General features: G+C 47.0%; 368 protein-coding genes, 4 pseudogenes and 1 riboswitch. Of the genes and pseudogenes, 283 read left to right on the top strand and 89 right to left on the bottom strand.

The window, feature by feature from the left end; translation table 11 throughout:
* Window positions 1–238 precede the first annotated feature (238 nt).
* Window positions 239–598: a VOC family protein gene (locus DFP97_RS10360; protein WP_114379907.1), complete on the top strand. Its 360-nt coding sequence runs from the start codon at window positions 239–241 to the stop codon at window positions 596–598.
* A gap of 402 nt (window positions 599–1000) precedes the next feature.
* On the opposite strand, the gene DFP97_RS10355 is transcribed toward DFP97_RS10360, so the two are convergent.
* Window positions 1001–2851: an RCC1 domain-containing protein gene (locus DFP97_RS10355; protein WP_245976068.1), complete on the bottom strand. Its 1851-nt coding sequence runs from the start codon at window positions 2849–2851 to the stop codon at window positions 1001–1003.
* A gap of 1054 nt (window positions 2852–3905) precedes the next feature.
* On the opposite strand from DFP97_RS10355, the gene DFP97_RS10350 reads away from it, so the two are divergent.
* A complete protein-coding gene (locus DFP97_RS10350) occupies window positions 3906–4691 on the top strand; it encodes a hypothetical protein (protein WP_114379906.1) in 786 nt (261 codons plus the stop codon).
* A 348-nt stretch (window positions 4692–5039) separates the two neighbouring features.
* Here the strand turns inward: DFP97_RS10350 and DFP97_RS10345 are convergent, their stop codons facing one another.
* Window positions 5040–5963, bottom strand: a complete 924-nt coding sequence (locus tag DFP97_RS10345; protein ID WP_114379905.1) for an MBL fold metallo-hydrolase — start codon at window positions 5961–5963, stop codon at window positions 5040–5042.
* Window positions 5964–6118: 155 nt separating this feature from the next.
* Here DFP97_RS10345 and DFP97_RS10340 point away from each other — a divergent pair, with 155 nt between their 5' ends.
* The 4 genes and pseudogenes from DFP97_RS10340 to DFP97_RS32095 all read left to right on the top strand — a co-directional run bounded on the left by DFP97_RS10340 (window position 6119) and on the right by DFP97_RS32095 (window position 10212).
* The gene (locus DFP97_RS10340; RefSeq protein ID WP_114379904.1) at window positions 6119–6946 is read left to right on the top strand and encodes a helix-turn-helix transcriptional regulator; all 828 of its coding nucleotides are present in this window, start codon (window positions 6119–6121) and stop codon (window positions 6944–6946) included.
* Between the two features lie 837 nt (window positions 6947–7783).
* Entirely contained in the window at window positions 7784–8935 is a 1152-nt protein-coding gene (locus tag DFP97_RS10335) for a cation:proton antiporter (protein WP_114379945.1), read from the top strand.
* Window positions 8936–9037: 102 nt separating this feature from the next.
* The gene (locus DFP97_RS10330) at window positions 9038–9649 is read left to right on the top strand and encodes an alpha/beta fold hydrolase (RefSeq protein ID WP_114379903.1); all 612 of its coding nucleotides are present in this window, start codon (window positions 9038–9040) and stop codon (window positions 9647–9649) included.
* 65 nt (window positions 9650–9714) lie between these two features.
* Window positions 9715–10212, top strand: a pseudogene (locus DFP97_RS32095) (GNAT family N-acetyltransferase).
* Window positions 10213–10417: 205 nt separating this feature from the next.
* On the opposite strand, the gene DFP97_RS10320 reads toward DFP97_RS32095, so the two are convergent.
* From DFP97_RS10320 to DFP97_RS10300, 4 genes are all read right to left on the bottom strand, one after another.
* Window positions 10418–10843 carry a GNAT family N-acetyltransferase gene (locus tag DFP97_RS10320; protein ID WP_245976067.1) on the bottom strand — a complete coding sequence of 142 codons (426 nt, stop codon included), beginning with the start codon at window positions 10841–10843 and terminating at the stop codon, window positions 10418–10420.
* 934 nt (window positions 10844–11777) lie between these two features.
* On the bottom strand, window positions 11778–12956 hold the full coding sequence (locus tag DFP97_RS10310) for a metallophosphoesterase family protein (RefSeq protein WP_245976065.1): 1179 nt from the start codon (window positions 12954–12956) through the stop codon (window positions 11778–11780).
* Between the two features lie 174 nt (window positions 12957–13130).
* Window positions 13131–14105, bottom strand: a complete 975-nt coding sequence (locus tag DFP97_RS10305; RefSeq protein WP_114379900.1) for a glycosyltransferase family 2 protein — start codon at window positions 14103–14105, stop codon at window positions 13131–13133.
* 25 nt (window positions 14106–14130) lie between these two features.
* Window positions 14131–15816: a DUF6044 family protein gene (locus DFP97_RS10300; protein ID WP_245976062.1), complete on the bottom strand. Its 1686-nt coding sequence runs from the start codon at window positions 15814–15816 to the stop codon at window positions 14131–14133.
* A gap of 185 nt (window positions 15817–16001) precedes the next feature.
* Here DFP97_RS10300 and DFP97_RS10295 point away from each other — a divergent pair, with 185 nt between their 5' ends.
* The 5 genes from DFP97_RS10295 to DFP97_RS10275 all read left to right on the top strand — a co-directional run bounded on the left by DFP97_RS10295 (window position 16002) and on the right by DFP97_RS10275 (window position 20932).
* The gene (locus tag DFP97_RS10295) at window positions 16002–17873 is read left to right on the top strand and encodes an LTA synthase family protein (protein ID WP_342773265.1); all 1872 of its coding nucleotides are present in this window, start codon (window positions 16002–16004) and stop codon (window positions 17871–17873) included.
* Window positions 17874–17995: 122 nt separating this feature from the next.
* Entirely contained in the window at window positions 17996–18418 is a 423-nt protein-coding gene (locus DFP97_RS10290; protein WP_114379899.1) for an SRPBCC family protein, read from the top strand.
* A gap of 737 nt (window positions 18419–19155) precedes the next feature.
* Entirely contained in the window at window positions 19156–19737 is a 582-nt protein-coding gene (locus DFP97_RS10285) for a GNAT family N-acetyltransferase (protein WP_181873447.1), read from the top strand.
* 14 nt (window positions 19738–19751) lie between these two features.
* Window positions 19752–20129 carry a RidA family protein gene (locus DFP97_RS10280; protein ID WP_114379898.1) on the top strand — a complete coding sequence of 126 codons (378 nt, stop codon included), beginning with the start codon at window positions 19752–19754 and terminating at the stop codon, window positions 20127–20129.
* 29 nt (window positions 20130–20158) lie between these two features.
* Window positions 20159–20932, top strand: a complete 774-nt coding sequence (locus DFP97_RS10275; protein WP_114379897.1) for a VOC family protein — start codon at window positions 20159–20161, stop codon at window positions 20930–20932.
* Between the two features lie 68 nt (window positions 20933–21000).
* Here the strand turns inward: DFP97_RS10275 and DFP97_RS10270 are convergent, their stop codons facing one another.
* Window positions 21001–21711 (bottom strand): glycosyltransferase, encoded by a 711-nt coding sequence (locus tag DFP97_RS10270; protein ID WP_114379896.1) that lies wholly within the window; start codon window positions 21709–21711, stop codon window positions 21001–21003.
* A gap of 139 nt (window positions 21712–21850) precedes the next feature.
* Here DFP97_RS10270 and DFP97_RS10265 point away from each other — a divergent pair, with 139 nt between their 5' ends.
* Entirely contained in the window at window positions 21851–22408 is a 558-nt protein-coding gene (locus DFP97_RS10265) for a DJ-1/PfpI family protein (RefSeq protein ID WP_114379940.1), read from the top strand.
* 282 nt (window positions 22409–22690) lie between these two features.
* Here DFP97_RS10265 and DFP97_RS10260 read toward each other — a convergent pair whose 3' ends face one another.
* The 4 genes from DFP97_RS10260 to DFP97_RS10245 form a co-directional block, all read right to left on the bottom strand.
* Window positions 22691–23203 carry a GNAT family N-acetyltransferase gene (locus tag DFP97_RS10260; protein ID WP_245976059.1) on the bottom strand — a complete coding sequence of 171 codons (513 nt, stop codon included), beginning with the start codon at window positions 23201–23203 and terminating at the stop codon, window positions 22691–22693.
* Window positions 23204–23398: 195 nt separating this feature from the next.
* The gene (locus DFP97_RS10255) at window positions 23399–23602 is read right to left on the bottom strand and encodes a hypothetical protein (RefSeq protein ID WP_114379894.1); all 204 of its coding nucleotides are present in this window, start codon (window positions 23600–23602) and stop codon (window positions 23399–23401) included.
* 68 nt (window positions 23603–23670) lie between these two features.
* Complete coding sequence (locus DFP97_RS10250; protein WP_342773264.1) at window positions 23671–24336, bottom strand: YitT family protein; 666 nt, start codon at window positions 24334–24336, stop codon at window positions 23671–23673.
* A gap of 32 nt (window positions 24337–24368) precedes the next feature.
* Window positions 24369–25358, bottom strand: coding sequence for a LacI family DNA-binding transcriptional regulator (locus tag DFP97_RS10245; RefSeq protein ID WP_181873446.1), 990 nt, complete (start codon window positions 25356–25358; stop codon window positions 24369–24371).
* A 239-nt stretch (window positions 25359–25597) separates the two neighbouring features.
* Here DFP97_RS10245 and DFP97_RS10240 point away from each other — a divergent pair, with 239 nt between their 5' ends.
* The 6 genes from DFP97_RS10240 to DFP97_RS10215 all read left to right on the top strand — a co-directional run bounded on the left by DFP97_RS10240 (window position 25598) and on the right by DFP97_RS10215 (window position 34630).
* Window positions 25598–26395, top strand: coding sequence for an inositol monophosphatase family protein (locus DFP97_RS10240; protein WP_114379892.1), 798 nt, complete (start codon window positions 25598–25600; stop codon window positions 26393–26395).
* Window positions 26396–26487: 92 nt separating this feature from the next.
* Complete coding sequence (locus DFP97_RS10235; protein ID WP_114379891.1) at window positions 26488–29742, top strand: pectinesterase family protein; 3255 nt, start codon at window positions 26488–26490, stop codon at window positions 29740–29742.
* Between the two features lie 42 nt (window positions 29743–29784).
* Window positions 29785–30927 (top strand): extracellular solute-binding protein, encoded by a 1143-nt coding sequence (locus DFP97_RS10230; RefSeq protein WP_114379890.1) that lies wholly within the window; start codon window positions 29785–29787, stop codon window positions 30925–30927.
* An 84-nt stretch (window positions 30928–31011) separates the two neighbouring features.
* Window positions 31012–32025 carry an ABC transporter ATP-binding protein gene (locus DFP97_RS10225; RefSeq protein ID WP_114379889.1) on the top strand — a complete coding sequence of 338 codons (1014 nt, stop codon included), beginning with the start codon at window positions 31012–31014 and terminating at the stop codon, window positions 32023–32025.
* Window positions 32026–32036: 11 nt separating this feature from the next.
* Window positions 32037–33761: an ABC transporter permease gene (locus DFP97_RS10220; protein WP_245976057.1), complete on the top strand. Its 1725-nt coding sequence runs from the start codon at window positions 32037–32039 to the stop codon at window positions 33759–33761.
* A gap of 20 nt (window positions 33762–33781) precedes the next feature.
* Window positions 33782–34630 (top strand): glycerophosphodiester phosphodiesterase family protein, encoded by an 849-nt coding sequence (locus DFP97_RS10215; RefSeq protein ID WP_114379888.1) that lies wholly within the window; start codon window positions 33782–33784, stop codon window positions 34628–34630.
* Between the two features lie 78 nt (window positions 34631–34708).
* Here the strand turns inward: DFP97_RS10215 and DFP97_RS10210 are convergent, their stop codons facing one another.
* The 5 genes from DFP97_RS10210 to DFP97_RS10190 form a co-directional block, all read right to left on the bottom strand.
* A complete protein-coding gene (locus DFP97_RS10210; protein WP_114379887.1) occupies window positions 34709–35464 on the bottom strand; it encodes an anti-sigma factor in 756 nt (251 codons plus the stop codon).
* Window positions 35461–36033: an RNA polymerase sigma factor gene (locus DFP97_RS10205; RefSeq protein WP_114379886.1), complete on the bottom strand. Its 573-nt coding sequence runs from the start codon at window positions 36031–36033 to the stop codon at window positions 35461–35463. Before DFP97_RS10205 ends, DFP97_RS10210 begins: the two co-directional genes overlap by 4 nt.
* Window positions 36034–36119: 86 nt before the next feature.
* A complete protein-coding gene (locus DFP97_RS10200) occupies window positions 36120–36812 on the bottom strand; it encodes a cupredoxin domain-containing protein (RefSeq protein ID WP_114379885.1) in 693 nt (230 codons plus the stop codon).
* Between the two features lie 14 nt (window positions 36813–36826).
* On the bottom strand, window positions 36827–38407 hold the full coding sequence (locus DFP97_RS10195; protein ID WP_114379884.1) for a plastocyanin/azurin family copper-binding protein: 1581 nt from the start codon (window positions 38405–38407) through the stop codon (window positions 36827–36829).
* Window positions 38408–38584: 177 nt separating this feature from the next.
* Window positions 38585–40066 carry an amidase family protein gene (locus tag DFP97_RS10190; RefSeq protein ID WP_114379883.1) on the bottom strand — a complete coding sequence of 494 codons (1482 nt, stop codon included), beginning with the start codon at window positions 40064–40066 and terminating at the stop codon, window positions 38585–38587.
* Window positions 40067–40214: 148 nt separating this feature from the next.
* Between DFP97_RS10190 and DFP97_RS10185 the strand changes: the two genes are divergently transcribed.
* From DFP97_RS10185 to DFP97_RS10130, 12 genes are all read left to right on the top strand, one after another.
* Window positions 40215–41336 carry a kanamycin nucleotidyltransferase C-terminal domain-containing protein gene (locus tag DFP97_RS10185; RefSeq protein WP_245976056.1) on the top strand — a complete coding sequence of 374 codons (1122 nt, stop codon included), beginning with the start codon at window positions 40215–40217 and terminating at the stop codon, window positions 41334–41336.
* A gap of 74 nt (window positions 41337–41410) precedes the next feature.
* Window positions 41411–43210, top strand: coding sequence for an ABC transporter ATP-binding protein (locus tag DFP97_RS10180; RefSeq protein WP_181873445.1), 1800 nt, complete (start codon window positions 41411–41413; stop codon window positions 43208–43210).
* Between the two features lie 59 nt (window positions 43211–43269).
* Window positions 43270–43920, top strand: a complete 651-nt coding sequence (locus DFP97_RS10175; protein ID WP_114379880.1) for a FusB/FusC family EF-G-binding protein — start codon at window positions 43270–43272, stop codon at window positions 43918–43920.
* 18 nt (window positions 43921–43938) lie between these two features.
* Window positions 43939–44847, top strand: coding sequence for an aldo/keto reductase (locus DFP97_RS10170; protein WP_114379879.1), 909 nt, complete (start codon window positions 43939–43941; stop codon window positions 44845–44847).
* 219 nt (window positions 44848–45066) lie between these two features.
* Window positions 45067–45828 carry an RNA polymerase sigma factor gene (locus DFP97_RS10165; RefSeq protein WP_245976081.1) on the top strand — a complete coding sequence of 254 codons (762 nt, stop codon included), beginning with the start codon at window positions 45067–45069 and terminating at the stop codon, window positions 45826–45828.
* A 41-nt stretch (window positions 45829–45869) separates the two neighbouring features.
* Window positions 45870–46868 (top strand): hypothetical protein, encoded by a 999-nt coding sequence (locus DFP97_RS10160; RefSeq protein WP_114379878.1) that lies wholly within the window; start codon window positions 45870–45872, stop codon window positions 46866–46868.
* 27 nt (window positions 46869–46895) lie between these two features.
* A complete protein-coding gene (locus DFP97_RS31440; protein ID WP_245976054.1) occupies window positions 46896–47879 on the top strand; it encodes a GyrI-like domain-containing protein in 984 nt (327 codons plus the stop codon).
* Window positions 47880–47902: 23 nt separating this feature from the next.
* The gene (locus DFP97_RS10150; protein WP_114379877.1) at window positions 47903–48355 is read left to right on the top strand and encodes a VOC family protein; all 453 of its coding nucleotides are present in this window, start codon (window positions 47903–47905) and stop codon (window positions 48353–48355) included.
* A 21-nt stretch (window positions 48356–48376) separates the two neighbouring features.
* Complete coding sequence (locus DFP97_RS10145; RefSeq protein ID WP_114379876.1) at window positions 48377–48772, top strand: VOC family protein; 396 nt, start codon at window positions 48377–48379, stop codon at window positions 48770–48772.
* A gap of 144 nt (window positions 48773–48916) precedes the next feature.
* The gene (locus tag DFP97_RS10140; protein WP_114379875.1) at window positions 48917–49342 is read left to right on the top strand and encodes an Rrf2 family transcriptional regulator; all 426 of its coding nucleotides are present in this window, start codon (window positions 48917–48919) and stop codon (window positions 49340–49342) included.
* 114 nt (window positions 49343–49456) lie between these two features.
* On the top strand, window positions 49457–50473 hold the full coding sequence (locus tag DFP97_RS10135) for an LLM class flavin-dependent oxidoreductase (RefSeq protein WP_114379874.1): 1017 nt from the start codon (window positions 49457–49459) through the stop codon (window positions 50471–50473).
* 27 nt (window positions 50474–50500) lie between these two features.
* Window positions 50501–51706 (top strand): MFS transporter, encoded by a 1206-nt coding sequence (locus tag DFP97_RS10130; protein ID WP_114379873.1) that lies wholly within the window; start codon window positions 50501–50503, stop codon window positions 51704–51706.
* An 81-nt stretch (window positions 51707–51787) separates the two neighbouring features.
* On the opposite strand, the gene DFP97_RS10125 is transcribed toward DFP97_RS10130, so the two are convergent.
* Complete coding sequence (locus tag DFP97_RS10125) at window positions 51788–52423, bottom strand: M15 family metallopeptidase (RefSeq protein WP_245976051.1); 636 nt, start codon at window positions 52421–52423, stop codon at window positions 51788–51790.
* A gap of 150 nt (window positions 52424–52573) precedes the next feature.
* Between DFP97_RS10125 and DFP97_RS10120 the strand changes: the two genes are divergently transcribed.
* The 6 genes from DFP97_RS10120 to DFP97_RS31885 all read left to right on the top strand — a co-directional run bounded on the left by DFP97_RS10120 (window position 52574) and on the right by DFP97_RS31885 (window position 58019).
* On the top strand, window positions 52574–53017 hold the full coding sequence (locus DFP97_RS10120; protein WP_114379872.1) for a MarR family winged helix-turn-helix transcriptional regulator: 444 nt from the start codon (window positions 52574–52576) through the stop codon (window positions 53015–53017).
* 21 nt (window positions 53018–53038) lie between these two features.
* Window positions 53039–54019 carry a ring-cleaving dioxygenase gene (locus DFP97_RS10115; RefSeq protein WP_114379871.1) on the top strand — a complete coding sequence of 327 codons (981 nt, stop codon included), beginning with the start codon at window positions 53039–53041 and terminating at the stop codon, window positions 54017–54019.
* Window positions 54020–54362: 343 nt separating this feature from the next.
* A complete protein-coding gene (locus DFP97_RS10110; RefSeq protein WP_114379870.1) occupies window positions 54363–55043 on the top strand; it encodes a serine/threonine-protein kinase in 681 nt (226 codons plus the stop codon).
* 367 nt (window positions 55044–55410) lie between these two features.
* Window positions 55411–57243 carry a ribosomal protection-like ABC-F family protein gene (gene abc-f / locus DFP97_RS10105; protein ID WP_114379869.1) on the top strand — a complete coding sequence of 611 codons (1833 nt, stop codon included), beginning with the start codon at window positions 55411–55413 and terminating at the stop codon, window positions 57241–57243.
* Window positions 57244–57379: 136 nt separating this feature from the next.
* A complete protein-coding gene (locus DFP97_RS10100; RefSeq protein WP_181873444.1) occupies window positions 57380–57853 on the top strand; it encodes a DUF4362 domain-containing protein in 474 nt (157 codons plus the stop codon).
* Between the two features lie 31 nt (window positions 57854–57884).
* On the top strand, window positions 57885–58019 hold the full coding sequence (locus tag DFP97_RS31885; protein WP_281270957.1) for a hypothetical protein: 135 nt from the start codon (window positions 57885–57887) through the stop codon (window positions 58017–58019).
* A 3-nt stretch (window positions 58020–58022) separates the two neighbouring features.
* On the opposite strand, the gene DFP97_RS10095 is transcribed toward DFP97_RS31885, so the two are convergent.
* Window positions 58023–58331, bottom strand: a complete 309-nt coding sequence (locus DFP97_RS10095; RefSeq protein WP_114379867.1) for a thioredoxin family protein — start codon at window positions 58329–58331, stop codon at window positions 58023–58025.
* Between the two features lie 260 nt (window positions 58332–58591).
* Between DFP97_RS10095 and DFP97_RS10090 the strand changes: the two genes are divergently transcribed.
* The 5 genes from DFP97_RS10090 to DFP97_RS10070 all read left to right on the top strand — a co-directional run bounded on the left by DFP97_RS10090 (window position 58592) and on the right by DFP97_RS10070 (window position 61674).
* Window positions 58592–59182, top strand: coding sequence for a thymidine kinase (locus DFP97_RS10090; RefSeq protein ID WP_114379866.1), 591 nt, complete (start codon window positions 58592–58594; stop codon window positions 59180–59182).
* 227 nt (window positions 59183–59409) lie between these two features.
* Window positions 59410–59838: a disulfide oxidoreductase gene (locus tag DFP97_RS10085; RefSeq protein ID WP_245976049.1), complete on the top strand. Its 429-nt coding sequence runs from the start codon at window positions 59410–59412 to the stop codon at window positions 59836–59838.
* A gap of 61 nt (window positions 59839–59899) precedes the next feature.
* Window positions 59900–60364, top strand: a complete 465-nt coding sequence (locus tag DFP97_RS10080) for an MEKHLA domain-containing protein (RefSeq protein ID WP_114379865.1) — start codon at window positions 59900–59902, stop codon at window positions 60362–60364.
* Window positions 60365–60397: 33 nt separating this feature from the next.
* Window positions 60398–61276 carry a DUF72 domain-containing protein gene (locus tag DFP97_RS10075; protein ID WP_114379864.1) on the top strand — a complete coding sequence of 293 codons (879 nt, stop codon included), beginning with the start codon at window positions 60398–60400 and terminating at the stop codon, window positions 61274–61276.
* Window positions 61277–61392: 116 nt separating this feature from the next.
* Complete coding sequence (locus DFP97_RS10070; RefSeq protein ID WP_114379863.1) at window positions 61393–61674, top strand: hypothetical protein; 282 nt, start codon at window positions 61393–61395, stop codon at window positions 61672–61674.
* Window positions 61675–61691: 17 nt separating this feature from the next.
* Here the strand turns inward: DFP97_RS10070 and ligD (DFP97_RS10065) are convergent, their stop codons facing one another.
* The 4 genes from ligD (DFP97_RS10065) to DFP97_RS10055 all read right to left on the bottom strand — a co-directional run bounded on the left by ligD (DFP97_RS10065) (window position 61692) and on the right by DFP97_RS10055 (window position 65266).
* A complete protein-coding gene (ligD, locus tag DFP97_RS10065; RefSeq protein WP_114379862.1) occupies window positions 61692–62588 on the bottom strand; it encodes a non-homologous end-joining DNA ligase in 897 nt (298 codons plus the stop codon).
* Complete coding sequence (gene ligD / locus DFP97_RS10060) at window positions 62585–63649, bottom strand: non-homologous end-joining DNA ligase (RefSeq protein WP_114379861.1); 1065 nt, start codon at window positions 63647–63649, stop codon at window positions 62585–62587. Before ligD (DFP97_RS10060) ends, ligD (DFP97_RS10065) begins: the two co-directional genes overlap by 4 nt.
* 151 nt (window positions 63650–63800) lie before the next feature.
* Window positions 63801–63974 carry a hypothetical protein gene (locus tag DFP97_RS30695; RefSeq protein WP_181873443.1) on the bottom strand — a complete coding sequence of 58 codons (174 nt, stop codon included), beginning with the start codon at window positions 63972–63974 and terminating at the stop codon, window positions 63801–63803.
* Window positions 63975–64153: 179 nt separating this feature from the next.
* Entirely contained in the window at window positions 64154–65266 is a 1113-nt protein-coding gene (locus DFP97_RS10055; protein WP_114379860.1) for a DUF3895 domain-containing protein, read from the bottom strand.
* A 184-nt stretch (window positions 65267–65450) separates the two neighbouring features.
* Between DFP97_RS10055 and DFP97_RS10050 the strand changes: the two genes are divergently transcribed.
* From DFP97_RS10050 to DFP97_RS10035, 5 genes are all read left to right on the top strand, one after another.
* Window positions 65451–66107, top strand: coding sequence for a pentapeptide repeat-containing protein (locus tag DFP97_RS10050; protein WP_114379859.1), 657 nt, complete (start codon window positions 65451–65453; stop codon window positions 66105–66107).
* Between the two features lie 326 nt (window positions 66108–66433).
* Window positions 66434–69745: an Ig-like domain-containing protein gene (locus tag DFP97_RS10045; protein WP_181873442.1), complete on the top strand. Its 3312-nt coding sequence runs from the start codon at window positions 66434–66436 to the stop codon at window positions 69743–69745.
* Window positions 69746–69920: 175 nt separating this feature from the next.
* Window positions 69921–71318 (top strand): threonine synthase, encoded by a 1398-nt coding sequence (gene thrC / locus DFP97_RS10040; protein WP_114379857.1) that lies wholly within the window; start codon window positions 69921–69923, stop codon window positions 71316–71318.
* Between the two features lie 91 nt (window positions 71319–71409).
* On the top strand, window positions 71410–71571 hold the full coding sequence (locus DFP97_RS32255; protein ID WP_425453516.1) for a VOC family protein: 162 nt from the start codon (window positions 71410–71412) through the stop codon (window positions 71569–71571).
* 88 nt (window positions 71572–71659) lie between these two features.
* On the top strand, window positions 71660–72526 hold the full coding sequence (locus DFP97_RS10035) for a hypothetical protein (protein ID WP_114379933.1): 867 nt from the start codon (window positions 71660–71662) through the stop codon (window positions 72524–72526).
* Window positions 72527–72577: 51 nt separating this feature from the next.
* Here DFP97_RS10035 and DFP97_RS30690 read toward each other — a convergent pair whose 3' ends face one another.
* A complete protein-coding gene (locus DFP97_RS30690) occupies window positions 72578–72733 on the bottom strand; it encodes a hypothetical protein (protein WP_181873441.1) in 156 nt (51 codons plus the stop codon).
* A gap of 220 nt (window positions 72734–72953) precedes the next feature.
* On the opposite strand from DFP97_RS30690, the pseudogene DFP97_RS10030 reads away from it, so the two are divergent.
* Together DFP97_RS10030 and DFP97_RS10025 are read left to right on the top strand one after the other, a co-directional pair.
* A pseudogene (locus tag DFP97_RS10030) lies at window positions 72954–73502 on the top strand (GNAT family N-acetyltransferase); the annotation flags it as partial.
* 111 nt (window positions 73503–73613) lie between these two features.
* A complete protein-coding gene (locus DFP97_RS10025; protein WP_114379855.1) occupies window positions 73614–74375 on the top strand; it encodes a (S)-benzoin forming benzil reductase in 762 nt (253 codons plus the stop codon).
* 294 nt (window positions 74376–74669) lie between these two features.
* Here DFP97_RS10025 and DFP97_RS10020 read toward each other — a convergent pair whose 3' ends face one another.
* The gene (locus DFP97_RS10020) at window positions 74670–75752 is read right to left on the bottom strand and encodes a branched-chain amino acid aminotransferase (protein ID WP_114379854.1); all 1083 of its coding nucleotides are present in this window, start codon (window positions 75750–75752) and stop codon (window positions 74670–74672) included.
* A 120-nt stretch (window positions 75753–75872) separates the two neighbouring features.
* Here DFP97_RS10020 and DFP97_RS10015 point away from each other — a divergent pair, with 120 nt between their 5' ends.
* Window positions 75873–76769, top strand: coding sequence for a LysR family transcriptional regulator (locus DFP97_RS10015; RefSeq protein ID WP_114379853.1), 897 nt, complete (start codon window positions 75873–75875; stop codon window positions 76767–76769).
* Between the two features lie 68 nt (window positions 76770–76837).
* Window positions 76838–77101, top strand: a complete 264-nt coding sequence (locus DFP97_RS32425; RefSeq protein ID WP_484216277.1) for a YczF family membrane protein — start codon at window positions 76838–76840, stop codon at window positions 77099–77101.
* Window positions 77102–77118: 17 nt separating this feature from the next.
* Here the strand turns inward: DFP97_RS32425 and DFP97_RS10005 are convergent, their stop codons facing one another.
* Genes DFP97_RS10005 through DFP97_RS09995 form a run of 3 tightly spaced genes read right to left on the bottom strand, consistent with a single transcriptional unit; the run spans window position 77119 to window position 81061 of the window.
* Window positions 77119–78216 (bottom strand): GerAB/ArcD/ProY family transporter, encoded by a 1098-nt coding sequence (locus DFP97_RS10005; RefSeq protein WP_114379851.1) that lies wholly within the window; start codon window positions 78214–78216, stop codon window positions 77119–77121.
* Window positions 78217–78243: 27 nt separating this feature from the next.
* Window positions 78244–79443: a Ger(x)C family spore germination protein gene (locus DFP97_RS10000; protein WP_181873439.1), complete on the bottom strand. Its 1200-nt coding sequence runs from the start codon at window positions 79441–79443 to the stop codon at window positions 78244–78246.
* Window positions 79444–79450: 7 nt separating this feature from the next.
* Entirely contained in the window at window positions 79451–81061 is a 1611-nt protein-coding gene (locus DFP97_RS09995; protein ID WP_114379849.1) for a spore germination protein, read from the bottom strand.
* A 144-nt stretch (window positions 81062–81205) separates the two neighbouring features.
* Here DFP97_RS09995 and DFP97_RS09990 point away from each other — a divergent pair, with 144 nt between their 5' ends.
* From DFP97_RS09990 to pyrE, 4 genes are all read left to right on the top strand, one after another.
* Window positions 81206–82432, top strand: a complete 1227-nt coding sequence (locus DFP97_RS09990) for a UTP--glucose-1-phosphate uridylyltransferase (RefSeq protein WP_114379848.1) — start codon at window positions 81206–81208, stop codon at window positions 82430–82432.
* Window positions 82422–83969, top strand: a complete 1548-nt coding sequence (locus tag DFP97_RS09985) for an SAM-dependent methyltransferase (RefSeq protein ID WP_114379847.1) — start codon at window positions 82422–82424, stop codon at window positions 83967–83969. The genes DFP97_RS09990 and DFP97_RS09985 overlap by 11 nt, the downstream gene beginning before the upstream one ends.
* 193 nt (window positions 83970–84162) lie before the next feature.
* Window positions 84163–84903, top strand: a complete 741-nt coding sequence (gene pyrH, locus DFP97_RS09980) for a UMP kinase (RefSeq protein WP_114379846.1) — start codon at window positions 84163–84165, stop codon at window positions 84901–84903.
* 54 nt (window positions 84904–84957) lie between these two features.
* Window positions 84958–85482, top strand: a complete 525-nt coding sequence (pyrE, locus tag DFP97_RS09975) for an orotate phosphoribosyltransferase (RefSeq protein WP_114379845.1) — start codon at window positions 84958–84960, stop codon at window positions 85480–85482.
* Between the two features lie 113 nt (window positions 85483–85595).
* On the opposite strand, the gene DFP97_RS09970 is transcribed toward pyrE, so the two are convergent.
* Window positions 85596–86501 carry a phosphotransferase gene (locus DFP97_RS09970; protein ID WP_181873438.1) on the bottom strand — a complete coding sequence of 302 codons (906 nt, stop codon included), beginning with the start codon at window positions 86499–86501 and terminating at the stop codon, window positions 85596–85598.
* 479 nt (window positions 86502–86980) lie between these two features.
* On the opposite strand from DFP97_RS09970, the gene DFP97_RS09965 reads away from it, so the two are divergent.
* From DFP97_RS09965 to DFP97_RS09940, 6 genes are all read left to right on the top strand, one after another.
* Entirely contained in the window at window positions 86981–88135 is a 1155-nt protein-coding gene (locus DFP97_RS09965; protein WP_114379843.1) for a serine hydrolase domain-containing protein, read from the top strand.
* Between the two features lie 53 nt (window positions 88136–88188).
* On the top strand, window positions 88189–89373 hold the full coding sequence (locus DFP97_RS09960; protein WP_114379842.1) for a serine hydrolase domain-containing protein: 1185 nt from the start codon (window positions 88189–88191) through the stop codon (window positions 89371–89373).
* Window positions 89364–90179 (top strand): ABC transporter permease, encoded by an 816-nt coding sequence (locus DFP97_RS09955; RefSeq protein ID WP_114379841.1) that lies wholly within the window; start codon window positions 89364–89366, stop codon window positions 90177–90179. The genes DFP97_RS09960 and DFP97_RS09955 overlap by 10 nt, the downstream gene beginning before the upstream one ends.
* Window positions 90176–90958: an ABC transporter permease gene (locus DFP97_RS09950; protein WP_114379840.1), complete on the top strand. Its 783-nt coding sequence runs from the start codon at window positions 90176–90178 to the stop codon at window positions 90956–90958. Before DFP97_RS09955 ends, DFP97_RS09950 begins: the two co-directional genes overlap by 4 nt.
* 39 nt (window positions 90959–90997) lie before the next feature.
* Window positions 90998–91996 (top strand): ABC transporter ATP-binding protein, encoded by a 999-nt coding sequence (locus DFP97_RS09945; RefSeq protein ID WP_114379839.1) that lies wholly within the window; start codon window positions 90998–91000, stop codon window positions 91994–91996.
* A 212-nt stretch (window positions 91997–92208) separates the two neighbouring features.
* Entirely contained in the window at window positions 92209–93591 is a 1383-nt protein-coding gene (locus DFP97_RS09940) for a hypothetical protein (RefSeq protein WP_114379838.1), read from the top strand.
* Window positions 93592–93899: 308 nt separating this feature from the next.
* Here the strand turns inward: DFP97_RS09940 and DFP97_RS09935 are convergent, their stop codons facing one another.
* Window positions 93900–94766, bottom strand: coding sequence for an AraC family transcriptional regulator (locus DFP97_RS09935; protein WP_425453512.1), 867 nt, complete (start codon window positions 94764–94766; stop codon window positions 93900–93902).
* 138 nt (window positions 94767–94904) lie between these two features.
* Here DFP97_RS09935 and DFP97_RS09930 point away from each other — a divergent pair, with 138 nt between their 5' ends.
* From DFP97_RS09930 to pruA, 10 genes are all read left to right on the top strand, one after another.
* Window positions 94905–95963, top strand: a complete 1059-nt coding sequence (locus DFP97_RS09930; protein ID WP_114379837.1) for a Gfo/Idh/MocA family protein — start codon at window positions 94905–94907, stop codon at window positions 95961–95963.
* Entirely contained in the window at window positions 95960–96817 is an 858-nt protein-coding gene (locus tag DFP97_RS09925) for a sugar phosphate isomerase/epimerase family protein (RefSeq protein WP_114379836.1), read from the top strand. The genes DFP97_RS09930 and DFP97_RS09925 overlap by 4 nt, the downstream gene beginning before the upstream one ends.
* 20 nt (window positions 96818–96837) lie before the next feature.
* Window positions 96838–97731, top strand: a complete 894-nt coding sequence (locus DFP97_RS09920; RefSeq protein ID WP_114379835.1) for a sugar phosphate isomerase/epimerase family protein — start codon at window positions 96838–96840, stop codon at window positions 97729–97731.
* 226 nt (window positions 97732–97957) lie between these two features.
* A complete protein-coding gene (locus DFP97_RS09915) occupies window positions 97958–99676 on the top strand; it encodes a methyl-accepting chemotaxis protein (RefSeq protein ID WP_114379834.1) in 1719 nt (572 codons plus the stop codon).
* A gap of 171 nt (window positions 99677–99847) precedes the next feature.
* A complete protein-coding gene (locus DFP97_RS09910) occupies window positions 99848–100780 on the top strand; it encodes a manganese-dependent inorganic pyrophosphatase (protein WP_114379833.1) in 933 nt (310 codons plus the stop codon).
* 100 nt (window positions 100781–100880) lie between these two features.
* Complete coding sequence (locus DFP97_RS09905) at window positions 100881–101183, top strand: DUF6509 family protein (protein ID WP_114379832.1); 303 nt, start codon at window positions 100881–100883, stop codon at window positions 101181–101183.
* Between the two features lie 417 nt (window positions 101184–101600).
* Window positions 101601–102563 carry a phosphotransferase family protein gene (locus DFP97_RS09900; protein WP_114379831.1) on the top strand — a complete coding sequence of 321 codons (963 nt, stop codon included), beginning with the start codon at window positions 101601–101603 and terminating at the stop codon, window positions 102561–102563.
* Between the two features lie 282 nt (window positions 102564–102845).
* On the top strand, window positions 102846–104057 hold the full coding sequence (locus tag DFP97_RS09895) for an ornithine--oxo-acid transaminase (RefSeq protein WP_114379830.1): 1212 nt from the start codon (window positions 102846–102848) through the stop codon (window positions 104055–104057).
* A gap of 4 nt (window positions 104058–104061) precedes the next feature.
* Window positions 104062–104964 (top strand): arginase, encoded by a 903-nt coding sequence (rocF, locus tag DFP97_RS09890; RefSeq protein WP_425453511.1) that lies wholly within the window; start codon window positions 104062–104064, stop codon window positions 104962–104964.
* Between the two features lie 48 nt (window positions 104965–105012).
* A complete protein-coding gene (gene pruA / locus DFP97_RS09885; protein ID WP_114379829.1) occupies window positions 105013–106560 on the top strand; it encodes an L-glutamate gamma-semialdehyde dehydrogenase in 1548 nt (515 codons plus the stop codon).
* A 44-nt stretch (window positions 106561–106604) separates the two neighbouring features.
* Here the strand turns inward: pruA and DFP97_RS09880 are convergent, their stop codons facing one another.
* Window positions 106605–107510 carry an SDR family oxidoreductase gene (locus tag DFP97_RS09880; protein WP_114379828.1) on the bottom strand — a complete coding sequence of 302 codons (906 nt, stop codon included), beginning with the start codon at window positions 107508–107510 and terminating at the stop codon, window positions 106605–106607.
* A gap of 127 nt (window positions 107511–107637) precedes the next feature.
* Between DFP97_RS09880 and DFP97_RS09875 the strand changes: the two genes are divergently transcribed.
* From DFP97_RS09875 to DFP97_RS09825, 12 genes and pseudogenes are all read left to right on the top strand, one after another.
* Window positions 107638–109089, top strand: coding sequence for a flavin monoamine oxidase family protein (locus tag DFP97_RS09875; protein WP_245976079.1), 1452 nt, complete (start codon window positions 107638–107640; stop codon window positions 109087–109089).
* A gap of 449 nt (window positions 109090–109538) precedes the next feature.
* Complete coding sequence (locus tag DFP97_RS09870) at window positions 109539–110864, top strand: PQQ-binding-like beta-propeller repeat protein (RefSeq protein ID WP_181873437.1); 1326 nt, start codon at window positions 109539–109541, stop codon at window positions 110862–110864.
* A 72-nt stretch (window positions 110865–110936) separates the two neighbouring features.
* Entirely contained in the window at window positions 110937–111335 is a 399-nt protein-coding gene (locus DFP97_RS09865; protein WP_220271140.1) for an NlpC/P60 family protein, read from the top strand.
* A gap of 118 nt (window positions 111336–111453) precedes the next feature.
* A pseudogene (locus DFP97_RS31435) lies at window positions 111454–112122 on the top strand (DUF2278 family protein); the annotation flags it as partial.
* Window positions 112102–112470 (top strand): lamin tail domain-containing protein, encoded by a 369-nt coding sequence (locus tag DFP97_RS31430; protein WP_425453515.1) that lies wholly within the window; start codon window positions 112102–112104, stop codon window positions 112468–112470. The pseudogene DFP97_RS31435 and the gene DFP97_RS31430, both read left to right, overlap by 21 nt.
* A 404-nt stretch (window positions 112471–112874) precedes the next feature.
* Window positions 112875–113678, top strand: a complete 804-nt coding sequence (locus tag DFP97_RS09855; protein WP_114379824.1) for a class I SAM-dependent methyltransferase — start codon at window positions 112875–112877, stop codon at window positions 113676–113678.
* Window positions 113679–114037: 359 nt separating this feature from the next.
* On the top strand, window positions 114038–115831 hold the full coding sequence (locus DFP97_RS09850) for a sensor histidine kinase (protein WP_114379823.1): 1794 nt from the start codon (window positions 114038–114040) through the stop codon (window positions 115829–115831).
* 14 nt (window positions 115832–115845) lie between these two features.
* Window positions 115846–117435, top strand: coding sequence for a response regulator (locus tag DFP97_RS09845; RefSeq protein WP_114379822.1), 1590 nt, complete (start codon window positions 115846–115848; stop codon window positions 117433–117435).
* 184 nt (window positions 117436–117619) lie between these two features.
* Window positions 117620–118954: an ABC transporter substrate-binding protein gene (locus DFP97_RS09840; RefSeq protein WP_114379821.1), complete on the top strand. Its 1335-nt coding sequence runs from the start codon at window positions 117620–117622 to the stop codon at window positions 118952–118954.
* A gap of 136 nt (window positions 118955–119090) precedes the next feature.
* Window positions 119091–119972, top strand: a complete 882-nt coding sequence (locus tag DFP97_RS09835) for a carbohydrate ABC transporter permease (protein WP_114379820.1) — start codon at window positions 119091–119093, stop codon at window positions 119970–119972.
* Window positions 119973–119982: 10 nt separating this feature from the next.
* Entirely contained in the window at window positions 119983–120831 is an 849-nt protein-coding gene (locus DFP97_RS09830; protein ID WP_114379819.1) for a carbohydrate ABC transporter permease, read from the top strand.
* A gap of 401 nt (window positions 120832–121232) precedes the next feature.
* Window positions 121233–123704 (top strand): rhamnogalacturonan lyase, encoded by a 2472-nt coding sequence (locus tag DFP97_RS09825; RefSeq protein WP_245976075.1) that lies wholly within the window; start codon window positions 121233–121235, stop codon window positions 123702–123704.
* A 103-nt stretch (window positions 123705–123807) separates the two neighbouring features.
* Here DFP97_RS09825 and DFP97_RS09820 read toward each other — a convergent pair whose 3' ends face one another.
* On the bottom strand, window positions 123808–124707 hold the full coding sequence (locus DFP97_RS09820) for a LysR family transcriptional regulator (protein ID WP_114379817.1): 900 nt from the start codon (window positions 124705–124707) through the stop codon (window positions 123808–123810).
* Window positions 124708–124862: 155 nt separating this feature from the next.
* On the opposite strand from DFP97_RS09820, the gene DFP97_RS09815 reads away from it, so the two are divergent.
* Genes DFP97_RS09815 through DFP97_RS09805 form a run of 3 tightly spaced genes read left to right on the top strand, consistent with a single transcriptional unit; the run spans window position 124863 to window position 127564 of the window.
* Window positions 124863–125702 (top strand): SDR family NAD(P)-dependent oxidoreductase, encoded by an 840-nt coding sequence (locus DFP97_RS09815; RefSeq protein WP_114379816.1) that lies wholly within the window; start codon window positions 124863–124865, stop codon window positions 125700–125702.
* Window positions 125692–126870 carry an MFS transporter gene (locus tag DFP97_RS09810; RefSeq protein ID WP_114379815.1) on the top strand — a complete coding sequence of 393 codons (1179 nt, stop codon included), beginning with the start codon at window positions 125692–125694 and terminating at the stop codon, window positions 126868–126870. The genes DFP97_RS09815 and DFP97_RS09810 overlap by 11 nt, the downstream gene beginning before the upstream one ends.
* Window positions 126857–127564: an SDR family oxidoreductase gene (locus DFP97_RS09805; RefSeq protein ID WP_114379814.1), complete on the top strand. Its 708-nt coding sequence runs from the start codon at window positions 126857–126859 to the stop codon at window positions 127562–127564. The genes DFP97_RS09810 and DFP97_RS09805 overlap by 14 nt, the downstream gene beginning before the upstream one ends.
* 64 nt (window positions 127565–127628) lie before the next feature.
* Here DFP97_RS09805 and DFP97_RS09800 read toward each other — a convergent pair whose 3' ends face one another.
* Both DFP97_RS09800 and DFP97_RS31425 read right to left on the bottom strand, forming a co-directional pair.
* Complete coding sequence (locus DFP97_RS09800) at window positions 127629–127949, bottom strand: LysM peptidoglycan-binding domain-containing protein (protein WP_114379813.1); 321 nt, start codon at window positions 127947–127949, stop codon at window positions 127629–127631.
* A gap of 166 nt (window positions 127950–128115) precedes the next feature.
* On the bottom strand, window positions 128116–128343 hold the full coding sequence (locus DFP97_RS31425; protein WP_245976045.1) for a hypothetical protein: 228 nt from the start codon (window positions 128341–128343) through the stop codon (window positions 128116–128118).
* A 744-nt stretch (window positions 128344–129087) separates the two neighbouring features.
* On the opposite strand from DFP97_RS31425, the gene DFP97_RS09790 reads away from it, so the two are divergent.
* Together DFP97_RS09790 and DFP97_RS09785 are read left to right on the top strand one after the other, a co-directional pair.
* Window positions 129088–129444 (top strand): VOC family protein, encoded by a 357-nt coding sequence (locus DFP97_RS09790; protein WP_114379812.1) that lies wholly within the window; start codon window positions 129088–129090, stop codon window positions 129442–129444.
* A 561-nt stretch (window positions 129445–130005) separates the two neighbouring features.
* The gene (locus tag DFP97_RS09785; RefSeq protein WP_114379811.1) at window positions 130006–130509 is read left to right on the top strand and encodes a GNAT family N-acetyltransferase; all 504 of its coding nucleotides are present in this window, start codon (window positions 130006–130008) and stop codon (window positions 130507–130509) included.
* Here DFP97_RS09785 and DFP97_RS09780 read toward each other — a convergent pair.
* Both DFP97_RS09780 and DFP97_RS09775 read right to left on the bottom strand, forming a co-directional pair.
* The gene (locus tag DFP97_RS09780; RefSeq protein WP_114379810.1) at window positions 130506–131312 is read right to left on the bottom strand and encodes a cytochrome c oxidase assembly protein; all 807 of its coding nucleotides are present in this window, start codon (window positions 131310–131312) and stop codon (window positions 130506–130508) included. The genes DFP97_RS09785 and DFP97_RS09780 overlap by 4 nt on opposite strands.
* Window position 131313: 1 nt before the next feature.
* Window positions 131314–131805: a DUF2243 domain-containing protein gene (locus DFP97_RS09775; RefSeq protein WP_114379809.1), complete on the bottom strand. Its 492-nt coding sequence runs from the start codon at window positions 131803–131805 to the stop codon at window positions 131314–131316.
* Window positions 131806–131983: 178 nt separating this feature from the next.
* Here DFP97_RS09775 and DFP97_RS09770 point away from each other — a divergent pair, with 178 nt between their 5' ends.
* From DFP97_RS09770 to DFP97_RS09760, 3 genes are read left to right on the top strand one after another with little or no spacing between them, the layout of a single operon-like run.
* Window positions 131984–132358 (top strand): VOC family protein, encoded by a 375-nt coding sequence (locus DFP97_RS09770; protein ID WP_114379808.1) that lies wholly within the window; start codon window positions 131984–131986, stop codon window positions 132356–132358.
* A 21-nt stretch (window positions 132359–132379) separates the two neighbouring features.
* Entirely contained in the window at window positions 132380–133141 is a 762-nt protein-coding gene (locus DFP97_RS09765; RefSeq protein ID WP_114379807.1) for a class I SAM-dependent methyltransferase, read from the top strand.
* Between the two features lie 53 nt (window positions 133142–133194).
* A complete protein-coding gene (locus DFP97_RS09760; protein WP_114379806.1) occupies window positions 133195–133626 on the top strand; it encodes an RbsD/FucU family protein in 432 nt (143 codons plus the stop codon).
* An 83-nt stretch (window positions 133627–133709) separates the two neighbouring features.
* On the opposite strand, the gene DFP97_RS09755 is transcribed toward DFP97_RS09760, so the two are convergent.
* The 3 genes from DFP97_RS09755 to DFP97_RS30685 all read right to left on the bottom strand — a co-directional run bounded on the left by DFP97_RS09755 (window position 133710) and on the right by DFP97_RS30685 (window position 135473).
* Window positions 133710–134456, bottom strand: a complete 747-nt coding sequence (locus DFP97_RS09755) for a CAP domain-containing protein (protein WP_245976044.1) — start codon at window positions 134454–134456, stop codon at window positions 133710–133712.
* 163 nt (window positions 134457–134619) lie between these two features.
* Complete coding sequence (locus DFP97_RS09750; protein WP_114379805.1) at window positions 134620–135264, bottom strand: metal-dependent hydrolase; 645 nt, start codon at window positions 135262–135264, stop codon at window positions 134620–134622.
* Between the two features lie 47 nt (window positions 135265–135311).
* The gene (locus DFP97_RS30685; RefSeq protein WP_181873436.1) at window positions 135312–135473 is read right to left on the bottom strand and encodes a hypothetical protein; all 162 of its coding nucleotides are present in this window, start codon (window positions 135471–135473) and stop codon (window positions 135312–135314) included.
* 186 nt (window positions 135474–135659) lie between these two features.
* Here DFP97_RS30685 and DFP97_RS09745 point away from each other — a divergent pair, with 186 nt between their 5' ends.
* From DFP97_RS09745 to DFP97_RS09695, 11 genes are all read left to right on the top strand, one after another.
* Window positions 135660–136025: an ArsR/SmtB family transcription factor gene (locus tag DFP97_RS09745; protein WP_114379804.1), complete on the top strand. Its 366-nt coding sequence runs from the start codon at window positions 135660–135662 to the stop codon at window positions 136023–136025.
* A 628-nt stretch (window positions 136026–136653) separates the two neighbouring features.
* Entirely contained in the window at window positions 136654–137967 is a 1314-nt protein-coding gene (locus tag DFP97_RS09740; protein ID WP_114379803.1) for an ABC transporter substrate-binding protein, read from the top strand.
* A 94-nt stretch (window positions 137968–138061) separates the two neighbouring features.
* Entirely contained in the window at window positions 138062–138910 is an 849-nt protein-coding gene (locus DFP97_RS09735; RefSeq protein WP_114379802.1) for a carbohydrate ABC transporter permease, read from the top strand.
* Window positions 138907–139734, top strand: a complete 828-nt coding sequence (locus DFP97_RS09730; protein ID WP_114379801.1) for a carbohydrate ABC transporter permease — start codon at window positions 138907–138909, stop codon at window positions 139732–139734. The genes DFP97_RS09735 and DFP97_RS09730 overlap by 4 nt, the downstream gene beginning before the upstream one ends.
* Window positions 139735–139773: 39 nt before the next feature.
* A complete protein-coding gene (locus DFP97_RS09725; protein WP_114379800.1) occupies window positions 139774–141738 on the top strand; it encodes a beta-galactosidase in 1965 nt (654 codons plus the stop codon).
* 56 nt (window positions 141739–141794) lie between these two features.
* On the top strand, window positions 141795–142811 hold the full coding sequence (locus DFP97_RS09720) for a LacI family DNA-binding transcriptional regulator (RefSeq protein ID WP_114379799.1): 1017 nt from the start codon (window positions 141795–141797) through the stop codon (window positions 142809–142811).
* 30 nt (window positions 142812–142841) lie between these two features.
* Window positions 142842–143396 (top strand): glycerol-3-phosphate responsive antiterminator, encoded by a 555-nt coding sequence (locus tag DFP97_RS09715; RefSeq protein WP_114379798.1) that lies wholly within the window; start codon window positions 142842–142844, stop codon window positions 143394–143396.
* A 22-nt stretch (window positions 143397–143418) separates the two neighbouring features.
* On the top strand, window positions 143419–144909 hold the full coding sequence (glpK, locus tag DFP97_RS09710; RefSeq protein WP_114379797.1) for a glycerol kinase GlpK: 1491 nt from the start codon (window positions 143419–143421) through the stop codon (window positions 144907–144909).
* A gap of 189 nt (window positions 144910–145098) precedes the next feature.
* Window positions 145099–146784: a glycerol-3-phosphate dehydrogenase/oxidase gene (locus tag DFP97_RS09705; RefSeq protein WP_114379796.1), complete on the top strand. Its 1686-nt coding sequence runs from the start codon at window positions 145099–145101 to the stop codon at window positions 146782–146784.
* Between the two features lie 584 nt (window positions 146785–147368).
* Entirely contained in the window at window positions 147369–148133 is a 765-nt protein-coding gene (locus DFP97_RS09700) for an SDR family oxidoreductase (RefSeq protein WP_114379795.1), read from the top strand.
* Between the two features lie 318 nt (window positions 148134–148451).
* On the top strand, window positions 148452–149543 hold the full coding sequence (locus tag DFP97_RS09695; RefSeq protein WP_114379794.1) for a cation diffusion facilitator family transporter: 1092 nt from the start codon (window positions 148452–148454) through the stop codon (window positions 149541–149543).
* 66 nt (window positions 149544–149609) lie between these two features.
* Here DFP97_RS09695 and DFP97_RS09690 read toward each other — a convergent pair whose 3' ends face one another.
* Entirely contained in the window at window positions 149610–150731 is a 1122-nt protein-coding gene (locus tag DFP97_RS09690; RefSeq protein WP_245976042.1) for an ABC transporter permease, read from the bottom strand.
* Complete coding sequence (locus tag DFP97_RS09685) at window positions 150732–151661, bottom strand: ABC transporter ATP-binding protein (protein WP_114379793.1); 930 nt, start codon at window positions 151659–151661, stop codon at window positions 150732–150734.
* A gap of 274 nt (window positions 151662–151935) precedes the next feature.
* On the opposite strand from DFP97_RS09685, the gene DFP97_RS09680 reads away from it, so the two are divergent.
* The 8 genes from DFP97_RS09680 to DFP97_RS09645 all read left to right on the top strand — a co-directional run bounded on the left by DFP97_RS09680 (window position 151936) and on the right by DFP97_RS09645 (window position 161375).
* Window positions 151936–152868 carry a lysylphosphatidylglycerol synthase transmembrane domain-containing protein gene (locus DFP97_RS09680; RefSeq protein ID WP_114379792.1) on the top strand — a complete coding sequence of 311 codons (933 nt, stop codon included), beginning with the start codon at window positions 151936–151938 and terminating at the stop codon, window positions 152866–152868.
* Between the two features lie 7 nt (window positions 152869–152875).
* Window positions 152876–154342 carry an alkaline phosphatase family protein gene (locus tag DFP97_RS09675; RefSeq protein WP_114379791.1) on the top strand — a complete coding sequence of 489 codons (1467 nt, stop codon included), beginning with the start codon at window positions 152876–152878 and terminating at the stop codon, window positions 154340–154342.
* 25 nt (window positions 154343–154367) lie between these two features.
* Window positions 154368–155117 (top strand): glycosyltransferase family 2 protein, encoded by a 750-nt coding sequence (locus DFP97_RS09670; RefSeq protein WP_114379790.1) that lies wholly within the window; start codon window positions 154368–154370, stop codon window positions 155115–155117.
* Entirely contained in the window at window positions 155114–156670 is a 1557-nt protein-coding gene (locus DFP97_RS09665; RefSeq protein ID WP_114379789.1) for a hypothetical protein, read from the top strand. Before DFP97_RS09670 ends, DFP97_RS09665 begins: the two co-directional genes overlap by 4 nt.
* Window positions 156671–157007: 337 nt before the next feature.
* Complete coding sequence (locus tag DFP97_RS09660; protein ID WP_114379788.1) at window positions 157008–158078, top strand: hypothetical protein; 1071 nt, start codon at window positions 157008–157010, stop codon at window positions 158076–158078.
* Between the two features lie 25 nt (window positions 158079–158103).
* On the top strand, window positions 158104–159585 hold the full coding sequence (locus DFP97_RS09655) for a stalk domain-containing protein (protein WP_181873435.1): 1482 nt from the start codon (window positions 158104–158106) through the stop codon (window positions 159583–159585).
* 85 nt (window positions 159586–159670) lie between these two features.
* Complete coding sequence (locus DFP97_RS09650) at window positions 159671–160588, top strand: FTR1 family iron permease (RefSeq protein ID WP_114379786.1); 918 nt, start codon at window positions 159671–159673, stop codon at window positions 160586–160588.
* A gap of 22 nt (window positions 160589–160610) precedes the next feature.
* Window positions 160611–161375 carry a Rossmann-fold NAD(P)-binding domain-containing protein gene (locus DFP97_RS09645; protein ID WP_220271139.1) on the top strand — a complete coding sequence of 255 codons (765 nt, stop codon included), beginning with the start codon at window positions 160611–160613 and terminating at the stop codon, window positions 161373–161375.
* A 431-nt stretch (window positions 161376–161806) separates the two neighbouring features.
* Here the strand turns inward: DFP97_RS09645 and DFP97_RS09640 are convergent, their stop codons facing one another.
* The 3 genes from DFP97_RS09640 to DFP97_RS32250 form a co-directional block, all read right to left on the bottom strand.
* A complete protein-coding gene (locus tag DFP97_RS09640) occupies window positions 161807–162478 on the bottom strand; it encodes a hypothetical protein (RefSeq protein WP_114379784.1) in 672 nt (223 codons plus the stop codon).
* 142 nt (window positions 162479–162620) lie between these two features.
* A complete protein-coding gene (locus tag DFP97_RS09635) occupies window positions 162621–163493 on the bottom strand; it encodes a VOC family protein (RefSeq protein ID WP_114379783.1) in 873 nt (290 codons plus the stop codon).
* 93 nt (window positions 163494–163586) lie between these two features.
* Window positions 163587–163778, bottom strand: coding sequence for a TetR-like C-terminal domain-containing protein (locus DFP97_RS32250; protein WP_425453514.1), 192 nt, complete (start codon window positions 163776–163778; stop codon window positions 163587–163589).
* Between the two features lie 15 nt (window positions 163779–163793).
* On the opposite strand from DFP97_RS32250, the pseudogene DFP97_RS09630 reads away from it, so the two are divergent.
* Window positions 163794–164243: pseudogene (locus tag DFP97_RS09630) on the top strand (SDR family oxidoreductase); the annotation flags it as partial.
* A 123-nt stretch (window positions 164244–164366) separates the two neighbouring features.
* Window positions 164367–165218 (top strand): hypothetical protein, encoded by an 852-nt coding sequence (locus DFP97_RS09625; protein WP_114379782.1) that lies wholly within the window; start codon window positions 164367–164369, stop codon window positions 165216–165218.
* Window positions 165219–165280: 62 nt separating this feature from the next.
* Here DFP97_RS09625 and DFP97_RS09620 read toward each other — a convergent pair whose 3' ends face one another.
* On the bottom strand, window positions 165281–165820 hold the full coding sequence (locus DFP97_RS09620) for a MerR family transcriptional regulator (RefSeq protein ID WP_114379781.1): 540 nt from the start codon (window positions 165818–165820) through the stop codon (window positions 165281–165283).
* Window positions 165821–166152: 332 nt separating this feature from the next.
* Here DFP97_RS09620 and DFP97_RS09615 point away from each other — a divergent pair, with 332 nt between their 5' ends.
* The 3 genes from DFP97_RS09615 to DFP97_RS09605 all read left to right on the top strand — a co-directional run bounded on the left by DFP97_RS09615 (window position 166153) and on the right by DFP97_RS09605 (window position 169134).
* A complete protein-coding gene (locus DFP97_RS09615; RefSeq protein WP_114379780.1) occupies window positions 166153–167625 on the top strand; it encodes a protein adenylyltransferase SelO in 1473 nt (490 codons plus the stop codon).
* A gap of 202 nt (window positions 167626–167827) precedes the next feature.
* Window positions 167828–168535: a DNA alkylation repair protein gene (locus tag DFP97_RS09610; RefSeq protein WP_114379779.1), complete on the top strand. Its 708-nt coding sequence runs from the start codon at window positions 167828–167830 to the stop codon at window positions 168533–168535.
* A gap of 167 nt (window positions 168536–168702) precedes the next feature.
* The gene (locus DFP97_RS09605) at window positions 168703–169134 is read left to right on the top strand and encodes a VOC family protein (RefSeq protein WP_114379778.1); all 432 of its coding nucleotides are present in this window, start codon (window positions 168703–168705) and stop codon (window positions 169132–169134) included.
* A gap of 337 nt (window positions 169135–169471) precedes the next feature.
* On the opposite strand, the gene DFP97_RS09600 is transcribed toward DFP97_RS09605, so the two are convergent.
* Window positions 169472–171115 carry a cellulase family glycosylhydrolase gene (locus tag DFP97_RS09600; RefSeq protein WP_181873434.1) on the bottom strand — a complete coding sequence of 548 codons (1644 nt, stop codon included), beginning with the start codon at window positions 171113–171115 and terminating at the stop codon, window positions 169472–169474.
* 488 nt (window positions 171116–171603) lie between these two features.
* Here DFP97_RS09600 and DFP97_RS09595 point away from each other — a divergent pair, with 488 nt between their 5' ends.
* From DFP97_RS09595 to DFP97_RS09580, 4 genes are all read left to right on the top strand, one after another.
* Window positions 171604–174501 carry a hypothetical protein gene (locus DFP97_RS09595; protein ID WP_114379777.1) on the top strand — a complete coding sequence of 966 codons (2898 nt, stop codon included), beginning with the start codon at window positions 171604–171606 and terminating at the stop codon, window positions 174499–174501.
* 190 nt (window positions 174502–174691) lie between these two features.
* Window positions 174692–175393 (top strand): CTP synthase C-terminal region-related (seleno)protein, encoded by a 702-nt coding sequence (locus DFP97_RS09590; protein WP_114379776.1) that lies wholly within the window; start codon window positions 174692–174694, stop codon window positions 175391–175393.
* 181 nt (window positions 175394–175574) lie between these two features.
* Window positions 175575–175958 (top strand): hypothetical protein, encoded by a 384-nt coding sequence (locus DFP97_RS09585; RefSeq protein ID WP_114379775.1) that lies wholly within the window; start codon window positions 175575–175577, stop codon window positions 175956–175958.
* 192 nt (window positions 175959–176150) lie between these two features.
* The gene (locus DFP97_RS09580) at window positions 176151–177524 is read left to right on the top strand and encodes a PD40 domain-containing protein (protein ID WP_114379774.1); all 1374 of its coding nucleotides are present in this window, start codon (window positions 176151–176153) and stop codon (window positions 177522–177524) included.
* A 91-nt stretch (window positions 177525–177615) separates the two neighbouring features.
* On the opposite strand, the gene DFP97_RS09575 is transcribed toward DFP97_RS09580, so the two are convergent.
* On the bottom strand, window positions 177616–177879 hold the full coding sequence (locus tag DFP97_RS09575) for a thioredoxin domain-containing protein (protein WP_147275039.1): 264 nt from the start codon (window positions 177877–177879) through the stop codon (window positions 177616–177618).
* Window positions 177880–177887: 8 nt separating this feature from the next.
* Window positions 177888–178298 carry a MerR family transcriptional regulator gene (locus DFP97_RS09570; protein ID WP_114379772.1) on the bottom strand — a complete coding sequence of 137 codons (411 nt, stop codon included), beginning with the start codon at window positions 178296–178298 and terminating at the stop codon, window positions 177888–177890.
* Between the two features lie 191 nt (window positions 178299–178489).
* On the opposite strand from DFP97_RS09570, the gene DFP97_RS09565 reads away from it, so the two are divergent.
* Entirely contained in the window at window positions 178490–179245 is a 756-nt protein-coding gene (locus tag DFP97_RS09565; RefSeq protein WP_114379771.1) for a class I SAM-dependent methyltransferase, read from the top strand.
* A gap of 117 nt (window positions 179246–179362) precedes the next feature.
* Here the strand turns inward: DFP97_RS09565 and DFP97_RS32090 are convergent, their stop codons facing one another.
* Together DFP97_RS32090 and DFP97_RS09555 are read right to left on the bottom strand one after the other, a co-directional pair.
* Window positions 179363–180334, bottom strand: coding sequence for an SRPBCC family protein (locus DFP97_RS32090; protein ID WP_342773262.1), 972 nt, complete (start codon window positions 180332–180334; stop codon window positions 179363–179365).
* On the bottom strand, window positions 180331–180690 hold the full coding sequence (locus tag DFP97_RS09555) for an ArsR/SmtB family transcription factor (RefSeq protein ID WP_114379770.1): 360 nt from the start codon (window positions 180688–180690) through the stop codon (window positions 180331–180333). The genes DFP97_RS32090 and DFP97_RS09555 overlap by 4 nt, the downstream gene beginning before the upstream one ends.
* Window positions 180691–180890: 200 nt before the next feature.
* Here DFP97_RS09555 and DFP97_RS09550 point away from each other — a divergent pair, with 200 nt between their 5' ends.
* Both DFP97_RS09550 and DFP97_RS30415 read left to right on the top strand, forming a co-directional pair.
* Window positions 180891–181367, top strand: coding sequence for a UPF0158 family protein (locus DFP97_RS09550; protein ID WP_114379769.1), 477 nt, complete (start codon window positions 180891–180893; stop codon window positions 181365–181367).
* 494 nt (window positions 181368–181861) lie between these two features.
* On the top strand, window positions 181862–182152 hold the full coding sequence (locus DFP97_RS30415) for a hypothetical protein (protein ID WP_147275038.1): 291 nt from the start codon (window positions 181862–181864) through the stop codon (window positions 182150–182152).
* 8 nt (window positions 182153–182160) lie between these two features.
* Here the strand turns inward: DFP97_RS30415 and DFP97_RS09545 are convergent, their stop codons facing one another.
* On the bottom strand, window positions 182161–183066 hold the full coding sequence (locus tag DFP97_RS09545; protein WP_114379768.1) for a helix-turn-helix domain-containing protein: 906 nt from the start codon (window positions 183064–183066) through the stop codon (window positions 182161–182163).
* Window positions 183067–183247: 181 nt separating this feature from the next.
* Here DFP97_RS09545 and DFP97_RS09540 point away from each other — a divergent pair, with 181 nt between their 5' ends.
* From DFP97_RS09540 to DFP97_RS09445, 20 genes are all read left to right on the top strand, one after another.
* Window positions 183248–183889 (top strand): carbohydrate-binding family 9-like protein, encoded by a 642-nt coding sequence (locus DFP97_RS09540; protein WP_114379767.1) that lies wholly within the window; start codon window positions 183248–183250, stop codon window positions 183887–183889.
* Window positions 183890–183905: 16 nt separating this feature from the next.
* The gene (locus DFP97_RS09535) at window positions 183906–184778 is read left to right on the top strand and encodes a sugar phosphate isomerase/epimerase family protein (RefSeq protein ID WP_114379766.1); all 873 of its coding nucleotides are present in this window, start codon (window positions 183906–183908) and stop codon (window positions 184776–184778) included.
* 2 nt (window positions 184779–184780) lie between these two features.
* Window positions 184781–185833, top strand: coding sequence for a Gfo/Idh/MocA family protein (locus DFP97_RS09530; protein WP_114379765.1), 1053 nt, complete (start codon window positions 184781–184783; stop codon window positions 185831–185833).
* 254 nt (window positions 185834–186087) lie between these two features.
* On the top strand, window positions 186088–187851 hold the full coding sequence (locus tag DFP97_RS09525; protein WP_114379764.1) for a sensor histidine kinase: 1764 nt from the start codon (window positions 186088–186090) through the stop codon (window positions 187849–187851).
* The gene (locus tag DFP97_RS09520) at window positions 187826–188650 is read left to right on the top strand and encodes a response regulator transcription factor (protein ID WP_114379763.1); all 825 of its coding nucleotides are present in this window, start codon (window positions 187826–187828) and stop codon (window positions 188648–188650) included. The genes DFP97_RS09525 and DFP97_RS09520 overlap by 26 nt, the downstream gene beginning before the upstream one ends.
* Window positions 188651–188821: 171 nt before the next feature.
* Window positions 188822–190558, top strand: coding sequence for an extracellular solute-binding protein (locus DFP97_RS09515; RefSeq protein WP_245976040.1), 1737 nt, complete (start codon window positions 188822–188824; stop codon window positions 190556–190558).
* 88 nt (window positions 190559–190646) lie between these two features.
* The gene (locus DFP97_RS09510; protein ID WP_114379925.1) at window positions 190647–191504 is read left to right on the top strand and encodes an ABC transporter permease; all 858 of its coding nucleotides are present in this window, start codon (window positions 190647–190649) and stop codon (window positions 191502–191504) included.
* Between the two features lie 52 nt (window positions 191505–191556).
* On the top strand, window positions 191557–192405 hold the full coding sequence (locus DFP97_RS09505) for a carbohydrate ABC transporter permease (protein WP_114379924.1): 849 nt from the start codon (window positions 191557–191559) through the stop codon (window positions 192403–192405).
* 12 nt (window positions 192406–192417) lie between these two features.
* Window positions 192418–194079 (top strand): DUF4091 domain-containing protein, encoded by a 1662-nt coding sequence (locus DFP97_RS09500; RefSeq protein ID WP_114379761.1) that lies wholly within the window; start codon window positions 192418–192420, stop codon window positions 194077–194079.
* 171 nt (window positions 194080–194250) lie between these two features.
* Window positions 194251–196014, top strand: coding sequence for a sensor histidine kinase (locus tag DFP97_RS09495; protein WP_114379760.1), 1764 nt, complete (start codon window positions 194251–194253; stop codon window positions 196012–196014).
* On the top strand, window positions 195989–197671 hold the full coding sequence (locus tag DFP97_RS09490; protein ID WP_181873433.1) for a response regulator transcription factor: 1683 nt from the start codon (window positions 195989–195991) through the stop codon (window positions 197669–197671). Before DFP97_RS09495 ends, DFP97_RS09490 begins: the two co-directional genes overlap by 26 nt.
* A 135-nt stretch (window positions 197672–197806) precedes the next feature.
* The gene (locus DFP97_RS09485) at window positions 197807–201898 is read left to right on the top strand and encodes a glycoside hydrolase domain-containing protein (protein WP_245976072.1); all 4092 of its coding nucleotides are present in this window, start codon (window positions 197807–197809) and stop codon (window positions 201896–201898) included.
* 294 nt (window positions 201899–202192) lie between these two features.
* Window positions 202193–203863: an extracellular solute-binding protein gene (locus DFP97_RS09480; protein WP_114379757.1), complete on the top strand. Its 1671-nt coding sequence runs from the start codon at window positions 202193–202195 to the stop codon at window positions 203861–203863.
* A gap of 84 nt (window positions 203864–203947) precedes the next feature.
* Window positions 203948–204838, top strand: coding sequence for an ABC transporter permease (locus tag DFP97_RS09475; RefSeq protein WP_114379756.1), 891 nt, complete (start codon window positions 203948–203950; stop codon window positions 204836–204838).
* A gap of 82 nt (window positions 204839–204920) precedes the next feature.
* Entirely contained in the window at window positions 204921–205811 is an 891-nt protein-coding gene (locus DFP97_RS09470; RefSeq protein ID WP_114379755.1) for a carbohydrate ABC transporter permease, read from the top strand.
* 42 nt (window positions 205812–205853) lie between these two features.
* A complete protein-coding gene (locus tag DFP97_RS09465) occupies window positions 205854–209954 on the top strand; it encodes an alpha-L-fucosidase (protein WP_114379754.1) in 4101 nt (1366 codons plus the stop codon).
* A 19-nt stretch (window positions 209955–209973) separates the two neighbouring features.
* Window positions 209974–211266, top strand: a complete 1293-nt coding sequence (locus DFP97_RS09460) for a Gfo/Idh/MocA family protein (RefSeq protein ID WP_114379753.1) — start codon at window positions 209974–209976, stop codon at window positions 211264–211266.
* Between the two features lie 16 nt (window positions 211267–211282).
* Complete coding sequence (locus DFP97_RS09455) at window positions 211283–213244, top strand: beta-galactosidase trimerization domain-containing protein (protein ID WP_114379752.1); 1962 nt, start codon at window positions 211283–211285, stop codon at window positions 213242–213244.
* A gap of 89 nt (window positions 213245–213333) precedes the next feature.
* Window positions 213334–214035, top strand: a complete 702-nt coding sequence (locus DFP97_RS09450; RefSeq protein WP_114379751.1) for a GDSL-type esterase/lipase family protein — start codon at window positions 213334–213336, stop codon at window positions 214033–214035.
* A gap of 282 nt (window positions 214036–214317) precedes the next feature.
* Complete coding sequence (locus tag DFP97_RS09445; RefSeq protein ID WP_114379750.1) at window positions 214318–214593, top strand: hypothetical protein; 276 nt, start codon at window positions 214318–214320, stop codon at window positions 214591–214593.
* Here the strand turns inward: DFP97_RS09445 and DFP97_RS09440 are convergent.
* Window positions 214585–214779 (bottom strand): hypothetical protein, encoded by a 195-nt coding sequence (locus DFP97_RS09440; protein ID WP_114379749.1) that lies wholly within the window; start codon window positions 214777–214779, stop codon window positions 214585–214587. The genes DFP97_RS09445 and DFP97_RS09440 overlap by 9 nt on opposite strands.
* Before the next feature lie 229 nt (window positions 214780–215008).
* On the opposite strand from DFP97_RS09440, the gene DFP97_RS09435 reads away from it, so the two are divergent.
* The 3 genes from DFP97_RS09435 (at window position 215009) to DFP97_RS09425 (ending at window position 216638) form a co-directional block, all read left to right on the top strand.
* On the top strand, window positions 215009–215218 hold the full coding sequence (locus tag DFP97_RS09435; protein WP_114379748.1) for a hypothetical protein: 210 nt from the start codon (window positions 215009–215011) through the stop codon (window positions 215216–215218).
* A gap of 94 nt (window positions 215219–215312) precedes the next feature.
* Complete coding sequence (locus DFP97_RS09430) at window positions 215313–215930, top strand: DNA-3-methyladenine glycosylase family protein (RefSeq protein ID WP_114379747.1); 618 nt, start codon at window positions 215313–215315, stop codon at window positions 215928–215930.
* 24 nt (window positions 215931–215954) lie between these two features.
* Window positions 215955–216638 carry a DNA alkylation repair protein gene (locus DFP97_RS09425; RefSeq protein WP_114379746.1) on the top strand — a complete coding sequence of 228 codons (684 nt, stop codon included), beginning with the start codon at window positions 215955–215957 and terminating at the stop codon, window positions 216636–216638.
* 39 nt (window positions 216639–216677) lie between these two features.
* Here the strand turns inward: DFP97_RS09425 and DFP97_RS09420 are convergent, their stop codons facing one another.
* Window positions 216678–217859 carry an acyltransferase gene (locus tag DFP97_RS09420; protein WP_114379745.1) on the bottom strand — a complete coding sequence of 394 codons (1182 nt, stop codon included), beginning with the start codon at window positions 217857–217859 and terminating at the stop codon, window positions 216678–216680.
* A 166-nt stretch (window positions 217860–218025) separates the two neighbouring features.
* On the opposite strand from DFP97_RS09420, the gene DFP97_RS09415 reads away from it, so the two are divergent.
* Both DFP97_RS09415 and DFP97_RS09410 read left to right on the top strand, forming a co-directional pair.
* Window positions 218026–218799 (top strand): MerR family transcriptional regulator, encoded by a 774-nt coding sequence (locus tag DFP97_RS09415; protein ID WP_114379744.1) that lies wholly within the window; start codon window positions 218026–218028, stop codon window positions 218797–218799.
* 142 nt (window positions 218800–218941) lie between these two features.
* Window positions 218942–219904 carry a DMT family transporter gene (locus DFP97_RS09410; RefSeq protein WP_114379743.1) on the top strand — a complete coding sequence of 321 codons (963 nt, stop codon included), beginning with the start codon at window positions 218942–218944 and terminating at the stop codon, window positions 219902–219904.
* Window positions 219905–220099: 195 nt separating this feature from the next.
* On the opposite strand, the gene DFP97_RS30680 is transcribed toward DFP97_RS09410, so the two are convergent.
* From DFP97_RS30680 to DFP97_RS09405, 3 genes are all read right to left on the bottom strand, one after another.
* On the bottom strand, window positions 220100–220252 hold the full coding sequence (locus tag DFP97_RS30680; protein WP_181873455.1) for a hypothetical protein: 153 nt from the start codon (window positions 220250–220252) through the stop codon (window positions 220100–220102).
* A gap of 52 nt (window positions 220253–220304) precedes the next feature.
* Window positions 220305–220472, bottom strand: coding sequence for a hypothetical protein (locus DFP97_RS30675; RefSeq protein WP_181873432.1), 168 nt, complete (start codon window positions 220470–220472; stop codon window positions 220305–220307).
* A gap of 93 nt (window positions 220473–220565) precedes the next feature.
* Entirely contained in the window at window positions 220566–221426 is an 861-nt protein-coding gene (locus DFP97_RS09405) for an AraC family transcriptional regulator (RefSeq protein ID WP_181873431.1), read from the bottom strand.
* A 149-nt stretch (window positions 221427–221575) separates the two neighbouring features.
* Here DFP97_RS09405 and DFP97_RS09400 point away from each other — a divergent pair, with 149 nt between their 5' ends.
* The 7 genes from DFP97_RS09400 to DFP97_RS09370 all read left to right on the top strand — a co-directional run bounded on the left by DFP97_RS09400 (window position 221576) and on the right by DFP97_RS09370 (window position 231178).
* Window positions 221576–222406 carry an amidohydrolase family protein gene (locus DFP97_RS09400; protein WP_114379923.1) on the top strand — a complete coding sequence of 277 codons (831 nt, stop codon included), beginning with the start codon at window positions 221576–221578 and terminating at the stop codon, window positions 222404–222406.
* Window positions 222403–223899 carry a tagaturonate reductase gene (locus DFP97_RS09395; protein WP_114379741.1) on the top strand — a complete coding sequence of 499 codons (1497 nt, stop codon included), beginning with the start codon at window positions 222403–222405 and terminating at the stop codon, window positions 223897–223899. Before DFP97_RS09400 ends, DFP97_RS09395 begins: the two co-directional genes overlap by 4 nt.
* The gene (locus DFP97_RS09390; RefSeq protein WP_114379740.1) at window positions 223892–225397 is read left to right on the top strand and encodes a UxaA family hydrolase; all 1506 of its coding nucleotides are present in this window, start codon (window positions 223892–223894) and stop codon (window positions 225395–225397) included. Before DFP97_RS09395 ends, DFP97_RS09390 begins: the two co-directional genes overlap by 8 nt.
* Before the next feature lie 26 nt (window positions 225398–225423).
* Window positions 225424–226368, top strand: a complete 945-nt coding sequence (locus tag DFP97_RS09385) for an aldo/keto reductase (RefSeq protein ID WP_114379739.1) — start codon at window positions 225424–225426, stop codon at window positions 226366–226368.
* A 15-nt stretch (window positions 226369–226383) separates the two neighbouring features.
* Window positions 226384–227397 carry a zinc-binding alcohol dehydrogenase family protein gene (locus DFP97_RS09380; RefSeq protein ID WP_114379738.1) on the top strand — a complete coding sequence of 338 codons (1014 nt, stop codon included), beginning with the start codon at window positions 226384–226386 and terminating at the stop codon, window positions 227395–227397.
* A 216-nt stretch (window positions 227398–227613) separates the two neighbouring features.
* Window positions 227614–229482 (top strand): ABC transporter ATP-binding protein, encoded by a 1869-nt coding sequence (locus DFP97_RS09375; protein WP_114379737.1) that lies wholly within the window; start codon window positions 227614–227616, stop codon window positions 229480–229482.
* Window positions 229469–231178 carry an ABC transporter ATP-binding protein gene (locus DFP97_RS09370; protein ID WP_114379736.1) on the top strand — a complete coding sequence of 570 codons (1710 nt, stop codon included), beginning with the start codon at window positions 229469–229471 and terminating at the stop codon, window positions 231176–231178. Before DFP97_RS09375 ends, DFP97_RS09370 begins: the two co-directional genes overlap by 14 nt.
* A 146-nt stretch (window positions 231179–231324) precedes the next feature.
* Here the strand turns inward: DFP97_RS09370 and DFP97_RS09365 are convergent, their stop codons facing one another.
* The gene (locus DFP97_RS09365; RefSeq protein ID WP_114379735.1) at window positions 231325–231735 is read right to left on the bottom strand and encodes an Lrp/AsnC family transcriptional regulator; all 411 of its coding nucleotides are present in this window, start codon (window positions 231733–231735) and stop codon (window positions 231325–231327) included.
* 165 nt (window positions 231736–231900) lie between these two features.
* Between DFP97_RS09365 and DFP97_RS09360 the strand changes: the two genes are divergently transcribed.
* Both DFP97_RS09360 and DFP97_RS09355 read left to right on the top strand, forming a co-directional pair.
* Window positions 231901–232665, top strand: coding sequence for an MBL fold metallo-hydrolase (locus DFP97_RS09360; protein WP_114379734.1), 765 nt, complete (start codon window positions 231901–231903; stop codon window positions 232663–232665).
* A gap of 154 nt (window positions 232666–232819) precedes the next feature.
* Window positions 232820–233662, top strand: a complete 843-nt coding sequence (locus DFP97_RS09355; RefSeq protein ID WP_181873430.1) for an MBL fold metallo-hydrolase — start codon at window positions 232820–232822, stop codon at window positions 233660–233662.
* A 187-nt stretch (window positions 233663–233849) separates the two neighbouring features.
* Here DFP97_RS09355 and DFP97_RS09350 read toward each other — a convergent pair whose 3' ends face one another.
* Both DFP97_RS09350 and DFP97_RS09345 read right to left on the bottom strand, forming a co-directional pair.
* Window positions 233850–234278, bottom strand: a complete 429-nt coding sequence (locus DFP97_RS09350) for a DMT family transporter (protein WP_114379732.1) — start codon at window positions 234276–234278, stop codon at window positions 233850–233852.
* Window positions 234279–234304: 26 nt separating this feature from the next.
* Window positions 234305–235003 (bottom strand): cyclic nucleotide-binding domain-containing protein, encoded by a 699-nt coding sequence (locus DFP97_RS09345; RefSeq protein WP_114379731.1) that lies wholly within the window; start codon window positions 235001–235003, stop codon window positions 234305–234307.
* 171 nt (window positions 235004–235174) lie between these two features.
* Here DFP97_RS09345 and DFP97_RS09340 point away from each other — a divergent pair, with 171 nt between their 5' ends.
* Window positions 235175–235636: a divergent PAP2 family protein gene (locus DFP97_RS09340; protein ID WP_114379730.1), complete on the top strand. Its 462-nt coding sequence runs from the start codon at window positions 235175–235177 to the stop codon at window positions 235634–235636.
* A 168-nt stretch (window positions 235637–235804) separates the two neighbouring features.
* On the top strand, window positions 235805–236605 hold the full coding sequence (locus DFP97_RS09335) for an alpha/beta hydrolase (protein ID WP_114379729.1): 801 nt from the start codon (window positions 235805–235807) through the stop codon (window positions 236603–236605).
* Window positions 236606–236615: 10 nt separating this feature from the next.
* Here DFP97_RS09335 and DFP97_RS09330 read toward each other — a convergent pair whose 3' ends face one another.
* The 4 genes from DFP97_RS09330 to nirB all read right to left on the bottom strand — a co-directional run bounded on the left by DFP97_RS09330 (window position 236616) and on the right by nirB (window position 241307).
* A complete protein-coding gene (locus tag DFP97_RS09330) occupies window positions 236616–237569 on the bottom strand; it encodes a TRM11 family SAM-dependent methyltransferase (protein ID WP_245976071.1) in 954 nt (317 codons plus the stop codon).
* Window positions 237570–237711: 142 nt separating this feature from the next.
* Window positions 237712–238488, bottom strand: a complete 777-nt coding sequence (cobA, locus tag DFP97_RS09325) for a uroporphyrinogen-III C-methyltransferase (protein WP_114379727.1) — start codon at window positions 238486–238488, stop codon at window positions 237712–237714.
* Window positions 238489–238537: 49 nt separating this feature from the next.
* Window positions 238538–238852 carry a nitrite reductase small subunit NirD gene (gene nirD / locus DFP97_RS09320; protein WP_114379726.1) on the bottom strand — a complete coding sequence of 105 codons (315 nt, stop codon included), beginning with the start codon at window positions 238850–238852 and terminating at the stop codon, window positions 238538–238540.
* A 13-nt stretch (window positions 238853–238865) separates the two neighbouring features.
* A complete protein-coding gene (nirB, locus tag DFP97_RS09315) occupies window positions 238866–241307 on the bottom strand; it encodes a nitrite reductase large subunit NirB (RefSeq protein WP_114379725.1) in 2442 nt (813 codons plus the stop codon).
* Between the two features lie 312 nt (window positions 241308–241619).
* On the opposite strand from nirB, the gene DFP97_RS09310 reads away from it, so the two are divergent.
* Together DFP97_RS09310 and DFP97_RS09305 are read left to right on the top strand one after the other, a co-directional pair.
* Complete coding sequence (locus tag DFP97_RS09310) at window positions 241620–242225, top strand: ANTAR domain-containing response regulator (protein ID WP_114379724.1); 606 nt, start codon at window positions 241620–241622, stop codon at window positions 242223–242225.
* 12 nt (window positions 242226–242237) lie between these two features.
* Window positions 242238–243284 carry an anthranilate phosphoribosyltransferase gene (locus DFP97_RS09305; protein WP_114379723.1) on the top strand — a complete coding sequence of 349 codons (1047 nt, stop codon included), beginning with the start codon at window positions 242238–242240 and terminating at the stop codon, window positions 243282–243284.
* A 149-nt stretch (window positions 243285–243433) separates the two neighbouring features.
* Here the strand turns inward: DFP97_RS09305 and DFP97_RS09300 are convergent, their stop codons facing one another.
* From DFP97_RS09300 to DFP97_RS09285, 4 genes are all read right to left on the bottom strand, one after another.
* Window positions 243434–244180, bottom strand: a complete 747-nt coding sequence (locus DFP97_RS09300; RefSeq protein ID WP_114379722.1) for a helix-turn-helix domain-containing protein — start codon at window positions 244178–244180, stop codon at window positions 243434–243436.
* Between the two features lie 148 nt (window positions 244181–244328).
* The gene (locus DFP97_RS09295; RefSeq protein ID WP_114379721.1) at window positions 244329–245354 is read right to left on the bottom strand and encodes a glycosyltransferase family 2 protein; all 1026 of its coding nucleotides are present in this window, start codon (window positions 245352–245354) and stop codon (window positions 244329–244331) included.
* Between the two features lie 141 nt (window positions 245355–245495).
* Window positions 245496–246107, bottom strand: coding sequence for a CGNR zinc finger domain-containing protein (locus tag DFP97_RS31415; RefSeq protein WP_245976037.1), 612 nt, complete (start codon window positions 246105–246107; stop codon window positions 245496–245498).
* Window positions 246108–246148: 41 nt separating this feature from the next.
* Window positions 246149–246886, bottom strand: coding sequence for an MBL fold metallo-hydrolase (locus tag DFP97_RS09285; RefSeq protein ID WP_114379720.1), 738 nt, complete (start codon window positions 246884–246886; stop codon window positions 246149–246151).
* A gap of 207 nt (window positions 246887–247093) precedes the next feature.
* On the opposite strand from DFP97_RS09285, the gene DFP97_RS09280 reads away from it, so the two are divergent.
* From DFP97_RS09280 to DFP97_RS09185, 20 genes are all read left to right on the top strand, one after another.
* The gene (locus tag DFP97_RS09280) at window positions 247094–248836 is read left to right on the top strand and encodes an ABC transporter ATP-binding protein (protein WP_114379719.1); all 1743 of its coding nucleotides are present in this window, start codon (window positions 247094–247096) and stop codon (window positions 248834–248836) included.
* 12 nt (window positions 248837–248848) lie between these two features.
* Window positions 248849–250621, top strand: a complete 1773-nt coding sequence (locus DFP97_RS09275; protein WP_114379718.1) for an ABC transporter ATP-binding protein — start codon at window positions 248849–248851, stop codon at window positions 250619–250621.
* A gap of 344 nt (window positions 250622–250965) precedes the next feature.
* Window positions 250966–254361 (top strand): chitobiase/beta-hexosaminidase C-terminal domain-containing protein, encoded by a 3396-nt coding sequence (locus DFP97_RS09270; RefSeq protein WP_181873429.1) that lies wholly within the window; start codon window positions 250966–250968, stop codon window positions 254359–254361.
* Between the two features lie 241 nt (window positions 254362–254602).
* Entirely contained in the window at window positions 254603–255523 is a 921-nt protein-coding gene (locus tag DFP97_RS09265) for a DNA-binding transcriptional repressor DeoR (protein ID WP_114379921.1), read from the top strand.
* A 71-nt stretch (window positions 255524–255594) separates the two neighbouring features.
* Complete coding sequence (locus DFP97_RS09260) at window positions 255595–256104, top strand: hypothetical protein (RefSeq protein ID WP_147275037.1); 510 nt, start codon at window positions 255595–255597, stop codon at window positions 256102–256104.
* 236 nt (window positions 256105–256340) lie between these two features.
* Entirely contained in the window at window positions 256341–258065 is a 1725-nt protein-coding gene (locus tag DFP97_RS09255) for an ABC transporter ATP-binding protein (RefSeq protein WP_114379715.1), read from the top strand.
* A gap of 3 nt (window positions 258066–258068) precedes the next feature.
* Entirely contained in the window at window positions 258069–259811 is a 1743-nt protein-coding gene (locus DFP97_RS09250; protein WP_114379714.1) for an ABC transporter ATP-binding protein, read from the top strand.
* 55 nt (window positions 259812–259866) lie between these two features.
* Entirely contained in the window at window positions 259867–260364 is a 498-nt protein-coding gene (locus tag DFP97_RS09245) for a cysteine peptidase family C39 domain-containing protein (protein ID WP_114379713.1), read from the top strand.
* Between the two features lie 214 nt (window positions 260365–260578).
* A complete protein-coding gene (locus DFP97_RS09240) occupies window positions 260579–261022 on the top strand; it encodes a hypothetical protein (protein WP_114379712.1) in 444 nt (147 codons plus the stop codon).
* Window positions 261023–261089: 67 nt separating this feature from the next.
* Complete coding sequence (locus DFP97_RS09235; RefSeq protein WP_114379711.1) at window positions 261090–261896, top strand: class I SAM-dependent methyltransferase; 807 nt, start codon at window positions 261090–261092, stop codon at window positions 261894–261896.
* A gap of 33 nt (window positions 261897–261929) precedes the next feature.
* Window positions 261930–262664: a class I SAM-dependent methyltransferase gene (locus DFP97_RS09230; RefSeq protein ID WP_114379710.1), complete on the top strand. Its 735-nt coding sequence runs from the start codon at window positions 261930–261932 to the stop codon at window positions 262662–262664.
* An 87-nt stretch (window positions 262665–262751) separates the two neighbouring features.
* On the top strand, window positions 262752–263030 hold the full coding sequence (locus DFP97_RS09225) for a hypothetical protein (protein WP_114379709.1): 279 nt from the start codon (window positions 262752–262754) through the stop codon (window positions 263028–263030).
* A gap of 159 nt (window positions 263031–263189) precedes the next feature.
* A complete protein-coding gene (locus tag DFP97_RS09220) occupies window positions 263190–264707 on the top strand; it encodes a sugar ABC transporter ATP-binding protein (RefSeq protein WP_114379708.1) in 1518 nt (505 codons plus the stop codon).
* Entirely contained in the window at window positions 264704–265690 is a 987-nt protein-coding gene (locus DFP97_RS09215) for an ABC transporter permease (RefSeq protein WP_114379707.1), read from the top strand. Before DFP97_RS09220 ends, DFP97_RS09215 begins: the two co-directional genes overlap by 4 nt.
* 80 nt (window positions 265691–265770) lie before the next feature.
* A complete protein-coding gene (locus tag DFP97_RS09210) occupies window positions 265771–266802 on the top strand; it encodes an ABC transporter substrate-binding protein (protein ID WP_425453510.1) in 1032 nt (343 codons plus the stop codon).
* 410 nt (window positions 266803–267212) lie between these two features.
* Window positions 267213–268841 carry a response regulator gene (locus DFP97_RS09205; RefSeq protein ID WP_114379706.1) on the top strand — a complete coding sequence of 543 codons (1629 nt, stop codon included), beginning with the start codon at window positions 267213–267215 and terminating at the stop codon, window positions 268839–268841.
* Window positions 268838–270631, top strand: coding sequence for a cache domain-containing sensor histidine kinase (locus DFP97_RS09200; protein ID WP_114379705.1), 1794 nt, complete (start codon window positions 268838–268840; stop codon window positions 270629–270631). Before DFP97_RS09205 ends, DFP97_RS09200 begins: the two co-directional genes overlap by 4 nt.
* A gap of 5 nt (window positions 270632–270636) precedes the next feature.
* The gene (locus tag DFP97_RS09195; RefSeq protein WP_114379704.1) at window positions 270637–271623 is read left to right on the top strand and encodes a substrate-binding domain-containing protein; all 987 of its coding nucleotides are present in this window, start codon (window positions 270637–270639) and stop codon (window positions 271621–271623) included.
* A gap of 157 nt (window positions 271624–271780) precedes the next feature.
* Entirely contained in the window at window positions 271781–272647 is an 867-nt protein-coding gene (locus DFP97_RS09190) for a YitT family protein (RefSeq protein WP_181873428.1), read from the top strand.
* A 420-nt stretch (window positions 272648–273067) separates the two neighbouring features.
* Window positions 273068–273751, top strand: a complete 684-nt coding sequence (locus DFP97_RS09185) for a hypothetical protein (RefSeq protein ID WP_114379702.1) — start codon at window positions 273068–273070, stop codon at window positions 273749–273751.
* Between the two features lie 328 nt (window positions 273752–274079).
* On the opposite strand, the gene DFP97_RS09180 is transcribed toward DFP97_RS09185, so the two are convergent.
* Both DFP97_RS09180 and DFP97_RS09175 read right to left on the bottom strand, forming a co-directional pair.
* Complete coding sequence (locus DFP97_RS09180) at window positions 274080–275282, bottom strand: SLC45 family MFS transporter (RefSeq protein WP_114379701.1); 1203 nt, start codon at window positions 275280–275282, stop codon at window positions 274080–274082.
* Window positions 275279–276025 (bottom strand): glycerophosphodiester phosphodiesterase, encoded by a 747-nt coding sequence (locus DFP97_RS09175; protein WP_114379700.1) that lies wholly within the window; start codon window positions 276023–276025, stop codon window positions 275279–275281. Before DFP97_RS09175 ends, DFP97_RS09180 begins: the two co-directional genes overlap by 4 nt.
* 238 nt (window positions 276026–276263) lie before the next feature.
* On the opposite strand from DFP97_RS09175, the gene DFP97_RS09170 reads away from it, so the two are divergent.
* The 11 genes from DFP97_RS09170 to DFP97_RS09120 all read left to right on the top strand — a co-directional run bounded on the left by DFP97_RS09170 (window position 276264) and on the right by DFP97_RS09120 (window position 290039).
* Window positions 276264–276617 (top strand): metal-sensitive transcriptional regulator, encoded by a 354-nt coding sequence (locus DFP97_RS09170; protein ID WP_114379699.1) that lies wholly within the window; start codon window positions 276264–276266, stop codon window positions 276615–276617.
* Window positions 276618–276636: 19 nt separating this feature from the next.
* Complete coding sequence (locus DFP97_RS09165; protein ID WP_114379698.1) at window positions 276637–276837, top strand: copper ion binding protein; 201 nt, start codon at window positions 276637–276639, stop codon at window positions 276835–276837.
* Between the two features lie 506 nt (window positions 276838–277343).
* Window positions 277344–278768 (top strand): ABC transporter substrate-binding protein, encoded by a 1425-nt coding sequence (locus DFP97_RS09160; protein ID WP_181873427.1) that lies wholly within the window; start codon window positions 277344–277346, stop codon window positions 278766–278768.
* Window positions 278769–278859: 91 nt separating this feature from the next.
* Window positions 278860–281856, top strand: a complete 2997-nt coding sequence (locus tag DFP97_RS09155; RefSeq protein WP_181873426.1) for an extracellular solute-binding protein — start codon at window positions 278860–278862, stop codon at window positions 281854–281856.
* A 2-nt stretch (window positions 281857–281858) separates the two neighbouring features.
* Entirely contained in the window at window positions 281859–282821 is a 963-nt protein-coding gene (locus tag DFP97_RS09150; protein WP_114379919.1) for a carbohydrate ABC transporter permease, read from the top strand.
* Window positions 282822–282827: 6 nt separating this feature from the next.
* Window positions 282828–283688, top strand: a complete 861-nt coding sequence (locus tag DFP97_RS09145; RefSeq protein ID WP_114379695.1) for a carbohydrate ABC transporter permease — start codon at window positions 282828–282830, stop codon at window positions 283686–283688.
* 13 nt (window positions 283689–283701) lie between these two features.
* A complete protein-coding gene (locus DFP97_RS09140; protein WP_114379694.1) occupies window positions 283702–285201 on the top strand; it encodes an NHL repeat-containing protein in 1500 nt (499 codons plus the stop codon).
* Complete coding sequence (locus DFP97_RS09135) at window positions 285185–285802, top strand: YIP1 family protein (protein ID WP_114379693.1); 618 nt, start codon at window positions 285185–285187, stop codon at window positions 285800–285802. The genes DFP97_RS09140 and DFP97_RS09135 overlap by 17 nt, the downstream gene beginning before the upstream one ends.
* Before the next feature lie 9 nt (window positions 285803–285811).
* Window positions 285812–288172 carry a DUF5696 domain-containing protein gene (locus DFP97_RS09130; protein WP_114379692.1) on the top strand — a complete coding sequence of 787 codons (2361 nt, stop codon included), beginning with the start codon at window positions 285812–285814 and terminating at the stop codon, window positions 288170–288172.
* Window positions 288173–288174: 2 nt separating this feature from the next.
* Window positions 288175–289053, top strand: coding sequence for a carbohydrate ABC transporter permease (locus DFP97_RS09125; protein ID WP_181873425.1), 879 nt, complete (start codon window positions 288175–288177; stop codon window positions 289051–289053).
* Window positions 289054–289058: 5 nt separating this feature from the next.
* Entirely contained in the window at window positions 289059–290039 is a 981-nt protein-coding gene (locus DFP97_RS09120; protein ID WP_114379690.1) for a carbohydrate ABC transporter permease, read from the top strand.
* 47 nt (window positions 290040–290086) lie between these two features.
* On the opposite strand, the gene DFP97_RS09115 is transcribed toward DFP97_RS09120, so the two are convergent.
* A complete protein-coding gene (locus DFP97_RS09115) occupies window positions 290087–291001 on the bottom strand; it encodes an ArsR/SmtB family transcription factor (protein ID WP_114379689.1) in 915 nt (304 codons plus the stop codon).
* Window positions 291002–291289: 288 nt separating this feature from the next.
* On the opposite strand from DFP97_RS09115, the gene DFP97_RS09110 reads away from it, so the two are divergent.
* Window positions 291290–292258 carry a glycoside hydrolase family 43 protein gene (locus DFP97_RS09110; protein ID WP_114379688.1) on the top strand — a complete coding sequence of 323 codons (969 nt, stop codon included), beginning with the start codon at window positions 291290–291292 and terminating at the stop codon, window positions 292256–292258.
* A 153-nt stretch (window positions 292259–292411) separates the two neighbouring features.
* Here the strand turns inward: DFP97_RS09110 and DFP97_RS09105 are convergent, their stop codons facing one another.
* Window positions 292412–293746: an FAD-dependent oxidoreductase gene (locus DFP97_RS09105; protein WP_114379918.1), complete on the bottom strand. Its 1335-nt coding sequence runs from the start codon at window positions 293744–293746 to the stop codon at window positions 292412–292414.
* A gap of 297 nt (window positions 293747–294043) precedes the next feature.
* Here DFP97_RS09105 and DFP97_RS09100 point away from each other — a divergent pair, with 297 nt between their 5' ends.
* Window positions 294044–294796 (top strand): SDR family NAD(P)-dependent oxidoreductase, encoded by a 753-nt coding sequence (locus DFP97_RS09100; RefSeq protein ID WP_425453509.1) that lies wholly within the window; start codon window positions 294044–294046, stop codon window positions 294794–294796.
* On the opposite strand, the gene DFP97_RS09095 is transcribed toward DFP97_RS09100, so the two are convergent.
* On the bottom strand, window positions 294784–295692 hold the full coding sequence (locus tag DFP97_RS09095) for an AraC family transcriptional regulator (RefSeq protein WP_181873424.1): 909 nt from the start codon (window positions 295690–295692) through the stop codon (window positions 294784–294786). The two genes, DFP97_RS09100 and DFP97_RS09095, sit on opposite strands and share 13 nt — an antisense overlap.
* Before the next feature lie 134 nt (window positions 295693–295826).
* Here DFP97_RS09095 and DFP97_RS09090 point away from each other — a divergent pair, with 134 nt between their 5' ends.
* The 3 genes from DFP97_RS09090 to DFP97_RS09080 all read left to right on the top strand — a co-directional run bounded on the left by DFP97_RS09090 (window position 295827) and on the right by DFP97_RS09080 (window position 301000).
* On the top strand, window positions 295827–298733 hold the full coding sequence (locus DFP97_RS09090) for a family 78 glycoside hydrolase catalytic domain (protein ID WP_114379686.1): 2907 nt from the start codon (window positions 295827–295829) through the stop codon (window positions 298731–298733).
* A 220-nt stretch (window positions 298734–298953) separates the two neighbouring features.
* Window positions 298954–299691, top strand: a complete 738-nt coding sequence (locus DFP97_RS09085) for a GTP cyclohydrolase II (protein ID WP_114379685.1) — start codon at window positions 298954–298956, stop codon at window positions 299689–299691.
* Window positions 299692–300130: 439 nt separating this feature from the next.
* Window positions 300131–301000, top strand: a complete 870-nt coding sequence (locus DFP97_RS09080; protein WP_114379684.1) for a DUF421 domain-containing protein — start codon at window positions 300131–300133, stop codon at window positions 300998–301000.
* A 12-nt stretch (window positions 301001–301012) separates the two neighbouring features.
* Here the strand turns inward: DFP97_RS09080 and DFP97_RS09075 are convergent, their stop codons facing one another.
* Entirely contained in the window at window positions 301013–301345 is a 333-nt protein-coding gene (locus DFP97_RS09075; RefSeq protein WP_114379683.1) for a winged helix-turn-helix transcriptional regulator, read from the bottom strand.
* A gap of 153 nt (window positions 301346–301498) precedes the next feature.
* Here DFP97_RS09075 and DFP97_RS09070 point away from each other — a divergent pair, with 153 nt between their 5' ends.
* A complete protein-coding gene (locus DFP97_RS09070) occupies window positions 301499–302476 on the top strand; it encodes an aldo/keto reductase family protein (protein WP_114379682.1) in 978 nt (325 codons plus the stop codon).
* Between the two features lie 83 nt (window positions 302477–302559).
* Here the strand turns inward: DFP97_RS09070 and DFP97_RS09065 are convergent, their stop codons facing one another.
* On the bottom strand, window positions 302560–303288 hold the full coding sequence (locus DFP97_RS09065; protein WP_114379681.1) for a YhcN/YlaJ family sporulation lipoprotein: 729 nt from the start codon (window positions 303286–303288) through the stop codon (window positions 302560–302562).
* 365 nt (window positions 303289–303653) lie between these two features.
* On the opposite strand from DFP97_RS09065, the gene coxB reads away from it, so the two are divergent.
* From coxB to DFP97_RS09010, 11 genes are all read left to right on the top strand, one after another.
* Window positions 303654–304703, top strand: coding sequence for a cytochrome c oxidase subunit II (coxB, locus tag DFP97_RS09060; protein WP_114379680.1), 1050 nt, complete (start codon window positions 303654–303656; stop codon window positions 304701–304703).
* A 29-nt stretch (window positions 304704–304732) separates the two neighbouring features.
* On the top strand, window positions 304733–306619 hold the full coding sequence (ctaD, locus tag DFP97_RS09055; protein WP_245976036.1) for a cytochrome c oxidase subunit I: 1887 nt from the start codon (window positions 304733–304735) through the stop codon (window positions 306617–306619).
* Window positions 306616–307233 carry a cytochrome (ubi)quinol oxidase subunit III gene (locus DFP97_RS09050; RefSeq protein ID WP_114379679.1) on the top strand — a complete coding sequence of 206 codons (618 nt, stop codon included), beginning with the start codon at window positions 306616–306618 and terminating at the stop codon, window positions 307231–307233. Before ctaD ends, DFP97_RS09050 begins: the two co-directional genes overlap by 4 nt.
* A 3-nt stretch (window positions 307234–307236) precedes the next feature.
* Entirely contained in the window at window positions 307237–307554 is a 318-nt protein-coding gene (locus DFP97_RS09045; protein WP_114379678.1) for a cytochrome C oxidase subunit IV family protein, read from the top strand.
* Between the two features lie 95 nt (window positions 307555–307649).
* Window positions 307650–308552, top strand: a complete 903-nt coding sequence (gene ctaG, locus DFP97_RS09040) for a cytochrome c oxidase assembly factor CtaG (RefSeq protein WP_114379677.1) — start codon at window positions 307650–307652, stop codon at window positions 308550–308552.
* A 51-nt stretch (window positions 308553–308603) separates the two neighbouring features.
* Window positions 308604–309047, top strand: coding sequence for a DUF420 domain-containing protein (locus DFP97_RS09035; protein ID WP_425453513.1), 444 nt, complete (start codon window positions 308604–308606; stop codon window positions 309045–309047).
* Window positions 309048–309214: 167 nt separating this feature from the next.
* The gene (locus DFP97_RS09030; RefSeq protein WP_114379675.1) at window positions 309215–309937 is read left to right on the top strand and encodes a hypothetical protein; all 723 of its coding nucleotides are present in this window, start codon (window positions 309215–309217) and stop codon (window positions 309935–309937) included.
* A gap of 24 nt (window positions 309938–309961) precedes the next feature.
* The gene (locus DFP97_RS09025; protein ID WP_114379674.1) at window positions 309962–310348 is read left to right on the top strand and encodes a GntR family transcriptional regulator; all 387 of its coding nucleotides are present in this window, start codon (window positions 309962–309964) and stop codon (window positions 310346–310348) included.
* 13 nt (window positions 310349–310361) lie between these two features.
* Window positions 310362–311279: an ABC transporter ATP-binding protein gene (locus tag DFP97_RS09020; protein ID WP_245976034.1), complete on the top strand. Its 918-nt coding sequence runs from the start codon at window positions 310362–310364 to the stop codon at window positions 311277–311279.
* A gap of 18 nt (window positions 311280–311297) precedes the next feature.
* Window positions 311298–312200, top strand: a complete 903-nt coding sequence (locus tag DFP97_RS09015) for an ABC transporter ATP-binding protein (protein ID WP_114379673.1) — start codon at window positions 311298–311300, stop codon at window positions 312198–312200.
* Window positions 312193–313509, top strand: a complete 1317-nt coding sequence (locus tag DFP97_RS09010) for an ABC transporter permease (protein WP_114379672.1) — start codon at window positions 312193–312195, stop codon at window positions 313507–313509. The genes DFP97_RS09015 and DFP97_RS09010 overlap by 8 nt, the downstream gene beginning before the upstream one ends.
* 94 nt (window positions 313510–313603) lie before the next feature.
* On the opposite strand, the gene DFP97_RS09005 is transcribed toward DFP97_RS09010, so the two are convergent.
* The gene (locus DFP97_RS09005) at window positions 313604–314404 is read right to left on the bottom strand and encodes a DUF2935 domain-containing protein (RefSeq protein ID WP_181873423.1); all 801 of its coding nucleotides are present in this window, start codon (window positions 314402–314404) and stop codon (window positions 313604–313606) included.
* A gap of 301 nt (window positions 314405–314705) precedes the next feature.
* Here DFP97_RS09005 and DFP97_RS09000 point away from each other — a divergent pair, with 301 nt between their 5' ends.
* From DFP97_RS09000 to garD, 9 genes are all read left to right on the top strand, one after another.
* Window positions 314706–315668 carry an ABC transporter permease gene (locus DFP97_RS09000; protein ID WP_114379671.1) on the top strand — a complete coding sequence of 321 codons (963 nt, stop codon included), beginning with the start codon at window positions 314706–314708 and terminating at the stop codon, window positions 315666–315668.
* 20 nt (window positions 315669–315688) lie between these two features.
* Window positions 315689–316570 (top strand): carbohydrate ABC transporter permease, encoded by an 882-nt coding sequence (locus DFP97_RS08995; protein WP_114379670.1) that lies wholly within the window; start codon window positions 315689–315691, stop codon window positions 316568–316570.
* A gap of 50 nt (window positions 316571–316620) precedes the next feature.
* Window positions 316621–318135 (top strand): extracellular solute-binding protein, encoded by a 1515-nt coding sequence (locus DFP97_RS08990; RefSeq protein WP_114379669.1) that lies wholly within the window; start codon window positions 316621–316623, stop codon window positions 318133–318135.
* A gap of 100 nt (window positions 318136–318235) precedes the next feature.
* The gene (locus tag DFP97_RS08985; protein WP_114379668.1) at window positions 318236–320500 is read left to right on the top strand and encodes a helix-turn-helix transcriptional regulator; all 2265 of its coding nucleotides are present in this window, start codon (window positions 318236–318238) and stop codon (window positions 320498–320500) included.
* A gap of 20 nt (window positions 320501–320520) precedes the next feature.
* On the top strand, window positions 320521–321633 hold the full coding sequence (locus DFP97_RS08980) for a glycoside hydrolase family 88/105 protein (RefSeq protein ID WP_245976070.1): 1113 nt from the start codon (window positions 320521–320523) through the stop codon (window positions 321631–321633).
* A 45-nt stretch (window positions 321634–321678) separates the two neighbouring features.
* A complete protein-coding gene (gene dapA / locus DFP97_RS08975) occupies window positions 321679–322569 on the top strand; it encodes a 4-hydroxy-tetrahydrodipicolinate synthase (RefSeq protein ID WP_114379666.1) in 891 nt (296 codons plus the stop codon).
* Window positions 322570–322634: 65 nt separating this feature from the next.
* Window positions 322635–323522 carry a 2-hydroxy-3-oxopropionate reductase gene (gene garR / locus DFP97_RS08970; RefSeq protein WP_114379665.1) on the top strand — a complete coding sequence of 296 codons (888 nt, stop codon included), beginning with the start codon at window positions 322635–322637 and terminating at the stop codon, window positions 323520–323522.
* Window positions 323523–323555: 33 nt separating this feature from the next.
* A complete protein-coding gene (locus DFP97_RS08965) occupies window positions 323556–324710 on the top strand; it encodes a glycerate kinase (RefSeq protein WP_245976032.1) in 1155 nt (384 codons plus the stop codon).
* An 18-nt stretch (window positions 324711–324728) separates the two neighbouring features.
* Window positions 324729–326267 (top strand): galactarate dehydratase, encoded by a 1539-nt coding sequence (gene garD, locus DFP97_RS08960; protein ID WP_114379663.1) that lies wholly within the window; start codon window positions 324729–324731, stop codon window positions 326265–326267.
* 98 nt (window positions 326268–326365) lie between these two features.
* On the opposite strand, the gene DFP97_RS08955 is transcribed toward garD, so the two are convergent.
* Window positions 326366–327217 (bottom strand): AraC family transcriptional regulator, encoded by an 852-nt coding sequence (locus DFP97_RS08955; protein WP_114379662.1) that lies wholly within the window; start codon window positions 327215–327217, stop codon window positions 326366–326368.
* Between the two features lie 258 nt (window positions 327218–327475).
* Here DFP97_RS08955 and DFP97_RS08950 point away from each other — a divergent pair, with 258 nt between their 5' ends.
* Window positions 327476–329767, top strand: coding sequence for a glycoside hydrolase family 127 protein (locus DFP97_RS08950; RefSeq protein ID WP_245976030.1), 2292 nt, complete (start codon window positions 327476–327478; stop codon window positions 329765–329767).
* A gap of 73 nt (window positions 329768–329840) precedes the next feature.
* Here DFP97_RS08950 and DFP97_RS08945 read toward each other — a convergent pair whose 3' ends face one another.
* Window positions 329841–330626: a helix-turn-helix domain-containing protein gene (locus tag DFP97_RS08945; RefSeq protein ID WP_114379661.1), complete on the bottom strand. Its 786-nt coding sequence runs from the start codon at window positions 330624–330626 to the stop codon at window positions 329841–329843.
* Window positions 330627–330749: 123 nt separating this feature from the next.
* Between DFP97_RS08945 and DFP97_RS08940 the strand changes: the two genes are divergently transcribed.
* From DFP97_RS08940 to DFP97_RS08885, 12 genes are all read left to right on the top strand, one after another.
* A complete protein-coding gene (locus tag DFP97_RS08940) occupies window positions 330750–333131 on the top strand; it encodes an alpha-L-arabinofuranosidase C-terminal domain-containing protein (RefSeq protein ID WP_114379660.1) in 2382 nt (793 codons plus the stop codon).
* A 189-nt stretch (window positions 333132–333320) separates the two neighbouring features.
* The gene (locus DFP97_RS08935; RefSeq protein WP_114379659.1) at window positions 333321–334322 is read left to right on the top strand and encodes a cell wall hydrolase; all 1002 of its coding nucleotides are present in this window, start codon (window positions 333321–333323) and stop codon (window positions 334320–334322) included.
* Window positions 334323–334523: 201 nt separating this feature from the next.
* Complete coding sequence (locus DFP97_RS08930; RefSeq protein WP_147275036.1) at window positions 334524–338045, top strand: COG1470 family protein; 3522 nt, start codon at window positions 334524–334526, stop codon at window positions 338043–338045.
* Between the two features lie 173 nt (window positions 338046–338218).
* Complete coding sequence (locus DFP97_RS08925; RefSeq protein ID WP_114379657.1) at window positions 338219–340000, top strand: cache domain-containing sensor histidine kinase; 1782 nt, start codon at window positions 338219–338221, stop codon at window positions 339998–340000.
* Window positions 339987–341579 carry a response regulator gene (locus tag DFP97_RS08920; protein ID WP_114379656.1) on the top strand — a complete coding sequence of 531 codons (1593 nt, stop codon included), beginning with the start codon at window positions 339987–339989 and terminating at the stop codon, window positions 341577–341579. Before DFP97_RS08925 ends, DFP97_RS08920 begins: the two co-directional genes overlap by 14 nt.
* Before the next feature lie 13 nt (window positions 341580–341592).
* Window positions 341593–342894: an ABC transporter substrate-binding protein gene (locus tag DFP97_RS08915; protein WP_181873422.1), complete on the top strand. Its 1302-nt coding sequence runs from the start codon at window positions 341593–341595 to the stop codon at window positions 342892–342894.
* Between the two features lie 161 nt (window positions 342895–343055).
* The gene (locus DFP97_RS08910; protein ID WP_245976027.1) at window positions 343056–344648 is read left to right on the top strand and encodes an extracellular solute-binding protein; all 1593 of its coding nucleotides are present in this window, start codon (window positions 343056–343058) and stop codon (window positions 344646–344648) included.
* Between the two features lie 197 nt (window positions 344649–344845).
* The gene (locus tag DFP97_RS08905) at window positions 344846–345817 is read left to right on the top strand and encodes an ABC transporter permease (RefSeq protein ID WP_114379653.1); all 972 of its coding nucleotides are present in this window, start codon (window positions 344846–344848) and stop codon (window positions 345815–345817) included.
* Between the two features lie 17 nt (window positions 345818–345834).
* Window positions 345835–346716 carry a carbohydrate ABC transporter permease gene (locus DFP97_RS08900; protein WP_114379652.1) on the top strand — a complete coding sequence of 294 codons (882 nt, stop codon included), beginning with the start codon at window positions 345835–345837 and terminating at the stop codon, window positions 346714–346716.
* Between the two features lie 73 nt (window positions 346717–346789).
* Window positions 346790–348412: an ABC transporter substrate-binding protein gene (locus DFP97_RS08895; protein WP_114379651.1), complete on the top strand. Its 1623-nt coding sequence runs from the start codon at window positions 346790–346792 to the stop codon at window positions 348410–348412.
* 90 nt (window positions 348413–348502) lie between these two features.
* Entirely contained in the window at window positions 348503–354598 is a 6096-nt protein-coding gene (locus tag DFP97_RS08890) for an OmpL47-type beta-barrel domain-containing protein (protein ID WP_114379650.1), read from the top strand.
* A 162-nt stretch (window positions 354599–354760) separates the two neighbouring features.
* The gene (locus tag DFP97_RS08885; RefSeq protein WP_114379649.1) at window positions 354761–357691 is read left to right on the top strand and encodes a CBM96 family carbohydrate-binding protein; all 2931 of its coding nucleotides are present in this window, start codon (window positions 354761–354763) and stop codon (window positions 357689–357691) included.
* Window positions 357692–357737: 46 nt separating this feature from the next.
* On the opposite strand, the gene DFP97_RS08880 is transcribed toward DFP97_RS08885, so the two are convergent.
* Entirely contained in the window at window positions 357738–359495 is a 1758-nt protein-coding gene (locus DFP97_RS08880) for a glycosyl hydrolase family 28-related protein (RefSeq protein ID WP_114379648.1), read from the bottom strand.
* Window positions 359496–359660: 165 nt separating this feature from the next.
* Between DFP97_RS08880 and DFP97_RS08875 the strand changes: the two genes are divergently transcribed.
* From DFP97_RS08875 to DFP97_RS08710, 35 genes are all read left to right on the top strand, one after another.
* A complete protein-coding gene (locus tag DFP97_RS08875) occupies window positions 359661–360143 on the top strand; it encodes an SRPBCC family protein (RefSeq protein WP_114379647.1) in 483 nt (160 codons plus the stop codon).
* 67 nt (window positions 360144–360210) lie between these two features.
* Window positions 360211–360645, top strand: a complete 435-nt coding sequence (locus tag DFP97_RS08870; protein WP_245976025.1) for a GNAT family N-acetyltransferase — start codon at window positions 360211–360213, stop codon at window positions 360643–360645.
* 135 nt (window positions 360646–360780) lie between these two features.
* Window positions 360781–361014, top strand: coding sequence for a DUF3885 domain-containing protein (locus DFP97_RS30410; RefSeq protein ID WP_147275035.1), 234 nt, complete (start codon window positions 360781–360783; stop codon window positions 361012–361014).
* Window positions 361015–361047: 33 nt separating this feature from the next.
* The gene (locus DFP97_RS31125) at window positions 361048–361425 is read left to right on the top strand and encodes a hypothetical protein (RefSeq protein WP_114379645.1); all 378 of its coding nucleotides are present in this window, start codon (window positions 361048–361050) and stop codon (window positions 361423–361425) included.
* A 19-nt stretch (window positions 361426–361444) separates the two neighbouring features.
* Window positions 361445–361690: a helix-hairpin-helix domain-containing protein gene (locus DFP97_RS08860; RefSeq protein ID WP_114379644.1), complete on the top strand. Its 246-nt coding sequence runs from the start codon at window positions 361445–361447 to the stop codon at window positions 361688–361690.
* A gap of 203 nt (window positions 361691–361893) precedes the next feature.
* Window positions 361894–362775, top strand: coding sequence for a protein kinase domain-containing protein (locus DFP97_RS08855; RefSeq protein ID WP_114379643.1), 882 nt, complete (start codon window positions 361894–361896; stop codon window positions 362773–362775).
* Between the two features lie 221 nt (window positions 362776–362996).
* On the top strand, window positions 362997–363788 hold the full coding sequence (locus DFP97_RS08850; protein ID WP_245976024.1) for a tyrosine-protein phosphatase: 792 nt from the start codon (window positions 362997–362999) through the stop codon (window positions 363786–363788).
* A 722-nt stretch (window positions 363789–364510) separates the two neighbouring features.
* Window positions 364511–364795 carry a hypothetical protein gene (locus DFP97_RS08845; protein WP_114379642.1) on the top strand — a complete coding sequence of 95 codons (285 nt, stop codon included), beginning with the start codon at window positions 364511–364513 and terminating at the stop codon, window positions 364793–364795.
* Between the two features lie 192 nt (window positions 364796–364987).
* The gene (locus tag DFP97_RS08840; protein WP_114379641.1) at window positions 364988–365743 is read left to right on the top strand and encodes a YveK family protein; all 756 of its coding nucleotides are present in this window, start codon (window positions 364988–364990) and stop codon (window positions 365741–365743) included.
* Complete coding sequence (locus DFP97_RS08835) at window positions 365724–366416, top strand: CpsD/CapB family tyrosine-protein kinase (RefSeq protein WP_114379640.1); 693 nt, start codon at window positions 365724–365726, stop codon at window positions 366414–366416. Before DFP97_RS08840 ends, DFP97_RS08835 begins: the two co-directional genes overlap by 20 nt.
* Before the next feature lie 282 nt (window positions 366417–366698).
* On the top strand, window positions 366699–367604 hold the full coding sequence (gene galU, locus DFP97_RS08830) for a UTP--glucose-1-phosphate uridylyltransferase GalU (protein WP_114379639.1): 906 nt from the start codon (window positions 366699–366701) through the stop codon (window positions 367602–367604).
* 2 nt (window positions 367605–367606) lie between these two features.
* A complete protein-coding gene (locus DFP97_RS08825) occupies window positions 367607–368269 on the top strand; it encodes a sugar transferase (protein ID WP_114379638.1) in 663 nt (220 codons plus the stop codon).
* A 12-nt stretch (window positions 368270–368281) separates the two neighbouring features.
* Window positions 368282–369538, top strand: a complete 1257-nt coding sequence (locus DFP97_RS08820) for a glycosyltransferase family 4 protein (RefSeq protein ID WP_114379637.1) — start codon at window positions 368282–368284, stop codon at window positions 369536–369538.
* Window positions 369539–369561: 23 nt separating this feature from the next.
* Complete coding sequence (locus tag DFP97_RS08815) at window positions 369562–370911, top strand: O-antigen ligase family protein (protein ID WP_147275034.1); 1350 nt, start codon at window positions 369562–369564, stop codon at window positions 370909–370911.
* The gene (locus tag DFP97_RS08810; protein ID WP_181873421.1) at window positions 370908–372155 is read left to right on the top strand and encodes a glycosyltransferase family 4 protein; all 1248 of its coding nucleotides are present in this window, start codon (window positions 370908–370910) and stop codon (window positions 372153–372155) included. The genes DFP97_RS08815 and DFP97_RS08810 overlap by 4 nt, the downstream gene beginning before the upstream one ends.
* Before the next feature lie 3 nt (window positions 372156–372158).
* Window positions 372159–373532 (top strand): oligosaccharide flippase family protein, encoded by a 1374-nt coding sequence (locus DFP97_RS08805; RefSeq protein ID WP_114379634.1) that lies wholly within the window; start codon window positions 372159–372161, stop codon window positions 373530–373532.
* Window positions 373525–374571, top strand: a complete 1047-nt coding sequence (locus DFP97_RS08800; RefSeq protein WP_114379633.1) for a glycosyltransferase family 4 protein — start codon at window positions 373525–373527, stop codon at window positions 374569–374571. Before DFP97_RS08805 ends, DFP97_RS08800 begins: the two co-directional genes overlap by 8 nt.
* Entirely contained in the window at window positions 374568–375455 is an 888-nt protein-coding gene (locus DFP97_RS08795; RefSeq protein ID WP_114379632.1) for a glycosyltransferase, read from the top strand. The genes DFP97_RS08800 and DFP97_RS08795 overlap by 4 nt, the downstream gene beginning before the upstream one ends.
* A 22-nt stretch (window positions 375456–375477) precedes the next feature.
* Window positions 375478–378450, top strand: coding sequence for a chitobiase/beta-hexosaminidase C-terminal domain-containing protein (locus tag DFP97_RS08790; RefSeq protein ID WP_114379631.1), 2973 nt, complete (start codon window positions 375478–375480; stop codon window positions 378448–378450).
* Between the two features lie 72 nt (window positions 378451–378522).
* Window positions 378523–379074 carry an acyltransferase gene (locus DFP97_RS08785; RefSeq protein WP_181873420.1) on the top strand — a complete coding sequence of 184 codons (552 nt, stop codon included), beginning with the start codon at window positions 378523–378525 and terminating at the stop codon, window positions 379072–379074.
* 37 nt (window positions 379075–379111) lie between these two features.
* The gene (locus DFP97_RS08780; protein ID WP_181873419.1) at window positions 379112–380101 is read left to right on the top strand and encodes a polysaccharide pyruvyl transferase family protein; all 990 of its coding nucleotides are present in this window, start codon (window positions 379112–379114) and stop codon (window positions 380099–380101) included.
* A gap of 24 nt (window positions 380102–380125) precedes the next feature.
* Window positions 380126–381496, top strand: coding sequence for a sugar phosphate nucleotidyltransferase (locus DFP97_RS08775; protein WP_114379630.1), 1371 nt, complete (start codon window positions 380126–380128; stop codon window positions 381494–381496).
* Between the two features lie 32 nt (window positions 381497–381528).
* Window positions 381529–382869 (top strand): UDP-glucose dehydrogenase family protein, encoded by a 1341-nt coding sequence (locus DFP97_RS08770; RefSeq protein WP_114379629.1) that lies wholly within the window; start codon window positions 381529–381531, stop codon window positions 382867–382869.
* Window positions 382870–382893: 24 nt separating this feature from the next.
* Window positions 382894–384060 (top strand): nucleotidyltransferase domain-containing protein, encoded by a 1167-nt coding sequence (locus DFP97_RS08765; protein WP_114379628.1) that lies wholly within the window; start codon window positions 382894–382896, stop codon window positions 384058–384060.
* 121 nt (window positions 384061–384181) lie between these two features.
* Window positions 384182–385078 (top strand): phosphoenolpyruvate carboxykinase (ATP), encoded by an 897-nt coding sequence (locus tag DFP97_RS08760; RefSeq protein WP_114379627.1) that lies wholly within the window; start codon window positions 384182–384184, stop codon window positions 385076–385078.
* Window positions 385075–385368, top strand: coding sequence for a lasso peptide biosynthesis PqqD family chaperone (locus DFP97_RS08755; RefSeq protein WP_114379626.1), 294 nt, complete (start codon window positions 385075–385077; stop codon window positions 385366–385368). Before DFP97_RS08760 ends, DFP97_RS08755 begins: the two co-directional genes overlap by 4 nt.
* Window positions 385368–385859: a lasso peptide biosynthesis B2 protein gene (locus tag DFP97_RS08750; protein WP_114379625.1), complete on the top strand. Its 492-nt coding sequence runs from the start codon at window positions 385368–385370 to the stop codon at window positions 385857–385859. The genes DFP97_RS08755 and DFP97_RS08750 overlap by 1 nt, the downstream gene beginning before the upstream one ends.
* Before the next feature lie 21 nt (window positions 385860–385880).
* Window positions 385881–387686 (top strand): ABC transporter ATP-binding protein, encoded by a 1806-nt coding sequence (locus tag DFP97_RS08745; protein WP_114379624.1) that lies wholly within the window; start codon window positions 385881–385883, stop codon window positions 387684–387686.
* Window positions 387687–387737: 51 nt separating this feature from the next.
* The gene (locus tag DFP97_RS08740) at window positions 387738–389669 is read left to right on the top strand and encodes an asparagine synthase-related protein (RefSeq protein ID WP_114379623.1); all 1932 of its coding nucleotides are present in this window, start codon (window positions 387738–387740) and stop codon (window positions 389667–389669) included.
* A gap of 27 nt (window positions 389670–389696) precedes the next feature.
* Entirely contained in the window at window positions 389697–389840 is a 144-nt protein-coding gene (locus DFP97_RS08735) for a paeninodin family lasso peptide (RefSeq protein WP_245976023.1), read from the top strand.
* Window positions 389841–390011: 171 nt separating this feature from the next.
* Complete coding sequence (locus DFP97_RS08730) at window positions 390012–391934, top strand: asparagine synthase-related protein (protein WP_181873418.1); 1923 nt, start codon at window positions 390012–390014, stop codon at window positions 391932–391934.
* 30 nt (window positions 391935–391964) lie between these two features.
* Window positions 391965–392102: a paeninodin family lasso peptide gene (locus tag DFP97_RS08725; protein WP_114379620.1), complete on the top strand. Its 138-nt coding sequence runs from the start codon at window positions 391965–391967 to the stop codon at window positions 392100–392102.
* Window positions 392103–392235: 133 nt separating this feature from the next.
* The gene (locus DFP97_RS08720; RefSeq protein ID WP_114379621.1) at window positions 392236–392373 is read left to right on the top strand and encodes a paeninodin family lasso peptide; all 138 of its coding nucleotides are present in this window, start codon (window positions 392236–392238) and stop codon (window positions 392371–392373) included.
* Window positions 392374–392474: 101 nt separating this feature from the next.
* Entirely contained in the window at window positions 392475–392612 is a 138-nt protein-coding gene (locus tag DFP97_RS08715) for a paeninodin family lasso peptide (protein WP_114379620.1), read from the top strand.
* Window positions 392613–392714: 102 nt separating this feature from the next.
* The gene (locus tag DFP97_RS08710; RefSeq protein WP_114379619.1) at window positions 392715–392852 is read left to right on the top strand and encodes a paeninodin family lasso peptide; all 138 of its coding nucleotides are present in this window, start codon (window positions 392715–392717) and stop codon (window positions 392850–392852) included.
* 101 nt (window positions 392853–392953) lie between these two features.
* Here the strand turns inward: DFP97_RS08710 and DFP97_RS08705 are convergent, their stop codons facing one another.
* Complete coding sequence (locus DFP97_RS08705) at window positions 392954–395293, bottom strand: golvesin C-terminal-like domain-containing protein (RefSeq protein WP_114379618.1); 2340 nt, start codon at window positions 395291–395293, stop codon at window positions 392954–392956.
* Window positions 395294–395594: 301 nt separating this feature from the next.
* The gene (locus DFP97_RS08700; protein WP_114379617.1) at window positions 395595–395951 is read right to left on the bottom strand and encodes a helix-turn-helix domain-containing protein; all 357 of its coding nucleotides are present in this window, start codon (window positions 395949–395951) and stop codon (window positions 395595–395597) included.
* Window positions 395952–396174: 223 nt separating this feature from the next.
* Between DFP97_RS08700 and DFP97_RS08695 the strand changes: the two genes are divergently transcribed.
* Genes DFP97_RS08695 through DFP97_RS08685 form a run of 3 tightly spaced genes read left to right on the top strand, consistent with a single transcriptional unit; the run spans window position 396175 to window position 398337 of the window.
* Window positions 396175–396531, top strand: coding sequence for a cupin domain-containing protein (locus DFP97_RS08695; RefSeq protein ID WP_114379616.1), 357 nt, complete (start codon window positions 396175–396177; stop codon window positions 396529–396531).
* A gap of 26 nt (window positions 396532–396557) precedes the next feature.
* Window positions 396558–397319: a sugar phosphate isomerase/epimerase family protein gene (locus DFP97_RS08690; protein ID WP_114379615.1), complete on the top strand. Its 762-nt coding sequence runs from the start codon at window positions 396558–396560 to the stop codon at window positions 397317–397319.
* A gap of 4 nt (window positions 397320–397323) precedes the next feature.
* Complete coding sequence (locus tag DFP97_RS08685) at window positions 397324–398337, top strand: Gfo/Idh/MocA family protein (protein ID WP_114379614.1); 1014 nt, start codon at window positions 397324–397326, stop codon at window positions 398335–398337.
* Window positions 398338–398382: 45 nt separating this feature from the next.
* Here DFP97_RS08685 and DFP97_RS08680 read toward each other — a convergent pair whose 3' ends face one another.
* Complete coding sequence (locus DFP97_RS08680; RefSeq protein WP_114379613.1) at window positions 398383–399555, bottom strand: hypothetical protein; 1173 nt, start codon at window positions 399553–399555, stop codon at window positions 398383–398385.
* A gap of 165 nt (window positions 399556–399720) precedes the next feature.
* On the opposite strand from DFP97_RS08680, the gene DFP97_RS08675 reads away from it, so the two are divergent.
* Together DFP97_RS08675 and DFP97_RS08665 are read left to right on the top strand one after the other, a co-directional pair.
* Window positions 399721–400653, top strand: coding sequence for a VanW family protein (locus DFP97_RS08675; protein ID WP_114379612.1), 933 nt, complete (start codon window positions 399721–399723; stop codon window positions 400651–400653).
* Between the two features lie 402 nt (window positions 400654–401055).
* Window positions 401056–401343 carry a HesB/YadR/YfhF family protein gene (locus DFP97_RS08665; protein WP_114379610.1) on the top strand — a complete coding sequence of 96 codons (288 nt, stop codon included), beginning with the start codon at window positions 401056–401058 and terminating at the stop codon, window positions 401341–401343.
* A gap of 66 nt (window positions 401344–401409) precedes the next feature.
* Here DFP97_RS08665 and DFP97_RS08660 read toward each other — a convergent pair whose 3' ends face one another.
* The gene (locus DFP97_RS08660) at window positions 401410–401991 is read right to left on the bottom strand and encodes a DUF1697 domain-containing protein (protein WP_114379609.1); all 582 of its coding nucleotides are present in this window, start codon (window positions 401989–401991) and stop codon (window positions 401410–401412) included.
* Window positions 401992–402182: 191 nt separating this feature from the next.
* Between DFP97_RS08660 and DFP97_RS08655 the strand changes: the two genes are divergently transcribed.
* Window positions 402183–402401, top strand: a complete 219-nt coding sequence (locus tag DFP97_RS08655) for a helix-turn-helix domain-containing protein (RefSeq protein ID WP_114379608.1) — start codon at window positions 402183–402185, stop codon at window positions 402399–402401.
* Window positions 402402–402969: 568 nt separating this feature from the next.
* Window positions 402970–403257: a 4a-hydroxytetrahydrobiopterin dehydratase gene (locus DFP97_RS08650; protein WP_114379607.1), complete on the top strand. Its 288-nt coding sequence runs from the start codon at window positions 402970–402972 to the stop codon at window positions 403255–403257.
* A 225-nt stretch (window positions 403258–403482) separates the two neighbouring features.
* On the opposite strand, the gene DFP97_RS31120 is transcribed toward DFP97_RS08650, so the two are convergent.
* The 5 genes from DFP97_RS31120 to DFP97_RS08630 all read right to left on the bottom strand — a co-directional run bounded on the left by DFP97_RS31120 (window position 403483) and on the right by DFP97_RS08630 (window position 407635).
* On the bottom strand, window positions 403483–403611 hold the full coding sequence (locus DFP97_RS31120) for a DUF6254 family protein (RefSeq protein ID WP_220271137.1): 129 nt from the start codon (window positions 403609–403611) through the stop codon (window positions 403483–403485).
* 87 nt (window positions 403612–403698) lie between these two features.
* Window positions 403699–404553: an SDR family oxidoreductase gene (locus tag DFP97_RS08645; protein ID WP_114379606.1), complete on the bottom strand. Its 855-nt coding sequence runs from the start codon at window positions 404551–404553 to the stop codon at window positions 403699–403701.
* A complete protein-coding gene (gene uxuA, locus DFP97_RS08640) occupies window positions 404550–405641 on the bottom strand; it encodes a mannonate dehydratase (protein WP_114379605.1) in 1092 nt (363 codons plus the stop codon). Before uxuA ends, DFP97_RS08645 begins: the two co-directional genes overlap by 4 nt.
* A 17-nt stretch (window positions 405642–405658) precedes the next feature.
* Window positions 405659–406336, bottom strand: a complete 678-nt coding sequence (locus DFP97_RS08635) for a GntR family transcriptional regulator (protein ID WP_114379604.1) — start codon at window positions 406334–406336, stop codon at window positions 405659–405661.
* Window positions 406337–406753: 417 nt separating this feature from the next.
* Window positions 406754–407635 carry an alpha/beta fold hydrolase gene (locus tag DFP97_RS08630; RefSeq protein ID WP_114379603.1) on the bottom strand — a complete coding sequence of 294 codons (882 nt, stop codon included), beginning with the start codon at window positions 407633–407635 and terminating at the stop codon, window positions 406754–406756.
* Window positions 407636–407818: 183 nt separating this feature from the next.
* On the opposite strand from DFP97_RS08630, the gene DFP97_RS08625 reads away from it, so the two are divergent.
* From DFP97_RS08625 to DFP97_RS08600, 6 genes are all read left to right on the top strand, one after another.
* Window positions 407819–407980 carry a DUF1328 domain-containing protein gene (locus DFP97_RS08625; RefSeq protein WP_114379602.1) on the top strand — a complete coding sequence of 54 codons (162 nt, stop codon included), beginning with the start codon at window positions 407819–407821 and terminating at the stop codon, window positions 407978–407980.
* A 42-nt stretch (window positions 407981–408022) separates the two neighbouring features.
* Window positions 408023–408421: a YflT domain-containing protein gene (locus DFP97_RS08620; RefSeq protein WP_114379601.1), complete on the top strand. Its 399-nt coding sequence runs from the start codon at window positions 408023–408025 to the stop codon at window positions 408419–408421.
* A 38-nt stretch (window positions 408422–408459) separates the two neighbouring features.
* Complete coding sequence (locus tag DFP97_RS08615; RefSeq protein ID WP_114379600.1) at window positions 408460–409596, top strand: PP2C family protein-serine/threonine phosphatase; 1137 nt, start codon at window positions 408460–408462, stop codon at window positions 409594–409596.
* 105 nt (window positions 409597–409701) lie between these two features.
* Window positions 409702–410205, top strand: a complete 504-nt coding sequence (locus tag DFP97_RS08610; protein WP_114379599.1) for a hypothetical protein — start codon at window positions 409702–409704, stop codon at window positions 410203–410205.
* An 84-nt stretch (window positions 410206–410289) separates the two neighbouring features.
* Window positions 410290–410622: an STAS domain-containing protein gene (locus tag DFP97_RS08605; protein WP_114379598.1), complete on the top strand. Its 333-nt coding sequence runs from the start codon at window positions 410290–410292 to the stop codon at window positions 410620–410622.
* Complete coding sequence (locus DFP97_RS08600) at window positions 410619–411044, top strand: ATP-binding protein (protein WP_114379597.1); 426 nt, start codon at window positions 410619–410621, stop codon at window positions 411042–411044. Before DFP97_RS08605 ends, DFP97_RS08600 begins: the two co-directional genes overlap by 4 nt.
* 56 nt (window positions 411045–411100) lie before the next feature.
* Here the strand turns inward: DFP97_RS08600 and DFP97_RS08595 are convergent, their stop codons facing one another.
* Both DFP97_RS08595 and DFP97_RS08590 read right to left on the bottom strand, forming a co-directional pair.
* Window positions 411101–411895 carry a CheR family methyltransferase gene (locus tag DFP97_RS08595; RefSeq protein ID WP_245976069.1) on the bottom strand — a complete coding sequence of 265 codons (795 nt, stop codon included), beginning with the start codon at window positions 411893–411895 and terminating at the stop codon, window positions 411101–411103.
* A gap of 68 nt (window positions 411896–411963) precedes the next feature.
* On the bottom strand, window positions 411964–414684 hold the full coding sequence (locus tag DFP97_RS08590; RefSeq protein ID WP_245976018.1) for a response regulator: 2721 nt from the start codon (window positions 414682–414684) through the stop codon (window positions 411964–411966).
* A gap of 111 nt (window positions 414685–414795) precedes the next feature.
* Between DFP97_RS08590 and DFP97_RS08585 the strand changes: the two genes are divergently transcribed.
* From DFP97_RS08585 to DFP97_RS08570, 4 genes are read left to right on the top strand one after another with little or no spacing between them, the layout of a single operon-like run.
* On the top strand, window positions 414796–415224 hold the full coding sequence (locus DFP97_RS08585; RefSeq protein ID WP_181873417.1) for a DUF948 domain-containing protein: 429 nt from the start codon (window positions 414796–414798) through the stop codon (window positions 415222–415224).
* Between the two features lie 41 nt (window positions 415225–415265).
* Window positions 415266–415706 (top strand): anti-sigma B factor RsbW, encoded by a 441-nt coding sequence (rsbW, locus tag DFP97_RS08580; RefSeq protein WP_114379593.1) that lies wholly within the window; start codon window positions 415266–415268, stop codon window positions 415704–415706.
* Window positions 415703–416482, top strand: coding sequence for a sigma-70 family RNA polymerase sigma factor (locus DFP97_RS08575; protein WP_114379592.1), 780 nt, complete (start codon window positions 415703–415705; stop codon window positions 416480–416482). The genes rsbW and DFP97_RS08575 overlap by 4 nt, the downstream gene beginning before the upstream one ends.
* 42 nt (window positions 416483–416524) lie before the next feature.
* Window positions 416525–417445: an aldo/keto reductase gene (locus DFP97_RS08570; protein WP_114379591.1), complete on the top strand. Its 921-nt coding sequence runs from the start codon at window positions 416525–416527 to the stop codon at window positions 417443–417445.
* A gap of 199 nt (window positions 417446–417644) precedes the next feature.
* Here DFP97_RS08570 and DFP97_RS08565 read toward each other — a convergent pair whose 3' ends face one another.
* Window positions 417645–417965, bottom strand: a complete 321-nt coding sequence (locus DFP97_RS08565) for a YtxH domain-containing protein (RefSeq protein WP_114379590.1) — start codon at window positions 417963–417965, stop codon at window positions 417645–417647.
* A 343-nt stretch (window positions 417966–418308) separates the two neighbouring features.
* A riboswitch (cyclic di-GMP riboswitch) is annotated at window positions 418309–418394 on the top strand.
* Between the two features lie 72 nt (window positions 418395–418466).
* On the opposite strand from DFP97_RS08565, the gene DFP97_RS08560 reads away from it, so the two are divergent.
* Together DFP97_RS08560 and DFP97_RS08555 are read left to right on the top strand one after the other, a co-directional pair.
* Entirely contained in the window at window positions 418467–419654 is a 1188-nt protein-coding gene (locus DFP97_RS08560) for an ATP-grasp domain-containing protein (RefSeq protein WP_114379908.1), read from the top strand.
* A 125-nt stretch (window positions 419655–419779) separates the two neighbouring features.
* The gene (locus DFP97_RS08555; RefSeq protein WP_114379589.1) at window positions 419780–421495 is read left to right on the top strand and encodes a methyl-accepting chemotaxis protein; all 1716 of its coding nucleotides are present in this window, start codon (window positions 419780–419782) and stop codon (window positions 421493–421495) included.
* Window positions 421496–421598: the final 103 nt, after the last annotated feature.

The raw sequence follows: 421598 nt of genomic DNA, 5'->3' as shown, positions 1-421598 counted from the left end.
TGATTTTTTTCTTTATAGTAGGCACGGCTCTTGATAAACTTATCCGCAAATTAAAACGAAAGCGAATTTCACGGCCGGTCGATTAAGCTAACGGAAACTATAGCTTAACAACAATCACCAGATGAGGTTGACGTAGGAAGGGCATAACGCACAGTTTTCTTGAAAATATCATAGACAAAGAGCAAAGTAGGCATATGGCACCCATAAAGTAATTTCTTAAGGAGATGAAATCACTTTAATGAAAGCACTTAAATTACGTCCTTTTATTCCGTCAGGTACAGATTACCCACTTGCCGTCCAGTTCTATTCAGACCTTGGATTTGAAAAAATCTTCTCCAGTGATGAACTTACTATATTCAAGGTTGACGAAACGGAATTTCATTTACAAAACTTTCATAACGCAGAATTGCAAAATAACTATATGTTGGAATTATGTGTGCAGGACTTGGATGCATGGTGGCAGTATATTCAAAATACCGGGGTAGTTGAGGAATATAACATTAGAGCCAAGCCCCCTCAAATCCAACCATATGGTAAGCACGCCGTCCATCTTATAGACCCTGCAGGCGTTCTCTGGCATATAACCGAACAACAATAAATATAAACTAAAGATACAGACAATCCGTAGATCCGTTCAACTAACGAGTACGATAGTTGAAAGAAGCAGAGCCACGGCACTCTGCTTCTTTCTTTGAAGTACTGGCCGCAGCCAACCGGAGGATTTCATCACAATAAGCGTGGATGAGTTTCCGCCGATTAGACTGGGGTCCTGCCAACCAAATGCCGTAAACCCATGCTATGACATTTATTACGTATGCTCCATTTGCCATGCCGAGGACAAAAGCAAAAAACAAAGGAGTATTTTTTTAGAGGGGGCTTTCATCTTCATCCAATCCCGTTAAAAATTCCGAATGGAATCCGGCGGTTTTCCGGGGTGTAAAAAAGGCCGCGGGGCGATCCCGCGGCCGATCATTAAGTTTCCGAATACATAGCAATATCTTCAGTGATTGTCGTATTTGATGCTCACATAGACGAAAACTTTCTTATCCGGACTAAAATCATTGCCCGTATGTCCCTTAACTCTCCACTCCGCTCTGTAACCTCCGGGCACCTCGGCAGCACTGTACTCGGTGCCACCTGTGAGTAACGTCGTATCTTCCGGCAATCGGTTACCCTCGCCCACGGTCTCCAGACTAAGGTCATAATCTTCCCCTTCTGGGGAAACCATGGAGACCTTAACGACTCCATGAAAACCTTCAGGGGGGCTCCAAGATCCACTCAACTCTTGTCCTGAGGACGAAATGTACCCGTAATATAACAAAAACTCATAATTGGATCCGCCGTATGAATAATTTTTGGAATCGGAAAGCTGAAAAGAGCCGGGAGCCGTATATGCTGCAGTAGTGACCGTCACTTCTTTTTTCACACTTTGGTTGTCATAGGCATCGATGGCGACTAGAGAAAAGAGGTAGGACGAATTTGGAGACAGCCCCTTCACTTCATAGCTGTTCATGTCCCCGTCCAGGGCAGCCAGCAGCGCATTGTCTTTGTATACAAAGTACTTGTATACACCCGTATCATCTGTGGCCGGCTGCCAATTCAGCTGTACGCTGTTATAGGTCGGATCGGTAGCCGTCAGTACGTCGCCTTCAGGCCACTTCGGCGCTTCAGGAGTGTTGGGACTGGACTCGCCAAGTCCTAGAACTTGTACGGGAGTAGAATGGTAATTCCTTGCTGCATCGCCCAGTTGACCAGAACCATTATTTCCCCACGCCCAGACGGTTCCGTCGCTTTTGACCGCCAAACTATGCTCAAAACCCGCAGCTATGTCTACCGCCGAACTGAGATCTTGCACTTGAACAGGAGTGGTATGAATGTCAGATTCGTAACATTCGCTGCCTTTCGAATTGCATCCCCATTCCCAGACGGTTCCATCGCTTTTAATCGCCAAACTATGCCATTCGTCCGCAGCGAAGGCGGCTACCGAACCGAGTTGCTGCAATTGAACAGGGGTATAGCGGGTTGTGGTTGTTCCATCGCCGAGTTGGCCATAACCATTCCATCCCCACGCCCAGACGGTTCCGTCGCTTTTGACCACGAAACGACTATCGCCCGCATCGAAGGAGACTACCGAACTGAGACCCTGCACTTGAACGGGGGTAGAATGGCGATCAGTTGTTCCATCGCCGACCGTACCTCCCCACGCCCAGAGGGTTCCGTCGCTTTTGACCGCCAAACTAATGCCAGGACCCGCAGCTACGGCGGTCACCGAATCGAGACCTTGCACCTGAGATGGAGTGTAGAAGGAAGTATAAATGTCTGACGTTGTTCCATTGCCGAGTTGCCCAGCGTTATTCATTCCCCACGCCCAAACGGTTCCGTCGCTTTTGAGCGCCAAATTATGTGTAAAGCTCGCAGAGATGGCGACTACCGAACTGAGACCCTGCACTTGAACGGGGGTTAGACGCCAACTTGTTCTAGATGGGTCTTCGCCGAGTACACCATACTCATTCTCTCCCCACGCCCAGACGGTTCCGTCGCTTTTGAGCGCTAAACTATGATCTCCACCTGCGGCTACGGCGGTCACCGAATCGAGATCTTTTGCCTGAACGGGAGTGGCACTGGAATACGGGGTTCCGTTGCCCAGTGTAAAACTATTTCCCCACGCCCAGACGGTTCCGTCCTCTTTAAGAGCTAGACTATGAAACCGTCCTGCTGCAACCATCGTTACGCCCGAATTCGAACTCTCTGCTACCACCGCGGAACCGGCCTCAGCGGCGGCTGCCTGAAAGGGCAGAAGCAGTGTCAGTATTAGAAATCCACAAACCAAAAGCATAAACCGTCGTTTCATCAATCTTCACTCCCATTATTTTTTACCTTGAATCTACCATATTACGAAAATCTATGAATGTACTCATTGCACTTGAATGGTGAACAACGAATTGCTAGTCATCCGGTACCAGACGCCATTCCGGTATTGGAACTCTGTACCGCTGGACACACGCACATGTTTATCCGATTGATGAATAAAGGTACGTTTTGGTGTAATTCAACTTCCCGTAGCGCACCGTGTACACCACCGATCCGTCTGGGCCCAGCTGATCAATGGAGATTTCATCTCTTGCATACCTCGACTGATTCCACGTTTGTGAAGGGTTTCAAAGCAGATCAAAGCGGTTCGTGTTTGTTGACTATCCATCGGTATTTCGTTTTAAACTTGTTTTGATTAAACACCCCCTTGTTGTGTCGAATTGACAGTAAAACATGGTGTAGTTGAGAAGGCAGGGTCTGAAAAGAATAACATTCAGCAGAATACCGAAAGATCGTTATCTGAGGCCCTTACGGGAATTCATGTCTATGTTGTTTCTTTCGGTAAAAATGAGGAAGGTTATTCAATTTGAATAACAATATACTACAATATATTCGTATTGAATACTCCTTTTGGGGTTAAATTACAAAATTAACCAAACGTTTGTAATTCCTGAAAGTTTCAGGCTATGGGCGACTACTAGGGGGCTTATTTTGGGTTATGTAGGGAAGGGAAGGTTCATTACGAAGGTTCGGAATCAGATAACGATTGGCTTCTACTGTTCGTTTACAACCCTTTTGAAATATACCCCTTTGTTCTCTTTACAACCTTAGTTTCTGTGGGAATATCGTCCTTTTGTTATTTCCTGGGAGCAGGGTTTGAAGATGATATTGGTTAGTGAAAACTTTATCCGCGATTAAGCTAACGGGTACGATAGTGGGGGAGCTGTCGCGAGGACAGCTCCTTTTTGATGCTCATTGAAGTAACGGACAGATTAGCGCAACATTTGCTTATTTTTTGCGTCCAAATCTATGGAATAATTGGCGGTGAAAATAGTCGAGTTTATTGAAATGTGGTTATTCGGGAGGTCTTAAAATTGGGTTTATCAATTCATTACGAAGGTGCTGCATCATCACCTGAAAGCGTAAGTAGCATACTCAGTCGAGTAGAACTGTACTCAAATGAAAACAATTGGAAGATTGATGCGATAGATAAAAATAATATAATTGTAATTCCACACCCTAAATGTGAATCGTTATCATTTGTTTTTAACGATAAGTTGAAGTTTTCAGGTTGTACAAAGACTGGTTATGCACCTACGGAAATTCATGAACAAGTTGTCAAATTGTTTTTTGAAATCAAGCCGCATTTCAAAAAACTTAAAATAGATGATGAAAGCGGCTATTGGGATGCATACCAAGATGTAATAAGAAATAAGCCCATACGGGAAATTACAGACTTTCCTGTAGTTAGTGAAAGTGATGTGATAAAAGAAATATTATACCTTCCAGATAACTCTTTAAAGTGTGATTACGGCTTTTGGAATTCCGACCCTCTATTTGTAAAACCAGTTGTACTTCATTTACCTACAATTCGAAATAGAATGGGATATGACCTGACAAACGGTTCAAATTATGCCTTTGTAGTTCGAGACCTTCTTAAAGATCTAAGTTTAAATGGCTTTTTCACATGGGACCACGACTGGTTCTATGATGATTGTAATTATATAGTCGAACTATCTAAGTTGTGGGCATGGAAGAAGTCGGCAGGCAACCCCACAAGCATAAAACGTAATAGGTGTATTGCTTTCGGCTACGCAATCGGAAAAGGTTGTTTTGGTCTGGAAAACGGTTTCTTCAATAAAACACATCGTGATGCGTGAATAGCACTAGATATTTTGGAACAAGAAGAAATAGAAGCTTCACCATTGCGCAGCTTAGAGATTTTATATGCATTGTTTGACTTCTGTGGGTTTAAGAAATTAAATGGATAAAATGCAGTATATCACTTCGACCTTGTTAAGCTAACGGGTACGATAGTTCCAAACCAACACCATGAGGCTACCGCGGGACGGGCAACCTCATTTAAGCTATCGGGCAGTAATATTCGGAACGAGGAATTGCGGAAACTGCATAAAAATAAACGATCCGCGTCTGGGCACGGCACAATGCGGCACGCGCGAAGGCACTGCAACTCGGTACTGGACGACTAAAGCAACAAAAGCTCTCTTCTACAAAAGAGCTTCACCGTGGATAGGCTCCCATGCCCAATTCTTCCCACTTATTACGACGCGTCCCAAGCTTGGCCATGGAAAATGATATGCATGTACAAGCAGCTTTTCATCGGCTGCACGGTTGAGCAGCGAGTGCCGGGTTCGAACGGTTTGCCCCGGGTCCAGATCGAATACGGTAAGCCAATCGGGGTGTTCCAAGGTCAATTTATAGTGTGGCCAAGCGTCTCCGACGACAAGCAGCGACTCTCCGCCAGAGGTAACAAGGAATGCGCTGTGCCCCGGCGTTTCTCCTTTCGCAGGAACTGCAGCAATTCCTGGAAATATCTCTTTTTCGTCTTCGATCAAGGTCATTTTCGGCTCAAGGCGGGTGAGCATTTTTTGAGTTGACTGTATCGTTCTTTGCTTAAAGGTCTCAGGAAAGGCAAGAGAGCTTAAATCAGGCTGTTCCATCCAAAATCTCCACTCTGATTGCGTCAGCACATACCGGGCATTTGGATAAGAAAACTGTCCCTCTTCGTCAAAGATGCCGCCTAAATGATCGCTATGAGCGTGGGAGAGAATGATCGTATCGATTGCTTCAGGGGCTATGCCGAACGCCTGCAAATTCGAACGAATCTTACCGACGTAATCCACGCTGCCACCAGGTCCGGGCAAATGTCCTAACCCTGTATCGATAAGAATTTGACGCTCTCCGTTATGGATGTATACCGCGCTGATTTGCATAGGGACCTGGTCGGCAGGTAATGCATGCGCGCTAAGAGCGGCGGACACCTCCTCACGGGTCGCATTGGTAATGAGGGACGTGGGCAAGGTGTAACCAACCTCGTCATTTATCACGAGGCATGTAAAATGCCCGATTGATAAACGATAAACTCCGGCAGATCGTTCATCCGGATTTTCGCCAAACAAATCCATAGGCATAGAATCGACTCCTTTGTATTTTTTTTAAGCTGTGTTCCTCATCGTTGTTGAATCCGTTATGATGTGCTTGCTATATTGAATTATAAAGGGATTGTGCAGGCGGAACGTGGGCTGCTTGATCATAGGTCTCTCAGTCACAGTTAGGAGGAATTGAAATGAACGATAGCGAGCGCCGTAAGCTCCTCGGTGATTTTTTGCGCAAGCGGCGATCCGGATTATCACCGGATGAGGTGGGGCTTCCATCTTACGGTCAGCGCAGGAAGCCGGGGTTACGCAGGGAAGAAGTTGCTCAGCTGGCCCATGTCGGGGTTTCCTGGTATACATGGCTGGAACAAGGGCGCGATATCAATCCCTCGCCGCAAGTGCTGGAAAGCCTGTCTGAAGCGCTAAAGCTGACTCGCGATGAACGGCGACATCTATTTTCTTTATCCGGACAAGCGCTCCCTCCTCAATCGGCTCCTGCGGACAGAACCGTCCGTCCTCTATATCAGCAGGTGATCGACGAATTGAGCCCAACTCCGGCCTACGTAATCGGCTACCGGTGGGACTACCTGACGTGGAATAAAGCGGCCGAGGAGGTTTTCGCCATATCTCATCCGAATCCGCCGCATGACCTTAATCTGCTTTGGCATTTCTTCACGAGTCCGATCATCAAGGAGCGTTTCCGGGCGTGGCAGCAAATGGCGGGGGGCGTGGTGGCGGAATTCCATACGGCAAGAGCCCGCTATTTGAAGGATCCCTCGTTCGATCAACTGATTGAGGACTTGAAGCAGGTTAGCCCTGATTTTTGCCTTTGGTGGCTAGAGCACGACGCGCGCAGCGTGCTTGACGGTTACATAGAGATTGAGCATCCGGTACTAGGACGTTTGGAATTTGAGCATATGACGCTGCAAGTCCTCAGCGATCCCGATGTCAAAATGATGATTTACCCCCCGTTTAAGGATACACGTGATAAGCTAGCACGTTATTTTGCCTCCGGCTGAAGTGGATGTCGTTACTAACGATGGAGCGATTACTACTTGATCAATGGGGTACCAAGTATTCTCGGAAATCATTAATGTTATCGGGTACGATAGTGGAGCATGCTACCGCTGTGTAGATGCTCCATTTTTTAATGGTTGTACAACGAAAAATAATTATTATAACGGTATTGAGAAAAATGAGTTCTCGAAATTTATAATGTTAAAAATATAGACTTTCTCTATGAGTACAAGGGACATAGTGATAGCTGGGCAGCAGTTTATGTCGTGTACAAAAGATTATGATAACCATAATATCTAGGATGTTATTAAAGTACATTGGACAGAATCCATGACCCAAAGGAGAGCTAAGTTACTCGTACACTACAGAAGGCGTTGGAAGCGGAAGTGGAAGTCACACTTTGTCCAATGGCGAATCAAAAAAACTGGTATATATTATTTGGGTTCTTCTTGGGGGAATGGTTCCTTTGCTGCCGAAGATTCCTTAATTAAGATGCGAGTCGATTGGAATGGAACTGCTGAAGTGGTGGAACTGAGACCCGAGGTGAATTGAGAACTATGCTAACGGGTACGTGAGCCATTCCAATTGGCTGCATTCATTGAACTGGCAGGATAGTTTAATAGTTAATACTATTCTAATTAGGGTGAGTAAATAAGAATCTTCATCCTAATCCAATATTGATGTTGCAAATGTTGCATAGAACATGATATCGTAATAAGCGACCATCGATGGGAAGAATTGAATATCGGTATTAAATGGAGGAGCCTGCACACCAGCGGGTTCCTTTTGTCTTTTTTGGGCAAATTATCAACATCTTCATCATTAAACGGAGGGATAACATGTTTTTTATAACGATTCTCATCATTCTGTTTGCAACAAAACTCGCCGGTGATCTCTTCGTGCGATTGGGGCAGCCAGCAGTTGTTGGAAAGTTGGTAATTGGAGTAATAATCGGGCCTGCTTTGTTAGGGTGGGTAGAAAACTCGGAAATCATCGATGAACTAAGCGAAATCGGAGTGCTTCTGTTAATGTTTATTGCCGGTCTAGAGACAGACATCAACGAATTAAAACGTTCATACAAATCCTCGACTGCAGTAGCTCTAGGCGGTATCCTACTCCCCTTTTTTGGTGGTTATTGGATTGGTTCTGCAATAGGAATGGAGACCTCTCACGCCATCTTTTTAGGTTTGCTTTTGTCTGCGACATCGGTCAGCATATCGGTTCAATCATTAAAGGAACTCAAACTGCTGAAGAGCCGCGAAAGTACCACGATATTAGGTGCTGCGATACTCGACGATATCATTGTAGTGATTCTCCTTGCGTTCGTCATGAGTATTTTTGGGGGAGAAGAAGTCAATCTGACTCTTGTCATCAGTAAAAAATTTATCTTTTTCGTTGTAGCCGGTTTGATGATATGGAAGGGCGCAAAGTGGTTGATGAAATGGTTGGCGCCGCTCCGTGTAACGGAATCTGTTATAAGCGCTGGATTAATCGTCTGTTTTTTCCTGGCTTTTGTCGCTGAAGAGTTAGGTGTTGCTGGTATTATCGGTGCATTCGCAGCAGGATTGGCAGTTTCCCAAACTACGTATAAAGAAGAAGTCGAACATAAACTGGAGCCGATCGCCTATGCCATTTTCGTGCCCATCTTTTTCGTTAGTGTCGGTTTTACTGTATCGTTTCAAGGTTTGGAGGATCAACTGGGTTTGATCGCAATTCTAACCGTCATTGCTATTCTCACCAAGTTGGTCGGAGCTGGATTAGGAGCAAGACTGACGGGATTCTCGACTCGTTCCTCGTTAGGAATTGGATCAGGGATGGTATCACGCGGGGAAGTGGCCTTGATTATCGCGACAATTGGACTGGAAAGCGGACTATTAAATCGCGATTACTTCACGGTATTAGTCATTGTGGTGATCTTGACGACTTTGGTCACACCCTTCTTGTTGAAGATGATCCTGCGTGAGCAGAGTGAAATGCGAGATCATAGCTGAGGCGGATCCTTCGGGAGCACCCTTATCGTTTCTTCATTCATTTCGGTGAAAAATTATGTAACCTCATTTCATAAAGAAGTACATTTAGAGAGGTGAGATCTCTTGAACCGGGAAATTGGCATATTCAATTCCGGAGATACTAACTTAGAATATTCGGTTATCGGAAAAGGAGTCCCTATATTACTATTCCATGGCGGCCATTCGAGCTGTCATGAGGGATTCGGTTATCAGAGATTGCTAACTTCAGGATATTCCATTATTACTCCTTCTCGCGCAGGATACGGCCATACATCCCCGACTACGGATTTGGGAGAAGCCTGCCACATTTATAAATTATTATTGGATCATCTTACCATCGAGAAAGTCCATGTTATCACAGTTTCAGCAGGGGGACCTACCGGAATCGCATTTTCCTCCATGTTTCCTGATCGGGTTGTCAGTCTCACGCTTCAGTGTGCGGTTACAAAGCCGTGGCATGTACCTGAGGATAAGGAATACAAAATAGCGAAGCGTATTTTCAAGCCCGAAACCGAAAAAAGAACATGGAAGATACTTGCGGCGATGAATACCCTTATGCCAAAGCCAACATTCAGAATGATGGTATCTTCCTTCTCTAAACTCCCATTTTCGGAAGTTCGGAAACGGCTTGACGACCATTCCACTGAAGCATTATGTAAAATGAATAACCGACAACGCTCTTATCGGGTTTCTTGATTGTTTATCGTACTCAGCAGCGTGCTTTCCAATCCAAATGAGGTGGCCTCACGAATCAAGTATATATAATTCCGATTGGGGGATCAGCGCAAAGTGACACTGATAATTTGTTGCAAATCTTCTCTGATCCAGTTGCAATGACATATTATCGTTCAACTAAAAGTAGAGATGAAACACTGAAATGGATTGAATGGACACAAAATAACTATGCAAATCATGGCATTGGTTTATGGATAGCAGAACTTAAAGCAAACTGACAATTTGTAGGTCAATGTGGTTTAATTCCACAAATCATTGAGGATGAACTAGAAATTGAAGTTGGTTATCTGTTTCTCAGAAAACATTGGGGGCAAGGATTAGCATCAGAGTGTGCGATTGCCTGCAAAGACTATGGTTTTAATTCACTTGGATATGAACACTTGGTTTCACAAATTGACAAGAGGAATATTTCATCCATACGAGTAGCCGAGAAAAATGGCATGAAATTTGAAAGAGAAATTATTAAAAATGGGAAATCGCTTTGCATCTATGGTATACATTATAATAAAGCAAGGAAGATATAACGATATCGAGAAGAACGTTTGGTTATGGTTTGGATTGCAGCATTTATTTGAAGTAAGAACAAGAGCAACATCGAATTGAGCTAACGGGGAACGATAGTGGGGGAGCTGCCGCGAGGACAGCTCCTTTTTGATGCTCATTGAAGTAACTGGCAGAATACTCCATAAAGAATGTGATTAATTCTTGCTACAGAAATGCTACTTCAGACTAATATTCCGAAGACAAAATACTATATAGAAACGAATCGTGCCATTTCTCTTTGAAAAATAGATGTTCACGGAAGTGACCTTCTTTGCGCATACCGAGTTTCTCCATTACACGAAAGGAGCCCTTGTTTTCAGGTCTGCAAGTAGCACATATGCGATGAAGTTTCAGTTCTTTAAAACCGAAGTTCAGCATAGCCTTAGCAGCCTCGGGGGCAAAACCATGATCCCAATAGTCTCGATTCAGGACGTAACCCACTTCACCTTGTAATACTTCTTTCTTGATTATACTGCTCGCTCCAATTAACGAATTTGATTCTTTGACCACAATTGCAACCGTAAATTGATTTCTTGGATACTCACTTTGAGAGGCAATAACGTTCTCGATGAATGCTCGTGTGTCGTCAAGCGTGTTCGGCCCCCAGTCCACTTTTGTTTTAATTATAGATTTAGTTAGGTAAAAGGTAAATTATAGAGGAAGGGCCAACCAATGTTCAACTATCAGGTAATAGTTGAATAACACATGGATGGGCAAGTACTGCGTTAGCCTGTTCTTTTTATTAAGCTAACGGTAAGGGTACATAGTTCAATGATAACAGGCTACCGATTGGCAGCCTGTTCAGTAAACACCTTCTTGTTAATACCTTTATGTAGTAACATATTCTTGATGAATGATTACTGTATGTGAACATTAAAGGGGATATTTAAATGAAATCATGTTTTGTTCATAAAAACATAGAACACGAAAAAAGCTGTCCATTTTGCAGTAAAGATTATTGTAACGAGTGCTTAATGCTGGTCGGCAAAAGGAAGACAGTAATATGCAAAACATGCTACCACCACTATATGGAAAAAATAAATAAATCAAAATTCAGAAGATACATATACATATTTGCAGGATTAGTTATAGTTGTTCCGTTGTTTATGAACGGTTTTGAAGCATTCAGAAATGAAAGTGCTAATGCAACATTATTTATCTTGATTGGAGGATTAGTATTGTTATCAATAACACTCAACACTGTAAGATTTTTGCAGTTTAAGAATTGGACTATCAAAGAAGAGTATCCTTTGCGTGATAAGAAATCGTAACCTTTCAGGCTACTAGGGTGCCTTTAAGAGTTTAAAACACGAACATTTATTTGAAGAACATGATGGAAAGACATTAATGAAGGACAAATTGATTTTTGAAGCTCCGATTGGAATTATTGGATGGATAACGGAAAGCTTTTTAGAACATCGAAATTCTCAATTAAAGATAAGGATAGAAGATTTGTACCGACTATGAAAAGGAAGATCTGTCCCTCGTCACGGTCGACAAGGGCAGATCTACTTTTTTGCTGATTCCTATGAATTTCACGGATATATTAATCCGCAGTTAAATCAATGCCGTAATCTTTCGCGAACACTAAATGGGTGTCGACTTTGACATCGTTACCGGTGTCTTGAAGATTGTACACCCGGGCGCCGCGCAGCCTGTTGCGCTCAGCACCTTCAAGCCCATAAGTGCCGAAACCGGTATTTCCGCAATATCCGAGCGTGACGCCATAATAATTGCCGGAGTATGTGTTGACATGGTCATGTCCGCAAAATACACCTTTGACGTCACCGCGTTCGAGAATAGCCGAGAACATGCCGCTGTTAATCGGGCCAGGGCATTCTTCCTCGTTCCGCTCCCCTACGATGCCGTGTTTTGCTACGGCTCTTGCATGATCGGCATCTGTTCTGCCATCAACGCTGGCGAACCACATAAACCGGAATTCCCACAGCGGGATATGGATGAACACGAGTGATGGAATTTTACGGCCGTTCTGCTTCTCAAGTGCGACAGATGTTTCGTAATACCAGTTGACTTGGTTGTTCTTCAACCAATCCCAAGTCGGATATCCTTCGAAATTTTGTCCTGCGATTTCCTTCGGCGCGTATCGGCCGCTGTCCAGCAGCCACATGTTAAAAACGGGATTTTTGCTGTTGTGACCGCCGATCAGCAAATTCATATTCCCAGCACCGGAGATGCCTTTCACACTGTTCTCATTCCTGTTGTATTTATAAGAGCGATAAATTTGAAGCATTGCTTCATTATCTATGCCGCTGTTCGGGGTAGAATCTTCATCATGATTACCGAAAGTGATCGCCCAAGGGATTCCGCGTTCTTCCATAGGCACCGCAATGTTATTAATCGCCTTCTTCACTTCATCTGGCGTATCTGTTCCGCCGGTTATGTTATCCCCGTTTAAAACGACAAACCCAGGTTTCTCCTCATCTAACACCCGTTCCATAAGCTCTACCGTTCGCGGGTCAATATCCTCGTCGTCCTGAGTATCGTTGAATTGAACGATTTTGAACGTGCCGTCGGAATTAAAATGAAGCTTGATTTCCCCATTCGGCATCTCTTTCGATTTGTCATTTTCTTTCGCGAAAGCAGTGCCGGAAAATAGATCCGAGGGAACTCCTGCCGCTCCAGCCGTCAAAGCCAGCGCACTCAAACCGCCGAGTTTCAAAAATTCCTTCCTGTTCATGCCTTTCTTTTCATTACCGCTGCTCAAATGAATACCTCCCGAAAAGTTATTCAACACATTTTCATAGTATCTGTTGATATCTATTAAAATGTTTTCGGCATGATAAATTCGTGTAAATCACTCAAAATGAGCCGCAAGCCGCAGGTCCTGGGACATGAGTATACGTTACTTTATATTCTAGAAATGATCATATTTATCCTTCTAACGGATAACGGGTTCGAACTTGTTGGAATATAGATCAATTTCCACCGCATATTTTGGCCTGGATTTGACCTCGATAAAGATTTTCCCAATGTATTCCCCAATAATGCCTATTCCGAGCAGCTGAAGACCACCCAGAAACCAAATGGAGATCATGAGCGAAGTCCAGCCTGCTCTCGTTTCTCCGAACCATTTTTGAATAAGTGCGTAGGCACCTGCAGCGATACTCACCATAAGTAAAATAAAACCGACAGAACTTACGAAACGGATCGGCGCCACGCTGAATGATGCGATTCCATCTAATGCAAATGACAGCATTTTTCTTAAACTGTATTTAGAACGTCCTGCAAAACGCTCTTTTCGATCATAATAAACCTTTGTCATCGAGTAACCGATTAATGGCACGATACCCCGCAGGAATACATTCGTCTCACCGTAACGGCATAATTCTAGTACCGCGCGTTTGGACATTAACCGGAAATCTGCGTGATTTGGAATCAATTGAATACCAATCCGGGTCATGATCCGATAAAAAGTCAGTGCCGATGTGCGTTTAAACCAAGTATCGGTTTTTCGGCTGGCGCGTACGCCGTAAACGATATCGAAGCCTTCGTGAAACTTGAGCACAAAATCACGTATGACGTTGATATCGTCCTGTAGATCGGCATCGATTGAGATGACACAATCGGAGTGAGCGCCGGCCGCTTCCAAACCCGCAAGCAGCGCTTTTTGGTGACCGACATTCCGGGCCAGCTTTAAGCCGGTGATTTCCGGATGATTAGCATGCTCCGTTGTAATCATAGACCACGTCCGGTCCTTGCTTCCATCGTCTACAAACAACAGCTTGCTGGTTACCGCGATTAAATGCTCTTGCATTAAATGATTGAGAACCCCGCGCAGCTCCCGGAATGTTTCTACAAGCACCTCCTCCTCGTTATAACAAGGGACGACAATCGTTAGCACCGGCCGTTTCATCAAGAGCAGCCTCCTCCCAGGTTTGTTAAATCGCTTCGTATACATAGATGCGCCATGCGGAATTGCGGTTATCAAATACATTCAGCAGTCTTAACCGATTGGCGCTTGCATTCATAATCGGAACGGAAGAGAATAAAAACCTTCCGCCCATTTCTTTAAATATTTTTGTATCGAGCTGCAAATGGCGAATTTTTTTCTTTGAGTTCTTTCGGTAGTCGTATTTCTTTCCGAGCTCATCGGCAAATATATAGCACCTTCCGCCCCACGTATCAAAATAGGTTTTCAGCTTGGCGTTTTTGTCCAATTCCTTTGCTATTATTTGACGAAAACGGTGTTTGTATGAAAGCGGATAGAAGTTATTGTAAGTATCCAACGTGTAAAAACCGTTATATTGCGCAATAGCCGGGTGCAGCCCGATACTCGCCACCCGGTATTCGTTCAGCGGTAATCCGATTGTTTCGCGTATGTCCGCGAATTGTTTGACGGCATAAAATTGACGGAAGGTTGGGGCTTTGCTTTTGCGGAATACGATTTCTTCATTTGACATAAACAGCACGATCATTTGAAGGCAGAGGGAACCAATCACAAGCCGTCTGCCTAAACGCCCCAATTTCCACAGGATCAAACAACTGAGTGCAAACCCGGCATAGATGATTAAAGGGCGAAGAAAGTGAAATCGCGCGAAGTTAAAAGTGTTCAGCAGGCTAATTTGTTCCTTCAGCGGTTGCCATGCCTTATTAAACCAGAACGCGTACCAAGCCGAAAGACCGAGGTTTATAACAAAGAGCAGGAGAAATGTACGTTCCGTCCAATCCCGGTTTCTTCGTATTGCGGTTAGGGCGAAAACGATTAATGTAATCGGTAATATGACAACGGTATGAATGGTTGCCACATGGTGGTGCCCGAAAATGAAATTTTTAAAGGTGAGCCGAATACTTCGCCATAAGCCTAAACGTGAAGAGACAAACTCATTGCGGCTTGTCGCATCGTTTAATACAAGGGAAAAAACAAGTCTGTAGTCAATCAGGAGAAACAATCCGGCCATAAAGGCAATACTGCTTAGAAATACCGGATTTAAATCCCTTTTGACGATTAGATCCCTAAGCCAAAGCACTCCGACGGCAAATAAAAAGAAAAAAAAGCCAAGCACAAGACTTGCATAAAACGGCAGAAGAGCGAGAGTGAGCCACTCCCGCCATGAAAATCGACGCGCTCGAATATTCAAAAAAGCCCATAATGCCAGCGGATGTCCAAGCGTGCTCAGCATACCGGACGGCCAAAACGGGGTAAGAGCAAAGGCGGCCGCCACAAAAACACGGATTGGCCAAGTTTCCGGCTCCTTCACCAAATGTGCTTTCAGAAGCAGATACATCCCAAGAAAAGCAATAACACGTGTGATGGTTTGACTAATTGCATAAGCAAACATCGACGGGAATATGGCGTGAAGCAGCACGATACCGCTAAATTCTGTACCTAACGCATTTCGCGGCAAGCCGTTGATAACCTGCGGGATGGTTGCATTCACACTGCCGAACCATTCTCCGCTTTGGACAAGAACCTTGTACCAGGCAATATTCGAATCCAAATTATCATGTACTCTGATATGGGCGTTTTCACCAAGGATAAACAATGGCGATACATAGATGGCTATCAACAATAATGCAAACGCAATAGCTTTTGATTCTGCTGTCGACTGCATCGATTGGGTCATGGTTCCTCCATAAAATTTAGGAGCTTCAGCCTGTTATTATTCCTAGAGTGAGGCATAACATACATTCTTCCATAAATGCCGCCCGGCACCAACTGCCCCTTTTTATGTTAACGGTGAAGTGGTCTGCATATTTTGAGAAAAAATGTTAAGCCTAAGTTTTAGTTCTTTGGAGGGGGAGAGTATCTTTGAAATACTTACCGGATTTAAAAAGCCATGCCGGGAAGCATGCTTTGTTATATTTGGCTGTGTTTATGATTTGGTTTAAAACATACGTCACGCACCGTTTTCACTTTGACCTTCCAGTCTCCGGTTTGTATCAGGAACTTATTCTAATCATTAGCCCGGTCAGCTCCATATTGGTTATGCTCGGTCTTAGCTTGGCGTTTTTAAGAAACCGGTCGTATATCGCAATTCTTCTTGTAAGCATGATGTCTGGTTTCCTCCTATTTGTTAATATGCTTTATTACCGGTTTTTCAATGATTTCATTACCTTGACGGTATTGCTTCGATCTACTCAATTAGGTCATTTGCGGGGGAGCATATTGGATCTTTTGCGACCGTCGGATTTTCTTGTATTCGTTGATTCGGTGATCCTATTCATATTGATATATCGCAGTAAAAAACGCCGTGTTTGCGTCAGCCGAGCCCATATTGTTTGTATGATTATGTTTGCCGTTACTCTGTTTTCGTTAAATTTGGAGATGGTGGATAAGATACGCCCGGATTTACTTACCCGCACTTTCGATCGCCAAATCGTGGTGAAAAATATCGGCGCTTTCAACTATCTCATGTATGATACAGTGGTCACGGCAAGGATGAAAGCTAAAACCGTTTCAGCAGGCAGTAAAGATTTGGAAATCGTTAAAACCTATTTGGAGTCTACGCCCAAAGATGTATTGGATCCGGAAATGTTCGGTTTGGCTAAAGGCCGGAATGTTTTTCTGATTTCATTGGAGTCTGTGCAAAGCTTCCTGCTTGAAAAGAAAATATTCGATCAGGAAATTACACCTTTTCTAAACAGCCTCATGAAAAACAGTTTTTATTTTGATCAGTTTTATCACCAAACGGGGCATGGCAAAACGTCCGACGCTGAATTTATTATCGATACTATGCTTTACCCGCTGCCAAGCGGAGCCGTATTTTTTACGCATAGTCAAAACACTTATCATTCGATTCCTAATCAGTTGAAAAAAAACGGTTATTACCCGGTGGTATTGCATGGGAATAATAAGACATTCTGGAATCGCGATCAAATGTACAAGACTATGGGCTATGAGCGGTTTTTTTCAGCAGAGGAATATGACATTACCGAAAAAAACTCTGTGGGGTGGGGACTTAAGGACCTTCCTTTTTTTGAGCAATCCCTGGATAAGCTTCGTGCATTGCCGCAGCCTTTTTACGCAAAGCTCATCACACTGACGAATCATCATCCTTTTGAGCTGAATCCGGAGGACAGACTGCTCCCGCCATATCATTCAAATTCAGAAACATTAAATAACTACATAGAAACAGTAAGGTATACGGATGAAGCCTTAAAGCATTTTTTCAAAATGATTAAAACTGCGGGGTTGTACGATAACTCAGTCTTTATTCTTTATGGGGACCATTACGGGATTTCAAGGAAACACCGTAAAGAAATGGCGGAATTTCTGGGAAAAGAAAAGCTGACCCCGTATGATCATGTTCAGCTGCAGCAGGTTCCTCTAATTATTCATATCCCCGGCGTAAAAGGGAGAAAAATGAGTGTGGTTTCCGGTCAAGTCGATCTTAAACCGACAATACTCCATTTGTTGGGTAATGATTATGTTGAGGGATTAGGCTTCGGACATGATTTGTTTGCTGTAAATAAGCCGCAATTTGCAGTCCTGAGGGATGGCAGTTTCGTTACCGAGCATTATGTTTACTCAGGAAATAAGTGCTACAGCAAACTAAACGGTGAAAAAACGGATTCGACCTTATGCGAGCCCTTTCGAAAAAAAGCACAGAACCATTTAAGATACTCCGACAAAATTATTTTTGGAGATCTGAATCGATTCCTGACGGATGAAAAAAGCTGAACCCACAGCGGCAGCCATGGATGTCCTAGACTGCCGCTATATGATTCTACTATCGTGCCGAGGGAGTTCAATGGTATAATTAACCATGAATTCAAATCTAATATAGTGAGGCGGTAACTATAATGGAAACAGGTAATAAAGTATCAATAACGGTAGAAACTACAGTTCATGCACCAGTTGAAAAAGTGTGGGAATATTGGACAGAACCGCAGCATATAACGAAATGGTCTTTTGCTTCTGATGACTGGCATGCACCAATTTCCGAAAATGATTTAAGGGTTGGCGGAAAATTTCTTACAAGAATGGAAGCAAAGGATGGAAGCTTTGGATTTGATTTTGGTGGAGTTTATGATGAAATTAGAATAAACGAATTTATTTCTTACACTCTTGGAGATGGAAGAAAAGTTACGGTCACTTTTATTAGTCAAGAAAGCGATACTAAGGTAATTGAAGATTTTGAAGCAGAAGCAACCCATTCCATTGAGCAGCAAAAAGAAGGCTGGCAGGCGTTTCTAGATAATTTTAAAAAATATTGTGAAATTTAAAGAAGATTAGGATAAAAGAATCGGACATCCAGGTTAATAAACTAAATTAAAAACCTTCCTTTGGGGAGGTTTTTTTCGCATTCTGGGTATGCACAGTTCAGGGTCAAGGTAAGGGTATGGACCAGTCAAGGAAAACGGGTTGAACCTATTCAACGCAGACTATCTCCTCTGGAAATCGCTTCTCTTTATCGTACCGCTTTCCGAACAAATCCTCTGTTCAAATTTGTCGCAACTAGAAGGATATTTGGGCAAACTTTCGTATACCCCGTATTTAATATCAGAGTTATTCAATTTTTTAATGATGACCTGTCCGACTTTTATAGCAATTATAATAATGTAGCTGCCTTTGTCTTCCGCAATGTTCTTAAAAATACGATTAACAATATTCCTGTTCTACGGCTCTTAAAAAATGTAAATAAGAAGAAAAGGGCAGCAGCTGATTTGCAGGCTGGATCAATTTTGAAGGCACCTCCTTTGTGGTGCTTTTATTTAGCTTAGGAAATTATACAACACTAGAAAAGCTCTTCCCATGATATGTGAACAATTCTCCATTGAATCCACCTTTGGTTTTTACTCACATTTTAATATATAGGAGTCCTTTGTAGAAAAGCCATATGCACAATAATTAGTATTTACACACGAACACATGTTTGTTAACATTAGGTCATGTTCACAAAATATGGAAGATAGCTAACGCATTGCCAAATGCAAATCAGCTATCGCATTGGAGGCATGCTATGGATGAAGGTATAAATCCTATTTTGCTAACGTTTCCTGAGAGTTTTGAAACCGAGCGGTTAATAATCCGTGCTCCGCAATGGGGAGAAGGAGTCCTTGTTAACCAGGCTATACTCGAAAGTGTTGAGGAGCTTCGACAATGGATGCCTTTTGTGAAAACGATACCTACGGTTGACGAATCCGAAAGGTATATCCGCAAAGCCAGGCTCAATTTTTTGGAACGGGTTGATTTAGTGCTGCTTGTATTTGATAAGCATACTTCAGAGTTTGTAGGAAGCAGCGGACTACATAACATAGACTGGGGCCTTCGCAAGTTTGAAATTGGTTACTGGATAAGAACCTCCAGGTCAGGGTATGGATTAATGACGGAAGCCGTAAATGGGATCACGCGCTTTGCCATTGATCATTTAGAGGCAAACCGTATCGAAATTCGATGTAATGCGCGTAACCTGCCAAGCGCCCGGTTAGCAGAACGGGCCGGCTTTACTCTGGAAGGGATTTTAAGAAATCAGACCCGTGACGAAGCAGGTACGCTTGGTGATAAAATGATTTTTTCTAAGGTTAAAGGTATTGAATACTGATTGGGGAGGATATCATGAAACAGGTTATTTTAACGGATAAAGCGCAGCAGCCCGGAGGGATGCCGTATTCGCAGGCGATTAAGGTCGGTAATACGGTCTATGTTGCGGGGCAAGGTCCCTTTGAGCCGGTAAGCGGGATGTGTGAGGACAGTACGCTGGCATACCAAGCCAGAAGAGCACTGGACAATTTGAAGGCCATATTGGAAGAGGCCGGAGCCGAAATGAAGGATGTTGTAAAGGTTACGGTGTACCTTGGGAATGGAGCGAACTTCGACGAGTTCAACAGCTATTACATGGAATATTTTACTGCTCCGTATCCTGCTAGAGCGATTGCCAGTGTTAACGCGGGAATTTTGGTGCAGATCGATGCAATAGCCGTTATCGAACGGTAAAGAAATATCCAATAAAGGAGATATCCCAAATGGAAGCAATTCAAAGCCCGATTCAAAATGTAGTTGGTAGTGTGTTCATCCATGTTACCGATCTTCGACGTTCGGCTGAATGGTACAGCATGGTGATGGGATTGCCGCTGCTGGAGGAGCGATTAAACGGCGGTCCGGTCTATTGGCTGGAGCTGGAGGGCGGGACAGGCATCATACTTGACGATAATAGTCATAATGATCCGGATACGGAGCATGTATTGTTCAGCTATAAAACAACGGATATCGATGAAGCGTATCGCTGCTTAGAGGAAATGGGAGCAAAGCTGTTATTTCCGATCGAACGGCCTCATCCGGGGCTAGCGTATTTTAATTTTGCCGATGAGGACGGAAATGCGATTATGGTCACGCAATCCGATTACGTTTCCGCGGTTGTGCAGCGTTTGGAGAATACCGAAAGTCCGATTTTGAATAAAATAGCTGCAATCTTTATTAATGTAACGGATATGAATCGGGCGATCCGATTTCACAGTGGAGTGCTTGGGCTCTCTTATCATGAGGTCGGTCCCGATAAATCCATTTACGGCCTGAACATACAGAGCGGCAGCGGAATCCTGCTTGATGATAACCGGTTTCGTCAAGGAGACGATTACAAGACTTTGTTTATGTTTATTACGAGAAATGTAGATGCTTCGAAAACGTACTTGGAAGCAAACGGTGTTCAAGTATTTACCGATATAGAGAGGCACGGCAGTATGGCCTTTTTCACGGTAAAGGATCCGGACGGCAATGTCGTTATGATTTGCTCTAAATAATGATAAAATAAATAGTTTAAGAAAATGGCTGCCTCGATTGGCAGCCATTTATGTTACGAGTAGGAAAACTAAATAAAGCTCTTCAATACGGCATTCACTTTCGAGCGGTTTGACACGAAATTTTTTTTGGACAGCATTCTTTGATTTAACGTATTTTTTTGATGGATAACGATCAGATAGTTCCGCTTTCCTTTCTTGTTCAGGATTTCATGCCTCAGCTTAATGACGGAAGGATGCCCGCCGGGGAGCTTGTATCGTTTCCCGTTAAAATACTCGTTGGTTTTATAGATTAAGGTATAAAAAGGCGGGGAGGATTTCGTTACGGCAGCAATGCGATGACGCGAACTGTCGTAAACGTATCCCTTTTGGTTAATGAGGGCAAGAGTGCTCCGCTTTGGTTGATAATTATGCAGCTGCTGGATTAAAGATTTATGGTACGTATCATCACAATCGAGACGAACAAGGTATAGATAGTTACAACCCTTGGTTAGTTTTTTTTGGGTTTCAAGATAGAGATCATTGGATACGAATTGAATGTTGCTTGGGAGCGGGTTATATTTTTTCAGTGTCCGCTTGATTATACGCTCGGAATCCTTCGCATACCGGACAAGGACCGAGAATTTTTGATTGGTTTGTTTTTTGAGGCTTTGCAAGGTGTATGTCATAAAGATCTTCATTCTGTATTCGATCCACGATTTCGTCAAACCTATTTTCCAATCATTATCAGGCTTGGATCGGTTATTGAACTCGATTCCAATGATGATCTTTTTGGCTGGCATATCCAATTCGTCCTTTCAATCATAAGATGCTCGTTATTATATTCGGACAGTGCTTGGATGGTTTACCTTTGCGAGGAATATCCTTTTTGTGGTGGGCGTATGAATGAAGGGATCGTTTTTTCTCAAAGGGGTGACTTTGATGTCTAAGAGAATTCTGATCTTGACAGGTGATGCGGTAGAAGCCTTAGAAGTATATTACCCGTACTATCGGATACTGGAGGAAGGTTATGAGGCCGTCATTGCTTCACCAATGAGAAAGGTGCTGCGAACTGTCGTTCATGATTTTGAGGGATTGGAAACCTATACGGAAAAACCGGGGTATCAGCTGGGGTCGCATCTCTCGTTCAGCGAAGTCATCCCAGAAGATTACCACGGCCTTTTCATTCCGGGCGGGAGAGCCCCTGAATACATCCGGCTGGACAGACATATCCCCAGAATCGTCAGTCATTTTTTCGAAATGAATAAACCCGTCGGCGCGATCTGCCACGCGGTTCTCGTGCTGAATGCGTTAAAAAATAAACGGTACTTTACGGGACGAACCATGACAGCCTATCCTGCCTGCCGTTTCGATGTGGAAAATCTGGGGGCGTTCTATACGAACCAAACGCCTTATGTGGATGGTAACCTGGTATCAGGTCAATTATGGCCGGATCTTCCCGGTTTCATGAGAGAGTTTCTTAAGCTTGTTAGGAGATAATTTGGAAATAACGATCAACTATTGAACGTGTAGGAGCGCCTAGGCTCCGACTGCGCCCCTTTCTTTAACTTAGAGGGAAATCCTCCAGTTAACATTGTCATCGAAATTGTGAAGATCCATCTAACTGGAAAACCTCCCTCTAATTTAGGCGATTTCTTTATCATTGAGCAATTCGGATGAAATTAATGGGAGGAATTCCATTTATACGATTATGATATCGATAAATTGAACAATTAACGGGAGGTTATCCGTTAGTGGGGAGTGAGTTCTGAGTTTTAAATATCAATCAGGTTCTTTAATCAAATACAAGACCAGGTCGTCATCTACTTGGACGGAGCTGCCGGGTTCGACGGGTTCACTTGCATATGTTATACCTCTGCCGTCAGGAATGTAGCCTCTCCTCGCGTAGATCCGCTGCGCGCTTCCATAGCTCGCATAAAGCCCCACGCCAATCCCAACGATTCCGTACTTTTCGAACGCAATTTGTTCAATCGCCTCCATTAATGCATTGCCTATTCCAAGCCGCCGTAATGTAGGGACGACATCAAAGTTGTTGATCTCAGGTATTCCATTCCGCGAAAAATACGGATAATACGATTGGGACAAAAGGTGCAGCCATCCTGCAAATTTGCCGTCGTAGAAGGCTACAAGAGTGATGCGGCCACCAGTTTTATTTTCTTCCCAGCATCTCGCAATATAATCCTCAGGTTTGCTGATGCCGTGTTGCTCAAGGGTTTGAAAGATGACGGTAATATCATTGTGCTCCATGGGCCGTATTTGCAAAATAGTATTCACTCGTAACCCTCCTTTACATACTTGACTCGCGGGATGCTGAAGTTGCATATATTGCTTATTCTATATTAGGGCAGGGAATCGGCAACGGGCAAGGTAAAGAACAATTATAATATAGCGGCAAGGAATGAAAAGGGCGGAGCATAAAAAATAACCGGCTCTCTGCCTTAGAGCCGGTTATTTTTATGCTATCGAAGATTATTGTTTATTTAGTTCGCTATCCTTATTTTGCATAACCTGCTTCACCAAATTTTCAGCCGCTTCTTCATTAATTGAATTTTCTGCCCTTACATGTTCAATCGCATTTTGCGCATAGCTTGTACCCGAGTGATTTAAATTGGTATAGGCAACGGGCTGCTTCTCATTCTTATTATTGGAATTGTTTAGCTGATCCTGTTTCATAAGAATTCATCCTCCATTCTGTTTTAATTCATGAGTATTTTGGATGAATTCGCTAAATAATATTCATATTATAGATGATATATAGATTTCGAACGGTTTAAAGTGCATAAGCTTGTAGCTATTCCGCCAGTTGTAATCGTAATTAAGGATAATAAAAAGGTATCTCCCGGCAGAAGCAGCTCGCCAAGGCTTATGATCAGTAAGTCCATCATTAAAATGATCAAACCGACATTTAGAGGAACAAACTTCGAAAAAAATTGAGCCAGCAAATCCGTTCCTCCCGTACTGCTTTCAAACCTTATCATCGTGCCGATTCCGGTACCTATGATAAAACCGCCGAGTACGGATCGTGTGAACGGCGTCCATTCGATGTAATAGAGGAAATAATATTGATAAGGCTCCATGAAATCAATCACATAGCTGGAAAATAGCAGCCCGATAATACTGTAATACAGCATGTCGCGGTTATAATACCAAGCCAGCACAAAGATAGGGATACTGCACAATAACATAACCAGACCGACTTTTACGTTGAATAAATAGTTAATTATAAGCGCGATACCAATGATTCCGCCATCCAATACCCCCAGCGGAATCAGAAAGAAATTAATGCCGATCGCGATCAAAATACTTCCAATTATAATTGCAGCGAATTTACGCAGCGACAGCATATTCACCAGCCCCCAGATAAAGCCTGTCTGATGTATATGCAGCTGGAAGTAATATTGTTCCATTAATGTTCTTTTAATAGCGATAAAGGTACGTTCTACCTAAAAGATCTGCTGCTTTCACGAATGATCAACTCCGTCGGAACCAGTACCTTTTTTGTCAGATGGCGGGCATCCTCGATTTTTTCAATTAGTGCTTGTATGGCGACTCTCCCCATATATTCTGTAGGGATTTGTACGGTTGTCAGCGGAGGAGTGGTATAGGGCGCCAGCTGATTGCCATCAAAGCCCACGATGCTGAACGTCTCGGGAACCGGAATATGGTTCTCTTTCAGGAAGTCCAGCGCTCCAATCGCTATCGGGTCATTGGCGACAAAAAATGCCGATGGAAGCGGTCCATCTTGGTATGCGCGTTCCATTAACTTGTATCCGCTCTTAAGATTTTCTCCAATGTATATCCGCGATGACTTAAACTCCGGGAATTTGGACATATACCGGAGAAAGATTTGATCCCTCCTGTCATCCATTTCGAGATCTACGCTCTCCATGCTGCCCAAATATCCAATGTCGCGATGCCCAAGGTCCGTTAAATAGTTCAATGCCGAATGGATGGCTCGTCTCGTATCGAACCAGACGTTGTCATATTTGTTGTCATTCGGAGATCTGCCGATGATCAAAATATTATTCGTATGAAGCGAGGATACCATGAGATTGATCTCTTCATTTGTGTAGTTCCCTTGAATAATGGCTCCGTGCAAATTCTCGAAAGTCACATTCGAGGTATTAAATACATTAACGATGTCAATTTCGTACTGCGAGCAGATTTTATCGATGCCATTACGGATGGAAAAGTGGAAATCATTTTCCAAATGGCTGTAGAAGATATCAGGCTTGTAGACGAGAGCCAGCCGGTAATATTTTTTGTTGTACCGTGCCACAACTGTCTTATATTCCAGCTGCTTCGCAGCTTCCAACACTTTGCTCCGGGTTATTTCAGAGACGCTGAAGGATTGATCGTTATTCAGCACCCGTGAGACGGTGGTCGTGGAAACGTTAGCGAGTAAGGCTATGTCTTTAATTGTGGCCATGTGCATCAAGCTCCTAAAATTATTAGTAATATATTTACTTGAATATTATCTCATTATAATCACTTAATCCAAAAATGGGAAGGGAAAAGTCGTGATTATGACCGGATTAATAATATCTTTACATAATTAATGATTTAAATTTACACTCATATAGTAAATTAAACACTATAAAGTAAGTAAAAATTTTAATTAAATTTGAGTGGTTTTTATCAAAAAAGATCAATCTAGGAGCTGGAAGCATGCAAGTGAAAAATGAAATGTACCGGAATGCACTCGATTGGGTAACGGAGGCAGGAGAGATTATTAAGGAACGAATACATCAAACCCTTGATATTAAGCTCAAATCCAGCCACTCAGATCTCGTGACAGCGGTAGACCGTGAAATTGAAGCTTATTTTGTGAACAATATTCGGCAGCACTATCCGCTACATAACATTTTGGGCGAGGAAAACGTGGGAAATACGTTGTCGGACAGCCCTTATTTATGGATTATCGATCCCATTGACGGGACAAGCAATTTTATTAACCGAAAGAAGGATTTTGCCATATCGGTTGCTTTTTGCTGTGATGATCAGGGAGTGTTCGGTATTGTTTACGATGTGATGGCAGGAAAACTGTACCATGCTATTAAAGGTGAAGGAGCGTTTCTCAATGAGAACAGGCTTGACTCCATCAACCGCAGCAGTGTGCTTGAAAATGAGCTAGTTGCCGTTAATACGCCTTGGAAAGATGTGGAGGAAATCCGGCAGTGGCCGCAGTTGTACAGGCTGGCAGCCCGTGTGAGAGGAGTAAGGGTTTACGGGGCTACGACGATGGAGCTGTGTGACCTGGCTACAGGCAGTTTGGGCGGATTCGCTCAATATTTTGTGAATGCTTGGGATTATGCGGCAGTCCGGGTTATTTTGGAGGAAATAGGCGGCAAGTTCTCGGACCTGCAAGGAAACGAGATCGGCATGATCTACTGTGGCGGTGTTGCGGCAGCGAGTATTTGCGTGCATGAGCAAATGATCCAGCTGCTGAACGCCGGCCCGGAATAAGAGACAGATTGATTTTGGAGGTGATGCGGTAGAAAATTTTTACGACCGATTGCCAGTGGGTGGGTAGTAATCAAATTTGTTAAGCGAAAGGAATGAGAACAATTAAGAACAAACGTAATAGACGTATTTTTTCATTCATGAAGTGGCTGATATTAGCCGCAATGCTCTTTGGAGCATTAAACTTTCAAGCATTCATCCCGACCGCTTCCGCATTAGAATATCGAAATGACCCGCCTTATTATAACGTCACGGATTCCACGCTGCCGGGTAAACTGCTCGATGCATTGAACCATCGCACTTTACCCTTTAGTGAATCGAACCAAGACTTCCGGGACGTGTCGCCGGTAATTGTCATCGCTCACCGGGGAGTGGTTGATCACAACCACCCGGAAAATACCAAAGAATCGGCTGTCAATGTCATGAACTACGGCATTGAAGCCATGGAACTGGATGTCTATCAAACCAGTGATTACGTTCCCTACCTGTTTCACGATCAAACCCTGACGCGTATGCTGGACCGTCCGGAGTACTCCGACATTTACCGCTGGGAAAGAGAAGGTTCTCCTGCGGGGAAAAAGCCGCTCGACTGGGGAACAATTAGCCAGCTGAATCTTTGCTATAATGGCGTCGATGGATATGGCAAGACCGCGGAGCACCCGACTTGTGCCAGTAGCGGTATTCATCCGTCAAGTTTGTATGATACTCTGCATGAACTCTATATGAACAGTTATCAGGGGTTCGTTTTTCTTGATCTGCGCGGAACTGAGAATGTACGCGATGTGGCCACTCTATTGTCTCGATACTTTGTAGCTGACGATGCTGATTTCGGTACTTGGATAGCCAGCCATGTTGTCCTCAAGTTTGCGACGACCTTTTTTGACGGTCCGGCTGACTATTCCGCCAAGGTCAGGGCCCATTATCAGGAGAGATATGGCGAGACTCTGAGCGAATATGACTTATCGTTCCTTTACGTCATGCCCGTCTACTTCTCCGACCGGGCCTACGACAAAGAACAACAGACTGGAGACGCCTCATGGGCTATCAATGATTTTACGCGCTGGAAAAATTGGTTTGACGACCAGGACAAAAACGAGGGGCTTCTTGCTCCGGAGATCGAAATCAAAGCGACGGGAGCCGTTCTCAACAATGGCGCGGACGATCTGTTCACCGAAACATGGCAATCCGGGCGCAGTGTTGGCGTCTATGTTCCCAAGAAACTGTGTACCCGCACGGTGGCTGCGGATCCCAACTATCTCGGCGGCGATTCCGGTACCTGGTGGGAAGGAGGGGTCTGCGGTCCGCTCGGTTCTATGAATGAGAAGGAATGCGGCAGTTCCGGTCAGACCGCAGTAACGGTAAGCGGCGGAGGCTGTACCGATCACCGCTTTTTATCGGAGTTTTGGCACGATACCGCCAAATTCGGGTTTATCATCACCGATACGCCGGTCGATGATATCAACTATCTAGCGAAGTACCCCGGGCAAAGGCCCGGCCAGCGCGATATTGGAGTGCGCTTCTTCTCGCCGCCTAACATCCAGGTAGCGGCAGACGGTTCCGGGGATTACTCCACCATCGCCGCAGCCATTGCCGCTTTGCCTCAAAGCGGCGGAATCATTGAAGTGGCGCCCGGCACGTACAAGGAAAAACTGCTGATTAGCAAGAACAACGTAGCTCTGGTCGGCATGGGAACAGACGCCTCCAAAGTGAAGATTACAGGCAATGACTATAACAAGAAGATAAACCCGGCTACCGGGCAGCCGTACGGGACCAGCGGCAGCGCCACGGTTACGGTTACCGGCAGCGACTTCTACGCCACAAACCTGACATTTGAAAATACCGCGAACTACGAAGCGCCGGGTTATGAAGCCAACGAGCAGGCGGTAGCGCTCTTGACGAAGGGTGACCGTGCGGTCTACCGGGCCGTCATGTTCTTGGGCGGCCAGGACACCCTGTACGTGCATAACAATAAACGGGCCTATTTCAATAACAGCTATGTGGAAGGTTATGTAGACTTTATCTTCGGCAACGGCAAGGCGGTATTTGACAATACCACGATAAAGGCCAAGGTACACACGGATCTGCGAGGCCAAGTCACCATCACGGCGCAAAAACGCGAATCAGCGAGCGAAGACAGCGGCTTTGTGTTCAACAATAACACCCTGCTGTTCGATGACCAGTACATGGATAACGTCTGGCTGGGACGCCCTTGGGGAGCCTATTCCACCGTTTATTTCCTGAATACCAAAATGGGGCCGCAGGTGAAAACTCCAGGTTGGATCGAATTCATTCCAGCGGAATATGCGCCTCCTGGAGTGACGCCCACCAACTACCTGCCGACGTCCACCTACCGCGAGTACAAAACGCTTTATCCGGACGGCAATGGCGGGTGGACTGCTTTCGATATCGGTCAGCGGGAATCCGTTTCCCCGAACACCAACGTCCCGCTGAGCGATGCCGAAGCTGCGGCGCTCGCGGCGGATACTTATCTCAAGGGCGCCGATGATTGGAAGCCTACGGCTGTGACCTATGGATCGAATACCAATCAGACGCTTCCGATTCCGACCCTGCCTATCGGAGCTCCCGGTGCGCCTACAATCTACTCGGTGACTGCGGGCAATAAAAATCTGCAGGTCTCCTGGGGAGGCAAGCCGGCCAACCCGCAAACGAGCGGCTATCGGATCTGGGCGACTCAGAACGGTCAGACCTTCGGACCGGTTGAAGTGCCGCCAACCGCTACTTCCGGCTATATCGGCGGATTGGCCAATGGCGTTCCGGCCCAGGTTCACGTTGCCGGCGTCAACGCGCAAGGTGTAGGTCAGGATGCGGTTTCAGCCTCGTTCACTCCGGTTTCGGATGCGCCGAGCGTTCCTGAAAACATTCGCTTCCAGCTTAATGGCAGCAGTGTCACCATTGGCTTCGATATTCTCGACGAAGGCAGTCAGCCTGTCTTTAACGGCGCAGAACACCACGGAGTATATACAGCCCTGTATGCGAGCAAGAATGATGCCTATGCAGGGAAAGCCATCACAGGCACCAGTCAAGGCTTCACAACACCAACTTATACTTTCAACAACCTGCAAGCGAACACCACCTATTGGGTGTCCCTATGGGCCCATAACGGTAAGGACAGCCCTAAAGCGATTACCTCTTTTCATACCGGCCCGATAAGCGGCTTCCAGTATTGTTCATGGGAAGGCCAGACCTGCAGTTTTTCCGGTGAAAAGCTGGTTGCCTTCGGCGCTAACGGCTGGTTCAGTTACCAAACTGCGACGAACAGCATTTCTTGCTCGAATGCGGTGTTTGGCGACCCCCAACGCGGGACGGGCAAAGCTTGTTATGTCAAATAGTAATCTACAGAATTCTTACCACATTGAAAGGGTGAAAACAAAATGAAAGGCTTCAAAAACAGACTGATACTAACAAGCTTAATTGTACTAATCCTGGGGGTACTTTCCGCATGCGGAGGCAATTCCGCTTCGAACGCCGGTTCATCCGGTGAAACGCCGGCAGCTGACAAGGAAGCGGCCGCTTCCAATCAAGACTCGGGCAATACACAGCCGGCAAACTCCACGGCGGATAAAAAGAAGGTTGTCGTCTACACAAATGCCGGCGGTCAAGGCAGAGCGGAATGGGTTCAGCAGGAAGCAGCCAAGAAAGGAATCGATGTGCAATTCGTGAATGCCGGAGGAGGCGATCTGGCTAATCGTCTGATTGCCGAAAAAAATAATCCGGTTGCCGATGTTATTTGGGGATTGACCAGCATCGACTATGAAAAATTCAAAAAACAGGACATGCTTGAAAAGTACGTTCCTGCTTGGGCGGAGCAAGTCGATTCGGGATTGAACGACAGCGGCGATTATTATCACGCCACTGCAAAGCAAGCGATTTTAATGATGTATGATAAAAACGTATACACGAAGGATACCGCGCCGACCGACTGGCCCGATCTGTGGAACAACTCGCAGTATCAGGGGAAATACGCGATCTTAACTTCAGGCGGAGCTACAATGAGATCCGTTCTTGCAGGGATTCTGATGCGGTATCAAGACCCGAACGGCGAATACGGCATCTCCAAACAAGGTTGGGATGAATTGACCAAGTTTTACCAAAATGGACGCCAGTTGAAGCAAGGGGAAGACCTCTTCGAGACTTTATCTAAGAAAGAGCAGCCCATTAGTCCGGTGTGGTCCAGCGGGATTGCAGACTTTGAGCAAAAATTCAACATCCAAATGGATATCGTATCCCCCAAAGTCGGGGTGCCTCATCTGGTGGAATCGGTAGCGCTTGTCAAAGGCGCGAAAAATGCCGATGCGGCCAAACAATTTATCGATTGGTTCGGCACTGCCGAGGTTCAGGGGCCGTTTGCAGCAAAATTCAGTTACTTCCCTGCCAATAAAGATGCGCTTAAGGATGCTCCTCAAAAAGTGAAAGACATCGCCAGTGCCGTTACTGTCCAGGAAATCGATTGGAAATTCGTATCCGACCATATCGATCAATGGGTACAGAAAATTGAATTGCAGATCATGAAATAATGACCTGATCCGCCAGTTCATTTATATGGATATTCGCCGCAAGGCGAATATCCATATTTCTACTCTGTATAAGGAGACAACCAGATGATTGAATTTCAAAATGTCGAAATTAAATACAATGACTTCGTCGCGGTGGAAGCGATGAATTTCACCGTAAAGGAAGGCGAATTTTTCACTTTGCTAGGACCGTCCGGCTGCGGGAAAACGACAACGCTGCGCAGCCTGGTCGGATTCATCATTCCCAGCAAGGGCAAAATTATGGTGGGTGGCAAAGACATGACGCACCTTCCCGTGGAACAGCGAAAGATCGGCATTGTATTTCAGAGCTACGCGCTATTCCCGACGATGAGTGTCTATGAGAATATTGCTTTCGGACTGAAAGTCCAAAAATTGCCCAAGGATGAAATCCATCGAATCATAACGGAAATGGCTAACAAAGTCGATTTGAACGAGCAGCAGCTTAACAAAAATGTTTCGGAATTATCCGGCGGTCAGCAGCAGCGGGTTGCGATCGCGAGGGCGCTGGTGCTAAAGCCGAATATTCTCGTGCTGGACGAACCGCTCTCCAACCTGGACGCCAAGCTGCGCGGACAGATGAGAGCGGAGCTGAAAAGATTGCAAAATGATTTTGGCATTACCACGATTTACGTTACCCATGACCAGGAAGAAGCCTTGACGTTGTCGGATCGCATTGCGGTTTATAACAAAGGGAAAATCGAGCAAATCGGGACGCCTCACGAAATTTACAACAAATCCGGTTCGCGTTTCGTATGTGAGTTTATCGGCGATATCAACAGGCTGAATGAACCGGTTTTGCGGCAAATCAATCAGCAAACCGGGCGGCAGTTTGATCTGTCAAAGCCCGGATATATCAGACTGGAGCGAATCTCACTCTCTCTCCCGCCGGCCATCCATAAACCGGTTTGTTTAAAAGCTAGAGTAGTCGAGAACGAGTTCAACGGTATCTATACAAAATATACGTACGATGTAGATGGCGTCTTGATCCGAAATGTGGAAAAAAATGATGGATCTATGTCCTATATCAACGGTCAAGAAATCAGCTTGTTCTTGAATGCCGATGATATCATGCAATTTTAGAGGTGGGCGAGATGAATACAAATCATGCAATGAAACGATGGTTAAGCCCATCCAGACTGATGGGAATAGCAGTCGCGCTTTTTCTCATATGGTTTATTGTCGCCTTTCTGATGTACCCGAATTTGAGCCTGCTCCTGAAGACATTTATAAAAGACGGCTCGTTCACGTTTGAACCGTTTCGGCAATTATGGCATTCCGGCAAGGCGATGAAAAGCTTGTTAAACAGCTTCATCCTGGCCTTTTCACTGATGATTACGGTGAATATTGCAGGGGTTTTTCTCGTCATGGTCACCGAATACTTTGATATCAGAGGCGCGAAAATATTAAAGCTCGGCTATTTCACCACACTGGTGTGTCACGGCATCATTCTGATCGCAGGTTATCAATATGTATACGGTCCATCCGGCGTTGTTACCCAATTGCTTATGCGAATTTTCTCCGATCTGGATCCGAATTGGTTTACCGGATATGGCGCCGTACTGTTCGTAATGACCTTCGCTATCACGTCAAATCACGTAATTTTCCTGTCCACGGCGTTAAGAAGGATCGATTATCAAACGATTGAAGTCGCCCGGAATATGGGGGCTTCCGAGTTCAGAATTATTACACAGATCGTTCTGCCTGTGTTGAAACCGTCGATTATCGCAATCACGATATTAAATTTTCATACGGGTATTACCGCTTTGTCTTCTCCTATGATCCAAGGGGGAGATCACTTCCAGTCGATCAACTCGATTATACTCATTTTGGCTGGCAGCGAGTATTCCAGAGGAGTCGCCGCAGCATTGTCGATTATATTGGGGCTGGCTACGTTTCTTATTCTGACCTTTCTGATGCGAAAAGATATGGATGAAAATTTTACAGCCGTCTCGAAAGTGTCTTCCAGAATTCAAAAGAAAAAGATCGCAAATAAACCGACGAACTTCTTGATGCACGCCGCGGCTTACTTGTTATTTGTGATCTATTTGCTGCCGTTGGCGATCATTTTCGTCTTTTCATTTACAGATTCCTATAGTATCGCTAACGGGATCATATCTTTGGACCGATTAACGCTTTCCAATTATATTTATGTATTTAGCCAACCGAACGGGTACAAGCCTTATTTGGTCAGTTTGTTTTACTGCCTCGGGGCTGCTGTATTGGTCGTGGTACTCTGTCTGATCGTTGCCCGAATCTTGCATAAGAGCAACAACAAGCTGGTTACAAGATCGCTGGAGTATGCAACGTTGATTCCCTGGCTCCTTCCTAGCTCCATGATCGCGCTCGGGTTGATATACACTTACAATACGCCAAAGTGGCTCGTCGGCAATTATGTTTTGGTTGGAAGCATTTGGATCATGCTGCTTGCATATATTGTGGTTTCAATCCCGTTTTCCATCCGATTGATCAAAGCTTCGTTCTTCGGCATTGACGGCTCATTGGAAGAAGCAGCTAAAAGTATGGGAGCGAAGACGTTTTATACGTTCAGGAGGGTCATTCTGCCGATGATTCTTCCGACAGCCTTGGCGGTAATCGCCCTTAATTTTAACGGGTTGCTCGTAAATTATGATGTGACGGCCTTTTTGTACCACCCGCTGTTGCAGCCCCTCTCGATCGTCATCACCAGCAGCGTTTCTGAAAACGCAGTCAGCAGCGAAGTCGATACGAAGGCTGTTTCATTGGTTTATTCGGTTGTGATTATGATCATTTCCAGCATTTCGCTCTATTTGATTTATGGAAGAAACAGTAATCGTTGATAAACAGGAGATATATAACAATGAAGATAAATAATCCGAATCGCTTTAATCAAATTTATTCCGAGTTTAATGATCCGAACGGCCGAATCATGGTGGTCGCCCACCGGGGCGACTGGCTTTATGCGCCGGAAAATACATTGCCGGCCATTAGCAATGCGATCGCTTTAGGCGTCGATATGATCGAGATCGACGTGCAAAGAACGCGTGACGGAAAACTGATTTTAATGCATGACGAAACGGTGAATCGAATGACGAGCGGAAGCGGAGCTATTGCTGATCTCAGTTATGAAAAGCTGCTTTCCTTTCAAGTAAAGCGAGCACAAGGCGGAGAAACTGCGGGGTTCACCAGGGAGCAGATTCCGACGCTTGAGGAAGTCATGAAGCTTGTAAAAGGCAAGGTGTTCGTCAATTTGGACAAATGCTGGGATATCCGGGAGCAGGTTTATCAAGTTTTGCTGGAAACCGGAACTGTGGACCACGGCTTGTTCAAAAGCGATGCCGATCCGGATGAAGTCGCGGCGTTCCTGGAATCAAAGCCGATTCGCCCCGAGTATATGCAAATCATTCATGCCGGCAATGCGCATTTGCTGCATGACCCGAATGCCTTGCTTGCGAAAATCAAACCAAAGGCGGTCGAGTTCATCTTTGAGGATGAAGCCAGTCCATTTTCGATTGAAGAAGCGTTTCGTATGTTCGCCGGAACATGCAGAGTCTGGATGAACACGATGTGGGATTCGTTATGCGCCGGACACTCCGATGTTAAATCGCTCAAAAATGACGCTGACGGTTGGGGTTGGGGAATTGCGAGAAAGGTTAACATGATTCAAACCGATTATTCCCGGCAATTATTGAATTATTTGCAGAAATAAAAACACAAAGTCCTCAACTACACGCAAAAAAACCTAACGGAGCTATTCCGTTAGGTTTTTCCTGCATATGATGACCAGCTAAACAGATCCGAACTTTTTCTCGCCGCGCGGCTGATCGCCGCGGTCATCCGGTTCCAGCGTGATGCCGACCGCATCAAAGCTGAGGCTATCCGAAGCAATCGGCATCGCCAATACGCCGATTCCCCGCTCGTCGACGCGGAACGTGCCGGCGCTTCTGCGCTCACCGTCCTGGAGCAGCCAGACTTGGTAAGCTTGCGTATCCGTTGTAGCCTGCGCCCCGAACACGTATACGATGAACTGTTTGCTTTGCCCGTTATCGACAATGCATGCGACGCCATAGGAACGGTTTGCTTCCGATGTTTCCGGCTTCAGTGAGACCAGACGCTCGATTTGTGCTGCGGGAATGTTTAAAGCTTGCTCCAATGGGAGGGGAGCGGCCGACCGTTCGCGGTACAGCTGATAATTCCAGATAGAGCCTATAATGAAGAAAGCGGCCACAACGGCAATGGCTGCAAACGATCTCCACCGCTTGATGACAAGACGTCTACTTGCGGATTTCGAATGATCGCTGCCAGTCTCCACAGCCAACACAGCGTCCATTACTTGCTGCTTCAAATCTTTTGGCGGCTCGATTCGTTCCATGTTTTCGGGTAACGCCTCCCATACGATGCGAAGCTCATCGATTTCGGCCTGGCAGTCGGCACAATCGGGAAGATGATGCTCGAAGGCTAGTCTTTCTTCATCTGTACACACGCCGGATATATAATCCAGACACAAGTCGCAAACGTGTTTTTGCTCATTTTCGCGCATCATATTCCTTCCCCCTCCGCCAGAAGATGCCTTCGTAATATTTTCAATGCCTGATGCAGACGGTTTTTTACCGTTCCAAGCGGCTGATTGTAGATTGCAGCCAGCTCGCTTAAGCTGAATCCCTGCCAATAAAAATGCTCCAGGAGCATAATCTGTTGTTTCGATAAATGTTGATACGCGCTGCGAATCTGTTCCTTTTGCGAATCCCTCACGACGCTGTCTTCCGGAGATACCGCGAATTCATCCGGAATTCGCTCCATCTGCTCCGGCTCGAAAGGGACGAGGCTTATGCTTTCCCGCCGTTCTTTGCGCAGGAAGTCGATCGTCATATTGCGGGTAATGGTCAACAGCCAGCTGGAAAACCGGCCTTTATCGGGATTATAGCCCGAATCGGTTGTCCATAACCGCATGAACACCGATTGGACGATATCTCTGGCTGCCGGCTCATCTCTCAGCGTTTTCATGGCATAGGAATAGATGAGAGATGCATATCGGTCGTATAAAATGGAAAGTGCCTTATGCTGCTTGCTTTTGACGAGCTGCATAAGCTCATAATCGGAAAGATTCCGCATATCGTGTGGCCTCCAGAACAGGCTGAAATAAACTTCATCTTACCAAAAGAGAGGGAAACCGTAAACGGTTTCCCTCCATCATTCGATCATTTGGCTTCAACGACGATCGTTCCCTTCATGCCCGGATGAGGCAAGCAATAATAAGAGAATTCTCCATCCTTGGAAAATGTAACTTCTTTTGCTTTGTCTTGCTCGAGCATTCCGGTATCGAAGGAATCGTCATTCGCAGTAGCGCTATGTCCAACCGCATCCTTATTGATGAATTTAACGGTGTCTCCCGCTTTGATCGTCAGCTCGCTTGGAGAGAAGCCGAAGTTTACGATTTCCACGACATGCACTTCTCCGGTTGACTCGGAGGAGGGGGTGTCTGCAGGCGGAGAAGTTGGCTTCGGCGTTGACTGCGGACTCGCGGTCTTCTTAGGTGTATCATCCTTCTCTGGACTGTCGGTTTCTCCGGAAGAGTGCTCGCCTGTATGGACGCTGCTTGTTGACTCTGCCTTCGGTTTGTCCGTAACGGCAGGAGTGGCTGCAGGTGTGCTGGTCTGTTTTGGATTGTCCGCGGGGGATTCTGTTTCCGTCGGCTTCTCAGAAGGACTTTCCTGCTCCGTTACAGGCTTTTCCGTCGTTTCCGGCGACATTTCCGGTGTCGTGTCCGGGGAAGCCGCCACAATATCCGGCTGTTCAGAAGCAGGCTCTTCTTTCGATCCGCATGCGGAAATGAGAATGACACAAAACAAGAGACTTAGGAACAGCAATAATGTTCGATGGTGTCTTAGCATGATCCTATCCCCTCTTATTTTACAATGATTTGGCCGGTCATAAATTGCTTATGCGGTGCGCAGAAATAATTGTAGGTGCCGGCTTTTTCCAGAGTTATCGTATGCGATTCCCCTTTGGCGAGTAGCGGGGTTTCGAAAGAACCGTCCAACGCGACAGCATTATGCTTCATTTCGTCGTAATTGGTAAAGGTCACCTTGGAACCAACCTCAACCGTCAACGGCTCCGTCCCGAACGAAAATTGCTTAATGTCAACCTGGTACGTTTTGACCTGCGGTGCGGTCGTTCCATTGAATTTGGCCGGATCGATGACAAACCACACTTGATTGACATTCTGACCTTTAATGTCGCCGTGTTCGGTGTCCTTAACGAAATAATACAACGGATAGCCTTTATAGGTTGTTTGTTTGCTGCCATCCGAACGGGTAATCGAGCCGAGATCGGAGGCGGGCAAGGTTGAAATGGTACTCATTCCTGTCGCCGAATAAGCAGGCCAATTGGCTAGACAAGTGCCTTCGCAAGCGCTCATTTTCGGCGTATCCTTGTCAAAGTAATACAGGGTGCGGCCATAATCGTCGGTTAAGTAATTTCCTAATTCGGTAGATGTGCCAATCATGACGGAATAGTCGGATTTCGCCACAAACCATACGCCGCCGACCGCTTCGCCTTTTACATCGCCGGCTGCCGTATCCTGTACAAAGTAGTACAATGGCCAGCCTTTATAAGTCGTTTGCTTCGTGCCGTCGGTACGTGTCAATACCGAGAAATCGTCGGCATTCAAACTGCCGGGTATTTGCAAATGCTCGGCATAGAAGATCGGCCAATTGCTCAAGCATTTATCCTGACAGGAATTCTGGTCCTCGGCGTCCTTCGTAAAGAAATACAGCGTGCGTCCGTTTTGATCGGTGAAGAAGGTACCCAGTTTGTCGCTTTTCTTCAACAAGATTTGATCATCTGGAAGCATCGCGGATGCGGAAATTACGCCTTTGGATTGCAGTGCTGCAAAAAGAGTAGCGCCGCTTGACGTATGTACGGACAACGACTCAACGAGCGCTGTTGCGATATGGGCATTCGTCAGGGAAGAAGTGCCCGAGATTTGCTGCAGCCCTTTCGACGCGGCGAACTTCTCGGTCTCCGCATAGGAAAAGTCCTTTTCTGACTTGTAACCGAGTATTTCCAAAAGTACTTTGTACAGCTGCTGGGAGCTAATTTTCTCGGAAGGATTAAATTTGTTATTTCCCGTACCGGACCAGCCGTGCTCCGGATGGTTTTTCAGGTAAGCCAGAATAGCTTGATTATTTTTGTTGACCTGGCTCGCATCAGAGAAGTTTGCGGTACCTTTGTAAGCCATGGCCTCATCTAAAAGTCCTTGAAGACGCAGCGAAATGATCGCGGCTTGCATCCTTGTCGAGCTCTTGCCTAAATATGCCGCATTAACGCCGCTTCCGTCACCAAGCAGCAAACCAAGCTCGGCAGCCGTTTCCGCATCCGTCTTGACTGCTGCATCGTGGTCTTGTGCTGATGCGCCGAATGCGAATAGAGAACCCATACATAGTGCTAAGATGGTAAAAATGACTGCAACTTTTTTTGCTTTCAAATAATCCTACCTCCCAATATATTAGTTTTCATAGGAGGTAACGAACGTTAGCGTCATTCGGTTTGAAGGATTGCGGATTTTTTTTGATTTTGGCTTTGTTAATGCGGACATAGAATCTGCAATACACCTTAAAACGTACTAAAAATAACTGTTTTACAGCAAATTGATTTTAGATTGTTATTCTAATAAAGGCGGGACACGATGTTTGGTCGCTTGTTCAAAGCCATAAGCTATTTTGATCAATGTCGGTTCGCTAAATGCCGTGCCAACGAAGGTTATGCCTTGCGGTCCTTTTGTCGTATAGCCGCCTGGAGCAATGATTCCGCTTTTTGCGAATCCCCCAGGGACTGTAATGACAGGATAACCCGCTCTGGCAGCAAGATCATCGCCGCCCTCATTTCCTAGGAACAGCAGCGCATCTAATTGAAGCTTCTCCAGAACGAAATCAATTCCTTGCTTGCCGGCCATCTCTTTATTTTTCATTTTACTATCGAGATAATCTTGTTCAGTCAGTGTTCCGCTTGTTTCCTCTGACCACACGAGAACTCCTTGCCCATATTTCAAAGCGGTTTCCGCATGTTCAATATTGTAAGCAATTAGCTCCTGCAAAGAATGAACAGGTACGCTCTCATCTAAATCCGCTAAATAATCATTGATATATTTCTTGAATTCATAACGCATCACATTCTCATCCCATTCCGTCTGTTCACATGGAAGGGTTACAGGATCGACGATAGCAGCGCCTGCGTTTCTCAGAACCTCAATCGCCGCTTCAACGATTGTAAGCCTGGCCTCATCTAATTCTTTATAATAAAATCGTGGAATCCCAATCCGGGCGTGCTTCAAATAGTCTGCATCTAGAAATGGAGTGTAATCGCGGTAAGAATGCTTCGCTCCTGATAAAGTTACAGCATCCCGCTCGTCCGCTCCTGTCAGGGCCCCGAGAATTATCGCAGCGTCTGTCACCGTTCTTGCCATCGGACCGGCAGTATCTTGACTATGCGTAATCGGAATAATGCCAGATCGGCTCACTAATCCGATCGTAGGTTTAATTCCGACAAGACTAGTTTGGCTTGAGGGGCTAATAATGGATCCGGAAGTTTCCGTTCCGATCGCTGCTGCTCCTAAATTTGCGGCAACCGAGGCAGCAGAGCCCGAGCTAGAACCGCCGATGAACAGCTCTCCCGGACCATAAGGATTTAGAACGAGCCCCCCTCTGGAGCTGTACCCGGCCCACATCGTATCCGACATAAAGTTTGCCCATTCCGTCATATTGGCTTTTCCGAGTAAAACGGCGCCGGCGGAACGCAGCTGCAAGGCAACAAAAGAGTCCTTCGCAGCAAACGAATCGGCTAATGCCACCGATCCGGCGCTAGTGTGCATTTTGTCGTGAGTATCAATATTGTCCTTTAATAGAATAGGTATGCCGTGCAGCCTTCCCCGGCTTCCTTTTTCTTTCCGTTCTTCATCTAAAGCCTTTGCCATTTCAACCGCTTCCGGATTGATTTCTAAAATGGAATTGATTTTTATATCATATCTGCTAATTCGGTCTAAATATATTTTCACGAGTTCTTCTGAACTTAACAGCCCGGATTCCATAGCGGACTGCATACTTGTAATGTCTGCTTCTATGATCCATTCTTCCAACTTTATATTCATGTAAGCATCTCCCTAAACCGTTTCTACATTTAACTATAAGGAATGATACCCTTAATACAAGGGCAAGTTTGGTTATAATCATTTTTGAAAATGTCAATCAAAGCGCGGCATGATATGGTTTGAGTATTAGAGGATGGAGGGGATAGCGTTGCCGGATGTATTTGCAGTTGCTGATACGCTTATTAAACATATTAAGAATAATTACTCCAACGACATTGCAATCGTCGCGTATTATGGGTCATATGCACAAGGAACGGCGACCAAGCGCTCGGATTTGGATTTCTTCTTTATTCCTGCAAGCGCCGATGGTTATCGTGCGAGTATCCAGTTTATTTTGGATGATATAAGCTTTGACTTCTGGCCTATCAGTTGGGAACGCGCTGAAAGAATGGCATCATTAGCAGATCCGCAGACGACGATAATCGCTGATTGCAGATTACTCTACGCCCGTTCGGACGAAGACCGAAACCGCTTCATGAGGCTGCGTGACAGCATCGCCGCTATTCAGGAGCCTGAGCATGGATTGCAATTGACGCAAAGAGCCGAGTCATTGCTGCACGATGCTTATGTACATTTGTATAAGATGAGCCGTATGGATCCATTGGCGGATTTAACCTTTTACCGAAGCGAAGCTTACGATGTTTTGACGAAAGTGATCCAAAGTCTCGGTCTACTAAATCAAACTTATTTTACCGTAGGCTGGGGCAAAAATAAGGATCAGATTCTACGGCTCCCGCTCAAGCCGGACCACTTGGAGAGTCTGTATGAGACCATCATAACAGCGCAATTACCTGCAGACATCAGGTCCGCTTGCGAACGGTTGACTGAGGCAACTCTTGAGTTGGTAGCGAAGCATAGAGGGATGTATTCCACTGCCCCGTCTTATCCCGACCGCATGAAGGGATTTTATGAGGAGACCAAAGGGACTTTCGATAAAATCATTACAGCTTGCGAAAAGAATGATTATGATACGGCATACTTTGCGGCTATCCGGATACAGGATGAAATTGCTTACTTTCTACATTTAGCCGAAAAAGGGTACCCGCCATTCCAGCTGGAGCTTAATTCCCAGTACCAAGTATATAAAAAGTTAGGACTGCCGGATCTCATCCATCTTCTTGCCCCTGGCGATTTAAAGCCTCTTCAAGCGGCCGTTGTACGGCTTGACGTTCTTCTGTTAAGCCATCTCAAAGCCAATGGAGTCGAAATCAACAGCTTCGAATCCATAGAACAGTTTGAAAGTTTTCTACGTACGCGATCTGTCAGATAACAATCATTTTCCCCGTCGCCATCCTCTGTACGCTATGCTAGTATTTTCCTTATATGAATATGGGAGTTGGATTCATGGTTGATACAAGTAAGAGAAGTGTTTTCCGATTAATTAGAAGAAAAGGCTTTAAGCAGTTTTTAGCACTATGCAGCACATACAAATCGCTATACATCACGGTTGTTTTGCTCCAAATCGGGGTAATTGCGACTGCACTGCTGTTCGCGGAAACCAACCGGAGGCTGTTTGATGCGGCGCCGGATATATCGAACGACCAGCTTGCGAAGCTGCTGATTGCTTTCGTCGTTTTTATTGCCTTAGGTCTTTTCTTCTCGCTCTCGGAGCGGGTGTTTAACCAGATCGTCAATACGAATGTCGTGTTCCAAATGCGGCAAATGGTGCTGACCCAATTAACGCGCTTATCTCTTAGCTACCATGAGAATAAGCATAGCTCTCATTCAAATAATATTTTGAACAGTGAGCTTGAGGTATTTAAACATTTTGTTGTATTCGATGTTCTCAAAATGATTTCTTTGCCCATATCATTCATATCGGTAGGCATCTATTTGATGGTTGTGCATCCGGTTCTTGGCATCATTGCACTTGCTGTCGGGCCTTTACAGCTGATCAGCAATGTCATGGTGAAAGAGAAATTCAAAAGCCTGATTGCCAAGCAGCAGGATATGGGGCGGGAGTGGTTTTTCCACATGGGTGAAACGCTCGCCGGCATGAGGGAGATTAAGATGAACCAATTGGAAGATGCGACCCTTCTTCGAACGAAGCACGTCTTTAAAGATAGCATCAAGCTTTGGATTTCGGTCGAAAAAATGTGGGCGATCCGCGAGATCATTCGGGCGGTTCCGGAAAAGCTGGGCTATATCGTCGGCATCGGGTTAGGTACGCTGATGATGATTAAAGGCGAAATTGGCATCGGCGGTTTGGTCGCTTTCATTACATTGCTAGATAAGGCTGCGGCTCCGTTTACGAGCATTGTCGAAATAATTAATTCCTTGCAGAGAGTGTCGGCGGGAGCAGAGAAGCTTCTTGACGTGATGGAGCTGGAGCCGGAGGAGAAGGAAAGTGGAATCGCTTTGCGCCCCGAGCCACCTTCCATTGTGTTCAAGCAGGTGAACTTCCAATACGAAGCAGGCAGAAGCGTGTTGAAGGATATTAGCTTCACGATCCCCGCGGGCTCTTCGGTTGCATTGGTCGGTCCGAGCGGCGGAGGGAAGAGCACCATTGTGAAGCTGTTGTACCGTTTTTATGATCTGCAATCAGGGATGATCCACATAGATGGAACGCCGATTCAAGACTATACGATTGACTCGCTGCGCGGAAACATGGCATCGGTATCACAGGATGTTTATTTATTTGATGGCACTATTCGTGATAATATCGCCATCGGTTCGGGGAAGGCCGACGCCAGCGACGAACAAATCAGACGAGCGGCGACGCTGTCGCAAGCATATGAATTTATTAGCAAATTGCCGGACGGTTTCTACACGAAGGTAGGCGAGAGAGGAATCAAATTGTCGCAGGGTCAAAAGCAGCGTATCGCGATCGCCCGGGCCATTATACGCGATGCTTCGATTCTTATCCTTGATGAGCCTACTTCAGCGCTGGATGTAGAGACGGAGTCGCTGTTTCAATACGACCTCGGGCAGTGGGCAAGTCATTGTACGAAAATCATTATCGCACATCGTCTATCCACGATCCGTGATGTCGACTACGTCTTGTTTCTAGAGAACGGTGAAATTCGTGAAATGGGCACTCCGAAGGAGCTCCTTAACTCGAACGGACGATTCATGGATTTTTGGGCTAAGCAGGAGATGAAGGAGTTTAGCGATACCTTTAGGAGGGAGCATGCAAGGCGCTGAAGCTTAAGCGTTAAGCGGAATATATGATAAAGTTGTTTTTAAAGGCAGGAGGTACGGACATGATAGAGCCATTCATTCATAATCATCAATACAATGCACTCAACCGTCAAATCGATACGCTGCAGCGTGCCTACAACACAGTCGCTGACCGCAAAGTAATTGACGCAGCTAAATATTCGGCCGAAAGCTATGTGGCGGGGCTGTTTAATTCTATGACGGAGGAACAGAGAAGGCTGTTAGAGCCGCTCTTCGAGCATAAGAGCAAAATCGAATACGAACTCGCCATTAGCGACTTGACTCCATATTTGGTATCGTTTCCTAAAGTGACGGAGGCGCAAATTAAGAAGCTGTTTCCGAAGGTGAAGAAGCTCAAGGTGCCTGATTTAACCGAAGTTCCATTTGGGTCGCTAACCTATCTAGGCTGGCTCGACATAGGTTCAACTAAGCTTTATATGGTCTACAAGCGCGAAGGTAGGCTAGTCGGTGTCGAAGCCCGATACACGGCAGCCAACAAAAAAAGTATTTGCTCGCTATGTAACGGCTACGGGGAGGTTGCTCTCGTTACAGCAGTAGCCAAGACTAAAGCATCCAGCTTGCCCGATTACTATAAAGCGGTTGGCAACTATATGTGTGTTGATAGCGCATACTGTAACAAACGAATAACGGATATTTCTTATTTAGAGACTTTTATCGGGGAGATCGTCGGTTGACGGAAGGAGTGGGACACCATGAAACGAAATCGCTTAGGACAATCCGAGCTCTATGTGAATGAGATCGGTCTCGGCTGTATGTCGCTTGGGACGGATAAGAGAAGGGCCATAAACCTTATTCATGAAGCATTAAATCGCGGGATCAACTTTCTCGATACGGCGGATTTGTACGATGAAGGGCTTAATGAGGAAATCGTCGGAGAAGCGCTGCGCAGCAGGCGTTCGGATGCCATCATAGCTACGAAGGTAGGCAATCGATGGGAAGCGGGCAAGGATGGGTGGAGCTGGGATCCATCCAAGGCGTACATTAAAGCAGCTGTAAAAGAAAGCCTGCGGCGCCTTCAAACCGACTATATCGATTTGTATCAGCTGCACGGCGGTAAACTGGACGATCCGATTGACGAAACGATCGAAGCTTTTGAAGAGCTTAAGCAGGAGGGTCTTATTCGTTATTACGGCATATCCTCTATACGTCCGAACGTCATTCGGGAATATGTGAAACGATCGAATATGGTGAGCGTGATGACTCAATATAGCATTCTGGACAGACGCCCTGAGGAGGCGGTGCTTCCGCTGCTTGCGGAGTCGGGAATCAGTGTTATAGCCCGCGGTCCGGTGGCGAAAGGGATTCTGACGGGTAATGGACAATCGAAAGCGGATAAGGGCTACTTGGATTACAGCAAGGAAGAGTTAATTGCTTTGCGCGAAAGTTTATTTAATCTGAGTGCTGCTTCCCGCGACATGTCTCATACCGCCATCCGATACGCGCTTTCTCATCCTGCTGTGGCTGCCGTTATTCCGGGTGCAAGCTCGCTGGAGCAGCTGCTGCAAAATATAGAAGCCGGTAATATTCAGGCATTATCCCCTATTGAGTTGGAAGCGATTCGGCGGATAAGCCGCAGCAACCAGTATGATCAGCATCGTTAGATATACAAGGTGGAAAAATGACAGAAAAAGTAATCATTTACAGAACAAATGTTCTGGGTTATTATCTTTTTGTGGGTGATTTTTCCATGTAAATTATGGAGAGATAATTGGCTGCCTGCAGGGCGGCCTTTTATTTTTTTCTTTATAAAAAACATTCAAAATAATTGATAGATTTTTGGAGTGAGCGGCATCTTTGCTACAGGGGGGATCAAATTGGACGTGTTGGCGCTCGAGACGGCTTCCATGCTAAGCAGCGGAGGAGGAGCGGAAGGGCAGGAACGGGAGCTGGTTGAGCGCGCCCGTTCCGGTGATCAGGAGGCGTTCGGGGAGCTTGTAAGGCGCCACCGTGCGAAGGCGCTTGGCCTCGCCGGATCGCTGACGAAGGACGTGTATCTGGCAGAGGACATCGTGCAGGAAGCGCTCATTCGCGCATTTCTTCATTTGGGCACGCTTACCGATTCCAACCGGTTCATCCCTTGGCTACACCGTATTGTGCGAAATCAAGCGTACATGAAGCTGCGGCGTGGCGGTCCGCACGGGAAGGAGCGTCCGTTCGTTTGCTTCATGAGTCAATCCGGATTGCCGGCTGATTCAGGGAGGAACGAGCAAGCGGTCGACTGGAGCGACATCGACTGCATCCTGTTTCATTTGACCGATCACGCTGCGGATGAGGCGCGGAACGGACAAAATCCGGAACAATACTTGCTGCGACAAGAGGTATTGCAGAGTATCCATATGCTGATCAGGTGCTTGAACAAGCGGGAGAGGGATATATTCGAAGCGAGATTTTTTGGAGAGCTGCCTCCTGCCGAAATTGCCGACCTGTTCGATACGACGACTGCCAACGTATATAATACGTTGTCGAGATCCCGCGTCAAGCTGCAGAAGGAGCGCATAAGAATTTCGATCAGCCTGTACGTGCAGCGAAGAGCGTCGCTAGGCTTGCCTAGACGAAGGATATTAACTCCACCCCTGATTTAACGCAAGCGTTTGATTCATTTGAATTGGAGATGGGAGAAGCCATGACAATTGAAAGGGATTGGTCGAAGACCTGGACTTCGGCTGCAGCCGCGATTCATGGAGCGGTAAGCTATACCGACAAAAAACATTTTACGTTGACGGAAGTAATGGGATTTACGGGTCACGCCTTTCGAATGAACATCGATCCGGAGAGTATTAACGCAGCAGGTCCGACCTCGTTTCCAGGCGGCTATATTTTACGCCGAAATTTATGTAATCTCGGCTTTACGAGCTGCCTGGCCGATCCGCCCGCTCCTCTTACGCCGGATAAGGTGGAGAGAACGATCTCACTCGTTCAGCAATCCCTTGACCGCGGGGTTCCCGCCATTGCGTTCGATTTGTTTACGCCTGAATTCGGATTGATTTACGGCTATGACGATGATAAACAGCAATTTTACGCGAAGGACCATGCGAAGGACGGAACGCTTACGTATGCGCAGTTCGCCGATCCGAAGATCGATCTGTTGTTCGTGACGACGATCAGCGAGAGCCTGCCTCATTCCAAATACGAAACGCTGCGGATGGCATTATCGATGATTGTCGACCATGCGCGGGGCAAGGAATGGACGCATGTGTTCGGCGATAAATTTGCGCAGGGTTTGGCTGGTTACGGGGCATGGATCAATGTAATGAAGCTTCGCCGGGCTGATGAGCATGGCAATGCTTTCAATATTTCGGTTATCGCCGATGCGCGCGAGTTCGCCGCACGCTTCCTCCGCGAATTGGCGTTCCGCTGGGATGGATCGAACGTGGTGGAGCGAACCGTTCGCAAGCATGCTGGAGATGCGGCCGTTCATTATGAGGCGGTTGCGGTAGCGTTCGGGCAATTAAGAGAGCTGTTTCCGTTTCCGGATGGCGGTCAGCCGAAGGATCCGGTTACGGCAGACCGGGCAATAGAACTGCTGCAGCAAGCGCAGGAAGCGGAAACGAAGGGGGTCGAGCAGCTGGAGCAGCTGTTTCATTTCATGAAAGAATACTATTCGGAAATTTGGGTGAATTAACCGAATTAAAACGAGAGGGATGAGAAGATGGCTTTAACGGAGAAGAAGATGTTTGATCACAAGGGCGGATTCGAGCTGGACGATTTGCGTGGAGAGAAGCTGCATATGGTTTGCTTGAAGGGAGCGGAGCTGCATGGCGTCGATGCAAGAGATACGTCCCTGGAGCATGTGAACTTTGTCCATTCGAAGTGGAACCATATTTATTTCTCAAATGTTCATGTTAATGAAGTGCAGATGGGCGGTACGCTATTTGAAAATATTCGTCGTCCCGATGCTGAAGTTAGCCGCTTCGAGGAGGAAGCCGGAACAGACGGCTGGATTAATGTCGAGCCCGTTCGCTTCCTGACGAGTGATTTGAGCAAAGCGGTATTTGAGTCCTGTAACTTAAAAGGCGTGGAATTAATCGATTGCCAGGTTGAAGGCATGCGGATCAATGGAATCCCGGTGGAGGAGCTGCTGCGGAGCTATTCAGAGAAACAAAAGTATCCGCATGTCATAGAACAAGCTGACACTGAAACGGCTGGTCAGGACCTGCCAACTGTCGTAAAGATACCTCCTATATCCATAGTTGGTGTTACCTACGATGCGAACCTAACGGAGATAGAGCAGCAGCAGCTTGGCGCGGCGGCTCTCGAGAAGGTTCGTGCTTACAAGGAACGTATTCCGACAAGGCTGTCCGACGACGTTCATCTTATACAGGTGTATCCGATGAAACCAAACTTCAACCCGCACGTCGACGTTTTTACTCAAATTATCGGTTATCTGGTGCCGGAAGCAACGACACCGCCGGAGGAACTGGTGCTCCGTTCTTTCCCTGAACGGGAATATGTCAAAGCAACGCACAAAGGACTTGAATCCGAGCTTGGCCGTACGTACGATTTGCTGTACGGTCAATGGATGCAAGACAATGGACGCCAACCGGCCGGATACGATTTCGAGGTGTGGGGCGAGCGATACAAGCCCGATCAACAAGATAATGAAATCGATGTTCATGTTGCGCTGGCTCCATAATCTTTAATAGAGGAGGAAAACCTGTGAGCGCTGCATTTACTTTTACACGTATCGGCTACGTGTATGTGCCGACCACTAATATTGAAGAGTCGATCGAGTGGTATACAAATAACTTATCATTTAAATTAATGAACAAGTGTCAAGATCGGGGATCCTATTTGGCTGTACTGCATCATCCACACAAAAATTCGATTGCATTATTGCTAATTGAAACAGAGGACAAACAGGCCTTGGAAATCTCAAGAAATGGGAATTCATTCCCGATAATGGCCATAAACTGCCCTGATATCGAATACACTCACCGTTATTTAAAAAGCCAAAGGGTCGACGTAGAAGAGTTACACACCCTTGGAGCAGGAGAGGCAAGATACTTTTATTTTAGAGACAACCAAGGAAATCTGTTGGAAGCTGCTTGGTCCATTTGGGATCCAAAGGATGAGATTAAAGAAGACTTCATGGGACAGACAATCAAATAATAGAAATGGAGATGATTCTGAATGATTAAAAAAATCGAGTGTGCGTATGTTCCGGTCACGAATGTGGAAAAGGCAGCGGAGTGGTATGAGCGTGTGCTTGGGATGAAGCTTCGTTCCCCCGTTAAACCGGGCAGCGGAGCGATTATGATTATGGGGGACGGCGGATGGCTATTTCTGCTTCCGAGTCCCAATATGACTCCGCTCACGTTCGAAACGACAGGCTGGGCCGGGGATGGGGAAACGTTCGAGATGTTTCCGCTATGCTTCGAGACCGAAGATATTCAGTCGCTTTATGCTTCCTTGAAGGAGGCAGGCTCATGGATTGAGACAGAGATTCGGGATGAGGGAGGCTGTGGGCTTCAGCTGAATTTCAAGGATCCAGACGGAAACAAATATCAAGTGTGGCAACAGCCGTAAACATATAGGTATAATCCTCGCGAATACAGAAACGTCTGCGTAGTGACGTTTCTGTGTACGCGAGAGGAAAGTCAAATTAGGGATTGACAATTTCAACTGTATCAAATAACATTACAGTATCCTTCTTGATGGGGAGTTATGTTGATGAACAGTGAATTTACGGTAGCCGTCCATTGCTTAGTGTTTTTGGCTTATTTGCCTGATCATATGGCGAGCAGTGAGTTACTCGCACGAAATGTATCTACAAATCCGACCCGTATTCGCAAAGTAATGAGCTTGCTGCGCACTCATGGTTTCGTGAAAACAAAAGAGGGTGTCGGCGGAGGATACTTATTAAGCTGTGAGCCTGACAAGGTTACTCTTGGTCAAATATATCGTGCTATTTCCACTGGGAATCTGAAGCCGCATTGGTGTTCAGGCAATCAAGAGGATGCCTGCCTCGTTTCAGCGAATATGGAGCATGTGATGGATGATATCTTTACTGAAGCAGAGACTCATTATGAGCTGTGTTTGGAACGAACAACGATTCAATCCGTTCTAGACAAAGTGAAAAAATGCAAACACGTATAATCAACGCCATCCGTGCGTTTTTTATTGTTATAAATGTATTTTTTATATGTACAGTTTAGACATGCTTCATGCCGACAATACTAAACGATCATTAAGAAAAAGAAGGTGAATACCGTGTCAACGGAAACGCATAAAATTCATGCTTACGATATTCCATTGTCGGTTCTCGATGTCTCTCCGATTGTCGCCGGAGGCTCCGTCTCTGAATCGCTAAGCAACACGCTGGACTTAGCCCGCCATGCAGAGAAATGGGGTTATAACCGCTACTGGCTGGCGGAGCATCATAACGCACCGAGTATCGCCAGCTCGGCTACATCGATCGTGATTGGCCACGTAGCGGCAGGCACTTCGACGATCCGCGTAGGCTCTGGGGGTATTATGCTGCCGAACCATGCTCCGCTTGTCATTGCTGAGCAATTCGGCACGCTGGAATCGCTCTTTCCTGGCAGAATCGATCTTGGCCTTGGCCGCGCTCCCGGTACGGATGGGCTTACGGCTGCGGCACTTAGAGGGAACCGTGGAAGCAACGGACATGATTTTCCGGAACAGCTGGCAGAACTCCGTGCCTTTCTTGACCCGTCTAGCGCTGAGGTTGGCAAGCCTGTCCGTGCAATTCCCGGAGAAGGTCTAAACATTCCGATTTGGCTGCTCGGCTCGAGTGATTTTAGCGCCATGCTGGCTGCTCAGCTTGGATTGCCGTTTGCTTTTGCCGGACATTTCTCGCCCACGTTCACCGTTCCGGCTATGAATTTGTACCGCAGCAACTTTAAGCCTTCGGCTGTGCTGGATAAGCCGTACGGCATGGTGGCCGTGAACGTAATTGCAGCAGATACGGATGAGGAAGCGGATTACTTGGCTACTTCAATGCAGCAGCTCTTTCTGTCCTTCATTCGGAATACCCGTGGTCCTTTGCCGGCGCCCGTACGCGATATGGACAAAATTTGGAGTGAGCAAGAAAAGGCGGCACTGCAGCAGCAGTTAGGATCTTCAATTACAGGTGGTCCAGAAACGGTTAAAACTAAGCTTAACCAATTTATTGAAGCAACTGGAGCGGATGAAATTATGGTTGCTGCCCATATTTTTGATCACATGGCTCGTTTGCGTTCTTATGAAATTGTAGCAGGAAACTAACAGAGAAAAGATAGGGTGGGTAAGATAATGGCAAAAGCGGCAAAAGGGAATAAGCAGATGCTTTTCCTTATGATTAACATGTTTATTGCAATGCTCGGTATCGGGCTTATCATTCCCGTTCTGCCCGAGTTTCTCAAGGAATTCGGTGCGGGCGGCAAAACGGCAGGCTATCTCATTGCGGCCTTCGGAGTCACGCAATTTATTTTTTCCCCGATAGCAGGCGAGCTTTCCGACAAATACGGACGTAAAATTATGATCGTAGTTGGACTATTGTTGTTTACGATTTCCAACCTCATCTTTGCCATAGCGGAGCAAATACCGCTGCTTTATTTGTCCCGATTGATCGGTGGCGTGGGCGCGGCGGCGATGATACCGGCCATGCTTGCCTATGTTGCCGATATTACTACAGAAGAGAACCGGGGAAAGGGCCTCGGATTACTCGGAGCATCGATGTCGCTCGGCTTTGTTATTGGTCCCGGCATCGGCGGCTTTCTGGCTGAATTTGGCTTACGCTCACCGTTTTACGTATCCGCAGTAGTCGGTGCATTAGCCACTATTGGTTCGCTATTGTTTGTACCGGAATCCTTATCCTTAGAAGCGAGAGCGGCAGCACGAAATTCACAGGTCAAACGAGAAAACATTTTCAAACAATTCGGAAAATCGTTTAAGGCGTCGTACTTTATTTTATTGGTTCTCATCTTCTCCCTTACGTTCGGACTAGCGAACTTCGAAGCGATTTTCCCATTGTTTGTTGACGCGAAATACGGATATTCCGCTTTGGAAATATCGATCATCATCACCGTCGGGGCGCTTGCAGGAACTGTTATTCAAGCGTTATTCATCGGCAAGCTGATTAACCGATTTGGAGAGAAAAAGCTAATTAATTGGACTTTCCTACTATCGGCAGCTGCTCTTATTCTTATGCTGCTTTCCGGTAATTTTATCTATGTGCTTATTCTTACCGCCTTCTTCTTCACGCTTACATCGGTAATGCGTCCGGCAATTAATACGCTGTTGTCCAAATCGGCAGGAGATGAGCAGGGGCTTGTAGCGGGCATGAACAATGCGTATATGAGTCTTGGCAATATTTTCGGTCCGGCAGTAGCAGGCACGATTTACGATGTTCATATTAACGCACCGTATACGCTTGGAGCTATCGTGTTAGTGATCAGTTTGTATCTGTCGATGCGGCGCGGGGGCAAAATGAAGGCCGCAGTAGTAAGCGCAGGATAAATGGATTTAACTACAAGAAAGAGTGCAGACCGGTAACGTTCTGCACTCTTTCTTTGTTGTATGAATTGACCGAACATTCCACTACTCAACAGGCGGCCAGAAACCTCTCTTGAGCTGGCGTATCGAATATCCAAAATCCATTTGCAAATGCGGATAATCCGGGAAGTTTTCCCAATCCCCGCCCCAGGAGAAGCCCAGTCGTTTGGCTATCTCCACAACCTCCATCCAATCCGCTTGTCCGTTTTTGTTTCCGTCATATTCCATATCCCAAATAACGGCGCCTTTCTTGGTCTTCAAAGCAAAGTCGATAGCAAGTCCATAATTATGGTACGAATTTCCGCCTTGCACTTGCGTAACGACCGGACCATCCTCCGAACGTCCACGAGCATATAACGCATCCTGTTCCTCGCTTGACCGGAAGCCATCGGTAATAAGGATTGTGATTCCTATTTTACTCGTTTCAGCCATCAGCTCCGTTTGTTTGGCAAGCACAATAGGGTGCAGAGCGGTGATAGGCGGAGCGGGAACAATTTCAATGTCTGATTTGAACGGGTCTGAGGTATCTGACGTATCGAACCATTTCCAAACGATTGCTGCCGCAAATGCTAAGATGACCAGTATTAACCATTTATTTCGTTTCCGTTTATTTTTGGCGGTTATATTCGGATTCATCCGTCCGGCCGGCACTTGATTAGGTATTGGATTGCGCTCCAGCATGTCTGTTCTCCTCTTATGATCTATCCGCTTATCTTATCATATTGGAATTGCGTATGCGCTAGTCTTCAGTAGGGGATTGAATGTAAACAATTGACTTTTTGTTGGTTTAGATCTAAACTGATATCAATAACGAAGGTGTGAGGTGGACAAATGGAATCAAATAATACGGAACCCTTCTTATCAAAACGCGACGAGCGGTTAGGCTTAATGATATGGTATCGCTTATCGCGGGTTTATAACCAAAACATTCGAGATACGCAACAGCATTTGAAAAAGTGGAACTTGTCTGCCGCCCAGTTTGATATGCTTGCTCAAGTCGGCGCGCATGACCGCCTGACGCAGCAGCAGCTGGCCGATAAGCTTTTTGTCACGAAAGGGAATATTACGCAATTACTTAGCAAGCTTGAGGATTTGGGCTGGGTAAAACGGGAGCAAGAATGGAAAACCAAATACGTCTCCCTTACGGCAAAAGGCAGAGCGCTATTTAATGACGTTGTTCCTGTGCAAGAGCAGTTTCAAGCATCTCAATATAATGGATTGAACCGGGAAGAGAAGAAGCAGCTGGTCGATCTGCTCAAAAAAATTCAAAACTAACTCTTTAAGGAGGCTTTTTATATGCAGCTCAAAGGCATTCACCACGTATCCGCGATTACAGGCACAGCTTCTGAAAACTTCAATTTTTACACGCAGCTATTAGGTCTTCGTCTGGTCAAAAAAACGGTCAATCAGGATGAAACCTCGGTATACCACTTGTTTTACGGGGACGAGAAGGGGAACCCGGGAACGGAGTTAACATTCTTCGAATTTCCGATGACCGGCAAAAACCGTGCAGGAACAAGCAGCATCTCCTCCTTGTCGCTTCGCGTGGCGAATGATGAGGCGCTTCGATACTGGAAGGAGCGGTTCGAGCAATTCAGCGTGGATCATGATGAAATGATCGAACGCGCAGGCCGGAACACAATAGCCTTTAGAGATTTTGAGGGGCAGCGTCTCGTACTGGTATCGGATGAGCATAACGAAGGGGTTAAAGGCGGCATCCCATGGGGAAAAAGCACAGTACCTGTAGAATACGGCATTCTTGGATTAGGCCCTGTTCAACTGACAGTGAAGGATCCGGCCCCGACAGTACTCGTATTGACTCAATTGATGGGCTTCCGGCAAAAGGGTCAATATCCGTCCACAATAGCAGGCCAACCGGATGTTATTGTATTTGAAACAGGCGAAGGCGGAAGCGGCGCCGAGGTTCATGTTGAGGAGCGGCATGATCTGCCGCGCGAGCAGCAGGGCCACGGCGGCGTTCACCATGTGGCGTTCCGCGTCGATAACGATGATGAACTTCGCGAGTGGATCGAGCATATCCGCGGCGTTCACATTCCAAACTCAGGATTTGTTGACCGTTACTACTTCCGCTCGCTTTATTTCCGGGAACCAAACGGCATTCTTTTTGAGCTGGCAACGGATGGACCAGGCTTTGATACCGATGAGGACATCAACCACTTAGGGGAGTCGCTCGCTTTGCCGCCATTCCTGGAGCCGCATAGAGCTCAAATCGAAGCGAGATTGAAGCCGTTGCATACGAAGCCGTTGCAGGGGTAATGAAAGAGGAGTTAAACTACAAGTAAGCAAATAAAAAATAGGACGAAGAACGTCCCGTAATCCCTGGCTTCCTAAGGGATGCGGGACTTTTTTTGTGCTGAGAGACTGACAAAAGATAGAACTGCTCTGCAGCGCTTGATTGGTTATGATAAAGTAGTAATAGTTCGCGTTAACCATTGTCGTAGAGAAGGATCGGGACGTTATATTCATTTCGTTGGCACATCAGCAGCTTGTTCTACGTATACATCAAGATAGGCGCTATGTGGCAACCTGCTGCTTGAATCAGTCCAAGTTTAGTGAAGGTATAGGCTGCCGAAGGTTGTAACGAGGAGGTGCTTTAGGGATGAGCACGGATTGGATAAAGGCTGATGAGCCGCTCAGCTGCCTTACGGTGACCGGTAGCGAACGGAATGAAGCAGTTGTCATTTCCGGCTTTTCAGAGGGTCTTCACTGTATCGGAATTGGTACCGATGCGGCTGTATTTACGTATGATCAGACACCAGGTTATGCATTTAAAGTATACTCGGATCTTGCGCTTGAGAAGAAAGAGACCGAGAGAAGAGTGTACGAACGACTTGAAGGGATCCCATTTTTCCCACAGTATTACGGGGTTGGCAAACATTATTTGGTTATGAGCTATGAACCGGGGATTACTTTACATGATTGCCTGCTTGAGGGTGTACCGGTACCGGAACAGGTGATTCATGACGTGGAGGAAGCACGCGAGTTAGTAAGAAATCGTGGCTTGAATCCGCGCGACATTCATCTGAAAAACGTGATTTTGCAAAACGGACGCGGCAAAGTGCTGGACGTTTCCGAGTATGCGCTAGAGGGCGACGACAAGCGCTGGGAGCATTTGCTCTGGGCTTACCGCGTCTTTTATCCGAGCGTTGAAGGCAAAAAAATTCCAGGATGGGTACTTGAATCGATTAAAAACGGGTATGTTAAACTGGATCAAGCGAATCTGAGCCTTGATGATTTTGCGCAGCGAATCAGTCAACTGTTCTCCAGATTTTTAAAATAAGCTTTTTCAGTTGACCGCCATTAAAAAGTTCTGCTTGAAAATTTATACTACTGTTTATATAATAAACGCATATCAAAACTGATGACTGATGGAGGACCCCCGACCGATGAAGTAAGAACACGATTCCTGTAAACAACTTGTCTAAGTACAAGCGGCTTCTCGGTAGCGAGAACCGGTCAGGGATACGTGTGTCGATTTGGGGACTTATGTAAAGTCAATCAGCTGCGATAGAACGAGATGTACAGCCGAATTCATGCGGCCTTAGGCATCCGTTATTTTCGTTTAACTGATGTTCCCCTACGTATTCGACCGTGTGCCGCTGGCCACGGTTTTTTATTTTGTAATATGAAATGGGGAATGTTCCTTGATGCTGGTAAAAGTTAAAAATGTAAATAAAGAATGGGATGGCGTAAAGCTGTTTGAGCAAGTGACGTTTGAGGTGAAGGAAGGAGAGCGGCTGGCGTTGTTCGGGCGCAATGGAGTCGGCAAAACGACTCTGCTGCAAGGATTGACCGGACGGCTTCCGTTCGATGGCGGAGATATCCAGCGCTTGCTGCCTATAGAGGAATGGGGCTGGCTCGACCAGCAGGCGCAGATGGATTCGTCGTTAACACTGCTCGAATTCGTTCAAGCGGGCACTGCAGAATTGTTCTGCTTGAAACGGGAGCTTGCAGACTTGACCCTTCGGATGCAAGAGCAGGAAACGGGCGAGAAAATGCTTAATCGCTACAGCGAGCTGTTCGAACGATATGCACAGCTTGATGGCTACAGCTGGGAGATCAAGGCAGAGAGATGTTTAAGGAAATTAAATTTTGACTCAAAAGTATGGAATGTACCATTCTCGCAATTAAGCGGCGGTCAGAAGACAAAAGCTCAGCTGGCTTCCCTCATGGTCCGGGAACCAAAGCTAGTCGTGCTCGATGAACCAACGAATCATTTGGATTCGGCTGCACTCGATTGGCTTGAGCAATGGGTAAAGGCGTATCCGGGAACGGTCGTGTATGTATCGCATGATCGAACGTTTATTGACCGTACGGCAACAACCATTCTTGAACTGGAGCGGAACGGCTGCCGGCGCTACCCGGGAGGCTATACCGAATATCGGGCACAGAAGGAGCTGGAGCTGCGGACGCAGGAGGCGCTGTACAAGAAGCAGGAGCAAGAGCGTGAGAAGCTGCTCGAGAGCATTCGCATGTATTCGGAATGGTTCCAGCAAGCGCATAAAGCGGCGGGGCAACATGATTTCTTACGTTCCAAGTCGAAGAAAAATGTATCGCGTATGCATGCGAAGGAATCAGCGATTGAGCGGCTGGACCGCGATAAGGTGCAGAAGCCTCGAGAGGAAGCGCAGCTTCGCATGCAGCTGGATACGGATGGATTTGCTGCCGCAACGCTGCTGCGTATGGAGGACGTCGGCTTTGCCTATGAAGATCAGGTCACATTGTTCAGCCATCTTAGCTTTTCCGTTGATCGCGGAGATCGGATTGCCGTATTGGGACCGAATGGAGCCGGTAAGTCGACGCTGCTGAAGCTGGCAACGGGAAGCTTGGCTCCGATTACCGGGAAGGTTAGCATTCATCCCCAAACGCGCATCGGTTATTTTGAGCAGGAGTTAGGTAAGCTGGAAAATGAAGAGACGATTTTGGATAGCCTGCTTATGCTGCCAGGCATGACGCAATCGCATGCGCGGACGATTCTCGGCTGTTTCCTCTTTCCGAAAGAAGAAGTGTTCAAACGAATCGGAGATTTAAGCATGGGCGAGAAATGCAGGGTAGCCTTTCTGAAGCTGTTTTTTGGCAAGGCGAATTTACTCGTACTGGATGAACCGACGAATTATTTAGACGTGAGCACGCGCGAGAAGGTAGAGGAGGCGCTTCAGCATTATCCGGGGGCCGTTCTTCTCGTGACGCATGACCGTTATCTGGTCCGCAAAGGGGCTAATCGACTGCTCATAATGGATGGAAAGAGCGAGCCTAGTTTATTCCCCGGAACGTACGATGAGTACTGTTCAAAAGATCGCAGCCGTGCGCTTACAACGGAGGAACAGCTAGGTCAGAACGAACGGGAGAGGCTGCAGCTGCGCTTGGCGCAATTAATGGGCAGTGCACAGCCGGAAGATCCTGCGGAGCAGCAGCAGCTTATGCAAGAAATTCGCAGGCTGCGCAAGCAAATTAGCGATTTTGCAGATGAATCGCAATAAGTTAGTATAGATGGCCATGCAGGAGAAGACTATTGCATGGCCATATTTTTTTCAGTGGTGTGGTTTGGCGGAAACAAATGAAGAGCTAACATCGTCTGGTTATAAATGGGGAATTTTAGAGGGGATGATGGTACAGGTGGAATTAATAAAAGCTTCAACGGTATATCTTGTACTACTTATGCTGTTAGGGTGCGGTAATCAGGCATCGGATCAGCACAATTTAGATCAACAACAATCGGATCAACAACATGAGGTTCAGTTTCCGTACGATTACACGATTAATGAAGATAAAGATGTCATCGATCTGCATGGCAGAGTATCTAACTACATGAAACTAGATGATTTTATCGAAGGTAGAACGAATACCCAGCGGGTTGTACGATATACGATAGAAGGGGATCCGATCTACTACCAAGTGACGCAAAGAAACGATCGGATTGAATTGCGCTATGATACGACGAAGGACAAGTTCGGCTCACCGAATGTAACTGTATATACGTGTGATACGCTGCAAAAAGATGAAACGGATACTGCACTGACATACACGCTGACAGGCTGCGACGGCGAACCAATGGAAATAAATATTTTGACAATATCTCGTAAGCTATAGTCTGACCATCAAAATAAATGGAGGTAACCGTGTGTTTGAATGGACGGAATGCGACAATGGCACGGACGGCGCAACCATGACGCTTTTGGCTAACGAAATCATTAACATTGTTCAAGCGAAGGATGAATACAAAAGGCTGCCAGCCGTTAAAGGGGTTTACATCTAACGCTTACTTCAGCATGAGATAGATGTAATCTACCGATTTCATCGCATATTCCTTTTGAATCGGCTTGCCATTCTCCAGCAGCACCAAGCAAGGCACGCTTGCAATCTGCCACTGGTCGCGCAGCTTTGGCGCATAGTTGATATTTAGCTTAAAGAGAGGAATGGATATGCCTGCAGCTTCGGCAATTTCCAGCATTCGTTCTCCTATTTTACAAGTGCCGCATAGTGGGGTGAAGAAAAATACAGCAGCCTTGCCGCTCTCAGCATGCGTCAGGTTTTGTAAAGCAGCTTCATCCAGTTCGTGAATAGCCATCGTCATGCTCCTTTAAGTGCTTACTTATTTTAAATGTACTTGATTCCTTAAAGTTATACAATATCGACGACACTAACAATCAGAATGGGAGATATTGATGAAGAGAAAGTTTGAAAAAGGCGGGTTTATTCTGGTATGTGGCGTGTGCGGGAACCGGTCCTTGATAAAACTGGGTAAGTAAAGAAAAACGAAGTTGTTGTTCGTTGGCATTGGATTTTCTGTATAATAAGTGTACTGAACTGTTTTTGGAGGAGATTCGATTGGCACAGCTTTATTATAAGTACGGAACGATGAACAGCGGCAAATCGTTCGAAATCATTAAAGTCGCGCATAATTACGAGGAACAAGGCAAGTCGGTCCTAATTTTTTCGCCATCTGTCGGCGCAAGAGAAAGTGCCGATCGGGTCGGTTCACGTGTCGGATTCGAACGGGCTGCAATTCCTGTAACCGATGAAACGGATCTCTATGAAAGCGTGAAATCATACGTAACCTCGACCGCGTCAGCAAAAATATATTGCGTGCTCGTCGACGAGGCGCAGTTTTTGAAGAAGCATCATATTTTGGAGCTTACCCGCGTCGTAGACGAGCTGAACATTCCGGTCATGGCTTTCGGTCTGAAAAATGACTTTCAGAATCAGCTGTTTGAAGGCAGCTATTATTTGTTGGTGCAAGCCGATAAAATAGAAGAAATCAAAACGATATGCTGGTACTGCGACCGCAAGGCGACGATGGTCATTCGTTTCAATGACGGCCAGCCGATGAATGCCGGCGAGCAGATTCAAATAGGCGGCAACGAGGATTATAAGCCGGTATGCAGGCGCTGCTACAATGAAGCCTTTCGCAAGGCATAGCGGTAATAATATCAGATGAAACCATAGAAAGAGACGTACAAACTAACCTCAGTTTGATTCGTCTCTTTTTATTTTAGAGAGGACATTCCTTGAAAAGGGAGCAATTTTCACCTACTGTCATCAGATAGCCATACAACATAGCTCTTTCGAGTCATGTCCACCCCTATTCCTATAAGCGAAAATAAAAGATAATACGCGAGAATGCGACGGAAGGTGAGGAGACCATTTTGGAGCAATTGGAGAAGAAACGTTCGTTTTGGCTGTTTTCCGCTTGGGCGGCTGCCGTACTGGCGACGGCGGGAAGCTTGTATTTGAGTGAGGTTATGCATTTTGTCCCGTGCAGCTTATGTTGGTTTCAGCGGATCTTTATGTATCCGTTAGCGCTGCTGCTCGGGATAGCATACGCAAAAGAAGATACGGGTATTGTTTCGTACGTTTTGCCGCTTGTGGTTATAGGAGGCAGCTTTTCACTCTATCATACAGTGCTGCAAAAGCTTCCGCATGACTCTGCGATTGCCGCATGCGGTCCCGTATCATGTCAAGGAGATTATTTGAATTGGTTTGGATTCATTACTATTCCAATGCTGGCGCTTGTCGCGTTCTCGATTATATTAACGGCATTGCTGCGGATTAGAGCGCTGGATAAGCAGAAGTAGACAAACGCCTCTCATCATGCTATATAGAATGAAGTTAAACAAAAGGGGGAGAATGACAGCTATGCCATTACCGCAAACGGGTATCGGAGCATCAGAGCAGCATGCCAAGCTGCTGCTGGACAGCTACCGAAGATGGACAGGCAAGGAGCTGATCCCGCTTGACTCTGGCCAAACCGTAAGGGAGCAGCTTTATCAATCGCCGATCGTCATTTTATCGCATGGAACCGAATCTGATCCCATATTAAATTACGGCAATCAGATCGGACTCGATCTGTGGGAGATGGAATGGGAGCAATTCATAAGGACGCCTTCAAGGCTTACAGCGGAGAAGGTAAAACAGGAGGAGCGGGACCGCTTCTTTGAAGCCGTAACCGCTAACGGATTTGTCGACAATTATACCAGCATCCGAATATCGAGCACGGGACGGCGGTTTTATATCATCAATGCGACGGTTTGGAATCTTATTGATGACGACAACAGGTATCTGGGACAAGCCGCGGCTTTCTCGGAATATCGTTACTTATAAAATCGTAGCCGAAAAAAGGAACGGAGGGGTGACATGCCGATACATATTGGATTGGCAGGCTGGGGCGATCATGATCGGTTGTACACCTCAGGCGTCAGAGCGGGCAGTAAGCTGAGGCAGTACGCGAACCATTTTCCGGTTGTTGAGGTAGACAGCACTTTTTATGCCATTCAATCGAAGGAGCGATTCCTGAAATGGGTCGAAGAGACGCCAAGCTCGCTCCACTTCGTTGTGAAGGCTTACCAGGGGATGACGGGGCATCAGCGGGGTGCTGTGGTGCAGCCGAATGAGTTGAACCAGATGTATGCAGCCTTTCGTGAAATGCTCGAACCTGTCATAGAGTCGGGCAGATTGAAGGCGGCGCTGTTCCAGTATCCGCCTTGGTTTGATTGTACGCGCGATAATGTGCGACTGCTGAGAGAGGCGAAGCAGAGAATGAAAGGAATTCCATGCGCGCTTGAGTTTCGGCATCAAAGCTGGTTTACTGCCGAGTTTCGGGACAAGACGGTAGCGTTCATGGAACAAGAGCAGTGGATACATAGCGTTTGCGATGAACCGCAAGCAGGTCTTGGCTCTATACCGACTGTACTGAAGGCGACGGACCCGGGGGTAACGATCGTCCGCTTCCATGGACGCAATTCGGCAGGTTGGAATCAAGGAGGCGCTTCGAATTGGCGCGAGGTCCGGTACTTGTACCGATATAGCGAGGAGGAGCTGCGGGAATGGGTGGACAAGCTGCAGCAATTGCAGCAGGAGAGTGAGCATATTTGCGTCATCTTCAACAACAACTCGGGCGGCGATGCGGCGGACAATGCGAAGCAATTGATGGAGATGCTTAGCCTGACTCGACCGGACGGAGGAAGCCCGATCGAGCCGCCGCCGCCCGTTATCGAGCAGTTGGATTTATTTTAAAGTGGATTCATTCGCTCAGGTACTACGGAAACTTGGTACTATGTGGATTTAACATCCTCATATATAGTTAATCTCATCCGAATGAAGCCCCCAGACCGTCGAGGTGAAAATGTACGATGGAGATGACAACGACAAAGAGACAAGAGCTGCAAAGAAAAGCAGATGTACTGAAGCAGTATGAAGTTTACGGTTATCAAGTCGCTTATTACTTGCTTGAAAATGAACAACTGGCTGCTCAAGCGGCAACTCAAGCGTTGATTGAATTATTGAAGGATGAACAATTCTTTAATCAACCCGAGTCCTGTCAAAAGCAAAGAACGAAACAACTCTGCATGAAGCAGTCGCTGCTGGCTAAAATGTCAGTTTCCGCTTCAAATCCCTCGCTGTCTCGTACGTAATTCCTTTTGCAACTCATTCATTTAATAAATTGAAGCAGCTGATCGATGGATTGCTTTGCTTTTTGCTTCGTCATTAAAACAAAAAAATCCCCCATTTTATCTACCCTCTGTTTTACGTTTTTTATTGTAAAATCACGTGGAGAAAAACCAATTCGAACTTCCTCCCATGTAACAGGAGTTGATACAGAGCCTTCCTTTCTTGCACGCGGGGAATAAGGGGCCGGCAAAGTTCTTCCTTCCCCATGTTGAATATAATCAAAATAGAGCTTTGTCCCCCGATTTTTAACGAGGCGTTCCACCGTCACCAGCTGCGGATACTTATCCGCAGTATATTGGGCAATAAACTTATTTAAAGAACGTGTTTGCTCATAGGTATAGCGTACCTCTAGAGGTATGTAGATTTGCAAACCTGAAGCACCTGATGTTTTTGGCTGGCTGACTAGTCCTAAAGAATCGAGCACTTCTTTGATTCGTAAGGCTACTTCTAATACTAAGCTAAAGTTATCAACGTCTGTGGGATCTAAATCAAACACTAATTCGGTTGGAAGCTTCGGCTGATAGTAAAGATTGAACGAAACATGAAGTTCTAAACATGCTTGATTTCCAAGCCAAACTAACGTCGGTATATCATTAGCTAAAATATAATTGGTATCTCGCCAGACATGCGTAGCAACCCAAGCAGGAGCATGAGCAGGCAGATTTTTTTGATAAAACGATTTTCCGTGAATTCCATTTGGATAGCGGATGGTGGTTAACAATCTGTCTTTTGCATATGAGAGGAGGTAAGGTGCCATTTCAATCAGATATTTGATATAGTCTAGTTTTGTTATCTCGGCTTCCGGCCAAAGCAGTTTCTCCGGATTCGTAATTCTAAGTGTATGTCCTTCAACTTCAAATTCAAACTCTTTGATCATGTATTCCACCTCGCCTGTTCAGGGGGACTTTGTGTAAAGCCGATTATTTTGGGATGCCGCAATATCCCCTCGTCCGTCAACTCCAAATATTCTGCAAGCAAGGTTAACTGCGGCTTGATCCATCTGATGGGTAAGGGCTGAACAGGAGGATTTATGAACGGGCTTCCCGGCAGTTCTAACTGCGGAACAAAAGAATGGAGCAATTGCAAGTCCTTGCCTGTGAGACCGGAAGAGATTTTTCCTACAAAAAGTAATTGATCCTCCATATAGACCCCGAGGAGTAATGAATTGGGAAAACCATCCTTATATTGGACTCCCCCCACCACACATAACAATTGCTGTTTTACTTTTGTCTTATACCAATGTTTATGTGCTTTTCCGGCTATATAAGGTGAATTCAGGTCTTTAGAAACGATCCCTTCCCATTTCATTTCCGCCATTTTGGAATACAGCTTAAGACCATCGGTCTGACTTTCTACAAGTTGAAGCCAATTCGTTGGTTTTACAATGTCATGAAGAATCGCTAAACGTTCCGTTAAAGAGCGTTTTCTGAGATCCTCTCCATCCTTCATCAGAATATCAAACACATGATACTCTATCGGAAGTTCCTTTATATATTGCGCTACTTTTTCCTTTTTGGAACTGCGGTCCCTTCGAACAACACGTGAAAACTGTGGCTTTCCTTTATTTGTACGAACAACGACTTCACCGTCTAAAATAAAGGATTTACCTTTTACATGATTGGATATTTGTTCAATTTCAGGATACTGCAAGTTTCGTTTATTTTGATTCCTGGTATACAGCTCTATAGAGCCAGGATGAACAATAGAAAGAATGCGAATGCCGTCATACTTAATCTGATGAATCCACCCAGATTGAGATGGTGGTTGATCGATTAAAATGGGTTGCATTAAGGGAAATAGCTGATCCATATCGTTTCCTTTCTGACGTTTGATTGAGGTTCTATTTCTTGCTTCTTGGTTGGCAGCAAGTGTACTTCCTATATATTTCCTATACGGAATATCAAATATTCTAGGATATAGATAAAATGTTGAATCCATCAAATTTCACACTAATGCGATCGATGTGGAGAGGCAGTTTCAGTTTTGGATTAGTGAGGGAGAACGACAACGGGCTGCCGAAAATATCGGCAGCCCGTTCAATAAACATGCTGATTAATGGAATAAAAAAGGGTTCACTAAGTGAGGGTTCTCAATAGTCGCCTGGACGCTGTAATGACCAATAAAGCTGAACCAATTGCATTTCATACATGAAATGTTTTCTGTAGAAAAAAATGTGTTTTTCCGGATCAATATGTTCGTAATACTTTGCTAATGTTCCATAAAGACTGACCTTTTGAAGAAGTTGTGCTAAACGCTCATCCAAAAAAATCTCTCCTTTTTGTTGTCTGTCAAGACCAACATATGCGGAGTAGGTATTTGGTGTATAGGCTGATATCACGAATCAATAAAAAAGCGGTAGTTTAGCACTTCATTTTCAAGAATCGGTAAAAACGATAATTCACTTTACTCCGGGAGTTTAACCCGGTAGCTGACGCAGGGCAGCTACCGTGCCGAATACACGCGATCCTCCGAGCTGCCGGTTACGAGCTCGCACTTTCCGTTTGAAACGAGCTTGTCCAAATAGGCGGCAACACCGATATAGATAGAAGGCTTACCGGTTGACATTCGTTCGTTACGGACAAGCTTCTGTTCGATTAGAAATTCCGAGACCGCTCTCGTGCTGATGTGGCCGAATGGTAAAGCGTCATCAACGACACGCTGGGCGGCAGGGGGCAGGTGAAACGGATCGGAGCTTTTTGCAGCATGTCCGCCGCTTGGTCTCATGTCAGCTGTACCGAACAAGGGTGTAAATGGCTTTTTGACGGTTTCTTCGAATACAAATGTGCCTTGGTCGCCTTCGGTTTCTTCGAATAAAAACGCGACTTGATTGTTTTCCGCTTCACCGAACACGAATGAGCCCTGGCTGTTTTCTATTTCATCGAATACAAACGCCCCTTGTTCTTGATAAGCAGGAGTCAAAGGAGTCGTCTCCTGGTTATTCAAACGAGTGGCTGCAGGGTGCTTCTGTTTATTAGCGTTCTCCAGCTCGCGAAGCTTGCCGCGAAGCCTAATGAGCTGTCTGTCGAGCAGCGGGAGCCCGGCATTCAGATGCGCTTGAATGTCTTGAGGTATATCCAGCCCAGCCGGAAAAGGCAGGAACATATGCTGGCTGAGCTGCCAGCCATCCCGATATTTGCAAAGTATCTCGTTCATTTCACCATCAAGTACGTCAAAGCCTTTCATAATAGCTGATATCGTCTTCGCATCGATGCCCGTGTGCAGGTGCAAGTGTTCAATACCGAAGTAACGCATCGTGTTGCTCGGCAGATGAAGCACCTGATGCTGATAGCGCAATGATCGGCCGCATTCGCATTTGGTGTGCGGCGATACCTCGCCGCTGTCGGTGAAGCCGATATAGTCCCATTCCTCGATAAACGTTTCAATATCCTCGAATTCCGCATCCTCCGGAATGAACTGGCATTTCTTGTGGGCAAGCTGACGCGCGAACATCGTTCTTCTTCCTCTAACGAGCACATGATGAATGAAATGACGCTGTTCCTCCGATAATTGCCCCATAATGCGATCTCGCTGCTCAAGCGTCAACTCGTATTTCATTTTGCACCTCCATTCGAATTCGTATGAGCTTCCGTTAATTAAACATTATAGATGGGGATGAGGAAGAAGTCATTAGCGGCCAAGGTCTCGTCCAATCGCGATTTGTAAGTGTATAATATAGCAGAGAGCAGCGGCAGGTAAGTGCTAGTATAATACTTCTTTTAAAAAGGCGGTTGTTACGTTGATGTCTACCAAAAAAGTTAAAATAGAAGCTCCTAAAATTCCGGATGGACTTAAGCCATTGGCCGTTTCTGAGGTTGAGTGGCCGGATGAGCATGCCATAAGCGATTGCGTTATGCAGGATTGCAGCATTACTAATCAATCAGCTTACAAGGCTTGCTTTGATAGAGTCGTATTTAATAATGTGGTGTTCCGGGGAACGAGCTTGCGGAAAGCCGAATTTACCGATGTTCGTTTTGAAAATTGCGATTTGTCGAATATCGAGATGAGCGAAATGATTTTGCACAGGGTCGCTTTTCATAATTGTAAGCTGCTTGGCATGGATATTACGGGCTCTACGCTGCGGAATGTACGGTTCGGGCAATGCTATGCCGACTACGCTGTATTACGATTTTCCAATTTCAAAGGTGTATCGTTCGAGAAATGCTCACTGGCCAAAGCGGATATGTCCAATATGACTTTAGCGAACCTTTACTTTACAGAAACGAACTTGGATCAAGCGCAGCTGTCACAAACGAAACTGAGAGGCATCGATCTTAGCGATTGCCAATTCGACGGGTTGGGCGTTACGCTGGAGGATGTTCGCGGCTGCATCATTTCACCCGCGCAAGCAGTCGTGTTCGCAGTTAAGCTCGGTTTTGTTGTAAACAACGGGGAATGAATGAATACATGGGTGTGAACAAATCGAACTTGTATGAACATTTCAACTGCGACACAGCCGTTATACTGCGGTATGACAGCAGTTCATACCCATCCATATTGTTCAATTGAAGTTGCTTTGGAACTCCGTTATCATTCGGAGTAACGTTCTAATCAGCAGGAATGAAAACGCATACAATGGGAGCGGTCTAATCTGTTGGCGGATAAGTTACAAAAGCAATGCCTCCGGATGGAGAGAACAGATAACCGAGAAAAGTGGTTGCAGAGTTAGACTTAGTTGTGGTTTCAGTTCGTGCATTTATAAAACATGCTGGAGGAGGAGTACTATTGTTATTTCCACTTTCGAAGAAATGGGTATCTGCAGCACTTGGTTGTTTGCTGGCATTGTCAGCACCGTTATCTATCCCTTTAGCTCACGCTGCTGATGGAGGGGTGAATTCAATGAACCCAAATCTGCCTTTTACGAATGAAGAACTCAAAAATAATGACTACATTCTTTACTTTGTGAATGCCGGCGATTCGTCGCCTGCAACGGTAGAAGGAACGGATAAGTTTGGTCTGCTGTCGTCTGTAACAGAGCAGGTATTCGGTGTTGACCCAGTGTCCGGCAAGTATTGGGGCTTAAATAATCCGGCCCAAAGCAAGACTTCTGTAAGTGATTCCAGCAGCAAGTCCGGTTCTCTACGATACTACAGCGGTACTCAAGTAAGAGATAAAGCATTGAAGTACAGCTTCGAGCTTCCTGAAGGCGACTATGACGTAACTTTCGGTTACAAGAATCCTTGGAGCGGCAGAAGCGTAAACATGTTTGCAGAAGGTACCAATCTCTCCGGCGATTATGCGATCGGGTCGTACAGTGCAGAGACTGAAGTGACTTTCAATAAAATTCATGTTTCTGATGGACAGTTGAACGTAGCCATTCAAGGACCGGCAACTGCGGCTTTGACCAACCACAATGACCCTTTGATCAATTACTTGATTATCCGTCAGAATGTGACGATTCCATTGTCCGATCTGGAGGAAAAGATAGCAGAGGCGCTTGTATATTCGGCAGATACAACCTACACGAAGTATAGCATTAATGCTCTAAAGACTGTTATTTCTGCGGCGCAAAAAGTCACACAAACGCTTTCCGAAAGCGGTGCGGACATTTCCGCAGAGAGTAATCAAAAGCAAATTCGCAGCCATATTGCGAGTTTAAATGAGGCGATAGCGGCTCTTATTGTGTATAAAGTAAATACTTCCTTTAACCCGGGCGATGTATGGACGGACACTAACGGTGCACCTATCCAAGCTCATGGCGGAGGTATCATGTACGACGACAAAACTTCGAAGTATTACTGGTACGGAGAGGATAAAACAGACGGATACCTTCCTGCCCGTGGGGTGCATGTCTATTCTTCTACGGATCTTTATAACTGGACAGATGAGGGTTTAGCTCTTAGAGCCATTTCTTCGATGGAGTCCTTCGAGACAGACCCGCTATTTTCTGAGATTTACGCTGGCCGGGATGACAAGGCAGACATTTTGAATGATATCGGTACAAACCGCATTATTGAACGTCCGAAAGTGATCTACAACGATACAACCGGCAAGTACGTTATGTGGATGCATACAGACGGACCTACTGCAACATCGACGGCTAATTACGCAAAAGCAGAGGCTGGTTATGCGCTTAGCGACTCTCCTACGGGACCGTTTGTTTATGGAGAGAGCTTCCGTATGGATCGCGCTCCTAAAGACGCAGCTTATAACGGGCAGCCGAATCAGCCAGGGATGGCACGGGACATGACGTTATTCAAGGATGATGACGGCACAGCTTACCTCATCTATTCAAGCGAAGAAAACCTGACCATGTACATTTCCAAGTTAAACGGCACGTACACAGACGTTGTGGGCTGGCATAGAGATGGCAATGTTGAGCGCGACACGGAATATAAAGCCGTGTATGGAGAGGATTACGTTCGTGTATTCCCGGGTGCTCAACGAGAAGCGCCTCAAGTATTTAAATACCAAGGCAAGTATTACATGGTATCATCGGGTGCGACAGGCTGGGATCCGAATGCGGCGAAGTATACGGTAGCTGACGATATTTTCGGGGAATGGAAAGCATTGCGTTACTTTGCGCCAAACAGCTCTACGACATTCGGTTCCCAAGGAACAGCGATCATCCCTGTCGATGCGGAAGCAGGGAAATTCATCTACATGGGCGACAGATGGAAGTCATCTGACTTGGCGGATTCCCGCTACGTTTGGCTGCCGATTGAATTTGGAAACGACGATGAAATCGTGCTGAATTGGTACGACGAGTGGGAATTATCCGAATTAGACCGCATGGGTAAAATCACGGTAAACACAGAATTGCCAAGTCAGACTATTTTGGGGGAAGAGCCTCAATTTCCTTCCACAGTTAATGTTACGAAGTCTAATGGAGAGCTCATTAATTCCCCGGTAGTTTGGAATATAACATCTGCTACTTTTGCTAAACCAGGGGTAGTTCGAGTAACGGGCACACTTTCTGAATTGGCAAATAAAGTAATCAGCGCTACGGTTTATGTCGTGCCGGATACCTACTCTTACTTTGTTCATGCCGGCGGAGCGGCAACAAGCGATTATCTGACAATGACTTCCTACATGCAGGATGTGCTGCTGAATCCGGGTATAATCGATCAAGCCTACGACCCGGCGAACGAGCGAACATGGGGCTATGTCGGTACGGGTACAAATTCTTCCGGCTCTGCAGGCGATGATATGTATTCGGCGCTTCGTTATCTGAAAAGCAACAGCGGCGATGATTTAACATACCAGTTCGATCTGGAGAATGGTGTCTACAATGTTTATACCGGACTTTATGATCCTTGGTATCAGTACACGAATGGCAGCCGTAAAGCGGATATCGTAATCAACGGCGAAACGAAAACCAGCAATTATGTATTTACGGCTGCAAGAGACACGCTTGGTTATACGAACGTTAAAGTGACAGACGGTAAATTGACGGTTACTGTGCATCGCGTAACAGGAGCACCGGAACCGCAAATCAGCTGGATTATGGTTTCAAATGCAGAGAAGACCGCGGGACAGATAGCAAACACAGTTACAAATGTTGACGCTCCTGCTCAAGATGAAACGGCTTTGACATTGCCGACCGTACAAGATGGTTTTGAAATCGCCATAAAGAGTTCTGACAGCGAGGTTATCGCTGCCGATGGGACAATTGCACCGCCTAAAGCCGAAACAACTGTAACATTGGTATTTACTGTGACGAGAACATCCGACGGTTCCGTGGCGGATACCCGCGAGATTCAAGTGATTGTACCTGCAAGAACGGTAACGGCAGCAGATGTTGCTGAGACAATCACAAGCATTGCAGAGCCTAAGAGAAAAGCAATGCAGTTGACTTTGCCTGCTGTACCTGAAGGGTTCACAATTGCCATCAAGAGCTCCGACAGCGCAGTTGTAACCACTGAGGGGGTAATCGATCCTCCTAAGCTGGATACCATTGTTAGCTTCGTTTTAGAGGTTACCCGTTTGTCGGATGGAACTACGGCTACTGCATCAATTGCTGTAACTATTCCATCCCAAAATAACGGCAACCACACCGGTATCGTCAATGGTAATAGCAACGAGAACAGTATCTAAGTTGAAAATGATTTAATCAAAAAGAGGCATCCTTGAATAAAGGATGCCTTTTGCTTATTTAAAAGCCGCAAAAATGTTATACTATTGTGAAAAGATTCGATTATTATGAAAAACGATGATATGATTTATACAAAGATATTCGACGATTAATTGTGCGCACGTAGGAGGATTTCAGATGGAATACATCAGTACTAGAGGTAATGTAGGCAAGATAGGATTTATCGACGCATTTATGATGGGATTAGGAAATGACGGGGGGCTTTTAGTTCCAAATGAAATTCCGGTTATACCCGCTGCAACGTTAAAGGAATGGCAGGAGCTGAGCTATCAGGAGCTGGTGCTCGCCATTTTCTCGTATTTTACAAACGGTGAAATTCCGGATGAAGATTTGAAAGCAATGGTATACGCGAGTTATTCGACGTTCCGCGATCCGGAAGTAACGCCGGTACGCCGCATCAATGATCAGTTGTATTTACTTGAGCTGTTCCACGGCCCGACCTTTGCTTTTAAAGATATTGCGCTGCAGTTCATGGGCCAATTGTATACGTACGTAGCAGCGAAACAGAACAAGAAGATTCATATTCTCGGTGCCACCTCGGGCGACACCGGCGCTTCGGCGATCGAAGGCGTGAAAGGCAAGGAAGGCATTAAAATTTGCATTTTGCACCCGCACGGTAAAGTAAGCAAAGTGCAGGAGCTGCAAATGACGACGGTAAAAGAAGACAATGTACTGAATTTATCGGTCGACGGCAACTTCGATGATTGCCAGCGCATGATCAAGGATCTGTTTGCCGATCTCGACTTTAAAGCAAGCAACCACCTTGCAGCCATCAATTCGATTAACTTCGTCCGTATTTTGGCGCAGACGGTTTATTACTTCTATGCGTACTTCCAAGTCGTGAAGCAAACGGATGAGAAACAGGTAAACTTCAGCGTTCCAACGGGCAACTTTGGGGATATATTCGCCGGATACTTGGCAAAGCGTATGGGACTCCCTGTCGGCAAGCTCATTCTTGCTACTAATGAAAATAACATTCTGGAGCGGTTTATTCTTGAAGGTGTATACAAGCCTGGAGACTTCCGCAGCACATACAGCCCGTCGATGGATATTCAAGTCGCGAGCAATTTTGAACGTTACTTGTATTACGTCCTCGGTGAGGATTCCGCACAAATTCGTAAGCTGATGGATCAGTTCAAAGCGGAAGGGCAGATCGTTATTTCCGGGGAGGCGCTGAGCAAAGTCCAAGCTGAGTTTGGCGCTCATGGCGTACAGGGGCAGGAATGTCTCGATACGATTAAAAAATATGAAGCGGAAAACGGCTATTTGCTTGATCCGCATTCGGCTTGCGGCGTAGCTGCGGCGGATAAATATAAAAATGAGAATGAAATCACCGTGTCGCTCGCGACTGCTCATCCGGCCAAGTTCAATGAAGCGATCGAGCTGTGCGGCATTGAGCAGCAGTTCCCGGAACAAATTTCGTCGTTGTTCGAGAAGGAGCAGCGTCAGACGCGAGTCGGCGGTTCACTAACAGAAGTTGTCCGCGAATTGGAAAAGTTCTATAACGCTCGTTAATGTATGTACACAAATAGGGGCAGTCACAAATGGATCATTCCTTTTGCGACTGCCCTTTCGTGTTACATAAAGGAGAAGATTCAGAACATGTCTGGTTTCCGATTTGAAAAGGTCACAAAGCTTTTATCGCGATGTACTCGGATTCAACAATTTAATACCATTCACAAAGTGTGGGGGAGAGATAGCTCTGGCCTTTGTTAAATCCCTGTTACGACTTTTGTCGAGGTTAAAAATCATCCCGGGGTCCATTTGAGATTCATTCCTGCGCCTGTCTCGATCTGTCATATTCTTCCTGTAAAGTAAGAGTGACAAATCTAAGCAGGATGGGTGAGTGAATGAGGATGAGAAATCATTACATTGTGGAAACGAAACCGGCAGTCAAGTTTTTTGAAGGTGAGAAATGGCTCGTGCTTACCGGATTACTTGGTTTTCTGCTTGCGGGAGTATGCGCGCTATGGATTATCCTATATGGGGGGGAGGTATCCCCTGAAGGTGATCTGTCTAAAGCATTCTCTTTTAATGCTGCACTGGGCATGTTTCTGCTGTCTACGGCCGCGATTAGTCCGTTCTCAGGGATGAAGGCGAAAAGCAGAGCTTTCTTTCGCTGGTCTTATATTATTCTTGCACTTTATTCTTACTTTGCGGAAACCGTCCAAAATTTCCGCGGTGTCAATCCTAGGTTTGTGCAGGATGGGTCAGCATTTGATATCGGGGTCGGTAACGGTTTTGCTTTCGTGGCACTGCTGCTGGTTCTGTATTATCTGGTATTGGCGATTCAATATTTCCGCCGCAAAGCTTATAATCTTCGTTCAGAGCTGGTGCTCGGCATCCGTTACGCAATGATCGCAATTATGCTCTCGTTCGCGGCTGGTATCTGGATTTCTGTCAATCAGGGTCGGCTCATCGGCTTGCATGGAAATATTATTTGGCTGCACGGCCTCGGCTTTCATGCTCTTCAAGCAGTGCCGTTAGTCGCTTGGTTGACGGAACGGACATCGCTTACGCCCACGGTTCGCCGAAGATGGATTCATTTAACAGGCATTGCTTATTTAATCGGATTATTAGCGATCGGCTGGCAGACATTTCTTTGCAACTCCATAATGGAGTGGTCTGTACTACCGATTCTTGCTTGCGGCAGCTTCATGATTGCAATAGGGGGTGGGGCGCTAGTGCTGCGTCAAACAAGAAAGGCATTCCATACACAATAATTAGGAAAGAGGCTGCAGAGATGCAGCCTCTTTTGGTTATATATCCATATTTTAAATCGGCTCACGTCGAGAGACGGGTTTATCTGATTTATCATCTGTTCTTTTCGACATGTCTACTTCAAAGCCTGTCCGTTCATGCGTACTTTTATCTTCGTATGCTGTTTGCGGATTCCCATCAGTTTCAACATCGATTTTATTATTTGGCATAATCAATCCTCCCTTTTAATAAAGGTAACTTCTCCATAACTGCACAAATTTATCCATGTAGCGCACTTGAGGAAGTTTTTACATAAAGGTAAAATGATAAATACAATTGAATCTTGGGTAAGAGCAACAAGAGAAAGTAAAAACCCACCCCAAGGTTAGCGCCAAAGGTGGGTTTTTGTCCTTTTATTAACTTAGAAGGGAGTCCCCAGAGACTCTATTTGAGTGTTCAAGAAATCCAGATATATGGGTGTACTATCCAACAAAAATTAATTCTCTTCAGGATATGGAATCGTTTGTTATAAAGGCTCTTGATGGAAAAAAACGAAACGAGGAATTTCCTTATATCGTCTACGATAAAGAATTAAAAAAAATTGTTGGTACTACTAGATATTTGAGAATATCTGAGCAAAGCCGCAATTTAAATATTGGTTCAACGTGGTATTCGCCTGAAGTTTGGCGTACTAAAGTGAATACAGAATGCAAGTATTTATTATTGAAATTTGCTTTTGAACAATGGGAAGCGGTTCGAGTGGAATTGATTACGACGCCGGATAATACTAGATCTCAAAAGGCTATTGAACGACTAGGCGCAGTTAGAGAGGGGATTTTTAGAAAGAAATATAACCAAAGAGACTATATCATTTATAGTGTAATTGATGACGAATGGAAATGCGTAAAAGAACGGCTTGAAGGCTTTCTCAGTGATACAGGTACTTCAACGCGGCAGGAGGTCGATTTCATGAATATCAGATGTGATTGTCGGACCTAATGGTGATATAATTAGCCGAGATCTGAACGATTACATAGGGAATATGATTTAAGACGAGGAATTAAGTCTAAGGTTAGCAATATACACAAGTTGATGATGGAGGTTTACGGTATGAATTATTACATAATAACGGGTACTTCCCGAGGACTCGGTGAAGCGATCGCTTCAAAGCTTATTTCGCCGGAAAATTATTTCTTTTGTATTTCACGCAGCACAAATGAAAGCTTAATAAAGCAAGCGGAGGATATGGAAAGCAAGATAGAGTATATAAATGCTGATTTGAATGAAATTGATGGAATTGATACGCTGATGAGCCGAATTTTTGATGCTATCAATGAAAGTGAAGTTCATTCCATACATTTGATTAATAACGCCGGAGTGCTAGGGCCTATTGAACCTGTTGGATTAAGTACAAGCAATGAAATCATAAAAAATGTAAACGTCAATTTAATTGCACCGATGTTACTATCTAATTTATTTATATCGTACACCAATAACTATAAAGTGGATAAACGTATTGTTAATATTTCTTCAGGAGCTGGAAAACATCCGTATTTTGGATGGAGCAGTTACTGCAGTACGAAAGCAGGGTTAGATCTCTTTACTCAATGTACAGGACTAGAACAATCCAATAATACGGATTCACCAGTAATTATATGTTCAATCCATCCGGGTCTAATTGATACGGAAATGCAGGTTCAAATCAGAAATACGGATAAACATAATTTTATGGATTTGGAACAGTTTATAGCTTTTAAAGAAGAAGGTATATTGCAGACCCCGGATTCCGTTGCAGATGTTGTTATTAAATTGCTTGAACAAGATAAGGAATTCATACAAGGAAAAGTACTTGATATAAAGCAGTTTCAATGAGGGTTCGATCTTTGAAACGGAGGGTATAACGGGAAAACATCCGGCTAATTGTTCTATATGTTCGATATCGTAATCGTATATATGGATAACCTCCCTTTATTTTAATCCGATTCGGTCATTTAACGTGAAAATCATCGATTTAGATGGAGGTTCTCCAGTTAGATGAATCTCTGACAAATTCGATGATAAGTTAACGGGAGGATTTCCTTTAATTCAAGTAAGGATGCGAATGAAGCCGAAGGCCGGAGCGCACCTAAAAACAGGCTGCCGATGGCAGCCTGTCCAATTATAAAATTAAGCATGAACGATACTAGCTTCTACCATCCAACCAAACGGGTCGTGGACCTTGCCCATTTGAATGCCTGTTAAGGTATCATAGAGTTTTTTCGAAAGCTCCCCGGTTAGTCCCCCGTTGATAATGAGCTTCTCCTCTTGCCAATTCAGTTCGCCGATCGGTGAAATAACTGCCGCTGTACCTGTTCCAAAGGCTTCTTCCAGCTCGCCTTTCCGGCTCGCCTCGTATAGCTCTTCAATGGTAATTGGCCGCTCTTCTATAGGAATGTTCCAATGCTTTAGCAGCTGAATAATGGAGTTGCGGGTCACGCCATCCAAAATACTGCCATTCAACATCGGCGTATGAACGGTTCCATTGATTTTGAAGAACACATTCATGCTGCCGACTTCTTCAATGTATTTGCGGTGAACGCCATCCAGCCATAGAACCTGGGAGTAGCCTTTTTCTTTGGCGATTTCTTGCGCTTTAAGGCCGGCTGCGTAATTTCCTGCTGTCTTCGCTTCGCCCACGCCGCCCTTAACCGAACGTACATACTCGGATTCCACGAAAATTTTAACCGGATTCACACCCTCGGTATAATAAGCGCCTACCGGCGACATGATGATGATGAATTGATAATGGGTGGAAGGAGCCACGCCTAATGCGGGTTGAGTAGCAATAACGAAAGGACGGATATACAGAGAAGTTCCGGGCGCCGTAGGGATCCAATCCTGATCGACAGCAATGAGCTGCTTTAACACGTCAATCGTAAGCTCTACATCGAGCTCGGGAACACTCAAACGCTCGTTAGAGCGGTTCATTCTTTGTATATTTTTTTGCGGTCTAAAAAGGAGAATTCGTCCATCATCGGTTTTGTAAGCTTTTAGTCCTTCAAAAATCGTTTGTCCGTAATGAAATACTTTTGCCGCGGGATCTAATACGATCGGTTGATAAGGCATGATCCGGGAATTATGCCAGCCGTTGTCCACCGAGTAGTCCATAATAAACATATGATCCGTAAAGTGATTGCCGAATCCAAGCTGATCCGCAGCCGGTTTTTGTTTTTTTGTTTTTATTAGCTCGATTTTCAATGATTGTAGCATAATTGCCCATCTCCTCTTAATGATCGATAATTGAATGCTATCACTTCATGGGGTATATTTAAAATATCTATTTTATTGAATCGTCATACCTTTTGGGTATATATAAATGAGGTGGCAAATTTGGATATGCGTCAGTTGAAATATTTCCTAACGATAGCGCGAGAAGGGCAGGTTACGCGTGCCGCCAAGCTGCTTAATATGGAACAGCCGCCTTTGAGCAGGCAGCTCAAGCTGATGGAAGAGGAGCTCGGAGTAAGATTATTTGACCGGAATGGCAAAGGACTCAAGCTGACGGATTCGGGAGAGCTCTTAAAGCAAAAGGCAGAGTCGCTGCTTCTGCAATTTGATGAATCCATAAGGGAAGTTAAAGGAATGGAGGAAGGCGTGCGGGGCGTCTTATCGATCGGGTCGGTTGTGTCCTGTATATCACTCCTGCCGAAGCGAATTGAGCTGTTTAGGGAAAAATTCCCTCAGGTTACCTTTAAAATATCAGAAGGCGACCATTTTTATTTAGGGGAGCAGCTAGAGAAAAGGGCGATTGACCTAGTCGTAGCAAGACTTCCTTTTGAAGCGCAGACACATCCGCAGCAATACTCCATTTTGCCGCTGCCTTCGGACCCGTTCGTCGTCGTCATTCCAAGCTCATGGACGCAGTATTTCGGTAAGCAGGACATTTATATGAAAGAACTGGCTGAGTTCCCGTTCTTAACGCTAAAGACGGACAAAACGACCCGGATGCACGAGCAGGTTGTGAACGAATGCAGGCTACATGGCTTTGAGCCTAACATCATTTGCGAATGCTCGAGTGTCGCTATTATTATGTCGCTTATTTCCGGGGGAATAGGAGCAACCGTCTTCCCTAAGTCGGTCATGTCCTCTTTTCCAAGCACCGTGTTTAAGATGCTGAATATTGCGGATGCTGACTTTCAATCGGACGTCGGTATTCTGTGGCTGAAGGATCGTTATTTACCTAAACGTGCTCAGCAGTTTATCGATAGTTTTCGAAATGTGATGTGAAATTGTGCAGCATAGAGTTGAATGAAATCAATTGACGAATACCATAATAATGCAAGAGTACTCACAAAATGCACCGTCAATATAACCGCATTTATGATAGGAGGTCTCTGGATTTGCGAATATTCATGATTTTTATCATGTTATTTTTCCTTAGTGTTCTTTTTGTAATAACCATGGATTTGATGTTCCTTCAAATCCCTTTGCAGGAATCTCTCGATAATATCCTGATTCCTTTCAAATCCATGATGAACGAAGAGATATTATTTATTTCTCTTATCATTCTATACATGGTAACCAAACCGATTGTTATTTATTTTAAGATGAAAAAGTAGCCGTTAATCCGTTTGCTTCACGGATTGGATCCGAACCATTTACGCACCCCAGCTGCTGCCAATAAGAAGATTGGTACTAGTACACCGAAAAACAAAAACACGGTAACCAATAAAACGTCCCCTTCTTCGATTTGCTCTATGAAGCTGCCGGAGATCATCATAGACATAAATAAAATGATGACTCCAATGGGAAGAACGAGCTTTCGATGGTCATTGATTCGAAACAGGTCAGCAGCTGCCAACACGCCGGCATAAAAAAAGATGGCGACTTTAAAAAAATCGCCGATAATCAACGTCAAAACGACAAAAACGTCCAGCCGTTGAATAATCTCGCCGATATTGATCAAACGGATCGTGGACAAGAGGGGGAAGGTTGACCGGCCAGCGATATCAATACCGAGCACGGCCATATTCAAGGCAGTGGAAAAGCTGAGTATAATACCGCTGATCAGCACAGCGGCGAACCCCGCACGAATCCCCATTTTCCGATGATTCAAATAAGGCAGCAGCATGGCGAAACAAATAACTTCTTCGTGTGGGAACTCGATGGTTTGTTTAAAGGTTGTTTGTATGACAGGTCCCAGGCCATTTCCTAAGACCGGAAGCAGTCGGTTAATATCGATAACTCCTGCAGCAAACAAGAGGAAGATGCTGAGCAGTCCCAATACCGCCAAAATAAATATGAAGATTTGACCCGTTCTTGCCAACACTTCAATTCCTTTATTTAGGACGTATACGATCGACAAAATCATAACGGCATTGGCTACAATCAAGGGCGTTTGGTCCATCACCGAGCTAAGAAGCAGAGCGCCCCCCTCACGCAAATCTCTAGCCGCTCCATGGATGAAAAAAAGAATGTATAACAAACCCAAAGGCCAGCCGATCCATTTTCCCAAAATCGCTCTTATGTAACCGGTGAGCGGAAGCTCCGGGTACAAACGGAATAGTGAAGCGTAAACCCCAAAAATGGCCAATCCGCCAGCCGTACCCAGCAAAATGGCCAGCCAGGCGTCTTTTCCCGCCGACATGGCCAGAACGCGCAGAACAGCGGTCCCCAGATCAAACAAAACGATCAATGTGAATAATTGTCCCGGGCTGATTTTCGCTTTTTCCATCAAATCCACCACCATTTCCACAACACATTATTTCTTTTCCTTGAGCAAAAAAGGTTTCGATATCATGCCCGTACGCCGGATTGTCGACTCGACGTTCACCTCCACCTTGCATGTCGGGAAAATCTCGTCCCAATCCTTCTCCATCTTCTTCCAAGCCTTCGGATTTGCCCTTTCAACAGCTGCGCCAAAACCGAGGACATCGGTCTTCAGTTTTTGCGCTGTCTTTACGGCCGCCATCACGTCATGCGCTGTTTCTTCGTTCCATAGCTGTTCCAGTTTCCGAATTTCCGCAGATTTGCTTATATCTACCGGACACATCGCTTCACCCACAACGCCGATTCCCTCAATTTGAATGCGGATGAGCGGTCGTTCACCCTTAACCTCCCCCTTGATTTTCGTGTTGGAACGGAGAATTTCAATTGCGAGGGCATCCTTTTTCGTTTCGCAATCGAGATTGACAATCGTGCTCTTCACTTTATTATTGATCCATGAAATCCCCCGAGCTTGGCGACCTTTCACCCAACCTGCCAGTTTTCCGTTTTTAAAGAGGGCCATGCCGCTTGTAAATAAATCAGTCTGGAGTTCTGTCTGCTCTACATTTGAGATTTTTTCTCCGGATTTAACTTTTCCGACGTGCCTTATCCCGCTTATGACGGGACCTCCTCCTTTGGTAAGCAGCCCGCGAATAACATCATCCATCTCCACTTCATAACTTTCCGCCAAAACTCTTCCCGAAACTTTCAATTTTCCGAGGATGGCATTGGCAGGAATGGACTCAACTGCCGTGACGGTCTTGAGGATCGTCTCCGCATCGGAATCTCTGGCGATTATAACTCTCGTCGTCAAACGCGGTTCAGGATCACGTTCCATAAAATCGAATAATTCTTCGATCCCTTCTCTCGCCAACTCTTCCCCGATGATAAAAACACGCATATGCTGAGCGTTAATCCTTCGCGGCACTTTTTGCGATGCTTTCCGGAGTGCTTCGAACAAAGTCCTGCCCTTACCGGAGAACACATTAACCGGTATTCGGCCGGTTGCTTTAATGCCGGAAATATCCCGGGCATTCACAACCTGGAACGAGAAGCGGTATTCGTCCTCCCCTAATTTATCCACTCCCATGGCCAGGGCAATTGCAAGCTCGTTCATTTCCCGGTAATTCCAGCAGCCTGCCAGAGGCAGCATACAGAGGATCATAAGCATAAGGAAACCCGTCTTAAGTGTCATGTTGTACCTAGCCTTCCGATGTTTGATCATTTTGATCGGATGAAGGGACTCCGTCCTTCTGTAAGGAGGTCTCCTGCCTTGGGCCGATCAAACCCGGGCGCGTTGCCGGTGTCTTGAAGGGCGACCGCCATAGGGTATCCTTTTGACGTTTGAAGCCGAAAGGCGCGAACGGCGACAAATATGGAATCCCGAAAGACCGCAAACTGGTCAGGTGAGCCACAATCAGAATCGTGCACATGAAAATCCCGTAAAAACCGAACGTAGAGGCCGCAAGCATCATGGGAAAGCGAATTAACCGGGCTGAAGTGGTGAGAGTAAAGCCTGGCAATGTAAAGCTGGCAATCCCCGTAAATGAAACGACGATTACCATCATCGCCGTCACTATGCCTGCTTCGACCGCCGCTTGCCCCAGCACGATGGCGCCGACAGTGGAGACCGCTTGACCGACGGCTCGCGGCATTCGAGTGCCGGCTTCCCGCATGAGTTCAAAAGCAGCCTCCATTAGAAAAGCTTCAAAAAAGACGGGGAAAGGAACCCCTTCGCGCTGAGCTAATAAATTTATCGCCAGAAGCGTCGGTATCATTTCGTGATGGTGAGTGGTTACTGCGATGTACATGGACGGCAACAGCATCACCACAAAAAAACCGAAGTAGCGTATGAGCCGCATGAATACGGTAAATTCAACCCGCTGATAGTAATCTTCCGCAGCTTTAAAAAATTGCGAAAAAGTGGTCGGCAAAATTAGAGTGTTCGGTGTGCCGTCCACCAACACCGCTATCCGTCCTTCCAGCAAATTGCCGACTACCACATCCGGCCGCTCCGAATTGTAAATAGTCGGGAACGGTGTGTACGTTTGATCCTGAATCAAATCCTCGATGTTACCTGATTCCAGAATGGCATCGATTCGAATGTCCTTCAAACGCCGTCTCACTTCTTCGACAAGCCGGTCTTCCGCAATTCCCTTGAGGTACATGATGGAGACATCGGTCTGCGTTATATTCCCGACTCTCATGGATTCCAGCCAAAGATTCGGGCTCTTCAGCCTCCGGCGGATGAGAGAAACATTCGTTCCGATCGATTCGTTAAAGCTATCCCTGGGACCTCGAATGTTAACCTCGGTTTCGGGCGCAGTTACGCCTCTCCGTTCACCGCCCCGGAGATTTCCGATGATGCTGCCCTCGCAGTTATCGACAAAAACAGCGATGTCTCCCGATAATAGGGCATGCATCATGACATTCCAGTCATTCAGATATTTAGCATCGCCAACGGTCAGCGCCCGGCTCAGGATGACGTCAAACATACAATGAGGGTCGTTCGATTGCGGTAACTCGTTCTCTTTCTGTTCGAACAATAACGAATGAGTGACAAAATCATTGACTTTCTCTATGTCAGTAAGGCCTTCTATGTAGATGGCCGCAACTTGAATCAGCGGACTGCTCCCTATTTGAAAAGTGCGGACAATGACATCCGGACTATTTCCGAGCTCCTGCTTGATGCGGTCTACCATACGATCAAGATCTCGCTCAAGAGGCTGTTTATCCTCCTGAAATCCCAATTCATGGACGATTTCTTTTTTCTTTTGCTTCTTTTTCGCTCGAATTAACGGTCCGAAAAACATGGAAGAGGCCCCTTTGTAAAAACTTTATTATTTACCATTATTCGTAAAATGGTTGGCAGCTATTCATTGGGTGCTTGTTGAATGGCAACCTAAGAACAAATGGGCTGATAATTGTGGTAATCTTATTTAAAACGAGGTGCTTATATGGATATTGAATTTCTACATGCAGAAACAATACTAAAAAAATATAAGCAAGAACATATATTGCGTTTTCTAAAGAGACGATCTGCCGAAGAAAAAGCTCAATTAATCGATCAAATACATAGTGTTGATTTTGAACAGTTAATTGAAATACTTCACAATAAAGATCAGCATATCGAGGATAATTCAGCTACTATTACGCCTATTCCTTATGAAGATTGGGATAAGTATGATACCAATGAACAGGATGCTTACACACAACTAGGCTGGGAGCTCATACGAAGCGGGAAAGTAGCGGTCATCGTTGTTGCAGGAGGTCAGGGGAGCAGACTAGGACATGATGGACCTAAAGGTACACTGGATATTGGTCTCCCCTCTCGTAAGTCTTTGTTTCAATTGCAAGCAGAGCGTCTTCTGAACCTTTCAAGAAGAGTGAGCAAGTATATTCCTTGGTATATCATGACGAGTCCGGAAAATCATCAAGAAACCGTTGCGTTCTTTAGTTCCGCCAATTATTTTGGTTATCCTGCAGATGAATGTTTTTTCTTTCAGCAAAATACGATGCCGGTTTTGGATCACGAAGGCAAGTTAATGCTAACTGCTTCTGCGGGGTTAAGGTTTGCCCCGAGCGGCAATGGCGAGTGTTTTTCCTCATTAGAACGGTCGGGTGCTTTAGCTGATATGAAGAAGCGGGGCGTGAACTGGCTGTTTTATTACAATGTAGATAATGCTCTTATAAAGATAGCTGATCCGGCTTTCATCGGGGTGGCTGCTTCTCAAAATAACCCTATTGCATCAAAAATCATTGAGAAAATGAACCCGGAAGAAAAGATTGGCATTTTCTGTTTGAAAAATAATCTTCCTGCTGTCGTAGAGTACACTGAAATTCCGAACCATTTGCTCCAGGAAAGAGATCATGATGGACGCTTAACCTACCATGTGGGAAATATATCTATTCATCTATTTAGATATGATTTTGTGGAGCAGCATGCCGATACAGAATTATCCTATCATCTAGCTTCTAAGCGGATGGATTGTGTTGATGCCTATAAGCTGGAACGATTCATTTTTGATTTTTTTCCATTAGCCCCTAGAATGACGCTTTTAATGATGAAGCGCGAAGAGGAGTTTGCTCCTGTAAAAAATAAGGAAGGTGAGGATAGTCCGGAAAGCGCACGAAAACTGGTATTAAAGCTGCAAAAAAAGGAGGCATTAAAGGATGACCAATAGCGAACAGCATTTTTACCGTTTTAGTGAAGCGCCCATCTGGGAGCTGCAGCGTAGTTATTTTGAAGAGCAGGGTATTAAGGCTTGGCAGAGCGGGGAAGTACCCCAATACATCACGAATAATCCTGTTATTGCAGGGGCCTACGCGGAAATCATATTTGGATTTCTTCAGGATAGAGCGAGGTTAGGCCATATCGCGGAGCCGGTTACGATCCTTGAACTTGGAGCGGGCTCGGGCCGGTTAGCGTATCATGTGCTTAAGGAGCTAGGTGAGCTGATAGATTACGCAGGCATTGAGCTTCCGCCATTTCGTTATGTGATGAGTGATTTACCTCTTCAAAATATAACCTATTGGCAGCAGCATCCGGGCTTACTGCCTTTCGTAGAGCAAGGTATGCTGGATTTTGCCCGCTTTGATGCCGCGCAGGATACGGAGCTGCATTTGACGCAATCGGGCGTCACGATTCGTCCAGCCGGCCTGCAGCAGCCATTGCTGGTTATCGCGAATTACTTTTTTGACAGCATCCCGCAGGAATTGATTTATGTGGTTGAAAGCAAGATTTACGAGTGCAGGGTTTCCCTGCAGTTTCCGGAAGAGGCTGACGCGCTTGCCGCATCTGAGATGTTGGAGAAGGTCGTCCCTGAGTATCATTATCGCCGCGCCGCCGAATATGAGCAGGAATCGTATCCTTATCGGGACGTTATTGAGCTGTATAAGCAAAGGCTTGAAGATTCGCATATTCTCTTTCCGGCGATTGGGCTGGCATGCTTGGAACGGCTTGCTCAATTATCGCAAGAGGAGTTTGTTCTGCTCACGGCGGATAAAGGCGATCACCGAATAGAGAACTGGGAATTTGCAGAGCCCCCCAAGCTTATTCATCACGGAAGCTTTTCCTTGACGGCAAACTATCATGCCATTCAACATTTTTTTGAGCAAAAGGGTGCGCTAACCTGTTTTACCGGGCATCATTATAAAAACTTGAATGTGGGCTGCATTCTCATGCTTCAAAGCCCGGCAAGCTATGCCCATACACGCTTAGCCTACCGCCGCTTCGTCGATCGTTTTGGACCGGATGATTTTTTCAGCATGAAAATATGGTTTGACGTGCATTTGGAGCAAATGGAGCTATCCCAGATTCTTGCCTTTTGGCGATTGGGGCATTATGATGCGCAATTGTTCCTTCAAAGCGTCAAGCGCATTCTGACCCTGCTCCCGGCTAGCAGCGATGAAGAGATGGATGATCTCCGCCAAGGTATAGATATCATGTGGACAGGCTATTATCCGATGAACGAGAAGCATGACTTAGCAAGGGACTGTGGCGTACTGCTCTATCAACTGGATTTGTACGAGGATGCGCGAGTCTTCTTTGAAAGGTCGCTAACGGACTACGAGGCTACTGCCGAAGTGCTCTATTACATGGCGATTTGCTGTTATGAGATGGGTATTGGAGCTGCTGCGTCGGATTATGTTCATCGAGCATTGGCGCTTGAGCCTGAGCATGAGGGAGCCTTGGAGCTTCTAGCGCATTTAAATCTTTGAACAGCGGTTGCACATTTACTACTTCAAGTATACAATAAGTTGACTGAATTTAATGGAAGGAGTGGGGATATGAGGCGGAAGAGAAGCGAGCTGCTGATTTGCCGATCTGCTTTTTCATTTTCATATTCCTATTCCTGTGAAACACTAAAGCATTTATTGCTTTAGTGTTTTTTTATTACTGGAGGTGGGATGAATGAACAGGTACAGCAGAGTTCTTATTAAATTAAGCGGCGGTGCAGTGGCTGGAAGCAGTGAATTTGGTTTTGATCCCGAAAGGCTGAATCACATTGCGAATGAGATCATCTCGGTTGTCAACATGGGAGTGGAGGTATCCCTCGTCATTGGAGGAGGCAATATTTTTCGCGGCAATATGGCAGAGACTTGGGGTATCGAAAGGGCGGAGGCTGATAACATTGGGACGCTGGCAACGGTGATTAACAGTCTCATGCTTAGAGGAGTTCTTAAGGCCAAGACGAACAAAGAAGTCCGGGTCATGACAGCAGTCCCTGTCTCGTCCGTAGCAGAGCCTTACATCAGATTGAGGGCTATTCATCATTTGGAAAAAGGTTATATCGTTATCTTCGCTGGCGGCAACGGACAGCCCTACGTTACAACCGATTACCCTTCCGTTCAAAGAGCAATTGAAGTCAATTGCCAGGCGCTGTTAGTTGCGAAACAAGGTGTAGACGGTGTTCTCGAAGCAGATCCAAAGTACATGAAAGACGCACGGAAATTCAAGACGCTGCAATACAATGATGTGATTCAGCATGATCTTAGGGTGATGGATCAGTCGGCCTTTATTTTAGCCAGAGATTACGGCCTCCCCATACATGTATTTAATTTTGACAAACCTGGTTCAATGAAAGAGATATGCGAGGGTAAAAATTATGGGACCATGATTAGCAGTCATTCTGTTTTGGCATTTGAGGATTAGTCAGAAATAAAGCTAATTTTTGAACCGAAATGTGAAGGAGGGGAATTCATTCGTATGGAAAGAAAGCTATTGGCGAAAGCCATATACGACACGGCACATTTAAAAGGAACCTTTAAACTTCGCTCAGGGCAAACCTCTGACCAGTATTTTGATAAATACTTATTTGAGTCCGATCCGCAGCTGCTCGCTGAGATTGCAGATCAACTGAAACCATTAGTGCCTGAAGGCACTGAAATTTTAGCCGGTTTAGAAATGGGGGGAATCCCTATCGCGACGGCATTATCGTTGAAAACAGGAATACCGGTTGTGTTTGTTAGAAAAAAAGCGAAAGAATATGGGACCTGCAAGCTTGCAGAAGGTATAGACATGGCTGGAAAAAAGGTTTGCATTATTGAAGATGTGGTGACTACCGGGGGACAAATCCTAATAAGTACGAGTGACTTAAAGGAGTTTGGGGCTGAAATTACGGCAGTCATGTCCGTCATTGAAAGAGATCCGCAGGGCAGGGCAAACCTTGAGGATGCGGGACTCGCTTTTATATCATTATTTAAAATGGAAGAGCTGCTGGAAGCAGAGTAGGGAACTTGAACTATCTTCAGGGTGCGAAAACCGGATTCCCTTGTCAAGTAAGGGGCCGGTTTTTTCATGCAATGAATCTCCGCCTGCGTGATTAGTTCGACAGACAAAGCGAATTAGACATCGTTTATCAATTCCTGATATAGATTATCTACATCATTCAGCAGATCGGGTATCCAAGCTTCCGATTCCGGGATTATATCTGTGCCTCCAAATACAAGCCAACGTAATGTTTTAATCAGCCAACATAAACCGCCTATTCGTAATTGCCAGTTCAGATCATCAATATGCAAGTCAGTTACGTTGAGGAAAGCTGAAATTATATCTTCTCTTGATAGATTGCTGAAGGCGCGTGCTTCTGTAATCAAACAATATAAGTCGCCAAGATGAGGACTTAAATAAGCAATGGACCAATCGATCGGCATAATGCCATTGTCTTGAATCAAAAGGTTTTTTGCATGATAATCATGATGAACTAGTGAATAAGGGACCATTTGATATAGTTGTTCTAAATGATGAGGCAGCACTTTCTTGACTTTTAATAACACTTTGTTTTCTGCTAACTTATTCGATTTCAAAAGATCATCCAACAGCTGAAGAAAGTCGCCCGTTGAAACTGAATAGGTATCAATGATCTTTCTCGGGATCAATTCTAAATTGGCTGTTGCTCTCACTCTTAGTCTTGCTAATTCCCTCGATGCTTCAAGAAAATACTCAGGTTGCGGTTGCTGTTCCATATTTTTTTCTCCGGCATCCTCCATGACCATTACTCCACTGTCCTTCAGTTGAATGAATTCAAAAATCTTCGGAGCTTTGATTTGTAGTGGATACACTAGCTTTTGGTAAATTGCTGCTTCTCCGGCCATCTCACTTCCGCCCCATTTAATTATGCGTGAATCACCTGAGTTGAACTTTACTCTGTAAACCTCTGAAAGAGCCCATTTCCTTAAAAGCGACCATTCAGCAACCTCATTCAACATGGGTATCATCGTGCAATAAGCTGAAAAGCATGTTGGAATCATACCTGCATTCCCTCCCCAATTCATCTACTGACGAAACATATTTTTACATATGTGGTCAAAAAAATATAGACTTATATTTCTCCGTCTGATATGATGTTGAATAAGGTCTTGAAAAATTTCGGGACTCTTTTTTTATTTCTACGTAACACACTAACCCCAACGAACGCTTCGCAAAAATTCGGTGTCATCCAGCCTGCGTTACAGGTTTCGATATGTTCAAGCAATAGATATAGTGAAGGCCATCCCGCAAAGGATGGCCTTTTTTAAAAACTCGCCGTAACAGCAGCGAGGGCAGAGAGCATTTTCTGAAAACGAATGCTTATGTTTTCTCTTTTTTGCTCTTGTTTTCTCAGTTTTTTAATTTTTTACAATCAAAATCGTTATAGAAATAAAGGTGGACACCCTTGCACTCTGTGCCTTAAAATGGAAACCGGACTTGTGATTACATAAACATCCAATCATGGGAGGATGGTTCGAAGATGCAGCATATATTATCGATTCATGAAGGCTGGACGGATGCGAATCCGGCGGAAGTAGGATTTGATTCGAAGATGCTTCGCAGGCTGGACGACCATTACGCCGAGCTGATCAGCAAAGAAACGATTCAAGCTGCGGGTTACATCCTATCGCGTAAGGGCAAGGTTTTTGCGCATCGGACGATGGGTAAGCTTCGCCCGGCAGAGGGAAGCACGGACTTGAAGCCGGATTCCATTCGTAAAGTGTACTCCATCACGAAAGCGGTTACAGCTGTGGCTATACATCAGCTAATCGATCGCGGACAGCTTTTTTTAACGCAGCAGGTGAGCAGCATTTTACCCGAATTTGACACCGATAAACACCGTTCCATCACCATCTTCCATTTACTTACTCATACATCGGGCCTGCGGGGGGATCCGGGCTTCTTTAATGAGCCGAACAGCCTTCCATGGTTTGAGTGGGCTGTCAGGGAGCTGAAGAAAAAGGGCAGCGAAATTGGCTGGGTAAAAGTAATCTTGTCGGGACCGCTGCAAAATATGCCGGGCAAAGAATGGATCTATTCTACAAGCGCGTATGCACTGCTTGGAGAAATCATATCGAAGGTATCCGGCAAGCTGTACGAACAATATATAAACGATGAGATAATATCGCCGCTTGGCATGACAAAGTCGTTTTTCAACGTGCCTGAACCATTCCAAGATAATGTCTGCTGTACGAATTCGTGGGAGGAAGAGCAGGTTTATAAACCTCGCGAGGAACACGCCGATGCGCCGCCTAAAGCCGGAAACGGCATGTATTCGACTTTGGACGATTTGTGGAAATTCGGTCAAATGATGCTTGGCGGCGGAGAATGGAGCGGCAGCAGAGTGCTTTCCCGGCGCGCTGTAGAGCTCCAAACATCGAACCACTTAAACGGCGTCTTGCATAACGGTTGGGGAAATAAGCTGACCGATTATAAATACGGACTTGGATGGTCTCTTGAGCATTATGATCTTTGCAGCAAGGGGACCTTCTCGCATGAAGGCCACGGTCACTGCGGCTTGTACGTCGATCCGGTAGAGGAGCTCGTGTTTGCTTTCTTTGTTCCCAGCACCAAGGGGTTCACGAATGAATCTGTTCTTACTCCACGTGCTCTTGTTTGGTCGGGCTTGCTCTAAAGTATGGAAATTCCTGAAAGTATTGAACTGAATTGATTTATGGAGGGATACGCATGTCCATAACACGAGAAATCAATCGTATCGGGCTGCAGGAGGCCGGATTCGATCAAGTGACCCACAACCGATTGGAGCGTCATTTCGAGCAGTTAATTCAAGATAAAAAGATCCAGTGTGCCTCCTACCTGTTTTCTAAGGGGGGATCGGTATTCGCGGACGGAGCATTCGGACAGCTGAGATACGACGAGCCAACCTCTTTGCTGCGCAAGGATTCCATTCGCCGTGTGGCTTCGGTAACGAAGCTGTTTACGGCTGCAGCGGTCTTTCAGCTGGTTGAGCGCGGGAAGCTATTTCTTCGCCAGCCGGTGGCGGAGTGGATCGAGGAGTTCAAAAATCCGATGTATGAGCGTATAACCATCTATCATTTGTTGACGCATACGTCGGGCGTGCAGGCGGATCCAAATTATTTTTCTGAACCGTACCCGATGGGCTGGTGGGATATTTTATTCGCTTTTGAGCCGGAGACGGAAGGGCCGTTCGCGGTGACTGACGCAGGCGAACTAGAAAAGCAGCGCCAGTCGGCATGGATTCGTGCGGTATTGTCAGGCAAGCCGCTGGCAGCGCCGGGCGAGCAATGGATGTATTCCTCGGCCGGTTACGCGATTTTAGGTGAAATCATTACCCGCGCGAGCGGGACGCGTTATGAGCAGTACGTTATGGATGAGATTGTAAGCCCGCTTGGGATGAACCGCACGTTCTTCGATGTACCGGAGGAGCTTCATTCGGAGCTATGCATCATTAACGACTTTGAAGCATCACGGCTCAAAAATAATGATCGGACGTATGCGCCCCCGCGGGCAGGCGGAGGGCTTTACTCAACGCTGGACGATTTATTCCGGTTCGGCCAAATGCTGCTGAACGGAGGCACGCTGGATGGGACCAGGGTGTTATCCCGAAAATCAGTCGAAAAAATGACGGAAAATGCACTGGATCGCGGTATAAAGGCCTTTTGTTGGGGCGGCAATATCGAATCGATGACGTATGGAATCGGCGCTTCGTTAACGGGTCCCGGCGAATGGATTCCAGAAGGATCGTTTGGCCATGAGGGGGCAGGGCGCTGCAAGCTGTTGATTGATCCGAAGCAGCAGGCTGTTATTGTTTTCTTCGTGCCCTCCAATACGGATTGGTGCCCAGAGTCGATAAACGGTACGCAAAACATTATTGGCTCAGGATGGCTTTGAGAAGACTTATAGCTGTCATTCAAGCGATCGGATTCGCAACCTATAAGGAGTGGGCTGCTTTCCGGTCGCATATGGCGGCTTCTTTACTTGTCGGGCCGGTTCTGTTCTTGGTTCAGGTATTCATTTGGCAGGCGATGTATGATGGCAAGGAAACGTTAAATGGATTAACATATTCGCAAATGCTGGCTTACTTCGGCGTCGTTACGCTCATCCATTATATCTCCTTCGACTTTGCCGATTGGAATTTGCAAATGCTGGTGCGCAGCGGGAAATTCGTCACATTTGCGCTGCGACCTTTGCCGCACTGGTTATTCGCGTTCTCGCAAAAGCTAGGGCACCGCTCGCTTGCGCTTTGGATCGAGGTGCTGCCGGTTATGGCGCTGTTTATCTTCGTGTTTGGCGTCAATATGAAGCCGGCTGCTCCCGGCTGGGCGATTCTCTCCATCATGCTCAGCTTTCTGATGAACTTTTTTATCAATTACTGCGTTGGTCTTACGGCGTTTTGGCTGGTGCGGGCGGAGGGCGTGCGAAGAGTGTTTTTACTATTGAAGGACGTAAGCGCCGGCGTGTTCATACCGCTCTCTTTCTTTCCTGACGCACTGCAAAAAATATTGTTTTTCCTGCCATTTCAGTTTATTACTTATTTGCCGACGCGGGTCTATATCGGTGATTACGAGCTGGCCGGCATTCATTTGTCGCTGGGAGAGGCGGTCGGACTGCAAGCGGCAGCCGTCGCTGTCGCAGGTGTGGTGACGATTGCTTTGTACGGTGCCGCACTTAGAAGGTTTACGGGGGTTGGCGTATGAGAGGAATCGTATATTGCTTGGCCGCCGTTATGCGTACGAAGCTGGCCGAACAAATGGCGTACCGCAGCCATTTTGCATTAAGCGTGCTGCTGCTTATTATCGGCGATTTAGTCGTTCCGTTCGTGACGCTGCTCGTATATCAATCGGGTGCTTCCTTTCCCGGCTGGTCGCTGCATGAAGCATTGCTCGTTCAAGCTGTTTTCACCCTGGCCAAGGGAGTGGCGTTTCCGTTCTTCTTCGGCATGGTCGGAACGACGCTTTCTCAGGTGCGGGAGGGAACCTTCGATTTACTGCTGCTGCGTCCGCGTCCCGTTATGCTAATGGCGATGCTAACCGGCTTTGATCCCGATGACTTCGGCAGATTGGTGAGCGGCTCCGTGCTGTTCGGCTATGCGCTGAGCGGCTTGTCCGGACCTTCCGGGCAATCTTGGCTGCAATTCACACTGCTGTTCGTCGCATCCATCGCCATTTTGTGCGCTGTATCGCTGTTTTTGTCAGGCATGCTTTTCCGCTGGGTCGGCAGCAGCCGCGTATTCGATATATTCGATGCAGTTACGAGCTTTGGTATGTACCCTGGAACGATCTTCTCCAAGTCGCTGCAAAATGTACTCACCTACGTGCTGCCGATCGGGTTGATCGCGTTTGTTCCGGCCTCGGCTCTGCTGGGTCGAAACGGCTGGGAAACGCTTTGGGCGCTAGCTCCCGCTGCGGTATTCCTCGTGCTCGGAGCGTTGTACTGGAACCGGATGCTGAGAGGTTATACAAGTGCAGGCGGCTAACCGCTTGAATAGGAACGGTGGAGGAGCGACAAATAAGCTATGATAGAAGTTCGGAATTTAACGAAAACGTATATGACCCATGAACGCGGGCATACGCTGCGCGAAGTGGCTAAAAATCTCATTCGTCGACCGATGAAGGAGATCCGGGCGGTTAACGATTTATCTTTTACCGTTGAGCAAGGAGAGATGCTCGCTTTCCTAGGGCCTAACGGAGCCGGAAAATCGACGACACTCAAAATGCTGACCGGTGTTCTGCATCCTACTTCCGGAGAAGTGAGAGCGCTCGGGCTTATTCCATGGAAGCAAAGGCGGGAATATGTGGGCCGTATCGGGGCTGTGTTTGGCCAAAAATCGCAGCTGCTCTGGGATATTCCCCCTGCGGACGCCTTTTACATGAACAAAGCGATATACGGCGTGCCGGACCGCGACTATCGGGCGACATTGGATGAGCTTGTCACTCTGCTTGATGTGGGTGATGTTATTCGCAAGCCGACGCGCCAGCTGTCCTTGGGGGAGCGAATGAAGTGCGAGTTCATTATGGCAATGCTGCATCGTCCTGAGCTCGTTTTTCTCGACGAACCGACAATCGGTCTCGATATGATCGCGAAGGAAAACATTCGCGGCTTTATCCGAAGCATGAACCGTCAGGGAGTTACGTTTATTTTGACGACACATGATTTGGGCGATGTTGAAATGCTGGCGGAGCGGGTTATGGTCATTAACCATGGGGAAATCGTTGTCGATGATTCGCTCGGCGGTTTAAGAAGCCGACTAGGCGACAAAAAATCGGTACGGTTAACGACGGAATCAGCAGTGCCGGATATCCGGCAGCAAGGATTGTCCATCATCGAACGCATCGGCCCCCTCGAAATAGAGATTGAAATCGACATCTCTTTATTGCCGCTGAAGCGTTTTATAAGGGAGTTTAATGAGGCATACGGAATTATAGACATGGCTATCGAGTCGCTGCCGATCGAGGCCATCATGAAGGAGCTCTACTCGGAAGGCGCAAAGTCCGAAATAGCGGCGTCCAGGTAAATCGATCCACCTCCCTCTTACTGACCTTAAGCGAGTTAATATATAATAATCTTCGGCTGCCGATACAATAAGGGTGGCCTTTTTCTATGACTCGATTTTCTGATAGATTTCAGTAATAGCTGCATTTATGGAATAATGTTACAATTACATATGTGCTTTTTAATAGAATAGAACATCGGCAACCATTTATTCAACGGATAGGGAGGATGTTAGTGCGTACATTTAAAAGGATCGTTATTGTACTTTTTACCGTTATTTTAATTACAGCCGCAATGCTGTTGATTCGTATGCCGTTCAATAAGGGAAATGATCTCATCACAAAAGTGAACAGCTGGGAACAGGTAAAAGCCTATCAATATGAAAAAACACCAGGGCTGGAGCGCGCGGAGAAGCTTAAGCTCACTCGGGAGTTTGATACTACAGTAGAATTTCCAGATTCGAACGATACGCTTGCTATTCATGAAATTTGGTATAATCTCGAATACATTTACATTTTTTATAGCGTGGATATGAAGCTGTCTGCAGCAAGCTTGCCCCGGGAAGAAGATGTTCCTTACGTATCATTCCGCGTGAAGAATGATCAGGAGAGTATATTTGATTATCCGCTTTTCTCACTAAATTGGGCACCCAAGGAAGGGGTCTATTATAACGGGAGAATTTATGGGAGAGCTACGACGAATGCCATCCGTAATGATGCTGGGGAGCTGAATAAGGTAGAGCGGCTGAAGCTGGCAGGTGTGAATATCCGGAAGGGAGATACGACAGTCGCATTACCGGACATTCTATTAACGGCTAACTTTGACGCTGCCGAAGAGAAGCTGGAATCTATTGCAATTAAGCATTCTCATCATGCTTTAGGGCAGTCTATTGAACTGAATCGGTTGGATATGGGAGTTACAGAAAACCGGCTCTATTTCGAATATACCGCCTCAAACCAGAGCAATAAGTTTGTCGGAGCGCAGGTTATGATCCAAACAAATGAAGGAGAAATGAGGCAAGGAATTATATATTTTGAAGATAGTTTGCTTTATGTTGCCTTTCAACCCTTCAATAGACGCCCGAAAAGCATCGAATTGGAGTGGCAAACGTTAAAGTTTTTCAATAAAGAAAATCAGATTCAATTCAAAATTGATGCTACGAAGTATAAGGATTATGTTCGAGAAAGAGAGGATTCCCATAGGGAAGAGGTAGACCGTAAAATCGGCAGTCTGCAAAATACGAATATTTTCCTCCAAGAGCTCTATTATGATGACCGCGGCATCAGCTTTCAAGTTGAGTATAAGAAAGATAAAGGATTGAAGATACCCTACCTGCATTTATATCCTGAAATGCCCAATTCAATTTTTCCGGAAGCCAGTCAAGAGGAGAAGACTAAGCAAAAGAATATCCTGCCAATGCTAGTTCACGTAGTTAATGAACGAGGGGAAGAGGCGGAAATTGGGCAGCGAGGCTCAGGCAGTGGTGGGCTATACAGTGCTTATATTGATGCAGCCTTTATGGAAAGGTCCAAAGAATTGAATGTGACCGTAAGTAATCTCATTACCGAACTGGTCGTTGATTGGAAATCATCTATTCCTGTTCCTCTTGGAGAATAGAGCTGTTGAGCAGCATTTTAAATGACTACCCATCTTCTATTTACACTTTTGAGACTTTTGATTCATTCGTAGTGATATAAAGGATAACGGTAATAAGTGGCGCTATTTTCTCTATTTCTGCTTTACCGACCAAAATAGAGGAAAAATGTGGCATTATTCTGCGGTTTTAGGTGAGTAATAGCTCAGTTCAGCATGAATAAGACCAAAAAATTCCCCTATTGTTCGTTTACTTCCACCAACTAAATGAATAAGACCACAAATTACCGCTATATAGTCTTGTCTTGTGCATTTTCCTGCTGCATCATCCGTTAGTTGCCCCGTAACGAGGACGGGGCAACTCTTTTATGCTTTTTGAACGTGCGGCTGAAGTAGTAAATGTCATTGAAGCCTGTTGCGGCGGCAACCTCCGAAACGGTGAGCGGGCTGTGGCGCAATAAATAATCAGCTTTGTCCAAGCGGGTCGCTGTAATGTATTCGATTACGGTTCGACCGCTCAATTCCTTGAATAGCCGGCTGAAGTGGAAGCGGCTTAAGCTTGCCATTTGAGCGAGCAGATCGACTGATAACTCATCCTTGTAGTGCTCTTCGATGTATTGGAAGACGGGGGCAAAACGCTCCACGTTTTTCATCCGTTCGGCGTATTCGTCCTGGGTTAGCACGGTAGCTACGTGACTGCGCAGCAGCAGCGTCAGCAGCCGGTAAAGCTCCGACTTGATCGCCAGCTCGTAACCAAACTCGCGATTTTCCAGCTCTTGAATAATGGTCAGCATGCAGGCCGCCGTCTTGCTGTCGCCGCTGATGTGATTTCGAAGCAGCAGCCGGTTCTGTGTAATCGGCGTAATGAATTTCGTTTCGGCCGCATCGATAGATTGGCTGTGCAATAGTGATATATCTGCGATCAGCGCATAGTAGAACAAATGGGAGGATTGGCTGATGCCGTAATGAAGCTCATTGCTGTTCACGACGACAAGATCGCCCGCCTTGGCAGTTATTATTGAGGATCCGCATTCGATCGAGGCTTCGCCCGACACGATATACAGAAATTCAAGATGCTCATGCCAATGATGCGGAAAAATGACTTTTCCATGATCGTTAAAGGTAATACGGTGCACTTTTATAGGAAAATATGGGTCAGGCATGTCCATCGGCTCACGTAAAGCTTCGAATTTCTCCACTTTGATCGATTCCTCTCCTTCACGTAGCACAATTGTACAAACAAACCGCACACCTTTGCATGGAGTTGCGTGCTGAAACCATTATAATACGAAAGTGTATACGTGCAAAACGTTATGATACCAAAGGAGAGATTGGCGATGAAACCGGTACAAATAGCGGTTATAGGAACGGGCTCTATCTCATCATTTCATTTAGCGTCTTACAAGAACAACCCGAATGCGAATATTTACGCGGTATGCGACTTGAACGAAGAACGGGCAAAACAAGCAGCTGAGAAATATGGCGCGGCAAAAGTATATACGGATTACCGTGAACTGCTTGCTGATCCGGTTATAGAAGCTGTTAGCATATGTACATGGAACAACACGCACGCAGAAATAAGCATTGCCGCTCTTGAAGCGGGCAAGCACGTCCTCGTTGAGAAGCCGCTTTGTCGTACGGTGGAGGAAGCGCTTCGCGTGCAAGAGGCGGTTAAAGCTTCAGGCAAGCTGCTTCAGGTCGGATTTGTACGACGATATGATTCAAATGCCCAGCTGCTGCGGGCAATGGCTGACAGAGGCGAGTTTGGGGAGATTTATTTTGCTAAAGCATCGACGATCAGACGTCTTGGAAATCCAGGCGGTTGGTTCGCGGATATTGAGCGGTCTGGCGGCGGTCCGCTGATCGACATCGGCGTCCACGTTATTGACTTGTGCTGGTACATGATGGGGCGTCCTAAGCCGGTTTCGGTAAGTGCAAATACATACCGTAAGCTTGGCAACCGGTCGAACGTTCGCCATTTAAGCTTCTACCAGGCAGCCGATTATGACGCAAATAAAAATACGGTTGAGGATATGGCGAATGCGCTCATCCGTTTCGAGAACGGTGCTTCACTGCTCGTTGATGTCAGCTTCACGCTGCATGCAAAGTCAAATGAAGGGGCAGTTAAGCTGTATGGCGAGAAGGGCGGCTTCGAAATCGATCCGGAGACTGTTATCGTCACGGAGCAGAATGATACGATTTTGAACGTATACCCGCAGACGGACAACAAGGGCTTCCACTTCGACGGAGCATTCCAAAATGAAATTAACCATTTTCTAGACTGTGTCTCAAATGGCACTACCCCGCTCAGTCCCGTTGAGGATGGCGTCGAAATAATGAAAATATTGATCGCTATTTATGAATCGGCAGCGAAAGGAGCTGAAGTGCGTCTATGAAGCTGGGAGTCAGCACATACAGCTTGTACAAAGCACTTGCGGCCGGAGAAATGTCGGTCCAGGATGTTATCGTTTATATTGCTTCGATTGGCGGAGAGCATGTTGAAATCGTGCCGCTTGGCTTTAACTTAACGGACAATCCGGAGCTTATTGCTGTGATCAAGAACCAGGCGAAAGAGAGCGGTATCGAGCTGTCCAACTATGCGGTGGGCGCGAATTTCTCCGGGCTGAACGATGAGGATTTTGAGCGTGAAATCGTACGGTTGAAGCGGGAGGTTGATATCGCGGCTGCGCTAGGCGTGACGAAAATGCGTCATGATGTTGCTTCATCGCAGGACCTGTCGATTACTCATTTCCTCTCGGAGCTGCCGAAACTAGCGGAAGCGTGCAGAGTAATCGCCGATTACGCCGCGCAGTATGGAATTACGACAAGTGTTGAAAATCACGGCTACTTTATCCAATCAAGCGATCGTGTACAGGCGCTTGTAAATGTGGTAGACCGTCCGAACTTCAGAACAACGCTGGATGTGGGCAATTTCCTGTGCGTTGATGAGAATCCGGCTGTTGCGGTAGCGAATAACATTAACATCGCGTCGATGGTGCATGTAAAAGATTTCTATTACCGTCCGTCTACCGATGCTCTCGGAGAAGGCTGGTTTACGTCGGCAAGCGGCAACTGGCTGCGCGGCGCAATCGTCGGACACGGCGATATCAATATGCCGCAAGTATTGCGGAAGGTGAAAGAAAGCGGCTACGATGGTTATATCTCGATCGAGTTTGAAGGAATGGAAGATTGCCGGACGGGAACGAGGCTTGGCCTCGATTACGTAAAGCGCGTGTGGAACCAACTATAACCGAAGGAGCGTGGAAGGGCATGGCGTTGCCAATCATTACGAACAAAATCGGCGTTATCGTTGACAGCTTTCAGGTTGGTGTGAAAGAAGGTTTGCTTAAAGCGAAGCAGGTTGGGGCCGACGGCGTACAAATATACGCGGTTCACGGCGAGCTTGATCCGGCTAATTTATCGACGGCAGCAAGGGCGCAGTGGAAATCATATATCGAGTCGCTAGGTCTCGAAATATCTGCCTTGGTTGGCGACCTCGGCGGTCACGGCTTCCAGGATCCGGCGGAGAATCGTGCGAAAATCGATAAGTCCAAGCGGATCATGGAGCTTGGCATGGAGCTTGGAACAAACATCATTACGACGCACATCGGTATCGTACCTAGCGACCCAAACAGCCGCGTTTACGAGACGATGCACACGGCCTGCGAGGAACTGGCTCGCTTCGCAAACGACATGAACGCTTACTTCGCTATCGAGACCGGACCGGAGACCGCCGAACATTTGAAGTCATTCCTTGATGGGCTCGGCACAAAGGGAGTAGCCGTCAACTTTGATCCTGCCAACATGGTTATGGTAACTGGCGACGATCCTGTTCAAGGCGTATACACGCTGAAGGATTATATCGTTCACACGCATGCGAAGGATGGTGTAAAGCTTGGCCATATCGATCCGCGTGACGTCTACGGCGACTATGGCTACGAGGTGTCGCTTGATCACGATAATATAGCAGTAATGGCTGAATCCGGCGCGGCATTCCGCGAGGTTCCGCTTGGCGAAGGCACTGTCGACTGGCCAGCCTACCTGCGTGCGCTTCAAGAGATTGGCTACAACGGCTACCTGACGATCGAACGCGAAGTCGGCACCAACCCGGAAGCTGACATTAGCAAAGCGGTGCAGTTTTTGAAGCGGTATAAAGCCATTTAAGGTTGATATATTACAAATGAAAGCCCCGTAAGCGGTCAGATTAACCGCTCGCGGGGCTTCTTTCAATTCAAGTGTTAAAGGAGATATTCGTCGGGCGAAACCGTTCTTGAGCAATAGGGCTGAGGCTGATACCAAGAAAAATATGACAAAACAATAGCAAATATAACGTCGAATCTTGTAAAATAGTGTCAAAGTCAGCTTTTCATTCGGGGAAGGGGAATTTTGTTTGAATCGTTTATTAACGAGGATGGTTTTGTTTTTCTCAAGTCTAATATTGCTCGCAGGGGCGGTTCTTGGATTTACCATCTATCGCTCGTCCACAGGACTCGTTGAGAACTCATTGGGAGCACAGGCTCAGCTAGTGGCGGAGAACGCGGCGAAGATTGTCGATCCGGACGCATATGCTGGCCTTAGCGTTGAGGCAGGCGAAACGGAGTATTATAACAAGCTGCGGGCCCAATTAAATGAGATCAGGGAAACGAACGGCCTCAAATATTTGTATACGCTCGGAAAAACGGAAGCTGACGGCGAGGATGTCTATTATTATGTAGTGGACGGTGCTCCACAGGATGTGGACGCTGATGATTTCTCTGCCCTAGGCGATCCTGAAGAGAACGAATATCCCGGCATGATCAAAGCATTCGCCGAAGGGCAGCCGCATATTGGCGAATTAACGCAAGATGAGTATGGGGCTACGATAACAGCCTACGTCCCCCTCAAAAGCAAAGACGGGCAGCTGTTAGGCGTCATAGGTGCAGATTTCGATGCAACGAATGTCTACGCGCTTATGGATGACAACCGGAAGGCGACCATATATGTGACACTGGGTATTATTGCGGTCGGGATGATTCTTGTATTTTTGCTGGCAAGCTATCTAACGCGCCCGCTGCTGCAGCTAACGACGCATGTCGCTAAAGTGAGGGAGGGCGACATGACTGTCGTCATTCCAGTGAACCGCAAGGACGAGATCGGACACCTGGCAAACACCTTTCAACAACTAGTCTCCAATACTCGGACAGTCATCAAAAGCATGAGAGACAATTCGGAGCGTCTGCTCTCAGCATCCGAGGGCGTATCAAGCCATGCGCGAAGCACGGCGGAAGCAAGCCGGCTCATTGCGGTGAGCATCCAGGAAGCTTCAGGAGGCGCTAACACACAGGTTATAAGAGCCGCTGACATGACGAAGGCGGTCGAAGGCATGACTCACAGCATGCTGCGCATTACGGAATCTGCCTCAATCGTGGCAGCTGTTGCGCAGGAAACGATGGAGCAAACCGAGCGAGGAAACGAGTTAATAGTCCATGCGATGACCGAGATGGAATCCATTCATCAGACAGCGACGAAGATGCTGGAAGCAACGAAGCATTTGGAAAGCAGCTCCGGTGAAATCGGGGAAATTACTAACGTGATGGCCGATATTGCGGCTCAAACAAATCTACTCGCGCTTAACGCTGCTATCGAAGCGGCACATGCGGGCGAGAATGGCCGAGGATTCGCCATCGTAGCTGAGCAGGTGCGTAAGCTGGCGACGCAGTCCCAGGCTTTTGCGACGCAAATCACCGCGCTCATCAATTCGATACAAGAGCAAACCTCGCAGCTGTCATCCGATATGGAGTCGAATACAACGAAGGTGCAGTCTGGTTTCCATTCAGTGAAGGATGCCGGCGCTGCTTTTCATTCGATTTTGACGGGGCTTGAGAAGGTGAACATTCAACTGCATGAGGTTTCGGCTGCATCTGAAGAAGTATCCGCTGAGTCCGAGGAAGTCGCGGCATCGGTGGAAGAGATGGAACGTATCTCGCGTCAGGCCGCTCAGCATTTTAAAGGTATTGCAATTAACTCTGACGCGCAAATCATCTCAATGGATGAGGTAAGTACGTCGGCAGAATCGCTGCGCACGATGTCTAACGAGTTAACGTCTCTGAACAAGCGCTTTATTGTATAGCGGGACCCGTAGTACAAAATTCACAAAATTTATCGTTTAATTCGGTGTAAAGGTATAGGAATAAGGTACACTTAAAGTTATAATGGTTTTTAGTGTATGATGACTAAAGAGGATATGGGCTGAAGAGGCTGCTCTCGCCTAACTCAAAAAAACGATTAAGGAGCACTCGAAATGACTAAAACGCTTATTTTCGGGCATAAAAACCCGGACACCGACACGATTACTTCGGCTATCGCATACGCAGAGCTGAAAACAAAACTAGGCGCTGACGTGGAGGCGATTCGCCTTGGTGATATTAACGGCGAAACGCAATATGCGCTGAACTATTTCGGAATTGCAGCGCCTCGTCTTATCGAGAACGTTGCTGACGAAACGGATACCGTTATTTTGGTTGACCACAACGAACGCCAGCAAAGCGCTAACGATATCGATCGCGTACGCATTCTTGAGGTTATCGACCACCACCGCATCGCTAACTTTGAGACAAGCCATCCGCTATATTTCCGCGCTGAGCCAGTTGGCTGTACAGCGACAATTTTGAATAAATTGTACAAAGAGAACGGCGTAGAAATCCGCAAAGAAATTGCTGGCCTTATGCTGTCCGCAATCATTTCCGACTCCTTGCTGTTCAAATCGCCGACTTGCACGGAGCAGGACGTAGCGGCAGCCCGCGAGCTCGCTGCAATTGCTGGCGTTGACGCTGAAAGCTATGGACTCGACATGTTAAAAGCGGGAGCGGATCTCAGCGACAAAACAATCGCGCAATTGATCTCGCTTGATGCCAAAGAATTCGCAATGGGCAGCTACAAAGTTGAAATCGCGCAAGTAAACGCGGTTGATACGAATGACGTGCTTTCCCGCCAAGTTGAGCTGGAAGCAGCTCTAAACGATATTATCGCTACAAAAGGCCTAGACCTGTTCGTGCTTGTCGTTACTGACATTTTGAACAATGATTCCGTTGCACTGGTGTTGGGCGACCAAGCTCATGCTGTAGAAAAAGCTTACAACGTTACATTGTCCGATAACAAAGCGGTATTGAAGGGCGTTGTGTCCCGTAAATCGCAAATTGTACCTGTACTGACTGAAACGTTGAGCAACCTGTAGTAGTTTGCGCTACCATACGTAAGCGGCAGTCTGAAGCTTGATGTATTCAAGTTTCAGGCTGCTTTTGTTTTGATAAAGCGACTGAGAAGGAGTGGATGAAATGTTTGATATTACAGAATACAGCGTTGAGCTTTTAAAAGATCCATTTGGTATTTTGACGGGGACGAGGCATGAGTTTCTGCTTGATCTGGATGTCCCGGAGGATGATGAGCTTCATCACGAGGAAGGCGTCTCGCTCAGAGTCATCTATGTCGTCGAGGATGAAAGCCCGCGCATAGCGAAATACGAGTTTTTGACGACAACGACAAACAAATATATCGACTTTGAGCTGGAAGAGGACGAAGAGAAAATGGTGCTTGCGTTTTGTAAGGAGCATTTTGAGCAGTCGGAAGGGCAAAATTAATACAATTATTTGTTCTGGAATTGAGTGTGCTTCTAATACCAGCCATCCCGGTGAGATAGAGCTAGAAATTAGCTCTATTTCCCGCAAACTAACCCATATCGCATTAATAGATCTAGAAATTAGCTCTACTCTATAGTACCTCGATACCCACTAACCACCCTCAAACGAGCAGCATCCAGCTAGAAACTAGCTCTAATTTCCGCAAACTAGTCAAAATCGAACAAACAGAGCTGAAAACTAGCTCTATAATTTATGTAATCCTGTCATTGAGCTTGCCTATAGAAAAGGTATTTCAAACAAAGCTCCCCAGCTTCCCTCAAAAAAAATCCACCCACAATATCCAAGATATGTTAATCTATTCTCGTATTCTATTATCAATCCAATTAACAAAACTTGTATGAGGGAGCATACCTACCTATGGATAGCGGAATAAAATGGAAGCTTACCGATAGTGAATTGTCTGCAATAACAGAGCACACATTCGGCCAAACGGCATCAGCCGTTAAGGAGCTAACGGATGGCTGGGCGAACTCGGCCTATGACGTTACACTGGAGGATGGCCGTTCGTTTATCGTGAAGGCGGCGCCGCTTTCGAATACGAAGATGATGACGTACGAGCTGGATCTTATGAACACCGAGGTGGAGGTGCTGCGGCTTGTGAAGCAGGATGGCGTCGTGCCTGTTCCGCTCGTTTATGCCCATGACGCTTCGGAATCGCTTGTGAATTGTGAGTACTTCATTATGGAGAAGCTGGAAGGCGATCCCTACGTCAAAGTCAAGGACAGTATGTCTGAGGAGCAAAGGGCTCGAATTGAGTTTCAGCTAGGCGTATACAACCGTCGAATCAATGAAATTCGCGGAGAAAGGTTCGGCATTTATGCGGCAAGCGCTGAAGCTGGTCCCTCGTGGAAGGACACCTTTCATCGTATGCTGTTAAGCGTGCTTTCGGATGGCGAGAGTGCAGGTGTGCAGCTGCCTGCCGAATATGAAACGATCCGCCATGAAATTTCGCTCCGGCTCGATCCGCTTGATGAAGTAACTGAGCCCAGGCTTGTGCATTGGGATTTATGGGACGGCAATGTGTTTGTGAAGGACGGTACGATTACGGGGATTATCGATTTTGAGCGGACATTATGGGGCGATCCGCTTTTGGAGATGTATTTTAGCCATTTCAATAACTCCAAGCCGTTCCTCGAAGGCTACGGTATAGAACAACTAACGCCAGCGCAGCGCAGCAGAAGAGCACTGTATGATTTGTATTTGGATCTCATTCTTTATATAGAGTGCCCGTATCGGCTTTATACGGATAACAATCACATACAGTGGGCTCGAGAAAATGCAGAAAAGGGATGGGTCAGGTTTTTAGCTTCTCAAGGGTAGTCTCCAATAATTATATAAATATGCGCTATGTCTAACTCTGATTGGCATAGCCCAATTTTTTAAAAATCCGAAATAACCCTCTTTCTTCTCCCAACGTTCCCTCGATAACACACCTTTTGCTCACATTTACCATTATTCGACTTGCTTCAGCTTTGTCCATCCCAGCTTTAAAAAACCATAACGATTGAATATGAGCCTATCCCTTTGTTATTTGTGAACCCTTAACCGCATAAAGTTCAAAAAGAGCTATTTTTTGCAAACGATGCTAGAAAGGAGCAGGTGATGAACAGGGTACAGAAGGATATCGAGCTGGCAGAGCAGTACGGCGCCCGTAATTATCATCCCCTGCCAATTGTCATCAGCAGCGCAGAGGGCATATGGGTGCAGGACTCAGAAGGAAATCGTTATATGGATATGCTTAGCGCTTATTCTGCGTTAAACCAGGGGCACCGCCATCCCCGTATTATTGAAGCGTTAAAGAAGCAGGCGGACAAGGTAACCTTAACGTCGCGGGCTTTTCATAATGAGACGATGGGATTATTTTTTGAAAAGCTTGCAGCCTATACCGGCAAAGAACGGATTCTTCCTATGAATACGGGAGCAGAAGCAGTGGAAACGGCTTTGAAAGCCGTGCGGCGCTGGGCTTACAGCGTCAAGCATATTGCTGATGAGCAGGCAGAAATCATCGTATTCGAAGGTAATTTTCACGGCAGGACGCTGACGGTTACCTCCTTCTCGTCAACATCGGCCTATCGGCAAGGATTTGGCCCTTTTACACCTGGCTTTCGACTTGTACCTTATGGTGATCTCGAGGCGCTTGCAGCTGCAATAAACCCGAATACAGCTGCAGTGCTTATTGAACCGATTCAAGGTGAAGCAGGTATTCGTATTCCGCCGGACGGGTTTCTCGCCGAAACAGCGAAGCTGTGCACGGAGCATCAGGTGCTGCTCATAGCAGACGAAATCCAAACCGGCTTTGGCCGTACGGGACGCAGGTTTGCATGTGATTGGGAAAATGTTGTCCCTGACGTGTACGTCATGGGCAAAGCGCTAGGCGGAGGGGTGATGCCTGTGTCGGCGATTGCCGCCAACGCGGCCGTAATGGACGTATTTGAACCAGGCTCTCACGGTTCCACGTTTGGAGGGAACCCATTAAGCTGTGCAGTAGCCATAGCGGCTTTGGACGTTACGGAATCCGAGCAGCTTGCTGACCGTTCGAATAGGCTCGGGCAATATTTTATGGGGAAGCTCATGACGCTGAAGCATGCCCACATTGCGGACATAAGAGGACGCGGCTTATTTATCGCTATAGAGCTGACCACGCCTGCGCGTTTGTACTGTGAAAGGCTGATGCAGCTGGGATTGTTATGTAAGGAAACGCATGAGTATGTCATTAGGTTAGCACCGCCGCTCATCATTACGGAAGCCGAGATCGACTGGGCTTTTGCGCGAATTCAAGCTGCTTTCTCAAAGAGCGCCCAAGCAGGAGGTTGACGCCATGATGAATCAAAGCGTGGCGATTGTTAGCGTCCCTTTTGGCAATGGTGCTGGCACCTCAGGGGCGGAGCTTGGGCCGGCGCATATTTTAAATAATGCGGGGCTCCCTCTTAAGCTGAATGCTATGAATATTACTTATCAAATTTCAAAGGAAATTATCGTACCGTCCCAGCTGCCGCCTATCCAAACGACAAACGCGAAATATTTGGCAGAGGTGCTTGAGCTAAGCGGCCAGCTTGCGGATCGTGTATCGCAGCTCGTAGCGCAAGGCACATTCCCGTTAGTACTCGGCGGCGATCATAGCATTTCTATTGGTACGGTCGCGGGGCTGGCAGAGCATTACGCCAATCTCGGCGTCATTTGGTTTGATGCCCATTCGGATCTGAACACGGAGGAAACAAGTCCATCAGGCAACATTCACGGCATGTCGTTAGGCATTAGTCTGGGGAGAGGCATTCCGTTGTTGACGGGTCTCAGAGGCATTTGTCCGAAAATAAAACCGGAGCATGTGGCGATTATCGGAGCCAGATCGCTCGATCCCGGCGAGAAGGCGTATATTCGCTCGCTCGGCATGGCTTGCTATACGATGCACGACATCGACCGGCTCGGCATCGCACGGGTGATGGATAAAGTCATACAGCATCTGCGGCAAGTAACAGACGGCGTGCATGTCAGCTTCGACATCGACAGCGTAGATCCAAAGGAAGCTCCCGGCACAGGAACACCTGTTAAGGGCGGTCTCAGCTACAGGGAAGCGCATCTTGCGCTTGAGCTGTTATTTCAATCAGACCTCGTTACATCGGCTGAATTCGTGGAAGTGAACCCCAGCCTCGACAAACATAATAAAACGGCTAAGCTTGCCGTTGAGCTGATCGGTTCGCTGCTAGGTGAACAAATATTGTGAGCAGAGCCAGAGCTATGTTCGATTCGAATGGACAGGAGGGAGACATTTATGCGAGAGCCGTTCCAAAACGAGCCTTTCACCGATTTTTCGATAACCGATAATATTAACATGTTTCAAGAGGCGCTCCGCAAGGTCGAGTTGGAGCTGGGTCGTGAATATATGTTGAAGATTGGACCGGACCGGATAGAAACGACAACAAAGCGCAAGTCAATCAACCCATCCCTGACAAAACAGCTCATTGGTATCGTATCGCAGGCGGACAATGAACTTGCGCATAAGGCGATACTGGCCGCGGCGGCGGCGTTTGAGGATTGGAAGAGAGTGACGCCATTCGCCAGAGCGAAGGTGCTCTACAAGGCGGCAGCCGAGCTGCGCAGGCGCAAGCACGAGTTTTCCGCGTGGCTCGTTTATGAAGCGGGCAAAAGCTGGGCGGAGGCCGACGGCGATACGGCGGAAGCGATTGACTTCCTGGAATATTACGGGCGGGAGATGGAACGGCTGGCGGAGCGCCAACCGCTTGTTACGATTGCCGGAGAGGATAATGAGCTTGTATACATTCCGCTCGGCGTGGGCGTTATTATCCCGCCATGGAACTTTCCGCTCGCTATTATGGCGGGTATGACGATGGCTGCAGTTGTTGCCGGCAATACGGTTGTATTGAAGCCGGCTAGCGCAACAGCAGTTATCGCGGCAAAGTTTGTTGAACTGCTGGAGGAAGCGGGTCTTCCCGACGGTGTCGTGAACTTTTTGCCGGGCGCGGGCAACGAGGTTGGCGATTATTTGGTCGAGCATCCGCTAACGCGCTTTATTTGTTTTACCGGTTCAAGGGAGATCGGTTTGCGTATTAACGAGAAGGCCTCTCTCTGCCAGCAGGATCAGAAGTGGATCAAGCGTGTTGTCGCAGAGATGGGCGGCAAGGACACGATTATCGTAGATGAAGATGCGGATCTCGATCTGGCTGCCGAGGCGATTACCGCTTCAGCCTTCGGTTATTCCGGTCAGAAATGCTCCGCATGCTCCCGCGCAGTCGTGCATGAGCTCGTCTATGACGAGGTTATCGAGAAGGTTGTTGAACGAACGAAGCTGCTGAAGGTTGGGAAAGCGGAGGATGCGTCCACGTACGTAGGCCCCGTCATCGACGAAAGAGCCTATTTCAGCATTTTAAAATATATCGAGGTTGGCCGTACCGAAGGGGTTGTCGTGCATGGAGGCAGCATCGGGGACAGCAGCGGTTATTTTATTGAACCGACGATTATTAAGGATGTCGCGCCGTATGCCCGCATTGCGCAGGAGGAAATATTCGGCCCCGTATTAGCTTTCATTAAAGCAGCTAATTTCGACGCGGCGCTGGACATTGCGAACAACACCGAATACGGCTTGACGGGGGCCGTTATTTCCCGGAACCGCAGCAGGCTGGAGCAGGCCCGCGAGCAGTTTCACGTAGGCAACCTCTATTTTAACCGCAAATGTACGGGCGCTTTGGTCGGCGTACATCCATTCGGCGGCTTTAATATGTCGGGTACCGATTCGAAAGCAGGCGGGCGCGACTATCTACTTCTGTTTACACAGGCAAAGGTTGTCTCCGAACGGTTCTAGCTATACGCGAGCGGATTGTGCAAGGACAGCGGCAATCCGTTCTATCATGAATAGAGAATCATTCCGCCATTGACGTGGATGACCTGGCCGGTCACGTAAGCGGAATCTTTGGCTGCCAGATAAACGAATGCCGGAGCAACTTCGAACGGCTGTCCAGCCCGCCCCATTGGTATTTCAGTACCGAATGTTGCCACCTGCTCCGGGGGGGATGAGCTTACAATCAAAGGCGTCCATACCGGTCCGGGCGCTACTGCATTTACCCGAATGCCCTGATCCACGAGTGACATGGCCATCGTCCGGGTAAAGGTAAGCACAGCTCCTTTAGATGCCGAGTAGTCAATAGCATCCTTATTCCCTTCATAAGCGACTCTGGAGGCTGTATTTATGATAGTACTGCCTTTCTTCAAATGGGGCAGAGCGGCCTTCACCATGTAAAACAACGGGAAGACGTTCGTACGGAAGGTGTTATCCAACTGTTCGTCTGACACATCCATGATGCTGTTTGTGTATGATAGTACGGCTGCATTATTAACCAATATATCCAGCCGTCCGAAGACTTCCATGGTACGGGCAACTGCAGCCAGTGAGGTAGCAGAATACCTCAAGTCTCCAGGGAGCAGCAAGCAGCGGACGCCCAGTCTCTCCACATACTGTTTGGTTTCTTCCGCGTCCCGATGCTCATTCAAGTACACAATGACCAAATCGGCTCCTTCTTTGGCATAGGCTGCTGCCACAGCCCGGCCGATTCCGCTGTCACCGCCAGTGATAAGGGCTACCTTTCCTTTCAGCTTGCCGCTTCCTTCATAGCCGGCATAATCAAAGATTGGCGGGGGGGCCATGAGCCACTCCTGGCCAGGTGGTTCTTGGTACTGCATCGGAAAAGTTATGGGCTGTATCTCCACCCGTTTTGTCATTCCAAGGTATGGATATACGGGATATTTCTGATCCATGGTCTTCCTCCTCAAGTAGCGCATTCACCTCATCATATGGGGAAGCGCCCAGATTCGACACAATATATTGCTCATTTTGCACGGTAAGAAGGCAGATGGACAAGGAGGTGAGGTACGGTTGGAACCTATGATCCCATCGTCATTTCCCCCTAATGAAATGATCCGAATTATAAGATATGGACTCCAAAAATCAAGAATGCCGAAAGACATCGTTATTATAGGTGCGGGTTTATCAGGTTTGGTTGCAGGTTCCTTACTGAAAGCTGCGGGACACAAAGTGAAAATCATTGAGGCCAACAATCGGGTGGGAGGTCGTGTATATACGCGGCGAGCCCCGTTCACCAAAGGATTATACCTGGACATGGGCGCAATGCGCATTCCTGAATCCCATTATTTGGTTTTAGAGTATGCTCGAAAGTTCGGTTTATCGCTGCAGCCGTTTATCAACGAAACGCCAGAGGATATCATTTATGTCAACGGAATCAAAACCAGGTTGAAAAGCTACCAGCAGCAGCCGGATATCCTAAAGTACCCGGTAGCTCCGCATGAAAGGGGGAAGACCGCTATGAAGCTGTTGAGTATAGCGGTACAGCCCATTTTTGACTTTATCAATGAAGATCCAATTCGAAATTGGCCGTTGGTAGAAAAATATTTCGATAACTATTCAATGTATACTTTTTTGAAATATTGTCCCTATCCAAATGGAACGCCTTTATCCACAGGGGCCATTGAAATGATCGGAGTGCTTCTTGGCATAGAAGGATACATGGAGGAGTCCTTCTTGGACATTTTGCGATTTTTGATGCCATTCTGGCACGATCGCTTCTACGAGTTTGCTGGGGGCAACGATATGCTGCCGCGGGCCTTTCTTCCGGAAATGGCGAAGGACATATTGTTTCAGCGAAGGATGACAAAAATTGTTCAGCATCAAAACGGAGTAACTATACAGTCGATCGATGAAAGAACATCGGAAACGTTCAGTATAACAGGCGATCTAGCGATCGTGTCCGTTCCATTTTCTGTTCTGAAGTTTGTTGAGGTGGAACCGCGCGATTCCTTCTCGCACAACAAATGGAAAGCCATTCGGGGGCTGCACTATGTGATAGATACCAAGATCGGGATTGAGTTCAAGAGCAGATTCTGGGAAAGAGCCGGCCAATCCGGTGGCAGAACGGTAACGGATCTTCCGATACGGTTCACTTACTATCCAAGTCACGGGATCGGTAAACCGGGGCCGGCAGTCGTTTTGGCAAGCTACACTTTGGGGGATGATGCAATGGCGTGGGATGGTTTGCCAGACGAGGAGCGCATCCGGTATGCCTTGAAGAATCTGGCTGTCATTCATGGGGATCAGGTGTATCGGGAATTTGTCAGAGGTACTTCCTTTAGTTGGTCCCAAAATCCCTATTCATGCGGCGAATGGGCAATGTTCAAACCTGGACAGCAAACGGAGCTTCACCCATTTATTGCTGCCCCGGAAGGACACGTTCACTTTGCCGGGGAACATACCACTCTTACCCACGGCTGGATGCAAGGGGCAATCGAATCAGGCATTCGGGTTGCTGTTGAAGTTAATTGAACAAATTGAACAGGCTGCCGCGAGGCAGCCTTTTTTTCGCTATAAGGGAGGGGGTAGAGATACAGGGGAGGGGGCGTAGGAAAAAGCTGATTTTATCTCGCGACATTTTGCAGGTAAGTGTGTCTAGTATATTGAAACATTTTCCATATATAAAGCGTTATGTATACGTGAATTCTCTAGTTCATTCTATGTCCGTTTTCTATACTGTACTTTCTCCAATAACTTTGATTCATTTAAGGCTCCTTTGTTTCCTATACTGTATTTCCTCCAGTGTAAAAGGGCTCTAAAGAGCTATTTCAGCCAAAAAGTGACGTTTGAGGAAGATTTTAATGGATGAAATCCAATGTAGCTGCGTATTTTTCGAAAACTAGACTCTATCTTGGAAAAATTCCAATATAGAAAAAAGCTTCTGGGCTGCATTAGTCATGTTAAAGGAAGGGTTGGTTGATATGAATAAATGGAGAATGATTGTTGTACTTGGAGGAGCTATATTGAGCTGTGTTCTGCTCTTGATGAGCTCTACGGTCTCCGTATCTGCATCGATAGATCGGCATACCTCCTATGTGGGAGCAAACAGCGAGTCATCCATAGTAATACCCACTATTAAACCGCAATGGACGTTAGCAATGGATAAACCGGAAAATGATTGGCAAATGGGCCAAGGCGTGATAGCAACTGGTGAGGGCAAAGCATTTTATGTGCAAAACGGTCAGATGATAGCAATAAACATTCAATCAGGAAGAAGACTATGGAAATTTGGCAGTGACATAAAGGCGCCCCTTGTCTATAAGGGCGGCCGGGTATATGCCGGCATGAAAACAGGTATTGTGCATGCAGTAAATGCTGCTTCCGGAAAGAAAATCTGGTCGACTTCGGTTAAAGCTAAGGATTCGTATGATATCGTTATCGAGAGTGATCAATTATTTGTGCTGAACGGCGACATCCAAGCATACAGCATCAAAGACGGGAAATTTCAATGGCGTGATGAATATAGTGAGTGGCTGCGTGGACCGATGCTGATCCACGGAGATTTCATTTTGATGGAGAATGAGGTATCAGGAGCATATACCTACTCGCTGCTGCACGCTTTTAACAGGAAGACCGGGAAAGAAGCTTGGCAGCTGGGCAATCATATTTTCCCTATAGCTGCTAAAGACGGAACTATCGTTTCACAGAAGGTATCAAACCTGCTTGATCGGGTTCAATTGCCAACGCTTGATACGGTTGATCTGAAGACGGGAAAAATCATAAAGTCTGTACAGTATAATCCGCGAAATGTAGATCTAACGAAAGAAGAACACGGTTACGACGGCAATGCTTGGATCAGCGATGGCCGGGTATATATCAGCTTCGGCTCCGTAGTATATAGTTATCCGGAGAATGCGGACCCGGCTAAGACAACTGGCGTTTCTTATTTTTCTGAGTTTATAAATAGGGAAGTCCGATATGCAGCCGGCCCCTACGACGGCAAATTGATCTATACGGATGGCCACTCTATCTATGGAATCAAAACAGCCAATAGAATGACTCTGTTCTACAATACGGAGATGACAAACACGATCGCACGCTTTGATCTAATCGGTCATGGCATGTATGTCGCTCAGACAGACGGTACAATGGTTGCAATTGATTTAATCCATGCAAAACCAGTCTTGCAATTACAAACCTTCGGGCGAGTATTCGGTCCGACGGTTGCGGAAAACGGCATGATTGTCGTACAGACTAAAGGCAAGCTGCTCGCATTCAAAGAACCGCAAAGCTTAAAAGTAAAATAAAATTGAGATACGACGATAAAGGAGTCGATAACTATTAGTAACGATTATGTTGAACAAGCAATAAAATGGGCTTTGGGTAAAAAGGATTCGACAGATTACAGACTTATTTGTCTCGCATTTGTGGAAGATGCATATGAACGTGGTAACGGTATTGAAATTTTTGGCGGAAGTACCGCGGCAGAATCTGCAAAAATGTATGAAGCTGACCGCAATAAAACCACTCCTCCGAAAGGGTCATTTGTTTTTTATGATTGTTGCGGCTTAGTGGAAGGTGAAATGAAATATTGGGGTCATGTTGGTTTATGCATAGGCAATAATGAAGTCATACACGCTTGGGATAAGATTAGAATAGATAACTATTTGGATATTGAGAAGCTTAATCCTGCTCCAGGCTGGACGCAACCAGTATTTATTGGATGGACACCCTTAGAAAGAATACTCGAAGGCTCTCGCGATAGAGATTGGACCTAGGTTAGGATTGATTTCTATAATGTTAATGCTTTGATCTTTACAAAACCTCTACGCCATATTCTCACCCTATTCTAGTATAATTGAGAGTACTACTATTTCGAATTTAAGGAGGAGTCTTATGCCTATCGAATTTGGTGTACTAAAATGCCGCGCTGTGGATCGTCGGCTCGGAACGAAGGATAACGCGCACTATCAAATTCATGCTTTAGCTAACGAAGAAAGCTTTCGAATTGCCGTCAACGTGCAATCCAAGCTAAGCCCGTCAGAGCTTCTCTATTTTACAAATGAAAATTTCCAGCATGAAGTCACGCACTTATTAATGGAGCTACCTACCGGATACACGCCGCTGAATGGGGAGCCTGACGGCATGGCGCTCGACTATATCCGGAGCAACCTGTTTGACCGGACTCAGCTTGTACCGCTCGCGTTCGACATTCCTGGCAAAGATAATGATCTCAACGAGAAAATCGATCAGTATATCAAGCGCGCCATAGCTTCGGAAGACGGCGTCATTTACGCCTTTGGAGAAATATGGGGGCCGGAAAACAAGCCGGATAAAATATTTGGTTTTCTTCCGGGACGGGGCATACATAACATTCATATGAATCAAGGGAATGCTGGTATTTTCAAGAAGGACGACGGCGTGTATCAGGACGGCGCTTTGCTGATTCATTACCCGTCGGAGAACAAATGGACAGCCATTTTCCTCGCTTTTCAATCCCAGTCGTGGCATACGGATGATCATACGGGTCACACGTTGGGCAATATTCCAATTGATTCCGGTGATCCGACGGACGCGGTCGAAGGTGCTTTATATATTGCAGGAGCCATTGTGAAGCCTGGACAGGAAGATAGAGCGGCAGAAGAATCTGTAACGCTGCTAAACGCGAGCGACCGCCCGATCGATCTTGCCGGCTGGTCGATTGCCAATAAGGCAAAACGGAAATTTTTGCTGGGACAGACGATCCTGCCGGGACAATATTTAACTATCCCTATTGCCCAGGGAACGGCAGGGGCCGAATTTTTCCGTAACAAAGGGGACATCATTACACTGTTGAATGCAGATGGGCTGAAGGTTCACGGCGTTTCTTATACGCAGCGGCAGGTCAGAAGCGGCTGGACGATCAAATTTTAAATACGTACGACAGCATCACCTTTATGTTATGCAACACGAGTCATAAAACTCGTCCCTTTATTGGGATGGGTTTTATGAATTGATTGTATATATTTTCAAAACTCGTCACATTCTCACCTCCTCCAGATATAAGAATTGTCTATGGACGATTCGTTACAATGTTTATTTTAAAGACCGTACTTTTTATTATATCCCTTATTTAGTTAGTGGGGGTTAATAAACAGCGGCACAGTCTTAATCTGTTCTTGTTTTGGAATGCCGCTTCATGCATTAAATGGTTCGGGAGCTAACGCTTTCTAAACGGGTATTGATAGATAATTATATTAATGCTATCATTTTCCACAACCAATTGGTTTTAGCATTAGAAGAGTTGAGCTTAGAACAGTTGAGAGGAGCAAGCCCAGATGAGCGCATCAAAAGGAAATGAGAGCATAGTAAGAGTGGAATTTAAGAAGCAAGCGAGAGGTTTCTCCAACAAATTGTTAACCTTGAATAGTGAGGAGCTGCTGAACTGGATTCGTGTTAGTCTGAATCTAAACATGGGTATGACGGTTTTGGATGTAGCAGCAGGAACGGGTATTCTGAGTCGTTCAATCGCTCCCTTTGTACAAAAGGTTACCTCTATTGATTTGTCACAAGATATGATTTCCGAGGGAATATATCAAAACCAACAATTGAACATTGCAAATATTGAATTCAATATGGCCCACGCAGAGGATATTTCCTATAGTCAAGGATCATTTGACTTAGTTATTAGTAGATTAGCATTTCACCATTTTACAAATCCCGAAAGAGTTCTTCATGAGATGTCCAGAGTATGTGATGAATTAGGAAGTGTCTGCGTCGTTGATATGATTTCTCCTGAAGACGATGATCTCTACAATCTTTATAACAAATACGAGAGGCTCAGGGACCCTTCTCACACAAACGCTCTAAAAGAATCCGAATTTGTAAAATTGTTTAAACAAAATGGATTAGAGATCTGCAACATGGAAACGTTAGATGTTCCTATTCATCTCAAAAGATGGTTGGAATTGACTCATACAAATGATCAAATAGCCAGTCGTATTAATCGTGATATTGAGCTCGAATTAGAGTCAAAGAAAGCAATTACTGGCCTATTCCCTTATATAGATAATGGTGAAATTAAGTTCAACCAGAAGTGGATCAAAATTATCGGCAAGAGGGTTAAAGAGTCTCGCTTCTAAATAGTAAAAAGGCACGTCGGGACAGCATCCCGACGTGCCTTTTTGTCGTCTTACTTCTTACCCGGTAGCTATACTGTATTTTTCCAATAACTTTAGATATTTCTCTCCTGATTAGTGCTCTATACTGTATCTACTACAATATAAACATGCCATTTCAGAGCCAATACATCGTAGAGTGCCTTATGTAGACGATTCTATTGGAGGAAATCCAATATAGCCACATCTAACCGTAAAGTGTAGCTTCTATGTTGGAGGAAATCCAAGATAGATAAATTATTCAGCTGCTGGAACCTATTATGTTGATTAATGCCTACCATTCGTCTTATATTGTTTATTGAAACTACCAAGGAGGATGGGCGATGAATGTTTATAAGCGGTTGAAACGGTTCGAATGGTTCCGCAACCAATTAATTCGCAATAAGATTATGCTTGTCTATGTGCCGCTTATTATCATACCGCTGCTCATTCTTGGCTTTGCATCCAATCACATTTATACGAAAGCGGTCGTGGAGAAAACGGTTCATAACGTTTCAGATAACTCCTCGCTTATTATTACTCAAATTAACGGGATATTGACGAATGCGACAAGCGCAGCGAATATGCTCACGCTTAATTTAAATAAGGTCATTGCCCAGGATCGGGAGGATTCCCGCAGGCAGGTGTCGGATCTCCTGCTGTACACAAGGATAACAAACCAGCTTAGCTTCGCATTGGTCGTCTTTCCCGATGTCGAGTCAGCAGCCTTTGTCGATCAACAGAACGAGCTATACGGCTCCACTCCAAACATTGTAAGCAATGCAGAACTCGCGGTTAGCAGCGATATGCTGCGTCAATTGCAGCAATCGAAGCGAGCCAATGTTTGGTTTCCGATGCAAACTAGAAAGTTTTTGGTGACGAGTCCGGTTGAGCCCGTTCTCACGCTTGGCAAGAGAGTTATTGACATTAACACAGGCGCGCCGCTTGGTTATCTCTTTCTGAACATTCGCGAGAGCGCTTTGTCGGCTGTTTATGAGAATATCGGCTCGATAAAGGAAGGCTCTTACTTTATAGCGGATGGTGAAGGGCTTATCGTTTCCTCGCAAAATGCCGCCGAAGTTCTGCAGCCGATAGCCGAGCCCACATTGCGGAATTGGGTGCTGAAGAGCAATGAGCGAACCAATATTCAAGCTTCGCAGGAAGAGAGAATGCTGCTGATCAGCACGGATATTCCTAACTTCGAATGGAAGCTTATTTCGATGGTACCCTATGATCGATTGACGGAGGATACGAGAAAGATTACAAAGCTGATCTTCCTGATCGGGCTGGTTTGCTTTGTGTTTGCTTTATTTGGCGCGAGGTTGCTATCGAATGTGATTTCAAAGCCGATTGTTCATTTATCCCGTCATATGAAAAAGGTGAAGGAAGGTAATCTTGATCAACAGATCGAGGTGACTTCGGGCGACGAAATCGGCTTGCTTGCCTCCGGCTTTAATACGATGATGGGTCGTGTTAAGGAGCTGCTTGCGAACATCGGTGCGGAGCAGCGGAAGAAGAGAGAATACGAACTGGCGCTAATGCAGGCGCAAATCAAGCCGCATTTTTTATATAACACGCTGGATGTTATTTACACGCTATCTGAGATGGGGAGAGCGCGAGACGTGCAGCGGACGACGAAGGCGCTGGCAGATTTCTACCGGGTAGCGCTGAGCAAAGGGAAGGACCAGATTAAGCTGGAGGAGGAAATTCGGAGCGTGATGGACTACTTATCCATTCAGCATATCCGCTACTCTGACGTGTTTAATTTTGATATCGATATCACGCCGGATATTCTGGATTGCACGATTCCGAAGCTGACGATTCAACCGCTTATAGAAAATGCGATTTACCACGGGCTTAAGAACAAAGCGAGCTTCGGCAAGCTGACGATTACAGGTAAACGAGAGGATCAGAAGGTCATATTAGTCGTGACGGACGATGGTGCGGGCATAACGGAGGATAGGCTTCAAGCGATAAAAATGAGCATGAACGGCTCGCAGCAGCAGGTCGGCTATGGCTTAGGCAGTGTACATCAGCGAATTAAGCTGTATTTCGGGGAGTCATACGGCATTCAAATCGAAAGCGAAAGCGGGATCGGCACGGTTGTGACGGTAGAGCTTCCTTATCAAGCGGAATAGGAGCGGCTAAGCACATGCAGAAAGTAATGATAGTGGACGACGAAATGATTTTTCGTGATTATTTGCGGACGGTATTCGATTGGGAAACGCTCGGTTTCACCATTAGTCAGGAGGCGAGAAATGGCTTGGAGGCACTGGAGCTGGCGGCAGTGGAGGCTCCGGATATTGCGCTTGTCGATATTACGATGCCATTCATGGACGGGCTGCAGCTGTCGGAGAGACTGAAAGAGCTTTATCCTGAGGTAAGCATCGTACTCATTACGGGGCATAATGAATTTGAATATGCACGAAAAGCGCTAAAGCTCGGAGTAGAGGATTATATTCTGAAGCCGTTCTCCAAGGACGAACTGCTGCTAACGCTAGTGAGGCTGCGGCAGCAGCATCAGAAGGCGCAGGAAGAGAAGCTGACGCTGCGGGAAAATACAGAGCTGATGAAGGAAAGCTTCCTCGGTCAGCTTATTAGCAGGGAGTATGCGCATACCGAGGAGGAGACGAGCAAGCGTCTGCAGCAGTTCGGCATTCAGGCGGACAAAGGCTGTTATGTCGTCGCTTGTATCGAGATTGATCAATTGGATCGGAAGTGGAGTAAAGCAAGTGATCGTCTTCTGATGAAATATGCGGTAACGAACGTGTTGAACGAGGCCATGGAGGAGAGCGGCAACCATCTTATTTTTAACGGGCCTGAGGGACGGATTGTTTGTTTGGTGCGTCATCAAGGCGGGCATAAGGATGAAGTGCCTTCTCTTGAGGGCTACAAAAAGCTTTGCTTTCTGATCAAAAAATATTTAAAATTCACGATAACGGTCGGTGTCGGCCGCAGCAAGGACGGTTTTAAAGGTATTGCCTCCTCCTATGGAGAGGCGCTTGAAGCGCTGCAAAACAAATTTGTACTCGGTCATGATCGCGTCATCGCCTATGGGGAACAATTGCCGAGTAGCGGCAATCAGCCCTTTTATCCAACAGAGGTGAACGAGGAGCTGCTCGTCTTGCTTCGGATGAATAGCTGGGATCAAATAGAGCGGAAGCTGGATGACGTTTTCCAAACCATTCGTGAGCGCCGGCTATCGATCGATTATATTTATGTCATATGTATGGGGCTCGTATCCGTTAACTTATCTTACTTTGAAGAGTCGGGGCATCCGATCGAGGACTGCTTTGGCGATCATTTTTTCCCTTATAATGAGATTCGTAAATTCGAGTCTGCAGAGATGACGTTTGATTGGATCAAGGAGTTGTTTCATAAAGCGGTCACTTACAACAGCAAGCATCGAAATACCCGTTCCTCCAAGATAGCGAAGGCGGCCAAGGCGTATATCGAGCAGCATTACGCGGATCCGAGCCTGCAGCTGGAGAAGATCGCACAGCATGTATTCATTAACGCAAGCTACCTGCGCGCTGTATTTAAGAAGGAAATCGGGATTACAGTCAGCGACTACCTGACGCAGTACCGGATGCAGCAGGCAAAAGAGCTGCTTGGCCGCAATAACGTGCGCTTGACCGATATAGCGGAGAGGGTCGGCTATAATGATTCCGGTTATTTCAGTAAAAGCTTCAAAAAGTTTTACGGATATTCCCCGAGCGAATATGAGAAGAGCCGCCAATAGCGGCTCTTTTATTGATTATAAAAACTGCGGATTTTACCAAAAGCACGCAGTTTCTTCATTATCAAGGTTTATATGATTGTTTATACTCAGAAGTGTAAAGAGAAAGCGGACAGCGTTCGCAAAGGTTTTTAGGTTTAGCTTTCGAAGCGATATGGCTTCGCAAAAATTTTAGGGGGGTTATGCAATGAAGAAGTTTGCTTTGGCATTAATGAGTTTATGTTTAGTCTTCGTGGCAGCCTGCGGCTCCGCAGGTAACAATGTTGCTAACGAGGGAAATAAAGAGACGGTTAAAGAAGCGGCAAACGAAGAGACAAAAACCGAAGAAGCCAAGCCGGTCAAGCTCCGGATTTATGCGCAATATGCGGATGATGATACGAAGCTTCCTTATGATTATGCGGTTGCAGAACTGAAGAAGGAAATGCCTAACGTCGAGCTGGAGCTTGAGGTACAGGCCCAGGATGACGGGCAAAAGCTGAAAACGTATGCCGCGACAGGCAACTTGCCTGATATATTCGGAGCAGGTCTTGATATTATTTCGACCTTCAAAAAATCCGGCAACATTCTTGAGCTCGACCAATACGTAGAGCAGTTTGGCTTTAAAGACAAAATGCAGCCAAGCGCGATGAACACGCTGGTAACGGATGACGGACATACTTACGCGTTCCCTTACGCCGGTAATGAATTTGTTCTTCTTTACTACAATAAAGAGCTGTTCGAGAAGAACGGCGTTAAAGTGCCAACGACGTATGATGAGCTAATGACGGCCGTTAAAACGTTTAATGCCGCAGGCATCACTCCGCTCTCCTTGTTCGCGAAGGAAAAATGGCCAACGGTTTCATTGTTCGATATGTTCGTCACTCGCAACGAGCCGCAAGGCATTAAGAAGCTTGACAAAGGCGAGGCAAGCGCGAGCGACCCTGCTTACAAGGAAGCGGCTGAGAAAATTGTTGAGCTCGTTCAAGCAGGATTGCTTCCGAAGGGTGCAACGAACCTGAACTATGACCAAGCAGCGGCATTGTTCCATCAAGGTAAAGCAGCTATGTTCCTGAACGGACAATGGGAGATAGCCGAATCGACGAAGCATCTCGGAGACAAAGTAGGCTGGATGTACTTCCCTGGTACAGATGCTGCTAATTATGAAGCAAGTAAATACGCATTCAGCGGCGGCGGCGGTCCTGGCGGCTATGCCGTTAATCCGGATACGAAGGATAAAGAGCTGGCAGCAAAGGTTGCGGCATTCCTATCGCTGAAATATGCAGAGTACAAATATACGGAACGCGGCAATCCGCTCGTAGCAACGAAGGTAGATAAGGCGATTGTGACTGAATATCCTCCGATGATGCAGCAGCTTTCCGATGATATCGCGAAAATTTCGAGCACAACAACATTTGCTTGGGGCTTGTCCGACGCCAAACTCAAAGCAGCGATCGAAGATGCATCGCAGAGCTTGATGACGGGTGCATACAGTGCAGAGCAATTCATTGAAGACGTAAACAAAGCAATTCCCGCAGCGAAGTAGAAATAGCTGCAGCAAATGGAATAGTGGTTATGCGAGGCAGAACTCACTCCGATTTGGTACCGGGGTGAGTTCTATCTCTCTCAAAGCCTATAGGCTGCTGCTTAATGGAAGTCACACTAGCAAAGGAAGTGATGAAATGAACAAGTTTTTAGGGAATAAAACGGCCATACTTTTGTTTATCATGCCTGCACTCCTTCTATATACCGTGATGGTATTTTATCCGATCGCGCAGACGTTCTTTCGCAGCATGTATGAATGGGACGGACTCTCTGAAGGTACCTTTATATGGTTCGATAACTATACGAGACTGTTCCAGGATGGCTTATTTTTCACTTCCGTATATAACGGTCTTATCTTTGCGGTCATTATTACGATTACTCAGATTGGTATCGGCTCAATCCTGGCGTTTGCGGTTGCCGATACGAAATTTAAAGGCCGCAAAATATTGCGGATTAGTTTTTTTATACCGGTCGTGCTATCGATTACGGTCGTTTGTCAGCTATGGTTATCGATCTATAACGGTGAATATGGTCTTATCAACAAAGTATTTGAATTACTGGGACTCGAATACAAGCAGGACTGGCTTTCAAGCAGCAAGTCGGCCATCATCGCGATCGCATTCGTGAATGCATGGCAGTATATGGGCTATCATTTTGCCCTGCTGCTCGCTGGCGTGAAGTCGGTCCCTGAACAATATATGGAGGCGGCTCGTATCGACGGAGCAACGAAGCTGCAGGCAATTTTGAAAATCAACATTCCGATGATGGCGGAATCCTATAAGTTTTGTCTCGTTTTTGCGATTACGGGAGGACTGAACGCTTTTGCCAACATGTTCATAATGACGAGCGGCGGTCCGGGAACCTCTACCTATACGCTCACTTACCTTATGTATCGTTCTGCATTCCGTGTTGGAGAGTTTGGTTATGGCAGCGCAGCAGCAGCGGTTCTCGTCATCGAATGTCTCATTGCTACGCTTATTATTAACCGACTAATTGCAAGAGAACGGATTTCTTACTAGGGGAGGCGAAATGGAAATGACCTGGATGATGAAGCTAAGAAAAAACAATCCGAGCATGCAAATCTTTTTGTGGCTGTATGCGTTAGTTTCGGTGTATCCGCTTATATGGATGATCTTTTATTCCCTAAAAAATAACGATGAAATATTCGTCACGAATCCATTTGGACCGCCGGTGCACCTGCGATTCGAAAACTATGTAGAGGCTTGGTCGAAATATAACGTTCCGGTATATTTCATGAATAGCTTGCTGGTTGCAGCAGCTACTGTAACAGGGGCAATACTGCTTGCGGTATTGTTCTCGTATGCAGCTGCGAGGCTGCGCTGGCGTTTTAGTACGGTTGCGCATACTTATATTCTCGTCGGCATGTTTATTCCGATTCAAGTTATCATGATTCCGCTTGCGATTTTGGTGAGGGATTTGAATTTGGCGAATACGTACGGGGCATTAATCATCCCTTATATCGCGTTCAATATTTCATTTTCTTCCATGGTATTCTATGGCTTCTTCCGCAGCATTCCCATTGAATTGGAAGAGTCGGCTTGTATCGATGGGGCAAGTATTTACCGTACCTTCTTCAGCATTATGCTTCCCATTATTAAGCCGGCAATTGCTACGATGGTTATCTTTATTTTCCTTAATTCATGGAATGAGTTTACGATGGCCGTTATTCTGATTACGAAAGAGAGCTTGAAGACGCTGCCGCTTGGATTATTGTTTTTTCAGGGACAATTCACGACCGACTGGGGCGCGATGGGCGCTGCTATGACAATTGCCAGCCTGCCAACCGTATTGATTTACATCCTATTTAGTGAACAGGTTGAAAATGCGCTTACCGTGGGCTCGGCTGTAAAAGGCTAATATACAATTCCAAAGGAGCAGTCAAAACTTTTTCAAGTTTTGACTGCTTCTTGTTGTTTTCAGGTACTCGATTGGGAATAAGTCTTTGATGAAAACCACTGCTTTTTAACATAAAATGACGGTTATTTGGGTGTTGGAGTCAGAATATTACAACTATAATGAAAAAGAATTTCCTGTTAAAGGTGGAAGTAGTTGAAAAACTGTCCATCTTTTTTAATCGTTATATGAAAGCGCAATCAAAATGAAAGGGAAGGGGGAGTATTTCCTTAAAGACTAGCAATCTTACATGTTTAGCTGCTAAATAATTTATGGATGGTGATTTAGTAATGGTATTTAAAAGAGTCCCGCTTGCTAGAAAGATGCTAACCGGCGCTTTGGTTATTCCCCTATTGTTTGCAAGCATGGGCGGGGCATCAGCTGCCGGTACGGAGGAAGGTAAAGCCCAAGGCGTACAACTGGAATATCTTGATCGGGGCTTGGTTGCAGCTTCTACATCAGAAGGTGTATTTCTAAGCTGGAGACTCCTTGCTAATGAAGTGACAGGTTATTTGGAGACAGGTCTAACTGGTGCGAACTTCCACGTTTACCGTGATGGCACTAAGATTGCGATTATAGATAACAGCACCAATTACTTAGATAAAGAAGGATCATCAGTATCTCAATACTATGTAAGTGCTGTTGTTAACGGACAGGAAGTGGACGAAAGCTCTCAGGTCAAGGCTTGGAACAATTCCTATTATGATTTGCCGCTTAAGAAGCCGGCAGACGGCATCACACCCGCAGGCGAAGCTTATACCTACTCGGCAAATGATATGAGCGTTGGGGATATCGACGGCGACGGACAGTATGAATTTTTCGTCAAATGGGATCCCTCTAATTCGAAGGACGTATCCCAAGTCGGTTATACAGGCAGTACATATATCGACTGTTACAAGCTTGACGGAACGCTTCTATACCGCATTGATCTGGGTGTTAATATTCGGTCCGGCGCTCACTATACGCAGTTCATGGTGTATGATTTTGATGGAGACGGCAAGGCGGAATCTATGATGAAAACCGCTCCTGGCACCAAAATCATTACGTTTGATAAAGAAGGAAATGTCTCCTCCGAGAAGTATATTACGATGCCGGAAGAGGATATCGAGGCTGGTTACAGCAATACGGATGACTACCGGATGAGCAGAAATGATTATTACGAGCACATGGTCGAGATGTTTATGGGCTGGTCGGAGCATGAGGAAGTTAAGAACGGACATTGGCCGGCAACTCTCGAAGAAAGCTTTGGGATAGAGAAGAAATACCACTATCCGCTGTCCAGAGTAGATGCGGAGAGCTTAGTCGACTACTTCATGGATGTATATGCTCCGAGCAGAAGCAGCCGTAACAATCTCAGAGCTTTTGAGGGCTTTATTGTGAAAGGGCCTGAATATTTAACCGTATTTAACGGGGCAACCGGTGATGAGCTGGAAACGGTTCATTATAAACCTGGTCGCGTGGACGATGGTCTCATGTGGGGTGACTATGCGATGGGAAGAATCGAGCCGGGCAATCGGGTGGACCGTTTCCTGGCCGGAGTTGCCTATCTTGACGGTGAGAAGCCATATGCGGTTTTTGCCAGAGGGTACTACACGAGAACTACTCTAGTATCTTATGGCTGGGACGGCAAGCATCTTAAGGAACAATGGTATGTTGACAGCGGATGGACTCCGATGACGAATCCCTTCAACGACGGGCCTCACGGCAGAGACGGGACAGATCCTGAGTTTGGCTCCATTACAACGCAAGGCGCTCATACCTTAAGCGCAGCGGATGTTGACGGCGACGGCAAGCAAGAAATTGTTTACGGATCCGCTACGATTGATCATGACGGCACTTTATTGTACAGCTCGATGGATGTCATGCCTCCGCAGAGCGCAGCTCCCGGAACCATAGCCAGATTAGGTCATGGCGACGCGCTTCATGTGACGGATATCGATCCTGACAGACCTGGGCAGGAAATCTTCATGGTGCACGAGGGCGGCGTTTGGGCACCATACGGCTACTCTTTACGTGATGCAAAAACGGGGGAAGTCATCTATGGCGGCTATACCGGCAGAGATACAGGACGCGGCATGGTAGGCGATGTTGATCCTAGTCATAGGGGTCTTGAAACATGGGCGGTTGGCTTGTGGACGGCGGATGGCGAAAAGATAGGTACTGCTGCGCCCGGTACGAATATGAATATTAAGTGGTCAGCGGATATGACGACGCAGATTGTGAACGGGGCCATTGATGTTACGCCAACGATTGAAGATTGGAAGAAAGGCAGGCTTCTAACAGCTGAAGGGACTAGAACAAACAATTATACAAAGGGAACGCCAGGGCTAGTAGCGGATATTTTCGGTGACTGGAGAGAAGAAATGCTCGTTCGAACGACAGACAGCTCAGCAATTCGTATATATCTAAGTACAGAGGTAACGAACCGCAAAATATATACGTTAATGCATGACCCTCAGTACAGAGCAGAGGTTGCAAGGCAGAACACTGCGTATAACCAACCTGCGTACACAAGCTTCTATTTTGCATCCGATACCGATTGGGCAAATGTTCCGATACCGGATATTCAGACTCCGGGTGTGCTGGCAGCGACAGAGAAGCTCATGGAAGATTATATAGCTTCTGGTGAGCTGACGGGTCCGTTAGTACCGCAGTTGAACAATACAGTAAAGCAGGCAAAACATCATCTGGAGAATGGCTCCGTAAAGGATGCAGTTAAGTCTATGGAGAAATTTATTTCCCAGCTCGACAACAAATCGAAGCAGGACGGGATTTCCCCACGGGCACAGAAGAACTTGTCCTATCACGCCCAATTATTTATTAAGATGCGGGAATAGTTGATATGCATATGAAAAACAGGCGAAAGCCTGTTTTTTTTACCTCACTCATTTCGTTGTCTTTCAAACTCCCCCTTAGTCGGTTACTCTTTTATCTTTTCATTCAAGATAATTCGCCAATTTTGGCCTGAATTTCTTTTAAAAACAAATCGGCAGCAGCTGAAAAGACCTGATGCTTTTTCCAAACCATATTTAATCCAGATTCAAGTCTAGGCTCTAGAGGTCTAAAACAAAGGTTACTATCACTAGACGTATTCACGATTTTATCAAGCGTTATGGCATAACCAATGCCTTCTTCAACCATAATCGCAGCATTATAGGCTAGATTGTATGTTGCCACAACGTTTAATTTATCAAAGTCATCACCAAACCAATCCGCAAATTCATTTTTAGAAAATGTCTGCTTCATAGCCTGTCGTGAACAGATTAGCGGGACATTTACTAAGTCTGCTGGTTGAATGGTATCTTTGAAAGCAAGAGGACTGTCATTCCTCATAACAATGCCCCATACATCCTTAGCCGGGATATTAATATAATTGTATTTTGATACGGCAGCTGGTTGAATTAAAATACCAAAGTCAAGCAGTCCCTTTTCAAGCCGTTCAGTCACATCATCTTCGTTTCCGCTGTAGAGGTGATACCGTATATTTGGATAGCTTAACTGTAAGTCTTTTACTACCCGGGCAATATGTTTCATGGCGTCTGTTTCCCCACCTCCTATATAGACATCTCCACTTACTGTTTCTTCCATAGATCTAAACTCTGCCTCTAATTTATCGATCATATCAACGATTTCTTCTGCTCTCTTTTTTAAGAGCATTCCTTCATCCGTAAGTAGGATACTGTGACTACTGCGAATAAATAGTTTTTTTCCTAACGCTTGTTCCAGATCTTTTAATTGTCTAGATAAGGTTGGCTGTGTAAGATGCAAAAAATCAGCAGCCGCCGTAATGCTGCCTTCTCTTGCAACAGTAAGAAAATAACGCAAAACTCTAACTTCCATTAACAGTCCTCCTTTGTGCTTTACTATACATGTTTAAGAAATGCTCATCAAGCATATCTTGATATAAGATATAGGTATTTGTTATATGAAAAAAGCTCGCTACAATAAATACAAACAGTAATTATTTATTGGAAAGGCAGGAGGGAATAAATAACATGAATAAGAAAAAGGTTTGGTTTATCACGGGTGCCGGTCGAGGTATGGGCACAAATATCGCGAAAGCTGCTTTGAACGCCGGACACAGGGTTGTGGCTACCGGCCGTAATACGGATGTGGTGGTAAAGGCGATCGGTGAAGAAGAGAATGTATTGGTCGTCCAATTGGACGTTACCCGGCCTGCTGATACACAATCCGCAGTCAAGGCGGCAATCGACCGGTTCGGGACCATCGATGTGCTGGTCAATAATGCCGCACACTTCTATGGGGGCTTCTTCGAGGAATTGACCCCGGACCAAATCGAACGTCAGCTGCAGGTGGCGTTGATCGGCCCCATGAACGTTACCCGGGCGGTGTTGCCTGTCATGCGCAAGCAGCGTTCCGGTCATATCATCTCAATCTCTTCGGGCGCCGGTATTTCCGGATTCGAATTTAATTCCGCTTATTGTGCATCGAAATTTGCGCTTGAGGGGTGGATGGAGTCGCTCACTCCTGAGGCAGCTCCTTTTGGCATTCATACGACCATTGTCAACCCGGGTTTTTTCCGTACGGAACTTCTTACGGAGACGTCGTCGACTTACGCTAAGCTATCGATCGAGGACTATGCTGAACGCAGAGCTAGTTATATGGCATTTTTTAATGAACAAAACGGGCAACAGTCCGGTGATCCGAACAAGCTTGCCAAGGCACTCCTCATGATTGCTAGCGAATCGCAACCACCGCGACGTTTCATCGCAGGCGCCGACGCGATAGGCATTGCAGAGCAGAAAATTGTCGACCTCCAGACGCAGATCAATGCCTATTATGATCTCTCGATGTCCATGGCCTATGACGACTAAACGAAATCAGTTGCTTGTCTATATATTGACTCTAGGTGTATTCGGTATCTTGAATACCGAGATGGGCGTAATCGGAATCTTGCCTTTGATAGCGGACCACTTTCATGTCAGCATCTCCACCGCAGGGTTAATCGTGAGTCTTTTTGCACTTGCGGTTGCCGTCTCTGGCCTAATATTGCCTTCATTGTTTTCGGGCATGAACCGCAAGACAGTCATGCTGCTTGTTCTTGGCATTTTTATTGCGGGCAACCTTGTCTCCGCCATCACAACAGACTTTACCGTGTTATTGATTGCACGTGTCGTTCCGGCTTTTTTCCATCCTGTTTATTGTTCATTGGCATTTACCGTCGCAGCGGCGTCCGGCAGCAAAGATGACGCTTCGAAGGCAGTGGCCAAAGTATTCGTTGGTGTGTCTGCAGGGATGGTGCTGGGCGTACCAGTCTCAAGTTTGATTGCCACAGCCACTTCGCTTGCTCACGCGATGTTGTTCTTTGCTACTGTAACGACAGTCGCATTCATCGCAACACTCCTATTCGTACCATCGATGCCTGTTGCGAAAAGGCTCTCTTACGGTACTCAGTTACGCGTATTAAGAAGATCCATAACTTGGCTCTCCATTGCTGCTGTGATCTTCATGAACGGAGCCGTATTCGGGGTGTACAGTTACCTTGCCGAGTATCTGAAAACCGTGACCAATTATGCCTGGAACACAATTAGTTTGATGTTATTCCTATACGGTGCGGCCAACATTGTCGGAAATATGATTGCAGGGAAGCTGCTTACAAATCATGCATTAAGAACAGTAAAGTCTTATCCATTTGCATTGGGAGCAGTATACATCATGCTTTTCATCATGGGACAGTTCAGTGTGCCAATGGCCTTCATTATTTTGATTTGGGGGGTATTGGGCGGCATAGGAGGCAACATTACTCAATATTGGATTGTGTCTGCAGCACCAGAGGCTCCTGAATTCGCGAATGGACTCTTTCTAACATCCACCAACTTGGGAACAACGATTGGTGCAAGTGTATGCGGATTATTCATATCAGGTTTAAGTACGCAAAACGTCGTACTTGGGGGAATCTTGTTCCTCATATTAAGCATCGCAGCAATTTATCCAAGGATTTCTATGTACAGTCGATTGGAGGTTTCCAATAATGCAGGATAAGCAGGCAGCTCTTGTCACAGGTGCGAATCGGGGAATCGGATATGAACTGGTCAAACAATTGGCTTCAATGGGGTTCAAGGTCATTTTGACAAGCAGGGATCCAAAGAAAGGGTCTGAAGCAGCGCAACGACTTGCCGATTCCGGATTGGATGTTTCGTTCGTCGTCATGGATGTCACAGATCAAGAAAGCATCACTCAAGCAGCAATGACCATCAACGAGACTGTTGGCCGTTTGGATGTATTGATTAACAACGCGGGCGTATATTTGGATGGAAATGCTAAGTTATTGACCATGGATCCTGAGATTCTAGAAAGGACGATGTCCACGAATTTCTTCGGCGTATACCATGTCATGCGTTCATTTATTCCGCTCATGGAAAAGCGGGGATATGGAAGGATTATCAATGTTTCCTCGGAATATGGAGCCATGAGTGCCATGTCGTCCGAAGGCGCAGGTGCGTACAAGATCTCCAAACTTGCAATGAATGCTTTGACCCGACTGGCAGCAGCAGAGGTCAGAGGAGATATCAAAATTTTTGCAGTCGATCCGGGCTGGGTAAGCTCGGATATGGGGGGACCCTCTGCTCCGAGAACTCCGAAACGCGCTGCCGAGTTGATCCTCCGGTTAGCGACGATGGGTTCGGAAGGACCTCGTGGTGGGTTCTTCAGAGATGGCAAACCAATCGATTGGTAAAAAAATCCGCGCGTTAGATAACTTGAAACAGAAAAAGGATCCGCCGAGGCGGATCCAATTACTATTATGATTGCTGCTCCAAACGCTCCACGCGCCTGCGGAGGCGTTCGACTTCATTGGACAAGCGTTCCACTTGACGTTCCAAGCGCGTTACCCTTCGGTCCAGGTTATCCGGTGCTGGCGGGCTAGGCGGAAAAGGCGGACCAGGCGGATACGGCGGAGCGGGTGGGAATGGCGGGCCGGGTATAGGGATGTACAGCGTTAATCCGACATAAATATAGTTAGGGTTCGTCAAGCCGTTTGCCTGCATAATCGCCTGAACGGACGTTCCGAATCTCGATGCGATCGACCATAGTGTATCGCCGGGTTGCACCACATAATTCATGAAATATTCCTCCCGATAAATGAATCCTTACCGAGATAGTGTATGTGCCTATGGCTTTTATTGATTGAGGCTAATGCCTATTTTTTGTAACAACATCTAGTTTGAGACTAAAGGTTACAAACCCCATTGCCCGTTACAATTTGTTTAAAGTTCTCTTGTATAGGTATTAACTTTTCGACAACAACCTCGGCAAGATCTTTTTTAAATGACCCGTATCCCTGACCTTCATAACGTTTTCAATGGTTTCGATGGAGTCTCCAGAGAAGACGGAGTAAATCTCAATGAGATTGCTTACAGCAGGCTTGTTATCCCAATCATAATGAACCAACATGTCAGAATCCGAGACCGCTTTGGCAAATTTTTTGCGAATATCGTCAGGTGAATTAAGAAGCAATACATAGCTGTTACGATTTGGATCTCGAATCGGTTGTTAAACCGAGCTGCCAGATCTCTGGTCAACTCACATTCACATACCCAATTGTACCGGACCTCGCACCAGACGCCGGCTCGCTTAAACAATTGAAATAAGTTACTACTTCCCAACCTAGCCATACTGTATTATTTTGGATAGAATTAGAATTACATATTTTGTTTTTAGCTTCAACTTCTTATTTTGAAAAAATGGAGTATAGTCTCCGAGGGGGAATAGGGATGAAATATTGAATTTGCATATGACACTCTTATTGTAGATATATAGTTTTGCTTGTTAGACATAATCTTTCGGTCAATGATACTTATTGCGTTTATTCAAGGATAGGTATGTGATGTATCATAATGCCCATGTTTTCTTCAAAATGGACGATGTTATTTTTGATGATTTACAATGTCCATGGCTAGGCTAACGTGGACATTGAATCCGTTATTTAGCCGTAAAACAGTTATTTTAATGCATTTTAAGGCGTATAGCAGATCCTATGTCCGCACAGTTTGCATTTTAGGCCTTTTTCACACAAATAGCGAATCCTATGTCCACATCCGCATATGCTAGCTACTTTACTCTCGCGCTCGTTTTGCTATCACTTCATACTCAATCTGGCATTATAGGTTTCATTGGTTAATCCAGACTGAATAGCACAGATCCTTAGCTAGGAATTAGTTCACGCTTGCCAAGAACTACAAAAACATAGGAGTGATCAGTGTGAGTGAAATTTTAAGTAAAGTAGGAGCCATTTTCATTCCAGTAAGTGATATTAGAAAAGGACGGGAATGGTATTGCTCCATTCTTGGTCTGGAGCCTGCGTTTGATATTATCTCGGGCCATTTATGTTGTATACCATTGGATAATAACGGCTTGAATCTGGTCTTAGACAGTCAGATTTACAATGAGGATTCATACTTTAGAAATCCTACCTTCCATTTTAACACTGATGATATACATCAGGCTTACCAATTCATGAAAGACCGTGGAGTTGAACTTGTTACAGATATAGAGAACGGTCATTGGTTTAATTTTAAAGATCCGGATGGGAACATGTTGATGATTTGTAAATGTTAAGAGAGATTCAAACTTTCCGGCGGTCTGTAAAAAATTTTTAAGCGAAAAATCAGGAAATAGGTATATGCCGTTATCGCATTGGTTATCTCCCCATAGACTGATGTTGTGATTCAAATACACATTAAAAATTATTGGGAGGAATCCAATGAAAAATTTCACCCATTACGTTATGTCAATGTATGCGAATTGCCGCTTGGAACGGGGTCGTTAACATGGAGCGATGTCCTGATTTGGAAAAGTGCCGAATGAAAATATGGAATCGATTTATAACTCTTCGTGCTCTTTATAATATCGAGATATCTTTTGATGAGTTCTGGTATGAATTTCTTGTCAGGTATATGGTGTTAGAAGAGCCCTCTTTAGAATTGGTTTCTGATGAAATTTGTACGGCGATAGAAAAACGTATTGCTTACTGAGTTTGTCAGCCAAATAAAGAAGAAGCCCACAAACCTATCGGTCGGTGGGCTTTTTGTCATACCCTTTGAGCGTGATAAAATAATAAAGTAATGACTGGAGTATTTATGATTTATTACCTAAGTCAATTTCGCGGAGGGAGAACCAATGAGAATACGTAAATTACACGAATCAGATGCTCAATTGTACCAAGAATTGCGATTGAGTTCGTTAAAAGTCAACCCAGAAGCATTTGGATCAACGTATGAGAGAGAGGTAGAATTTTCACTAGAAACTGTAGTAGAGCGATTAAAACCGGCTAAGGACAAATTTGTTCTAGGAGCTTTTGATGTTAGTGGTTCGTTAGTTGGAATTGTCACTTTTATACGTGAAAACAGCCTAAAAACGGCCCATAAAGGAAATGTTTACGGAATGTATGTAGCACCAGAAATGCGAGGGAAGGGTTTAGGAAAATCACTCATGTCTGAGTTAATAAGAAAGACAAGAGATTGCGAAGGTTTGGAACAGATTAATTTAACAGTTGTATCTAAAAACGACTCCGCAAAAAAGCTATACAAGTCCGTGGGATTCGAGGTTTATGGCACGGAACGAAACGCCTTAAAATTCAACGGGCAATATTTTGATGAGGACTTAATGGTTCTAAAACTCTAATGAGAAAATTCTCTAGGATAGGTGAATTTGTACCATTGAAAACAAAGTATGAAGATAATTACAAGGTCAATGGCATCACCACCATAGTACATTAACATCCCACCGGCTTCTGCTTGGTTTATAGGAACGCCAACAGGGGGATACGCATAGATAGACTTGGAAAGTATACCGTGACCCGCTAGAGCAATCACGAAGACGATCGCACGATAAACGAAACTTGATTGATGAGGGGTCGGGTCAACATAAATTAAGGAAGCTGTAAAAAGATAACCTGCAAGAAAAATGTGTATATGTACTAACACATGGAGTAGAATATTTTGCTGCATGGCCATATACAAGTCAGTTTTATAAAGTAACCATAGTCCTCCGATATTAAGGAGAGATGCAACGATTGGGTTGCTAAGTATACTCACTGGCCGGCTTCTTAGCAAGCGTGATAGACGTCTGGCTGCTCTAACGTTGAGTGTTAGCATGGTGAGAGTCATAGGTGCGGCTAATACCATAAGGAGCGGAGCAAGCATTCCAAGAAGCAAATGACTGATCATGTGGTCCGTGAAATCCATTTGGGCATGATTTGCCAAAGGACCAATGAGGGCAGCAGCGGCGCACATAACTCCCAAACTCCACAAAACGGTGCGATGTAGAGGCCATTGTTTATAACGGCGGCTTGATAAGTTTGCAGCAAAGATATACATAACCACTAGCAGTAAAAACGATAGTGACAAAATCAGCAAAGGTACTATCCCGTCTTTATGAGAAATAAGATCTCCAGCCCCATGATGAATGTGATCATTAATGTTCATGTCAAATGGTCTCTTCCTGTTGTTTATTGCTTCGTATGCGAACAATAAGGATGGTACCGGCAATAATCATAAGAACAGCAATGATGTTCCACAACAAGTCGTAGATAAGTACATTTTCTACGTACCGAATCTGGTGTATCCGCATCAATTTGTGTAGGATTGTACCGTCGTATAATTGAAAACCACCTGTGCCGAGCAAAACACCTCCCCACCAACACGTGAGCCACAATGCTTTTCGTCGCCGGAGATCAGCGAAAAGAAACAACCCTCCAACGGTCGCAAACCAACTAAAAGAATGAAGAAGACCATCCGATATTAGCCCTATATCGGTCGTGGACTTATCATAAAAATGATGCCAACGCAGTAATTGATGAAAAACCGTTTCATCAAAAAAGGCGGCTAGGCCAATGCCGAATAGAATGCCCGACCACTGATTGCGACGTGTATAAGAAAAGCGGGCTTGATATTTGCAATTATCGGATTTAGCAGACATAGAATTCTCCTGTGTAATTTTCTACTGTTCTTTCTCCAATATCCCCATCATTTATTAGCTATAAACAGGAAAAAAACAGATCGATCAGCACTAGATTATTGTTGGTTTTTTTTGTAAAATTATAAGTGAATAATGAAACAGTGTTTCATCTGACGGAATTTATGTGGAGGTGGATAAATTGTCATTTCAATTTTCCGGGATTGACCACGTTCAACTGGCAGCTCCTGAAGGTTGTGAACGGGAATCGCGCACGTTTTTTGTTGATTTGTTAGGTTGGATAGAAATCCCAAAACCTGAGAACCTGAAAAAGCGTGGTGGCGTATGGTTCCAATGTGGTACTCATCAAGTTCACATCGGTGTACAAAAGGACTTCATACCTGCCACAAAAGCTCATCCTGCCTTTCATGTACAGAATATCAACGCATTGAGAGACTACCTGATTCGGAATAATATTCCCGTAATTGATGATGTTGAAAGAGCAGATGAAGGTGTAATACGACTCTATTTGAACGATCCATTCGGAAATCGTCTTGAGTTCCTTGAATGGGCTTAATAAGCAGAGGAGTGGTCCACGATGAACAGTAAAGAAAGGTTTTCGGACCGGGTCGATAAGTATGTAAAGTACCGGCCGAGCTATCCGCAGGATGCCATTGCGTATTTGTACAATATCGTCGGCTTTCGGCCGGATTCAGAAATAGCCGACATCGGTGCGGGTACGGGTATTTTTTCAAAGCTGCTAGTGGAGCGTGGGAGTCATGTAATTGCCGTTGAACCTAACCTTGCCATGCGAGAAGCTGCAGAGAAGGAATTAGGAAGAGAACCGAATTACCATTCCGTGTCTGGATCTGCCGAAGCGACTGGCCTGCCTGACGGAACAGTAGATTTTATCGTCTGTGCACAGGCGTTTCACTGGTTTGACCGCTCCGCGGCGCAATATGAATTCCACCGGATACTTAAGCCGGGAGGGAAAGTCGTTTTGATCTGGAATTCCCGTTTGACACAAGGCACCCCGTTTCTGGAAGAGTATGAACAGCTGCTTCAAAAGTTTGGAACAGACTATGGAAAGGTCAAGCATACAAACCTTTCAAAGGAGTCGCTCTTTTCTTTTTTCAAGGATGGCGGGCCTCAGGAAGTCCGATTCACAAACGGTCAATCGTTCGATTTTGAACAACTACGCGGCCGATTGCTTTCGTCATCCTATAGTCCTTTGCAGGGACACCCGAATTATAAGCCCATGATGGCGGACCTGCGAAATCTGTTTGACAGGAATAATCGGGAGGGCAAAGTTTTGTTTGAATATGAAACCCAGGTGTTTTGGGGTGAGATTGTTATTTAGAAAACAGTTTTGTTAACATAAGGCTATATTAAGTTGGGGAGGTCTTAGATACGATGCTACTCGGTATTTCGAAGCTAATACCGCCAGATCTGCTGAAGATCATGATGGAGATGGGGCATGGGGACGAGCTTGTGCTTGCGGATGCTAACTTTCCCTCAGCGAGGGTTGCCCAGAGGCTTGTCCGCTGCGACGGGCAAGCGATGCCTGAGCTGCTCGACGCTATCCTGAAGCTATTCCAGTTAGATCAATATGTCGACCGTCCAGTCGCTGTGATGGAAGTTATGACGGGCGATACGGAAGGAATGCCGATTTGGAAGCAGTATGAAGAGATCATTCGCGCTCGTACAGGCCATGACGTTGGGTTCGAAATCGTGGAGCGGTTCGCTTTTTATGAGAGAGCACATAAGGGATACGCTGTTGTGGCAACGGGCGAAGTCGAGCAGTATGCAAACATCATATTAAAAAAAGGTGTTATTGTAGAATAGGCGTAATAACGAAAACAAACCGGAACCAAAACCAAGCGTTGCAAGCACCTGCTTTTGGTCCCGGATATACGTCATTATTTGAATCAACCGATAAATTCTTGAACCCAAGCTCCATTGTAATAAGCACAACCGAGTTTGGTAAAGCTGCTGTTCAATATGTTTGCTCTGTGACCCGGGCTGTTCATCCAGTCGTTCATAACCTGTTCAGGGCTCGATTGACCTTTTGCAATGTTCTCGCCAGCCGAGCGATAGGTAATTTGGAACTGGCGCATCATATCGAAAGGGGACCCGTACGTCGGAGAGTTATGATCGAAATAATTGTTTTGAATCATATCCTGTGCCTTAACCATAGCCATATTGGATAGCTTGTCGTCCATACTTAGTGAACCCAAGCCTGCTTTTGTTCGTTGTGCATTAACCAATTGCAAAACCTGCTGAGCAAATTGGGAAGCAGCTCCTGGCTGCTCGGCTGTAGGATTTGCTGCTGGTGTCCGATTTCCTGCAGGTACCCGATTGTCAGCTGGTGTCCGATTGCCTACAGGTACCCGATTATCAGCTGGTGTACCTGCCGGCGCCCGATCACCTACCGGTAACCAATCACCTGTAAACCAATCTGCTGGAAATGGATAAGGGGTCTGCTGCATCGAAAGCTTTTTCGCCCCCTGCGTAGCTGTTGAGGATGCTTGCGTTACGGTAGCTGATGGTGCAGCGGTTTGGCCTTGAGTTACGATACGGGATTGATTGGGAACGGATTGCCTGTTCGTCGTATTATCATTGACCGTACAGCCTGTTACCAGTAACAATGCTGCTAATGCGATATATTTCTTCAAGATTTAAACACCCCAATTCGTTAATTTGATGATCTTAACGAAGATTATAGTTCCCGCAATGGCAGGCGATATCCTAATGATTTTAAGACAGTTAATGGCTTTGCGTACTAAAATTGAAAAATAAAAAAACGGACAGTACGCCGCGGCGTAGTGCCCGTTTAGCTTATAAGTGCAGTTTAAAGGATTTCTTCACTAATGGGTAAAGCCATTTTACGCCGCTCGGCGTAAGTGTGTCAGCTATAAGGTGGGATAAGTATCCAAGCATAGATACGATGGCAATTCCTTCTACCTGCAGCTGCTTCTCCAGCCCCCAGCCGATTGCTCCCCAGATCGGAATAGCCCATATTGTATGAGTCATGCCTCGATGCTTGAGCCACGGCACCCAAGCTACGAATAACCCGAAGCCGATCAGCCAGTTCATCTGATAGGAGTAACCGGCATACATAAGGACGCAGCCAACGACGCTGACAAGCGTGTTGCGAATGAAGCCTTGCTTTGCAACGAGGCCGAGAAGAAATACGGCTGCTGCAACGCCTATGTACGCAGGTGATAAAGATTGCTCTGAGAAGAAATAATAGATGATAGCTCCAGCCAGCAGAATGCCGGAATAAAGCGTAAGCTCGCGAATGAGCTTGGACAGCTTGTTTAATTTGCTGTTAAGCATGCTTGTGCCGTCGAGATCAGCGCTTAATGCGGAGAAAGCAGCAATTGCAATATACAAAGCGGCATTTTCCAAAGTGAAAGGGTAGAAAACGGAAGCGGCCGCCCCGACGGCGGCTCCAATGGCTAAATGAGTCTTTCCTGTCATAATTCCTCCTATGTCTGACCATGTACGGTAGAAAATGAACATTCCTTTTACAGCTGCTCTTGATTAACCTGCTCGTTACGAACCATTTGCTCCAGCTTCTCTACAAGGCGATCGTGAGACGGGTCTTTTTTGCGAAAGCTGAACAATCGTTTCCGATTTTTCGCTTTAAGCAATTGGAGCAAGTAGAGCTTTTCTTTTAAAGTAAACATGTGGGCACATCGCCTCCGTTCTAATTGGGAGCAGCAGATGCTTTAATCTAAGTATAGAGGAAACAGCTGCAACATGGAAAGCGAACAGTTGCAAATAAAGGCTATATTTAGAAGACTGCACGTTCACTGCATCAACCGAATCATGCTATAATGTGCTTCAGGACATATACGGTTGGTGGGATGAAAATGGATAATCACGTTACCGCAGCCTGTGACGATACGTGCGCAGGTACGGAAGCAGACATAGACAGTGTAAAAAGCAAGCTGGTTAATGAAACAACGGCTATTGAGCTGGCCGATCTGTTCAAGGCGCTCGGAGATCCTACCCGTGTGAAAATGATACATGCTTTAGTACAATCGGAGCTGTGCGTGCATGATTTAACACAAGTGCTTGGTATGGGGCAGTCGGCTGTATCCCATCAGCTGCGATTGCTGCGCAATATGCGTATCGTCAAGCGCAGAAAGGTCGGAAAGACAGTTTACTATTCGCTTGATGACGATCATGTAGAGCAAATTTTCGTGCTGACGCTTCAGCATTTGAAGCATGAATAAAGAGTAGAGCAGGGTAAAGAAATGAAAACAAGGCTGTCCCTAAGGTCATAGACCATGGGAGGGCCTTGTTTTTTTGCGTCCACAAGATTGGCAGCCCCGTGGCTAGACTGGGAAATTACAGTAACTTTTGATTTATATGCTTCAAATGGGCTCTATGTTGGATAAATCCAGTAAAAAATGTTATCTAACTCCACTATGACCTTATAAAGACCGATTTTATCTGATTTCACTGTACAAACTCCATCATAGCCCCGTCACCCGTCGCAACCCCCCCCTATCCTGTACAAAATCCAAAGTAGCAGAGTGATCCATTCCGGCCATCTATAGATATCCTCCATTTTCCAAGATACTCGATAATTTTGGTCATACATGAAGCAATATGGTTATGAGCAAAATAGTGATGTTCGGCAGCCAATTGGTCAATTACAAACGTTAAGTAAAATTGAGAAAAATTTTTCTTGATTTTTAGTAAAATTAACGTATAATTTTGCTCAGTAGGCGAAATCGCTTACAGTTAGACTGTTGCTAGCTATATAAAGTAAATGTTGGGAAGTAAAATTTTTACTAAAGCTTCGCTTCATATACAACAGGCCGCTGCAGTCCACAATCATTAAGGGGGAACGGAAACATGTTGAAAGTATCCAAATTGCTTACCCTGCTTCTTATCGTATCGGTAGTGCTCGCTGCATGCGGCGGTAATAACGAGAACGAAGGAACGAATACTGGCGCAGGCGGTGCCGCGGACGAGAAGGTCGAACTGACTGCTTGGGCGTGGAACGTTAACGTTGGCGCATTAAACAGTGCAATGGAGCTATACAAGAAGGATCACCCGAACGTTGAGCTTAAGGTTGAAGATATCGGTCGTCTAGACGTTTACGACAAGCTGTCCACTGGCCTTGCTGCCGGCGGTGCAGGTCTTCCGGATATCGTATTGGTTGAAGATGACCGTATTCAAGGTTACCTCGAAGCGTTCCCGAAAGGCTTCGTGAACCTGTCTGAAAAAGGCTTTGACAACAAAGCTGACTCGTTCCCGGCGTTCAAGAAGGAGCTTGCATCGAAAGACGGCCAATTCTACGCATTCCCGTTCGATGCAGGTCCGACAGGTATGTTCTACCGTACTGACATTTTCGAGCAAGCTGGCGTGAATCCCGAAACAATTACAACTTGGGATGAGTTCATCGCCGCAGGCAAAACCATTAAAGAGAAAACCGGCGCTCAAGCGGTGCCAATTGACAAGTTTAAAGACGATGCTTTGTTCCGTATGATGCTTAACCAACAAGGCGTTTACTACTTCGATAAAGAAGGCAAAATCGATTTTAACAATCCTCAGGTTGTTAAAGCGATGGAAACGATCAAGGCGATGGGCGATGCCGACTTGGTTAAAGACGTAAACGGTTGGGATGGCACTGTATCCGCAACGATCGATGGCACTGTGGCAACTGTTCCGTTCGGAGCATGGTACTACGGCACGATCATTGACCAAGCGAAGGACGCAAGCGGCAAATGGGGCGTATTCCAGCTTCCGGCTTTCGAAAAAGGCGGCAACCGTGCTTCTAACCTTGGCGGCAGCAGCTGGATGATTCCATCCGAATCGAAAAACGCTGATGCGGCATATGCATTCGCAGAGTATTTTGCTACAACGGACGAAGTACAATTAATAGCAATGGAACAGCACGGTTTATTCCCTTCGTTGCAAACGGTGTATGAATCCGAGCTGTTCCAAAACGATGTAGAGTTTTTCAGCGGCCAAAAAATTTGGAAGCTGTTCAGCGAAGAGATGAAAGACATCCCTACTCCTTACTACACAAAAGATTACGCATTGGCACTAGATGAAGCAGTCAAAGCCCAAGCAGATACTTTTAACGGCAAAAACCCTGCTGATGCGCTTAAAGAAGCGGCGCAACGCTTGGCAGACCGTACGAAACGCGAAATCAATCAATAAATGAGGCTATTTTAGAAGCGGAGGGAGGTTTAGGCGCAGACCTAAATCTCTCCTCGCGTTTTATGTGAAATGGAATTGAAGGAGGGGCTTGTACATGCGGACGAAGGCTTACGTCCCTTATTTGTTTTTAACACCCGCGCTAGGCTTATTTGCGGTATTCATGGCATATCCGATTATTTATTCGTTCTTGTTAAGCTTTCAAACAAGCGAAGCCGGAGAGATGGTGCCAGCTGGCCTTTCTAACTATCAAAGGCTGTTCAGCGATGAAATCTTTTTGACGGCACTAACGAACACTTTTGTTATCATGGTCATTCAAGTGCCGCTTATGCTGTTTTTCGCAATCGTGCTGGCATCCAGCCTGAATGCGGTAAAGCGGTTAAAAGGTGTCTTCCGGGTATCGTTTTTCATGCCCGCTGTTACGTCGTTGGTGGCATATTCGATTATTTTCTCCATCATGCTGATGGGCGACGGTATTATCAACCAACTGCTTGCAGCATTTGGCATCGGCGCAATTCCTTGGCTTTCACATCCGTGGTGGGCCAAAGCGGCGCTTATTCTCGCCATGACATGGCGCTGGATCGGTTATAACATGGTTATTTATTTGGCAGCTATGCAAAATATTCAGGAATCCCTATATGAAGCAGCTAGTATTGACGGCGCGAGCCGGATTAAGCAGTTCTTTTCGATTACGATTCCACAATTAAAACCGGTTATTTTGTTTACTGCAATTTTGTCCACAATCGGAACGTTGCAGCTGTTCGATGAGCCTTATACGCTCACAAAGGGCGGCCCAAGCGACGCGACGTTGACGATAGGTATGTATTTGTATCAAACCGGCTTCCGCTATTTTGATTTCGGCTACGCATCGACGCTTGCGTATGTAATCGTCGTAATCATTGCCGTATTGTCTTTTATTCAATTTAAAGTAACGGGGGATGAATGATGAAAGTATCAAACGTCCGATCCTTGCTCGTATACGTAACGCTTCTCATTGGCGCAGTCATCTCGCTGTTTCCATTCTATTGGGCAGCCATTGCGGCTACGAACGAGAGCGGCAAAGTGTTTGCTAAACCGCCTGTGCTGTTACCCGGGGGTATGTTGTTTGAAAATATCGCGAACTTAAATGAAGCGATCGGCATCGGGCGCGTTATGTTTAACTCCCTGTTTGTCGTCGTCATCTATACTGCACTTAGTCTCATCATTTGTACGATGGCGGGTTATGCTTTTGCGAAATTTCGTTTTAAAGGACGGGATATCCTATTCGGCATGTTCCTCCTGTCCATGATGGTACCCTATCATGCGCTTGTCATTCCTTTATTTAAAATGATGGCCGCTTGGGGCTGGCTCAACACCTATCAAGCGCTCATTCTTCCGAATTTGGCTTATCCGTTCGGCATCTTCTTAATGCGCCAGAACATGCTGGCGGTGCCGGATGCGATGATGGAAGCAGGACGCATAGACGGAGTAAATGAATGGGGCTTGTTTACACGCATCATTCTGCCGTCGGTTAAGCCTGCGCTTGCCGCGACGGCGATCTTCTTGTTCATGTTCCAATGGAACAGCTTCCTATGGCCGCTTATTGCGGTTCAAACGAAAGAGATGTATACACTGCCTGTCGCCTTATCGAGCTTGTTCGGCCTGTCGCGGATTGATTATGGACAGGTTATGGCCGGCGTTACGCTCGCGACGGGTCCGATTATTATTTTCTTCCTGCTGCTGCAGCGTCATTTTATATCAGGTATGCTGGGCTCGGCGGTTAAAGGGTAGACGGGTAACAAGGAGCGGAAGACGAAGGAGAGAGACATCATGTATTTAGGCGTTGATTATTATCCGGAATACTGGCCGGCCGAGCTAATGGATGAAGATATAGAAGGCATAGCCGGGCTTGGCGCCAATATGGTTCGCATCGGAGAGTTTTCGTGGCATAAAATGGAGAGTACGGAAGGACAGTTCGACTTTTCCTTTTTTGATGATGTCATTGCGCGCTTGAAAAAACGCGGACTCCGCGTAATGTTCGGCACGCCGACTGCGACTTTCCCGGCGTGGCTGGTGAAGAAGCACCCGTCGATACTATCGGTAGATATCGACGGTAATGTTCGGGCTTTCGGAGGACGGAGGCAGTACTGCTTCAATTCCGGTATCTATTGGGAATACAGCTCGAGAATCACCCGTAAGCTGGTTGAGCATTTTGCCGAAGAAGAGAGCATTGTCTCTTGGCAAATTGATAATGAGTTCGGGCATGAGGGCAGCGATATGTGTTATTGCCCACAGTGTCATAACGCATTCCAATCGTTTTTGGAACGAAAATATAAAGGTGAAATCAGCCTTTTGAATGAAACCTACGGCACAATTTTCTGGGGTCAAACCTATAACGATTTTATGGAAATTCCAATGCCATTGAAGACGATAACGACGCATAATCCGTCGCTGCAGCTGGACTGGGCGCAGTTCCGCTCTTACTCGGTTAACAACTATGCGGCAAGGATGGCTGCTGTTGTGCGCGAGGCGAAGGGAGAGCACCAGACGGTTACCCACAATCTTCCAGGCGGCTTCTTTCAAAAATGGTACGACCATGCTGAGCATGCGGAAGCGCTGGATTTTGTCTCGTATGACAACTATCCGGTTTGGGGAGGGCTAGCGGAACCGATAACGCCTGCCGCTATTGCGATGGGGCATGATTTCATGCGGGGCTTGAAGGACGCGAATTTCTGGATCGTTGAGGAATTGATGGGCGCGCAGGGTCACGACGTAATCGGATATTTGCCGCGCCCTGGACAAGCAAAGATGTGGTCGCTGCAGGCGTTCGCGCACGGCTGCTCGGACATGCTCTATTTCAGCTGGAGAGCGATGACCCGTGGAGCGGAGCAATTTTGCATGGGAATTGTAGATCACGACAACCGTCGCGGTGAGAAGTATAAGGAAGTGCAATCGGTATTTAAGACGATTGCGCCTTATGCGGACGTTCTCCAATCGGATATTCATGCGGATATTGCCGTGCTTTACGATTATGATAATGTATGGTCCTGGCGGTTCCAACGGCAGAGCGAAGCATTTGATTATACTGCTGAGCTGCTTCGGTTATATACGCCTTTCCATAGCTTAAACAGCCGAATCGATATTATTCCCGTATCACGAGATTTTTCCCGCTATAAGGTACTCGTTGTTCCCGTTCTTCAAGTCATCGATAAGGAGCTAGGAGAACGTCTTGCGGAATTTGCCAAGCAAGGGGGAACTGTAATGTTTTCATTCCGTGCCGGCATTCGCGATAGGAGCAATAACATACATTTTGGACTGGAAACGCCGGGCTACGTGGCTGATATGGTCGGTGCCGTCATTCATAGCTCGGAAGCGCTGCCGCTTGGCAAGCAAATTCCGATTGCTTCTGTTGAAACAAGCGAGAGCGCAGACAGGGCTTCGACATGCGAGGTGTGGCGCGATTTGCTTACACCGACGACAGCGGAAGCATTGTATCGATACGACGAGCCGATATTCCCTGCGGCTGCCGTCACCCGTAACCGGTACGGCAAAGGGACGGTTTATTATATTGGCGGAGGCCTCAGCTCAGATGTTCTTAAGGAAATTTCCCTTTCTATTGTAAAGGGGCAGCAAATCTGGCATATTGAAAGTGACGAGGGCATTGAGGTGGTTTTCCGGGAAGCAGGGGGGCGCAAGCTATGGTTCCTTCTTAATCATACGGAAGAAACGAAGATGTTCCAAGGCCAAAGGCTTAGCCCATACGAGAGCAGAATAGTGGAAGCTGATAGACTTTAACCCGAATTCGCGGGAGGATTAGCTATTAGTCGCGGCTTGCAGGAAGGAAAGTTTGGATGGCTACCATTAAAGATATTGCTCAGAAAGCAAGTGTGTCTATTGCAACCGTATCACGGGTGCTTAATTATGACCCCGGCATTTCGGTAGCGGATGAGACGCGTAAACGTATTTTCGAAATTGCGCAGGAACTGAACTATAAAACGCTGCGGCAGAGGAACGGCCACGCCGTTAAAGAGCGTTACCGGGTAGGACTAGTAAACTGGTATTCCGAGCAGGAAGAGATGCTTGACCCGTATTATTTGGCGATTCGGCTTGGCGTCGAGAAGGAGTGCTTCCAGCGTCAAATGGACCTCGTGAAGCTATTCATGCGGGGGGAGTCCGACGGCAAAGACTGGTCCGGCGAAACGCTCGATGGCATTATCGCGATTGGACGGTTCGAGAATGACGATCTTAGCTGTTTTCCCGAAGGCTTTGAAAACATTGTATTTGTCGATTCTTCGCCTGATGATAACCGGTTTGATTCGGTTGTCATAGATTTGAGAAAGTCGGTTTCAGAAGTGCTTGATTATCTCATCGGCCTTGGCCACACGGCGATCGGTTATATCGGCGGGCACAATGTTGTCAACAATAAGCGGGTGCAGGATGAGCGGGAACTTGTTTTCATGGAGCGTCTAACTGCTCGCGGGCTTTACGATGCAGCATATGTTTTCACGGGAGAAAATTTGTATTCCGAGGACGGCTACAAGCTGATGAAGAGGGCAATTAGCGGGGAGAAGCTTCCTACGGCCTTTTTTATCGAAAATGATTCCATGGCAGTCGGCGCCCTGCGTGCGCTGCATGAAGCGAAGCTGAGCGTTCCGCATGATATCTCCATCGTTGGCTACAACGATATTGCGATCTCTGCTTTTTTGCAGCCGCCGCTTACGACCGTTAAGGTCCATATGGAGCATATGGGAGAGACTGCAGTTGAGCTGCTTGCAGACCGGTTGGCGGCAAAACGTGAAATCGCGAAGAAGATTGTGCTGCCGACTCGCCTGCAAGAACGTGAAAGCAGCGGTGGACCAAAGCGGTAGAGGGTACTATCATGCACGGAGGTGGCGAGCTTGTCGTTATTGCTGAACGGACAGAACGTACTGCCGGCTGTGCATAAGCTGAAGGATGTGGAGGCGGTTCTTGCCTCCCCTTTTTCATATATGGTGCTGCTCGGGGGACATTTGGGCCAATTGAAAAATATAGTTGATCTGGCAGGAGGGCATGGAAAAAAAGTGCTGCTTCATGCCGACCTTATCGACGGGCTGAAAAATGACGAATACGCCGCCGAATTCCTTTGCCAATCGATCCGTCCTGCCGGCATTATATCGACTCGCGCAAGCGTTATCGGCCGAACGAAGCAGAACGGATTAATCGCGATTCAGCGGTTGTTCCTCATTGATTCGGATGCGCTTGAACGCAGCTATACGGTGCTGGACAAAAACCGTCCCGATTATATCGAGGTGCTTCCTGGCGTTATTCCCGATATCATTCGGGAAGTAAAGGAACGGAGCGGCATTCCGATCATTGCAGGAGGTCTGATCCGTACGCAGGACCATGTTAGACAGGCGCTCGATGCGGGAGCCTCGGCGATTACGACATCGCGGAAGGATTTGTGGAAATTTTAATGGGTTTAGGGGAGGGGAAGCTATGGACACTTTTATGCTGTCGTTGGATCAAGGAACGACAAGCACGCGCGCGCTGCTTGTGGACCGGAGCGGTAAGATTGTCGATATGGCACGAGAGGAGCTTCCGCTGCATTACCCGCACCCGGGATGGGTTGAAGCGGATGCGCTATTTATATGGGAGTCGACGAAGAAGGTTATCTCTGCGCTTCTGGCAAAAACGGGCGTAACAGCGGAGCAAATCGCCGGGATCGGCATTACGAATCAACGCGAAACGACTGTTGTATGGGATAAAGCGAGCGGCGAGCCGATTCATCGCGCCATCGTCTGGCAGTCGCGCCAGACGGCGGATATTTGCGAGCGTCTTAAGGCCGATGGACATGAACAAGCCTTTCATGACCGCACAGGGCTCATAATCGATGCTTATTTTTCCGGCACGAAGGTGAATTGGCTGCTTGAGCATGTGGATGGGGCGCGGGAACGGGCGGAACGGGGCGAGCTGCTATTCGGCACGATTGATACGTGGTTAATTTGGAAGCTGACCGGCGGCCATGTCCATGTAACCGACGTCACGAATGCGTCCAGAACGCTAATGTTTAATATACATGACCGCAGATGGGATGATGAGCTGCTTCATATTTTGAACATACCTAAAGCGATGCTTCCGGAGGTTCGATCTTCTTCTGAAGTATACGGCTTTCTTGATGCCGGGCTGCTCGGACGTCCGGTCCCGGTAGCGGGAGCGGCTGGCGATCAGCAAGCGGCCCTCTTCGGACAGAACGCTTTCCACGAGGGCAGCACCAAGAATACGTACGGTACAGGCTGCTTTATGCTTATGAATACGGGCTCCAAAGCGATCGTATCGCAAAAGGGGCTTCTCACGACGATAGCGTGGGAGGTTGATGGACAAATCGAGTACGCGCTTGAAGGCAGCGTATTCGTGGCGGGTGCTGCGATTCAGTGGCTTCGCGACGGTCTCAAGCTGATCGACTCCGCTGCTGAGACAGAGGCGTACGCAAACGAGGTCAAGTCGTCGGACGGCGTGTACGTTGTGCCTGCTTTCGTCGGGCTTGGCACACCCTATTGGAACAGCGATGTGCGCGGCGCGGTGTTTGGCTTAACGAGAGGCACGACGAAAGCACATTTTGTACGAGCCGTTTTGGAATCACTGGCCTATCAGACGAAGGATGTATTGTCTGTTATGGAAGAGGAATCGGGACTTCTACTAAAGTCGCTGTCTGTGGACGGAGGAGCGGTAGCGAACAATTTGCTTATGCAATTTCAAAGCGACCTGCTTGGTGTCCCCGTTGAGCGCCCGGTCGTGAACGAATCGACAGCACTTGGCGCAGCCTTCTTGGCTGGGCTCGCGGTAGGCTTCTGGGAAAGCCGGGATGAATTAGCTAAGCTGAGACAGGTTGACCGGATATTTGAACCTAATATGGACGGGCAAAAACGTGACGAATTGTACAGCGGCTGGCACCGCGCGGTAAAAGCAGCCATGGCGTTTGCAGAGTAATCATGCTATAATAACGACAAGTTAATAACGGTTGGAGACCAGGAGAAACCACGAAGACCGCTTCCGAGCCCCTATTGGGGAGGGAAGCGGTTTGAGTGGTTTTTTTAGGTTTCATTTTTGCTGGTTTGTGAGTAACAAAATGGAAATGGCAGAACACTATTATGTATAGAGCACGGGGAGGATACGAAAATGACAGCTAAGATAAATAAAGATGCTTTTGCTGCGGAAAACCGTAAGGAACTGCTGGCCGAGATGCAGCGGACTCCAGTTGATGTACTGGTCATCGGTGGCGGCATTACGGGTGCCGGCATAGCGCTCGATGCCGCCTCACGCGGGCTTAAGGTTGCGCTGGTGGAGATGCAGGATTTTGCGGCAGGCACTTCGAGCCGTTCGACGAAGCTGGTGCATGGCGGCTTGCGTTATCTGAAGCAGCTTGAGATCGGCGTAGTAGCGGAGGTTGGTAAGGAGCGGGCCATAGTATACGAGAATGGGCCGCATGTAACGACGCCGGAATGGATGCTGCTTCCTTTATATAAGGGAGGCACATTCGGTAAATTTTCAACATCGGTCGGTTTGCGTGTTTACGACTTTTTAGCTGGTGTTAAGAAGAATGAGCGGCGTAAGATGCTAAACAGCACGGAAACGTTGTTCAAGGAGCCGCTTTTGAAGCGGGACGGCTTGAAGGGCGGAGGCTACTACGTTGAATACCGGACGGACGATGCACGGCTTACGATTGAAGTGATGAAGAAAGCGGTGGAAACCGGTGCTCTCGCCGTCAACTACGCAAAGGTCGAGACGCTGCGCTACGATCAGAGCGGGAAGATTACCGGCGCTATAGTCCGGGATACGATAAGCGGATCGGAATTTTTAATAGCTGCCTCCAAAATCATAAACGCAACGGGACCGTGGGTTGATGAGCTTCGTGAGATGGACGGTTCTAAGCAAGGCAAAACGCTGCGGTTAACCAAAGGCGTGCACCTTGTGTTCGACAACAGCCGCTTCCCGCTGCAGCAAGCTGTTTATTTCGATACGCCGGACGGTCGCATGGTGTTCGCTATTCCCCGCGAGGGCAAAACCTATTTCGGGACGACCGATACGAATTATAAAGGCGACACCGTCAATCCTGCCATGACGATCGAGGATCGGACGTATTTGTTGAAGGCGGTTAACTTTATGTTCCCAGAGCTTAAACTGACCGAAGCGGACGTAGAATCCAGCTGGGCAGGCCTTCGGCCGCTCATCCAGCAGGAGGGTAAGTCGCCGTCGGAAATTTCGCGCAGAGATGAAATTTTCGTATCTCAATCGGGCCTCATCTCGATAGCAGGCGGTAAATTGACCGGATATCGCAAAATGGCAGAAAGCGTCGTCGACAAAGTCATTGAGCTGCTCGGGCAGGAAGGCGGCAAAGAGTCTTATGCGACTAGCGGCACAGTGACGCTGCCGATGTCCGGAGGGGATTTGGGCGGATCCAGACAGTTTGAACCTTTCGTTCTGAAAAAGACGACAGAAGGCGTTCGCTTTGGGTTCACGAAAGAGGAAGCGGCATTTCTTGCGCGGCGTTACGGTTCGAACGTCGATGTGATTTTCGCAATGGCCGAGAGTACGCGTCAGTGGGCTCATTCATTCGGATTGCCTTTGGCATTAGCGGTACAGCTGCGTTATTCGATTGAAGCCGAGATGACAGTGAAGCCGGTCGACTTCTTCATCCGCCGTACGGGAGATCTGTTTTTCCGTATTGAGCATGTGCGGGCATGGAAAGAGCCAGTTATCGCAGCTATGGCGAATCGTCTAGGCTGGAGCGACGAGCAGCGCGTTTCCTACACCACTGAGCTTGAGCAAAAGCTAACTGAAGCGGTTGATCCGCTGCATAGCTAAATTCATAAATGGGACATCGTTTACCGAACCAACTTCGGTAATGATGTCTTTTTTTTTCAAATATAAGGATTTTTAAGTTTTACTCTTATAAATAAGCTTATATTTCACCGCGAAACGAGCTTTTACCGCCAAGGACGGCGACAGCCGTTTCTGCTTGGTTGAACTAAAGATCGGAACTGGCTCGTTATTGCATCATGTGACTTTAATGAGGGAGGGATCATTCGTCTTTAGGGAGTTGAACAGGAAAAGCTCCCTCTATTTTTTCTTTTACAATGAATGATCTCGTTTAAAGGGAAATTCTCCCGCTAATTCGGCACGTTGTCCATACAGAAAGGATTTTCAGCAACATTATAGGGAAGTTTTCCAGTAAAATGACCCCAAATAGCGCATATGGACAAAATTAGCCGGAGGTTTTCCAGTATTGGCAATCGACATAAAAGCTTTTAGAATGAGAAAATTAATTCGTAGATTGGTTAGGGCGTTATCATTATCAAGAATTAGAGAGCAACATTACAAAATTCACCTTGTGTTATAACTATTGTCAAACAGGAGAGCACCTGTTAAGCACAAGAGGAGATGGGAATATGAGTAAGTTGAAGAATAAAGTTGCATTAGTTACAGGCGCAAGCAGAGGGATTGGGCGTGCCGTTGCGATGCGCTTGGCGCAAGAGGGTGCATTAATAGCCATTCATTATGGCAAGAAACGGGAGCTTGCAGAAGAAGTAGTTCGTGAGATTGAGCGGAGCGGAGGGTCCGCGTTCACGCTCGGTGCGGAACTGGGTTCATTAGACGGCATACAGGTACTTTATGAAGCATTGGATGAAGCTTTGAAAGAACGCACGGGTGACAATCGCTTTGATATTTTAGTAAACAACGCGGGAATCGCCCTAGCAGCTTCCATTGAAGAGACTACGGAAGAAGCCTTCGACGAAATCATGACCGTTAATGTGAAAGCTCCGTTTTTCCTGACTCAACAAGCTCTTCCGCGTTTACGGGACGAAGGTCGTATTATTAACCTGTCTTCCGCTGTAACTCGAATTTCCCTGCCTGCCATTCCCGCTTACAGCATGACCAAGGGTGCAATCAACTCACTGACGCTCGCCTTATCCAACCAACTCGGCCCACGCGGGATTACGATCAATGCAATCCAACCTGGATTCGTTGCCACGGACATGAATACCGCTTTGCTACAGGATCCTGCGGGACGGAAATTCGGTGCTGATTTTTCTATTTTTGGAAGATGGGGACAACCAGAGGATATCGCAGACGTTGCCGCTTTTCTAGCCTCTCCTGACAGCCGATGGGTAACTGGGCAATTGATTGATGCTAGCGGAGGTTCACATTTGTAATCATCAGGACTCCATGGTGGTATGGCTAATCTGTTTGTAGTTCAAGAAGCAGCATTGTCCGGCTCTCTTTTTTGGAGCCGGATTTTTATGTTCAAGGGGAAGCGGCAGGAGCAAGTTTTATTTCCAGGTTGATTGGAGCAAAATGAAGCTACATCACTTGAACCTATTGATTGCAAAAGAAGTACTATGTAAAATGCTGTTGCAAGGAAGGAAGGTTTTACATATAATACATATGAGCATGTGTTCATATGTATTATTTTGATTAGCTTAAATCGCTGCAGGTATTTGTTTTGGGCAGTCGAACTGGGGGAGATTTTGATGAGCAGTAACAAGCAGGAGCATAACAGCGAACATACCCATACATGCGGTAAAGGGCAGCACGCCGAGCATGCGCATAAACATGATCATAATCATAAGCACACTCATGAACATGAACATAATCATGAGTACTCTCATGATCATAAGCACAAGCACAGTCACAGTCACAGTCACGGACATCACCACGGTCACTCGCATGGCCATCACGGGCATCACCATCATGGCCCGAACAACAAAGCCGGACTGCTCATCGCTCTACTTATTACATCGGGCATCATGCTTTTGGAGTTTATCGGAGGCTTGCTGACCAACTCGCTTGCGCTTTTGTCTGATTCCGGCCACATGCTCAGCGATGCCGCTGCGCTGGCCTTAAGTTTAGCAGCCATGTGGTTTGCGGTCAGGCCGCCGTCGCGGAACAAAACCTACGGCTTTCACCGGTTTGAGATACTAGCGGCGTTATTGAATGGGGTTACGCTGTTTGTCATTGCGGCTTTCATTATAGCCGAAGCTGTAAAACGGTTCTGGGAACCGCCAACCGTTGCAAGCGGCTCGATGATGATCATAGCGGTCATTGGTTTGCTTGCCAACCTGGCGAGCGCATGGTTTTTGATGAGGAAGGCCGATGTGAAGGACAATTTAAACGTTCGCAGTGCGTACCTTCACATAATCGGGGATGCGATAGGCTCAGTAGGCGCGATAATCGCGGCGGTTCTAATGTCGCTATTCTCCTGGTATATAGCCGATCCTATTATCAGCGTCATCGTAGCGTTGCTTATTTTAAAAAGCGCATGGGGAATCATCCAATCAACCGTCCATATTTTGATGGAGGGAACGCCGCTCACAATCGATTGTGAGCATGTAACAGCCACGCTGCTCCAAATCAAAGGGGTAAAAGAAGTGCATGATCTCCATATTTGGACGATCACGTCAGGACTCGACTCCTTAAGCTGCCATCTTCTTGTTGAGGACAGCGCAGACAGCCAAGTGGTACTGCAGGAAGCGATCCGGCAAATTGCAGCGGAATTTCAAATCGAACACGCTACGATTCAAATCGAAAAGTCGCAGCTGCAGCATGCTGCATTGAAGGTATAGTTAAGGCTGCCCTTCTGTGGAAAAATCCACATGGAAGGGCAGCCTTATTTGCAGGAAATCGTTCTTTTATCTCGCCGATGCGATCGACTTGGCTTTATACACCTGCGAGCCAACTAAGAAAGAAACAACACCCCATAGCAGCATAATGCCCATTCCAATCCAGAAGGAGACGGACGATACGCCTGAAGCGTAAATGAGACCGTCGCGCATGCCGTCAACGAAGTAAGTGAGCGGCAGTATTTGCGTAACCGGCTGCAGCCATTCAGGCAGCGTTTCGAGCGGGAAGAAGACGCCGCTGAGGAACATCATGAGCATACTCGCAATGTTTGCCATCCCCATGTAAGCCTCGATCGTTTTGCTGAACGAAGAGAATAAATACCCCATCGCATTAAATACAAGCCCGCCTGCAAAAAAGGCGATCACTAAGCTGAACACATTAACATGCAGGCTGGCCCCAAAGCCGAATACGCCAATAAGCGATAAAATGACGATTTGAATGATACCGAGCATGAGGCGCACGAGCATGCCGGCGAGACCATACAGCCCCATTTTGGCAGGAGTCATGCGGAGCCGCTTCATTAATCCGCGGCGGCGCATCTCCACCAGATCGACCATCCCGAATAATCCGCCCTGAGCGACTGACAGACCGATCATACCGGTGAGCAGAAAATCTTCATAACTTAAATCATCAGCACCGGAGGATACGGAATCCATGGTCATGCTGAACGTAGGCGTCGCGCCGACCGCAGCTAAATTAGCCTGCTGAATAAATTTGTCCAAAATACCGGAGATCGCTTGCGCGGCAGCGCCTTTTTCATCTTCCTTATTAACGATAAGCTGCATCGTTGCGGCATCTTCGGAAGCAGGCAGGACGATAAGCGCATCGATATCTTGCTTTTCAACCCATTCGGTGCCTTGCTCTTTGCTGACAGGCAGCTCTTCTTTAAATTCGAACACAGGTATTTGCCGCAGCTGCTCGAGCAGCATGCCGGAGGTGGTGTTTGGCTGCGGATCCGCAACGGCGATCTTCGCTTTAAAGCTGTCACCGGAGCCTCCCCCGAAAATAATCATAAATAATACCATTAATATAACGGGGAAAAAGATATTCCAAAACCACACTTGCTTCTCGCGACACATCATTTTGATCTGAGCGGTGAACATTTTGAAAAATTGCTTGGAGCTGTTCATTTAGTCCCTCCATTCTTTGCCCGTGAAGGCAATGAACACATCTTCCAGACTCATTTCGCGGATCGATATTTGCTCCACCCGGAATCCGCGATCCTTCGTAAAGCCGAACAATTCATACAGCGTGTCCTCAGGCTGCGTTGTCCACAGCTGGAGCGAAGAGCCCTCGCGGTTCGTCCGCACGACTGCCGGGTGGAGAAGCGCTACTTTCTCGGTCTCGATCGCCGCCGCTTCACCGTCCAGCATGGAGAGCCGCACCTCCCGTTCCTTCGTGAGCCGGTCGATAAGAGCGGCTGGCGTATCGAGCGTGACGACCTTCCCTTGGTCGACAATACAGACGCGGTCGCTCAGCTTTTCGGCTTCCTCCATGTAATGCGTTGTAAGTATGGTCGTTTTGCCAAGCTCCTTCAGCTTGAGAATAATGTCCCAAATGTTTCTTCTTGCCTGCGGATCGAGTCCGGTTGTAGGCTCATCCAGAAAGATCAGCGTCGGATCGTTAATCATAGCGAGCCCAATGGCCAGCCGCTGCCGTTGACCGCCGGACAGCTTCTTTACCTGTTTGTTGCGCTGGTCGGTCAGGCTGATCATTTCAAGCACTTCCGCTGCGGGCCGCGATTTCGGGTAGAACGTCGCGAACAAATCGAGATTTTCCTCAACGGTCAACAAGTCGAACAAGGCGCCTGACTGTGGCTGTACGCCGATCGTTACTTTGATTTGCTCGCTGTTTTTGGACCAGCTCAAGGATCCGAACTGAATTTGACCTGCATCGGGGGATTGAAGCCCTTCAATCATCTCGAGCGTTGTTGTCTTGCCGGCGCCGTTCGGGCCGATAATCGTGAATACTTCTCCGGCTTCCACCGAGAAGCTGATGTCTTCCACAGCGGTGACCCCACCAAATGATTTTTTTAAATGAAGCACTTCCAATACGGGCATTAGGTAACCTCCTAAAAGTTTTGTGAAGCAAAACTGACTTCGGAAGAATAAGCTTATGTTTTATTGCATGCAATAATTGTAAAACAAAACCATTTTATGAGAGTACCGTCTTAAGCATGCTCTTGATCTCGGTCTAGAGGCGGAAGGGGAGACAGCCAAGATAATAGGATGTAAAATCAACCAAGTCATTGACGATTGTCCCAAAAAAACATATATTGAAATCATTAATTGAGAATGATTATTATTTACTGCTGAAGAAAAGGGACGTCTTATTATGCGGATAAAATGGATCATACGTCTGTCGGCGGTTATTTTGCTTGCTGTTTTCGTTTGGATGACATGGCGGTGGTTCGATAAGGATGAATGGCTGGGCGATCTGCTTTTGCTTGTTAAGCAGCCAAAGTGGCTTATATTCATGTTTACGGCTTATTTATTGTCGTTTGCCCTGAAGGCAGAGGCATGGCGAAGATATGTAGGATCAAACGAGCGCTTTGGCGTGTTTTTTCATGGAATCATCTATAGCTTGCTGGTAAACCATCTGCTGCCGTTAAAAGTAGGAGACATTGTCCGAGCCGGGTTTTTGAAAAAAATGGCTAATAAAACGTGGGACGAGGCGTTGCATTCGGTAACCGTCATGCGTGTGCTCGATATGCTCACTTTATGCTTGTATGCCGGCATAGGTATCCTTTGGCTCGGGCTGCCATCCTCATGGCTATGGGTCGCCGTATTGCTGGCAGCAGCTATCCTTCTGGCTGTTATATACAAGCTTCCCGTCATAAAAAAAATGCCGCTTATACAAAAGCACTTGGCACATTTCAAAGTGACGATGCTCTCGGGCAAAGGGCTCTTTATCATGTCAGCGATAGCGGTGAGCTGGATTTTGGAAGCGGGCATTATTTACGGCATTGCCAGCGTTCTTAAGTTGAAATTGGGTGCCGTCCCCCTCGTTTGGGTTAACAGCATGACCATAGCCGGACAAATCTTTCACATTACTCCTGGTGGCATCGGCACCTATGAAAGCACCTTGAGCGGTTCACTAGCAGTGCTCGGAATAAACGGGAGGGAAGCGTACGGGGCGGCGATTTTGTCCCATGCGTTTAAGTTTGCGTTCGCCTTCGGAATGGGAGCTTATTCTCTGCTGCGCATGCCGCTCGGTTGGAGGGAAGCGAGAGTATGGATCAAGGAAAGAAGAATAGAAAAGGAATGATTTTATTATGAAAAAGGCATCCCCATTTGAAATTGTGGCTGCGAGATGTTGGAATCTGTTGAATGAAGGGAAGCCGTTTACCCCGATTTTTGTAATCGGCGTTTTTCTGCTTTATCGCATAGGCGAGTGGTCCGATATGGGTTTCTGGAGCGCAGCCGGACTTGGATTGTTGATAACGTTACCTATTTTTGTTATTTATTACTGCTTTGATTTTCCTCTAATGCTTCGCAATTATTTGTGGCTGCCGCTCATAGCCGCGCTGCTCGTCTGGGATCATGGGAGCCTCTCCCTTTATTTGCTTGCGCTTGGCCTATTCTTTTTTTTCACCGTCTATTTTTGGGGCACATTCTATTACCATTTGCGGATCGGTACTTCGTGGTGGAATTTCACCCGTTTCTGGAAGCTGGTTCTGAAAAACAGCGATTCGACCAGCGGCAACGCGCAGGAGCAAATGCCTAAGTTTTTGCTGCTGCTGTTGATCTGGAACCATTTCTATCACGTTTTTTATTCCACCGGCACGTTTGAAGCATTCAATGCTGCGCAATTGCTTACGCCTGTTATTTTTGCCGTATGCTTGTGGCTGTACAGCTATGTGCTTCACGCGAATCTGTTCGATTGGAAGCCGGCGGAGAATTCCCCGTTAACGGACAAGTCCGGCTGGCCGAAGAGTGCTGTTAACGAGAAAGTTATTGTCATTGTCATTGACGGCATGCGCAAGGAAAGGTTCGAAGAAGCTAACGCGCCTTTTCTGAAAAAGCTAAGAGCCGAAGGAACCGAGTATGCCCAAATGGAGACGGTTTATCCGGCGCGTACGGTCGTCTGCTTCTCTTCCATGTTCACGGGCACGTACCCGCGCGAACACGGTATTCGCTCTAACATGGTGTGGAAACTGGGCATTAAGGTGGAAAGCATCTTTGACTCGCTCCGCAAGGTCGGTAAAACCGGCAGGCTGCTCGGTATCGCCCATTTGATCGATTCCATGGGCAATGATGTGGAAAGCGTTACGGCCGTGATGCATAACGACGTTGCGGACAGGAATATCATCGAGCGCGCCAAGCGGATCATGGAAGAGCAGAATCCGGATTTGCTGGTAGCCCAGTTGATTGGTGTTGATCAAACCGGACATAGCCGGGGCGTGCTGTATGATGAATACGTGCAGAAGATCGAGGAAGCCGACCGTTTAATCGAAGAGTTTGTAGGCTGGTTGGAAAACCGCGGCATGATGAACAATACGACACTGCTCGTGTGCGCGGATCACGGACAGGCCGACGGCATCGGTGGACATGGCCATCTAGATGAAGGAGAGCGGTTTGTACCGTTTTTTATGCACGGTCCGTTCATTCAGCAGGGGCTGCGCATCGAAGAGAAGCATTCCCTTATATCGATTGCTCCTACTTTAGCTTATTTGCTTGGAGCTCCGGTCCCAAGCAGCAGCAGAGGAACGGTACTCTCGGAGGCTATGAAGACAAAATAACGCGGGAACGGGAAAGGAACACATCATGGACAAACAGAAGATCGTCGTCTTCATGCCGGCGCACAATGAAGAAAGCAATATCGCGGGCGTGATTGCCAGAATCCCGCGGAAGTTTCACCCTGATTATAAGGTTGAGGTGCTTGTCATCGATGACGGCTCCACAGATGAAACGGCGGCTGTCGCGAAACAGGCGGGAGCCGACCGCATTGTTTCCTTTAGCCGCAACCGGGGACTAGGTGCTGCCGTTCGTGAAGGGTTGGCGGAATGCTGCAGAATGGATGCCGCGATCGGGCTGATGATCGACGCTGACAATGAATATCCGCCTGAGCAAATTCCCGACGTTCTTGCGCCGATTATCGCAGGCTTCGCCGATTACACCTTCGGCTCGCGATTCAAAGGACAGATTCGCGGAATGAAGCTGCACCGCAGGCTTGGAAACTATGTGTTTACGCTGCTGCAGGCTATACTTTTGCGCAAATGGATTTATGACGGACAATCCGGGATGAGGGGATTTTCCCGCGAGGCAATGGAGAAGGCCGAGATTATTCACGATTATAACTATGCCCAGGTATTGACGATCAACTTAGTAAGGCAGGGGTTCCGCCTGGAAGAGGTGCCGATCTCCTATCAGGTGCGCACGATGGGACAATCATTTATTAAGTTCCGGCAGTACGTGACATCCGTCATTCCCGCGATTTACAAGGAAATGAGGCGTCCATTGCCCGCAAGGGAAGCTGGAAAGGCTTTGCGCCGCAAGGAGAGACCCAGCCTATGAGGCGTAAGGCAGTCAAAGCAGGCACAGTGTTCTTTGCCGCTATTGCCATCCTTTTCTTCGTCTATATGTGTCTGCGCTATTCAAGTCCAATTGCCCGCACTTGGGACGAGGTGGATTTTGCGCTCGCTTTGCATCGGTTCGATTTACTGGCCATGCAGCCGCATTTCCCGGGCTACCCTTATTTTATTCTTGGAGCATCCGTCATCCATCGCTGGATGGATGATCCTGTTCGAGCCTTGTCCGCATTCAACACGCTTGCGGCGTTAAGCGCGGCGATTCCGATGACGCTGCTGGCGCATCGTTTTACCGGCGGCGGGGTCAAAAGCCTATTGTTTGCCGCGCTAGTTTTGACGAGTCCTTATTTATGGATGATGTCGGCGAGACCGATGTCCGAATGCGCGGGCATTGCCGTGCTATGGTGGTATTTATGGAGTATACGGGCAGCGATAGGACGTCCAAGCTCCATGCTGCTGCATCTGCTTCCCATGCTGGTGTTCGGGCTTCTGATGGGGACACGCTTGTCGTTTTTCCCATTCGGACTTGCACTTCTGCCGCTGTGGATTGCCCAGTTCAAACAAACCGGGAAGAGAGGCAGGCGTCTTTGGTTGTCCGTTGCGGCGGCTTTGTTTGCTCAACTTGTATGGGTGGTCGGGCTGGCGCTTTCGGAAGGTAGCCTGTCCGGTTTTTGGAAGCTTTCTGTTGCATTTGTGGAAGGCCATTTCTCAGAGTGGGGGGGAGGAATCTCGTCATCTAACATGGCGTTTGGCCAAAGGCTGCCGCAGCTGCTGGGCCATAATCTGATCGGGCATGCGCTGCTTGGCGGCTCAGTTAGCGTTGGCATCCTGCTTGCGCTGCTTTTTGGAGTTACCTGCATGGGGATTTGGCAGCGCCGCGCTGCAGATCAGGAAAGACAGCCGGCTTCCCTAATGGAGCAGGAAAACCGGCAATTTTATGTTTGGCTTGCTGTCTGCAGCGGAGCGTATTTTCTGTGGGCGTTATTCGGCCAAAATATTGAGAAGCCCCGCCACATTGCCCCGGTGGTCGGTCCCATATTGTTCTTTATATACTGCGCGGCGAACCATACAGCATCGTCAATATGGGAAGCGCGGCGTTCGGAACGTCTATTCCGATCATCGGCTATTCCCGTAGTCATTCATGTACTCTTATTTACGCTAATTTCCGTTCAGCTTACAAGCGGAGCGAAGCTGCTTCAGCGCCAGGCTGGCGAGGTTCCGGCCGTGTATCAGCTTCACCGGTATGCAAGCGCTTTGAAGGAGCCTTTCGTGCTGTACACCTGGGAGGAGACGCGTGTGCTGCAATATTTAGGAGCCGATTACGAACATCAGCGAATTTATACTTATGAGTATTTTAAAGCGACAGCGGCAGCAATTCCCGAACGCCATGTACTGATTACGGATCATGTTTTGCAGGGATTTGAACAGCAAGGGCAGCAAATGCGGGAACATGTGGAACCGGTCGCCGAGTTTCATTCGGATCCCTTATTCGACCCGGTGTATGCTGACATAACTTTATACGAGTGGATCAAAAAATGATGGCGTTGTCGTTATTTTTTGTACATTCAATAACATACAGGACTTATGAAGTCCGTTCCATCGACTCACCCTTAAACAATCCCAAAACGCGCCCTAACTCCAAAATTGATATAAAAATTAGCACTTAACCAGTATTGCAAAATTAGAGCTGGAAATTAGTTCTATTGTTCGCCGCTTACCCTCCCGTAAACTATTGAATCTTAGAGGCAAAAAGCTGAAAAATTAGAAAACTGAAAGTTTACTGAAAAAATAGCTGACATAAGTATTGACGTATTAACCGATAATGATTATCATTACAAATTGTGAGTGAGAAAAATTATCAGTGAGAGGTGATGAGATGAAACGTTGGCTCTTATGCGTTCTTCTCTTGGTTACTGTAGCGTTACATATCGCACCGTCCCAAGCGCAGGCCTATTCTTACGGTGATGCCAATACAGAAGATATTGCTGAAACATTCAAATTGGTAGAATCCAGTTTAGCCGGTGCATCGCCTAATTGGAAAGCTGCGGAAGAGGCTTATAAAGTACGGAGACCGGAAATTGTATCGCACTTCGGCGAAGCGGTAGGCGCAACGCTTGATAACAATTTCAAGAACAAGGACGCCAAGCTGACTGTTGCCAATTTCAAAGCGGTGCTCGTGATGAATTTGGATCGGCGGTTCACCTATGCGATTAAAGGCTTTGACGATTATGCCCAAACGAAGCTGCTCCTCGCAAAAGCAAAAGCGACCTTCGATACATTGAAGCCTTATGTCAGTTCCAGGACTGATGAAATAAACGCGGCATTCGATGCGGCTCTGGAGGCGCTGGGCAATCCAGGATTGTTTGGAGTCGGACAGAAAGCAGCGGAGCCGGACGTATTTAAGGAAAAGGTGAATTTCATTTACGGCATTGTAAAGCCATTGTTTCCATACAAGGCTTACGTAAAGCCTGCCGCTACCCAGAAGCCTGCCGCAACACCAAAGCCTGCTGCAACGCAAAAGCCTGTTGCAACCGAGAAGCCGGCTGAAGAGCAGCAGCAACCTGGGACGACGGGCAGCGCGGAAAATGACGCGCCTGCAGCAACTGCGGCGACGGATGATAAAACATCTGAGGCGGACAAACCTTCAACCGAAACTGACGAGCAGCAGGAAGGCGTTGCAGCTGAGGCCGATGCCGATGCTGCATCAACCCCCGTTCCAGTCGAGAGTGAGACGGTGGAAGCAGCAGAGCAAACTACCGCTGAACAGGAACAAGCAGCGCCAGCCGACAGCAATGAAGCAGAGGAATCAGGTAAAGAGCTCGCAGCGCATGCACCGATGGAGCAAACCGACAAAACGAATCCTTGGGTAAGCATATCGGTTATCGGCGGTGTTATATTGCTTGCAGGCGGAGCCGTTTGGCTTGCACGCAAAAAGAAATGGTTTTAAAAATATGAATTTGGGAGAGATTAAAATGCGCAAATGGTTATCATTAATTTTAAGCGTTTCACTCGTGATATCATCCTTCTTTACGCTAGCTTCCGTCGTGAGTGCGGAAAGCAAATTCAAAATTACCGAAGATGCGGCCATAGCAGCTCGGATCAAGGCTTTCACCGACATTAAAGCATTGTTCACAGCTAATACCGTGCTGACTGATGTGAAGGCTTTCTATGTGGATAAATTCCAGACGGAAGTGAAACGGATCGATGCGACCATCAAACCGGAAGATCCGAAAATCGACGACAACATTGTACTCGTGCTGGACAATGCGATCGCAGGCAAACTGAATGTGAATCAAGCCAAGCAGGCAATCGATAAAGGATTGCAATGGTATTTCTACCTCTCTGTCCGCGATTTGATTAACAACCAAGTAAGACCGGCGCTCAAAGCCGGCGATACGGCAACGGCTCAAACGGCATTTTACAAAGTTGTTCAAACTTATGAAGGTGTCCTGGAATCTACAGTAGTAAAACGCGACACTTCGTTCAATCTGCACATGGCAGACATCCTGAAAGGCACGATTGAGCAGCTGCTTAACGACCTTGCAAGCGGCAATGCGGATGACTTCAACGTTCATCGTCAGGTGCTGGACAAAACGTTGATTAAAACGTATGCGCTAGGTGCCTATACGTATGCGAAAAACATCCCGACGAAACCAGCTGCCGATCAACCGGCTGCGATGACCGAAGGTTACTTCTTCTTCATGACGGTATATTCCTATCTGAAAGGCGGCAGCGCGGTTGACGCTGATTATATCCGCAACGCTTTCGCTTCGGGTGATGCCAGCCAAATCAACACGGATAAAATTCAGGATGCAATGCAGCGTACGATGATCGGTAAAGTATCCGAGTATGTTAATCAAGCTTTGGTTAAGCTGGAAGCAGGCGATTTGCAAGGCGCACGCGGATACGCGATGGAGGGGAATATGTTCCTTTCTGCCCAGGAAGTGTTCTTCGGTGCTGAGAAATATGCGGCAGCGGCAGCTCATGCGCAGCAATTCTCTGATGCTGTAGATAAATCTGATCTTGCATCCGCCAAGATGCATGCTTTCCAAGTGCTGAAGTTTCTGGTAGTGAAAGACGGCGTTCAGTTGAAGGTCGGCGACAAAAAATATCAAATTAACGGCACGGATTCTGCGGCGGATGTCGCACCTTATATCAATCCGCAAACAAGCCGCACCCTGGTGCCGGTTCGCGTGATCGCAGAGGCGCTCCAAGCAGAAGTCAAGTATGATGCGGCTCTCAAAAAAGTAATTATAGTGAAAGATGGCAAGACGACTGAACTTATGATCGGTTCGGTTCAAATTGTGCAAAACGGTGAAATCAATGCGGATGTGAAGCTGGATCAGCCTGTCGTCGTGAAAAACGCCAGATCGTTTATCCCTTTGCGCGCAGTGGCAGAGCTGTTCGGCAAGCGTGTCTTTTATGAAAAGGGCGAAATCATTATCCTTCGATAAGTGAAATGAAAGAGGAAGACACTTGCGTCTAATGGCGCAGGTGTCTTCCTTGCAAATATGACCGTACAAGGCAGGAGATGAAAGCATGGATATACAGGCGTTTTTGATTACCTTTCGCGAAGCGCTGGAAGCTATATTGATCGTAGGGGTAATACTAACCTATCTGACCCGGATCGAACAAACACGCTATCATAAATGGGTTTGGGTTGGCGTGGTTCTCGCTTTGGCCGCCAGCTACGGCGTTGCGCTCGCTTTCCAGATCATTTTTACCGGGTTCGCGAGCATGGGCAGCCAAAATTATTTGAAAATCGGGATCATGCTTGTATCCTGCGGCTTGCTGACCCATATGATTATGTTTATGACTCGTCAGGGCGACATGCAGGGAAAAGTGCAAAATAAAATTGCAGCTATATTAACCGTTGGCGGAGTTGTTAATATGGTGCTGCACTCGTTTCTCGTTGTGGTGCGTGAAGGGGTGGAAACGGTCTTCTTCTTTGCCGCGATTACAGGAGGGGATATCCAGAAAGCACTGGAAAGCTGGGGTGCGCTGGGCGGCCTTGTTTTGGCCCTGATTATCGGTTATCTTTTTTTCAAAGGCACCAAAAAAATCAGTCTTCGAACTTTTTTCAGAATTACTTCCGTGTTCCTCATGATGATTTCGGCCGGGTTGTTGGTGCAGGCAGTCGGCATTATGCAGGATCTTGGCATCATGGGCAGCATTTATCGGACTGCGGGAGGAGAGATCGGAGAGGTTTATAATATCACGGCGTTCATGCCGGAGCATCCGATCGATGAAACGCAATATATTCGTGACACCGGCAGTGAGCCTCTGATCAATGGCCAAGTAGGGATTTTTATGAAAGCATTTTTGGGCTATACCCAGAATCCTTCCGTGGAGGAATTTTTGTTATATTGGGGTTATTATTTCCTGGCGTTTGTTTTATTAGCGGTTCAGAGAAAACGCATTGAAATAGAAGAAGCAGGCGTAAGAGCAGCGGCATAAAAAGATGGAGCGTGAGCATAAAATGAATGTCGGCATTGTCGGATATGGTCATGTCGGTAAAGCGATGCACGAATTGTTCCCGGATGCAGCGGTTTATGATGAACCATTAGCGCTTGGAAGCCGGGAAGATGTGAATAATTGCGACGTCACATTCGTTTGCGTGCCGACACCGCAGCTTCCAGGCGGAAAATGCGACTCCTCCATTGTAGAGGAGGTTTTGGCATGGCTCTATGCGGAGGTTATCGTAATCAGATCGACCGTTCCGGTAGGATTTACGGATGATCAGAAACAAAAAACAGGGAAGCGAATTATTTTCCAACCTGAATACTATGGGGAGACCGCGGGCCATCCCTTTGCCAGTCTCAGTCATCGAACATGGCTCACATTCGGCGGGGCTTCGGAAGATATAAGCATCGCGATCCGCGCTTACCAGAAGGTGTATAATGCCGAGGTGAAGCTGGTGCTGACCGACGCCAAAACAGCGGAACTGGCAAAATATATGGAAAATTGTTTTCTGGCGCTGAAGGTTACGTTTTGCAACGAGTTCTATGATATGGCCAGAGCCTACGGTATCAACTATGACGAGCTGCGTGAAGTATGGCTTGAAGATCCACGGATTGGCAGAAGCCATACGTTCGTATATGAGGACAATCGAGGATTTTCCGGGAAATGTCTGCCTAAGGATGTCAATGCGTTAATTGATATGGCCGATGAAAAAAACGTAAACGTCGATTTGATGAAATCCGTTCGCGCAAAGAATGAGGATTGGCGGCGTTGTGACCGATAACTTTGCGGGATGTGAATATAAAGTCTGCGACGTCAAATGCCGCGGGCTTTCTTTATTGTTAGGGATTGCTAGTGGATCACTCTTCGATAAAAAGGGTTCAATCGCTTAGAGCCCTCCAGCTAACTCACTCCAACGGCGTTTCTCCCCAAACACACACTTGCTACAGATGCGGCTCCTACAACACTCACTCACTCACTCACTCACTCACTCATTCACTCCAGCGGCGGCTCCTCCTTGACTAATTAGAGGGAATTCCTCCTGTAAATTTGTCTTTGAGATCGTAAGAGTCCCATCAAACAGGAAAAGCTCCCTCTAAATCGGAGGTTTAGGCGTTAATTGAGCGAATCCGATTGAGTTAACGGGAGGTTTTCCATGTATATTTCTACGATATAGTTTCAATGGGATAATTAACCGGATGTTTTCCCGCTAAGTTAATCAAAGTAATCCAGCACGCCTCGAGCAAGCTCATACCGAACGATTCTTTCACCATTGACTCGAACTAAAGGGAGAAGCCAGCCTTTTATGCACAATTTTTTTAGCATCAGGACTGCCGTCTTTTGATCGATTTCAAAATGATGCACGACATCCTTCGGTCGAATCGGCTGAGCCAACCGGATGGCGAGCCGGATGATTTCTTTCTCGGCTAGCAGCGCGCGGGAGACCGGCGTCTGATTAGGCTGGTACCGGCTCAGCACCATGCGTAGTAGTGTGATACACAGCTCGGGTCGTTGCTCGATATCATCGTATGCGAAAGAAACGACGTGGTATCCCATGGCGTGAAGGAAGGTTTCGCGGTTCAGCTCGTTGCAATATTTTTTCCGGTCCATGTCTTGAACGTGCGTGGCGTAGCCTTTGATTTCAAATAACAGCTTCACGAATCCTGGCAGCCAGGCAAAATCCGCAAAGTAAGATCTGCCCCGCCAATCGAGCACTTCATATTCCGGATGAAAATCTTCGAAGCATCCCCGGAGCGGCCACCAAACGTTGCGCAGAAACAGCGATTCACCGTGCCGATGTCCCCTCTCCAGGCGCCCCCGACGTTCCCCTGTCCTGTTATCGAGATGATAACGGATAAATTCGTTATGCGCTTTATCAAAAGTCACTCTCTCATCCCCTCCAGAAAAATAGAAAACGTCCCGTTTCCATTCAATAGGAATGGAAACGGGACGTTCTTCGTCACTTGAATCTGATTATATAGTAAATGCATGTACATGACCAGCCGTTGAAAGGAGGCGCGACGTTACATTATGCGGCTTCAACGGTGAGGTGAATCGCATTGCCGGAAGGGTCGTGTACGACATATGCGTCACCTTTTTCAACAAAGGTAACACCTTCACTGCGCAGATGACTCAGCAGCAATTCACGGCTTTCAGCGGTCGTAAACACAATGGTGAAGTACGATAGCCCCACTGTATCCGCTGGCGGCAAGGTCGCGCCGGTTCCCGCCCAAATGTTCATGCCGATATGGTGATGGTATCCGCCAGCGGAGACGAAAACTGCCGACATCTGCGCATAATCTCCGACAACATCAAAACCAAGCTTTCCTTCATAAAAGGCTCGCGACTGCCGAAGGTCTCCAACATGCAGATGAATATGTCCGATAACGGTACCCTGCGGCAAGCCTTTCCACTCCGAACCTTCGCTTTCTGCGAGAAGGCTTTCCCAAGCGATGGGATCGCTAGCCATTACATAGTTGCCGCCCGCATCCTGTTTCCACTGATCCCGCGGCCGGTCGGCATAAATTTCAATCCCGTTATTGTCAGGGTCTGCAATATAAAGCGCCTCACTGACCAAATGATCCGCCTGCCCGATATGGATGCCGGATTGGATCAAGTTGCGCAAAGCGAGCGATAACGAATGGCGGTCCGGAAGCAATATGGCAAAATGGTACAGTCCTGCATGGGATCGTCTTTGGGGAACGACTGCATTCGGTATTTCCTCAAGAACGAGCAAGGTCGTCTGCCCATCAGCGGTAAACGAAGCAATGCGCTTCACCTCGTCTTGCTTCAGAACCTTTAACCCGACAACCTCCTGGTAGAACTGTATCGATCTGTCCAGCTGACTAACCTTTAATCTAACTTCGCCCAGCGTAATATTCGGATCCATATGTGAGGCCATCTCAATCACTCCTACAAAGTTTCATATCGCTTATATTAACCCATTTGCATATAAAAATAAAGTTGATAATTAAAAGTAAGTTATGATGAATGCTTATCTACGGCCCTTTTTACGCGTCATTATCGTAGATGGCCGCGAATTGATGATAAGCACCAGCTGATCCTGCATATATTCCGGAGAATATTTAAACCCGCCTTCAATCCAATGGAAAACAAGACCAAGCAAGGCATGGATAGAATAGATAACGTGAAGCTCACGATTTAGATTGTCAGCAGAGTCGTCCAGATCCTCGGCAACAACGATGCCCTTTGGGAACGCGTATTTGCAGTTAATACTACGGGACCAATGAGAACAACACGAAAAGCGCTTCCTATTTTTATCGAAAAGAAAAGCGGAGTTATCGTTAATATTGCTTCTGCGGGAGGTTTGCAAGGGTCGAGAGCCGGCGCCGCTTATACAGCGGCCAAACATGCAGTCGTAGGATTTACTAAAAATGTAGGGTTTCAATATGCTAATTTGGGAATTCGCTGTAATGCGATTGCCCCAGGCGGGGTAGCTACAAATATTGGAGCCACTCTCAATGAACCAAATAAATTCGGCATGGAGAGAGCAATGGCAGGCATGCATTTGAACCCGCGTACTGGTGATTCAACAGACATTGCTAAGGTTGCTCTGTTCTTGGCCTCAGATGATTCCGGTTTTGTAAATGGAACTGTAATTACAGCCGACGCCGGGTGGACTGCATATTAGTATAAATTCACATGAGAAACTGGTCGCTACAGCGGTCAGTTTCTTTGTTTTGAAGAGGTATATGGATCAGGGGTTCAAGCTTAAAAAAACGAATCGGTGGAATGATAAGGAGAAAAAGGGGGAATGAGGGTGCATGAAACGCTGCTATCAAAACTGAGGCAGTTTGTAGTCGAGCTCGAGAAGAAAGAGGCTTCAGCTAAATATTCAATTCCCGACGGGGTCATGAACGCTGTAAAAAAAGCCAAATCGCTGGAAAAGCTGCTGCATGAAATATTCACGCAGGTTGGCGGAAGCGGCGGGATTCACCTGAGTTCCATCATCCGCAGAGAGTTCGGCATAAATGCGGAGTTGATGGATCACTTCGGGCAATGGGCGCCTTACAGCAAGGAGCTGTTCGAGGATGAACTCCACGATGCGGTTGACAGAGCGGAGATTCGTGCGGGAAACCAGGGAGTGTTTTTTGAAGGTACGCCTAGCAAAAAGGAAGCAGCGGAAGCCCTTCAATTGCTGAAGAATATCGCGCATGCCGCAATAAGATGCCAGTTTCATGCCAAGCTCGCTGGACCGGAGCAATATGTTGACATCTTGGATAATCTCCTGCAGTTTTATGCCCTGCCGAATACATACCCTGAGGGGAATGCCGTTAATTACCGAAACCTCATCTCGGGCGACCGGCTTTACGCGATGTCAGGCGGCGACGACAGAATCACCGATGCCTTGAAGGCTTTTGCCAAAGAGTGGTACCAGCAGTCACCGCATTCATTCCTGGAGAGCAAGGAAGGGTATCTTTCTTATGAATTTGTCCGCCATTTCTTGTATGTATTAACGGAGGAACAACTTGAGCGGCTGTGCAGCGAATATATCCGGTACATCGAAGTGGAATTCAAGCTGGTAAGGACCAAGCCGAATTTATATCGCGCAAAAAAATTGGAAATCATGCTGGAAACGGTGTTAAGCTGGACGCCGCACGGATAAAGATTAGATACCCCTAAGATCCTTTCAGATCTTAGGGACAGTCCCTCTTTCATTTTATTACCTTATAGAAATGAGAAAAAAGAGCGCAAAAGACCGCGCTTCCTAGGCGGAGCCTGAAGCTTGGCTACAGCAGCCTGGTGAATCTCGTCATGTGAAGAGTAGGTTTTGCTGCTTGACGTCTGAATTGTTTCGACTGAAGCGGCTAATTGTTCAATCATTTGGCGAAGCTCCTCGAGTTCCTTTCGCTGCTGGAGCAGTTGTATCGAGACGACTTCGTCGGCTTTCTGCTCGACTGAGCGTTCGACATGCTCGATGCGGGTTAACATATCTTCCACAGACGGATCATGCGTGTGCAGGGGAGTCTCATCTTGCTTAGGCTCCGGCTGCTGCTCGTTAGTTGTAAGAGCAATGCGATCCAATGTTTCCCCATGATCGATTCGGTCTTTAATGTGAATGAGCAGATCAATTTCCTGCTCCGAGAAAATATAGTGGCCAAACCGGTCCTTTTGAAAAAAATTAGGGAAAGTGGAAGCCCAACGTTTGATAGTCGTTTGGCTGACGGAAAGCAGATCTGCGGCATCCTTCGTTTTCAAAGTACCCATTTCTATCCCTCCACTTCGGATGTTCTGTTATGGATAATTCGCCGTTTTTAAGCGACTCCCTGCAAGGGTGACAAAGGTAGTGCTGATTCGATAAACAAAGTGTTTTTACGAGTAATCATGAGCTTTTGAAGGAGGAGAATCAAAAGAAGAACTTGGAATTTCAATGAAAATCATCAGTCTCAAGATACCATAATGTGGTAGGATAAAGAGGGTGAAATGAGACGTGAACACAACACAATGGATAGGGAATAATAAATTGGCAGAAGCAAACACTAAAAGGGCTGCCTAGTATGATATTAAAGTAGATAATACAAAAGAATAAAGGAGATACGATGACAGAGAAATCAGCACTAATAGAAACAGGATGGAACTTCGACAACAGTTATGCCCGCCTTCCGGAACTATTTTTTACCAGGCAGGACCCAACCTCTGTACGCTCACCGAAGCTGATCATTCTTAATGGTCCATTGGCAGCTTCCCTAGGGTTGAACGTCCAAGCGCTGCAAAGTGATAATGGTGTAGCGGTGCTTGCTGGCAACAAGATTCCCGAAGGCGCTTTGCCTCTTGCACAAGCTTATGCAGGGCATCAATTCGGGCATTTTACCATGTTAGGGGACGGTCGGGCTCTGCTGCTTGGCGAACAGATCACTCCCCTTGGAGATCGGGTTGATATTCAGCTTAAGGGCCCAGGTAGAACGCCATACTCCCGCCGAGGCGATGGCCGGGCGGCACTTGGACCGATGCTGCGCGAATACATCATCAGCGAAGCCATGCATGGGCTCGGTATTCCTACTACCCGCAGCCTAGCGGTGGTGACAACCGGTGAATCCGTAATCCGCGAAACCGAGCTGCCTGGTGCAGTTCTTACCCGTGTGGCTGCCAGTCATCTGCGCGTCGGAACTTTTCAATTCGTTTCGAATTGGGGCTCTGCCCAGGATCTCAGAGCCATGGCAGATTATACGTTGCAAAGACATTTTAAAGAAGTTGACACGGATGGGAACCGCTATCTTTCCCTGCTTCAGGAAGTGATCAAGCGTCAGGCCGAGCTGATTGCCAAATGGCAGCTCGTTGGCTTTATTCACGGGGTGATGAACACGGACAACATGACCCTTAGCGGAGAAACCATTGATTATGGTCCCTGCGCCTTCATGGATGCCTTTGACCCTGCTACTGTATTCAGTTCCATTGACGTTAATGGCCGTTATGCCTATGGCAATCAACCGCAGATAGCTGCATGGAATCTTGCTAGATTTGCTGAAACCCTTTTGCCGCTGCTGCATGACGACGAGGATCAGGCTGTCAAACTGGCGGAGGATGCGATTTCGGATTTTAGCGACTTGTATTTCCGAAATTGGTTTGCGGGAATGAGGGCAAAACTCGGAATCTTTAACGAAGAGCAGCAGGATGAATCCCTTATTAAAGAACTGCTTAGTATGATGCAGAAGGGTAGTGCGGACTACACCAATACCTTCCGCGCCTTAACTTTTGATAAGCCGGAGGATACGGTCCTGTCTGGCAACACGGAATTTGCTCAGTGGCATGATCTGTGGCAGGCGAGACTAGGCAGGCAGCAGGAGTCAAAAGCTTCCTCGCATCAGTTGATGCGCAGCAGCAATCCCGCGCTAATCCCCCGCAACCACCGGGTAGAAGAAGCGCTGGATGCCGCGGTGAAGCAAGGAGACTACAGCGTAATGGAGCGGCTTCTCCATGTTCTTTCGAACCCCTACGCCCACTCTCCCGAACAGGAAGAGTATTCAACACTGCCTGCAACACCAACATGTTACCGAACCTTTTGCGGTACCTGATATAGCAGCATAGACCAACCAATTAATCGTCAAGAAAAACTTCATAATAAGTGTTCAGAAAAGGGCATCTTAATTGGCCCTTTTTTTAACGCATGTTATACTTAAAGTAAAATACTGGGGGAATAATCATGGAATCCAGTAGATGTCTCATGTAAGTTATTAGTGAAAGTTGATTTAATCTATGAATAGGAAGTGCAAAACGATGGATTTCGAAATGGTTATGCAGGAACTGGAAGCCCTCGGCAAGGAACGAATCAAAAAGACTTACATAAGCAATGGCGCACACGAGCCGCTTTTTGGCGTGGCTACAGGCGAAATGAAGCCGATCGCAAAGAAAATCAAGAAAAATCAGCCTTTGGCCGAGCAGCTTTACGCCACTGGGAACTACGATGCCATGTATTTTGCCGGCATCATTGCGGACCCAATGACAATGACTGAAGCGGATTTTGAGCGTTGGATGGATGCGGCATATTTTTATATGCTGTCCGATTTTGTGGTTGCAGTGACATTGGCAGAAACCGATTTTGCGCAAGTTGTTGCCGACAAATGGATCGCAAGCGGTGAAGAACTTAGAATGTCGGCAGGCTGGAGCTGTTACTGCTGGCTTTTGGGTAATCGCCCGGACGGTGAATTTAGCGCAAGCAAGATTGCCAGTATGCTAGATCAGGTGGAAAATACGATTCATGATTCTCCTGATCGAACCAAATCCGCTATGAATAATTTTATCTACACAGTCGGGATTTCATATTTGCCGCTCCATGATAAGGCAGTTGAAACCGCAAAGGCAGTAGGCCCAGTCGAAGTCAGCCGGGGCAAGACAAAAAGCAGTATCTCGCTCGCTTCCGAAAATATTCAAAAGTCTATAGATAGAGGGGCGCTTGGTTTCAAACGCAAAAATGTAAGGTGTTAGCATAGTTTGTGTAGTTTACGTCGTTCTTGGCAGTCTGCACGGAAAAAGTTATCGTCGCAGGGTTTCGTTTTATACGATCATATGTTCGTAAAAAACTGTTTACGCAGCTCCTTTTTGGTGTATAATGAATTTGGTTGTCCAAATTGTTCCAGAGGAGCTGTTGAATGATGTCAATCAGTTTGAACCCGTATTTGTGTTTAGATGGCAACACGAAAGAAGCGGTCCATTTTTACGAGAAAGCGCTGGGCGGGAAATTGCTGAGCATTATGACGTTCGGAGATATGCCTGCGGACCCGAATCATCCGTTGACGGATGACATGAAGGATCGCGTTATGCATGCGCACTTGAAAGTCGGCGACGCTGATCTTATGTTCTCCGATACATTCCCAGGCATGCCTTTCCAGCCGGGCGATACGGTTCAGATTGCCATCCATCCTAGAGAAGAGGCAAGAGCGAGAGAAATCTTCGCCGCTTTGGAAGACGGCGGACAAGTCGTCATGCCCCTTCAGAAGACGGATTGGAGCCCCTTGTACGGGATCGTAAAGGACAAGTTCGGGGTTACTTTCCAAGTGAATGTCCCAGGGGAGCAGCCGCAGTAATAGCATACAGACTTCCGCTACGCCAACAAACGAAGCCTCAGGAGGCTTACTCAGATTTCATGGTCCAGAGAGAACTGATTCAACGAGTTTTAGCTACCCGATTACGAAAACCGGATTCCTTTGTAGAATAAAGGGTCCGGTTTTTTTCATATATCGAATTGCTTAGCGTATGATTTTTTCAGTTATGTGAGGAAACCAGCCATTATATTAACCGTTTCTATGCCAGATTTGCCATTGCGGTAACGGAAACGATAGCATAAACACGAAGATACGGCAGCCAATATTCTGTTGTAGAAAAAAAACCGTCCTCGCGGACGGTCATTTGTTTTTGTTATGATTAGGGATTAACAAACTGCCACTGCAGGTTGGTACTGGAATTGCTGCTCCACAATTTCAAGTCGGAGCCATTTGTAGCATTGCCGCCGCCATCCAAATAAAGTCCGGTAGCAACATTTTTTATCCTGTAATTACTTCCGTAGGCTTCCAACACCCACCGCTGGTTGTTGCTGGTACTGTTGCTCCACTGTCCGCAAATGGAACCGTTTGTGGTACGGCCCATGCCGTCAATATACAAACCTGTAGCAACATTCTTTATTTTGTAATAGCTTCCGTAGAATTCCATTACCCATTGTTGGTTGTTGCTGGTGCCGGCGCTCCATTGGCCTGCGTTGGAGCCGTTGGTCGTACGGCCTATGCCGTCAATATACAGCCCTGTCGTCACGTTTTTCATTTTAGAAGTGTTCATGACACTCATGATCGCATCAATAATTCCCTGCTGAGTTATAGCATTAGTAGACCTGTTAAACAATCCAAAGCCATACTGTCCGTTATGTCCATTATCCCAATAAATAGGTACAGAACTATATTTTTTGGCAGCCCCGCTTACTGCTTTTGCAAATGCCGCACGATAAGTATTATTCGTTGAATCAAAAGCTGTTTTATCTATGGAACCGTATTCACCGATGACCACGGGGTATCCTTGTGTTACGAATTTATCATACATGGACTTCAGTTGCGAATCCAAATAATCTTCCTGTCCCCAGGTTGATTTTTTCGAAGCGTTGGTAGCCGTTGCTCCCCATTGAGTGATGTTGCCGGATTCTTCGCCGGCGAAGTCCCAGGGCGAGTAATAATGAACGGAGATCATGATTCTTTTTTCGGAACTTGGAATCGTTGAGGATCTGTTATTGTCCGTAGGAAGCGCAAAACCAGTATAACCATTGTTGCCTGCCGTGTAATCAATGTTCGTATTCCAACCTGGAATCAACAGCCATCTTGCCGCATTGTTTCCGCCGGTTTGTCTCACGGTGTCCACAAAGATTTGATTCAACGTATTAATGTTTGAATAAATAGTGAGGTCAGGCTGTTCCCCACTATATGTCTTCCCATCGAATACTTCGTTCATTGATTCGAAGATCAAATGCTCGTTATAATTGACGAATGTATTGGCAATCTGCTGCCAAACCTTTTTAAATTTGTCTCGAATCGTATTTTGATCGCTTGCATTCGGCAACAACCAATTATCTGACGGGGTATTGGGGGTTGTAGAGTGATAGCCATCATGGTGAATATTGATAATGACAAACAAGCCCTCGCTGTAAGCATAATCGACAACTTCTTTCACTCTGGCCAGATACGCAGAATCAATGGTGTAATTCGGAGCAGAACCGATTTTTTTCATATACGTAACCGGGATCCGAATGGATTTAAACCCTGCTGCTTTTACCTTTTGTATTAACGCTTTTGTGATAACTGGATTACCCCAAGCCGTTTCGCTAGGAACACCATTAATATTAGCATCTAATGCGTTTCCTAAATTCCATCCTGCACCCATTTCAAAAACAACTTGTGAAGAATTCAATTGTGTAAAATCAGCTGTTTCTGCTGCTGAGACTTCCGGACTCCAACCGAAAATGACAGTTGCAAAAACCAATACCATGGCTAATAAATAGACCGTGAATGACTTAAATTTTGACAGCATGCCAAAAACCTCCGTCTCTTATTTTGCTTCATTATGAAATGAATTCAACGAAAGAACTTCCATCCGATAGCGACTCTATTAATTCCCCCCTTTCTATTTATATAGTCTCTTGGAATTTCCTCCTGGAGACTGGAGTATGAATTTCTACGGTGCATTTTGATTATATAAGAATAAATGCATATAATATCACCCCATAAATTGTCACAAAAATCATATAAAAATCTAGAAAGCGCTTTCATTATAGGGTCATTGGACGAGTGGCGCCAAAGAAATGTATGAGGCTCCTGTCCTTGCTTTGCAGTTTAGGGGCCAGATCAGTCACAAGCCCAAGTGAGCTCACACATCTTGGCTGGTCAAAGGCCGGTATATTAGGATTATTTTCCTATATCAGACAAGCTCTCAACACCTTATAATCTTATTGAGTAAAAAGTACCAAAAATTTGCATCATGTCCATACATAACCACAAAATGACTAGGAGATGGTATAAATGGAAGTGATCATTGGACAAGTACCAATCAATCTGAATGAGTTAAAGCAAAATCTATTCACCACCCAGAGTCCCGCTGATGGTATTTTGTCTCCAGGGCAGCCTTTCATCTATCGAGTTTGTAAACCAGCTTTCCCAGTTGTCCCACGCTCAGGGCACGCCGGCGAATATTACTATGGTGAGAACTACGATTTCCCATACGAATTGGAAATTTTCACTTCCTTAAAGAACGGTACGGTTGAGCTTATTCGCGGGAAGGATTACCTTATTGAAGAGGTTCGAACTGACAAATACACTGAGGTTATTATCACCCCTTTAATTGTAGTGGAGCAACAATCCGCACTTATCCTGCAGCCAATAGCAAGAATTAATCTGAATCATTATTCAACTGAACGTACATTTGGTGCGGAAACCATTACCTTACTCCCTACTGTGTCGGCAACATACTTCGAATCCTTCTTAGCTGAGTCTACTTCAACAGATATCCTGCGCAGCGGCGACTATATGCAGGCAAGTCTATCAACCATACTGCAATCCCTTCCAGCAGGTTCTGCTACTGGCTCTTTCCCCATCAAGACGACTATGCCTATTAACGGAAAACCTACTCTTGTTACGATCCATTCCATTTTATGGGAAGCTTATAAGAAACCGATCTCCACTGATTCCAGCATGTCAGCAGTCGCTCCTAGTAAGCTTATCGAAGGTCAAGATTTTGAAGCGCCGGATGGACTCGACAAAATCACATCTCGCTTTTTATTTCACCCGCAGACTGAAGATTACGAGGCATATGCGTCCGCGAAAGTCCTTACTGAATGTAACGGAGTTACCGAGACTCTCACCCTTGCCACTCCGACTACCACGGTTCAATCCATCACTTCTATTATCACAGATATCCTAGGCGGATTCGATCTTATACCGGACTCCTTCCATGCGCTGCAGCCTGGCCAACCTCTTGAATTAAAGACGATTCACAAGGCATTAGATTTATCCGAATCGTTCGGGACTTTGAATCTTGGAGCATTGTCCATACCATGGAAGATCACCGGAATGGTATGGGAGCTTAATAAAGTTACGCCTGCTAGTGCAGCAGCCGATACCCCAACACCTCTACCGCCTTCATTGGGGAAAGATTTTTTCCTATCTGACGTTGAGAATGCCTTTAAACAGAAGCTGCTCATTCGACCGATTATCGCAGACTCAGAGGCTCTCGCCACCCCTCAAGTATATGAATTAAAAGGGACTGTTTCTTGTATAGTAAACGGCATATTAAGCAGCTCTAATCCTATCACTTTACTGGTCAAACAACTGCCGCTAGTGAAAGAACAAATTCAGTCCTTATTTCAGGTGAAATCAAGCAAGCCTAAGTCACTTCGTTTCGGTGAGCAAGTTCTTATAAAGCTAGTGACACCGCTAGAGAAGCTTGCCAATGTTGCCTCTCCGCTTGCAGCGGCTGCACTTCCCGATTTACAGTGGTTTCCCATTACAGGCGACTTTCCGATAGGCGAACTATCTCTGCCATTGGAAATTACTAAAATCGCATGGAGCGTATTTGACGGCAGCGGTCTTCCGCTGGTGGAGGGAGAGCACTTCCGTACCCTTGAAGGGTTAAGCAGTCTTCAAACTTCTCTAGTGTTCTTGCCTCCACTCTCAGGGAACAGCGGGGCCTCCTCGATTCCCCGTAAGGTACAGGCAACTGTAACTGCCGCACTTAATGGAAAAGAGTTGACTCTTGATGGTCTCAATCTTACCTTTTTGTTAACAAGCTTAAATTTAGTTCCATTCAAGGACAAAATTCTATCTAGTATCGTGCAAACGCTTAAAGTCACACAAAATGCAAACACGCTGGAGCCTGGCAGTACTTTGACAGCAGAATTGACTTCAACGCTTGCCAAAGCCACACCATCGGCTTCGATGAAGAGCACTGAATCGGCCTTTGCTATTGCTAATAAGACCCTCACAGGATCACTGCCATTCGTCGACGAGGCTATACCGTTTGAGCTTCCTGTTACTTTTAGCGTCAATCTCCAGTGGAATCTCTATAAACAACTGCCGGATGGAAAATTCGTCTTATTGGATGAGAGTGAGTTCGACATTCGCTCATCAGGTGATACGAGTCTTAACCCTTGGAAGGATTCACGTCTAGACGTATTAATATTGCCGCAGATTAAAGGATTTCATCAGCTTGCGGAGATAGACCTGCGTTATCTGGAGGCCGCTATAGTCATTACTGTTCCTACCCTCGATCCCTTACCAGTAGTTCTGCCGAAGATTCCAATCACACAAATTCCAATTGCTGTTCCTGAACTTTTAATGTTGAGTGAGCATAGATTAAGCGATCTTGAACAACCAGGGGACCGTCTTATCATCCTTCCTGAATCTACAATCTCTGGTTTAACAAATTGGGATCTGCTCAAACCCGTATTAGAAACCGCCAACAATCAATTAAAAAAGATCTACGGTTTATTGGATGGTATTGCAAGTAAAGCTGAATTCTTAGTGTTTATATTAGATCTGCAAGATGCCCTGGGACATACTATTCAGCCTGTAAGCAAAATATGGGTAGTTGAGGCTGTCGGGGATTATATACCGAGTATGGAACAGCTGCCAAAAACAGACCATTACAGTACGGATGACGATGAGTGGGATGACGAAGCATCAGGTTTTGTCGCGATTTTACCTGCGAATCGCAAGATTAGAGTGTATGAGGATGACGATTCCGGCGATACTTGGATGGATATCATTCCTTCAAAGGCTCAAATTAATGGCCATACTTATGGGAATATGATATCCATATTAGTTGATTTTAGTGATAAGCCCCTCGTTACAAAACCGGTAGGAACCTTGGAAGGCAGTATGGAAAACGATGATATTGATTCCTTGCGTTTTCTTGATATTTAAAAGATTAAAGCCAGGCATGCCGATTCCGGCAGCCTGGCTTTTTCCTTCGCTTGGTTCTCATTTTTTGAAACAATTACGTGAATGTTTCATTTCAACCTATTCAATAAATTTAATACCTCTCTTTAATCTTTGACAAGCAGACTAGCTTGTGGTAATTAATTGTTAGTTAAATTTGATTGGGGGCAACAAAATGAAAATCGGAATAGTTGGTGATTATAATCCTGAGTATCCCTCTCAGCTTGCCACTAGTAAAGCTCTTATTCATTCATCTAAAAAATTAGGAATAAGTATTGAGCATGAATGGGTTCCCACAGATTATATACATAATCAAATGCCCACCATCAAAGAAACCTACCAAGGTTTTTGGATAGCTCCCGGTATCCCTAACTCTGTTGATGGTGTATTAAATATTATTAAATTTGCACGAGAGAACAATGTACCATTGTTGGGGACTTGTGGTGGATTTCAGTATATTATAATGGAATATGCAAGAAACAAACTGATGATGGACAGAGCTGGGCATGAAGAACAAGAGCCCAACTCGACTCAATTAATTATCACAAAGCTTACTTGTTCTTTAGTTGGTCAAACAGGTGAAATCATAATAAAGAAACCTTCGAGATTGTTTGGAATTTATCAAAAAACACAAGTAGTCGAACATTTCAGGTGTAATTATGGACTAAGTCCAGAATACGAAGCACAAATTAACGAAGCCGGTCTTAAAATTGTTGGAACAGACTCGTCAGGTCAACCAAGAATAATTGAATTACCAGAACACAAATTTTTTGTAGGTACATTGTTTGTCCCTCAATTGAATTCAACCACGGAAACTTCTCATTGCATCGTAGATTCCCTTATTGAAGCTGCTGTTGGAACGGAAGTTCAAAGGTAGCTTAAAAAAAGAACGAGGTGATTTAGTTGGAGCGATTGGATTCTATTAGTTCCAAGCTTATTGATTATTTCAAAATCAATGAGCTTGATAAAGATCCGAGCTTTAGTAAGATTATTCCCAGGGTGGTGGTTGTAGGAAAAGTATTTCAACAGAGTGGGAGACCAGATAAAGGGGGATTGTATTGAAACCGATTAGATATATGCTTTTGGGCTTTTTAGCAATAATCATTTTTAGTGGTTGCAGTAAAAGTTCAAAGGAGTTTATCGAGGAATTAAAACCCCAACATAGTAATTATAAATTACATCTATTTTATACTGATGGTTCAACACCTTATAATGAGATGAACGAAGTGCAAGTTTTTATAAATTCAAGTCCCGTATTCAAGGATAATATTACGGAAATGAATGGTCATGATTATAGTGAACGATTAAACAAAAAATTAAAAAAATTGGGTATAACAACATATCCCATGTATGTACTAATGAACAAGGACGGGGTTGTTTATAAATCGCCTTACCTGAGTGAGATGAAATCGCTTATCAAACAGGAACTTAAACTGAATTGACACAGTAAGTTAACGCATAGAGCTCAATATATACCATTGAAGGCTGCCGATCGGTGGCCTTTTTTGCTGTTTGAGAATTTATTTATGATAAAACAGATAAAAAGGAAGAAGAGGCATAAACCGTCCGTCCGGGACTGTCGCCTAACCACCCTCCACTGAATACATCTGAAGTATAAGATAATTCAGGAGAGGATGTTGGCCGTGCAAGCTGTTCCTCATGATCTCGTTCAAGGATGGATCGCCTACACGTCGGACCGCGGTGGAACGTTCGACATTTGGCTGCACCGACCGCAGGACGGTCTTAATTTTCAACTTACACAGGGGCTTGGAGCGGAGTTTTCCGTTCCTTATTGGTCTCCGGACAGCAGGAGAATCGCTTTCATCGGTATTGACAACGTGGTCCACCTGCTGGATACTGTAACCCTCGCCGTCGCCCGGACCGACCAGATTGAACCCTACACCTTGCTGGATTGGTCCCCGGACAGCCGGTTACTCGCGTATGTCAAAAACGGGAAAATCGTCATCTATGATACTTTCTCACATAGCAGCTATGCCTTCCCGGAGCCGGGTGCCAGCGATGTTCAGTGGTTCCCTTCGAGTACGGAGCTTCTGTTTGCGGCTCCGGATTCTACTAGCATCATCCAGCTCTTCCGAATCCGGACCGATGGCACAGGCCGGAGACAAATCACGCAAAATACGGACGGACCACTCCATGACGTTCGGCTTTCCCCGGACGGGACCTTCGCGCTTTATACGTTCCCCGGTGTCAGCATCTCTATCATTTCGACGGTGGATCTGGCTACGGGCACCATCTACACGCTGGAAGGCGGACCGCTCGCCAAAAACTATTTTCCGGCATGGTCTCCGGACTCCCGGAGCATCGCCTACAGCGCAACCGTTTATAAGGAGCCGAATTATTATTCTCTCATCCAAATCGACAGCCGTACCGGTCAGAATCAAAGGACGTTGGCGGCTTCCGACTGTTTCGCCACTCCCGTCAGCTGGTCGCCGGACGGCGGCAAAATCGCGTATTTATCGGGATGCGCAGGTGTAGGAATCGCAAGTCAGCTCTGGATAGTCGATATCAGGAAGCCGATGCCGGTGAACGTCCTCAGCGGTGGCCGGATTACCGCCCTGCAGTGGTCTCCTCGCGTAAGAAGGGTTCCGGAAAACATCTACACAAGCTTCGTGTACCGGGTATCTTTTCCGTATCCCGCAATCTGGCGCCGGGTCAGCGAAGAGAGGTACGAAGGGCCCGGCGGTTTTTTTCAGGTATCCGCGATTTCATCGGGCGACCGGATAGCCGATGTTTGCAGCTCCGAAGCTTTTCATCCATTGATGCCTTACGGCTCTTCTCCTCGGATTGTCATGATGACGCTACAGAATCAAGAGGCTTGCTTCATTTTTCCGTCGGCCGACCAACCAGCTGAGATGAACAAACAGGCAGCCCTCATCGTGAGATACCCCCGCCCTGTCAAAATCGGGGAAACGTTCTACAATTATTTTATTCTATGGGCCGACGTCAACCATATCCGCCAAATTGGCGGGCGGCTGTCGTTCCTATAGCTGACTAAAAACAACGCTTCGGAGAACCAGTCCATTGAGGGGCTGGTTTTTTCGTTCCATAACTGTGTGTTGAGCAGTGTTGTTGTCCTGACTACTTATTAAAGATATGATAAAACAAGTTCAATTTCCCTTTTACTAGTTTGTCTGGGTGGATTAGTTTGCCGTCTATAACGATAGCGGGCATTGATGTAACACCATATTCACTAACTTTTGACTGCATATCCACACTCGATTCCGTACCGTTAGCGTCATAAATGAGAATTGAACACCTCGGACAAGCATATTCCTTCACGCGTTCGACGATATCTTCTCCGTACAAACTGCTATCTGTAAAAATTTCAATGCTTTTACCCATGTACTGCTTCATCCCTTCTTTATTTTTTTAAGAACGGGGCATTCCTGTTTCAACAGCGGAAGCGTATGAGCTGGTAGGAGAGTCACTTGCTCCAATAATGATTTGAAGTTTTCTAGTTGAGTTATTTTTTCTTCGATCTCTTTAACTTTTGCTGTGGCGAATGCGTACATTTCCTTCGATGGATAGTAGTCCTCTTGTTTTACTAAAGCTAAAAGGTGTTTGATTTCGTTAAGAGTAAACCCAAAGCCCTGTGCTTTCTTAATAAATTTCACATCGTTAACAGTATCTTCTGAAAAAATTCTGTATCCCGATTCATTTCTGTCTGGTTTCGATAGCAGTTTCCGTTTCTCATAGTATTTCACTGTCTCCACATTTACATTAGATGCTCTGGCCACCTGGCTTATGGTGAGACCTTTCATAGCATCAGCCCCCTCATCAGTTATCATATACCCGGTACCATGGTACCGGGTCAATAAAAAATTAAATTATAATCATGAGAGGACTAAATCAACCTAATACTGTACGTCTATCATAGACATAATAGAAAAAGCAGATTGCGAGTGGCAATCTGCTTTTTTTAACTGAATGTATCTTTCGATTCGATAACAAAATGTCTGAAGAGCCCCATATAATCGATTTTGGCTGTGGTTTCGGTCATTTGGGACTTCGTCTACTACCATTGCTAGCAGATGGTTCGAAGTATACCGGTATCGATGCTGGCGCCGGGCTGATAGAGCATGCACGGCACTTATTTAAGGGATTGCCTTACGAGGTGGATTTTGTCGTCGGCGATTTCCACTCCATCCCGATCGAAAGAAAGTATGATATTGCCGTTTGCCATGGCGTGTTGCTCCACATGACCGAGCCCATGCTCTTGCTCAAAAAAATGGCAGATTGTGTGAAGAACGAGGGGAAAGTTATAGCGTTTGAGCCTCACTGGAACGGCAATATGGCCAGCTACTATTTTGAGGGTGTCGACCAGTCTAGCGTTATTCCTCTAGGACTGTTGCAGGAGTTATTTGAGCGGGATGCCTTACGTACAGGTAAGGATGGTAACATCGGATTAAAACTTCCCTTGTATTTCAATCGCCTCGGATTGCGCGATGTGCAGTGCCGAATGAGTGATAAAGTAAACATCATGGATCCCGAGGCGGATCGGGAAAAAGCGACACAGCTTTACGAAGCGATCAAATTCAGCGATCCCGGCGACCGGGAGCAGTTTAGTACCTACCTGATTGAACGAGGGATGTTGCCTGAAGAGGCTGAACGGCAATACGAGGCTGAAAAGCTTTTGTCCGAAACGTTTACTTCTTCGGTTGCTGCAACCTATGCGGCGAGTATCAAAATAACCTTTGGTACCGTGTAGTTGTTTGCTGTGCTAAATGCCGAAAAGGCTGCCGCTTGGCAGCCTTTTGCTTTGCAATCAGGAAGTTTTGTGGGGCATTTAAGCAGGTCCTTGAAGCTTTGCCCAGCTTTTGCAATACTACAACTTTGCCAAGTATGCGTCCAGCTCGTCGAAGGTACCGCCGTAGCCTTGATACATGGAGGAATGTATGGAATGAAAGAATTGAACCTCTTCTTCAGTAGCTTGAATTGGACTAACTTTTATGGTCAAAATCGTCTGGCCGTCCTGCTCGGTGAAGGTCACGATATTCAGGATTTCCAAGGGAACAAGTTCGCTGAATGGAGCCCGAGCTATATTTCCTTGAAAATCGGAGAAGGAATTCACAAAGACGAGCTTGCCCGGTCCTGCAACTTCACGAAAAACGAATTTTCCCCACATCCGGTCGCCGTCCGCGTTCTGCATGCTGTAATGAAAGATGCCGCCCGGTTGCAGATCGAATTTGGAAATGCTGATATCGAAGTCTTTTGGGCCCCACCAATGCTTTAGATGGTCCGGATCCGTCCATGCCTTGAATACCAGATCGCGTGGAGCATTGAAGGTCCGGGTAATTTCCAAAGTAGTTGTTTTCAATGCCTCCAACTCTTCTGCCAGGCGGCCCAAAGTCGACGTGGCGCCTTCAATAGCTCCATATTTGTTAACGGTCTCTTCCAACTCCTCGGCTGTTTGGAATACCATCCGCATAGTTAGTTCGGTCGCATTGCCCTTATCCTCCATTGTAACCGTTACCCGGAAATGCTCTTCTTTTTCGGAGTCACCATGGAAATAAACCAACCGCTCGGGACGAACGATTTCGATGTACTGAATCCGGTTGGCATAATCGGTTCCGTCCGGTCCGTGCATGACATAGCTCCAAACTCCGCCGGGCGTGACGTCAATTGTGTGGGTCGTGATCGTAAAACCTTCCGGTCCCCACCAATGTGATAAGTGCCGAGGGTCCGTCCAGGTTTGGTAGACGATCTCCCTTGGTGCTTGGAAGACGCGCGTCACAGTCAATTCCCGACCCGCTACTTTTGAGATTACGTTGTTCAACATTTTGCTCTCTGCCATCATTCTTCCTCCAAATTTGAGTTTTTGCTTTGCAATTGTTGTAGATAACTGTCCAAACGGTCGAATTTTTCTTCCCAGATGCTACGGTATCTCTCCAGCCAGGCGTTAAGATCTTGAAATGGGCCGGGTCGGAGCTTGTAGATCCGGCGGTTAGCGTCCGCCTGCACCTCGACGACCCCGCTCTCAAGTAATACACGGAGATGCTTAGACACTTGGGGTTGGCGAAGCTGAAGCCGGTCGGTGAGTTCCCCCACCGTGAGGGGACCTTCCCGAAGCAATTCCACTATACGGAATCGGTTAGGTTCTGAGAGTGCATGCAGTAGGGTGTTTTCAAGATGTTCTTCCTTAGATGTGCCCATGGTTGCTCTAGCCCCTTCAAATTACTGTTTTCTATAATAACAATATACCACAAAGTGAATATTCTTGTAAAGGAATACTTAAGTATGTCAAAGCCTTGGAAGTAGGAGTTACATTTTTTATGCAGCTCCCCTTTTGATTTATTTAGGCATTTTGAATAAACTGTATTATAAAAGTGATTTCAATGAAAGGATGTTATGAAATGAAGAAAAAAGTACCGGTGAAACTAGATGATCTAATCAATGAAATTGAAATGCAAATGGATGAGACCTTTACATATATAAATACCCAGACAGGAGAAGTTATAACAATAACAAGTAAAGAGTTGAGAGCTGCAGAAGCTGAAGAGCCACTTGAAAAGTATCCGGATTGGCAAAGAGAGAACATTGAACAAGCAATAAAAATTTTAGAGGATGAGGACGGAGTTTATCTCTATTTCACATTAAGAAACGAGTACCATGAGTATGAAATAGTAGAAGAATTTATCGGGATATTAAGCGATGCAGATGTTCGGGAAGAATTGTTTGGAGCTATTCAAGGAAGAGGGGCTTTTAGAAGATTTAAAGACGGGATTAGAGAACATGACGTCGAAAAACAATGGTATGAATTCAAAGAAAAGAAGATAAAGGAATTAGTTATTGAATGGTGTAAAGAGAATAATGTTGTAACTGTGGAATGAAGTATAAACGAGTAGTTATAAGGAACGAATATAGTCCTGCGCGGACGGAATGGATGAAATTCCATCTTAGCACGAGGTTGATGTGGGAGTGCGTGGATTAGGGTTTACGAGGATCAGGGTTCCCCTAGCTTGTGTGGATGCGGACATCAAATCAGTTATTTGTATGAATGAGGCTTAAAATACGAGTTTTACGGACATTGGATCCGGTATACGCCTTAGAATGCACCCAAAATAGCTGTTTTTCAGCAAATAACGGATTCAATGTCCATAAGTACCTCATATGATGGGCGAAATGGACAAATAACGCATTTGATGTCCATAAGTACCCCTTAAGATGGGCTAAACGAATAAATCAACGGATTCAATGTCCATAAGTACCTCATAGGATGGGCGAAACGGACAAATAACGCATTTGATGCCCTTGTACGCCTAGTCATTTCGTTATTCAAACCATGGGGCCCGCGCAAACAGAAAAATCGTTCACAATGAGAGGAATGAAAGTAGCTTTAGCATGGAAATTATTTCGAGTTTGTTCCTATCGTCTGTTCCTGCTGTCGTTTGGCGGCTGCATCCGCGGGGAACTGCGGTGGTTTACTCTTGGGTTGTTTGTTCTCACCGCTTTGCAGCATATGACGAATCAGAGTTTCTCCGGGTTTCTCCTCACGTTTCATACGGTTGACGCCTTATTCTTGCTCGGGATTGCATTTAACGAAACGTTCCTGGCCTTGGCTACTTCTTCGCAGGAACAACCCGGTCTCCCGCGAGAGGGCATTATAAGGGAGTAAACTCTCCGTTACAAAATACGCGAAAGCTTGCGGTATTCCCGGGGCGAAATGCCTTCGTGCCGGCGGAAGATGCGGCTGAAATAATGGATGTCCGGATAACCGACCCGCTCGCCGACCGTCTCCACTGATAAATCAGTTTCCCTAAGCAGTTTTCTTGCTTCCCGGTGCCGGATGGAGCTTACGTATTCGCCCGGAGGCATGCCGGCCAGCTGTTTGAACAGTTTAGCCATATGATCCTCGTTCATGCTCATCTTCCTGGCTAACTCCTTGTTAGACCACATGTCGGCAGGTGCGGCTTCAATACGATGCATCAGTTCTGCAATTTTGGCGCCATGGACGGAAGCGTCCGAAAGCCGCCGTGACATCTGGGTTCTCAGCAGGTGGGCGAGAATGTTCAGCATAAGCGCTTTGCATACTAGCTCGTATCCAGGGGGCCGCATCGTAAATTCATGCTCAAGCTGCTCTATCAACTGAACACACGCAAGCGGCGGCGTATAGACCGGATTCTCGGATAACGGCGAGAATAATTCGGCAACCGCTTCCGTACCGAATTTGTCGAACTGGACAGCCTCCTCATTTACGACCATATCCGCCTCAGTGAGAATCTCCAGCTCATCGAAAAAATCGAAATGGATGCCGAGAAACTTAGCAGACGGCTCTGATACGACTTCATTCCGGTGGAATACACCAGAAGGCAAAAAGATCAATTGCCCGGCGACGATCGTATAACGCTGCCCGTACATCGCTGTAGCCGCTTCGCCTTGGCAAACGTACAACAGCTCAAAGTCGTAGAGTCTTCGAAGGTTCAGCACCCCGGGGGTCAAGGTTTGAAACTGGGCGTAATGAATGCTGGGGGACCATTCGCGGAACGGGGCCGGCTGCAGCCGCGGAAAACCGTTTGAGCATTGAGACATCCTTCATTCTCCAATCTGGTCACAATTGTTTATAAAAGACCGGAATTGTGCAAATAATCACTATTTCTACTAAATCATTTTGTTTCTATCATCATTATAATTTAGTTATCATCTCGTGAAAACAGAAATAAACGACTACGGGCTATTGTACACGGAATAGTACAAAAGGAGCTGATCCGTTGTGGTTAGAGAATCTTCTCCGGGGAAGATGACCTACCTCTGTCCGAAGATTCCGGAGGAATGTCGCACTGGAGGACAATACGCCGTGCCATGGCATCTGTCCGAGCCGTTCGAGCTCGTTGATACGGTCACCGGAATGCCGGCCTTGGAGCAAACGGCCGTTCGTGCCTGCTGGAGCCCGGATTGTTTATTCGTCCAATTTATTTGCGAGGATCACCATATCGCCTCGGATTTTTTGAACAGGGACGATCCGTTATACGAACAGGATGTTGTAGAGCTGTTTTTTGATGAGCATGGCAGCGGAACTCATTATTTTGAGCTTGAAGTCAGTCCCCGCAACGTCGTGTTCGACGCCCGCATTGAGAATGACGGCTTCGGCAATGCGGCGCGGATCGATAAAGAGTGGAACTTTGTCGGCTTGCGGACGAATGTCCATTCGGATGCGCCAGGCAGACTTGTCTACGAAGTTCAAATTCCGGCATGTAATTTTGATCTGCCTTTCCGTGAGGGGCTGCAGTGGAGGGCGAACTTTTACCGGATTAACGAGAATCCGGAAGGAGTGCGCGAATATCAAGCCTGGCAGCCGACGGGTGCCGTTAATTTCCATGTGCCTGCTGCATTCGGAACGATGGTTTTTATTTAAGGAGGCGTATAGCGCTATGAAAAAAGGAATTAACATTTGGTCGTTCCGTGAAGGGACACCAATAAAGGATTGTATTCGTATCGCCAAGGCCGCGGGATACGAGGGCATTGAGCTGTCCCTGAACGAATCGGGAGAGCTGGGGCTGCAGACAACGGAGAAGGACGTCCGCGATATTCGCGCGCGGCTTGAAGATTCAAATTTGGAGCAGTGCGGATTAGCAACGGGGTTGTACTGGGATTATCCGATGACAAGCGAATCGGCCGATATCCGAGGCAAAGCGGTCGATATTTGCAAGAAACAGCTGGAGCTTGCTGCTGCATTCGGTGTCGATACGATTCTCGTCATTCCGGGGGCAGTCGGCGTTGATTTTATTAAAGGCAGCGAAGTCATTGATTATGAGAAGGCTTATGAACGCGCGCTGGAGGCGATTTCGAAGCTGGCGTCGGAGGCGGAAGCTGTCGGCGTTTCGATCGGCATCGAGAACGTGTGGAACAAGTTTCTTCTGTCACCGCTTGAAATGCGTTCGTTTCTCGATGCGGTCGGTTCCGACTTCGTAGGCTCCTACTTCGATGTCGGGAATGTCGTGCATGCAGGCTATCCTGAGCAATGGGTCCGTATTCTAGGCAAGCGAATTAAGAAGGTGCATTTCAAAGATTACCGCAGACAAGCCGGTGGACTGCACGGGTTCGTTGATCTGCTTGCAGGGGATGTGAATTACCCGGCCGTCGTTTCGGCGCTTCGCGAGATCGGATACGACAATTACGTCATCGCCGAGATGATTCCACCGTATACGCATTATTCGGAGCAGATTATTTTCAATACATCCGCTGCAATGGACGCCATTTTGGGCCGAACACCAGCAGCCAACAAATTGATTGGGGAGGCGTAAACATGCTGAAGGCAGGGTTGATCGGGTTCGGCTTCATGGGCCGGATGCATTTTGACAATTATGTCCGTTTGGCAGCAGAGGGGTATCCGGTGCAGCTGACGGCGATCTGCGATATCCGGATCGAAGAGCTGAAGCAGGGGAAGGCAGAGGGGAATATTGCAACGGAACAGGACTTGTATGACTTGTCTCCATACCGGCTGTACGACGACATCGCGAACATGCTTGCAAACGAGCAGTTGGATATGGTTGACATTACGATTCCGACGCATTTGCATGCTGACCTGACATGCGAGCTGCTGGAGCGCGGTCTGCACGTTCTTTGCGAGAAGCCGGTCGCGCGGAATTCGGCAGACGGCCTGCGGATGGTAGAGACGGCGAAGCGAACGGGCAATAAGCTGATGATCGGACAATGCCTGCGCTTCTGGCCGGCTTATGAATATTTGAAGGCATGCGTGGAGGACGGCCGCTACGGGCAAGTGAAGGGAGCTTATTTCTACCGGGGATCCGGCGCGCCTAAGGGATGGTTTCTGAACGGCGAGCTTAGCGGCGGCTGCTTGCTGGATATGCATATTCATGATACGGACATCGTCCATTGGCTGTTCGGAAAGCCGGATCAAGTATCGTCACTGGGCCGCAACGTCATTCCGGGAAGCGGCTATGATATCGTATCGACGAACTACAGCTATAAGGACGGCAAAGTTGTCAACGCCCAAGCGGATTGGACACTCGAGGGAGACTATGGATTTGCGATGACCTATCGGGTTAATTTCGAACGGGGCAATCTTGTATTTGAAAACAATCAATTAAAAGTGAATCCGCATGACGGCCCCGGATTTATTGCGGAGCTTGCACCGGATATGGGATACTACCGGCAAATTCGCTACTTTACCGACGCTGTCATCCATAATAAACCGATTGTGGTCTGTACGCCGGAAAGCGCGGTGGGAACGCTCGAAATCATCGAAGCGGAGATTCATTCCGCGGACAACGGCGGAGCTTGGGTAGAACTGGCGTCGGTCGTAAAAGAGGAAGAAGGATCAGCCGGACCGCGCTGATGCACACGGTAGAAGATGAAGGCTGCAGGCTTTTTAGACTGCAGTCTATTCATGCTATATTCATTCTCATCGTTTTGTTAAAAGTCACTTTTCGTCTAATAAAAGGTTTATATTCATCTCATGACCGGACTTGTTGCGTACAAAAGTGAACCAATTCAAGGCTTCATTGTGACAATGATGGATAGACATGGATTCTATCAATCGATAAACTAGGATTACAGCTGCAATCCATCCGTTTGAAGGGAGTGCTCAATTTGATCAGATTGAACATCTTTAAACTCATCAAACGGCCGTATTCCCTCCGCAACCGGCTGCTTGTCATTTTACCGCTCACCGCGCTCACTCCGCTTATTCTAATCGGCAGCATTTCCTACTATTCCATGCATTCCATATTGGAAAATAAAACGAAAGCCGGTATTCTGAGTCACCTTCACGAGGTCAGAATCTCGCTCGACAATACGTTACGCCAATTAAACCATGTCTCTCAGCAGCTCGCCTATGACGGAGTGGTCGGCAAAAATTTGGAGAACTATTTAATTTCAAAAACATACGAAAAAAAGAAGCTGGAGGAAGAGATCGAGAAGGAAATCAGCATGATCAGCTTTACGAATCCCGATCTTGGCCTCATTTTTTATTATTCCAACCAGAGCGGGAAGCATTTCTTTGAAAATTTTCCGGTTAACGACACGGTAAATATAGACCGTCTTCCTCAATTGATGAAAGCAAATCTAATCACGTATTTCGGGCCTCATTTGTCTTTGAATTCACTCGACGGACGCCTCGTATTCTCCGCGATCCGGCCGGTGAAACTGGACGAGAGGGATGATATATATGTTTATATGGAAACGAGCTACAAGCGGATTGACAGCATTTTAGGCAGCAGGGACGATGAGAGCGGCTATCTCCATTTAATTGTGGACGATCAGGGGAGAATCGCCTACAGCGAGGAGAAGGATGCTTTTCCCGTCGGTGATGCTTATCCGGTAATGGATTCATCGGGGGAACGCGCGTATAACGGCTATTACGCGTTCGAAGAGAACAATAATCAGTCATGGAAAGTCGTCACCTTAATTCGCGAAAGTGCTTATAAGTTTGAAATCAACCGTTGGATCGGCCAGTTTTCCTTTTTCGCCGTCATTTCCATAGCGGTCAGCTGCTTGTTTGCCGGATTGCTCTGGCGTACGCTGTACCATCCTTTACGAAATTTAATTCTGGATATCCGTGCCGTCAAAAACCGCAAGCTGATAGTGCCGGTCAGGCAATCGGACAATTTGGAGTTTAATCTTATCCACGGGGAACTTGAGCATATGCGGCTGCGCATAGCGAACCTCATTGATGAGATTGCGTATAACGAGAAGCAGAAAGCGGAGCTTGAGGTCGAGAAGCTGATGAATCAGATCAACCCGCACTTCTTGTTGAATACGCTCGATACGATCCGGTGGATGGCCAGAAGCGAGGGGCAGTTTGAGATCGATCGGCTCATCTCGATGCTGAACAAGCTCCTTCATTACAATCTGGGAAAAGACGGGGAGGCCAGCATCAACGATGAGCTCGAAGCGGTCGCGAACTATGTACGCCTGCAGGAAGTGCGCTATCATGTCAACTTCCAGGTTCATGTGCAGGTGGATTCCCGCGTTATGGATCAGAATATACCGAGGTTTATTTTGCAGCCGCTTGTGGAAAATGCCTTATATCACGGTTTGGACGGCGATGGAGTAATAGAGGTGGAAATCAAACAGCATGAGAACGCCTATCTGCTGATTACGGTTAAGGATAACGGTCATGGGATGAGCGAAGAGCAAATGGGGCAGCTCATGCAAAGCAAGCAGGACAAATCCGGAAAGCTGGGCATGGGAATCGGACTGCAGTACGTCATCCGCATGTTGAAGACCAAGTACGGAGATCAGGCTTCATTCCATATATCCAGCGAGGTTGGTCGGCATACGACAGTAACGTTGAAGCTCCCGATTCTAATCAAAGGAGATGCTTTCTATGAAAAAAGTGTTAGTGGTGGATGACGATCATTTGGTGAGAAAAGGATTCATTGGCATCATGCCGTGGAAGAAGCACGGATTTGAAGTCGTATCGGAAGCAAGCAACGGGGAAAAGGCGCTGAAGCTGCTAGAGCAGTCGGCGGTTGATTTGGTCATTACTGACTTGGCGATGCCTGTTATGTCCGGCATCGAGCTGATGAAGAAGGTGAAGGAGTATTATCCGCAGACGGCGCTCGTCGTATTGACCTTCCACCATGATTTCGAGCTCATTCAGGAAGCGATGCGTATTGGAGCCATTGATTACATAACGAAGGTGGAATTGGAGCACGAGCAGATGGATGGTATACTGAACCGGATCGCAGATCGGGTGAATCAGTTGGCAGGATCTGCTCCGTTGATATTGACCGAACCGGCGGGCGGAACCGGCGAGGAAGGGGAGTCGCGCTATTCCAGAGAGGTACAGGAATGTATCCGGAACGCCGTGTCCCTGATCCGCAGAGAGTTTCAAAATGAAGTGTACCTGCCCGACGTGGCGAAGCAGGTCAATATGAGCAGGAGCTATTTTAGCCGGTGCTTTCGGGATATCGTCGGTAAAACGTTTAACGATTATGTGAGGGAGTTCCGCATCGAGCATGCGAAGGATTTGCTGCTTCGAACGGGAAAGCCGGTACAGTGGATCGCCGTTCAATCGGGTTTTCCGAATGAAAAATACTTTTTCAAGGTATTCCGGGAATTGACGGGGATGCTTCCGCGGGAATTCCGGAATTCAAACGGAACTTCGAGCTCCCGCTTTCAAGTGAATATCATGGAGTTAGGGCATTAATCCGCAGTTTGGCGCGTCCGTGACGCGCTCTTTTTTTTCAAGTATGTGTTGAATATGTAAAGAGAACAGAAGCATGTAAAGATCTTTATATTGTTGGGGAAGAGACAGAGACTTTACAATAGATGGTAGGAAAACCAACATAAGCGTCCCGAAAAAGAGGAGGTTATGAAAATGAGAAGAGCGTTATGTATTACCATTTTAAGCGCTGCGCTAGTGCTTTCACTAGCTGCTTGCAGCAGCAACGGCAATACCGAAGCCAATCATTCATCCCAGCAGCAAAGCGGTACGGGGGCGGAGGGTGGTGACGAACCATCCGAGGCAGCGGAATCGTACGATCCTCTGGGGAAGTACGAGCAGCCGATTACTGTCACTGAAGTGCTGTCTTATCGTCCCCCGGAGGAAGCGGATGCGTTGAAGGGCATTACACCTGAGACGAACGGCTATGTCAAAGATTTGAAGGAAATGCTCAATATCGACCTTAAATATTTGTGGTCCGTACCTACGGACCAGTTCGAACAGAAGTTCAGTCTCGCGATCGCTTCAGGGGACTTGCCCGATGTAATGCAGGTCGACTATAACACGTTCGAAAAGTTCAAGGAGCAGGATATGCTGGCCGACCTTTCCGGCGTATATCCCAAATACGCGTCTTCGACGCTGAGGAAAACAATCGAGGCGGACGGAGGGTTTGCACTCAAGAGTCTGACTTCAGACGGAAAACTGCTCGGTCTCGCAACCAGCGGCGAAGGGGTCGTTCAAATCGTATGGATCCGGTCAGACTGGTTGAAAAACTTGAACCTTCAGCCTCCGGCAACGATGGATGAACTTGAGACGGTTGCCGAAGCGTTCGTCAACAACGACCCTGATCAGGACGGCAAAGCCGATACGTACGGCATTTCTTTAAATAAGAACTTCCTGGTAGGCGCCTGGGGATTTGATGCCAGAGGAGCATTCTACAGCTACGGCTCCTATCCGGGCGCCTGGATCAAAGGAGAGGACGGCAGGCTCGCGGCGGGGGAGATACAGCCGTCAACGAAGGCTGCGCTTGCAAGGTTACAATCTTGGTATAAGAAGGGCATTATCGACAAGGAATTCGCCTTAAAAGATGAAAACAAAGCGAGCGAAGATCTCGTGGCCGGCAAAGTCGGCATTTCGTTCGGAGAATGGTGGTACCCGAACTGGCCGCTCAACCTGAATAAGGATAACGATCCGAAAGCCGAATGGATTCCGCTTCCGCTTCCGTCGCTGGACGGGAAACCTGGTAAAACGCTCATTTCGAAATCGATCGGCTCGATTATGGTTGTCAATAAGAAAGCGGAGCATCCGGAAGCCGCGATCAAAATGGCTAACTTCTTCCAGGAGCTCTCCAAGCCTAAATATGCAGTCAAGGATTCCCCGGATTTCAAAGGAGCGAAGAACGGCTATATTTACCTCTGGTTTCAGCCGAGGTTCTATTATCCGAAAATGTTCGATGAAGTGATGGCCGCTGTCAGCGACGCCGTCGATGCGAAGAAAGAAACGCTCGACTTGGCCGATGATTTCCCGGGGGCCGGCGAGGCGCAGTCCGTCTTTGCCAATGCAAAGAAATTTTTTGCGGATCCAAAAGATAATTCCGCTTGGGGGATGTGGTTCAGCCGCGGCGCTAGAGACGGCGGAGTCGGCTTATCCAAGAAAATCGTCGATGAAAAAGTGACGGTGTATAACGAATTTTACGGCCCTCCGACGCCTACGATGATCGAAAGAGGCTCTTCGCTCAACAAGCTGATGGCCGAAACGTTTACGAAGATCATTATGGGATCCGCGCCGGTGTCCGAATTCGACCGGTTCGCCGAAAGCTGGAAAAAGCTTGGCGGCGGTGACATAACCGAGGAAGTTAACGACTGGTATGAGAAGAACGCCGTGAAATCATAAATGAGCTTCATCCTGAAAAGTGGAGGCGCGCACCGTGAGTCTTATACACGTAAACAAGAGAAGATTAGGTTCGGAAGTGCCGCTGCATATGATGCTCCTGCCAGGTGTGATCGTAACGCTGATCTACGCTTACGGTCCGATGCTCGGTATCGTGATGGCTTTTCAGAAATTCATGCCGATGCGCGGATTTTTCAAATCCGAATGGATAGGGCTCAAAAATTTCGAGTACGTGTTTAGTTTGCCGGATTTTAACCAGGTACTGTGGAATACATTTTTTATTTCCGTGATGAAAATTATTTTCGGCTTGTTCGTTCCGCTGGCCTTAGCGCTGCTGCTCAATGAGATCACGAAAAACTGGTTCAAACGACTCGTGCAAACAAGTGTTTTTCTGCCGTTTTTTCTGTCGTGGGCAGTGCTCGGCGGCGTTCTTATTGAAATCTTCTCGCTGAAGGGACCGGTTAACGCGCTGATTTCTGCCTTTGGTGGAGAACCGGTCATGTTTATGGGCAGCAACCATTGGTTCGTTACGATTCTCATCGGTTCGGACGTTTGGAAAGGGATGGGCTATAACATGATCATTTTCCTTGCGGCCATCGTTGGCATAAACGCCAACCTCTACGAGGCGGCTGAAGTTGACGGAGCGGGAAAATGGAAGCAAATGGTCCACATTACGCTGCCCGGTATGGCGCCGATCATTATTCTGCTGCTCACGCTTAGCTTGGGCAGCGTGCTTAACGCCGGCTTCGATCAAATATTGATTCTGTATAATCCGGTCGTTTATGAGAGCGGGGATGTCATCGATACGTTTGTCTATAGGCTTGGGCTATTCGACCAGCAGTATGCGCCTGCAGCGGCCATCGGGCTTTTTAAATCGGTCATCTCCGTTGGATTAGTATCGGTTTCCTACTACCTTGCCTACAGGTTCAGCAACTACCGAATTTTTTAGAAGGCAGGTGAAACCCTTGTCGTATAAACTCCCGATCGGCAGAAAATTATTCATGGCGGTTAACATTCCGCTCTTATTGTTGATTTCGGTCTTGTGCATCGTACCCTTCGTCCACCTGCTTGCCGTATCGCTCAGCTCCAATGCGGCAGCGTCCGCCGGCGAGGTGAAGCTGTGGCCGATCGGATTCACGTTTGACGCATACAGGTTTCTCGGGCAGAAAGCCGAGTTTACCCGATCCCTGGGTGTGTCGCTGCAGAGGGTCGCACTCGGCACGCTGATCAATATGTTTCTTGTATTTATCACTGCGTATCCGCTTTCCAAAACGATTGAGCATTTCCGGTTCAGAACCGTTTATGTCTGGTTTTTCGCGGTTACGATGTTTTTTGGGGGAGGGCTTATTCCGACCTACATGGTGGTGAAAGAGACTGGACTGATGAATACGATATGGGCGCTGATCATACCCGGTGCCCTCAACGTGTGGAATACCGTTATGATGCTTAATTTTTTCAGAGGGATTCCGAGAGAGCTGGAGGAAGCCGCCTCGATCGACGGCGCAGGTCATTGGTCCGTGCTGTGGAAGGTATATTTGCCGGTCTCGCTTCCATCAATCGCCACGATTGGCCTTTTCACGATCGTAGGCCATTGGAACTCTTGGTTTGACGGCATTTTATATTTAAACTCGCCGGATAAATATCCGCTGCAAACCTATCTTTCGACGCTGGTCACAGCTATTAATGTGAAGTCGATTACGATCGACGACCTGTCCGCTCTGCAAAACCTGAGCGAGAAGACGCTGCGGACCGCGCAAATTTTTCTGGGCGCGCTGCCAATCATGCTGGTTTATCCTTTCCTGCAAAGTTATTTTGTTAAAGGGATCACCGTCGGGAGCGTAAAAGAGTAGGAGGATGAAACATTGAACGGAACAGTCCTTGAAACCAGATGCTTAAGTTCTTTGGCCAAAGTGTTTCCCGATCAGGAGCTGACCGATCCGGTTACGGATAAAGGATCGGCGCTGCGGAATGAAGCCTTCTCGTTCCAGGTGGCCTTCCGGGCGAATCACATCCTCAAAGAGCTGAAGGTCCGGATCGAATCTGACTTGGCAGAGCAGATTTCCGTCCGGTCAGTCGGTCTTGTCCCTTCCGAGCTGCCGATTTACGGCGATCACGATGATTTCATCCTAAGGGCCGCACCAGGGCTGTATCCAGATCCCTTGTACCCTGTGGATGAGAAGGAAGGATTAACCGCATTGCCTGTGCAGTGGCGCGCGATATGGTTGACGGTGGACATCCATGCTCAAACGCCGCCAGGCATCCACCCCATTCGGATCGCGCTGGAGATTGCTGACGGAGAACGTTTAGCTGAAGAACTATTTGAACTGGACATCATCCCCGCTTCGCTGCCTAAGCAGCGCCTAATCCATACAGAATGGTTCCATGCGGACTGCCTGGCGGTTTATTACGGATTCGAAGTGTTCAGTGAGCAGCATTGGGAGATGATCGACCGCTACGTGCTGAGCGCCGCAAGACACGGCATGAACATGCTGCTTACGCCGTTGTTTACGCCGCCGCTCGACACGGCTGTTGGTGCCGAACGGCCGACGGTCCAGCTAGTGGATGTAGAGAAATCGGGCGAGTCTTACCGCTTCGGCTATGAGAAGCTGACCCGATGGATCGAGCTGTGCTTGCGGAGGGGGATCGAGTATATCGAATTTTCTCATTTGTTTACCCAATGGGGAGCGAAGCACGCACCGAAAATCGTCGCGACGGAAAACGGTGAAAGCAAGCGGATTTTCGGGTGGGAGACGGATGCGTCAGGAGAGGCTTACGGAAACTTCTTGTCGCAGTTTCTACCGTCGCTTGTTACTTACATCCAGGATCATGGGCTTGCGGGACGATGTTATTTTCACGTATCGGACGAACCGAACATAGAAAGCCTCGCTTCATATGAGAGCGCAAGCCGGATCGTGAACGGATTATTGCCGCAGTTTCCGGTTATCGATGCATTGTCCGATTATACATTTTACGAGAAAGGGCTCGTGAAACGGCCAATTCCTTCAAACGACCATCTGCAGGCCTTTTTGAATAACGGCGTTCCGGAGTTGTGGACCTATTACTGCTGCGCGCAGTATAAGGACGTTTCCAACCGTTTCTTTTGTTTTCCGTCGGCACGCAACCGGATTCTAGGCATGCAGCTGTATAAATACGAGATTGCCGGCTTTCTGCATTGGGGCTATAATTTCTGGTTCTCGCAGCTCTCGCAGAAACCGGTCGACCCCTATCGGGTAACCGATGCGCTGCACGCCTTTCCGTCTGGTGACGCTTTCCTCGTTTATCCCGGGAAAGAGGGACCGGTCGAATCGATCCGGCTGGAGGTGTTTACCGAGGCGCTTCAGGATCTGAGAGCGCTTCAGCTGCTGGAAAGTCTGATTGGCAAGGAAAAGACGATTGAGCTGCTGGAGGAACGGTTGGCAGGCCCCCTCACCTTTACCGAATATCCGCAACAGGCGGAATGGATGCTGACCAAACGGGATGCGGTCAACCGTGCGATCTCGGAGCTGCACCCCCGGTCCAATTGAATGATACCCATGTCGATGAAACCCTTGTCCCAGCGCTCGGGTTTCTTTTCTGTACAACTGCAAGGTGAGAGGATATCGTTCATTCAGGTCGAATTAACCAACGAGGATTGCTCTTTTTTTACCAGAATCAGATCCATTTACGCGGTTAAAGAAATCTGAAGGGGGAACGACGTGAGGGGACTTTCGGATTTGTCGAGACTGCATGTTTACCAGAAGGTCATTATCGTTTTCGTGGCTATGATGCTTCCGGTCTACTTGATCAACCTTTGGATGAATATGTCTGGGGTTTCTTTTATGAAAAAAGGGTTCTCCGATTCGATCTTGTCCAATGTCCAATTTTATTCGAACCAGCTGAACGATCAATTTACTTTCGTGCGTACGCTGCAGCTGCAGCTGATCAACGATCCCGACCTGCTGAAGCTGAGTTTTCTGGGCGGACAGTTGAACGGTTTTGACGACTATCAATTGGTGAATAGATTGAGAGACCGTCTGTTTACGGTCCGGGATTCAAGCGATTACCTTGCTAACGTCGGGGTGTACGTCAATTCGTTCGGGAGAACGATATCAACGCAGGGGGGTATCGCGCAGCTGCCGAATTCGGAATATTCACTTATCTCCCGCTATACGGAGCAAAAGCCGCCGCAGCCGATCTATTACGATGAAGGCCGGCTCTTCTTCATCGAAACGGCTAATAACGGAAGCATCGTCGTCTATATGGAGCTGTCCTCCAAAAATCTTGAAGCGACCGTTTCGAATCTTGTGAAGTTATACCACGATTCCGGTGCGCTGCTGGTTGACGGAAGGCAGAACAGCGCCATATCGGTTATGACCGGAGGGCCGATCTTGAATGAAATGAAAGCGGCGATCGCCAAACGCGGGGATGCGGAGCGTTCGGTCGACAGCTACATGTTGACGGCCAATAAGCAGAATTATATGGTTGCCCAAACGCATATTAGCGCCCTCGGCTTGACGCTCTACACCTACATGAACCAAAACGAAGTCACAGAACCGCTCAAAAGGTTCAACGCCTGGTTTACGGTACTTTCTTTCGTATCGCTTGCCATCGTAATCATGTTCTCGTATTCCGTCAATTTAATGATCCATAAGCCTTTAAAAAAGCTCATTCGGGCATTCAAAAATCTGGAGACGGATAACCTGATCGTCTCGCTGCAGCAGCACGGCGACAATGAGTTCAGCTATTTATATGAAAATTTCGACCGGATGGTCCTTAAATTGAGGCATTCGATCCATGAAAACTATGAGCAGCAAATCGCGCTCCAGCATTCCGAACTGAAACAGCTGCAGTCCCAGATTAATCCGCATTTTTTGTACAACAGCTTCTTTAACATCTATATGATCTGCCGGAGCGGCGATCTCGACAGCGCTTCAACCTTGGCGCAAAAGCTCGGAAGCTATTATCAGTTCATTACGCGCAGCGGAAGGGAAGAGGTTACGCTCGATGAAGAATACCGGCATGCGCTTGACTATTGCGACATACAGGGCATCCGCTTCTCGAATCGGATCGAAGTGGAGGCGGAGGAACTGCCGGAGCTTTGCAAGCCGCTTGAGGTTCCAAGGCTGATCATTCAGCCGCTCGTCGAGAACGCGTTCGAACATGCCTTTGAGAGCGGGGCCCGCCGAGGGAATATCTATATGAAAGCAGCCTTTACCGGCGGTATACTGTCTATTTCCGTCGAGGATGACGGGAGTACAATGACGGACGAGTCGCTGCTCGAGATGCAGGACAAGCTTGATCATGTGTCGCAGCTTCCCGAGAAAACAGGACTGCTAAATGTTTGCAGACGGATCCAACTTAGATTCGGCGAACAAAGCGGCGTGTTTGTTTCCCGAAGTTCACTGGGCGGCTTGAAAGCGGAAATTCGCATTCATTATGAAGAGGGGGAGCAGCATGTACCGGATCTTGATCGTAGATGATGAACCTGCCATAGTGGACGGGCTGATGCAGTATTTCCAAGAGAAGTATATTCAGGAGCATGACTTGTGTAAAGCCTACTCGGCAAGCGATGCGCTCGACATTGTGAAGAAAACCAAGATCGATCTCTTGATCAGCGACATTCGCATGCCTGGAAAGAACGGGCTGCAGCTCATCGATGACGTGTTGTTTTACTGGCCGTCTTGCCGGATCATTCTGCTTACCGGCCACAGCGAATTTGATTATGCTTACAAAGCGATTCAGCAAAATGTTGACTCTTATCTGTTGAAAACGGAAGGAATCGAGGTGATTGATCGGGCCGTTAAAGCCGCCCTCAGCAAAATCGACGAAGACCATCGGGCGAAAACAAAGCTGGAGTTGGCGGAATTGCAGCAGACGGCGGCGGAACCGCTGTTTAAGAAAGCGATTTTTGAAGCGCTGCTGACCGGCGAGGATGCGGAGGCGGTATGGATCAGCGGCTTATACGAAGCATTGTCCCTTACGATCGACAACCGGCAACCGGTTATGATGATTGCCGGGAAAGTCGACCGTTGGGAGGAGAAAGTGCCTTACATGAAAAAAATGGAGGTTTATTACCAGGTTCAGAAGCTATTTGCTGAGCGGCTTCCTCAGCAAATTCATGCCGAAACGGCTGTTCTTGACCGCTCCGATTTCTTATGGTTTATCCAGCCTGCTGGCGATGCCGGCAAGTTTACCGGTCAATCCGGGAGTACGGACTGGCGGGGGCTGATCGATTATTTGAAAGGAATGCTGGAACCTGTGCAGAACAGCTGCCGGGAGAAGCTCGGCATTCCCGTATCGTTTGCGATCGGCCGGGCGCCGGTCGAGTGGAGCGGTATCGGTCAAGAGTATGAAGCGATGAAGGAGGCGTTGAAGCAGCGTGCCATCATCGGTCAGCCGATGGCCATTATTGATCTGAACATGGCGGGCGATTGGATCAGGCTGGAATCGGGAAAGCCGGCGGAGACGAGCTCCGGCGAATTCAACCGTATGCTGGGCGCGCTGGAGAAATGTTTGAACGCCGGCGATATAGAAGGGGCTATTGTGCAAACAACTTGTCTGGTCGGCGGCATAAAGAATGAGATCGCACGAAACTATATGCTCGGGATGGAGAGATATTACACGCTCCTTCTTGCCTTTATCTCCTATCTGAACGGCATTCACGCCTATGATAAACCGGTCAACGACATCGGGGTTACCAGTTTGCCGTTTCTGGAGCCGCCGGTGGAATGGGGGGCTGTCGAAGACAGGCTGAACCGTCTAAGCGAATCGATTTGCCGGATAAAGAAAGAACAATTGGAGAAAAGCGAGAATCTGATGGTGGAGCGTATCCACCGTTATGTGAATGACAATATGGGCGGTGATCTTTCGCTGGCCAGAATTGCGGAAGTGGTCTATTTTAACCCCTCGTATCTATCCCGTTTCTACAAACAGCTGACTGGCCGCAATTTATCCGATTACATTAATGAAACAAAGACGAGTACGGCGGTAAGGCTGCTTGGACAAACACCAATGAAAATTAATGAAATCGCCATGAAGCTTGGGTTTGAATCACCTTCTTATTTCACTTCTTTCTTCCGTAAGATGGTGGGAACGACGCCCCAGGAGTATCGGGAAACGGCAAATCTAAAGAGGTAAACAGAACAGAAGCACGTAAAGATCTTTATATTGTGGCAGTAATCCTTCCGGTCTTATGATGGTGATATAAAGCTTGTGTAAAGCGCGCTTACACGGCTCTAACAAAACCTGAACGGGAGGCAAGTTCCTGTGAAAATGCGAAAAAAATGGCTTTCCTTATTTCTTGTCGTCAACATCTTCATGACCATCGTGCCAATTGTCCATGCAGAAGGCGGCAAGATCGACTTATGGGTCGAAAACGCCTTAAAAAATGTGTACCGGAACAGCACCATTCCCGAGCTTCCTGATACAAGCATCAACATCGTTTCGGCCAAAAACGAATATGAAAGCGCACAAATTGCCCTACGCAGCGATACGGAGTTTGAGATTACTGTAGTCGAGTTTACCGACCTTACAGCAGCAGACAATAAGATTATCGAAGGCAACAATCTGAGCTATCATTTTGAGGAATACGAGCTGACGGATACGGTGAAGCAGAATCCCTTCTTCCCTGACAGGGAAGGGAATCTGATCTATCCGCAATCGGAACTGCCTGACCCGCTGTCCAATGAATCTTCCATACAGGTTGCGGCAAATTCCACGCAGCCGATTTTTATAACGAACTATGTGCCGGCCTCCGCAGGACCCGGGGATTATGAAGGCACGATTACTGTGAAAACGACTCTGGGAGACTATGCCGTGCCGATCCGCGTCGAAGTAGCCGATGTTGAGATTCCTAAAACTTCAGAAGCTAATTTCGTCAATTATCAATGGACCATGACAAATGGCTTCACATGGGACGGATTTTCGTGGGATGGGACCGAAACTCCCCTGTATGACGCCGGCGAAAACTACTACGGCGTAGAGACATACAGCGATGAATGGTTCGATTTGGTGGACCGTTTCGCTAAAGTGATGACGGATTACCGTCAGAATATGATCTGGGTCCGGACGGACCTGCTGCTTCAAGCGAAAGGAACCTATCTGTCCGCATTTACAGACGGCATTCCCGAGAACATTGACTGGTCTTTGTTTGATCGGTATGTTCAGACCTTTATTGACAGAGGTGTCACCGACTTTGCCAACAACCACCTGATCCATCCGCTCAACAAAATGCCTGCGAACGAAAAACCGGATGCGTCATGGAATACGAATTTGCCTGACGCGCTGCCGGAGACGGACAAGTTTCTGAAAAACTATCTGACAGCCTTGCACGATCATTTGGAAGAAAAGGGATGGTTGAACGAAGACGGAATAACCTGGTATCAGCATATCCGGGATGAGCCGTCCGGAGATGACGCCAGAAACTATTGGACCTATGTGGCCCGTAAAGTAAAAGAAATTATTCCGGACTTTAAAACAATGGACGCGGATCCCGACGGGATTCTAATGAACGACACAACCAAGCCGTATGTGGACGTGTGGGTGCCGCTCACCCCGGCATTTCAGGCGAAGAAAGACTTGTATAAGGCGGAGCAGACTGCCGGTAAAGACATGTGGGTCTATACATGCGAAGTGAACCAGCCGCCGTGGCTGAACCGGTTGTGGACGCAGCCTACTTTAACGGGCAGACTGCTATTCTGGAATCTGAGCCAAGACGGCGTCACCGGTCATTTGCATTGGGCGTGGAACGCGTGGTACGTCGGAAGTTGGTATGGCGATTCTACCATCGTATATCCCGACAAGGATCATATGACTGTAAAAAGCTCGCTGCGCTATGAAGCCCAGAGAGACGGGATTGAAGAATATGAGCTCATGTACAAAATCAAGCAAACGAATCCCGAGCTGGCTAAACGCATTGCCGACAGCGCAGTAAATCCGGAAGATCCGAGAAAATATACCCTCGATCCGGACTATATCAAGCTGCTCCACGATTATATGGTCAAAGCGGCAGCCGGCGAGGACGCAGGCGGAATTCCGGCATCCACCAGTCCTTATGACGGACAGGCAACGACGCTCACTTACATGACCGACAATACAAGCAGCGATATCAGCTTCTCGGGCAGCTGGTTCGAGAAAAGCAGGCAATTCGCTTATCTGGGCAGCGTCAAATCCACAACAGCCGCCGGCAGCTCGCTCGAGTATGAATTCACCGGAACGGGTATCGACGTCATCGTCGAGAAGAACGACGGCGCCGGCCGGTTATCCATTTCCATCGACGGCTCGGAACCGGTCATTGTGGATGCCTATGAGAAAGTCCCGCACGATTATTTCACCATTTACAATAACCGCAATCTATCGATTGGCAAGCATACGGTCAAGATCGTGAATCTGGACGGTAAAACGCTGAGCTTTGACGGATTCCGGGTGCAGATGTACGAGGGGCAGCAACTCTACGATGCTTCTTTGAAAAGCTTGGAATTAACGAATGCGCCTTTGTTTAACTTCAGGGGCAGTATCACCAATTACCAAATTATGCTTCCTGAAGACGCCGGTGCCATCTCTATAACTCCAACACTTATGGACGAGGCTGGTTCCATTACGATCAACGGCAAGAGCATCGAGAACGGTATGGTGGCAGCAGCCGAGATACCAGTCGGTAAGAGCAGGATTACAATCCGGTCAACTGCCAGCGACGGTAAGACGGCCAAGGTGTACACCTTGAATTTCTTGAAGGGCAATAAGAATGAAGTCGGCGCTAACGTTGCGAGAGATTATTCCGAAATTACCGCATCGGCCGCACGTTCGGGTGACCAGGGCGTTACTTACGGTCCGCAGAAAATGGCGGATGGCAGCTACGGCACCATGTACGCCAGCTTGCAGGGCTATAACGATACCCATCCGTTTCCGCATGAGATTGTCATGACATGGAATGAACCGCAAGCTTTCAATACGATCGTCATGGCCACCCCGTCCGGCCTCATCCAGGGGATTACCGATATTGACGTTCAGGTATCGACGGACGGAACGAGCTGGGAAACGGTCGCGCAGAGGGTTCCGCTCACTTGGAAGAGCAACAAGGACGACGGCGTGATGGAACATACTTATGCCAATATTCCCGCGGTAAGCGGCGTGCTGAAGATGAGAGTGCAGATTAATGACGCTTATTATATATCTTGGAATATGTACGCCGTTTACGAGCTTGAGCTGTACAGTCTCCCGGATAACGGAGAAATAGACGTTCAAGTGACGAGGGACGTTGCATTGTCCGCGTTGGAATTGAAAGCTCTGAACAGCGGGCAGCCGATAGATCTATCCTTTGATCCCAGTGTCAAAGAATACGCAGTAAGGTTAGGTCTGGAAACGGAACAAATCGCGATTACGCCAACGCTTAAGAATAACTACGGAACGTTGGAGATTGGCGGAGTTCCCATGACACCCGGGCAAACCGCGATCGCCACAATCCCCGAAGGCTTGAATACCTTGACGGTGAAAGCGATTGGCGACCAAGGAGCAGTCAAGGAATACAATATCGCCATCAAGCGCATCGATAATCTCGCGGCAAAAGCGTCGTCCATCTCCTTGGACAAACCGATGGAAGGATCGACAGATGCCGCCTATCTCAACGATGAGGATTATACGACCGTATTTACAAATGGCAGCTTTAACACGGTCGATGAATTCCAATTCCCGCACACGATCGACCTAAAGTGGGATTCGCCGCAGTCCTTTAATACGTTCGCCTTAATCGTGCCGGACGGAGCGGTGGACCATAAGCCTTCCACCATAGCGCTAAAGGTGAAGAAGGAAGGTCAGGAGGATTGGACCCAGATTCTCCATGACAATTATACGTGGACAGAAAACGGCGATACCGTGTATTGGCCTCTGTATGAAGGACTGAATCCGGACAAGGAAGGCGGGTACTATTACGAGAGACTCCCAATCCTTGCACAGGAAGGCATTACCGAGATGCAGATCGTCATTTATGCAGGCAGATTCTACAGCACGCCCTACTATTACGAAATCAACGATGTGGAGATTGCGAATATCGCAACCGGGGGGCAGATCGAAATCGAAGTGACGGACAACGGAGGCAATGAAGACGATATTAATGTTATCGCAGCCGGCATAACGTCGATTGCCGCTCCGGCGAAAGATGCCAAGAAACTAACACTGCCGACTGTACCGGATGGATATACCATTGCAATCAAGAGCTCAAGCAATACGCGAGTCATTAAAACGAACGGGAAAATTAATCCGCCGAAGATAGAAACGACCGTGACGCTCGTATTGGAAGTCACTCGAACATCCGACGGTGCCCAAGCGAGTACAGGAGAGATTTCGGTTGTCGTACCGTCTAAGAAATGAAGCAAAAATGGCGGGAACGGTAATACCGGAGAAAATTCCGGCGGCAATTGAATAAATAGGGCTGTGTGATTAATGATGGTGCGATGGAGGTGCATGCGATTGTATGCACCTCTTTATTTTAGAGACAAAAGTAAACGAATTCGAAGTCTAATTCAAACTTTGTGAGAAGCGTTTCGAGAATCGAGACAGAAGTAAACAAATTCGAAGTCTATATGTGACTTTTCTTGACGTTATCTGTTTTATGATTAGAGCACAGAAAGTAATGATTTTGTAAATGACCAAGGAGGGCTCCAAATGAACAAACGAAAAATCTTCATGCTCCTGCTGCTGGCCTGTTCGCTCTTTTTATCCGCTTGCTCGGGCGGAAACAAGGCGGAAAACGGCGGCATTCAGGGAAATCAAGAAAAAAGCGATACGCAAGCAAACCAGAACAATACGGCTGCGGCGGCGGATACTGATCCGTACAAAATGCCGGAACCCGTGGACACGTCATTCGTCTTGAGGGTGAATCCGGACCTGAAGCTGCCGGAAGGGGATACGGTGGAAAATAACCTGTTCACCCGTTACATCTCCGAACAGACCAACATCAATTTCAAGCTGCTCTGGTATGCTTCCAACACCGATTACGACCAGAAATCAAAGCTATCCATTGCCAGCAACGATCTTCCCGATGCAATGGTGGTCGACGAGAAGCAATTCCGTGCGATGGCGGAAGGCGGACAACTGGAAGATTTGACAGAAGTGTATAAGAAATATGCGTCCGACGAGGTCAGAAAATATTACGACTCGACTGATGGAAGGGCTTTGGAGCAAGCGACTATCGACGGAAAGCTGATGGCCCTGCCGAACATCGTTCCGCAAGCCGACACGTACGTGTTGACATGGGTGCGCAAAGACTGGCTCGACAAGCTCGGCCTTTCCGAACCGAAGACGCTCGAAGACGTAGAGAAAATTACGGAAGCTTTTATCAAAAACGACCCGGACGGCAATGGACAAGCGGATACCGTCGGTTTGACGGGCAACAATTCGACGATCACGCAATGGTATGGTCATGATTTCCGGGCGATCTTCAATTATTACAACGCCCATCCGGGCACCTGGTATAAAGACGCTTCGGGCAAGCTGGTTTACGGCTCAACGACGCCGGAAGCGAAGCAGGCGCTCATCAAAGCGAATGAGCTTTACGAGAAGGGGCTCGTCGATAAAGAATTTGCGGTTCGCAAGGATCCGTCGGAGCTCGTCAACAGCGGTAAAGCAGGCATATTCTTTCAAGCTTGGTGGGTTCCGTTCGGTCTTACGGACTCGATCAAGAATGATCCGAAGGCGGATTGGAAGGCCTACGCGATTCCAGGTGCAAACGGTAAAGTAAACGTTACGTATGTGGCGACGAGCAATGCGTTCCTTGTGGTGAAGAAAGGCTACAAACATCCGGAAGCGCTTATGAAGTTTTTGAACTTCCAGACACGATTCGGCAAATCGCCGACCGAGGACGATCTTAAAATCGACCACACGCAGTACGTCTCCATTATGCCTCTGTCGCTCAACATCGATTATACGGATACGGCGACGCAAAAACACGACATGCTGATGAAGGCGCTGAACAGCGAAATTACGCCGGAACAGCTGACACCGGAGATGAAAGGACACTACGAGCGCTGGCAGCGGGTGCTGCAATCGAACGGGAAGCCGGATCCGGCCGACTGGGGCGCGCCTTATTCTTATATTTATGGAATCGGAGCGATCCCGAAGGCCGAGGATCAGAACATCGTATACCCGGCCTATACGGCCACGACGCCTACGATGGACAAGAAGTGGTCCAATCTGCAGAAGCTTGAGGATGAAATGTTCTTCCAAATCGTCCTTGGAGAAAAACCGATCGATACGTTCGATCAATTCGTAGCTGACTGGAAGGCGCAGGGCGGCGACGACATTACGAAGGAAATTGAAGCTGAGCTTCAAAGATAATCGCTTTATAGGTATGGAAACGGCACTGTTTCCGGCTGAAGCAGTGCCGCATTCATTCTCAGCTTAAAGAGGAGGGATCAAAGCATGCGGTATCGATCGCTGCAAAAACATTATCATATCATGCTTTTTCCCGGAATCATCCTGCTGTTCATTTTCAGCATCGTCCCGATGTTCGGAACGCTCATCGCCTTCCAGGATTTCAAAATCGGCCTGGGCATTTGGAGGTCGCCGTGGGTAGGCCTGGAAAACTTCAGCTACATGTTTGAGCTTCCCGACAGCAGGCGGATTTTCACCAATACGATCTTTCTGGCTACCGCCAAAATTGTGGCAAACCTCACTATTCCGCTTATTTTCGCCATTATGCTGAACGAGCTCCGCAAACAAAAATTCAAAAGAGCCGTGCAGACAATCGTTTATTTGCCCCACTTTTTGTCTTGGGTCATTTTATCGAGTGTCATCAGCGATTTGCTGCTGCTGAACGGGCCTGTGAATCATTTGTTTGAAGCGTTCGGCTTCGAGCCGGTTATGTTTTTGGCCAGCAACAAATGGTTTCCTTATATTGTCGTCTTCTCGGATGTATGGAAGGAATTTGGCTTTAACGCCATCATCTACTTGGCTGCACTTGCCGGCGTCAATCCATCGCTTTTCGAAGCGGCGGGAATGGACGGCGCAACGCGGCTGCAGCAAATATGGCACGTTACGCTTCCTTCGCTTAGACCGACAATTGTCCTGCTTGCGACACTTGCCATAGGCAACGTTCTGAATGCTGGATTCGACCAAATTTTGAATATGTACAGTCCGCTCGTCTACGAATCGGGAGACGTTATCGATACATACGTTTATCGGGCCGGCATTCTGGATGGCCAATACGGCCTCGCAACAGCGGTCGGATTGTTGAAATCGGTTATCGCTTTTGTCCTTATTATGACGTCGTACCAGCTAGCCAATCGTTTCGCGAATTATCGTATTTTTTAAGCCAATGCTTCCGAAGCGAGTTTTGTTGCGACGAGGTACCCTAAGAAGCATTGCTCCACAAAACTTTTAGGAAGTGATGAAATTGGTACGCAGCAGAACGATCGGTTCTTCCGTTTCCACGGCGGCGCTTTATGCGGCGATGGCCTGTATTGCGCTTCTATCGCTCGCTCCAATCTGGTATACAACGGCGATTTCGTTCAGCGACAAGGCGGCTGCGGCTGCAGGCAGCGTAACGTTTTGGCCGCAGGATTTCAATCTGGTCTCTTATGCAACGATTTTAGGCGATCCAACGTTTCTTGGCGCATTCTGGATTTCAGTCAAGCGTGTGCTTCTGGGCGGCGCTATCAATTTTGTTATAACGGTGCTTATGGCTTATCCGTTATCCAAAGAAAACCGCGAATTCCGTTTCCGGTCCGCATATATGTGGCTACTCGTCTTTACGATGCTATTCAGCGGAGGAACGATACCGCTTTACATCGTCGTCAAGGAGCTTGGGCTTTTCAACTCGATCTGGTCGCTTGTGCTGCCTTCGGCGGTTCCGGTATTCAATATTATGCTGCTGCTCAATTTTTTCCGGAGCATCCCGAAGGAGCTGAACGAAGCGGCCGAAATCGACGGGGCCGGCCCGTGGTATATGCTGCTAAAGGTATATCTGCCATTATCGCTGCCGGCGCTTGCCACCGTGACGCTGTTCAGCGTTGTCAACCACTGGAATGCGTTCTTCGACGGGATGATCTATATGCGCAGCGTCGATAACTATCCGCTGCAAACCTATATCCAGCAGCTTGTCGTGCAGGTGAACATGCAGGATATCTCCGGCGATCCGAATAAGCTCGACCTGATTGCGAAGATGTCCAACAAGACGCTCAACGCAGCCAAAATCGTCATTTCGATGCTGCCTATTCTAGCCATCTATCCGTTTTTGCAAAAATATTTCATCCACGGCATTATGCTCGGATCGGTAAAAGAGTGATACGGCAATCGGAATAAGTGAATTGATTATGGGAGGGTAACGATGTTGAAATCCATGAAAAACGGCATTGTCAGTCCGAACGGTAGTCCGAACGGTAGGAATACGAAAATACGGCTTCGTAAGTTTTGTTTTACGCTGCTCGCAGTGTCATTGAGCTTGCTCTCATTCCCTTATTCCCCGCTGGCTAACGCAGAGCCGGACGGGACCGAACAGGCGTTGGTAAGTACCGGTGTAAATCCGGTTCCCGAGGTGGTTCCTTCCTTGCGTGAATGGAACGGCGGAACCGGCTCGTTCTCCTTAGAGGTAAAATCGCAGGTGGTTGTCGATTCGGTTTATGCGGATCAACTGCAGGATGACGCGGAGGTGTTCGTGGACGATCTGGAAACGATGTCGGGGATGAGGTTGTCTATCAAAGTCTCGCAAGAGCCAAAGCCAGGGGACTTGTTTCTGACACTGGACGAATCCGTTAAAAAGGATGAAGGCTACGCGCTGAACATAGAGGATGGCATTACGATTCAGGGCAAGACCGACACGGGTGTCTTCTACGGCTTGCAGACCGTGCTGCAGATTTTGAAGCAGGATCCCGCTCACCGTTCATTGCCCCGCGGCACCGCAAACGATTATCCGGACACGGGCTTCCGCTCGTTCATGATCGATTCGGGGCATACGTTTGCCACGCTAGGATACATCGAGCAGATGATACGGCAAATCGCTTGGCATAAGTTGAACACGCTGCACATTCATTTCACCGACGCAGAAGGCTTTCGCCTGGAGAGCGATACGTACCCCGGGCTTGCTTCGGAGGGTCAGTCGTACAGCAAGGCGGATATCCGGGAGATGCAGGATCTGGCGAAGAAGTATCACATCACGATCATTCCGGAAATTGACGTTCCCGGCCATGCCACCGCGATGATCAATTACAATCCGAATCTCAAATTTCCTACCGGAGATCATTTCGATACGGGATGGACGATTGATATCACGAGAGAGGAAAACCGGGAATGGGTGAAAGGGCTGCTTAAGGAGTTTCTTCCACTGTTTGACGGGCCGATCTTCCATATCGGAGGCGATGAGTATCAGACGGATGCGAAGACCGCCCTCAGTCCGGAGATTATCCAATATGCCAATGATCGTGGCTTCAAGAAACGGGCCGACGTGTTCGTTGATTTCACCAATGAGATAAACGACCTTGTGAAATCGTACGGAAAACGTACGATGATCTGGAACTGGTGGGATATAGAACAAGAGAATGACCTGCAACCGGATAAGGACATCATCGTCGAAGCTTGGCGCGGCTCACCGCTTAAATATACGGAGATGGGTTACGACGTCGTGAACTCCGACGAAGTCGTACTTTATACGGGACCTACAGACCCGCCGGGATATCCGACGGACTCCAACCGCGTCTATAAAACTTGGACGATACCGCAGGATCCGAAGCTGATCGGTTTCAGTCTCTCCAACTGGACGGGAGGATGGATGGGACCGCGTCTGTCGGACGATTATTTCGAATGGTTTAACCGTCGGCCGAGGGAAGCGATGGCTGAACGAATCTGGGGTGGGCCATTATCTGCGACAACAGCCGACTTCGAATCCCGCGTCGACCGGATCGGAACGGCTCCGGGCATCCCGGAATATGCGCCATACGGAGGCGAGAAGCTGACGGGCACGCCGTTCGGGACAGCGCCCGGTTACGATGGCAGCAGTACGTATGATAAGGCTTTTGACGGCGAACCCGGCACCTTTTTCGATTACGTAAACCCGAATGACGGTTATACGGGAATCGATCTGGGCGAAGGGAACGCCAAGACGGTAAATAAAATCCGCTTCCTGCCGAGGCTCGATTATACGGCCCGGGTAACGGGCGGCAAATTCCAAGGCTCGAACGAAGGTCCGGATAAAGGATTCGTCGATCTCTTTACTGTCAATTGGACGGCTGACAACGGCTGGACGGAGGTGCCGGTGAAGGATGCGACCCCTTACCGCTTTCTGCGTTATGTAAGCCCGGATAACGGCTATACCAATATGGCGGAAGTCGAGTTCTATACGGCTTCGCCGAATAATGCCAAAGTTTCCGCCAATGCGGTTATTCAAGCTCATGAATACAGCGATAAAAAAGGCGGCATCCAGTTGGAAAATGACATCTCGCCGGACAATACATCCATTGGGAACATCAAGGCGGGCAGCTGGGTCAAGTATGACCGCGTCGATTTCAACGGCGGCTTTTACGATTCCTTTATGGCTTCGATCGCTTTTGACGGTGATACCGGCGATCAGCCGATCGAAATACGGCTAGACGCGGCGGACGGCCGCCTGATCGGCGTATTGAATCCTCAGTCGACCGGCGGCGGTAACATATTCCAAGAGCAGTACGCTTCTGTATCCTATGTTTCGGGCATTCACGATTTATATTTGGTTTTCCCGTCCGAAACGAATCTGTACTTGAATTGGTTCGTATTCGGAACGAATTCTGACGAAGAGTCGGCTGAGGCGAAGGAACGAAGAACGCAATGGTATACAAACGCGCGCTTCGGAGGCTTATTCCGCTTTGGCGCTTTCACCCAGCTGGCCGGCACTTACAACGGACAGACGCAGGAGCAGGCGGCCGGAGAACTGATTATGAACTGGGCGGACATTTCGAAAGAAGATTATCTTAATCTGGCGGCCAAACCGTTCAATCCGACTTCGTTCGACGCGCAGAAGTGGGTGGCCGCGGCGAAAGCGGCCGGTGAGAAATATATCGTCGTAACCGCTAAAGACCGCGACGGTTTCAGCATGTACGATACGAAGGTGAACGTTTTCAGTGATTTTAGCATTATGGGAACGAGTGCTTACGGTAAAGAGAAGGATAACAAAGATCCGGTCGCCGCATTAGCGGCCGAAAGCAAGAAGCAAGGACTGAAATTCGGCATCTATTATTCGATCTCCGACTGGTATCACCAGTCTCAAACGCGCAATGCCGACGGCACAACAACGATGGCAGACGGAGCGAAGGATACGTATGTGTCGGAAATGAAAGAGCAGCTTCGCGAACTGATCGAGAATGTGAGTCCCGACCTGATTTGGTTCGACGGCTCGGACGGCGGTTGGTGGACGGAGGATGACGCGAAATCGTTATATAAATATGTCCGCACCTTGAAATCGGGAATCGTCGTAAGCAGCGGTATCGGCGGCGGTATTGGTGACTTCAATACAGAGGAGCAAAGTGATTCTACGGCGGAGCTTCCGAAAGAAAACCGGATCCCGTTGAATGACAGCTACGGCTATGTGTCGTATGACAGCAGCTGGAAATCGGCCGGAGGCATCGTAAACGACTTGGCTGAAGCCGTATCCGCAGGAGGGAACCTGCTGCTCGGTGCAGGTCCGAAGCCGGACGGCACGCTGCCGGAAGAAAGCGAAACGGTGTTGAAGCAAATCGGGGATTGGTTGAGCTTGAACGGCGACAGTATCTATGACGCTAAGGCGAGTGTTTATACGGAGACCCAGTCCTGGGGGGACGCGACTTCCAAGCGCGGCAAGCTGTACTTGCATGTGGCGAAATGGCCGGCAGACGGACAGCTTATTATTCCGTCCCTGCTGAATGAAATCGTCCGGATCTATCCGATTAATGACGAGTCTACCGAATATACGTATACCGTGGATGGCGAGCAAACGGTCATTTCTGTGCCGCTCGAGGCACCGGATACTTCCGATTCGGTCATTGTACTCAACGTGGACGGAATACCGCAGGCGATGCCGGGCATTCCGCTGCTCGGAGAGGCGTACGGCAAGGAGCCGACCTATGATCCATACAGCACGTTCGATAAAGTGTTTGACGGAAAAATTAACACCTACTATGACTATCTCGGACCAAGCGACGGCTACGCCGGACTCGATCTCGGCGAAGGAAATGCGCAGCAGGTGACGTATATCCGCTTCTATCCTCGCATCTACTTTGAAGGACGGATGCTTGGCGGTAAATTCCAGGGCTCAAACGAAGGGCCGGACGAGGGGTTTGTCGATCTCGCAACCATCAATACCGTTCCGCTGTCGACATGGAACAATATTAAGGTGGATAATCCGGGTACGTACCGCTGGATCCGTTATGTAAGTCCGGCCAATGGGTATACGAACGTGGCCGAAGTTCAATTTTACGGTGAATAAAGGTGAGAGGAGTATGGACATGAAGCAGTTAACGGTTGCTTTAATCGGGGCAGGCCTTCGCGGCGGTGTCTATACAGGCTACGGCCTGAAGAACGGGCATGAGATGAAACTGGTTGCAGTCGCCGATCCGAATAGGGATCGGGTAGACGGATTTAAGCGACTGCACGGACTAACGGAGGAACAGTGCTTCGGCGACTGGCGGGAATTTCTTTCCCGCCCGAAGCTTGCCGATGCCGTCATTATTTGCACGCAGGACAACATGCACTTCGAGCCGACGATGCGCGCGCTGGAGGCGGGTTATCATGTGCTGCTCGAAAAACCGATGTCTCCGAGTTTGGAAGAATGCATCCGGATGAAGGAGCAGGCGGACAAATATGGCCGGGTGCTAACGATCTGCCACGTCCTGCGGTATACACCGTTTTTCCGGACGCTCAAACAGCTGCTTGAAGACGGCGTCATCGGCCGCCTGATGTCCATCCAGCATAACGAAAATGTCGGGTACTGGCATCAAGCGCACAGCTTCGTAAGAGGAAACTGGCGCGATTCGAAAACGTCAAGCCCGATGATATTGGCAAAGTCATGTCATGACTTGGATATTTTGCTATGGCTGGCAGGCGATGATTGCGTAAGCATTTCCTCCTTCGGAGCGCTGTCTCACTTTAAGGCCGATCAAGCGCCGGCCGGCGCTCCGGAGCGTTGTCTCGACGGCTGCCCGGTTGCGGACGAATGTCCTTACTATGCTCCAAAATGGTATTTAACCTCTGATCCGGGGTGGCTGGCACAGGCGATGAGCGACGATTTGAGCTATGAGGCCCGGTACAAAGCGCTGCAGGAAGGGCCTTACGGACGATGCGTTTATCATTGCGACAACGACGTTGTCGACCATCAGGTAGTCAACATGGAATTCGCGAACGAAGTGACGGCCATGTTTTCGATGAGCGCCTTTACGGATGAGTGTACCAGGACCATTAAGCTGCTTGGCACGACCGGTGAAATCCGCGGAGCTATGGAGAAGAATGAAATCGAAATCGTCCATTTTGGTACGGGCAAGCGCGAAGTGATTACGCTTGGCGATCCGGGCGGGCACGTCGGGCACGGTGGCGGCGATTACGGGCTTATGAAAGATTTTCTGCGCGTCATCCGCAGCAGCGGGCAATCCGAAGTGTTGACTTCGGCCGCGAAATCCGTGCAAAGCCATATGATGGCATTCGCCGCGGAGCGGTCGCGACTCGAGAAGCGTGTCATCGATATGAAGAAGTTTTCGGAAACCCATTCAATTATTGATGAAGGCATTCCGGATATTACCGCGTAAGGGAGGCATCATCCATATGAGATTTCGGCAGGTTCATCTTGATTTCCATACGTCAGAAGCGATATCGTGCATCGGCGGCTCTTTTTCCAAGCATCAATTCCAGGAAATGCTTAAGCTTGGGCATGTCGATTCCATCACCGTATTTTCCAAGTGCCACCATGGCTGGGCTTATCATCCGTCCAAGGTAAACGAAATGCACCCAGGCTTGAAATTCGATCTGCTCGGGGCAATGATCGAAGCGGCGCACGAAATTGACGTCAAAACGCCGGTATATTTATCGGCTGGTTTGGATGAGAAGCTTTCGAGGCGCCGCGTTGACTGGCTGAGCCGCGATATTGACGACCGGACATACAGTTTTATGCAGCCCGGTTATCATGGTTTTTGCATGAATACGCCATATCTCGGCGTACTGGTTAACCAGGTGGAGGAAGTTGTTCGGAACTACGATGCTGATGGGATTTTCCTGGACATTGTCGGGGTACAGATGTGCTACTGTCAGTATTGCGTATCGTCGCTTCGTGAACAGGGGCTGGACCCGCGGGATGAAATGGCGGTTAAAATGCTGGGTGAGCAGGTTTACGCAAATTATACGGGCAGGATCAAGGAAGCCGTTCATGCAATCAAGCCCGGAATGAATATTTTCCATAACGGCGGTCATATTAGGCGCGGACGGCGGGATTTGGCGGGGATGAACACGCATCTGGAGTTGGAGTCGTTACCGACAGGCGGCTGGGGATACGACCATTTTCCGTTGTCCGCACGGTATTCGCAGACGCTCGGCATGCCTTTTCTCGGCATGACCGGCAAGTTTCATACGACGTGGGGGGAGTTCGGCGGCTATAAGCATCCGAATGCGCTGCGGTATGAAACCGCGCTCAACATCGCAAATGGAGCGAGGTGCTCGATCGGCGATCAGCTCCATCCTGCTGGTGTTATGGATGAAGCGACGTACCGGTTGATCGGAGCCGCATACGACGAAGTGGAGCGTAAGGAGCTTTGGTGTTCAGATACGCAAAATGTTGCCGACGTCGCCCTGTTGTCACTCGAAGCAGTTACGTTGGGAAAGAGATTTGGCAATGACGGCATGAATGGCGATCCGGACACAGGCGCAGCGAGGATGCTGCTGGAAGGTAAAATTCTGTATGACGTCATTGATATGGAAGCGGATTTTTCAGTATACAAGCTGCTTATTTTACCTGATGAGGTGACGCTGAACGCTTCGCTTGCCTTGAAGCTGAACGATTTCTTCAAGCAGGGCGGGAAGGTTTTGGCTACCGGGCGTTCCGGCCTGAATGAAACGGGAGATGCATTCGCCATCGACCTTGGCGTCAACTGGGAGGGAAGGAATGAATATAGTCCGGATTACTTCCGTCCGCATGTTGATATTCCGCCGCTAGGCAAAGCGGCATTCGTCTTTTACGGCCAAGGACAGAAGGTATCATTAAAAGGCGGGAAGGAGCTTGGTGCGCGTGAAAATCCATACTTCAACCGGGATGTCTTTACGTTCTGCTCGCACCAGCATGCGCCTTCCTCCGGCAAATATGGCGGACCCGGCATGATTGAAAGCGATAATGGCATGTATATCGCTTGGAACGTATTTGAGGATTACGCCTCCAAGGGCAGCCTTATTTTGAAAGAAACGGTTTTGTATGCTTTGAATAGGCTGCTGCCTGATAGGACGCTTCGTACGAACCTGCCTGCGCAAGGCATTGTGACCCTGCAGCGGCAGGCCGGATCAAGCCGGTATGTCAACCATCTGCTCTATGCCGTCCCGGTTCGCCGCGGCAAAAGCATTGAAGTCATTGAGGATATCGTGCCAATCTACGACGTACAGGTGCAGGTTCGGCTGCGGGAGACCGCCAAACACGTCTATCTCGCGCCGCAGATGATGCCGCTGGCCTTCGAGCAGCATGATAATACGGTGAACTATACGGTACCGAAGCTCGATTGTCATCAGATGATCGTCATTGATGTATAAGTTCGTTCATTCGAGAAGGGAACGGTCGATATCGATCGTTCCCTTTTCTTATGAAAGCGTTGAAATTTTACAAACGGGAGATGAGGAAGATGGAAAAGGAACGGTATCCGATGATCCGCCCGGAGCATTCCGGTACGGTTTACTCCGGAGAGCGGAGAGCGGAACTGGATTTGCATAACGAGGCGCTGCTTTATCATCAAGTACCGGTTGATTTTGTTTTCATCGGAGATTCGATTACGCATTTCTGGGATGTGCATACCCATTTCAATCAATCGGGGATGAAAATCGTGAACAGGGGAATCGGCGGAGATACGAGCTCCGCCGTTCTGAAGCGGTTTGATGCGGATGTGATCCAATTGAAGCCGCAATATGCGGTCATCAAGATTGGCATCAATGACACCTGGACGCTTGATGCGCAAAATCCGCTGGATCGCTTGAATGCTGAACAGATTGAGCCCACGATCGTAACAAATATCGTTGAAATGGTCCGTATCGCCCGTGAGCATAGGATAATCCCCATTCTATGTTCAATTCTTCCGAACGGCATGACGAATCACGATTCAATGGAAATCAGAAACCGTCTGATTCGCAGGATCAACGAACAGCTAAACGCATATTGCTCCCGGAACAATCTGATTTATGTTGACTATCATAAAAGAATGTGTGAACCGGACGGACTCACGCTTCGGAGCGAGCTGACCTATGACGGGCTTCACTTGGACATATTCGGATATAACGTTCTCGCGAAAGTTTTGCAAGGAGAGCTTTCTAGACATGGTATTGCGCTATGATCATTCAACAGTGCTCTAATGATTATGGACGGTAATCAAGGACACTCCTTTACGACCGAAGCTGCCAGTGATGGCGGCTTTTTAATCTTTTCCAACTAATAGTCTGTCAACGTAATAAAAACCTTATTGATTACTTCTGAGCAGAGCGAAACTACATGAATTTTTTTAACTATTGCGAAATAATAATTCAAAAAAATGAATTGGTAACTTTAGGAAATTTAATGACAAGAAAGTGGTGGTATAAATTCCACTAAATGATTTTTTAGACGGGAGTCATATGAAATGAACGACTGGTTAATTGGATTATTAGTTGGTTTAGGATTAATGTTGGTTGGAGGTTCTAAAGCGTACGACGATATTCAAGGCGCAATTAGACATGCAAAAGAGTATGGGGAATACAAGTCTTCAAATATGACCCCATTTTGGTATTTGATATGGGGGTTTATAGTGGATAAAGCTATAAATTGGAACTTTAGTACAATTACATCTATATTGACTTTCTTAATTGGAATAATTGTGGTTGCAATCTCTTTGTTTAAGTTAGCAACTTCATTGTGAATCTGTGAACTCTTTAGTCTTAATTGAAGCTTTTAGAGAGCTCAATTCATCTTTAAGGGAAGCTACCTCAAGGTTTAAGTTTTCAACAGACTTTGCAAGGTCTGAATCTTTTACAGCCATGAGTGAAATGCCGTAAACAGCAATAAAGAAGAATAGTAAAAAAAAGATAACTATAATAATCCACATGGTATTGACCTCGTTTCTAATCTAATTTGCTCAGGTTATCAGAAGGCTAATGCGTATACAAGTGGAGGATAAACCCAGATTCCAGCTAAAAAAGCGACTCCTATTTCATTGTTTAAGCTCGCATATTAGTTGATGGATAAAAATGTGGTCTTACTAATGTTTCATTTTCACCCTGCTGGTTATATAGAGATTAAGAAAACAAAACAACCAGTTGAAAGGGGACATTACAATGAACAAAACAGTAAAAAACCGCAGCACAGCCAAACTGATTTTAATCGCTGCCATGAGCACGGTTATCGTCTTTACCGCCTCCGCTTGCAATAACAATACGGATGGGAATAACGACGGCAATACGAATGTAACAAGTGAGGAGGAGTCGAATAACGCTCCCGCATCTAACGCTGATCCGACGGTAACCGACGAGGTTACTACTCCTTAATGAATATAAATTCCGATTACCTTGCTCGTTTCGATATCTTGCTATTATATTCGAATATTCGTACATATCGAGCCTGGTGAGGTATATTATTGTTATGGGAACCGTTAAAACAAAGAATTTTGACTACGGGCAAGAAGAAATAGATTACTTAAAAAGCGTTGATGCAGCGCTTGGGGCAGCGATGTCGCGAATGGGAAGGGTCGAACGTGTCATCATTCCCGACCTGTTTGCTGCGCTCGTATATGCTATTGTGGGCCAGTTGATTTCGGTTAAGGCCGTCCATACCATTTGGGAACGAATGCAGGGTCAATTTGGAGAAATCTCTCCGCAAAATATGGCCATGCAGAGTGCCGATGATATTCAAAAATGCGGTATGACGATGAAAAAGGCAGTTTGCATTCAAAATATTGCCCAAACCATATCGCAAGGCGCTTTTCAATTGGAGGAGCTTCATGGCATGTCAGATGCAGAGGTTATCAAAGAGCTGATGACGTTAAAGGGCGTTGGCAAATGGACGGCCGAAATGCTGCTTATCAACTCAATGGAGCGCCGCGATGTAGTCAGTTGGGGCGATATCGCCATTCGCCGCGGAATGATGAAGTTGTATGGTCATCATAATCTTACGAAAGAGCAGTTTGAACAATACCGTCTTCGATACTCCCCATTAGGCTCAGTTGCTTCTATATACTTGTGGGCAATTTCATTTGAATAAAATCAAGCGACAAGGAGTCATTCCGTGGAACTAACGATTAAAGAAAAGTTATTTGATTGGGCTGACCGGGAGTATCAAAAATTTTCAGCGGCACTGATTCCGAATATCAATAATGTATTAGGTGTCCGGCTGCCCATGCTGCGCAAGCTGGCCAAGCAAATTGCAAGAGGGGATTGGCGTACCTATCTTGAACAGGCCGAAAGTGAGTATTTTGAAGAAACCATGCTGCAAGGCATGGTCATCGGCTATGTAAAAACAGATATCGAAGAAATCCTTCGATATGTCGCTGATTTTGTCCCTAAAATCGATAATTGGTCGATATGCGACAGTTTTTGTACGGGGCTAAAGTTCACCAATACGAATAGGAAACAAGTATGGGATTTTCTGCAGCCCTATCTATTGTCCGACAATGAATACGATATCCGATTTGGCGTGGTGATGCTTCTTGATTTCTATATTGATGAAGAATACATTGGTAGAGTGTTACAGCTGTTGGACGGCATCAAGCACAAGGGTTACTATGTCAAGATGGCGGTTGCTTGGGCACTATCCATCTGTTGTGTGAAGCTTCCTGAACCTACAATGATCTACTTAAAAAACAATTCGCTGGACAATATCACCTACAACAAAGCGCTGCAAAAGATTACAGAGTCTATACGCGTGAATCAGGAAACAAAAAATATGATTCGCGGCATGAAACGAAAATAAAAATAGACCACCTTAACCAAAGTGGTCTATTAAGTCATTCTATGCTTCAATACTAGGCTGCTTCGTCGCTCCGGGCTTCTTCTTTGACGGAAGCGGGCCGAACAAGATCCAATGCCACTTGAATGGTGCGCATAACGAGACGAAAAGCCATGGGATGAGCATCGCCAGCACGAAGCCGCCTGCTGCCCATAAATGGAAAATAATCGAATTTCCTCCCACATTGATCTCTCTGTAAATATACAGCACAATGGGATGAATCAAATAGATGCCGAAAGAGGTAGCTCCGATATGTATAAGCGCTTTGACGGCCGTTTGATTCCACGCATCATAGATCCAATAAGACAGTTGGATGAGCACGATGCCCGCAGTTACGCAGTGTACCTCGTTTATCAGCTCGAGCAGCTTTGAACTCATCATAAATCTTCCATCCATATAAAACCGGTAATATAGATATACTTCAGCCAGGCTGGTCGTCATAAACAACGTCCACAATACGATCCACGCTGTTATTTTTTGCGGGGAAGCATGCTGCTTCGTTACTTTAATCCAATCGACAAGCTTCATATAATAAATACCAATAAACGCCCCTGCCGCAAAATAAAACATATAAGTAAACGCATAACTGCCGCGGTTGATAAGATCGAACACATTGGCAAGCTTATAAATAAACAGCCACTGCGTCATAAGACCAATCCATACCATATGCTTGCCGAGCGCCGGAAACCGTTTGACCGCATACAGCATGAACGGAGCGAGTACATAAAATTGAATAATAATGACGACAAAATAAAGATGCGTATACGTTTTGCCAATGAGCAGCTTCTCAAGGAAGCTCCATGAAGTAAAGTAGCCTATAAACGTTTGTACGTCAGTAAAGCCGAATTGGACCAGTCTGGTCGCGCCAAAATAGAAGAACGAAAAAAACAGGAACGGAATAATAATTTTGCCCATTCGTTTTTTATAAAAGCCGCCGATCGTTTTTGCCGTAAACGATTTGTCGTAATAGTTGTAAAACAGGACAAAGCCGCTTAAAAAAATGAAAACAGGCACCGCGAATTTGGAGAAAATGTTTAAAAAGACGTACAGCGGGTACAGCGTGGAATGGTGATCATAGCGGACCACGATCGATGATGTGGCGTGAATCATAACGACCGCCATGATGCCGAATGCTCTAACGATATCGAGCTCGGGCAAATACGGTCTTTTTGCAGCTTGTGCCATTTCAATCCCCTTGTTTTATGCAGAATGAGTGCGGTGTGTTCGATCCCTCGAAAGCCGCTCTCGCTATTATACGGTCATACCCAATTTCAGCCAATACTTTTATTTTTTTGACCATTGACTCTAACGTTGCGTCATAGTTTAGCATAATGATCAAGAGGTGATTGCGATGTACAAAATAAATGAAGTAGCGAAGCTTGCAGGTATCAGCGTCCGAACGCTGCACCATTACGACAGCATCGGTTTGCTTAAGCCGGCCGAGGTAGGGGATAACAGCTACCGGCTGTACAGCGAAGACGATTTGGCCCGTCTGCAGCAAATTTTATTTTTCAAGGAGCTGGAGTTCCCGCTGCAGGAAATTAGGGCGATTCTGGATAACCCGGGCTTTGACCGACGGAAAGCGCTGCATACCCATAAGCAATTGCTGGAGCAAAAAAAGCATCGCCTCGAAAACATTTTAGCGTCGGTTGAACAAACGCTTCAATCGATCGAGGGAGGAAGAACCATGTCAAAGCAAGAGATGTTCGAGCCGTTTGATATGAAGAAAATCGAGGAGCATCAGAAGCAGTATGAGCAGGAGGTGAAGGAGAAATACGGGCATACGGATGCGTATAAGCAATCGGCCCAGCGAACGGCTGCCTATAAGGAAGAGGACTGGAAACGGATCCATGCCGAAAGCGAAGCAATTTATCGGGGCATTATTGGCGCTATGCACAAAGGTCCTGCAGACGAAGAGGTTCAGAAGTATGTGGATCAATTCCGAAGCCACATCACATCCGCTTACTATGACTGCACGCCGGAAATATTCCGCGGACTTGGCGATTTGTACGTCTATGATGAGCGCTTTACGAAAAATATCGACAAGTACCAAGACGGCCTCGCTGTATTCCTGCGCGACGCAATGCATGTGTACTGTGACCGTTTGGAGGCCGGTAAGAAGTAAGCGTGAGGTTATGAAACAGAATTTCCTAATATGAAAATAGCCCCTTTCCTTAAAGACAAAATCAATTCCGCTTGTTATGATAAGTACTGTTCTGTTTATCATTAGCAACGGCTTGATTTAGGGAAAGGGGCTTTTTCCTCTTATGTGGCTCACTTATTCGGTGTTCGCCGCCATATGCTTTGGCTTGCGGGGGATCCTGTATCACTGGACGAGTCAAAAGCCGGTCAACCGCAATTTATTGCTTTGCGGTACATTCAGTATGGGAGCTCTGGTTAACATCCTGTGCGCGCTTACCTTCTCATCCAATTGGACGGCTGCAGCGCTTATCGGGGTGCAGATGGGACTGTTTTCATTCGGCGCGAATGCGAGCATGTTCAAAGGCTTCGCGGTTGGCAAGGCATCGCTCGTAGCGATTTTAACGGCGCTGCCCTCGGTCGTTGTCGTTATTATCGCCTATGCGCTCTGGGACGAGAAGCTGCATGCGATGCAGCTCATCGCATTTGTCATTATCATTGCCGGCGTATTGCTAGTCCGGCTCTCAAACGATATTTCGCTTAGCAATTTGCAAGGCGCGCAGTGGGGCTTGCTCGCTATGCTGCTGTTCGCCGGGAATGATTTGTCGGGCAAGTGGTCGACGATCATGGAGGCTGATCTGTTCGCGACGATGTTCTACATGTTTATGACAGGAGCGATCTGTTTTGGCATCTGGTGGCTGCGCGATTTGCAGAAGGAGCGTAGGGCGAGCGGGGAGCGGAGCAGGAACGGGTTAGCGCTTCAAAGCGCAGGCTCTGCGGGCAGTAAGGTACATGTGTCGCAGTATATTCCTGGTGAAACAGCGGAAAAAAACACTGTCGTATGGAGCGGTAAACGGACGTTTCTCATTGGCCTTGCAGTTGGCACGACGAACGCGTTCGGCATGATGCTGATCGTGACGGCGTTCGACCTCGGCAAAGCCGGTCTCGTATCGGCTGTTACAGCGCTTAATGTACTTATTGTGCTGCTCTATACGCGGTTTGTCGTGAAAGAACGCTTTACGAAAGCTGAGATTACAGGCATTACGCTTGCTTTTGCGGGAATATTGCTGATGCGGCTGTTTGGAGCGTAAGCAGACGTCGCAGGCGTTCAAGCAGGACTCAAACAGAGCGAGAAATTAGTTCTATGTTCCGCCGCTGATCCTCGAACAGGAAAAATAACAAAAAAAGGCAGCCCCTTAAGGTCATAGTTCACAGACCACAGAGGTGCTGCCTTTTTACTTGGCAGATGAAATAAGACTGCTGAATAACGTTAACGTTACTTATTATTACGGACGAATCCGGACGACAGCTACATCGGACGCGTTGATTGCAAAGGCGTTGCCGTTTGATCCGACGGAGGCGCTTGCTCCTTGCTTGAATTTAATTTTCGTGTTGTCTTTCTTAACTTTACCAAAGTTTATAGAAGATTTTTTTGCCATTTCTTCACCCCCTTTCATGCATATGGGCATGAGAATACCGGGAGAAAAACAGCTAGCGGCGTTTACGTTTTGACTTCTTCAGAATTTGCACGTTTAAAGCATTGCTTGCGAGCACGTTACCTTGTTCCGCATTAGCTGCCGCTAATTGATTAATGTTGATGACGATATAGGTGTTTTTCCCGACGCGATACTTATACGTTTCTACTTTAGACCGTAACATGGATGACCTCCCTCAAAGTAAGATTGAGTGTGCTATAACAGCTTATGAGGGAGGAGGACAAACTGTATCGGCGATTAATAACCGTCATTTGAATCAGTTTTCGTTCTTTTTATAATGGGCGGGGGTCATCCCGGTCAGCTTCTTGAACATGCGGTGAAAATGGGGAAGGCTTTCGAAGCCGCATCGCTCGGCAATATCAGAGATGTTCGCGTCTGTCTCGATCAGCAGCTCTTTAGCTCGAATAATACGTTTTGTCGTGACGTATTCCGTAACGTTTAGTCCGGTCAGCTTTTTGAACGCGCGGGAGAAATGGGCAGGCGTTACGGAAGCTTGTTTTGCAAGCTGGGCCAAGCCAAGAGGGCTGCCCGGGTGCTCGTCGATGTAAGTCAAAATGCCTGTCATCCAGCTTGGAAGGGCAGTCGAGACTGCTTGATTCTCATCAGTCGGGTTTATGGTCCGGCCGAGGAGCAGCAAAATTTGTTGAAGCTGCAGAAGGATAGCCTGACGATAGCCTGGCTTCTTGTTCGTTTCCTCCATATGGATGTTTTCGATCAGCATGACCAATTGCCGCTTCTCATCAGCGCCTGCCGACAGCTTATAGGCTTTCCGGCGTTTGGCCTGCTCGAAGCAGCGCAAATAAGAGAAAGAATCGCCAAGCGGCGGATTGTGCACGAGTGACGCGTTGAAGAACAGGGCGGTTGATGTTTTCGGATCTTCCGGATCGGGAAACGAACGGTGAATCGTGTTGCCGGGTATCATGAAAACATCGCCCGGTACGGCATCATAAAACGTTTGATCAATAAAAAAAGTGCCCTTGCCGCTGTAAATAAAAACAACCTCGTACCAATCATGGAAATGGTCGGGCAGCTCGTTTTGAGCGCTTTTCGTATCCCGGTACACGCATTCGAATGGAAAAGCGGTCATTGCATCGAATTTTTTGCGATACGGATTCATTAGGAGCACCTCATTCGCAGTGTTAATCAGCCTGATTGTAGCAAATATCAAAAAAGAGTACAAATAAGCTATTATTGAATATTTCATGCATGGATATTGTTTTTTATAATGAAGGAGATAACGAATCTGCTAGAAAAGAGGCGGACTGGATGAGAGTGGATGCGCATCAGCATTATTGGAGCATTGAGCGGGGGGATTACGGCTGGATTACGCCGGATATTCCGGTGCTGCACCGGGATTTTTTGCCGGAAGATTTGGAGCCCTATATAAAAAAATATAAGCTGGATGGCACGATTGTCGTGCAAGCGGCGGCGACGCTTGCGGAAACCGATTATTTGTTAGCGCTAAGCGAAACCTCGGATACGATTCTGGGCGTGGTTGCGTGGCTGGATCTTGCAGATCCTGAATATGTTAGCCATTACAAAAGATTCGCGGAACATCCGAAGTTTGTCGGGTTCCGTGTCATGATACAGGAGATGCCCGATGCGAATGTGGTGCTTGAGCCGGGCTTTGTGGAAGCGCTCACTTTTTTTGCGGAGCAGGGTGTGCCGGTCGATCTGCTCGTCGTCTCGCATCAGCTTGGGCCTGTAGTCGAATTGCTGGATCGGGTGCCTAACCTTCGCGCTGTCATAGACCATATCGCAAAGCCTAGAATCCGGGATGGCGTTATGGAGCCTTGGAAGAGCCAGATGAGCCAAATCGCTTCGCACCCTAACCTGTACTGTAAACTTTCGGGCATGGTGACGGAGGCTGATCATAACAGCTGGAAGCCATCCGATTTCACCGGATATATCCGGCATGCGCTGGACGTGTTCGGGCCGGATCGGGTCATGTTTGGCAGCGACTGGCCGGTGTGTCTGCTTGCGGCAAGCTATGATGAAGTTGTTGATGTATTGCAGGAGGCCATACCTGATTCCTGGACGGAAGACAATCGGCAGCGGTTATTCGGACTAAATGCGAAGGAGTTTTATAAAATATGACAACCTTGAATCGTAGCCGGTTGAATGGGGAACAGTTTGCTGCCTATGAAGAGGTGAAGGGAAGCCCGATTACGGTGCTGCAAATCGGAGAGGGCAACTTCCTGCGCGGTTTTTTCGATTGGATGATTCACGAATGCCGCAAGCAGGGGCTATATGAAGGAAGTATCGCGGTAACGCAGCCGCGGCCTGGCGGCAAACCGAAGATTGATGCCCTGGCCAGTCAGGACGGCTTGTACACACTGGTCATACGAGGTTTGGAAAATGGCGGGAGCGTGCAGCGGAAAGAGGTCATTTCCGTGTTCGGACAAGTGTTCGATCCCTATTCGAATTGGGATGCTTATCTTGCGCTGGCAGAGAGCGCTGATTTGCAGATCGTCGTATCGAATACGACGGAAGCGGGACTCGTTTACCGACCGGAGGCGCTCGTTGAGGGGCAGCCGATCCAGTCATTTCCCGGCAAGCTGACGCAGCTGCTTTACCGCAGGTTTACGTTTTTCGAGGGTGATCCGCGCCGCGGGCTCGTTTGTCTGCCGTGTGAGCTTTTGGAACGCAACGGGGACGAGCTTCGCAGCTGCATTTTGAGCTATAGCGATGATTGGGGTTACCCTGAGGCGTTTAAGCGGTGGGTCGTAGAGCATAACCGGTTTTTGAATTCGCTGGTAGACCGCATCGTTACCGGCTACCCTGACGAAACGCAGGCGGAAGCCTGGTTCAGCGAATGGGGCTATTCGGATCCGATGCTGAGCACGGCCGAGCCTTACCACTTGTGGGCGATCGAGGCAGAAGCCGGGCTTGAGGAGCTGCTGCCGCTGCGCAAGGCGGGTCTTAACGTGCACTGGGTAGATGATCTGAAGCCGTTTCAGCTGAGAAAGGTGCGAATATTGAACGGGGCGCACACGTTGATGACGCCGCTCGGACTGCTGCATGGAATAGAGCAGGTGCGTGAAGCGATGGAGCATCCGGTTCTGGGGCGGCTCGTACGCGAAACGGTGGAGTCGGAAATCATTCCTTCGCTGCCGATCGCTGAAGACGAGCTGAGGGAGTATGCCGCAGACGTGTATGAACGGTTTTTGAATCCGTTTATCCGCCACCGGTTAGCTGACATCGCGATGAACAGCTTAAGCAAATTTAAGGTTCGTCTGCTTCCGTCGCTGCTCCACTATTCGAAGAGCAATGCGGCTTTGCCGGATGGGCTGGTGCAAGGCTTTGCCGGCTTGCTGCGCTATTACCAGGTAAAGCGGTCGGATGCGGGCTTTGAAGGAACGACGCTTGGCGGAGCTTCCTATAGCGTCCGTGATGATGCGGGCATGCTGGAAACGATCGCGGCTGTCTGGTCTGAGGCGGACGAACAGTCCTGGCCTTTAGAGCAGACGGTTCAGAGACTGCTTAGCTTGGAAAGTGTCTGGGGACGCAACCTGGCTGAGGAGTGGCCGGAGCTAGCGGTAGAGCTGAGCGCAAAAATAGCGGAAATGGAGAGGCAAGCCAATGAATAGCTGGATTCGATTGCATGAAGACGATCACGTGGTCATCGCGCTTCAGCCTTTTGCCAAAGGAGAGAAGCTGCTGCTTGGCGATAAGACTGAGCTGGAGCTGCTGGACGATGTGCCGAAAGGACACAAAATTGTAACCCATGCGGTTCAAAAAGGCGATGACGTGCTGAAGTTCGGCTATTCGATCGGCAAAGCGAAGGAGGACCTGGAGCCTGGACGATGGGTGCATACGCATAACATGGGCACCGGTCTGAAGGGGTTTCTTGACTATACGTACGAGCCCGGCAAGCAGGAGAGTACGAGGTATGCTGCAGCCGATGCCTATAAAACGCGTACATTTCAAGGCTACATCCGCGACAACGGCGAGGTCGGCATTCGCAACGAAATATGGATCATTAACACGGTTGGCTGCATTAACAAAACGTGCGAAATCGTGGCAAGACGAGCACATTCTCTTTATGAGGGCCGTATCGGCGGCGTTTATCATTTTGCCCATCCGTTCGGCTGCTCGCAGCTTGGCGATGATCTGGTGCATACGCAGAAGCTGCTGGCATCGCTCGTCAACCATCCGAATGCGGCGGGCGTGCTCGTTATTGGTCTCGGCTGCGAGAACAATCAGATCGATTCGTTCAAGCAAGCGATCGGTGAGCATAACCCGGAGCGAATTAAGTTTCTGAAGTCGCAGGAGGCGGAGGATGAGATTGAGGAGGCATTAGAGCTCATAGATGGGCTGGTGGAATATGCCGAGCGCTTCAAGCGCGAGCCGGTGCCTGTATCGCAGCTAAAGCTTGGTCTGAAGTGCGGCGGATCGGACGGCTTGTCAGGCATTACGGCGAATCCGCTTGTCGGTTCGGTTTCTGACCGGTTGATCGCAGCGGGCGGAACGGCCATTTTGACCGAGGTGCCGGAAATGTTCGGGGCCGAGACGATATTGATGAACCGTGCTGCAGACGAGCAGGTTTTCGGTAAAATCGTACATTTGATCAATGATTTTAAGCAGTATTTTATTAGGCATGATCAGGAAATTTACGAAAACCCTTCTCCCGGCAACAAGGCGGGAGGCATTACGACGCTGGAAGAAAAATCACTCGGCTGCACGCAGAAGGGCGGCCATGCGATTGTGCAGGACGTCGTTCCTTACGGGGAGCGGATTACAAGCAGCGGGTTAAATTTATTGGAAGCGCCGGGCAACGATCTTGTGTCGGTAACGGCACTGTCCGCGGGCGGCGCGCATATCGTCCTGTTCACAACGGGAAGAGGAACGCCGTTCGGCGGTCCGGTTCCTACGGTTAAAATCGCGACGAACAGCGAGCTGGCCGGCCGCAAGAAAAATTGGATCGACTTTAATGCGGGGCAGCTGCTTGAGGACAAGAGCATGGAGTCACTCACGGATGAACTGTGGGAGCAGCTCATAAGCCTCGCCTCGGGCGAGACGCAAACGCATAACGAGCGCAACGGCTTTAAGGAAATCGCGATTTTCAAGGACGGCGTTATTTTATAAGACTTTATAATTAGGAGTGGTTGTGCATGAAATATCGCAAGCTTGGAAAGACGGGGCTGGATGTGTCCGTGCTTAGCTTTGGCGCGTCTTCGCTCGGGTCCGTTTTCAGGGAGACGGATGATGCGGAAAGTGTGCGTACGGTGCATACGGCGGTAGATATGGGCATTAATTTGATTGACGTCTCGCCGTATTACGGCTTAACGAAGGCGGAGACGGTGCTGGGCAAGGCAATTGCCGGGCTTCCCCGGGACCGGTTTATTTTATCGACGAAGGCCGGCCGCTACGGGGCAGACCGCTTCGATTTCTCTGAGCAGCGGATTATTAGCAGCGTGGACGAGAGCCTGCAGCGGCTGCGGACGGACTATATTGATCTATTATTTTTGCATGATATCGAATTTGTCCCTTTTGAACAGATTGCAGAGGGCGCGTTCCCCGCGCTGGATAAGCTGAAGCAGCAGGGGAAGATCCGTTTTTCCGGCGTCTCGGGGCTTCCGCTTGCCGTATTCGAGAAATCGCTTGCCTATCGGGAGCTGGATGCGGTGCTTTCATACTGCCACTACTCATTAAATGACTGCTCTTTGCTCGAGGTTGTACCGCTGCTTGAGCAAAAGCAGGTTGGGCTGGTGAATGCTTCGCCGCTGTCGATGGGGCTGCTCAGTACGCGTCCGGCCGCTGATTGGCATCCTGCCGGAGCCGGCATTCGGGAGATTTGCAAGAAAGCGGCTGAGCATTGCGCCGCGAAAGGCGCCGATATTACGAAGCTGGCGGTGCAGTATTCCACAGCTAATGACCGAATACCGACGACGCTCGTCAGTACCGCTAATCCGGACAATATCCGCAAAAATATTGAATGGGCAACCGAGCCGATCGATGAAGAGCTGCTGAACGAGGTGCTGACAATTTTGGAGCCGATTCATAACCGGAGCTGGACTAGCGGAAGACCGGAATATAATACGAATATTGTCTTGTAAAGGGAGAGCTGCAGGGTGAGAGCAATTGTTTGTGAACAAGTAGATCAGCTGCGGCTGGTCGAGCAGGAGGAGCCGGCTTTGCAGCCGGGAACCGCTATCGTCCGCATTCGCCGAATCGGCATTTGCGGCACAGATTTGCACGCATACAAAGGAAACCAGCCCTTCTTCACCTATCCGAGAGTGCTTGGGCATGAGCTTGCCGGTATTGTGGAGCAGGTGGATGATCCGAACGGCGCAATCAAAGCCGGTGATCAGGTCAGCATCATACCTTATATGCACTGCGGAACATGTATCGCTTGCCGCAATGGCAAGACGAATTGCTGCACGGATATGAAGGTGCTTGGCGTTCATATCGACGGAGGCATGCGGGAACGAATAGCTGTTCCCGTATCGCATCTGCTCGTTACGAACGAGCTTACATTAGATCAGGCTGCTGTGCTTGAGCCGCTAAGCATCGGAGCGCATGCGGTGCGTCGATCCGGCCTCCAAGCGGGAGAGACGGCGCTCGTCATTGGATCAGGCCCGATCGGGCTTGGGGTTATGGCATTTGCAAAGCATCAAGGAGCACGTGTCATCGCTATGGACATTCAAGAAGAGCGGCTGGCATTCTGCCGGCAGTGGGCGAAGGTGGATGAAACGGTTCATGCGCTGCATGGCGGGAAAGAGCGACTCGCGGGATTAACTGACGGTGAATATCCAACAGTCGTTTTCGATGCGACAGGCAATGCGAGATCCATGACCGATGCCTTCGGTCTGGTCGCTCATGGCGGCAGGCTTGTCTATGTCGGCTTAGTGAAGGCTGATTTATCATTCAATGATCCTGAGTTTCACAAGCGGGAAATGACGCTTATGGGAAGCCGCAATGCGACGATGGAGGATTTCGCTGCCGTTCAGGCGGCCGTCCAGAGCGGCAGTATAGACGTGGACAGCTACATCACGCACCGCGTACCGTTTGCGGAAATGATCAATCATTTCGACAGCTGGCTGAAGCCGGAGTCGAAGGTAATTAAAGCGATGGTGGAATTATAACCAAGTCATAGCCACTATTATAGAAAGTCCGGTAAAAAGGCGCGTTAGGCCTTAGCCGGGCTTTCTATTCGTTTGTCGATATCATTCAGAGAATCGTGAATTTTATGAAATTTCTTCGTTGACAAATATGGGAGCCGGATTTATGATAGGTAGCTAACTGTCAGAAATTGGGCTGAGTAACGAAAAACGACAAGGTGAGGTAAGGGGGGAATTACCATGCAAGCGACGGGAAATCTCAGGGAAGCGGAAGCAAAGAGAGAAACGAAAAATACGGAACGAAAGGCTGATAAGCAAGCGGATAAAGCGAGGCATAAGGCTGAGCTCGACCAGTCGAAACGCTCCTACGTGTGGGCGGTTAAATTTTTAAAGCCGTACAAAAAGAAAATAGCGGCACTCGCGGCATGCGGCACGATGGCGGTCATTGGAGAGACGTTAACGCCGAAAATGATCCAATATGTAATCGACTATGTTGTCATAAACAAAGACACGTCTTTGTTTATTGTTATTTTAGCAGCGCTTACAGCGGTCAATTTACTCATGCTGATCGCCAAAAACTATCGCAACCTGCTGCAGCGGACGATCGGAGAGCTCGCCTCCCGCGATATGCAAACCGCTATTTTCAAGCATTTGCGCAAGCTCGGCTTCGCTCACTACGAACGGCATCCGGCAGGCGAGACGCTGTCGATGTTCAACTCTGAAGTAGCGTCGGTTCAGAAAATTTACCGCAACTACTTGCCGGGCGTCATTGATAATATGCTGTTCATCACCGTTGCTGTTGTGCTGCTGCTAAGTATAAGCGGCTGGCTGTCACTCATCATGCTGCCAACGTTCGCCCTATATTATTTGTTCGGCCCGTATTTCGAGCGGAAAGCGGCGCTCAATGGCCGAATGTCCGGTCAAAAGCGGATCGCTTATAACCAGGTCGTGTACGAAAGCATTTCAGGCATGCGCGAATTCCGCGCCTTCGGATCGCAGCCATGGTACCACGGCCGCACGCTGGAGAGGCATAGAAATTGGGCGCATTATTACTTGCTAAGCGCAACGTTTGGCTTTGCGAGGGGAAGCTTCCGGCGGTTTACGTTTTATTTGGGCGCCATTGCGCTCTTTATTACCGGGTACTACTCCCTGCAAAATAATTGGATTTCGTTAGGCGGCTTCATCGCCTTCACCCTCTTATACATGACAACGATGTTCCGCCTCACGCTGCTCGTCACGCTGCTGACCGAGCAGAAGCTCATCATTCACCAAACGATTCCGCTCTATCAATTCATGCATAAGCCGATCGAAATCGATGATCCTGCCCATCCGTTTCCGCTGAAGGAAGTTCGCGGCGGATTGGCGTTTGAGGACGTCTGCTTTCAGTATCCGGGGCAACCTCCGGTTATTAACGGCTTCTCGCTGACGATTAAACCGGGCCAGAAGGTTGCTTTTGTCGGAGCTAGCGGCAACGGAAAAACGACGATGTTCAAAATGATCGGCCGCTTCTACGATCCTACATCCGGCGTCATAAAACTGGATGGCGTACCGATTAAGCAGCTGACGCTGGAGCGGCTCCGCGAATCGATCGGATACGTGTTCCAGGAAACCTACTTATTCGGCTCCTCGGTAAAGGAAAACATCCGATTCGGCAAGCCGGATGCCAGCGACGAAGAAGTGGTCGCAGCAGCCAAAGCGGCTTATGCGCATGATTTTATCATGCAGCTGCCGGAAGGCTACGATACGCTCGTCGGCGAGCGGGGGATGAAGCTGTCCGGCGGACAGAAGCAGCGCATTTCGATTGCGCGGATGTTCGTAAAGCAGCCTGCTATTATTTTGCTGGATGAGGCGACCTCTTCACTCGATAATGTTAGTGAATATGAGGTGCAGCGTGCGCTCGATGAAGTGCTGGTGAATCGGACGACGATCGCGATCGCGCATCGGCTGTCGACAGTGAAGCATTTTGACAAAATTGTCGTTATCCATGAAGGACGTGTCGCTGAGTCCGGAAGCTATGAGGAGCTAATCGCGCGCAAGGGGCTGCTCTATCAGCTGGAAGCAGGGCAAATCGAATCAACAGAAGGGAGGGCAGCGCATGAAATATATTAAAATCTTTTGGTCGAACTCCATCATGCTTAGAGGCACTTATTTGATCGCGCTGCTCTATCTTGCGCTGGAGTCGGTATCCAACTATACGATTGTGTATGTGCAAAAAATATTAATCGATGACGTGTTCACCAATGGAAAATACGAGCTGATGCCTGTAGTTATCGGTGTTTTCGCGCTTGCGGCCATCGTCTACTCACTCATGTTCACGATGACGAGCCGCAGTCTCGTCCGCAATGAATTTGCGGTCAGCCGTTCCTTGCTCTCCCGAATGCTGAAGCGCATAGAGAAAGTACCGGTTGAACGGTTTCAAAACGAACGGACCGGCAAATACGTCTATACGTTTACCCAGGATTTGTTCGTATCGGCAAGTGTTATTGGCTGGCAGCTCCCACGTGGAATGCAGGAGACGTTGAACCTGTGCATCCTCATGGCGATCATAGGCTTTTCCAGCCCAATCCTGCTGCTTATGATCGTCGGTCTTTGCGCCATTTACGTGTTGATCGGTTATTATTTTACGCCCAAGCTGAAGGCAGCGGCAAGACAGGTAGCGGAGAAGCGCGCCGCGCTGCTTGTACAAATTGAGGAAGGCGTCGCTTCTACGCGCGAGGTAGTGGCCTACCACCGGCTGAAATGGGAAGAGAAGCTGTACAACAAAATGTTTGCTGATTATTTCGAGCAGGTCATGGCCGAAGGAAGACTCGTGAACCGGCAAATCAGATACAGCGATCCGATGAAGTGGGGCATTGGCATTTTGGTGCTAGGCTATTGCGGTATGCAGCTCATTCATGATCAGATGTCGATCGGCACGTTTGTTATTTTGTTCCAGTTTTCGACGCAAATGTCGGATTCGTTCTATAACTTTTTTCAATTTATCATGGGCCTCTCCTCACAGCTGGCCAATGTCGATCGCGTGCAGCGCATTTTGGAGCTGGAGCAGCATGATGACGGAAGCCAGCAGCTGGATAAGCCGATGGAGCGGCTATCTTTTCAAGAGACGAGCTTTCGTTATGCGTTGGATTTGCCGGAAGTCATTCGCGGCTTCTCCGCAGAGCTGCCGATCGGCCGGAAGATTGCGTTTGTCGGAACGAGCGGCGGCGGTAAATCGACGATTGCCCAGCTGTTAATTCGTTTCTACGGTGTAACGGGAGGGGCGATTCGGCTGAATGGAATTCCGGTCGATCAGTTTAACCGCGAGCAGTGGACGGATAAAGTTTCGATCGTATTTCAGGACCCGTACATGTTCTCGGATACCATTCGCGAGAATCTGCTGCTCGGCAGAGACGGCTTAACGGATGAAGATATGGAGGAAGCTTGCCGCATCGCTCAAATTCACGAGTTTATCGCTGGGCTGCCGGATGGATACGATACGAATATAGGGGAGCGGGGCATCAAGCTGTCCGGTGGGCAGCGGCAGCGCATTGCAATCGCAAGGGCGATCGTCAGCGACCCTGATATACTGGTGCTCGACGAAGCTACCTCAGCGCTTGATTTGGAGACGGAACGATATCTGCTCGCCGCGCTTGAAGAGAGAAGGCAAGGGCTGACGACCATTATGATTGCTCACCGACTCTCAACGATCGAGAATGCCGACATTATCTTTGTCATGGATCAAGGCGCTCTCGCGGAAACAGGCACCCACCACGAGCTGCTCTCAAACGGCAAAGTGTATCAACAGCTACTGAGGGCGCAGCCCTAAGGCTATATCTCCTTCAAACTAACCAAAATTGAAAAAAGAGCAAAAAGAAGGTGCAGAAATGCACCTTCTTTTCGTATTTAAGGAAAATAAAGTTTTAGATTTGAGTTTGAGGTTACGAGAGCGGTTTATTCGCATTAACCATTTCACTATTTATTAATAACAATCGTTAATTTATAGTTTGCATGCTCGTTTAGGTCTACTAAGAATTGATCTAATGATTCATTAGATGGAAATTTACATTCTAGAAGATAACAACCATCCCCACTAATTTTATAGTTATTTAATATATATTTCTCTTGTGTTTTTATAAATGAGAGATATGGTTGATGATAAGTGCTTTTTGTATAGATATTAATCAAAGCATGTATAAAAAAACCTAATTTAGCTTGATTAACTTTAATGGTATAACCTTCAATCACCCCGTTATCTTCCAATTTAGCAACTCTAGTTGCGGCTGCTTGTCCAGTCAAATGAACTTTCTCTCCTAATTCTTTCATCGTGATACGACTATTTTTAGATAACTCTTCTAATATTCGCATGTCTGTTTGATCCAACAAGCAATCACATCCTTTTCGTAAATCTAAATAATCGCATTTTTGACCATTTGCACAAAAAGAATTTCAAAATTCAAGTCAAACTCTTAAACGACTTGATTTTATCTATGTAAAAGTTAATAGCTCATCATATAAACTTAATAAATAAAAAGTAAAGGAGCTAAGAAAATGAAAGTAACACAAATTAGAAACGCAACTCTGGTAGTTGAATATGCAGGAAAGAAGTTTTTAATTGACCCATTTTTAGCAGATAAGGGCACTTACCCGCCTTTCCCCAATTCGTTAAGACAAGATCAATTTAATCCTTTAGTTAACTTACCCACATCACTAGACAATATTATAAATGTAGATGCTGTAATTGTAACTCATCTACATTTAGATCACTTTGATGATGTTGCCAAAGAGGTATTGCCAAAAGATATCAAGCTGTTTGTACAAAATGAAGAAGATGCCAATGAAGTTAGAAACGCTGGTTTTCAAAATGTTGAAGTGTTAAAAGAAGACACAGTCTATGAGAATATCCAATTGATTAAAACAAAAGGCGAGCACGGAAGAGGAGAAATATTAAAATTTGCTGGTAACGTTTGTGGCGTTGTATTCAATCATCCAAATGAAAAAACTTTTTATGTAGCTGGAGATACTGTATGGTATGAAGCTATTCAAGAAGTGATCGATGCACATAAACCAGAAATCATTGTTGTAAATGGTGGAGATAATCAATTCATTGAAGGCGGTTCTCTTATGATGGGGAAAGATGATATCTATGAAGTTTATAAGGCTGCCCCTAACGCAAAAATTATTGTTAGCCATATGGAAGCTGTAAATCATTGGACATTATCAAGAAATAAATTAAAAAGCTTTATTCATGAAAAAGGAATCTCCTCTAATGTTTTAGTGCCAGAGGACGGCGAATCATACACATCCGCAAGCTGATACTCCTTAACATGACCGAGAAGAGGCGTCCAATGATCTGGAGCCTCTTTTTGCTTTTCCATCGTTTAAGCTTGGTATGATGACAGTATTTTGCGGTACAATTTAGATGAAGCAGATTATTCAAAAATTTCGAACTCAAAGGATGAGCAGAAAAATGAAAGTATACAAAAGCGGTAAAGCGCTTGAGCATCAAATAGCGCAGACGGAGCTGCCGGAGCAGGCGTTAGCGCTGTGGGCTCTTGGGCAAGAGGGTTTTCTTGTCAAATGGAAGCAGAAGATGATACTGTTCGATCCGTATTTGACGAACTGGGTCTATGAGCTGAGCGGATCTCCTTGGTCGCGGGCGTTCGAATCGCCGCTGCAGCCGTCGCAATGCTTGGACGTCGATTATGTCGTCTGCTCGCATCACCATGAGGATCATATGGACAAGCTCACGCTGCAAGCAATCGGACAATCTTCGAAAACAAAATTTATCGTGCCCAAGGCACATCTCTCTTTAGTAAAAGAATGGGGCCTGCGTGATGAGCAGCTAATCGGCATTTCGCACGGGCAGTCCCTGGAGCTGGGCGACGGACTTAAACTGGAGGCGTTTGCGGCCAAGCATGAGCAGTTCGAGCAGGATGAAGCAGGTGAGCATAAATATCTTGGCTTCGCAGCATACTTCGGCAGCATTCGTCTATACCATTCTGGTGACACGATCGGATTCCCTGAGCTCGTTACTTGGCTGCAAAGCAGACAGATTGATATTGCGATGCTGCCTATAAATGGTCGAGATTTCGTGCGAAACGAGCAGGGGATAGTCGGTAATACCAATTATCGTGAGGCCGTTGAAATAGCGGTGCAAATCAATGCTGACCTGCTAATTCCGATGCATTATGGCTTATTTCCGCACAATGATGAGAATCCGGCTTACTTCGTCGATTACCTGTATCGTAACTATCCTGCGAAGAAGTTTCATATGTTTGCGCCTGGCGAACGTTTTATTTATATGAAGTAAGGCATCGGCTTATTATTGAAGTAGTTTCAATAATCAGTGAAGTAAAACTCATTATTAATCTATTTTTAAAGCAATTATATGTTATTAGTGAAGAAAACCTCACTCTCCGTGAAGCTAGGTTCATGATGAGTGAGGTTTTCTTCACTTTTCGGTTTAAAGGAAGACCACGATATGAAGGAAGATACCTTTACTTCAGCTTAAACACCGCGACCCCGGCAATCATGATGCCGATTCCGATCAGCTTGTTGGCAGACAGCGGCACTTTATCGACTCCGAATAGACCGAGGCTGTCGATCAGCAGTGCTACAAGCAGCTGCGTAATGAGCAGTAGGGCTACCGAATAAGCGGGGCCTAAAGCGTTTATACCTTGCATGACTGAGAAAACAATGATAACGCCGCACGCGCCACCGATCCAATAAAGCTTATTGACCGTATAGAGTTTTGACATGCTGCCGTCCTTTAGGATCAACATTATAATTAGCGACAGTGCAAAGCCGGTACCGTGCACCCATGTGTTCGTAAACCAGAATCCTGCCTTTTCGCTTAAGCGAGTGTTGAATACGCTTTGTACGCTGATAAGTATCCCGGCAAGCAGTGAATAGATAATGCCCATCATGCGAAAATCCTCCTCCTAATAAGTAGCTAGCTGTATAGATTGCCGCTGGCAAGCTCTTTAAGCCGCCCCATATCCCGAATATAGATGGTGCCGCGCTTGCGCTCGACAATGCCGTCAGTAACCAGCTGTGTAATTACCCGGTTCAAATGACGGTAGCTGGTACCCAGCATCTCAGCTACTTCCGTCAGTTTCTCTGTCTTCATTTCTTCTAATTTAGGAGAAAGAGGATCATCAGGCGTTATCGAGATCAGGTAGCTTGCAAAGCGATTTTCCACCGGATACAGCAAATTGAGACTGGATGCGTTTGAGACGTTGTAGAGCTTATGGCTCAACTGCTTGATGATAAACGTAAGGAAGCCGGGATTTTGAAAAGCCGTGTCGCCCATATCGTCAACCTTCAATGCCAAAAACATACTTTCACCCATGGACTCCACCATACATCGAACGGGGTAGCCGGTCATCAGCTCCATGTCTCCGATCGTCGCAAGCGGCTCGTTAAATCGCAGCAGTACCGATTTTCCATTTGGAAGCGTCGTATACACCTTGATTTTGCCCTTTACCAAAAGGAACAAATGATCAAGCTGATCGCCTGCCGAGCAGACAGCCTCACCCTTTTCATAAGCAAGCAGAGTCATCTTTCCGATCGTTCCCGCATCAAAAATAGCATCCAGCTTATATTGGCTGACATACTCCCCAATGCGTTCCTTGTTATGAATAGTTTTCATGATTCCTCCGTTGTACCCGTTTATTATTTTAGAAACCAACTGAGCTATTGAAAAGGACATATGTCCTATTGTATCCAAAAATAGCATGGAAGCATTAGCGGAAAAAACGGCATGATATTATTCAAGGCAGGGTAAACTGACGGTGAGTGAAGACTGGAGGGTTGATCCGTTGTGTCGAACAGAGGACTCGGGACAGCACTTATCGCTGTCGGCGCTGCGCAGCTGTTAAAGCTGCCTATACACTATGCTAATACGGGAAAATGGGATGCTCGAAAAATAGTCGGTTCAGGCGGTATGCCAAGTTCGCATTCGAGCGGTGTATCGGCACTTGCCGTATACACGGCAACCAAATACGGCGTGAAGACGCCGGAATTTGCAATTTCAGCTATGCTTGGCATTATTGTTATGTACGATGCAATGAACATTCGAAGACATGCGGGCGAAATAGCCATTCAAGTCAACGATCTGGACGCTGATGTGGAGAAGCTTGCGGGCCACCATCCTGGCGTGTACCATAAGCGCCGCCGTGAAAGATTGAAGGAGAGCTTGGGACACCAACCCCGGGAGGTTGTCGCAGGTTCGTTGCTCGGAGCATTGTTCGGTTTCCTCGGAGCGGTTACAGCATCTAAGTAGTTATAATAAAGGCTTTGGCGGATTTGAAGCCAAAGCCTTTGTTACATAAGAAGACTAATATCATGAATGCTGCTTGAAAATGTAAAGATTTTGATAGCCGGGTTTATGCGTTAATTATATAATGGCAGAAGATGTCATTATATATGCAGTATGGGAGGCACATGGAGGATGAAGGAGCTATTGTTATGGCCAAATGGAGCGCCGTATGCGGAAGGAGTCTCGGATGAGGATTGTCCGGCTATTACACCGTATCTGGTCGAAGGGAAAAATCGTCCAGCGGTTATTGTGTGTCCAGGCGGCGGGTATGGGAGGCGCGCGCATCATGAAGGAGAGCCGATTGCAGAATGGCTGAACGGACTTGGTATTTCGGCATTTGTTTTGCGTTACCGAGTAGCCCCTTATCAATACCCTTGCGCGTTGCTGGATGTTCAGCGGGCCATTCGAACTGTGCGGCATGAAGCGGAGCACTTCCGAATTAATCCGGATAAGATTGGCGTACTTGGCTTTTCGGCCGGCGGGCATTTGGCGGCGAATGCCGGGACGAGCTTCAACAGCGGGAAAGGAAACAAAGCTATCGAGGATGACATTGATCGTCAGTCCGCCAAGCCAAATCTTCTTGTGCTTTGTTACCCTGTAATAACAATGAAAGATCCGTTCGCGCATACTGGCTCTAGAGAAAATTTACTTGGGAAAGAGCCGGAGCCCGGGAAGGTGGAGCAGCTCAGCAACGAACTGAACGTGTCCAAGGATACGCCGCCGACTTTTATATGGCATACTTCGGACGATGCTGGCGTTCCCGTCGAGAACAGCTTAATGTTCGCTGCAGCGCTAAGCAAACATAATGTGCGTTTTGATCTTCATGTTTTCGCGAAAGGAAAGCATGGTTTAGGACTGGCGGAGGAGGAAGAACATACAAACGGCTGGACGGACGTATGCGCTTCATGGCTTGCGTTTAACGAGTTTAAATAATCGCATGCAATTAGGAGCACACTATAATTTGTCTGGTAAAATTGCCTTTTTGGGCAACGCAGCGGTCTTGTATGGCAAAACCTGCGTTTATAATCATCTCGTCGAGGTGATCGGCGGTAATAATAACGGCCTTGCTTGCGATACGGCGGGCGTGCAGCAGGAGAGAAAGCTGTTCTTCCGGCGTAGTTCTGGAATAATGATTGTAAGGCATGTCGATAATCGCGACATCGTAACGTTCAGAGACATCAGCAATATTGCCGCATACGACATCTGCCATCAGCCCGAAATGAGCCATGTTCTCAACGGCACCGCGGATGACAAAAGGATTAATATCCCGCCCGACGATATCGATGCCCATGGAGAGTGCCTCAATAAGTACCGTCCCTATGCCGCAGCACGGATCGATAGCTTTCTTTCCGAGCGGGTTCGGTACGGCAATGTTAGCCGCTGCGCGGGCTAAGCGGGTACTAAGGGCAATGGAATAATTACGGGGCTTGTGCATGTGCTGAAGCCAAACGGATTTGCTTTTTACATAATTACCGAAATACCAGCGCCCACCCAAGGTGATAATGCCAAACACATAATCGGGATTATGCACGTCAGCCTCTCCTTCGATATGCATGCCGATTTCCCGCTCAATTACGCGCTGCTCATCAAAATCTATTTTGTTCGGCAGCGTCAAATCATTCATTTTTACGAAAATGACTTTAAACGTCGCGCCGGATAATTGGATATGTTCGACCTGCTTCCAAATATGCGGTAAGCTGCCGCCTTCGTACATGACTTCAATGCGTTCTTTTAAGAACGGACTTCGGTCAGGGTGGATATCGACAGGACTCATCAGTATATTGGAATGTGATTCTTCACCGAAGAATGAACGCATTTCCAGTCGGCATAACGAAAGCTCTTCCTTGCGATGACCGAAGGTATAAATAAATAACGGTGATTGTTTCGTATTTTCCAGTGTAGTCTCATCCTTTGCAACAACGTGTAGAAGCTTTTATTATACTTCAAATGCAAAGGAAAAAGCCTCTCCCTCGCGTAAATAGCTTTGAAAAGCCGTATAAGCAGAGGAGAGGCTATGATTTATAACTTGTATGAAAAGCTTAACCGATTAACGCAACTGCCTGCTGCTCGGCATGCAGCAGACGATCGCGCACGCGGACGACTTCTCCGATAATAATGAGTGCAGGATTACTAAGCTTAAACGAGACGGCAAGTGTATGAATATCCGCAAGCGTTCCAATAATCGTTCGTTGGCTGGATGTCGTCCCGCGTTCGATTAGAGCGACCGGGGTAGAAGCAGCCTTGCCGTGCTTGAGCAGTTCCTCACGGATAGAAGGGAGCTGGCTAACGCCCATATAAACAGCTAATGTATCGACGCTATGCGCAAGTAAGTCCCAACGGATGGGCGACTTGTCACCATGGCAGCGGCTGCCTGTCACACAAGCGAAGGAAGCAGCATATTCGCGGTGCGTAACCGGGATGCCCGCGGCAGCGGCAGCGCCGATTGCCGACGTGATGCCGGGAACAATCTCATACGGTATGCCCAATGAAGCAAGTTCGAGCGCTTCCTCAGCGCCCCGCCCAAAAACGAAAGGGTCGCCGCCCTTCAAGCGGACGACATTCTTTCCTTCCAAAGCAAAGTCAACTAGCGTTTGGTTGATAAGCTGCTGCGGCATGGCATGCGAGCCAGGCGCTTTGCCGCAATAGACCAGCTTCGCATCGGAGCGGGCATAGCCTAGCAATTCCTCGCTTGCCAGCCGGTCGTACAATATAACGTCGGCGAGCTGAATGCGGCGCATCGCTTTGATAGTAATGAGTTCTGGATCACCCGGGCCGGCTCCCACAATATAGACTGTGCCTGTCGCTGCTTTTCTCATAGCGTGCTCCTTTCAGCAGGTTTTACCTACGTTATTTTTTAAGTTTCTATTAAACCGTTACATAAATGGAGCCGCTCTCGCGGTCGATTTCCGTTTCGAAAGTCGTTACGCAGCCGTCGTCAGGCTCTTGCACTTGGCCGCTGCGCAGGTCAATCTTCCAATCGTGAAGCGGACAGTGTACGGTCGTGCCGCACACCATCCCTTCCGAAAGCTGTCCGTTCTTATGCGGGCAACGGTTTTCAACGGCAAGCACGCTGTCGTCAGTCAGTCGGAATACGGCGATTTCAATGTCATTATATTTAATTTTGCGTGAGCCTTTCACATCAATGTCGGAAAGGTTGGCTACATATAATTTCGTTGTCATAGGTGAACCCCTCCTATATTTGAACCGGCTGTACGCCGTTCAATTGCTCGAAATTTTTACGCAGGTCATCGGTTTCGATGATTTGCTTCCATGGATCGGTCGTAAGGCTGAGCGTTTTCTCGATACGTTCTTTGAGAGCAAGACGGTCCTCGCGTTTCTCCAGTGCTTTCTTAACGGAGTCAAGTCCGACGCGCTCAACCCATTGAGAGGTACGCTCGTTCCACTGTGCATTCTCACGGTAATATTGCAAGAAGGCGGATGACCATTCCATAACCTCATCCTCTGTTTTGACAATGCATAGAAGATCTGTCGCGCGTACCTTCACACCGCCGTTGCCGGCTACATGGAGCTCCCAGCCGCCATCTATGGCTACTACACCGAAATCTTTAATCGTTGCTTCCGCACAATTTCGCGGGCAACCGGATACGGCGAGCTTCACTTTGGCCGGCGTGTTCAAGCGTTCGAATGCTTTCTCCATTTGGATACCCATACTGATCGAATCCTGCGTACCGAACCGGCAAAATGTCGAGCCGACACATGTTTTAACCGTACGCAGCGTTTTTCCGTAAGCATGGCCGGAAGGCATATCGAGCTCTTCCCAAATTTTCGGCAGATCTTCTTTTTTCACGCCGAGCAGGTCAAGACGTTGACCCCCTGTAAATTTAACCATCGGTACGTCGAATTTCTCAGCAACCTCAGCAATCTTTTTCAGGTCGGCTGGTGACGTTACTCCGCCGTAAATACGAGGGACGACCGAATACGTCCCATCCTTCTGAATATTTGCGTGGAAGCGTTCATTTGTGATGCGGGATTCCTTCTCATCGACGTATTCTTCCGGATACAGCATGCCGAGGTAGTAGTTAAGTGCAGGACGGCACTTCGAGCAGCCTTCCGGGTTGTGCCATTCCAGCACGTTCATTACCTCTTTGGTGCTCATGAGACGCATCCGCGTAATTTCTTCAACAATCTCGTCTCTGCTAAGCGGCGTACATCCGCAAATGCCTTCCTTCACCGCTTCGCCTACGGAATCGCCTGCGTAAAGGTGCAGCAATCCTTCGACTTGAGGCTTACAGCCTCCGCATGAAGCGGATGCTTTCGTGCATGCTTTGATGGAGCCGACCGTATTGCAGCCTTTATTCAAAATAGCATCGGCAATCGTTCCTTTCGAAACGCCGTTACATCCGCAAATAATCTCGTCATCCGCCATCGCTTCAAGCCGGTTTCCGCCGGAGGATTTACCGAGCAGATCGGATGAAATACCGAGCAGTATTTCTTTCTCGCGCCCGGCAACGGATTCGCCGCTCTTAATAGTTGCGAATAATTCAGAGCCGTCAGATGTATCACCGAAAAGTACCGCGCCGACAAGCTTGCCGTCTTGAATAACGATCTTCTTATATGTGCCGGCCATATCGTCCTGAATCTTCAGCGAGCGTGTGCCTGGAGCTTCATCAAATCGTCCTGCCGAGAAAACGTCAACGCCGGATACTTTAAGCTTCGTTGAGGTAACCGAACCTTGATAGCCTGCAGTCTCGACGCCAACCAGATGCTTTGCGAGTACAGCCCCTTGTTCATACAATGGAGCAACCAAGCCGTAAGCAATGCCCCGGTGCTCGGCACATTCACCAACGGCATAAATGCCGGGCACGCTCGTCTGCATAAAATCATCCACGATGATACCGCGGTTTACTTCGATGCCGGATGCTTTCGCGAGCTCGATGTTCGGCTTAATACCGACAGCCATGACAACTAAATCGCCATCGACTTCGGTGCCATCGGCGAAGACCAGCCCGGAAGCGCGTTTTTTGCCTTTAATGGATGCCGTACTCTTCTGAAGCAGAAATTGCATGCCTTGCGCTTCCAGCTCGCGCTGCAGCATCTTAGCTGCGGCTTCGTCCAATTGTCGTTCCATCAAATAGTTGAAGATATGAACGACGTTTACTTCCATACCCAGATGCAGAAGGCCTCGGGCTGCTTCAAGTCCGAGCAAGCCGCCGCCGATCACGACCGCTTTCTTATATTTTTTGGAGGCATCGATCATGATTTCACAATCGTTAATATCGCGGAATGCGATTACGCCTTCCTTATCCGCGCCGGGAAGCGGCAGCATGAACGGATTAGAGCCAGTCGCGATAATAACGGCATCGTAATCGACTTCAATGCCCAAATGCGATGTAACCTTTTTGTTCTCCGTATCAATTTTCGTTACCTTGTGACCTGTATGCAGCGTAATATTATTTTCTTTGTACCAATCCCAGTCGTTTATGACGATTTCTTGCATATCTGCGCCGCCTGCCAAGACGGAGGAAAGCATAATGCGGTTATAGTTAGGATGCGGCTCAGCGCCGAAAATGGTAATGTCATAGCTTTCAGGAGAAAGCTTAATGAGATGTTCAACTGCCCGAACCCCTGCCATACCGTTACCGATTAAAACTAATTTCTTCTTAGTTATAGTCATTGTATTTGTCTCCTCTCAATCTCTGCATGCGCGAAAAATAATAAAAGCCTGCTCCGAATCATGGGAAAACGTACGTCTCCCATGAAAACGAAAGCAGGCTTCTTTGCCGCTACAAACAAATACACCGTTGTATTCGCCAATAATATAATGTTATTACATTAATAATACACCGGGTTTTAAAGTCATGTCAATATACTTGACATGAAAAATCTTGGATATCGACAAAATTGCAATTTGTATGTTATATATAGTAACAAAAGTATCAGCTGGTGCTCGTGATTGCTAAAGTTGAATAGGAGGGAGCGCTTCAAAATGCGTTCTTTGTTAGTGGTCGATCATCCAATGACAGAGTCGGAACTTCAGTCGGAACAGCTTTCCAAAAAGCTTACGCCCAAATATATTCTGGAGGCTTACGGTTACCAAGTCATCCGTGCAAACGATGAGAAGAAGGCTGAGCTGCAAATGAGCAGCGCAGACGCTCTCATCCTTCATCTGCCGCTCGATGCGGTTAAAGCCTGGGGAACAAAGCTTCTTAAGCAGAAGACAATTCCGTTACTTTGGTGGTGCAGTGCATCAACCGCTTCTTTATCTTTAGCTTTTTGCGAGGATGATGTGCCTGTCGACGGCATTCTAACTCCATCCATGGGTGAGCAAGAGCTGCATTGGGCGCTGCATTTCGGCTCGAAGCAATGCTTCGAGAGACAGCAATGGCTCAATGAGCGCAAACAGCTGGAGGGCCGGCTAGAGGAACGGAAATGGATTGATATGGCAAAGGGGATCCTTTGCAAAATCAAAAATATTTCTGAAGCGGAAGCCTATGACGTACTTCGCAAGCAAGCAATGAATGAACGAAAGCGAATGGTTGATGTCGCAACGTCAATTGTCAAGGTATATCAAATCCTTCAGGATCAAAAATAAGGGGGCGTTGCGATGATTACGAATTTATTGAAGGAAGTCGCCCGGGGAAAACGGGGCGCTCGCGATTTGAACTATGAAGAGTCGCTGCAAGCAGCTGATTCCATCATTAATCTAAAAGCTACCCCTGCACAAATAGGAGCTTTTTTTATAGCTGAACGGATAAAAATGGAAAGTGTAGAAGAAATTGAAGCTTTCGTCTCGGTTTGCCGAAAGCATGCCTATCGTGTTCCGGTGCAGCAAGGTCTTGATTGCGCCGGCCCTTACGACGGCCGGAAAAAAACGTTCTTTGCTACGTTTCCGACAGCATTCCTTCTCGCTGCCGCCGGGCTTCCGGTTACGCTGCACGGAACGGGGTCCCTTCCTCCGAAATGGGGAGTTACGCTGCAGGATTTGTTGTATGAATCGGGGATAGACGCCGATCAGACTTCACGTGATCAAATCATTCAAGCGGCAACAGAAACGGGTGTGCTGTATGTTCCTGCTGAACAATGGTGCCCGCCGCTCAAGGAATTGCGGTCGATCAGGGTAGAGCTAGGCATGCGTACGGTACTTAACACAGCCGAGAAGCTAATTGATTTTTCCCACTCTCCTTATTTAATATTTGGCGTTTACCATAATACTGTTTTTGAACGAATGGCCAAATTAACGACTAATTTACAATACAAAAAAGCGCTCATTGTTCAAGGAATGGAAGGCTCCGAGGATCTGTTCATTGAGCGCCCGACTCGAACGTATATCGTTGAGAATGGCGAATCCAGTCTTCACATTATTGATCCTGACACCTATGGCTTAGAGACGTCCGTGCCTGAAATGGATTGGACGCCCGTTGAGCAATTGTGTGTCTCAGAATCGGTTTTGCAGGGAAGAGGGCATCTCGCTTTCGTCAATCAAGTGATGCTTAATGCGGCTGTAAGGCTGCGGCTGGCGGAGAAGGTTGACTCGGTCGAGGAAGGGTTATATACGTGTAAAGATTTGCTCGATAACGGTGCTGCGTGGGAGCTGTATAGCAAATGGCAAAACATGATGCGCAGCGAAAGTAAACTGCATTGCCGTAGTTAATAAGATGGGAAATAGCCTGAGGCTGTCGAGTTCTTCGACAGCCTCTGTTGTGCTTTTTTGTTTTTTTTAAAAAAAGTGGAACTTAGAACGTATTCGCTGAGAGTCGAATCCACTGCACAAACTGCAATGGATTCGTGTCAGAGTTCGTTTTAGGAAGACAAATTGGTAAAAGAACGGACGAGCTTGTTGAGCAGCTCAGGCGGCAGGAAGGGTGCCAATCCAGAAAGCTGAATAGGTGTAAGGCTTTCGAGATCCATACGTTCGATAAGTTGGGATATTTCAACGAAAGGTGCTAACGTATGAACGGTATCCCAATCAAGACTAGATTCCTCTACGCGATCTAATAACCGCCTCAGTGTGTCTTGACCAAGAAACGGAGCTAGTGCGATGATCTGGTTAGTATGAAAGGCAGTATCTCCTATTTTATCGACTAGTTCTTCTGATGCAGATCTGCCGATAAAGGGAGCCAGTGAAAGCAAATCGAACCAACTTATTTCTTCTGCTATTTGTCCAACCATCTCCTCCAGCGTTTCTTTGGGAAGAAATGGAGCCAAGCTTTTTACATGATCGATTGAAAATTGCTTTTGTAATATCTGTTCTGTGTGAGCCGTTGAATTTGCTGCCGATTCAGTTGACGCTAGATCACTGGAATTGCTGAATGCAGGTATAGAACTAGCGATTGCATAGGCTTCTCCGCCATTCAAAAGTGTATCAATTGAAACGTTTAGGAGCTTGGCTAGCTCGGGTAGAAGCGCAACGTCAGGCAGGGATTCTCCGCGCTCCCACTTGGATACAGCCTGATGACTAATCGTAAGCAGACCAGCCAGCTCTGCTTGGGTGTAGTCCATTCTCTTTCTCTGCCCCGAAATGAATGCTCCGATTTTTTGCATGTCCATAAAGGTGTATCCTCCAATATAAGGTTTGCAAAACCGCGCGATTTGCTATATCCAACGTACCATAGGCTATATCCAAAGCCAATCAGCGGTTGGTTGAAAAGCATAACGAGCAACGTACAATCCCTTTCAACCAGCGGTTGAATGGAAGTTAAGCTTTGTATGAAGCAGAACGGGGAGGATGAAACTCTATGTCATATATTAACGAATAAAATTTATATTTTAGCGCTAAATAATATATATATTCCTTCAAGTTGTTGCATTTGTAGAAGAATCCGATCTCCTTTGCGCTGTCTTTAAACATGTCATAATGAACAATTCTGGCAAGATCTGATTTTTTACTGCCGGCGGGATTGTTTTTTAAATTGTTGACGAGCATTCTATATATCGATTTCAAATAATAATTAGCCATGTCTTTTCTATAATGATCGTTTTGCAGCAAGCCCCAATGGTCTGAAAGACGTTTTCTGATTGTGTACTGCAGTTGCAAGCTGCTTTCTAGAAGGGGTTTATAGGGGGAGCTCATTATGCTGTCCGGATTATTAACGGTGTAGAAATATAACGGATCAGGGATGGCGATTACCCGTTCGGAACGCAGCAACGCCTCCAAGTTGAAAATGGTATCTTCGCCAACAGCTATTTTTTCATGGAAGCGAATTTTGTTTTGTTGAAGAAGATTTCGACTGTACAAGTTTTTCCAAACGAAGCATAAGTCGTTATTCGAATGGACATAAGTTGAGCTGAGCACCAGATCCTTCCCGTTCATTAGCGTTTGCAGCTTAAATGCTGGAGGTTTGAGTCGGTTCGTTGGAACGGTCTGGTATCCGCCGATGACGGCGTCGCAATGATGCTCTTCTGCAACAGCATACAGCTTGACGAAATATAGCTCGGATATCTCATCATCGGGATCAATAAATGCTATATATTTACCTGTGGCCGCCTCAATGCCGGTATTTTTAGCGCTGCTTACGCCAACGTTAGGTTTATGGATAACTTTAATTCGTGTATCCTTGGCAGCATAATCCTCGCAAATAACTCCGCACTCATCGGATGAGCCGTCGTTTACGAGTATGAGCTCAAAAGAAAAGAAGGGCTGATGAAGGATGCTGTTTATACATCGGTGCAACCATTTCTGGGCGTTATAAATTGGAACGATTACACTAATGGCATAGTCCATACATTTCACCCCGGATGTGATCTATTGATCGCAGTGCTTCCCAGTACGGATTCAAGTAAGTAAATGATACCATATTCGTTATTAAGAACAAAACATAAGTTTAAATTAGATAATACGCTTATTGATAAAACCGATTTAAAATCAAGCTTTATCCGTAGGCATGGGTGCAAGGTTCCGCATTCTTTTCTTTGCATAAAATTCAGCCGCTTTGTGGCGGTTGCCGCAAATTTCCATGCTGCACCATCGTCTCTTGCCACTCTTCGATGTATCTAAGAAATGTAGGATGCATTCTTCATGTTCGCACTTCCGAATTCGGTCTGTAGGATAGGTGTCTAATGTATCGAAGATAGAGCGTATTACTCGATATAGCACTTGATCGACAGTGGTTTTCCCTTCATAGTTCAGGGAAGGTTGCCCTTCTATACTGGTAACAACAGTAACTATGGATAATTGTTCGGCTCGTTCTTTAAGAGAGATAAATACGTCTTCTGAAAGCTTGGCTTGATGTTCCAAACTGGATAACGCCTCCATGCAAATTCTTCGGAGGGATGTGAGTTCGGCGCAGATTTGGCTGAGCGAATCCGAACCTGGCGGAGAGTCAGGCAACCGAAGCAGGTGATTGGTTTCTAACCAATGGAGAGCGTTTGTTTGATCCATTAGAACATCTTGAAGCTGTTTATTGTGAATGAAGCGGGTATTGACCAAGTTCAGCCATATGCTTCCCCCTAGTAAAAAGAGAGAGTGATCCATCATTAACCATCTCCTGTAATTCTGGTTGGGATAAAAGGATTAAATCATAGTGTAATCGTATCCTTTACATCTAATATTGCCAATTTCATTGTATTTTTGGCGGCAGTTCTTAAGCGATCGAGAAGGTTTGGCGCCTGCTGGTAGACGGGGGGGTGATGGATAGTTCCGTAATGAATAGGAATAAGTGTGTTCGCCCCCAAAATATTTGCGGCCGATACCGCTTGTTCGGGTGTCAGACAAATCGGTTGCCCGCTCGGGGTGAGCCCTGGAAGTTCGATGACAGCTCCGTTTACCGGCAAGCACGCCGCGTCGAAAGGACCGAATGTCTTGGCAAATTTCCACCAGTAACCGTGCCATAAGGTGTCTCCGCAATGAATAACTTTTTTCTCCCCATCCTCTACAATCCAGGCCACTTGAGGATCTCCTACCCCATCGACGGATTGGGCAGCTGTGACGGTAAACGCCCCTACCTGGAACGAATCTTCAGGGAAAACCCCACGAATGTCTTTCAATTTGCCAGAGCTGGTGAGATGAAGAGCTTCCGCAGGAACGTATACAGGAATATCTTCTCCATAATAAGTCGCGATAGCTTCAGGGTCAAAGTGATCGCCGTGTTGATGCGTAATTAGGACTGCATCCACTGCCCCGAATTCATCCAACGGATAGAGCGAATCGTGAGGCTGGCCAAATTTGGATGGGAAATTAAACAACGGATCGATAACTATTGCAGTTGTTCCGGATATCAAACGAATACCTGCCCATGGGAGCTTCTGAATGTTCATTGCAACTCATCCCTCTCAGTTATTTTATAACCTGTATAAACATTTATTAATGGTTATATTTTCATCTTACTGCAAGTTGTTATAACTTGTAAATAGTTATTTTTAAGGTTATAAATAAATAGCCCAAAGACTGTCGTAGACTTGGAACGGAAGAAACTGTAAAATCATATTTGTGTGTACCGAAATAAGGGAGAGAGGGAGAATATCATGTCTTTTGTAACACGCTTGAGATGGTTTTTCAAAGATAGATGGGGCAGCTATGCGATTGCCGTCGGGTTAATGTCGCTTGTCAGCCTGCTGTCGACGATACCGCCGAATTTAATCGGTAAAACGGTCGACAATATTAAGGACGGGCAGCTGACGGCCTCCGGATTAACGCAGACGGTACTGCTTCTTATCGGGCTTTCCTTACTTCTATACGTGCTGGTTTATATATGGATAACAACGTTGTTCGGTAATTCCGCACTTATAGAGAAGCTGCTAAGAGGAAGGCTGCTAGCTCATTTGACGAAGATGAAGCCGGCTTTCTTCCAGCGCAACAGTACGGGACAGCTGATGGCATTAGCTACCAATGATATATTAGCGATTGGACAAACCGCTGGTTACGGCGTCATGACGCTCGTTAATACGCTCGTTGGAGCTTCGGTTGTCGTCGTGATGATGATCTCGCTGGTCAGCTATAAATTAATGATAGCGGCGTTAATTCCGCTGCCTCTTCTTGCAGTAGTGATAAACAAGCTGGGCAAAAAAGTAAGAACCCGTTTCCTCGATGCCCAAGCGTCCTTCGGAAAAATGAACGACCACGCGCTTGAGTCTATATCGGGTATCCGAGTCATACGTTCCTATGTGCAGGAGAACAATGATTTAGAAGCGTTCGATAAGGTGACCTCGGAGGTTATGGACAAGAACAAGCGGGTATCGATACTGAACGCACTTTTTCAGCCGCTTATTTCCTCGATCGTCGGAGTAAGCTACTCCATTGGCATTGGGTATGGCTCTTATCTTGTTTTTCAAGATGAAATTTCGTTAGGTCAGCTTATCTCTTTCAACATTTATTTGGGCATGCTGATATGGCCAATGATTTCTTTCGGCGAGTTTATTAATGTGCTGCAGCGCGGAAGCGCCTCGGCCGACCGTCTGGATACGGCATTGACGCAAAAGCCGGATTTGCAGGATGCCGATAAGCCGATAGCCATTGAAGTTCCAACATCTATTGAAATGAAACAATTAACGTTTACTTATCCGACGGCCAGTCATCCTAGTCTTGATCATGTTTCCTTCCGTTTGGAGCGGGGGCAAACGCTTGGCATTGTAGGGAAAACGGGAAGCGGTAAGAGTACGCTGCTCAAGCAGCTGCTTCGCCAATATCCGGTTGACCGGGAGAAGCTGATGATAGCCGGCGTTCCAGTCGAACGAATTGCTGTAGATCAGATGAAGCGTTGGATTGCCTACGTGCCGCAGGAGCATTTGCTTTTATCCAAATCAATACGGGATAATATCGCGCTTGGTAAGCCGGATGCATCGCCGGAGGAAATCGCAAGAGCGATACAAATGGCTTCTTTTACCGAGGATATTGCGCAAATGCCAGAAGGGCTGGAGACGATTGTGGGGGAAAACGGCGTCATGCTCTCGGGCGGGCAGAAGCAGCGTCTGGCCATTGCAAGGGCGCTTCTTATAGATTCGGAAATTCTGCTGCTTGACGATTCCTTATCAGCTGTCGATGCACGAACCGAAAGCCGCATTCTTCATCACATCCGGCTCGAGCGTGCGGGTAAGACGACTCTGATATCGACGCACCGTCTCTCCGCGGTCAGCCATGCGGACTGGATTATCGTATTGAACGATGGACGAATTATAGAAGAAGGCACGCATGACGAGCTGATGCTGTTCGGCGGCTGGTACAAGGAACAATGGGAGCGGCAGCAGATGGAAGCGAGTTTGGAAGAATGAGGAGGCTCTAAAATGCCAAAGCAATCGACGGCGGGAAGACTATTCGCATATGCTCTCGTCTATAAGTTTAGAATTATCGGCGCGCTGCTTATTCTTTGCTGTGCGGTAGGCGCTGAGCTGGGCGGACCTTTTATTATCAAAACGATTATAGATAAGCATTTGGCTGCCGACACAGGGGAACTGGTGCCTGTGCTTTGGTTGATAGCCCTTTATATGGGGCTGCTGCTTGTTGCGAGTATAGGGAATTTTACGCAATCCTACTTGCTGCAGTCTACCGCTCTGCAGATCATTAAAAACATGCGGATGGACTTGATGCGGCATATTCAGCGGATTCCGCTGCGTTATTTTGACAATACCCCGATTGGGCAAATCGTATCGAGAATAGCTAACGATACGGAGGCTGTCCGGGATTTGTTTATGAGCTTTATGGCAACCTTCGTCGTGAGCTTTGTACAGCTTGTCGGTATTTTTACGGCGTTGTTTATTTTGGATGTGCGGCTGGCTTTGTTCTGCTTGCTTCTTCCTCCGATTTTCGCACTGATTATGGTTATTCATTTAAAATACTCCAAGGGGTATATCACGGTTATGCGCGCCCGTCTAAGCGATATGAACGCGATGATAAATGAATCGATTGCCGTCATGCCGATTATTCAGGCTTTCCGCCGGGAGAAGCTGACGGTTGACGAGTTTGAGGTGTTGAATGAGGACCGTTATGTGAATCAAATTAAACAATTTAGAGTGTTCTCTTTATCCTCCCGTAATATCGTCGGGACGATCGGCAGCCTGGTGACAGCTCTTGTTATATGGTATTTTGGCCGGGCTTCGCTGGAGGGCGTTATTTTGTTCGGTGTGTTTTTCGCTTTTATCGATTATTTGGGTCGTATCTTCCAGCCGATTATCGGCATTTTCGATCAGCTGACGAATGCGCAGAGAGCGTTTGTTTCCGCTGAGAAGGTGTTTGCGATTTTGGATTTGGAGGGCATGGAGGTCGAGCAGGCCGATCAGGTAAAGCGTCCGGAAGGTATAGTGAAATTTGATAACGTCACGTTTGCATATAAAACAGGAGAAAATGTGCTGAAGGGTATTTCGTTCGAGGCCCGCCGAGGAGAGACGGTCGCGTTAGTCGGCCACACAGGTTCAGGGAAGAGCTCGATCATGAATCTTCTGCTTGGCTTCTATGAACCGGACAAAGGTACGATCTCGATTGACGGTCAGGATATCTCCGGGCTGTCCAAACAGGCGCTGCGCAAGCATATGGGCATTGTATTGCAGGATCCGTATTTATTTGCCGGAGATATTAAATTCAATGTAAGCCTCTATAATAAGGACATCTCGATCGATCGCGTAAAAAGCGTGCTGAAGGACGTCGGCGCGGCGCCGTTCATCGAGCAGCTGCCGGGCGGTTATGACGAGCAGGTAGTGGAGCGGGGAAGCACGTTGTCTTCAGGCCAACGGCAGCTCATTTCATTTGCCAGGGCGCTGGCGTTTGATCCATCGATTCTTATACTGGATGAGGCGACAGCGAGCATTGACAGCGAAACGGAAGGACTCATACAACAAGCGCTGCGAGTCGTCAGCGAAGGCCGTACGACGCTGGTCATTGCGCATAGGTTGTCTACGATTCGTGAAGCGGATCTCATTCTCGTCCTCCATCGCGGCGAAATAGTCGAGCGCGGTACGCATGATACGCTGATGGCGATTGAAGGCAGATACTATAAAATGTATCAGCTGCAAAAAGGCGAGAAGGCTCCTGCGGTAACAGTAGAAGAGATGAAACACGCGTAAATTGCACTGAAATTCATGGAATATGTGACGTAGATATTATTCGGTGAGTGATATCTACTAATCAATAAGTTTTATGTTAGTTTACATGACATTAAATAAATGGCTCAAACGGCTTGGGCCCAAAGCTGAAGAATCCCCTTACTGAGATAATGCAAACAGTCTTCTTACCGGATGGCGTGCATGGTTTGTAGTAAGGGGATTTTCGTTGCATGCGTGAACAAATGTTCATGTTTACTAGAACTTAATTTCTTTTTGATGCTCTGATGACATTATTTCACTACTCTATTAAAGGCATGGGTTTCTATTTTTTACTATTTCCGGATTGCGAGAGGAGAGAAAATAAAATGCAGTATTTGATGAGACGCATACAGAGACATACCTGCATGATGTTGGCAGCGCTTATTTTAATTAGTGGTTCTTTGGGGAGCCTCGGTCAGCCGATTAATGCAGCGGGGGCTGGGCATGTCGTCATTTCGCAAGTGTATGGCGGCGGAGGTAATGGTACTGGGGCGTCCTTTAAACAAGATTTCATTGAGCTATATAATCCGACGGATGAAGAGATTACCTTAGACGGGATGAAGTTGATTTATGCTTCGGCAACGGGAGCTTGGCCGACTTCTGGAAACAACCTTATGCCTTTATCAGGGAAGATAGGGCCAGGTAAATATTATTTGACCCAGCAGGCTTCCGGAACCGATACAACTGTTCCCAACTTGCCAAGTCCGGATGCCACGGGAACTCTAAGCATGGCGGGAGCAAGCGGCAAGGTAAAGCTAGTGGGTAGCGATGGTGCCGCCATTGATTTGGTTGGTTACGGCTCGGCTAATGAATTCGAGGGTACTGGTCCTACCGGCACACTGCTTACCAATGTTACAGCGGCTATCCGAAAGCCGTCGAATATTGCAGAAACAAGTAGAGATCAGGATACGGATGACAACAGCGTTGATTTTACGACGGGTACTCCGTCACCGCGCAACTCGGCTTACGGTAGTGTGGTAGAGAACGTACAAGCACAGCCGGGCTCGGGGATCGTAGCGCAAGGCGATCAAGTAACATTGATGTCTCCGACTCCGGGAGCAAGTATTTACTACAGAGTAAATGCGGCTAGTCCTTCTGATGAATACGTTCTGTATAGTACTCCAATTACGATTAATCAAGCCGCAACGATTGAGACTTACGCCGCCAAAGAGGGCATGGCTGACAGCTCGACGGTTACTTATAGCTATACGATAAGCGGTGTTACATCTATAGCAGAAGCACGTATTTTGGCAGATAATACGAACTCACTTATCGAGGGAACAGTTACTTACAAAGAAGTGACGGGCGGACAGGTCAATTTGTACGTTCAGGATGAAACAGCGGGCATCGTTGTACGAGGTCCTGGATTAACGGCAGAAACCGGAGATAAAATTAAAGCTTCAGGAACGGTGAAGCAGTATTTCGGATTGGCGCAGCTTCTAGTGGAAACTAGTAACGTCACAATTACGGAAGATAATGCGGGAGTTCCTGTAAGCCAGCTTATCCAATCGACCGGAATGGGTGAGAGCGTTGAAGCGGAATTCGTTTCGGTGGAAAACGTGACGGCGGGCGCAGCAAATGCGTTCAATGAATTCACGGTTACGGACGATAAAGGCACTTTTATTATTAAATCCCCTTATCTCGAGTCAGGAGAAAAGTACGAGCGCATAAATGGCGTTGTTACGTATGCTTTTAATAATTACATGCTAGTTCCTCGCTCTTCTTCCGACGTTATCAAGAAAGTCGTTTCTGTCATAGCAAGTCCTTCACCGAGCGGACTTGTTCAAGCGGGAACGGCTGTAACGTTAAATACTCCTGCAGAGGGAGGGAAGATTTATTATACGACAGATGGCAGCGAGCCAACGGCAGTTGAAGCAAATGAATATCAAACAGCAATAACGATTGAGACGGATACAATCATCAAAGCGATTGTCGTTGCAGGCGATGTAACAAGCGAAGTGTTCACTTTCTCGTATACCCTACAAAAAACGTACGATAATTTAAAAATACATGATATCCAAGCTGCAACACATCTATCTCCATATGCCGGCCATATTGTAACGGGGGTAGAAGGCATTATTACAATGAAAAGAAGCGACGGCAAATGGTTCCTTCAGGGGGCAGATGTGGACTCGGATGAGATTGATTCCACATCAGAGGCTATTCTAATCGAGCCGAAAGTATCTGTCTCTTTGAATGTAGGAGATAAGGTTACACTGACAGGTACAGTACTTGAGGTAAAAGAAGAAGGCTATGCTGATGCGAAGGACTTGACGACGACACAAATCACCGTTTCAGCAATATCGGTTCTTTCGAACGGCAATGATTTGCCTTTGCCGGTTATCATTGGCGCAGACCGCATTCAGCCTACTATCACCATTGATAATGACGGCATGAGAAAGTTTGATCCTAAAAAGGATGCATTGGATTTTTATGAGAGCCTGGAAGGCATGCGTGTCCAGTTGAATGATGCCCGCATCGTAGGCCCATTCAACTACGAAACGCCAGTTGTGCTGGGAGAACAGCCTGCTTCAACCGTTATGACACCATCCGGCGGCATTATATTGACGGGGAAAGGCCTGAATCCGCAACGTATTCTCATTGCAAAAGAGCCGGCCCAAAAAGTTAAAACAGGCGATAAGTTCAACGATTCGATTATTGGCGTTATGTCTTATGATTTTAGCAATTATAAAGTCATTCCGGAGAGCTTGCCTGAAATAACAGCTAGCACGATCTCGAGAGAAGTTACTTCTCTAGAAGCTAGCGATGATAAGCTGACTGTCGCTTCGTTCAATATTGAAAATTTCTGGAACAATCCAAGCAGAGCGGAAACCACTCGCAAAAATAACATTGCTAAATCAATTGTAACGAACTTGAAAAGTCCTGATATCGTCGCGCTTATCGAAGTACAGGATAACAACGGTACGAAGAATGACGGTACTACGGATGCGAGTGCAAGCTTCGAGGCGCTAATTGCAGCCATCTCGGCAAACGGCGGACCCGCATATAGCTACACCGATATAGCGCCTATGAATAACGAAGATGGCGGAGCACTTGGCGGCAATATCCGAGTCGGATACCTTTACAACCATGACCGCGTAACATTGGTAGAAAAGACACTTGGGAAAGGTGACGCAACGACGGCTGTTAGTTACGGGGCGGAAGGGTTGTCTCACAATCCGGGAAGAATCGATCCGACGAACGTAGCGTTCGAGGATTCGCGAAAGCCGCTTGCGGCTGAATTTGAATTTCAAGGCGAGAAGGTTATTGTGATCGCTAACCACTTTAATTCCAAAGGTGGCGACGAAGCGCCTTTTGGAGCTGTGCAGCCGTTGCCGGAAATTTTAGGCAGTGAGATGCAAAGGCATAAAATTGCTAAGGTCGTTAACAGCTTTGTACAATCGATTTATGAAAAAAATGCGAAAGCAAACGTCATTTTGCTCGGTGATTTGAATGACTTCCAATTTTCGAAGACACTAGAGCTTACGAAAGGCAACAGGCTAACGAACTTAGTGGATGCATTGCCGGAGAAGGAGCGCTATTCCTACATTTATCAAGGGAATTCGCAGACTTTGGATCATATACTGGTGGATAAGAAGCTGGCGAAATACTCGAGCCTTGACATCGTTCACATTAATGCCGACTTTGACGCATCACAAGGGCGCGTCAGCGATCATGATCCGCTGCTTGTTCAAGTGGATCTTGCTGCTAGCCAGTATTAGAATTCAAAGTAATAAATAGAATTTTTTAAAAAAGATCCCCTTCCACATCGAAACGAGTGGAAGGGGATGCTTTTGTTTGTACGATCGCTGCGATGCGGAAAGCGTTGTTTTTTTAATAACCGTTTGATATAGTGTGTGGTGATAATGAGATTTACCGAATGATAGCAATTTTTTCGTAGTCATATATAGAAAGAGTTGAGTGTAGTTGGCTGATGAGAGAGCGGACGAAAAGCTGTGTAAAATGATAGATGCAGCACGGTTATATTACGAATTGAATTTTAATCAAGAAGAAATTGCGCAAAAGCTTGGCGTGTCGCGGCCTACCATTTCAAGGTTTCTTCAGCAGGCGAAGGATGAAGGCTATGTCCAGATCAAAATCGTCCATCCTCACGAGAACAATCATGCTCTCGCAGAACGGATTGAGTCAAAGTTCAGACTAAAAAAAGCGGTCATCGTCTCGGTACCCCAATTTGAGGACAATACGGTAAAAAAATATATAGGTAAAGCTGCTGCGAACTATTTATACGACACCGTGAAGAACGGAGATATCATCGCCACGACTTGGGGGACAACCCTGTATCAAATGGCCTTACAATTAAATGACAAGCATGTGCGTGACGTGAAGGTGGTTCAATTAAACGGCGGGGTCAGCCATTCGGAGACGAATACGTACGCCTATGAAATTGTTCATCTTTTCGGCAAAGCATTTCATACCGTTCCCTACTTCATTCCTTTGCCTGCACTCGTCGATCATCCGGTCGTTAAGCAGACGATTGAGTCGGACCGTCATATCCGCAACATTTTGGAACTGGGTAAGCAATCCAATATCGCAATCGTAACCGTAGGTGCGCCTACCGATGATTCGGTGTTAATTAGAGCGAACTATTTTACTGATTCGGATTTGGATATTATTCGTGCGAAGGCAGCTGGCGATATTTGTTCCCGGTACATCGATAACGCTGGAGTCATTTGTTCGGAGGAGTTGAACCAGCGTACGATCGGCATCAATCTCGAAGAGCTGAAGCGGAAGGAGCAATCGATTCTCGTCGCAGGCGGGGCCAAGAAAGTGGACGGCATTTATGGCGCGCTTCGCGGCGGCTATACGAACGTCCTCATAACCGACCAATTCACGGCGAGATATTTGCTGGAGCGGGATCTGTAGAGGAAACATAAGTTCAAAAGCTCAAAAGAGAAACTTTAACTGAAATGTGGATAACCTGCTGCGGCATATAAATGAATGAGGTGATTACTTATCTAAAGGAGTTTTTAATGGATTATATATGGAGGTTTTTATTGCAGGTTTTTAACTTCCTGTTTATATTCCCGGCCATCCTTTTCTCCGTTCTCGTATTGTCCTTAACGGATTCTTGGAAATCAGGGACAGTCATGTTAGTTTCAGCCTTGATTCTCAAAATGATTGTGCATATTTATTATATGAGCATACCCACTTCCCGAGGAAAAAAGGAGATCTTTCTAAGCAATGAGGAACGTAGAGCCATGGAAGCTCTATTTAATAATCAGACTCCACCGCCGTTGAGTGATATTTATCGTGAAATCGGTGCTCAGAATTTGGAGAATGATGTATTAATCGGAATCACTCCTGAACGGGAATCCGGACGTCATCCAAATGCTTACCGTTTATTCAGCGACAAGGATAACCGTACATGCCATTTTCGTAAAAACTGCAAGGAGCTCCATTGTGAGTGCTGTGATCAATGTCCGGAACTTCGGGGCTATCGATGATTTGAATTTTAATGCCACTTCCGTGTTCGTCAGCTGATGCGGGGGTGGTTTTTTTTAGTTTAAAAGGAACTATGATATGGAGCTCAGTGAACAAGGGCTAGGTTGGATTAGGTGCAGTAAAACGCATGACCGACATGTTATAATTACCCTACATGAGGGTGCCTGAAGGGCTGCCCTTCCTTTCTAGTATTCGGACGTGCAGTCCAGACAAAATTAGAAGTAATTGAGGTGTTTATTTGCTTACGCTTACTAGATTTTTAAAGAAGTATTGGTTGTCGGCCGTGCTGGCACCACTGTTTATGCTGCTTGAAGTTTGTATGGATCTGCTGCAGCCGAGATTCATGGCCGGTATCGTGAATGACGGAATCATGAAGGGTGATCTCGGTCACATTGCGAATACAGCGCCAATGATGCTGCTCGCTGCACTTATTGGTTTGATCGCGGGTGCTTCCTGCACGGTGTTCGCAACGATTGCCTCGCAAAGCTTTGGGGCGGACCTCAGGCAGGAGCTTTTTCAAAAAATTCAATCCCTATCTCTTAGGTCGCTTGACCGGTTTGGTTCAGGCTCAATTGTCACAAGGCTTACTGGCGATATTATGCAAATTCAAAGCTTAGTGCTGCTGATATTGCGTATTTTTGCGCGTGACACGTTCATCATTATCGGAAGCTTGGTCATGGCCTTCTCAATTAGTCCTCGTTTGTCCATTATTTTGTTAGCTATGATTCCTCTGCTGATTGCATTTCTCGTTATTACGACTCGCTTTACGATACCTCTGTACTCCAAAATGCAGAATCGGCTCGACCAAGTGAATACCGTCATGCAGGAAAACCTGTCGGGTATTCGCGTTGTAAAAGCTTTCGTTCGATCTGACTATGAGGAAGAACGCTTTAATCAATCAAACACGAATCTGATGCAAGCCAGCCTTAAGGCAGCAAAGATTGTGGCGCTTAATACGCCGCTTATGTCGATCATTCTTAATTTCAGTATTGTCGCTGCTCTATGGTACGGGGGGATGCTCTCTGAGCAGGACTCCTTATCAGTCGGCAGTCTCGCAGCATTTCTTACCTATATCACACAGCTGCTGTTCTCAACCTTGGGTCTTGGCAATCAATTAATGACGATATCCCGTGCCAAGGCTTCTGCAGACCGGATTAATGAAGTATTGGAAACGCAAGCGGATAAACTCGTGCCATCGTTAACGAACAAGTGTACGCCAACGATTCGTGAAGGCCGATTACAATTCGAGCATGTCAGCTTTAGCTATGATGGAGATTTGGAGAAGGCAGTACTGCGCGATATTCATTTCACGGCGGAGCCGGGCGAAACGATTGGTATCGTCGGCGTGAATGGTGCGGGGAAATCCACGCTGGTCAGCTTGATTCCAAGATTTTATGAGGTATCTGCAGGAACTGTTCGAATTGACTCTCAACCGGTAAACGAGTTTGATCCTCGCGAGCTTTACAGCGGGGTCGGTATGGTGCTTCAGCAATCGCTTTTGTTCAGCGGCACGATTAGAGACAACATTTGTTACGGAAAGCCGGATGCGACAGAGGCTGATATCGAGGCGGCGGCGAAAGCTGCGCAAGCGCATGGCTTCATCATGAAGCTGGAAAATGGCTACGATACCGTTCTCGGTCAGCGCGGCGTTAATTTGTCGGGAGGCCAGAAGCAGCGATTATCGATTGCGCGAACGTTATTGCTAAAGCCGAAAATCGTCATTCTGGACGATTGCACGAGCGCAGTAGACTTGAATACGGATTTGCTCATCCGAAAATCATTGGAAACGATTATGAAGAGCAGCACCTGTCTCATTATTGGACAGCGAATAGCATCTGTGGAACATGCGGATCGGATTATCGTGCTTGAGGACGGTCAAATCACAGCGGTTGGCACACATCGGGAGCTGCTTGGTTATAGTAAGCTGTACCGGCAAATGGCCTTATCCCAGCAAGGAGCTTAACAGATGAATCATACTTTTTCTACTGCAAAAAAAATCGGCGTTTATTTGCTCCATCAGCGCACCAGGCTCATATCGGTCATCCTGCTTACTGTCGCCTCAGCGGGTCTTACCCTAGCAGGACCGTATTTGCTCGGTGTGGCCATGGACGATTATATTATTGCCAAAAATTTCGACGGACTGCTCCAATTGTGTCTGCTTATGCTTGGCGTATATTCGGCAGGCAGCCTCGTCGGCTGGCTGCAAGCTGTTCTTTTGGCAGACGTATCCCAGCGAACGGTATGGCGCTTGCGGAAGGATTTGTTCATTCATTTTCAAAAGCTGCCGATTCCCTTCTTCTCCAGCAAAAATCATGGCGAGCTCATGAGCCGCACTACGAATGACATCGATAATGTAACGAATACGTTAAACCAAAGTTTGATACAAATGATTTCAAGCGTTATTATGCTTGTCGGTTCCTTCGTCATGATGCTGATTTTAAATGTTTGGTTAACGCTGGTGGCGCTTGTCGTCATCCCGCTTATCGTCTTCGTTACGAAGAGAATCGCCAAGGTAACGCAGCGTCAGTTCAAAGGCCAACAGCAGGAGCTAGGCAGCTTAAACAGCTTTATCGAAGAAACGGTATCCGGTCAGAAGGTAATCACATTGTTTCATCAAGAGGCGCGGATGGCAGAGCAATTCGGCACCGCAAACGCCAAGCTGAAGAAGGTTGGCATTAAAGCGCAAATTTTCTCGGGCACGATGGGCCCGTTCATGAACATGTTCAGTCACATTAGCTACTTAATTATTGCGGGCGCCGGAGGCTGGTTGGCTGTACATGAATTGGCTACTGTTGGCGTTATTATCAGTTTTCTTGGCTATTCCCGTCAGTTTAGCGGACCTCTGAATGAAGTTGCAAATCAATATAATCTCATTCAATCAGGGGTTGCAGGCGCCGAGCGGGTATTTGAGATCATGGAGATTCCTTCAGAGTACGATGAGACAAAGTCTATGAACCGAATAGAGGCTGTTGCCGGTAAAGTTGAATTCCGCAATGTGCATTTTGAGTACAGTGAAGGAACAGCTGCGTTGAGAAATATTAGCTTTACCGCAAAACCCGGGGAAACGATTGCGCTAGTCGGACCGACAGGTGCCGGAAAAACGACGATTATTAATTTGATCGGGCGTTTCTATGAGATCAAAGACGGTCAAATATTGATCGATGATGTAGATATACGTGATATGGATAAAAATAGTCTTCGCAGCCAGCTCGGTATTGTGCTGCAGGATGCTCATTTGTTCTCAGGCACGATACGTGAAAATATCCGATACGGCAAGCTGGATGCTGGCGATGAAGAGGTGGAAGCGGCAGCGAAGCAGGCTAATGCGCACGCATTCATATCCAAGCTTCCGCTTGGTTACGATACCGAGCTAACGGCAGAAGGAGGCAATATCAGCCACGGACAGCGGCAGCTTATTACGATTGCCCGCGCCATTCTCTCCGAGCCTGCGCTGCTTATTTTGGACGAGGCAACGAGCAGCGTTGATACATTAGCGGAGCTGCAAATTCAAGAGGCGATGAAGAAGCTGCTGCAAGGCAGAACCAGCTTCGTCATTGCACATCGTTTAAGCACGATTCGAAATGCTGACATGATCCTCGTCATTGAGGACGGAGAAATCGCGGAGCGGGGAACCCACGAGGAGCTTCTGGCGAGAAAAGGCTTATATTACAAGCTTCACGGTCATTTAATTTTACAGGAAGTTATGTAGTATAAAGAAAAAAAATGCAACTCGGGTATTTTGACTTCTTTCGTTAACTGAAGTTATGGGTTTAACGGGTCAAGCTTTCCGGTTAACGGTGGATACGGAGCAAGTGAATCGTTCCGGCCCGTTTATGTATTTCTGGGAACCCGTTTTCCGGGAAGGGCTCGCCAATATAGGCTTGTCCTGCAAGATGTCCGGAGACGGCGGAATTACCCCATCGCCATTCATGCTTCGGGGAAGCATCGAGCATATCCAAGATATCATAGGGGAAGGAAAGCCGGTTATTGCATGGGATTTGTTCACGTCAGAGTTCGGTGTTGTTTATGGATATGACGAAAAGGAGCAGCTGCTGCTTGTGGAGGATTCGCGCAAAAAGCAGGCCATTCCTTACGAACGGCTAGGCAGTGGCGCATCGCAGGGCTTGTTTGTCCTTTCCTTGAGTTCTGCCGGGGACCAGCCCGATTATAGAATGGCGGTAAAGAAGGCTTTACAAATGGCTGTTAGACACGCATTCCGTGAGCGTACCTTTGTCGGTTATACTTGCGGTATAGCGGCATAGCGGATTCGTTTACTGCACTTAGCGTCAAACAAGATGTTCAGTTCATTGAAGCTGCAAATAGGAATGAAAAGGAAGGACTGCGTATTCTTCAACAGCTTATTACATGCTTGTAATATTGAAAAGAGGTGTCTGCCCATGGAACGATTGGACAAACAAGCGCGAGCGGTCAAAGCGCTTGACGATTAGGGGGATGAAATTGAGAAGGACACTTTTCATGATTGTATTATGTGTATTTGTTCTGACTGGCTGCACAGAGCACTCTAATTATTTTTATTCTGGTATGGAGAATAAAGATATTCCCGAATTATCCAATTCACAAAGCATTGAATTTTTCAATGTGTATAAGGGGCATACGGATAATTGGGCAGCTGTTTATATCATTTACAAAACGAAAGATACAGATAATTACGTAACAAAAAAGTTATTAAAGTATATTGGTAAAAAGCCAAATCCAACCGGGAAAATAAGCTATGATTATGATGCAGGTGATGATGTCGGAAGTGGTGGTGTGTCCGTCACTGATGAACCTGAAAATGGGATTTATGATCTTGGACCCTCAACAGTCATGACTGCACTAGGGCAAGATTATATAGTAAAATTTCTAATTAAATGGGAAGAGCATTCAGAAATGATTGAAATGAAGTCTGAGAAGGAATAAAGAAAGACAACGAGAGCAGCAGGCGCCACAGTGGCCTGCTTTTTTCAGTTAAGTATAAGGAGGTATTATGAACTCGAAAAATGATAATAAAAAATTGCGCGAGTCATTTGAACAAGCCGCGAATATTTATCAGCAGGCGCGTCCGGATTACCCGGAAGAAATGTTCGATGATTTAATCCATGCGACAAATTTGAATCCGGGTGATCGTTTGTTGGAAGTTGGTTGTGCTACAGGAAAGGCTACTCTCCCGTTAGCCAAGCGAGGATTTAAAATCACGTGCGTAGAACTTGGCGCTGAGCTCGCTGCGGTTGCCCGTCAAAACCTTGTCGGAATGGACGTTGACTTCATCAACGGGAGCTTCGAAGACTGGCAACCGGAGGCGGAGAATGAGTTTGATCTGGTATTCGCTGCAACCGCTTGGAAATGGGTTGATCCCGAAGTTCGGTACATTAAGGCATGGCAGGTTCTTCGTCCCGGCGGACACCTGGCATTTTGGAACGCAGATCACGTTTTTCCAGACGATGGAGACCCATTCTTCCGTGAAATTCAAACCGTTTACTATGAGATCGGCGAAGGGAAATCGGTAGAAAACAACGATTGGCCGGGACCAGGGGAACTTCGCGAGCAAAGAGATGAGATTGAAAATAGCGGCCTGTTTGAGGTTGTTCACATACGACATTTCGATTGGGAGCGCATTTATCATGTTGACGAGTACATTAAACTCCTCGAAACCTTCTCCGGGCACATACTCATGGAGGAATGGAAACGCGACAAACTCTTCAACGAAATCCGAGTTCGCCTTAATAGTCGTCCAGAAAAGTCGGTTCGCCGTCACTGGGGCGCTGTTCTCCATGTAGCCCGTCGAAAAGATTGAATAATAAGATCTGATTAGGAGGTTTCGATTATTGTGAAACAGAACAAATACGATGATTCCGGGTTCTTCGAAAAATATAGTCAGATGCCGCGCTCGCTGGGCGGATTGGATGCTGCCGGTGAATGGACCACCTTTCGTACATTGTTTCCTGAATTGCGCGGCAAAAAAATGCTTGATCTTGGCTGCGGCTTTGGCTGGCATTGCCGTTATGCACGCGAACTTCAGGCACGATCGGTGGTAGGCATAGATCTCTCAGAGAATATGTTAGAACGAGCTAAGGCTATGACCGAAGATCCACAAATCGAATATCGGCGTCTTGCAATCGAAGACATCGACTTTGCTGAAGGGGAATTCGACGTGGTGATAAGTTCTCTTGCTCTCCACTATGTAGAGCGATTCGACCTCATCTGCCGTAAAGTTTATCACTGCCTTGCACAAGATGGTACCTTCGTGCTGTCGGTTGAGCATCCTATCTTCACCGCGCTCGCCACACAAGACTGGTACTACGGCCAGCAAGGTGAGAAACTGCATTGGCCTGTCGACAACTACCATGAGGAAGGTCCACGGCTGTCTAGATTTTTGGACAATGATGTCATCAAATACCACCGCACCGTCACCACCTATATTAACGCATTAATTGAATCCGGCTTTAGAATTATGAAGCTTTCCGAACTTCAACCAACCCAGGATATGCTGGATAAGAATTCTGCCTGGCAAGAAGAAATCCGGCGCCCGATGTTCTTATTAATTTCGGCAGTAAAAGGTTAGGAATTTTTGACTGCCTATCGCTTTTTAGCGACAATAGACGCGATATGATACAATGACGGTACGCAAATGATAAGGAGATGACAAACGATGACGGATCAAGTCAATGAGCAGGAGCTTCTGCAGTACATAGCAACCGAAACGAGCCTCGATGCAAACAGCATCTTGATCGTGTTGAAGCATGAGCAAGCCTTTATCAATAATGCGAAAGAGGATGCCAAAGGCGAGGTGGACATTGACAGCGACGAGCTGGTGGACTACATTCTCAGCCGCAGCGACGTTAAGCTGGATGAGCTGAAGGTGGAGTCGATTTTAGACGCTGAAATGGACTATCTGATGGACAAAGGGCTTGCCGGCTACGTCGACTAAAAAGGTTACCTTAAAGAAGACTCATTTCCCTGAATGCAGGGGAATGGGTCTTTTTTTTGCGAATAGAGAAAATAATCAACTTTTTACAGGAGATTTCTCCATATATCTGGATCGCTATTCATCATACAATGAGCACACAAACCGATTGGGGTGGGAGCGATGAGTCAGATTTTAGTGTCAATGGACGGCATCACCAAGCAATTCCCCGGCGTGTTGGCGCTTGATCAATGCCGCTTCGAGCTGCGTGCGGGGGAAGTGCATGCGCTGGTTGGCGAGAACGGGGCCGGCAAGTCGACCATGATGAAAATATTAACCGGAGTCTATACGAAGGATGCCGGGCGAATCGTTTATAAAGGCAAGGAAGTCGAGATTGCCCATACGAAAGCTGCTCAAAATCTTGGCATCGGCATTATTCATCAAGAGCTGCAGCTGATGCCGGATCTGACGATTGCGCAAAATATTTTTATCGGGAGGGAGCCGCGCACGAAGTTTCCCCTTTTTCTCGACGATAACGAACTAAACGGACGGACGCAAGCGTTGTTCGAGCAAATGAACTTGAAGCTCGATCCGCGTACGCTCGTGTCTGAGCTTACTGTAGCCAAGCAGCAAATGGTCGAAATTGCGAAAGCGCTTTCTTTTAAATCTGAGGTGCTCATTATGGATGAACCGACAGCGGCGCTCACGAACGCAGAGATTGACGAGCTGTTTCGAATGATAACGCAGCTGCGCGAGCAAGGAGTAGGCATCGTCTACATTTCGCATCGGATGGAGGAACTGAAGCGAATTACTGACCGCATTACGGTTATGCGCGACGGCTGCTATGTTGATACGGTCCGTACGGACGAAGCGACGATTGATGCAATCATTTCAATGATGGTTGGGCGGCAAATATACAGCACGTCAAAGCCGAGCATCGACGGCAGCGGGCAACAGACTAAAGTGCTGGAGGTTCAGCGGCTGAGTCGCGGCAATGCGGTGAAGGACGTCAGCTTTCATTTGAATAAAGGCGAAATCGTCGGATTTGCCGGATTGATGGGAGCGGGACGGACGGAGGTGGCGAGGGCGATTTTTGGAGCGGATCCGATTGATTCCGGCGAAATTCTCGTGAACGGGAAGAGTGTTAGCATTAAAGGCCCGAACGATGCGGTTCGATGCGGGATCGGTTACTTGTCGGAGGATCGGAAGCAATTCGGTCTGCTTGTCGACATGGACGTGAAGACGAACATTTCGATTGCATCGTATCGCAGCTTCCGCAATCCGTTCGGATGGATGAAGCAAGCGAAGATGGAACGTAACGCCGAAGCGCATGTAGCATCGCTCAAAATCAAGACGCCGAACGTCGACCAGAAGGTTAAGTTTTTGTCGGGCGGCAATCAGCAGAAGGTCGTTATCGGCAAATGGCTGACGCGCGATTGTCAAATATTAATGATCGACGAACCGACGCGAGGCATTGACGTCGGTGCGAAGTCGGAAATTTATAAGCTGTTGGATGAGCTGGTGCAGCAAGGGAAGTCGATCATTATGATCTCATCGGAGCTCCCGGAAATACTGCGGATGAGCCATCGGATAATCGTCATGTGCGAAGGACGCATTACCGGCGAATTGAGCAGCGCGGAAGCGACACAGGAAGCCATTATGAAATTTGCAACGATGCGAGTGGAGGAGGAAGCGAAATGAAGTTAGCTGAAGTACAGAACCGCGTTTCAGTACGGAAGCCCGTGTTTATGAAAACGGGCGCAACGCAAAAGCTGCTGGCGTTTGCCAGTCTCATCTTATTAGTCGTGTTCTTCTCGTTATCGTCCGAAAACTTTTTACGCTTTGATAATGTGATCGGCATAATGCTTTCGACCGCAGTTATCGGCGTGCTGGCGCTTGGCTCTACCTTCGTGATCATTACGGGGGGAATCGATTTGTCGGTCGGCACGGTGATGACGTTCGCGTCGGTCATGACGGGCGTCGTCATTACATTCTGGGGCTTGCCGATTCCCCTGGGCATAGCAGGCGGTATTTTGACCGGGGCATTGTGCGGATTCATAAGCGGCTGGCTTGTCGCGAAAATGAACATTCCGCCGTTCATCGCTACTTTAGGCATGATGATGGTGACGAAAGGGCTGTCGCTCGTCGTATCCGGCACCAAGCCGATTTATTTCAACGACACGCCTGCTTTCTCGAAAATAGCGATGGGTACGGTGTTCAAGGTGCCGTTCGCCGTGTTTATTTTCTTCGGGCTCGCGATTATCGCCAGCATTGTACTGTCTAAGACGATTATCGGACGATACAACTTTGCGCTAGGCAGCAATGAGGAGGCAACAAGGCTATCCGGCGTGAACGTCACCTTCTGGAAAATACTCATTTATGTCATTACTGGCGCGTTTGCCGGCATCGCCGGTATTATGATGGCCTCACGCCTCAATTCGGCGCAGCCTGCATTAGGTTCCGGCTATGAGCTGGAAGCGATCGCGGCGGTTGTTATCGGCGGCACTTCGCTCAGCGGGGGACAGGGGTCGATTCTGGGAACGGTCATCGGAGCACTTATTATGAGTGTGCTGACGAACGGTCTGCGCATATTGTCAGTGCCGCAAGAATGGCAGGTCGTTATCGTAGGTTTAGTTGTCATTGGAGCGGTCTATGCCGATATATTACGCCGCCGCAAGAAGTGAGAAACGGTATTTCCCTCTGAATGCCGAGCTGGCCTGAGGAGGTTCAATACAACCATTTGAAACATAAGGGGAGATCGGCTTTGAAAAGAAATAAGTGGATGTCAGTTGCGATGTTTCTTCTAGTAACAGTTATGGTACTTAGCGCATGCGGTTCGAATGGCGGCAACAACGCGGGAGAAAAAGAGGCCAATCAGCCTGCAGCAGCTGCAGAGAATGATTCGAAAAACACGTCAGGCGATAAGAAGCTGTATATTCCGGTTATCTCAAAGGGCTTCCAGCATCAGTTCTGGCAGGCGGTAAAGCAAGGCGCGGAGAAAGCGGCGACAGAGCTGAACGTCGAAATAACGTTCGAAGGGCCTGAGACGGAAGCTCAGGTGGATAAACAAATTGAAATGCTCCAAGCAGCACTCGACAAGAAACCTAGTGCAATCGCATTCGCAGCATTGGACAGCAAAGCAGCGATTCCGCTGTTGGAGAAAGCAAAATCGTCCAACATTCCGGTAGTCGGGTTTGACTCCGGCGTTGACAGCGACATTCCAGTAACGACGGCTGCAACGGATAATATTGCGGCAGCGGCGCTGGCTGCTGACAAAATGGCGGAGCTGATCGGCGGCTCCGGCGAAGTTGCGCTCATCATACACGACCAAACGAGCCGTACCGGTATCGACCGCCGCGACGGGTTCGTCAATCAAATCAAAGAGAAATATCCGGATATCAAAATTGTAGATATTCAATACGGGGCGGGCGACCAGCTCAAATCGACGGACCTTGCGAAAGCGATCATGCAAGCGCATCCCGATCTGAAAGGCTTCTTCGGTGCAAATGAAGGCTCAGCCATCGGCGTTGTCAACGCGGTAACCGAGCTCGGTAAAAACGGCAAAATTACGGTAATCGGCTACGACTCCGGCAAGCTGCAAATGGAGGCGATCAAGAACGGCACGATGGCAGGCGCGATTACGCAGGATCCGATCGGCATTGGCTATTGGTCCGTTAAGGCAGCGGTACAGGCGATTAACGGCGAGAAGGTAGAGCCGATGATCGACACCGGCTTCCACTGGTATGACAGCACAAATATGGACTCGGATACGATCAAACCGCTTCTGTATGAATAAATAAAGGCATGTGATAGCAGTAGGCCAGCAGATTTTTGCGGGCCTGCTGCTTTGCTGTTGCTTGAGGTGGTGGACCGCTTGCGGGAACGGCAGCCCGATGAGGTGCAGAAATGCACCTCCTTTCGCCGTAATTGGCGCGTGAGCGGGAACGAGGTGCAAAAATGCACCTCATCTCGCAGGAAGCAGGTATTATTGTAAGCGCTATCGAAAATCAAGTATGAAGCATAAAAGCATTTGTGTATTAAGTGAAACTGTAGCGAAGTAGTTGAACAATAATATTTAGTAATCGAATGATCATGTTAAATTGTGGCACTATGATGTGCAGGAAAGAAAATTCCGCATCAACAACTGAAGCCTTGATGCTTGCATTTGCATGCCAATAAACGTCAGTCCTCAAGGGAGTGAAACGGATGTACAAAATTATGATCGTCGACGATGAGGATGAAGTCAGGGAAGGCGTGAAGCGGCTGACGGATTGGGAGCGCTGCGGCTTCGAGCTGGTCGGCGATTTCAGTAACGGCAGAGATGCGCTCGAAGCTGTCGAACGGCTGCATCCCGACGTCGTCATTACGGATATCAACATGCCTTATATGGATGGACTAGAGCTGACGGCGCTAATAAGCGGGATGTATCGGGAGCTGAAAATTGTCATTTTGACCGGATACGAGGATTTCGATTATGCGAAGCAGGCGATCAAGCTTAAAGTAAACGAATATTTGCTGAAGCCGATCAATTTGCAAGAATTCACCGATTTATTATTGAAAATGAAGCGGGAGCTGGATGACGAACAGGCTCGTATGGAAGATATGTCAAAGCTGCGGCAGCAGCTGCACGAAAGTTTGCCGCTGCTGCGCGAGCGTTTCCTTGATAAGCTGGTCACTGTTCCGATGACGGTTCACGATATTGAACTAAAATTTCACTACTTTCAGATCAAGCTGGAGGGTGCTACATTTTTGGCGATGCTGTTCGACTTGGAAGGTGCTGGCGAAGCGCAACGAGGGTCTACATCTACAGTAGTTTCAGGCACGGAGGAACTTCTCCGCTTCGCCATGTTCAATATCGCACAGGAGATCCTACAGGAGGAGAACGAGGGAATCGTATTCCAAACCCGGGACGACAAGGTAGCGGCGCTGCTTGGGGGTCCGGCGGAGGACACTGCCGTTAAGGCTCAAAAGCTTGCTGCGCATGTGGGACAAGCGGTTCAAAAGTATTTGAGGCGGGATGTTTCGATCGGTATCGGACGCGTCTATACATCAATAGCACAGCTGCGCACCTCTTACCAAGAGGCCTGCTCCGCACTTGATTACCGTTTTCTGCTGGGAAGCGGACGTATCATTTCCATTCAGGACGTTGAGTTCGGCGACCGGAACGGTCCGTCGAATTATTATGAATTCGAGAAGAAGCTGATGGCTGCGCTGAAAACCGCAAAGGCTTCGCATGCAGCAGTCATTTTGGACGAATGGTTCACGGAGTTGAAGGAGTCAGGGGCAACGGCGAGCAGCTGTTACGGCTACCTGCACCGCGTAATGGCGGCTTTCATCAACGTAATTGCGCAGTCTGGCTTCGATGATTCGGAGCTGCTTGGTGAAGATCCGTTTTCCCGTATTCCGCCGCTTAAGACCGTGGACCAAATGAAAAGCTGGCTGGAGGAAATGTGCCGCAGCGTCATTGCGTTTCTGTCGGAGCGGCGAACGAATGTGAACAATACGCAGCTTCAGGACGCCATTTTGTATATAAACGAACACTACAATGACCCTGAGCTGTCGCTTAGTCAGGTATGCCAGCATGTTTTTCTCAGTCTCAGTTACTTCAGCGGCTTATTTAAACAGCAAACCGGCGATACATTCGTCGAATATTTGACGCGCCTGCGCCTCGACAAGGCCAAGCAGCTGCTCATTACTACGCAATTGAAGACATACGATATTGCGGAGCGGGTCGGATATAGTGATCCGCAATATTTTAGCGTTATTTTCAAACGAAATACGGGCAGGACACCGAAGGAATACAGGACGATAATGAAGGAGAGCGGCACGTCATGAAAGGTCGCGGCCTATTTCAATTCAAGAGCATTCATACCAATATTGCGATCGCCTTCTCCTGCCTTATTATTTGTACGACTGTCATCCTAAGCGTAAATACGTATTTGCTCTCCTCCGACGCCGTCAAAAACAACTCCTACGATTATACGGCGCAGCTTATCGAACAGGTAAACACCAACATTCAGACCTATATTGGCAATATGGAAAGCATTGCGGAGCTGGCGCTTCGCGATGAAGAGCTGCAGCAGCTGATGCGGATGCCGGATCCGCATGATCCCAAAGGATTGGCGCTCGTTCAGCAGACAAGCACATTCTTCCGCTCGATAGTGGAATCACGCAATGATATCGCTTCTATTGTGTTCATCGGCACGAATGGTGCTCTCGTATCCGACCGCGGCGATGCGCGGCTTAAGGGCTATAACGAGCTGCTGAATCAGGACTGGTACAAATCGGCGAAAGAAGCCGGGAGCCAGTCGGTCATTTCATCCTCGCGCGTTCAGCATATTTATAAAAATGAATACCGCTGGGTCGTATCGATCAGCCGTCAAGCCCAGACTGCTGCGGATGGCAGCACTGGCGTACTGCTCGTCGATTTGAACTACAACGTCATCAACGACTTATGCAAGCAAATTCATATGGGCAACCGCGGTTATGTGTTTCTGCTTGATCCAAGGGGCGATCTTATTTTCCATCCGCAGCAGCAGCTCATTTACTCAGGCTTGAAATCGGAGGAGCTGGATCAAATTTTTTTGCCCGTCGGTGACCGCTCGTTCGAGGCGAAGAGCGATGGGACCAACAAGATTTATACGATCCGCAGCTCTAAATACGGATGGAAGGTCATTGGCGTAAATTATCCGGAGGAGCTTGTCGGCGATAAAAGGCAAATTCAATTTTCCGCAATGCTGTGGGGCTCCGTTTGTTTAATTATTGCCCTTACGTTCTCGATTCTGCTTTCCTTGACGCTAACGAAGCCGATCAAGAAGCTGGACGTCCACATGAAGAAAGTGGAGAAAGGGGATTTCAATACGAGGGTTGAAATAGAGAGCACGAATGAAATCGGCAAGCTGGCCCGCACCTTTAATTTGATGACCGGCAAAATCAAGGATTTGATGAGTCAGGTCGTGCAGGAGCAGGAGGACAAGCGGATCAGTGAGCTGAAGGCTCTGCAGGCGCAAATTCACCCGCATTTTTTGTACAATACGCTCGATTCAATTATTTGGATGGCGGAGATGGGCAAGATGGACGATGTCATCAAAATGACGTCGGCCTTATCGAAGCTGCTGCGCTTTACGATCAGCAAGGGAGAGGAGCTTATTCCGATCCGTGCCGAGCTTGCGCATATTGAGCAATATTTGACGATTCAGAACATCCGCTACCGCAACAAGTTCACCTACAGCTTCGACGTTGACCCTGCTATTATGGAATGTAAAATTTTAAAAATCGTGCTGCAGCCGCTTGTTGAAAATGCGATTTACCACGGTATTAAAAACAAAGCCGACTCCGGACACATTCTCATTAGAGGGGGACGGGTGAATGATGGCATTGAGCTGCAGGTTATTGATGACGGTGTGGGGACGGACGCTGCGAAGCTGAATGCGAGTTTAGCAAAAGGAAGGCCGCTTGCGTACACCTCTACTTCTGCAACAAGCGGTTTAGGTCTGCAAAATGTAAACCATCGGATACAGCTCAATTTCGGGGATCGGTTCGGCTTGTCATTCGACAGTGAGCTGGATGAAGGAACAACAGTAACGCTTCGCATGCCGGAATTAATGGAAGATAAAGGAGAATAACCATCATGCGAAAATGGACACTTATTGCTGTATGCGCCATTTTGTTAACAGTCATGGCTGCTTTTGTTGTTGATGCGGGAATCAACAAGCTGCAGCCGCAAAAACCGCATATCTTGTTCGTCCCGAAAACGACGGGCAGTCAGGTTGAATTTTGGGAAGTGATGCGGCAAGGCGTTAATACGGCAGCCGAGGAATTTGATGTGGAGGTGCAGGTAGCAGGTACGCTGACGGAGTCGGATATCGACGGACAAATTGCGCTGCTGGAGCAGGCCATTAAGGATAAGCCGCAGGTTATTATTTTGGCAGCGACTGATTATAACCGGATCGTGCCGGTCGCGAAGCGGATTGTGGCAGCCGGCATCAATCTGATTACGGTCGACTCGGGTCTTAAGGATGGCATTTCGAGCAGCTTCATCGCAACGGATAATTACGCGGCCGGGCAGAAGGCAGGCCAGTTATTAATTGATTCTATCGATCAAAGCGAGTTAGGCCCTGTGGCTATTCTGAATTTCGTGCGAGGGTCAGCGACGGCAATGGAGCGGGAGCGAGGGGTGCGAGAGAGTCTAGCCGGCTATTCGGACATTCAAGTTCTGGATACGCTTTATAGTGACGCTTCCGAAGAGCAGGCATACGAACTTACGGTAGAGCTGCTGCGGAAGGAACCGACACTGCGAGGCATTGCCGCCTTGAATGAGCCATCGGCGGTGGGAGCCGCAAGAGCGATTAAAGAGAAGCAGGCCGTATCACGCGTGAAGCTGATCGGCTTCGATAGTTCTATGGAGGAGATTGCCTACCTCGAGGAGGATGTTTTACACGCGACCATCGTGCAGAAGCCGTTTAATATGGGCTACCTGGCAGTGAAAGCAGCGATGGACTTGAGCGCGGACAAAAAAGTGGAGCCGATGATCGATACGGGGTCCGAGGTGATTACGAAGCAAAACATGTACGATAGCGACAAGCAAAAGCTGCTGTTTCCATTTGTCGAGAAGTAACCGCGTGCATTTTTTGATGCGGAAATACCGTTAGAGTGGCGGATTTCAAGCCTGAGTAAACGGTTTTTCTTTTCGGGGGGGAGCCGTCATTTTTGAAAAAACGCCATTTTTGTGCTACAGTCAGAGGATGAAATCTTGCAAAATGGGGGATGATCTATTGGCAAAAGTACACAAAGGGCTGTCGTTTTTAGAAATTTTGAAGAGGTTCGTATTCATCACGATCGGTTCGGTTTTAATGGGCGTTGCCTTGGAATTATTTCTCGTACCTAATAACGTAATCGATGGAGGCATTGCCGGAATTTCTATTATGCTGGCTTACTTAACGCCGCTTCCGCTCGGACTTTACTTATTCCTCGTTAACGTACCGTTTCTCATTCTCGGGTATAAGCAAATCGGCAAAACATTTGCTATATCGACGCTGTACGGGATTATTGTCATGTCGGTAACGACCTCGCTTCTGCATCATGTTGACGCGTTCACGGAAGAGAAGCTGCTGGCTGTATTGTTCGGGGGACTGATCTTGGGCGCAGGCGTAGGTCTCGCGATCCGATTCGGCGGATCGCTCGACGGCGTAGAAATCGTATCGATATTGATTGCGAAGAAGCTGCGCATGCCTGTCGGACAAATCATTATGATTTTCAACGTCGTTATTTTTGTCATTGCGGGCTTCGTATTCGAATGGGATTCGGCGATGTATTCGATGTTTACTTACTATATAGCAATTAAATTGATCGATATCGTCGTGGAGGGTCTCGATGAGTCTAAATCGGTGACGATCATTTCGAGCGAGTTCGAGGAAATTTCCCAGGCAATCATCGATCGTTTAGGACGTACCACGACATTGATTCAAGCACGCGGCGGCTATTCGAAGGAGGATACGCAAATGATATATTGCGTCGTGTCACGTTTGGAGCTTGCTAAGCTGAAAGCAATCGTGCAATCTATTGACGGTAAGGCGTTTATTGCGATAGAGCATGTATCCGACGTTATGGGCGGCGGGTTTAGCAAAGGCAGCATCCATTAATGGATTAATTGATAAAGGTATTTCATATGTATCCCACTCTGAGGAGTGGGATGCTCCGGCGAGAATACATAATGGTGAAAACACTCCTTTCGAACATGAGGAATAGTTGAAGATTAAACAAAAGTATACTAAAAGTAAGAGATAATCGCGGACAGCAGATACAGCCATTATTATAAATACGCGTACAGTTATCTAAAACTGAACCGCGGATGGCCGGCCGCAATCCTTCCGATTCAGGATCATTCAGCTGGATTTTGTAGTTTTCCAATTTCCTGTTGCGATCTCTGACTATATTGTGGCACATTATGGTTATCACGCATTAACCGAGTGGCAAAGAATGCCCCGCCTCCTTTCTAAAACGGAAAGGAGGCGGGGTTTTGTGTTTTATTAGACGAATATGGAGAGGTGAGTGATCAGGGAATGGGTTTTGAGATCGAAAACGATAAATGGGTAGGTGATCATCTTAGGCGAAGAAGAGGGGAACGTCTAGATGCTCTGAAACGCGGCCATGGGTTCGGAAATCGATTGTTTCTTGAGCAAATCTGGTGGCAGCTTATCGGACATTTCCATGGATTGCATCCTGAATATGAAGTAAAGGACTGGAGAGGGAGATCCTACTTTGTCGATTTCATGTGGATTGTTGGAGCTATACGTATTGTATTTGAGATCATGGACTTTGGCTCTCACGGAACGGATCGAATCAAATATCGGATGGATTTGAACCGGGGACTTTTTCTTGAAGCTCAAGACTGTAAGGTCTTCTACATCTCTTTGGATGAGTTAAAAGAGAACCCTTCGTTCATTCTCTCCGCATTGCGGAGCATTTTGGCTCCTTATCTGTCTGTTGAGAGTGCAACCAGAAGAATGGTGGAGAAACGCTATTCAAAAATCGAACGGGACTTGATGCGAGCGGCCATTCGCCATAATCGTGCCATCCGCCCATCCGAGGCTGCAAGGGAGTTGGAACTGCATATTATGACTGTCATCAAGTACTGCCGCATGCTGGTCGATAAAGGGAAATTTCGGGCTGTGGCCAGAGGAGTGTCCCAGCGAGTCATCTACTATGAATATGTGGGCTCTATCCAAAGTCCGGATTTGGTATGAGCACTATTTCTGATTCAATGCTTCAATGCTTGGAATTATATATGAAAAATCATATATAAAATTCCCTGGGCTGGCTAAAGTGAAAAATTTATGTGAAAAATCGCATATATTTTGTCTTTTTCCATGAATCCTGCCAATTATGTTCTAAAAATCGTATATATCAACGAACGGATAAATGGATTTGCTTCTTACCATCCCACACACTTCTATCGTCAGCTCAAACAGCAAAAAAGGACACAATCCGGTTCCCGGTCGTGCCCTTCTTTGTGCTTCGCAGTGTTATATTTTAAAGCCACGAAGCGCTGATTTTTCTTAAGGTGGGGGTTATTTAAATGTTTGTCGATCCATTTTGCGCAGAGATTGTTTTCGTTAGCCCTTTGTCCCGGACTCCAGCCAGGAACAGCAAGGCGATAACCATGCCGCCGGAGGCGAAGTAGAACAGAACCGAATAGCCGAACAGATCGATCAAGCCCCCCATGAGCGGCGGTGATGTAATGGCAGCGAGCGAGGAGACTAAATAATAAATACCGGTTCTTGTCCCGATGGTTTGCTCCTTGCCAAGCGCGATAATGAAGGGGTAGGAGTTAATGTTTATCATTGCCCAGAAGATTCCGCCGACAATAAGCATAATCCGAAGCGGCAGAAGCGAATCGACGAACGAAATGGCCGCAAAAATGAGGATAAGTCCAACGACACCGATGGCGATAACGGGCTTTTTGCCAAACCGGTTTCCTAGCAGGCCGCTTGGGATGGCGGCGAGAACGAACGCCAACGAGAAAAAGGCGAGCGAGAACGAAGATTGGCCTTCCGTCAGCTGCAGGTGGTTTTTGCCATATAAGGTGAAGAAGGCTTCAACGCCTTGGTAAGACAAGAACCAGAAAAAGATAGCTCCGAGTAAAAAGAGCGTGGGACGATTCCATTCACCTTTGAACGAAATAGTGGGCTTGTGATCGGCTGGCGCGTAGGCGACGGCATCGCGTTTTTCTTTTATCGTATATAAAAGAATCGCAAGGCATATCAATGTCAGAATGGAAGCGGAAAGAAACGGAAGCGAGGAATGCATCTCGTACAGGAACGCACCTCCGCCGAAAGCGATGATCGAACCGATACCGCCCATAAAATTAATGACGCCGTTCGCCTGCGTGCGCTTGTTATCCGGCGTTATGTCAGGCATGAGCGCAACGGTTGGAGACCGGTATAAGCTCATCGACAGATTCATAAGCACCATAAATAAAATTAAAGTAAGCAGTCCGGTATGCCATGGAATCAGCGCTCCAAATAGGGCGGCGAGCGGCATTCCGATGAGCAAATACGGCATTCGCTTGCCGAAGCGGCTGTTCGTGCGATCGCTTCTACTGCCGATCCACGGCTGCAAAAACAATGCGAAATAATTGTCGATTGTCATCATGAAGCCGATAAGCAAGGTGCTCTTCAAAAAGTCATCAAGAAAAAATGGAACAAAGGCGTTGTACAATGCCCATGTAATGCTGATGCTAAAAAACCCGAACCCGAGCAGCCACGTTTTTTTCATTCCGTTTGCGCTCCTTTCCTGGTTAACACCTCCGCCAGCCGGTCAGGATAGTCGGTAATGATCCCTGCTGCGCCTGCATCGATTAAACGCTCCATTTCAAGAGGTTCATTAACGGTAAAAGGATGATAGACGATGCCGTGAGCGGCAGCCTCAGCAATCCATTCAGGCGTAACGGCGTACTTATAGGGGTGAAGCGCGTCCGCTTGCAGCGCCACCGCATAATCCCAAGGACGATAAAGCCCTTCCATATACAAAACACCGGTACGAATTTCAGGCGCCAAGCGCTTGCATTGCACGAGTGAGTAATGATTGAAGCTGGAGATGATGACACGGTCCGACATTTGAAAGGCTCGCACCGCTTCTATTACTTTATGTTCAATCCCGGGATACAGCACGATGCCGTTTTTGAGCTCAATATTTAGGATGGTACCGGTATGCTTAATTAGCTCCAGCAGTTGTTCAAGAGACGGGATCTGTTCTGCCTGAAAAGCAGAATCAAACCAGCTTCCGGCATCGAGCGTCTTCAGCTCGGCGTAATCCATGTCCTTCACAAGCTGATGGCGTCCGGTCGTACGTGCTAATGATTCGTCGTGAAGGAGGACAACAATCCCGTCCTTCGTCATTTGAACGTCCGTTTCAATACCTGTAGCCCCGAGCTCAAGCGCTTTAGAAAAAGCAGCCATCGTATTTTCGGGACAATAACCGCTTGCGCCCCGATGTGCGAAATTTATGAGCTTTCTGATAACGAATCATCCTCTCGCTTCATAAAAACCGCCTGAATGCTGCGCAAAGCGTGAAGTTTGCGGGAGCTGCAAGCGGTCTTAGATGCTGGTTCTGCTTCTTATGTGGATAGTAGCATATTGCATTACATAATAATAGTAGTTGAGATGGAACAAATAGCAAATACAAAAGGGTATTTACATACCCCTAAGGGGTATGGTAAGATGAATACATAACATATACCCCATGGAGGTATGACATGTGAACAACAATGAAAAAAACGATGAGGTTGACGAGCATTGTCATTCGTCTGCTGAATTCTGTGATGCGTCCGCTCAGCGTAAGAGTCATCATACGGATAAGATGAAAGCAAATTTGACTACCCGTCTGAACCGGATCGAAGGTCAAATTAGGGGCGTCAAGGCAATGATCGAGAAGGATACGTATTGCGATGATGTGCTTAACCAAATAGCGGCCGTACAATCAGCGCTTAACAGCGTCGGTAAGCTGCTGCTCGAAGGTCATATGAAAAGCTGTGTAGTCGAGCGTATTCAAGCAGGTGAAAGTGAAGTTATTGACGAGCTGCTAATTACGGTTAACAAATTAATGAAGTAGGCTGAAGGGGGTTCATTTAATGGCAAACGCAGTATTGAAGGTAGAGGGAATGACCTGCGGACATTGCGTCAGCGCAGTAGAGAAGGCTGTTGGCAGCGCGGGTGCAAGCGGCAAGGTTGATTTGGCAAGCAAAAAGGTAACGGTGCAATACGACGAAACAAAGGTAACGCTTGAGGCGGTCAAAGCGGCAATCGAGGATCAAGGCTATGATGTCGTTTAATTTGCTGCACCAACAATCCTTCATCTAATAAGAAAATTACTTTATAAAAATGCTAATCACCTTTCTGGGGTGATTTTTTTTTGTCGTAAAAATGAGCGGGAATCTCATAAAATGCGCTGCCATACGGCATGTCGGTGTCAATACTTCGCTTATTTTCGTAAACGCTTTCAAAAAAAAGTGGAATTTTGCAAATTGGGGGTTGAATTCATAAAAATCCATGTTAAAATAATGATGTAACAAAGTTATTAATCGATTAACAAAATAATTAATTCTTAAGGAGGTGGATCTAGAAACGTGTAAATATGTTGGTGTTATCAAAGGGTTTCTTGTGCCACATTCTACCGTTAATACTTTTATTAATTGATTAAAAGTCAAAGGGTGTCATACCAGCAAGAAAAGATGCAGCTGAGAAATAGTTGTCGTTTGTGATTAGAGGTATAAATGAATATACCTTTTTAGGATTGAAATGTAAACGCTTTATTTCAAATATGAGGGAGGCTTTTTTAATGAAAAAGGTTGCAAGCACTTTCATTTTTATGTTGGCTCTTATCATGCTCATTACCGCATGCTCCAGTGGTGCAGGGACGAAGACGAATAACGTTGCAGAAAATACGCCGGCAAACACGGAAGCGGCCGGGAATGAAGCGGCGACAAATGAGCCGGCGGCAGAGAACGCGGAAGCAGAGGGAGATGCTGCCGCAAAATCGACGATCGATCCATCGATTTCCGGTGAAGTAACGCTCTGGACGTTTCTTGACAATAAAGAGAATGATGCTGCCCTTACAAAAGCATTTAACGAAGCGTATCCGAACATTAAGCTGAAAGTGATCTTCGTGCCGTTTGGCGATTTGCATGACAAGCTGCAAACGACTTTGGCAGCAGGCAAAGGCGCACCGGATGTCGCGCTTGTCGAGCAAGGTCAATTCCCGCGCTACAGCACAGGAAACGTGCTCGAAGATTTGCTTCAGCCGCAATATGACGCCGGCAAATATCAAAGCCTGGTATCGGAGTACAACTGGAACCGTTGGTCGTCGATTGACGGCAGCAAACTGCTCGGTATGCCGTGGGATGTTACGCCTGCTGTAACTTACTACCGTGCGGATATTTTTGAAGAGCTTGGCTTGCCTTCCGATCCGGCTGAGCTTGGCGAGTATATTCAAGATCCGGACAACTTCTTCACGCTTGCGCAAACGTTGAAAGCAAACGGCAAGTACGCGATGGAATGGCGTGATTCACCTGTTCACTGGCTCGGCGATTCGATAGGCTACTATGACAGTGAAATGAACTGGGTTCGCAACTCCGAAGAGTTCGTGAAATTCCTTGATATTTCCAAGCAAGTTAACCAATTGAAAATTGCCCCGCATGACGGCATCTTCAGCGATAAAGGCAAACAGCGCGTGAAAAAAGGCGAGTCCCCGATGTTCGTAGTCGGAAGCTGGGGCGCGCGCGGTCTGGCAGAGAACTTCCCGGATCTAGCGGGCAAATGGAGAGCGACGACGATGCCTTTCGGTCTTAACGTAGGCATGGGCGGCTCGACATTCGTAATTCCATCGCAAAGCCAAAATAAAGAAGCGGCATGGGCGTTCACCGAGTTCGTTACAACATCCGAAGCGGCATGGAAATTGTGGATCGAGGAATCGGTTCAACCGGACTATAAACATATCACTAGCCAAGATTGGTACATCAATCATACGAATCCATACTTAGGCGATCAAGAAGATTACAAATTGTACACCGAGCTTGCCGCCTTGCTTCCAGTCAGACGTTACACTCGTCTTGACGGAATGGCTTGGCCGATATGGCTTGAAGGCGTGCTAGCAGCGCTTGATAAAAACGTCGATTCCAAGACAGCTATTCAACAAACGCAAGAAAACGTTGAAAACAAGCTTAAAGCCGAAAAAGAAAAATTGTTGAAAGAACTGCAGCAATAGTTCTGAAGAAAACTGCGGGTTCGGTTTGTCCGAATCATCCCTTAACAAAGGGATGATTCGGGTCTTTTATTTAGCAAGGGGGTGCTCCTTGGTGATTCGTTGGCTAAGAAAGTATAAAGTGACATTGGTTGTAGTTGCCGTATTGGTCTGCTTCTTTTTATGGTGGAATAATTCAAGGGGTTACAACGATGCTGCAATGGCAGGTATTTCACTTGATGCGGGAATAGATGAATCGTCAATATTGGAATCTGAAGACGCCGGCAGCAAGCTGGAGCCGTCTTTTAATAAATATGTGGATAGTTGGAACGAGCAGGGTGCTGCCGATACGGCTGATTTTAAGCTTACGTTGTCATCTGTTGATTTTAAGGCTCTTAGCGGGAAGGGTACCCGTATCGAATCCGGCCTCGGTGGCCGAAGCGGCGATGCGTTGGCGCTTATCGAAGAGGACAGCTGGGCGGAGTACGCCTTTGAGGTGCCTCAGGACGGCTATTATCAAATGGGAATGAGCTATTATGCGATGGAGGGCAAGCGCTCCTCTATCGTTCGAAGCATACAAATTGACGGAGTATATCCGTTCTTCCAGGCGAAGAAGCTGGAATTCCAAAGGATGTGGAAGGAAGCCGGAGAGCCTTGGTTCGACAATCAAGGCAATGAATTTAATCCGCGCAGGGAAGAAACAGCGGGCTGGCAGTACCGGGAATTCCGCGATGCTGAAAGCAAAGTATACGAGCCGTTTCGCTTTTATTTAACGAAGGGCAAGCATACGCTGCGGATTCAAGCGGTTCGGGAACCTGCCGCTATCGGTGAGATCGATATTTTCTCACCGGTAAACGTTCCAACGTATGAGGAGGTGCTCAGCACCTACGAGCAGCAAGGCTACAAGAAGGTCGAAGGTCAGCTTATTAAGGCGCAGGCCGAGCTTTCTACCTTGAAATCGGACCCGACACTGAAGCGGATCGAGGACCGCGAGCCTGCTACAGAGCCTTTTAATAAGGACTCTATCGTTCTCAACGCGTTTGGCGGAGCAAGCTGGCGGACCGGCGGACAATGGGCAGAATGGGAAGTGGAGGTACCGGAAAGCGGTTTGTACGAAATCGGCGCCCGTTACGGGCAATGGTTCCTGAACGGCATGCCGACGCAGCGAAAGGTTACAATTGACGGAAAGCTTCCGTTTAAAGAAATGAATGAAATTTCGTTTCCTTACAAAGCGGAATGGCAGATTTCAAAATTTGGCGGCCGCGGAGAGAGTGAACCGTATCTCTATTATTTAGAAAAGGGGAAGCATACGATCCGCATGGAGGTGCAGGTCGGCGCCCTTGGACGGATGCTTGAAACCGTTACGGATACGACACGCAAAATGTCATTGCTTGGCCGGGAAGTCATTCAAGTGACGGGTACGAATCCCGATCCGAACGGCGACTGGCGCCTGGAGCAAAATATTAATAATTTAGTGCCGCGTCTGCAACTGATGGCGCAAAGTCTCGACGAGACGATTAAAGGGTTGTATGCGCTTGGGGTTAATGAAGGCAGCTCGGAAGTGAGCACGCTTTACGAAGCGCGCGACGTGCTGCTGAGCTTGGCGAACGATACGATATCAATTCCCGGACGGATGGGACAATTTAACGATTTGCAGGCATCGCTTGGCACATGGGTGAACGGACTGAGCAAACAAAGCCTGGTGCTTGATTATTTGATCGTCAAATCGCCGGATACCGATTGGCCGAAGCCGGCCGCGGGCTGGATAGCAAGAACGGGAACAATGCTTTATGACTTTACGAGCTCTTTTACGAAAAATTACGGCGGTATCGGCAACGTCTATGAGGATGAGCAGGTGCTGGACGTTTGGGTAGCCAGAGGCCGTGACTGGGTCGATATTATTAAGCAAATGATCGATGAGGACTTTACAACGGAAACCGGCATAAAGGTTAACATCAACGTCATCCCGGCTCAGCAAATGCAGGTGCTTCTGCTTGCAAGCACAGCCGGAGTTGCGCCGGATGTAGCGCTTGGTGTTGAGGGTGAAATTCCGATTGACTACGCGGTTCGTAACGGACTTGTCAATTTGGAGGAGTACAGCGATTACGATGAAGTAGCGGCACGATTCAGACCAGGTGCACTCATTCCGTACAAGTACAACGGAGGAAGCTATGCGCTGCCGGAGAACCAGAATTTCAACATGCTGTTTTATAGAAAAGACATCATGCAGCAATTAGGCATAACGGAAGAGCAAATTCCGGATACGTGGGAGGAAGTAATGGATTTGATTCCGATTCTGCAGCAGAACGGAATGGATTTCTTCTATCCGCATGCTCCGAATAACCCGGGGCTTGCCATTAATGAATTTGCGCCGTTCCTGTTCCAGCAGAACAGCGAGTTCTACCGTGAAAACGGTAAATTCTCGAACCTAGATTCGCCGGAAGCGATGGAAGCGTTCAAGCTGTGGACGGGCTTATTCACAAACTTTAAGATTTCGAAGCAAGCCGATTTCTACAACCGTTTCCGTTCCGGCGAAATGCCGATCGGCGTTGCGGATTACTCCACCTACGTGCTGCTCTCAACGGCAGCGCCGGAGCTGACAGGCTGGTGGGGAATGAAACCGATGCCGGGAATCGAGCAGGAGGACGGTCAAATCAACCGCTCGACTGGCGGTTTGGCGCAAACGGGCATGATTTTCAAAGACACCGACATGAAAGAGCAATCGTGGGAGTTTTTGAAATGGTGGACGAGTGCCGATACGCAGGAAAGATTCGGTTCCGAGCTTGAAGCGCTGCTTGGCGTGGAAGCGCGCTGGAATACGGCGAACATCGAAGCGCTGACGCGAATGCCGTGGCAGTCTTCTGATATTGAAGCGATTCTCCAGCAGTGGGAATGGTTCAAGGAGCGCGAGGTCGTTATCGGCGGTTACTATACGACAAGGCATATCGCGAACATCTGGAATCAAATTGTACTTAACGGCAAAATACCTCGCGAAGCGATTGAGGAAGGCGTTAAGGAAATCGATAAGGAACTGCGCAAGAAGCGTGAGGAATTCGGGTTGAATGACGAATCTACCGATCAGCAAGCTTCAAAAGGAGGCGACAGCCCGTGAAAATGAACACAGATACGGCGGCAACAGCAGTAGTCTTACCGGCAGCGGAGCGCCTCCAAAAACAGGGTAAGCTGTCCTTGCTGTGGCAGGAAATGAAGAGAAACAGGGTTTCTTACCTGTTTCTCGCCCCTTTTCTCATCCTGTTTACCTTGTTTACGATCGTTCCGGTCGTTACTTCGGTCGTCCTGAGCTTTACGTACTACAACATATTGGAGGCTCCTAAGTTTATCGGACTGTCCAACTACAGGCTCTTGTTCGTCGATGACGACATTTTCCTGAAAGCGATCGGAGTTACGCTGAAATTCGCGTTCATTACCGGTCCGGTCGGATATATAATGGCATTCCTGCTTGCATGGCTGATTAGTCAAATTCCGCAAAAATACCGGTTTTTCTATACGCTTTGCTATTACACGCCGTCGATCACGAGCGCGACGGCTATGTCGGTCGTATGGCTCTACCTGTTCGCGGGCGACCGCAAGGGTTTGCTCAACTACTTCGCGGCAAAGCTGGGCGTTATCGACGAGCCTTACTTGTTTTTGCAGAATATTAATTCGATTGTGCCCGTCATCATCATCGTCTCGCTTTGGATGTCCATGGGGGTAGGCTTTCTGGCCTTTCTGGCCGGTCTGCAAAACGTTCCGAAGGACCTTTATGAAGCGGGAGAAATCGACGGTATCAAATACAGATGGCAGCAGCTCATTTATATTACGGTTCCATCGGTTAAGCCTCAATTGCTGTTCGGAGCGGTACTCCAGGTCGTCAGCTCATTGACCATATTCGACGTCAGCGTGCAGCTCGTCGGATTACCGAGTCCGCTCTATGCGGGGCATACGATATTGACGCATTTATTCGATTACGCGTTTATCAAATTCGAGATGGGTTACGCTGCGGCGATCGCCGTTGTCTTATTCGGCATGATGATCGGCCTTAACCGTCTCATATTCAAATGGCTAGGAAGGGACTGAACCGATATGACTGGCGCAGTGAAAGGCAGGAAGGATTGGGGCGGTTTTTTCCTCTATCTGTTTCTAACGTTGTTCGGTCTTTTGATGCTTGCTCCTCTAGTTTATATGGTGTCTACCGCCTTTAAACCGACCAGTGAGCTGTTCCTGTTTCCGCCGCGGTTTTTCGTGAACAATCCGACATTGATCAATTTTCGCGATTTGCTGCTCATAACGGGAACGACAAGCGTTCCGTTTTCACGCTTCATATTCAACAGCCTGCTCGTAAGCTCATGTATCGTCCTCTTCGGAATTTTAGTATCGGCAATGGCGGCATACCCGCTTGCCAAGCATAACATGCCTTTCCGCAGTGCAATCTTCAACATGGTCGTGCTTGCCATCATGTTCTCGCCGATGGTCGTGCAAATTCCGCAATATTTGCTCATAAGCAAAATTGGACTCATTAATACGTACTGGGCGATGATATTGCCTTATTTGGCAGCTCCGGTCGGGATGTTCCTGATGACGCAGTTTTTGCGCCAAATCCCGGATGCTCTACTTGAGGCGGCGCGTATAGACGGCGCTTCCGAATGGAAGGTGTTCTGGGTCGTCGTTATGCCGATGCTGAAGCCGGCTATTGCAACATTTGCCTTATTCAGCTTTATATCCGCTTGGAACGATCCATATCCGGCCATGGTGTATACAACCGATCAGGATATGAAATCGCTGCCGCTGGCGATCCAGACGATAAGCGGAGGGTACGGTGTCGTCGCGCGTGTCGGCACATTGGCCGCCGCCAGCTTATTAATGATTGTGCCGACGATTATCGTCTTTATTGTAACGCAGCGCTTGGTGCTGCAAACGATGGCGCATTCAGGTCTGAAAGAGTAGGGGGACAACCGGGATGAAGCAGGTTTCGATATTCCGATTCGTTGTCAGTATGGCAATCGCTTTACTGATGGTAGTTACAGCTTTACCGGCTCAAGCATTCGCAGCGACTCCTTATGAGGGGTATACGATAAACAATCTGGGCGAGGACGTTCATTCTATTAACGGATATATCTATGAAAGCTCCATCGATGGCTACAACCTGCCGTCGGGTCCGTTCAATGCCCCGGAGGATGTATTTCTCGCTGATGACGGGACGATTTATGTTGTCGATACCGGCAACAGCCGTGTCGTTCAATTAAATGCGAATCACGAAGTGGTGAACATCATCGGGGATGAAGAGGGCGACGGCAAGCTGAACGAGCCGAAAGGTGTTTTCGTCAAGCAGGACGGCACTATCTATGTCGCCGATACGAAAAACCAGCGAATCGCGATTTATGATAAAGACGGCAAATTCATTAAGCAGTTCGGTAAGCCCGAAAACCCGCTGCTTGGGGCGACTTTCTCCTATTCACCGTCGAAATTGCTCGTCGATAAACGGAATTATATGTTTGTCGTAAGTGACGGAAATACGCAGGGGCTCATCCAAATTGATCCGAATGGACAATTTAAAGGGTTCTACGGAGCGAACCATGTCGGCTTCAGCTGGAGCAGGTTGTTCGTCAAGCTTGTTGCGACAGATGAGCAGAAGGCAAAGCTGTCCGTTGTGAAGCCGCTCGAATTTTCCAACGCTGTGCAGGATGCGGAAGGCTTTATTTACACGACGACGCTCGGGACAGAGACGAATCAATTAAAGCGGCTATCGCCGGTAGGCGTTGATACGCTTAATATCGGGGAAAGAAGATACGGCGGACGTTTTGATGCAGGTCCGTTCGAGGTTCCATCATTCCTTGATCTTGCAGTGGATAAAGACGGCGTTATTACCGCGCTTGATCTGCAATCCAGCAAGGTGTACCAATACGATAAGCTCGGAAACTTCTTATTTGTATTCGGCGGTCTCGGCGAACAGAACGGTTTGTTCGTCACTCCGTCAAGCCTGGCGCAGTCTTCTGACGGCACCGTTTATGTCGTGGACAAAGGGCGCAATCGTATCGACTTGTTCCGTACGACGCCTTTTGCAGATTTGGTGCATGACGCTTCAAAATTATTCGTTGACGGGCGGTACAAAGAGGCTGAAGGCATGTGGAACGAAGTGCTGCATCTGAACGGAAACTTTGAACTGGCGTACCTTGCAATCGGAAAATCGCTATACAAAGCTGAAAGTTATAAAGAGGCGATGCATTATTTTGAGCTGGCAAGATCCCGCACTGACTATTCCAATGCATTCAAGGAATACAGAAAGGAATATATTCGCGAGCACTTTGCTTGGATATGCTTGGCGATTATTACGATTATTATCCTATTGCGTTATATCATTCCTTTCTTGTGGAGAAGGCTGCCCGCGTTATGGTCATCCCGTAATACGGCAAGAACGGAACGAATAAAGGGAGGGGTGCCCCATGATCGCAACGTTTAGGATGATGCGGCAGGTGCTCGTGCACCCGATTGATTTTTATCATGATATTCAAGAGCAAGGACGTATTAAATGGGGGCAAGCGCTGTTTGTTGTAGCATTTGCTTACCTCGCGAGAATGATAGCCATTTTAATAACGGGCTATGCGTTCGAGAAGAGAGAGCCGCATGAGATTTCCTTCCTGCACGAGTTCATTTGGCTCGTCGTGCCTTGGCTGACGTGGACGGTATCGAATTGGGGCGTCAGCGCGATTCTCGAGGGCGAAGGAAAATTTAAGGAAGTATTTGTAGGCAGTGCATTTGCGCTTGTACCTTACGCCATATTTATCGTTCCAATTACGCTGCTGACAAATGTGTTGGCATTGGATGAAAGCTCGATTTACTCTTTCCTTATTAACTTTACCATTTACTGGGTCGGTTGGCTGCTCCTTCTGAAGGTGAAAATCATTCATGACTTTGAGCTTGTGAAGATGGCGTGGATTACGGTACTGAGTATTATCGGCATCTTAATCATGTGGTTCATTGGCATATTGATGTTCGGCTTGATGAACCAGCTCATTAACTTTGTTGTAGACATGATCAAAGAATTAAACTTCCGAAGGTAGGTGAACGAGATGAGGAAACAACGGAAATGGCTCATTATTGCGGCATTGCTGCTCGTTGTCAGCATATTCCCTCACTTCGGGACCGCGGAAGGCAATATCCAGGTTCAGGCGGAGGAAGACACTGGCAATAGTAAGACGGAAACGTCAGAAAGCAGTACAGTCACAGAATCTGGGACGGATACGGCAGTTGCCGAAGGCGAAAAAACGGAAGAGGCTGCTTCTACGGAAGCTGCGGAGCCCGCAGCTGCAGGCGAAGTGAAATTATATCCGGTGTCCGCCGTTAAGCAAATCGCTGAGAACGACAGCTATGAGATGTATATCGATGAGAAGACGGGGAATGTCCGGTTAGTCGACAGGAAGACGAAAGCGGAATGGCTCGGTACGCCGCAGCTGCCTAGAACAACGATGCCGAACAACAAGAAGTTTATGGACGCAGCCGTACACATAAAGTATACGGAAGGCTCGGATACCGTTCAAACGTATTTGACGAAGGAAAAAACTAACAAGCTGAAGATCGAGTCCATCGAGAACGGTGCGAAAGTAACGTTCCAGTTTGTGAAGGAAAAGCTTGAATTCGCTATGGAGTACCGCTTGCTTGAAGACGGCTTCGAACTAACGATTCCCGAGGCATCCATTAAAGAAGGCGGTAAGGCGAAGTTCGTGAGCATCGAACCGCTTCCGTTCTGGAACGCCGCTTCGGATAAGGAAGAAGGCGCGATCTTTCTTCCGGACGGTTCGGGCGCGCTCATGAAGTATAGAGCAAGCCATCCGCAGTTTTTTGCGGGATACTCGGAAATGATTTACGGTGCGGACCCTGCGTACGTAACGCAGTCGCACGAGAACATCGACCAGATGTGGAGACAGCGTCTGGCGCCGAAGGAGAAAATCGCGCTGCCGGTATTCGGCAATTACCGCAACGGCGTCGGCTCTCTTGGAATCGTTACACAAGGACAATACGATGCGAAAGTAAACGGCACGCCGTCAGGCATTCGTGCCATTCCCTATTACCGGACGTCTACCGAATTCGTATACCGCTGGAATGATGTTATTTTTATCGGTACATCCGGTGAAATCCCGTTCTTCCAAGGCGACTGGATCAAAGGTGATCGTCAGACACGTTATGTTCTGCTGCAGGATGAACGCGCCGATTACGTCGGCATGGCCCAAGCGTACGGCAAATATTTGCAGGCAGAGCAAGGCGTTAAGCCGGTGGAGCAAGCAGCGGTTCCGCTTAAGGTGAAGCTGATGGGCGGTATACTTCGCGATGAAGTGCTTGGCAAAACGTTTATATCCATGACGACATTCGATCAAGCGCGCGAAATTATCGATGCGTTCCAGCAAAAAGGCATTGCCAATCTTGAGCTCACCTTCTCCGGATGGTCGGATGACGGCCTGTACGGCGACCAGCCGGATCATTTCCCCGTCGAGAAGAAGCTTGGAGGAGCCAAGGAGCTGAAGGCGCTTGCCGCGTATGCTGCAAACAAAGGCGTGTCGCTGTATCTGGAAGCGAACTATGCCCGCGCATTCTCGGAAAGCGATGGCATGAAGAAGAACAAAGACGCGATTCGCGGCATGGACCGTGAAGTCGCACCAAGCACGGATTACTACATTGGAAGCAGATGGAACAGAGACAGCAGGCTCTACTATTGGATGAAACCGGAGCGCGTCATCAGCAAGCATTTGAACAAAGAATTGGATGATTACGCAAAGCTGGGCATTTCCGGCGTTCATTTGGCGTATTGGGGCGATACGCTGTACTCCGATATCGATGCGAAGTCGCTGACGGCCCGCAGTGAAACGGCGTCCGCTTGGGTAAACGCAGCAGATGCGGTTCGGGAAGCTGCCGGGGGAGCGTCAGTCGATTACGGATTTGCCTACATGCTTGGACATATCGACGGCATCAGTCAAGCGCCGCTTGATTCCAGTCACTTTATTTACAATGACGAAACCGTTCCTTTCTACCAAATCGCAGTTCGCGGTCTGGTGCCTTACTCGGCGAATGCGATTAATTTACGCAACGATGCGCAGAACGAGCTGCTTCGGATGGTCGAATACGGCGCATTGCCAAGCTTGGAGTTAACGTATGAGCCTACTACGAAGCTCCAGAGAACGATGGAAGACCGGTTGTGGAGCTCGGAATATACGACATGGCTGGATGATGCAGCCAAGCAATACAAGGAGCTGGAACAGATTTATACAGCGATTTCGAATCAAGCGATTGCCGATCATGAGCAGCTCGGCAGCAGCGTATATAGAACGACTTATGCGAATGGAACGAAGGTCATTGTCAATTACGGCTCGGATCAAGCGAGCATTGACGGTATTTCTGTTCCTGCAGCGGGTTACGTCATGCAGAACGGAGGGAAATGAGCATGGGCAAAAAATTAGGACTCTCGATGAGAGGCCGTCACATCTTTGAAGGCTATTCGTTCATTTCCATATGGATCATCGGCTTCTTGCTGTTCATGGTCATTCCGCTCGGCAAGTCGCTCTATTTCTCTTTGAACAACCTTGAGTCCTCGAAAGAAGGCTTGAAGGCATCGTATGCCGGCTTGACGCACTATCGCGCAGCCTTTACGACTGATGTCGATTTTGTGCCTTTATTGCAAAGCACAGTGACGACGATGCTGTCGCAGGTACCGCTCATTCTAATTTTTGCGATGTTCAGCGCCTTGCTGCTTAACCGTCATTTTCCCGGACGCACTTTATTCCGCGGTATCTTCTTCCTGCCGGTCATTATTGCATCCGGAGCGATTTTAAGGGAATTGCTGGAGCAGGGAGCTGCCCAGCTCCCGATCTTTTACCAATATGACCTCTTTAGTAAGCTGAATGCGTTTATCCCGGAAGATATATTGGAGCCCCTTCTCGAATATGCCGACTCGCTCACGTTAGTCATGTGGGACTCCGGCGTGCAAATACTGATCTTTATCGCGGGCTTGCAGACGATATCCCCGGCGCTCTATGAAGCGGCGAGATGCGACGGCGCGACGAAATGGGAGAGCTTCTGGAAAATTACGTTTCCGATGATTATGCCGATGTTGTTCGTAAACACACTGTACAGCGTCGTTAATTCGTTCACCAAAACAGACAATCAAATTATGAATCACATTATGAACAATGTCTTTAAATCAAACAATTACGCGTACGGCTCGGCAATGGGATGGATTTACTTTATTGTGATATCGGTTGTGCTGGCGATAGTGTTCTTCATTTTCCGCAAAAGCTTGTCAGCGACCGAAGGTAGGGGGTAGAAGGCATGAGTTCACCGAGTATGACTGAGAAATATGCCGGCCTGCAGGGCAAAGCGGAAGAGGTCTGGAAGGTTACGTGGATTAAGCGCGGTCGCGGCATCATCGGCACGATTTTTTATTATTTAGTCATTCTTAGCCTGGCGTTCGTATTCATCTATCCGCTGCTGTACATGGTATCGAAATCGCTGATGAGACCGGAGGATGTGGCGGATGCTACGATTCAATGGATTCCGAAGGAATTCAGCTTAAGGAACTATTCCATTGCGCTTAAGGAAATCAATTTTTGGCCGGGGCTGCTGAACAGTTCTATTATTTCGTTCGGCAGTGCCTTTCTTCAAGTCATTAGCTGCTCGATAGTCGGCTACGGCTTCGCGCGTTACCGGTTCCCCGGTCAAGCTCTGTTTCTGGCGATGGTCGTATTTACGTTCCTGGTGCCGCCGCAGACGATCGTTGTGCCGCTCTTTACCTTTTTCCTCGATCTGGGCTGGGTAAACACGCATTTGCCGTTCGTGGTTCCTGCATTGCTCGGACATGGACTTAAGGGCTCGTTGTTCGTGCTTATATTCATTCAATTTTATCGTACGCTGCCAAACGTGCTTGAAGAAGCGGCCAGAATCGACGGTGCCGGTGCGTTCCGCACGTACTGGATGATTATGTTCCCGCTCGCCAAGCCTGCTATGCTGGTCGTCTTCCTTTTCTCGGTCGTCTGGCATTGGAATGACTTGTTTGAACCGAATATGTATCTTCTCGTCCCTGAATATTTCAACCTTGCGCAAAATATGGCTTTCTTCAACGGCAACGCTAACTTGGAGCTTCAGCAGGCTGCAAGCTCGGTATCGACCGGTACGCTCGGAATGGCGCCGACGCTGCAAAATCAGATTATGGCCGGCGTCATGCTGACGATATTGCCAGTCCTTATCCTGTACATGTTCACGCAGCGATATTTCGTGGAAAGCGTAGAGCGTTCAGGTATCGCGGGTGAATAGTGGGATGAAGCGACGGGTAGGAGTTAAGCGGCTTACGCCGCAAGCTCCTACTCGTTTCTTTCATAATAGAGTTTAAAGACGATGTCTTGGTTATAGTTGCCGAAGCCGGAGCCGAACAAGGTGACGCCGCCTACATTTTCAGCATCTGGCTCTACGGCTATACGAAATTTCCACTGCTTGTTCAAAATATCAACATCATCAAGTGTAACGTCGGAAATTTTCTGGCCGTCGATAAATGTTCCGGTCGGCGTAATCTTGAGCACTTTAAGCAGGCCGTATTGGTTGATTTCGTCCCACCACCAATCAGGCGTAAACTTGCCGCGCTTACCGCCGAAATCGCCCGGGCTGGTCCAGATCCCGACTTTGGTGCCGTTTAAGTAGAACGAAATGTCCGACGGCCAATTTTCGTTAGCGAACGGGGCTTCTGATGATATCTCGAATGATATTTCAAGCTCGGTCGGCTTCTCGCTTTTAAGCAAAAAGTTCGCGGTCCTATATTCGATGAAGCCGCTGCTGAACCATAATATTTTGGCATTGATGCGGTCAGCATCAAGGAAAAAACGCGGTTCGTCGAACATGCCGATTACCTTCACCGTTGTAGCGAGCCCGCAGGTTGGCTCGATATCGAAGTCGGTGTAGTGACCGACAGATACAATCGATTCATGATAGGTGCGAACTGCAGGGCGATTTTTGGAAGGGAAATCAATCTCGATGCTGTCGGTAATAAGCTTGCACATTTTTTTGGTTCCGCTGCTGCTTGCTACCATCTCAGAGCTGATCAGACCGGCTCTTTCGAGCTTCTTAACATGCATGGTCATGATTGGACTGCTTAACTCGAGCGCTTGCGCGAGATCCTTAATATTCATTTCCTGCTGAGATAGCAGCTGAATAATTTTTAACCTGACATCGCTGGCCAGCGCCTCATAGATAGGTAAGTGTGTATCCGAAATATCAATCTTCATCATATCACTCCGCTCTGCTAATTAACATTGCAACTGCTTACGTCTAAACAATATAAATTAACGCACATTAAATTAATTAAAATGTTATCGAGATAACCTTATTGAAACACTCCTCTTCCGGCTGATTACACCGTTACTCGGTGATCTCACTCTAAAACAAAAGTTAACTATTCATTATTTTATATGTAAACGGATTGCTTGACAAATATATTTATCGATATTAATGTATTTATAAATATATTAATGTATACCATCATTATACAATAAGTTGGAGGATTGAGAGGAATTATGAATTTACAAACATCTGAGCAGTCGCAGATTCTGCTGCGTAATCCGCTAATCGAGCAGCGCGCCGATCCTTGGGTTTTGAAGCATACGGACGGCTACTATTATTTCACAGGCTCTGTACCTGAGTATGACCGAATTGAGCTGCGAAGATCGAGAACGATAGAGGGACTGGAGGGTGCAGAGAAGGTTGTTGTTTGGTATAAGCACGATGCGGGTCCAATGAGTGCAAACATTTGGGCGCCGGAGCTTCATTATATAGCAGGCAAATGGTATGTCTATTTTGCAGCCGGCACTGCGGATGAGCCGTTCAAACATCGTATGTATGTGCTGGAAAACGAATCGGCTAATCCGCTCGAAGGCAATTGGACGGAGAAAGGACAAATCGTGACGGATTGGGATTCCTTCTCTCTCGATGCAACGAGTTTTGAGCATAACGGTGAGCAATATTTAGTATGGGCGCAGCAGGATCATGCCATTCAAGGCAATACGAATTTGTACATTGCAACGTTGAGCAATCCTTGGACGCTAAAAAGCAAGCAAGTGATGATTACGAAGCCTGAGCTCGACTGGGAAGTTATCGGCTATATGGTTAATGAGGGCGCGGCCGTACTGAAGCGGAACGGCTATATCTATCTGACGTATTCCGGAAGCGCTACAGATCACAATTATGCAATGGGCATGCTTACGGCCTCGGAAGCTGCTGATTTGTTAGATCCTGCATCCTGGGTGAAATCGCAAGCTCCGGTATTTACAAGCTGCCCGGAAAACAGCCAATACGGACCTGGTCACAACAGCTTTACGGTATCGGAGGATGGCGGGCAGGACATATTGGTTTACCATGCCCGCAGCTACAAGGAAATCGTAGGTGATCCGTTATTCGATCCGAATCGGCACGCCCGCGTTAAAGTGTTCACATGGAACAGTGACGGTACGCCGAATTTCGGCAAGCCGCCAGCGGATACGGTTTAAGCGTTTTTAAAATGAAAAAAACAACTGACAAATGAGTAGCGATATTTCGCTGCTCATTTGTCTTGTTTTAAGTCTCCTAAGCTATTGAGAGAAAAAAGAAGTTTATTAAATCATGACGAAAAGGCTCTGTTAGTATTCGGACTGATTTATTAACTAGATTAAAACCGCCTGCAGTCCTGCTTGGTTAAGCAGATTCCAAGGTTTGTTGTAGTGCGGCTGGAAGAAGAAGTCGACATAGCTCAATTCATCCATCGTCATTCCGTTCTGAATACATACCGAGAGCGTATTAATCGACTGGGTGAGATCGACCTTCGAAAGCACCTGAGCGCCTACAATTCTGCCGCTGTCCGCTTCATATACGACCTTCAGCGTAACCTTTTCGTAGGTAGGCATAAACTCCGGACGATAGTTTTCAGTGATTGTGACATTTTTCACATTCATCCCCGCAGCAAGCGCGGCCGTTTCCGTTAATCCAGTCGACGCAATATTGTAATCGTATATTTTGATTCCCGACGTGCCCTGTGTGCCTAAATATTTAACGGTGGGCCTATTTAAGTTTTTGGCAACGAGCGTACCCATGCGAACGGCGTTTGTGGCAAGCGGAATATAAGCATTTTGACCAGTTGGATTGTAGTGAACAGCGCAGCTGTCGCCTGCTGCGAATACATCAGGTTTGCTTGTTCTCATGTAATCATCGACAATGATCGCCCCATTCGGGAGCATGTCGACTTGGCCCTTCAGCAGCTCAGTGTTTGGCCGGAAGCCGATGCAAAGCACGACGAGATCTGCTTCGTATTCGCCATGGGTCGTGAAGACGGTACTTACCCGGCCATCCGTTCCGCCGAACGAAGTGACCGTTTGTCCAGCGGCAATGGTAATGCCCTTTTCGATCAAGGCTTGCTCGGTTACATCGGTAAATTCACGGTCTAAATATTTATACAAAATGCGCTCCATATTATCGATTAAGGTGACCTGCTTCCCAAGCTGCTCGAACGCTTCAACAAGCTCAATTCCAATATATCCTGCGCCGATAACGGCGATCCGGTTCGCAAGCTTTGCTTTCTCGATAATCATCTGCGAATGGTTGTAGTTTTTGCAGAGAACGATGTTTTCGAGCTTAATTCCTTCCATCTGCGGTATGATCGGCCACGAGCCGGTCGTCATCACCAGCTTATCGAACGTATCGGCAAATTCATCTCCCGTAACGAGGTTGCGAACGCGAATCGTTTTTGCATCTGTATCAACCGCCAATACATCGTGCAGCATATAGGTCTTAACTCCGAGCGCAGCTAACTGCTCTGGCGATGCGTAGAACAGCTGCTCCGCATCCTTCACGACGCCGCCAACATGCAGCGCGATGCCGCACGATAGAAACGAGATGTTATCGTTTCTTTCATATACGGTAATCTGGGCATCCGGATAAAGTTTAGCCATTTGTGTAACAGCAGCAGTTCCGGCGTGTGTGCAACCAACAACAGCAATTTTCATCGTCATTATAAACGCCTCCTATATTGGGGGTAAAGCGTATGCGCTGATTTGGCAACCTCGCTTTACCTCGTGAATTATTTCACAATCTTAGCTATTATGTGAAAACATTCACAACCTTTTCTTGCTTTTATCATATGCTTTTTGTCATCCTATGACAAGGGCTAGTTGCGCGATTTTGCATATATAGTTCAAATTTTCAGACTTCTTGACAAACAATTTTCACAATTCAATACTTGGGAGGAAGACATACTAGCGAAGTGACGTTCGATAGGCGAAATAGAAAGAGGAGGAATACAATTGCAATCAATTTATAACGATAAAATTGTGCTTATCACAGGTGCGGGCGCAGGGATTGGGCGTACGCTTGCGACAGCTTTTGCCGAGCAAGGAGCAACGCCTGTCCTGGTTGATAAAGATGCTGATGCACTAGAGCAAACGGGGAAGCAGCTGCAAACGGCAGGTTATGACTCGTTATCCTTTGTTACAGATATGAGTAAGCCGGATGAGATCGTACAGATGCTGCTGGATGTAGAACTGATGCTGGGGCGGCTGGATATTGTTATTAACAATGCGGGATTCGGCATATGGAAGTCACCCTATGATTTATCGGTCGATGAGTGGGACAGCGTCGTTAATACGAATCTGAGAGGCACGTTCGTCTGCTCGCGTGAAGCGGCTAAAATTATGCGTGCCGGCGGCGGCGGAGCGATCGTGAACATCTCCTCCACACGAGCGCTCATGTCTGAGCCGAATTCGGAAGCTTATGCCGCTTCCAAAGGCGGGATTTTATCGCTGACGCATGCAATGGCGGTTTCGCTAGGTCCAGATCGTATTACGGTAAACGCAATCTGCCCTGGCTGGATTGAGACCGGCGAGTACAGCAAGCTGCGAACAGAGGATCACAGCCAGCATCCGGCGATGCGGGTTGGAAGACCGGAAGATATCGCTCGCGCTTGCCTCTACTTAACTGATCCTAGTAATGATTTTGTAACCGGAACCCACATAACGATTGATGGCGGTATGACGAGAAAGATGATCTACGAGGAATAGCTGCGCTTTAAATTTGCGGATGCAGCTGCTTTGCGGAACCCAATCGGGGTCATTCCGGTCAGCTTCTTAAACAGGCGGTGGAAATGCTTCATGTCGTGTATGCCCACGAGCTGTGCTATTTGTGCTGCAGTGTAGGTCGTTTCTTTGAGCAGCGAGCAGCTGCGCTCCATTCGTTCCTTATGAAGCAAACCCGTAAAAGTAAATCCTGTCGAGGTCCGGATCAGCCGCTGCAGCTGACGCTCTCCGAGCTTGATATGTCTCGATACGTCACGAAGCGTAATGGGCTCATGCAGCTGTGTTCGAATGTAATGGAGGATGACGTCCAAACGGTCGTCTCGAACGGATGTTTCATCGGAACTATAAAGGCTGCTGTTGTCTAACCGTCGCTCCAGCACAAGCAGCAGCTCTAAAAGCATGGCGAACAGCATGGTTTGAAAGCCCTGTTTTGCTTGCCGGTATTCCTGAAGCATACGGTCGAATAAGCTGCCGAATTCGTTCGTATGCTCACGGAATTTAATCCAGCCCTGCGTTTGTTCCAAGCCGATATGAGCATAGCGGTAAGAACCTATTGTATTCGGCATTGTTTCTACAATTGCATGTAGGATGGACTGCTCGAATATGCAGTTGCCGACGATAAGCTGATTGTCAGCCGCTGATGAGGATGGTCTGAATACGTGAGAAATTCCGATTGGAATGAGAAATAAATCCCCCTTTGTTACGCGCAGCACTTTGTCATCGATATAATGAAAGCCGCTTCCTTCCCACACATAGCAGATTTCCACAAAATCATGAGCATGCTCACGCAAATCGAATCGTTCACTGACCCGGTTAATAAAGATGGAAAGCCCGCTATTGAAAAATAGCTCCCCCTTCGTAAGCTGGACATTCTTTTTCATATGAAAAAGGCCCCCTTTATTCAACAGTTTCTCCATGTCATTTTACACCTATAGATTTGTCGTAATCAACCTATAAAGCTGCGCGGGAGCTGCTGTACAATCAAAGGGAATAAGACGAAGGGAAGGATGCCGGAATGAACAGCGGGTGGCAAGCGAATTGGATTTGGTCCGAGGGCGAGGAAAGTCCCCGAAATGAGTGGCACTGCTTCCGCAAAACCTTTACTGTAACGGTAGAGGAGTGGGGAAAAGCATCGCTGCGCATGACTGCGGATTCCAGATATGTTCTTTATATCAATGGTCAAAGATTAGGACGTGGACCTGTTCGTTCATGGCCTTTCGAGCAATCCTACGATACATATGAGGTAGGACATCTGCTCCAGCCAGGCAAGCTTAATACGATTGCTGTACTTGTTCTGCACTTTGGCATATCAACTTTTTATTATACCCGGGGACGGGGCGGGCTGCTTGCACAACTGGATTTACTGGCGGATGACGGAAATGTTCTGCGGGCTGTAATTACGGATGGAACTTGGCTGACATCTCGTCATCTAGGCCAACATCCGCGTGCGACACGTATGTCATGCCAGCAGGCATTCTCTGAGTATATTGATGCTTCATTGTGGGACGATAGCTGGAAGGAGCGGGAATTCGCCGATAAAAGCTGGGCGAATGCTGTTATCATTGGCGGAGTAGGCGATGGTCCATGGACAGCATTAATCCCTCGCGATATTCCGATGCTCACGGAAGAGCAGGTTTATCCTTTACGCGTGGAGTCGCTTAGCTATGTAAAATCATTTCATTGGTCGGCTGCCATTGATATCCGTCATCATTTGGTGCAAGGCAGCGAGAATCATGCCAACGGAATTGAATATATGGGATACGCGGCGACTGTATTGCGGTTGGAGCAAGCTTCGCGTGTTGTTCTTGGCTCTCCGTTCTGCGAAGGTATAGCAGCGGTTACTTTAAATGGTGAAGTACTGGCCGAGTTTAGCGGCAAAGGGCCGGAACGGTATGCAGAACTGGAGCTGCAGGCCGGTGAGCACCTTCTGCTTCTTGACGTATCCGGTCATTCGCATCCCGGTATCATTCATCTGGGGTTATATTGCGAAACGCCATTTGCCTTTTATTCGCCTTTGAAAGTTGCAGACGATGAGCCTAAGGACGGACAGTCTGTTTTTTGTTCCATAGGGCCGTTTGCAACGGTGACTCATATTGACCATCAGGGCGTGTTGCCACTGAACAGAAATCATTCTGTCTATCTTGAGGTAATCAATGCCGTAGCTTGCGCCTCAGATCTGGAGCGATACACCGATTGGGTGAAGCCAATTCCGGACAAATATGTGAGCGAAGCAGACGTATTCGGTTTAAGCGTGTATAAGAAGGAGCAAACGGAGCTTGCCATACCGACAACGCTGCAAAATATGGTTATACCGAACGTAGAGGCTGGAATTATACCGCTTACGGCCGGATACGATACGGAGCTTATTATTGATTTTAGCAAAGAGTATTCCGGCTATTTGACTTTCGAGGTGGACGCGGAAGCGGGTACGATCATTGATTTCTACGGTTTTGAATATATGAATAAGAACTTCCGGCAGGATACGTATGGTCTTGATAATACGATTCGATACGTATGCGGCCAGGGCAGACAGCTATATGTATCACCGGTTCGCCGCGGCTTCCGCTACCAAATGGTGACGGTTCGGAATGCCTCAAGGCCGGTTAAGTTTTACGGTATATCGTGCTTGCAGTGCAATTATCCGGTGGCGGAGGTCGGCAGGTTTCAATGCTCGGACCCGCTGCTTAATGATATTTGGCAAATAAGTCAACATACCACGAAGCTATGCATGGAGGATACATTTGTCGATTGTCCGGCATATGAGCAGGTGTTCTGGGTGGGAGACAGCCGAAATGAAGCGCTTATCAGCAACTATTTGTACGGAGTTAACGACATTGTAAAGCGCTGCCTGCGGCTTGTTCCAGGCTCGAAGTCACAGACGCCGCTGCTCGTCAATCAGGTACCAAGCACCTGGAACAGCGTCATTCCTAACTGGACTTTTTTCTGGGCTATCGCTTGTCATGAGTATTATTTGCAGACAGGGGATCGTGCATTTGCCGTAGAGATATATGCGCATATTAAATTCACATTGAAGCATTATGTGGAGAAGATTGACGATCAAGGGCTGTTTAACATTCAAGGGTGGAACTTTCTCGACTGGTCGCCGATCGATCAGCCTAGTGACGGTATAGTTGCGCATCAGAATATGTTTCTTGTCAAAACGCTGCGTACCGCAGCCGAGCTTGGACGTTTGGCCGATGACCCGGCTGGGGCTGAGTGGCTTGAAGGGGAAGCGGAGAAGCTGGCGGGTGCGATCAATGACCATTTGTGGGATGAGAAGCAGCAGGCGTATATCGATTGTATCCACGCTGATGGGCGTAGATCAGAAGTGCGCAGCATGCAGACGCAAGTCGTTGCCAGCCTGACCGGAATCGCACAAGGGGAGAGAGGAGAGCGGATTGCAAATTATATGCTGCAGCCGCCGGCGCATTTCGTACAAATCGGAAGTCCGTTTATGTCGTTCTTCTATTATGAGGCTCTTGCAAAGTCCGGCAGAGTTCAAAATATTGTCGATGACATACGGCATAATTATGGCGTAATGATCGAGAATGGGGCTACAACATGCTGGGAGATGTATCCGAGCTTTTCTGAAAACCGTGCCAGAGAGGATTTGCTGACGCGCAGTCATTGTCATGCTTGGTCATCTGCTCCGGCCTATTTCCTTGGCCGAGAGCTGTTAGGCGTACGCGCATTGACGCCGGGTTGGACGGAAATCGAGATAGCTCCTGTATTATGCCATCTAACTTGGGCTATGGGAAGCGTGCCGCATCCGGGCGGCGGACGGATCGACGTTGCATGGCGGCTGGAGCGGGGAGGCACTGCTATAAGGCTCGAGGTTGCATATCCTGAGCATGTGAAAGTAAACATACGTGTTCCCGATGGTGTTATGACTGAGATTCGGGAGAAGAAGCTTGGCGTATAAAGAGAAGTGGGGCCTACGCCGTCGCTTACAAAGATACTTAGCCCTAAGCTGCCTATTGAAATATATCGCCAGTTAAATGCTGGGGTTACGCCAGAACTCAAGCTATGAAACTAGAGGATGATGTATGAGCTTCAGGTTCCGATAGTCGAAGCATAGCCGATTTGCTTCACGAACATAATAGACAATAAATCTATTATGAACAGGTCAGGAGCAAAGCCATATGTATACAGAAGCGGTTTCGATCGTCGATCACAAAATTAAAGTTATAGACAGCGATAAAGGTATTATTTATTTGGTTGGCCCCATTCAGCTACCGGTCCATATGGACGAAGGAGAAGCGGTTTTTCAATGGTATTGCTGGCTTTTATGCCAAGAAAGGCTGGAGGCAGCTGAACAAATCATTGAGAAGCTGTCTGCTGTCAATCTTGCTGAAATGCAGCAGTCCAGCGTTCTCGTGTACGGTGATTTCGAACAAGCGGACGAAGCTTGGATACGAATGCACAGCATCTGCCATACGGGCGATATTTTTGGAAGCAAACGTTGCGACTGCGGTTTTCAACTGCATGAATCGATGCGAATGATCGTGGAGAAAGGGGCAGGCGCGTTATTTTATTTGGCGAATCATGAGGGAAGAGGCATTGGACTTTTCAGCAAAGCGATGGCTTACTTGCTGCAGGAGCGCGGATACGATACGGTAGACGCTAACGTGAAGCTTGGTTTTGTTGATGACGCCCGGCATTATGGAGATGCCATTCGTGTGCTGAAGTCGCTGCGAACGAATCCGGTCGCCTTAATTACGAATAACCCGAAGAAGCTGGATGCGCTGCAGGCTGCGGGGTTAGACGTTGTTGGCCGAATCGCGCTATGGGGAGATAAATCTGCGTACAATGAACGTTATCTGGAAACAAAAATTAACCGTTCCGGACATATTGCTGAAGGAGCATGTCCAAATGAATAGCCTTATATAAATGGATTGGGCTGCCCCGCAAGCACATGAATGTGCTTACGGGACAGCCCTTGTTTGTATCGTATATTTAACCGGACCTTACTTAACGAAAGGCCGTATGGAATCCCCTTGTTAACAGCAAAAAACATGTGTACCAAGTTGCCTAAAACTCGCATCCTAAAACAACGAAAGCCCTGCCTCTCTTTCGTCCTTGCGGCTCCGATGACCGCGCCAGTGTGAATCAGAAATACAGCATGAAACATGATTGGGAATTAACAGCAAAAAAATCAAAATCCGAGGGAGACATCGAATCTTACTGGGGATTTTCTGAGGTTAAATATAATACATTCCTATAATCATACTACATAATTTTGTTAGATGCAACAGCTTTTTGAAAAACGAATGATTTTAACCTTTCTGGACATTATAGGAGTGGAAAGGGGGGTTGGAAGTGCCGGCATGGCTGGAAATTAGCATTAGGACGTTAGCAGCTATCGTCATTTTATTTGCATTTACGAAAGTGCTGGGCAAACGTCAAATATCTGAGCTGTCTCTATTTGAGTACATAACAGGCATATCCATCGGTAATATTTCTGCTTATGTGTCGCTCGATCTTGATAATTTGTGGTATTTAGGACTAGTCTCGATAGCCATCTGGGTAATCGTATCGGTTGGAATGGAATTTTTTACGATGAAAAGCAAGAGGGTTCGCGACTTTGTAGACGGCAAAGGAACGGTCCTCATTAAAAATGGACAGCTGCTGAAGAGGCAATTGCTTAAGGAACGGCTAACGCTCGATGAGCTGCTTGAGCAGCTGCGTAAAAAGAATGTATTTCGTGTTGCGGACGTGGAGTTTGCCGTCATGGAATCGAGCGGGGATATAAACGTACTGCTGAAGAAGCAGCATCAGCCGCTCACCCCGAATATGATCGGCTTGAATGTAAGCCGGGAGCGTGAGCCTCAAACCGTCATGATGGACGGTGAAATTCTGAACGATGTTCTGGAAACAGCCGGTTATGACCAGGAGTGGCTTGAGCAGGAGCTGAGGCGGAATAAGCATAACAAACATGACGTGTTTCTCGCTCAAATCGATAGCGAAGGCCATTTGACGCTGCAGACAGGCGATGAGCATAACTACCCGGAGAGCATCCAATCGAAACCTAGTGAACGCGTTGCCATCTTGACCGAGCAATTTGAGGCGGAGCTTATCCGCCTGGAGCGACTGGCACGTAACGAGAAGGATCGCAACGTTTACCAGTCTGCCTTAAAAAGGTTTCAAACCGGTTTTAAGCCGCTCCCGGATCAATCACCTAAAAGATAACTATATTCGTCTCTATGTCCACCTCGCCGACCAAAGCTTCATCTCTTTCAAAATATGATGTAAATCCTCGCCCTTTGGCGTAAGCGTATATTCAACCGTTACCGGCACAGTCGGAAATACTTTGCGTTCAAGCACGCCCTTATCCTCTAGATGACGGAGCGTGCTTGTTAACGCGCGCGGACTGACGGCAGGAATAAGCCGCTGCAATTCCCCGAATCTTTTAGTTCCGCAAAACAACTCCCGGATGACTAGAAATGCCCACTTTCCTCCGATTACATCTAATGTTTTCTCAATATTGCATTCGATAGTTACAGGTTCCTTCGGAATATAGTTATGTGCGCTCATTTGGTTAACTCCTCTCTTCATACTACTATCAATAAGTATAGTATATATATTTGAGATAATAAAATGAAAAAACATTCACTACTTTAATTATCGTATGAACTGCTATAAACTACTATTGAGATGATAAGGAAATGAAATAGAGGAGCGATACGGATGAAATATAGAAGACTTGGCAAAAGCGGCTTGAAGGTAAGTGAAATCGGACTTGGAAGCTGGCTGACGTACGGAACAGCAACAGCTGCTGAAACGGCGCAGGCATGCATACATAAAGCGTACGATCTCGGCATTAACTTTTTCGATACGGCTAATGCCTATAATAACGGAGAAGCGGAAAAAGTAATGGGGAGTGCTTTGAAATCGTATACTCGCAGCAGCTACGTGCTTGCAACGAAAGTATTTTTCGCAATGGGATCCGGCCCGAATGAGCGCGGACTATCGCGAAAGCATATTATTGAGCAATGTGAAGCCAGCCTAAAGCGGCTTGGAACCGACTACATTGATTTGTATCAATGCCATCGCTTCGATGCGGAGACGCCGGTTGAAGAAACGCTGCGGGCTCTTGACGATTTGACGGCGCAGGGTAAGGTGCTTTACACGGGCATTAGCGAGTGGAGCGCAGAACAAATTGCCGATGCGGCTTCGATTAGCAAGAGACTTGGATTACGTCCACTCGTATCCAATCAGCCGATCTACAATATGTTCGAGCGTTACATTGAACGGGAGGATGTGCTGCAGGCGAGTGAGCGGGAAGGAATGGGGCAGGTCGTTTTCTCGCCGCTTGCTCAAGGGGTCCTCACTGGTAAGTACAAGCCTGGACAAGCAATACCGACAGACAGCCGAGCTGCAAATGACAAGACGAACGGCGTCATTAACAGTTATATGCGCGAGGATGTGCTGCAGGTTGCTGAGAAGCTGGAGCAGCTTGCGGCCGGGATTGGCGCCTCGCTATCGCAATTCGCATTAGCGTGGGTGCTTCGCCAGCCCGGCGTAAGTTCAGCTATAATCGGTTCCAGCCGTCCATCGCAGATTGAAGAAAATGTGAAGGCGGTTGAGCTTAAACTGACGGATGACGTATTGGCTCAAACGGAGGCTATATTAGCGGAAGTTCGTGAATTCGCTCCGCTGCGCTAATTAATGAATGATTATAACGGACAAAGGGGCACTTCCTCGGAGGTGCCCCTTTGTTTTGGCTATATATAATAGAAGCGATTTTTTTACTGATCAAATTGAGACTCGGAAGGGCTATATGTTCCTGGCTGTGTGATTGGCTGAGGCATGACCTTTCCCCCGGCAAAATGGTATTTCACGACCGTATTGAATTGGTCGATCCATGGCATTAACGAACGACCTCCCCAAGCTTCCTTAGCAAACTCATTGAAATAATTGACGAGCTCCATGTTGGCGGAAATATGCACCTCTTGAACGGCGGGTGCCATTTTTCTAACCTTAAGCGCTACAGACTGTTTTAATTCTTCCGATAGGTTGTTTATGTCATTCACGGAGAAATAGGAGTTATACGGATATACAAGTGCCCTGCTATTGCCGTATGGACTTCCTGTATCACGATTATAGACGCCTTCATTCGTACCTGTGTTATCTTGCTCGGTATTACCACCTGTGCCTCGGGTACCAACTGCTGTCCAATCAAGCATAATTCCAACGTATGCGTTTTTATCCGTAAGCATAACGATGGCAGAGGCGATACCGTTCATGTCCGTAACCTTGCGGGAGATTGCGGAGCTGTATTCAAAGAAGGCATTATCATGCTGATTCGGATTATTCGACATCGGGCCATACGACCTGGCACCCAGCATCTTCGGATCATTGGCCCGTCTGCTGCCATAATCGGTGTCGCTTTTTTGGACGAGCTCTTTGTAATTGCAGCCGGCAGATGCCGTTATTACAACAGCAGACAGCAGCAGTGCGGCCATTCGTTTAACCATAAAGAACGGACCCCCATTCACGATAATGGCTATAGCTTTTGCCTTGACGGCGCAAATATACGTTTCAATCAGGATACATAATTGTCCATGGGTTTGGTGCACAATGTATGATAGAGATTAAGCCTTCGGGACATGCAGGACATTGCTGCTTAAGAAGCTTAAAAACGTTGTAACGGTGCGTTTTTGACAGCTTTGAGAACAATTTGTGAACTCTCTGTGGAACATTGACAAATAGGGTCTTCAACTTTATATTTAATAAAGTGATTTAAGTTGCAGGAGTTGTAATAACATCTGTGAACACGCAGCCCGCCGCCTTGCCACGTGAAATCAGGCAGCTGCGAAAACGTCAAAAGTGGGGTTGATTAATGATGAAACGGTGGCAATTTGTAAGACGGCTTGCGCCGCTTATGGCCATGATGGTGCTGGTGCTGTCGGCATGCGGACGGAGTGATTTGTCGACGCTGAATCCTCAGGGACCTGTAGCGGAAGAGCAATTCGGACTGATGAAGCTGGCGATAGGAATCATGTTGATCGTGGTTGTTGTCGTATTTGCGATTTCTTTGTATGTAATTATTCGTTTCCGCAGACGTAAGGGTGACAAAACGATTCCGAAGCAAGTCGAAGGAAACCATAAGCTGGAGGTCATTTGGACGGTAATTCCGATCATCATGCTTATCATTCTGGGTGTCCCAACCGTACAATCCGTATTTAATTTAGCGAAAGACTACAGCAAAGATCCGGATGCGGTTCAAGTTATCGTGACTTCACATCAATACTGGTGGGAATTTGAATACCCGGATTACGGTATCAAAACTTCTCAGGAGCTTATTATTCCAACAGGCAAGACGATTTCTATCAAAGCGAAATCCGCTGACGTGCTTCACTCATTCTGGATTCCCTCGCTTGCAGGTAAAATCGATACGAACCCTGGCGCGAACGTAAATGCAATGTATTTCTCAGCTCCAAAAGAAGGCGTTTACCTCGGCAAATGCGCCGAGCTTTGCGGACCTTCGCACGGGTTGATGGACTTTAAAGTTAAATCAGTGGACGAGTCTTCATTCGACCGCTGGGTAGCGGCGATTCAAGAGCCGGTTGCTCTTCCAAGCGATCCTGCCATTGCTGCGGCATTCGAAAGCAAATGTCTTTCCTGCCATGCTGTCGGCGACTTGGGCGGACCGGCATATCCTAACCTGACTGGTATCGGCAGCCGTGAGACTGTCGGAGGTATACTTGTTAACACCGATGATCCGCAATACGACAATGAAGGTTCTGTTTATGAGAATCTGTACCGTTGGATTGAAAATCCGGATGAAATTAAGCCGGGTAACCAAATGGGCAAAATCGATCTAACTGAACAAGAACTCGAAGGTATTGCAAAATATTTAGCAGGATTGAAGCTCGACTACGAACAATAATTTATCGGTGATTGAAGGAGGTACCTACTTTGGCTCATGCGCATACGGTCAAACGTTACAGCGGTCTAATGGACTGGCTTACAACGGTTGACCACAAGAAAATTGGGATTTTGTATATGATCGCCGGCGGTTTTTTCTTCCTAGTCGGCGGTTTGGAAGCGTTATTGATTCGGATTCAATTATGGAAGCCGCTTAATGACTTTGTTAGCGCGGATACATTTAACGAACTACTTACCATGCACGGTACAACCATGATCTTCCTGGCTGCCATGCCGTTGATCTTCGCGTTAATGAATGCGGTCGTTCCGCTTCAGATCGGCGCGCGCGACGTTGCCTTTCCATTCGTTAACTCATTAGGCTTCTGGACTTTCTTGTTCGGCGGCGTACTGCTTAATATCAGTTGGTTCGCGGGCGGTGCTCCCGATGCGGGCTGGACAGCATATGCTCCATTAGCTGGTAAAACCTACAGCGCGGATCATGGTATTGATTATTATGTATTAGGCTTGCAGATAGCCGGTATTGGTACACTAATCGGGGGTATTAACTTCCTTGTTACCATCATTAACATGCGTGCTCCGGGCATGACATTCATGCGGATGCCAATGTTCACATGGACGGCCTTCATTACGTCGGCACTTATCTTGTTCGCATTCCCGGCTCTGGCAGTCGGCCTTGCGGCACTGATGTTTGACAGATTGTTCGACGCAAACTTCTTTGATCCTTCAGGCGGCGGTAACGCGGTACTGTGGGAGCATATTTTCTGGATATTCGGGCATCCTGAGGTTTATATCCTCATCCTGCCGGCCTTCGGCGTTATTTCCGAGGTAATAAGCACGTTCTCGCGTAAGCGGTTGTTCGGTTACAGCTCTATGGTGTTCGCTACAATCCTGATCGGCTTCTTGGGCTTCATGGTTTGGGCGCATCACATGTTCACTGTTGGTCTAGGACCGGTAGCAAACGCACTGTTCTCGATTGCAACGATGCTTATTGCAGTTCCGACAGGTATCAAAATTTTCAACTGGCTGTTTACGTTGTGGGGCGGCTCCATTACATTCACTTCGGCGAATTTGTTCGCGGTAGGATTTGTCCCGACATTCGTAATGGGCGGCGTGACCGGCGTCATGCTGGCAGCAGCTCCTGCTGACTTCCAGTATCACGATTCTTACTTCGTCGTAGCACATTTCCACTACGTTATCGTCGGCGGATTAATTCTCGGTATTTTCTCTGGTCTTCACTACTGGTGGCCAAAAATGTTCGGACGCGTACTGAATGAAACGCTCGGTAAGCTGACGTTCTGGACATTCTTTATCGGTTTCCACTTGACGTTCTTTATTCAACATTTCCTAGGCTTGCTTGGGATGCCGCGTCGTATTTGGACGTATCTCGACGGTCTAGGCTTTAATGAAATGAACTTGATTAGTACAGTAGGCGCAATCCTCATGGCTTTCGGTACCATTTTCTTCCTGCTCAACATTGTCGTAACGTCGTTTAAACCAAAGAATGCACCTGCTGATCCTTGGGAAGACGGACGTACGCTAGAGTGGACGATTCCATCGCCGCCGCCTGAGTACAACTTTGCTCAAACGCCGCTTGTACGCGGATATGATGCTTACTGGAAAGAAAAAATGGACGGTCACAGCGGCATGACGCCTGCTGAACCAATTGGTCCAATTCATATGCCTTCTCCTTCGATCCTGCCGTTCTTTATGGGTGTCGGCTTGTTCATCGCAGGTTTAGGATTTATGTACGCTCCAGATTGGGGCAATCTGATCGGATGGTTTAAAACGGGTTATGCAGTGGGTATTATAGGCTTGCTCATCTTGTTCGGATGTATGTTCCTTCGTTCCGTAATCGATGATCACGGCTTCCACATTGAAGAAGATGAAATCCTAAGAGATTTGGGGGGGAAAGCATGAGCGCGCATTCGCATGTAGAAGGGCAATTGCCTCATGAGCCCGAAAAGGCGACCCTCGAGGGACGCAATAAAGTATTAGGCTTCTGGTTATTCCTTGGCGGCGAGACGGTGTTGTTCGGAACGTTGTTCTCAGCGTTCCTGGCACTTCGCCACCAAGTGCTTGACGGTCCTCCAGCGCATGAGCTGTTCCAGCTTCCATTGGTAGCTCTTGCAACTGCTCTCCTGTTAACGTCAAGCTTGACTAGCGTATTCGCTGTTCATGCGCTCCACACTCACCGAGTGAAGGCGTTAATTAATTGGCTGATCATTACCGTTATATTGGGAGCAGGCTTCCTTGGTCTCGAGATTTATGAGTTTTACCACTATGTGCATGAAGGCCACGGCTTTACAACGAGTGCATTCAGCTCCTCGTTCTACACGCTCGTCGGTTTCCACGGCGCGCACGTTGCCTTCGGTATCCTATGGATCTCATTAATCATTGTGCAATTGATGAAAAAAGGTTTAACGGTTGTTACCGCTCCAAAGGTATATGTAGCTAGTATGTACTGGCACTTTATCGACGTAGTCTGGGTATTCATTTTTACCGTCGTTTACTTGATGGGAAAGGTGGTTTAACCGATGGCAGGCAATCATACAGCCACAGAGGAAAGCACCAAGCGACATAAGGTCGAAGGACCGAAAAAGCATATCATCGCTTTTATTTTCTCTGTACTACTGACATTCCTCGCGTTTGCGACCGTTATAAGCGGAGAAATAAACAAAGATTTCATTTACATTATTTTGGTTGGTCTAGCCGTTTTGCAAGTATTCGTTCAAATGGCGTTCTGGATGCATATGAAGGATCGCGGTCATATGTACGCGATTATCGGAATTTTATCCGGCGTATTCATCGTAATTACTTGCGTTATTATGGCCGAGTATTGGGCTTGGTGGTAAAACCGTTGTTGTAATGTTGGAGAGGAGGGTCCCGAAGGCTAGGGTCCCTCCTCTTTTGCAAAAAAAGGCTAGTGTTATTGAAAGGAGCTTCCACGATGCTTGGCTTACAATATTTTCGCTTCGAAGAATTGTGGACCCCGATGTTTCTGTTCGGAATGGCCGCCGTTGTCATTCTATATTTCTACTTGATAGGTCCATGGCGTGAAAAGCATGTACCTGGGGCGCCAGCTGCAACAACGCTGCAGAAAGTGATGTTCGTATCCGCTGCCGTAATGTTTTACTTAGCACACGGGGGGCCGCTTAATTTATTAGGCCATCTCATGTTTACCTTCCATATGGTCAATATGTCGATATCGTATTTGATCATTCCGCCAATGGTGCTGCTTGGAGTACCGGCATTCATCTGGCGCAAAATGTTCTCGGCCCACTTCTGGAAGAAGTTTAACCTGTGGATGCATCCAATTATCACTTTAGTGTTGTTTAATATGTTATTCTCAATCTATCATGTTCCACTTGTTCACGACTATGTGATGACGCACTTCACTGTGCATCGCCTTTATTATGCTATCTTGCTTATTACTTCTTTTATGATGTGGTGGCAGATCGCTTGTCCGGTTCCGGAGTGGAGCCGGCTTACTGATCTTAAGAGAATGGCTTATGTATTTGCCAATGGAATTCTGCTTACGCCTGCTTGCGCCTTGATTATTTTCGCTAAACAATCGATGTATGCGATATATAGCGATCCTAATGTATGGGTGACGGCGATGGGCTACTGCGTTTCCGGTGATCCAAGCAGATTGCTTGAAAGCTTTAGCGGTCCGCAGTTTTTCAACCTGATGGACGTCGCAGAGGATCAGCAGCTTGGCGGGATCGTGATGAAGCTGGTCCAGGAGCTTATGTACGGGATCATCCTCGCATATATCTTTAAGCAGTGGTTTAAACGCGAGCACACGGAAGATGATTTGCCGAAAACGAACCCGAATGCCGGAACGGCATAACTTTATTAATTATTAGAACTGGGTGGGGTAACTTTGGATATTTATACGATTATGCCAACAATTAGTACCGCCTTAATCGTAACCAGCGCGATACTCGTGGCATTCGGTTGGAGGCTGGCAATCAAAAGAAGATTGGTCGAGCATCAGCGCATGATGTTCTGGGCTGCCGTTACCGCGATCTTGTTCTTTCTTATTTATTCCTCGAGGACGCTGATATCTGGTAATACGGAATGGGGCGGCCCTGATAGCTTGAAGCCGTTTTATCTTGCTTTTCTCTTGTTCCACATTACGCTGGCCACGGTTGGTGCCGTATTCGGCATCACGACGCTTACGCTCGGTTACCGCAAGAAATTCGCCAAGCACCGCAAATGGGGAAGAGTGACTTCGCTTGTTTGGTTTGTTACAGCGATAACTGGTACGGCCGTTTATATTCTCTTATATTTGATGTATCCGGGCGGACATACAAAGCCTGTATTAGATGCTATTTTCGGATAAAAGATAGGTTCAAAGCATGCTGTGAAGCCGTGCATTCGGAAGAGAAACTCTTTCGAATGCGCGGCTTTTCTTTTTTTGGAAATAGTTGACAATGGCGAATTAAGTTAATATACTGTGTATAAAGATATATACAGTATACTGACATGAAATTGGAAGGAGCAAATGCTGTGAGTGAGTGGAAGGGTGCATGGTTTCTGGCGAAGCATGAAATGCTGAAGGATCGCTGGAGGAGTCTTATTACATTAGCTTTTATCATTTATTTATTAATCTTTTCGATACCGTTATTTACAGCGGATCTGGAAGGGGAAAGTAATCCATTCACATGGGCAACGGATTTTATCTATTTATCGCTTCTTCCTTGTCTTGGCTTTGTGTTTAATAAAACGATGATGGGCTATTGGAAAAATGACACGTATACGAAGAAGATGGCGCAGTGGCGTACCATGCCAATCTCATCGAAGCAGATTGCGCTTGGACGGTTGATTCAGTTGACAATCGTATTATTCATCGCACAGCTTATTTTTTTCACCCTGCAGTATTCGGTGCTTTATATGAATCATGTAAACATACCGGTTCTAGACTTTGTGATGTACGGATTGTTTTGGTTCTGCTATTCCTTGGCGCTGGCAACCGCATACGTGTACTGGGAGATCGGGCATACAGGCAAAACCTATTTTCTAATGAATTTCATCTGTATATTCGGCTTCCTAGTCATTACCATCTGCTTGGCCGTCTTTAAGGCTGGAAATATCGTGGTTACATCACTTCATGTGATCGAGAATGGGAATTGGTGGATCGTTCTAGCAGTATTAGCTGTGACCGTTGCGGCACTTTTCATCGGAAAAAATCGGATGGTAGAGCGGCTCGAGAAACGCAGCTATAGAGCATAGTCATAATGAAAGAAGGTGAAGCCTATGCGGCTGCCGATACAAATTAACGAGCAAAGCGCCGAACCGCTCTATCATCAGATAAAAGTGCAGCTGCGCGCTTTGGTCGTCAGCGGACAGCTGACGGAAGGGACGCTGCTCCCATCGATTCGCGAGCTTGCCCAAACGGTCAAGTGCAGCGTCATTACGGTAAAGCGGGTATATAGCGACTTGGAAACGGAAGGGCTGCTGCGGACTCGGCAAGGAACAGGCACATATGTGGCCCAGGTTGGTGAACAAGAACGTGACCGGTATCGGCTGGCAGCTGTTATTGAAGCCATGGAGCTGGCGGTCGTCGCAGGCAAACGGGTGCAGTGTACGGAAGCAGAGCTGGAAACGATATTTAAGGAAACGATGAACAAACATTTTGAATAAAGGATGGGAAAGCATGATGGATGAGACGATAGCGATTCGACTTGAAGGTGTCGAAAAGAATCGATCTAATTTCAGACTTGGACCGCTCCATATGAGCATACCGAAGGGGTGCATTACAGCGATTGTCGGTCCCAATGGCTGCGGCAAAAGTTCATCCTTCAGCCTCATGCTGGAATTGACTAAGTCGGATACAGGAACGATCGAGCTGCTTGGGCATAAGGTGGGACAAGGAAGGAATACGGAGCTGATGAAACGGATCGGCTATTTGCCGGAGCAGTCTTCTGAGCATGAGGACAATATGAAGGGAACGAAAAAAGCCGAATTCTACCGCTTCTGGTATGACAGCTGGGATGTAAATCGTTATCGCGAGCTGCTGCGTATTTTGGAGGTCGACGATAATGGGACGCTTGGCAAAATGTCAAAGGGGATGCGCCGTAAGTTCGAATTTGCGCTGGCGCTGGCACATGGACCCGAGCTGCTATTGCTCGATGAACCTTCTTCAGGCTTAGATCCGCTTGCGTGGAAAACAATGATCGAAATTCTTCACCGCTATATGGATCAGGGCGATCATACGATTTTAATGACTTCCCATATTATTGAAGAAGTGAAACGACTTGCCGATTTTATCGTATTTATGGCACAGGGGCGGGTGCTCGGCATGTACGAGAAGGATGAGCTGTTCAGCAGCTGGTCCACGTTATTTATTAGCGGAGATGAGTTAACAGCGAAGAAGGCAGCAGGTGCTCCGGGTCAATGCGGCGTGGAGCATGCAGGCGGTACGACATACCGCATCACGACGAACAAAGCGGCAGAGGCCGAGAAATGGTGTGCTTCGGAAGGCATTAACATCGTTAGCAGGCAAGCGCTGGAGCTGGACGAAATTATGAGTGCATTATTGATGCAGGACAGATTGAGCAAAAGGTTGAAATAAGCGGGGGGGAGCAGCGAAATGAATCCATTAAAAGTAGAAAATGTCTTCAAGCAATATGGTGACAAGACAGCGGTTAACGGTATTAGCCTTGAAGTTGGCGAAGGGGAAATTTACGGCTTACTTGGCGCCAACGGTGCAGGGAAGACAACGACTATGCGGATGGTGCTTGGCCTCATTTATCCGGATGAAGGGAAGATTTTGTATCACGGAAAATCATACAGCAGCGGCCAGCTCCGCAATCTTGGTTACTTGCCGGAGGAGAGGGGCTTATACCCGAAGGTGCGGGTAAGCGATCAGCTCATCTACCTGGCACAGCTTCGCGGCATGTCGAAGAAGGATGCGGAGCGCAGCCTGAAGCAATGGCTGGATCGCTTCGAGGTCCCGGAATATTATAACAAGAAGGTTGAAGAACTTTCCAAAGGGAATCAGCAAAAAATTCAGTTTATCGCTGGCGTTATCCACTCGCCGAAAATTGTTATTCTAGACGAGGCCTTCAGCGGACTCGATCCGGTTAACGTAGAGCTGTTGAAATCGACGGTTAAAGAGCTTCGCGACGCGGGAACGAGCATCTTATTCTCGACTCACCGTATGGAGCACGTCGAGGAGCTGTGCCGCAACATTACCATTTTGCACCGCTCAAATGTTGTTTTGAAAGGGAACTTGAAAGAGATTAAGAAGCAATTCCCGAAGGAACGCGTTATTCTTAGCACCGAGACCGAAGTGTCTGGTCTTGATAACCTTACCGGAGTAACAGGCGTTACCCGTCATGAGTACGGCTATGAGATCGGCATTGCGAATGAATCGGCCGGTGGCGAAATTTTGCGTCACGCTATGGGACAATCAACGATTACACGCTTTGAAATCAAGGAACCGACATTAAACGAAATATTTATCAAAACGGTAGGTGATAGCCATGAATAGCTTTTGGACGGTCGTTGGCTTTACGTTAAAAAACAAATTCCGAGGCAAAGCATTCCTTATCACGACAATTATTATTGCGGTTATAATGACCATAGGGATTAATCTTCCTTATATATTCTCTCTATTCAGCAATGGCGATAAAGTGACTCATATCGGTTATATTCAATCGACGCAAGCAGAGCAAGCGCAAGGATCGGCGACTGGTGATCAGCTTAAAGCATTTTTCGCAGCACAGGAGAAGCCGGGGGTTAATCTGGTTCCGTTCGAGGATAAAGGCTCGGAAGCAGAGAACGAGAAGCAGCTGAAGCAGGCGATTGCCGACAAAGAAATTAACGGCTATTTGCAATTCGGGAAAATGACGGAGAACGGCTTCCCGGAAATGACGTATAAATCGGAGAAGCTGATGGCGTTCGAGCTAACGAGCTCAATTCAGAGCGGACTCCAAGTCATTCGTCAGGCGGCGGTTTTGCAGGATGCCGGTTTATCCGATGCCCAAATGGCATTGCTGAATGCGCCGATTAAAATCGACACCGTTCAAATTTCCGCAACAGAGGGTGCAGGCAACGTAGGCGAAGGCAAGACGCCAGAGCAGCAGGCGATGAACATGGGACTTGTATATTTTATCGTTGTACTGCTGTTCATGGCTATTATGATCACCGGACAATTGATTGCTTCGGAAATTACAGCGGAGAAGAGCTCGCGCGTTATGGAATTGCTCATTACCAGCGTATCGCCGCTCAAGCAAATGTTCGGAAAAATCGCAGGCATGTTCCTGGTAGGGATCATTCAGATCTCGATCTATGTGCTTGTTATGATCATCAACGTAAACCTTCCGCACAATGACAAACTATTAGGTGAATGGAACATTAACTTCAGTGACATTGATCCGGCTCTGCTGCTCTATTCCGTATTATTCTATTTAACCGGCTACTTCTTGTTCGCGACATTGTTCGCTGCAGTCGGATCAATTGTAAGCCGTACAGAAGACCTGGGGCAAGCGGTACTGCCGATTACCATGATCTCAATGGCTGGCTTCTATATTTCAATCTTCAGTATCTCGAGCCCGGACAGCATGCTCGTAAAAGTAACGTCCTTCATCCCATTCTTCTCGCCTTACGTGATGCTGCTCAGACTTGGCCTAACCGATCCGCCGGTATGGGAAGTGCTGACATCCATCGGAATCCTGTTAGTTACGATCTACCTTGCCGTATGGATATCCGCGAAGATCTACCGAACGGGCGTGCTTATGTACGGCAAGCGGCCTAGTTTTAAAGAACTGCGGAAGGCTATGCGGGCTTATAAGATTTAGGAATACGAGGAGACAGCAAAAAAAAAGGCCATGAATCTCAACTATTGTTGAAAAAAATGGCCTTTTTAGTGTGCTTTTGACCCATTCATCGATACTAACCCGATGACTCCCTTACTAGATTATTTTCAAACATGTCAATAATAAAAAGGAACCTTTCAGCTTCACGGAAAACATGATCTGCTAATAAAGGATGAATGATGCTTTTAATCCGGCAAGCTTCAATCAAATCCTTGGCCGTCTTTTTGAAATCCCGGAGAGATTTTACCGATACTCGATTTTGGTCTAGGAATTGGTCAAGAAGTGGAACGGTCTGAGATTGAGGACGCATCGATTCTAAATCTCTTGCTTGAAATAACAATTGATCGAAGTCATTACTGAAATTTCGTGCTTGTTCAACTAATTGCCTTTCAGACGGGTCAAGCAAATGCCCGATAAACTTTGCATGGTCAGCCATTATCCTCAAGAAAAATACATTTTCATCGATAATGGCATCAGGCAAGGGCTCCAATCTTCCTGTGTTAAGTTCTTCTAAACGGTTTCTAAAATAAAAGGCTTCTCTGCTTGTATGGTCAATCAGCAAAGGGAAATTATTTGCTCCTGGTAATTGACAACTTAATACGAGACCCAATACTTTTCTTTTAAAAGCCCAAATGTGTGAAGCCGCGTTGTGAACCTCCGTATTAAACCGCTTGATAAGCTCAGGATCTGCTGTAACTGTGAATGCATGAGATCTTCTTTCGATTTCCTCAAATACTGCATAGAATTGATTTGCTTCTGCAATTAATTGAGTGTCTTCACAACGAAAGCCTAATTTTAGAAAAAGGGAATGCTCCTTCATAATGCGTGACCAAAAGCGAATTTCATCCAGTGACCGCATAACAAATGCATTTGACAATATTATCCCACCCCCACGAGTTAGGTAATCTATAATACTTATTGGGTGGAGTATGAAAGTATGAATCAATTTTTCGCTCTGAAATATGAGAAATATCTGAAGCTGAAGAGCTGGTTAAGAAAGTACGATGCAGCTGAAAAGAATGATAATTCAAGGGTCCAATAGCGCTTAAAGCTGCCCTTTTTAACGAATTTCACTCGGAAGATAAGTGGTTCGATCAGTACTATTGCCAGTCATAACCCCGAAACCTATGATTTGAATTGTATTCGATACTTAAAATTCAAGTAAAGGAGGACGGCGGATGAAGGGGCAACATGCAGCCCGGTTACAATTAAGACACAAGTACCTTTTCTTTAAAGAGTCTTTGTTTGTAAGGGATATTGTCAGAGATCGATGGTTGTATTTCATCTTATTTCCAGGTATTTTGTATTTCGTCATTTTTAAATATGTGCCTATGTTCGGCTTGGTTATGGCATTTGAGGACTATCAGCCGCATCTCGGTTTTATGAACAGTTCCTGGGTGGGACTGAAGCATTTTGAACGATTTTTTACAGAGCCGCAGTTTTGGATACTGTTCCGAAATACCATTTTGTTAGCGATATATAATTTAGTGTTTTTCTTTCCGCTTCCTATTGTACTAGCACTTATGTTAAATGAAGTCCGCAATAAAATATTCAAACGCTTCGCTCAGACGTTATTATATTTGCCGCACTTTGTATCATGGGTAGTCGCGGTTGGCATTTTCTATGTCCTATTTACTACCGAAGGAGGGATTGTAAACGAATTGATCCACAGAATCGGAATAGAGAAAATTCCGTTTCTGCTTAGCGAGGATTGGTTCAGAACGATGATTGTCAGCCAGTCGATCTGGAAAGAAGCAGGATGGGGAACGATTATTTTCCTGGCGGCGTTATCCGGAGTCGACCTTCAGCTCTACGAAGCTTCCCGCATAGATGGAGCAGGACGCTGGCGCCAGCTCTGGCATATTACGCTCCCGGCTATCCGCAGCACGATCGTTATTTTGTTTATTCTGCGCTTGGGCACTTTTCTGGACACGGGTTTCGAGCACATCTTCCTCATGCTTAATTCTATGAACCGTGAAGTAGGGGAAGTTTTTGATACTTATGTATATATGAAAGGCTTGACCCAGGGACAATACAGCTATAGCGCCGCTGTCGGGCTGTTTAAATCTATGGTAGGGCTTGTCCTTGTGCTCGGCTCCAATTGGATGGCGAAAAAACTCGGTGAAGAAGGCATTTATTAATAGCGTCAGGAGGTTTCAATATGCTAGCGGAAGATAAGCATTGGAGTAACCGGCTGTTTAATACGGCAAACTATTCGTTGTTGATCCTGATAGCGCTAATTACAATCATTCCCTTCGTGTATATCGTTGCCGTGTCCTTTGCTACCCCGGAGGAAGTGGCTCAAGGCGGCTTGCTCTTATTTCCTTCGAAGTTTACATTAGGGGCGTATAAATATATCTTCTCAACCGATACGATGGTTCGAAGCATACTGATCTCGATTTATGTGACCGTGCTCGGAACCTTCATTAACCTCATATTGACCTCATTTACCGCGTACCCTTTGGCGAAAGCCACTTTACGGGGGCGCAGGACCCTTCTGCTCATGGTTCTGGTTTCCATGCTCTTCAGCGGGGGATTGATTCCGACCTATTTTGTTGTCAAGGCCTTCGGCATCATCGATACGTATTGGTCCTTGATGGTTCCGACCGCTATCAGCGCGTTTAATTTGATCGTGCTCAAGAACTTTTTTCAGCAAATTCCAGACAGCCTGGAGGATTCGGCTAAGATCGACGGCTGCAATGATTTGGGCGTATTGTTCCGTATCGTTCTGCCGTTATCCATGCCGGCAATGGCTACATTCGGACTTTTCTATGCGGTAGGACATTGGAATTCATTCTTTAATGCGGTGATGTATATTAACGATGCTGAGAAATTTCCGGTTCAGGTTATTTTGAGGCAAATTGTGTTGTTATCTCAAGATCAAATCGGAGACACAACGTCTCAGCAAGATCCAACCGATTATTTGCCGCAGACGATTCGAATGGCTTCCATTGTAGTCGCGACTGTCCCGATCGTACTCGTCTACCCTTTTTTACAAAAGCATTTTGCCAAGGGTGTGCTGTTAGGATCGGTAAAAGGTTAACTCTATTTCGCGGGTATCATTGTGTATAATAAAATGTAGGGGGTTATCTCATGAAAAGAAAGCGCTTCATTATTGTTATGGTTTCATTGCTTACGATTGCTGGCGGTTTATCGGGGTGTGCAGGCGGGAAAGATACGCCAACCGCGAAGCAGGAGGGAAATACACCGTTAGAAGTTACGATCGCTACGCCTCAAGTTGGAGAGGCCCCGAAAAAAGACAGCGAAGTAGAGCTGGCCATAGAGAAATATACGAATTCAAAAATCGATATCCAATGGATTCCTTCCGCCGCTTTTGAAGATAAGAAAAATATTATGATCGCCTCCAGCGAAATGCCCAAAGCATTTAAAATAACGTCGAACGCCACTACGCTTAGCGCGGTCCAATCCGGCTTGTTTTGGGAGATCGGACCAATGCTTACGGATTATAAAAACTTATCGGCTGTCAACGCGCTGTATTACGAAAATATAAAGGTAGATGGAAAGCTTTATGGATTGCCCTTGTACCGGGACTTCGGCCGCGCAGGGATCGTTTACCGCAAGGATTGGTTTGACGAGCTTGGCCTGAAGCCACCGGTAACCTTGGATGACTGGTATAACATCATGAAGACTATCGCAGAGAAGAATCCTGAGAAGAATGGTCAGAATGATACGTACGGCATGTTTCTTGACAAGTCCTACAACGATCCGGTTGCCAGCAGCTCCTTTCTGACCCGGCTGGCGGTTTCTCAGGGGGCGCCGAATAAATGGGGCGTAGAAGACGGTACGATGGTAGCTGAATTTATGACCAAGCCGTACCTGGATTCCATGAAGCTGCTTCGCAGGCTCTTTCAGGAAAATTTAATCAATCAGGACTTCTCCGTTGTTCAGACAGCTGATGCCGATAATAAGTGGAATGCAGGCAAGGTAGGGATCCGGATCAATACGGTGGCCTCGGCAGCTGCGACTTCTCAAGTCAACCTTAACAAGGCTGTACCTGATGGCGTAGTTGATATTGTGCCTTATATGGGACCATCGGGCAATCGTGTACCGGCTGAACCCGGCAATAATGGCTTTTTCGTCTTCCCGAAATCGAGCGTAAAGTCAGAAGCAGAACTAAAGCAGCTGCTGGGTTTCTTCGATAAACTGCTGGATCCGGAGATGTCGACGCTTTTAACTAGAGGGGTTGAAGGCAAGCATTTCAATAAGACCTCTGACGGAAAAGCGCAGTTTATAGATTTGTCCCTATTTAATCTTGAGGTTAAACCTTATCGTGACAGTCTGCCTGCGTTTGAGGTGACTGGTACGGGTCTGCCTCTGGAACTATCTGACTTGCAGGCGAAGGGCTGGAGGGTCGTTGCCGACAACCTGGAAAATGCGGTGCCTAACCTAGCGTTAACATTGAATTCCAAAACGTATTTGGAAAAGGGCGGGGAGCTGGACACGTTAATTCGTGATGCCCAAACGAAGTTTATTATGGGGAAAATTGATGAGGCAGGGTGGCAAGCGGAAGTGGATAATTGGAAAAAAGCCGGCGGCGGCAAGGTAATTGAAGAATATTCAGCCGAGTATGCGAAGCAGAAGAAGTAAGTCGTTTAAGCTGGCGCTTTCTTAAGCAATCGGTACTGTGTATTTCTCTGATATAATGGTAATGCCGAAGCCTTGTACGCGAAGGAAGGAGAGGTTTCCATTGCCTAAATACTTATATCGGTTGCTCGTCTTCTCTCTTCTGCTCAGTGTAGTTTCTGTTGCCTCCATTGGAGTCATTTCCTACTATATCGCCTCAAAGGATATTAGGAAGAAGGTTAATGAGGGAAACGTACAGATTTTACTACAAAACCAGATGAGAATGGAACAAATTTTAAAGAATGTGGAAATGGTAGCTGTGCAGTATATCAATTCATCGTTGGTAAGCGACTTTCTATACGATGATTTGCACAATGATGATTTCCAAACGATCAACAATCTCTCCAAAGGCTTGTATAATCTTCATTCTATTGAAGGTGTGGCCGAGACGAGACTAATAAATCTGGAGCACGATTGGATGATCAGCAATCTTGGATTTACGTCTACAGAAGATTTTCCAAATCAAGATTTATTGAGTGAATATGCCAAGCGTCCACAAAATTTATTTTGGCTCGCTAATACCGATAGTGTCTTACAAGCAAATAACATTCGGCTGGTCATTAATCTTCCAATGCTTTCCTCTACGAATGCGGCTAAAGCGCTGCTGATTATTGATATATCGCAAGATGCTTTACTGAGCAATTTGGCGCAGAACACCCAATTAGGAAGCATTTATGTACTCAATCGAGATCGGGAGCCGTTCTTATCCAGCTCCAGCACCGCTTTGGTCCAGCCTGCCATCCTGCAAAAGATGCAAGCGGCGGTGGACGAAACGGGGTATTTTGAAACGGACGCTACAGCGGTCAATTATAGAGTTTCCTCCTATAACGGCTGGTCCTATGTTTCAATCGTATCTATGGAAGCGATTACAAAGGATTCTAAGAAAATTGCTTTCATTACCTTAAATGCTTGTCTCGTTATTTTAATTCTAATCGCATTCGCCGCCTTCTACGGAACCTTCCGCATGTATAGGCCAATCCGTCGGCTGTTTACGATGTTGGAGCAGTTCGGGGGAGAGTCCATCGGGTTCAAAAAACGGGATGAATTCGCACTGATCGAGGAACGATTTTCTACATTGTTTAGTACGGGAAAGGATTTGCAGCAGCAGCTGCGGGCTCAGCGCGGACAGGTCAAAGAATTTTTCCTGTTGAAATTAATTATGGGGCAGGTAACAGAAAGCGAATTTTCCTACAAGTATGAGACCTATGGCTTCGGAGAAAAGGGGAAGGCGATCGGGGTGCTCGCTCTACAGATCGATTCTCTAGAGGGCACTAGGTACTCGGATAGTGAAAAGGAGCTGCTGTTATTCGCGATCAATAATGTCGTAGCGGAGCTAATTCCTTCTGATTGTATTTTGGGTACGCTGCTGCTGGATCAATCGCAGGTCACCCTATTGCTGGGGGATTCGGAGGATCCGGTTGAGCTGAAGGGCTACTTCTATCGAATGGCGGAGCTTATTGCGTCGAAGGTGAATGAGCTGCTTCAGCTAAAAATCAGTATTGGCATCAGTCGGCCATTTCAGCGGTACACGGACGCTATGGATGCTTACTCAGAGGCATTAGAGGCGCTTAAACGCAGAATCAGCCTTGGCAATGAGCTCATCTTGAACTATGAAGATATCGAAACGGTCAACCGAAATCATGTTCAGCCCGCCGCCTCTTGGAGCCACTTTGAAGAATGCATGGTGGGTGGGCTCAAAACAGGCGATGCCACTTCGGCTTATGAGTATTTTAACCAGTATGCGTCGGCGATTTTAGTGAAAAATGTGTCATTTAATGATTTTCAAACCCTTATGCTCCAATTAATCATCAAAATCTATCGGCTTGTTCAGCAGCAAGGCGGAACACTGGATGGGCTGGTTGGCACCAAATCAGTCATGATTCGATTCATGAAATTGAATACGGCCGAGGAGATTACGGCATGGTTCAAGACGGAGTTGATCCCGCCCACCCTTGCCTTCCTGCAGGGGCGCATCGATTCGCAATATATCAATATCGCCCACCAAATGGTAGAGCTGATTCAAGACAAATACGATCAGGATATTACTCTGGAAATGTGCGCTGAACAATTCCGGTTTCATCCTGTCTATTTAAGCCGGGTGTTCAAGAAAGAAATGGGAATAACGTTTATCGATTATTTGACGAACTACCGGATGAATATGGCCAAACTTTGGCTAAGGGACAGCAATATGAAGATTACGGAAATCGCGGAGCGTCTGAGCTATACGAACTCCACCGGGTTTATCCGGACGTTCCGCAAGGCTGCAGGGATGACACCGGGCCAGTATAGAGAATCCCATTCGAGAATACATGCTGGTGACTCATCATAATGGCATAACCTGACGTGGAGGTGCCTCTATTGACTTATGAAATGGTAGATAGATTGAAAGAACAATATTTGTCGAGCGAGAAGTGGTTTTCGGTAAGGTGGCATTATATCGAAGGCTGTATCTTAAAGGCGTATTTGGACAGCTACGAGTTGACTGGCTGCACAATGGAGTACAACTTTGTAAAAGGCTTTATAGAGCGGCAATTTGATTCCAACGGCGATATCCCTGAGATTCGAATGAACAGCTATAATATCGATCAAATCAGGATGGCTGTTATTTTATTTCCTCTATTTCAAAGAGAGCAGGAGCCCAAATATAAAAGAGTAATGGATTTGCTATATCAACAGCTGGCATCTTATCCGAGAACGAAGTCCGGGTCGTTCTGGCATAAAGAAAACTATCCCTATCAGGTATGGCTCGATGGATTGTATATGGGGCAGCCGTTCCTTGTCCAGTACGTGAAGAAATTCGCAGAGCAAAAGGATTATTCCGATACGATAAAACAGTTCCAAAATGTCCGCCAATATCTCTATAACGAACAAAAGCGGTTGTACAGTCACGCATATGACGAGAGCCGTCATATTTTCTGGTGCGATAAAGCGACAGGACAATCACCGAATGTATGGGGGCGTGCGGTCGGCTGGTTCGCGATGGCGCTGGTGGATGTACTGGAGCTGCTGGAAGGAGAGCCGGCAGATACCGGTATCCTCAAAGCCTATTTGATGGAGCTTATAGATGACATGCTTCCGTATAGGCATAATGAGGGCATGTGGTATCAGGTCGTGGACAGGACGGACAATCCGGACAATTATCTCGAATCCAGTGGAACGCTGATGATGGCTTATGCCATTTTGAAAGGGGCAAGATTAGGATATGTGCCCGAGGAGTATGCGGTATATGGGATACAGGCGTTTAACGGGACAATCGCCCGTTATTTGAGGGAAGAAGCAGGTGAAGTATTACTAGGCGGGATTTGCCGAAGCGCCGGCCTTGGGAAAAAGCCCGAAACCGGAGAAATTCGAGACGGCAGTCTAGCGTATTATATCTACTCAGAAGAAGTTGTTGATAATAATGGTCATGGAGTGGCGCCTCTGATCATGGCCTACAATGAAATCAAACGGCGCGGCTTATGAACATTTAGTTTAATCAAACTATGAAACCTATAAAGGAGAAACCATATGGATACAAACTGGATTGGCGGTGTGATCCCGCCGATTGTTACGCCGGTAGATGCAGAGGAATGTGTGGAAGAGCAGGGCCTTCGCAATGTGATTGAACATGTAATTGCCGGCGGTGTCCACGGGATACTTTCTCTAGGCAGCAATGGAGAATTTTACGGATTGGATCATGAGCAGCAAGAGCGCGCCGTTTCCATTACGATTGATCAGATAGCAGGGCGTGTACCGCTTTATATGGGGATTGGGGCCATAACGACCAAAGAATGCGTGAAGCTTGCCAAAATGGGAGAAAGGCTTGGAGTCCAAGCGATAACGATTTTGCCGCCTATGTTTTTGACGCCTTCGGAGGAAGAGCTTTATCGGCATTTTGAAACGATAGCCGGATCGACGTCACTGCCGGTTCTGCTCTACAATAATCCGGATCGTGTCGGCAATAATATTTCCGCCAATCTGATCGAAAGACTTGCCGATATTCCGAACATCGTCGGGGTGAAGGACAGCAGCGGAGATTTGACCTTAACCGCGGAGTATATTCGGAGAACCAGACACAAAGGCTTCCGTGTAATGGCCGGTCGGGATGTCATGATATTGGGCTCATTAGTATACGGCGCAGTGGGTTGTGTGGCATCAACCGCGAATATCGTGCCTTCACTCGTCGTTGAGATTTACGATAAATATGTGGCTGGGGATTTGCCGGGCGCATTGGAAGCCCAATTTAAGCTGGCTCCGCTTCGAATAGCATTTAATCTGGCAAGCTTCCCGGTCATTACAAAAGAGGCTATGAATCTCATAGGGGTTCCTGTAGGCGGCTCAATTCTTCCAAATACCGCTTGCTCCGATACAAACCGTGATAAGCTGAGGGATATTTTACGGCAATTGGGTGCTCTTTAAGGGTAAGGGCTGGTAAGAGCCGGGATAGGGATCTTCGATCATAACCAAAGGGGGCCGCGAAATTGATGAGGGTTGGATTCATTGGGCTGGGCATTATGGGAAAGCCGATGAGCAAAAATTTACTTAAAGCGGGCTATGAGCTTGTCGTTTTGTCAAAGAACAAAGGCGCTGCCGAGCTGGTAGCCGCTGGAGCTGTGCAGGCAAACACGCCTAAAGAGGTCGCAGAGAAAGCGGATATTATCATTACGATGCTGCCTAACTCCCCGGAGGTGAAGGAGGTCGTGCTGGGACCGGATGGCGTGATTGAAGGAGCTAAACCCGGCTGCGTTGTCGTGGATATGAGCTCCATTGCGCCTCTTGCAAGTCAGGAGATTGCCGGCAGGTTGGCGGAGAAGGGGATTCACATGCTGGATGCCCCGGTTAGCGGAGGCGAGCCGAAGGCAATAGAAGGGACGCTTTCCGTCATGGTCGGGGGAAGCGAAGAGGTGTTCGATAAGTGCTACGATGTGATGAAGGCCATGGCAGCCTCTGTTGTAAGAACGGGAGACATTGGCGCTGGAAATGTAGCCAAACTCGCCAATCAGATTATTGTGGCGATTAACATCGCGGCTATGTCGGAAGCACTGGTGTTGGCTGCTAAGGTTGGCGTTAAGCCGGAATTAGTGTTTCAGGCGATTCGAGGCGGATTGGCGGGAAGCACCGTGCTGGATGCGAAGGCTCCCCTTGTGATGGACCGCTATTTCGAACCCGGCTTTCGAATCAACCTGCATATTAAGGATCTCAGCAATGTGCTGGAAACGTCGCAAGAGGTCGGAGTGCCGCTCCCGTTAACCTCATCGGTCATGGAGATGATGCAGGAGCTTACGGCCAATGATATGGGGGATTGCGATCATAGCAGCTTAATACGTTACTATGAGAAATTGGCGGGAATTGAAGTGAGCAGGCAGCGGTAAGTCGTAATCCATTGAGAGAATCCAAATGCCGAGGTGAACAGCTTGAAAATTTTAGTTGCACCTAATTCATACAAAGGATGCCTTCATGCTTATGAGGTAGCTGAGTTCATGGAACAAGGAATCCTTGAGGCGTTTCCCCAAGCTGAGGTTCATAAAATGGCTGTAGCCGACGGCGGGGAAGGTACGGTTAAAGCCATTATAGGCGCAATCGGGGGGCGGCTGCATGAAGTGAAAGTAACGGGCCCTTTGGGTAATCCGGTTAAAGCAGATATAGGATTGATGAAGGAAGGACACACGGCCGTAATTGAAGCGGCCTCGGCGTCAGGACTGACGCTTGTACCCAAAGAGCGGTTAAATCCGATGTTAACAACAACGTACGGCACAGGGCAGTTAATCAAGGAAGCGCTTGAACTGGGCTGCCGTAAACTGATTATAGGCATCGGCGGCAGTGCGACCAATGACGGAGGAGTCGGCATGGCTCAAGCTCTCGGGGCGCGTTTCTTGAATAAGGACGGCGAAAACATAGGTTACGGCGGTGGCGAGCTGGAGAGCATATGCCGAATTGACCTCTCTGATATGGACCCGCGTATCGCCGAATGCGAGTTCATTATCGCCAGTGATGTCACCAACCCGTTGTGCGGGGAGAACGGAGCTTCGGCTGTCTTTGGTCCGCAAAAAGGCGCAACACCCGAAATGGTTCGAAGCCTGGACAACGGTTTGCTTCATCTTAGCCGGGTCATAGAAAGCGAATTAGGCAAGGACATTGCTAACCTTCAGGGGGCTGGGGCTGCCGGTGGATTGGGCGGCGGATTAATGGCCTTTTTACCCGGAAAGATGGCGCGGGGAATCGATATTGTGCTGGAAGCCGCTGATTTTGAGAATCGGGTACAGCAGATGGACTTCGTGATAACGGGAGAAGGGCACACCGATCATCAAACCTCCTTTGGAAAAACACCCGTTGGTATAGCCCGGTTAGCTAAAAAGTTCAATGTGCCCGTTATCTGCATATCGGGAGGTATTACCTCCGATGTGCAGGGATTATACGAGCAAGGGATCAACGTCATCGTAGGGGTTGCTCAAAGACCTATGACATTAGAAGAGGCCATGATTCATGCACCAGCTTTAATTCGGCACGCGGTGTCTTCGGTCATTCGTACCCTGATGATAACGATGAGACCGGAAGCTTGATACAAGGAGGATGCAGGTATGCCTGAGCAAGCAAAAAGCCAGAATGAAGCGCCTCTTTATATAAAGGTTAGCGCCAAGGATAATGTTGCGATTATCGTTAATTCCGGCGGGTTGCCTAAAGGATGCATCTTTGCTTGCGGTCTTGAACTTAGAGACGGCACTCCGCAGGGCCATAAAGTAGCCCTAACGGATATAGAGCAGGATGAGCCTATTATTCGTTACGGGGAAGTTATCGGATATGCGGCAGGACCGATTCCAAAAGGCAGTTGGGTGAAGGAAGAATTGGTAAGACTCCCTTCGCCTCCCCAATTAGACGAGCTGCCGATTGCTAATCAAGTACCATTACCGCTTCCGCCTCTTGAAGGATATACGTTTGAAGGATATCGCAACGAAGACGGAAGCGTCGGCACAAAAAATATACTGGGAATCACAACAAGCGTTCAATGTGTTGCAGGGGTGCTTGACTATGCCGTAAAAATGATTAAAGAACAATTGCTTCCCCATTACCAAAATGTAGAGGACGTAGTGGCTTTAACTCATAATTATGGCTGCGGAGTTGCCATTAATGCTCCTGATGCTATCATTCCGATTCGCACCATACAAAATATCGCGACCAACCCCAATTTTGGCGGTGAGGTACTTGTAGTGGGGTTAGGCTGCGAGAAGTTAATACCGGAAAGATTGCTCACGGACGGAGACTCGGACAACATCGTTTCCCTGCAAGATCATCATGGTTTTATGAGTATGATACAGTCCATTATGAACTTAGCGGAACAAAAATTGATAAAGTTGAATCGCCGGCACCGTGTAACTTGCCCCGTTTCCGATCTGGTGGTTGGCTTACAATGCGGAGGAAGCGATGCTTTTTCCGGGGTAACGGCGAACCCGGCAGTAGGATTTGCCGCTGATTTGTTGGTTCAAGCGGGCGCAACGGTTTTATTTTCGGAGGTTACCGAGGTGCGTGATGCCGTTCACCTGTTAACGCCGCGGGCAATCAATCAAGAAGTGGGCCAGGCATTAATACAAGAAATGAAATGGTACGACAATTATTTGCAAAAGGGCCAAGCGGACCGGAGTGCGAATCCGTCGCCTGGAAATAAAAGAGGCGGATTGGTGAACGTGGTGGAGAAATCGCTTGGATCCATTATCAAGTCGGGCAGCAGTCCTATTGTGGGAGTATTATCCCCGGGTGAAAAAGCAACCCAAAAAGGGCTCGTTTTTGCGGCAACACCTGCGAGCGATTTTGTTTGCGGCACTTTACAACTTGCTTCAGGGGTTAATATGCAAGTCTTTACAACTGGAAGAGGCACACCTTATGGATTGGCAATGGCCCCTGTTATTAAAGTAGCTACCCGAAATTCTTTAACGGAGCAGTGGCATGATTTAATCGACGTGAATGCTGGAACGATAGCAACGGGAGAAGCAACGATAGAAGAAGTTGGTTGGGGTATTTTTCACATGATTTTGGATGTAGCAAGCGGGAAAAAGAAGACTTGGGCAGACCGCTGGGGATTGCACAATGCTTTGTGCCTGTTTAACCCGGCTCCGGTAACCTGACTTATTTTGTTGTGTTCGGAATTCGCAATGATAAGAAGTTCGAGGCTTCCGCTTCGAACTTCTTTATCATTCAATGCCGATCATTCAATACCGATGATTCACTTGTAATATAACAATCGATTTGCAGAAGCATTGCGGAAGCCCGTTGGCGTAAGATTTGTCATCTGTTTGAATGACTTCATGAAATGATGGCTGTCGTGATAGCCGAGCTGCAAAGCAATTTCATTGATGGTTTGATTTGTGTCCGTTAATAGAAAGGACGCGGCTTCGATCTTCTGCTGCAAAATAAACTGCTTGAGAGACACGCCGGCAATCGTTGAGAACAGGTGTGACAAATATTTCATGTTGTAGCCGAAGTGATCCGCGATTTGAGACACCTTCAGCTGTTCAAAACGGTTCCACTTAATATAGTCTACGATATCATTGTAGAGCTGTAGCTGCTTTAACTTTTTGATAGGGGCGTTTTTGATGAGATATGATTGATTGTACAACTCGCACAGAATACTCGTTGTCAAATAGTTATTAAGCGTCTGATCCTGATAGTTTCGAACGGAGTCCTGCAGCTGTTTCATCATCACGATGATTTTATCCGTACTATTTAATGTACCTTTAGACGGAATTATTATGCTTCCAGCTTTAGGTTCATACGCCTCGATGAGATTGGATCCCGCCGATTGCTCTTCTGCCGTAAAATGAAGCCAATAAAAGCTGCAATCCGATTTGAGGTAGCCAAATTGTTTGGTCCGGGGAGCCATGAGCAGAAAATCCCCTTCCTGCAAGACATGCTGCTCCTCTTCATCCGCAATGTACAAATGTCCTTTTGTCTGCACGAACAGTTCATAACTCATAAGCAATCTGCTCATGTGCATCCAATCGGGAGAGGGGGAAACGAACTTTCCCGTCATTTCAAAAAATAACGGTTTTTCTACATGAAAGGTATGGCCGATCATTTGGTATATTATCCCCCTTTCTAACCTTTTCACACTTCATAATGATTGATTAATTTAAAGATTAACAGGGAAATGAAACAATAACAAGCTTGTTTTCAAGAAAAAACCTTATTTGTATCAGCGGCGAGGGGAATAATTAATCTGACTTTTTTACACTAATTCGAACGTTTCGCCATTTACCTTGTTTATCGCTTAACGGTAATCTGAAGATGGCAGCTTTAGAGCGCTATAATACGGTAAATGGAAGGTGGAAGCGTTATGACGATGAAAGAAGCGACGCTGCAGCGAAACGATTTGCAAGATTTTGAACTGGAGCAAGTGGTGCTGACTGGAGAATATCACGTAAATGCCTTCGCAAAGGAACTACAATATTTGAACAGCTATGATGTTGACCGCCTGCTAGCCGGATTTCGGGAAAATCGGGGCTTGGATGCGAAGGCGGAGAAGTACCCCGGGTGGGAAGATACTGAAATTCGCGGGCATACGCTAGGTCATTTTTTAACGGCATGCGCACAAGCTTACTCCAATACGAAAGATCCCGTGATGTTAGAGAAACTATCGTATATGGCTTCCGAATTGTCGCAATGTCAATTTGAAAGCGGGTACCTGTCGGCGTTTCCTGAGACGCTCATCGATAATATCGAGAAGAAACAGCCGGCATGGGTTCCTTGGTATACGATGCATAAAATTATTGCGGGTTTGATTTCGGTTTATCATGCCACGCAATCCCGGATTGCCTTCGACACCGTTGTGAGATTAGGCGATTGGGTTGCATCGCGAACATCGCGTTGGTCGGATGAGCTTCAAGCTACCGTACTAGCGGTAGAGTATGGCGGGATGAATGATTGTCTCTATGATTTGTATAAAATTTCCGGCGATCAGAAGCATCTGGAAGCGGCTCATAAATTTGATGAGCTTCCATTATTTGAAGCGACCCGGCAGGGCCGGGATATTTTGAAAGGGAAGCATGCCAATACGACGATTCCTAAATTTCTGGGAGCATTGAATCGTTACTTAGTATTGGGGGAAAGCGAAAGTTTTTATCTCGAAGCTGCCAAGAAATTTTGGGATATCGTTGTCTATCACCATAGCTATATGACCGGCGGAAATAGTGAGTCAGAGCATTTTGGCGAGCCTGATATCCTTAATAGCAGACGAACAGATATTACTTGCGAGACCTGCAACAGCTACAATATGCTGAAGCTGACCCGTGAGCTGTTCAAACTGACCAGAGATAGGAAGTATGCTGATTTCTATGAGACAAATTATGTGAATGCGATCCTTTCCTCGCAAAATCCGGAAACAGGCATGACGATGTACTTCCAACCGATGGCGACAGGATATTTCAAAATATACAGCTCGCCATTTGAACACTTCTGGTGCTGTACAGGTACCGGGATGGAGAGCTTCACAAAGCTGAACGATAGTATCTACTTCCATAAAGATAATGAGCTTTATATTAATCAGTTCACGAGCTCGAAGTTAAACTGGTGCGAGCAGCAAGTCATTCTTACTCAAAGCTCCAACATACCTGAACACGATCAAGTGACGTTTAAAGTAGAGACTGAAGATCAGCAAGCGAGAGCGTTAAAGCTCCATCTTCGTATCCCGTATTGGGTGAGAGGCGAGGTCACTGTGAAATTGAATGACGAGCCAGTAGACCCGGAGATCAAAGAGCACTGCATCGTTATTAGCCGAAAATGGAATCATGGCGATACGCTTACTTTAACGCTTCCAATGAAGGTGTTTTTCTCAAGTCTGCCGGATAATAAAAAAGTAGTCGGGTTCCAATATGGACCGGTTGTGCTTAGTGCGGCACTCGGTACTGAAGATCTGACTCTGGCCTCTACGGGAATTATGGTACAGGTGCCGACCCGCAAAATGCTCGTAAAAGATTTTATTATTCCGACGGGGATGAGCCCGGAGCAATGGCTGGACGGCATTGAACGGCATCTCGTGAAGGAAGGCAGCCAGCTGGCGTTCAAGCTTCGGAATACGGATGAGGATGACCGGCTTATCTTCACCCCGCACTACAAACAGCATCATGAGCGGTACGGCATCTACTGGAATATTGTTGAAGAAGACTCCGATGAGCTGAAGCGGCATTTGGAGCGGGACAGATTGGAACGGCTTGTTAGAGAAGCCACGATCGATAGCGTCCAAGTTGGAAATGATCAATATGAGCTTCAGCATGAGATTAAAGGAGAAGAAACGTTCAGCGGGGCTTGGGAAGGTCAAAACGGAAGATTAGCACATCCTGGAGGCTGGTTTAGCTATAAGCTGAACGTTGTTCCGGGAAGCGATAATGTGCTTCAGGTGACGTACTTCTCCTTCAATAATGACCGGGTCATGAACATTTATGCGAATGGCGAGCTGCTTGTATCCGAGAAGTCGGCTCCTGAGTGGAAACGCGACTTTATCACGAAGCATTATCCGGTCCCTGCCGAGCTTATAAATGGAAAAGAACAAGTGGAAATTAAGTTCGTTCCGGAAGATAAGCTAAACGGCATTTACGGTGTGTTGCGTACAATGAGACCTATTTCAGAGTAATTGGAGACAGTGTCAGCCAAGACTAACCCGGATTCTACAATCTCCGCGTATAGGCTTGGCTGATTCCCTTTATTCAGCGTCCGGACTTGTATTGGCTGGGCGTAACGCCCACGAATTTTTTAAACTGGCGCATAAAGTGGGTATCGTTTTCATATCCGCACATTTTTGAAATGGCAGAAACGGATAACGAGCTGTTATCCAAAAGATATTTGGCATATTCCAGCCTGCCGTTGATAATGTCCCAACTCACTGAACACCCGAATAGCTCCTTATAAATATGCTGGAAATACGATTTACTCAAATTGATGCGCGAAGCAAGCTCTTCCACCGACAAATGGGTTTGAGGGGAACTGTAAAGCTCACCCCGCAGCCCTGAAAACTGGCGGAAATACCGGCTCGTTTTATCGGACTGGGGGGCTCTTTCAAGAAAATTGCTCAGCTTCATAAAAAGGGTTCTAATTTCTGAGTCAATAATTTTATCATGGAGCGGGCCGCCCAGCCTGTTAATGCTATGCAATTCCATAATGCATCTTGTGATCAGCAGCGGATCTGGAGCTTTAACGAGCGTATCCATGGGGAAATTGATCTGCAAAAGGAATTCGTGTATTTCATTGCCGTCACAATGGAACCAGTCGTTAACGAACGGATTCTCCAACACCCTGTAAAGATGAGGTGTTCCAGGACGGAATAATATATAGGAATTTTTTTCTGCTACCAAGTGCTTGCCGTTTAGAATAACCTCTGAATTGCTCCGGAAGAAGACAAAGGCATAATTTCCCGGTCCTCCCGGGCGGTTAATAACGAACCCGTCCCCGTCCCAATGAATAAAATTATATCCGCAATTAAGCAAACGAATCATTCTGTATCTCCTTAAAAAAGCACGATAGGTCAGTTTATCGCCATTATAAATTATTGTTTCCGAATGTACAAACCCTTAAAATTTACTAAAAAGGGTTTTCGAAGAAAAGGAGACTAAAAAGTGATGAAGTCACAAGCTGCCTTACATGTATACACACAAGAGCGAGGCGCAGAATTAGGCGATTTGTTTGGCATTTTTTTCGAGGATTTGAATCACGCGGCGGACGGAGGGCTTTATGCGGAGCTGATTCAAAATCGTTCTTTTGAATTTGACCCGATCGATCGTGCAGAATACCATGCTTTAACGGCCTGGGAAAAAGTCGAAAGAGGAAGCGGAAAGGCAGAAATCACGGTTGAAGACAGCCATCCTTTGAACACGCGCAACCGGAATTACGTTGCCATCGATATTCTATCGGCGGGCGACGGCGTCGGGATTATGAACCTGGGATTTAATAGCGGTATTCCTGTCAAAGAGGGCGAAAATTATTTGTTCTCGGTTTATGCGCGGCGGGATGCCAGCTTTGACGAGCCGGTTAGAGTAACGATTGAAAGTGTCGACGGAACCGTTTATGCCGAAGCGGCGATCATGGTACATTCATCTGAATGGGTAAAGTATGAAACGACATTTACAGCAAATGCCACCGACAGCAGCAGCCGTCTTGTGATAACTGCAACAGGAAAAGGAAAGCTTTATCTGGATATGGTTTCTCTCTTTCCGGAAAAGACGTTTCTCAACCGGCCAAACGGCATGCGTGAAGATATCGCTGCACTGCTAGCGGACTTGAAGCCCAAGTTTATGCGTTTTCCAGGCGGCTGTCTGATCCATGACGGATCCTTGAATCCTGATGATCGAAACTCCATGTACCGGTGGAAAAACACGTTAGGCGATATTGCGCAAAGGCCGGCAAGACGGAACAACTGGAGCTACAATCAGACACTCGGTTTAGGTTATTATGAATACTTTCTGTTCTGCGAGGATATTGGCGCAAAACCGATTCCGATCCTGCCGGGCGGATATGACCCGCATCATAAACGCATCGTTCCCCTTGATGAGCTGGGGCCATGGATTGATGACGCGCTGGATCTGATCGAATTCGCGAACGGCGATCCTTCAACCAAATGGGGGGCGTTACGGGCTGAGCTGGGTCACCCGGAGCCGTTTGGTCTGGAGTATATCGGTATCGGAAACGAAGAAGTCGGAGCGCCGTTTTTTGAGCGTTATCCGTATTTCCACCGGGCAATAAAAGAGAAATATCCGGATATTAAAGTCATCAACTCCAGTGGTCCATTCGCGGCTGGCGGAGAATATGACCGCGGCTGGAAATCCGCCAAAGAAAATAACTCGGATCTTGTGGACGAGCACTATTATCAGTCGCCTGAATGGTTTCTGGCCAATTATAACCGGTATGATGAATTCAAAGCCGATGAGCCAAAAGTGTTTTTGGGTGAATATGCTTCATGGGGCAACACGTATTATAACGCGCTTGTAGAGGCAGCTTTTATGACGGGCTTGGAAAAAAATGCACATGCGGTAGGACTGGCCTGCTATGCGCCGATGCTGTGCAATGTCGATTATGTTAACTGGAAGCCGGATATGATTTGGTTCAACAACCATGAAGTATTCGGAACGGCAAACTATTATGTGCAGAAGCTGTTTATGAACCACCAGGGAGATCATTTATTAAAAATTGAAGCAAACGGATTGGAGAAAAAACAAGAAATACCGGCGAAGCCGATTAACGGAGCTTTTGCCCTTGAAACGGACCGTTGTGCCATTCAATTTTGGGATATAAAGCTTGTAAACAACGATACCGGCGAAACGAAGGATTTTAACGGCTTGACTGCAGAGCTGTCGGATACGGAAGAAGACCGCATCAATGGAACTTCAAAACGGTCGCTGGAGCTGGGAGAGACGGATTGGGAGAACTATACGTTCCATATAAAAGCAAAAAAAATCAGCGGACCAAAAGGCTTTAACCTTATTTTTGGAAAAAGCGACGATCACAATCAGTTTATCTGGGAAGTTGGCGGATGGCAAAATCAGGATTCCTTGATAGCCTCCCGTGTGAATGGGAGAACCTCTTGTTTAACCCAAAGCATATCTTCTATGGAACAAGGCATTGATTATGAGCTTGCATTAGAAGTGTCAGGAAGAAAAATCCGTTCCTTTATCAATAATGAGTTGTTCAACGAAACGGAAGACAAGCTTCCTGTAATTGAACCGCTTTATTATTCTGCAAGCCTTGACCGTTCAACAGGCGATGTCATCGTTAAGGTTGTAAATGTGCAGGAAAATAGCGTTAACGCACAGGTTGTTTTGGAGGATTATCAAAAAGCGTCTTTAACGGCAGAAGTGTTCGAGATGTCGGGTCATGCGCTTGATGACGAAAATAGTTTTGAGTCGCCTGAGCGGGTATTGCCAAAGCAGAAGGAATTTAGTCTAGAAGGCTGCAGCTTTTCTTATGATTTTCCGAAGCACTCTGTTACTGTTTTTAGAGTGAAATGATAAAATTAGAAGGATTTATTTCATAGTAGATCCGCGTTATCCGCCCATTCTTCCAAGAAAAAGGAAGATGGGCTTTTTTCATTTCTGTGAAAATGTTAATCCTGTAACCGCTTTAATCTGTGATATAATTTTGCGGAGAGCAAGGATGAAGCGAATTTACATAACCTTGAGATTTGCAGGGAGGTAATCATGATCAGAAGTAGCAAGCTGAATGGCAAGCGTATGCTTATCATGTTATGGGCAATGCTCCTGCTTTGCATCGGTCCTTTATCGGCAGCTGCTGCCCAGGGAGAGAAGGCTGCAATTGCGGATGACGTTACGATTAAGCTTGATGGAAAGGCTTTGAAGATAGCCGATCCTGTACGGATGCTGGAAGGCAGGTTGTTCCTGCCCGTAGCGAACATAGCCGGCATGTTCGGCGCGAAGGTAAATTGGGATAATGAAAATGAAGAAGCAACGATACATACAGTTTTAGGAGATCAGATTGTGCTGGGCAATGGCGTCCCGGTTGTGTATTTCAACGAAGGGCGCTACGTGATGGAGGTAGCGCCGTTCCTGTCGGACGGCAGAATGTATATTCCGCTTCGTCATGCGGTGGAGCTGATGCATGCGCAGGTGAAGTGGAATACGGAGGAGTTGGCGGCCGAGCTTACGACAGTGCTTCCAGCCGTGGTGACGGAAGCCTACGGATTGGCCGAGATTAGCAATGAGGCAGGCAGCAGCACGCCTGCGCTGTTGCAGCGGAACGGGCTGGACAGTAAGTCTGGCATCAAGGAAGGAACGAGGCTGCGGGTGGTGATGCCTTCCATCCTGGATAACAAGGCGGAACCGTTCACGGAGAAGGACTTGATGCTGCTGGCCCAAATCACGCAGGTTGAGTCGGGATACGAGTCTTACGAGGGGCAGCTAGGCGTTGCGAATGTGATTCTTAACAGGGTGAAGGACTCTCGCTTCCCGGACACCATCCAAGGTGTAATCTACTCGGGCAAGCAATTTCCGCCCGCGCACAACGGCCTGCTGGAAAAGAGCAAGCCGAACGCAAGCGTGCTGCGCGCAGCCAAGGATGCCCTTAATGGCAAGAATAACGTAGAGAAGGCGGTCTACTTCTTCAATCCGAATGTATCCAAAGGATCATTCTGGTCCAGTTTGAAAGTCATTGCTACGATCGATCATCACAGCTTCGCGAAATAAGGTTTATGAAGCAGGGGTGCCATATATGCAAAAAGATAGGGAACCTTGATGGCCAGATTTTTTGGTCTATCAAGGTTTTTTTGCTGTTTCTCTTATTACGTTCTTAAGAAACTTCATAAGACTCTTAAAAAGGAGCATATATGACAGTCATTTTCTTGTGCTAATCTCTAATGAGAAAAGCATAGAAGGATGGTGGACGGTTTGGAAACGCAATCCGCGAGAATCGACCTCATGGAGTGGGATATTCTTCATAAGGGTTACTCAAATAGAAGAGCGTCGAATGAAGGGGGAATTCTTATTGCTCCGGATAACAGCGTAACGGTTCAATATCCGGGTGTTCAAGAACCGAATAACTGGTATTTACGCGGCTTTGAAGAGAAGAATGATTTCAGTGCCGATCTAAGAGACTGGCACTTTCTGGAGCTGGAATTGGAGCTGCCTGCTGACGGGCTGCTGGAGCTGAAGGTCGAGGCCGGCTTGCTGCTTAATAAGAGCCCTATGCCGGAACAAGTGGAGTTTACCGCAGTCCAATGTCTGGTCGCTGGAGAAGGCACACAGTCCATGACCCTCCCACTCAAGCAGTTTGACGATAAGAAGTCATTGTCGGGAAAATGGAAATTTGTCCGGAGCATCCGGATATCCGGCGAATGGAAGTCCGGTGGCTCGAAAGAGCCCCTTACGCTGATCCGATTGGAGCTGAAACGACGGCAGGCCGTTCATATCAGTGCGCCGGTCCTCTCCAAAGCCGTTCCTGCGGGAGAAACAGCCCGATATGAAGTGACCGTTCGCAATTGTACGAGCCGAACACAGCCCGTAAGTTTTATTTGCGAGAAATACGGGTGGGAAACGATGTCCGTTGAGCTGGACCCGCCATTCCTGTTGATGGAGCCTTGGGAGACGAAGAAGCTCTGCGTCAGCGTGAATGTTCCGGAGAAGGTCGCTCCCGGCGGCCATGAAAGGCAAAAGATTACGGCTATTCCCGGAGGACAAGGGGCTGCCGCCGATGCTTTGGAGCTGTTTACTCTCCAGTCTCTGCCCCACCCCTATGTGAAAATGACCGAACCGGAATGGGATGATGTTCGGGAGAAGACGCGGAGCTATGAATGGGCCGGAGAGCTTCTGGCCATGTACGAACATCGGGCGGACAAATGGATGGTACCGGAAATCCATGACGGCGGTCTCTATTTGTTCGAGACTCATCACTCGCATGAAGCCGAGAATGCGGCTATCGCCTGGAAGGTGACGGGCAGACGGGATTTGGCGGAAAAAGCGGCGATGTTCCTGCGCCGGCTCATTGACCCGGCGAAAGGTTATCCGGCAACGCGGAGAGCCAGCCATCAGGAGCTGGTTCACGAAGGCGAACTGTTCAAGCATGCGGCGGTTGTCTATGATTTGCTTTTCGATTCAGGATTGCTGTCGGAGGAAGACCACGCCAATATGGAGAGAACCTTCCGCCTATTTCTCGAGCTGATCGATTGGGCGCTCTGCAAGGGTGGAATCTCCAACTGGACCCTCGCTGAAATGATCGGCGCCTTATACTGCAGCCAGACGCTTCAGGATTTTGAGCGGATGAACCGTTTCCTTTACGGGACCGGCGGCTTCACCGATCATTTGTCCAAAGGTACCTTGGATGACGGCTGGTGGTACGAATGCTCGGTCGGCTACAACCTGATGGGAGCGGGATTGTTCTCCGAGATGACGCAAAGCTGTAGGCCTTGGGGCATCAATCTGGCCGAAATCTGGGTGCCGGCCCATTATTACGATCAGGTCACACCCGGAAGGAAACCGGATATTGACGGCCTTAGCGTCGACATTTGGGGACCCAGCCGCAGCAACTACCGTTCGATAACCCAGCTTTGGGACAGCCTGCTGCCTTTCGCGGATTACCGCGGCGTGCTCTTCGGTATCAATGATTCCGCCGAATCCAAGCTTCCGGGCATTTCTCCAAGGGGCTATATGGATGCCCGTTTCGATCTGGCTTATTACCTGTACCGCAAGCCTGAGTATGCCGACATTCTCCTGACGTGCGGGCTTGCGGACCGGGACCTGCTTTACGCCGTCCCCGGTCTGAAGCAAAGCGAGTCCAAGCCGTATCTTTCTTCGGCCTATGCGGACAATGCCGGCGTAGCCGTCCTTCGTTCGCAGACCGAAGGAAGAGCTCCCCGCGAACAGATTCAAGCGGTCGTGAAATACGGCTCGCACGGAGGGGCGCACGGCCACTACGACAGGGTCAGCCTGCTCTCCGTCATGCGTTACGGAAAAAGCTTCTACAACCCGGAGAGCATCTGGTACAACTACCATACGTTTATGTACAAGTTTTACGTGCAAAACTCCCTCACCCACAATATGGTTATCGTGGATCAGAAGCTTCAGGACCCGGCGGAAGGGCTCAGGCTTTTGTTTCATAGCGGCGGATTATTCCAAGCCTGCGCGGTGGAGAACAAAGCCCGCTGGTCCCATCCCCCTTATGGCGGGTGGCGGGTAGCCGGGGATAAGACCTTTGCGGAGCGCACCTGGAACGAGGGCAGATATGTGCCCATTCCGGCCGAAGCTCCGGAATACTCGAAGCGCACAGCCTTTACGGAGAAAGTCCTTCAGCGCCGGATGACCGTCGTTACCGACGATTATGTGGTTCTATTCGATTATATGAGCGGGGAAGAGGAGCATACTTATGATTGTTTGTTCCACTGCAAAGGCTTGATCAGTCTGGAAGCGGACAAAAAACGGCACAAAGCGCATACGGAACAGTTCAGCACCGATCCGCTGGGAAGCGCCCAATTCATTACCGATTGCGATTGGTATGAGATGTCCGGTACCGTGAAAGCCAAGTTCGAGATGGGTTTCGGACCGGGCTACGACAATAGGGCGAACCGGACGGAATGCAACGAGGACGGTCCACTGAGCATTGATCATTATACGGTTTGGCCGCCCGAGACGGAGATGATCGTCGGCGCTGACCCGGAATACTTCCAGGTGCAGAAGCAGCTCCATTATGCGGTAACGGGAGACGGCCAAACACTTGCTCACGGGAAGTTTGGGGCATGGATTTTGGGAAGAGACGATCTGGACGTATCAGTAGAGGGGATCGAAACGTTGGAGCTCCGGGTCCAAGCGGACGAAGCATACGGCGAGCACGGTTCCTTGAACAAGACGGAAAAGACGATTTTTTGGGGAGACCCTTACATCGTTACGGAGGATGGCGAGATCCGGTATTTGGCGGATTTGCCTATCCGATATCAAAACACCGATCAAGGAAACGGGATTGGAGTGGATTACTTTGGCGGTCCCGTAAAGCTTATGAGCAAACGGTTTGACCGGGCGGTGCCCGCGAACCCTGCGGATTTGAGCCGGGAAGGCGTCATTTCCGTTGACTTGTCGGGCTTAAAGGCGGTGCGGTTCATCGCTTCCATCGGAGGCGATTACCCTTTGGGAGATGAGACGTCCAGGCGCAAAATGCTAAGCGCCCGCGCTGTCGGCAAATGCGCGCGTTTTGTAACCGTGATCGAAACCTATGAGCAGACCGCCAAGATAACAAAGGCTACGGCTGTATCCGCTGATGAGATAAGCGTGGAATTGGCGGACGGCAGAGTTCAGATCATTCAACTGACCGGTTTTGACGGGGATGGAGACGGTATTTCCGTACACGTCAAAGAGATCGACGCGGCCGGGAGGACCATCCGTAAAGAAACGGCAGGCGGCAGTTTACAGTACAGCATATCGTAAAATTAACGAATGAGGCCATCACCCGGACCATACGGTCCGGCGATGGTCTTTTTCGATTCTTAAAAAATCGCATGCTTGGCATAAATTACTTCATACCCTGGAAGGAGCTTTATCGGTTATGATAAGCTAGAACACCATTATGTACATCTAGTCCGGGGGCGAGGAGCAATTTCATGATCAAATGGACGACGATACGACATAGTATCTTTTTTAAATTATCATTGGCTTTTCTTGCCGTCGGGATGATTCCTCTCCTTGTGCTTAGTGCGCTTTCGCTCAATCAATTTACCGATCAGGTGGAGCGGAATACCGAGAACAATTTTAAACAAATGCTGCTTTACCTAAGTAAAAATGCGGATGACATTTTTCGCAATTACAATGAAATTTCCAAAAATATGTATTATAATTCGCAAAATATTGCCGATCGGCATGGCATTATGCTGGAAGAGGAAATCAACCGTCTAGACAGGATAAACCTGATGACGATCAATGATTTCTTGAAAACGATATTATATAGCGATACACATATTGAGAACGCATTATTCGTCCGCACGTCCGATCAAGCGGTCTTTAACCAGTCGCGTGTCAACAAGGTGCTCGACCCGAATGAGCCTTTCCCGCCGGTCAGCTGGTCCTATACGCTCACCGGAGAACAGAAGCTGCTTGCTGTTTTCCCGCCTCATCCGGAGACTTATTTTGGTTCGACAAGACCGGTGATTACATTTGCGCGTAACTTAAATGATACTTCCGGCAAGCTAGGTCCTGAAGTAAAGGTGCTTGGCACGCTTTATTTCGACGTCGATCTTGATATATTCGATAAACTGTTCCAGCAGGTTGTGCTTGATCGGAGGGATGAAGTATATGTCATTGACAGCAATGGTTATATTCTCTATTCCAATCAGGGAGACAAGCTAGGGAAACGATTCGACGAGCTGGCAGCCAAAAGAAGCGGAACCAGGATGCTATACTCGGAGCCGATACCGTTCATCGGCGGACAAGTCATCGGGCTGGTAGCCAAGGCCGATTTCTTCGCTTCGCTCACTCAGATCCGATCAAACGTAATTATTGCTTCCGCGATATGTCTGCTCGCGCTGCTCGCACTTGGCGCTTTGTTTTCACGGACGTTCAGCCGACCGGTTCTCGATATTATGCGTCTGATGGTTCGCGTCGAATCGGGACATTTTGAAACCGGTATCACGACAACGCGCAAGGATGAGATGGGGCGGCTTGCGCATGGCTTCAACCGGATGATCGAAAGGCTTCAGCTGTTTATCAATGACGCTTATGTAGCCGAGATCAAACGCAAGCAAGCCGAATTGAATGCGCTGAAGACGCAGATACAGCCTCATTATCTATACAACACATTGGAAGTGATTCGTATGAGCGCGGTAGCCGACGATGCCGTGGAGGTAGCGGACATGATCCATGCCTTGTCTAACCAGCTCGAATACGTAATCGACTTCGGTGAAGAGTGGGTTACCGTTCAGCGGGAATTAGAGCACTTGAAAAGTTATTTTCATCTGATCGAAGTACGGTTCGACCGCAGGATCGACCTGCAAATAGAATTGGAGGACAGCTTTGTTGAAGCGCTTATTTTGAAGCTGTCCATTCAACCGCTCGTCGAGAATGCGGTTCAGCATGGCATCCGTCCAAAAGGAGGGAAAGGTACCGTGCTTGTTAAGATCGAGAAATCGGGAGAGGACAGCTTGGCGGTTACGGTATACGATAACGGCGTCGGAATGGATGAGGAAACGCTCACACGGCTTCAGTCTCAGTTGGCAGAGGGAGAGAGCGTAACAGGAAAAAGCATCGGCCTCAAAAATGTGCATGCGCGGATGATTCAGGCATGCGGAGAGCCGTATGGAATTACGATCGAGAGCAAACCGCAAATTGGGACTTCGATTCAAATGCTGTATCCGCTGCGAAGGGAGGAGCTGCGATATGAAAAAAATTAAAGTGCTGCTTGCGGATGACGAGCCTGTCATTCTGAGGGGGCTGCGCAAACTGCTGCATTGGAATGAGCTTGGTCTGGAAATCGTCGGCGAGGCATACGACGGGAAAGAACTGCGGCAAATGATAGATGCGGCTCAGCCTGATTTGATTATTAGCGATATCAGCATGCCCGGGTACACAGGTATTGATATCATCCGCGAAATTCATGAGACGAACCGGAATATAAAAGTTGTGTTTATTAGCGCTTTTCGCGACTTTTCCTATGCCCAGGATGCGCTGCGGTACGGAGCGGTCGAATACTTGGTTAAGCCCGTTGATAAAAATCAGTTGGAGCAGGCCATTCAGAAAGTGATCCGGCTTATCGGCGACCAGTCGCAAAGAGTCCGCGAGAAAGAAATGGCAGTTCGATTCGAGCTGAAGAAGCGAAACGATTCCATTGAAGAACTGCTCGTGCGAATAACGGACGGTGATAAAAGCGCATCCGCCCAATTAATAAAAATGGGACTCGTTTCGCGAAGTAAATATATTACCGTGTGCTTCGGCGAATTGGACGGCGTTATAAGCGAAGGGAACAGCCGGATGGAACCGGGGCGCAATTTGCTCGATTTTGCCATCACGAATGTCCTTGTCGAATCCATTGCCCAGACCGACTCCGGCATCTATTTTCGGAAAGGCGAGCTGCACGGTATTTTTCTCCAGCATGACCGCCTGGAAGAAGCGTTATCTTTATCGCGGGATTTCCATGATAAGCTGAACCGGTATGTGAAGGTCAGCTTTACGATTGGCGTCGGAAAAGCGGTTGAAACGTTGGACGAGGCAAACATTTCAGCACAATTTGCGATGGATTCTCTCCAGTGCAAGTATTTTTCAGGTTGGAACCGTGTCATTGAGGGACAGCAGCCCAAAGCGGATTCGGAGGTTAAAAGCCGAATAAACGATTTGCTGAAGAAGCTTGTGACTGCTTTGATCAATCCCGCCCAAGGAGATACGGATGAAAAGGTAAGCGAACTGATGGAATCGTTTCGAATGCTTGCACCCGGCGGCAAACATGCCGCAGTATCCGCAGTTTATGGGGCAATCACCTGTATACGGCAGGAACTGAAGGATTTCGGCATTTTTGCGGGGATAAACGATCTGGACGACCATGAGCTTCTCGCGAGGCTGGACCGCTTCCAAACGTTCGAGCAAATGGCCATGCACGCAAGTGAAGTCATCGAAGAAATTCGCCGCGAGGCTGCCGCCAAAATAGGCAATAAGGAAATTATGCAGCTCGTGCAGGTTAGATCCTATATCGAAGAGCATTATGCGGAGAATATTACGCTTGAATCGATGGCTGCGCTTGTTTTTATGAATCCCTATTATTTCAGCAGTTTCTTCAAAAAGCATACCGGCGAAAACTTCAAGCAATACCTCACCGAGGTGCGGATGAAGAATGGGATGCGCTTATTAATGCAGAGCGATTTGATGGTGTATGAAATCGCAGACCGGATCGGGTACAATAATCCGCGGCAGTTCAGCGATACCTTCAAAAAACGTTATGGCAAGCTTCCTCTTGAATACAAACAGTCGATACATTCATAAGGAGGCCACGATTATGCAGAGATTACGGATTATCGCCGTACTGGTCATACTGGGAAGTCTGGCCGTCCTTACATCATGCGGATTATTAAAAGGGAACCGCTCAGATGTTGAAGACAAGAATTTAGCGAAGCCGCTCTCTTTTACGATTGTTTATGCAAAAGACAATTTATTGCACAAGCAGGGCATTTCATCGGTAATCGGCGCTTTCGAGAAATCGCATCCGAATATCGTGATCGATGAAGTGAATGAAACATGGACCGGATCTTACGGGGAGTACTTGAAAATGAAGGAGGCCGTCGGGGAATTTCCGGATTTGGTGGAAATGAGCGAAACGCAGCTGTTCGCCGACGCCGGTTTGCTCTATGAAATTCCAGGTGATTTAGTGAATCTGCTTCAGCCCGCTCCGGAAGTAATCGGCCGCTTTTATAATTTACCGTTAGAACTTCCCGCACCGCAAGGCATCATCTACAGCAAAGCTGTATTTCGTAAAGCCGGGATTGCTGCGCCGCCCAAAACATTCGGCGAATTTATCGAGGCCTGCGAAAAAATTAAACGTCTGGGTATTGATCCCATCGTAGTCGGTGCCAAAGACATTGGACATATGGAGTACTGGGTCAACAAGTTTCTAATTGACGAGGTTTATATTCACAATCCTGACTGGAATGCACAGCGGAGCGAAGGCAAGGTAAGCTGGACCGATCCCGCGCCCATGAAAGCAATGAATAAACTTGCTTCCCTATGGGGGCTCGGTTATGTGGCCCAGGGTTTTGTTGCGACGAGTGATAACCAGACGGCTTCCATCCTCGTTTCGGGTCAAGCGGCTATGCTATTTTCCGGCCCTATAATGTTTAATCTAATCAAGGCAGCCGATCCTTCCTTCGAATACGGGTTTTTCGCACTGCCGGACGATAATGGAAAGATAAATGTGGCAGGAGCACAGGCACCGGTGGGGTGGTCGATATCTGCCAAAGCAGCGCTGGATCCGGACAAGCTTGAGGCGATCACTCAGTTTCTCCATTATTTTTATGGCGAAGATCAATATCCCCGCTACTTGCAGGCGGTTAACGGAATTCCATCCACGAACGTAGAAATCGATTACCCGCTGCCGGAAGCGATGTCAAGCGTGTTTCGCGTTTTAGACGATCCGAAAACCGGGAAATCTATGTTTATGGACCGCTTTTCTGGGCGAAATATACCTCCCCCTCAATTCAGTGATTGGTTCTATCAGACTGCTCAAGATTGGCTGACTGGCAATACGAGCGTGGAAGCGGCCATGAAGGAAGCGGATCGGATGTGGGATGCTTTGAAGCAATGAGGAGTGCTTTTGAAGAGAAAGTGGACTATTTTCTAAAAAAAAGCAGTTTTTTCTTAAAAAACCGCAGTTTTTATCACAAACCTATATATGTCCGGTGCAGATTTTTGGTGTAAACTAAGCGTATGAAGCGCTTCCATCTTAGAAAGGGCGAGAGTATATTGTTGAAGAAAAAACGAACTGCAGTATTGCTTACATTCGTTATGATCTTTTTTTCAGCTTGCAGTATGGTACAATCGCAGCCCGAAAATATGCGTAACGCCCCCTATAGTCCGGAGCTGCAGGAATTAAAATTTATGTTTTTCGGAGACAAACCTACGGATATGGATATCGTGCTTCAAGAGTTCGAGCGGAGAACGAAGGATATTCTTGGTTTGAAACTCATAATGGAATGGGATGCTATGGAAGAATACAGACAAAAATTGAAGCTGAGGCTTGCCGCAGGCGAGGAATTCGATGCCGTATTCGATGCTTCTTGGTTGAGTCTGGAACAAAATGTAGCGCAGGGCTATTATCAAAAGCTGGACAAATATTTCAACAATGATGATTATCCCGGTCTTAAAAAAGCTTTTCCGGCGGCCTATTTGGAGTCCAATACCATTAACGGGCATTTGTATGCAATACCACTGACCCAATTATTTTATGATATTGAAATCGTATACATTCGCAAGGATCTTCGGGAGCGGCTTGGACTTGGGCCGATTGAAAGCTACGCAGATCTGGAAGCCTATTTGCGAGCCGTCGCCAGCGCGTATCCCGATATGGTCCCGTTAGCGTTAAAGGGCGATCGGGGATTTTTTAAGCTGTTCGCAAATGAGGACAAGCAGACGCATTACCGGATGGCTCCTCACATGATTTCAGGAGTAGGAGCCGGCTTTCAGGTTGTTTTATCCAAGGACGCGAAGCATGTTCTCGGGGCCGTGACCTATGGCGATCCATTAAGCGCATATGAGGACTTTCCTGCCCCATTAAACGATCCTGAGTTCTTTTACGGCTCGTTCGACCGTTATGTGGCGTGGAATAAGTATATTCAAAAGGATGTTTTGACCGAGCGAAATCCGCAAGTGCTGTTCGCGGCGGGAAAATCGGCGGCTTCCGAAGCTGTGTTGTCAAACTGGACGGAAATTCGCCAGAAATTGATCACGTCCATACCGGGCGCGGAACTCGAAGGATTTGTATATTCTTCTTGCCAACGAAAGATGGAAAAGGGCTGTATCGGAACCGATTATCGCGCTTGGAACAATCTGGCTATCCCTGTGACCTCGAAGCATGTCGACGAAACGATGAAGTTTCTGGACTGGCTGTTTCAAAGTCAGGAAAATCACGATCTATTCGAGCTCGGCATGGAGGGCGACCACTGGATGAAAGCCGGGAATGAGATGTATAAGCCGATGCCTACCGCTATGAACTACCTGTTTCCGCGGTATGAATTGACATGGAATCCGACCATGTCGCGGATTAATGCCGATAACGCTTCGGAGGCGGTCGAGCTGCTGCGCTATTCAGCCGACCCGGAGACCTATTACCGGCTTCCGCTTGCCGGTTTTCACTTTGACCCTTCACCCGTTAAAACGGAAATTGCGAAGGTGCAGCCGGTCTCGGATCAAATGGCGCAAGTGTTCCGCAACGGGCTCGATCCCGCTTGGCGTTCCACTGCCGCCAAAACGAATCTGAAGCTTCGAAGCCTGGGACTGGAGAAAATTCGAAGCGAGCTGGTCAAACAAATTCAAGCGTACCTGGACGCGGGCGGTACGTAGAAACCCGCAAAGAATAATCATAACGAAGACGCATGCCGGTGCATGCGTCTTTTCTATTTCTTATGAGTCGGAACTGTTAACTTAAAAAAACGCATTTTGATCTTAAAAAGGCTCATTCAAGCTTTGAATCATTTTTGTTAAAGTTAGTCCCAACGAACAATCAACATCGATTTACGAGAGAAAGAGGAGGAATCCAAATGAAAGATTCGGTTGCCCTAAGGACACGGACTCCCGATACAGATGTAAGGAAGAAAGGGGGAGCTTTCCTAACGGAAATACGCAAGCACGGCTTATTATATCTACTTACCCTCCCGGGTATTTTGCTGATATTTGTATTCTCGTATCTTCCGATGGGCGGTATCGTCATCGCGTTTCAAAACTTCAATGCGATCAAAGGCATTGCCGGCAGCGAGTTTGTCGGATTCAAAAATTTCGAATTCTTCATTCAGTCGAATGAAGTGCTTCACGTCATTTTCAACACGCTCTTCCTTAATGCGCTTTTCATTTTATTCGGGACTTGCGCTTCCGTCGCCATCGCGGTTATGTTCTCGGAGCTCGGAGGCAAATGGTTCAAACGGATCGTCCAGTCGCTCGTGACGCTTCCGAACTTCCTGTCCTGGACGGTGATCGCCATGTTCGTGACGGCGCTGCTCTCCAGCGATACCGGGATGCTCAACAAATGGCTTATATCGTTCGGCTTTGAACCGATATCCTTCTTTAACGAGCCGGCTATCTGGCCAATTATTCTGGTATTGATCAAAATTTGGCAAGGGGCGGGCTTCGGAGCGATTGTTTATCTTGCGACGATAACGGGCATTAACCCTGACATTTATGAGTCGGCATCGATAGACGGTGCCAGCCGGTGGAAGAAAATCCGCTACATTACGCTTCCTTTGCTGAAGCCGACTGTCATTCTGATGATGCTTCTCGCCATGGGCGGTATTTTCTACGGGGACTTCGGCATGATCTACGCAATTGTCGGCCGCAATGTCTTGCTTTATCCGACAACGGATGTTATCGACACGTACGTATTCCGGGCGCTCATGGAGCTTAACGATATGGGTATGGCGGCAGCGGTAGGCGTGTTCCAGTCACTGGTTGGCTTCATCCTTGTTATAACCGTTAATCAATTGGCCCGTAAATTCAGCCCGGACTCGGCGCTATTCTAAAGAAAGCAGGTGCATCCATGATAAAGGAAAGCAGCAGCGATCGGCTGTTAAAAGTCATCATTTATATTGTTCTGTCCCTCTTTGCTATCTATTGCGTTATTCCGTTCGTGACCGTTATTAGCAGCTCACTTTCATCCGAATCATCGATTCTTAGGGATGGTTATTCGATAGTGCCGCGTGAATTCACGCTCGCCGCCTATAATCTGATATTCAAGGACGACACGATTTACAGGGCTTACGGGGTGACGATCTTCGTCACCGTTGTCGGCACGGCAATCGCCATGCTGGTAACGTGCGCGCTAGCGTATCCGCTGTCCATTCGCGCTTTGAAATACAAAAACGGGATCAACTTCTACGTTTACTTCACCATGCTTTTCCATGGCGGACTTGTTGCGAACTACTTGCTTATCTCCAAATACCTGGGGATGAGGGATTCGATCTGGGTGCTGATTATTCCTGCGCTTGTCAGTCCATGGAACATGTTTTTGATGAGGAACTTTTTCAAATCGGTAGACGAGTCGCTTGCGGAATCCGCCAAAATCGACGGGGCAAACGACATCTATATTTTCTATAAAATCGTGCTGCCCATCTCGTTGCCGGCGCTGGCCACGGTAGGTCTCTTTTACGCCATGGCCTTCTGGAACAAATGGTTCGAGGCGATGCTTTATATTTCCGACGAGAACAAATTCCCGCTTCAATATCTGGTCATGCGGATCATGAACAACGCCGATTTTGCAAACCAGCTTTCGGCCAAAATCTCGCTGCCGAACTATGTCGTTCCGACGTTGTCGACAAGACTGGCTACAACCGTTGTAACGATCGGACCGATCATCTTCCTGTATCCGTTCTTGCAGAAATATTTCGTAAAAGGCCTAATGGTTGGAGCCGTTAAAGGCTGATTCAAAAGTGGCTGAGCTCGCCTTAACGGGCGGTTTTAGTATAGATTAAACAACTAAAGGGAGGAAACAGACAATGAAAGGCACACGCAAAGGTTTATCCGCACTGCTGCTCGTGACCATGCTGGTCATGCTGCTGGCAGCATGCAGCGGCAACAAAACAAGCAACGGGAATGACAATGCTCAAGGAACTAATTCGGCCCAGACTTCTAACGAAACAGGTGCTCCGGATCCGGTTACATTAAAACTTATGTTGTTCGGCGACAGGCCGATCGAAATGGACCAGGTACTGGCCGAATTCGAAAAACGGACCAAAGATACGCTGAATACCAAGCTGGACATCGAGTTTAACCCGTTCGCGGACCACAAGCAAAAACTGAATCTCAAGATGACGGCCGGCGAAGAGGTCGATGCCGCGTTTGACGCGCCGTGGGGCTCTCTTAACCAAAACGTGTCGCTCGGCTACTATCAGGCGCTCGACAAATACTTCAATAACGATGAATATCCGGGATTAAAGAAAGCGTTTTCGGAAGAATTCCTGAACGCCAACAAGATTAACGGCCATATTTATTCCATTCCGCTGACCAATGCGTTCTATGATATCGAGGTCGTATACATCCGCAAAGATCTGCGTGAAAAATACGGTATGCAGCCGATTCAAAGCTACGATGATCTGAAGACTTACCTGGAGAAAGTACAGGAATCGGAAAAAGGGATGATTCCGTTCGCCCTTAAAAATGACCGTGGATTCTTTAAGATGTTCGCTAATGAAGAGAAGATGACGAACGCAAAAATGATTTCCGGCGTATCGCCTGCATTCAACGTAATCTTGTCCGATGACGGCAAAAAAGTGCTCGGCGCAACGACGCTTGGGGATTCGGCAGATAAATATGCAAGCCTGCCGGCTCCATACAACGATCCTTACTACTTCTATCCGCAATATGACAAGGCTGTAGAGTGGAACAAGTTCGTGCAGAAAGACGTTCTTTCCGAGAAGGATCCTGGGGCGCTGTTCGTTGCCGGCAAATCGGCTGCGAATGAAGCGACAATCAACGCTACCGCTCAAGTACGTCAAAAGCTTCAAGCAGCTGTGCCTGGCGCTGATATTGAATTGTTCGTTTATAACTCCAAAATGCGCAACATGGAAGCTGGAGCAATCGGAACCGACTATAAAGCATGGAACGATATCGTTATTCCTGTTACGAGCAAAAATGCTGACCGCACTATGAAGTTCTTTGACTGGTTGTTCAGCAGCCAAGAAAATCATGATTTGTTCGAGAACGGCATTGAAGGCGTGCATTGGACGAAAGACGGCGACCGCAACTATAAGATGACAGACAAGACGACTAATTATCTGTTCCCGGGATATGAGTTCACATGGTCGCCGACGATGTCCAGAATCAATTCGGACAACGATGCGGAGACGCTTAAGCTGCTTGATTACCAATCCAAACCGGAAACTTATTATCAGCAGCCGCTTGCCGGTTTCGTCTTCAATGCAGAGCCGGTGAAGACGGAGATCGCTAAGATCAGCCCGCTTACAGCACAGAACGATCCGGTCTTCAAAAACGGTATAGTCAAAGACTGGAAGGCGAAAGCAGAAGAAATGAATAAACAAATGGTAGCTTACGGATTGGAGAAAGTCCGTCAGGAAGTGATCAATCAGGTTCAAGCTTTCCTCGATAACGGCGGCAAGTAATCTAACCGCAACGAATACCGGATGCCGGCATCAGCTTGATGCCGGCATTCCAATATAACTATCTATGAACATCATACGAGGAGGGCTCAAATGAAGAGTAAAACTACATTTCATTTCAGAGATCAATGGAGGCGTGTACTGGCAGTAGTTGTAGCAGTGACCATGTTTGTAACGCTTGCGCCGGTTGGAGCGGTTTCAGCCGAGGAATCGGACATAGCATCCGGTTACACCGTTGAAATGAATGAAACCGTTACCAATGGCTTTACCCATCCGGGTGTAGGACTAACCAAAACGATACTGGAAAACATGAGAACACAGGTATTGGCACAAAAAGAACCCTGGTATTCCTATTATAAGTCCATGACCGTTTCTGCAACCTCTTCAAAAACGGTTACGTCCAGCAACCAGAGTTCTACGGATCCGACGAAACCGGCCGTTTATGCTTTTGACAGTCAGGGCTTTAATTCGAGATTTATTGCCGACGGCTTGAAAGCGTATACTCAAGCTCTTATGTATTATATAACTGGCGATGAGGTATATCGGGCTAACGGGATGCATATTATCCGCATTTGGTCTCAGATGGATCCAGCCCAATACAAGAAATTTACGGATTCGCATATTCATACGGGCATACCGCTCAACCGGATGGTAACGGCGGCGGAAATCTTAAGGTATACAAGCAGTCAAACCGAAGCGCTGACGTGGACGGATAAAGACACGGCAGATTTTACGAATAACCTGATCAATCCGGTTATCGAAACCTTTCTGCATGAAAACAACCACTTTATGAACCAGCATAATTACCCGCTGCTGGGCGCTATGGCAGGTTATATCTTTACCGATAACACCGAGCGATATGAAGAGGTTGTCGAATGGGCCACCGTTAATAAAACGGCTGTCAATCAGGGCTTTAACGGAGCGATCAAGCAGCTGTTCCGATTGGTCGATACCAATGCCGAGACAGGAGAGGTATTGGACGAGCCGGTCGTTCAGCATGTAGAGATGGGTAGAGACCAGGCGCATGGGGCCGGCGATTTGACGAACTCGGCCATCCTGTCGCGTCTGTTTCTTGCCCAGGGCACCAAAGTCGACCCTGTCGAAGGCACCCTATCCACAGCGGACAATGCGGTAGGGTATTATGAGTTTCTGGATGACCGGTTTTTGGCGGCCGCCGACTTTTTCTGGCAGTACATGCTTGGCTATGAAACGCCATTTGTGCCGACCCCGTTCTCCACTGCGCCGGATGGTACTGTAAAAGGCATCTACTACAAGTTCTCGGATTCCTACAGGGGAAGAATGAATACCGCCCAATTCTGGGATATGTATTATTATTACACCTACGCGAAAGGGATCGATCTGTCGGAGAAAGCTCCATACTTCAATGAAGCGTTTACGAAGAGAATCCCGTCCAATTATTACTATCAAGGTTCGTTTAGACAAGCTTGGGAAAGCGCGGATGGAGGCGGCGACTTCTGGATTTATATTCCTGCGGAGGCGGAATCCGAAGGGTCAACGTATCTTCCCAAAGAGCAAACAAGCGCTTCGCTGGTCGAAATCGAAGACCGTTACACCTCTTTCGATAACCATTCGGCTACCGTGCAAGAAGGCGCCGACTCGTATGTAGAGATTAACGCTACGGCAGAGGGAAGTAAAATTGTCATTCAGAATCTGTCGTATGCCAGCCGTACGGGCTCTCGTTTAATTGGATTGAAGTTTAGAACGAACGGCCCTGCAACATTAGAGCTGAGCAAAGAAATCGGTTCAACGCCATACCATACGCTGACGCTGCCGGATACGAACGGCGTGTGGAAATATATCACTTATGACATGGGTATCAGCCATGTTACCTATGGACAGCTCGACACCGATTACAGCCTTCTTTATATGAGGGTGAAAGGAAACGGCACAAAGGTTGACGTCGATCACCTCAACGTTAAGGCAGGCGAACAATTGACGCCTCCTGTATTTAAAGCAGGAGCTGCGGATCTGAATATCTATGCCTTTGTTGGTGCGCCTATAACCCTGGACCTATCCGCTGCGGATTCCGGTTCAACGGATACAGTTGCCTATGGAAGCTCGAATTTGCCGGATGGCGCTGTTCTCAATGCGAATACAGGCGCATTTTCGTGGCAGCCGATGCAAGCCGGAACATATTCCTTTATTGCGGAAGCATCCGACGGTACGACACTGGCCGCCAAGAATGTCCATATCGTGGTAAGCAATGACCGGGCTACTGCAGTAGAAGCGGCGACGGCGGTTTATGATGCGAACAAAAGCTACGTGGCTGCCTCGCTGAATCAATTCAATGTCATGTATGATGAATCGATGAGCCAAATTGAGACTGCGTCCGATCAAGCTTTTTATCAGCAGCTGTTGCGCTTAAGAAGCGCGGCTGAAGGTCTTCAATTATTAACGCCATCGTTATCTGACGGAAGTATGGATTATACTGGTATTGTTACATCTACCTTCGGCGATTCGATCTCTCTTCTTGTGGATGGCAACGATAATACTTATCCGGTATATTCGTTAGCGGCGTATCCGAGTCTGTACCACATACTGGATTTCGGAGCCGATTATAAAATTACAGCCGATGCCTTTGCTTTCGAAGGCAGAATGAACTTTGTCGATCGTATGTCAGGTACGACGGTATTCGGATCTAATGACGGGGATATCTGGACGCGGATAACACCGGAACAAACGGCATATACCGATGGCGTGTCGACCATTGAAGTGGACGATGCGTACAAAAATACGCCATTCCGATTTATCAAAATGGAAATGATTGATCCGCAGCCTGATGCTCTTCGCGGTGTCATTCAGAATTTGATTGAGCTGGCCGAATTCAGAATTTATGGCGAGCGCCATGAGATAGAGAACAAGCTGGAATTGGTTTCGATCGGTTCGGATCAGAGCGTCAATGGCAAAATTGTGCCGGGCAATACGGCAAAATTAACGATCAAAGCAAAAGAAGCGATCCAGAACGTACAGGTCAAAATCCAGGGCAAGACGGCGGCTGTCAGCACGGCAGACAATATTAACTGGACGGCAGTGGCAGCCTTGGATGGAGATGTAGAGACAGGTGCGGTTAAATTTGCGATCGACTACAAAAAGAATGACGGTACGAATGGAGAAACAACGTATTTGACAACCGACAGCTCCAAGCTGTACCTTGTCGATCCGGCAAATTATCTAGATGTTCCGATGCTGGCTAAAGTTACCGCCTCCGATGTGCAGTTTCCCGGTACCGGTTTATCGAAGGAGCAGGTAGGATATCTGCTGTTCGACGGCAATTCGGCGACTTATGGCGACTTGAATACCGGATCAGGTTCCTATTACACGGTAGACTTTGGAGCAGATGCGTCAATTAAGCCGAGCGAAATTTTGCTCATGCCAAGAGCAAATTTTCCTGGAAGAATGAACGGACTCCTTGTTCAAGGCTCCAATGATAATGTAAATTGGACAAACCTTACTGCAGCTGCCAAGGGTTCACAAGCGAGCACATGGGCCGTTTTAAAAACGGATGAAGACTCGGATTATTATCGTTATGTGAGATTGTATAATGGCTCTTCCTGGTTTGGCAACGTCGCGGAAGTTGAATTTTATGGCGATTATCGTTCAACGGCTGCAGCAGTTGCATCCAAAATAACAAGCATGGAGGCGCCTGAAGCGGATGCGGCAAGCTTATCGCTGCCAGCTGTTCCAAAAGGTTTCACAATAGCGCTAAAATCGGCAGCACCTGCTGGAATTATTGGAACGGATGGAGCAATTGCAAAACCTGCCGGTGACACCTTTGTGTCCGTGGTACTTACCGTAACCAAGACGGCTGATGGTACAACAGCGGTTACAGGAAGTATCGTCACTTTAGTACCAGGCGTGACAGCAGGCCAAAAAATTAATGTCTCCAAGCTGGCTGCAGTCACAGCTTCCGTTAAGCCGTTTTCCGGGACGGCTGAAGAGGCAGGGTATCTGTTGTTTGATGACAATACGGCTACTTTCGGGGACTTAAGTACCGGCTCCGGTTCCTATTACATGGTAGACTTCGGAGCGGGCTCGTCAGTCATGCTGAGCGGAATTAAACTTATGCCAAGAGCATCGTTACCCGGAAGAATGGACGGACTCATCGTTCAAGGCTCCAACGATAACAGTAATTGGACAAACCTTATACAACCGGTGACTGGATCAAAAGCGAATACTTGGACCGAATTAAAATCAGGTAAAATTTTGAATCACAATGCATACCGTTATTTGAGAGTGATTAATAGCTCCACCTGGTTTGGAAACGTAGCGGAAGTTGAATTTTATGGTAATTATGATTTCACTGCCGTTCCCAAAGTGATTGCACCGGACGGCTATACCAAGGGCAGCTACTACTTGTATCTGAAGGAAATAGAACGGATTAATGCGGCCGTGAGCCAGCCGGGTGCCGACAAGGCGGCGCTTCTCGCGGAGCTGTTTGAAGCTGAAGAGCTGCTGGTGTCTGTAAAGACCATTTATCCAAAAATCACTGTTACCTCTTCGATGGCTTTGGCTTCAGCCATTGCATTCGATGGGACGGACGCAATAACAAATGGATGGCGTGCCTTCGACGGTAATCCGAGCACGTTCCCGGATACCAAAAACTCAAATGGTTGGGCACGCATCGATTGGGGCGAAGGTAACGCGAAAGTGATCAGCGGCATCCGGTTTATGCCGAGAACAGGCCAAGCTTCCCGTATGAATGGAGCGCTTATCCAAGGCTCCAACGACGGAACCAATTTTGATACCTTGTATACGATAAGCAGCATCAGCGATATCAAATGGTATACGGGAACGATTAGCACAAGCACGGCATACCGTTATCTCCGGTATTATACGCCAAACGGTTTTGCCAATGTCGGCGAGATCGAGTTCTATGAGAAAATTGTAGACCGAACGCTGCTTGCGCTTTTACTGAATCAAGCGGTTGCAGTTGTCGTGGGCGATTACACCGAAGGCAGCTATGCGACGCTCCAAACAGCGATAACGAATGCGAAGTCGGTTGACTCTGACTCCAGTGCAACCCAGAGCGCAGTCGACGCGGCTGCGGGCAGCTTGCTGACGGCGCTGATCGGCTTGAGTTTTCTAGTCGAGGCATCGGTGAATCCCGCCGAGCCAAATGGATTAAACGGTTGGTACACGGTGCCGGTTACCGTTACGTTATCGGTATCCGGCAGTGCGGCTGCGGAATACAAAGTGAACGACGAATCCGCATGGCATACGTATACAATGCCAATTGTCATGGATCAGGACGGCGCGTATACGGTTAGCTACCGATCCAAAGGAAGCAACGGAACAGCCGGTGCCGTTCAAACGGTGGCGGTAAATATCGATCAGACGGCTTCGGCAGACGCAGCTTTGTCGGCGGATATCACGGAGCCGACCAACACCGACGTTACCGTTACGATCAGCTATCCCGACGATGTTGTAGTGAGAGAATACAAAGTTGGTGAAAGCGGCGAATGGACGGCATATGGCGCCCCGGTGGTTGTTTCCGAAAATGTCACCGTGTATGCAAGAGGAACCGATGAAGCGGGCAATGTCTCGAATGTCAGCAGCTATTCGGTAAGCAACATTGATAAGGTTACACCCGTTAGTATCGCTTCCATTAGTTCGGCTGCGCCTAATGGCAGCAACGGATGGTATACATCCGATGTAACGGTAAGCTTGAATGCATCCGACGACGCATCCGGTGTGGCGATGACCGAATATCAGGTAAATAACGGAGCATGGATTACTTATAAAGGTTCCATTCCTGCCTTCGGCGACGGGATTTATAGCGTCAATTACCGCAGTACGGATCTGGCAGGCAATATAGAACAGCTCAAAACCGTCGGATTCAAAGTCGACAAGACGGCACCGGAGCTATCCGTCCATTTGGATCAGACGACGATTTGGCCGGCGAATCATAAAATGGGCACCGTGAATGTGACGCTCCATGCAACCGATGCCGGATCAGGCGTTGATTCGGTCATTTTAACCTCCATCACCTGCAATCAACCGGACTCCGGTCTAGGCGACATTGAAGCTGCTATCGGTACGGAGGCCGCATCGTTTAGCTTGCGGGCCGAGAAGGACCGCATCTACACCATCACGTACACGGCAACCGATAAAGCGGGCAACAAAAAGGTAGTAGCTACAACCGTGATAGTGCCTCATGATCTTTCCTGATTATAAATAAGAATAACGACTTCGAGGGGTGTTCCGACAACAATTTTGTAACCGGGCACCCCTTGTTTTATGCTTAAAATGAAAAGGAGGTGAAGAAATAAGAAAGAAGAGAAGAACAGGGTTGTTTGGTTAAACACTCTAAAAATCAAATTGGAGGGATTGATGATGAAGAGGACCATAAGAATGCTCGGTATAATCAGCTTGTTAATTACTATGGTTTTTACAACCTTTAGCATGCAGAACGAGACCGTAAGCGCAAGCACTGCAACCGAGTTATCTCCGATTGCGGACAGCTATGTGAATAGCGGCGCTGTTTCGACCAATTATGGCACGGCGACATCCATGGTCACGAAGGAAAGCGCGGCTAACGACCGCAGCGCCTATTTGAAATTCGATTTAAGCGGATTGACCGGAAGCAGCGTATCGTCCGCTACTTTGCGATTGTACGTGAAAAGTCTCACGGCGGCAGCCGACCGGACCGCTTACAGCGTTTCTACCGATACTTGGACGGAGAGCGGGCTTACTTACAGCAACATGCCGGCATTCGGCAACCCCGCAGGAAGTGTTCGAGTCACCAATACGGGCTGGGTGGAGTTCGATGTAACTTCCTATGTTATGAGCGAGTTTGCCGGAGATGAAATTGTAAGCCTTTACATTAAGGATCCCATCGCAGACAATGATATCGGCATTGATTTTTACAGCAAGGAGAATGGCTCAACCCAACCGGTTTTGTCGGTCATTACTGAGCCAGCCCGCTTTCATCCCGCGCCGACCGACAGTACTCCTTTTGTGCATCCGGGAGCATTATTTAAACGATCAGATTTAGAGCGCATGAAGTATATGGTGGACGCGCAAAAAGAGCCTTGGCTAACATCGTATAACCAATTGAAAGCGGATTCAAAGGCTAGTTATGATTATGTAGTGCGGGGGAATTCGAGCTGGACCGTTGTAGCCAGGGGTGGAATTCATGGCCCCGAGTTCGAATCGGATGTAACGGCGGCTTATTTTAATTCACTGATGTGGGCGATTACCGGCGACAGCCGGCATGCCGCCAAAGCTGTTGAAATTTTTAATTCATGGAGCAATTTGACCGAAATGACAGGCGGAGGCACGGAAGCGTTGAATGCCGGCTTATATGCGTGGAAGCTTGTGGAAGCGGCGGAAATCATCAAGAGTACGTACACCGGCTGGTCGGCTTCGGACTTGCAGAAATTTAAGGATATGCTCGTCTATCCGGGATATTCGCAAACGAGTGTTCCGGCATCCGTTACGGCAAACAACGGTACATTCTATTGGCGGATCTATAATGGCGATTCGGGCAGACACGGGAATCAGGATATCATCCCTTTTAGAGCCATGCTCTCAATGGGCGTGTTCCTTGATAATCGTGTCATGTATGACCGGGCCCTGCGCTACTTCAAGGGTCTGCCGCACCGGTCCGATGACATCCCATATGCTTCGGGACCGTCCAATCCCGGGGCGCAATCCGCAACGAATGATTATTTTGATACGTTTGTGCAAAGCAAGCAGACGACTGTTGCCGATTGGGGTTACAATGGTGTGATTCGAAATTACGTCTGGTCGAACGGTCAAAATCAGGAAAGCTCACGCGATCAGCAGCATGCCTTCCTTGGCCTCGGTATGCTGGAATGCGTTTCCGATGTCGCTTGGAATCAAGGGGATGATCTGTGGAATTATCTGGATAATCGATTACTTAAGGGCTTCGAGTTCATGGGTCAATATAATACGTCTTTCGTACAATCCTACCCGGATCAGACGACACCTTGGGAGCCTACTAATTTCATTAAGCGATTTGACCGGACCGGCAGATGGTACTCCAAGCAAATCAACCAATATTTTGAGAGCAACTTTACCAATGTGAGCAGAGGCGATTTTGCGGTGAATCGACCGGTATACGAGCAAGCCGTTGCACATTTCCAAGTAAGGATGGGACTTAGCGATGATGAGGCAAAGTGGACCAAGCGCTCCCGGGATTATGCAATCAGCGCGTCCGGCTACGAGAAAACGGGCTTCAGCCTTGACCATCCCGGCTGGGGCGCTTTGACCTTCCGCAGGCCGTCACTTGCTGCAGGCGATCCCATAAAAGGGTTTTCGGGCGGTGCTCCGCAGTTCGGCATGCATGTTTTGCCGGGAGCGGTCGAAGCGGAAAACTATGATTACTTCCCTATTGATGGAGAAGGCCGGACGTACCATGACTTGACCGTATCCAATTCGGGGGGCCAATACCGTGATGATGGTGTTGATATTAAGTCTGTTTCCACAAATAATTATGCCTTAACCGACCTCGATAATGGGGAATGGTTTACGTATACCGTCCATGTGCCGGTGACAGGGAATTATAAAATCAACGTAGATTATGAGGCTTCTAACGGGAATGGATCGATTAAATTTGCTTTTGACGGAACGGACGCAACAAGCAATGTCACGCTGCCCTCTACAGGAGGAGCGTCCAACTGGAGCACCTACACGGTTGCCAGTAATGCTGCTTTAACCAAAGGCGTGCAAGCGATGAGGGTGTTCGTATCGGGAACCTCCGACGCCTTCCATTTGAATCGCATTCTCATATCAAATTCAGGCGCAGCGGCTGTGACGACGGATGTAAGTGCGGCTGCTGACAGTTACGTGAACAGCGGCGCCGTTTCGACGAACTACGGTGCTGACACTTATATGGTGACAAAGCAAAGTACATCCAATGACCGAAGTGCTTACTTAAAGTTTGATCTAAGTGGTATAACCGGCACCGTGATATCCGCAAAACTGAAATTGAACGTAAAAAGCAAATCCGCTAACGCGGATCGGACCGTCTATGACGTTGCGGACGATTCATGGACGGAAACAGGCATCACGTATACCAATCGGCCGGCAATTGGAGGCGCGATCGCTACGAAGCCAGTCACGTCGCTCGGTTGGATCGAGCTTGACGTCACCTCTGCGGTTGCCGCCCAAAATGCGGGGGACAAAATTGTTAGCTTGTATGTGAAGGACCCGATTGCGACGAACAATATCGGCATCGACTTTTTTACAAAGGAGAATGGAAGTAATTCGCCGGTGCTGACTGTAGTAACCAACTGATCAAAGAGAGTGCCTGTTTCCTTTCGGAAACAGGCACTTTTATATATTAAATCATTAAATCATACATCTGTTTCGGTGTAAAAGATGTGTAGGTCGCACTGAGTGCATGAATAAAAATGGATCCCCTCCCTTTCAAAGAACCGCCCGCAAATACGTTTATTCGGGCTGAGTCACTTGATGACTGGAAAGGAATATAAAATTTAGTCGTGTATACTTTTTTCTCGAAGCCGCTTAATGGAAGTTTCGGCAAGCTTAGCGTGGATGAACCTGACATAGTAACAGTCACCCTACTGTCCGGATTTCCGCTCGTCGAATACAAAATGGAAAGGTGCAAATAAACTCCTTTTACCATGTGCGACAGCGGGATATCATAAGATTTCTTCCAATCCTTACTGAATGGCACGATTTTATGATATGTGTAATCTTCAAAAATGACTTCACCACGGTCATATCGCATAAAACCGTTAACCTTGCCACCGTATACGGCTCCCTTTTGTTCACCGGAAATTTGGATGTTCGCCTTATTCCGAACCGTCAGCTGAGCCGGTATTTCTTCCACGATCGTATCCGTATCGCAGACCGTTTGAATCTCGTGTGAAGCACACAGGGCCAAGTGAACCACGTAAGCGGCAAGGGAAGGATAAACATAATCCGCATCGATTTTAATATTTTCAAAGGTTTGATCTTCATCGAAAATCAATGAGGAGACAAATCCATTAACCATGACGTTTCCTTGGAATTTGAATTGGCAGTTCGGTATGGCCGCACGCTTGGCGATCACATATTGGGGACACAATTCACCCGCTCCGTCGTTGCTTTGACTCTTCAAAAACGTATTTTGAATGATGTTCACGTCAGAGAATTCACCATACACCACCACAAAAGATTTATACAATTCTTTCATTCTCGTACCGCCACCGGCTGAATTTTTGCCGCTGCCGCACCGGTTGAATTGATTGGCAGAAATGACAATTCCACTATTTTTCTGCTTGATTTCAATAGCTGCTCCTCTAACTCTGTCAAAGAAATTATTGGAGATTTGAATCATGCGGCAGGCATACATGGATATCGCGGCATCCCTGTCAATCCATTCGAACCGGCAGTTTGTCACCTGATTGGCAATCGCCTGTACCCAATCAAACGGTTTTGTTCCTACAAAGACGCACTGATCCCATGAACTGTCAATGATTCTGCCTTCAAACAGCACGTCGGTGTCATAAACCGTAAAGGAGCAGTATCTGAACTTGAAGTTATGATAGGCACCAGTCTTGTTGCCAGGTGCGCTCAGTACGCGACGAATCTCTTTAAAGCTGCAGGAATCAAAAAGGACATATCTGGGACTGGATACACCGGCGACCAGATCGAAATTTTCAAAACATAAATTTGAAAATTGAGCCCTTTTTATGCTTCCTCCGATTAGTACATTATCCCCTGAACCATGCAGAACGGATCCCTTTTCGAAATCGTCATAACCGGTTTCTGACCAGTAGGATTTATTATTCGAAACACCTTCCATAATCAGATTGTCAAAATTATCGAGTGTTCCCTTGATGAGATACTTACCTGCGGGAACATATAGTTTATAACCTTTGGCTACACAATCGTTGATTGCTTTCTGGAAGGCTACCGTATCATCTTTCACTCCATTGCCGGCGGCTCCGTAATCTCTTACACTTACTCCTGTATTCGAGCTCTTGTCGGAAAGACGGGTAATAACACCGCCGCTCATAAAACTGAGGCCAATTGCGGCCATTCCCGCCAACAGCTTTCTTCGGCTGATTATGAACTTATTATTTCCCTCCATCTCTATCCTCCAATCTCTTGCCGATCCCTGACTTCATTTTCAACATGTTATCATGAATCTAAGAGCTTTGCACCAAAACCATTAATGTATAACCGTATGGTAATATAATAGCGTGAGTGAAAAATGATAAACGTTTTCCAATCTTAATTTTCTAGGAGGCTAAGCATGCTAGCTGTAATAAAACAAATTGAAAACGAATATATCGCCCGATTCGAGCGTCATTTGAAGCATTCCGTGGAAAAGGTATGGTCTTCGCTCACGGAGAACGATAAGCTGGCGAAATGGTTCTCCGAGCTCCGGGTCGACGACCTGCGTAAAGGTGGGATTATTAAGTTCGACATGCAGGATGGTACGTTTGAGGAACTTGAAATTACCGAGCTGAAAATATGTTCCGTATTGGAATACACATGGGGAGAAGACCTTGTCCGTTTTGAGCTGTATCCGGAGTCGGAAGGCTGTCGCTTGGTTCTGATAGAAAAGATTAAGAAGATAACGAATCATACACCCAAGGATATTGCCGGTTGGGATGTATGTCTGGATGTCATCGAAGCACTGCTGGACAGCAGGACAATAGAGTCCCGTATGGATATATGGAAAATAAAGTACGAGAAATATGTACAAGTTATTGAAAACTTACCTCAAACATAGACACAACACAGCAGGCTGCCGACGTTTATTACACGGCAGTCTTTGTTATTCGATTTAAATAAGGGGAGTGCTTCCTTTGATTAATTTAAAGGATTATAAAGACTTAAATGAAGTGAAGCGTCTAATGGCTGAGTGTATGTGGGCTGATGATGAAAAAATTCATAATGAATTTAACAAATACTTAGAAATGGATTCAAGGGAACTTATAGGAAGTTTTAAAAATAATGAGCTGGTAGGTTTAATTGGAGTCATATATGAATCAAATAACGAAGTAGTGCTAAAGCATATTGCAATTAAACCCGCTTACCGCGGTAAGGGTATAGGCAGTGAAATGATAAATGTATTCATAAAAACTAATAGAATCGTAAGAATAAGGGCGGAAACCGACAAAGATGCTGTTGGTTTCTATAAAAAAAATGGTTTTACGATAACGAGCTTGGGGGAAAAGTATCCGGGAGTCGAACGCTTCGATTGTAAGCTTTCAGTCAGCAATTGTAACTAAGTGAAAATGATAACAGGAGAGATAAACCTTGAAACTAAGGCAAATGGCTACCGCATTAGAAGTACAGGGTAACATTCCTTGGGTTATTGCCGAAAGACCATAATATTACATTTTCAGCTATCGGGAAACGAGAGCGTGTCAAAAATAAAAGGAGCAGACGCCGCGGCAGCGTTTGCTTCTTGTAAAAGATTTGAACTTGGATTAAGTGGCCTTGAAGAAAACGTATACTTTAATGAAGCAATGCAACGCTCGCATAGCATTTGTAACTTTCTCTTTTCACCAAAAGACGAAGTCCATGTGATCAATCGCATTAGCTACTTGAATGAAAATAGTAGGCATAAAAAACTTGATATGCATCGTTTTTTTTAAACAAAACGAGCTGTTAAACATCTAGAACACCAAGTGCTTCCCTACGAACACGACAATGTTTTTGACGAAGGGCTCGCAGGCGTTTTCGAGACAGAGACAGAGCGGGCTGCACGTCAATCTGCCAATCAGCTAAAAGTGCAATCAACGGGGATTGATCTTTATAAAGATAACACTTGCCATATTTCTCACCTGCTTGAGATACCAAATGATCAGTGTAACCGGTTCGAAGAGGAGATCGGAGGAACGGGATTCACGTTGTTGCGTCAAAGTAAAGATCGGGATACTTCCGTTTACCAAGTTAATAAGACCGAAGCGTTGGCTCTGATTGATTATCAGAGCGAGCTTATGAACCTTTATTCTAAAAAATATGAAGGCGTATATCGCAGCTGGGAAATAGTAAGAGCTTTTTAGCCGAACATCATTCAATATCTTGGAAAAGGAGAAGTTATTATGCCAAAAAAACGAAGTTCTGGATGAACCGGAAAGCGACCTTCCAGCCGGATTATCCAAGCCGGCACTGCGTGCGCTCGCTGGGGCTGGCTACATGCGGCTTGAGCAGTTTACCAAGATCAGCGAGGCCGAGGTCAAAAAGCTGCATGGTATGGGACCAAAAGCTCTGGAGTTAATCCGTCAAGCCCTCGCCGCGAAGAGCCTATCGTTTGCGGACGGCTCTTGATGCGTAAGGACTTTGAGAGGGGATTTAGATGCAAAAGGAAATGTCAAAATAAATCTAGCTGGAATAAAGACAGGTACCAAGAGCAATTTCGGTGGCGTCAATGGTAGCAAAAGAAGTTGTGTTCAAAGATATGCCGGAGGGGACTGAGGATAAGATCCCCGGAATCCACGCTGTATTGCATCTAAATCACGAGGAGTAGGCCAATGACAAAAAATCTCTTCAGGGTCGAATTAGATGATGTGAAGTTTCAATTGCAGGAAAAACATGATTTTGCTTGGCTGCAAAAGCTTGGCCGGGTGTTTGACGTTTTTGACCAACAGGATTCCGGGAATATCAGCTTCGGACTGGAAAGAGATGGTGAAAAACTTTTCGTCAAATATGCTGGGGCAAAAACGTTAAATTTTTCAGGTGAGACACAAGACGCAATTCATAATTTAAGAGAAGCGGTTTATCTTTATCGTGAATTAAGCCATCCATCCCTAATTGAGCTGATCAATCATTTTGAGGTCAAATCGGCGGGGTATGCTGCAGTATTCAAATGGTTTGAAGGTGAATCTCTTCATCCACATTGGTCTTTTCCGCCCCCTGCTAAGTACAGTCATCCAGAATCCCCGTATTACCGCTATAAACAATTGACAGTGGCACAACGATTGGTTTCGTTAGACAGTATTTTTTCTTTCCATGCGTATGTAGAAAAGAGAGGTTTTGTCGCGGTTGATTTTTATGACGGGAGTCTACTTTGCGATTTTAGAAATAACGAGCTCAAAATATGCGACATAGATCTTTATCAAAGGAAACCATTTACTAATACAATGGGCAGACTATGGGGATCGTCACGATTTATGTCGCCGGAGGAATTTATTTTGTGTGCTGAGATTGATGAACGCACCAATGTGTTTAACATGGGAGCGATGGCTTTTGCTCTGGTAGGGGGCGAGTTGGATCGTTCATTTGCGAAGTGGGAAGCGGGAAGGGAACTTTATAAGGTTGCAATACGTGCTGTGAATGAAAATAGGCAGTTAAGATACCCGAATGTAGCTGATTTCAAAGCAGCTTGGGACTTAGCATCCTCTTTCTTTAATTAAAGGGAGATCCTACCGTTAATATGCTTTGAATTCATTACAGATACATCTTACTGGAAAATCTCCAGCCCGGGTTCAGTCGCGCGGACGGATTCGGACATAGACAATCGCCAGGCGATTTAGTTTATAGTAATTAAAAAGCTGATAATTTAACTTTCATGTGATAGAATATGGCCATGCTTGCCTTCGGGGTAAGTTTGAAACTATTATTCTAGGAAGTGAAAATGAGCATGATAGACATTCATACGCATATACTGCCCGGATTGGATGACGGAGCGGCGAATTGGGATGAGACTTTGAATATGGCAAGGGCCGCCGCTGCGGAGGGAATTACAACTATCATCGCAACGCCGCATCATGCTAATGGGAAATATATCAACACAGCCAACGAAGTAGAAGAGCATACGAAACGGGTTAAAGAGCAGTTAATAGCAGCGGGTGTGCCTGTTACGATTATGCCTGGTCAGGAGATTCGGGTGCATGATGATCTGCTGGAGGCATGGGATAGGCAGGAATTGCTGCCTTTAGCCGCGTCTAGCTATGTGTTAATAGAGATGCCATCCTCTCGCATACCGAGAGCGATGAATGAGCTGATTCATGAGCTCCGTATAATGCAGCTGAAGCCAATTATTGCTCATCCTGAACGGAATGCGGAAATTGTGGAGCACCCGGAACGTCTGGCTGATCTTATTCGGGAGGGTGCTTACGCGCAAGTAACTACCCATTCGTTACTTGGCGGCTTTGGCAGACGCATCGAACAATCCGCATGGTCGCTTTGCAGCAGTGGACTCATTCATATCGTTTCGTCGGACGCGCACCATCTGGAGCGCAGAGGCTTTCGGCTGCGCGAAGCCTATAATGCTATCCATGAGCGCATGGGAGCGGAGTGGGAGAGCTATTTTCTAAGCAATGCGCAGTGCGTCGTCGGAAATAAGCCTTTCGGCAGCATGCCTATCGTAACACATACATCCAGAGGTGTATGGAAGCGTTTAATTTCCTATTTTCAAAATACATAATGCAGGAAGAGAAGCTAATTTGGCTTTTTTCGTGCAATAATAAGGTAATTTTTGGAAACGAGCAGATCCTTTTTTTGCGGAAATGCTTGTTTTTTTATGACTTAAAGAATAAAAACGCTTTCATGTACAAAAATGATTATCTAGATCCTTAATGCAAATGCCGTCGAATGGTGTTTTTGGGTCCTACTTTTGTAGGACGCTGGACAATAGTCCCTTATTTCATCCTAAAAAGAGCGTAATTATTAATTAAATTTGAATGAAAAACAAAGAAATGAAAAGTCAAAAACCTTGATTTGACAAGGGAAAGCATCAGTTTAACTATATACTGAATGAGTCTAAAGAAGGAATATTTGTAAAGATACATAAAGCGCTTCCAAATGACAAAGTTATCTGTTTAGTTACTAATAATGAGAAAAGTTAAAATTACCTAATTCGATAAATTAGGAGTCCGTACTTATGAAAACAATTTTGAAAATGAGCAGGAATGTCTAACCGACAACATGTCTTTATTCCCTCAAGAATTGCAAAAATCTGTGTCATACTTAGACTCACAACGTAAGCAAGGCTAACATGACTCCTGAAACATTTTAGGAGAAAAATCAAATGCTATGACAAAAATTATATTTTACTAATATTAAAACCTCTTAATGAAGCTTGTGTTATTTGTCGATTTGTAGCAATCTTAAGTGAACGAGAGGGTTGAAAAATGGAGGGTGTCAAAGATGAATGTTTCGAATATGGAGCAGAAGCAAGTACGGCTGAAGCAATTTTTGAAAAAACTATCCGAAGATCCTTCTCTATTAAATCAAGAGAGGCAAGAGGATTCGAGATCGTTAGCTGAGATTCTTATGTTAACCGGATATACGCCCCGGAATGAACCCGTTGACATGGCTGAGCTTGTATCGCTGCTGCTCAAGAAGGTGGGACATGAGGCTTGCTCGAAAGGTATGATGGAGCACGTCATGAATGGCGGAACGGTCGATGAGTTTATGAATATAGGTAAATAAGCAAATTACATAGCAGTTACATAACAGTTATATAATCGTGATTAGGCAGTATAGAAGACTGGATGAATCTCTGAATAAAACCATGCCCAAAAGTTCGCGTTTTGAATAACTTATCTACATTAATATTCACTAGGAATAATTTATCACAACATAAATGACAAAGATGACTTAACTAGTAACGGAGGAACCAAGTTGGAATTAAAACGATATTGGAACATCATCAAAAGAAGGCTGTTATGGATTGCTTTAATTATTTCAGTAAGTTGTCTGACCATTGGTTTTTACTCCTTCAACTTCATCGAACCGCAGTATCAAGCTTCCGCTACACTAATCGTCAATGACTTCAAGGACAGCAGCTCGATGCAACCAAGCATAGACGTAGGCTCCATTAACTCCACGATCGGACTCATCAAAACCTACAAAGAAATCATTAAAACGCCTCGTATGATGAAAAAAGTCATCAAAGAGTATCCGGAGCTTGCTAAGACGTACGGCGAACTCGCTGGCAAGGTAACCGTCAGCTCGGTTAATGAAACGCAGATCATGACCATAACCGCCCAGGAAGACTCCTATGAGAAGGCGGCCAATATCGCCAACGCCGTTGCAATCGTTTTTCAAAAATCGGTTCCTGAGCTGATGAAGATTGACAATGTTTCCGTCTTGGACCAGGCCGATCCGAACGAGACGCGCGGCCCGGTGGCTCCGAATCCGATTATGAATATTGCCGTCGCATTCATACTGTCTTTGATGGCGGGCGTAGCCATTTCCTTCCTTCTGGATTATTTGGATGACACGATCAAGAACGAAGAAGACATCGAGATGCTGCTTGGGGTTCCGGTACTGACTTCGATTCCGAGATTTAGAGAAAGTGATGCCACTGAACGGGGCAGCCAAGCCCCGTTAACACCAAGAGCTGGGAGGGGAAGCAATGTCTCGCTTGATACGTAAATGGAACCTTATTACGGAAAGAAATCCGAAATCGCCAATCTCCGAAGGCTATCGGATGCTGCGGACAAACATCGAGTTTTCAACGATTAACGATAAGATGCAAATCATTATGGTCACCTCTTCCAAACCAGGCGAAGGAAAAAGCATAACATGCGCCAATATGGCGGTCACTTTCGCTCAGGCAAACAAGCGGGTGCTGGTGGTTGATGCGGATTTGCGAAAACCGGCGCAACATCACATTTTTGCAATATCCAACCATAAAGGCCTGACCACCGCCTTGCTCCATCAAAAAGAGCTGCAGGATGTCATCCAGCATACGAATACGGAGAATCTGTCGGTCGTTACCGCGGGTCCGACTCCGCCTAATCCGTCAGAACTGCTGTCGTCGACGCAAATGGGGGCGCTGCTTGAAACAATGAGGGAGAGATACGACGTGATCATCATCGACACACCGTCGATTATGTCCGTAACGGACGCTCAAATCGTTGCCACTCAAAGCGATGGCGTAGTTCTTGTCATCGACTCGGGAAAAGTGAAAAAAGAACTTGCGCTCAGGGCGAAGGCCTCTCTCGAGCATGTGCAAGCCAATCTTATCGGCGTCGTTCTCAATAACATTAACCGAAATCACTCGGATTCCTATTCCTACTATTACGGAGCCAGCAACGAAGCTTAGCGTCATTACAGCGAACAATATCCGAGCTTGCTTGGAAGGTAATGTCTCCTGCACCTTTATCACCGGAGGCACTCGGTCATGCTGTGGGTCAAACGACCTTAGACGTTTAGCGTCAAGGGCGTGACGTGAGGAGGGGTTCAATGCCCTAATTTTTATTTTTACCTCGGATTTTTTTCTAAAAATCCGAGCTATGCTCTCAGAGACAAGGAAAGCATAGCTCGCATTTTTAGCATCTCGGTACAATGCGAATAAAAAAATATAAATAGGATAGGGTGAAATCAAATGAAAAAAGTGAGAAAAGCCATTATTCCTGCTGCAGGACTTGGTACCCGGTTTTTGCCGGCGACGAAAGCGATGCCGAAAGAAATGCTTCCAATCGTTGATAAGCCCACCATTCAGTACATCGTAGAGGAAGCCATTGAATCAGGGGTAGAAGACATCATCGTTGTGACTGGTAAAGGTAAACGTGCGATCGAAGATCACTTTGATATTGCGTTTGAGCTGGAATATACGTTGGAGAGCAAAGGGAAGCTTGACATTTTGGAAAAAGTTAGAAAATCCTCCAATGTGAATCTTCATTATATAAGGCAAAAAGAAGCGAGAGGGCTCGGACACGCCGTATGGTGCGCCCGCAATTTTATCGGAGACGAACCGTTCGCTGTTCTGCTTGGCGATGATATCGTTGAGGCCGAAGTGCCTTGCATCAGGCAGCTGATCGAGCAGTATGAGCGTACCGGACGTTCGGTCATCGGCGTACAAACCGTCAATGTGGATCAGACAGACCGGTACGGGATTGTCGATCCTGGCGAGACGATGGACCGTCTTTATCAAGTGAACCGTTTTGTGGAGAAGCCGCCGAAAGGACAGGCTCCATCCAATTTGGCAATTATGGGCCGATATATTCTAACCCCGGATATATTCGATTACTTAGGACAGCAAGAGATTGGCGCAGGCGGAGAAATTCAGCTAACCGATGCGATTCAAAAGCTGAATGTAGATAAAGGCGTTTACGCTTATGACTTCCAAGGCAAGCGCTATGATGTGGGTGAAACTCACGGCTTTATTATGACGACAGTCGATTTTGCGCTCCGGAATAACGAACTTCGACACAAACTTATGAGCGAACTTGGAGAATTGTTGGAACGTGAGCATGCGAAACAGCAATTAATTGGCATAGGGGGTGAATAACCATGCAACCACAATATCGCGATGAAGTGGTATTGAACACTCCTAATGACTATAGGTATTTCCTGAATTCGGTGTTCAAACGTGCCATTGACATAACCGGTTCGCTGGTTGGATTAATTCTGTTAAGCCCGTTGTTTGTTATGATTGCCATTCTGATTAAATTAGAGGATCCGAAAGGCTCCGTATTATTCTATCAAACAAGGATCGGTAAGAACGAGAAGCCGTTCCGGATGTATAAATTCCGCTCCATGGTAAGCAATGCGGAAGAGAAACTGAAAGATCTGCTTGCTCAGAATGAAATTGAAGGCGCTATGTTCAAGATGAAGAACGACCCGCGTATTACGAAAATCGGGAAGTTCATACGTAAAACAAGCATTGATGAGCTCCCGCAGCTGATTAACGTGCTCCGGGGCGAAATGTCCTTGGTCGGTCCAAGACCACCACTTGTAAGGGAAGTTGCGGAGTATACAGATTACGACAAGCTGCGTTTAACGGTTAAACCTGGTTGTACAGGGCTTTGGCAGGTTAGCGGCCGTAATGAATTAAGTTTTAAAGAAATGGTTGAGCTGGACTTGAGATACATCCAAAATCGGAGCGTTGTGTTTGACTTGAAAATCATATTCAAGACATTCAAAGTGCTCCTTGGGGCAAAAGATGCTTTCTAAGGCGGAAAATGAATGAAAAAGATGATGTTTATTACGAACCGGCTGCCGTTTCCAAATACGGACGGCAGAAAAAACCTGCTTCAGCAATACATTTATCAAATCAAAGATATTTATCCCGAATGTGAAATCGTAAACTTGTCTTTTGTTGATGACAATAAGTACCTGAAGGATAAGCCGGATGCGATTTCTCGCTTGGTATGTCTGCAATTGCCCGGTATGGCCGAAAAGCTGTTCAATGTCCTGGTCTATTCCTTGTTAATGCGAAGGTGGCCGCTGCAAGTATCCGTTTATTACTCCCGGAGAACACATCGGCTGATCAAAGAAATGATTAAGGAAGAGCAGCCGGAATTCATCTTTTACGATATGGTGCGTGTAGCGGAATACGTTACGGACGGAATCGGACAAAAGGTGCTCAGCTACGATGATCTTCTGTCATTGCGCTATGAACGTCAGCTTCAATGGTTTCAGTACATTCCGTCCGTATTCGGCGGCTTCTCGGACAAGCTTCCATCCGGTGTCAAGCGGTTTGCAAATTTGAAGTTCATTCAAAAATGGCTTGTCGCTTTCGAAAGCAAGCTGCTGCACAAGTACGAGAAACATGCAGCCCAAAATTTCCAGCACCTTATCTTTACATCTCCCAAAGAAGCGGAGACCTTCCGGCAAATTGTCAGTCATCGCTCTTGTCTCGGCATCCCGATGAGATTCGACCCGGATAGGAAAATGACGGGGAATCCCAGGTCATACGACAGGAACAAGATCGTCTTTGTAGGGAAAATGGACATCCCGCATAATAGCTCCGCCGTTGTTTATTTCTGTGAGAAGATATGGCCCAGGATAAAGCAGCAGGCACCGAAAGCAAAGTTCCATATCGTCGGAAAAAATCCGACTGCCGAAGTGCTTAGGCTGCAGCAGGCCTATCCTGACATTATCGTAACCGGCGAAGTGGATAACGTTAAGCGGGTCGTAAGCGATGCCGCGCTAATGATCGCTCCGCTGCTTTTTGGCACAGGAATTAAAACGAAGATCGTCGAGGCTATGTCTTGGGGAGTACCAGTCGTAACCAATCCGATCGGCAGTGAAGGCATCAATGCAATCAATCATGAGGATCTGTTCGTCTGTGAAACGGATGAGGAGATGGTTCAAAATGTACTCCTGTTATTGGACAACGATGAGATAAACGAAAAAGTATCGCGCAATTCGATCCGTTACGTGACCCATCATTTCAGCAGCTCCGTGACCCGCAAAAATCTGGAGTTGATTCTATCGTAGGGCAATTGCGCAAAGAGCAGGTGTTGGTTATTCGAAATCTTGTAATTGCGCTATTTATGTTATCCCTGATGCTCCTGACGTATGACAGCTTGCCCTACTTCCAGTTCTCGGTATATCGGCCGATATCTATGTTTCCGATGTTCCTTGCATCCATCTTGCTCCTGTTTACCGACTTCAGGTTCAAGAAGGGAGATGTTTTCTTTCTCCTCTTCGTGATGTACAGCGTCGGGCATTCCTTAATCGTTGCAACAAACAACGGTGATATCGGAAGCAGCGCGTCGCATATTATCACGCTTCTGTTCGGTCTGTCTATGTACCGGGTATCGGTCTATGTCACTGAGCAAGCGAAAGAAGATCCGGAGATTATAAAGCGAATCGCGAAAAGTATTGCGATAGGTTTTATTCCTCCGCTTTTTGCCGGTTTTCTTCAGCTATTCGACTCATTTTTCGTCCGCAACGGATTTTCTGGAGCCTTTACGGGACTGTTCGCGGATAAAGTGTATCTCCGGAGAATTCAGATGCTGTCGGGCGAGCCTTCATGGGCGGCGATTCATATGCTGAGCGGCGGGTTAATTATGTTCTTCCTGTATAAGCAGGGGTTCCGTAAGCAGCTGCTTCTGCTTGTCGCCACTATGCTGCTTATGGTGCTTTCCTTCTCCGCTTACGCTTACACCGTGCTGCTGACCGCACTGGTCATTTATGTACTGGTCACGAACAAGAACAGAGGCCGGATGCTGGTCGTCCTGGCGGCCTGCGCCTTAGTCGTTGTTGTAGGCGTGCCTTTTCTGATCGAAACGTTCAAGATAAGCGGCTATTTTACGGACCGGTTTCAGTTTAATTTCAATCAATTAATAAATAATGATAATTCATTTTTTATCAGGCTGGTGTTTCCGGCCATCGGTTTTATGGAATTTGCCAGACATCCGATTTTTGGAGTAGGCGGCGGCTTTTATTATACGGAATTTGCCTCCCTCCTACAGCAGCATTTCAGCAGCGGATTGAAATTCAGTGAAGTGTACGATCTGGTATTTATTAATCCCTATGACGCAACGTCAAGAAATATGGTGTCGAAGGTGTTCGCTGAGGAAGGCCTTATCGGGGCTATCCTTTTTGGAGGATTTCTGGTTTCGATTTTTCGCAGCTGCGGGGCAAATTCGTATTCGAAATTCGCTTTTGCGTTATGCATAGCACTCGTCATGAATTTTGATTCTTATGCTTTTCTGGATTTCTGGTTGTTATTCGGATTCATCCGCGGGGGAGGGTTCGAAACGGAAGCCATACGTACCGGTATGCCTGTACGAGTGCCCGTTCGGGTTAAAGGTCAGATAGCACCCGTTAGACCTATATATAGCGAATGGAGACGAAAGGCATGAAAATCGTTATTGTAAATAGTTTGTACAGCCCGCATATTATTGGCGGTGCGGAAATATCGACGCAAATCTTGGCCGAAACGCTTGATACAGTGGCTGAAGTGCATGTGCTTACGACAGGAGGACAAAAGAGAAACGCCGGTATAACGTCAGAGTTGATTAACGGGATTAAGGTTCATCGTGTTCCTTACAACAATTTGTATTGGATCGGCGATACGGAAAACCGCGGCAAGCTGCATAAGGTGGCTCGCAGACTTCTCGATTTCTATAATCCTGTACAAATTCGAACTGTGACGAACCTGTTGAAGGAAATAAAGCCGGACTTAGTTCATACTCAGAATTTGTCCGGTTTCGGGGCTGGGATATGGACAGCTTTCTTCAAAGCGGGTGTACCGATCGTTCATACATTAAGGGATTACTCGCTTATCTCGCCTGTCAGCTCGCCGATATCCAATCCACTGATTGCTCGGTTATACAGGCTGACTTCTCTTGGATTCAGCAAACGGGTATCCGCGGTTGTTGGTATATCTTCGCATATTTTAAACCGTCATACGGAATCGGGATTGTTTCCGAATGCTGAACACCTGGTCATTCCGAACGTCGTGGATGGCGACATCGTCGCAGGAGAGAAAGATTTCGCGCGTAAGCCGCTGCGCATCGGCTATTTCGGCAGAATCGAACCGGAGAAGGGCGTTCGTGAAATCATCGATGCCGTCCGTTCATTACCGAGTGAGGTGATTGAGCGCCTATATGTATGCGGTGATGGCAAGCTGAAAGAGGAGCTTTCGGAATCGTGCAGGAATGACGACCGAATCGTGTTCACCGGTAAAGTGAAGCCGAAAGAGGCTCGGGAACTCATGGCCCAAGTAGATGTCACAGTTGTTCCTTCGATTTGGGAAGAGCCGTTCGGGCGGGTCCTCATCGAATCCTATCAAGTCGGTACGCCCGTATACGCCTCAGCAGTAGGAGGAATTCCGGACGTTGTGCCGGCTCGTCAATTTCTTTTTGCTCCAGGCAGTTCAGAAGCCATTCAAGATAAATTAAAGGAATATTATTCATTCACGGCTGAAAAAAAACGAATGATTCAAAGACAATGTCTGGAACATAGCCGCAAGTTCACCAAACAATCGCAGCTTGAACAGTATTCGGGATTATATAAATCGGTTCTGACTCAGGTAACCGGTACTGAACAATCGGAGAAGACTTTTTCAACTGGAAAAAAAATAAAGGCCGGCGTGGGAAGGTAGTCTATGGCACAATTGGCAATCCGTAAAATATTAAATGGGAACGGTCTTGTTCAAACGATTATGCGCACAAGCGCAACCAACTTTATGGTGATGGTCATCACCACGCTGACCTCCATCATGACGGCAAGAATGTTCGGCGTCGCCGGCAAAGGGGAATTTTCGGCGATTCTGTTCTGGTCGACCTTCCTGGTAGGAGTTGTTGGATTCGGACTTCCCACTTCTCTTATTTACAACATGAAGCGGCATGCCGGCAAAGGAGCGGAATACATCAGGGCAGGCTTTCTATTCCAACTCCCGGTCAGCATCATTGTCGGCGTCATTTCATGGATGTATCTTCCGGTTTGGCTGGGCAACTATTCTGCCGAGGTCATTCAGACCGCCCGATGGTACACCGTGCTGACGCTGCCGCTGCTGCTAGCGGTCAATCTGATTGCGGCGCTTGCGCAAAGCTCGGATAACTTCAAAATCTATAACGGCGTAAGGTTGTTTGTTCCGCTTTTTAACTTGGCGGGTATCCTCGTACTCTTTATGACAGGAGTGCTTGATATCCACGCTGCTTCATTCGTCTACCTGATCACAACGCTGCTAGTCGTCATTTGGTCCTTGTATCAATTGAGGGGCGAGCTGAAAATCGATTGGTTGAAGCGTATGGTTGACCGGGCAGCGGCCAAGTCGTTATTCGGTTACGGCAGCAGGGTGTTTGGCGTTGAGCTGCTTGGTACCTTGTATTCGCAGTTTGACAAAATCATTATCTTATCGCTGCTCACGCCGCGGGATTTCGGTTTGTATAGCGTCGTATATGCTCTGTCCCGCGTTTTCAACACGGTTCAGATGGCCATCTCGAATGTCATTTTTCCGAAATTGACAGGGCTGGACAAGGACAAGATTATCGCAACGGTCGGCCGGGCTTTCCGGTTGTCGCTTATCCTGATGACGATCGTGGTCGTACCGAGTATATTCGTCGGCAGATTCCTAATGGGTATTTTATTCGGTAAGGAATTTTTGGAGGCCAGCACCGCGTTTTATCTTCTTTCTATTGAATGCATTCTCGGGGGCGGCTCTTGGATTCTGGCAGCTTCGTTCAACGCATTGGGTCGACCCGGTCTCGTTCTAATCCGACAAGTTATAGCACTTGCGATTACGATCGGATTATTTTTTGTATTTACCCCTTTATACGGTCTTAACGGAATTGCCCTATCTTTATTAATCGGTGCGCTGGTAAGAATGCTGATCACAATAGCCGCGATGCGGGTCGCGTTTAAGGTGCGGTTTGCCGGCATGCTTTTTGATAAAGACGATTTCCGCTTTTTGATCGGGCGTCTGAGAGAAAAAAAGATCATTAAAAGAGCTGGAAGAGCAGGTGGAATGGATGAGTAACCCAACAGTTTACATGTGGCCTAAAGTTAGCGAATATAACAAATATTCCGAATTGCTGACAAAGTCCATCGAAGAGAACGGTCTGCAGGTGGAACATTACGATACAAAGAACACCCTTAAACCTGCAAAGGGAGACATCGTCCATATGCATTGGCCCAGTTATTCGTATCAGGCGTCCAATTTCCCCCTAACGATCGTGAAGTCGCTGTTATTTGCCGGACTTCTTTTGTTTTTGAAAGTAAGGGGAGTACGGTTGTTTTGGACCGTTCACAATATTTGGCCGCATTCGACTGGCAAAAGTAAATGGAATTATATGATGCGAAAGTTTATTTTATCCGTCTGCAACAAAGGATTCGTCATGAGTGAAACGGTAAAACAAGAGGTTATCGAAACGTTCGGGGTGAGCGCTGATAAGCTGATTGTTACACCGCATGGCCATTACGTGGACGCCTATGTCGGCAAAGGGACGGATATCCGTAAGCGATTCGGCATTCCGCCGGAACAGTTCCTATTCTTATTTATCGGCAGAATCAACCCTTATAAAGGAATCGAGAAGCTAGTCGAAGCTTTTTTATCGGTTAAGTCGGACTCCGTTGGATTGCTGATAGCGGGAAAAGTAGATGACGGTTATAAATTGGATTATATCGATCCGATTAACGACGGCAGAATCAAAGTTTATCCTCATTTTGTGGATGACCACGAACTTGTCGACTACTTACGGGCGGGTAATGTTATGGTGCTGCCTTACAACCAGATTACGACTTCCGGAAGCGCGATTCTGGCTCTCTCTCATTATAAGCCGGTCGTTGCGCCCAAGCTCGGTTCGCTCAGCGAATATGTTTCCGAAGGATGCGGAATCTTATACGATCCTGCTGACCCGGACGGGTTATGCAAGGCGCTGGCAATGTCGGTAAATATGAATATGAACGAAGTAGAGAAGCACATTTCAAAAAAATTGGCAGAATTAGACTGGCAGGGGATAGCCGGAAAAATGATAAAAGTTTATACCGGGACAAAACGGTACGAGGTGAATGCATGAAAGCGACAGTAGCGATTTGCACCCATAACAGAGCTGAGGATGTGAGAGAAGCGCTTTTAAGTCTCTTACGGCAAAACTTTACGGATGCGTTTGAGGTGATTGTGGTTGACAACCGGTCCACCGACAACACCAAACAGGTTGTTCAAGAAGTCAATAAGATGACAAGCATCCCGATTATTTATGTTTATGAAGAACGGCTGGGGCTCTCCGTAGCCCGGAATCGTGCGATTCGCGAAGCGAAGGGCGAGTATGTGCTGTTCTTAGACGATGATGCAATGGCTTCCAAGGAATGGATTAGTGGGATTGTCTCCTTATTTGAGACCGATCCCAGAATCGGCTGCGTTGGCGGCAGAATCGAACCCGCTTGGGAAGGGGCGGAGCCGACTTGGCTTTTGCCGGAAAACCGGACGCTCTATACCATTTTGGATTATTCCAATGAAATTGTAGAAATGAAAAAGCCGGCCATACCATTCGGAGCCAATGTAGCGTTCCGTAAATCCGTGTTCGATTCGCTAAAACCCTTTCGCGAGGATCTGGGCAGAGTGGGGAGTAACCTGCTTTCAAGCGAGGAAGCCGAGCTCATTGATCGAATCCGCAGCCGCCATACCGTCTTTTACACACCTCATGCCTGGGTGAGGCACAAAATTCCGCGCAGCAGAGTTAGCAGAAAATGGCTGCTGCGAAGAATTTATTGGCAGGGAGTCAGCAGTGCGGTCAGCTCGGAGCGGAAGACAGGCATTATCGTTAAATCCGTCCTGAAGATTCCGGTGTTTCTGTTGTTGACGGTCATTTTTTTCTTCGATAAGCATCGGATATTCCGCAATATAAGCAAAATTATATACAATAACGGTTTGATCAGCGGTGTATTGCGCACCTATAACTAGACAAAGAGAGAAAAGGAGAAAAATGGTGGAGAGGTTAAAAAACATCAAGAAATATAATCGTACACTGCTTTATATTTTATTGATTTTTAGTTTACTTATAACCATTATGCCGATACACGGTTTTGCAGACAACTCTACCAACACTACTTCAGCTGAAATAATAGTTGATGATCTTGTGGATTGGAGTCATGTTTACAAACATTCGGAGACTCTCTCTCTACAAGTATCTGAGGCTGCGGCTGATCCCACCCGGGTGATCCGAAGCTTTCGATCAAACGAATACATGACGTACCGGTCGAACGGTCCTCTAAGGAATTTTTCCTTATACACGTACTATCGTCCGGACAACGGGCCTTACAATCATCCGAATTTTTATGTTTCCCACGATGGACAAGAATACGAGGAAGTGACTCCGCAAGTTTACAAAGACGCGGATAACATGAATTTTGTCGTGTACGAAGTACGGAACTTTCGTGGGGATGCAAGATACTTGAAAATACAATACACTGGCAGCGATATCTCTAAATCACCGGTAATTGGGAAAGCGGTGCTGAATGGTTCATTGGGCGTAAAGTCCAACCTGCCTTCGGGGTCCATCCCCTACGGAAGTATGGTCATGTTGGAAAGAGCAACTGCCGGCGATACCGTGTATTACACTACGGACGGCAGCGACCCCAGAACATCTCTTACACGCAAGCTTTATACTTCACCGATCAAAGTGGTGAACGAGCTTCTGTTAAAGATTACCGCCGTAAACCATTCGGCATCGGGCAAATCAGCGGCCAGCAGGGTTTCCACCTACCGGTATGTGTCGGATGGTTCTTTGGATACGACAGTCGGAATGAACGACACGCTCGAAAATTTTAAACAGCTTTACAGCAAATCGAGTATTTATATTTTGAGAGATACTCCCTATTTCTTCGGCAACGACTCAAACCGGATGGTGCGTACTTCAAAGAAGCCAGGGAACATCATTTATCAAACGGATTACGATATTTCAAACTTTATGGTCTACAGCTACTTTTTTACTGGAAAGGCCATTGAGAAACATCGGATCTTCATTTCGGAGAATGGAAAGGATTATTCCGAAATTTCTGCTAAAGCCTATTCGGTAGGCCATCCAGTAGGGAATTGGCAGAAGTACGCTTACGAGGCTTCGTCACTGCCGGCGGGTACGAGGTATTTGAAAATCGAGCTGCACGGATCGGCTGCGTCTTGGTCGCCCCAGGTTTCAAATGTGATTTTAAATCGAAGCACCGCTTCCGTGGGCATTAAGTCAACCAAAAGCGCCGAAACATTACACGATGTGCAGTTAACGGCTTCGGGCGAGGCAAAGATTTTTTACCGTTTGAATAATGGGTTCGGCTTCAAGTCCTATTCCGAACCGCTTCAACTCACGGGTTATAACGTGCTGGAAACCTATGCGGTCAAGGATGGTATGGAGCCAAGCCCCATCCGTAAATACACGCTCAACGCAAGCAATCTAATTAAAGTGGACAGGTTCGGTCAATTGACCTCTGCGAATTTTCCCGGGAAGGTGACAAATGAGCAGCAGCTGGAAGCGGATGCCGAGGCAGACGCCTCCTATTACAGCGGTTTAACACCTCCTTCGGACCGCGACCAATACGGCGGCCTGAAAGGCAGTGCGGCAAAATACGGGTTGCAAAAAACGGGATTTTTTACAATTCAGCAGATAGGAAGCCGCAAAGTGATGACAACTCCGGGAGGCAATCTCTTTTTCAGCTTAGGGGTGAATGGTCTTACAGCCAATGAAACCTATACGATGGTAAAGGGCCGGGAGGAACTGTTCGAATCGATGCCTTCTAATCAAGAGGAATATAAATCGGCATTTATGGGGTTAGAGAATTTCTCGTTCTATCTGGCGAACAAATACCGGAAAACAGGGAAAGTTCCAACCGAGCATGCTATTTATTCGGAAGCGGCCGAGCGCATCAGGAAATGGGGATTTAACAGTGCGGGTGGCTATTCGCCTGAAAAATACAGCAATGAGAGCAAATTGCCTTACGTTCGGATGCTTCCGCTTACGAGCATGAACTGGTCTAATATTGGCGGGATTTCGATATTCGACATTTTTGCGCCGGATGCGGAAGCCAAGCTCGATAAGACGTTAGCTAATGTACTCAAGCCGAACAAAGATGATCCGTTGCTGATCGGGTACTTCATCGACAACGAATACGAGTACCATAAGTTTTATTCCCATGTGCCGAAGCTGAAGGCAAGCAAAGCAGCCATCAAAGGACGTTTGGTTAAAAGACTGAAGGATAAATATCAAGACATAGACAAATTTAACAGCCATTGGCAGACAAGCTTTGAATCCTTTGAAGAATTGAAGGAAGCGGAGCTGCCGATCAATACATCGTCAGCATGGCGTGATATGGATGCATTTTTTAGATATTATCTGGAGACGTTCTTCGGAACGGTTTCACGGATCTACCGCAAATATGATCCGAATCATCTCCTTCTTGGAGACCGCTGGCTAACGACTCCTTTCCATAATGAGAAGTTTCGGAGCGTGATGGCGGAGATCGAAGGGAAATACGTGGATGTTATCAGTATCAACCATTACAGTTATCATCTCAAACCCGATCTATTGGAGGATGTACACAAGAAGTCGGGCGGCAAACCGATTCTGATAAGCGAATTCGGTTACGGTACAGCGGAACAAGGATTGGAGCCTCTCCTTCCAAATTCGGCCGCGAACCAGTTTGAGAGAGGGATGCGTTACCGGAATTATATGGAGGGGGCAGCCAGTCTGGACTTCATTGTAGGCGTTCATGTATTCAATTACGTGGACCAGGCAGGTCTCGGAAGATATTGGCAGGGAATTTGGGGAGAACGCTATAACTCCGGCCTTGTGAATGTCGCCGACCGTCCTTATAAGGAATACCTGGAAGGGATTATGGACACCAACTACGACATCTACAAGTTAGTTCTGGGGGAACGGCCGAAATTTTATTACGAGTTAAGGAAATAAGCGTCTTCTCGATCTTTACGTCGGCGTTGGCCGTTTCCAAGGATGGAATCCCACCACATGGAGGTGAACATCATGGAAAAAAGAAAGAGAAGTCTAAAGGAATATGTCAGATATGGATACCGTATTGTGCTCGGCATGATGTTTAGAAGGAAGTTGGAACAGGGAGGCAGCATGCTTCGCGTGTGCGGCAGAGTCATTGTATCCAAAGCTAAAGATTCTAAATTGATTATCGGGAAAAACGTCATCTTGCATAAAGATACCGGCTTTTATTTGGAATCGAAAAAAGCGAAGATCGAGATTGGCGATTATACCTTTATTAATCGAAGATCTGAAATTAGGTGCAAAGAGCAAGTAAAGATAGGGAATAATTGTGCGATTTCCTGGGATGTATCCATAATAGATACCGATTATCATCAACTTTCAGGTACCGAATCGACGAAGCCGGTCTTCATTGGAGATAAAGTTTGGATCGGCTGTAAATCGACGATTTTAAAAGGCATCACCATTGGTAACGGCGCCGTTGTTGCGGCGGGTTCTGTTGTAACAAAGGATGTGGAGCCCTATACGCTTGTGGCGGGAGTACCGGCAAAGGAAGTCAAACGGAATGTCAAGTGGAGTCTCTAGTGATTAAAGAGAGAAAACAAATAAAGGAGAGTTTATTATGCTGAGTACCCCGAAGAATGTTCACCCTATGGAAGGAATCAAAAATAAGCTTCGCCAGATTTTGAATGTCATTCCGCCGGGCTCCAACATCTACTATATCGATATACCCGTTCACAGCAACGGCGGCGACCTACTCATTATGAAAGGCACGGAAGCGTTCTTCAAGGACTATAATATTCGCGTCCGTGCACGCTACAGCGTGCTTGATTTTCCCGATTCGCTGATGATTCCGAAAGATCATATTATCGTGCTGCATGGGGGAGGTAACTTCGGCGACCTGTATCCGGCACATCAGAAGCTGCGCGAGAAAATTATCACCAGCTATCCGTACCATCGGATCGTGATGCTTCCACAGACGATATTTTATAAGAAAGAGTCTGAATTCGACCGGACGGCGCAAATATTCAATGGACATAAAGATATTCATCTCTATGTCCGCGACACGTTGTCCTATCAATCTGCATCCGAGAAATTCCATAGATGCAACGTTTATTTATCACCCGACATGGCCCATCAATTATGGCCGATCCGGCACAAAGGAAGCCCGGGCAAAGATCTGCTCTGCTTCTTCCGCACGGATATTGAGAAAACGATTGAGCAGGAGAAGCTCGAATCGGCGGGTCGCGGCGATTATTTGGATTGGAACTCCTTGTATAACCGGGTGGAGCAGAAATCGATTAATCTCATTGTCAGAATGATAAAGAAAGGCAGCAGTCCACTGCCGATGCAGGCGATTTGGGGGAGGTACACCGATTATCTGGTAGATAAAGCTGTCAAGCGCTTCAGCGGCTACCAGACGGTACAGACATCAAGGCTGCATGGCCATATTTTATCCTGCTTAATGGACAAGCCCAATACGCTGCTCGACAATTCTTACGGCAAGAACTCCAACTATTATCATACATGGACAAGCGGCATAGGTTCCGCCCAATTGATTGTGAAGAACGAAGGGCAAAAAACAAGTTCGAATGCTTCGCAAATCAGTTAACTACTATATATAGGAGGAGTTTCCATGAAAATTGTTCTACTCTCAGGTGGCTCGGGCAAACGCCTGTGGCCGCTCTCGAACGATGCCCGTTCCAAGCAGTTCTTGAAGGTGCTGAGGAATTCGGAAGGCGAGCATGAGTCGATGGTACAGCGGGTTTGGGGGCAGATTGCGAGTGCCGGACTTGGTGATCATGCTTTTATCGCAACAAGCAAGCCGCAGGTTGAAATGATCTACAACCAGCTGGGAAGCGAGATTGAAGTGATTGTCGAACCGGAAAGAAGGGATACGTATCCTGCGATCGCGCTGGCGGCCACCTATTTGTACTCGGTTAAAGGCGTCAGCCTGAATGAAACGGTCGTGGTCATGCCGGTCGACCCTTTCGTTGAGGAATCGTTCTTCCACAAGACAAAGGAACTGGACCAGGTCTTGAACGAGTCGGGTGCGGATATGGCTCTTATGGGAGTAAAACCGACATATCCTTCGGAGAAATACGGGTATATCGTTCCGCAAAGCGGAACCGCGCATGACGCGCCATATATGAATGTACAAAGCTTCCGTGAGAAACCCCGCGAAGAAGAAGCAGCGGTCATGATTGAGCAGGCAGCACTTTGGAACTGCGGTGTTTTCGCATTCAAGCTGGATTTCATCATTAATATTCTGCTTTCGCACGGGCTTCCGATCCAATACGACGAAATGGTTAAGCAGTACGACAAGCTAACGAAGAACAGCTTCGACTACGAGGTAGTGGAGAAAGCCAATCTTATCGTCGCGCTGCCATACGAGGGGGATTGGAAGGATCTTGGTACATGGAACACGCTGACGGAGGAGATTGCGACCCCGCTGATCGGCAAAGGAATTATTTCTGATAGTTCATCCAATACGCATATTATCAACGAACTGGATATTCCGATTACGCTGCTTAATTTATCCAATGTTATCGTCGCGGCGAGTCCGGATGGCATTCTTGTCTCAGACAAGGCATCAAGCCCGATGATCAAGGAGGTTATGAAGCACTCGGATCAACGTCCTATGTACGAGGAGAGACGTTGGGGCCGTTACAGGGTGCTCGATTTCTTGAAATATCCAGACGGGAAAGAAGTTCTGACCAAACGGATATGTTTAGCGCAGGGTAAAAATTTAAGCTACCAATACCATTTGCTTAGAGACGAGGTATGGACCGTCGTTTCCGGTAATGGGGTGATGGTCCTGAACGATAAGCGGTTTCCGGTTAAGGCCGGAGATGTACTCGTTATATCGAAGCAGAGCAAGCACAGTTTATTGGCGGAGACGGAAATGGACATCATTGAGGTGCAAACCGGGTCGGAGCTTATAGAAGAAGATATCGTCCGGCTTGCCTTCGATTGGAATGAAATTATTGAAATATGTGCCGTATAAGTGAAGGGATTTCAATATAGGGAGTGATGAGAATGAACATTACGGTCATTGGCACCGGATATGTCGGGCTCGTATCGGGTGTCTGTTATGCGGAGCTGGGGAATAAAGTCATTTGTGTCGACAAGGATCTTGGAAAGATCGAGACGCTGCAGGCTGGCGAGATTCCCATTTATGAGCCGGGGCTGAAGGAGTTGGCGGATAAGAACTGTTCCGCCGGAAAACTCGCTTTCACAACCGATCTGACCGAAGCGGTACGTCAATCGGACATTATCATTCTGGCTGTCGGAACGCCTCCGATGCCAAGCGGCGAGGCGAATATGGCCTATATCAATCAAGCCGCCCTTGATATCGCCGAAGCGATGAACGGCTATAAAATCATCGCTATAAAAAGCACGGTGCCGGTCGGCACGAACGAACGAATCCATGAGCTGATCCGCACCCGCACATCCGAGCCGTTCGATAGCATTTCGCTGCCGGAATTTCTCCGCGAAGGTTCTGCCATCAAGGATACGCTGAATCCGGACCGGATCGTCATCGGTGCCGATTCTGGGAGCGCAGCCGATACTATGGTCGAGCTGCATCGGCCGCTGACGGAGCAAATTATTGTGACGGATATCCGCAGTGCAGAAATGATTAAATATGCTTCCAATGCTTTTCTCGCTACGAAAATTTCGTTTATCAACGAGATTGCGAACATTTGCGAGAAGGTAGGCGCAGACGTGACGAAGGTTGCGGAAGGGATGGGCTACGACAAGCGGATTGGACAGTCGTTCCTTAAAGCCGGAATCGGCTATGGAGGCTCCTGTTTTCCGAAGGATACCAGAGCCCTTATCCAAATCGCCGGTAACGTCGATTACGAGTTCAAGCTGCTGCGGTCGGTTGTGGAAGTAAATCAAGATCAACGGTTTAATGTGATTCGCAAGCTGGAGACAATCTTTAATGGCCAATTGCGGGGTAAGACAGTCGCGGTATGGGGACTGGCCTTTAAGCCGAATACCGATGACGTCCGCGATTCACCGGCGCTCGAAATCATTCAATATTTGGTAGAGAACGGCGTGAAGGTGAAAGCTTACGATCCTATCGCTATGGAAAACTTCAAAGGCTTATACGGCAAGGAAGGCGTCATATGGTGCAATCAGGCGCTCGATACGGCACAAGACTCAGATGCGCTTTGTTTACTGACGGAATGGGATGAATTCGCGGAAGTGGATTTGAATCTGCTGCAATCCGTCATGAAGCAGGCCATTCTGATCGACGGACGCAATGTGTTTAAAGAGGAAGATTTGCTCGGAACCGATTTCGTTTATTATTCCGTCGGCCGCCCGAGCCTGAATAAAGGCGTCAAACAGCAAATTCCTGTTATGCAATTGTAATTCTAACGATAGTGGGGTTCTGACATGATGAAAGCAGAGAAAATTGATTTAAGCGATATTTCGAATGAATTGTCATTTATGCTATTCATTCTGCGCGACGTTCAAGAGTTGGATGAGAAGAGGATACGAGAATTCACTACGAATCTGAAGTGGGATTCGTTTATACAATTAACCCTGCATCATCGTGTTTATCCGATCGTTTACTTGAAACTAAATCAAATCCGTTCATCTCTTATTCCTGCCGATATTATGGAGACGCTCCACTATCATTACAATTCCAATATCATTAAGATGATGCAGCTAACTAGAGAGATGAATAAAATTTGCGATGAATTATCAGTCAACAGTATACGCACCATTTTGTTGAAAGGCCCCATTCTGGCGATTCAACTTTACGGTGATATGTCGCATAGGACTTCCAAAGATCTGGATATTCTGCTCGATGTAGAAGATGTGGAAAGAGCACAGGAAGTCATGACACAGCTTGGATATGAATTAGAGGATAAGGATTCATTACATCATAATTGGAAAGATAAGCATCACCATCTTTCCTTCCGTCATAAAGAACATTCTGTACAAATTGAAATTCATTGGCGGTTAAATCCTAATTCCAATGCTTCGCATTCATTCAATCAACTATGGGAACGTAGAAATACAGTTCAATTATTGAATCAGTCATTTCATTGCTTAGGCAATGAAGACCTGCTCTATTATCTTGCTGATCATGGTGCCAGGCATGCCTGGTTTCGATTACGCTGGTTAATGGATATCGATCGTTTAATGTCTAAAATGGATAGCGGGAAAATGCATGATTATTTTAGACAGTACGGTGGTCAATCATTTACAGGGCAAGCCTTCATATTAGCTTTCAACCTCCTTGATTCAAAGATTCCTCATTCTATGAATCAAGTGACGAATAATAAGAAGGCTCTTCGGCTAGCGAAAACATCTTTGTTTTTTATCAAAAAGATAGTTAAATTAAACCCGGTCCCGGAGAAAAGCGTCGTTTGGCAGTATTTCCGATACACTCTATCACTAATGACAGGCAGGCAGAGAGCGAGATATCTTCTGAATCACCTGGAACCTAACGTGAAAGATATGTCTCTGCTGCCGCTATATAAACCATTTCATTTTCTATATGTTCCGCTCCGGCCGTTTCTATGGTTTTGGAGAAATATCATAAATAATTAATTTTTGTTTAGAAAAAAAGCGACATAAAATGAATTTTCAATACGAATAGTATAAATAAATACAAATTTTATACTACTTGCTAAACGGGGTGTTTACTCTGAATGATTATCGAATATTTGGTTTGAACATTAAAAGTAAAATTGTTCTGCCTGAAGCATATGAAATACATGGAATTATTTCGGAATTTGATGTAGAAATTGAATTAAATCCACCGCTGGAAGATTGCCAGGATCAATTTACAACGGACAACTACCAGTTCGATAACGGTCGATTTCTCTTCCATGTACCCGAAACAGCCTTTTACAGCATTACATCCGGTACCCAAATCACGATAACCCCATACCCGGGAGCGGATGAGGCGAAGATTCGGCTTTTCCTGCTCGGAACCTGTATGGGCGTACTGCTCATGCAGAGAGGGATTCTACCCCTGCACGGGAGTGCAGTCGTCATTGACGGGAAGGTTTACGCCATTGTCGGGGAATCGGGTGCCGGTAAATCGACTCTTGCCGCAGCGTTTGTGCGCGTTGGATATCCATTAATGACGGATGACGTTATCGCGGTCTCCTTATCCAATGATTCGGCAGCAGCTACTGTCTATCCGTCCTATCCGCAGCAGAAGTTGTGGGAGGAAAGCATAGAACAATTAGGATTGCTTTCTCACAACTATTCATCGATTTACCAAAGGATTAACAAATACGCGGTGCCTATACGGTCCCAATTTTGCAGAGAGCCTCTCCCTCTCGCCGGGGTAGTTGAGCTTATCAAAGCTTCCGAACCAGAACCATCTCTTAAAGCTTATAACAGATTAGAAGGGCTTCATGTCTTAAATGTGCATACCTATCGAAATTCCCTTCTCCATCTGTTGAACCTGCAGCAATGGCAATTTCAATCGATTGCCCGGCTTGCTTCCGGGCTCCCGGTGTACCAGCTCCGCCGCCCGGCAGACGGCTTTTCTGCCTTTAACTTAGTTGATCAAATTGTCAGTCTGACTAATAAAAAGGAGGTTGTTATTTCATGAGCGTTGATATAATTACCGCTAACGAACTTGTTGTACAGTCGGATGGTTACCTCGTAAGCGAAATGAACGGGGAGAAGATCATGCTGAGCATCGAGAATGGCAAGTACTACAACTTAGGCCAGCTCGGGGGCCGAGTGTGGGAGCTGATGGCATCCCCTGTTTCCATACAAGATATGGTGAAGCAACTAGTGACCGAATATGAGATAGAGCCCGGAGCGTGCGAACAGCAAGTTCGTACTTTCCTGCAGCAGCTTAAATCCGAAGGACTCATACAAGTTAGAAAGGAATAATGAACTTGTATAGGAAAGCGATAAGAAAAGTTAAGAGATTTATAGCTTACCCCGCAGACTTGAAGCGGATGTATGTGGAGGCTTATTTTTACTTAGCTTTGGCGAGGGTGCTTAAGCTGCTGCCATTCGCAAAAGTAGCTCCTTCTCTTGGCGAGCATATGAGGGAGACACCATATACGAGCACTATAGAACAGGATCTCATCCATCGTAAAGTATCCAAGGCCGTTCATGCGATGAGCCGCATCACCTGGTGGGAAAGCCAGTGCTTAGTCAAGGCTGTCGCGGCCATGAAGATGCTGAAGCGAAGAGGGATCGAGAGTACGCTTTATCTGGGCAGCGGCAGGGATGAGACGGGGAAAATGATTGCTCACGCTTGGCTTCGCAGCGGGTCGTATTATGTAACCGGCAATGAAAGACTGGAACGGTATGCTGTCGTTGCCGTGTTCGGGAATCACACAGAAGCTGCGGTTCTGTCGCCAATTGAGCGGTAATCCGCATTAGGGGTTTTTCTTATGAAGGATTTATTCTATTTTATTCGAAAAATGCACCAGGTCTCAGGATTCCGTCTATACCTCAATATGTTCACTACATTCGTGATCAGCTGTCTGGACGGTATCGGAATCTATATGATCGTTCCTATGCTTAGCATTATAGGCGTATTTCAAATGAATATGGACGAAGTGCCGCTTGTCTCTTCCTTATTCGCATTCATCGAGTCATCGTCAATCGAGTTAAACTTGCCGGTCGTACTAGCGATATATGTGATGATCGTTGGCGGACAAGCATTGCTTCAGCGAAGCCAGATGGTGTTGAACTCACGGATTCTGCAAGCCTTCGTCCGTTCACTCCGGACGGAAACGTATCAGGGGCTGCTTGGGGCAAAATGGGAGTTCTTCCTCCGAAAGCGGAAGTCGGATTTTCATCATGTCATGGTTAACGAGCTCGGACGGGTCAGCTACGGCACTTCACTCTTCCTGCAGATGGTCACAGGCGTTATTTTTACGGTTATTCAAATCGCTCTGGCCTTCTGGCTCTCTCCGTTGTTAACGGCTGTCGTGCTTATAAGCGGCGGAATACTCGCTATATTCTCGCGCAAGTTTATTAAGAAGGCGGGACATATTGGCGACAAGACATCGGAGCTGTCTCAGAGCTATTTTGCAGGAATAAGCGATCATTTCAACGGCATCAAGGATATTAAGAGCAACAGGCTGGAACGCTCCCATATCAGTTGGTTCAACAACATGAGCAAGGAGCTTGAGAGCAACGTTATCCAATTAGTACGAGTCAATTCTTTGTCCCAGTTCATCTACCGGATCTCTTCCATAACGCTTATTGCCGGATTCGTCTATTTAGCTTTAGAGGTCTTCCACACCCCGGCTGAGCAATTGATTCTGGTGGTTCTCATCTTCTCGCGGCTGTGGCCGAGATTTATCGGGATTCAGTCGAATATCGAACAGCTGGCGACCAATCTGCCTGCTTTCAAAGCCATGCGTAAGCTGCAGCAGGAATATGAGCAGGAGAAGGAGCTCACCTTGTCAGGCTCTTCGGACGGGGGAAAGCAATTTCAATTGCAGGAAGGAATCGAATGCAGACAAGTCAATTACCGGTACGACCCTAAAGAGCCGGTGTTTGCTCTGCGTGATATTAACGTCTATATTCCTGCGAATCGCATGACGGCTATCGTAGGTATGTCCGGTGCGGGGAAAAGCACGCTGATTGATATGCTCATGGGGCTTATTCAACCGGAGAGAGGGCAAGTGCTGATTGACGGCGTTACGCTGAGAGACGAGAAACAGCTTCTCTCGCTGCGGAGCGCAATCGGCTATGTGGCACAGGATCCGTTTCTCTTCAATGCAAGCATTCGGGATAACTTGAAGCTGGTTGACCCTTATGCCGAAGACACCGAGCTGTGGAACGCTTTGAAATTCTCAGTATCCGATGAATTTGTACGCATGCTGCCGCAAGGTTTGGATACGGTCATCGGTGACAGGGGCATTCGGTTGTCCGGGGGAGAGCGGCAGCGGATTGTACTCGCGAGAGCCATATTGAAGCGTCCCTCCATTCTAGTGCTGGATGAAGCGACCAGCGCGCTGGACAGTGAGAATGAACGGCTGATTCAGGAGGCGCTTGACCGTCTTAAGGGAAGCATGACGATTATTGTCATTGCCCACCGATTGTCGACTATCCGCAATGCGGATCAGGTCATTGTCATAGAGCAGGGTGAGGTTATTCAGCAAGGCGGCTATAAACAGCTGTCTCAAGAGGCCAAAGGAAAGTTCAGACAACTGCTAAACTATCAAACAGGCGTTAACAGCTAGTTCGGTTACCCCAACCACTATTAAATATAACTAGAAATGATTGGAGTAATAATGAGTGCGATAACCGGTGTTTTTAATTGTAATGAAGAACCTGTATCTGTCGAAACGATCGAAAATATGATGCAAGCCTTGCAAAAATACCCTGCCCATGATGTGCGGGTTTGGCATGACCGTTTCGTATTTTTAGGTTGTCACGCGCAATGGATCACACCAGAATCGACTAAAGAACGGCTGCCCTTTTACGATGAACAGCATAAGCTTGCCATTACCGCAGACGCGATCATTGACAACAGGGAGGAATTATTTAACCGGTTGCAGGTTGAGCATCTCCAGCGGAAACAGATGACGGACAGCGAGCTTATTTTGGCGGCATACTTAAAATGGGGGAAGGAAGCCCCGCGATACCTGATAGGAGACTTTGCTTTCATCATATGGGATGAGCAAAAACGCCTTCTTTTCGGCGCGCGTGATCTGTCGGGAAATCGAACGCTGTATTATTATCATCATTCACGACAGTTTGCTTTTTGCACGGTGATGAATCCGCTGTTTACTATGCCTGGTGTCAAGAAGGAACTGAATGAGTCATGGTTGGCCGAGTTTCTCATGATCCCTATCATTTTGGATACGATCGATGTTCACTCCACGGTTTATGATAATATCGATCAAATTCCTCCCGGCCATTCGATTACGGTGGCGGATGGAAACATTGCATTGGAGCAATACGGGACATTCATTACGCCTGGCGGGACGCTTAAACTAAAAACAAACGGCGAATACGAAGAAGCATTTCGTGAAGTCTTTCAGGAAGCCGTTACATCGAAGCTCCGGACATACCGGAAAGTTGGTGCAAGCTTAAGCGGAGGGTTGGATTCGGGGGCTGTCGTAAGCTTTGCCGCAAACCCGTTGCGGCAGGAAGGGAAAACATTACAATCCTACAGTTATGTCCCTCCCTCTGATTTTGTGGATTGGACACCGAAAAGCTTGATTGCTGATGAGAGTTCTTATATCCAAGCCACGGTCCAACATGTAGGAAATATCGCGCACAACAATTTGGACTTCTCGGGTCGAAACTCATTTGACGAAATGAATGACCTGCTCGAGCTGATGGAGGCGCCTTATAAGTTTTTTGAAAATTCATTCTGGATCAAAGGGATTCTCAAGCAAGCGGAGAAGGACGGAGTCGGAGTATTGTTGAATGGAGGGAGCGGGAATTACTCCATCTCGTGGGGACCGGCGCTGGATTACTACGCTCAGCTTTTAAGAAAGCTGCGATTGATACGTTTTTACCATGAACTGAAGCTCTATGGCAGAAATATGAGAATCGGGAGATCCCGATTGCTGCCTATAATCGGCAAACTGGCATTTCCGGCTCCGTCTTTTTTTTCGAAGCCGCGGCCCGATATCCCGCTTTTAATCCATCCGGATTTAGCGGAACGAACCAAAGTCTTCGATAAACTTAAAAACCATAATGTCGGATTGACCAAATTTTCAATGAACGAATTTGCGGCAAGAATCGATCAGTTCGAAAATTTGTCGTTCTTAAATCATCAGGGGACGTCATCAACGAAATTATCATTACGTTATGCCGTCAGGGAAAGGGATCCGACCTCTGATCCCAGGGTGGTTCGATTTTGCTTATCCGTGCCTGTAGAACAGTATGTCCAAAATGGGATAGACCGTTCTTTAATTCGAAGGTCGACCGAAAATTATTTGCCCGATAAAGTCCGGTGCAATCTTCGGGTTCGGGGTGTGCAGGGAGCGGACTGGATCCATCGCATGATTCCATCGTGGAGTGCTTTTATGGAAGAACTTCATCAGCTTTGTGGTGATACCGGGGCTTCGTATTTTTTAAATGTGAAACAAATTAAAGAATCACTTTCGAAAATTGGAAACTCACCTAAACCTGAATACGCCTTTGATCCGAATGTAAGATTATTAATGCAGAGCTTAATTGTTTACCGTTTTATAAGGCAATTTTCATAAAGCCCCGCATGAAAGGAGGTGATACAAATGACAAAGGAAATGAAGAAAGAATGGCAGCCACTGACTTTGGAACTCCTTGATGTCAGCGCGACCATGGGTGGAAAAAATGGCGTGTATCCTGACAGAAATGGTAAAGGTAACAATAATGGTCACCCTCATGAAGATTCCTAGGATGACTGACTACTAGTACTATTATTTTCATGGCCCTTATCATTTTAACGGATAAGGGCCCTTCTTAACGATAAAGAAAGTTTTAAGTTCACGTTAGGAGACTTGCTTTATCGTTAAGAGGGTAAGGAAGAAATAGATGAAATGAATCATAAGTCGATAGGGTGTGATTGCATGAGCGTTATTGCCGGTGTTATACAATTCGATAGGCCGCTGCATCCAACTGATGGGACTGCAGATTTCATGGAAGCCGTACAGCAGTTTCCCGGAGATGGCTTTGAAACATGGGAAGATGCGTCGGTTCTACTCGGTTGCCGGTCTCAATGGATAACACCGGAATCGGTTAATGAACGCCTTCCATTTCGGGATGAGCATTCCGGACTGGTTATAACCGCTGATGCAATCATTGACAATCGCGCGCAATTGTTCGAGCAGCTCGAGATTGGACGAGACAGAAGAAGCGGGATAACGGACAGCGAGCTCATTCTGTTGGCTTATCGCAAGTGGGGCCAGGAGACGCCGCGTTATCTAATTGGAGATTTCGCCTTCGTCATTTGGGATGCTAGGAGAAAGCTGCTGTATGGGGCGAGAGACCAGCTTGCCAGCAGGACATTGTATTATCACCACAGTTCGAATCAATTCTCGTTCTGTAGTGTAATCCATCCGCTATTCTCCCTAGCGGGAATAGATAAGAGACTATGTGAAGAGAGATTTGCGGAATTTTTGGCGATACCGACACTCTTGGATGCTGTCGATGTCCATACGACTTATTATACGAATGTGTTTCAGCTGCCGCCGGCCCACTCCTTTATTTTGCAAGAAGGAAAGCTTACATTTGCCAAGTATGGTTCATTAATGCCGGAAGAAAGACTAACCTTAGGCTCTGATGACGAATATTTGGAAGCCTTCCAGGAAATATTCCAAGAATCGATCCGCTCCAGACTGCGTACCTTCAAGCAGGTGGGAGTGACCCTGAGCGGGGGACTCGATTCCGGCTCGGTGTCAGGGTTCGCAGCGGGGATGCTCTCCCGGGAAGGCAAGAGCTTGCAAGCTTTCAGTTATATTCCAGAGCGGGATTTCAAAGATTGGACGCCCAGAAGCATGTTTGCGGATGAAAGTCCTTATATTCAGTCGATCGTCGATTATGTAGGAAATATTAAGGCGAACTTATTAGATTTCCCGGGGACAAGTCCTTTTACTGAGATTGATGAATGGATCGACAGTTTAGAAGGACCATACAAAAATTTCGAAAATGCATTCTGGGTTAAAGGCATTCATGAAGAAGCGGCGCGTCAAGGAGTAGGTGTCTTGCTCACGGGCGCAAGAGGGAATTACTCGATATCCTGGGGTTCAGCTATCGGTTATTACAGCTTGATGCTGAAGAAGCTCCAATGGCTCCAATTATACCGTGAGATTACGATGTATGGCAGACAACTGGGCACCGGCCGGAAACGAATCGTTCGGGCGATTAAACAGCAGGTTTTTCCGGAGAAAGGGTCTCCGTTTCAACCGGGAGTACCTTCCATCATTCAGGCTGATTTTGCAAAGAGCTCCGGGGTATATGAGAAGCTATCGCAGTATGATGTCGGTTTGCGGGAGTCAACGTATCAAATTCTGCGGGAGCGTGAGGATTATTTCAGCAACCAGGCGGTTTTAAGTATGCAGGGCACCATTTCGGCGAAGTCATCCTATCGCCTGGGCATATGGGAACGGGATGCGACCAGCGATATACGTCTGATTAAATTCTGCCTGTCGATCCCCGTGGAGCAATATGTTAAGAATGGTTACGGGCGATCTCTCATCCGTAGAGCAACGAATAATATTCTGCCGGACAAGGTTCGATTGAATCAGCGGACTCGCGGCGTTCAAGGCATGGATTGGGTACATCGGATTATCCCCCGGTGGCAGTCTATAGAAGAAGAGCTTCGTACGCTGTGCAGGGATGAGCAGGCTTCCCGCTACTTGAACCTGATGCAAGTGAAGGAATCGATGAGCAAGGTAGGTTCGGCCATTAAGCCGGAGCAGGCTGATGACCCTAACTTAAAGCTACTTATGCGCAGCTTGATTGCCTATCGTTTTCTCAAAAGGCTGCAATAGGAAATTGCACTTGAAAGGAGGTGAAATAAAATGGAGAAAAAACAATGGACAGCACTTTCTCTGGAAGTGATGAATGTTTCTGAGACTATGGCAGGTTTCGGTGTAGCGAAAATGGACTTTACTTATGTTGACGGCAAGCTCGTAGACTTAGACGTTTATGATTCCTAGGATTCATCGGCCCTAAAGCCGGAGCAGGCTGGTGACCTCATTTAATTATACTTATGTACAGCTAGACAGCCTATCGGTTTCTTCAAAGGCGGAAATCGAAATACGAATTGCACATGGGAGGAGGTGGAATAACATGGAGAAAAAACAATGGACAGCACTTTCCCTGGAAGTGATGAATGTATCGGAGACGATGGCAGGCTTTGGCATTGCGAAAATGGACTTTACTTATGTTGACGGCAAGCTCGTAGACCTCGACGTTTATGATTCCTAGGATTCATTTATTTAACTGACACCGGAGTGCGCCGTAAAGGATCATAGCTTACGCTTGATCCTTTACGGCGCTTTTTCTGCACTTATAGGAGGTGAAATATAATGGAGAAAAAACAATGGACAGCGCTTTCCCTGGAAGTAATGAATGTATCGGAAACGATGGCAGGCTTTGGTGTAGCGAAAATGGACTTTACTTATGTTGATGGAAAGCTCGTAGACCTCGACGTATATGATTCCTAGGATTCATCGTATTTAACTGACACCGGAGTGCGCCGTAAAGGATCATAGCTTACGCTTGATGCTTTACGGCGCTTTTTCTGCACTTATAGGAGGTAAAATATAATGGAGAAAAAACAATGGACAGCGCTTTCCCTGGAAGTGATAAATGTATCAGAGACGATGGCAGGTTTCGGCACATCGAAACAGGACTTTACTTATGTTGACGGCAAGATCGTAGACGTGGACGTCTATGATTCCTAGGATTCGTCGTATTTAACCGATACACCGGAAAGCGCCATAAAGAATCACAGCTTAAACTGTGATCCTTTATGGCGCTTTTTTGTGTTCTGCCGGAGTTCAGATCAGTTCGTCGAAACAAGGATGCTGTCGAAGACAGCCGTCTGATTGTACGTCCGCAAACCGATGTACCCGCTGTTCAAGCTGGTGTCGCTAACGCTGATTTTTTTCACGCCGTCCACATAAGCTTTCAATGAGCTTCCTTTCATCTCCAGCTTAAGCTGATACCAAGTGCCTGGAGTGGCTATCATACTCGCTTCCCCGATGTTGCTCCAACTATTGCTTAGTTTTTTATACAGTTGGACTTTATTCAGATCATAATTGATGCGCAGGGTGTACATATTGGAGAAATCTGAATTTGCCCGGACAACCAATCCGGTAGAAGCGTTGGCCATATGATTGTCATACGCTTTAAAGGCAATGGTTATGGTGGCGTCAGAGTAGGTCGAACCGATAACGGTTTCGGCAATGCCTGTGCCCGATTGTTTCAAAACTTTATTGTTCAAGAGGGTGCTGTCGTGACTCACGTCGTCGCTCAAGGACCAGCTGCCGCTCAAAGGTGTCAAGCTCCCGGAACTATTGTTTTGGAAGCTGTCACCAAAGCTCTGCGGTTCAAACATGACCGCATCGGCCCTGTAGGTACCGCCTCCAACGGCCGTCAACTTCACATATTCTTCCGGTCCACCGGCGAAATACACCGTATCAATCAGACGCCACCGGCCGCCCGCTATGGTCGTCTGATGGATGGTTACAGTGTTCGTTATGCCATTGTGATAGACCGAATATTGAGCATACTTCGTTGAACCCTGATGGTAAGGATATCGGACATACACATTGTAGTATCCCGGCGTCGTGAAGTTCGGCCTCCACGTAGCCGTACTTCCAAGGGTACTGCTGTAACGGGAGCTGCCGCCGTAACTGCCGCCCAGCGTACTATCCCCCCATGTCCCCGTCTCGGTATAGCCGCTGCTTTCTTTATCGACAATGATCCCACTTTTCGCAGTAATTGGACCGATGATGTTGGAATACGGAGAATAGGAACCTTGCACATTTTTCGCTCTCAGCCTATAGTAATAGCTTGTGCCGTCCAGAGCAGATGCATCGTCAAAAATCGGTACGGTAAACGTATGATGGCGCGGGGTGGTTATATCGTCCGTCACATCGCTGCCTACTGCTGTCCACGGACCGGAAAAGCTTGTCGAACGTTCAACGTCATAAGAGCTTGCCCCCGAGACTCCCATCCAGGAGAGAGTATGCACGGAATCGACCGGGAACATAACAGGCGCATCGGGTGTCGGCCAAGGAGGAACGGCCAAGCCTCTCATCGAGTAGGCATACTGGCGCAGCAAGTCGATGGTGGCAGATTCGTTCGCCCAATCGCCGGTTGCGAAACCGGGATAGCGTAAATAGGACCACGCTCCAACCGGAGGCCAATGCCAACCGCCCATTTTGTGATGGTGCATGCTGCCCCAGAACATGGCACCTGATGTTCCATTGTTCTGAACGATGTCGAGCAGCTGTTCGGTTTCCGCGGGTGAGTAGTCGCCGAATTCGCCAATAATCAAAGCTTTTTTTCCTTTCGTTGCTTCTCTCCACTCATTGAGTTTTGTAACCATATCGACATTGTGATATTTGTAAATGTGCGGAACAATAATATCAATATTGCTGTTAATCAGTGCATTGGTCCTTATTCCTTGTGCTCGGACATATCCTCCATCGGCTACAAGGTGGTTGGAATCCAGGCTCTTTACATACGCGGCCATCTCGCTTATCCAGCTATCCGTGGAGGGAAGCTCGTTTCCCAGCTGCCATGCCAGAATGGCTTTATCGTTTTTGTACTGAACACCTGTATACGTATTGGTCCGCTGAATCACATATTTAATGAAATTTTTGAAGTCCTGCTTCACGATAGGATCGCTCCAGAAGTCATTCACCGTTTTCCCGCGGAAAGCCGACCAATCGGCAATCCCTCCGATGTAGTTGTACTTATCCACGAAAGGCACAATAAGCCGAATATTGTACTGGTTTGCCAGTTGAACAATTTTATCCAGTGTTTTGAATGCGCTTTCATTATAATCATTAGGCCCCATCACATGACGGAAGGTTCCTGCGGGATCACTGCTCATTTTCACTTCAAACGGATACAAGCGAATTACGTTAATCCCTGAGCTGCCGGCCGCGCGAATCGCATCCTCGACCTCGGACGGATCAGTCCATGCTCTATTCAATAAAGGTTCGTTGGTCCCGATAAAACGAAATGTGGATGTCCCCTCCATCAACGTATCTCCGCTGCGCGTGATATAGTCTGTGATTTCCGCGTGAACACGAGCCGGCCATAAGTTGAAAAAAGAATCGTACGTAAGCAGCATAACGGCCAAGGTGACGAGTTTCAACCATTTGTTCATGCCATTATTCCTCCTTATTTGCAATGACCATCCATATGAAATGACATCTCCAGAACTAGCGGCAGCAAAGGGAGTATCCCCCTAATACAAGATATGAAAGCGGATACAAAATCTTGCCTAATTTGATATATCGTACTGGTAATCATATTCGCATAGCGGGCAAGATGTTCTATTTCGAATGGCAAGCGCTTTCGAAACTTGCCGGCTGCATACATGTAAAAACAGGTCCGTTCATGGTGGGATTCACCAAGAACGGACCTGTTCAATATTTTTAAATTGCTGCGGTAACATCTTTTGTGGTTTATTCTTCTTTGGGTAAAGTTCGGTCACGGAGCACGCGTTCGAGCAAACTGCGAATAAGTTCCAGATCGTCCCTTTCCAAAGGTACCCCATCCCAATGAAGCTGCTCGTAATTCAAATACTCTTTCGCATTATGGTTGAGTTCCGTTGGCGGCTCCGGAAATTCGGTAAGCCCAAGAAGATAATCCGCGGACGTGCGCAGCTTTCGGGAAATCGTCTGAATGGATTCGATTGTCGGCTGCCTGTATCCGGATTCATACCCCGCATACGTGCTCTTTGCAACTCCGACGTAATCGGCCACTTCCTGCATAGTCAATTTCCTCTTTTTACGCAGTTGCTTCAATCGCTTCGCGAACATCTTCCTGTCCTCCTCCCAAACACCTATATATAGTATTTCTTTTATTTAAACCTTATTAGTATTCCTTCTAGTAAGCGCAAACATAATTATAGCATGTTTACCAGCTGTCTGCATCTGATGATAGAATGATGACAAGAAAACAATTCAATAAAGTTGTTGTAAATTCAACTGTGTTGAATTAAAATAAACCTGAATTCATCTAATAGGAAAAAGGAGGAGCAGGATGGTAAAGCCGGCAGATCTAAACAAGGAAGAGCATGTGCTCAATATGGGATGGGGAAAGATTGCCTGGTTATACGGCGAGGAGATTGATGCGGACGGCCAAATGACATTTGGCATGGTATATATCAACGCGGGCGAAGAAAACGGTCGTCATGTGCATCCTAACTGTGAAGAAATTATTTATGTATTATCAGGGGAATGTGATCATTCGTTAGGAGATGAGATGTTCCATCTCAAACCGGGGATGGCGCTTCGCATACCGCAGGGCGTACCCCATCATGCAAAAGTAACGGGCTGGGAGCCTTGCCGGATGATTATTGCTTATTCAGCTGTAGACAGACAGACGATTGGGGAATAAACCGAGCAGAGGGAAGGAGGCAGGTTATGAGCATCAAATATGCATTTTCCAGACCAACGGCTGCGCCGGATGAAGAGTACACGATGATAAAAGGCTACCTCCAGGCGGGATATGACGGGCTTCAGTTGAAATGGAGCCAATACACCCCCTATATCAAAGAACCTGAAAGGTTTATTGAACGTTGGGGACAGCCCCCAGGTATCGCTTCCGCATTAATTACCGGAGGAACGCTGCTTGACGATGAGAGTAAAGCTCAGCTTCGAGAGCTGTTCCGGTTTGCGGAGAAGGTCGGTACGGAGTTAATCATCTATTGCCATAGCGTATCGAGAAGAAGCATAACTTCCGATCATATCGCCAGGTATGCCGGGATTTTTGAAGAAATGGGTAAGGAAGCACAGCAACGCGGACTGCGCCTCTCCCTGCATCATCACTATGATCAGCCACTTATGTACCGCAATGATTTTGACGTTTTTTTTGACCAACTGCAAGCGGATTCAGCGGTCGGTTTGACTGTGGATACTGCCCATCTGGTAAAATCCGGTATTGAGGATGTGGCTGAAGTCATTCGCACCTTTGCCCCGTTCATTACTAATTTTCACATGAAAGACTTCGCAGACAATGATTATCGAATATTGGGCCGGGGAAACATCGATTTCACCCCCATCTTTGAAGCGGTTCGGAAAATCGAATATTCGGGTTGGATTTCGGCCGATGAAGAAAGCGGCGGCGAGATTGCTCGAGGGATGCAGGAATGTATTGATTTTATGAAATCGGGACTGGGAGAGTGAAGGGATGAGGACGTTTAAAGTAGGGTTTGTTGGAGCTGGAGCCGTGACACGAATGCATTTGAAGGGCTATGAGAAGCATCAGGATCGCGTAAAAGTCGTAGCGATGTGCGATCCAAATGAAGCAGCGGTTCATGAACGGGCTGATGAATTCGGGATTCCCGGGCGGTATACCGATTTGCAGGAAATGATACGTAACTCCGGCATGGAGGTTGCGGTCGTATGCACCCCCTCAACCATTCGAAGCAGCGTAATGGCTCCTCTGCTTGAGGCCGGCATTCCGGTTTTTGTAGAGAAGCCGTTCGCAGATACTTACTCCGAAGCTAAAAGTATTGCAGAGGAAGCAGCCCGCAGGCAGGTTCCGGTTTCCGTTAATCAGAACTTTCGGAAGCATCATAAGTTTGATTATATTCGCGGACTTATTCAGGAAGGGATGGTTGGAAAGCTGGAAGGCATTCATTTCTCCTCTCTTTTTTACCGTCAGGATAAAGGTTGGAGAGTGAGTACCGAACGGCATGCATTGGCGGTTATGGCGATTCATTGGTTAGACGGTATACGACGCATGGCTAATTCGGAAGCCGATTCGGTATATTGCAGCGCGTATTCTTCAAGTGCAGTCGATTGTATCGGGGAAACCGATGCAACCGTTCAAATGACGTTTGCTAACGGAGTCCGCGCACATTTCACGCAAAGCTTTTCCAGCCCTTTTATTAAAAATGATTTAGTCGTTCTCGGCAGTGAAGGTGTAATTAGCTCCAATTCGGATGTGATTGGTTTATACCGCCGGGATCCCTCTGGTGTTCCAAATTGGAATCCGACGCCTGTTCAAACCTGGCAAGCGGTGATGCCGATCGAGGAAGCCGTATTTGACGGCTTGGACCAGCTGCTCGTATGGATTGAAACGGGGATAGAGGCAGCTAATAGTGCAAGAGATAATTTACATTCGGTTTCATTGCTCGACAGCGCCTATATTTCAGCCAAGGAGAACCGGGTAGTTTCGCTGAGAAACGGATTGTTGTAACAAATTAGGCTGCCGAAGATCAGAACGGCAGCCTTTGTTCATCGTTCAAAGAGCTTTCGGATCCATCTTATCTTTGTCCGTCAAAATGTCTTGGATACGCCAAGGCGATTGCTTTGATTCCCGTTTGAAAATAAACCTGTAATCGGTGTGTCGCTCAGCATGGCTTTGTTTATGAATCGTAATTGGCAATCTGATTTCAGCAGATAAGCTATCTTCGAAGGCCTCATCATCTGCGCCGCTTGTTCTCGACTGTTTTTTTTCACGAATGGAACCGAGCGACTCCATTTCCTGGGCGAAATATGCGAATTTTTCCTTCGATAAACCTTCCGCAACCTGCTGAAGCAATTCCTGATCCTGATGGTTCATTACTTCTACGAAGCTTTTAGCTAAAATAAGCGGTGAGGCCGAATCAAAAAAAGGCCTCAAATTACCGGCAGCCTTGTGCACCATAATCTGATGCGTTAAGTCAGGAAGCTCTGACTTATGAGTACTGCTTAGATAGAAGTGAATGCAGAAATGTCCGGAAAAACCGTTCCCCGGAATACCGTCCCCTCCATGGGGCATGCCGTTCATAGAAGCGGCTATCCATTCATCGCCTGAATGAACGAGAACCGCTTTCCTTTTCCAGCTCCAGCCGTCATGATAGATTTGTTTCATAATTCGAGTATCTTCTTTTGTCACCGGCTGCACGTCCGCATGATCCTTTCCCGCCCTCCGTTGAACCAGGAAGGTTAAGCCTGTCCCCAAATCAGTTACGGAGAAAATGCTTTTTTTAGGCACCATATGCGCTGCAGATTCCCATGGAATCATTTTTCCGTAATGATGTGCCCGCAACGAATCCGCTAATTGAAGCAATTTGTCTGATGCCTTTTTTGTCAAAACAAGCCTTTGGGATGTAGATTCGTTCCATAAATTACCGGTTGGCTCTAGATGAAAATGTATTCGTTTATTATTTTGAAGCAAGGACACGTCAATATCGGGCATATAGGAAGGATCAGAAATAGTCTCCTGCTTGGCAGAGTTCAAAGCACGGGTAATTTCGGAGCTCTGGATATCAAGCTCGGTAATGAATGCCGCATTTTGCCCTGAACGTACAGTGAGGATAACCCTGTATGTCTCTGGCTGTTCAGCTGCAAATGCTGAATGGTTATGCGTAATAAGCGTGCAAAAGAAAGCTGCCGTGACAATCGCAGCCATTTGACGAAAAAACCGGTTCATCGTATTCCCTCCGGACATAGTTGAAGTTGAAGATACGGATACAAATGCTACCCGTGTATTTTCAGCAAACCGTCCATTATTTATGTGAGTACTTATTTGTGTATGGCCTTGTCATATTTGATTCATACTATCCCAGATAATAACGTATGGGGAAGGCGAGCGAACATGAGCGTGCATTGGGTTTTGGCTGTTTTATTACTTTTTCAGCAAGCAGGCGTAACCGATCCTTTAGTTGTAGAACAGCAAGGTCAAACGATTGCGGAGCTGAAACGTTCCGAATATACGCTTCCGCTGCCGGGAGTTCCGCTTGTTGACAATGATAAAATAAACAAATTAATGGATGACATGGATAAGCGGATCCATCGTGCTCCCATAAATGCCGCACTCGACGGGGGAGGGAGAATCATCCCCGAGAAAACGGGCAGCAGGCTTGACCGGAGAAGCTTTACGGAGCAGCTTTACAGCTACATATTCGAGGGTGGCTTCTCCAGAATGGAAGTGCCTTTATTACCTATTTACCCTAAGGTTGACAGCGAACTATTGGCTTCCATTAAGGTGAAAAAGATCGGTCAATATTTTACATATTATAATATAAGAAATAAGAACCGGTCTCACAATATCGGGCTAGCCGCTAAAGCTATTAACAATTATGTCGTTTTTCCAGGGGAGATGTTCTCGTTTAATGAGGTGGTGGGGAAGCGGACGGATGATCGAGGTTATTTGCGGGCGCCGGTTATTGTAAGAGGAGAGGTATCCGAAGGAGTCGGCGGAGGAATATGCCAAATATCGTCGACACTATTCAATGCGGTAGACCGTGCCGGTCTCCATATTATCCAGCGTTATTCCCACAGCCGGAACGTCCCGTATGTGCCGCCCGGCCGCGATGCAACGGTAAGCTGGTATGGTCCGGATTTTGTGTTTCAAAACAAATACAATCAACCGATCCTCATCCGTGCATTCGCGCAGGGAGGCCAAGTAAGCATCGTTATCTGCTCTTCGGATGTGATTAATGACAAGCCGAGGATGGTGCCCAGCGCATCGAAAAAATTGCCGGAAGAGGTCAGGAGCGAAATGAACGTCAGCGGTTTGGAGCCGTGAGGGAGCGAGTTGTGCTCCTATCATTGCAATTCGTTGCAATAGGAGCAAATATCAATTCAATTGTTATGCTAATCTATGCCGACAATGTCATGGGACCTTGCGTGAACGACTGGCCGTTACTTACGGACAATCACGCAAGTTTTTTTATATTTCATTTTAAATACATTATTTCCTATTGGCGTGCTTCAGCAGAAAAATATGATGTAAGGTTGACAACGTCAACTATATTCGTAATGATGGAGTAGATGGCAGCGTCCAGTAAATTTTTGAAAAAAGCCATTGATTATGCGGCTTTTCCCACAACTCTAAGTAGGACATAGCATATATATAATCATATGAGGAGTATATATTTAGAGCATAGATATTTTTACAATTTCTATACAAACTAAGGAGCTGACAGCGATGAAATTAGTGGTGGAGCAGCCAGCGGCACGCTGGTACAAGACTGAAATGGGATTGGCCGATGGAGACTCCGTCAGAATATTCGTCCGCTTGGGCGGCTGCGGCAGCGTTCATCCAGGGCTATCGCTTGGCGTCATTAAGGATGTTCCTAGAAGCGCGGGTTTGAGCGAAGCAGTGGAGGGCGTTACATTTTATATTGAGGAAGATAATATCTGGTACTTGGAGAACAAGGACCTGCGGATTTCGTTTGACGAGAAGTATGAAGAAATTAAGATGGATGTGGAATAATACGCAGCGCTCATGAGCTGCAGGCGATCATATAATAGGTATGATAACAAAAGACCGCAATGCGAGTTAACTACCCGTATTGCGGTCTTTTTTTGTGCTTGGGGCCGGTAAGGCAGCCATGGCAATCAGCTTATTAACGGTAGCCCAGTTACGCGTAGTCGCAGAAACCGTAAGCTTTTTCTCCAAAAAGTTGTTGGAGAACAGTGATTCTCCATAGCCTGCCCGGATCAAAATATAGACTTCGCGGCCGTGAACGTGAAAATCGTCAATGTCGCTTTCGAATGTCTTTAATAGTTGAACGGCCTCGATATTAGGCTCCTGTGATAAAAAGGAGACGTAAATCTTCTCATTTGCCGAAAGCTCTGTGATGTCAATTGGATTTTGTTCGACGATGAGCTCAAGCTCGCGGCTCGTCCGCACCATAACAGGGACTTGGAAGCTGTACACCTGCTCAATCTTTTGTTCGATTTTCTTTTCTAGCAGCGAAGTGTCTTGTTCTTCCGTTTCAAAAACGACATTGCCGCTTTGGATATACGTTCGAACCTGCTTAAACTGCATCTCTTTGAAAACAGCTCTTAAGTGCTCCATTTTAATAATCTTCTGCCCGCTGACATTAATGCCGCGCAGCAGTGCGATATAGACGGTCATTTCTATCTATACACCCCACTCTTAAAATTGAATGTTTCTTACACTTATTCAGGAGAGTCGCCCATCTGAAAAGATGGCCATTTCCTTCTATCTTCTAAGTGTACATAATTTAGAGCTGTCATGTAAAATAGTTAGAGCGGAAATTGGCTACAATGGAGTTGTAACATTCTTCTTGACGGAGGGGCAACCACATGAAATTTGAACTAGGCCGCTGCTTGCTGGAGCAGCGATTATCCGAATGCGGAATGAGCAGGGAGCAGCTTGCTGCTGAGCTGTTATATAAGCCGGAGAGAATAGGAGATTATATAGACAACGTACGAATAATGCCTTTAAAAGTAGCCATATCCATTGCCGACACGATAAATTGCGATGTGCGCGAGCTCTATGAGCTCCGGTCAGAGCAGAGGTGAGGCGGAAACGAAAATCCGCCTTTTTTTGTGCTGGTTTAAAACCAGCTTCCCCCTGATACATACAAGCCAATCCTATAATTGAATTAGACTTTTTGGAGAGGGCTAGTTTTTCGTTTGACTGTACAAAATCCTCTCAAACTGAGATAACTCCTTCCTATTGGCCTGATTGTATGAAATCCAATCAAACCACCTGTACTTTACTTCCACCTAATAAGGGGATTAGTGTTGTTCTACAATGGATTCGGTACAGGATAGGAGCAGAAGTTTGTTGGAGCGCGGAGCTACATTGGATTTCGTACAGTAAAAATCAGCTAAATGGGACATAACCGAGTGAAATAGGCCTTCAATGGACATTCTACATTGGATATTTCCATTATAGAGCAACCGCAAAGGCCTAAATGCCAAAAGTTACTGTATTTTTCCATTATAGCTGTGTCCGCATTCAGCTAAGCCCCGCATTTAGGGGATATTAGGCTTGAAGGTCAATCTGTTCGCTCGAATAGGATTGTGAGATAATGATTAGAAATATAGATTGGTATATAAGAAGTGATTGAAGGAGTGATTGATGATGAAGCTGACAGAGGAGCAAATTGAGGAAAGACTGGCCGCGAGTGACGGATGGAAGCGGGAGGACGGCAAATGGATCGTCAAAAAATATCGGTTTCGCACGTTTTTAGACGGCATTGAATTTGTGAATCGGGTTGCGCAAGCTTCGGAGAAACTCAATCACCATCCCTTTATTTCTATAGACTATAAAATGGTTACGCTGCGTATGACGACTTGGCATGATGGCGGACTTACGGAGCTGGATTTTAAAGCCGCTGCCGAGTTTGACTGCGCTTTTATTATCAAATAGGTGGTGCAACCGTCAGAGTGGTCTGTAATCGCTGTTACGAACGATTAATCGGAAAAAACCTCCACCGCGCAGCTCATGCTTGCGAGGATGGAGGTTTTATTTAAATTCTAAGAATTTATAAGTTTCACACTTATATCTGCTTAGAATTCTCCGCGAAACGAAGCTTCTCCGCCAGAGGACGGCGATGCCGTTTACGCTTGCTTGCTGCTGCAGTTAGCGAACCGTCTACTCCTTGGCTTTGGAGCCATCGGTTTCCTGGCTTAGCTCATCCAATGACTTCACTTTGCCGTGCGGTTGCTGCGTATGCTTACGTTGGTTCCAAGCATTTTCTCGGCGGTTTTTGGACGTTGTCATAGCTGTTCACCCCTCCCTTCCTCCTGTAGGGTGGCATTTTGCCGCCCGTCTCATACGGAGGGGAGATGTAGTATCGCCGCTATAGCTTTAAACCCCCGAGTAGGCCAAAAATCCGCCGTCGACGGGAATCGTCGTGCCGGTAACGAAGCCTGAGGTCGTCTCATCTGCAAGCCACAGCAAGGCGCCAAGCAAGTCTTCGGGTTTGCCGAACCGCCGCATCGGTGTGTGGGAAATGATTTTTCCCGAACGCTCGGTCAGCGTGCCGTCCTCGTTCACGAGCAGCTTCCGGTTTTGCTCCGTCAGGAAGAAGCCTGGCGCAATGGCGTTAACCCGGATTCCTGATTCCGCGAGATGGACGGCCAGCCATTGCGTGAAGTTGTTGATCGCAGCTTTGGCCGCGCTGTAAGCCGGAACCTTGGTCATCGGCGACGGGGCGCTCATCGACGAAATGTTGATGATGACCGCTCCTTTCCGGTTAATCATTTGCTCAGCAAATATTTGCGTCGGGATAAGAGTGCCGACAAAGTTGAGGTCCATGACGCTGCGGAACCCGTCCACGCTTAAATTAAACAACGTAGTCATATTTTCCGCGTTCAAATGCTCAGGCTTAAAGGTCTCATTCGTCGTGTTTGCGCTTGGATGGTTTCCGCCGGCACCGTTGATTAAAATGTCGCATGGTCCAAGCTGCTCGAGCACGGAAAGTCCAGCCTCCCGCGTGCTATCCAAGCTGGTTACGTCGCATGCGACGGCGATAGCGGTTGCGCCTGTTTCCCGAATTTCCCTGGCAACAATTTCACCCTTCTCGGCGGTCCGGTTCAATATGGCAATACGGGCACCCTGACGGGCCAGCTCCAGCGCCATTACCCGGCAAAGCACGCCTGAGCCTCCGGTGACGACGACAACCTTGCCTTGAAGCGAATCATGTTTTGGAAGCTGCATCATACGTTAGCCTCCTTTTTTCCACGAGAAGCTTCAGTATCCCGATGCGCGTCCCACAGCCCCCACAAGTACATAATGCCAAGCGCGCGGTCGTATAGACCGTAGCCCGGTCTGCATTGCTCATCCCAAATATGGCGGCCGTGGTCAGGCCTTGCGTAGCCAGTGAAGCCTATCTCATGATAAGCACGTACAATACCGGCTATATCAACCGATCCATCCTGCGTCCGGTGCGATGTTTCGATAAAGTCACCGTTATCGAACACCCGCACGTTACGGATATGAGCGAACGGAATACGATCGGCAAACTCGTGAATCATGGCAATAATATCGTTGCCCGGATTAGCGCCAAGCGATCCGCTGCATAACGTTATGCCGTTATAAGGGCTGTCATAAAGCTTAAGAAATTTTCTGAAGTTTTCTTGCCCCGTCATGATGCGCGGCAGGCCGAATACCGGCCATGGTGGATCATCCGGGTGAATAGCCATTCGAATGCCGTTCTTGGCAGCGACCGGAATAATTTCTTGCAGAAAATACCGCAGGTTTTCCCATAAATGATCTTCCGTCACGCCTTGGTAAGCTTCAAACAGCTTCGTTAAATGCTGCAGCCGTTCCGGCTCCCAGCCGGGCATCGTCAGCGCGGAGTTAGCGTTTATTTCTTCGACCAGTTGAAAAGGATCGGCGTCAGCAATTCGGCTGTTTTCATAAAATAAAGCCGTCGCTCCGTCACCCATCTCCTTGTGCAGATCGGTACGCAGCCAATCAAAGATCGGCATAAAGTTGTAGCAGATGACTTTGACACCGGCTTTGCCAAGCTTTTCTATCGTTTTCTTATAATTGTCAATATATACATCACGCGAAGGCAAACCGAGCTTAATGTCCTCATGTACGTTAACGCTTTCAACAACGTCGATATGTAAGCCGGCCTGTTCCGCTTGCGCCTTAACCTCCAGGATTCGTTCCATCGGCCATTCCTCGCCGGCAGCAACGTCATGAAGCGACCAAACAATGCCTTCTACCCCTGGAATCTGCTTCATATAGCCGAGGGGAACGGTATCATTCCCTTCGCCAAACCATCTGAACGTCATTCTCATACTTGCCAATCCTCCTATTATTTATAATAGCTCGGGTACTTTTCCTTCAATACGGCTTGATCCGTAATGTTAAGGCTCAGGTGCTCCTTCATCAGCTGCTCGGCCAAATCAGCTTCTCCTGACTTAATGGCTTCGGCCATTCTGCGATGCTGCTCAAATAGGTTCTGCCAATTATGATCATCGGCCAGTCTGAGCATGCGGCTGCGATTCAAATGGACATTCATTTGCTGGATGACGGACCAAGTGTTCATTTTGCGGCAGCCTTCGAAAATAATTCCATGAAACGCTTCATCCAGTTCAAACATATGCTTATCATCCTGTTTCATCATGGAGGCTTCCTGCTGCAGCAGATTCAGCTCAAGGGAAGCCAGAGCTTCTTCCGGAAACTGTTCGCAAGCTAGCCGAATGACCGATTTTTCAAGCTGCTCACGCATGAAACGGCCTTCCTCGACGAGCTCGGTGTCAATCAACGAAACAAATGTGCCTCGCTGCGGCAATACTTGCACAAGCCCTTCCTGAGCTAACCGGAGGAAGCTTTCTCTAACAGGCGTTCGGCTTACCTGGAACAATAGGGACGTCTCATTCTCGGAGAGAGGCGTTCCGGGCGGAAGCTCAAGCTTCAGTATTTGATCTCTCAGTTGTAAATAGACCGCATCCCTAGTGGAAACAGGCTGCGGACGCAGGGTGATTTTCATTTGCGCACCTCTTCTCATCTCTAACTACCATACTACCATACAAGTGTGAAAATGTGAATCTGGAAGACCAAAAAGGCTGCCCCAAAAGTAGATAATCTACTTCTGAGGCAGCCCTTCAACAACTATTTACTTCGATGATTTTCGCTTATTCGACATAGCTCCAAGTTGTTTCATTACCGTTAACAGGACAATTTGGGAACTTCTCTCCCTCTTGAAGCTGATTTTTCTGGCCTGATTCAGAAATGTAATTCCCTGAACGCTCGACAGTTTCTCCGGTCCGATAAGAAGTATTCGTTCTACTCATAGTAACTAGCACCTCATTTCATAGTTTAGCGGATAAGCATTGATAGGGTTGTCATCCGCTTAGTCTTATATAACCCATTAACTGCAAAGTGAAACAGCTTACTTGAAAGTTTGCTATTTTTCCAAGGGCACATCCATACTCCCATCCAGTCTCGTTCTCTCCCGCTCATAAAGGGTCTGCAAATAGGTGGCCATGACTCTCGCTAACTGGTCCGAAACTTCAACGAGACTCATATGCGCGACACCTTCAAAGGTAGTCTCAAGTATATGGGGGAATTTGTAGGTGGTCTCGGGAGCATTTAGGATCGTTACGGAAAAAGCAAGATCCGGTGTAATCTCAGCATCTTCGGCTCCAGCGACGAGCAATACGGGAAATTTGGCTTCGGTCAGCACATGGCTCCGGTCAGGCCGCTGCAGCATTCCTTCAAGAGTACGGATGGCAGCATCCGGATTCATCTGCTGTCCGATTTGAATCATTTGCACGACTTCTTCCAGCATTTCACTGCGCTTCTCCTCGGTAAACAGGTTGGGTATACTGCCGCAAACAAAGGGCGTAATCCCTTTTTCACGGATGGCTGCCATATCCTTGATCCGCTTTTCTTTCATTGAAGCTGTGTCAGGAAGCACAGTTGAATGGATAAGCGCGAAGCCTGTGAGCTTGTCCGGGTATTGTTCAGCAAATGCAGCCGTTACATATCCGCCTAGAGAATGTCCGAACAGGACCACTTTTTCTATTCGAAGAGCTTCCAGCAACTGTGCAATGTCGTCGGCCATCCTTTCCATCGTATAAGTGCCTTCTGGAACCGAGGATTCGCCGTGACCGCGCAGATCGGGAATAATGACGCGATATTGCCCGCCCAGCATAGGACAAAGTTTATGCCAATAAAGGGATGAGCCGCAGAAACCGTGGAGCAATACGATTACGTTGCTATTGCTGCTGCCACACTCTTCATAGACCAAATCGATGCCATTGACGTGAATACGCTGCTTTTTCATCGATCATCACCAGCCTTTTCTATTAACTATTTATTTAGTGTAGTTTCTTAAACGTAACGGAAGCTTCTGAAACACTATTCCGGATTTCATAATCGTTTATTTAATCATTGTTTCATTTCAGACCGGACTGGTTAATTACATAGCAAGTCAGCAAATACATTTTCAGAAGGAAGGGTGATTCCGATGTTGGGATGGGCATTATTATTTTTTATATTCGCGATTGTCGCAGGGATTTTCGGATTTTTGGGAATTGCTTCCGCTTTAGCAGGAATTGCAAAGATTCTATTCGTCATTTTCGTCGTACTATTCATTGCATCTCTTATTCTGGGAAGAAGACGTGTTTAAGCTAAGTATCTAAAATACTCAATTTAATAGGAGGAGTTAACAATGAACAATCTAACAGAAACGAAGGTACGCACGGTCAATAACGCTGTGGAGGTTCAGGAGCAGGTATACCGGTTTCAGGCGGAAGGCTATACGAGGGATCATATTTATGTATTAACGCATGACAAGGGCAGAACGAAACGCATTGCGGAGAAGACGGATGCAGAAAAAATAGGCATAGCCGAGGAAGGTTTAGGAACCGCTATCGCTAATATTTTTCGCTCCAATGGCGATGAGCTGCGTGCCAAAATGAGATCACTCGGTATTTCCGAGCAGGACGCAGAACGTCTGGAGCAGGAGATGGACCATGACAAGATATTGGTCATAGCGTGGGGAGGAAAGGAATACACAGGCGAAGAATTTGATCCATACGTCTACTATTATCCTCATTACTTCGTGTAAGCTATATAGGAAGCGGATACCACTTAAGGGGTTTTTAGATGAGTATAATTATTGTAGATGATAATGCTACGAACCAGCTTATCGTTATGGCGATACTAAATAAAGCAGGCTATGAGGATTTAAGGATGGTTTCCTCCGCAAAGGAGCTTTACAGCCTGCTTGGAATCGGTTCGCCAGAGGTTAATGAGTCATCCGTAGACTTGATTCTAATGGATATGATGATGCCGGAGATTGATGGCTTACAGGCGTGCAGACGTATCCAAGAGGAAGAACGGTTCAAGGATGTGCCGATTATATTCGTCACGGCAGTAGGGGATTCCAGCAAAATGGCCGAAGCGCTCGATGCCGGCGCAAGCGATTATGTGATGAAGCCCATTAATAAGATGGAGCTGCTTGCCCGTATTCGATCTGCTTTGAGGCTGAAGAAGGAGATCGACTGGCATAAAGAAAGGGACAAGCGAATTAAATATAAGCTTGAGCTTGCCAAACAAGTTCAACGCAGTGTGCTGAGCCTGCCTATTCATGATGAGAATGTGGAAATCAGCGCGGTATATCAGCCATCCTCCGAGCTTGCAGGCGATTTTTATGCGTGGTACCGCATCGACAAAAATCGTTATGGGGCTATATTGCTGGATATCATGGGACACGGTATTTCTTCTTCTCTCGTTTGCATGTATATCTACTCGGTTCTGCAGGATGCCATTACGCGAATTTCTGATCCGGAGCAGGTTATGAACGAGCTTAATCGATATATGAATAAGCTCTATATGAAGGATGAACTGCTTAATTATTATTTTACGGCCATCTATTTAGTACTCGATACGGAACAAAAAACGATTGAATATGTGAATGCCGGACATCCGCCGGGCTTCGTGCTAATGGATGATAAGGTTACTTTGCTCACGCAGGGCAGCTGCGCGATCGGTTTGTTTGAAAACATAGAAATTAGCAAAGGAAAGATTACGTATGAGGACAGCATCAAGATTGTTCTCTATACGGACGGGTTGACCGAAGCGATGGGAGAAGGCGGGGAAGTGACGGTTGACATGCTCGTCGCACATGTAAATAAGCGCAAAGATATGGAGCTGCCGGAGCTTGCTGCATGCTTGATTCCAGAACAGAACCATGGCACAGAGCGGGATGATATTTGTTTAGTCATGCTTACGGCGAAGTAGGGAATCACAAAAAAAATTCGCTTCTCATGTTTCAAAAAGGCAAGAAAGGTGTACATCTAATTATAGGGACTTTTACATGAGGAACTATAATGGGAGGGAAATCATATGAAGAATATGATTCTGATTGGTTACATGTTGGGTGGAATTATCGGATTAACAGGTAATATTAGCGATGACTCCCACCTTACATTAGCTGCTACGGCCCCTTCAACACAAGAAAAACAGATCTATCAGCTTCAAACCGTAAACGGTATTTCTCTGTACGACAATCAGAGCAGCGTCATTGAGAAGAAGGGCGAGCCTGCGTTGATTACGGAGGACCCGTATATCAAAGGTTTTGAAATCTATCACTATCCGGGGATGAACATCATCTTTAGTGACGGAGCGGTTAATTTTGTTGAGGTTTTGGCGGGCGTCGATACGTTCACAATAGATGGCATTCCGATTCCGGCAACGGTGGAGGCTGTGAAAGAGGCATTGGGAGAACCTGATTATGTAGCGGAGGATGGCATTGTATTTCAACGAAATGAAGCTTTGTTGAAGCTGTTTATCGATAGGGATACGCAAAATCTGACCTCTATCCATTATTACCACATTTCAGCCGCGTAGAAGTTCGTACCGGATATTCTGCCTTGTACGAAGAGTAAGATATTTGTTACTATTTACTAAGCAAACGCAAAGCGGGTGAAATGAATGAGAGTGGAGCAATTTCAAATCGTACAGGAAAAGACGAAGGAAGCGTATATTCTTCATTTGAGCGGAGAACTCGATTTATCTGTCGTACCGCAAATGCGGTCGGCTCTGGAACTCGTCATTAACCGGGCCGATAAAACGCTTATACTGAATCTCAAACAATTAAAATATATCGACAGTACCGGAATCGGCATCATTGTTTCCGTGCTGAAGCTGCGCGATGAATTGAAGGCTCCTTTTTTCGTACGCGATATACCGCCAACGATTGGGCGTATGTTTGATCTGACGGGTATTTCCGGATATTTAACAGAAGGGAAAGAGGATCAAGCATGAATGCCATTCGTTTACAAATTCCGGCCCATGCGGACTACATTGATATGGTTAGAATCTGCCTTTATGGAATTGCATCAAAAATGAACTTTGCTTTTGAGGATATTGAAGATATGAAGGTAGCCGTTTCGGAGGCATGCAATAACGCCGTACTCTATGGCTCCCAGGATGCGGAACGGGATGTAATCGACATCTGTTACGAGCCCGAAGATGCAGGCCTTACTATTACCGTAAAAAACAATGGACCTGAATTTGTATATACCGATGCTGCAGGCAAGGCAGCACCGCTGCGGGATGGAGAAGTGGGCGAGCTGCGTGTCGGCGGACTCGGCATCTATTTAATGCAGGCACTGATGGATGCAGTCACCGTCAACACGACGGCCGGCGGCACGGAAGTTATAATGAAGAAGTTTATATCAGCATAAAAAAGGGCTGTCCCCGAAGGTTTAAACCTCGAGGCGGTCCTTTTTTTGGTGTTTAATCAACGGTTTATTTTGCGGAAAATGCGTTCAGTTGGATTAAAATCCTCATATTGAGCCTTGTGAGCGGATATTAATGACTCCATATTTCCTAAGGCGAGAAAGCCTTTGGGAGCTAAGCTGTCAAAAAACAAGTCATGTACCCGGCTCTGTAAGACGGAGTCAAAATAAATAAGCACATTCCGGCACAGAATGACGTGAAATTCATTAAACGAACGATCCGTCGCCAGATTATGCTGAGCGAAAGTAATATTTCCCTTAATAGACGGATGAAATAGAGCATGCTCATCATCCGTCGTGTAATACGATGAGAACTCTTTGGCGCCGCCTGCCTGAAGGTAGTTCTTCGTAAAGGACTGCATCCGTTTGAGCGGGAATTTTCCCTTCTTGGCCGTATTTATAATCTGCTCGTTCATGTCAGTTGCGTAAAGCTTCGTCTTATCCAGCAACCCTTCCTCTTTCAGCAAAATAGCCATGGAGTAAACCTCTTCTCCCGTTGCACATCCTGCATGCCAAATTCGAATTTCCGGATAATTCTTAAGAAAAGGTACGACTTCAAGGCGAAACGTCTGAAAGAAGCTCGGATCACGAAACATTTCGGTAACTTTAATGGAGAAGTCGTTTACTATTTTATCCATATAATCAGGTTCATGAAGCACCTTATTTAATAACGTGGTAATAGTCGGCAGTTTATCCAGGTTCATACGGTAATAAATGCGTCTGCGAAGCGACGAACGCAAGTAATTTCGGAAATCAAAGCCGTATGCGCAGTAAATGCCTTCTAAAAGCAAATTCATTTCAATACGCTCCAGCTCATCCTGCGAATGGGCTTCAAGCTCTGTATCATCCTCACCCCAATGGCTGCTCAATTTCCCACCTGCTTCGTCAACCATACCCGAATAAGAGAAAACAGCTGATCCATATTTAGAGGCTTGCTAATATAGTCCGATGCGCCTGCTTCCAGGCATTTTTCCCGGTCGCTCTTCATTGCTTTGGCCGTAAGCGCAATGACCGGTGTTTCCTTCATGACGGGATCTTGACGAATGATGCGCATCGCTTCATAGCCATCCATAACCGGCATCATAATATCCATAAGCACAAGGTCAAAATCGGACTCTTCCTGCAGGATCTCCAAGCATTGCTTACCGTTGTTTGCGACTTTTACTACAAACGCCTTCTGTTCGAGCGCTTTGACGATCGCGTACACATTGCGGGCATCATCCTCAACGAGAAGTACTTTTTTGCCTGCAAATAAGGAGCACCCCGTACTGCTTGATTCAGCAGGCATGGAAAGCGAAGCAGTCGCGGCTGCTTCCTGATGCGCGGTGGCGAGCAGCTCTTTTCCCCTATTTTGCATACTAGGTATATAAAGGGTGAACGTACTGCCTTCATTAGGCCGGCTCTCTAGAACGATGCATCCGCCTAATAGCCTCGTAAACTCATGGCAAATAGATAGTCCGAGACCAGTACCTCCGTATTGGCGGTTCGTGTTGCCGTCCACCTGCTGAAAGGCTTCAAAGATTAGCTGCTGCTTGTTGGAAGGTATGCCTATTCCCGTATCCGTTACAGAAATAGCTAACACGTCCCCGGTATCATGGGAAGGGAGTAATTCTTTGATTTTATGCGGATCGGCGTTTTGGATCTTCAGCGTGACGGATCCCTTATCCGTAAACTTGAATGCGTTGGACAATAAGTTTTTCAAAATTTGCTGCAGTCTTTGACCGTCCGTATGCAGCAGATCCGGGACGTCAGACTCGACAAAGACATAAAAGGAAAGGCCATTCTTTTCGGCTATCGGGTCAAAGCTTAGCTTCATATGCACAGGAATTTCGGTTACATTGACTTCATCAACCGTTAACGTAATTTTCCCGGCCTCCACCTTGGACAAGTCAAGAATATCGTCTATGAGCGTTAATAAATCATTGCCGGATGTATGAATGACACGAGCGTAGCCTTCTTCCTCCGGGCTCAGCGTTCTATTCTCATTTTCAGACAGCAGCTGCGATAGAATCAAGATACTATTTAACGGGGTACGGAGCTCATGTGACATATTGGCAAGAAAATTAGTTTTGTATTGCGAGCTTTGTTTCAATTCCTCCGAATAGATTTCAAGCTCTTTTTTTGCTTTTTCTAATTCCTTCGTTTTCTGTTCGGCATACAGGTTCTGCTCCTCCAGATGTTCGGTGGTCATGCGCATTTCCTCCTGCTGCATCTGCAGCTCTTCCGACTGGGTTTGCAATTCTTCGGTCTGGGCCTGGAGATCCTCCGCTAATACCTGGTATTCGCTCAGAAGCCTTTCTACTTCCATACGGCCTGCGATATTATTGATGGCAACGCCAAAGTGCCCTTCGATTTGTTCGAGCAGCTTTAGATGCTGCGAAGTAAAGGATTCAAGCGAAGCAAATTCAACTACAGCCTCTACCTTGCCTTCAAATTCGATAGGAACAATTAAGATGCTTTGCGGCGCGGCCTGCGCGAGGCCGGATGTGATCATTACATCATGGCCTGGAAGCTGGTTTAGCAGAAACGTTCGCTTCTCTAGCGCGCATTGACCGATAAGTCCTTCCCCTAATCGAAAACTGGATCTCCCCGCATCATCGCCATAAGAGGCATAGGAAGCAATTTTAACCAGCTGTTCCTTACCGCCTAAACCTTTGCGAATATAAAATAATCCGTGCGTTGCGTTCAGAATGGGAGCGATCTTCATAAGAAAGGACTGGGCTAACGTATTCAAATCGTTAATCCCTTGATTCATGGTCGCCACTTCAGCCAATTTGGTCTGAATCCAGTTTTGCATCTCCAGACTTGTCAGCAGCTTATTTGTAGCTTCCGCTAAATCCTTGATTTCATCTTTGGTTTTCACTTCAATTCTCGTTGTTAAATCCCCGCCGGCAGAAGCGATTTCGGTTATGGTCTTAACCACTTGTTTAATCGTTTTTACGATAGATCCCGAAACGAACGAAACGATCAGAAAAGCGACGGCGGTAACGATAAGAAGCATCACATATAAGCTGACGGTTAACAGCTTATTTCTATTATCCAGCTCAAGGATGTGCATTTTTGTCCATTCCATCTGCTTGTTACTTAACGATTCGAAATGTTCCCTTAACTCATCGATGCTTTTTTTTCCATTATCTTCGGTATAAAACTTGATGATTTCTGGTGTTTTGTTTTGTTTCCTTAATAAAATAGTAGGTTCGCCTGCAGTAGCTATCCAGTTTCGGATCGTCAGCTTTATTTCCTCGAGCTCTTTTTGCGTACTCGGGTTATTGGAAATCAATTGATATAAGCTGTTGTAATTAGCTTCCCACTGCGCTTTTCCATCAATATAAGGCTTTAAGTAGGCTTCGTCTCCCGTCATGATAAAGCCGCGCTGGCTCGACTCCATACTTATGGCATTATATCGGATGGTAGCGATAAGGTTATGAACTTCTATGTCATGGCTTGTAATGGTTTCAATTTCCTCCTGCAAGGATGCGATTCTATCGGTTACGACAACAATGGACACACCCAGGCAGCAAATAATGAGAAAGTAACCAATCGCAATTTTTGAGCGGATATTTAATCTCATTTCTCGTAACATCATAATCTCCTTTTCAGTAGGTATTCTTATTAATAGGTGTTCCTATTATAACACGAACTGTTTCAAAACCTTTTTTACCGGGTAACTAATGAAAAAAAGGAAGTGATGACAGTTATGGATATGTTAATTCAAATCAGTATAGCGGTTATAGCATTTGCCTTTGTGATTCTGCTGTATTCTCTCGTGCAAACCTTGAAGATTCTAAGAGCCGGCTTAGATGAGATGCGGTTAACCATCAGCCAGCTAAGGACTGATGTGACGCAAATTGCCTTTGACGTGAAGGAAGCGGTTCATAATACGAATGCGATGACGCTAGATGTAAGGACAAAGCTGAACTCGCTTGATGTGCTATTTACCTCCGTAAATGATATAGGACACACGATTCATACGTTCACCGGGGCAGCCAAGGAATCAGCTGCAAGCTTAGTATCTTCAATAAAAAGCGGCAGCGGAAAGCCCGCGCGCGATAATGGTATCATTAATACAATCTATGACGGCGTTGTTTCTTCGATAAGAATTTGGAATAAAATCAAAAAAATATAAGCTATAATAGGTTCCATACAAGAAAGGAAAGAAGAGTGAATATGAACCCTTTCATTAATCTAACGATTCCAGCGAAAGCGGAATATGTCGATATTGTCAGACTTGCGTTGTTCGGCATTGCGAATAAAGCAGGCTTTTCTTTTGAAGATATAGAAGATTTGAAAGTAGCCGTTACAGAAGCCTGTACGAATGTGGTGCTTCATGCATACAGCAATCAGCAGCCGGGAATGATAGACATTCGATTTGAGCTGGAGGATCGCGGCATTTGTATTCATATAAAAGATGAAGGCAGCAGCTTCGAGTATGAGCATGCCGTCAATAAGGTTGCTTCTCTTCACGATAAAGCGCTCAGCGAATTAACTCCGGGAGGGCTTGGCATCTTTATGATGCATGCTTTAATGGATAAGGTTGAAGTTCGTACCGATAAAGGTACGGAGGTGATTCTCACCAAGCTAATTGGTAGGAAAGAGGAGATGGCATGAATTCAAGTTCATCCTTCCTAGATCAAAAACAAATGATTGAAAAAATGAAAGTATATCAGGAAACGGATTGCAACGAAGCCGCAACCCTTCTGCTCAATCACTTTGAACCAATCGTGAAAATAGCGGCCGCAAAAATGTCGCGAAGCCGTCCGGACCTGTATGAGGATTTATTTCAGGTCGGTCAATTGTCCATGCTGCGATTGTTTAAGCAGTATGACAGCTCGAGAGAAATTCCTTTCGAGGGTTACGCCATGAAAAGCATCATAGGTCATCTCAAAAACTATCTGAGGGATAAGTCGTGGTATATTCAGGTGCCAAGACGGATCAAAGAGAAGGGCTTGCTCATCCAGCAAGCGATCGATCACTTAACGGTAACTCTCGGACATTCGCCGAAGATCGAAGAGATTGCGGCACATCTCGACCTTTCCATAGAGGAAACGATTGAGGTGCTGTCATGCCGCGAATCCTATCATTACGTTTCCCTGGATACGCCTCTTTCAAGCGAAGGGGAAAGCGCGGCCACCATCGGGGATTTAATAGGTGCGGATACGGACGATTATCAGACGGTTGATGATCGTATGGTCTTGGAGGAAGCGTTAGAGCATTTGAAGGAAGAAGAACGGACGGTACTTATGCTGGTTTATAACAACGGTAAATCCCAGCGTGACATCGCCGAACAATTAGGCGTTTCCCAAATGAGTGTTTCCCGGATTCAGAAGCGGGCTATTGAGAAGCTAAAGTCGATATTGGTAGATCACACCAGTGATCAAGTATAATGGTAATTTCAGGGTATAACCGAATGGAAAGAGGTGTCGATCTTGAAGTACAGAAGACTTGGCAGCACTGAACTGAATGTATCAGTCATTGGTATTGGAACCTGGCAATTTGGCGGAGAATGGGGACGGGAGTACACGCAGGAGGAAGCGGATGCTATTCTCGACAAAGGTCATGAGCTTGGCATTAATTTGATCGATACAGCGGAATGCTATGGTGATCATCTATCTGAAGCTCTCATCGGCAATTACATAAGCCGCCGTAATCGCGGAGATTGGATCCTTGCGACGAAGTTCGGTCATCATTTCCACGAGCGGTTCTCGCGTACCGACGTCTTTAACGCAGAAGGAGTTATTGCCCAACTCGATTTATCGCTTAAAGCGCTGAACACGGACTATATTGATTTGTACCAATTCCATTCCGGACCGGATCAGGCGTTCGATAACGACGACCTCTGGACAACCCTGGACAAGCAGGTTGAAGCAGGTAAAATTCGCTATCTAGGCACTTCAATCGGAAGCAACGACAATCTTCATCAGACGGAAGCGTCTACGAAAGTGAACTCCCGGGTCATTCAAGTTGTTTATAACAGGCTCGACCGCGTACCGGAGGAGCGGGTTTTCCCTTCTTGTCAGCAGCAGGATCTGGGTGTGCTGGCGCGCGTCCCGTTGGCGAGCGGTTATTTGAGCGGAAAGTATAAGCCGGGCGCCGTCTTTGGCAATACCGATGTACGCCATAGGCACGATGCAGAGAGTACGCTGCTCAAGCTGCAGGAAGTAGAGCGGATTCAGCGCGAGGAAGTGCCTCAAGGTGTAGAGATGGCTAGTTGGGCGCTCGCTTGGTGCTTGAAGCATTCTGCGGTAACTGCGGTTATACCGGGATGCAAGGATACTGAGCAGGTTATCGCAAATGCCAAGGCAGCCGAACTCGTTGTCGACCCGCATCCTCAGGATGTTCGGATATAAGAAAATAGTTTAGATATAAGGGGCCATCTCAAAAGGTTTGTATGTACCTTTTGGGATAGCCCCTTTTTACTTTGGAAGAAATCATATTATTGAATGGGATCAGGAATCATGCCACTTTCTATTACCTCGGAATTGGTTTTCATATGCTTCATTTCTTCCCCAAGCTTAATCATATCTTGTTCACTTGGGGCCATGCCCGTCAGGGAGATGTCCTCATGTTGTCCTTTACGTCTTCCTTTGCGGAAGAAAAGGAGTCTATCACATGCTGGTTTGATTGCTTAGCGTGGTCGACCAGTTCAGACGCTTCGTCTTTTATATTTCCTGCAAGATCCTTCGTATGTTGGCCGACTGTCGTAGCAATATCCTTCGTTTTTTGGGTGATGGATTGAATCTTATTCGATAGGTCCTCCCGAAGCTTCGCACCCGATTTTGGAGCCAGCAATAGGGCAGATACTACACCAATGGCTCCTCCTATAAGCGTCCCTAACAAAACTCCATTACCTGCGTTTTCTCTTGGCATTTGATATCTCTCCTTTTAGATTGTAGTTGACCATAATGATCACTTTGTAAAATGTTTCTTAGCAGTATATAAACCTTTTTTGCGCATTTGAAACAATAGAGTTTTACGGATTCAGGCATGCTTTTTGTAAGCGTGTACATTATTCCCATTATTTATTTAAATTCATTTTGTCAAAATCTATAATTATTTCAGTCGATTAGTTCGATAATTATATTAGATATCTGTCGAATACAGTAAAGTTATAATTTGTATATAATTCGTCAGATATAAATTAAACCAGACGAAATGAAGAGGGGAGGACCGTAGAACTCCTGGGTAGCTGGATGGGAAATGCCTACAACAGGTTTGAAAAGAGCAAACTTGCCGAAAGGCTGGGACGCAAAGCCGCGGGTCTACAGTTTCTCAAACGATGACAGCCGGGCTGCCAAATTTAAGACGGTTGGACAGGCTTCTTTCCATGAAGAGGCGACTGGACCATACTGTCAAAAAGAGAGGGATTCAATGATCATAGTTACGAAGCCTTACGTATCCGAAGTTTTGGCTGACACGCTGCGCCGATGCAAAGTGCCGGTTTTAAAAGCGGATCCCGTAAACATACCAATGGAAGAAGTAATGAATCTCGTCTCGGAGCAACAATTTTTTGACCGGTATCGAAGCAGTCATACCCCGCCTTCTTTGTTATGCAATTCAGAAGCATCCTTACAGGTCATCGGCAATAATCTTCAGGACCATCCAACATGGAAGATGGTTAACCTCTTTAAGAACAAAGCTGCTTTCCGGAGTTTTATGCAGGACGAATATCCTCAGTTTTATTTTCAGACCTTGGAGCTGAGCAGCTGGGATTCGATTGATCCGGCTACATTGCCATACCCGATCATCGTCAAGCCGGTTATCGGATATTCCAGTATCGGCGTATATCGGGTGGAGAACGCAGGGAAATGGAACGAAGTAAAACGTAAAGTTCGGCAAGTTCTCGCCGAGGGAGCAGATATGTACTCTGCGGACGTCGTCAATACCAACGAGTTAATTATCGAACAATGGATTGACGGTATGGAATATGCTATTGACGCTTATTTCGATGCCGCTGGTGAGCCTGTCGTTTTAAATGTATTCGCCCGTAAATTTATGGATGACGGCGATACTAGCGACCGTATTTATTACACCGGCAAACATGTTATCCAGGAAATGCTTGGTCCCATTTTCGAATTTTTGTCGAAAATCGGCAAGAAGCTCGACCTTCGTAATTTCCCGCTGCATGCGGAAGTACGGCAGACGAGTGAAGGAAGCATCGTCCCTGTGGAAATCAATCCGTTCCGATTTGCCGGGATCGGAACAACCGAGCTGGGGATTCATGCTTACGGCATCAATTCGTATGAAAGCTTCTTTCAAGAGCGGAAGCCCGATTGGGAGAGTATCCTGAGTAACATGGATGACGCAGTGTACAGCTTTTTTTGTGCGGAGTTCGAGCTGCGCAGCGGGCAAATCATTCGGGGATTTGATCATGAAGGACTGAAGAAACACTTTCAGCAAATTTTGGAGTATCGGATTATGCCCGAAGAATTTAATACGTTTGCGGTAGTTTTTTACCGGAGTGAGACCTCGCTTGAAAACCATAGACTGATACGGATGAATTTGGACTCCTATATTATTGATAAGCAAGTCCAACATGCCGGTTCGATGAGTTCATAATGCTAATGTGAGGAACGCTGTAGAGAAAGAGGAGACTCTTTTTCGCAGTTTCCTTTTATACATATTGCGAAATTTGTAGAATATTGTAGGAATATGATTTTTATTGTAGACAGGAGAGAAATGAAGTGACAACTTTTATATCCAAAGCTATCAAAGCTTTACGGGGCAAAGATTCCATCGTAAAGAAAATTTCTATTGGCGCTATACTACCGCTTGTCTTATTTTCAATCATCTTCAGCACGACGCTCTACTACACATCGATAAGCATTATCAACAAACACCTGATTCCCAGCTTTGAACAAGTGCTGAAAACGAACATCAATACCTTTCAGTCTTCTCTGACTGCCGATTTGATTAATGAGGCCAAAACCAATAAGGAAGCTTATCAGAAGCTGAGGGAGATTATAAATCGCGTAAGCGCACAGGACAACGTAGAACTGGTCTACATCATGAGTAAAGTGAATGGACAAGATGTTATTTTGGCTTTAAGCGGAACCGAGGATTATTTGACTCCCTACCCCTTTACTCCAGAACAGGAAGCCACGATATCCCGCCCTTCTGAAGTTATTTTCAGTGACATCTATGAGGACGATTACGGCGTACATAAATCCGTATTTTTTTCGCTAAAAGGAACGGATTCCGTGCTGGGCATCGATATGAACGCCAAATTCATTTTTGATTTGAAGAAATACGTGATAACGATCAGTTTGTTGCTTTCCATCGTTTTCATTCTAATCGGAACGGCGGTTTCGATCTTGGTATCCCGCAGGATATCGAAGCCTCTCATACGACTGGTCGGACATACCCGGTTGGTGGCGGAAGGGGATCTGAGCAACCAAATCGAGGTTAGGGGCAAGGATGAAATCGGCCAATTAATGTCTAACTTCAATCGCATGACGGTTCAACTGAAAAAAATGATCGAGCAGGTAAAGGACACGTCCGCCTATGTGGAAGTCTCCTCCAATGACGTTTCGAAAAGATCCAACCATTCGACGGAAATGATTTACGAAGCAGCCGCATCCATTCAGGAAATCGCATCCGGCAACGAAACGATGACTCAAGTTATCACAGAGAATTCCAAGGCCATCCAGGAAATGGCCGCAGGTATGCATCATATCAGCGAATCGATTCAGGAGTCGTCGGAAGAATCCTTCGTAACGGCTCAAGAGGCGGGACAAGGAGAACAGATCGTTACAAAAGCTGTCAGCCAAATGGACGCCATTTCGCAATCGGTTGCCCATTCTACATCACTGGTGCGGCAGATGAATGAGCGTTCCCGTGACATTAACGGCGTAGTAGATATGATCAAAGAAATTGCCGGGCAAATTAACTTGCTCTCGCTGAATGCCGCAATTGAGGCGGCCCGCGCGGGAGAACACGGCAAAGGGTTTGCCGTCGTATCCGGTGAAATCCGCAAGCTGGCGGAACAGACGGCTTCCTTCTCCGACCAAATTTATACGACCATTCGTTCGATTCAAGAGGATACCGTGAAGTCGGTTAATGCGATGAACATTGTTACCGAAGAGGTTAAAGCTGGGACGTACTCCGTACACGAAGCAGGAAAAACGTTCCGGGTCATCAAAGATCTGACCGCGAAAGTATCCGACAAGTTCCAGGCCGTATCGTCCGTTACCGAGCAGTTATCCGCTATGGTAGAGGAGATTTCGGCCAATGCAGAGAATATTACGGGGATTACGCGAGTTTCCGAAGCAAACAGCAAGAAAATCGCCGCATCGTCACAGGAACAGCTCGCCACCCTCGAAGAAACCGCCCAATCGGCAGAGCTCCTTCGTGACCGGGCAGCGAATTTGAACGAAATTGTAAATCAGTTTAAGTTGTAATGCCGAAAGGGGCTGTCCCAAAAGTCATAAAGACTTAGGGGCAGCCCCTTCATTGTTTTAAAAGTTGTAAAAAACAAAGAAACCATCCTTTGGTAAAATGGAG

Source organism: Paenibacillus prosopidis, assembly GCF_003337375.1.
In the GTDB taxonomy this organism is placed as follows: domain Bacteria; phylum Bacillota; class Bacilli; order Paenibacillales; family Paenibacillaceae; genus Pristimantibacillus; species Pristimantibacillus prosopidis.
Note: the sequence above shows the minus strand (reverse complement) of the source record. Positions and strands in the feature narration are given on the sequence as shown.

What these genes read in the sequence shown, in the direction of transcription:
- DFP97_RS10360 (WP_114379907.1), top strand. Translation starts at nt 239, where the DNA reads ATGAAAGCACTTAAATTACGTCCTTTTATTCCGTCAGGTACAGATTAC.
- DFP97_RS10355 (WP_245976068.1), bottom strand. Translation starts at nt 2,851, where the DNA reads ATGAAACGACGGTTTATGCTTTTGGTTTGTGGATTTCTAATACTGACA.
- DFP97_RS10345 (WP_114379905.1), bottom strand. Translation starts at nt 5,963, where the DNA reads ATGCCTATGGATTTGTTTGGCGAAAATCCGGATGAACGATCTGCCGGA.
- DFP97_RS10340 (WP_114379904.1), top strand. Translation starts at nt 6,119, where the DNA reads ATGAACGATAGCGAGCGCCGTAAGCTCCTCGGTGATTTTTTGCGCAAG.
- DFP97_RS10335 (WP_114379945.1), top strand. Translation starts at nt 7,784, where the DNA reads ATGTTTTTTATAACGATTCTCATCATTCTGTTTGCAACAAAACTCGCC.
- DFP97_RS10305 (WP_114379900.1), bottom strand. Translation starts at nt 14,105, where the DNA reads ATGAAACGGCCGGTGCTAACGATTGTCGTCCCTTGTTATAACGAGGAG.
- DFP97_RS10300 (WP_245976062.1), bottom strand. Translation starts at nt 15,816, where the DNA reads ATGACCCAATCGATGCAGTCGACAGCAGAATCAAAAGCTATTGCGTTT.
- DFP97_RS10290 (WP_114379899.1), top strand. Translation starts at nt 17,996, where the DNA reads ATGGAAACAGGTAATAAAGTATCAATAACGGTAGAAACTACAGTTCAT.
- DFP97_RS10285 (WP_181873447.1), top strand. Translation starts at nt 19,156, where the DNA reads ATGGATGAAGGTATAAATCCTATTTTGCTAACGTTTCCTGAGAGTTTT.
- DFP97_RS10280 (WP_114379898.1), top strand. Translation starts at nt 19,752, where the DNA reads ATGAAACAGGTTATTTTAACGGATAAAGCGCAGCAGCCCGGAGGGATG.
- DFP97_RS10275 (WP_114379897.1), top strand. Translation starts at nt 20,159, where the DNA reads ATGGAAGCAATTCAAAGCCCGATTCAAAATGTAGTTGGTAGTGTGTTC.
- DFP97_RS10270 (WP_114379896.1), bottom strand. Translation starts at nt 21,711, where the DNA reads ATGCCAGCCAAAAAGATCATCATTGGAATCGAGTTCAATAACCGATCC.
- DFP97_RS10265 (WP_114379940.1), top strand. Translation starts at nt 21,851, where the DNA reads ATGTCTAAGAGAATTCTGATCTTGACAGGTGATGCGGTAGAAGCCTTA.
- DFP97_RS10255 (WP_114379894.1), bottom strand. Translation starts at nt 23,602, where the DNA reads ATGAAACAGGATCAGCTAAACAATTCCAATAATAAGAATGAGAAGCAG.
- DFP97_RS10250 (WP_342773264.1), bottom strand. Translation starts at nt 24,336, where the DNA reads ATGGAACAATATTACTTCCAGCTGCATATACATCAGACAGGCTTTATC.
- DFP97_RS10245 (WP_181873446.1), bottom strand. Translation starts at nt 25,358, where the DNA reads ATGGCCACAATTAAAGACATAGCCTTACTCGCTAACGTTTCCACGACC.
- DFP97_RS10240 (WP_114379892.1), top strand. Translation starts at nt 25,598, where the DNA reads ATGCAAGTGAAAAATGAAATGTACCGGAATGCACTCGATTGGGTAACG.
- DFP97_RS10235 (WP_114379891.1), top strand. Translation starts at nt 26,488, where the DNA reads ATGAGAACAATTAAGAACAAACGTAATAGACGTATTTTTTCATTCATG.
- DFP97_RS10230 (WP_114379890.1), top strand. Translation starts at nt 29,785, where the DNA reads ATGAAAGGCTTCAAAAACAGACTGATACTAACAAGCTTAATTGTACTA.
- DFP97_RS10225 (WP_114379889.1), top strand. Translation starts at nt 31,012, where the DNA reads ATGATTGAATTTCAAAATGTCGAAATTAAATACAATGACTTCGTCGCG.
- DFP97_RS10220 (WP_245976057.1), top strand. Translation starts at nt 32,037, where the DNA reads ATGAATACAAATCATGCAATGAAACGATGGTTAAGCCCATCCAGACTG.
- DFP97_RS10215 (WP_114379888.1), top strand. Translation starts at nt 33,782, where the DNA reads ATGAAGATAAATAATCCGAATCGCTTTAATCAAATTTATTCCGAGTTT.
- DFP97_RS10210 (WP_114379887.1), bottom strand. Translation starts at nt 35,464, where the DNA reads ATGATGCGCGAAAATGAGCAAAAACACGTTTGCGACTTGTGTCTGGAT.
- DFP97_RS10205 (WP_114379886.1), bottom strand. Translation starts at nt 36,033, where the DNA reads ATGCGGAATCTTTCCGATTATGAGCTTATGCAGCTCGTCAAAAGCAAG.
- DFP97_RS10200 (WP_114379885.1), bottom strand. Translation starts at nt 36,812, where the DNA reads ATGCTAAGACACCATCGAACATTATTGCTGTTCCTAAGTCTCTTGTTT.
- DFP97_RS10190 (WP_114379883.1), bottom strand. Translation starts at nt 40,066, where the DNA reads ATGAATATAAAGTTGGAAGAATGGATCATAGAAGCAGACATTACAAGT.
- DFP97_RS10180 (WP_181873445.1), top strand. Translation starts at nt 41,411, where the DNA reads ATGGTTGATACAAGTAAGAGAAGTGTTTTCCGATTAATTAGAAGAAAA.
- DFP97_RS10175 (WP_114379880.1), top strand. Translation starts at nt 43,270, where the DNA reads ATGATAGAGCCATTCATTCATAATCATCAATACAATGCACTCAACCGT.
- DFP97_RS10170 (WP_114379879.1), top strand. Translation starts at nt 43,939, where the DNA reads ATGAAACGAAATCGCTTAGGACAATCCGAGCTCTATGTGAATGAGATC.
- DFP97_RS10160 (WP_114379878.1), top strand. Translation starts at nt 45,870, where the DNA reads ATGACAATTGAAAGGGATTGGTCGAAGACCTGGACTTCGGCTGCAGCC.
- DFP97_RS31440 (WP_245976054.1), top strand. Translation starts at nt 46,896, where the DNA reads ATGGCTTTAACGGAGAAGAAGATGTTTGATCACAAGGGCGGATTCGAG.
- DFP97_RS10145 (WP_114379876.1), top strand. Translation starts at nt 48,377, where the DNA reads ATGATTAAAAAAATCGAGTGTGCGTATGTTCCGGTCACGAATGTGGAA.
- DFP97_RS10140 (WP_114379875.1), top strand. Translation starts at nt 48,917, where the DNA reads ATGAACAGTGAATTTACGGTAGCCGTCCATTGCTTAGTGTTTTTGGCT.
- DFP97_RS10130 (WP_114379873.1), top strand. Translation starts at nt 50,501, where the DNA reads ATGGCAAAAGCGGCAAAAGGGAATAAGCAGATGCTTTTCCTTATGATT.
- DFP97_RS10125 (WP_245976051.1), bottom strand. Translation starts at nt 52,423, where the DNA reads ATGCTGGAGCGCAATCCAATACCTAATCAAGTGCCGGCCGGACGGATG.
- DFP97_RS10120 (WP_114379872.1), top strand. Translation starts at nt 52,574, where the DNA reads ATGGAATCAAATAATACGGAACCCTTCTTATCAAAACGCGACGAGCGG.
- DFP97_RS10115 (WP_114379871.1), top strand. Translation starts at nt 53,039, where the DNA reads ATGCAGCTCAAAGGCATTCACCACGTATCCGCGATTACAGGCACAGCT.
- DFP97_RS10110 (WP_114379870.1), top strand. Translation starts at nt 54,363, where the DNA reads ATGAGCACGGATTGGATAAAGGCTGATGAGCCGCTCAGCTGCCTTACG.
- abc-f (WP_114379869.1), top strand. Translation starts at nt 55,411, where the DNA reads ATGCTGGTAAAAGTTAAAAATGTAAATAAAGAATGGGATGGCGTAAAG.
- DFP97_RS10095 (WP_114379867.1), bottom strand. Translation starts at nt 58,331, where the DNA reads ATGGCTATTCACGAACTGGATGAAGCTGCTTTACAAAACCTGACGCAT.
- DFP97_RS10080 (WP_114379865.1), top strand. Translation starts at nt 59,900, where the DNA reads ATGCCATTACCGCAAACGGGTATCGGAGCATCAGAGCAGCATGCCAAG.
- DFP97_RS10075 (WP_114379864.1), top strand. Translation starts at nt 60,398, where the DNA reads ATGCCGATACATATTGGATTGGCAGGCTGGGGCGATCATGATCGGTTG.
- DFP97_RS10070 (WP_114379863.1), top strand. Translation starts at nt 61,393, where the DNA reads ATGGAGATGACAACGACAAAGAGACAAGAGCTGCAAAGAAAAGCAGAT.
- ligD (WP_114379862.1), bottom strand. Translation starts at nt 62,588, where the DNA reads ATGATCAAAGAGTTTGAATTTGAAGTTGAAGGACATACACTTAGAATT.
- ligD (WP_114379861.1), bottom strand. Translation starts at nt 63,649, where the DNA reads ATGGATTCAACATTTTATCTATATCCTAGAATATTTGATATTCCGTAT.
- DFP97_RS10055 (WP_114379860.1), bottom strand. Translation starts at nt 65,266, where the DNA reads ATGAAATACGAGTTGACGCTTGAGCAGCGAGATCGCATTATGGGGCAA.
- DFP97_RS10050 (WP_114379859.1), top strand. Translation starts at nt 65,451, where the DNA reads ATGTCTACCAAAAAAGTTAAAATAGAAGCTCCTAAAATTCCGGATGGA.
- thrC (WP_114379857.1), top strand. Translation starts at nt 69,921, where the DNA reads ATGGAATACATCAGTACTAGAGGTAATGTAGGCAAGATAGGATTTATC.
- DFP97_RS10035 (WP_114379933.1), top strand. Translation starts at nt 71,660, where the DNA reads ATGAGAAATCATTACATTGTGGAAACGAAACCGGCAGTCAAGTTTTTT.
- DFP97_RS30690 (WP_181873441.1), bottom strand. Translation starts at nt 72,733, where the DNA reads ATGCCAAATAATAAAATCGATGTTGAAACTGATGGGAATCCGCAAACA.
- DFP97_RS10025 (WP_114379855.1), top strand. Translation starts at nt 73,614, where the DNA reads ATGAATTATTACATAATAACGGGTACTTCCCGAGGACTCGGTGAAGCG.
- DFP97_RS10020 (WP_114379854.1), bottom strand. Translation starts at nt 75,752, where the DNA reads ATGCTACAATCATTGAAAATCGAGCTAATAAAAACAAAAAAACAAAAA.
- DFP97_RS32425 (WP_484216277.1), top strand. Translation starts at nt 76,838, where the DNA reads ATGCACCGTCAATATAACCGCATTTATGATAGGAGGTCTCTGGATTTG.
- DFP97_RS10005 (WP_114379851.1), bottom strand. Translation starts at nt 78,216, where the DNA reads ATGGAAAAAGCGAAAATCAGCCCGGGACAATTATTCACATTGATCGTT.
- DFP97_RS10000 (WP_181873439.1), bottom strand. Translation starts at nt 79,443, where the DNA reads ATGACACTTAAGACGGGTTTCCTTATGCTTATGATCCTCTGTATGCTG.
- DFP97_RS09995 (WP_114379849.1), bottom strand. Translation starts at nt 81,061, where the DNA reads ATGTTTTTCGGACCGTTAATTCGAGCGAAAAAGAAGCAAAAGAAAAAA.
- DFP97_RS09990 (WP_114379848.1), top strand. Translation starts at nt 81,206, where the DNA reads ATGGATATTGAATTTCTACATGCAGAAACAATACTAAAAAAATATAAG.
- DFP97_RS09985 (WP_114379847.1), top strand. Translation starts at nt 82,422, where the DNA reads ATGACCAATAGCGAACAGCATTTTTACCGTTTTAGTGAAGCGCCCATC.
- pyrH (WP_114379846.1), top strand. Translation starts at nt 84,163, where the DNA reads ATGAACAGGTACAGCAGAGTTCTTATTAAATTAAGCGGCGGTGCAGTG.
- pyrE (WP_114379845.1), top strand. Translation starts at nt 84,958, where the DNA reads ATGGAAAGAAAGCTATTGGCGAAAGCCATATACGACACGGCACATTTA.
- DFP97_RS09970 (WP_181873438.1), bottom strand. Translation starts at nt 86,501, where the DNA reads ATGATTCCAACATGCTTTTCAGCTTATTGCACGATGATACCCATGTTG.
- DFP97_RS09965 (WP_114379843.1), top strand. Translation starts at nt 86,981, where the DNA reads ATGCAGCATATATTATCGATTCATGAAGGCTGGACGGATGCGAATCCG.
- DFP97_RS09960 (WP_114379842.1), top strand. Translation starts at nt 88,189, where the DNA reads ATGTCCATAACACGAGAAATCAATCGTATCGGGCTGCAGGAGGCCGGA.
- DFP97_RS09955 (WP_114379841.1), top strand. Translation starts at nt 89,364, where the DNA reads ATGGCTTTGAGAAGACTTATAGCTGTCATTCAAGCGATCGGATTCGCA.
- DFP97_RS09950 (WP_114379840.1), top strand. Translation starts at nt 90,176, where the DNA reads ATGAGAGGAATCGTATATTGCTTGGCCGCCGTTATGCGTACGAAGCTG.
- DFP97_RS09945 (WP_114379839.1), top strand. Translation starts at nt 90,998, where the DNA reads ATGATAGAAGTTCGGAATTTAACGAAAACGTATATGACCCATGAACGC.
- DFP97_RS09930 (WP_114379837.1), top strand. Translation starts at nt 94,905, where the DNA reads ATGAAACCGGTACAAATAGCGGTTATAGGAACGGGCTCTATCTCATCA.
- DFP97_RS09925 (WP_114379836.1), top strand. Translation starts at nt 95,960, where the DNA reads ATGAAGCTGGGAGTCAGCACATACAGCTTGTACAAAGCACTTGCGGCC.
- DFP97_RS09920 (WP_114379835.1), top strand. Translation starts at nt 96,838, where the DNA reads ATGGCGTTGCCAATCATTACGAACAAAATCGGCGTTATCGTTGACAGC.
- DFP97_RS09910 (WP_114379833.1), top strand. Translation starts at nt 99,848, where the DNA reads ATGACTAAAACGCTTATTTTCGGGCATAAAAACCCGGACACCGACACG.
- DFP97_RS09905 (WP_114379832.1), top strand. Translation starts at nt 100,881, where the DNA reads ATGTTTGATATTACAGAATACAGCGTTGAGCTTTTAAAAGATCCATTT.
- DFP97_RS09900 (WP_114379831.1), top strand. Translation starts at nt 101,601, where the DNA reads ATGGATAGCGGAATAAAATGGAAGCTTACCGATAGTGAATTGTCTGCA.
- DFP97_RS09895 (WP_114379830.1), top strand. Translation starts at nt 102,846, where the DNA reads ATGAACAGGGTACAGAAGGATATCGAGCTGGCAGAGCAGTACGGCGCC.
- rocF (WP_425453511.1), top strand. Translation starts at nt 104,062, where the DNA reads ATGATGAATCAAAGCGTGGCGATTGTTAGCGTCCCTTTTGGCAATGGT.
- pruA (WP_114379829.1), top strand. Translation starts at nt 105,013, where the DNA reads ATGCGAGAGCCGTTCCAAAACGAGCCTTTCACCGATTTTTCGATAACC.
- DFP97_RS09880 (WP_114379828.1), bottom strand. Translation starts at nt 107,510, where the DNA reads ATGGATCAGAAATATCCCGTATATCCATACCTTGGAATGACAAAACGG.
- DFP97_RS09875 (WP_245976079.1), top strand. Translation starts at nt 107,638, where the DNA reads ATGATCCCATCGTCATTTCCCCCTAATGAAATGATCCGAATTATAAGA.
- DFP97_RS09870 (WP_181873437.1), top strand. Translation starts at nt 109,539, where the DNA reads ATGAATAAATGGAGAATGATTGTTGTACTTGGAGGAGCTATATTGAGC.
- DFP97_RS09855 (WP_114379824.1), top strand. Translation starts at nt 112,875, where the DNA reads ATGAGCGCATCAAAAGGAAATGAGAGCATAGTAAGAGTGGAATTTAAG.
- DFP97_RS09850 (WP_114379823.1), top strand. Translation starts at nt 114,038, where the DNA reads ATGAATGTTTATAAGCGGTTGAAACGGTTCGAATGGTTCCGCAACCAA.
- DFP97_RS09845 (WP_114379822.1), top strand. Translation starts at nt 115,846, where the DNA reads ATGCAGAAAGTAATGATAGTGGACGACGAAATGATTTTTCGTGATTAT.
- DFP97_RS09840 (WP_114379821.1), top strand. Translation starts at nt 117,620, where the DNA reads ATGAAGAAGTTTGCTTTGGCATTAATGAGTTTATGTTTAGTCTTCGTG.
- DFP97_RS09835 (WP_114379820.1), top strand. Translation starts at nt 119,091, where the DNA reads ATGAACAAGTTTTTAGGGAATAAAACGGCCATACTTTTGTTTATCATG.
- DFP97_RS09830 (WP_114379819.1), top strand. Translation starts at nt 119,983, where the DNA reads ATGGAAATGACCTGGATGATGAAGCTAAGAAAAAACAATCCGAGCATG.
- DFP97_RS09825 (WP_245976075.1), top strand. Translation starts at nt 121,233, where the DNA reads ATGGGCGGGGCATCAGCTGCCGGTACGGAGGAAGGTAAAGCCCAAGGC.
- DFP97_RS09820 (WP_114379817.1), bottom strand. Translation starts at nt 124,707, where the DNA reads ATGGAAGTTAGAGTTTTGCGTTATTTTCTTACTGTTGCAAGAGAAGGC.
- DFP97_RS09815 (WP_114379816.1), top strand. Translation starts at nt 124,863, where the DNA reads ATGAATAAGAAAAAGGTTTGGTTTATCACGGGTGCCGGTCGAGGTATG.
- DFP97_RS09810 (WP_114379815.1), top strand. Translation starts at nt 125,692, where the DNA reads ATGACGACTAAACGAAATCAGTTGCTTGTCTATATATTGACTCTAGGT.
- DFP97_RS09800 (WP_114379813.1), bottom strand. Translation starts at nt 127,949, where the DNA reads ATGAATTATGTGGTGCAACCCGGCGATACACTATGGTCGATCGCATCG.
- DFP97_RS09785 (WP_114379811.1), top strand. Translation starts at nt 130,006, where the DNA reads ATGAGAATACGTAAATTACACGAATCAGATGCTCAATTGTACCAAGAA.
- DFP97_RS09780 (WP_114379810.1), bottom strand. Translation starts at nt 131,312, where the DNA reads ATGAACATTAATGATCACATTCATCATGGGGCTGGAGATCTTATTTCT.
- DFP97_RS09775 (WP_114379809.1), bottom strand. Translation starts at nt 131,805, where the DNA reads ATGTCTGCTAAATCCGATAATTGCAAATATCAAGCCCGCTTTTCTTAT.
- DFP97_RS09765 (WP_114379807.1), top strand. Translation starts at nt 132,380, where the DNA reads ATGAACAGTAAAGAAAGGTTTTCGGACCGGGTCGATAAGTATGTAAAG.
- DFP97_RS09760 (WP_114379806.1), top strand. Translation starts at nt 133,195, where the DNA reads ATGCTACTCGGTATTTCGAAGCTAATACCGCCAGATCTGCTGAAGATC.
- DFP97_RS09750 (WP_114379805.1), bottom strand. Translation starts at nt 135,264, where the DNA reads ATGACAGGAAAGACTCATTTAGCCATTGGAGCCGCCGTCGGGGCGGCC.
- DFP97_RS30685 (WP_181873436.1), bottom strand. Translation starts at nt 135,473, where the DNA reads ATGTTTACTTTAAAAGAAAAGCTCTACTTGCTCCAATTGCTTAAAGCG.
- DFP97_RS09745 (WP_114379804.1), top strand. Translation starts at nt 135,660, where the DNA reads ATGGATAATCACGTTACCGCAGCCTGTGACGATACGTGCGCAGGTACG.
- DFP97_RS09740 (WP_114379803.1), top strand. Translation starts at nt 136,654, where the DNA reads ATGTTGAAAGTATCCAAATTGCTTACCCTGCTTCTTATCGTATCGGTA.
- DFP97_RS09735 (WP_114379802.1), top strand. Translation starts at nt 138,062, where the DNA reads ATGCGGACGAAGGCTTACGTCCCTTATTTGTTTTTAACACCCGCGCTA.
- DFP97_RS09730 (WP_114379801.1), top strand. Translation starts at nt 138,907, where the DNA reads ATGATGAAAGTATCAAACGTCCGATCCTTGCTCGTATACGTAACGCTT.
- DFP97_RS09725 (WP_114379800.1), top strand. Translation starts at nt 139,774, where the DNA reads ATGTATTTAGGCGTTGATTATTATCCGGAATACTGGCCGGCCGAGCTA.
- DFP97_RS09720 (WP_114379799.1), top strand. Translation starts at nt 141,795, where the DNA reads ATGGCTACCATTAAAGATATTGCTCAGAAAGCAAGTGTGTCTATTGCA.
- glpK (WP_114379797.1), top strand. Translation starts at nt 143,419, where the DNA reads ATGGACACTTTTATGCTGTCGTTGGATCAAGGAACGACAAGCACGCGC.
- DFP97_RS09705 (WP_114379796.1), top strand. Translation starts at nt 145,099, where the DNA reads ATGACAGCTAAGATAAATAAAGATGCTTTTGCTGCGGAAAACCGTAAG.
- DFP97_RS09700 (WP_114379795.1), top strand. Translation starts at nt 147,369, where the DNA reads ATGAGTAAGTTGAAGAATAAAGTTGCATTAGTTACAGGCGCAAGCAGA.
- DFP97_RS09695 (WP_114379794.1), top strand. Translation starts at nt 148,452, where the DNA reads ATGAGCAGTAACAAGCAGGAGCATAACAGCGAACATACCCATACATGC.
- DFP97_RS09690 (WP_245976042.1), bottom strand. Translation starts at nt 150,731, where the DNA reads ATGAACAGCTCCAAGCAATTTTTCAAAATGTTCACCGCTCAGATCAAA.
- DFP97_RS09685 (WP_114379793.1), bottom strand. Translation starts at nt 151,661, where the DNA reads ATGCCCGTATTGGAAGTGCTTCATTTAAAAAAATCATTTGGTGGGGTC.
- DFP97_RS09680 (WP_114379792.1), top strand. Translation starts at nt 151,936, where the DNA reads ATGCGGATAAAATGGATCATACGTCTGTCGGCGGTTATTTTGCTTGCT.
- DFP97_RS09675 (WP_114379791.1), top strand. Translation starts at nt 152,876, where the DNA reads ATGAAAAAGGCATCCCCATTTGAAATTGTGGCTGCGAGATGTTGGAAT.
- DFP97_RS09670 (WP_114379790.1), top strand. Translation starts at nt 154,368, where the DNA reads ATGGACAAACAGAAGATCGTCGTCTTCATGCCGGCGCACAATGAAGAA.
- DFP97_RS09665 (WP_114379789.1), top strand. Translation starts at nt 155,114, where the DNA reads ATGAGGCGTAAGGCAGTCAAAGCAGGCACAGTGTTCTTTGCCGCTATT.
- DFP97_RS09660 (WP_114379788.1), top strand. Translation starts at nt 157,008, where the DNA reads ATGAAACGTTGGCTCTTATGCGTTCTTCTCTTGGTTACTGTAGCGTTA.
- DFP97_RS09655 (WP_181873435.1), top strand. Translation starts at nt 158,104, where the DNA reads ATGCGCAAATGGTTATCATTAATTTTAAGCGTTTCACTCGTGATATCA.
- DFP97_RS09650 (WP_114379786.1), top strand. Translation starts at nt 159,671, where the DNA reads ATGGATATACAGGCGTTTTTGATTACCTTTCGCGAAGCGCTGGAAGCT.
- DFP97_RS09645 (WP_220271139.1), top strand. Translation starts at nt 160,611, where the DNA reads ATGAATGTCGGCATTGTCGGATATGGTCATGTCGGTAAAGCGATGCAC.
- DFP97_RS09635 (WP_114379783.1), bottom strand. Translation starts at nt 163,493, where the DNA reads ATGGCCTCACATATGGATCCGAATATTACGCTGGGCGAAGTTAGATTA.
- DFP97_RS09625 (WP_114379782.1), top strand. Translation starts at nt 164,367, where the DNA reads ATGAGGGTGCATGAAACGCTGCTATCAAAACTGAGGCAGTTTGTAGTC.
- DFP97_RS09620 (WP_114379781.1), bottom strand. Translation starts at nt 165,820, where the DNA reads ATGGGTACTTTGAAAACGAAGGATGCCGCAGATCTGCTTTCCGTCAGC.
- DFP97_RS09615 (WP_114379780.1), top strand. Translation starts at nt 166,153, where the DNA reads ATGACAGAGAAATCAGCACTAATAGAAACAGGATGGAACTTCGACAAC.
- DFP97_RS09610 (WP_114379779.1), top strand. Translation starts at nt 167,828, where the DNA reads ATGGATTTCGAAATGGTTATGCAGGAACTGGAAGCCCTCGGCAAGGAA.
- DFP97_RS09605 (WP_114379778.1), top strand. Translation starts at nt 168,703, where the DNA reads ATGTCAATCAGTTTGAACCCGTATTTGTGTTTAGATGGCAACACGAAA.
- DFP97_RS09600 (WP_181873434.1), bottom strand. Translation starts at nt 171,115, where the DNA reads ATGCTGTCAAAATTTAAGTCATTCACGGTCTATTTATTAGCCATGGTA.
- DFP97_RS09595 (WP_114379777.1), top strand. Translation starts at nt 171,604, where the DNA reads ATGGAAGTGATCATTGGACAAGTACCAATCAATCTGAATGAGTTAAAG.
- DFP97_RS09590 (WP_114379776.1), top strand. Translation starts at nt 174,692, where the DNA reads ATGAAAATCGGAATAGTTGGTGATTATAATCCTGAGTATCCCTCTCAG.
- DFP97_RS09580 (WP_114379774.1), top strand. Translation starts at nt 176,151, where the DNA reads ATGTTGGCCGTGCAAGCTGTTCCTCATGATCTCGTTCAAGGATGGATC.
- DFP97_RS09575 (WP_147275039.1), bottom strand. Translation starts at nt 177,879, where the DNA reads ATGGGTAAAAGCATTGAAATTTTTACAGATAGCAGTTTGTACGGAGAA.
- DFP97_RS09570 (WP_114379772.1), bottom strand. Translation starts at nt 178,298, where the DNA reads ATGAAAGGTCTCACCATAAGCCAGGTGGCCAGAGCATCTAATGTAAAT.
- DFP97_RS09565 (WP_114379771.1), top strand. Translation starts at nt 178,490, where the DNA reads ATGTCTGAAGAGCCCCATATAATCGATTTTGGCTGTGGTTTCGGTCAT.
- DFP97_RS32090 (WP_342773262.1), bottom strand. Translation starts at nt 180,334, where the DNA reads ATGATGGCAGAGAGCAAAATGTTGAACAACGTAATCTCAAAAGTAGCG.
- DFP97_RS09555 (WP_114379770.1), bottom strand. Translation starts at nt 180,690, where the DNA reads ATGGGCACATCTAAGGAAGAACATCTTGAAAACACCCTACTGCATGCA.
- DFP97_RS09550 (WP_114379769.1), top strand. Translation starts at nt 180,891, where the DNA reads ATGAAGAAAAAAGTACCGGTGAAACTAGATGATCTAATCAATGAAATT.
- DFP97_RS30415 (WP_147275038.1), top strand. Translation starts at nt 181,862, where the DNA reads ATGAAAGTAGCTTTAGCATGGAAATTATTTCGAGTTTGTTCCTATCGT.
- DFP97_RS09545 (WP_114379768.1), bottom strand. Translation starts at nt 183,066, where the DNA reads ATGTCTCAATGCTCAAACGGTTTTCCGCGGCTGCAGCCGGCCCCGTTC.
- DFP97_RS09535 (WP_114379766.1), top strand. Translation starts at nt 183,906, where the DNA reads ATGAAAAAAGGAATTAACATTTGGTCGTTCCGTGAAGGGACACCAATA.
- DFP97_RS09530 (WP_114379765.1), top strand. Translation starts at nt 184,781, where the DNA reads ATGCTGAAGGCAGGGTTGATCGGGTTCGGCTTCATGGGCCGGATGCAT.
- DFP97_RS09520 (WP_114379763.1), top strand. Translation starts at nt 187,826, where the DNA reads ATGAAAAAAGTGTTAGTGGTGGATGACGATCATTTGGTGAGAAAAGGA.
- DFP97_RS09515 (WP_245976040.1), top strand. Translation starts at nt 188,822, where the DNA reads ATGAGAAGAGCGTTATGTATTACCATTTTAAGCGCTGCGCTAGTGCTT.
- DFP97_RS09510 (WP_114379925.1), top strand. Translation starts at nt 190,647, where the DNA reads ATGATGCTCCTGCCAGGTGTGATCGTAACGCTGATCTACGCTTACGGT.
- DFP97_RS09505 (WP_114379924.1), top strand. Translation starts at nt 191,557, where the DNA reads ATGGCGGTTAACATTCCGCTCTTATTGTTGATTTCGGTCTTGTGCATC.
- DFP97_RS09490 (WP_181873433.1), top strand. Translation starts at nt 195,989, where the DNA reads ATGTACCGGATCTTGATCGTAGATGATGAACCTGCCATAGTGGACGGG.
- DFP97_RS09485 (WP_245976072.1), top strand. Translation starts at nt 197,807, where the DNA reads ATGCGAAAAAAATGGCTTTCCTTATTTCTTGTCGTCAACATCTTCATG.
- DFP97_RS09480 (WP_114379757.1), top strand. Translation starts at nt 202,193, where the DNA reads ATGAACAAACGAAAAATCTTCATGCTCCTGCTGCTGGCCTGTTCGCTC.
- DFP97_RS09475 (WP_114379756.1), top strand. Translation starts at nt 203,948, where the DNA reads ATGCGGTATCGATCGCTGCAAAAACATTATCATATCATGCTTTTTCCC.
- DFP97_RS09465 (WP_114379754.1), top strand. Translation starts at nt 205,854, where the DNA reads ATGTTGAAATCCATGAAAAACGGCATTGTCAGTCCGAACGGTAGTCCG.
- DFP97_RS09460 (WP_114379753.1), top strand. Translation starts at nt 209,974, where the DNA reads ATGAAGCAGTTAACGGTTGCTTTAATCGGGGCAGGCCTTCGCGGCGGT.
- DFP97_RS09455 (WP_114379752.1), top strand. Translation starts at nt 211,283, where the DNA reads ATGAGATTTCGGCAGGTTCATCTTGATTTCCATACGTCAGAAGCGATA.
- DFP97_RS09450 (WP_114379751.1), top strand. Translation starts at nt 213,334, where the DNA reads ATGGAAAAGGAACGGTATCCGATGATCCGCCCGGAGCATTCCGGTACG.
- DFP97_RS09445 (WP_114379750.1), top strand. Translation starts at nt 214,318, where the DNA reads ATGAACGACTGGTTAATTGGATTATTAGTTGGTTTAGGATTAATGTTG.
- DFP97_RS09440 (WP_114379749.1), bottom strand. Translation starts at nt 214,779, where the DNA reads ATGTGGATTATTATAGTTATCTTTTTTTTACTATTCTTCTTTATTGCT.
- DFP97_RS09435 (WP_114379748.1), top strand. Translation starts at nt 215,009, where the DNA reads ATGAACAAAACAGTAAAAAACCGCAGCACAGCCAAACTGATTTTAATC.
- DFP97_RS09430 (WP_114379747.1), top strand. Translation starts at nt 215,313, where the DNA reads ATGGGAACCGTTAAAACAAAGAATTTTGACTACGGGCAAGAAGAAATA.
- DFP97_RS09420 (WP_114379745.1), bottom strand. Translation starts at nt 217,859, where the DNA reads ATGGCACAAGCTGCAAAAAGACCGTATTTGCCCGAGCTCGATATCGTT.
- DFP97_RS09415 (WP_114379744.1), top strand. Translation starts at nt 218,026, where the DNA reads ATGTACAAAATAAATGAAGTAGCGAAGCTTGCAGGTATCAGCGTCCGA.
- DFP97_RS09410 (WP_114379743.1), top strand. Translation starts at nt 218,942, where the DNA reads ATGTGGCTCACTTATTCGGTGTTCGCCGCCATATGCTTTGGCTTGCGG.
- DFP97_RS30680 (WP_181873455.1), bottom strand. Translation starts at nt 220,252, where the DNA reads ATGGCAAAAAAATCTTCTATAAACTTTGGTAAAGTTAAGAAAGACAAC.
- DFP97_RS30675 (WP_181873432.1), bottom strand. Translation starts at nt 220,472, where the DNA reads ATGTTACGGTCTAAAGTAGAAACGTATAAGTATCGCGTCGGGAAAAAC.
- DFP97_RS09405 (WP_181873431.1), bottom strand. Translation starts at nt 221,426, where the DNA reads ATGAATCCGTATCGCAAAAAATTCGATGCAATGACCGCTTTTCCATTC.
- DFP97_RS09400 (WP_114379923.1), top strand. Translation starts at nt 221,576, where the DNA reads ATGAGAGTGGATGCGCATCAGCATTATTGGAGCATTGAGCGGGGGGAT.
- DFP97_RS09395 (WP_114379741.1), top strand. Translation starts at nt 222,403, where the DNA reads ATGACAACCTTGAATCGTAGCCGGTTGAATGGGGAACAGTTTGCTGCC.
- DFP97_RS09390 (WP_114379740.1), top strand. Translation starts at nt 223,892, where the DNA reads ATGAATAGCTGGATTCGATTGCATGAAGACGATCACGTGGTCATCGCG.
- DFP97_RS09385 (WP_114379739.1), top strand. Translation starts at nt 225,424, where the DNA reads ATGAAATATCGCAAGCTTGGAAAGACGGGGCTGGATGTGTCCGTGCTT.
- DFP97_RS09375 (WP_114379737.1), top strand. Translation starts at nt 227,614, where the DNA reads ATGCAAGCGACGGGAAATCTCAGGGAAGCGGAAGCAAAGAGAGAAACG.
- DFP97_RS09370 (WP_114379736.1), top strand. Translation starts at nt 229,469, where the DNA reads ATGAAATATATTAAAATCTTTTGGTCGAACTCCATCATGCTTAGAGGC.
- DFP97_RS09360 (WP_114379734.1), top strand. Translation starts at nt 231,901, where the DNA reads ATGAAAGTAACACAAATTAGAAACGCAACTCTGGTAGTTGAATATGCA.
- DFP97_RS09355 (WP_181873430.1), top strand. Translation starts at nt 232,820, where the DNA reads ATGAAAGTATACAAAAGCGGTAAAGCGCTTGAGCATCAAATAGCGCAG.
- DFP97_RS09350 (WP_114379732.1), bottom strand. Translation starts at nt 234,278, where the DNA reads ATGATGGGCATTATCTATTCACTGCTTGCCGGGATACTTATCAGCGTA.
- DFP97_RS09345 (WP_114379731.1), bottom strand. Translation starts at nt 235,003, where the DNA reads ATGAAAACTATTCATAACAAGGAACGCATTGGGGAGTATGTCAGCCAA.
- DFP97_RS09335 (WP_114379729.1), top strand. Translation starts at nt 235,805, where the DNA reads ATGAAGGAGCTATTGTTATGGCCAAATGGAGCGCCGTATGCGGAAGGA.
- cobA (WP_114379727.1), bottom strand. Translation starts at nt 238,488, where the DNA reads ATGAGAAAAGCAGCGACAGGCACAGTCTATATTGTGGGAGCCGGCCCG.
- nirD (WP_114379726.1), bottom strand. Translation starts at nt 238,852, where the DNA reads ATGACAACGAAATTATATGTAGCCAACCTTTCCGACATTGATGTGAAA.
- nirB (WP_114379725.1), bottom strand. Translation starts at nt 241,307, where the DNA reads ATGACTATAACTAAGAAGAAATTAGTTTTAATCGGTAACGGTATGGCA.
- DFP97_RS09310 (WP_114379724.1), top strand. Translation starts at nt 241,620, where the DNA reads ATGCGTTCTTTGTTAGTGGTCGATCATCCAATGACAGAGTCGGAACTT.
- DFP97_RS09305 (WP_114379723.1), top strand. Translation starts at nt 242,238, where the DNA reads ATGATTACGAATTTATTGAAGGAAGTCGCCCGGGGAAAACGGGGCGCT.
- DFP97_RS09300 (WP_114379722.1), bottom strand. Translation starts at nt 244,180, where the DNA reads ATGGACATGCAAAAAATCGGAGCATTCATTTCGGGGCAGAGAAAGAGA.
- DFP97_RS09295 (WP_114379721.1), bottom strand. Translation starts at nt 245,354, where the DNA reads ATGGACTATGCCATTAGTGTAATCGTTCCAATTTATAACGCCCAGAAA.
- DFP97_RS31415 (WP_245976037.1), bottom strand. Translation starts at nt 246,107, where the DNA reads ATGATGGATCACTCTCTCTTTTTACTAGGGGGAAGCATATGGCTGAAC.
- DFP97_RS09285 (WP_114379720.1), bottom strand. Translation starts at nt 246,886, where the DNA reads ATGAACATTCAGAAGCTCCCATGGGCAGGTATTCGTTTGATATCCGGA.
- DFP97_RS09280 (WP_114379719.1), top strand. Translation starts at nt 247,094, where the DNA reads ATGTCTTTTGTAACACGCTTGAGATGGTTTTTCAAAGATAGATGGGGC.
- DFP97_RS09275 (WP_114379718.1), top strand. Translation starts at nt 248,849, where the DNA reads ATGCCAAAGCAATCGACGGCGGGAAGACTATTCGCATATGCTCTCGTC.
- DFP97_RS09270 (WP_181873429.1), top strand. Translation starts at nt 250,966, where the DNA reads ATGCAGTATTTGATGAGACGCATACAGAGACATACCTGCATGATGTTG.
- DFP97_RS09265 (WP_114379921.1), top strand. Translation starts at nt 254,603, where the DNA reads ATGATAGATGCAGCACGGTTATATTACGAATTGAATTTTAATCAAGAA.
- DFP97_RS09260 (WP_147275037.1), top strand. Translation starts at nt 255,595, where the DNA reads ATGAATGAGGTGATTACTTATCTAAAGGAGTTTTTAATGGATTATATA.
- DFP97_RS09250 (WP_114379714.1), top strand. Translation starts at nt 258,069, where the DNA reads ATGAATCATACTTTTTCTACTGCAAAAAAAATCGGCGTTTATTTGCTC.
- DFP97_RS09245 (WP_114379713.1), top strand. Translation starts at nt 259,867, where the DNA reads ATGGGTTTAACGGGTCAAGCTTTCCGGTTAACGGTGGATACGGAGCAA.
- DFP97_RS09240 (WP_114379712.1), top strand. Translation starts at nt 260,579, where the DNA reads ATGATTGTATTATGTGTATTTGTTCTGACTGGCTGCACAGAGCACTCT.
- DFP97_RS09235 (WP_114379711.1), top strand. Translation starts at nt 261,090, where the DNA reads ATGAACTCGAAAAATGATAATAAAAAATTGCGCGAGTCATTTGAACAA.
- DFP97_RS09225 (WP_114379709.1), top strand. Translation starts at nt 262,752, where the DNA reads ATGACGGATCAAGTCAATGAGCAGGAGCTTCTGCAGTACATAGCAACC.
- DFP97_RS09220 (WP_114379708.1), top strand. Translation starts at nt 263,190, where the DNA reads ATGAGTCAGATTTTAGTGTCAATGGACGGCATCACCAAGCAATTCCCC.
- DFP97_RS09215 (WP_114379707.1), top strand. Translation starts at nt 264,704, where the DNA reads ATGAAGTTAGCTGAAGTACAGAACCGCGTTTCAGTACGGAAGCCCGTG.
- DFP97_RS09205 (WP_114379706.1), top strand. Translation starts at nt 267,213, where the DNA reads ATGTACAAAATTATGATCGTCGACGATGAGGATGAAGTCAGGGAAGGC.
- DFP97_RS09200 (WP_114379705.1), top strand. Translation starts at nt 268,838, where the DNA reads ATGAAAGGTCGCGGCCTATTTCAATTCAAGAGCATTCATACCAATATT.
- DFP97_RS09195 (WP_114379704.1), top strand. Translation starts at nt 270,637, where the DNA reads ATGCGAAAATGGACACTTATTGCTGTATGCGCCATTTTGTTAACAGTC.
- DFP97_RS09185 (WP_114379702.1), top strand. Translation starts at nt 273,068, where the DNA reads ATGGGTTTTGAGATCGAAAACGATAAATGGGTAGGTGATCATCTTAGG.
- DFP97_RS09180 (WP_114379701.1), bottom strand. Translation starts at nt 275,282, where the DNA reads ATGAAAAAAACGTGGCTGCTCGGGTTCGGGTTTTTTAGCATCAGCATT.
- DFP97_RS09165 (WP_114379698.1), top strand. Translation starts at nt 276,637, where the DNA reads ATGGCAAACGCAGTATTGAAGGTAGAGGGAATGACCTGCGGACATTGC.
- DFP97_RS09160 (WP_181873427.1), top strand. Translation starts at nt 277,344, where the DNA reads ATGAAAAAGGTTGCAAGCACTTTCATTTTTATGTTGGCTCTTATCATG.
- DFP97_RS09150 (WP_114379919.1), top strand. Translation starts at nt 281,859, where the DNA reads ATGAACACAGATACGGCGGCAACAGCAGTAGTCTTACCGGCAGCGGAG.
- DFP97_RS09145 (WP_114379695.1), top strand. Translation starts at nt 282,828, where the DNA reads ATGACTGGCGCAGTGAAAGGCAGGAAGGATTGGGGCGGTTTTTTCCTC.
- DFP97_RS09140 (WP_114379694.1), top strand. Translation starts at nt 283,702, where the DNA reads ATGAAGCAGGTTTCGATATTCCGATTCGTTGTCAGTATGGCAATCGCT.
- DFP97_RS09135 (WP_114379693.1), top strand. Translation starts at nt 285,185, where the DNA reads ATGATCGCAACGTTTAGGATGATGCGGCAGGTGCTCGTGCACCCGATT.
- DFP97_RS09130 (WP_114379692.1), top strand. Translation starts at nt 285,812, where the DNA reads ATGAGGAAACAACGGAAATGGCTCATTATTGCGGCATTGCTGCTCGTT.
- DFP97_RS09125 (WP_181873425.1), top strand. Translation starts at nt 288,175, where the DNA reads ATGGGCAAAAAATTAGGACTCTCGATGAGAGGCCGTCACATCTTTGAA.
- DFP97_RS09120 (WP_114379690.1), top strand. Translation starts at nt 289,059, where the DNA reads ATGAGTTCACCGAGTATGACTGAGAAATATGCCGGCCTGCAGGGCAAA.
- DFP97_RS09115 (WP_114379689.1), bottom strand. Translation starts at nt 291,001, where the DNA reads ATGAAGATTGATATTTCGGATACACACTTACCTATCTATGAGGCGCTG.
- DFP97_RS09110 (WP_114379688.1), top strand. Translation starts at nt 291,290, where the DNA reads ATGAATTTACAAACATCTGAGCAGTCGCAGATTCTGCTGCGTAATCCG.
- DFP97_RS09105 (WP_114379918.1), bottom strand. Translation starts at nt 293,746, where the DNA reads ATGAAAATTGCTGTTGTTGGTTGCACACACGCCGGAACTGCTGCTGTT.
- DFP97_RS09095 (WP_181873424.1), bottom strand. Translation starts at nt 295,692, where the DNA reads ATGAAAAAGAATGTCCAGCTTACGAAGGGGGAGCTATTTTTCAATAGC.
- DFP97_RS09090 (WP_114379686.1), top strand. Translation starts at nt 295,827, where the DNA reads ATGAACAGCGGGTGGCAAGCGAATTGGATTTGGTCCGAGGGCGAGGAA.
- DFP97_RS09085 (WP_114379685.1), top strand. Translation starts at nt 298,954, where the DNA reads ATGTATACAGAAGCGGTTTCGATCGTCGATCACAAAATTAAAGTTATA.
- DFP97_RS09075 (WP_114379683.1), bottom strand. Translation starts at nt 301,345, where the DNA reads ATGAGCGCACATAACTATATTCCGAAGGAACCTGTAACTATCGAATGC.
- DFP97_RS09070 (WP_114379682.1), top strand. Translation starts at nt 301,499, where the DNA reads ATGAAATATAGAAGACTTGGCAAAAGCGGCTTGAAGGTAAGTGAAATC.
- DFP97_RS09065 (WP_114379681.1), bottom strand. Translation starts at nt 303,288, where the DNA reads ATGGTTAAACGAATGGCCGCACTGCTGCTGTCTGCTGTTGTAATAACG.
- coxB (WP_114379680.1), top strand. Translation starts at nt 303,654, where the DNA reads ATGATGAAACGGTGGCAATTTGTAAGACGGCTTGCGCCGCTTATGGCC.
- DFP97_RS09050 (WP_114379679.1), top strand. Translation starts at nt 306,616, where the DNA reads ATGAGCGCGCATTCGCATGTAGAAGGGCAATTGCCTCATGAGCCCGAA.
- DFP97_RS09045 (WP_114379678.1), top strand. Translation starts at nt 307,237, where the DNA reads ATGGCAGGCAATCATACAGCCACAGAGGAAAGCACCAAGCGACATAAG.
- ctaG (WP_114379677.1), top strand. Translation starts at nt 307,650, where the DNA reads ATGCTTGGCTTACAATATTTTCGCTTCGAAGAATTGTGGACCCCGATG.
- DFP97_RS09035 (WP_425453513.1), top strand. Translation starts at nt 308,604, where the DNA reads ATGCCAACAATTAGTACCGCCTTAATCGTAACCAGCGCGATACTCGTG.
- DFP97_RS09025 (WP_114379674.1), top strand. Translation starts at nt 309,962, where the DNA reads ATGCGGCTGCCGATACAAATTAACGAGCAAAGCGCCGAACCGCTCTAT.
- DFP97_RS09020 (WP_245976034.1), top strand. Translation starts at nt 310,362, where the DNA reads ATGATGGATGAGACGATAGCGATTCGACTTGAAGGTGTCGAAAAGAAT.
- DFP97_RS09015 (WP_114379673.1), top strand. Translation starts at nt 311,298, where the DNA reads ATGAATCCATTAAAAGTAGAAAATGTCTTCAAGCAATATGGTGACAAG.
- DFP97_RS09010 (WP_114379672.1), top strand. Translation starts at nt 312,193, where the DNA reads ATGAATAGCTTTTGGACGGTCGTTGGCTTTACGTTAAAAAACAAATTC.
- DFP97_RS09000 (WP_114379671.1), top strand. Translation starts at nt 314,706, where the DNA reads ATGAAGGGGCAACATGCAGCCCGGTTACAATTAAGACACAAGTACCTT.
- DFP97_RS08995 (WP_114379670.1), top strand. Translation starts at nt 315,689, where the DNA reads ATGCTAGCGGAAGATAAGCATTGGAGTAACCGGCTGTTTAATACGGCA.
- DFP97_RS08990 (WP_114379669.1), top strand. Translation starts at nt 316,621, where the DNA reads ATGAAAAGAAAGCGCTTCATTATTGTTATGGTTTCATTGCTTACGATT.
- dapA (WP_114379666.1), top strand. Translation starts at nt 321,679, where the DNA reads ATGGATACAAACTGGATTGGCGGTGTGATCCCGCCGATTGTTACGCCG.
- garR (WP_114379665.1), top strand. Translation starts at nt 322,635, where the DNA reads ATGAGGGTTGGATTCATTGGGCTGGGCATTATGGGAAAGCCGATGAGC.
- garD (WP_114379663.1), top strand. Translation starts at nt 324,729, where the DNA reads ATGCCTGAGCAAGCAAAAAGCCAGAATGAAGCGCCTCTTTATATAAAG.
- DFP97_RS08955 (WP_114379662.1), bottom strand. Translation starts at nt 327,217, where the DNA reads ATGATCGGCCATACCTTTCATGTAGAAAAACCGTTATTTTTTGAAATG.
- DFP97_RS08950 (WP_245976030.1), top strand. Translation starts at nt 327,476, where the DNA reads ATGACGATGAAAGAAGCGACGCTGCAGCGAAACGATTTGCAAGATTTT.
- DFP97_RS08945 (WP_114379661.1), bottom strand. Translation starts at nt 330,626, where the DNA reads ATGATTCGTTTGCTTAATTGCGGATATAATTTTATTCATTGGGACGGG.
- DFP97_RS08940 (WP_114379660.1), top strand. Translation starts at nt 330,750, where the DNA reads ATGAAGTCACAAGCTGCCTTACATGTATACACACAAGAGCGAGGCGCA.
- DFP97_RS08935 (WP_114379659.1), top strand. Translation starts at nt 333,321, where the DNA reads ATGATCAGAAGTAGCAAGCTGAATGGCAAGCGTATGCTTATCATGTTA.
- DFP97_RS08925 (WP_114379657.1), top strand. Translation starts at nt 338,219, where the DNA reads ATGATCAAATGGACGACGATACGACATAGTATCTTTTTTAAATTATCA.
- DFP97_RS08920 (WP_114379656.1), top strand. Translation starts at nt 339,987, where the DNA reads ATGAAAAAAATTAAAGTGCTGCTTGCGGATGACGAGCCTGTCATTCTG.
- DFP97_RS08915 (WP_181873422.1), top strand. Translation starts at nt 341,593, where the DNA reads ATGCAGAGATTACGGATTATCGCCGTACTGGTCATACTGGGAAGTCTG.
- DFP97_RS08905 (WP_114379653.1), top strand. Translation starts at nt 344,846, where the DNA reads ATGAAAGATTCGGTTGCCCTAAGGACACGGACTCCCGATACAGATGTA.
- DFP97_RS08900 (WP_114379652.1), top strand. Translation starts at nt 345,835, where the DNA reads ATGATAAAGGAAAGCAGCAGCGATCGGCTGTTAAAAGTCATCATTTAT.
- DFP97_RS08895 (WP_114379651.1), top strand. Translation starts at nt 346,790, where the DNA reads ATGAAAGGCACACGCAAAGGTTTATCCGCACTGCTGCTCGTGACCATG.
- DFP97_RS08890 (WP_114379650.1), top strand. Translation starts at nt 348,503, where the DNA reads ATGAAGAGTAAAACTACATTTCATTTCAGAGATCAATGGAGGCGTGTA.
- DFP97_RS08885 (WP_114379649.1), top strand. Translation starts at nt 354,761, where the DNA reads ATGATGAAGAGGACCATAAGAATGCTCGGTATAATCAGCTTGTTAATT.
- DFP97_RS08880 (WP_114379648.1), bottom strand. Translation starts at nt 359,495, where the DNA reads ATGGAGGGAAATAATAAGTTCATAATCAGCCGAAGAAAGCTGTTGGCG.
- DFP97_RS08875 (WP_114379647.1), top strand. Translation starts at nt 359,661, where the DNA reads ATGCTAGCTGTAATAAAACAAATTGAAAACGAATATATCGCCCGATTC.
- DFP97_RS08855 (WP_114379643.1), top strand. Translation starts at nt 361,894, where the DNA reads ATGACAAAAAATCTCTTCAGGGTCGAATTAGATGATGTGAAGTTTCAA.
- DFP97_RS08850 (WP_245976024.1), top strand. Translation starts at nt 362,997, where the DNA reads ATGAGCATGATAGACATTCATACGCATATACTGCCCGGATTGGATGAC.
- DFP97_RS08845 (WP_114379642.1), top strand. Translation starts at nt 364,511, where the DNA reads ATGAATGTTTCGAATATGGAGCAGAAGCAAGTACGGCTGAAGCAATTT.
- DFP97_RS08835 (WP_114379640.1), top strand. Translation starts at nt 365,724, where the DNA reads ATGTCTCGCTTGATACGTAAATGGAACCTTATTACGGAAAGAAATCCG.
- galU (WP_114379639.1), top strand. Translation starts at nt 366,699, where the DNA reads ATGAAAAAAGTGAGAAAAGCCATTATTCCTGCTGCAGGACTTGGTACC.
- DFP97_RS08825 (WP_114379638.1), top strand. Translation starts at nt 367,607, where the DNA reads ATGCAACCACAATATCGCGATGAAGTGGTATTGAACACTCCTAATGAC.
- DFP97_RS08820 (WP_114379637.1), top strand. Translation starts at nt 368,282, where the DNA reads ATGAAAAAGATGATGTTTATTACGAACCGGCTGCCGTTTCCAAATACG.
- DFP97_RS08810 (WP_181873421.1), top strand. Translation starts at nt 370,908, where the DNA reads ATGAAAATCGTTATTGTAAATAGTTTGTACAGCCCGCATATTATTGGC.
- DFP97_RS08805 (WP_114379634.1), top strand. Translation starts at nt 372,159, where the DNA reads ATGGCACAATTGGCAATCCGTAAAATATTAAATGGGAACGGTCTTGTT.
- DFP97_RS08800 (WP_114379633.1), top strand. Translation starts at nt 373,525, where the DNA reads ATGAGTAACCCAACAGTTTACATGTGGCCTAAAGTTAGCGAATATAAC.
- DFP97_RS08795 (WP_114379632.1), top strand. Translation starts at nt 374,568, where the DNA reads ATGAAAGCGACAGTAGCGATTTGCACCCATAACAGAGCTGAGGATGTG.
- DFP97_RS08790 (WP_114379631.1), top strand. Translation starts at nt 375,478, where the DNA reads ATGGTGGAGAGGTTAAAAAACATCAAGAAATATAATCGTACACTGCTT.
- DFP97_RS08785 (WP_181873420.1), top strand. Translation starts at nt 378,523, where the DNA reads ATGGAAAAAAGAAAGAGAAGTCTAAAGGAATATGTCAGATATGGATAC.
- DFP97_RS08780 (WP_181873419.1), top strand. Translation starts at nt 379,112, where the DNA reads ATGCTGAGTACCCCGAAGAATGTTCACCCTATGGAAGGAATCAAAAAT.
- DFP97_RS08775 (WP_114379630.1), top strand. Translation starts at nt 380,126, where the DNA reads ATGAAAATTGTTCTACTCTCAGGTGGCTCGGGCAAACGCCTGTGGCCG.
- DFP97_RS08770 (WP_114379629.1), top strand. Translation starts at nt 381,529, where the DNA reads ATGAACATTACGGTCATTGGCACCGGATATGTCGGGCTCGTATCGGGT.
- DFP97_RS08765 (WP_114379628.1), top strand. Translation starts at nt 382,894, where the DNA reads ATGATGAAAGCAGAGAAAATTGATTTAAGCGATATTTCGAATGAATTG.
- DFP97_RS08755 (WP_114379626.1), top strand. Translation starts at nt 385,075, where the DNA reads ATGAGCGTTGATATAATTACCGCTAACGAACTTGTTGTACAGTCGGAT.
- DFP97_RS08750 (WP_114379625.1), top strand. Translation starts at nt 385,368, where the DNA reads ATGAACTTGTATAGGAAAGCGATAAGAAAAGTTAAGAGATTTATAGCT.
- DFP97_RS08745 (WP_114379624.1), top strand. Translation starts at nt 385,881, where the DNA reads ATGAAGGATTTATTCTATTTTATTCGAAAAATGCACCAGGTCTCAGGA.
- DFP97_RS08740 (WP_114379623.1), top strand. Translation starts at nt 387,738, where the DNA reads ATGAGTGCGATAACCGGTGTTTTTAATTGTAATGAAGAACCTGTATCT.
- DFP97_RS08735 (WP_245976023.1), top strand. Translation starts at nt 389,697, where the DNA reads ATGACAAAGGAAATGAAGAAAGAATGGCAGCCACTGACTTTGGAACTC.
- DFP97_RS08730 (WP_181873418.1), top strand. Translation starts at nt 390,012, where the DNA reads ATGAGCGTTATTGCCGGTGTTATACAATTCGATAGGCCGCTGCATCCA.
- DFP97_RS08725 (WP_114379620.1), top strand. Translation starts at nt 391,965, where the DNA reads ATGGAGAAAAAACAATGGACAGCACTTTCTCTGGAAGTGATGAATGTT.
- DFP97_RS08720 (WP_114379621.1), top strand. Translation starts at nt 392,236, where the DNA reads ATGGAGAAAAAACAATGGACAGCACTTTCCCTGGAAGTGATGAATGTA.
- DFP97_RS08715 (WP_114379620.1), top strand. Translation starts at nt 392,475, where the DNA reads ATGGAGAAAAAACAATGGACAGCGCTTTCCCTGGAAGTAATGAATGTA.
- DFP97_RS08710 (WP_114379619.1), top strand. Translation starts at nt 392,715, where the DNA reads ATGGAGAAAAAACAATGGACAGCGCTTTCCCTGGAAGTGATAAATGTA.
- DFP97_RS08705 (WP_114379618.1), bottom strand. Translation starts at nt 395,293, where the DNA reads ATGAACAAATGGTTGAAACTCGTCACCTTGGCCGTTATGCTGCTTACG.
- DFP97_RS08700 (WP_114379617.1), bottom strand. Translation starts at nt 395,951, where the DNA reads ATGTTCGCGAAGCGATTGAAGCAACTGCGTAAAAAGAGGAAATTGACT.
- DFP97_RS08695 (WP_114379616.1), top strand. Translation starts at nt 396,175, where the DNA reads ATGGTAAAGCCGGCAGATCTAAACAAGGAAGAGCATGTGCTCAATATG.
- DFP97_RS08690 (WP_114379615.1), top strand. Translation starts at nt 396,558, where the DNA reads ATGAGCATCAAATATGCATTTTCCAGACCAACGGCTGCGCCGGATGAA.
- DFP97_RS08685 (WP_114379614.1), top strand. Translation starts at nt 397,324, where the DNA reads ATGAGGACGTTTAAAGTAGGGTTTGTTGGAGCTGGAGCCGTGACACGA.
- DFP97_RS08680 (WP_114379613.1), bottom strand. Translation starts at nt 399,555, where the DNA reads ATGAACCGGTTTTTTCGTCAAATGGCTGCGATTGTCACGGCAGCTTTC.
- DFP97_RS08675 (WP_114379612.1), top strand. Translation starts at nt 399,721, where the DNA reads ATGAGCGTGCATTGGGTTTTGGCTGTTTTATTACTTTTTCAGCAAGCA.
- DFP97_RS08665 (WP_114379610.1), top strand. Translation starts at nt 401,056, where the DNA reads ATGAAATTAGTGGTGGAGCAGCCAGCGGCACGCTGGTACAAGACTGAA.
- DFP97_RS08660 (WP_114379609.1), bottom strand. Translation starts at nt 401,991, where the DNA reads ATGACCGTCTATATCGCACTGCTGCGCGGCATTAATGTCAGCGGGCAG.
- DFP97_RS08655 (WP_114379608.1), top strand. Translation starts at nt 402,183, where the DNA reads ATGAAATTTGAACTAGGCCGCTGCTTGCTGGAGCAGCGATTATCCGAA.
- DFP97_RS08650 (WP_114379607.1), top strand. Translation starts at nt 402,970, where the DNA reads ATGAAGCTGACAGAGGAGCAAATTGAGGAAAGACTGGCCGCGAGTGAC.
- DFP97_RS31120 (WP_220271137.1), bottom strand. Translation starts at nt 403,611, where the DNA reads ATGACAACGTCCAAAAACCGCCGAGAAAATGCTTGGAACCAACGTAAG.
- DFP97_RS08645 (WP_114379606.1), bottom strand. Translation starts at nt 404,553, where the DNA reads ATGATGCAGCTTCCAAAACATGATTCGCTTCAAGGCAAGGTTGTCGTC.
- uxuA (WP_114379605.1), bottom strand. Translation starts at nt 405,641, where the DNA reads ATGAGAATGACGTTCAGATGGTTTGGCGAAGGGAATGATACCGTTCCC.
- DFP97_RS08635 (WP_114379604.1), bottom strand. Translation starts at nt 406,336, where the DNA reads ATGAAAATCACCCTGCGTCCGCAGCCTGTTTCCACTAGGGATGCGGTC.
- DFP97_RS08630 (WP_114379603.1), bottom strand. Translation starts at nt 407,635, where the DNA reads ATGAAAAAGCAGCGTATTCACGTCAATGGCATCGATTTGGTCTATGAA.
- DFP97_RS08625 (WP_114379602.1), top strand. Translation starts at nt 407,819, where the DNA reads ATGTTGGGATGGGCATTATTATTTTTTATATTCGCGATTGTCGCAGGG.
- DFP97_RS08620 (WP_114379601.1), top strand. Translation starts at nt 408,023, where the DNA reads ATGAACAATCTAACAGAAACGAAGGTACGCACGGTCAATAACGCTGTG.
- DFP97_RS08615 (WP_114379600.1), top strand. Translation starts at nt 408,460, where the DNA reads ATGAGTATAATTATTGTAGATGATAATGCTACGAACCAGCTTATCGTT.
- DFP97_RS08610 (WP_114379599.1), top strand. Translation starts at nt 409,702, where the DNA reads ATGAAGAATATGATTCTGATTGGTTACATGTTGGGTGGAATTATCGGA.
- DFP97_RS08605 (WP_114379598.1), top strand. Translation starts at nt 410,290, where the DNA reads ATGAGAGTGGAGCAATTTCAAATCGTACAGGAAAAGACGAAGGAAGCG.
- DFP97_RS08600 (WP_114379597.1), top strand. Translation starts at nt 410,619, where the DNA reads ATGAATGCCATTCGTTTACAAATTCCGGCCCATGCGGACTACATTGAT.
- DFP97_RS08595 (WP_245976069.1), bottom strand. Translation starts at nt 411,895, where the DNA reads ATGAATTTGCTTTTAGAAGGCATTTACTGCGCATACGGCTTTGATTTC.
- DFP97_RS08590 (WP_245976018.1), bottom strand. Translation starts at nt 414,684, where the DNA reads ATGATGTTACGAGAAATGAGATTAAATATCCGCTCAAAAATTGCGATT.
- DFP97_RS08585 (WP_181873417.1), top strand. Translation starts at nt 414,796, where the DNA reads ATGGATATGTTAATTCAAATCAGTATAGCGGTTATAGCATTTGCCTTT.
- rsbW (WP_114379593.1), top strand. Translation starts at nt 415,266, where the DNA reads ATGAACCCTTTCATTAATCTAACGATTCCAGCGAAAGCGGAATATGTC.
- DFP97_RS08575 (WP_114379592.1), top strand. Translation starts at nt 415,703, where the DNA reads ATGAATTCAAGTTCATCCTTCCTAGATCAAAAACAAATGATTGAAAAA.
- DFP97_RS08565 (WP_114379590.1), bottom strand. Translation starts at nt 417,965, where the DNA reads ATGCCAAGAGAAAACGCAGGTAATGGAGTTTTGTTAGGGACGCTTATA.
- DFP97_RS08560 (WP_114379908.1), top strand. Translation starts at nt 418,467, where the DNA reads ATGATCATAGTTACGAAGCCTTACGTATCCGAAGTTTTGGCTGACACG.